Below are 444626 nucleotides of genomic sequence, written 5' to 3'. Positions count from 1 at the left end.
CGCCCAGCCCGGCGCTGCAATCCGCCGCAGGTCGCGCCGCGCCAGCGCGCCCGGCAGCGCCGCAGCGAAGGCAGTCCGCGGCAGGACCCGCAAGCCCGCGGAAGCGTCGGAGAGCCGCCGCAAGGCGTCGCCGGCCAGATCGCCGCCGATGCGCCGCACGGCTGGCGAGGCCGGATCCACCGCCCCCTCCGTCGCGAGCCCCGCGGCCGTCACCTCGTCTGCCGGCAGCGGGCTGCGGCCGGAGGCGGCGTAGGCGGGAAGGCTCCGCAGGACCCCCGCAACGCCGTAGTCCAGCCCAATCTCCTGCAGCGCCGGAAGGACCGAGGACGGGGCGCCGAGCAGCCGCCCCGTCAAGACCGCCAGCGCCCCGGACGTCCCGCGCAGCCAGGCGAGCATCGCGGCCCGCGACGCCGGCGGCCCTCCGGCCTCCGCGTCCCGCGCATCCACCATCGCCGTCAGGTCTCCCGCCTCGACCTCCCCGGCGCGAAGCAGCCCCGCAAGCGGCTCGACCACCTCGTGCCGGCGCGGCGGCCGTCCCGCCGCAACCTCCTCGATCGCGTCGCGCCACCATTGCAGGCGGATCAGCGCGAGCATCGGCTGGCTCGCCACCTCCCGCGCGCGCGCCAGTTCGTGGTTGAATGCGACGAGGGTGAAGACCGCCTCACGCCTCTCGGCCGGCGCGAAGAGGGCGCAGAAGAACCGGTCGGGATCGTGCCGGCGGGCGATGGCGCCCACGGCGGACAGGGCGGGCGTCTCGGCCATGCGTCGTGGATGGTCCGCCCGCCCCGCCCGCGCAACCCCGCGCTCGCTTGCCGCCACCCTCGCTTGACGGACATGGGCCCCCGGCCCAGGTCTCGCGCCGGCGTGAGCGGGAGCGCCCTTGGCCGCACCCGCCGCCCGCGCGAGATTGCCGCACACCCCCTCGGGAGAGACACGATGCCCTTCACCCTGCCGCCCCTGCCCTACGATCCCGGCGCGCTGGCCGCCCGCGGCATGCAGCAGGAGACGCTGGAGCTGCACCACGGCAAGCACCACCAGGCCTATGTCACCGCACTGAACGGCCTGATCGAGAGCAAGGGCCTGGGCGGCAAGACGCTGGAGCAGATCGTGTCCGAGGCCGGCCAGGCCGGCGCCGACGGCACCCCTGTGCTGAACCAGGCGGGCCAGCACTGGAACCACATCCTGTTCTGGCAGGTGATGTCGCCCAGCGGAGGTGACGACAGGATCCCCGGCAACCTCGCCGACAAGATCAACGGCGACTTCGGCGGGCTGCAGCAGTTCAAGGACGCCTTCAAGCAGGCAGGCGTGACGCAGTTTGGCTCGGGCTGGGCTTGGCTGATCGTGGACGGCGCTGGCAAGCTGAAGGTCACGAAGACCCCGAACGGCTCCAACCCCGTCGCCACCGGCGAGGGCACGCCCATCCTCGGCGTCGACGTCTGGGAGCACTCCTACTACCTCGACTTCCGCAACCGCCGCCCCGACTACCTGTCGAACTTCCTCGACAAGCTCGTGAACTGGGAGAAGGTCGCGGAGCTGCTGGAGCAGGGCGGGCTGAAGTCCGGCCAGAGCGCTTAAGGCGAACGCGCCGGATACGAAAAGGGCGCCGGGACCATCGCCCCGGCGCCCATCCGTTCGGCGATGATCGGCCGATCAGGCCGATCAGTCGTTCGCGGCCTGCGGCTTGATCACGCTGCTGATCGTTCCGCGCACCAGGGTCACGCGCACATTGGGCGCGATCTCCGCCTCGATCTCGTCCGAACCTTCCTTCACCGACGTGATCTTCCCGACGATCCCGCCAGCCGTGACGACCCGGTCGCCGCGCTTGAGCTGGCCGAGCATCTCCCGATGCTCCTTCATCTTCTTCTGCTGCGGGCGGATCAGCAGGAAGTAGAACACGACGAAGATGAGGATGAGCGGCGCGAACTGCATGATCAGTCCCGTGGCGCCGCCGGCGGCCGCGTCCTGCGCATAGGCCGTCGAGATCAACATGGTCTTGCGATGTCCTGGGTTGGAAAGAGGGGGGTTGTCCGCTGGGAACGTTGCGGGAAGGCCGGCCGGAAACTAGCCTCCGCCCCCCTCCCGTCAAGCCGAAGTCCCTTGCCCGCATGAACGACGCCGCCCTGACCCGGATCGCCGAGGCGCTGGAGCGCCTGGCCCCCGCCCCGCCCGCATCCCCGCGGCTGGACGGGGCAGATGCGTTCATCTGGCATCCCGGACCGCTCCCCCGCCTATCTCCCGTCCGCCGCATCGCCGCCGTTCCCATCGCCCTGCTGCAGGGCGTGGACCGGCAACGTGGCCTGCTGCTGGAGAATACGCTGCGTTTCGCCCGCGGGTTACCCGCCAACAACGCGATGCTCTGGGGCGCGCGTGGCATGGGCAAGTCGTCCCTCGTCAAGGCCGCGCACGCCGCCGCCAACGCCGAGCTCCCCGGCGCCCTCGCCCTCATCGAGATTGCGCGGGAGGACATCCGCACCCTCCCCGACCTGCTGGAGATCCTTCGCGACTCCCCGCGGCGCGCCCTCGTCTTCTGCGACGACCTGTCCTTCGAGCGGGAGGACGCCGACTACAAGGCACTGAAATCCGTCCTCGACGGCGGCATCGCCGGGCGGCCGACGAACGTCCTGTTCTACGCGACCTCCAACCGCCGCCACCTCATGCCGCGCGACATGATCGAGAACGAGCAGCAGCGGGCCATCCACGCCTCGGAATCCGTCGAGGAGAAGGTCTCGCTCTCCGACCGCTTCGGCCTCTGGATCGGCTTCCACAACTGCGACCAGCCGACCTACCTCGCGATGGTCGAGGGCTACGCCGACGCGTTCCGCCTGCCGATCGCGCGCGACGACCTGCACGCCCGCGCGAAGGAATGGACCGTGACACGCGGCTCCCGCTCGGGACGCGTCGCCTGGCAGTTCGTGATGGACCTGGCCGGGGATCTCGGCGTGAAGGTCGACGCGGCCTGAGCGACCTTCCCGCGCCGCAGCCCGCGCGCCGCGACCCACGCGGGCGGTTCCTGAACCCGGACGGCTCGCCCTCCGGCCAGCCGCTGCGCGACGTCTGGCGCATGATGCGCGAGGGTTCTGGCACGCCCTGGCCCGACTGGATCGAGGACCCGCCCCAGCCCCGACCGACGGAACCGCCGCCCGGCCACGTCGCCGTGACCTTCGTCGGCCACTCGACCTTCCTCATCCGCTTCGCCGGCGGCCCGACGCTGCTGACCGATCCCATCTGGTCGGAGCGGTGCAGCCCCCTGTCCTTCCTCGGCCCGAGGCGCGTGCGCCGCCCCGGGCTGGCGCTTGACGCCCTGCCGCCGCTCGACGCCGTGCTGCTGAGCCACAACCACTACGACCACATGGACCTGCCGACGCTGCGCCGCCTGCGCGCACCGCTAATCCTGACCGGCCTCGGCAACACCGCCATCCTCGACCGCGCCGGCGTCGTGGGCGGCGAGGACCTGGACTGGTGGGAATCGCGCGACGTCGCCGGTGCCGCGATCACGTATGTTCCGATGCGCCACTTCTCCGCGCGCGGCATCCGTGACCGCGGCAAGGCCCTCTGGGGCGGCTTCGCCGTCCACACCGCAGCAGGGGCGCTGATCTTCTGCGGCGACACGGGCTACGGCCCCCACCTTGCCGAGGTCGGCGCGCGACTAGGCCCGTTTGCGGTCGGCCTGGTCCCGATCGGCGCCTATGAACCGCGCTGGTTCATGCAGGTCGTTCACATGAACCCGGAGGAGGCTCTACACGCCCAATCCGACCTGCGGGTCGGGACGGCCATCGCGATGCATTTCGGTACCTTCAAGCTCACCCAGGAAGGCGTGGAAGCCCCGGCAGAGGCGCTGCGCGCTGGCCGGGCCGCGAGCGGCCTGCGCGCGGAGGGCTTCCGCGTCCCCCTCGTCGGGGAGACCCTGATCCTGCCGCTCAGCGCGGCGTGAAGATCCGCTGCTCCACGCGGTCGCCCACCCGGATCCCGAGCCGCTCCGCCGTCCCCGCGGCCAGTTCCAGCGTCGCCCGCACCGGCCCTCCGGAGGAGATAGTCGCAAGGCTCCGCGGGGTCGTCCGCTCGGCGATGCGCAGCACCCGCCCGTCCTGCGTGATGAACACCATATCGAGTGAGGTGATGGTGTTCCGCATCCACATCGCGGACTCGCGCGGCTGCCCCCAGTCGAACAGCATCCCTTCGTCCGGCTTCACCTCGGGCCGCCACATCAGCCCGACCATCTGCTGCTGCGGATCCACCGCCATCTCGACGGTGAAGGCGTGCCGCACCCCGTCGCGCGTCACGATCGTCAGCGGCTCCGTCGGCAGCCGCGGCTGCGGCGCGTCCTGCGCCGCTGCCGCAAACGGCAGAGCGACGAGAAGGGCAAGGAAGGCGCGCCGCATCACGCTTCCTCCCGCTGCGGCATGCCCTGGGGCACAACGGTCTTGATCAGCGTGGAATCCAGCGCCTCGTAGTCGTGGTACCGGATGGCCTCGTAGAGCTGCGACCGCGTCTGCATCCGCTCCACCATCCCGTGCGTCCCGCCGTCGCGGTTGATGGCGGCGTAGAGCTCCTCCATCGCCTTGTTGGCGACGCGCATGTGGGACACGGGCCAGATCACCATGGCGTAGCCCATCTCCTCGAATTCGCGGTCCGTGAAGAAGGGTGTGCGGCCGAACTCCGTCATGTTGGCCAGCAGCTTCACGCCGGGCATGCGGGCGGCGAACTCCCGGAACATCTCCGCCGTCGTCAGCGCCTCCGGGAAGATCGCGTCGGCCCCGGCCTCCAGGTACATCTTCGCGCGGGCGACTGCGCCGTCCATCCCCTCGCTCGCCGCCGCGTCCGTCCGGGCAATAATGTACAGGTTCCGCCGCGCCTTCCGCGCCGCCGCGACCTTCGCGGCCATGTCCCGCGCGTCTGCCAGCTTCTTGTCGTTCAGGTGCCCGCACTTCTTCGGCAGCAGCTGGTCTTCCAGATGCACGGCGCCGGCCCCGCTCTCCTCGAAGGCGCGGACCATGTGCATGACGTTCAGCGCCTCGCCATAACCCGTGTCCCCGTCCACGAGCATCGGCAGCCCCGCCGCGCGCGACACCTGGCGGATGTACCAGCAGACGTCGTCCACCGTGATCATGCCGAGGTCCGGCAGCCCCATCGTCGCGGACATCGCGGCGCCCGACATGTACAGCGCATCGAACCCGGCCTGCTTCGCGAGCAGCGCCGCGATCCCCGTATGCGCCCCCGGCAGCCGCAGGATCCCCGGGCGTTCCAGAAGTTCCCGGAACCGCACGCCGGCGGGGGCGTCGGGCAGGTCGTCGGCGATGACGTAGGGCATGGGAAGGTTCCCCTCAGCGAAAGAAGACGAAGGTGGCGACGATGAAGATCGGAACCAGGAACAGGCAGGCCCAGCCGACGTAGCCGAAGAAGGACGGCATCCGGAACCCGCTCTCCTCCACGATGGCCTTCACCATGAAGTTCGGCGCGTTCCCAATATAGGAGTTGGCCCCCATGAACACCGACCCGCAGGAGATCGCCGCGAGCGTCAGCGCACCCGCCGTGGTGAGCGCCCCCGCGTCGCCCCCCGCCAGGTTGAAGAACACCAGGTAGGTCGGCGCGTTGTCGAGGAACGACGACAGCACCCCCGAACCCCAGAAATACACCCAGGGGATCGGCGCCCCGTCCGGCCCCGAGAGCAGCGCGACGAAGCCGCCCATGGGCCCTTCCCGCCCGGCGCGCAGCATGGCCAGCACCGGCGCCATCGTCACGAAGATCGCGGCGAAGAGCTTCGCGACCTCGGCCATGGCCCCCCAGGCGAAGCCGTTCTCCTCCCGCAGCGCGGTGGGCGTCAGGGCGATGGAGGCGGCGGTGATCGCCACGAAGCCCAGCATCGCCATCAGCCGCTCGAAGGGCACGTGGACGCCGGCCAGCGTGACCTCTCCCGGGTGCCAGATCCCCTGCATCAGCACGATCGCCACGACCACGGCCAGCAAGACGACGTTGATCCCCCCGCCGATCCGCAGCCTCTCCCGCGGCGCGGGGTCGCGGACGATTCCCTCTTTCCGGTGGTGCCAGGTGTCCAGGCCGTAGAAGACCGCCAGCAGGATCGCCGCGCAGAAGGCGACCTCCCCCTTCAGGTGCTGCAGCGGCCAGAAGAAGGGCACACCGGCGAGGAAGCCGAGGTAGAGGGGCGGGTCGCCCAATGGCGTCAGCCCGCCCCCGATGTTCGCGACGAGAAAGATGAAGAACACGAAGACGTGCGTCTTCCTCTTCCGGTGCGCGTTGGCCCGCATCACCGGCCGGATCATCACCATCGCCGCGCCGGTTGTGCCCATGATGCTGGCAATGGCCGTCCCGAACGCCAGCAGCACGGTGTTCCCGGCCGGCGACCCGGACAGCGACCCGCGCAGCACGACCCCGCCGCCCGTCGTGTAGAGCGCGAGCAGCAGCAGCAGGAACGGCAGGTACTCATCCAGCGCGACATGGGCGACCAGCCCCGCTGCCTCCCATGCCCCGAACAGCGCGGCGAAGGGCAGCAGGAACAGCAGTGCCCAGCCCAGCGCGATCTTGCCGTAGTGGTGGTGCCAGACCGGCCCGATCAGCAGCGGCATGAGCGCGATGGAGAGCAGCATCCCCGCGAAGGGCAGCCCGAGAACCGGCGGGATCGCCGCGCCCTCCACCGCCGCCAGGGCGGGCCCGGGCAGCAGCGCCGCCCCGATCCCGGCCATCCACCAGCCCCGCATCCCGACCCCTAACAACCACCCCCGTGCCCGGCGGCCATACCACCGGTGCAGGGACCCGCAAGCCGCCCCCCCTTTCCCCGCCCGCCCTTTCCGGGGCAATCCCCGGGTGGACCCGGCCGCCGCCGGCCGCTATCGGCCATCGGCGTGGACAGGGCCAGCGACGGCCGGTGCCGGGGCGATCCCGGCCCGTCCGCGCCCCAGCCTGCCCTGCCCGAGAGAGGGACCCCCTGCCCATGGACATGACCGGCTCCCGACGGATCGAGGCCCCGCGCGAGCGCGTCTGGGAAGCGCTCAACGACCCCGCCGTCCTCGAGGCCGCCATTCCCGGCTGCGAGTCGGTCGAGCGCACGGGGGACGACTCCTTCCAGGCCCGCGTCTCTGTCCGCATCGGCCCGATGTCCGCGAAGTTCACGGGAAAGGTGACACTGTCCAACGTTCGCCCGCCGGAGGGCTACACGATCAGCGGCGAAGGCCAGGGCGGCGCGATGGGCTTCGCCCGCGGCGGCGCGGACGTCGCGCTCGCCGAGGAGGCGCCCGGCGTGACCCTTCTCACCTACGACGTGAAGGCCCAGGTGGGCGGGAAGATGGCCCAGCTCGGCGCCCGCCTCGTGGACAGCACCGCGAAGCAGATGGCCGACCAGTTCTTCGACCGCTTCGCCGCCAACCTCGCCCCGCCACCCGTCGAACCAGCGCAGGACATCATGGCCAACCCGAACACCAGCAACACCGCCGTCGAGGGCGCCCCCACCGTCGTCATGGGCCGCCGCGAGGCCGTCGCCATGGCCGACGCCACCGCCGGCGCCCCGCGCGAGATGCGCGCCGACACCTCCGCCGGCCGCTTCTCGAACCTGCTGAACACCGTCCCGCGTGAGCCGCTGGGCATGCCCATCGTCTTCTGGATCGGCTCCGGCGCGATGGTCGGCATCCTCGCGCTGCTCTTCGCCTTCGGCTGAGTTGCCGGACGGTCACGGGGCCGCGCCCCCGCCTCCCCCCAACGTCCCGGCGACCCAGGCCCTCCTCTCCGGCGGCGGCTACGTCGCCGACCGGGCGCTCGCAACCGCCGTCCACCTGGCGCTCACCATGGGCCGCCCACTCCTGCTGGAGGGCGAGCCCGGGACCGGCAAGACGGAGATCGCGAAGGTCCTCGCGGCGCGCCTGCCCCGGCGCCTCGTACGACTGCAGTGCCATGACGGCATGGACCTCTCCTCCGCCGCCTATGAGTGGAACCATGCCCGCCAGCTCATGGCGATCCGCCTGGCCGAGGCCGCGGGCGAAGGCGACCGCGCGACGCTGGAGCGAGGCCTGTACGACCGCCGCTTCCTCGAATCCCGACCGCTCCTGCAAGCGATCGAGGGTAGCCCAGCCCTCCTCCTGATCGACGAACTGGACCGTGCGGACGAGCCCTTCGAGGCCTTCCTCCTCGAAGTCCTCGCCGACTACCAGATCACCGTCCCCGAACTCGGCACCATCCACGCGGACACGCCGCCGGTCGTAATCATCACGTCCAACCGGACGCGGGAGGTGCACGACGCCATCCGCCGCCGCTGCCTCTACCACTGGGTGGACTACCCCGACGCGGCGCGGGAACGCGCCATCCTGCATGTCCGCGCCCCCGACGTGCCGCGCGAACTCTCGGCCCAGGTCGTGGCGTTCGTGCAGGCGTTGCGGGACGGTGACCAGCTCTTCAAGCCGCCCGGCGTCGCGGAATCCGTGGACTGGGCCCGCGCCCTGCACGCGCTGGACGAGCGCGCCCTGGAACATGCGGCGGCCGAGGCCACCCTCGGCGTCCTCCTCAAGTACCAGGACGACATCGCCAAGCTGCGCGGCGCCGAGCTGGCGCGCCGCATCGAGGAGGCGCGCGACGCGGCCGCGGCCGTCCCCTGAGTTCGTCGGGACGGGCAGGTCACTCGGCCGACAACCTCCTGGCCTTCGGCCGCATGCTCCGCCGCGCCGGCCTGCCCGTCGGTCCGGCCGACACGATCCTGGCTGGCGAGGCCCTACGGCACATCTCCGTAGGCGAGCGCGCCCAGTTCCGCGCCGCCCTCCGCGCGTCCATGGTCCACCGGCGCGAGCACTTCGAGGTCTTCGACGCCGCCTTCGACCTCTTCTGGCGCGACCCCGACACCCCCGAGGCGCGCCCGACCTCGAGGACCTGACGCCGCACCTCCCCCCGGCCTCCCGCCGGGTGTCGGAAGCCCTGCCCGGCGGCGCCTCGCCCCCTCCACCACCCGGCCAGGAAACCCCGCCGAAGGAGGATTCGGCCCTCACCGTCTCCGACCGTGAACGCCTGAACCGCCTCGACTTCGAGGCGATGACGGCCGCCGAACTCGCGGACGCCAAGCGCGCCATCCGCCGCCTGGCCCTGCCCCTCGCCGAACGCCCCACTCGCCGCTTCCGCCGCGACCCCCAGGGCCCGCGCACCGACCTCAAGGCCACGACCCGCGCCGCCATGCGCCTGGGCGGCGAGATCGTGGGGATCGCCCGCCGCCGCCGCGTCACCCGCCCGCCGCCGCTCGTCATCCTCTGCGACATCAGCGGCTCCATGGCCCGCTACGCGCAGGTGATGCTGCACTTCCTCCACGCCGTCGCGAACGACCGGGAGCGGGTCCACACCTTCCTCTTCGGGACGCGCCTCACGAACATCACCCGCGCCCTGAAGCACCGCGACGCCGAGGTCGCCTTCCAGGCCATCGCCAAGGTGGTCCCAGACTGGTCGGGCGGCACGCGCATCGGCGATTCGCTTGCCCGCTTCAACCGGGTCTGGGGCCGTCGCGTCCTCGGCCAGGGCGCCGTCGTTCTGCTGGTCACCGACGGCCTGGACCGCGCTGGCGCGGACGGCCTGGCCGAGGCCGCCGAACGCCTCTCCCGCTCCTGCCGCCGCCTGATCTGGCTGAACCCACTCCTGCGCTTCGAGGGCTTCCAGCCCCGCGCCGCCGGCATCCGCGCCCTGCTGCCCCACGTCCACGAGCACCGGCCCGTCCACAACCTCGACAGCCTCGCCGCCCTCGTCGCGACCCTGTCCTCCCGCGACCCGGTCCCCCGCCCCGCGCGGGCCGCATGACGCCCCCGCTGGCGGCGCCCTCCGGCGCACCCCCATATTGCGGCTCGAACGCAGGCGAGGCGCACCCATGGGCGGCACCGAAGACATCCTCTCCACCGCCCGCGCTTGGCGCGAGGCCGGTGAGCGCGTCGCCCTCGCGACCGTCGTCGAGACCTGGGGCTCCTCCCCCGGCCCGCCGGATCGCGCCTGGCCGTGACCGAATCCGGCCGCCTTGCCGGCTCCGTCTCCGGCGGCTGCGTCGAGGGTGCCGTCGCCGACATCGGCCGCCGCGTCATGCAGACCGGCAAGCCCGAGCTGCACGACTTCGGCATCACCGACGACCGGGCCTGGGAGGTCGGGCTGGCCTGCGGCGGGAAGCTGAAGGTCTTCGTGGAACCACTCGCTTGACGCCTGAACTCCTCGCCCGCCTTCAGGCAGCGCAGGCGGCGCGCCGCCCCGTCGTGCTGCTGACGCGGCTGTCCGACGGCAGCCAGTCCCTCTGGCCGGAGGAACCGGCGCCCGATGCCCTACACGTCGCGATCGAAGCGGCGCTGCACGACGACAAGCCCGCGACAGTCGAGGCCGAGGGCGCGGCGTGGTTCCTCCACCCCCACAACCCCGCCCCCCGAATGATCGTCGTCGGCGCCGTCCACGTCGCCCAGGCCCTCGTTCCCATGGCCGCCGCGACCGGCTTCGCGGTGACCGTCGTGGACCCCCGCCGCGCCTTCGCGACGGAGGAACGCTTCGCCGAAGGCGCGACGCTGATGACCGAATGGCCCGACGACGCCATGGCGGCCCTCTCCCCGGACGAACGCACCGCCGTCGTGACCCTCACGCACGACCCGAAACTGGACGATCCCGCCCTCGACGCCGCGCTCCGCTCCCCGGCGTTCTACATCGGCGCCCTCGGCTCCCGCCGGACCCATGCCAAGCGGGTGGACCGCCTGACGGAACTCGGCCATGGCCCGGACTGCATCGCGCGCATCCACGCGCCCGTCGGCCTCGACATCGGCGCGATGACCGCGCCGGAGATCGCCCTGTCCATCGTCGCCGAGGTCGTCGCCGCCCGCCGCGGCAAGCGCCGGCCTGCGGCGTGAGACCGACACCGTGAGAATGGCGGCATGATCTTCGGCCCGACCCCGCTCGACGAGGCCCGCGGCGCCATCCTCGCCCACACCACCCGCCTGCCGAACGCCGTCTTGAAGAAGGGCACGGTCCTCGACGCCGGCGCGATCGCCGCCCTCCGCGCCGCGGGCCACCGCGAGGTCGTCGCCGCCCGCCTCGAACCCGGCGACGTGCCGGAGGACGAGGCCGCCGACCGGCTCGCCAATGCCGTGATCGGCCCGCTGCTGTCCCGCACCCGCGCCGCCACGGGCCGCGTGAACCTCCTGGCAGAGACCGCCGGCCTGCTCCGCGTCAACGCGGCCTGCGTGGACCGCCTGAACGCGCTGGACGAGAGCCTCACCGTCGCGACCCTCCCGGACCATAGCCCTGTGGCGGCGCGCGACATGGTCGCGACGATCAAGGTTATCCCCTTCGCCGCACCGGGCAACGCGCTCTCCGTCGCCGAGGCGATGCTGCGGGGCAGCGCGCCCATCGCGCTCCACCCCTACCGCTCCCTCAAGGTCGGCCTGGTCGCGACCGAGCTCCCGGGCATGAAGCCCGGCGTGATGGACAAGGGCATCGAGGTCACGCGCGAGCGGATCGAGGCGCTCGCCGGCATCCTCCTGCCCCCGAACGCACGCCGCACGCGACCGCCCCCGCCGCCGAGGCGCTGACGCGCCTCCGCCGCGCCGGCGCCGAACTCCTCCTTCTCCTCGGCGCCTCCGCCGTCGTGGACCGCCGCGACGTGACGCCGGCCGCGATCGAGCGCGCCGGCGGCGCGGTGGAACACTTCGGCATGCCCGTAGACCCCGGAAATCTCATCTGCCTCGGCCGCCTCGGCGATGTCCCGGCCCTCGTCCTGCCGGGCTGCGCGCGGTCCCCAAAGGTCAACGGCTTCGACTGGGTGCTCCAGCGCCTCTTCGCCGGCATCCCCGTCACGGGGCGCGACGTCGCGCGCATGGGCGTCGGCGGCTTGCTGAAGGAGATCGAGACCCGGCCCCTTCCCCGCGGCGACGCCCCTTCCCGCCCGGCGCCCGCTGCCCCGCGCAAGCCGCGCCGCGTTGCCGCGATCGTGCTCGCCGCCGGCCGGTCCCGCCGCATGGCGCCGCTCAACAAGCTTCTCGTCGCCGATCCCGAGGGCCGCACGATGATCACGCGCGTGGTGGACAACGTCCTCGCCAGTCATGCCCGCCCGGTCATCGTCGTGACGGGGCATGAGCGCGAGCGCGTGGAGGAAGCCCTGACCGGCCGCCCCGTCATGCTCACGCATGCCGAGGACTACGCGGAAGGCCTTTCCTCCTCCCTCAAGACGGGACTGCGGGCCCTGCCGGACGACGTTGAGGGAGTTCTCGTCTGCCTCGGCGACATGCCCCTCGTCCCCGGCCCCATGCTCGACCGTCTTCTCGCCGCCTTCGACCCTGAGGAAGGCCGCGCCATCATCCAGCCGACCTTCCGAGGCAAGCAGGGCAACCCCGTCCTCTGGGGCCGCGAGTTCTTCGCGGAGATGCAGGCGATCACCGGCGACGTCGGCGCCCGCCACCTGACGGGGAAGCACGCCGACCGCCTGGCCGCCGTCGAGGTCGCGGATGACGGAGTCCTTCGCGACTTCGACACGGCCGATTCACTCAAGGGCCTCGTGCCGGCGAAAGCCTGACGCCAGATGTTCGTTCCCAGGGTGTAGTGGGTCGGGTGTGAGGTGGACCTGGACGGCTGATCCGTTCAGGCCTTGCAGATGAATTCGTCCGGGGTGAGGCCGCGCAGCGTCTTGAGACGGCGCTCGTGGTTGTAGGCGTCGAGGAACAGCTTGAGGTGCTGCGGCAGCTCGTCATGGGAGCCGTAGTGGTAGCGGCGGACGGTGGCGTCCTTCAGCGTGCGGTTCATCCGCTCGACCTGACCATTCGTCCAGGGATGGGCGGGCTTGGTGGTGCGGTGCTCGATGCCGTTCTGCTCGCAGGCGAGGTCGAAGGCATGGCGGCGCCAGATGCGGGGTTGGTCGGTGGCCGCCCAGATGGCGTCGGCCGCGGCTTCGGCCTCTTCGTTCGAGGGCGTGCGGTCGACGAACCCCGTGCCGTTGTCGGTCAGGATTGTGTGGATGCGGTAGGGGACGGCCGCGACGAGGGCCTGGAGGAAGTCGGCGGCGATCCGTCGCGTGGCCCGCTCGTGCAGCTGGGCAAAGGCGAACTTCGAGGTGCGATCGACGGCGACGAAGAGGTAGAGCCGCCCCCCCTCGGTGTGCACCTCGGCGATGTCCGGTAAACCGCTGGTTCGACGTCGATATGGAAGAACCCGATCGGGTAGGCCTTGAAGCGGGATCGCTCGGGCTCGGACGCCTCCGGGAGGCGGGCGATGCAGGGATGACCGCCTCAGGTGTGGGAGCGATGGCTGGAGGGCGTAGAGGCAGTCATCCAGCGGCAGGAGCGTGTGGCGGCGGAAGGCGACGATGACGGCCTCGTCCTCGGGGGAGAGGACGGTGGAGCGGGGCGCCTGGGGCCCCATCGGGGCGTCGGCGGTGAAGTCCCGACGCCGCCACTTCTGCACCGTCGTCGGGCCGATGTCATGGCGGGCCGCCAGGGCCCTTACGCTCGCTTGACTAGCTTGGATTGCGCGACGGACTGCCTCCGTCGTCGTGGCGCCGCCGTGAAGAACCCCTCCCACTGCCCGTCCATCCAGGCTTGCCGTTCCAGCGTATCACTACACCGTAGGACTAAACATCTAACCCCTGACCCGCCGCCGGATGGAACGCTGGTCTCAGACAAAGGGCGTGCGGGCGTAGCAGCGACCACGTCCGCCCGGCCGCCTCAGGTGCGGGCCGAACGCCGCCGTGGCAGCACCGCGAGTGCGGCGACGCCGACCGCGAACAACAGGAGAGCCGCCGGCTCCGGTACGGCAATGGGCGAGGGCCCCAGCGTGGGATCCCCGCTCGGTCCCGTCGCCTGATAGGCCGAGCCAGCGAGAGAGGCGGACGCGCCGCCGAAGGCGAAAGCGCCGGCGCCGAAGAGGCCGGATCTCGACCAGTCCGGCAGCTTGAGCGACAGCACCCCGATCGTATCCTCGCCGATCCGCTGCCCGACGAAGCTGAAGGCCCCGGCGACCAGCCCGGCCCCGCCCGGCGCCGCCTCGCCGGAAAGCGTGACGTAGCTCCCCTCCCCGCCAGCAACGGCCAGGATGGATTCGGACCGCGTCGTCAGGTCCAGGCGCATCAGGCCGTAGGTAGAAACGATCTCGAACGCCGCGGAGAGCTTTCCCGTGGCGTTCACGCCGATCGTGCCGGCCATGCCCGCCTGAATGCCGAAGGGGTTGGACACGGCGGAGGTGATGAGCGCGCCGCCCGCCGTCGCGTCAGCTCGCAGGGACAGGATGGCACTGACGTCCCACGCCGCCGGCGCGGCCGGCTCGGCCCGGGCCTCGCCGGTGGCGGTGAGCCCGGCCAGCAACGCGATGGCGCAGCAACGCAACAGGGTCATCGTCCGGCTCCGGGAATTCAGTTGGGCACGAACAACGTTCCAGCCGGCGCTCCGTCCGCATCCCGTACCATCACATACCCGTTCCGACCCTGACGTGATGGGCGATCCGCCACGGCCTGCAGGGCCTCCGCTCAGACCTGCCCGGCAACCCATTCCGCCGCGGCCAGGATGGCGCGGTCTCTCCCGATCGCGCCGACGACTTGCACCCCGAGTGGCATGCCATGCGGCCCCACCCCGGCGGGCAGGGTGACGCAAGGTGCGTGCAGGGCGGTCCAGAGCAGGTTGCAGGCCGGGTCGCCCGTCGCCTCCAGCCCGGATGGCGCTTCCCCCGGCGCGCTCGCCGTCAGCACAAAGTCGTAGTCCCGCATGAACGCGTCGAACTCGGTCCGCGCTTTCGCGAAGGCCTCCCGCGCCCTTGGCAGCGCATCGTCGGGCAGCGCGTCCACCCAGGCCGCCCGTTCCCGCAGCCAGGGCGAGAGCCCATCCGGCGCCGCCGCATGCTCCCAGGCCAGGGCCTGCCGGATCTCACCCTGCATGACCACGGGATGCGCCTCGATCGCCGCCAGGACTGCCGGCGGCAACGCGACGCGTTCCACGCGCCCGCCCGCCCGCCCCAGCCGCGCCGCCAGGTCCTCCAGCATCGCGCGGCTCGACTCCTCCAGGACGTCCTCCGCCGGTCCGGGGATGAAGGCGATCCGCGGCGGCTCCGCGCGGCGCCCCAGCCCCGACCAGAGGTCAAGCCCGGCGCTCGCCCCCACAAGGAGCGCGCAACCGAACACGTCCCGCGCCATCGCCCCGATCGTGTCGAGCGACTCGCTCATCACTCGCATGCCGCCGCGGTGGATCGTCCCGTAGGTCGGCTTGAACCCGACCACGCCGCAATAGGCCGCCGGGCGGATGATGGAGCCGGCCGTCTGCGTGCCGTAGGCCAGCGGGAAGAACCCGGCGGCCACCCCGGCGGCGGAGCCCTGCGACGACCCGCCCGGTGTTCGCGACGGGTCGTGCGGGTTCGTCGTCGGTCCGGGTCGGCGCGTCGCGAATTCCGTCGTGACCGTTTTCCCTGCCACCACGCCGCCCGCCCGCCGAATCATCGCGACGCAGGCCGCGTCCGCCCTGGGCCGCCACCCCTCCCAGATCGGGGAGCCATAGCCGGCCGGCAGCCCCGCCGCGTCCAGCACGTCCTTCACGCCGACCGGCAGCCCGGCCAAGGGCGACTCCACCGGCGCCACTTCCGCCCCCCGCCGCCAGGCCGCCTCGTCGTGCGCCGCGAAGGCCCGGACCGTCCCCTCCCGCGCGGCGACGCGGGCGATGCATGCCTCCGTCACGTCCCGCGGCGTCAGTCGCCCGGCGCGGAGGGCCTCGATCAGGGCGCGGGCGGGAAGATCGGCGGGGTCGGGCATGCCCCGATCGGCGCGCCGCGACCGCACCGCGTCAAGCCCTGACCTTTCCGTCGCACCGGGCCATCTTCGGTCGGTGACCTCCCTCGCCGGCACCGCCTACGCGATTCCGCACCCGCCGGCCGATACCCCGGCGGTCAGCGAGCGCGCCCTTCTCAACGCCTGGGACACCGCCCGCGCCGCCGCGGCGGCGCACCTGGAAGGCCCGTCGCGCCGCTTCCTGTTCCGCAACGCGACGCCCGGCGACCCGCCGCTGGACCTGATCCTGACCGACCGCGACGCCTGCTGCTGGGCCGAGGCGCTCGACCGGCGCATCGGGCTGGACACGCGCACCGGCATGGCCCTCCTCCTCCGCCTGCTCGCCCTCGTGGAGGTCATGGGCCGCGCCCCCTGGATGCGCGGGCTCTTCGACATCGCGCATGACGGCACGACGCTTCACCCCGACCTCCTGCGCGCCGCCGCGACGCAACCCCTGGACGCCGCCGCCCGCTTCGATGAAGAGGGGATGCGGCGCCGCCTCGCCCGGCTTCCCCCGGGCGTCCGCGGCACCGGACCGATCGGAGCCCGCCCGGCATGACCGCCCGACTAACCGCCCTGACGACCGGCGCCACGCTCCTCCTTCTCGCGGCCTGCGCGGGCGCGCCGGCGCCTCCGCTGCGGAACGAGGCGCTGCGCGCGAACGACGCGACCGCCGCGGCCTGCCGCGCCGACGCCGAGCGGGTGGTGCTCTACCGCGACCGCGGCCAGATCATGCGGTCGGACGACTACAATGCGCGGGTCGGTACGACCTCCTACCTCGGCCCGCGGGTCATCACGGACGACCTTGCCCGGTCCTACGACCGCGACCGGCTTGCGGCCGAATGCCTGCGCGGCGCGCGGGAGGCGTCGCCCGCCGCGGCTCCGGCCGCCCCGTCCGGACCGGCGCCGCGCCGCTGACCGGCCGCGCGCCGGCGTGAGCCGAAAACCGGGCGCCCGGCCCACCCCCGGCCGGGCTCGCGCCTGAGTGCCGGGCGGCCTCCGCGCCCGGATCTTGGCCTCGCCGCTCGCCCGCGCTCTCGGGACGCGGAACGCCCGGGTCTTCTTCGGCGCCAGCCTCGGCGCCTGGACCGGCATGTGGATGCACCGGATCGGCGTCGCATGGCTCGGCTGGCAGCTCACGGGGAGCGCGGCCTGGGTGGGGGCGGTCGCCTTCGCCGATCTCGCCCCCGCCGTCCTGTTCAGCCCGATCGCCGGGGCCGTGGCCGACCGGCTGGACCGCGTGCGGCTGACGATGGCCGCGCAGTGCTTCATCGCTGTCCAGGCGACGACCGTCGCGGCGCTCGCCGCCACGGACACGATGACCATCGGGCTCCTCGTCACGCTCGAGTTCCTCGGCGGCATCGGTGCGTCCTTCGCCCAGCCGGCGCGGCAGTCCCTCATGCCCGGGCTGGTCGGGCGTTCGGACCTTCCGGCTGCCGTCGCCGCCAACTCCCTGATCTTCAACGTCGCGCGGTTCGTCGGGCCGGGGCTGGCCGGGCCGATCATCGCGGTGTCCGGCGTGGCGCCGGCGATCGCCTGCAACGCCCTGGGCTACGCCTTCGCCAGCCTGTCGATGCTGCGCCTGACCGTCGCGCCGGAAGACCGCCGCGGGCACCCCGCGACGAAGAGCCTCTTCGGAGAGATGACGGACGGCCTGCGCTACGCGGCACGGCACCCCGGCCTCGGCCCGCTGCTGGGCTTCGCGGCAGTCGCGGCCATCCTGCTGCGCGGCGTGCAGGAGATCCTGCCGCCCTACGTCGAGCGCCTCTTCGGGCGCGGGGCGGAGTCGCTGGCGTTGCTGACAACCTGCTTCGCCGCGGGCGCCCTGTTCTTCGGCCTGATCGTCGCGGCCCGCGGCCGGCTCGCGGGCACGACCCGGATCGTCGTGGTCGCGATCCTCGCCCAGGCCGTCGCGACGCTCGGCTTCGTGGCCACGGGCTGGTTCCCCTTCGCCATGTTCTGCGCCGCCCTCATCGGCGGTGCCGCGACGAGCCACGGAACCTCCGTCCAGGTTCTCGCCCAACTCGCGACGACCGCGGAGATGCGGGGCCGCATCATGGCGCTCTGGGGCATGATCACCCGGGCCTGCCCGGCCGTCGGGGCGCTCTGCCTCGGCGGCGCCGGCGACGTCTTCGGCCTTCGCGTCCCGACCATCGTCGCCGCGGTGCTGGGAATCCTCGTCGCGGTCTGGGGCCTGTCCCGCCTGCGCCGGATGGCCGCCGTCCTGGAAGCGCCGGAGCGCGGCTGACCAGGCGCGGCTGACCAGGCGCGGCTAAGGCGGTCGGGCGGACCTGGCCCCGGCTTGCCGCCTGGCGCCCCTGCCGTACAAGCCCCTGGCCATCACGGCCAAGGAGCACCCGGCATGAGCCACATCCAGCGCAAGGGCACCGGCCCGATCCTCTCGACCTCCGTCGAGTATCACGGCTTCGTCTACCTCGCCGGCCTGACCGCGGACGACCTGTCGCAGGACGTTTCGGGCCAGACGCAGCAGATCCTCGACAAGATCGACGCGGCGCTCGAGGAGCACGGGACGGACAAGACCCGCCTCCTCCAGGCCCAGATCTGGCTGAAGGACATCCGCGACCGCGACGCCATGAACAAGCTCTGGTCCGCGTGGCTGCCTGCCGGCGGCGCCCCGGTGCGGGCCTGCGTGCAGGCCAACATGGCGGACCCGCGGCACCTGGTGGAAATCATGGTCACCGCCTGCCGCTGACCCCGGCCCGAAGTCCTCCGGCCTCGATTCGTCCGGCCTGGCAAGGGTGTGGCGGTCCTGCCGCCACACTGTGCCCAATCGGCGTAACAGGCTCGTTTCATAGGAAGACGGTCCGCTTCTTCGTGTATCAACTGCGACACACGCGACAATTCACGCGGGATTACGCCCTGTTTCCACCCGCCGGGTTGTCGGGTTTCCTAAGGCCCGGATAACGGTCCCGTGACGGCGCGATCCAACGCGTCGGCCGGCAAAGACCGGCGGGGGCTAGAGTAACAGCATGGGGGTTGTCGGCATGCAGGGTACGCGCGGGTCGGTCGTGCTTTCAGTCGCTTGCGGTGCGTTCTTCGCACTCTCGAGTACCGTGCCGGCCCATGCCGCACCCAACCGGGGGTCGAAGCCGGTCGCTGCATCCCGGTCCGCCGCGCCTGTCGCGGCCGTCCGGACCCCCGCCTCGAACCGCGGCGCGGCGATCCGTCCAGTCGCCGACCGCCAGTCGAAGCCGACCGGTGCAAAGCCAGGCCGGGGCGTCGCCTCCCGCCGCGGTGGCGAGATCCGCTTCGCCTCCTTCTCCTCCGGCCATGCCTCGCGCGGCGCCGCCGCCGAGGAGGGTGGCTTCGGCTACATCTCCTGCGTGCCTTATGCCCGCATGGTCACGGGCATGGACGTCAGCGGCAATGGCGGCCAGTGGTGGTACAATGCGGCCGGCGTCTACGCGCGGGGGCAGCGCCCGGAGCCCGGCTCGGTCCTGGCCTTCCGCTCGTACGGCGGGATGAGCGCCGGCCACGTCGCGGTCGTCGAGCGCATCCTCTCCCCCCGGGAGATCACCATCCACCACGCGAACTGGGGCGGCCCGGGCATCCGCCGCGGCTCCGTGATGCGCAACGTCTCCGTCCTCGACGTCTCCGAGGCGAACGACTGGACCGCCGTCCGCGTCCAGGTCGGCCACGACACGGTGAACCACGGCCGCGTCTATCCGACCTTCGGTTTCATCCACAACCGCCTTGAGGCCGGTGGCGTGCAGATGGTGCGGGCCCGCCGCGGCGGTGCCGAGGTCGCCGAGGCGACGCCGCACCTGCGCTTCATCAACACGTCCGTCACCCTCGACGGCTCCGGAAACTGAGGCGACCCGCCGGGCGGCCTCGACCGCCCGGCATCCTCGCCACGGGGCAGCCGCGACGCTACGGACGCCCCTCCGCATCAGCCGCCACGGAATGCATCGCCGAAGGGCGGGCCGTCCCGCTGGGCTGACGCGCCGCGGTCCCCACGTCGTCGTGCACCTCACGCCGTCATGCGCCTTGGACGCGGCCGACCATGGGCTGCGTCAGGGCAGCGCCCAATCCGACGGCGCCGCCGACTCGACCCGGTTGCGGCCATTCGCCTTGGCCCGGTACAGCGCCTTGTCCGCCGCCCCGCAGAGCTGGTCCACGGAGCACTCCGGCATCGCCACGGCCACGCCGATGCTCGCCGTGACGTTCAGCGTCGTGTCGCCCACCTGGACCGGCGCGGAGGCGAGCGCGCCGCGCAGCCGTTCCGCCACGCCCGCGGCGTCCTCCGCCGGTTGCGGGGCCATCGCGATGATGAACTCTTCCCCGCCGTAGCGGGCTACGACATCCACGGCCCGGAGGTGCAGGCGGAGGCGGTCCGCCACGTCCCGGAGCACCGCGTCGCCGAACGCATGACCGTAGGTGTCGTTGACCGACTTGAACCGGTCCACGTCGATCAGCAGCACCGTCGCGCCGCCGTTCCGCAGCAGGCCCTCCAGGTGGCGCATCACGTAGCGGCGGTTGCGCAGGCCGGTCAGGCTGTCCGTCACCGCCATCTCGAGCGAACGCTGGAGGTCGGCGCGAAGCCTCTCCTGGTAACGCTTGCGGCGGATCTGGTTCCGCGCCCGCGCGCGCAACTCGTTCGGGTCCACGGGCCGCAGCACGTGGTCGTTCGCGCCGATGTCGAAGCCGCGGAGAACCTGGCTCTTCTGGTCGAGGTCGGCGACAAGCAGGACCGGCACCTCCCGCATGGCGGTCTGCGCCCGCATCCGCGACGCGAGGCGCAGGCCCTCCCCGTCGTCGAGCCACAGGCTGAGCACCGCGAGGTCGTAGTCGTCCGTGACGAGCCGCTCCCAGGCGCTGCTGGCGTCCGGCGCGCGCGTGACGACGATCCCGTCCTCCGCGAGGATGGCCGAAAGGCCCGCGGCCTCCCCGTCATCCTCGGTTGCGATGAGGGCGCGGGCGCCGGCGACGGTCTTGGCCGGGTCCGGCATCGGCTCGAAGCCCAGGTCCTTCGCCGTTTCCGCACGGAGACGGAAGGCATCGAGCACCTGCTTGGTCCGCAGCAGCGCCCTCACCCGGGCAAAGAGCGTCGTGTGATCCACGGGCTTCGAGAGAAAGTCGTCCGCCCCGGCCTCCAGCCCTCTCACCCGCTCCGCCTGGTCCACCAGGGCGGTGATCATGACGACGGGGATATGCGCGGTCTGCGGGCTGGCCTTCATCAGCCGGCAGACCTCGTATCCGTCCATGCCGGGCATCATCACGTCGAGCAGTACGACGTCGGGGTTCCAAGACTGCGCCACCCGCAGCGCTTCCGGGCCGGACGAGGCGACGGCGACCTCGTAGTACTCCGCCGAGAGACGCGCCTCGAGCAGCTTGAGGTTCGCGGCGACGTCGTCCACCACCAACACGCGTGCGCTCAAGGACGGGCGCTCCGGACGGGGATGCGGGGCACCGGCATGGCCCGGGGTGCGCCTGTCCCCGATCGCGCCGTCGCGCAACGTAACGCCGACCCCAGCCCTGTCATCTGACGATCGGTCCCACCTGCCCCTCGTCCAACCTCTACGGAGTCCAACCCCCGGCGGATACAACTGCCGCGCGCGCCGCGCGCCCGGCCGGGGCCGGACCTCGTCTGTGATCAACGGCTCGTAGCACGTCCCGCCGGGCTGCACACGTGCCGTGGCCTCAGGCGGCCGGCGGGTTGGCGGCCGACGGATCGGCCGATAGCTCGACGACCCGGCCGTCGGCCCGGCGGATCCGGGCCGTCAAGCGCGGCGCGGGCCCGTCGCGCAGCGTCACCAGCGCCTCCGCGCCCGCCCGGCGCAGGACCGTGAGGACGTCCCCCGCCCGAGGGTGCTCGGCCTCCAGCGCGAGCAGACGACAGCCCGGATCGGCGATCAGGCCCGCAGCCTCCGCGCCGTCCCATTGGATCAGCCCGGGTACCAGCCCCGCCAGGTCCTCTCCCAGCGGCGGGGTAGCCAGCCGCCAGGACAGGCCCCCGCGCGACATGGCGCGCGCCGCATCCGCCCAGGACGGCCCGAGTCCCGCCAGCGCCGCATCGAGATCCCGCGTGCGCGCCACCCAGGTGAGGAGGGTTGGGCCAGTCCCGATGCGTCGCCGGACTTGCTGATCGTCCAGGCCGAACAACCGCGGGCGCGCCGGCGTCGGGGCCTGCGGGTCCGGCGCGATTACCTCCAGGTAGGCCCCCGGCCCGAGGCCGAGGAGAAGGTTGTGCGTGCCGGCCCCCTCATGCCGACCACCCCCGGACGGACGCACGCCGAGCAGCCGCTCGACCGCCTCTGCGCCGGCCTCGAGGGTGGCCGCACCGACGACGAGGTGATCCAGCTCCGCGGTCACCGCGGCGCGAACTGCTTGGCGCCGAACATGTTCTCCCGCTCCGCGTCGCTGATCGGGCCCTTGCGCTGGTTTTCCGCGAGGACCTGGACGCCGCGCTGCACGGCGGGCCGCGCCGCGATCGCGTCGTGCCAGCGCTTGACCGCCGGGTATTCCGTCAGGTCGATGCCGCGCCGGTCCGGGTTCCGCACCCAGGGAAAGGTCGCGATGTCGGCGATCGAGTACTCGCCCGCGAGGTACTCGGCCTCGGAAAGCCGCTTTTCCAGCACGCGATGCAGCCGGCGTACCTCGTTGGAATACCGCTCGATCGCGTAGGGAAGCTTCTCTGGCGCATAGGCAGCGAAGTGGTTGTACTGACCGAACATCGGCCCGACCCCGCCCATCTGGAACATCAGCCACTGGAGGCAAGCCAGCCGCGCCACCGGGTCTGCGGGAATGAGCCGTCCGGCCTTCTCCGCGAGGTAGATGAGGATCGCGCCGGATTCGAAGAGCGCGACGCGCTGCCCGCCGGGCCCATCCGGGTCGATGATGGCGGGGATGCGATGGTTCGGCGTGATAGCCAGGAATTCCGGCCGGAACTGCTCCCCGGCGCCGATGTTCACCGGAACCACCGTGTAGGGAAGCCCCAGCTCCTCCAGCGCGATGTGGACCTTGTGGCCGTTGGGGGTGGGCCAGGACCAGGCTTCGATCGTCACGCGACCCTCCGTTCGTCCGTTCCGGAACGAGGAGCACATGCGGCGCCCGGCCCCCCGCCGCAAGGGACCGGGCGGGGCGGGACGGCCGTCAGGCGTTGCCGGACAGGTAGTCCATGGCCGCCTGCACGCCGCCGCCTTCATGCGGCACGCCCGCGACGCGAAGCCCCATCTCCACGCCGCCGAGCGTGCCGAGGAGCGAGAGGTCGTTGAACGCGCCGAGGTGGCCGATCCGGAACACCCGGTCGTTCAGCCGCCCCAGCCCGTTGCCGAGCGACATGTCGAAGCGCTCGAGGATCGCCGCGCGGAGGGCATTGGCCGAGTGGCCTTCGGGGACCCGCACCGCCGTGAGGGCGGAGGAATAGTGGCGCGGTTCCTCGCACTGGATCTCGAGGCCCCAACGGCGCACCGCGCGGCGGGTCGCCTCGGCGTGGCGGTCGTGGCGGGAGAAGACGTCACCCAGCCCTTCTTCCAGCAGCATGTCGAGCGCGGTGTCCAGGGCGTAAAGCAGGTTGGTGGCGGGCGTGTAGGGAAAGTACCCCGTGGCGTTTGCAGCGAGCATCGGCTTCCAGTCCCAGAAGGAGCGGGGAAGCCTGGCCGTCTCGCTTGCCTTCAGCGCCTTCGCCGACACCGCGTTGAACGACAGCCCGGGCGGTAGCATCAGACCCTTCTGCGAACCCGCGACCGTCACGTCCACGCCCCAGGCCTCGTGCTCGTAGCGGATCGAGCCGAGGGAGGAGATGGTATCCACCAGCAGCAGCGCGGGATGCGCGGCCGCGTCCAGGGCGGCGCGCACCTCCTCGATCCGCGACGTGCAGCCGGTGCTCGTCTCGTTGTGGACGACGCAGACCGCCTTGATCTCGTGGCCCCGGTCGCCGCGCAGCGCCTCCGCGATGGCCGCGACGTCGGCGCCGCGGCGCCAGTCCGTTTCCAGCAGGCGGGCCTTGAGGCCGAGGCGCCCCGCCATCTCCTGCCACAGATGCGCAAACCAACCGGTCTCGCACATCAGCACCGTGTCGCCGGGCGACAACGTGTTCACCAGCGCCGCCTCCCAAGCGCCGGTGCCGGAGGCGGGGTAGATGATCACCGGGCCGGAGGTCGCGAAGACCGGCCTCAACTTCTCCAGCACGCGCTTGCCGAGGATGCCGAAATCAGGCCCGCGGTGATCCATCGTCGGGTTGTCCATGGCGCGAAGCACCCGATCCGGCACGTTCGTCGGCCCGGGAATCTGCAGGAAGTGGCGGCCGGCTGAGCGGTTTGATGTGAAATAGGCCATGGAAGTCCCGTCCCTTGCGGCGCGGTTCCTAGCCCCGACCTTCATGCCGCGCCAATGAGTTCGGCAGGATGGATTGATGAGCATTATGGATGCGACGGGCCGCGGGCGCGTCGCTAGGTTGGCCGCATGAACGCGATCATCACCTCCCGCGTCACGCCTGGCGATCCGCGGCTTGCGGCCAGGCTGAAGCGGGACACTGCGGGGGAAGTCCTCTTCGGCGCCGGGGATCGCGGGCGCTACGCGACCGATGCATCCATCTACCAGGTGCAGCCCATCGGGGTCCTCGTGCCGCGCACGGCGGAGGACGTGCAGGCCGCCATGGCCATCTGTCGTGAGGAGGGCGTCCCCGTCCTCCCCCGCGGCGGCGGGACGAGCCAGTGCGGCCAGACGGTCAACCGGGCGCTCGTCCTCGACTGCTCGAAGTTCCTGCGCGGCCTGGAGTCGGTGGACGCCGCGGCGCAACGGGCCGTGGTGCAGCCCGGCATCGCGCTCGGCGCGCTGAACGACACGCTGAGGCGGCACGGGTTGTTCTTCCCGGTGGATCCCTCGACCTGGGCGCGCTGCACGATCGGCGGCATGGCCGCGAACAATTCCTGCGGCTCCAAGTCCATCCGCTACGGCCTCATGGCGGACAACGTCCATGCGATCCGGGCCATCCTGCCGGACGGCGAGCGCTTCACCTTCGGAGACCTGCCCGACAACCTCGGCCCGGGCATGCCAGCGACCGTCGCGGAGCTGATCCAGCGTCTGCGCGCGCTGGGCGCGGCGGAGGCCGCCGAGATCGCCGCTCGCTTCCCGAAGGTGCTGCGCCGCGTCGGCGGCTACGACCTGGAAAGCCTGACGCCCGAGGCGCGCGCCAGCGGCCGCGGCAACCTCGCCCGCATCCTCGTCGGCTCCGAAGGCACCCTTGCCTTCTCCGAGGCGCTGGAACTCCGCCTCTGGCCGATCAAGCCGCGCAAGGTCCTCGGCATCTGTCAGTTCGCGAGCTTCCGCGCGGCGATGGAAGCGTCGAAGCACCTCGTCACGCTCGACCCGGAGGCGGTCGAGCTGGTGGACCGCACGATGATCGAGCTCGGCCGCTCCATCGCCATCTACCGCGACACGATCGAGCGGATGCTGATCGGCGAGCCGGACAGCCTGCTGATCGTCGAGTTCCACGGCGACGACGACGCCCGCCTGCTGCGCGACCTGGAACGGCTCGACGAGATGATGGGCGACCTCGGCCATCCCGGGGCCGTCGTGCGCGCGACCGATGCCGGTTTCCAGGCAGCGATCGCCGAGGTGCGCGAGGCCGGCCTCAACATCATGATGTCCATGCGCGGCGACGGTAAGCCGGTCTCCTTCATCGAGGACACGGCCGTCGCACTCGACGACCTGGCCGACTACACCGAGCGCCTGAACGAGGTCTTCGAACGCCACGGCACGAAGGGCACCTGGTACGCGCACGCCTCCGTCGGCTGCCTCCACGTCCGCCCCGTCCTGAACATGAAGGACGGCGAGGACGTGCGGCGCATGCGCGCCATCGCCGAGGAGACCTTCGCCCTCGTCCGTGAATACAAGGGCAGCCATTCCGGGGAACATGGCGACGGCATCGTGCGCTCCGAGTTCCACGGGGAGATGTACGGCCCGCGCATCGTCCGTGCCTTCGAGACCGTGAAGGACGCCTTCGACCCGCCCCGCCCGTCCCTGCCCCACGGTCTCATGAACCCGGGGCGCGTCGTGCGCCCGCCGCGCATGGACGACCGAACGCTGTTCCGCTACGCGCCGGACTACGCCGGCGATGCGGCGATCACGCCTGTGCTCGACTGGTCGCACCACGAATCCGGCAGCGCCTCCGGTCCGCTCGCGGGCCTGCTCGGCGCGGTCGAGATGTGCAACAACAACGGCACCTGCCGGAAGTTCGATGCGAACGTCATGTGCCCTTCCTACCGCGTGACGCGGGACGAGGCGCAGCTGACCCGCGGCCGCGCGAACACGCTTCGGCTGGCCCTGACGGGCCAGCTCGGTTCGGACGGTCTCGCTTCGGACGACGTGGCCGAAGCCCTCTCCCTCTGCGTCTCCTGCAAGGCCTGCCGCCGCGAATGCCCGACCGGCGTGGACATGGCGCGCATGAAAATCGAGGCGCAGCACGCCCGCGCACGGCGCCACGGCGTCTCGGCGAAGGATCGGCTGATCGCGACGCTGCCCCTCTGGGCGCCCGCCGCAGCCCGCGCGCCTTGGCTCGCGAATGCGCGGGAATGGGTGCCCGGAGCGCGGACGCTCGGGGAACGCGTCCTTGGCTTCTCCCGTCAGCGGGCGCTGCCCCGCTTCGCGCGACGCCCGTTCCGGGATGGCGAACTCGGCGGAGCGGCGGCTCCGCGCGGCGACGTCATCCTCCTCGCGGATACCTTCAACCGGTACTTCGAGAGCCGGAGAACCTCCGCGCCGCGACGCGCGTGCTCCGGGCGGCCGGCTGGCGGCCGATCGCCCCGGCCTTAACGGGTCGTCCGCTCTGCTGCGGCCGCACGTACCTCGCGGCGGGCATGGTGGACGAGGCCCGCGCGGAGGCGCGCCGCACCCTCGGCGCGCTGTCCCGGAGCGACGTCCCGGTCATCGGGCTGGAACCCTCCTGCCTGCTGACGCTCCGCGATGAGTTCAACGCCCTGCTGCCCGGGGGGGATACGGAGCGGCTGTCGGGCCGTGCCGAACTCCTGACGGAGTTCCTCGTGCGCCAGGATGCCGACCTGCCATTGCGGAGCGTCGCGCCGGCGGCCCATCTGCACGGGCATTGCCACCAGAAATCCTTCGGCGCCTTTCCCAGCGCGGTGAAGGCGCTGCGGGCCATCCCCGGCCTGGACGTCAGGCCGATCGCCTCCTCCTGTTGCGGCATGGCGGGGGCCTTCGGCTACGACGCCCGGCGGCTGGAGGTGTCCAAGGCCATGGGGGAATTGTCGCTCGCCCCGGCCGTGCGGGCGGCGCCGGCGGGGGACCTGATCGTCGCCGACGGTACCTCCTGCCGCCATCAGATCGGCGACCTGACGGGACGCGACGCGCTCCACTCCGCAAGGGTGCTCGACATGGCGCTTGGCGACCGCCGGTGAGCACGCCGGAGGACCTGCTCGCCGTTTGGTTCGCGGACGGGCCGGACGCCTTTCGCGGGGCTTGGTTCACCGCCGACCCGGTCCAGGACGAAGCCTTGCGGGCCCGCTTCGGGTCCCTTGCCGAGCAGGCCGCGGGCGGAACCCTCGGCCACCTGGCCGGAACGCCGTCCGGGGCGCTGGCCCTGTGCCTCCTCCTCGACCAGTTGCCGCGAAACCTGCATCGCGGCGCCGCGCAGGCCTTCGCCGGCGATCCCGCGGCGCGGCAGGTGGCCCGCGACGCCGTGCTGCGCGACCGGCACGACCGCGCGCTCGCCCCGATGCAGCGGGTCTTCCTGTACCTTCCCTTCGAGCATTCGGAAGATTTGGCGGACCAGGATCTCTCGGTCGCCCTGTTCGAGGGCCTTCGGGACGATGCCCGGCACGCAGCCATGGACGGCACGATCGCCTACGCTTGGCGCCACCGGCGCGTCGTGCGGCGCTTCGGCCGTTTCCCGCACCGCAACGCTGCCCTCGGCCGCGCGACGACCCCGGCCGAGGCGGCCTTCCTGGTCGGCAACCCCCACGGCTTCTGAGGCCGCGGCCGTCTGTTGCCTTGATGCAACATCCGGACGCCGTGCGCGGCGCTCCGACCTTTCGCGAGACGAACCCCCTCGCGCCAACGCTTTCCGGCGTGCAACTCAACGGCCTTAACGACTCCACCCGGAAACAGCGCCATGCCTCGCCTCCGCTCCGCCCTGCTGGCGACCGCCTTCGTCGGTCTCCCGCTCGCCGCGCTCCCGCTCACCGCCGCGGTCGCCCAGCCCGTGTCCGGCCTCTACATCGCCGGCGGCGGCGGTGCGAACTGGCTGCAGAGCACCGAGTCCTCCATCCCCGGCCAGGCCGGGCGCGACGCGGTTGCCGCCGGGCTGCCGAACCGCGGCACGGTCGAGTGGGAGGTCGGCTTCGTCGGCCTGGTCTCCGTCGGCTACGGCTTCGGCAACGGGCTTCGCCTCGAGATCGAAGGCAACTACCGCCGCAACGAGTTCGAGAGCTCCTTCGCCGCCGGCCAGACCAGCCGCCGGAATGACGGCAACCTCTACCAGATTGCCGGGATGGCAAACCTGCTCTACGACATCGCGATCCCCGGCGTGCCGGTCACGCCCTACATTGGCGGCGGCATCGGCTACTCGCATGTCTTCGCCGACGGCGTGGTGGCCGACTTCCGGCCGAACCGGTCGCAGGTCGTCGTCACTGACGATGACAAGGGCGTCTTCGCCTACCAGGCCATCGCGGGTGCCGCGATCAACCTCGGCGTGCCCAACCTCGCGCTTACGGCCGAGTATCGCTTCTTCGGGACGACGGAAGTCAAGCTCAGCGGCTTCACGCAGAACACCAACACGGGGGTGCGCACCCCGCGCAGCGGTTCGCTCGAGAACCTGAACCACTCCGTCCTGGTCGGCCTGCGCTACGCGTTCAACGCGCCGCGCCCGGCGCCGGCCGCGGCCCAGGCCGGGCCCGCGGTGTCGCCGGCGGTTGCCCGCACCTACCTCGTCTTCTTCGACTGGGATCGGGCCGACCTGACGGACCGCGCGCGCCAGATCGTGGCGGAAGCCGCGAACGCCTCGCGCACGGCCAACGTGACGCGCATCGAAGTGGCCGGCCATGCCGACCGCTCGGGCACGCCGCAGTACAACCAGCGCCTGTCGCAGCGCCGCGCCGAGGTGGTCGCCGCCGAGCTCGCCCGCAACGGCGTCGCGCGGCAGAACATCGTCGTGCAGGCCTTCGGCGAGAGCCGCCCGCTCGTCCCGACCGCGGACGGCGTGCGCGAGCCGCAGAACCGCCGCGTCGAGATCGTCCTGCGCTGACCTGCGATCGCTCGGGGCGTGCCGAGGGCGTGAATCGCAAGCCCGTCTAAGCCGGGCGCCTCTCGCGGGGTGGATGAATGGGGGCGGCCGGGACAACCGAGCCGCCCCTTTCCGTTCCGCCCGCCTGCCGCCCTGGACGCGATCGGCGCCCGGGCCTACGGGGGCCGGATGACAGGTTCAGCCCCAAGCCCGGACCCGACGGCGATCGCCGCGGAGATCGTCCGCCTTGCCTCGGAGCGGGGTCCCACGAGGAGCATCTGCCCCAGCGAGGTCGCCCGTTCCCTCGCGCCGGAGGACTGGCGCCCACTGATGGGCCCGGTGCGGCAGGCCGCGGTGGCACTCACGCGGGACGGCCGGCTCGACATCCTCCGCAAGGGCAAGCCCATCGATCCCGCCGCCCTGCGCGGCGTCATCCGCCTTCGCATCCGCGAACCCTGAGGCCTGCATGCAGCCCTTCTTCGCAACCCTCCGCGACGCCGGGCGCCTGGCCCGGCCTTTCTTCTCCGGGGACGAGAAATGGGCGGCACGCGGCCTGCTGGCCGTCGTCGTCGGCCTGAACCTTGCGCTCGTCGCGATGAACGTCATCCTGACCTACTGGCAGCGCGCCTTCTACAACTCACTCGAGACGAAGGACTGGGACGCGTTCATCGGGCTCCTCGTCCTCGGTCGCCAGACGGACGATGCCGGCGCGCTGTTCGGCTACATGCCGGGGTTCTGCATCGTCGCCGCGGCCTTCATCTGCGTCGCGGTCTACCAGCTCTACCTGCGCCAAGCCCTGGTCATCCGCTGGCGCCGCTGGATGACGCACGACGCGGCGGAGCGCTGGCTCGCCGACCGCGCCTATTACCGGATTAGCCTGACCGACCGCGCCACGGACAATCCGGACCAGCGGATCGCGGAAGACATCCGCCTGTTCATCGAGAAATCGCTGAACCTCGGCCTCGGCATCCTCACCGCCGTGACGACGCTGCTCTCCTTCATCGTCGTCCTCTGGCAACTCTCGGACGGCCTGACCCTGTTCGGCGCCGAGATCCCGGGAATGCTGGTCTGGGTGGCGCTGGTCTACTCCATCCTCGGCACCCTCCTTGCCCACTGGATCGGCCGGCGTCTGATCGGCCTGAACTTCGACCGCCAGCGGCGCGAGGCCGATTTCCGTTACGCCCTCATCCGCGTCCGCGACAACGCCGAGGGGATTGCCCTGCATCTCGGCGAGCGCGACGAGGCCGGCGTGCTGTCGGACCGCTTCCGCGTCCTCGCCGACAATTGGTGGGAGATCATGCGCGTGACGAAGCGCCTGACCTTCTTCACCTCGGGCTTCGCCCAGGCGGCGGTGGTCTTCCCCTTCGTCGTCGTCTCGCCCGCCTTCTTCGCCGGCCGCCTGACGCTCGGCGGCCTGATGCAGACCAGCACGGCCTTCGGCCAGGTGCAGGGCTCGCTCTCCTGGATCGTGGACAACTACGCGGACGTGACGGATTGGCGCGCGACTGTGGAACGGCTCTCCGGCTTCCGCGCGGCGGTGGATGGCGCCCAGGCTGCGGGTGCGACCGGCCCCGCCCGGACCGCGTCCCGCGACGGCGCGCTCGACGCGGAGGGGCTGGAGCTCGCGCTGCCCGATGGCCGCGTGCTCCTGCGCGACGTGTCGCTGCACCTGAAGCCGGGCGAGGCCGTGGTCGTCACCGGGCCGTCGGGCAGCGGCAAGTCCACCCTGTTCCGGGCGCTCGCGGGGATCTGGCCCTTCGGCCGGGGCCGCGTCTCCATCCCAGCCGATGCGCGGGTGCTGTTCCTGCCGCAACGGCCCTATCTGCCGCTCGGCACGCTTCGCCGCGCCGTCGCCTACCCGCATTCGCCGGGCGAGGTCCCCGATGCGGCGGTCAGCGAGGTCCTGGAGGCGGTCGGCCTAGCCCACTTGATCCCGCAGCTCGACGAGGAAGGGACCTGGGAGAGACGCCTGTCGGGTGGGGAGCAGCAGCGCGTCGCCTGGGCCCGCGCGCTGCTCGCGAAGCCGGACTGGCTGTTCCTGGACGAGGCGACGGCCAGCCTCGATCCGGAGGCCGAGGCAGCGCTCCACGCCCTATTGCGCGAACGCCTGCCGGGGACCGGCCTCGTCTCAATCGCGCATCGCCCGGCGGTCGCTCGCTTTCATGACCGGACGCTCCGCGTCTCCGATGGGCAACTCGTGCCGGTGCCCGCGCCGGCCTGACGTCGCGGCCTCGCTACGCCCCGCCCTCGCGCGGTTGCGGGCGCGCGCTGAGCGGGCTCGACGGCCGCTCCCGCCCGTAGAGTGCGGCCGCGCGCCGCTCGAAGGCGCGGACCATGAGGCGAACGGCTTCGTTGAAGACCGTGCCGATGACGGTCTGCAACAGCTTCGACCGGAACTCGAAATCCACGAAGAAGTCCACCTCCGTCCCGCCGGGCACGGGGTGGAAGCGCCAGTGGTTGTTCAGGTAGCGGAAGGGGCCGTTCAGGTATTCGACATGAAGGTGGTCCGGCCGCTCCAGCGTCACGCGGCTGCGGAAGGTCTCCCGGAACATCTTGAAGCCGATGGTCAGGTCCGCGATCAGCTCCGTCTCGGAGCGCGAGATCACGCGTGCCGCGACGCACCAGGGCAGGAACTCCGGGTAGCGCCGCACATCGGCCACCAGGTCGAACATCTGCTCCTGGCTGTAGGGGAGCCGCTTCTTCTCCGCGTGTGTGGGCATGATTCTAGGCGGCGGCCCGGCCAAGCGACGCGTCGCGCGCGGCCCGCAGCGCCGCGAAGTCCCGGTCGGCATGATAGGACGACCGCGTCAGCGGCGTGGCCGAGACCAGCAGGAACCCCTTGGACCGCGCCATCCGCGCGTAGTCCTCAAACTCCGTCGGCTCCACGAAGCGGTCCACCGCCGCGTGCTTCACGGACGGCTGGAGGTACTGGCCGATCGTGAGGAAATCCACCGATGCCGAGCGCATGTCATCCATCACCTGCAACACCTCGCCACGCTCCTCCCCCAGCCCGACCATGAGGCCGGATTTGGTGAAGATGCCGGGGTCGAGTTCCTTCACCCGGTCCAGCAGCCGCAGCGAGTGGAAGTAACGCGCGCCAGGCCGGATGGTCGGATAGAGGCGCGGAACGGTCTCCAGGTTATGGTTGAAGACGTCGGGCCGGGCCTCGACCACGACCTCCAACGCACCGTCCTTGCGCAGGAAGTCCGGCGTCAGGATCTCCACGGTCGTCGCCGGCGCCGTTGCGCGAAGGGCACGGATCACGTGCGCGAAGTGCTCCGCCCCGCCATCCGTCAGGTCGTCCCGATCCACCGAGGTGATCACGACGTGCCGCAGGCCGAGCGTCGCCACCGCTTCCGCCACCCGCCGCGGCTCGTCGGCGTCCAGCGCCTTCGGCATCCCGGTCGTGACGTTGCAGAAGGAACAGGCGCGCGTGCAGATCTCGCCCATGATCATCATGGTCGCGTGGCGCTGCGACCAGCATTCCCCGATATTGGGGCAAGCCGCTTCCTCGCAGACCGTGACCAGCCGGTTCTCCCGCATGAGGTTGCGGGTCTCGTGGTAAACCGGGTGCGTCGGCGCCTTCACCCGGATCCAGTCAGGCTTGCGCTTGATGGGGTTGTCCGGCCGGTGCGCCTTCTCCGGGTGCCTATGGGCGGCATTCGGGCCGGGAGCGACCACGGCAGGCGGGGGCGCCGCGTTGGCGCCGCCGGCCCGGTGATCCACCAGGATGCGGGTGGACATAGGCGATTCCTCGGGCGGCGCTCGGCCGTCTCGTCCCGCTAGATGTGGATCACGCGGCCATAGGCATCAAGCACGGCCTCATGCATCGTTTCGGAGACGGTCGGGTGCGGGAACACCGTGTGCATCAGATCGGTCTCCGTCGTTTCCAGCGTCCGGGCGATGCCGTAGCCCTGGATCATCTCGGTGACCTCCGGCCCCACCATGTGCGCGCCGAGCAGCTCCCCCGTCTTCGCATCAAAGACGGTCTTCACCAGCCCCTCCGGCTCGCCGAGCGCGATCGCCTTGCCGTTGCCGATGAAGGGGAAGCGTCCGACCCTGACCTCATGCCCCGCCTCCTTGGCCTTTGCCTCAGTCAGGCCGACGGAGGCGACCTGCGGCCGGCAATAGGTGCAGCCGGGGATGTTGGAAGTGTCCATCGCGTGGGGATGCAGCCCCGCGATGTTCTCCACGCAGATGATGGCCTCGTGCGACGCCTTGTGGGCCAGCCAGGGCGGGCCGGTCAGGTCGCCGATGGCATAGACCCCCTCCTCCCCCGTCCGGCCCATCGGGTCGGTCAGGACGTGGGTGCGGTCCACCTTCACCCTCGTGCCTTCCAGGCCGAGGTTCTCGACGTTCCCGACGATGCCGACGGCCGAAATCAGCCGGTCGGCCGTGATGGTCTGCGCCTTGCCGCCGGCTTCGACCTCGATGGTCAGGTTCTCGGCGCCCTTCGTGATCTGGCCGACCCTCGCGCCCGTCAGGACCGCCATGCCCTGCTTCACGAAGGCCTTCTGCACGAAGGAGGAGATCTCGACGTCCTCGACCGGCAAGATGCGGTCCATCACCTCGATCAGCGTGACCTTGCTGCCCATGTTCTGGAAGAAGGACGCGAACTCGCTGCCGATGGCGCCGGAGCCGATGACGACGAGCGACTTCGGCATGGTGTTGGGCAGCAGCGCCTCGCGGTAGGACCAGACCAGCTTCCCGTCCGGCTCCATCCCTGGCAGCACGCGGGCCCGCGCGCCGGTCGCAAGGATGATGTGCTTCGCCGTGATGTCGGCGACGGCCTTGCCGTCCTTCGTGACCTTGACCTTGCCGGGCCCGGCGAGCGCGCCCTGCCCGTCATAGACGGTCACCTTGTTCTTCTTCAGCAGGTGCTTCACGCCGCCCGACAACTGGCCGGCAACGGCACGAGACCGCTTCACCACCTTGTCGAAGTCGTAGCGGATGTTGTCCGCCGCGAAGCCATAGGCATCCAGGCTGTGCAGCAGGTGGTTGATCTCCGACGCCCGCAGCAACGCCTTGGTCGGGATGCAGCCCCAGTTCAGGCAAATGCCGCCGAGGTGCTCGCGTTCCACCAGCGCGACCTTCATCTTGAGCTGCGCGGCGCGGATCGCCCCGACATAGCCGCCTGGGCCGCCGCCGATCACCACGAGGTCGAATTGGTCGGCCATCACGCCGCCTCCTTCGCAAGGTCCGCAAGCGACTGCCCCTGAAGGCGGCGCTGCGTCCATTCATCCAGGTTGTCCGCGCCCATCGCGTCGTAGGTGGCGATGGCCGGCGCGTTCCAGTCCAGCACGTTCCAGGCGAGGCGCCCCCCGCCTTCCGCCAGCGTCTCCCGCGCGAGGCGGGCAAACAGGGCGCGGGCGATTCCCTTGCGGCGGTGTTCGGGCTCCACCCACAGGTCTTCCAGCCAGCGCCCGGGCTTCGCCAGGAAGGTGGAGAAGGTCCAGTGATACAGCGCGAAGCCCGCCGGCTCCCCCGACCATTCGGCCAGGATGCAGCCGGCCCGGCGCGGCTCCGCGAAGAGCGCGCGCGCGAAGTCCTCCTCAGTCCCGACCGCCTCGTGCGCCAGGCGCTCGTACTCGGCGAGCCGCCGCACGAAGCGGGCAACGACCGGCACGTCCGCCGGCACCGCGTCGCGGAGCAAGAGCCCGCATGCCGTCACGCCAGCCGCTCCCGCCGGCGCAGCAGGAGTGCCTGCGTTGCCAGCGCCGTCGCGATCGCCAGGCCGAGTGCGAGCGCGAGATTGTAGCGCTCCTGGTTCACCGACAGCGCCGCATGGGCCCAGAGCATGACCCAGGCCGGCGCCGCATAGACCAGCAGCGGCCGCAGCATTCCCGCCTGCGCCGCGAAGCCCAGCCCGAGCGGCAGCAGCCCCAGCATGACGAAGGCCCAGTACCGCCCGACCCAGAGCCCGCGCCAGGCGAGCGAGACCGTCGCCATCCCATGCGCCACCGGGTTCCCCAACACGCCATCGCGCAGGATCGCGCCCATGCGGTCCTGCAACTCGCCCGGCGCGTCGAGCGCGGCCTGCCGGTCCGCCTGACCCTGCATGTAGAAGCTGTTCGGCCGGTCCCAGTCGAGCTTCTCGACCAGGTCACGGCCGAACAGCCGCTCCGCCAGCCTGTCTCCGAAGTCCGGTAGCCAGTACACGAAGGACTGGGCGAACTCCGTCGGCGTCATGCGGTTGTAGGCCAGGCGCTCGGTCAGGACCGCCGGGCCGTAATTCGCCGTCAGGCCGAAGCGCCCGAGCGCGACCTCGTTCCGCAGCATCCAGGGCAGCGTCGCTGCGCCGACACCGAGGCCGAAGGCCAGCGCGAGTACCCCGCCGCGCCGCCACGGAACGCCGCGCGGCGGCAGCACGGCGAGGGTCAGCAACGCCAGGGGGATCAGGACGACGTGGCTCGGGCGAGTCAGCACCAGCAGCCCCAGAGCCAGCCCGGCGGCCGCCGCCATCGCACGCCCCCTCCCCTGCCAAGCAGCGAGGAAGAGAAAGGCCGCGAGCGCGAAGAGGAACAACCCCAGGCTTTCGGTCATCGCCAGCGAAAGGGTCCGGACATAGGGCAGCAGGGCAGCGAGCGTCGCCGCGGCCGCGACCAGCGGCACCCACGGCATGCCGTGCGCCACGCGCGCTGCGGCAAGCATGTTCAGGACCACCGCCCCCGCGACGAGCGCCATGTTCACCGGCAGGACGAGACCACGCGCCACCGGGCAATCCGCGCCCGTCCGCCCCTCCCCGAGCCGCCGGACAAGGCAAGTGGTCGCCTCCCGTAGCGCGGGATCGAGCTGCACAAGCCCCGCAAGGAGCAGCGGATACCCCGGCGCCAGCCACATCCCGGCCGGCCGCGCGACCTCCGGCCCCTGCTGGCGCGCGAAGTAGCCGTCGGTGAAGACGCCGCGGGTTGCCACATCCCAGGCCGTGACGGCGTAGAAGCGCTGGTCGAAGACCGACAGGTCCCGCGGCGGCGTGCGCCACCCGAGGAACAGGAGCAGCGCGAAAGCCGCCAGGAACACCGCCCCGGCCCGCCAGGCCGGGCGGCCAGGCGCGGCAAGGGTCACAGGAGCAGGCTCAGCGGATCCTCGACGATCTTCTTGAACTCTGCGACCCACTCTGCCGCCAATGCCCCGTCCACGGCCCGGTGGTCCACCGAGAGCGTCACCGTCATCACCGTCGCGATGGCCAGGGCGTCGTTCGTCACGACGGGCCGCTTCTCCCCCGCGGACACGGCGAGGATGCCGGCCTGCGGGGGGTTGATGATCGCGTTGAACTGGGAAACGCCGAACATCCCCATGTTGGAGATGGAGAAGGATCCGCCCTGGAACTCGTCGGGCTTCAGCTTCCCCGCCTTCGCGCGGGCGGCCAGCTCCTTCATCTCGTTGGAGATGGTGGCGAGGCCCTTCCGGTCGGCCCCGCGGATGATCGGCGTGATCAGCCCGTCGGGGATCGAGACGGCGACGGAGATGTCCACGTCGTCGTACTGGATCATCGCCTCGTCGGTCCACGAGACGTTGACCGCGGGCACCCGCCGCAGCGTCGCGGCCGCCGCCTTAATGACGAGGTCGTTGACCGAGAGCTTGTAGGCCCCCGGCCCCTCCTTCGCCGACCGCGCGTTGAGATCGGAGCGCAGCTTCAGCAGCGCGTCCAGGTCGCAGTCGATCGAGACGTAGAAGTGCGGGATCGTCTGCTTCGCCTCGGAGAGACGGCGGGCGATGACCTTCCGCATGGAGGAATGCGGCACGGCCTTGTGCGGCACCGTGATCACGGGCGCCGGGGCCTTCGGAGCGGGCGCGGGCGCTGCGGCCGGTGCAGCGGCGGGCACCGCCGGCTGTGCGGCGGGCTGTGGTGCCGGTGCGGCCTTCGGGCGGGACTGCGCCGCTTCGACGTCGGCCTTCACGATGCGGCCGTTCGGCCCGGAACCCTGGATCCCGTGCAGGTCCAGCCCGGCCTGCTCCGCCATTCGGCGCGCGAGCGGCGAGGCGAAGACCCGCCCGCCCTGCCCGTTCGCAACCGGCGCGGGCGCGGCCTGCGTCGGGGCCGCAGGCTTCGCCGGCATGTCGGGCACCACGGGCTGGCTCGGCTGCCCCGCGACCTTCCCGCCGCTCGCCTCGACCGCGGCGAGCGCCACGTTGCCGGACGGCGACTCGTTTCCAGACGTCGGCGCCGCGGATGGCTTCGGCGCGGCAGCCCCGTTGCCGGCGGGAACCGCCTCTCCCGCGTCCACCATCACCCCGATGGGCTGGTTGACCTTCACCCCCTCGGTCCCGTCCGGGACGAGGATCCTGCCGAGGATGCCCTCATCCACGGCCTCGAACTCCATCGTCGCCTTGTCCGTCTCGATCTCGGCGATGATGTCGCCGGACTTGATGGAGTCGCCTTCCTTCTTCAGCCAGCGGGCGAGCGTCCCCTCCGTCATCGTCGGGGACAGGGCGGGCATCAGGATCTCGGTGGCCATGTGCCGCGCCCCTACTTGTAGGTCACTTTGCGCGCGGCCTCGACGACCTGCTCCAGCCGCGGCAACGCCAGCTTCTCCAGGTTCGCGGCGTAGGGCATCGGCACGTCCGCGCCGTTCACCCGCGCCGGCGGCGCGTCGAGGTAGTCGAAGGCCTGCTCGCAGACCTGCATCGCGACCTCGCCGCCGATATTCGCGAAGGCCCAGCCTTCCTCGACCGTCAGCAGCCGGTTCGTCTTGCGGACGGAGTTCAGCACCGTGTCGATGTCGAGAGGCCGGATGGAGCGGAGGTTTACGACCTCCGCCGAAATCCCCGCCTTCTCCAGCTCCGCGGCCGCCTGCATGCAGAGCCCGACGGTGACGGAGTACGACACGATGGTCACGTCGGTGCCCTGCCGCTCCACCTTCGCCTTGCCCATCGGGAGGATGAAGTCCTCGTCCGCCGGGCAGTCGAAGGTCTGGCCGTAGAGGATCTCGTTCTCGAGGAAGATGACAGGGTTCGGATCGCGAATCGCCGCGCGCAGCAGTCCCTTCGCGTCGGAGGCCGACCAAGGCGCCAGCACCTTCAGCCCAGGGACGTGCGCGTACCACGACGTGTAGTCCTGGCTGTGCTGCGCCGCGACGCGCGCCGCAGCCCCGTTCGGGCCGCGGAAGACGATGGGGCAGCCCAACTGGCCGCCCGACATGTACAGCGTCTTCGCCGCTGAGTTGATGATGTGGTCGATCGCCTGCATCGAGAAGTTGAAGGTCATGAACTCGACGATCGGCTTCAGTCCCGTGAAGGCCGCACCGACCGCCATGCCCGTGAACCCGTGCTCGGTGATCGGCATGTCCAGCACGCGGCGGGGGCCGAACTCTTCCAGCAACCCCTGGCTGATCTTGTAGGCGCCCTGGTACTGCGCGACCTCCTCGCCCATGAGGAAGACGTCGGGGTCGCGGCGCATCTCCGACGCCATCGCGTCCCGCAGCGCCTCGCGGACGGTCGTGGGCTTCGTCTCGCCCCACTCCTTCTCAGGCGCGGCGTCCGAGGCCTTGGCCATCGCCGCCGCGCCTTCGTTGCGCTGGTCGCCGCGGGCCGAGACCGCCCCGTAATCCTCGCCCGTCTTGGCCGTCGCGCGGGCCTCGCCGCCATGCTGCGTCGCGTTGCTCTCCGGCGTCGTCACGAAGGCGCCCTTCGAGCCCTGGTCGCTCGACGGCACGCCCGGATCGCCCGTCGACGCCGCCGCCCCGCCCTGCCCGCCATCCAGCTCGGCGATCGCGGAGTTCACCTGCACGCCCTCGGTGCCCTCGGGGACGAGGATCTTCGTGATCGTCCCCTCGTCCACCGCCTCGACCTCCATGGTCGCCTTGTCCGTTTCGATCTCGGCGAGGACGTCGCCGGACTTCACCGGGTCGCCCTCCTTCTTCAGCCAGCGGCTGAGCTTCCCCTCCGTCATCGTCGGGGACAGCGCGGGCATCAGGATGGTCGCACCCATGGTCAGCGGGCCTCGATCAGAACGTCGGTCCAGAGCTCGGACGGGTCAGGCTCGGGCGAGGCCTGCGCGAACTCCGCGCTGTCCTGCACGATCGCCTTCACCTCGTCGTCCACCCTCTTGAGGTCGGCCTCGGCCATGCCGCCCTCCAGCAACTGCTTCCGGACCGTCTCGATGCAATCGTTCTGCTCGCGCATCTTCTGCACCTCCTCCCGCGTCCGGTACTTCGCCGGGTCGGACATGGAGTGGCCGCGGTAGCGGTAGGTCTGCATCTCCAGGAGGTACGGGCCCTTGCCGGAGCGGCAGTGCTCAGCCGCCCGCTCGCCGGCGTCGCGCACGGCCAGCACGTCCATCCCGTTCACCTGCTCGCCTGGGATCCCCCAGGGCACGCCATTCTTCGACAGGTCCTTGGACGCCGACGCCCGCTCGACCGAGGTCCCCATGCCGTAGCGGTTGTTCTCGATGATGAAGACGCAGGGTAGCTTCAGCAGCGCCGCCAGGTTGAAGGCCTCGTAGACCTGTCCCTGGTTCGATGCGCCCTCGCCGAAATAGGCGTGGGCGATGTGCCCGTCCTGCCGGTACCAGTTCGCGAAGGCCAGCCCGACGCCGAGCGCGACCTGCGCCCCGACGATGCCGTGCCCGCCGTAGAAGCCCTTCTCGCGGGAGAACATGTGCATGCTCCCGCCCTTGCCCTTGGAATAGCCGCCGATGCGCCCGGTCAGCTCGGCCATCACGCCCCGCGCCTCCATGCCGGTCGCCAGCATGTGCCCGTGGTCGCGATAGGAGGTGATGACCTGGTCACCCTCCTGCAGCGTCATCGTCATCCCGACGACGACCGCCTCCTGCCCGATGTAGAGATGGCAGAAGCCGCCGATCAGCCCCATTCCGTAGAGCTGGCCCGCCTTCTCCTCGAAGCGGCGGATCAGCAGCATGTCCCGGTAGGCCTTGCCCAGGATGTCCTGGTTGTGCTGCCGATCGGGCTCAGCCCCCCGTCCGCGGCGCTTCGGCGCCGTGTTGGTCCCCAAGGCCATGACCACGCTCCCGTCCGGCGACCCCGTACGCGAAGGGGCCGCGGATCGGCACATACGGGCCCGGCAGGCCCGCGACAAGCCGTGGCTTACCCCCTAAGTCATTGATGTTGCACCGCATCACGACGATTAACCGGATTCCGGTTCATCATGGCGGCTATGCTAGAACAGCCGGTCGGCCGGTGCGTAGGGAATGATGATCTCACCCGGCGCCACGACGTTCAGCAGCGCCCGCGCCCGTTCCTCAAGCACGTCACGGTCCATGCGGTCTGAACGCAGGCCCGCCACCTTCCGTTCCATCATGTCGCGCTCGGCCTCGGCCTCGGCCAGCACGACGCGCGCGGCCGAAATCTCCGCGATCCGTGCGTCGCGTGCGAGCAAACCGCGCGTGCCATGCATCGCATGGTAGGCGAAGTATCCGCAGAGCGCGAAGAATAACACCGGAAGCACCGTGGCCTGAGCCCGGCGCTTCACCCCCTGTAAGAACGCCAACTGCCCCTCCCCCGAAGAGCGTTGGGCCGATCGGAACTCGATCCCCCGCCTTCCTTTGTCTCGATCGGCGGGGTTCACGCAAGACGTTTCGGGACGGCGCGGCGTGATTTCTTGTGGACGTTCCGCGCGCGGCAACACGCCGTCGCACCAACCTGTCCGAGGATCAACGGGATGCCGCGCGGAACAGCGCGCGCGACGCAGGTTCAGCGTTGCCGCGGCAGCACGGTCCGCCCGGCGTAGCGCCCGGCGGGGCCCAACCCGTGCTCGATTCGGATAAGCTGGTTGTACTTCGCTAGCCGGTCCGAGCGGGACAACGACCCCGTCTTGATCTGCCCGCAGTTGGTAGCGACCGCCAGGTCGGCGATCGTCGCGTCTTCCGTCTCCCCGGACCGATGGGACATCACCGCCTTGAACCCGGCGCGATGCGCGGTCTCCACTGCCTCCAGGGTCTCGGACAGCGTCCCGATCTGGTTGACCTTCACGAGGATCGCATTGCCGACTCCCCGCTCGATTCCCTGCCGCAGCCGCTCGGTATTCGTCACGAAGAGGTCGTCGCCGACGAGGTTCACGCGCGCGCCGAGACGGTCGGTCAGCAACCTCCACCCGTCCCAGTCATCCTCGGCACAGCCATCCTCGATGGAGACGATCGGGAAGCGCCCGCAGAGGTCGGCGAGGTAATCCACCATCCCCGCGGCATCGAGCGTCTTTCCTTCGCCCTCCATGGCGTAGCGCCCGTCCCTGAAGAATTCCGTCGCCGCGCAGTCCAGCGCGAAGACCACGTCCTCCCCGACCCGGTGGCCGGCCGCCTCGCAGGCCCGGGCGATGAAGCCCAGCGCCTCCTCCGCACTCTTCAGGTTCGGCGCGAAGCCCCCCTCGTCCCCGACATTCGTCGAATGCCCCGCGTCGTGCAGCGCCTTCTTCAGTGCCATGAAGACCTCGGCCCCGACCCGCACCGCGTCGGCCATGGTGCCGGCGCCGACCGGCATCACCATGAACTCCTGGATATCGATCGGATTATCAGCGTGCTGGCCGCCGTTGATGATGTTCATCATCGGCACCGGCAGCGTGCGCGCGAAGGTCCCGCCGACGTAGCGGTAGAGCGGCAGCCCGTAATGCTCCGCCGCCGCCTTGGCGACGGCCAGCGAAACCGCGAGCGTCGCGTTGGCCCCGAGGCGCGCCTTGTTCGGCGTGCCGTCGAGGCTGATCATCGTCTCGTCGATCTTGATCTGGTCCGTGGCGTCCAGGCCGGACAGGGCGTCGAAGATCTCGCCCTCCACGTTCGCGCAAGCCTTCTGGACGCCCTTGCCGCCGTAGCGGGATTGATCGCCGTCCCGCAGCTCTACCGCCTCATGCGCGCCGGTCGAGGCGCCGGACGGGACGATGGCGCGGCCCGTCGCCCCGCTGTCCAGCACCACCTCCACCTCCACCGTCGGGTTGCCCCGGCTGTCGAGAACTTCGCGGGCGATGATGTCGGCGATGGCGCTCACGGGGCTCTCCGGCAGTGGTTGCGGCGGCGTGCGGATACGGTGCCGATGCTGCCGCCGCAAGGGAGGGGGGCACCCCTCCCCGCCCGGATCAGGCCGCCAGCTTCGCCGCGATCTTCGCGACGTGCGCGCCCTGGAACCGCGCCCCTTCCAGGTCGCCCGGCGTCGGCTGCAACTGACCCATCCCGCCCGCGACCGTCGATGCACCGTAGGGCGTCCCGCCCTGCACGACCGACGGATCCATCTGCCCCTTGTAGGAGTAGGGCAGCCCGACGATCACCAGGCCGAAATGCAGGAGCACGTTGTGGATCGTCAGCAGTGTGCTCTCCTGCCCGCCATGCGGCGTCGCCGTCGACGTGAAGGCCGACCCGACCTTCCCGACCAGCGCGTCCGTGGCCCAGAGCCCGCCCGCCTGGTCGAGGAAGTTCTTCATCTGCGAGGCCATGTTCCCGAACCGGGTCGGGCTGCCGATGATGATCGCGTCGTAGCCCTTCAGGTCATCCACCTGCGCGACGGCCGCGGCCTGGTTGATCTTGTAGTGCGACTTCTCGGCGACCTCCGCCGGCACCAGCTCCGGCACGCGCTTCACGTCGGCGACCGTGCCGGGGACGGAGCGCGCCCCCTCGGCCACGGCATTCGCCAGCGTCTCCACATGGCCGTAGGATGAATAGTAGAGGACCAGGACCTTCGCCATCGGGATGATCTCCTGCATCGCGGCCCAATCGGCCGCGGATGGCAGGCTATCTACCCCTGGCCTGCGCTCCCGCAACGCGCCCGGGCGTGATCACCGTTATTCACGCGCCGGGAACGTCCCGGGTCACATCAGGCGGGATTGCCGCACGGCCGCCCCGATGAACTCCCGGAACAGCGGGTGCGGGGCGAAGGGCTTCGACTTCAACTCCGGGTGGAACTGCACGCCGATGAACCAGGGGTGGTCGGGACGCTCCACGATCTCCGGCAGGACGCCGTCCGGCGACATGCCGGAAAAGCGAAGCCCCGCCTGCTCCAGCTTGTCGCGGTAGTTCACGTTGACCTCGTAGCGGTGCCGGTGCCGTTCCGTGATCTCCGCCGCGCCACCATAGGCCTCGCGCACGAGCGACTCGTCCGCCAGCAGCGCGGGGTAGGTCCCGAGCCGCATCGTCCCGCCGAGGTCCCCGCCCTCCGACCGCTTTTCCACCTGGTTGCCGCGCTTCCACTCCGTCAGCAGCCCGACGACAGGGTCCTCGCAGGGCCCGAATTCGGTGGAGGACGCGCCCTTCAGCCCCGCCAGGTTCCGCGCCGCCTCGACGACCGCCATCTGCATGCCGAAGCAGATGCCGAAGAACGGCACCCGGCGTTCCCGCGCGAACTGCACCGCGCGGATCTTGCCCTCGCTCCCCCGCTCGCCGAAGCCGCCGGGGACGAGGATGGCGTGCGCGCCCTCCAGACGCTCAACGGCGCCGTCGCCCTCGAACACCGCGGAATCAACCCAGTCCAGCCGCACCTTCACGTTGTGCGCGATCCCGCCATGGGTCAGCGCCTCGCCGAGCGACTTGTAGGCGTCGAGCAGCGACATGTACTTGCCGACGACGGCGACGGTAACCTCGCCCTCCGGCTGCTCCAGCGTGCGGACGATCCGCTGCCACTTCGACAGGTCGGGCTCGCCGTAGATGGACAGGTCGAAGTGCCGCAGGACCTCCCGGTCCAGCCCTTCCGAATGGTATTGCAGGGGCACGGCGTAGATGCTGGTAGCGTCCAGCGCGGGGATGACGCTCTCCGGCCGCACGTTGCAGAACAGGGCGATCTTCCGCCGCTCGTTCTCCGGGATCGGCCGGTCGGAGCGGCAGAGCAGGATTTGCGGCTGTATGCCCAACCCCGTCAGTTCCTTCACGGAATGCTGCGTCGGCTTCGTCTTGAGTTCGCCCGCCGAGGCGATCCAGGGCACGAGGGTGAGGTGGACGAACAAGGAGTTGCGCGGCCCCAGCTCATACGACAACTGGCGGAGCGCCTCGAGGAAGGGAAGCGACTCGATGTCGCCCACCGTCCCGCCGACCTCGACGATGACGAAGTCGTACTCCTCGACCCCGCTCCGCACCGCTTCCTTGATGGCGTCGGTGATATGCGGGATCACCTGCACGGTCCCGCCGAGGTAGTCGCCCCGCCGCTCCTTCGCGATCACGTCGGAATAGATGCGCCCCGTCGTCCAGGCATCGCCCTGGTTCGCGTGCACGCCGGTGAAGCGCTCGTAATGGCCGAGGTCGAGGTCGGTCTCCGCCCCGTCGTCGGTCACGAAGACCTCGCCGTGCTGATACGGGCTCATCGTGCCCGGATCGACGTTGAGGTAGGGGTCCAGCTTGCGAAGCCGCACCTTGTAACCGCGCGCCTGGAGGAGCGCCGCGAGGGAGGCGGCGGCGATGCCCTTGCCGAGGGAAGAGACCACGCCGCCGGTCACGAATACGAACCGGGTCATGGGAGCCCGTCTTAACCCCTGAATCCCCGGAAGGACCAGGGGACCCGGCGCGCTTCCGTCATGCGCGCCGGCATCTTGTAACGCCGCGTCAGTTGGTGGGCACGGCCGGCGCCGCGGGCGTCGCCGGAACGGCGGGCGCCGGTGCGGTGGGACCGGCCGGCATGTTGTCGAAGAGCGACCGGTTCTGCCCTGCCCCGCGCCCGAGCAGCGCCAGCGCGATCGCCAGCGCGAAGAAGGCGATGGCAAGGATCGCCGTCGTCCGCGTCAGGAGGTTCGCGGTCCCCCGCCCCGACATGAATGACCCCATGCCCTGGGAGGACCCGACGCCGAGCCCGCCGCCCTCGCTCCGCTGGAGCAGGACGACGCCGATCAGCGCGGCCGCGACGAAGAAATGCAGGACGAGAAGGACGGTGGTCATGGCGCCGGGCTTCTAGCCCGGTCTCCCGCCGACCGCCAGCGCGGCCTCAGCCCGCCGGCGCCGCCGCTGCGATCGACAGGAAATCCTCGGCCTTGAGGCTCGCCCCGCCCACAAGCGCCCCGTCCACGTTCGGCAGCGCGAGGATGGTCGCGGCGTTGGACGGCTTCACGGACCCGCCGTAGAGAAGCCGCGTCGTACGCCCGGCCTCGCCCAGCAGCGCCGTGACCTCCTCCCGCATCCGGGCATGCATCGCCGCAATGTCCGCCTCGGTCGGGGTTCGTCCCGTCCCGATGGCCCAGACCGGCTCGTAGGCCACGACGCCGCGTGCCGCCCCGAACCCCTCCGGCAGCGACCCCCGCAACTGCGACCCCACGACGGACTCCGCCTCGCCGGCGTCCCGCTGCGCCTCGGTCTCCCCGACGCAGACGACTGGGATCAGCCCCGCCGCGATCGCCGCCGCGGCCTTGGCCCGGACCACCGCATCAGCCTCACCATGGTCCGCCCGCCGCTCGGAATGGCCGACGATGACGTAGCCGCAGCCCGCATCGGCCAGCATGGCCGCGGAGACGTCCCCGGTATGCGCCCCGTCCGGCAGCGCCGAACAATCCTGCGCCCCGATGGCCACGGGCTTCCACGCCACCGCCGCCGCAGCGGCGTGGAGGTGGACGAAGGGCGGGCAGATCAGCAGGTCCGCCCCGGCCACTCGGTCCAGCCCGGCCCTGACACCCTCGGCCAATGACGCGGCGCCGCGCGCCGTCCCGTTCATCTTCCAGTTCCCGGCGATGAGGGGTCGGATGCCCGGGGTCATGCGTCTCTCCTGGCGTGGGGGCGTCGGGGCTCTCGCTCCGGTGTCGGAGCACCGGGCCCGACCGGCCGGTCGAGGCCGCCCGCTGCGCCCGATGCGCCCGATGCGCCCGCGCCGTATCCGGGGCGGGCATGCTTGGCAACACGGGGACCGAGGGCTGGTGAAACAGCGTGGCCGACGAACTCCGCGGCGGACTTTCCCACCCCGGCGTACCGGACTTCGCGTCTGCCGCCGCATCTCCACGCGCGAAGGCAGCGACGCAACCCGCCCCGCGCTGGTCCGGTGCCAAACCCCGCCCAAGCCCACGCAAGAGGAGCTCCCCTATCCCGACTCCTCCCCCACGCGCCGAAGATTGGGCGCCCCGAGCCCGACGAGCTCCGTTCCGCCGCGATCCCCCGCGACCTGTTCCGCGACATGCAGCAGTCCGCGACAGGCAGCAGAAGGTGCTGCGCCACACCGGCCGCACCCTCCGCGGCATACACGCGAAGAGCCACGCCCTGCTCGAGGGCGAGCTGACCGTCCTGCCCGACCTGCCGCCGGAACTGGCCCAGGGCATGTTCGCCCGGCCCGCCACGCATCCCCTCATCCTCCACCTCTCCACCAACCGGCCCGATATCCTCGACGACGAGATCGGCGCGCCCCGCGGCGTCGCGTTGAAGGTGATCGGCGTCGACGACCCGCGGCTGGAAGGCGCGGAACCCGCCCCGACGCAGGACCGGGTCATGGTGAACCAGCCCTTCTTCACCGAGCCGGACCTGCGGACCTTCGTACGCAACATCCGCTTCGTTGACGCCACGACGCAGACCGGCCTGCTGTGGAAGAAGGTCCTCGCCGCCCTGCCGCGCCCGCCGGTGGCGCTTCTCCGTGCCCTCGGCGGCTGGGCCGCGACGCCGACCACGATGGGCGGGCATCCGCCGACGCATCCCCTTGGTGACCCCTGCTGCACCCAGGTTGCCTTCCGGTTCGGGGAGCACGTGGAGAAACTCGCCCTCGTCCCCGCCTCGGACGCCCTGCGGGCGCTGTCCGGGCAGCGGCTGCACCTCCGAGGCCGCCCCAACCGCGTGCGGGAGGCCATGATCGCCCATTTCGCCCGATACGGCGGCGCCTGGGACCTGCGCGTGCAGTTGCAGACCGATGCCGCGACGATGCCGGTCGAGGACGCCGCGGCCCAGTAGCCGGAGTCGGCCAGTCCCTACCGCACCGTCGCGCGCCTGGCCGTTCCGCCGCCGCCTGCCTGGAGCGAGGCGCGGGCGGCCGCGGTGGACGACTCCCTCGCATTCTCTCCCTGGAACGGACTCGAGGCGCATCGCACCCTCGGCGCGGTCAACCGCGTCCGGCGCGAGGCCTACGCCGAGGGCGCGGCCTTCCGCGCCCGCCCCAACGGCTGTCCGATCTAGCACCCCGCCGCGCGCCACGCCCTGCCGGGCTCCCCGCCCGAGGTCTTCGGCGGCGCGCCCGGGCGGGAAGGCCGCCGTCCCGGCACGCCCGACGCCCCGCCCGGCGCCCGCACGAACCCCATGCGCCTGACCGCGAGGGCCCTTTCCATCGCCGTCCCGGCCGTCCTCGGCGCTGCCGTACTCTTCGCGGCGCGCGGCCCCGCCACCCGGCTCGGCGGCACCGCCCTGCGCCTCGCCGCCTTCGGGGCGGTCGTCGCGCTCGCGCGCCCCGCCCCGCGGGACCGAGTGCCGCCGCCCTGAACCCTGCGCGTCGGTCGCCCCGGCCCTGCGGGCGTCTCCCCCCTGCCCTCCCGCACATGCCGGCCCCTCCGGCGAACCCGGCCCGCGCACCGCTCTGCCCGTTGGGCCGGGACTGGGGCCCGGGGCGGGGGCGGCATCGACCGGCCGCCCCGTTTGGCATCGCCGCCGGACATGCTACCGGGGCGGCCCCGCAGCGGGACCGGATCCCCCACCCACGATGCTCACCGCCTTCCGTCGCCTCGCCGGCACATGGTTCGCCCGCGGCCTGTTCATCCTCCTCATCCTCTCCTTCGCCGTCTGGGGGATCGAGGACGTGGTCCGGAACTTCGGCCGCGACACCGCGGTCGCCCGGGTCGGCGGGGAACGTATCGAACTGACCGAGGCGCAGAACGCCGCGCGGCGCGAAACCCAGCGCCTGCTGCGCCAACTCGGCCCGACCTTCGAGGCCAACGAAGGCTTCCGCCAGGCCGTCGCCCGCCAGGCCGTCGAGCAACTCATCGCCGACCGCGCCCTCACGGAGGAAGCACGCCGCCTCGGCGTCGCGTCCTCGGCGGAGGCGATCCGCGCCTACACCTTCGCCATCCCGACCTTCCGCGGCGTGGATGGCCGCTTCTCCCAGGCGATCCTGCAGCAGTTCATGCGGCAGAACGACATGACCGAGGCCGACTTCGTCCGCCTCGTCGCCTCCGACCTGCGGCGCCAGCAACTCGTCGGCGCCGTCCGCGCAGGGGCCCGCGCCCCGCAGGCGATGACCCGCCCCCTGCTGGCCTATACCCTGGAACAGCGCGCGGCGGAGGTCGTCGAGCTACCGCTTCTCTCCGCGCCGGAGATCCCGGAGGCCACCGAAGCCCAGCTCCGCCGCTTCCACGAGAACAACCCGGAGCGCTTCTCCTCCCCCGAATACCGCGAGGCGACGCTCGCCCTCGTCAGCGCCGAGACGCTGGCCGGCGGCGTGACGGTGCCCGACGCAGAGATCGAGGCAAACCTGGACGCGGCGCGCACGCGCCTCGCGGCTTCGGAGAAACGGACCCTCGAACAGGTCCTTGTGAACGACCGGGCGGCGGCCGACGCCATCCGCACGGCCTGGGCCGGCGGCGCGGACGCCGCCGCGATCCGCCAGCAGGCCGAGGCGGCGGGTGGGACGCTGCTGGAACTCGGTACGCTGGATCGCGACGGACTGCCGCTGCCCTCCCTCGCCGAGGCCGCCTTCGCCGCGCCCGAGGGCGGCGTGACGCAGCCCGTCCAGTCGCCCTTCGGCTGGCACGTCCTCCGCGTCGCGGCGATCCAGGCGGCGGAGCAGAAGTCGGAGGCCGACCTGCGGGCGGAGGTCCGCGCCGAACTCGCCCGCGAGAAGGCCGCCGACCGCGCCTACGAGGAGGCCAACCGCCTGGACGACGCCTTCGCCGGCGGCGCCACGGTGGAGGAGGCGGTGTCGCGCCTGAACCTTCCCCCGTGAAGGTCAGGCTCGACCGCCAGGGCAATGACGAGTCCGGCCGCCCCGTCGCCATCCCGGGCGGTGCCGTCGTCCGCCAGGCCACGCTGACCGCGATCTTCGCCCCGACCCCGCCCCGCGGCGGACGGCTGGCCGAAGTGCCGGGCGGCTTCATGGCGATGGAAGTGACGAACACCGTCCCCGCCCAGCTCAAGCCCTTCGAGGCAGTACAGGCCGACGTGCGGCGGTGGTGGCTCATCGACCAGCAGCGCCGGGCGCAGGAAGGCCGCGCCGCCGCGCTCCTTGCCGCGGCCCAGGGCGGAAAGGACTTCGCCGAGGCCGCGCGCGAGGCCGGCCTGGGCGATCCGGTACGGATGGGTCCCTCCCCTCGGGTCGCGCCGGAACGAGGCCCGCAGCCGCAGGGCGGCCTGCCCCGCGAGCTCCTGCCCGCCCTGTTCGGCGCCCGGGTCGGCGAGGTGACGATGGCCGAGACCTCCTACGGCTTCGCCGTCGCCCGTCTGGTCGAGGTGGTCCCCGCCAACCTCGATGCCGAGCCCGCTGCGCTGACCGAGGTGAGGAACGACGTGCAACGCCTGATGCAGGACGACCTGGATCAGCAGTACGCTGTCGCCCTTCGCGCCCGCGCGAACGTCACGATCAACCAGCCCCTGATGGAGCAGGTCGCCACCCGATGAACGCCCCCTTCCCCCCCGGCACCGACCTGTCCTGGGCCGCCTTCGAAGGCGCCTGGCGGGCCGGGCGGGGCTGGGTGCTGCACCGGGAAAGGGTCGCCGACCTCGACACGCCGGTCGGATCTTTCCTGAAGGTTGCAGAGGGCAAGCCCAACGCCTTCCTGTTGGAATCGGTCGAGGGCGGGCAGTCCCGCGGCCGGTATTCGATCATCGGCCTGCTGCCGGACCTCGTCTGGCGCTGCCGCGAGGGCCGCGCGGAACTCAACCGGCACGCCCTCTCCGCCCCGCACGCCTTCGTACGGGAGGAGGCGGCGCCGCTCGACAGCCTCCGCGCGCTCATCGCCGCGACGCGGATGGACCTGCCCGCCGGCCTGCCGCCGCCGGTCGCCGGTCTCTTCGGCTATCTCGGCTACGACATGGTCCGGCAGATGGAGCGGCTGCCCGCGACCAACCCGGAGCCGCTGGGCCTGCCGGAATCCGTCCTGATCCGGCCGACGCTGATCCTCGTCTTCGACCACGTCCGGGACACGCTGACCCTCGCCGCGCCGGTCTGGCCGGACGGGAAGCAGGATGTGCAGGGCGCCTGGGAAGCCGCCCAGGCCCGGCTGGACGAGGCTGAGGCCGCGCTCGACCGCCCGGTCCCGCGCCCCGCGCCGCCCGCCGCGCTGCCCGCGCCGGGCGTCCCGTCCTCCAACTTCGCGAAGGACGCGTTCCTCGACGTCGTCCGCCGCTGCAAGGAATACGTCGCGGCAGGGGACGTCTTCCAGGTCGTACCGAGCCAGCGCTTCTCCGCGCCCTTTGCCCTGCCGCCCTTCGCGCTGTACCGCGCGCTGCGGCGCCTCAATCCAGCGCCCTTCCTGTTCCACTTCGATTTCGGCTCCTTCGCCGCGGTCGGCGCCTCGCCCGAAATCCTGGTGCGTCTGCGGGATGGCACCGTCACCGTGCGCCCCCTCGCCGGCACCAAGCCCCGCGGGAAGACGCCGGAGGAGGATGCGGCCTACGAACGCGAACTCCTCTCCGACCCGAAGGAACGGGCGGAGCACCTCATGCTCCTCGACCTCGGCCGCAACGACGTGGGCAGGGTTTCGGAGATCGGCACGGTGAAGGTGACGGCGTCCTTCCAGGTGGAGCGCTATTCCCAGGTCATGCACATCGGGTCGGAGGTGCAGGGCCGCCTGAAGCCCGGCCTGACCGCGCTGGACGCCCTGGCCGGCGGCTTCCCGGCCGGCACCTTGTCCGGCGCCCCGAAGGTCCGGGCCATGGAGATCATCGAGGAGATGGAGCCGGTCCGCCGCGTCTTCTACGCTGGATGCTTCGGCTATTTCGGCGCAGATGGCGGCATGGACACCTGCATCGGCCTGCGCATGGCGCTGGTGAAGGACGGCACGATGCACGTGCAGGCGGGATGCGGCGTCGTCGCTGACAGCGACCCGGAAGCCGAGTTCGCCGAATGCGAGCAGAAGGCCCGCGCCCTGTTCCGCGCCGCGGAAGAGGCGGTCCGGTTCGCGGCGGTCCCCCAGAAGCGATGATGGTCCGCCGGTCTTGACCGGCGACGCCCGGCGCGCGGAGATCAGGCGGCCATGATCCTGCTGATCGACAACTACGACTCCTTCACCTTCAACCTCGTGCACTTCCTCGGTGACCTCGGGGCGGAGGTGGAGGTCTGGCGCAACGACGCGATCACGCCGGACTCCGCGCTGGCCCGGAAGCCGGAGGCCATCGTCCTCTCCCCCGGCCCCTGCACGCCCAACGAAGCGGGGGTCTGCCTCGACCTCATCGCCGCCGCCGCGGCAGCCCGCATCCCGCTCCTCGGCGTTTGCCTCGGCCACCAGGCGATCGGGCAGGCCTTCGGTGGGACGGTGGTGCGCGCACCGGAGCCGGTGCACGGCAAGGTGCACCCGGTCTCGCATGGCGGCACGGACGTCTTCGCCGGCCTCCCCTCACCCTTCAAGGCGACCCGCTACCATTCCCTCGTCGTGCGCCGGGATGACCTGCCGGACTGCCTCGTCCCCACGGCCGAAACCGCCGACCGCCTGATCATGGGTCTCGCGCATCGCGACCTGCCGATCTGGGGCGTCCAGTTCCACCCGGAGAGCATCGCGTCCCAGCACGGCCACGACCTCCTGGCCAACTTCCTGCGCCTCGCCGGCCTGACGCCGCGCGAACGGATGCCCAGCCGAGCCCTCGCGGCCTGAGATGAGCCTGAAACCCGTGCTCGCCCGCCTTGCCGCGGGCGAACGCCTCGCCGAGAGCGAGGCCGAGGCCGCCTTCGGCATCATCATGGCCGGCGAGGCCACGCCCTCGCAGATCGCCGGCCTCCTCATGGCCATGCGCGTGCGCGGCGAGACCGTGCCGGAGATGACCGGCGCCGTCCGCGCCATGCGCGCCCGCATGACGGCGGTCGAGGCCCCGGACGACGCCATAGACATCGTCGGCACCGGCGGCGACGCGGCGGGGACGCTCAACATCTCGACCTGCGCGGCGATCGTCGTCGCGGGCTGCGGCGTGCCCGTCGCGAAGCACGGGAACCGTGCCCTGTCCTCCCGCTCCGGCGCCGCGGACGTGCTGACCGCGCTCGGCGTGAACACCGACGTGCCCTTCGAGCAGTTGCCGGCGGTGCTGCGGACGGCCGGCATGGCGTTCCTCATGGCGCCGCGCCACCACGCCGCGCTCCGCCACGCCGCGGGCCCACGCGTCGAACTGGGAACGCGCACGATCTTCAACCTCCTCGGTCCCCTTGCGAACCCGGCGCGCGTTCGGCGACAGATGACCGGCACCTTCGCCCCGCAATGGCTACGACCGATGGCAGAGACCCTCGCGCGCCTCGGCACCGATTCCGCCTGGATCGTCCATGGCGGCGGCCTCGACGAGATCACCATCGCCGGCCCCTCCCAGGTCGCCGAGCTGCGCGACGGCAAGATCCGGGAGTTCGAGGTGACGCCCGAGGACGCCGGCCTGCCCCGCGCGCCGGCCGACTCCCTCAAGGGCGGCGAGGCCGAGGAGAACGCAACGGCGTTGCGCGCCGTCCTCGCCGGGGAACGCAGCCCCTATCGCGACTGCGTCCTGCTGAACGCCGCCGCCGCGCTGGTCGTCGCGGGGCGCTCGCCGGACCTGAAAGCAGGCGCCGCCATGGCGGCCGACGCGATCGCCTCCGGCGCCGCCGCGCGCGTCCTCGATAACCTGAAGACGGCAACCCGACCCGGACCCGCGCCGGACGCATGACGCATTCCGTAACGGAGTCTTGCGCTCCCAAGCGAACCCCGCCATGTCACCGACCCGGCACTACGCCCCCGCGTCGTGCCCGGCGCACCGGAAGCTGGTGCGTGGCCTCGCGGCGCAACCCTTTGATCCCGCGACAAACCGCGCGCCTGCCCCGCGACGACGCCGCGTTCCCCCGACGAAACCTTATGCCCCCGCCTCGCTTGTCGCCGTGCCATCCGTGGCACGACCCGAGGTTCCAGGAACCGTCCACCCCATGGACCAGATGACCGACCTGTCCGACACCCTCCGGCAAATCCTGGAGGAGAAGCGGGCTGAGGTCGCGGCCGGGATGGCCGAGATCCCGATGGCCGAGATGGAGCGCCGTGCCGCCCATGCCGGTCCGGTCCGCCCTTTCACCCAGCGCCTCTGCGCCGCCGTCGCCGATGGCCGCACCGGCCTGATCGCCGAGATCAAGTCGCGCTCCCCCTCCGGCGGGCTCATCCGTGACCCCTTCGACCCGGAAGGGATCGCGCAGGCCTATGAGCGGGCCGGCGCGCTTTGCCTGTCCGTGCTGACGGACGGCCCCTGGTTCGGCGGCAACGCCGCGCATCTCGAGGCCGCGCGGGAGGCGACGACCCTCCCCGTGCTGCGCAAGGATTTCATGATCCATCCCTGGCAGGTCTACGAGGCCCGGGCGATGGGCGCCGACGCGATCCTGGTGATCCTCGCCGCCCTGACCGACGAGGAGGCGGAGGCGTTGGAGGACGCGGCGCGCGGCCTCGACATGGGCGTGCTGGCCGAGGTGCATGACGAGGGCGAACTCCAGCGCGCGCTTGGCCTGGAAACGCGGCTGGTCGGGATCAACAACCGCGACCTCCGCACGCTGCGCACCGATATCTCCACGACCGAGCGCCTGGCCCCGATGGTGCCGGCCGACCGCATCCCCGTCGCCGAGAGCGGCATCCGCGACCACGCCGACGTGCGCCGCATGGCCGCCGCCGGCGCCAACGTCCTGCTCGTCGGGGAACACCTGCTCCGGCAGCGCGACGTGGAAGCCGCGGCCCGGGCGCTCATCTCCGCCCCTTGAGCGGCCCCCTCACCCATTTCGACGGCGCGGGCCGCGCGGCGATGGTGGACGTCTCCGCTAAGGCCGAGACGCTGCGGGAGGCGACCGCCCGCGGCCGCGTCGTGATGCGGCCGGAGACCCTGGCCATCATCGCCGAGGGCCGGGCCGGCAAGGGCGACGTCCTGGGCGTCGCGCGCCTTGCCGGCATCATGGCGGCAAAGCGGACGGCGGACCTGATCCCGCTCTGCCATCCCCTGCCGCTGACGAAGGTGACGCTGGACCTCTCCATCGCCGAACCCGACGCGGTGGAGATCGCCGCGACGGTCCGCACCGCGGGCCGGACGGGCGTCGAGATGGAGGCGCTGACCGCCGTCACCGTGGCCGCGCTGACCGTCTACGACATGTGCAAGGCCGCAGACCGCTTCATGCGGATCGAGGCCGTGCGGATGGTCCGCAAGTCCGGCGGCAAGTCCGGCGACTGGATCGCGCCCGGGGAGGAGCAGCGGGCGTGATCCCGGTTGCCGAGGCGCTGGACCGGATCCTGGGCGCCCTGTCGCCGGTCGGGCCGGAGACGGTCGCCCTGGCCGAGGCTTCCGGCCGGGTCCTCGCAGTCCCCGTGACCGCGCGCCTGACCCAGCCGCCGGCCGATGTCTCGGCGATGGACGGCTACGCGCTGCGGGCGGCTGACGCCGCGGTCGGCGCGGGCCTGCGGGTCATCGGCGAGGCTCCCGCCGGCCATCCTTTCGCCGGGACGATCGGCCCCGGCGAGGCCGTCCGCATCTTCACCGGCGGCTTCGTCCCGGACGGCGCCGACGCCATCCTGCTGCAGGAAGACGCGCGGGCGACGGAGGGGCTTGTCGAGCCGACCGAGGCTCCCCGTGCCGGGCGCCACATCCGTCGGGCCGGGCTCGACTTCCGCGCCGGCCAGGTTTTGCTCTCCGCCGGGCGCCGCCTGACGCCACGAGACATCGGCCTCGCCGCCGCCGCGAACCATCCCTGGCTGGCGGTGCACCGGCGGCCGCGGGTCGCGATCCTCGCGACGGGCGACGAGATCGCCCTGCCCGGCGACCCCATCCCGGACGGCGGGATCGTGTCCTCCAACGCGCATGCCCTGGCGGCCCTCGCGCGCGCCGTAGGCGCCGATCCGGTGGTACTTCCGATCGCGCCCGACGACACCGGCGCCATCGCCGCGGCGGCCGAGGCCTCATCCCGCTGCGACCTCCTCGTCACGACGGGCGGGGCGAGCGTCGGCGACCACGACCTCGTCCAGTCCGCGCTGGGGCCGGGCGGCCTCACGCTCGACTTCTGGAAGATCGCGATGCGGCCGGGCAAGCCGCTGATCTGGGGCCGGCTGCGGGAAACGCCGATGCTCGGCCTGCCGGGCAATCCTGTCTCGGCCCTGGTCTGTTCCATCCTGTTCCTCGTGCCCGCGCTGCGCCGGCTCGGCGGCCTGCCGGCGGGACCGGTCCCGACCCGCGCCGCGATCCTCGGCGCGCCTCTGCCGCCCAATGATCGCCGCCAGGATTACTTGCGCGCGCAAGTCGAATCGGGGCCGGGCGGAGTTCCCGTGGCGACCGCCTTTCCGGTGCAGGACAGTTCCATGCTCTCCACCCTCGCGCGCGCAGACGCCTTGATCCTGCGGGAACCGCTCGCGCCGGCCGCCGAGGCCGGCTCGTCCGTCGAGATCATCGAATTCGCAGCGCTCGGCCTGTGAAAATCACGGAACGGCATTGACCGGCGCGAAAGAACTTTTCTAGAACTTCCGCGAGGGTTGCCCGTTTGTTCAGGCGTGACCCGATTGCCCGAAAGGGCGGAGGAAGGACGCCGAACGATGTTGACCCGCAAGCAGCACGAACTCCTGGTCTTCATCGACAAGCACCTGCGTGACACCGGCTTCTCCCCCTCCTTCGAAGAAATGAAGGAGGCGCTGAGCCTCAAGTCGAAGTCCGGCATCCACCGCCTGATCACGGCGCTGGAAGAGCGGGGCTTCCTCAGGCGCCGCGCCCACCGCGCCCGGGCGCTGGAGGTCATGCGGATGCCGGACACCGCGACGCCCCGGACGGCCGCCGCCCCCGCCGCAGCCCCGTCCTTCGCGCCCAATGTGATCCGCGGCAACTTCGCGACGAATCTTCAGGGGGCCGTCCGCACCGCGAACGATGCTGCCGCCGTCCAGCTCCCCCTCTACGGGCGGATCGCCGCGGGCCTGCCGATCGAGGCGCTGCGGGACAGCGGCGACACGATCCAGGTCCCGACCGCCCTCCTCGGCAACGGGGAACACTACGCCCTCGAGGTCGCGGGTGACTCCATGGAGGGCATTGGCATCCTCGACGGCGATACCGTCATCATTCGCCGGGGCGACACGGCCGACAACGGCGCGGTGGTGGTCGCACTGGTCGATGAATCAGAGGTCACGCTGAAGCGGCTGCGGCGCCGAGGGAACTCCATCGCGCTGGAGGCTGCCAACCCGCGCTACGAGACGCGCATCTTCGGCCCGGACCGGGTGAAGGTCCAGGGCCGCCTCGTCGGGCTTGTACGCCGCTACAACTAAAGCGTGTAAACCTTTGATTCGCCATCAGTTCAGGCTGCCTCCGCCCGCAGCACCACGCGGCCCGTCACCCTGCCGGCGCGCAGTCGCTGCAGGACTGCGTCGGCCTGCGGCATGGGCGCCGTCTCGACCGGCAGCGGCGCGAGGCTGCCCGACTGGGCCAGCGCGATGACGTCCCGCAGGTCCTGCGGCGTACCGACGTAGGAGCCCTGCACCGTCAGCGCCCGCATCGCCATGATCGGCAGTGGCAGGGTCATCTCGCCGCCGAACAGCCCGACCTGGACGAGCCGCGCACCCTTGCCCATCGCGTCGAAGGCCGACCGGGCCGTCGCGCTCCCGTTCACCAGATCCACGATCGCCATGGCCGGGCCGCCGCAGGCCGGGTGATCGCGCCGGCCACGTCGCCCTCGGCCAGCACCATGTCGGTCGCGCCGGCGGCCCTGGCGGCCTCGAGTTTCTCCGCCGAGACGTCCACCGACACGATCCGGCGATGCCCCATCGCCCTCAGCATATGGATCGCGTTCAGCCCCAGCCCGCCGGCCCCGATGAGCACGACCGGCTCCCCCGGGTCGAGGGGGCCGAGCTTCCGGATGGCCGAATAGACGGTGATCCCGGAACAGGCATAGGTCGCCGCGACCTCCGGCGCGACGCCCTCGAAGGGGATGAGGTAGCGGGGGTGCGGCACCACGACGTGGGTCGCGTAGCCGCCCTGCCGGTAGATGCCGATGGACTGGGCGCGGACGGCGCACATGTTGTCCTCGCCCGCCGTGCAGCGGGCGCAGGTGCCGCAGCCCAGCCAGGGATAGACCACGCGGTGGTCGCCCTTCGCGACGCCCGCGGCGTCAGGCCCCCAGGCGAGGACCCTCCCGACGGCCTCGTGCCCCATCGCGAGCGGCAGGACGACCCCACGGTCCTTCAGTGACAGCGTGCCGCGCGAGCCGAGGTCGTAGCCTCCCTCCCAGATATGCAGGTCGGAGTGGCAGACGCCGCAATGTGTCACCTCCAGCAGGACTTCCGTACCGGTCGGGTCCGGCGTCGGCCAGTCCAACTGCTGCAGCGGCTTGCCGGATTCCACCACGGCCCAGGCGCGCATCGTCCCCTCCCTCCTGTGTCCGGGCGGAAGCGCAGCCCGCCGGGCCGCTGGGGTCAAGCCGGCCGAACCCCACGGCGCGCCACGCGTTCATCCCCGCAACACCACGGGGTCACGGCCATGAGCGAATACCTGAACCGCATGAACCACGCCGCCCAACCCGCCGGCGCCTCGCCGCTGGAAGGCCTGCTCGGCGGGTTGATGGGCGGGAACCACGGCGTCGGCGGCCTCGGCAGCCTCGTCGAGCGCCTTCGCGGCGCCGGGCTGAACGATGAGGTCGAATCCTGGGTCGGCACCGGCGAGAACCGCCCGGTGGATCCCAACCGGCTGGAGCAGGCCATCGGCTCCGACCAGGTCCAGCAATTCTCGATGAGCCACGGCATTCCCAAGACCACGCTGCTCGGCATCCTCGCGATGCTCCTGCCCCGGCTGATCGACCGCATGACGCCGGGTGGCCATGTCCCGAGCCGCGACGCCGACGTACCCGGCGGTGGCCTCGGCGGGGTGCTCGGCAGCATCCTCGGCGGCGGCCTGGGCGGGCTCCTTGGGGGCGGCGCCGCCGGAGCAGGTGCCGGACCCATGGGTGGAAGTCAGCCGACGGGCGCCGACCCCATGCCGAGTTCCGGCGGCGGGCTGGGCGGGCTTCTGGGCGGCCTCTTAGGGGGTAGCGCCGGGGGCGCGTCGGGCGGTCAGGCCGCGAACGAGCATGACATCAGCAACGCCTGGCGCAACCTGACGGGCGGTCGCTGACGGGGGATCGGGCTGGGCACGGCGGCTCCTTGCCGCGCGCCCGGCCGCCCGCGACCCTGGCTTGAGCAGCACTGCCGCGCTTCGCGCGGCGCCGTCGCACCGCGGCATCCAGCCCTTGCTGGATGGCGCTCACTTGAGCGCCGTCTGGCCGCTTGGCGGCCCGCGCCCCCAGAACGCGGTTGATCGCCCCCGGGCCCGACGCGGCCGTCGAATCGCGCCGGTCGTCAGCGCGTCGTCGCCGGTGTGGTCGGCCGCGCGGCGATCAGGACGCGCCGGATATCCTGCTCCGCCTGTCCCAGGGCCTTCACGGCGGCCACGCGCCTCTCCCGGCCCTCCTGCGCGATACGCAGGCTGTCCTCGATCGTTGCGACGAGTGCGGCATTCGCCTTCTGCACCGCCTCCACGTCTACCACGCCGCGCTCCAGCTCCGTCCGCGCCTCGACATTGGCGCGCCGGAGGCCTTCCGCGTTGGCGGTCAGCAATTCGTTCGTCAGATCCGTCGCGGCCTTCACGGCAGCGGCCGACTCCCGCATCCGCTGGATCGCCAGCGCCTGCGCGAGCTGCGTGCGCCACAGCGGCACGGTGTTCGCGAGCACCGAATGGATCTTCGCCGCCAGCGCCTTGTCGTTTTCCTGGATCAGTCGGATCGAGGGCAACGCTTGCATCGCGACCTGCCGCGTCAGGCGCAGGTCGTGCAATCGCCTGTCCAGGTCCTCCCGCGCCGCGCGGAGGTCGCGCAGCTTCTGGGGCGCCAGCGGGTCGTTCGGGTTCTCCGCCGCGCGCTCGGCGGCGGGGACCGCGTCGGCATCCGTGCGGGCCAGGACCTTCTCGCCGGCCGCGATATGCTCGGCAAGTGCGTGGAACCATTCGAGCGTCGCGTCGTAAAGGCGGTTCAGCCGCTCCACGTCCTCCAGCAACTTGGTCCGGTGGATGTCGAGCTTGTCGCCGATCGTCTCGATCTGCCCGCGTACGCCCTCGTAGCGCTGCAGGATGCCGGCGACCTGCGCCCCGTTCTTCGTGAACCAGCGGGCGAGGAAGTTCGGCTGCTCGTCCAGCTTCGTGACGTCGAAGCCGCGCAGCGTGGACAGCAGACCGGAAAGCGCGTCCCCCGCCTCCCCCGTCGCCTCGTTCCGGACGGCGCCGAGCATGGCGTCTGCGGCGGCCGCGGCGCGGTTCTGCGCCTCCTGCCCGAAGCGAATGATGGAGTTCGGGTCGTCCAGCGTGATCTTCGACGCCAGCTCGGTCAGCCGCGCCTCGTTCAGCGGGCCGCGCGCGGCACCGGTCGCGGACGTGGATCCAGGTGTCGTCATGGTCTGCTCGCTCACGCGGCGCCTCCCTCGCGCAGGCGGTCCCGCAGGACCTTGACCTGGATTTCCAGGGCTTCCGTATCGGCGGCGCGAAGCCCGTGCGCGGCCGTGTCGGCCGCCCTCGCCAGATCGTCGAGCGCCGCATCGAGGTTGCCCGGAGGCTCGATCCCGACCCGCAAGCGCCCCGCGATCCGCTCCAGCCCGTCGAGACCGAGGACGAGGACGCGGCGGGCCTCGACGCCGCGCTCGGGCCGGGCAGCGACCTCGACACGCAGGCGGTCCAGCGCATCCACGGCCGGGAGCAGTCGGGAATCGGCGAAGCGAAGGGCCGCGACGCGCCCACGCAACGGGTCCTCCGGCGGGGGCGGCACGGCGGGGGCCGGCGGGGGCGCCGGCTCGACCTCCGTCACACCCTCATAGAGGAGCTTCGCGCCGCCCCAGGCCATGAGGCCGAGCACCGCGCCGCCTAACCCACCGGTGCCGCCGGCAAAGCCCGCCGCGAGGCCGGTGCCGACGCCGAGGAGGACCGAAGCGCGGCGCGCGTCGCCCCGCTGGGCGCGACGGAGCAGCGCCATCGCCGCAACGATTCCCGCGAGGCCCGCGACGGACCCGGCGATCAGCGGCCGGTGCCCGCCGGCGAGGGCGAGGAAGAGCGCGGGCACGAATGGCACGGCGAAGACGACGAGAGGGATGGCGCGCAGCCCCGCCCACCACGGGGCGCGCGCCAAAGGCGCGCCAGGGGCGTTCACCGGAACAGCCCCCATGCCGCCTGCACGAAGACGAGCAGCGAGGTGAAGCCGAGGCTGGCCGCGACAAGGGCGAAGCCGACGAGGCGCGAGGCGGGTGACATGGCGGTGGACAGATCGTCCCGCGCACCCCCCGCTTCAAGCGGCGGCCGCTAGGCCCGCCGTCGCGGCTGCTACAGCCTGACGCGCAGGAGCTTGCCGATCTCCCCGACGATCCCCGCGCGGAAGGCGAGGACGCAGAGGACGAAGATGACCCCCTGGATCACCGTCACCCAGGCGCCGAAGCCCGCGAGGTAGTTCTGCATCGTCACGATCACCGCCGCCCCGATCACCGGCCCGAAGACCGTACCCAGGCCGCCGAGGAGCGTCATCAGCACGACCTCGCCCGACATGGACCAGTGGACGTCCGTCAGCGTCGCGATGCCCAGCGCGAGGGACTTCGTCCCGCCCGCGACGCCGGCGAGGGTCGCGGAGAGTACGAAGGCCGCGAGCTTGTAGTCATCCGTACGGTAGCCGAGCGAGGTCGCGCGGGGCTCGTTTTCCCGGATCGCCTTCATCACCTGGCCGAACGGCGAATGCACGATGCGGTGGACCAGCAGGAAACCCGCCAGGAACACGCCGGCGACGAGCCAGTACATCGTGCGGTCATCCCCCAGCGGCACGATGCCGAGGAAGCGGCCGCGCGGGATGCCCTGGATGCCGTCCTCGCCGCCGGTGAAGGGGGCCTGGAGGCAGAAGAAGTAGATCATCTGGGACAGGGCCAGGGTGATCATCGCGAAGTAGATGCCCTGCCGACGGATGGCGATCCAGCCGGCCACCAGCCCGATGCCCGCGCCCACCACCGCGGCGAAGAGGATCGCGACCTCCGGCGTGAAGCCCCAGGCCTTGGCCGAATAGCCCGCCACGTAGCCGCCCATGCCGAAGAACATGGCGTGCCCGAAGGACAGCAGGCCGACGTAGCCGATCAGCAGGTTGAAGGCGCAGGCGAAGAGGGCGAAGGCAAGCACCTTCATCAGGAAGTAGGGGTAGAGCACGAAGGGCGCGGCCGCGAGGAAGACGAGCAGCGCGAGGAAGGCGACGGATTGCGCCCGGGTGAAGCCGAGCACGCCGGCGGATTCCGCGTGGGCCTGGATGGCCTCGGGCGTCGGGGCGGTGGTGGCGGATGCCATGGGTCAGGCCCTCCCGAACAGACCGGCGGGACGCGTCAGCAGGACGATCGCCATGATGACGAAGACGACGGTCTGCGATGCCTCGGAATAGACGAGGTCGGTGATCCCCTGCACGAAGCCGAGGAGGAACCCCGTCACGACGGAGCCGAGGATGGACCCCATCCCCCCGATCACCACGACCGCGAAGACGGTGATGATGAAGTTCGCCCCCATGTTCGGGTGCACCGAATAGACCGGTGCCGCCAGGACCCCGGCCAGCGCGGCCAGCGCAACGCCCGCGCCGTAGGTCAGCGTCATCATCAGCGGCACGTTGATGCCGAAGGCCTGGACCAGCTCCGGCCGCTCCGTCGCGGCGCGCAGGTAGCTTCCGACCTTCGTCTTCTCGATGACGAGCCAGGTGGCGAGGCAGATCACCGTCCCCGCGACGAGCACCCAAACGCGGTAGCCCGGCAGGAAGAACTCGCCGTACTCGACGTCGAGGGACCCGAACATGGCGGGCGGCGCGTAGCGTTGGCCGGAGGAGCCGAAGTTGTTGCGGATCAGCCCTTCGATGATCAGCGCGCAGCCGAAGGTCAACAGCAGCCCGTAGAGGTGGTCGAGCTTGTAGAGCCGCGAGATCATCAGCCGCTCCATCGCGACGCCGAGGGCGCCGATGATGAGCGGGGCGAGGACCAGCGCCCCCCAGTATCCGATGCCCGCGTAGCGCAGCAGCCCCCAGGCGGCGAAGGCACCGAGCATGAACTGCGCGCCATGGGCGAAGTTGATGACGTTCAGCATGCCGAAGATCACGGCAAGGCCGAGCGACAGGAGCGCGTAGAAGGCCCCGTTGCTGATGCCGAGGGCCACGAGTTGCAGGTCGAAGAGCAGGTCGTCCATGTCGCCCCGGCGCGAGTTGGCCGGGGGCGGTCAGCCCCCGGCCGGGTGGTTCAGGTCAGGACCGCACGAAGGCGCAGCCGCCCTCGGTCATCGGCCGGAAGGCCTCGTTGGCCGGGATGGTCGAGACGAGCTTGTAGTAGTCCCAGGGCCCACGGCTTTCGGCCGGCGTCTTCACCTCGAAGAGATAGGCCGGGTGCAGCTTGCGGCCATCCTGCCGGATGGTGCCCTCGCCGAAGGCGTCGTCGTTCGTCGGCATGGCCTTCATGCGGTTCACCGCCTCCGTGCCCGAGGCCTTCGCCGCGGCCACGCCCATGTCGGCCACCGCCTTGAGGTAGTGCAGCACGCCCGCATAGACGCCGGCCTGCGTCATCCCCGGCCGCATGTTGCCCGGCAGCATGCCCAGGCGGTTCGAGAACGCGCGGGTCCGGTCGTTCAGGTCCCAGTAGAAGGTCTCGGTGAGCACGAGGCCCTGCGCCGTCTCGAGGCCGAGGGCGTGGACGTCGCTGACGAAGACCAGCAGCCCCGCGAGCTTCGTGCCGCCTCGCGTGATCCGGAACTCGCCGGCCTGCTTGATGGAGTTGACCGTGTCGCCGCCCGCATTCGCGAGGCCGATGACGTTCGCGCGGGACCGCTGCGCCTGCTGCAGGAAGGAGGAGAAGTCCGTCGTCCCCGGGAACGGCGTGCGGACGCCGCCGAGCACCCGGCCGCCGGCCGCGGTCACGAAGGCCGTCGTGTCGCGCTCCAGCGCGTGGCCGAACGCGTAGTCCGCGGTGATGAAGAACCAGGTGCGGCCGCCCGCCGCCACCATGGCGCCACCCGTGCCCTTCGCGAGCATGTAGGTGTCGTAGGTCCAGTGCACCGTGTTCGGCGAGCACTGCGCGCCGGTGAGGTCGGAGGTCGCCGGGCCCGACCCGATGAAGACCTTGTTCCGCTCCCGCGCGACGCCCGCGACGGCGAGCGCGACGGAGGAGGTCGGGACGTCCACGATCATGTCCACGCCGTCGCGGTCGAACCACTGGCGGGCGACGGTGGAGCCGACGTCCGGCCGGTTCTGGTGGTCGGCCTGCACGATCTCGACGTTGATGCCACGGCCCGTCACGCCGCTCTCCTGCACCGCGAGGCGTGCGGCCTGGGTGGAGGAGGGACCGGAGATGTCGCGGTACAGCCCGGACTGGTCGTTCAGCACGCCGATGCGGATGGTGTTGTCCTGCGCCCGTGCGCTGCGCCAGGGGAGCGCGCCGAGGGCGGGCAGGGTCGCTGCGCCAGCGAGCAGTGTGCGGCGGTCAAGGGTCATCCGGATCGTCTCCCCACGGATTGTCGTTATGATAGCACCCGACGCCCTTCAGACGCCGAGGTATTCGTGCAGCCGGCCCAGGTTGGCCGAGAGTTCCTCGTTCGGGACCGTGTCCACGACGCGGCCGTGCTCCATCACGTAATGCCGGTCGGCGACCGTCTGGGCGAAGCGGAAGTTCTGTTCCACCAGCAGCACCGTGAAGCCGCGCTGCTTCAATTGCCGGATCGTTGCGCCGATCTGCTGCACGATGACAGGTGCCAGCCCCTCGCTCGGCTCGTCGAGCAGGAGAAGCCGTGCCCCGGTCCGAAGGATCCGCCCGATCGCGAGCATCTGCTGTTCGCCGCCCGACAGCTTCGTGCCCGGGCTCCGCGCGCGCTCCTTCAGGTTGGGGAAGAGCGTGAAGATCTCGTCCAGCGACAGCCCGCCCGGGGCCACCACCGGCGGCAGCAGCAGGTTCTCCGTCACGTCGAGCGAGGCGAAGATGCCGCGCTCCTCAGGGCAATACGCGATGCCGGCGCGGGCGATGAGGTCGGGCCGCGCGCGGATGAGGTCCCGCCCCTCGAAGACCACGGACCCGGCGCGGCGCCCGACCAGCCCCATGATGGCGCGCAGCGTCGTCGTCTTGCCCGCGCCGTTGCGCCCCAGCAGCGTGACGACCTCGCCCTTTCGGATGTCGAGCGAGACGCCGTGCAGGACGTGGCTCTCGCCATACCAGGCCTCGAGGTCCCGGATCGCCAGCATCGCGTCCGTCGTTGTCGCCGCGTCAAGCATGGGCGGCCTCCGCCGGCGCGTCGGTACCAAGATAGGCCGCTACGACCTCCGGATTCCGCGACACCTCGGCATAGGACCCCTCGGCCAGCACGCGGCCGCGGGTCAGCACGGTGATCCGGTCGCAGAGGCCTTCCACGACCTTCAGGTTGTGCTCGACCATCAGGACAGTGCGCCCCTTCGCGACGCGCCGAACCAGCGCGACGATGCGGTCCACGTCCTCATGCGCCATCCCGGCCGTCGGCTCGTCCAGCAGCATCATCTTGGGGTCGAGCGCGAGGGTCGTCGCGATCTCCAGAGCGCGCTTGCGGCCGTAGGGCAGCGTTCCCGCCTCCGCCGAGGCATAGGTCGTCAGACCCACGTCGGCGAGCAGCTCCATCGCGCGGTCGTCGTAGCGGCGCAGGAGCGATTCCGACCGCCAGAAGTCGAAGGATCCACCGCGTTGCCGCTGCAGCGCCAGCCTTACGTTCTCCAGCACCGTCAGGTGGGGGAACACCGCGGAGATCTGGAAGGACCGCACCAGGCCGAGCCGCGCGACCTCCGCCGGCTTCATGCCCGTGATGTCGCGACCCGCGTAGCGGATCGTTCCCCGCGTGGGCTGGAGGAACTTCGTCAGCAGGTTGAAGCAGGTCGTCTTGCCCGCGCCATTCGGGCCGATCAGGCCGTGGATCGTGCCTTCGGCCACGCGCAGCCCGACGTCCGAGACCGCGACGAAGCCGCGGAACTCCTTCGTCATGCCCTCGGTCTCGAGGATGGTCCCGCCCAAACGCCTGCCCCCTGCGGCGCCTTGGGCGGCGCCTTGCGCGCCGGAACATGCCCACAGCCGCACCGCCGCGCAAGCGCCGGGCGCACAAGGATTTTCCCGGCTCTCGCCTGGACGGCCGCCTCGCAAGAAACCAAAGATCGGAACCAACGAGAACCGGGAGGAGCGCGCCATGCGCCGTCGTCACCTGCTGGGCTACGCGGGGGCTGCGGGCCTGCCCGCCCGGGCCGATGCCCAGACGCCCTATCCCGCCCGCCCCGTCTCGATGCTGGTGGGCTTTGCCCCGGGTGGCGGGACGGACATCGTGGCGCGGATGCTCGCGCCGAAGCTGCAAGACGACCTGGGCCAGCCGGTCAGCGTCGAGAACAGGGCCGGCGCGAGCGGGACCCTCGCCGCGGCGGCGGTCGCCCGGGCGCGGCCGGACGGCTACACGATGCTGACGGGAACGGTCAGCACGCAATGCGCGGTGGCCCCGCTGATGAACCCGCCGCCCTACGACCAGCTCGCCGACTTCACGCCGGTGCTCCTCGTCGGCACCCTGCCCCTCGTCGTCGTCGTGCGCGCCGACCACCCGGCGCGCGACCTCCCCGGCCTGCTGGGCTTGGCGCGGGAGAACCCGGGGCGGCTGAACTACGGCTCCTCCGGGATCGCGAGCCAGCAACACCTCGCCTCCGAATTGCTCTCCCGCGCCGCCGGGGTCCGGATGACCCACGTTCCGTACCGCGGCACCGGGCAGAGCGTGAACGACCTGCTCGGCGGCAACCTCGACGTGAACATCGACACCCTCGCGACCTACCTGCCGCACATCCAGGGCGGGCGGCTCCGCGCCCTGGCGACGACGCTCCCGACCCGCGCCGCCGCCCTGCCGGACACGCCGACGGTGGCCGAGCTCGGCGTCCCCGGCTACGACATGAGCGTCTGGTACATGGTCCTCGGCCCCGCCGGCCTTCCGGCGCCGATCGTCGCGCGCTGGGAAGCTGCCTTGAACCGCGCCATCTCCGACCCGCTCATCAAGCGGCGCCTGATCGAGACCGGCTACATCCCTGGCGGCGGTACGGCGGACGACGCGGCCGCCCTTGTCCGCCGCGACGCCGCCCGCCTGGGCGCGCTCGTCCAGGAGGCGGGCGTCCGGCTGGAGTAGCCGCACCCAGCGTGCCGCGGGAGAGTCGCCCCATGTCCGACTCGCCCCTGCCGATCCGCGTCGTCATCCTCACCATGTTCGACCCCGGCGACGCCGAGAGCCGCCTCGCGAACGGCGAGCTGCGCCGCTGGGTCGAACGCTTTCCCCCCGCGAAGCGCTACCCTTCCCCTTCGGCCCAGGCCGTCTGCACCTGAACCGCGAGGCCGGCGTGCTGGCGGTGCTGACCGGCGTCGGCAACGCCCTCGCCGCTTCGGTCGTCACCGCCCTCGGCCTGGATCCCCGCTTCGACCTGCGCGGCGCCTACTGGCTCATGGCCGGCATCGCCGGCGCGGACCCGGCGCGCATGAGCCTCTGCTCCGCCGCCTGGCTCGATTGGGTCGTGGACGGCGACCTGCTGCTGGAGGTGGACCGGTCCGAGGCGCCGGATCACTGGACCACCGGCCGCCTCCCCCTCGGCAAGTCCGAGCCTTTCGCACCGCCCGCCGGCTCGACCTGGACGACCTCCGCCTACCGCCTGAACCGCGGCCTCGCGGCCTGGGCCGCCGACCTCACCCGCGGCGTGACGCTGGCCGACACGCCGGGGGCCCGCGACCTCCGCACCCACTTCGGCCACGACACGCCGCCGGCGGTGCTGACCGGCGCGGTCCTCGGCAGTTCCAATTTCTGGCACGGGCACCGGCTGCTGGCCTGGGCGCGGGATTGGGTGGGCTACTGGACCGAGGGAGAGGGCGTGCTCGTCGCGAGCGCGATGGAGGATGCGGGCATCGCGCTCGCCCTCCGCGATCTCGGCCGGGCGAGGCGCGCCGATCCCGCACGGCTCCTCATGCTGCGCACCGCTTCGAACTACGTCGTGCCCCGCACCGGCCTGACCGCGGCCGAGAGCATCGGGCCCGCGAAGGCCGAGGGCTTCGCCGGGTTCGAGCCGGCGCTGGAGAACGCCTACCGGGTTGGGCAGGTGGTGGTCGAGGCCTTGCTGCGCGCCGATCCGCCGGCCCCCTGAGCGCGTTTGCGATGCATGCCGACCCGGACCGGGCCGAGGGGATGCCGCCCGCGGGCAAAGCCCCGCGTTAGGGCCGGCGCGCCGGCCGGGGCCTCGTCCCGGAGTCTCGCGCGGCGATTGCCGCCCGCGCGCACGCCGCCCGGCAACGCCGTCCGGGTCAGGCCCGGGTCCGGATGGCCGCGCGGGCCTGATCCATCAGCTCCGCGATGATCTCGGCGACCGGCTGTTCGCGCGTCACCATGCCGACGCTCTGCCCCGCCATGAGCGATCCGTTCTCCACGTCGCCGTCGATCACCGCGCGGCGCAGCGCCCCGGCCCAGAAGTGCTCGATGTCCAACTGGGCCGCGTCCTTCGCCACCTCACCAGCGAGGAAGCGCCGGATGACCTCGCCCTGGTGCTCCAGGAAGCGCTTCGTGCCCTCGTTCTGGAGGGCACGCACCGGAATGACGGGGAAGCGGTCGTCCAGCTGCACCGTCGGCAGCGCGTCGCGCGCGGCGCCCCGGATGAAGGCCTGCTTGAAGCGGGGATGCGCCACGCATTCCGTCGCGCAGACGAAGCGCGTGCCGAGCTGCGCGCCTGCCGCACCCATCTCGAGGTAGGACAGCAGCGCCTCGCCGCGCCCGATGCCGCCGGCGACGAAGACCGGCACCTGCTCCGCCATCGTCGGCAGGATTTCCTGCGCCAGCACGTTCAACGAGACCGGCCCGATATGACCGCCCGCCTCCGACCCCTCGATCACCAGCGCATCCGCGCCCGACCGTACCAGCTTCTTCGCAAGCGCCAGCGCCGGCGCGAAGCAGACGACCTTGGCACCACCGTCCTTGGCCTTCTTGATGGCCGCCCCCGGCGGGATCCCGCCCGCGAAGACGATGTGCCCCACCTTCGCGTCAAGGCAGACCTGCACCAGCGCGTCGAGCATCGGGTGCATGGTGATGAGGTTCACGCCGAAGGGCCGTTCCGTCAGCGCCTGCGTCGCCGCGATCTCCTGCGCCAGCCGCGCCGGCTCCATCGCCCCGCAGGCGACCACCCCGAAGGCGCCGGCATTGGAAAGCGCGGAGACAAGGTTCCGCTCGGAGATCCAGGACATCGCACCGCCCATGACCGCGACCTCGGAGCCGAAGAACACGGCCCCGCGCGCCATGAGGCGGTTCAGGCGATCCGTCGCGGCGTCGGCCATGATCGTGTCCATGTCAGGCCGGCCCATCCAGCCCGTAGGCCGTGTGCAGCGCGCGCACCGCGAGTTCCGTGTACTCGACTCCCACCAGCACGCTCGTCTTGATCTCCGACGTCGAGATGACCTGGATGTTGATCCCCTTGTCGGCCAGCGTGCGGAACATCGTCGCCGCCACCCCCGCATGGCTGCGCATCCCGATGCCGACGATGGAGATCTTCGCGACTTCCGGATCGGCCAGCATCGCTTCGAAACCAATCGAGCCGCGCTGCGCCTCCAGCACGTCCCGCGCCCGCGGCAGGTCGGCCTTGCCGACGGTGAAGGTCATGTCCGTCGTGCCGTCGGTACCGAGGTTCTGCACGATCATGTCCACGTTCACGTTCGCCTCGGACAGCGGCCCGAAGACGGTCGCGGCGATCCCCGGCTTGTCCGGCAACCGGCGCAGCGTCACCTTCGCCTCGTCGCGTGAATAGGCAACGCCCGTCACCAGCGGCTGTTCCACGATCTCGTCCTCGTCCACCACCAGGGAGCCCGGCTTGTCCTCGAAGGATGACAGCACCTGCACCCGCACGCGTTGCTTCATCGCCAGTTCGACCGAGCGGGTCTGGAGCACCTTGGCCCCCACGCTCGCCAGTTCCAGCATCTCCTCATAGGCGACGGCTGCCAGCTTCCGGGCCCGCGGCACGATGCGCGGGTCCGTCGTGTAGATGCCGTCCACGTCGGTGTAGATGTCGCAGCGATCCGCCCGCACCGCCGCCGCGACGGCCACCGCCGACAGGTCGGACCCGCCGCGCCCGAGCGTCGCGATCCGGTTCCGGACGGGCTCCACGCCCTGGAAGCCTGCGATGACCGGTACTTGGCCTTGCCCCATCCGCTCGACCAGCAGGGACCCGTCGATGTCCTCGATCCGCGCCTTGCCGTGGGCGCTGTCCGTGCGGATCGGCACCTGCCAGCCCTGCCAGGACCGCGCATCCACCCCGACGGTCTGCAGCGCGATCGCGAGCAGCCCGGTCGTCACCTGCTCGCCCGTCGCGACGACCACGTCGTATTCCCGCGCGTCGTGCAGCGGCGACAGGTCGCCGCACCACTTGACCAGCTGGTTCGTGACGCCCGCCATGGCGGAGACCACCACCGCGACCTCGTGCCCCGTCTCCACCTCGCGCTTCACGCGGGTCGCGACGTTGCGGATGCGGTCGAGGTCGGCGACGGAGGTGCCGCCGAACTTCATCACGATGCGGGCCATGGAGCTCTGGAACAGCCGAAGCGGGAACCGGTCGGCTTGCCGGCCGGCGCGGGCGGGGACAGATACCGGCGCATGACGCCCAGGGCAACACGACGGGTCGCGGCACCGTGAGCGGAACCACCATCCGCGCGGGCGAGATCGAGAAGTTCGACGCGCTGGCGGCCCGCTGGTGGGACCCGCGCGGACCCATGGCGCCGCTCCATGCCATGAACCCGCTGCGCACCCGCTGGATCGCAGAGCGCCTGCGCCGCGGCGGGGACCTCACGGGCCTGTCCATCCTGGACGTCGGCTGCGGCGCCGGCCTCGCCTCCGAAGCGCTCGCCCGCCGCGGCGCCCGCGTCACGGGCCTGGACATGGCCGCCGAGGCCCTGACCGTGGCCCGCGCCCATGCCGCGGCCGGCGGGCTCGACATCGCCTACCGCGACGGTCGTCCCGAGGACCTGACCGACACCTTCGAGGCCGTCGTCGCGCTCGAGGTGGTGGAGCACGTCGCCGATCGCATGGCTTTCCTCGCCGCCCTGGCGCGGGCGACCCGGCCGGGCGGCATGGTCTTCCTCTCGACCCTCAACCGCACGGCGCGCTCCTTCCTCATGGCGAAGGTCGGGGCGGAGTACGTCCTGCGCCTGCTGCCACGGGGCACCCATGACTGGCGCTCCTTCGTCACGCCATCCGAACTCGGCGACGCCCTACGCCGCGCCGGATTCCGCGTGGCAGACCTGGCGGGGATGGCGATGGACGCCCGGGGCAACTGGCGGGAGACGCGCGACGTCGGCGTGAACTACATCCTGGCCGCCCGCCGCGCCTGAGGCGCGGCCGTCAGCCGTCCGCGCGCGGCACCCAGGGGATGCGGCCGACCTCGATCCCCTCGTCGTGCAGCGCCTCGACCTCGGCCTCCGTCGCGTCGCCGTAGATCCCGCGGCGCTCGCTCTCGCCGCGGTGCATCTTCCGCGCTTCCTCGGCGAAGTCGCGGCCGACATGGTCGCATTCCTTCTCGACCTTCTCGCGCATGCGCTGAAGCAGGGCCACGATCTCCGCCGGCATCGGCCCCGCCACAGCCGTGCGCTCGGGCGCCGGGGACGGCACGGGCACCGGCGGGGCGGCTTTCGGCGCCGGCGGCTCGGCCCGCGTCGCGATCGCCGGTGCCATCAGCGCCCGCCGCACCCCCGTCGAGCCGCAGGCCGGGCAGTCGATGAGCCCCGCCGCGGCCAGCTTCTCGAAGGCGGCGCTGTCCCTGTACCAGCCGTCGAAGCCATGCCCGGCGTCGCAGAGGAGGTCGTAATGGATCATGGGCGGTGCGGGTGGTCTGCCTGTGCCGGGATATTGGGTGCGGGCGCGTTCAAGAGGATCGGAGGCGGAGCGTCGACTCCGAACCGCTAACGCAAAATCCTAGCACTCGCGTCCGCTGGGTGCCAACGCTCACGCCGCGAGCAGCGGGTCGAGCTTCCCGGCCCGGTCCAGCGCCATCAGGTCGTCGCAGCCGCCGATGGCTTGGCCGCCAATGAAGATTTGCGGGACCGTCGTCCGCCCACCCGAACGCTCCCGCGCCGTCCGGCGTGCCTCGGAGCCGTTCGGGGCGTCCAGCTCCTGGTAGGCAACGCCCTTGCGATCGAGCAACGCCTTGGCGCGCTCGCAATAGGGGCAGAACACCTGGGTGTAGATCTCGACTTGGGCCATGACGCGCCATGTGTCGCCACGGGCGCCCGCCTTCAAGCCAGGCCGTCCTCCAGCCGGGGGTCGGGGACCCGCGCAGCTGCCAGCACGTCCACCGTGGCCGCACCGGCGTCCAGCAGCTCCCGCGCGCAGGCATCGGCGGTGGCGCCGCTCGTCAGCACGTCGTCAACCAGCAGCACGCGCCGGCCGGACAGCCGCGGCACCGCCGAACGCCGGACCCGGAACGCGCCTGCCAGCGCCGCCGTCCGCGCGGCCGCGCCGAGCCCGCCCAGCGGCCGCGTCGCACGGGTCCGGACCAGCGCATCCGGCAGGACCGGCCGCCCTGCCGCCCGGCCGAGGTGCCGCGCCAGCAACCCGGCTTGGTTGTAGCGCCGCGCCAGCAGCCGCCGCCAATGCAGCGGGACAGGCACGAGGACCTCAGCCCTCCCCAGGACCTCCTCTCCCGCCACGGCCATCCGCCGCGCGAGGTGCCGCGCCAGGTCCGTGCGGTCCCCGTGCTTCAGCGGCAGGATCAGCCGCGCCGAGGTATCGTCGTAGGCATAGGCCGCCCGCGCCGCCGCGAAGGCCGGCGGCCGGGCAACGCAGGTCGCGCAGGTCCCTGCCCTCACCCCCTGGCCCCCGTGCCGGAAGGGCACTCCGCAGCGCCGGCACATCGGTTCCGCAATCAGGTGCAGCCCGCGGAAGCAATCCGCGCAGACCGACCCGTGTTCCATCACCGGCATGTGGCAGGAGAGACAGGACGGCGGCAGGAGGGCGTCCAGCACGGCCACCCCCGCCCGTCGCAGGATGGCGAGGGTCGGGCCGGGGCTCCGCTGCGTTGCGCTCACGCTATCCGGCATAGCGCGGCCGCGCCCGGAACGATATGGCGCGGCGACCGCAGGTCAGGCCCGCCGCCCCGCACCCCCTGGTGACGATCGGCGCGGGGCGACATATGCCGCCCATGTCGGACCCGGCCCACCTCGTCTTCGACCGCCGCCTCGTCCGCCTCAGACGGGACCGCTCGGCCGCCACCCAGGACCGGGTCGGGCCGATCCTCGACGCCGTCGCGGAACGCCTGCTGGATCGCCTGGATGACACGACCCGCCGCTTCGGGCGCGCGCTGGAGATTGGCGGCCGCGGCCATATCGCCCCCGCTCTCCGCGACCGCGGCATCGGCTTCGTCGTCTCGGCCGACCTTTCCCCGCGCCTGGCCGCCCGGTCCGGCGGCTGCCCCGTCTCGATGGACGAGGAATGGCTGCCCTTCGGTGCTGGCGCGTTCGACCTTGTCATCGCGAACCTGTCGCTGCACTGGGTGAACGACCTGCCGGGTGCGCTGGCCCAGATCCGGCGCGCGATGGCGCCCGACGGGCTGTTCCTCGCCGCCCTTCCCGCGCTGGGCACGCTGCAGCCCCTCCGCGAGGCCCTGACCGCCGCCGAGGCCGCGATCCGCGGTGGCGCCGCGCCCCGCATCTCGCCCTTCCCCGAACTCCAGGACGGGGCCGCCCTGCTGCAACGCGCCGGCTTCGCGCTCCCCGTCGCGGACGCGGAGGACATCGCCCTGGCCTATCGCGACCCGCTGGCCCTGCTGCGCGACCTCCGCGCCGCGGGAGAAGGCAATGCCGCCCGCCTTCGCGATCCCCGCGTCCCGCCGCGCGCCCTGTTCCCCGCAGCCCTCGCGGCACTCCCGGGCGGCCCGGACGGCATCCCCCTCACGCTGCGCCTTCTCACCCTGACGGGGTGGAGCCCCGGCCCCGACCAGCCCCGCGCTGCCCGCCCCGGCAGCGCCACGACGCGACTCGCCGACGCCCTCGGCTCGACGGAGACGCGCCTCGGAGAACCGGCCGTCCCGCGACGGTACTGACCGACCTCGCCGTCGCGGGCCGGAATGCGCCTCCATTGATGCGCTCTGATCAGTGTGTCTGGGCTCCAGCACGGTCGCCCGATCGGGAACCGCGCCTGCCCGTCGCCGCGCCGATCGGGCCTATGCGCCGTAGCGCAGGACCACCTCGGAACCGTTCGCGCTGACGAGCACGGGCGCGAGGTCCGGCTCGGCACCGGGCTGCGAGGCGATCCAGGCCGCGTGCAGACCCTCCAGCACCGGGCTGAGCGGGTTCCCCTCCGCCCCGGTGATCGGAACGTTCGGTGCCCGGGCATGCGTCAGGACCAGCGCCGGGCCGTTCGCGTCCAGTTCGATCGACACGGTGCCCCAGCGCGTGCTCGCCAGCCGCTCGTTCATCCGGGTCTCAAGCCCTTCGAGCGTGTCCTGCGGCGGCACCGGCAGCGTCGCCGCGAGGCGTGCGCCGATGGCCCGCAGGAGCACCGACCGTTCCAGGGGATCGAGGTGCTGCTCCAGGATCTCGAGCAGGGCGCGCAGGAACCCTTCCCAGCTCGGTGCGGCCGAGTCGCCCGCGGGCCTGTCGATCGTGAACGGCTTGTCGCTCATGCGGGGCCCTGGCCTCAATCCAGCCGGAAGCGGGCATAGATCATGCCGCGCCCTTCGTTGAAGTCCGCGACCTTGTCGAAGCGCGCCAGCGCTCCGATCCGGATCGACGGCGTGACGGCGTACTCGATGTCGCCGCGGACACCGTACGCGAAGTTCGTCCGTTGCTGCGACTGGTAGAACGACTGCACGGTCGGATCGGCGCTTGTCTGGCGCTCGGCCTCCTGCTGGAGGGCGCGGTTCGTCGGGTAGTAGGGCGAACGATCCTCCTGGAAGTAGGACACGCCAGCGCTTCCCCCAAGCCGCAGCGCGACGTTCCCGAACCGCGCGCGGTAGTCCAGCGGAACCGCAGCCGCGAAGTATTGCTGCGGCGAGAAGTAGCCGCCGTGCCCGAAGCTGAAGAGCCGCAGGTTCTTGTCGTAGGAGAGGTAGAGCAGGTCGAGACCGGTGACCAACTCCTCCGTCGGCCGCCGGAAGATCGCCTGACTGACCCCGGCCGCGAGCTCGAAGCGCGAGTTGTCCTCGACGTTCCGGCCGCGGAAGATGGAGTAGCCGCCGCCCGCATAGGCGCCGAAGGTCTGGTTGCCGTATTCGACCTGACCGTAGGCCCCGGTCCGCGTCACCCCGCCCCAGGTCTGCCCGGTCAGCGGGTCGCGCACCCCGGCCCAGGACAGGATGCTGTCCGTCACCGCGCGCCGCTCGCCGCGCAGCCGCAGTCGCCAACCCTCGCCGAGGCTCGGTGTCAGCTCGATGCCGCCGAGGACATTCGATTCGCGGAAACCGAGCGGCGTGGAGCCAATATCCACCGCCAGCCAGTCGCGCTGATAGGCCACGCCAAGCGCCACGCCGGACGCGCTGGTGTCACGGGGACGGTAGCGCTCGCGCGGCAGCGTACCCGTCGTGAGCGGCGCGACGAGCTGGTTCCCCGCCGCGTCGGAGATCCCGACGGCATTGGTCCCGTACCGGCGCAGGCTGAACGTGTCGTTCACATCCGCACGGCCGCTGTCGATGTAGACGCCCTGCACCCGGCCGGTCAGCGTCCCGCCGACGCCCGGCACGGCCACCGCGCCCTCGACGCCGCCGCCATACTCCATCAGGCGCTCCGAACCCGACGTCCCGGACCGGCCGCGGATCGTGCCGTTGACCGTGATGCGGCTCGCGGCCTCGTCGTTCACCTCCGCCAGCTGCCGCCCGATCTCGTTCAGCAGCGGATCATTGATCTGCGCCTCGCTCGCGAGCGGCCCGCCGCTCGCGACGCTGCCCGGATCGCCCCGACCGTCGTAAAGGAGCTGCCCTGGCCATCGCCGGCCAGCGGAACGCGACGCGACGACTCCGCGGGGCGCGCCGCCGCCAAGGCCACCGCGCCCCCGCGATCGGCACCGATCTGCGCCCGACGCTGCTCGGAGGCCACGGTCAGCGCGGCCTGCGCCCGCCGCGTGTCCCCGCTCCGTCGCGCCACCCGCGCGTCGAGCAACGCGATCCGCGGATCGTTCGGCGCCGTGGCCTGCCCGGCCTGCAACAGGGCCTCGGCACGGCCGAGATCCTCAAGCGCCAGCGCCGCCTCGATGGCCGCGTAGCGCGCGGCCGCGTTCCGCGGATCGCGCCGCAGCACGGCCTCGGCGATGCCGAGCACCTCGCGCGGCGAACGCGACTCCCCGCCCGCGAAGGCCACTGGCTCCGGCCGGGCCGGCGGTGCCTCCGCGGCGCGCGCGACCGTCGTGGCGGCAGCGCCGGCCGACGCGCGGAGCAGCGCGACCTGCCGCGCCTCCCCGGCCGTCAGCCGTCCATCGCCCCCGAGCCCGCCGAGCAAAGCCTCCGCATCGCCGCGCAGCCCGGCATCCAGCAGCACGCCGGCAAGGGCCAACTGCCCGACCGGGGCCCGCGGCACGCGCGCGGCGGCGCGTGCGGCCGTCGCCGCGAACTCACGGTCACCGGCCGCGATCAAGGCGCGAACCGCCGCGGACGGCGCCGCGCCGCTCGGGTCGGGTCGCACGGCGATCGCCAGGAGGTTGCGTCGCGCTTCTTCCACCGACCCGCGGCCGGCCGGCCCGGCCGCCGCCGCGACTTCCGCGTCGAGGCGCAGCAGGACCATGAGTCGCACGCCGTTCGCGTCGCGGAGCCTGTCCGGCACGCGCGCGAGCCACTGCATCGCGTCCGCGACCCGCCCCTCCTCCCGCGCATGGAGCGCGGCGGCGTAGATCCCCTCCGGCGTCGTTGCGGCGGCTTCGAGGATCGCGCGCCCTTCCGCCGCACCGTCGAGCCGGGCGAGGGCCCGCGCGAGGTCCAGCCGCAGGCCGACATCCGACGGCGCCGCCGTCAGCGCCTCGCGCAGCAAGCGCATCGCCGCCTCGGGATCCTGGGTCGCGCGCGCCTCCGCCCGCAGCGCGTCGGCGCGCGGATTGCCGGCACCCTGGCCGCCCCGGACGGCGAGCGCATCCGCCTCGGCGAAGCGTCCCTGGCTCCGCAGCGAGCCGTTCAGCCCGACGACAGCCGCCGTCAGACCCGGCCGGGCCGCAAGAGCCGCGCGGTAGCGCGCCTCGGCGCCAGCCGTGTCGCCTCGGCGCGAGGCCAGGTCGCCGAGCAGGACCTCCGCCTCCGCCCGCTCCGGCGCCTCACGCCGGGACGCCCGCAGGAGCGCTGCCTCCGCGCGGTCCACGTCGCCCGTGGCGAGGGCCGCGCGTGCGAGGGCCAGGTCGGCCGCGAAGGCCGCTGTCGCGTACGCAACGCCCCAGCGCCGTCCCTCCGACGGATCCGCCGCGATCGCCGCAGCCAAGGCGTCGGCAGCCTCGGCGACCCTTCCCTGCCGGAGCCGCGTCAGGCCAGCCTGGGCGATGGCCTCCGGTGCGAGACCAGGCGCCGGACCTGGCGCAGGCTGGGCCGCGGCCGGGACGGCGCCGGCAAGCGCCGCGCCTACGGCGGCCGCGGCCAGGATGGCCCCCCTGCCCCGATAACTCCCCGACTGCCCGAACCCAAGCCGCCGGGCCCCCCCCGGCTGGCGGCGTGATGTCATGTGCGCATCCTCAACCGTAGCGCGGCGCGGCGCCGCAGCACCCAATACAGCGGGATCGCGATGATGATCGCTGCCCCCACGAGGATGGCCAATAGCAGGTCCGGCCGAGTCCCCAAGACCCGTTGCGGCAGCAGAGTGATCGGAAGCGACCCCACCGCGTAGTTCCGGAACACCTTGAAGGACTCCATCCGGCCGTTGGACAGGTGCGCCACGTCACCCTGGATCTGCGGCAGCAGCGCGGGGTCGCGCAGGGCCCCGACCATCGCCTCCATGCCCTGCGGGGTCGAACCCGTCACCGCGACGACGGACCGGTCGCCGTTCAGCGGCGAGCGGAAGCCGAGCAGCAGCCCGCTCCCCTCCCCCGCGCCGCCGAGGACCGCCGTCAGGCGCTCCCGCTGCAGGCGGCGGTCGTCGGACAGGAAGATGTTGCGGAAGTTCTCCAGCGCGTCGGGCAGCGCGACCGTCACGCGGTTGCCGTCCACCTGGATCGGCCCGTCGCGAAGGAGCTGCGACAGCGCGGGCTGCCGCGGCAGCGCCCCCATGACGATGAGGTCACGGTTCGCGACCGCGTCGAGCCCGCCGGGCCGCGCCACCTCGATCCGGCTCGCCGGATAGCCGACCGTCGCCGCGAGCTTGCCCATCAGCGTGAGCGTCGAGGCGATCTCCAGCGCGTTGGCCCGGTCCGGCAGCACCACCGCTGTCTCGGAGAAGTCCGCGTACTTCGTGTAGGGAAAGCCCGAGCCCGCGAAGTAGGCGAGGTTCGGCAACTCCGTGAACCGGTAGGCCGTGGACAGGTCGATCGTGCTGTCCGGATCCACCGACGCCCGGACGTCGCCCGGCACCGAGATGCAGTCGCCGCGGTTCAACGGCCGCATGTCGAAGCGCAGCTGTAGCTCGTTCAACCCGAAGACGAGGTAGGGCGGCAGTCCCAGCCGCCCCTCGCCGCGGTCCGCGGAGGTCGAGGTGCCGATCTGGCGCGCGATCCAGCCGAAGCCGAAGGTCGGATCACCTTCCCGCAGCGGGAAGGACTTCAGGTACACGTCGTTCAGCGCGACGTCGAGCCGCGACACCGCCACGTCCATGATCGGCCCCGGCGGAGAGCGGAAGCGCACCTCCACCGGCAGCGCGCGATCACGGAAGGTGTAGAGGTCCGGCGCCGTGCGGAACGGCACGGAGATCGGCCCCGGCGCGTAGCCGAAGGACTGCAGCTCCGTCGGGTCGACCAGTTCGCCGAACCGAACGGGCCGATCGATCCGGATCCAGCGCGGCGCGTCATAGGCTTGGCGCTGGGGCAGGTCCTGCCCCTGCACCGTCGCGATCTCGCCCGAGAGCGCTTCCTTGCGCGTCGCCACCGCCTGCGCCGCCGATGCGGCCTCCGCCCCGGAACGCCCGCCGACCACGAGCAGCAGCCCGTTCCGGTCGTTCGGGTTGTTGACGATCGCGAGCGTCGGCCCATCGAAGCGCGGCAGCGTCAGGCCGGGGATCGAGTCCGTGCCTGTCGCGATGACCACCGCGTTGCCGCGCGCCGGAAGGGTCGAGGACACCGGGAAGCTCGCGCCGCGATAGTCAGCCTGCACCGCGAACCAGGAGGATGTGATGATCGCCGCCCGCACGGCGTCGTTCCCGGCCCCGTCCGCCAGCACGAAGGGCAGGACAAGCGGCTCGCGCAGCAGGCGCGGGTCGAAGAACGGTTCGGGCAACCGTGCCAGGTCGCGCGTCAGCGGCAGCCGCTCCAGCGTGATCTGCAAGGTCGAAAGGTCGGAGACCGTGGACCAGAGAAGTCCGGACAGCGGGTCGTTGCACTCCACCGCGTAGCGACCGGTGAAGCGGAAGTTCAGCCGGTTGCTGTCCGCGAAGAAGACCGGGTTGATCTGGAACTCGACGGGGCCGAAGGCCGGACGCGCGCGGTCCGGCGTGATCGTGCCGACGAACTGCTCGTTCAGCGTCACCGCGATCTGCGACAGCTCGGGGATGAGCGCCGGCGAGGTCGCGCCCTGGAGCGTCAGCCGCGCACCCGTCACGACCTCGTCGCCGCGCACCCCGAAGAGCACGCCCTGGAGGTCCGCAAGGCCCCGCAGCTGCATCGGCGACCGCAGCCCGAGCTGCCGCAAGGTCCGCGTTTCCGTGCGCGTCCCGACGCCCGCCGGCGGCTCTCCGCCGAAGACGGACGGGGTGGACGGGGCGACGGGGACCGAGCCCACCCCCGGCGCCCCGGGGACCCCGAACTGCGGCACCGGCGGCGGCGCGAATTGCGGCACGGCCGTCCCCTGGGACGGCGAGACCGGCGGCGTCACGGCAATGGGCGCCCCCGTTGCCGGCTGCTGCCCGCGGCCCTGGGCCAGCGCCCCGGACGAAGCCAGGACGACGCCAGCCCCGAACAGGAGAGCGAGTGACAGTGCCGCGGCCCGCCGTGCGCGCTCCGCCGCGCGGCGCTGCGCCGCCTCGGCCCCGCGCAACGGCCCGGACTCGGCTGCGCGGACCGTCGTCACGACGCCCGCCGCCGGCACCGCGGGCCGCGCCGCCGGCGTGTTCGCCGCGCCGCGTCCCGCGCGCTGGGCCGCCTGCCGCCGCGCGCGCCGTGCACGCAGCGAGAACTGGCTGTCGCCACGGAACAGGCCGCCGATGGACCGCGCCACCTCGCCGAGCGACCGCAGCGGCCTGTCGAGCCGCACGTCGTCCCAGTCCACCCAGGCGTCGGCGCGCCCAAGCACGACGCGCGTGATGTTGCCCTCGTCGCGCAGGTCCTCCGGCGCGAAGCGCACCTGCAACCGCCCTTCCGACCAGCGCAGCACCTCGGCGGGAAGGTCAACCTTCTCCGGCCCGATATCCACTTCCAGCGTCACGAGTGCATCCTCCGGCAGCCCGTCGGGCCGCGCGGCGGCGATCGCGGCGCCGCCAAGTGAAAGGTCCAACGTCTCCCCGGGCACCGACCGCCCGTCGGGCAGCAGCACGGCCGCCGGCATGATCGCGCCGACGCGCGCGCGCTCGCGCACCTGCCGTCGTTCGCGACCCACCGCGAGCCCCGCCAGCACCGTCAGCAGCGACAGGATCACCCAGAGCGTGTTCAGCGCGTTCGCCTGGAAGTCCAGGCTGTCCGGCGGGTTCGTGGACATCCCGTAGATGCCCGAGAGCATGCCGAGGATGAGCACGAGCGCCAGGATGAAGTTCGGCAGCGTCGCGCGCAGGTCGAAGTAACCCTCCTGCAGCGTGCCGCCCTTGTCCGTCACGTTGAACTTGCCCTTCTTCGGGTCGAGCAGCGTCGTGAGCGTCACGGGCAGCAGGTACAGCGCCAGCACCGTCTCGTAGATTTCCGACCAGAAGGAGTGCCGCACGCGCTGCTGCATCTTCGAGTTCGTCATGATCGCGTGCGCCACGTGCGGCCCCGCATAGGCGATGATCGCGAGCGGCGAGGCCGCGATGATGTTCTGCCCGAACAGGAGGAACGCCAGCGGTGCCGTCAGGAACACGAAGCGCGGCAGCGGGAACAGGAAGTGAATCATCGAGGCCGAGTAACAAAGCCTCTGCGTGAAGTTCAGGCCGGGCCCGGTGAACGGGTTGTCCACGCGGAAGATCTGCACCATCCCGCGCGCCCACCGCATGCGCTGCCCGATATGTGCGATCAGCCGGTCCGTCGCGAGACCCGCCGCCAGCGGCATCCGCAGGTAGGCCGTCCGCCACCCGAGGCGCTGCATCTTGAGCGAGCAGTGGCAGTCCTCGGTCACCGTCTGCGTGGGCACGCCGCCCACCTGTTCCAGCGCCGTGCGCCGGATCACCGCGCAGGACCCGCAGAAGAAGGCCGCGTTCCAGAGGTCGTTGCCCTGCTGGATCAGCCCGTAGAACAGCAGCCCCTCGTTCGGCACGCGCTTGCCCGAGGCCAGGTTCCGCTCGAACGGATCCGGCGAGTAGAAATGGTGCGGCGTCTGCACCATCGCGAGCCCGCGGTCGCGCAGCATCCACCCCAGCGTCATCTGCAGGAAGGCGCGTGTCGCCACGTGGTCGCAGTCGAAGATCACGACGTATTCGGCGCTGGTCTGCGCCAGCGCATGGTTGATGTTGCCAGCCTTCGCGCCCTTGTTGTCCGGGCGGATCATGTAGCCGCAGCCCACGTCCTCGCAGAAGCGGCGGAACTCCTCGCGGCGCCCGTCGTCGAGGAGGTAGATGTTCATCTTGTGCCGCGGCCAGTCCATCGCCATCGCGGCGAAGATCGTCGGCTTCACCACCGCCAGCGGCTCGTTGTAGGTCGGGATGAACACGTCCACCGTCGGCCACTGGTCCGGGTCGTCCGGCAACGGCAGCGGCCGCCGCTCCAGCGGCCAGATCGACTGGAGGTAGGACAGGAAGAGCGTGACGATCGCGTAGATCTCGGCGAGCAGCAGGCCGGTGCCGAGGAAGGTCGAGAAGAAGTTCGTGTAGTCCAGCGTGTCCGTGATGCGCCAGTAGATGTAGCGGGCTGAAATGATCCCCGACAGCACGGCCAGGAAGACGAGCGTCCCCCGCCCCGGCACGAGGCAGGCGATGGCGAACACCACGAAGCCACCAAGTGCGACCCAGGCCTGCTGCTCCGCCTCCAGCGGCGCGACCACGAAGGGCAGCGCGGCGAGGAAGCCGAGGACGACGAGGAGCCGTCCCAGCCAGGCATTCGTACCGACACGTCGGGCGACGGCCTTCATCGGGCGGCCTCTACGGTTTCAGCGGCTCTCGCCGGCACCATCATGGCGGGGGCCGGCATGGCCGGCGGCGGCAAAGCACTCGCGACGAGACGCGCGACCTCGCGGAGGTCGGAGGCAGCGCGGCTGTCCGGTGCGTGCTCCAGCAGCAGCCTCTGGCAGGCCAGCGCTTCGGCCACCGTCTCCTCCCGGCTGATCGCGCCGAGCATCCGGAAGCCGAGATGCCGCGCCACCGCCTCGGCGGAAGCGCGCGACAGGCGGGAGTTCAGGTCGACGGAATTCAGCACCACCCTCAGACGGCCGGCGAGCAGTGCGGCCATCGTGCCGGTGCCCAGGAATCGGCCGCTCTCGATCTCCGGCACGAGCGCCGCCGAGATCGCCTCGGCCTGAAGGATCCCGATCACCATCGTCGCCATCGGCGCGAGGATCGCGAGTGCCTGCGACGGCCCGGGCGGCAGGTCCGCGACCACGACCAGCCCCGGATCGCTCAGCATCTGCCGCACCGGACCCGCGAGCAGGTCCGCATCGGCGTCGAGCGACGCCGCGAGGCTCAGCGCCCCCCGGAGGTCGAGCGCACCGTGCGCGATCAGCTGCACGCCCGATTCGGTCTGCCGCAGATGGTCGTGCCAGTCGGGTTTCGCCGTCAGTTCGGCCATCAGGCCGGTGCGGTCCATCAGCGACACGCCGAAATGAAGCCGCAGTGCGTTCTGCGGATCGAGGTCGATCGCCAGGACGCGGTGGCCGAGGCGTTGCAGCCCGTCGGCGACATTGGCCGCGAGGGTGGTCTTGCCGACCCCGCCCTTCGGCGACGCGAAACAGATCAAGGACATGCCGGTCTCCGTCAGACCACGCCGCGGCCGGTTCGGACGCCGGCGGCGACCCGGCGCAGCAACTCGGGAAGGGCCATTTCAACCCGGGCCGCGGGCCAGACACGCGACGACGCGCCGGACAGGTCGGAGCGCATCGCGGCGGTCAGGGCATCGAGCAGGGGATAATGCACCGCAGACTGCGACGGCTCTCCACGACCGACAAGGGTGTCGAGCAGCGAGGACCCGCTGCCGGGACCCTGCCGGCGGCCGCCCGTCCAGCCCAACGCGTCACGCGGTCCGGGAAGTGGCGGAACCGGCGGGGCGGTGCCACGCGGGCCGGCGGCCGGCGCCGAGGGAAGGATCGGTTCGGCTGCTCCGGCCGCCATGCGCGGCGGCGGAACGGGCGCCTGCGGCGGATGCCGTCCGACGACGATCGGCGCCGCTTGCGGAGCGACGGGGCGCGGCGGCGCCTCAGCGAGGAGCGTCTGTAGCAGGCTCGGGGTCCCGCCCGCCGGGGTAGCTCCCGCTACGGCTCGCGGAACCACCGGCGTGGACATCGGGGCCCGCGGCGGCGCGGCGACGACCGGCGGCGCAGCCGCGGAGGGACGGGGAAGAGGCGTGGCAGGCGCCATCACCGGCGTCGGCGCGGCCGTTGGCACGACCGGCGCAGCGGGCAGGCTCGGCGGAAGCGCAACGGCCTCCGGCGCTGCCGCGGCCGGCGCCTCGGGCGCCATAACGACTGGCATCGCGGGCGGCTCCGGCGCGGGAGACCTCGCCCCGGCGCTTAGCGTGGCATCACCGTCTGCGCCCGGCACGATCGTGGCGTCGGGTGGCAGGCTCTCGATCGCGGCCAGGGCCTCCCCCAGCAGCGGGAAGTCATCCGCCGGCGGTGTGGGAATCCGCGGTCCGGGGTTCCGGACGGGCTCGTTCCCGAAGCTCCGGTAACGCAGGGACGGCGTGCGCAGGGCCGCCGCCATCCGCGCCACGTCGCTGTCCTGGGCCATACGGGTTGCTCCACATCACGCGTCACATCTCCGTGCTATCATGAACGCAGATGCCGCGATGCGGAATATCTTAAATTCCCAACAAAGTTTCAAGAATGAGATGATTCATCCTGATTCAGACTGGGCCATGCGGGCGAGCAATCCGAGGGCTGTGTCATAATAGTCACGGCCATCGCCCCGGGCGTCGGTCAAGCCGCGCCGTACCGGCACATTGCCCCGCAAGGCCGCCAACCGGGCCACGCCGGCCATCCCCGGCCCCGCTGGGTAAGGTGACGTCGCATCCGTGGTCAAGTCGGCCCAGGCGGGCAGGTACCTGTGCGCCTCGTCGGCCCAAAACGTCGCGGGCCGCACGACGCAGGGTTCCTCGCCCAGCCCGACCCAGCTGAGCCAGAGCGGAATCCGAACCGCGTCATAGGCGAATCGCGCCGGCCACCCCTGGGCCGGGGTCACCCGCCCGTCGAGCCGGGACACCGCAATCCAGTCGGGGGGCAGCCCCCAGCGCCCGAACTGCGCCCCGCGCAGCAGCCGCAGCCCGTCCGTCACAACCCGCAGCCAGGCGGGGTCGGGCAGCGCCTCCGCCAGCGTGGCGATGGCGGGCAGCGCGTAATAGGACGGGTTGAGCACGACATGTGACCGGTGCTCGAAGCCCCGCGCCCCCGGCAGCAGAACGAGCATGTCGTCCACCCGACGCACCAGCAACCGCAGCACGTCCCGCGCGACGGCGATCCCTTCCTCGGTCAGCGACGGATCGGACCAGCGCGCCCCTCCTCGGACGAGCGACGCCGCAATGAACAGGTCACCATCCGTCGCGTTGTTCCGGTCCTGGATCGGGACGGCTGTCGGCATCCACCGCCACGTGTGCAGCAGGTCGCCGTCCCGCCGCAGCGTGGACCGCGTCCAGCGCAGCATGCTGTCGAAGGCCGGCCGGTCATCATGGTGCACCGCGAGCAGCAGGCCCCACCCCTGGCCCTCGGAGTGCGACTGGTTGTTGTTCCCCGTGTCCACCACACGCCCGTCAGGCGCGAGGAAGCGGGCCTTGAAGCGCGACCACTCGCCGTCGCTCGGCCGCGCCGCCGGCGGTACCCCGAGCGATTGGGCCCCGAGCGAATGAACCCCAAGCGGTTGGGCCCCAAGCGGTTGGGCCCCAAGCGGCTGCACCGCGAGGGTCGCCGCGCCCGCCAGCCACGTCCTGCGCCCGAATGTCATCGCCATCCCGCGAGCCTACACCCGCCCAGGTTGATCCTGCGTGAACGATCCAACCACCGGCTGCAGGCCCAACGACCCCCTTCATTCATCACGACAGCGTGATCCCCTGCCCGCGGGACCCCGTCAACACGGATGTTCGGCGCCCACTCCCCGCGTTACTCCCCGCCCATGCCTCCCCCGCTCCTTTTCCTCCGGGACGTCCGCAGGACCTTCGGCACCGTCGCCCTGCTCGAGGACGCGGAGCTCTCCGTCTCGGCCGGCGACCGCGTCGCCCTCGTCGGACGGAACGGGTCGGGCAAGTCGAGCCTCCTCCGGATCGCCGCGGGCCTCTTCGCGCCGGACGGTGGGACGCGCTTCGTCCAGCCCGGCGCCACGATCCGCTACCTGCCGCAGGATCCGGACCTCGCAGGCCACGCCGACACCTTCTCCTACGTCGCCTCGGGTCTCGGCCCCGGTGACGATCCGCATCGCGCCCAGCGCCTGCTGGCCGACCTCGGGCTGACCGGCGAGGAGTCGCCCGCACACTTGTCCGGTGGCGAGGCGAAGCGCGCGGCGCTCGCCCGCGTCCTCGCCCCCTCGCCCGACATCCTCCTCCTCGACGAGCCGACGAACCACCTCGACCTCCCCGCGATCGAATGGCTCGAGGCGGAGATCGCCGCGCTTCGCTCGGCCCTCGTGCTCATCAGCCACGACCGGCGATTTCTCGAATCGCTCTCCCGCGCCACCGTCTGGCTGGACAGGGGCGGCACCCGGCGGCTGGAGCAGGGCTTCGCCCATTTCGAGGCCTGGCGCGACGAGGTCCTGGAGGCGGAGGAACGCGACGCCCACAAGCTCACCCGCAAGATCGCGCGGGAGGAGCATTGGCTTCGCCATGGCGTCTCCGCCCGCCGCAAGCGCAACATGCGCCGCGTCGGCGAACTCCAGTCCCTGCGCGAACGGCGTCGCCAGCGGCGTGGCCCGACGGGGACCGTCCGGATGGAGGCGTCCGAGGCCGGCGGCTCCGGCACCCTCGTCGCGGCCGCCGAGCGGGTCACCAAGGCCTACGGCGCCCACCCGCTCGTCCATGACTTCTCCACCCGCATCCTGCGCGGCGACCGCATCGGCATCGTCGGCCCGAACGGCGCGGGCAAGACGACGCTGCTGAACATCCTGACGGGCGCCCTCGCCCCGGATTCGGGCGAGGTCCGCCTCGGCACGGGGCTGGAGATGGTCACGCTCGACCAGCGCCGCGCCTCCCTCGACGAATCGCTCACCGTCGCGGCCACGCTGACCGAGGGCCGCGGCGACATGGTCCATGTCGGCGGCGCGCCGCGCCACGTCGTCGGCTACATGGCCGACTTCCTCTTCCCGCCGGAGCAGGCGCGCACCCCTGTCTCCGCCCTCTCGGGGGCGAGCGCGCCCGGCTCCTGCTCGCCCGCGCCCTCGCGCGCCCGAGCAACCTCCTCGTCCTCGACGAGCCGACGAACGACCTCGACCTCGAGACCCTCGACCTGCTGCAGGAACTCGTCGCGGACTATGCGGGGACGGTGATCGTCGTCAGCCACGACCGCGACTTCCTCGACCGCACCGTGACGAGTGTCATCGCGTCGGAGGGGGACGGGCGCTGGCAGGAATACGCGGGCGGCTACTCCGACATGGTGGCGCAGCGCGGCCACGGCGTGCGCGCGGCGAGGGGTCTGGCGCCGGCGCCACGCCGCACGGCCCCGCCGCCGGGCCTGTCCGCCGCCACGACCACCCCGCCAGCGCCGCGCCTGACGATGGCCGAGCTGCAGGCCCTCCGGACCCTTCCGGCCGACATGGAGCGGCTTTCCGCCGAGATCGCGCGTCTCGGCGAGATGCTCGGCGACGCCGACCTCTACGACCGGGACCCCGCGCGCTTCGCCGCGGCATCCTCGCTGCTCGGCCAGAAGCAGGCCGCGCTCGCCGCCGCCGAGGAGCGGTGGCTCGAGCTCGAGATGCGCCGCGAGGAACTCGGCGCCTGACCCGCCCGTCGGGGCGGGGCAGCCCATCCGGCGCCGGCACGTCGCCAAGCCCTCTGATCGCGCCCCTTCGAACCCGCTGCGAGCCGGTGCAGGACGGGCCGAACCCGACCGATCCGCCGAGCAGACGGGCGAACACCTCGCATCGGTCATGCTGGCAGCGGCCAGCGCAGGGTCGGTCCCGACCAGGACAGGCCGGGGCCGGTCCGCCCGGACCGGTGAGGGAGCGCCCCAAGCAACGACCGGCCCAAACCGGCCTCAGGTCCGCACGGCCGGCCCGCGGCGTGACACGGTGACCGTCAGGAGCGAGGCCCCGATCTCGAACAGCCCGAGGATGAGGTGCGGCGCCCAGACCCGGTCCGCGAAGCCGAACAGCCATGGCGACGCCGCCAGCAGGATCCCGCTGCCCCCGTCGAGCGCCAGGTGGACCGGCATGGGGATCACCGGCGCCACGCCCAGCTCGTAGTCCGTGAGGAGCGAGTAGGCGATCGCGCCGGCGCCGAGGAGGACGGGGACCCATTGTGCGGCCGTGCCGTCCGCGAAGCCCGACAGCCAGGGCAGCGCGATGAGCAGCACCCCCGTGCCGTAGTCGAGGACGCCGTGGATCCGGGTCGGAATGAAGCGCATGGCGGGCGGGCCTTCCCTGGCATGGGCCCGGTGGGGTGACCGGCCGCACGGAGCCGGCCGCAGGGGCCCGGCCGCGCTAACGCGGTACGGGGCGCCCGGTTCAGAAGGCGCGCATGCGCCGCCCGACCTCCGCCAGGAAGGCCGTGCGTCGCGCGGCGTCGGCACGGTTCATGTCGTAGAGCGCGGTGTAGGACGCCCTCGCCCGGCCGCCCGTCAGCATCCGCAGGTAGCGCGTGACGGATTTGCGGGGCGGATCGCCCATCAGGATCGCTGTCCAGCGCGGCCGGCCATAGGTCGAGATGCCCGCGATCCTGCGGATATGCGTCAGCGCCGGACGCGCGACGCCTTCGCTCAGCGTGAACGACACCCCGGGGATGAAGACCCGGTCGAAGAAGCCCTTGAGGATGGCCGGCAGCCCGAAGCACCAGGTGGGATAGGAGAGGACGATCGCCTCCGCCCGCATCAGCCGGTGCACGTAGCACGCGACGGGTTCCCGGATGGCCGCCTCGTCGTGGTAGATGCGGCGGTGCTCCGCGCGCAGCACGGGATCGAAGCCCTCGGCGTAGAGGTCGCAGAGATCGACGTCGTGCCCCGCCTCGCGCAGCCCGGCCAGCGCGGCGTCCCGGATGGCCGCGTGGAAACTGTCCTCCAGCGGATGGGCGTAGAGGTAGAGGACCCTCAAGCCTTCCCTCCCGAACGCAGCGCCCCCTTCAGCGGGGCCCCCTTCACCAGGGCCCCCGTCAGCACCGCCACGTCCTCCTCATCCAGATCGACGGGCGTGCCGGCACGGGTCAGCTCCGCGAAGCCCTCGTTCGGCTGCATCATCGTCAGGCAGTACAGCTTGCCCGGCCCCGTGTTTTCCACGACGTGCACCGAGCCCGGCGGAAGCAGGAGCGTATCGCCCGCGGCGATCGAGACCCGCTGCCCATCCGAGATTGCCACCCCCTCCCCCCGCAGCACGAAGAACACCTCGTGCGCCGCGGCGTGGCTGTTGGGCGGAGTCGCCCCGCCCGGCGCGAAGATCTCGACGACGAGGGTGAAGGTCACGCCCTCCGCGATCGGGTCCAGCAGCAGGGCAAAGTAGTTCGTGTCGCTCGGCGCGATGCGGAAGGCCCGCAGCTCCGTCGCACGCTTCAGCACGGTCCCCGGTCCGTAATCGGCCATCGGCTGGGATGCGGCTTCGGTCATCGGCGTCACACTCCTTCCCGGCACGTCGCCCGGCACGGCATCATGCGACCATGCGCGTCCTGCTCGTCCACTCGCACCCCCGCCCCGATTCCTTCAACGCCGCCCTCGCCCGGACGGTCCGCGAAGCCCTGCAAGCTGGGGGCCACGACGTGGAGTTCCGCGACCTTCACGCCGAGGGATTCGACCCCGTCCTGTCTGCCGATGAACGCGGCCGCTACTACGACGTCCCCGGCAACCTCGCGGGCCTCGAGGATCATGCCGAGTCGCTGCGCCGGGCCGAAGCGCTCGTCCTGGTGTACGCGACCTGGTGGTACGGCATGCCCGCGATGCTGAAGGGCTGGTTCGACAAGGTCTGGGCCCCCGGCCTCGCCTTCCACCTCGGGGCCCCGGGGAGCAAGGCCGCGATCACACCGGGCCTGCGCAACATCCGCCGCGTCGCCGTCGTGACGACCTACGGCTCGCCCCGCTGGCTGCTGTGGTTCATCGGCCATCCCGACCGGAAGCTCATCGGCCGCGGCCTGCGGCGGCTCTGCGCGAAGGGCTGCCGGCTCGACTGGCACTCCCTCACCCGCATGGACGCCCGCACACGGAGGGAATGCGACGCCTTCCTCGCCGAGGTTCGGACCGCCTTCGCCCGCTGGTGATCAGCGGTGCGGCCGGCCTTGCCCATGGCGGGCCTGCCGCTGCGGCGGATCCGGCGGCGGCGGGACCTCGGCCGGATCTGGCTCGGCCCGGTGCAGCACGAGCCAATCCGCCTCGTTCACCCCCCGGCACAGGGGCATGGCGGTCCAGGACAGCAGCCGGAAGCGCAGCCCGTCCCAGGCCCAGCGGTTTTCCTCCCCGCAGTCGCGGGCAGTGCGGACGGACTGCCCGAACTGCCCGCTCTCCGGCGCGTAGGACAGGTTGGCGGGCGTCGCGACGGCACCGCCCGGGCGCGGGAACTGCACGCGGCGCGGTGCCCGCCCCTCGCGGTTCGTCACCATCGTCAGGGAGGTCGGACCCTGCGCCCCACGCGCGCAGGGATAGGCGTAGAGGAAGGCCCCGCCCGCCAGCCGCACCACCGGCGGCGGCGGGTTCCCGACCGTGGCGCCGGTCACGCGCCCCGCCGCGCCGGGCGGCAAGCCGCCGCCCTGCGCCTCGCAACTCGCGTCCGTCCCCGCCGCGTTGACGCCGGGCGGCCGCGGCAGCCGATCCTGCGGCGCCGGCGCGGGGATCGGCACCTTCGGCACCGCACCGTCCGACGCCGGCGGCGCCCCCGGCCCCCGCGCGACGAGCGCCGTCGTCGTCCGGTTCCGCCCTTGCCGTTCGTCCATCCAGCGCAGCGCGGCGCCGCCGCCGCGGATGTCCATCGCGGCGACGGCCCGGCCCGTGGCCTCGATGCTCAGCCGTGCCCCGTCGCGCAGCCCGGGCAGGAGCGTGCCGAAGTCCCTCGCGGTGATCGGCGCGCGGCCGGTCTGGTCGCCTGGACGCGGCGCGAGCGGCCCGACGGCCGTGCCGCCGTCCACCGAGAGCCGCCATCCACCGGCCGGGGCCCCGCCGCCCACCGGCACGATCGAGACCTCCGGCAGGTCCGCCCCCGCCCCGCCCCGCGCGATCCGCAGGTAGACCCGCCCCGGGCCCTCCCCTTCCGGCAGCACCAGCGCGGCGCAGGCGCCGGTGTTGTCGCAGCCGACGAGCCAATTGCCGAAGGTCCGGTAGGGCAGGTCCCGGGCCGGGCCCTGTGCGAAAGCCGCGATGGGAGCCAGGATCAGGCCGAACATCAGGAAGCGCATCGCGCGCACCATGCCGACGCGCCGGCGATCAGGCCATCCCGACCACGGTGTCCAGTTCCCGCCAATCGGGAAGCGCCGAGTCAACGGTCCGCCCGTTGCGGATCACGACCCGGTCCGTGTTCGGGCGGGACAGGACTTCGGTCATGAAGCGCCCGTTCAGGAGGATCAGGTCCGCCGCGTTGTTGACGGCGATGCGCCCGTGTTCCCGCAGGCCCATGGCATCGGCCGGGCGGCGCGCCGCGGCGGCGGGCCAGTCCCCGATCGGGTGGTCGAGCTGCAGGATGCGCGTGCTCTCCCGGTACACCTCGAGCATGTCGTGGTCGCCGTAGGCGTAGAACGGGTCGCGGCAGTTATCGGAAGCGACGGAGACACGGACGCCCGCCGCGCGCATCTCATGCACCAGCGTTACGCCCCGCCAGCGCGGAGTCCGGCCGGCCGCGCGCCCCTGCAGGTACATGTTGCACATCGGCAGGACGACGACGGACAGCCCGGCATCCGCCACTGCCTTGATCGTCTCCCGCGCAAAGGCCTCGGGCTGGAGCGAGAGGGAGCAGCAATGCCCCACCTGAACCGGCTTCTTGAACCCGCGCCGCTGCGCCGTCAGCGCGATCTCCCGCAGCGCCCGGGCGCCGCTGTCGCCGGACTCGTCCACGTGCAGGTCCATCTCCAGCCCGCGGTCCTCCGCCAGCTGGAAGAAGCGGTCGAGCATGGGCTGGAAGTCCGACGGCAGGTCGTCGTGAAGCCCGCCCGTCAGCCGCGTCACCATCCCCAGCACGCCGCCATTCGCCGCGACGAGGTCCGCCAGTTCCTCCCCCTCGTCGCCCTGGAAGCGGTCCAGGGGCGCGATGGACGAGGCCTGGAGCGTGATCCGCCCCGCCCATTCGTCCCGGAGCCGCCGGAAGACGCGCCAGGCGTTACGCCCATGCGGCAGGTAGCTGTCGAGATGGGTCCGGATCGCGACCGTGCCGTGGTGGAACGACGCCCGCAGCCCCCATTCGAATCGCGCCCGGATGTCCTCCTCCGACCAGTTCGCCCCGCGGTCGCTCATGACGGCGTTGATGGCGCCGCCGAAGGTGCCGTCGGGGTTGGAGGTACGCGGCCAGATATGGCCCTTGTCCAGGTGGGTATGCGCGTCGACGAGCCCCGGCCAGACCTGGCCGCCGCGCATCTGGACATGCACGCCTTCTTCCGGCGCCGTGCCCTCCGGCTCGATCCCGGCGATCCGGCCGTCATCCACCTGGATGTCCACGCGGCAGAGGCCTTCCGCGTCACGCGGGCCCGGCATCTCCGTCAGGAAGGCCGAATGGACCCGGGCGTCCCGTAGCCAGTACGGGCCGTAGGCCGGGATGGAGTCACGCAACATCAGGAGCCCTCTTTCGCCAGGGCGCTCTCATGCCATGAACGAAGCAGCAGGTGGGAGAGGAGGGACATCGCGAGGAAGATCGCGACGCCGGTGCCGGAGACGAGGACGAGCGCCGCGAACATCCGGGGGATCTGCAGCTGGTACCCGGCTTCCAGGATGCGGTAGGCCAGCCCCGAGGCCGTGCCGCCGGTGCCCGCCACGAACTCCGCCACGATCGCTCCGATCAGCGCCAGCCCGCCGGAAATCCGCAGGCCCGCGAGGAAATAGGGCATCGCCGCCGGCAACCGCAGCCGGGTCAGCACCTGCCAGCGCGAGGCCCGGTAGAGCCGGAACAGGTCCACGAGGTTGTGGTCCGCCGAGTTCAGCCCGAGCGTCGTGTTCGATAGGATGGGGAAGAAGGCCACGATCCAGGCGCAGATCAGGAGGGAGATCGCGACGTCGTTCACCCAAATGATGATCAGCGGCGCGATCGCGACGATCGGCGTGACCTGGAGGATGACGGCGTAGGGGAACAGCGACAGCTCGATGATTCGCGACTGTGCGAAGAGGATCGAAAGCGCCAGCCCCGCCGTCGCCGCAACGACCAGCGCGGCGAAGGTGATCTTCAGCGTCACCCAGAGGGAGGGCGACAGTGTCCCCCAGTCGCGCACCAGGGTCTGCGCGACGAGGATCGGCCCGGGAAGGATGTAGGGCGGGATGCCCTTGATCCGCACCACCGCCTCCCACGCGCCGAGGAAGACGATACCGATCACCAGCGGCGCGAGGACGCGCAGCACGCCGGCATCCATCAGCCGTAGCCGCGGCGCGCGGACGGGGCCGGCGACGGCCGCGTGCGAAGTCTCGGTCACGCTCACGCCGCCATCGCTCCGTTCAGGGCCTCGGACGCCTCGCGGCAGAGCGCGGCATATTCGGCGGAGGTGCGGAACGCCTCGTCGCGATGGCGCGGCGCGTTCACGCGGAGGTCGTCGAAGACCCTTCCGGGACGCGCAGCCATGACGACGATGCGCTCGGACAGGTACACGCTCTCGAAGACCGAATGGGTCACGAAGATCGTCGTGAAACGCTGCCGGTCCCAGAGCGCGAGAAGGTCGTTGTTCAGCCTGTGGCGCGTGATCTCGTCCAGCGCCGCGAAGGGCTCGTCCATCAGCAGCAGCCGGGGCCGCGTCACCAGGGCGCGGGCGATGGACACCCGCATCTTCATCCCACCCGAGAGCGCGCGGGGGAAGGACCGCTCGAAGCCGGACAGCCCGACGCTCGCGAGCGCTTCCGCAGCGCGTTCCCGCGCCTCTGCCTTCGGGATGCCCGCCAGCCGCAGCGGCAGCATGACGTTCGCAATGGCGGTGGACCAGGGCATGAGGGTCGGCTCCTGGAAGACGAAGCCGACCTCGCCCGTCTGCGGCGCATCGACGCTGATTCGCCCCTCGCTCGGCGCGATCAGGCCCGCGATCATCCGCAGCACCGTGGACTTGCCGCAGCCCGAGGGCCCGAGCAGCGAGACGAACTCCCCCTGCCGGATCGAGAGGTTGACGCCCCGCACCGCCAGCGTGCCGCTGGGGAAGCGCTTGGCAACCCCCTCCAGCACCGCGACCGCGCGGCCGCTCGTGGACGGAACCTCGGTCAGGGGCGCCGTCACGCCCTCAGGCAACGCCGACCCGCTTGTTCACGAATTCCAGCGAATAGGCCTTCTTGTAATCCATCCCCGCCGGATAGACGCCCGCGTCGCGCATGCCCTCGTAGAAGGACTGCCACTTCGTGTCCGTCATCGCGCCGATGCCGAGGTTCACCGCCTCCCCGCTCCGCACGATCCCCTGCGCGTTCATCGCCTGCACGGCGAAGGCGATCTTGGCGTCCGTCATCTCGGGGTTGTCGCGCTTGATCTGCGTGTTCGCCGCCTCGACGTTCCGGCCCGCCATGTATTCGGTCCAGCCCTCGATCGTCGCGTTGATGAAGCGCTGCACGACGTCCTTCTTCTCGGCGACCATTCGCGCCGAGATGTCCACCGTCGTGTTGTAGGCGTCGTAGCCCGCATCGGCGATGAGGAAGACCTTCGGACGCGCGCCCGCCTCCATCGCCGCGAAAGGCTCGGAGGAGACGAAGCCCTGCTGGATCGCCATCCGGTCCGCCATGAAAGGCTGGATGTTGAAGGTGTAGGGGCGGATCTGGCTGTCCTCGAAGCCGAACTTGCGGCGCAGGAAAGGCCAGTAGGTCACGCGCCCAGCGGCGCCGATCAGCACGGGCTTGCCGCGCATGTCCTCGAACGAGTTGATCCCGTTGCCCTCGTGGGTCATCAGGATCTGCGGGTCCTTCTGGAACATCGCGCCGATCGTGAGGAAGGGCAGGCCCTCGCGGACGTAGTTCAGCGCCTGGAACCCGTTGGACATGATCATGTCCACGCGTCCTGCGAGCAGAAGCTGCGCCGGGTTCTGCTGCGGCCCGCCGGTGCGCAGGTCGCACTCGATCCCGTGGCGGCGGTAGATGCCGTTGGCGACGGCCTGGTAGTAGCCGCCATGCTCTGCCTGGGCGCGCCAGTTCGTCTGGAAGGACACCCGGTCGAGCGAGGACTGCGCCTTCACCCGCGCGCCGGGCACGGCCGCGAGGGCCAGGGAGGCAGTGCCCCCCGCCAGCAGCGCGCGACGTTCCATCCGATACCGTGTTCCGGCCATGGGCCCCTCTCCGGTCAAAGCGACGCAGCAATGCCATGGCGGCGGGGTGCCGCGCCAGCCATCCCCCGGCCGAAGCTTAGCAAGGCCGGTGCCACGGCACAGCCCGGTGCCACGGTGCGCGTGGCAGATCGCGACGGCCAGCGCATCGGCCGCGTCGGCTCGCCGGATGACCTGGCCGGGCAGCAGGCGGCGCACCATGTCCTGGACCTGGATGGCGCAGTAAGGCCGGTGCCGCGGCGTGGAGGTGCCTTTCACCCCGGCTCTATCGCCGCGGGACCGCGGGGCTATGCTGCGCCCCCCGCCGGAAAGGCACCCCGCCCGCCCATGTCCCGCGCCGTCTCCATCACCCACGTGACGACCTATCGCTACGACCGGCCGGTCTTCCTGGGGCAACAGACGCTCCGCCTGACGCCGGCGCCGCATGCGCCGGCGCGCATCCTCTCCCACGCGCTGACCGTCGCCCCCGCCAACCACGTCCTCCGCGAGGGCCGCGACCCGCAGGGCGGCGTCGAGTCGCGGGTGCTCTTCGAAGGCCGCGTGGACCACTTCGAGATCACCGCGCGGCTTGAGGCGGAACTGCGCCCGGTCAACCCGTTCGACTTCGTGCTGGAAGGCGGGGCGGAGCGCTGGCCCTTCGACTACGACCCGCTGCTTCGCGCGGAACTCGCACCCTGCCTCGCCGTCGAGGGACCCGGGCCAGGCCTCGCCGCAAAGCTGCCGGACGGCCCCGCCGGCACGGTGCCCATGCTCATCGCCCTCGCCCGCCGCATCGCGACGGAAGTGCGCTATATCCGCCGCGACGAACAGGGTGTCTGGCCGGTCGAGGAGACCTTGACCCGCGGCGAAGGTTCCTGCCGCGACACGGGCTGGGTGCTGGTGCACGCGATGCGCGCGCTGGGCATCGCGGCACGCTTCTGTTCCGGCTACCTCCTCGACCCCGATGAAGGCACGGCGGAACTGCACGCCTGGGCCGAGGCCTTCCTGCCCGGCGCGGGGTGGGTGGGCTTCGACCCGACCTCCGGCCTGCTCGCGGCGGAGAATCATCTGCCGCTCTCGGCCGCCGCCGACCCGCGGCGCGCGGCGCCCGTCACCGGCACGCATGAGGCCTGCGGCGTCGCGTTCTCCGCCTCGATCCGCCTCGAGACGCCTCCGGGATGAACGGGGTGGCGGTGGACGAGATGGTGGACGGCCACGGGCGAGTGCGGCCACACTGGCGGGCCCTCCTCGGCGGCCTCGCCAGCCTGCCGCAAGGAGCGCTGGCGGAGCGGGCACAGATCCTGGCCCGCGCGGTCGCGGAGGAAGGCACGGCCGCTGGTGGCAGCGGCGCGGCCCTGGTGGACCTCATCCCGTTGGTGCTCTCCGCGTCGGAGTTCGCGACGCTCGCGGCGGCCCTGGCCCAGCGTGCGACGCTGCTGGAAGCCGTCCTGGCCGACCTCTACGGGCCGGCCCACCTGCTGCGTGACGGCGCCCTGCCGCCGGAACTCGTCTTCGCGAACCCCGGCTTCCTGCGCCCCTGCCGCGGCGCGCGCGTCGGGCGGTACCTGCACCACGCAGCCTTCGACCTCGCGCGCGGTCCGGATGGACAGTGGCAAGTCACCCATGACGCGATCGGCGACGGGGAAGGCCTGGCGCGCGCGCTGAACCTGCGCGCCCACCTGTCCCGCGCGCTGCCGGAGGCACTGCGTGCCGTGGGCGTGCGGCCGCTGCGCCCCTTCACCGATGCGTGGCGCGATGTGCTGCAGTGCGCGGCGGGTGAGGACGGCGTCGCGCTGCTCACCCCCGGCGTCGCGCATCCCGCATGGGCGGAACACGTGACGCTCGCGCGCGAACTGTCGCTCACGCTCGCGGAGCCGGGCGACCTGACGGTGCGCGGTGGTGCCGTGTTCCTGAAGACCCTGCGCGGGTTGCGGCCGATCCGCGTCCTGCTGCGACGCGTGCCGGGCCGCGCGCTCGACCCGCTGGAGGATGGGGGCGACCCGTCGCGGGGGTCGCGGGGCTGCTCGACTCCTGGCGGCACAGGCGCGTCGCCGTGCTGAACCATCCCGGCGCGGAACTGGTCGAGGCGCCGGCCTTGCCCGCCTTCCTGCCCGACCTTTGCCGGCGGCTGCTGCGTGACGACCTGCTGATCCCCTCCGCCGCGGTGACGTGGCCGGCGCCGGACGGCACGCGGCATGCCGCCGACCCGCGGGCGGAACCGCCGGACGACCCGCGGCTGCGCGCGACGGTCGCGGCACCGGCACGCTCCCTCGCGCCGTCGCTCGGGGAGGACGGACTGGAGCCGCGGGCGGTGACGCTGCGCTTCTTCCTCATCCATGACGGCGCGGCCTGGTGCGCGATGCCCGGCGGTCTTGCGCGCGTGGTGGGCGGCGGGGCGAAGGACGTCTGGGTTCTGGCGGAGGAACGGGCGGAGATCCGCGGCCCCGGCGCGCTACGCCTGCCGGCGCTCGCGATCCGGCGCACGGCGGGCGACCTGCCGTCCCGCGTCGCGGACAACCTGTTCTGGCTCGGCCGGTACGTGGAACGTCTGGACGACGCGGCGCGGATGATGCGCGCGACGATCGCGCGTCTGGAACGCGCGCCGATGCTGCCGCGCGACGCGGCGGAACTGCGGGCGCTGTCACGGTGCCTGCTCGAATCGAAGATCCTGCGCGCCGAGGATGGCACGGAGGAGGCGGGGCTGCGCGCCGCGCTCCGCCGCGCATCGGAGCCGGGCGGGCAGTTGATCCGGCTGACCGACGAGGTCTCCCGGCTCGTCGAGGCCTCGCGCGATCGCCTGACGAACGACATGCACGCGGCCTTCACCGGCCCGCTGCGCGAGGCGCGGGCGGCACTGCGCGTCGCGCGGACGGAAGCCGGGCTGGCGGCGGCGCTCGGGTTGCTGGTGCGATACGCATCGGGCGTGGCGGGGGTCGCGGCGGAGAACATGGTGCGCGGTGGGGCGCATGCTTTCCTCGACCTCGGGCGCCGGATGGAACGGGCGGCCTGCGTCGCTGGGATGCTCGGACAGGTGCTGGCGGAACCGCCGTCCCGCGTTGAGAGCGGGCTGACGCTGGCGCTGGAGCTGTGCGATTCCGTCATCACGTACCGCAACCGGTACCTGCACGTGCTGCAGCCCGCGCCGTCACTGGATCTGGTGATTGCCGATCCGGCTAATCCCCGCGGGCTGGCGTTTCAGCTGGCGGCGGCGGAATCGCTGCTGTCGCAGGTGGAGGGCGCGGGCGACGCGGTCCTCTCCGGAACGGCGGGTGCGCTTCGGGAGGCCGCGGAGGCGATGGCGGCGGAGGTGGTCGGCGCCGGCGATGGCGCGGTGGCTGCAGTCGCGCTTTCGAAGCGGCTGCTGGCGCTGGAGGAAGCGGTGTCGGACCTATCGGACGGGGTGGGACGGCGGTACTTCACGCTGCTCGCCGCGCCGCAGCGGCTGGGGGTGGATACGGCCGAGGCGGTGCGGGGTGCAGCGTGAACTGGCGGGTGCGGCACGTCACGTCGTACGCGTATTCGGAGCCGGTGGAGATGGCGATGCACCTTCTCCACCTCCTGCCGCGTGACCTGCCGCGGCAGGCGGTTCGGCGTGCGGCGCTGGTGGCCGATCCGGCACCGGCGCGGCGGGAGGACGGGACGGACCACTTCGGCAACCGTGCGACCTGGCTGACGATGGACCGGCCGCATACGCGCTTCTCGGTCACGGCGGAGTACGACGTCGCCGTGGAGCCGCGTCCATCCCTGCCTGCGGCAACGCCGGGATGGGAAGACGTGGCGGCGCTGGCGCGGCGGGAGGCGGACCTAGCGGAGTTCCTCTTCGAAAGCCCTTTGCTGCCCGCCGTGGCGGGGGCGCGCGACCATATCGCCGCCTGCTTCCCCTCCGGCAGGCCGGTCGGGGAGGCGTTGCAGGAGGTCGCCCGGCGCTTCCGGGACGGGCTGACCTTCCGTCCCGGTGCGACCACCGTCTCGACGCCGGTCGCAGATGTGCTCCGGCGCCGTGCCGGCGTGTGCCAGGATTTCGCGCACCTGCTCATCACCGGGCTGCGGATGCTCGGCGTGCCCGCGCGGTACGTGTCGGGGACCATCCGCACGCGGCCGCCGCCGGGCGGCGTGCGGCGGCTCGGGGTGGACCAGTCGCATGCCTGGGTGGCGGCCTGGGCCGGGCCGGAGGCGGGTTGGGTGGACATCGACCCGACGAACGCGATCCTCGTGGCCGATGAGCATGTAACGTTGGGGTGGGGGCGCGACTTCGGGGACGTGTCACCGCTGCGTGGGGTGATCCTCGGCGGAGGGCGGCACACGGTGAGCGTCTCCGTGGACATGGAGCCGGCGGAGGCGACGGCGGCCTGAACGCCCCGGGCGGATGACGCTGGCGTGATCCGTGCTATGCCGCGGCCGTTCCACGGGGAGAGACCCATGATCACGCGTCGTACCGTTCTTGCCGCAGGCGCCGGGCTGCTGGCCGCGCCGCACATTGTCCGCGAGGCCCACGCCCAGGCGCCGGTCCGCTTCTGCCTGGACTGGGCGCTGCAGGGGAACCACGGGATGTTTGCCCTCGCCGAGGACCGCGGCGTGTTCCGGCGCGAGGGGCTGGCGGTGCGGATGGACCGCGGTTTCGGGTCCGGCGACACGGCGGTAAAGGTGGCGTCGGGGGCGTACGACCTGGGGTACACCGATCCCTCCACGATGGTGAAGTTCAACGCGGAGAACCCGGACAAGCGCCTCGTCTCCATCTATCAGGTGCTCGACCGGACCGCGGCGGCGCTCGTCACGACGCGGCGTTCCGGGATCACCTCGCCGCAGGGCGTGGTCGGCAAGCGTCTCGGGGCGCCGGAGGGCGAGGCGAGCCGGATGCTGTTCCCGGCCTTCGCGCGGGCGAACAACGTGGACGCGTCGCAGGTGCGCTGGACGTCAATGGCGCCGAACCTGCGGGACACCATGCTGTTCCAGAACCAGGTGGATGCGGTGACGGGGTTCCTCTTCACCGTGCACTTCAACCTCGTCGGCGTCGGCGCGCGCGAGGAGGACATCGTGGCGTGGCCGTATGCCGAGAACGGGCTGGACATCTACGGCTCCGCGATCGTCGCGCGCGCCGAGTGGCTGGAGCGGAACCAGCAGCAGGCCGCGGCCTTCGTGAAGGCTTCCATCGAGGGGCTGAAGCTGCTGATGGCCGAGCCGGACGCAGCGATGGCCGCGCTGAAGCGGCGCGAGGCGCTGTTCGACGAGCCGCTGGAGAAGCGGCGCTGGTTCATGACGCGGGACCGCGGAATCCTGACGCCGGCGGTGCGGTCCGGCGGGACGGGCGTGCTGGATGCGGCGCGGTCGGCGACGTTGGTGCGGGTGAACGCCGAGGCGTACGGGGTCACCAACCCGCCGAACCCGGCGGAGATGTTCACCGACCGGTTCCTGCCGCCGGCGAGCGATCGTCGGGTCGCGTAGGACGTAGGTCCTGGCAGGCGGCCCGAGGTTCGGGCCGGCTGCGAAGGGTTCGGACAAAAGATCGGGCGGCCCCGACGGAGCGGGCGGCCGCCGGGGCGGGCGCCATCATGGTCCGTCCGGCGGCTTTCGGACAAACGGCTCGGTCTGGGCCGTGATCGTCCGCACCCCGCGTCGTTCGCAGGGCTCGGACGCCTTCGGACAAAAGACCTTTGCGCCGGGGCGGCGAGGGCGGGTGAACCTATCAGGGCAGATCGGGCCCGGGACGGACGGCTGATCCGACGGGTATCGGCTGCGGGGAAGACTGTCATCACGGTGCCTCCTTTCTGCCGCCCCGCGTCGGTCATCTCGGTCCTGTGGTAAATAATCCTAGACCGATTGGGTCTCCGCGTCAACCGAAATCGGGCGCTTCGGCCAGCCATGCCGGATGCTGCCATTGTTGTGGCTGAACGGGTGAAAGGGCGTAACCCGCCAATGGCGTCCGCGATCGGGACGTGGCGGCCCGCCCCCATGTGCCTTGCCTATCGCGGCGTGAGGATGCGTCGCATGGAGTGGGGCCGCGGGTGGCCGTAGGTTCCTCCCACGCCCCGCAGCATGCGGCGCGGTTCGAGGAGAAGACAGATGTTCGCCCAGACCAAGCGCACCGCCACGATGGCCGGAGCCGCCGCGGTCATCGCCGCGGCCTTCGCCGCCGCGCCGGCGTCGGCGCAGTCGGCGCGGTACTGCGACGGCAACCTTGTCGCGAATTCCTTCTATTCCAACGTGCTGTCCAACGGATCGACGGCGACGGTGCAGTATCACGGGCAGTTCCAGAACACCGACCCGCAGCGTCGGCGCATCAGCGCGACGCTGCTGCAGATGCAGCGGATCGGGAACTTCACCATCCTGCGGCCGATGGGGCGCCTTGACCTGAACGCCTATGAGCAGAAGGACGTGGTCATCTTCTCGGTGCAGACGAACAACCCGGGCGGGGCGGGCGCGCCGACGCCGGCGCTGGTGGGACAAACGATCCGCTTCGCCTGCCACTTCGTGCAGTAGCGCGCCGGCCGTCGCTCGCCGGGCGGCCTGGTCGCGGTCGTCCCGGCTCGGCGGTGTGGCGAAGCGGCGGTGCCGCGAGGGAGGGGAGTCCCGGGCCGGCTCCCGGGATCTTCCGCCGGCGGGCGTGATCCGGCGGCGGTGCTCGGCAGGGCTAGGCAGGGCCGCGGCGGGCTTGCAGGCTGCGCGCCCATGGAAGCCAGGAAGAACGACCGTCTGTTGATCACGGGGGCGCGGGTTCTCGCGCTGGATGCGCTCTCGGCGCCGCACCGCGACCTGCTCGTGAAGGACGGTCGGATCGCGGCGGTGCTGCCACCCGGCGAGGGGCCTGAGGACGCGGCGCGGCACGATGCGTCGGGGCGACTCGTCATCCCGGGGCTCGTGAACGGGCATACCCACGCGCATGGCGGGCTGTCGAAGGGCGTCGGCGACAAGTGGGACCTATCCGCGCTGCTGGCGCATGCGCCGTGGATCAGCGGGGCGCGGGGGACGGAGGAGAAGCGGCTCTCCGCGACCCTGTCGGCGGTGGAGATGCTGAAGAAGGGGTGCACGGCGGCCTTCGACCTGCCGGCGGAGTTTCCCGGCCCGACGGAGGGGGGGATCTTCGCCGTTGGCGAGGCGTACCGGGCCGTGGGTGTGCGGGCCGTCGTGGCGCCGATGATCGCGGATCTGACCTTCTTCCAGGCGATCCCCGGACTGCTGGATGCGCTGCCGGCGGGCGACCGGGTGCGGGCGGAGTCGATGCGGATGGCGTCTCCGGACGCGATTCTCGCCAAGGTGAGCGAGGTCGCGCGGTCCTGGCCCTTCCCGCAGGACGAGGTTCGGCTGGGGATCGCCCCGACGATCCCGCTGCACGGGTCGGATGACTTCCTGCGGGGCTGCGCGCGGACGGCCGCCGAGTTCGGGCTGCCGATGCAGAGCCACGTGGCGGAGGCGCGGTTCCAGGCCGGCGCCGGGGAGGAGCGCTACGGGACGACGCTGCTGCGGCACATGGATGCGATGGGGTGCGTGGGGCCGCAGTTTTCCGTCGCGCACGGGGTCTGGCTGACGGACGACGACCTGGCGCTGCTGGCGGAGCTCGGTGGGGGATTGTCGCACAATCCCGGGGCGAACATGCGCCTGGCCTCCGGAATCGCGCCGGCGCGGAAGGCGATCCGGGCCGGGGTGAGCGTCGGTATCGGGACGGACGGGTCGTCGTCCTCCGACAATCAGAACATGTTCGAGGCGATGCGGCTGGCGGCCTTCGCCTCGCGCCTGTGGGACGGGGCGGAGGAGGAAGACTGGCTGGGGACGGCGGAGACCGTGCGGCTGGCGACGGCGGGGTCGGCGGCGCTGCTGGGGCTGGAGACCGGGGTGATCGAGGCGGGGAGGCTGGCGGACCTGGTGTTCCTCGACCTGTCGCACGTGAACTGGGCGCCGCTGAACGACGCGGCCAACCAGTTGGTGTGGACGGAGGACGGGTCGGCGGTGCTCGACGTGATGGTGGGCGGGGCGTGGAAGCTGCGGGACCGGCGCGTGCTCGGCGTGGACGAGGCGAGGCTGGCGCGGGAGGCGAACGAAGCCGCTTCGATGCTGCGCGAGGTCAATGCGGAGGTGCGGCGCTGGTGCGAGGCGGTGGCGCCGCATGTGGCGTGTCATTGCCGGGCCCTGGCGGGGCGGTTCACGCGGGCGAAGCGGCTGCTGGCGGAGTGACGGCGATGGAGTTGCTGCAGGGGAAGGTCGCCGTCGTCACCGGGCCGGCGAAGGGGATGGGGGCCGCCGCGACGCTGCTGCTCGCGGATCACGGGGCGGACCTGGCGCTGGTGGGGCGGGACACCGCGGCGATCGGACCGGTGATGGAGCAGGCCCGGGCGAAGGGGCGGCGTGCCGAAGTCTATGCCTGCGACATCACCGACGTCGGCGCGGTGGACGCGATGCGGGACGGCGTGCTGCGCGATTTCGGGCGCTGCGACGTGCTGGTGAACATCGCGGGCGGGACGGGGCCGCTCGGGAAGACGTTCTGGGAGACGACGCCGGAGGAGTTCCGGGCGATCCTCGACCTTAACGTGACGGGGTGCTTCCTGACGATGCGGGCCTTCGCGCCGGCGATGATCGCGGCGGGCGGGGGCAAGATCGTGAATGTCGGCGGGACCTTCGGGCTGCGCGGGAAGGCCGGGCGGGCGGCCTATTCGGCGAGCAAGTGGGGGCTGCGGGGGATCACGAAGTCGGCTGCGCTGGAGCTGGGACCGCACGACGTCAACGTGAACTGTGTCTGTCCGGGGATGGTGGAGGGGCCGCGCTTCGAGGGGGTACGGGCCGAGATGTCGCGGCGGCTCGGGATCACGCCGGACGAGGCGCGGGAGGTCTATTCGCAGGACTACGCGCTGCGGCGGATCAGCACCGATACAGACGTGGCTGGGGCCGTGCTGTTCCTGGCTTCCGACCTGTCGCGGCAGGTGACGGGGCAGGATCTCGCGGTGGATGGGGGATGGGTGATCTGATGCCGGATGCCGTCGCGGACCTGCTGATCTCCGGCGGGACGGTCGTGAACGAGACCGGGCGGTTCGCAGCGGACGTCGCCGTGCGCGACGGGGTGATCGCCTATGTCGGGCATCCCGCCTTCGCGCCGGCGGCGCGGGAAGTGCTGGATGCGCGCGGGCAGTTCGTCATCCCCGGCGCGATCGACGTGCACGTGCACATCCGTGAGCCCGGCATGACGCACAAGGAGGACTGGACGACGGGGACGCGCGCCGCCGCCGCGGGCGGGGTGACGACGGTGTTCGACATGCCGAATACCGATCCGCCGACCTGGACGCTCGAGGCGCTGGCGATGAAGCGGGACGCTGCCGAGCGGCAGGCGCACGTGAACTTCGGGCTCTACGGGCTCGTGGACGAGCGGACGATCGGCAACCTGGAGCCGCTGATGAATGCGGGGGTGATCGGGTTCAAGCTGTTCTACGGGAACACGACGGGGAACCTGCCGGCGCCGAATGACGGGGCCGTGCTGGAGGCGTTCGAGATCCTGGCGCGGCGGGGACACCGGTGTTCGATCCACGCGGAGAACTCGCCGATGCTGTTCTGGCGGGAACGGAGGATGCGGGAGGCCGGGCGGGACGACGACTACGCGCATTGGTGCGCGCGCGCGGACATCGTCGCGATCGAGAGCCTGAACCGGTGCATCACGCTGTCGGAATGGACGGGGGCGCGGATCCATATCGTCCATGAGTCCTGTGCGCGGTCCATCCCGTACATCGTCGCGGCGAAGGCGCGGGGGGTGCCGATCACGGTGGAGACCTGCCCGCAATACGTGATGCTCGCGGCGGAGGACCTCACCGGCGAGATGGCGGGGATCGGGCGGCTGAACCCGCCGATCCGGGAGGGGGCGCAGCGGGACGCGCTGCTGGCAGCGCTGCGCGACGGGGTCATCGACGCGATCGCGACGGATCATGCGCCGCATGCGGTGGAGGAGGTTTCCCGGCCTTCGATCTGGGACAATGCCTGCGGATTCCCGGGGGTGGAGACCTCCATGCGATTGATGCTCACCCTGGTGTCGCAGGGGCGGATGACGATGGAGGCCTACGTACGGGCGGCCGGGGCGGCGCCGGCGCGGGCCTTCGGGCTGTACCCGCGGAAGGGCGTGATCCAGCCGGGGGCGGATGCGGATATGGCGGTGGTCGATCCATCGAAGGAAGGCGTCATCCGGGGGGCGGAGCTGCAGTCCGTCCGCAGCCGGTTCACGCCGTTCGAGGGGATGCGGACGGTGGGCACGCCCGTCGCGACGGTGGTGCGGGGACGCGTGGTGATGCGGGACGGCGTCGTCGGCGACGCGGCGGAATGGGGGCGGATGGAACGGCCGGAGATGCCGCCGCCGGCGCCGCGGAACCTCGGGACGACGACGGAGGCGATCCTGCGTCCCGGGCATATGCCGATCGCCGGATAGCGCGAGCCCTGTCGCGGGCCGGGACGATGTCCGCCGGGCGCGGGCCTTCGTGCCGTCAGGTCGGCGCTATTCCGCCGCGATCCGTTCTTCCACCCGCTTCACCCGGATCGCGCGCCAGACCTTTTCGGGCGTGAGGGGCATGTCGAGGTGGGCGACGCCGATCGCGTCGCAGACGGCGGAGACGATGGCCGGCGGAGCGCCGCAGGCGCCGCCCTCCCCTGCCCCCTTGGCGCCGAGGTCGTTGGTGGGGGTGGGGACGACGTTGAAGCCAAGACGCAGGTCGGGGGCGTCGGCGGCGCGGGGGAGCGCGTAGTCCATGTAGGTGGCGGTGAGGAACTGACCGCTGTCGGGGTCGTAGCGGGATTCCTCGAGGAGGGCCTGGCCGATGCCGGTGAGGATGCCGCCATGCATCTGGCCGTGGACGAGGAGCGGGTTGATGACGTTGCCCACATCGTCCACGGCGGCATAGGCGACGAGGGTGACGGTGCCGGTTTCGGGGTCCACCTCGACCTCCGCGACGTGGCAGCCATTGGGGAAATTGCATTCGACGTTGCGGGTGTAGGTGACGGCCTCGTCGAGCCCTGGACTTTCGCCCTCCGGCAACGCGGCCGGGTCCTTTGCGACGGCGATGATCCGGGGCCAGTCCACCGCGCGGTCGGTGCCGGCGATGGTGAAGCGGCCGTCGGCCAGCTCGATATCCTCGGGCGCGGCTTCGAGGAGGTTGGCGGCGATGCGGCGTGCCTTGTCGAGCACGGCGGTGCCGGCGCGAAGCGTCGCGGTTCCGCCCATGGAGGAGGAGCGGGAGCCGCCGGTGCCGCCGCCCTTCTCGATCAGGTCGGTGTCGCCCTGGACGAAGCGGATGCTCTCGAGAGGGATGCCGAGGGTCTGGGCGACGATCTGGGAGAAGGCGGTCTCGTGGCCCTGGCCATGGCTGAAGGTGCCGACGCGGAGTTCGGCGGTGCCGTCGTCCATCATCGCCACGCGCGCCCATTCCATGGGGCCGCCGCCGGAGGCTTCGACGAAGTAGCCGAGACCGATGCCACGCAGCTTGCCGCGGCGGGCGGATTCGGCGCGGCGGGCGGGTAAGCCCTGCCAGTCCGCGAGCGCCAGGGCCTTGTCCTGCGTCTCGGCGAAGCGGCCGCTGTCGATGAGGTTCCCGACGACGTTGCGGAACGGCATCTGGTCCGGGCGGATGTAGTTGCGGCGACGGACCTCGTCGCGCGGGAGACCGGTCGCGAGCGCAGCCTGGTCGAAGAGTCGTTCCATCACGTAGGCGGTCTCGGGTCGCCCGGCGCCGCGGAAGGAGTCGGTCGGGACGGTGTTGGTCAGGACGCAGCGGACCTCGTTGTTGATCAGGGTGCAGGCATAGACCGTGCCCATGACGCGGCCGCCGGCTTCGGTCGGCACACGGGCGCCGAAGTCCTGGATGTACGCGCCGAGGCCGGCGACGGTGCGGATGCGGACGGCGAGGCAGCGCGCACCGGCATCGAGCGCCATCTCGGCGCGGGTGACCTGGTCGCGGCCATGCGGGTCGGACTGGAAGGTCTCGGTTCGGCCGGCGAGCCACTTGACGGGGCGCTTGAGACGGCGCGCGGCCCACAGAACCATGACGTTCTCGGGCATGAGTTTGCCGCGGACGCCGAAGCCGCCGCCGACGTCGGGGGATATGATGCGGAGGGCGTCTTCCGGGACCTTGAGGGCGATCTTGGCCAGGCCCTCGCGTACGCGGAAGACGCCTTGGGTGGGGCCGGTGAAGACGTAGCGAGCCTTGGCCTCGTCCCATTCGCCCAGCGCCACGCGGGGCTCCATGGGGCTGGGGACCATGCGGTTGTTGATCAGTTCGACGGCGACGGTGCGGTGGGCCGTCGAGAAGGCCGCGTCCACCTCGTCACGCAGGCCGTTCTCCCAGGTGACGGCGACGTTGTCGGGGCGGCCTTCGTGCAGGATGGGCGCGCCGGGTTCCGCCGCGGCGGCGGTGTCGGTCACGGCGGGGAGCGGGTCGTAGTCCACCTCGACCAGCTCGGCCGCGTCGAGCGCCTGCTGGCGCGTTTCGGCGACGACCAGCGCGACGGGGTCGCCGACGTAGCGGACGACGTCCGTTTGGAGGATCTTCCGGGGCGGGTTGAACATCGGCGCGTCGCGGCCCTTCACGACAAGGGTCGCGCCGATGGGGCCGATGCCGTCCGCGTCGGCGTCTTGGCCAGTCAGAACGGCGAGCGCGCCAGGTGCAGCGCGCGCGGCGTCCGTCTTGATCGAGAGGATGCGGGCGTGGGCGTGCGGCGAGCGGAGGATGACGGCCTGCGCGCAGCCCGGCGGGTCGAAGTCGTCGGTGTAGCGGCCGCGGCCGGTCAGGAGGCGGGGGTCCTCGCGCCGACGAACGGGCTGACCGATGCCGAACTTGTTCACTCCGGAACCTCCTGACGCGGGCTAGAGGGTAGCGCCCGCTGGCGGCGGCGGCGAGTGACCCGCCGGCCCGAGGCGGGCGCAGCAACAGAATCCAGGACCACGCATGATCCGCGGCAGCCTTTCGGCCCTCCTTCTCGTCGTCGGCGTCGCGGGTGCGCCGGCGCTCGCGCAAACCGCACCCCCTCCCCGCCTGCGGCCGCCGTGGACCCGGCGGCGCGGGCGGAGGCGGAGCGGGTGATCCAGGCGCTCAACATGGGCGGGCTGATGGAGCAGACGATCCAGGCGCTGCGGCCCGGGCTGGTGCAGCAGATGCAGCAGGCCGGACGCGCGAACCCCCAGCAGGCCGAGGCGGCGGTGGGGGAGGTCATCATGCCCGCGCTGCGGGCCGCGACGCCGCAGATGATGACAGGAATCGCCGATATCTGGGCGCGCTACTTCACGGCGGAGGAACTGCGGCAGATGGTGGCCTTCTACGACACGCCGCTTGGGCGCAAGTCGCTCGCGCTGATGCCGCAGATGACGGCGGAGACGCAGGCGCTGGCGCAGCGGATCCTGCCGCAGATCCTGCAGGATACGATCTCCAAGAACCGCGACGCGTTGCGGCAGCGGGGGATCCAGGTCTGACAGGGTAGGGCTGTAAGCGCGGGGTGGCGACGGGGCCGCGCCTCGCGCGTGGGTCGCCCTGCGTGCTGACGGACGCGGCCGCGTTCCGAACGGCTGGGCGGGCCCCTCGACCGGCCCGGCGCGGTCGGGAAGACTCCTCCCCGTGCGAGGGAGGCTGGGATGGATAGCGCCGCGATCATCGGCACGGGGCTGGTCGGGCGGGCCTGGGCGATGGTCTTCGCCCGGGCCGGATGGGGCGCGCGGCTCTGGGACCCGGTGGAGGGCGTGGCGGAGCGGGCGCGGGAGCTGTGCCGGACGGGTTTGCACGACCTCGCGGCGGCGGGGCTCTGCGACGATCCGGCGCGCGGCGGCCCGGGTGACCGTGCACGCGACGATGGGGGAGGCCGTCGCCGGCGTCGCGCTGGTGCAGGAGAACGGGCCGGAGCGGCTGGAGGTGAAGCGGGACCTCTTCGCGGCGCTGGATCGGGTGACGGCGCCGGGGGTGCCGCTGGCGTCCTCGACCTCGGCGCTGCGGTGTTCGGCGTGGAGCGAGGGGGTGGCGGGGCGGGCGCGTTGCCTCGTCGCGCATCCGGTCAATCCGCCGCACCTGGTGCCGCTGGTGGAGTTGTCGGGGGCGCCCTGGACCGATCCGGCCATCGTGGAGCGGGCGCGGGCGATCTACGCACGCGTCGGGCAGGCGCCGGTGATCATCCGGCGGGAGGTGGACGGGTTCGTGCTGAACCGGCTGCAGGCGGCCCTGCTGGCGGAGGCGTTCCGGCTGGTATCGGAAGGCGTGGTGTCGCCGGCCGACCTCGACGTGACGATGACGCGCGGGCTGGGGCTGCGCTGGGCCTTCATGGGGCCGTTCGAGACGATCGAACTTAACGCGCCGGGTGGGATCCCGGACTACGTCGCGCGGTTCCGCGGCTTCCTGGAACTGATCCCGCGCGATCCCGCGCGGCCGGAGGTGTTTTCGGACGAGGCGCTGGCGACCGTGATGGCTGAGTGGACGCCCACGGCCGATGCCGAGGCGAAGATGCGCTGGCGGGACGGGCGGCTTGCGGCGCTCCGCGTGCATCTCGATGCACGGGACCGTGGCGCGCTGGACAGGGCTCCTGCCCCGCCGCAGGCTTCGACGCCATAGGCATGGGGAAGCGGACATGGCCGATGTGAAGGTCGCTGTCGTCACGGGCGCGGGGTCAGGAATCGGGCGCGCGGCGGCGCTGGCGCTGCTGGATGACGGGTGGAACGTTGCGCTCGTCGGGCGGCGTCGCGACGCGTTGGACGAGACGGTGCGACGGGCCGGTGAGTCCGGTCCGCACTGCTTCGTGGCGTCGGCGGATGTCGGGGACCGCGCGGCGGTGGATGCAGCCTTCGCGGCGGTGGCCGGGCATTTCGGGCGCGTGGACCTGCTGTTCAACAATGCGGGGCGCGGATCGCCGTCGGTGGATTTTGACGAGATCACGCCGGAGGACTGGGCGGGCGTCGTCGCGGCGAACCTGAACGGGACCTTCTTCTGCGCGCAGGCGGCGTACCGGCAGATGAAGAACCAGTCGCCGAAGGGCGGGCGGATCATCAACAACGGCTCGATTTCCGCGCATGCGCCGCGACCGGGGAGCGCGCCCTACACCGCGACGAAGCACGCCGTGACGGGGCTGACGAAGTCCCTTTCGCTCGATGGGCGCAAGCACGACATCGCCTGCGGGCAGATCGATATCGGCAACGCGGCGACGGAGATGACGGACCGGATGACGCGGGGCGTGCCCCAGGCGAACGGGACGACGATGGTCGAGCCGCGGATGGATGTCGCGCTGGTCGGCCGGGCGGTGGCGCAGATGGCGTCGCTGCCGCTGGATGCGAACGTGCAGTTCATGACGATCATGGCGACGAAGATGCCCTTCGTCGGGCGGGGGTAGGGCGGACCGGACACGGCTCCGCTGACGCCTGCCCCACGTCGGAGGGGATCGCCCGGCCGGTTTACGGCATGGAAGGCCGCGGTTCCGGCGCCAGGGCAATGGCCGGCGATGCTTCGTCGCACCCGGCGAGACCAGCGGCCGTCACGTCTCGCGTCAGCCAGTTCGGGTCCAGCCGCCAGATCTCCGTCACCAGCCCACGTTCGAGGGCTGTGTAACTCCTCCATTGGCTGGCGAACTGACCGACCAGCGCGCAGGCCGCGGATTGGCGTCCCCCCGCCCGGAAGCGGGCCTGGGAGATGAGGGCATAGAGGGACCAGTCCGCCAGGCGCACGCGATCCGCCGCCGCGACGAACTTGTTGGGGAGCGGACGCGATGTCAGGGACGGACCGTGTCGGAGCATCGTGTCCCAGCTCGGCGTGCCCGGATCGAGCGACGCCACGCGCCGGAGTTCGGCCGTCAGCGCGGGGTCGACGCCGTAGACGTAGGACGCGCCGTCGACGCCCGCCGCTGCGAGGGCCTCACCGCGCTCGACCCAACGCTTCAGCAATGTCGCGGCCGTCTGGTCGTCCCGCGCCCCGTAGTGGAGGTACGCGTTCCGCACGACGAGGTACTCGGTCAGCCGTGCGGCCAAGGTGCCGGCGGTCCCGCCGCGCGTGATCGCGGCGTAGAGGTCGCTCGTGAAGACGAAGGTCTTTAGGAAGACCGGGTGGTCAAGGTTCAGACGGATCGGCGCCGGCTGCGGGGACCAGAGCATGAGGGCGCGGACGGGGATGGTTCCGTGAAGGATCGCCGGCTCGCGCAGCGTGACGTCCAGCGTGAGGATTGACAGGGGGGGCTGCCGCTCGAGCCGCCCCAGAGGGCAGGCGAAGGTCTGGATCGCTGACTGTCGTCGCGCCATCGCTTGCGGTGGCTGCCATGCCCGCCGTTCCCTGAAGCCGGACGGACGTCCGGCCCGCGAAGTTTGCCCCGGCGGGTGGACGAGCTGCAACAACTGCCGCCTAGGCACGCCGTCGTCAGCGCGCGCGGGCGATGCAGAACTCGACGATGCCCTCCAGCGCGTCGCGAGCCTGGCCGGGTGGGAAGGTGGCCAGCGCGGACAGCGCGCGGTCGCCGTAGAGGCGCGCGCGGGCGACGGTGTCCTCGACGGTGCGATGGCGGCGGATGAGGGCCTGGGCCCGGGGCAGGTCGTCGTCGGACTGTTCCTTGTCCTCCAGCACGCGGCGCCAGAAGGCGCGCTCGGCCTCATCGCCTCGGGCATGGGCGAGGAGGACGGGGAGCGTGATCTTTCCCTCGCGGAAGTCGTCGCCGACGGTCTTGCCCAGCGCGGCCTCGGAGGCGGAGTAGTCGAGGGCGTCGTCCACCAGCTGGAAGGCGATGCCGAGTGCCATGCCGTAGTCGCGAAGGGCGACGGCATCGGCCTCCGGACGGTCGGCGACGACGGCGCCGACCTCGGTCGCGGCGGCAAAGAGGGCGGCGGTCTTGCCTTCGATGACGCGGAGGTACTGGTCCTCCGTCGTGGCGATGTCGTTCTGCGTGACGAGCTGCAGGACCTCGCCCTCGGCGATCGTGGCGGCGGCGGCGGAAAGGATCTCGAGCACGCGGAGCGAACCGTCGGCGACCATCAGCTGGAAGGCGCGGGCGAAGAGGAAGTCGCCGACGAGGACGGAGGGCTTGTTGCCGAAGAGGGCGTTGGCGGAGGGGCCGCCGCGGCGGAGGGCGGATTCGTCCACGACGTCGTCGTGCAGCAGCGTCGCGGTGTGGATGAACTCCACGCACGCCGCGAGCGCGACGTGGCGGGTTCCGCGATAGCCGCACAGCCTGGCGGCGGCGAGCGTCAGCAGCGGGCGCAGGCGCTTGCCGCCGGCGGCGACGATGTGCGCGGCCAGTTGCGGGATGAGGGCGACCTCGCTCTGCATCCGGTCCACGATCAGGCGGTTGCAGGCTTCCAGGTCGTCGCGCACGAGATCGGTCAGCGCGGCGAGCGCGCGTTCGGGGTCGTTCGGTGGAAGTGTCGGGGCCGGCGCGGGGCGTGCGCTCACGATTGACCTGTCCTAAGGGGCGCGCACCATATGCGCGGGCGGCGGCGGGCGACAACCGCCGGGCCCGAGAAGGGGGATGCTTGATCCGGGTGCTGCTGCGGGAGGGCGATCCGGTGCGGCTGGGCTTCCTCCAGGCGTTGCTGCGGGATGCGGGGCTGCGGCCGCTTCTGCTGGACGGGCATATCAGCGCGGTCGAGGGGCGGATCGGGGCGTTTCCGCAGCGGCTGGCCGTGCCGGAGGACGAGGCGTCCCGCGCCGAGGCGGTGCTGCGGCAGGCCGGGGAGTGGGAGGGCTAGGCCCGCCCCCGCCCGAGGACGCGGGGGAGGAGCACGGGCTGCTCGGCGGGCGAGTGCGGCTGCGGCAGCCGCGCGCGGGGCTTCGGGCGGGGCTGGATTCCGTGATGCTGGCGGCGGCCTGTCCGGCCCGGGCCGGCGAGCGTGTGCTGGACCTAGGCTGCGGACCGGGCGGCGTGTTCCTGTGCGTCCTCGCGCGGGTGGCGGGTAGTGCGGCGGTCGGTGTGGAGCGGGATCCGGCGCTGGCAGCGCTGGCGCGGGAGAATGCGGCGCTGAACGGCTGGGCGGAGCGGACGGAGGTCATGGCATGGGAGGTCGGGGCCGGGGAGATCGGGGCCGGGGCGCTGCCGCCGGTGCATCACGCGGTGTGCAATCCGCCCTGGTGGCCCGGCGGTACCGAGCCGCCGGGGGAGCGACGCCGGGGGGCGACGCACGCGGCCGGCGGCGGGCTCGATGTCTGGGCAGGGGCGATGGCGCGGGCGCTGCGGCCGCGCGGGACCGGGGCGATGGTGCTGCCGGCGGCGTTGCTGGATGCAGGCATGGCAGCCCTGCGGATGTCCGGCTTCGGCGGCGTGGTGGTCTGGCCGCTGTGGCCGCGGGCCGGGGTGGCGGCGCGGCGCGTGGTGCTTCGGGGGCGGCTCGGCGGCAGGGGCCCGACCACCCTGTCGCCGGGGCTGGTCCTGCACGCGGGCGGCGGCTGGACCGCGGAGGCTGACGCGGTGCTGCGGGGCGGCGCGGCGCTGGAGGAGGCGGTGACGCGGCAGTCGGGTTGAGGCGCGTCCGGTCTGTGGGGTCGTCGGACCGGCTCGCCGTCGCCCGGGGACGGTGCCGTCAGGGTCTCTCGTCGGGGTGACGGAGCATCCAGAGGCGTTCGTGCGCCGCGACGAGGCCTTCCAGGTTCTTGCGGCGGTTAGCATCGGGGCTGACGGGACGACGGGTCAGCATGAGTTCAAGGACGCGCAGCAATTCGCCCGCAACCTCGTGGTCGCCCTGGTCGCAGGCCTGGTGGAAGGCGATGAGGACCTTGTCGGAGAGGCGGCGCGTGTGCCGGGGCGCAGCCGCACCGGACGCGGTGCCCGCGCGGTCGAAGGGCTCGCCTTGCGGATCGGCCGCGTCCTCTGACATCGCATGCTCCCCCGATCCGGCGCCGAAGGCGCGCCGGTCCCGGGCCCACCGGTCCGGGACCGCATCGTTCTGACACGACGCCGCGCGGGGTGGAACCGCGGCGTATGTCGCGTCAGTGTCGTAATTCGATCACGCCGACCGGCTGCGGGGAGCCGTTGAAGGCGACGTCGGTGAAGGCTTCCTCCCAGGTCCCGATCGTCGAGGCGCGGGAGTATTCGGTCGCGCGGTTCTCGAAGAAGTTCGTGTGCTCCACGGCGTTGAGCATCTCGTCGAGCCACGGGAGCGGGTTCTTGCCGATGTGGTACATCGGCTCGAGGCCCAGCTGCTGCAGGCGGCGGTCGGCGATGAAGCGGATGTAGAGCTTCGTGTCCGCGGCGGTCAGCCCGGTGACGGCACCGAACTCGAAGGCGAGGTCGATGAACGCGTCCTCGTGCTCCACGATCGTGTTGCAGATGGCGTAGAGGTCGCGGCGGAAGTCCTCCGTCCAGATCTCCGGGTTCTCCTGAACGAAGGTGCGGAAGAGGCGGATGACGGAGAGGCAGTGGAGCGTCTCGTCGCGGACGGACCAGGAGACGATCTGGCCCATGCCCTTCATCTTGTTGTGCCGCGGGAAGTTCATGAGGATGGCGAAGGAGGCGAAGAGCTGCAGGCCTTCGGTGAAGGCGCCGAAGGCGGCGAGGGTCTTCGCGATCTCGGTCTTCGACTCCACGCTGAAGTTCTGCATGTAGTCGTACTTGTCCTTCATCTCCTTGTAGCGGAGGAAGGCGGTGTACTCGATCTCCGGCATGCCGATGGTGTCGAGGAGGTGCGAGTAGGCGGCGACGTGCACCGTCTCGATGTTGGAGAAGGCGCTCAGCATCATCAGCACTTCGGTCGGCTTAAAGACCTGGCTGTAATGCTTCATGTAGCAGTTGTTCACCTCGACGTCCGCCTGGGTGAAGAAGCGGAAGATCTGGGTGAGGAGGTTCTTCTCGCCGGGCGTGAGGTTCTTCTGCCAGTCCTTCACGTCGTCGGCCATCGGCACTTCTTCCGGCAGCCAGTGGAGTCGCTGCTGGGTCAGCCAGGCGTCGTAGGCCCAGGGGTAGCGGAAGGGCTTGTACACCGGGTTGGCGGTGAGGAGGTCGAAGTGGACGGGGGTTCCGTCGCGGGCAATGGCGCCGTCGGGCATGGGATCGGTCCTGGAGATCGGGACGTGTCGTTCGCGCAGGCCTGCCATCACTGGCAGGCGAGGCATTCCTCGTAGTTGTTACTGCCCGCCACGGCGGCAACCAGCGGCAGCGGCGCCACTTCCACGTCGTTCGCGGCGAGGCCGAGCTTCGGCTGTTCCGCCACCTTCTCGCTGACGGTGTCAGCGCGCTGGATGGAGAGGGAGCGGCAGTAGTAGAGCGACTTCACGCCGCGCTTCCACGCCATGACGTGGATCTGGTGCAAGTCGCGCTTGTGGACGTTCGCGGGCAGGAAGACGTTCAGCGACTGGGACTGGCAGATATAGGGCGTGCGGTCCGCGGCGTGCTCGATCACCCAGCGCTGGTCGAGTTCGAAGGCCGTCTTGAAGACGGCCTTCTCCTGCTCCGTCAGGAAGTCGAGGTGCTGGACCGAGCCCTTCGTGACGGTGACGGAGGTCCAGGTGTCCTCGTCGTCGCGGCCGTGCTTCGCCAGAACCTTCTGCAGGTAGGGGTTGCGGACGATGTAGGAGCCGGAGAGCGTCTTGTGGTTGTAGACGTTCGCCGCGATCGGCTCGATCCCCGGCGAGGCGCCGCCGCAGATGATGGAAATGGAGGCGGTCGGCGCGATCGCGATCTTGTTCGAGAAGCGCTCCTGGATGCCGTATTCCGCGGCGTCAGGGCACGGGCCGCGCTCGGCCGCGAGCTCGCGGGACGCCGCGTCGGCACCCTCCCGGATGTGCTTGAATATCTTCTTGTTCCAGACCTTCGCGACGACGCTCTCGAACGGCACGTTGAGCATCTGGAGGAAGGAGTGGAAGCCCATGATGCCGAGGCCGACCGAGCGCTCGCGCATCGCGGAGTACTTCGCCTTCGCCATCGTGTCGGGCGCGGTGTCGATGAAGGACTGCAGGACGTTGTCGAGGAACCGCATGATGTCGGGGACGAAGCGCGGCTCGTCCTTCCACTGCATGTAGGTCTCGCAGTTGATCGAGGAGAGGCAGCAGACGGCGGTGCGGTCCTTGCCGTGGTGGTCGCGGCCCGTCGGGAGCGTGATCTCCGAGCAGAGGTTCGAGGTCTTCACCTCGAGGCCGGAGAGCTTGTGGTGCTCCGGCATCGCGCGGTTCACGTGGTCGGAGAAGATCAGGTAGGGCTCGCCGGTCTCGATCCGCGCGGTGAGAATGCGGATCCAGAGGTTGCGGGCCGAAACCTTGCGGATGACCGCGCCATCCTTGGGCGAGGTGAGGGCCCAGTCCTCCCCGTTCTCGACGGCGCGCATGAAGGCGTCGGAGACGAGGAGGCCGTGGTGGAGGTTCAGCGCCTTGCGGTTGGGGTCGCCGCCGGTGGGGCGGCGCAGCTCCACGAACTCCTCGACCTCCGGGTGCGAGATCGGGAGGTACACGGCGGCGGAGCCGCGGCGCAGCGAGCCCTGGGAGATGGCGAGCGTCAGGCTGTCCATGACCCGAATGAAGGGGATGACGCCGGAGGTCTTCCCATTCATCCCGACCTTCTCGCCGATCGAGCGGAGGTTGCCCCAGTAGGAACCGATGCCGCCGCCCTTGGAGGCGAGCGCCACGTTCTCGTTCCAGAGGCCGAGGATGCCGTCGAGGCTGTCGGAGGCCTCGTTCAGGAAGCAGGAGATGGGGAGGCCGCGAGTCGTGCCGGCGTTCGACAGCACGGGCGTCGCCGGCATGAACCAGAGGCGGGAGATGTAGTCATAGATCCGCTGCGCGTGTTCCCGGTCGTCGCCATAAGCCGAAGCGACGCGCGCGAAGAGGTCTTGATAGGACTCCCCCGGCAACAGGTAGCGGTCGTCCAGCGTCGCTTTGCCGAACGCGGTGAGGAGGGCATCGCGCGAGCGATCCACCACGACCTGACCCTGACCCGGCAACTGAATTGCGTCGAACATGACGTTGGAAAACCCCCGAAAATCCCCCGGACGCAGCATGCGCCTCCGGGCCTTCGACGACAACGCCCCGCTCAAGGCCAAGGACCATATGTTGCGGCGCTGTGGCAGAACGGACACCGGATATGGTGGTTGCCCCGGCGCCGACCACAAGTCCCGGCCCGTCCCCCCGGACGGTTCAGGCGACTCGCGTATTCAGCGCGAGTCGTGTCGCACGGATCGGCGTGTCATCGGGGTTAAACAAATCCGTGACGCCGCTTCCGTCCCCGATATCCCCGTCATCCACAGCCGTGGCCCCAGGCGGGGCCTCAGCCGGAAAGCAAGGTTCAGCGCATCGGTGGAGCGTACATGAGGCCGCCCTGGGACCACAGGCGGTTAACGCCGCGGGGCATGCCGGTCGGGGTGACGCTGCGCTCCCACATCTCGCCGAAATTACCGACGGCGCGGATGACGTTCACGGCCCAGGCATTGTCGAGTCCCATCTGCCGGCCGAGGTCGCCGGAGCGGCCGGTGAAGCGGGCGACGTCGGGGTTCGCCGACTCGAACGTCGCGGCGTTCGCCTGGGTGATGCCCAGTTCCTCAGCCGTGATGAGGGCGAAGTGGGTCCAGCGGACGATGTCGAACCAGCGCCAGTCGCCCTTGCGGACGAGGGGGCCGAGCGGTTCCTTGCTGATGATCTCCGGCAGCAGGATGTAGTCGGCGCCCGCGGCGCCCTGGCCCACGCGGAAGGCGGCCAGCGTCGAGGTGTCGGAGGAATAGGCGTCGCAGCGGCCCGCGGCGAAGGCGGTCCGCAGTTCCTCCAGGTTCTCGAACAGGACGGGGTTGAGCCGCATGTTGTGGCGCCGGAAGTAGTCGGCGACATTCAGCTCCGTCGTGGAGCCGGGCTGGAGGCAGACGCTCGCGCCATCGAGCTTGAGGGCGCTGTCCACCCCGAGGCGGCGGTGCACGAGGAAGCCGTTGCCGTCGTAGTAGTTCACCCCGGCGAAGGCGAGGCCGAGCTGCGCCTCCCGCGACAGGGTCCAGGTCGTCGCGCGCGACAGCATGTCCACCTCCCCCGACTGCAGGGCGGTGAAGCGGTTCTGCGCGGTGGTCGGGACGAAGCGGACGCGGGTGCCGTCCCCGAAGACGGCCGCCGCGACGGCGCGGCAGGTGTCCGCATCGAGGCCGCGCCATTCGCCCCGGGAATCGGGTGTCGCGAAGCCGACGGTGTTCGGCGTGACGCCGCAGAGGACGTGGCCACGCGCGCGGATGGCGGCGAGGGTATCGGGCGCAGGCTGGGCCGCGGCCGGGAGCGCCGCCACGATCGCCAGTGCGGCGCCGATGAACCAGTCGCGCATGCCCTTACTCCCCTGCCCTGCCCGTCCTGCAGGATAGCGGGAATCGCACGGGGCCGAAACGGCGCCGGGCCGCCCTTTTCGGAGCGGCCCGGCCTTGGATCCGGCGATGCGCGGGAAGTCAGCGCATGGGCGGGGCGTACTGGAGGCCGCCCTTGCTCCACAGCGCGTTGATGCCGCGCTGGATGCCGATCGGGGTGATGTTGCGGTCCCACATCTCGGCGAAGTTGCCGACCTGGCGGACGATCTGCACCGCGAAGTCGTTGTTGATGCCCATCTGGCGGCCGAGGTCGCCGGAGCGGCCCATGAAGCGCTGGACGTCCGGGTTATTGCTGTCCTGGAATTGGGCGAGGTTCTGCGACGTGATGCCCAGCTCCTCCGCCGTTACCTGGGCGAAGAGCGACCACCGCACGATGTCGAAGAAGCGCCAGTCGCCCTTGCGCACCACCGGGCCGAGCGGCTCCTTGCTGATGATCTCGGGCAGCAGGAGGTACTGGCTCATGTTCGGGCCCTGGGAGGCCGCGAAGGAGGCGAGCGAGGAGGCGTCGTTCGTGTAGGCGTCGCAGCGGCCGGAGATGAAGGCCTGCCGCAGCTCCTCGATGTTGTCGATGACGATCGGGGTGTAGCGCAGGCTGTTCGTGCGGAAGAAATCGGCCATGTTCAGCTCGGTCGTCGTGCCGGGCTGGACGCAGACCGTCGCGCCGTCGAGCTGGCGCGCGGAGGTGACGCCGGACGAGCGCCTCACCATGAAGCCCTGGCCGTCGTAGAAGTTGACGCCGGCGAACGCCAGGCCAAGGGACGCCTCGCGACCCAGCGTCCAGGTCGTGCTGCGCGAGAGCATGTCGATCTCGCCGGACTGCAGCATCGTGAAGCGCTGCTGGGTCGAGGCGGGGACAAAGCGCACCTTCGTCGCATCGCCGAGGATGGCGGCGGCGACCGCACGGCAGGTGTCCACGTCCAGGCCGCGCCACTCGCCCCGGGAATCGGGGTTCGAGAAGCCGACGGTGGACGGCGCGACGCCGCAGATCAGGTTGCCGCGCTGGCGGATGGTGGCGACGGTGTCGGCGGCGGGCTGTGCAAGGGCGGCGGTCGTCGTGCCGAGCCCGATGGCCGCGGCGAGAAGGCCGGCGGCTGCTGTAAGGCGCATGGTGAAGAACTCCCCCGGTAGGCACGCTCCCGCTTCGTTGCGGGTTGCGGCGACCGAGGGATTTTGCGGGCGACGCGCGCCGGCGCAAGTCCCGAGAGCACGGGATCGTGCAGCCGCCCGGGAGGCGCGTGCCGTTGGAAGGGGCAACGTGCCGCCGGGCTGGGCGGTCGGCGGGCGTCAGCGGGGGGGACGAAGCAGGTCGCGGAGGAGGGGATCGGCAGTGCGGTCCGCAGGGCGTTTTCCTTCCGCGTCGATGCGGGAGGGGTCGGCACCATGGTCCAGCAGGAGGCGGACCAAGGCGGCGTCGCCCTGCCCGGCGGCAAAGGACAGGGCGGTCCGGCCCGCCGTTGCATCGGAGAGCGCTTCGGGAGCGGACAGGCAGGCGTCGCCCTCGGGGTCCGGGGTCACGGGCGCGCGCGTCGACGCATTCACGTCGGCACCGGCCTGAAGGAGGATGGCGGCGGCTTCGATGGCATCGGTCCCCGCCGCGACGACGAGGGCGGGGCGGCCGGAGCCGCCGATCGCGTCGGGGTCGGCGCCGGCCCGGATCAGTTCACGCAGGGCGTCCGGCGATGCGACGGCGAGCGCGGTCAGCGGATCCTCCCACTCGAACTCCGGCGCGCGCCGTGCGGCGTCCGGATCCGCCTCGAGAGCGGCGCGGAGCGCAGCGAGGTCTCCGGATAAGGCGGCGGCCCGGATCGCGCGACGCGGGATGTAATCGGGGGCGAGAAGGGCTGCTCCGGGGCTGTCGGCCTCGATGACGAGGTTGTCGGCCGTGCTGCGGTCCAGATAAAGCGCGGCGAGCTCCGCGGCTTCCACCTCCGACCGGCCGAAGCGGGTCCGGTAGTAGGCGGCGACCTCGCGCATCGCGGCAGCCCGGGCGCCCCGGTGCGCGGCGTATTGCCGGTGGGCGGCGAGAGTCGAGAGGGCGCGGGCCCGAAGGTACGGGTCGAGCGCAGCCGTGCCGACCTCATCGGGACCAGCCGGGATGGGCCGAATGGTCCAAGGGCGGAGCGCCGCGCGTTCGGCCAGCGTGTAGCGATCGGCGTCCCGGCTGCCGCAGGTCCAGTCCGGTAGGAGCGGCAGCGCGGCCAGGCTGGCCGCGGTGACGTCGTGACGTTCGTAGAGAGCACCGCCGCCCGTCGTCAGTTCGGGGGAGCCGGTCACGAAGAGACAGATTTCGCGCGGGCGGGATGCCGGACCGGTCAGCGCGTAGACGCCGAGGTCGCCCTGCTGGCCCGCGGGACCGACGGCCTCGGACAGCACGAGGATCCGGGTCCCGTCACGGAGAAAGCGGGGCGCGTCCATCGTCGTCCGCTGCGGGTCGAGGAGCGCGGCGGGGAGCGTTTCGCGCGGGCCCGGGGTCAGGCGTTCGCGGAATGCCTCGTCGATCAGGGGGAGGCCCGCCGCTGCGAAGTCGGGCGGCGGGGCGCCGCGGGCCAAGCGGTCCAGCAGGTTGGCGGGATGCAGTCGAAACTGGACCGTACCGAGGCGGTGCGCTGAGGGCTCACCCTCGATCCGCAGCAGGGTCGCGGGCCGGCCGTTGCCGTAGAGGTCGACGGACGCGCCGAGGACCGTGTCGTCGTCCAGGCGGGGGAGCGGGGAAAAGGCGAACTCCCGTTCGCCAAGCGGGTTCACCGTGACGAAGGGGCTGCGGAAGGAGGCCTCGAGGTCGCGTGCCAAGCCTTCGCAGAGCGGGCCGGTGCCGCGGACGAGACGCGGGACGAAGGGGACCACCGGCCATTGGGCGCGATGCCGATCCAGGGCGAGACGGGCGATGCGGTGTTCGGTCTGCGACTGAAGGCAGGCGGCGGCGACGTTGCGCGCGGCGTCCGTGGGGGACGCCACCATGGGGCAGTTCGCGGCACGCCCGGTGAGCCAGCGGCGCTGCTCGGCGGTGCGGGCTTCCCGGTCGCCGGGGGAGCGGGCGGCGGCGAGGTGGTCGCGGTAGGCCTGGGCGAGCGCGACGTCGAGCTCGGCCAGGCGGGTCGTGGCGCAGGTCAGGCGCTCGACCGGCGTCGCGGCGACGCGGCAGTCGAAGCTGGGCGTCTGCGAGACGGCCGGGGCGGCAGCCAGCAGCGGGGCGAGGAGCGCGAGGGTGCGGCGCAAGAGATGATCTCCGTCGCGCCGCACCGTGACACGCTGGGCGGGGCCTGTCCCCCGCCGTTTCGTCGCGTGGGTCTCGGCCGCGTCAGCCGCGGGGCGGGATGTCCAGGCCGCGCTGTACGGCGGGGCGCGCGAGGCCGCGTTCCAGCCAGGCGGGGACGTGCTTCAGGCTGCTGTAGTCCACGAGGTCTCCGGCGCCGTAGAATCCGACGAGGTTGCGGACCCACCCCAGCATCGAGATGTCCGCGATGGTGTAGTCGTCGCCCATGATCCACGTGCGGCCGTCCAGGCGCTGTTCCAGGACCCCGAGGAGGCGCTTGGATTCGTCGCGGTAGCGGTGGAGCGGACGCTTGTCCTCGATCTCGCGGCCCGCGAACTTATGGAAGAAGCCGAGCTGGCCGAAGATCGGGCCGAGCCCGCCCATCTGGAAAAAGACCCATTGGATCGTCTCCATGCGGCGGGCCGGGTCACGCGGGATCAGCTGGCCCGTCTTCTCCGCGAGGTACAGGAGGATGGCGCCGGATTCGAAGAGGGCGAACGGTTGCCCGCCCGGGCCGTCAGGGTCGAGGATCGCGGGAATCTTGCCGTTGGGGTTGAGCGAAAGGAACTCCGGCGTCCAGGTCTCGTTCGCGCCGATCTTCACGGTATGCGCCTCGTAGGGGAGGCCGGTCTCCTCCAGCGCGATGGACACCTTCACGCCGTTGGGGGTGGGGAAGGAGTAGATCTGGAGGCGATCCGGGTGCTCCGCCGGCCAGCGCTGCGTAATGGGGAAGGCGGAGAGATCGGGCATCGGGTGAACTCCGGCACGGGTTGGCGTGCCGGAGGGTGGGGGTGCCGCGCCGTCCGCGCAACGCGGCACCGCCCCGCGCGACGGCGTCAGCAGCCGATGTACTGCATCGATCCCGTGAAGCCGAAGGCGCCGGCCCCTAAGCCACCCTGGATCTGCGGGATGTCGAGGATGGCGGACCCGACCTGAGGAAGCGATCTCGGCCAGGCGATGTTGGAACTGAAGAGCGGGACGTTGGGGCTGAAGAGGTGCGGCTCGAAGGCGGAGACGAGGACGAACTGGCCGCCGACGATGGCCGCGGACGCTCCGACCTGGCCGATCGTGAAACTGCAGTGGTTCAGGTTGTAGGGGGAGAAGGTCCCGTCGAGCTTCGACCAGCCGATGTCATTGGTATTCGCGACGGCCCGCGGGTTGATGAGCTGCCGGACGAGGGAGCGCCAAGGGATGGATATGGCGGAGCCGATGCTGCCACCGGCGCCGACGCCGGCGGCCACCGCCACGTAGATCGGCTTGACCGGGATGTTCGGACTCCGGAACTGGAGGAAGAAGGCGCCTCCCCCAAGCCCCGCGGCACCGCCGACCTGGGCGACGACGCAGATGTCCCATCCGTCGATCCTCTGTTCCCACCAGCCCATCACCGAATCCTCTCGTTGCGACCGCAGCGGAGCACGGTGGGTGCTTCGCGCGCACGCGCGGCCATGTCGCGTCGGTCGCGGGCTTCACGTCCGCGTCGCGTTCGCGATGCCGACGCGTCATCCGGCGTAGCCGTCGAGGGCCTTCCAGCCGAAGCGCAACAGGGGCATCGCGGCCGCGGCGAAGTCTGTCATGGCGGTGACAAGGCCGGGACGGGACAGTTCGTCACGCGTCAGCGGGCGCCGGACGATGAAGGATTTGCGGCGCAGCGCGTCGAGCAGATCGGGCGCTTCCACCGTTTCGAAGCCGCGCGGCGTGCGCTTGGCCGCGTCTTCGTCGGGGGAGAGGGCTAGGCCGGACTTCGACAGGGCCGTCAGCATGCGTCGGAACGCGGCAGGCTCACCGGCGACCGCCTGCCGGATGGCGTCGAGCTCCGGCGGGGCGGGCTGATAGAAGCCGGCGGCCGCGAAGGGCGCGGCGGGATCGACGTGCAAGTAGAGCAGGCCGTCCGCCATCTTCGAGCCATCGCGGGTGAGCGTCGCACCGATATGCGTCTTGTAGGGCGACTTGTCGCGGGAAAATCGGACGTCGCGGTGGATGCGGAAGACGGAGCGCTTCGGGTCGGCGCGGAGCGGTATCTTTCGCGCCGCCAGATCGTCCGACAGAGCGGCGAGGAGGGCCGCCATCGGGTCACGGAGCGCGGCCTCGTAGCGATGCCGGTTGTCGTTGAACCAGGTGCGGTCCTGGCGTTCCGCGAGCTCCGTCAGGAAAGCGAAGCCGTCCGGCGCGAAGCCCTCGAAAGGCTTCGGCATCATCTCGTCAGGCAGGAGATTCTGCATCGCCCTCACGTCCCGGTCGGCGCTTCAGCTTGGGGTCGCATGGGCGGATTGTCAGGGCGCGGCGCCGGCCCGTGCTTCGGCGCCCGGCATAAGCGCCGCGGGGCGGCCCGGGCTACTTGCCGTAGCCGTAGACCGGCGTGCCGACGGCGGGCGGGGCGTAGTAGGCCGGCGCCGGGGCGTAGGCAGGCGCGTAGGCCGGGGCGACGGGGTAGGCCGGCGGCGGGGTGGCCGGACGCTCGGTCGAGGCACCGATCAGGCCGCCGACGATGCCACCGACGGCGGCCCCGCCGATCGTGCCGGCCGTGCGGTTGCCACGGCCCGCGACGGCGTTGCCGAGGACGCCGCCGGCCACGGCGCCGGTCGCGGCGCCGACGGCGGTGTTGGTGCCTGGGGCGGGGCCGCCGTAGGGGCTCTGCGCACAGCCGACAGCAAGGAGGGCGGCGGCGGCGAGCGGGATCAGGGAGCGGGTCACGTCAGTCATCCTTCTCGGGTCCGGCGCGCCGGTTCCGCGCGCGTTTTCGTGAGTATCGGGCGGTCCCGTCGCGGGGGAAGCCGGGCCGGGCATCAGCCGGGGGCGCGTTGCAGGTCGGCCACCCATTCCCGCTCGACCTCCAGCTGGCGCAGGACGAGGCGGACGATGGCCGCACCGCGCGTCGCGCGCTCGCCGGGCAGGGTGAGGATGAAGGCGAGGCTGTCCCGTTCCTTCGCGATCTCGCGGTCCAGGAAGGCACGACGTTCGGCGAGGACCTGACGCACCGCGTCGGGTGCTGCATGCATGGACAGGCCCAGCCAAGTGGTGAAGGGCTGCGCGACGCGGGCGCGGGCCCAGGCCGGGTCGGCGAGGGCGGTGGCGAGGACGGCGAGGCCCGCCGGGGTCGGCGCGAAGACCGTGCGCTCGCGCGAGGCGCCGGGCTCCGTCCGGCCGGCGATCAGGCCGGCTTCGGCGAGTTTCGTCAGGGCGTAGTAGAGCTGCGCTTTGGAGACGCTGGCCCAGTCCTCGACCTCCTGCCGCCCGTACTCGGCGAGGAGGTCGTAGCCGTGCATGGGGCGCTCGGCGAGGAGGCTGAGGACGACGAGGTCGGCAGTCGTGAGGGCGGCCGCGTCACCCGGGCGACGCCCGCGCGTCTTTCCGCTGCGTGGCACCCTTGCCGGGTATTCCGGATCGGACTATCCCGCCAGTAGTCTGAATAGGACTAGTCCGGTTCGGGCACCGAGGAATGCGGAATGGGCGAGGCGGTCGAGTCCAGCGTGCGACCCGCGGCCAGGACGGCCCGGTACGGCGTGGATGCGCCGGCGGTGATGCTCGGCCTGGCCGGCGGTGGCGCGGTCGGGGTTGCCGCGGGGGTGGCGGCGCTGGCCGGGGGCAGCGGAGGTTTCGCGGCGGCAGGCGCGGTGGTCGGGTCGGCAGCGCTGGTGCCCCTTGGCCTCGGGCTGGGGATGGCGGCCTACGCCGTGGCGGGGAAGCGGCGGCTGCGCGACGCGCTGCTCGCGCGCGTGCCGTGGCGCGGCGACGAGGTGGTGTTGGACGTCGGGGCGGGGCGCGGGCTCATGGCCGTCGGCGCGGCGAAGCGCGTGCCGCGGGGGCGGGTGATCGCGCTGGACGCCTGGCGGGCGGAGGATCTCTCGGGCAACGGCCCGGATGGGCTGCAGGGCAACGCGGAGATCGAGGGCGTGTCCGACCGGATCAGCGTGGTCACGGGGGATGCGCGGGAGATGGACTTGCCGGATGCGGGCGTGGACGTCGTGTTGTCCGTGCTCTGCCTGCACAACATCGAGCCGGCGGAGGATCGGAGCAGGGCGTGCCGCGAAATCGCGCGCGTGCTGCGGCCGGGCGGGCGCGCGGTGATCGCGGACTACCGCGGGACGAGCGGATACGCCCGCGACTTCGCGGCGGCAGGGCTGGTGGTCCGGCGCCATGAGACGGCTTACGGCACGGCGCTTAGCCTGATGTCCGTCGTAGAGGCGGAGAAGCCGGCGTGATCCCGACGGAGCGCTTCGAGCAGGTCGAGGTCGCGAGCCTGGAGGAGTTGCGGGCCTGGCTCGCGGCGCATCACGGGCAGGAGGAGAGCGTCTGGCTCGTTCGCTACCGGAAGACGGTGCCGGCCAAGTTCGTGGACCGGCTGGCGGTGCTGGACGAGTTGCTGTGCTTCGGCTGGGTGGATGGGCTGGCACGCAAGCTGGACGAGCGCCGAACGATGCAACTCATCAGCCCGCGCCGGCAGCAGGCCTGGGCACAGACCTACAAGGACCGCGCGGCGCGGCTTGAGGCGGAGGGGCGCATGCAGGCGCCGGGGCGGGCGGCCATCGAGCGGTCCAAGCGCCTCGGGTTATGGGATGCCTACGCCGAGGTCGATCTGCTCTCGGTGCCGGACGACCTCCGCGCGGTGCTTCGCGCGGTGCCGCAGGCGGAGGTGTGGTTCGACGCGGCGGCGCCGTCCTACCGGCGCAACGTGCTGCGCTGGATCGCGGCGGCGAAGCGGGCGGAGACGCGGGCGGCGCGGGTCGCGCGGACGGTGGAGCTGTCGGCCGAGGGAAGGAAGGTGCCGCAGATGTAGCGGCGCCCTACTCCCACTCGATCGTGCCGGGCGGCTTGCTCGTCACGTCGTAGGTCACGCGGTTGATCCCCCGAACTTCGTTGACGATGCGGTTCGCGACGCGGGCCAGGAAGGACATCTCGAACGGATAGACGTCGGCCGTCATGCCGTCGGTGGATGTCACGGCGCGCAACGCGCAGGCCTGATCGTAGGTGCGGCCGTCGCCCATCACGCCGACGGTGCGGACAGGAAGCAGCACCGCGAAGGCCTGCCAGATCGCGTCGTAGAGGCCCGCGTTCCGGATCTCCTCCAGGAAAACGGCGTCGGCCTTCTGGAGGATGGCGACCTTCTCCCGCGTGACCTCGCCGGGGATGCGGATGGCGAGGCCGGGGCCCGGGAAGGGGTGGCGTCCCACGATGGCGTCGGGCAGGCCGAGTTCGCGGCCCAGCACGCGCACCTCGTCCTTGAAGAGCTCGCGCAAGGGTTCCACCAGTTGCATCCGCATGCCCTCGGGCAAGCCGCCGACGTTGTGGTGAGACTTGATCGTGACGCTCGGGCCGCCGGTGGCAGAGACGCTCTCGATGACGTCGGGGTAGAGGGTGCCCTGCGCCAGGAAGTCGGCGCCTCCGATCTTGGCCTGCTCCTCCTCGAACACCTCGATGAAGAGGCGGCCGATGGTCTTGCGCTTGACCTCCGGGTCGGTGACGCCAGCGAGGGCGCCGAGGAAGAGGTCGCTCGCGTCGCGGTGGATCAGCTTGATGTTGAAGCGGTCGCGGAAGGTGGTGACGACCTGCTCCGCCTCGCCGCCGCGCAGCAGGCCGTGGTCCACGAAGATGCAGGTGAGCTGGTCGCCAATGGCCTCGTGCAGCAGGACCGCGGCGACGGAGGAGTCCACGCCGCCGGAGAGGCCGCAGACCACCCTCCCCTGCCCCACCTTCGCGCGGATGCGGGCGATCTCCTCGGCCCGGAAGGTGCCCATGGTCCAGTCGCCGCGTGCGCCGCAGACCAGGCGGGTGAAGTTGCGCAGCAGTTGCGCGCCGTGCGGGGTGTGCACCACCTCCGGATGGAACATCGTGCCGTAGTAGCGGCGGTCGTCGTTGGCGATCACGGCAAACGGGGCGCCTTCCGAAGACGCGACGACGCGGAACCCCGGCGGCAGGCGCGTGATGCGGTCGCCGTGGGACATCCAGACCTGTTCGCGCGCGCCGGGGGCCCAGACGCCCTGGGTGATGGCGCATTCGCCGGTCACGTCCACGAAGGCGCGGCCGAACTCCCGGTGGTCACCCGTCTCGACGGTGCCGCCGAGTTGGGCTGCGAGGGTCTGCTGGCCGTAGCAGATGCCCATGATCGGGAGGCCCATGCCGAAGACCTCGGCCGGGGCGCGCGGCGTGGCGTCTTCCGTCACGGAGGCGGGGCCGCCGGAGAAGATGATGCCAACGGGGTCGAAGGCGCGGATCCGGTCAGCCGTGGCGGTGTAGGGCCAGATCTCGCAATACACGCCGTCCTCGCGCAGTCGGCGGGCGATCAACTGCGTCACCTGGCTGCCGAAATCCAGGATGAGGATACGCTGGTGGTTCGGTTCGGGAGTCGTGTCGGCCATGGCGGCCCTCACCACAGAACCGCCGGTGGTTCAACCCTGGCAGGTCAGGTGGCACGGGGCTGGGCAGTGGCCTCGAGGAGGAGGGCCACCGGGTCCCAGATGACGGCCGATTGCTCGACGGCCTGGCCGGCCACGCGGATGGTCTCGCGCGCTACCAGCCGGCCGCCGAGGCGGCGGTAGAACCATCCCGCATTGTTGGCGGAGAGGACCCAGAGGAAGACGGAGTGGAAGCCGACCGCGCCAAGATGCGCCGCGGCCGCGCGCATCAGGCGGCGGCCGATCCCCTGGTCCCGCCAATCGGGGAGGAGGTAGAGCGTCTCGATCTCCCCCTCGCCCATGCCGGGGCGGCGCGCGCGTCCCGTGGTGCCGAAGCCCACGACCTCCCCGCCGGCGGGAAGGCAGGCGACGAAGGACGCGTCGCCGCGGGCGCGCTCGATCATGCTGCGGCGATAGGCCGCCGCGATGCGGGCGGCGCTGAGGGTCGTGAGGTAGGCGTCGGGCAGGATGCCGGCATAAGTGTCGCGCCAGGAGGCGACGTGGACCGCGCCCATCGCGGCGGCGTCGTCCGGTCGTGCGCGCCGGATCTGGATCATGCTGCGTCGCCTTGCGACCTGCGGAGCACGGCGGCGAAGAAGCCGTCGGTGCCGTGGCGGTGGGGCGAGAGGGCCATGAACGGGCCTTCGGTGCACATGTCCGGCGGGGGTGAGCCCGGGCCGCCCGCTTCCTCCCAGGCCTGCGCAAGCGGCACGGGGGCGAAGTCAGGATGGCGTGCGAGGAAGGCGTTCACCTGCGCCTCGTTCTCCTCAGGGAGCACCGAGCAGGTAGCGTAGAGGAGTTTCCCCCTGGGGCGCACGAGAATCGCGGCCCTGTCCAAGATTTCACGCTGCTTCGTGATGAGTTCCGCGAGGTCGGTCGCGGTGGTGCGGAGTCGCGCATCGGGGTTGCGGCGCCACGTCCCGGTCCCTGTGCAGGGCGCGTCCACGAGGACCCGGTCGAAGGTCGCCTCCCGGCGCTTCACCCAGCGGTCGCCGGCGGTGAGCAGGTGCGTCTCCGCATTGTCCACGCCGGCGCGACGCAGTCGCTTGATCGCGCCTTCGATGCGCGGGGCCGACACGTCGAGGGCGGCGATGCGGCCGCGGTTGGCCATGGTGGCGGCCATCGCGAGGGTCTTGCCGGCGGCGCCGGCGCAGTAGTCGGCGACGCGGTCGCCGGGGCGCGCGTCGGCGAGGAGCGCGATGAGCTGGCTGCCCTCGTCCTGGATTTCGACCAGGCCTTCGCGGAAGGCGTGGGTGGCGAGGACGGGGCGGCGGTCGGGGATGCGCAGGCCCCACGGAGAATAGGGCGTGGGCTCGGCGAGCAGGCCTTCGCCGGCGAGCGAGGCGCCGGCGGCCTGGCGGGTTGCGCGGAGGAGGTTGACGCGGAGGTCCAGGGGGCGGCCCCCTCGAAGCCGGCGGCAGCGGCCGGGAGATCGTCGCCGAAGCGGGCGCGGAGGCCGGGAAGGACCCAGGGCGGGAGGTTGAGGAGCGTGGCCTCGTCCATCTCGGGGTCGCGGAGGGGGCGGCCTTCGAGGATGGTGAGGATACGGCGTTCGTCGGGGGTGAGGCGCGACTCGGCGTAGCGCTCGCCGGACAAGAGGGCGTCGAGGCCCGGGAGGGGCCCGCCCTCCGCGAGGAGGAGGTGGGCGGCGGCAAGGAGGCGGGGCGTGGGCTTGGCGCCGGCGCGGCCGAGGTGCCAGTCGAGGCGGAGGCGGTCCCGGATGACGGCCCAGGCGCGTTCGGAGACGGCCCGGCGGTCACCGGAGCCGACGTAGCGGCGGGCACGGAAGAAGTCGTTCGCGATGCCGTCGGCGGGGCGGCGGGGTGCTGCCTCGAACTCGGCGAGGAGGGCGATCGCGGCGGAGAGGCGGCCCTGCGGCGTCATGAGGCAGGCGTCATCCCAGGATTGCGTCCGGCAGTGCGGCGAGGTCGGGCAGGATCGTTGCCATCTCGTCCAGCCAGTAGGTCACGGGCTGGCGGGCGCGGTTGATCCAGAAGACACGGAAGCCGAACCGCGCGGCGCCGTGGGCGTCCCAGTCGTTCGAGGAGGCGAAGGCGACCTCGTCCGGCTGGCAGGCGAAGCGTTCGGTGACGAGAGCATAGACCGCGGGGTGCGGCTTGTAGCGGCGCAGCGGGTGGACGGAGAGGATGCCGCCCAGCAGCGGGGCGATGCCGGCCGCTCGCGTCGCCGCGGCCAGGGCGTCCGGTTGTCCATTCGAGAGGATGGCCGTCGCGAGGCCGGCATCGCGCAGGCGCGCCAGGGCTGCCGCGGCGTCGGGCAGGGCGTCCAGGGAACGATAGGCGCGCAGCAGGTCGGCGCGGAGCGTGTCGTCTGCGATGCCGTGGGTCGCGAGGGCGAAGCCGAGGGCGCGGTCGGTGATCGCATCGAAGCCTTCGTAGGCGCCGGTTGCGGAAAGGACCCAGGTCGCTTCCAGTTGCTTCGCGCGCCAGAGGGCGGACACGGCGGCCGCCTTGTCACCGACGCGCGCGGCGTGGCGGGCGACGGCGGAATGGATGTCGAGGAGTGTGCCGTAGGCGTCGAAGACCGCGGCGCGGGGTCGGGTGGCGCGGCTCACGCTCGGGGTGATCGTCCGTTCATCCCGGGGATGTTGGGACGGTGCGGGGCCGGCGTCACCCCTCCTGACGGTAGTTCGGCGCTTCGCGCGTGATGGCGACGTCGTGGACGTGACTCTCGCGCAGGCCAGCGCCGGTGATGCGGCGGAAGCGGCAGTTCGCCTGCATGTCGGCGATCGTGCCGTTGCCGGTATAGCCCATGGCGCTGCGGAGACCGCCGACGAGCTGGTGGATGACGCTGGCGACGGGGCCCTTGTAGCCGATGCGGCCCTCCACGCCCTCGGGCACGAACTTCATCGTGTCCTGGACTTCGGCCTGGAAGTACCGGTCGGCCGATCCCCGCGCCATGGCGCCGAGGGAGCCCATGCCGCGATAGGATTTGTAGGAGCGGCCCTGGTACAGGAAGACCTCGCCCGGCGCCTCGTCCGTGCCGGCGAAGAGGCTGCCCATCATCACGCAGTCCGCGCCGGCGGCGACCGCCTTGGCGATGTCGCCGGAGGTACGGATTCCGCCGTCGGCGATGGCGGGCACGCCGGCTTCGCGCGCGGCGGCGGCGCATTCCATCACGGCGGTGAGCTGCGGCACTCCGACGCCGGCGACGATGCGTGTCGTGCAGATGGAGCCGGGGCCGATGCCGATCTTCACCGAATCGGCGCCGGCCTCGATCAGGGCCTCGACCGCCTCGGGCGTCGCGATGTTGCCGGCGATGATCTGGACGGAGTTGGAGAGGCGCTTCACCCGCTCGACGGCAGCGAGGACGCCGGCGGAGTGGCCGTGGGCCGTGTCCACGACGATGATGTCCACCTCCGCCGCGACGAGGGCTTCGGCGCGGCGGATGCCGTCCTCCCCGGTGCCGACGGCGGCGGCGACGCGGAGGCGCCCCAGCGCGTCCTTCACCGCGTTCGGGTTGGCCTGCGCCTTGTCCATGTCCTTCACGGTGATGAGGCCGACGCAGCGCCCCCGCTCATCCGTGACGAGGAGCTTCTCGATCCGGTGCTTGTGGAGGAGCGAGCGGGCGCGTTCGGGCGTCACGTCGGTCGGGACGGTGACAAGGTTCTCGCGCGTCATGAGTTCGTAGACGCGCTGGCTCGGGTCGGTCGCGAAGCGGACGTCGCGGGAGGTGACGATGCCGACGAGGCGGCCGGTTTCCGGCTCCACGACGGGGATGCCGCTGATGCGGTGCTGGTCCTGGAGGGCGCGGACGTCGGCCAGCGTCTGCTCGGGGAAGATCGTGACGGGGTTCACGACCATCCCGCTCTCGAACTTCTTGACGCGACGGACCTGGGCGGCCTGTTCCTCGATCGTCAGGTTCTTGTGGACGACACCGATGCCGCCGGCCTGTGCCATCGCGATGGCCATGGGCGCTTCCGTCACGGTGTCCATGGCGGCGGAGATCAGGGGGATGTTGAGGGCGATTTCCCGCGTGACCTTGGTGCGGGTGTCGGTCTGTGCCGGCAGGACCTTCGAGTAGCCGGGCACCAGCAGCACGTCGTCGAAGGCATAGGCCTCCTCGAAGCGGGACGTGACGCGCGGGGGGGAGATGTCGGGTGCCATGGCGGAGGGGGCCTTCGGAAGGGGCGGCCCAACGGGGACACCAGCCTTGGCGGTTCCCCCTACGCCCCTCCCCCGCCCTGCGGCAAGCCTCCCCGCATGACGTTTCAGCGGGGCTGAGCGACGCCGGCCTCCGCGGCGCGGACGCCTTCGCCGCGAAAGCCCTGGGCGACGACGTAGGATTCCGCGCTGTCCTTGCGGCTGGCAGGGGGCTTGGCGTGGCGCACCGTCGCGAAGTCGCGCTTCAGGCGGGCCAGCAGGTCGCGTTCCGTCCCGCCCTGGAAAACCTTCGCGACGAAGGCGCCGCCCGGCGAAAGAACCTTCGCCGCGAAGTCCGCCGCGAGTTCGACCAGGGCGATGATCCGCAGGTGGTCGGTGGCGACGTGGCCCGTCGTGTTCGGGGCCATGTCGGAGAGCACGAGGTCGGCGGGCCCGGCGAGGGCGTCCAGCACCGCGCATTCGGCCGATTTGTCGTTGAAGTCGCCAAGCAGGACGGCAGCGCCGGCGACGGGGTCCATCGGCAGCAGGTCAAGGGCGACGACCACCCCGCGGTCGCCGGCGCGGGACACCGCCACCTGCGTCCAGCCGCCGGGCGCCGCGCCGAGGTCCACGATCCGCTGGGCCGGGCGGAACAGGGAAAAACGTTCGTCCAGTTCGATGATCTTGAAGGCGGCGCGGGAGCGGAGGCCGGCTTCCTTCGCGCGACGGACGTAGGGGTCGTTCAGTTGGCGCTGGAGCCATTTCTGGGAGGCGGTGGTGCGTCCCTTCGCGGTGCGCAGGCGCTGCGTCAGGCCGCGGCCGCCCTTCCCTTCTTCCGGCACGGCGTCAGGCCCGGGCGCGGCGGCGCGTGTTGCGCATCATGCGGAGGAGGATGCCCTCCCGCAGGCCGCGGTCGCAGACGGTGATGGCGGCGGAGGGCCAGATCTCCCGGATCGCGGCGTAGACGGCGCAGCCTGGCAGGACGAAGTCCACCCGTTCTGGCCCGATGCAGGGGTGCGCCGCGAGGCCAGCCCGACCCATGGCGCGCAGGCTGGAGAGGGCGCTGTCGGCCTCCTCCATCGAGAGTTCGTAGCCGTCCACGGCGCTGCGGGTGTAGCGCGAGAGGTTCAGGGCGATGCCGGCGAGCGTCGTCACGGTGCCCGAGGTGCCCATGACCCGGACGCCGCCGGCGCGAATCTCCTGCCGGATGCGGTGGACGGAATCGAAGCCCTCCAGACGATCCGCGACCTCGCGCACGACGCGGAGGAAGCCCTCCTCTTCGAAGCAGGCGGAGCCTTCCCGTTCCAGCAGCGTCACGACGCCGAAGGGGACGGAGATCGTGCCGATGAGTTCGGGGGCCGGGCCGTCCGCGCGCACCCACGCGATCTCCGTGCTGCCGCCGCCGATGTCGAAGAGGAGGGCCCGGCGGTCTTCCGGGCGGAGGAGCGGGGAGCAGGACTCCATCGCGAGCTCCGCCTCTTCCCGCGGGTGGATCACACGGATGGGGACGCCGAGGGCCTTTTCCGCGCGGCGGATGAAGCCCGCGCCGTTCGTGGCGCGGCGGCAGGCTTCCGTGGCGACGGCGTGGATCCCGTGGACGGGGCGGCGGGCCAGGCGTTGGCCGCAGGCTTCCAGCGCCGCCTCGGCCCGGTCCATGGCGGCGTCCGAGAGGGCGCCGGTGCTGCTGAGGCCCTCGCCGAGCCGGACGATGCGGGAGAACGAGTCGAGCACGCGGAAGCCCGCCGGCCCTCCCGGGCTCGCCATCAGCATCCGGCAGTTGTTCGTGCCGAGGTCGAGCGCGGCGAAGACCGGAGGGCCACCCCCGGCCTGGTGCCGCGGGGGTGGCCGTGGCCTGCGCCGACTGCCCCCGGCGGGGCGGGTTGGTCCAGCATGACAGTCCGATGGATGATCGTTGCCCGCGGGGCGCGGGACAAGTCCCGATCGCGTGGGGGTGCTTGCCCCGACAGGTGGACCCGCGATATAGGGCGCGCCCGCTGCCGGCAGGACGGTCGTGGCGGGTTGCGTCGTTGGGGAATAGTTTAACGGTAGAACTCCCGACTCTGACTCGGGCAGTCTTGGTTCGAATCCAGGTTCCCCAGCCACCCTTCGGTAAGTCTGTAATCCGGCGGCGTCAGTTTGCTTTCGCGACCACCCGCAGCCGCGAGGTCGCCAATCGTAACACGAGGCCCAGCGACAAACGCCCCCTTTGGTCCGGCACCGAATCGTGGCCATCGTACCGCCCCCGTCGTCTCGGCGCACATCGCCCTGCGCTCCGGGATCCGGTACCGAGGCCGAAGCTCTCTAGTCGCGACGGCGCGTGATACCGGCCCGGCGGGCACGCCCGCGGCGATCCGGTCATCCTTTCAGACGCGCGACAGAAGGACGGCCGCCATCTGAGCCTGTCATCTCGAAGCTCTGCTTGAGAGGACCGCCGCCATGAACGCCCGCGGCTCGATCACCAGCTCCGACTTCGCCGCCCTCTCTCGCCTCCATCGGCTGGCCGCGATGAAAGCGACCCGGGCGAACCCGGTGTCCCCGGACGGGTGGTCGAACTGCCCCTCGACACGGCCGACCTCGCCGACTTCCGATGGTCGGTTCAAGCGGCTGACTACGTCATTCCGGACGACCTGCCCGACGTGCCGGACCATCTCAGGGCCCCGATCGTTGCCGCCCCTCGCGCGTGCCGTGCCCGGCAGCCGCTCGCGGGCCCGCGCCGCATCGCCACGGCCGCGGCGCTCTCAGGTGGCCATCGGGGGCACCATTCAGCCCAAGCTCGCCGTAGTCGCCACCGATCTCTCGCTCGCTGGGGCTTGGTCGGCAGAGCCACCACCGCGGCGGGTCTTGGTCACTGGATTGGCGGAGGGGATGGGATTCGAACCCACGATAGGGGTTATCCCCCTATAACGGTTTAGCAAACCGCCGCCTTCGGCCACTCGGCCACCCCTCCGCAGGAGTGGAAAGTCACACGGCGTTTGACACAGCGCTTCTAACCGCTGCCGCCCCGCCCCGTCAAACCAGCACGTGGCCCCTCACGACAGTGGCACCTCGAACCCCCGCTTCGTCGCGGGGCGCGACATCATGCGCTCGTACCAAGCGCCGACGTTCGGCAGATCGTTGAACGGCACCTGATGGCGTTCATGCCGCCAGGCCCAGCCGAGGATGGCGAAGTCGGCGATGCTCGGCTCGCCCACCGTCGCAACGAACTCGCGGCCGGCAAGGCGCTTCTCCAGCACGCCATAGAGGCGCCGCGTTTCCTTTCCGTAGCGATCGAGCCCGTACTCTTTCGCCGGCCCATCGGGCTGCATGAGGAAGTGATGAATCTGGCCGGGCATCGGGCCGAACCCGCCCATCTGCCACATCAGCCATTCCAGGACGGGTACGCGGGCGCGTAGGTCGCGCGGCAGGAAGCGCCCTGTCTTCTCGCCGAGGTAGAGGAGGATCGCGCCGGACTCGAAAACGCTGATCGACTGGCCGTCCGGCCCCTCGTCGTCGAGGATCGCGGGGATGCGGTTGTTGGGGGAAATGGCGAGGAACTCCGGCCGGAACTGCTCGCCCTTCGAGATGTCCACGGGGACCACCGTGTAGGGCAGGCCCATCTCTTCCAGGGCGACGCTGACCTTGCGGCCGTTCGGCGTGTTCCAGGTGTGCAGCGTGATCATGCGGCGGTCTCCGGGGGTGGCGCCGGCGTAGCGCCACCCCCGGCCCGGCTCAAGTCAGCCGTCCAACGCCCTCTTCAGCGCCTCGTTCACGAGGGCAGGGTTGCCCTTGCCCTGCATGGCCTTCATCACCTGCCCGACGAACCAGCCGAAGAGTGTCGGCTTGGCGCGGTACTGTTCGACCTTGTCCGGGTTGTCGGCGATGATCTTGGCCACGGCCGCCTCGATCGCGTCGGTATCCGTGACCTGCTTCAGGCCGCGTTCCAAGACGATGGAGAGGGGCGAGTAGCCCGTCTCGAACATCGCCTCCAGGACCTCCTTGGCGAGTTTGCCGGAGAGCGTCTTGTCCGCGATCAGGTCGAGCAGCGCGCCGAGGTTCTCGGCGGAGACGGGCGAGTCGTCGATGCCCTTCCCGACCCGGTTCAGGCCCGCGAAGAAGTCGCCGGTGATCCAGTTCGCGGCGACCTTCGCGTCGCGCCCTTTCGCGACGGCCTCGAAGAAGGCGGCTGTCTCCTTCTCCGCCGTCAGCACGCGTGCGTCGTAGGCGGAGAGGCCGTAGTCGCTCACGTAGCGCGCGCGCCGCGCGTCCGGCAATTCGGGCAGTCCCTGCCTCAGGCTCTCGATCCACGCGGTGTCCAGTACCAGCGGCGGCAGGTCGGGATCGGGAAAGTAGCGGTAGTCGTGCGCGTCTTCCTTGGAGCGCATGGAGCGCGTCGCGCCCCGCCCCGTGTCGAAGAGACGCGTCTCCTGGTCCACGGTTCCGCCCGACTCCCATACCTCGACCTGCCGTCGCGCCTCGGCCTCCACCGCCTGCATGACGAAGCGGATGGAGTTGACGTTCTTCACCTCGCAGCGCGTCCGGTAGCCCTCGCCGGACTTGCGCACCGAGACGTTGACGTCGGCACGGAGCGACCCCTGCTCCATGTTGCCGTCGCAGGTGCCGAGGTAGCGCAGGATCTGCCGCAGTTTCGTCAGGTAGGCGCCCGCTTCCTCCGGGGACCGCATGTCGGGCTCCGACACGATCTCCATCAGCGCGACGCCGGAGCGGTTCAGGTCCACGTAGGTCTTCGTCGGGTGCTGGTCGTGCAGCGACTTGCCCGCATCCTGCTCCAGGTGCAGGCGGGTGACGCCGATCTCCTTCGTGCTGCCGTCCGACAGTTCGATGGAGATGCGGCCGGTGCCCACGACGGGAAACTGGTACTGGCTGATCTGGTAGCCCTGCGGCAGGTCCGCGTAGAAGTAGTTCTTCCGGTCGAAGCGCGACCATGGATTGATCTGCGCGTTCAGCCCCAGCCCGGTGCGGACGGCCTGGGCCACGCATTCGCGGTTGATGACCGGAAGCATCCCGGGGAAGCCGGCATCCACGAAGGAGACCTGCGTGTTCGGTTCCGCTCCGAACTCGGTCGCCGCGCCGGAGAAGAGCTTGGCGTTGCTCGTGACCTGCGCGTGGACCTCGAGGCCGATGACGACCTCCCAGGCGCCGGTGTCACCCTCGATCGTGTAGCTCATGCGTAGGCCCTCACCTGCGGCCGCCCGGTGAAGTTCGCAGAGCGCTCGACGGCTGCGCCCACCGCGAACACCGTTTCCTCGTCGAAGGACTTGCCCAACACCTGCAGGCCCAGCGGCAGCCCCAACCGGTCCACCCCCGCAGGCACCGCCAGCCCCGGGATGCCCGCGAGGTTCGCCGTCACCGTGAACACGTCGTTCAGGTACATCGCCACCGGATCGTCCTGCTTATCCCCCAGTGCGAAGGCCGAGGACGGGGTCGCCGGCGTCAGGATCGCGTCCACGTCGCGGAAGGCCCGGTCGAAGTCCTGCTTGATCAGCGCGCGGATGCGCTGCGCCTTCACGTAGTAGGCGTCGTAATAGCCGGCGGAGAGCACGTAGGTGCCGATCATGATCCGGCGCTTGACCTCCGCGCCGAATCCCGCGGCGCGCGTGCGGCCGTAGAGGTCGCGAAGGTCGTCACCCTCGGCGCGCAGGCCGTACCGGACCCCGTCGTAGCGCGCGAGGTTGGAGGAGGCTTCCGCAGGTGCCACGATGTAGTAGCAGGGCAGCGCGTATTTCGTATGCGGCAGGGAGATCTCGACGGTCTCCGCGCCCTCCGCCCGCAGCCAGTCCAGGCCGCGCTGCCACAGCGCCTCGATTTCGTCGGGCATGCCGGGCAGGCGATACTCCTGCGGCACGCCGATGCGCAGTCCCTTCACGCCGCGTGCGCAGGCCGCCGCGAAGTCCGGCACCGGCAGGTTCGCGGAAGTGCTGTCCTTCGGGTCGTGGCCCGCCATGGACCGAAGCAGGATCGCGCTGTCTTCCACCGTCCGCGCGAGCGGTCCCGGCGTGTCGAGCGACGAGGCGAAGGCGACCACGCCCCAGCGGGAGCAGCGGCCATAGGTCGGCTTCATCCCCGCGATGCCGCAGAAGGCCGCAGGCTGGCGGATGGAACCGCCCGTATCCGTCGCCGTCGCGCCCAGCGCCAGATGCGCGGCGACGGCGGCGGCGGAACCGCCCGACGATCCGCCGGGCGCCAGCCGCGTCTCCGTGTCGTTGCCGCGCTTCCACGGGTTCTCGACCTCGCCAAAGGCGGAGGTCGTGTTGGACGATCCCATGGCGAACTCGTCGAGGTTCGCCTTGCCGAGGAAGATCGCGCCGTCGCGCAGCAGGTTTGCGGAGACCGTGCTCTCATAGGGCGGCACGAAGTTGCCAAGGATTCGGGAGCCCGCTGTCGTCCGCGTCCCCGCCGTGCAGAACAGGTCCTTGATCGCGAGCGGGATGCCCTCCAACGGCCCCGCGACGCCCTCCGCGCGCCGGCGGTCGGATGCGCGGGCGGCTTCCATCGCCGCCTCCTCGGTCACGGTGATGTAGGCGTTGATCCGCGGGTTCAGCGCGATGATCGCGTCGAGATGCGCGCGCGTCAGCTGCTCCGACGTGATGATGCCCTCGTTCAGGGCCTCGAGCGCGCCGCGGAGGGTGAAATCGGTCGGGTGCATCACTCCACCACCTTCGGTACGGCAAAGAAGGAACCAGCCGCGTCCGGACCACGGTCCGGTGCATTCGCCAGCACCGCCGCGGCCATCCCGCCATCGGTCACTGCGTCGTCGCGCATCGGCAATGTCATGTCGCCGGCGCCTGCCAGGGGTTCCACGGAAGTCGTATCCACTTCCTGCAACTGCTCGATCCAGCCGAGGATCCCGTTCAGTTCGGCTTGAAGACGCTGGTCCTCCCCGGGTTCCAGGTGCAGTCGGGCCAAGTTGGCGACGCGGCGGACGGCGTCGAGGTCTAGGGACATCGTGGGGACGTGATCCGGCTGTCTCGGAAGAGGTGGGAGGAACCCGCCCCCCTCCCCCAAGTCAAGGGGAAGCGCGGGACGGTAAGCCGTGGCAGCCTCGCCGGCCATGTCGGAACCGCCCCCAGCCGATTCGCTCGCCGGCCGCCGAATCCTCCTCTGCTACGGACTGTTCGGGGAGGTGATGGCGGGGCTGCGCCCGTTCGGCCTGGACTACATGGGCGCCCAGGCCGCCTGGCTCCGCGCCCGCGGAGCGGCCGTGACCGTCGTCCCCTGCCCCACCGCCGCGCCGGTCGCCCGGAACGCCGAGCGGATCGGGGACGTGCTCCTCTCGGATTCCCGCCCGGCGATCCTCGTCGGCCACAGCAAGGGCGGGCTGGAGGCCCTGGCCGCCCTGGTGGACTCCTCGGCGGCGGCGCGGGCCGAGGGGCTGGTCGCGCTGCAATCGCCCTTCTTCGGCTCTCCCGTGGCGGACCTCCTGCTCGGCCCCCGGCCCCTGCACGGCTTCGCCGACGGCGCGATGCGCCTGCTTCGGCTCGGCGATGGACAGGGCTTGCGGGACCTCACCACGGCCGCCCGCGCCGAATGGATGCGGCTGCGGGAGGCAGAGGTCGCCGCGCTGCTCGCCCGCCTGCCCGCCGTCTGCGTGGCGACGGCCGTGGACGTGCGCGCGCCCGGGCGCGGCCGGGCCTACCTCACCCTCGCGCGCTGGCTGGAGGCGCGCGGGGCAGGGCCGAATGACGGGCTGGTGCCCGTCGCTTCCGCCCTCCTCCCCGGGGCGCGGCACATCGTGCTGCGCGGTGGGCACCGCGCGGCGGCCTCCACCGGGCGGGGCCGGGAACCGGTCGCGGTGCTTCAACGGGCGCTCTCGGCGCTTCGCGACCCGGGCCGGGTGGCGGCCTGATGCCGGTCACCCCCTCCCCGATCTCCGCGCTGCCTTGCCGCGGAATGCCCGGCTGATCGGCCTCGATCCCGGGCAGAAGATCATCGGCCTGGCGCTTTCCGACGTGCTGCTGATGCTCGCCTCGCCCTATGGCAGCCTGAAGCGCGGCAGGCTGGCCGCCAACGCCGCCGAGATCGCGGCGATCGCGGCGAAGGAGGGTGCGGGCGGCCTCGTCGTCGGCCTGCCGCTCGGCCTCGACGGGTCCTTCGGCCCCGCGGCGCAGGCGGCGAAGGATTGGGGCATGGCCGTCGCCGCCGCAGCCGGCCTGCCGGTCGCGATGTGGGACGAGCGGCTTTCCTCCGCCGCGGTGAACCGGATGATGATCGAGGCCGATCTGACCCGGGCGAAGCGGGCGCGTGCCGTGGATGCCGCGGCGGCCGCCTACATGCTTCAGGCCGCCTTGGACGCGACCCGGCCTCCGGCCCCCGACTATCCCGACGATTGATCGGCGTGTGTCGTAGCCCGATCCCGATGGATCGGAAGCTAGCTCGCTGACCGAGGCGACCTGCCGCCACCCTGGCCGGAGACGGTCGTCACGCTCGACCCACCAACCTCCGGCGGTCGGGGGCCACCGCGCGCTGCATGTAGGCGGCCGCAGCGTCGTATGTCTGCAGGACCCGCACGAGCGCGGGGACCTCGACCACCCGGAACCCGGCCCGTTCCCAGAAGCGCAGGGTGCCCCCGACGGCAACGATGGACACGGTCGCGTAGCCAAGCGTCGCCGCCAGCGCAGCGACCCGTTCTGCCAGGTCGAGGCCGGCGCCCTTCCCCCGCGCCTCAGGGAGCAGGGCGAGGTCGTGGAGGTACAGCGTATCTGCCGCGTCGGGCAGGCGCCCGAGGGCGGCGTTCAGGGCGAGCGCCTCCCCGGATCGCCAGGGGTGGGAGATCGCGTAGCCCAGGATGCCGGCGGCCTCCCGCAGGACGAGACAGCCAGCCGGGAAGAGGCGGAATTTCTCCGCCATGCGCCCCTCGTCCTCCGGGTGCGCGGCGTGGACCGCCTCCCCGATCGCCTCGCAGGCCAGGAGGTCGTCGGCCCGCATCGGGACCCACCCCCCTCGTCCCCCCGGGTCCCCCCGGCTATCCTCCGCCGTCATGCCCCTCTACCCGCACAGGCACCTCCTCGCCCTGCAGGGCCTGGAGCCGCCCTATATCGCGGAACTTCTGGACCTCGCCGAGTCCTACGTCCTGCTGAACCGTGGCGGGAAGGCGCCGCGCGACCTGCTGCGCGGGCGGACACTCATCAACCTGTTCTTCGAGGATTCGACGCGCACCCGGACGTCCTTCGAGATTGCGGGCAAGCGCCTCGGGGCCGACGTGATCAACATGTCGGTCAGCACGTCTTCCGTGAACAAGGGGGAGACGCTGCTGGACACGGCGTCCACGCTGAATGCCATGCAGACGGACCTGCTGGTGATCCGGCACGCGCAGTCCGGCGCGCCGGCCCTGCTGTCGCAGAAGGTTGCCGCCGCGGTGATCAACGCCGGCGACGGCACGCACGAGCACCCGACGCAGGCGCTGCTCGATGCATTGACCATCCGCCGCCGAAAGGGGCGGCTGGAAAACCTGACCGTCGCGATCTGCGGCGACGTGCTGCATTCCCGCGTGGCGCGGTCCAACATCCACCTGCTGCTGGCGATGAACTGCCGCGTCCGGATCATCGGCCCGCCCACCCTGATCCCGGCCGAGGCCGAGGCGCTGGGCGTCGAGGTCTTCCACGACATGCGCGCGGGCCTTCGCGACGCCGACGTCGTGATGATGCTGCGCCTGCAGAAGGAGCGGATGTCGGGCGGCCTCGTCCCTTCGGCGCGCGAGTTCTTCCGCTTCTATGGGCTGGATGCGGCGAAGCTGAAGGTCGCGAAGCCCGACGCCATCGTCATGCATCCCGGCCCGATGAACCGCGGCGTCGAGATCGACAGCGCCGTCGCGGACGATCCGGCCCGCAGCGTGATCGGGGAGCAGGTTGAGATGGGCGTCGCGGTGCGGATGGCCGTGCTCGATATCCTGTCGCAGAACCGCCGGCGGAACGCCCGATGAGGCGGCCGATTGTCCTGACGAACGTCCACGTCCTGTGCCCCGCGACGGGGCGCGACAGGCCAGGGCGCGTGGTGATCGAGGGCGGCCGGATCGCCGGCCTCGACGGCGACGGGACGCCCGAGGGGGCGGAAGTGGTGGACGGCGCCGGCGCCGTCCTCGCCCCCGGGCTCATCGACCTCCGCGCCTCGCTCGGCGAACCGGGCCACGAGCATCGGGAGACCATCGAATCGGCCGCCGAGGCCGCGGCGGCCGGGGGGATCACGACCCTCTGCGCCCTGCCGGATAGCGACCCCGCAGCGGACGACCCCGCGCTCGTCAACTACGTCCTCCGCCGCGGCGAGGCGACGGGCAGCGTCACCCTCCTCCCCTACGGTGCGGCTACGCGGGGCTGCGCCGGGAAGGAGATCACGGAGTTTGGCCTGCTGCGCGAGGCCGGCGCCATTGCCTTCACCGACGGCCGCCACGCGATTGCCGAGGCGCGGACCATGCGCCTGGCGCTGTCCTATGCCCGGGCCTTCGGGAGCTTCGTCGTCCAGCACCCGGAGGAGCCGTCGCTGACCCGCAACGCCGCGGCGACCGAGGGCGAGATGGCGACCCGCATGGGCCTGCCCGCAGCCCCCGCTGCGGCCGAGGCGATGATGGTCGCCCGCGACGTTGCCCTCGCCCGTCTGACGCGCGGTCACGTCCACTTCGCCCATGTCTCGACCGGCGCGGCGCTCGACCTGATCCGCGCCGCGAAGGGCGAGGGGCTGCGCGTCACCTGCGACACGGCGCCCCCCTATTTCGACCTGAACGAGACGGCGATCGGCGACTTCCGCACCTACGCCAAACTCTCGCCTCCCCTGCGGCGGGAGGAGGATAGGCGCGCCGTCGTCGAGGCCCTGGCCGACGGCACCATCGACGCCATCGCCTCCGACCACCAGCCGTGGGACGCCGACGACAAGCGCCTGCCCTTCGCCCAGGCCGAGGCCGGGGGCGCCGGGCTCGCGACTCTGCTGGCCGTCACCCTCGCCAGGGTCCACGCGGGCGACCTGACGCTGATGCGCGCGATCGAACTGCTGACGGCCGCACCGGCCCGCCTCCTGGGGCTGGAGGTCGGCCGGATCGCCGTGGGTGCCCCGGCCGACCTCGTCCTCATCTCCCCAGACCGCGCGTGGAAGGTGGAAGCCGGGCGTTTACCGGGCAAGGCGCAGAACTCCCCCTTCGACGGGCGGGCGCTGGAGGGACGCGTGATCGGGACCTGGAAGGCCGGGCGGAGGGTGTTCGGCGCTTGAAGTTCTGGGAGAACTTCTCCCCAAACACCGTTTATGGAGCGATCCGCTTTGTCGTCTGGTCTCTCACGGACCCCCACGCCATGTCGTTGATCGGCGCCGCTGTCCTCGGCTTCCTGCTCGGCAGCATCCCCTTTGGCCTGCTGCTGACCCGCGCGGCCGGCCTGGGTGACATCCGCGCCATCGGGTCCGGCAGCATCGGCGCGACGAACGTGCTGCGAACCGGGAGCAAGGCGCTTGCGGCCGGGACCTTGCTGCTCGACGGGCTGAAGGGGACGGTCGCGGTCTGGCTCGCGGTCTGGCTTCTCGGGCCCGCTGCGGCCGGAGTGGCGGCCGTAGCGGCTGTCTTCGGTCATTGCTTCACGCCCTGGCTCGGCTTCCGCGGCGGCAAGGGAATCGCGACGGCCCTCGGCGCCTTCCTCGCCCTCGCCTGGGCCGTCTTCGTCACGGCGGGGGTCGTCTGGCTCGTCACGGCGAAGGTCACCCGCATTTCCTCGGCCAGCGGGCTGGCCGGGATGATCGCAGCGGCGGTCGTGGCCTGGATTGTCGGGGGGCCGGGACTCGGCTGGCCGGTCCTGGTCATCGTCGTGACGATCTTCGCGCGACACCACCAGAACATCCGCCGCCTCCTCGCCGGCGCCGAGCCGCGGATCGGCGCGGGCAAGTGACGCCGGCCGAGTCCCTCGCCCGGTTGCGGCTGGCACGAAGCGACGGCGTCGGTCCGCAGACCTTCCGGCGCCTGCTCGCCCGCCACGGCGGCGCCGAGGCTGCGCTGGACGGGCTGGCGGCGGAGCGGCTGCGGGCCGCCGACGCGGGCACCACGCGTCGGGAGCACGACGCGGTGCTGGAGATGGGCGGCACCTGGCTGCACCTCGGCGAGGCCGCCTACCCTCCCCTCCTTGCCTCAACCGAGGATGCACCGCCCGTGATCGCCGTCCTCGGTGACCCGGCCCTGCTGCACCAGCGGCAGGTCGCTGTCGTCGGCGCCCGCAATGCCTCGGCCGGAGGACTTCGGATCGCGGAGGAACTGGCGGAGGGGCTGTCGGACGCCGGGGTGACTGTGACTTCCGGCCTTGCCCGGGGGTGGACGCCGCAGCCCATGCCGGCGGGCTGACGGGGCCGGGGCGGACGGTCGCGGTCCTCGCGGGCGGGCTGGACGTGGCCTATCCGCCGGAGAATCGCGCCCTGCAGGAGCGGATCGCGGCGGAGGGGGCGCTGGTCGCGGAGAGCGCCCTCGGAATGGCGCCGCTGAACCGGCACTTCCCCAAGCGGAACCGGATCGTCGCGGGCCTCTCCCTCGGGGTCGCGGTGATCGAGGCGGCGCTGCGGTCCGGGACGCTCATCACCGCGCGGATCGGGAACGAGCTGGGGCGAGAGATCTATGCGGTCCCCGGTTCCCCCCTTGATCCGCGCTGCCAGGGGTCGAACGACCTTCTGCGGCAGGGCGCGCATTTCTGCGAACGGGCGGCCGACATCCTTGAAACGCTGCCCGTGACGGCGGAGGCCATACCGGTCTTCCGGCCCCGGCGGGAGGCCGCGAAGGCACCCCCGCCGCGCTTCTCCCCGACCCCGGCCGGGCCATCCGGACCGGCCCCCGACCTCCTCGACCTGATCGGGGCCACCCCCGTTCCGGTTGACGAGGTGCTGCGGCGGTGCCACCTGCCCCCACCGTCCGCCCGGGCCCTGCTCTCCGAGCTGGAGCTGGAGGGGCGGATCCAGACCTTGCCGGGCAACCGCGTGGTGCGCGCCGGCACCTGAGGGGCGTCGTTCCGCCCCCGGGACATCCCGGCCGGAGGGCCCGTCCGACCGCCCATGACAGACGTCGTCGTCGTCGAATCGCCCGCCAAGGCGAAGACCATCAACAAGTACCTGGGCTCGGGCTACCGCGTCCTCGCGTCCTTCGGCCATGTCCGCGACCTCCCCCCGAAGGACGGCTCCGTCCGGCCGGAGGAGGACTTCGCGATGGACTGGGAGAGCGATGATCGCGGCGAGCGCCAGGTGAAGGAGATCGCCCAGGCGCTGAAGTCGGGCGGATCACGGCGCCTCTACCTCGCGACCGACCCGGACAGGGAGGGCGAGGCGATCTCCTGGCACGTGAAGCAGATGCTGGAAGGCCGGCGCGCCCTGAAGGGTGTCGAGGTCCACCGCATCACCTTCAACGAGATCACGAAGCGGGCGATCCAGCACGCGATCGAGAACCCGCGCGACCTCGATGCGCCGCTGATCGACGCCTACATGGCGCGGCGGGCGCTGGACTACCTCGTCGGGTTCACCCTCTCGCCGGTGCTTTGGCGGAAACTACCGGGGTCGCGTTCGGCGGGCCGCGTGCAGTCCGTGGCGCTGCGCCTGATCTGCGAGCGTGAAGCGGAGATCGAGGCCTTCCGGCCCCGCGAATACTGGACGATCGAGGCCAATTTCCGCACGCCCGCCGGCGCGCCCTTCCTTGCCCGTCTGACGCACCACGAGGGCAAGAAGCTCGATCAGTTCGACCTGCCGGACGAGGCCAGCGCCCTACGCGCCAAGGCCGCGGTCGAGGCGGGTACCTTCACTGTCGCCGCCGTCGAGAAGCGCCGGGTCAAGCGCAACCCGCCCCCGCCCTTCACGACCTCGACCCTGCAGCAGGAGGCCTCCCGGAAGCTCGGCATGGGCGCGAAGGCCACGATGTCCGTCGCGCAGCAATTGTATGAGGGTGCGGACATCGGCGGCGAGACCGTCGGCCTGATCACCTACATGCGGACGGACGGCGTGCAGATGGCGCGGGAGGCGATCGCCGAGATCCGCGACCACGTGCGCGACGCCTTCGGGCGCGACTACCTGCCCGTCGCGGCCCGCGAATACGCGACGAAGGCGAAGAACGCGCAGGAAGCGCATGAGGCCATCCGCCCGACCGACGTGACCCGCACGCCGGCGGAGGTCGCGCGGTACCTGTCGCCCGAGCAGCGGCGCCTCTACGACCTGGTCTGGAAGCGGGCCGTCGCGTCGCAGATGCAGTCGGCCGAACTGGACCAGACCGCGGTGGACCTGGCCGACGAGACAGGGCGCACCCGCCTGCGCGCCACGGGCCAGGTCATCGCCTTCGACGGCTACCTGAAGCTCTACCGCGAGGACATCGACGACGCGCGCCTCGCGGCCGACGACGAGAACAAGACGCTGCCGCCGATGCGCGAGGGCGAGCGCCCCAAGCGCGACGCGGTGGCCGCGAACCAGCACTTCACCCAGCCGCCGCCGCGCTATTCGGAGGCGTCGCTGGTGAAGAAGATGGAGGAGCTCGGCATCGGCCGGCCCTCCACCTACGCCTCCATCCTGCAGACGCTGCAGGACCGGGAATACGTGCGCCTGGAACAACGGCGCTTCGTGCCGGAGGACCGGGGGCGGCTCGTGACTGCTTTCCTCACCTCCTTCTTCGAACGCTACGTGGACACCGGCTTCACGGCGGCGCTGGAGGAACAGCTGGACGACATCTCCGGCGGCCGGGCCGACTGGCGGGAGGTGATGCGCCTCTTCTGGGCCGATTTCCGCGCGGCGGTGGACCAGACGAAGGACTTGAAGATCAGCGACGTCATCGACGCACTGGACGAGGACCTCGGGCCGCATTTCTTCCCGGAGCGCGGCGACGGAGCAAACCCGCGGGGCTGCCCGGTCTGCATCGCTGAGAAGCGGGAGGGTGGTCGCCTCGGGCTGCGCCTCGGGCGGACCGGCGCTTTCATCGGCTGCTCGAACTATCCGGAATGCCGCTACACCCGGCCGCTCGTCGTGCCGGGGGCGGATGGGGAGACCGACGCGAACGAAGGGCCGCGGGACCTGGGGCGCGCGCCGTCCGGCGAGGTGGTGTCGGTCCGCCGCGGTCCCTACGGGCTCTACGCCCAGTTGGGCGAGGCCGGGACGGACGAGAAGGGCAAGCCGACAAAGCCCCGGCGCGCTTCCCTGCCCCGCGGCATGGATGCCGACACGCTGACGCTGGAACGCGCGCTCGCGCTCCTGAGCATGCCGCGCGTCGTCGGCATGCACCCGGACAGCGGCGAGGAGATCACGGCCAATCTCGGCCGCTTCGGGCCGTACCTGAAGTCGGGCGCGCTGTCGGTGTCGCTGACGCCGGGGGACGACATCCTGGCGATCGGGATGAACCGCGCGATGGAGTTGCTGGCGAACGCCAAGCCGCGCGGGGTGGTGCTGGGCAACCACCCGAAGGACGGGGCGCCGGTGGAGATCAAGCGCGGCCGCTTCGGTCCCTATGCGCAGCATGGCAGCACCGTCGCGTCCCTGCCGCGTGGGACGGAGATGGAAGCGGTCACGCTGGACCAGGCGGTGGCCCTGCTGACGGAGAAGGGGAAGGTCCTGCCGGCGCGAAAGGGTGCCGGCGGGCGTGGCGCCCGTGGCCGGACGAAGGCGGGTGCCGGTTCTGCCGAGGCTGGGCCGAAGGCGACGCGGAAGGCAGCCGGCATGAAGGCGGCCGGAACGAAGGCGGCCGGCACGAAGAGCGCCGCGCGCGCCCCGGCGAAGGCCGCCGTCAAGGCCGCTCCGAAGGCTGGCAGCGCGAAGAGCGCCGCGAAGCCGCGCCGCACGGCGGCTGCGAAGCCGCGGACCAAGGCGCGCTGAGGTGGCGAAGCACACCCCTCGCAAGCCGCGCCGCGGCGGGCCCGGCGAGCGCGCGACCGGGGCGGGAACGCCCGCGAAGCCGGCCCGCGCGCGTCGTGCGGCGGCCTGGCGCGCGTCCGGCAGCAGCGGGTCGGGCATCGGCCCCGTCGTGCGCCAGGGTGGTGCGGCCGAGGAGGTCCAGGCCGTCGGGCCTGGCGGGCCGCCGGCGCCGAACCCGGCCCGCGGCAGCCGCAAGGCCCCGCCCCGCCGCAAGCCCGCCGCCGGCCAACCCGGCTCTGACAACCCCGGCAACCCCGGCTCCGGCGAACCCGGCCCGGTGCCGGGCAAGGAGGAGGTTCGCGCCTTCCTGCGCTCCAACCCCGGCCGCGTCGGGATGGCCGACGTGGTGCGGCACTTCGGTCTCGGCGCCGACCAGCGGCCGGCGCTGCGTGAAGTGATGCGCGCGTTGAAGGAGGACGGCACCGCCGCCCCCGTCGGGAGGCGCGGGCTGCAAAGCAGCGACTCGCTGCCCGACATGGCGGCCGTCGAGGTCTTCGGGACCGACCCGGACGGCGATCCCCTCGCCCGGCCGATCGCCTGGGACGGGCCGGAAAAGCCCGTCATCTACATGCGCCCCGAGCGCGCCGGACAGGCGGCGCTGGCCCCGGGCGACAAGGTCCTGGCGCGGATCACCCGAATCGGCCCCGGCAAGTACGAGGGGCGGACCTTCAAGCGGATCGGCGGCGGTGCACCGTCGCGCATCCTCGGCATCTACAGCGGCGGCACCGTGCAGCCGGTGGACCGGCGCGCCCGCGGCGAGTGGCGGGTCGAGCCGGGGAACGAGGGCGGCGCGCGGGACGGCGAACTGGTCGTCGCGGAGCCGGTGGCCGCCAGCCGAGGCCGGCACTTCGGGCCCAAGCCCGCGCGCGTCGTGGAACGGCTCGGCTCGATGGACGAGCCGCGGGCGGTGTCGCGCCTCTGCATCGCGCAGCACGGCATCCCCGAGGCCTTCGCGCCCGAGGCCCTGGATTCCGCGCGCCGTGCCCGCGGCATCGGGCCGGAGGGGCGGGAGGACCTGCGGGACGTCCCGCTCGTCACGATCGACGGGGAGGATGCGCGGGACTTCGACGACGCCGTCTTCGCCGAATTGGATCCGGAGGGTGGTCACCGCGTGATCGTCGCGATCGCCGACGTCGCGCACTATGTCAGGCCCGGCACGCCGCTGGACCGGGACGCCTGGACCCGCGGCAACTCCGTCTACTTCCCCGACCGCGTCGTGCCGATGCTGCCGGAGGAGCTGTCGAACGGCTGGTGCTCCCTCAAGCCGGGGGAGGACCGCGGCTGCCTTTTCGTCGAGATGCGCTTCGACGCGGAAGGGGCGAAGGTCGGGCATCGCTTCGGGCGGGGGATCATGCGCTCCGCCGCGCGGCTGACCTACGAGAAGGTGCAGGCGGCATACGATTCGGGAGACGACCTCGGCCTGCCGGCGGGGCATGTCGGCCGGCTCTACGCGGCCTACCGCGCCCTGCTCGCGGCGCGGCTGCGGCGCGGGACGCTGGACCTGGACCTGCCCGAGCGGAAGGTCGTGCTAGGCCCGGACGGGAAGGTGCTGTCGGTCGCGGCGCGTCAGCGGCTCGACAGCCACCGCCTGATCGAGGAGTTCATGGTCGCCGCCAATGTCTGCGCGGCGGAGGAGCTGGAGCGGCTGCACCAGCCCTGCATGTACCGTATCCACGACCGGCCCTCGGACGAAAAGCTGGAGACGCTGCGGCCCTTCCTGGCGGGCCTCGGCTTCACCCTGCCGCCCGGCAACCTCGTGAAGCCGCGCGACTTCGCCCGGATCCTCGAGAAGACGAAGGACCTGCCGGAATCGCGGCTGATCAGCGAGACGATCCTGCGCGGGCAGTCCCAGGCGGCCTATACGCCGGACAACCTGGGGCATTTCGGGCTCGCCCTGCCGCGCTACGCGCACTTCACCTCGCCCATCCGGCGCTACGCGGACCTGCTGGTTCACCGCGCGCTGATCCGGGGCCTGAAGCTCGGCCCGGACGGAGTGACGGAAGCGGAAGCGGCGGGCCTGGAGGAGACGGGCGAGCACATCACGCGCACCGAACGGCGCGCTGCGCTTGCGGAACGAGACGCAGTGGATCGTTATCTGACCGCCTACCTGGCCGACCGCGTGGGTGCGCGGTTCGATGCACGCGTTTCCGGCGTGACACGCTTCGGCATCTTCGTGACATTGGAGGAGAGCGGGGCCAACGGAATCGTACCGGTCTCCTCGCTGCCGGACGATCAATGGATTCACGAGGAAGCGGCGATGCGACTGGTCGGGCGCCGCACCGGATTGGCCTTCACCCTCGGCGACGAGGTGGAGGTGATGCTGGCCGAGGCGGAGACGCGTACGGGCAGCCTGTCGTTCCAGATCATGCAGGGTGCGCCGGTGGCCGCGTCGCGCGCGGGGCGGAGCAAGGCGCCGCGGGCGACGAAGCCCGTGCGCAAGCCGATTCAGGCCTTCAACCGCCGGGGGTAGCGGCAGACGCTGCGCCGTCCGCGCACCGGCGGTGGCGGATCCTCGCGCACCGGCTGTCCGGCCACCGCGGCCCGAACGCGGAAGAACGAACCGGGGGCGGGCGCCGACGACGACGCGACGCCTTGTCCTTGCCTGCCTGCTGTGGCTCGCCGGGATCGGTGCGGCCGTCGCGCAGGAGCGGCCTGGGGAGCGGGTCGCAACCTGGCGCGCGGCCTTCTCCGCGATCGCGGAGCGGCACCTCGAGGTCACGGACGCCGCCGACCTCGCCCTCTGGACCCTGAGGGGCCTCGAGGCGCTGGAGCCCGACCTGGGCGTGGAGCGGCGCGGGCCCGCGCTGCGCCTGCTGTTGCGAGGCGCTCCGCCGGTGGAGGTCGTGGCGGGGACGACGCCCATCGCGGCGGCCGACACGGTGGCGGCGCTCTACGCGGAGGCGGAGCGGCGATCTCCCGCGCTGCGGAACGCCGGCTACGCGGCGATGGCGCGCGCAGGCTTCGAGGAACTGTTCAACCACCTCGACCCCTACAGCCGATACGTCGCCGCGGGCGAGGCACGGGAAGCGCGGGAACGGCGCCTCGGCGCGGCGGACCTCGGCGTGACGCTGGCGCGTGGGCCGGGCAACGCCGCGGTGGTGGACGGCGTGGCGCCCGACAGCCCGGCCTTCCGCGCCGGCATCCGCACCGGCGACCGCCTGCTGGATGCGGACGGGATCGCCGTTTCGGGCGACAGGCTCGGCGAGGCGCTTTCGCTGCTCGAGGGAGTGCCCGGCAGCAGCGTCGTACTGGGCTTTCGCAGGGGGCGGCGCGCCTTCGAGGTCGTGCTGACCCGTGTCGCCGCGCCGCCCCTTTCCGTGACCAGCGAGATCCGCGACGGGATTCTGTGGGTGCGAATCCCGACCTTCGCCGGCGCGACGCCGAACCAGCTGGAGGCGGTCCTGCGGCGGGACGGGCCGAACGCACCGCTGGGCGTCGTCGTGGACCTGCGCGGCAATCGCGGCGGGCTGCTGCAGCAGGCGATCCAGGCCGCCGATGCCTTCCTCACGCCGGGAATCGTCGTGATCACGGAGGGACGGCACCCCGACTCGCGTCGCCGGATCGCGTCACGCGGCGGGGACCTCGCGATCGGGAAGCCGGTTGTGGTGCTGGTCGACGGGCGCACGGCCTCGGCGGCGGAGGTGATGGCGGCGGCGCTGGCCGATCGCGGGCGGGCGGTGGTCGTGGGCAGCGCGACGCTCGGGAAAGGGCTGATCCAGATCCTCGTGCCGCTGCCGAACGGGGCGGAACTGGCGCTGTCCTGGTCGCGTATCCTGGCCCCGCGGGGGTGGCCGATCCAGGCCCTCGGGGTCATCCCCTCGGTCTGTACGAGCCTGGGCGCCGAGGCGACGGCCCGGGCGCTGGCGGCGCTGGCGCAGGATGAGAACGTGCTGGCGGTGGCCTTGCAGCGGTCCCGCGCGGCGCGGGCGCCGGTACCCGCGAGCGAGATCGCCGCACTGCGGAACGCCTGCCCGCCGGCAGAGGGGCGCGAAGCCGACGTACTGACCGCACGGGTCCTGTTGGAACAGCCGGAACTCTACCTCGCGGGGCTGGTCCCTTAAGGCGGCTCTGCGGAGTTTCCGCTTGACCTGACGGCGCTGGCCCCTAGGTTGCGCGGCTCATCCGCCCGGCCGCCGCCGGCGCCGCACCGGAAATTCCGTCATGGCCAAGTCCAACACCATCCAGATCCGCCTCGTCTCCTCCGCCGACACGGGCTACTTCTACGTGACGAAGAAGAACACGCGCTCGACCACGGGGAAGATGGAGAAGAAGAAGTACGACCCCGTCGCGCGCAAGCACGTCGTCTTCCGCGAAGCCAAGATCAAGTAATCCGCCGGGGGGCTCGGGCCCCCGCGTGTCGGGGCCGGGTGCGCAGTGCGCGCCCGGCCCTTTTTCTTGCCGGCCGTCCGGCACCGGCGACGCTTCGCCGCCGCGGCGCATGGCAGGTCATGCTACGGCACGGCCGCGATGCACCGCATCTGTCGCTGGCGCCGGCGTGCGCGCCTGGGTTGCCGCGCGGCCTCAGTCCGGCGCGCCACCCGGATCGCGGTCGGCGGCGGGTTCACCACCAGGGCGCGGACGGGGAATCGGGACGGGCGGGACCCAAGGTCGGTCGCCGCGGGTCGCGCGGTCCGAGAGGATCCGGACACCGTCGCGGCCGAGCCAGACGGCGTGCGCACCGTCCCGCCAGACGGAGAAGCGGTCCACCACGGGGGTGCCGGGGCAGCGGCCGCGGATCGGCTCGGCGGAAAGGAGGATGGCGCCTGCCCCGCAATGGGGTTCGGCGCGGATGGGCGGGGCGGGCTCGCGCCGGGATGCGCGGGCGCGGGGGCGCAGCAACAGCGCGATCGGGCCGTCGGGCGTGGGCTGCAGGCGGCAGGCCTCCCGCGTGCAGGTGGCCTCGGGTGGGCCGCCCTCCGGCGGCAAGGGGCTCGAGCCCTCCTCGCCCCAGGCGCGAAGCCAGGAGTCGCGGGTCCAGCGGCTGCCGCCTGAGGTGCGCTCGACGAGGACGCCGGCGGGCGTCGTGACGGCGATGAGCCGCGCGTCGGACGAGACGAGGAGCTGCGGCGGGTCGGCTGCCAGGCCGGACAGGAGGGCTGCGGCCATGACCGGCACGCCGAGCCAGCGCCAGCGCAGGCGCCACAGGCACAACCAGCACAGGCCGAGCGCGAAGATCCCCGCGCCCCAGGCGGGGATCGGCGGCGCGGTGAGGGCGGCCCCGGGCCAGGCGGCGACGGTGCGGCCCACAGCGATGACGGCCTCCGTGCCCCAGCCCATGACCGCCAGCGCGGGGCCGTCCCAGCCGACGGGCATCAGCAAAGGGCGAGCATGCCCGCCGGCATGACGATGAAGGAGGTCAGCGGCACGGCCACCGCGTTGGCGGCGACGCCGTAGATCTGGAGACGGCCGAAGTGGTGCAGGCCGAAGGGTGTCGTGGCCGCCGCGGCCACGATGGAGGTCACCGTCGTGCCGAGGATGAGGAGGGCAATGCGTCCGGCCCGGCCGCGCTCGCGCAGGGCCGCCGCTGGGATGCGCATCGCCTCGGCGGCGGCGATGAGGGCGAGGACGGCGGCGAAGGACATCTGGAAGGACGGGCCGAGGAGCGCGGCCGGCGCGGCGAGGAGGACGACCCCTGCGGCGAGGGCGAGCGCGCGGGGCGAGAGGACGCGTCGGCCGGTCAGCAGCGCGAGGGTTGCGAGCGCGGCCATGGCGAACGACCGGACCATCGGCACCTGCGTTCCTGTCAGGACCGTATAGGCGCCGCCGAGCAGGAGGCCGGCGACTGCGGCGGCGGGCTTCCCATCCATCCGGACGGCGATCCAGGGCACCGTGCCGAGAAGCCAGCGGGCAGTGAGATAGCCGAGGCCGATGACGATCGCCGCGTGCAGACCGGAGACGGAGAGGAGGTGCGCGAGGCCGGAATCGCGCATCGCCGTCATGGTTTCGGCGGGGATGCCGGACTGGGAGCCGGTGAGGAGCGCGGCGGAGATGGCGCCGGCAGCGCTGGGGATGGCTTCGCGCACCCGGGCTTCGATGGCGGCGCGCAGGCCGGCGAAGAGCGGCGTCTCGTCGGCGGGCGTGACGCTGGCGGCGCCGAGGGCGAAGCCGGAGCCGGCGAGGCCGGAGAAGTACGCGGCGCGCTGGAAGTCCCAGGCGCCGGGGTAGGAGGGCGCGGACGGCGCGCGGATCAGCGCGCGGATCGAGAGGGTATCGCCGGGGGCGGGTCGCGCCGGGTCGTCGGCGCGGAGGCGTATGCGGATGTCGCGGGACAGCGGCGCGGCGTCGGGCCAGCGCGCGCCTTCCAGGGTGATGCGGCGGCCTTCCGGGAGGAGTTCGACGTTCGAGACGGTGCCGGTGACGACGACCGCGGTGCGCGGCAGGTCGGGGACGGGCGGGGCGAGGCGGGCGTGGGCCATACCCGTGACGAACCCGACCGCGGCCGCGGCGAGCATGAGGGCAAGGACGGCCGCCGGACGGGCGAGACGCCAGAGGGGGAGCGTCGCGAGGATCGGGGCGAGCGGGAGGGCGAACCAGGCGTCGCCCGGTTCCCAGCGCAGCGCGAAGTAGGTGACGACGCCGGCGCCGAGCGCGACCGGAAGCCAGAGGGGCCAACGGTCCCATTCGGCCGCCGTCCAGTCGGCCAGCCGTTCCGCGAGGGGCGGCGCGGCTGCCGGGGCATGCAGCGGGGCGGTGGTCACGGACATGTGAGCGCGCAGAGTAGCGCGCCCGGGCGGGATTGCGACCCCGGGTTGCGGGGCGGGCCCGGACCGGGGTCGGTGGAAACCCGTCCTGCGGTCGCGGCATAGGGCCACGCCCCGTGCACCGACGACAGGCCGCGACGGACGGGGTAAGGGCGGCGGCATGACGGTCCGCACGCGCTTCGCCCCCTCCCCCACCGGCTACCTGCACATCGGCGGGGCGCGGACGGCGCTCTACAACTTCCTCTACGCTCGGCACCATGGCGGGCAGTACCTGCTGCGGATCGAGGACACGGATAAGGCGCGCTCCACGCCGGAGGCGGTGGCGCAGATCCTCGAAAGCCTGGAATGGCTGGGGCTTTCGCCCGACGAGCCGCCGGTGATGCAGTCGGCGCGGGAGGCGCGTCACGCGGAGGTCGCACGGGAGCTTCTCGCGAAGAGCGCGGCCTATCTGGCCTACGACACGCCGGAGGAACTTGCGGCGATGCGCGCGGAGGCCGAGGCGGCGAAGCGACCATTCAAGTATGACGGGTCCCGCTGGATCGGAATGGAGGCGTCGGAGGCTCCGTCGGTCGCGCCGGTGATCCGGATCAAGGCGCCGCGCGCCGGGGAAACGGTCGTACGCGACGTGGTTCAGGGCGAGGTCCGCGTGTCCAGCGCGGAGCTGGACGACATGATCATCCTGCGCTCCGACGGCACGCCGACCTACCTCCATGCGGTGGTCGTCGATGACCACGACATGCGGATCAGCCACGTCATCCGCGGCGACGACCACCTGACCAACACCTTTCGCCAATGCATGGTCTACGACGCCATGGGCTGGGCGCGGCCGGACTTCGCCCATATCCCGCTGATCCACGGGGCGGACGGGGCGAAGCTGTCGAAGCGTCACGGCGCCGTCGGGGCCCTGGAGTTCCGGGATCAGGGTTTCCTGCCCGAGGCCGTCTGCAACTACCTGCTGCGCCTGGGCTGGGGACATGGGGACGAGGAGTTCGTGCCTCGGGAACGGGCGATCGAGTTGTTCGACCTTTCGGATGTGGGGCGCGCGGCGTCGCGCATGGATTACGCGAAACTCTCCCACCTCAACGGTCAGTACATTCGGGCGGCTGATCCGGTGGTGCTTGCCGTCGATCTCGTCGAACGGCTGCGGGCCGGCGGAATCACGGTCGATGCAGACGCGGCGGCTCGGATCGCGGGACTGATCCCCGACCTTCAGCCGCGCGCGCGGACGCTTGAGGAGATGGCGGAGGGGGCGCGCTTCGCCGTGGTGAACCGGCCCTTGTCCTTGGACCCGAAGGCGGCGGCGGTGCTCACGCCGGACAATCGGGCCATGCTCGCACGCCTGGCCGAGGTGCTGGCGGGTGCGAGCTGGGAGCGAGCGTCGATGGATGAGGCACTGCGGCGCTTCGCCGAGGCTGAGGGGCTGAAACTCGGCGCCGTGGCGCAGCCGCTGCGGGCCGCCCTGACCGGCAGCACGCAGTCGCCGCCGATCGACGCCGTCCTCATCGCGTTGGGGCGCGAGGAAGCGCTGGCGCGCATCGGCGACGCGCGACGGGCGTGACCGATACGCCCGGCCGGAGCGACCGGCCTGCAATCCGGTCCCCGTAGGACCTCGGCGAACCCGGGACGGCGCGAAGGGCGCGCCTTGGACGGGCTGACCGGAGGTTCCAGGGCCATGAGTGCCATCACGCTGATCAGGTTTTCGGTGGGCGCGGGCGGGGTGAACGACCCTGCCGACGTCCGGGCGATCAAGTCCCTTCTCAACCGCATCGCGCCGGAGCGCGGCGGGCCGGCGCAGAAGCTGGTGGAGACGCCCGCGGCGGATGCGTCGCTGACGGACGCGATCATCCGCTTCCAGGCCGCGCAGTTCGGCTGGGCCGACGGCCGCGTGGAGCCGGACAAGGCCACGATGGCCGCCCTGAACCGGCCGGGGTTGGACATCGCGATCCCCTGGGTGCTGCCGAATGCAGAACAGCGTGCGCGGTCGGTCTCCTACGCCGCGATGCTCACGTCCTTCTCCGGCACGGTGCGGGTGCGGCTGCCCGGCGGCACTTGGGAAACGGCGCGCGCCGGCATGACGCTGCCGCGGAACGCCAATGTCCAGACCGACGACGACGGACGGGCCAGCATCGTCTTCGTGGGCGACGGGACCTGAGTGGATCTCGCGCCGCGGTCGCTGATGGTGATCTACGGGGAGAAGAGGGTCGTCAGCGATCCCGGCTCCGTCGCGATGAATCCAGACGAGGTGCGGCGCGGGCTGCAGGCGCTGCGCGGCGACGGGACGGGGCTGCGTCGCGAATAGCGGCAGGTGACATAACCGTCATGTGACGCGGGCTTCCCGCTCCGCCCACCCTGCCCGACAACTCCGGCGCGGGGGTGGGAAGGTCCTGATGGGTCGGTACGTGTTCAAGGCGCTGGAGGTGGTCATGGTGGCCCTCCTCGCCGGCATGGTGGTGATGGTCTTCGGCAATGTCGTGATGCGCTACGTCTTCAACGACGGCATCACGGTGTCCGAGGAGCTGTCACGCTACTTCTTCGTCTGGCTAACCTTCATCGGCGCGGTCGTCGTCATGCGTGAAGGCGCGCATATGGGCGTGGATGCGCTGGTGCGCCGCATGGGCCGGGGCGGCCGGATTGTACTCATAATCCTGTCGGACGCGCTGATCCTGCTGTGCTGCGGCGTGTTCTTCTGGGGCACCTGGGCGCAGGCCGAGGTCAATCTGACGAACACCGCGCCGGTGACGGGCCTGAACATGATGTGGGTCTATGGCGTCGGGTTCTTCACGGCGGCGGGGATGGCGGCGCTGGTGATCCCGCGCTTCATTCGCGCCATCACCGGGCGGATCAGCGACGAGGAGCTGGCGATCTTCGCCGGCGAGGGCGACTCCGCCGTGAAGGAGCGGCTGGAGTGACCGTCCTCGTCTTCCTCTTCTCGCTCTGCGGAGCGATGGCGCTGGGGATGCCGGTGGCCTTCGCGCTGCTGGTCTGCGGCCTCGCGCTGATGCTGTGGCTCGGGCAGGTGGACGCGCAAATTCTCGCGCAGAACCTCGTCATCGGGGCCGACAACTTCCAGTTGCTGGCCATTCCCTTCTTCCTGCTGGCCGGCGAGCTGATGAACGCCGGCGGACTGTCGAAGCGCATCGTGAACTTCGCCCTGGCCTGGGTGGGGCACCTGCATGGCGGGCTGGGCTACGTCGCGATCATCGCCGCTGTGATCATGGCGTCGCTGTCCGGGTCGGCCGCGGCAGATACGGCGGCGCTGGCGGCGATCCTGATCCCGATGATGCGGCAAGCCGGCTATCCGGTCGGTCGGTCGGCGGGGCTGATCTGCTCGGGCGGGATCATCGCGCCGGTGATCCCGCCGTCGATCGGGTTCATTGTCTTCGGCGTGGCGGCGAACGTGTCGATCACGCGGCTTTTCGTCGCGGGCGTCTTCCCTGGTATCCTGATGGGCGTGACGCTCGCGATCACGTGGTGGTTCGTGGCGCGGCGGGACAAAGTCGCGACCTTCCCGAAGCTGCCGTTCCGGGCGCGGTTCCAATCCATCCTCGACGGGTTCTGGGCGCTTCTGATGCCCGTCTTCATCCTCGGCGGCATCCGGTTCGGGGTGGTGACGCCGACGGAGGCGGCGGTGGTCGCGGCGGTCTATGCACTGATCATCGGCATGTTCGTGTACCGGGAACTCAAGCCCCGGGAACTCTACGACGTGCTGCTGATCTCGGCGAAGAGCACGGCCTCCATCATGTTCCTCGTCGCGGCGGCGCTGGTCTCGGCCTGGCTGATCACGGGGGCCAACATCCCGGGGGAGATATCCGGCGTGCTGCAGCCGTTGATCGAGCGGCCGAAGCTGCTGATGGCCGCGATGATGGTACTGGTGATCATCGTCGGTACGGCGCTGGACTTCGCGCCGACGGTGCTGATCCTAACACCGATCCTGATGCCGCTGGTGCGGCAGGCCGGCATTGATCCGGTCTATTTCGGCGTGCTCTTCATCATCAACAACGCGATCGGCCTGCTGACGCCGCCGGTCGGCATCGTGCTGAACGTCGTCTCGGGGGTCGCTCGGGTGCCGATGTGGGAGGTGATGAAGGGGGTCTGGCCCTTTTTCGTTACCCTGACCGCGCTCCTGTTCCTCATGGTGGTCTTTCCCGAGATCGTGACCGTCCCGGCCCGGTTCATCCTCGGGCGGTGAGCCCGGCAACACGCGGGTGCGCTGACCCCTTCCGAAAGGACCGGGGCACGGCTAGCGTCCCGGCTAAATCCGACCCTTGGGAGGGACTTTCATGCGACGCATCCTGCTCGGCGCCTGCGCGGCGCTCGGCCTCCTCGCCCTCGGCGGCACGGCGGAGGCGCAGCAGCGGAACATCCGTGTTTCCAATGGCGTCAACCAGGACCATCCGGTCGGGAACGGCGTGGCGAAGATGGCGGAATGCGCGGCGCAGCGGTCCAATGGGCGGCTGCGGGTGCAGGGTTTCTGGGGCGGGGCGCTCGGCGGGGACCTGCAGGCCACGCAGGCGCTGCGGTCCGGCACGCAGGAAATGGTGGTCACCTCGACCTCGCCGCTTGTCGGCATACTGCCTGCTCTCGGGGTCTTCGACCTGCCGTTCCTGGTCGCGGACGAGAAGGAGGCGGATGCACTGCTCGATGGCCGCGTCGGCGAGGACATCAGCAGGCGGCTGGAAGGCGTGGGGCTGGTGAACCTGGCCTATTGGGAGAACGGGTTCCGGAACGCGACCAATTCCCGCCGCCCCATCCAGCGCTGGGAGGATTTCAACGGCGTCCGCATGCGCGTGATGCAGAACAACATCTTCCTGGACACGTTCCGGAACATGGGCGCGAACGCCGTACCGATGGCCTTCGGGGAGGTCTATTCGGCGCTGGAGACGCGGGCGATCGACGGGCAGGAGAACCCCTACGTCACGATCGATACCTCGAAGATGTCGGAGGTGCAGCGGTATCTGTCCGTGACGCGACACGCCTACACGCCGTTCCTCGTGCTGTATTCGAAGAGGCTCTGGGACCAGTTGTCGGCGGAGGACCAGGCAACGCTCCGCACCTGCGCCATCGAGGGGCGGGATGAGCAACGCCGCGTGTCCCGCGCAAGTGAGGCGCAGAGTCTCGCGAACATCCGCCGCGCGGGCATGCAGGTGAACGAGATCGCTCCGGCCGAGTTGGAGCGGATGCGGCAGCAGGCGCAGACGGTGTACCAGCGCCACGCGCAGACGATCGGGCAGGACGTGATCGAGATGGTGCAGGCGGAACTTCGCCGCATCCGCGGGCAGTGAGCGAGGGTCGAGACGCTGCGTGAAGATCACGGCGATCGAGACGCTGCGTCTCGGCGAGTTTCCCAACCTGTGCTGGGTCCTCATCCGGACGGATGAGGGGATCACGGGTCTGGGCGAAACCTTCATGGGTGCCGCGGCCGTGGAGGCCTACGTCCACGAGACCGCGGCTCCGAAGCTGCTGGGCACCGATCCCCGCGCGATCGAGCGGCACGCGCGCGTTCTCGACTCCTACTACCTGGGATGGCGTGGGGCGGGGGTGGAGGTGCGTGGGAACTCGGCGCTCGACATCGCGCTGTGGGACATCTTCGCACGGTCGGTGAACCTGCCGCTAGCGGACGCGATGGGCGGTCGGTCGCGGGACCGGGTGCGCGTGTACAACACCTGCGCGGGCTACAAGTACGTGCGCGACGCGCGGGCGCAGGCCGTCGCGAATTGGCATGTGGGGGAGACGGACGGGCCCTACGAGGACCTCGACGGCTTCCTGCACCAGGCCGACGATCTTGCGCATTCCCTGCTGGAGCACGGGATCACGGCGATGAAGATCTGGCCCTTCGACATCGCGGCGGAGCGCACGCTGGGCCGGGACATCTCGCCCGCCGAGCTGCGTGCGGCGCTGGAGCCGTTCGAGAAGATCCGGAACGCGGTGGGCGACCGGATGGACATCATGGTGGAGTTCCACTCGCTCTGGGACCTGCCGATGGCGCGACGGCTCGCGCGGGAGCTGGCGCCGTTCAAGACCTATTGGCACGAAGACCCGTTCCGGTTGGATGCGCCGGCGGACCTGGCCCACTACGCGGAGGTCTGCGAGACCCGAATCTGCGCGAGCGAGACGCTGAACGGCGTCACGGCCTTTCGCGACGCGCTCGCGACGGGGCACCTGGGCGTCGCCATGCTCGACCTGTCCTGGTGCGGCGGAGTGACGGAGGCCAAGCGGATCGCGGCGCTGGCGGATGCCTGGAAGGTGCCGGTCGCGCCGCATGACTGCACCGGGCCGGTGGTCTGGACGGCTTCGTGCCACTTCGCGCTGCACGCCCGGAACACGCTGATCCAGGAGAGCGTGCGGGCCTTCTACAAGGGCTGGTACCGCGAACTGGTGACGGAACTGCCGCAGGTCGTGGACGGGACCGTCGGCGTGCCGGAGGGGCCGGGCCTCGGACTGACGCTGCTGCCGGGGTTGGAGGAACGCGCCGACTCGATCCGCCGCGTGAGCACGCTGGAATAATCAGTCGCGCGCGACGATGCGGCATTCCTCCGCCGTCACGGCAGCCAGGCGGATGAGGCGGCGGATGGCGACGGCGCCCGTCGCGGCGTCCCCGATGACGAGCTTCGCCCAGGGGTGGGTGGCCAGGGTACTCGTCGCGAGGTCCACGGCGACCTCCGTCGTAGCGACGGCGGCGGCATCGAAGGCGGCGCGGCGCAGGAGCTTCATCGTCGCGAGGAAGCCGGGGCGCAGGCCGTGCAGTACCGCGACCTGACGCACCAGGCGCACTGCGCGCCAACCAACGAAGAGAGCATCCCAGGCCGGCGAGGGCGCCACGAGGGTGGCCGCCCCGGCCTGGACGCCGGCGCGCCAGCCCAGGGTGCGGGATTCGGCCGCGAGGGTCGCGAGGGGCCCGCTCTCCAGCAGGGCGCGGAGCGAAGCGACATCCGGCGCGTTCCGCATGGCGGCGAGGTGGGGCGCGGCGGCGGGGACGTCGGACGCCCAGGCGAGGGTAAGGGATCTGGCGGCAGCGACGTCGCCGCGGGTGAAGGCGGCGCGGGCTGCGTCCACGGCGTTGAGCGCGATCAGCCCCTTCGCCTCCCGCCACAGGCCCCAGCCGACGAGGCCGTAGCCCGCCGCGGCGACGGCGAGGGTCAGCCAGCCCAGGGCGGCGTGGCGAGCGAAGGCGTCGGCGACGAAGATCCCGCTCTCCACCGTCGAGAGGCCGAGGACCAAGACGCCGATCCCGGCGGCAAGGAAGGACAGTGTCGAAGGGCCGGTGCGCGGCTCGCGTGCCGGGGCGAGGACGGCGGGCGGGCGGGCCTCGACGCGGTCGGTGCCTGCCTCGTCCTCCAGGATGATGCGCGGGCCGCGGGTGGTCGTATCGCTCACAGGGCGTCTCCGATGGCGGCGGACAGCAGGCTGTCCAGGCCGATATGGGGAACGCCCCCGGCCCCTGCCCGGTCGAGTTCGGGCGGGCGGAAGACGGGCATGCGGAAGTAGTCCGCGATCCAGAAGGATTCGGGCGGGCGGCGCGACGGGACGACGCCTGGATCCACCGTTGCCCACCGGCCGCTCTCCAGAAGCACGCCGCGGACCGCGGGGAGGATCGGGCACCCTCGCGCGCGGTGGCTTCCCCGGTGCAGCGGATGGCGGCGACGGCGTGGACCGCGACGGCGGCCCCGGCAATCTCCGCGCGGCGGCGCGGGGCGTCCACCAGGTCGGCGAGGAGGGACGCCAGGTTGTCGCGGGAGACCTCCGGCACGTGGTCGGCCTTCGTCGCGGCAAAGGCGACCCGCCCGATGCCCGCGCCGGTCAGCAGGTCCAGCCAGCCCCGGCCGTAGCGGAGGGACGCGGCGATGGCGGAGAGTGCTTCGGCGGTGTCCTCGAAGGCCTCACGGCCCGCGTGGAGGGCGCCGAGGACGTCCACGAGGACGACCTGCCGATCGAACCGGCGGAAGACCGGCTCGACGAAGCGGTCCACCATGTCGCGGCGATAAGCGTCGAAGCGCCGGGCCATGAGGCCGCCGAGGGGGCTGGCGCGGCACGCCGCGGGCAGCGGACAGAACCAGAGGAGCGGAGCGTCGCCGGACGGCCCGGGGTTCAGGAAGCGACCGGGCTGGAGGAAGCGGAAGCCGAGGTCGTCCCGCATCCTGAGCAGCGCGGTGCGGTAGAGGCCGTGGGCGCGGCGGGCCAGCGATCCTCGGCCGGGGCGCCGGGCGGGAGGGCGCGGGCGAAGTCCAGGAACTCCGCAGCGACCTCCGCTCGGGTCCCGCGGCACAGGCGCGCCAGGGTTTCCTCGGACCACTCGTGGAATTCCTGGCCGAGGAGGGGAAGGTCCAGCAGCCATTCGCCCGGGTAGTCGAGGAGGTCCAGCGTCACCGTGCGTTCGGGCAGGACGCCCCAGATGCCGCTGCGGGACAGGCTCAGGGTCAGGGAGAGGGTGGAAAGATCCTCCGTCCGCTCCGGCCAGCGCGGGGGATGGGCGGCGAGAGAAGCGAGGTGGGATTCCGCGTCGAAGCGAGGCGTGGCCTCGACGCCCGGCGGAACGGCGCGGGCGCGGCGGAGGCGGCCGGCGGTGGCCTCGAGCGCCGGCAGGGTCGGGCGGGCCGCACCGGCGGCGATCAGGTTGGCGACGAGGGAGGTGAGGAAGACCGTCTTGCCCGCCCGCGACAGGCCCGTGACGGCGAGGCGCAGCCGTTCCTGGCCGACGAGAGCCAGAGCCGCCTCGCCGGCGCCGCGCGTGGCGTCGCCGAGGAGGCGGATCGGGTCGGGCAGGCCCAGCGCCATCTGCGCCGGACGCGTCGGTCAGCGCTGGATGAGTTCGATCTTGTAGCCGTCGGGGTCCTCGACGAAGGCGATGATCGTCGTGCCGTGCTTCACGGGCCCGGCCTCGCGGGTGACCTTGCCGCCCGCCTGCTTGATGCGCTTGCAAGCCGCGGCGACGTCGGGGACGCCGACGGCGAGATGGCCGAAGGCGTTGCCCTGCTCATACTTCTCAACGCCATAGTTGTAGGTCAGCTCGATCTCGGCCTCGCCGGTCGCGTTTCCGCCGTAGCCGAGGAAGGCGAGGGTGTACTTGCCGTCCGGCACGTCGCGGCGGCGCAGCTCCTTCATGCCGAACATCGTCGTGTAGAAGTTCACGGCGCGGTCGAGGTCGCCCACGCGGATCATGGTGTGGAGGAATCGGCCCTGCGTCTGCGCTTCGCTCATGCGGCGGCTCCTGGGTTGCGGCCGGGGATGTGGTCCTCCGGCCGGATCGAGAGAAGGAAGAGGCCGGCTTCGTCGGCCTGGCGCACCATGTCGTGCGGGTCCACCAGGAGCGCACCCCCCGCCTCGAAGGCGATGCCGCGGAGGCCGGCGGCGACGGCGCCGGCGACGGTGCGGGGTCCCAGGGTGGGGAGGTCCAGTTCTCGGTCCTGGCCGGGCTTGACGAGCTTCACGAGCACGCCGCCCGGACCTTCGCGCCGAACCTGGCCTGCGCGAGCGAGGAGCGCGTCTGTGCCCTCGATCGCCTCGACGCCGAGGACGAGGCCCTGCTGGATCACCGCTCCCTGCCCCACGTCCAGCATGCCAAGCGAGCGAACGACCTCAACGCCGCGGGCAATGTCGGACAGGGCAAGCGCGTCCGGCGCGGCCTTCGTGTAGAGCCCGGGGCCGACCTGGGCTTCGGACAGGAACCGCTTGGGGCCCATCGGGTTGAAGCCTTCCTCCTTGAGGAGGTTTCGGATGGCGGAAAGCAGGCTGTCATCGCCGCCGAAGGCCTTCATGCCGATGCGGGCGATCAGTGCCGCACCCCCGGCATCCGGGCGCAGCATGAGGAGGGATGGGCGCTTCACGTCGCCCGCGAGGACGAGGTCCTTCGCGCCGGTCCGCTTCAGCCAATCCAGTCCCTGCCCCGCCGCGCCGAGGCGGATCGTCAGAGACGGCGTACCCTGCCAGTCCCGCGCGTTGGCGAAGCCGTCCAGCAGCAGCGCGAAGACCGGCCGGCCCATGGCGCGGGCGGCAGCCGCGACCTGCACGGGCACGGCGCCGCCGCCGACGATGATGGCGAGCGGGTCGGGCATGGGCGGATCAGGCGGCCTCTGCCTCGGCCGCCTCGGCAACGCCCCGGCCAGCGCGCATGAGGCCGCGCTTGCTCGGTGTCCGGATGAAGGCGAGGACTTCCTCGACCTCCTTGAACCCGGCCTGGGATGAGGCGACGTCGGCCATCCGCCCCTCGAACTGCCCGCGGCCGAGGAAGAGACCACGATAGGTCGCGCGCAGCGCGTTGATGGCGTCACGACCGAAGCCGCGGCGCTTCAGGCCGATGAGGTTCAGGCCGATCAGCCGTGCGCGATTGCCCATGCAGGACCCGAAGGGGATCACGTCGCGCTCCACGCCGCTCATCCCGCCGATGACGGCCTGGCGCCCGATGCGGACGGACTGGTGGATCGCGGTGCCGCCGCCGACGAAGACCGTGTCACCGATATGCACGTGCCCGCCGAGCATGACGTTGTTGGCGAGGATCACCCGATCATCCAGCACGCAGTCGTGGCCGACATGGGCGACGCACATGATGAGGCAGTCGGCGCCGATCCGCGTCAGGCCGTCGCCGGAAACCGAGCCGCGGTGGACCGTCGCGTGTTCCCGCACGATGGTGCGGGCACCGATTTCCACGCGCGTGGGTTCACCCTTGTATTTCAGGTCCTGTGGCGGAAGGCCGACAGAGGCGAAGGGGAGGATCTGCACGCCTTCGGCCAGGCTCGTCACGCCGTCGAGCACGGCATGGGCGCCGACCTGCACGCCGTCCGCGAGGATGACGTGCTCGCCGACCGTCGCGTAGGGACCGATCACGGCGGAGGAAGCGATCGTCGCGCCGGGGGCGACGATGGCCGTCGGATGGATCTGTGCCACGTCTAGCTGTCCAGGATCATGGCCGCGTAGGTCGCCTCGGCAACGACGATGCCGTCCACCTTCGCCGCTCCGCTGAACTTCCAGATGTTGCCGCGTTGCCGTTCCTTGCGGACGTGAACGTGCATCTGGTCGCCGGGCACGACGGGCTTGCGGAACTTCGCGTTGTCGATGGTCATGAAGTAGACGAGCTTGCCGCGGGCATCGGGGCCGAGGGTCTCGACAACGAGGACGCCCGCCGTCTGCGCCATGCTCTCGATGATCATGACGCCGGGCATAACGGGGTGGCGCGGAAAGTGGCCCTGAAAGACGCCTTCGTTGATCGAGACGTTCTTGATACCGGTGCAGGACTCGTTCGGGATCAGGTCCACCACCCGGTCCACCAGCAGGAATGGGTAGCGGTGCGGCAGCGCTTCCATGATCCGCATGATGTCGAGGGTCGAGCGCGTCTCCCCCGCCGGCTTCGCCGCGCCGCTGTCGTCCGGCGTCATCCCGCCTCTCCCGTCCGGGACGCAGGTTTCCCCTGCGCCAGCTTCCTGAGTACCGCGAAGGCGCGCAGTGTCTCTCTCACGGGCCAGGCGGGGCTGCCGACCACGTCGGTCCCTGCGGGCACGTCGTTCATCACGCCGGCCTGCGCGCCGATCCGTGCCCGGTCGCCGATCGCCACGTGCCCCGTCAATCCTGCCTGGGCCGCCACCACGACGTAGTCGCCGAGAGTGGTCGAGCCGGCGATGCCGGCCTGCGCGACGATGACGCAGCCCCGCCCAGTCTGCACGTTGTGTCCGAGCATGACGAGGTTATCCAGGCGCGTGCCCGGACCGAGCACCGTGTCGTTGACCGAACCGCGGTCCACGCAGGCATTGGCCCCGATCTCCACGCCGTCGCCGAGGCGCACGATGCCGAGCTGCGGCACCGTCACGTGTTCCCCGCGCGCGGTCGTGGCGAAGCCGAAGCCCTCGCTCCCGATGCGGGCGCCCGGATTCAGGGTAACGCGGTCGCCAGCAATCGTGTGACTGACCGTGACGTGGGAGAGGATCCGGCATTCCGCACCGAAGACGCAACTGCGCCCGACATGGGCGTGGGCCGCGACGATGCAGCGCGGCCCGAGGCGTGCGCCGGATTCGACGACAGCATACGGACCGATCTCGCAGCCCTCGCCGATCTCGGCATCGTCGGCGACGACGGCGGTCGGGTGGCGAAGGCCGCTGGAACGCATGGGCGGATGCAGCAGCGCGGTCAGGCGCGCGAAGGCCAGCACGGGCTCGCCCGAGACGAGGGCGATGGCCCCCGCGGGAACCTCTGACGCGAACTCCCGGGCGACCACCACGGCGCCTGCCCGGGTCTCACGCAGCGCTCCCAACCAGCGCCGGCCGTCGAGGAAGGAGACCTCGCGCGGCCCGGCCGAGCCGAGCGGCGCGACCCCGTCGAAGTCGCGGTCCTCCAGACCCGCCGGGGGCGCGATCCCCGCCGCCCTGACGAGCTCCGAGAGCGGCAGCGGCCCGGCGGAGGGGTGGAAGCGCGGGTCCGCAGCCACGCGTCAGCGGCGCGGCTGCGGCTGCGCCGGCTGGGGCTGCTGGGCCGCCGGCGGTGCCGCGGCACCCGGAGCGCCGCCGGCGCCAGCGGCCGGCACGGGACCGTCGGCCGGGAGGTTCACGCTGCGGAGCACGCGGTTGAGCTGAGCGCTCACCTCGTCCGTCAAATCGAACGGAGGCTCGTTGAAGATGACAAGGGGACGCGGCAACACCAGGTTGACGTTGCGGCTGGCCGCGACCTGGCGGATCACGATCGCCAGGCCCTGCTCGATTTCGCCAAGGGCCTGCTGCGCCGCCTGTTCGATGCCGCGGGAGCGGTCGCGGAAGACGCGCTGGCTGTCCGTGATGCGGTCCTGCAGCTCGCGTTCGCGCTGGCGTACCTGCTCGGCAGGGAGGTTGGCGCGCTGGGTCGCGAGGTTCTGCTGTTCCTCGCGCCAGCGGGTCTGCTCGCGCTGCAGGTCATCGTTAAGGCGCTGGCGGCGCCGCTCGATCTCCTCCCGCACGGAGTTGAAGGCCGTGGAGTTCCGCTGGATCTCCGGCACGTCCACGATGCCGATGACGGCAGCCGGCGGGGGCTGACCCGGCGGCAGGGGCGCCGGGTTCGGTCCCTGCGGGCGCTGCTGTGCCTGCTGCGGCGGGCGCTGCTGCTGCGCCGGCGGCTGCGGCGGCCGTTGTTGCTGCGGCTGCCCCTGCGGTGGCCTTGCCTGCCCACCGCCCGGCGGGACGAAGAAACCAGGATCCTGCGCGAGCGCGGTGGCGGGCAGGAGCAGGGCGGCGAGGGCCGCGGCGGCGCGGAACGGCGCGGGGCGCGCGAGCGTCATGGGAACTCCGATATCTCTCTCAGAACCGCGTGCCGAAGCCGAAGCGGAAGAACTGGGTGCGGTCATACTTCTCCTTCACCACGGCCTGGGCGAAGTCGAGGTTGATCAGCCCGAAGGGACTGCGCCAGGAGATGCCGAGGCCCGTGCCGACGCGGGGGCTGCCTTCGTCGCCGACGACCGTCACCGCGGGAAGGCTGCCCCGCGCCGGCGCGGAACTCGACGATCCGGAGAGGCTGCCGACGTCCACGAAGGCGCGTCCCGTGATGCCGAGCTCCTGCGGCAGTCCGAGCGGGAAGCGGAATTCCGTCGTCTGCGTCCAGATCGTGCGGCCGCCGAGGGCATCGCCGGTGTCCCGGTCGCGCGGCCCGACGCCGGCGACGCGGAAGCCCCGCAGGTTCTCGCCGCCGAGGAAGAAGCGGTCCACGATCCGCTCATCGCGGCTGCCGAATGGCTCGAGTCGTCCGACCGAGGCGCTGATCGCCAGGACGTAATCCGGATCGCCGAGCAGTCGCTCGAAGGGAATGAAGTAGGCCCCGTCCAGGCGCGCGCGGACGTAGTTCACGTCGCCGCCGAGGCCGGCGACGTCCGTCCCGAGGCGGATGAAGTAGCCGTCGCGCGGATCGAGGCGGGAGTCGCGGCGGTCGTAGATGATGGTCTGGCCGACCTGCGACAGCAGCGTCGTCCCCGCCTGTTCCTGGATGTAGCGCGACGCGTCGGTATTCACGTCGAAGATGTTGCGGTTGGCGAGGGTGTAGGACACGGACTGGCGCAGGTATTCGTTGTATTCCCAGCCCGCGCGGACGGCGAAGCCGTAGCGACGTTCCTGGTAGCCCGAGTAGTCCCGGAGATTTCGCGTGACGTAGAAGACGTCACCGCCGAGGGCCAGGTTGCGGTCGAGGAAGGACGGGTCCGTGACGGACAGGTCGAGCTGGCTCCGACGTTGCGCGAGCACGCCGTTCACGCGCGCATCCAGGCCGGTGCCGACGAGGTTGCGTTCGCGCAGGCCGAGGTCGAGCAGTGCCCCCGCGTCGGTGGAGAAGCCGCCGCCGATCGAGACCTCACCCGTCGCGCGTTCCGCGACGTTGGCATTCACGACGACGCGGTCGGGCGCCGAGCCGGGGGTTGTGGATACCGTGACGTCGCTGAAGTACCCGAGGTCGCGGACGCGTTGGCGGGAACGCCGCAGCTGCGCGGCGTTGAAGGCGTCGCCCTCCGCCAAGCGGAACTCACGGCGGATCACTCGGTCCTGCGTCCGCACGTTGCCGGTGATGTCGATCCGCTCGACGAAGGCGCGCTGGCCTTCCTTCACCTCGAAGACGATCTCGGCGGTGCCGTCGCCCTCATTCCGGTTGATGCGGGGCGTGACGTCCACGAAGGGCGCGCCGAGCTGATTGGCCCGATCGGCGATCGCCTGGGTCGAGCGCTCCACGGCATCGCCGTCATAGGTGTCGCCGCGCGACAGCGCGGCTTCCCCGCGAAGCTGGTCGGCCGTGATGTTGCGCAGCGCCGAGGTCACCTCGACGCGGGAGACGCGGTACCGGCGGCCCTCATTGATGGTGTAGGTGATGAAGAAGCCGGACCGGTCCGGCGCCAGCTCCGCCGTCGCGCCGGTCACCTCGACGTCGGCGTAGCCCTGGCGGAGGTAGAAGCGGCGCAGCAGCTCGCGGTCGAAGTTCAGGCGCTCCGGCTCGTAGGTGTCGACGGTGCTGAAGGGGCGGTAGAACGCGGCCTCCCGCGTCGCCACGATCTCCTTGAGGCGGCTGTCGGAAAAATTGCGGTTGCCGACGAAGTTGAGGCGACTGACGAGGGCGATCGGGCCCTCGTTGATCTCATAGACCACGTCCACGCGGTTCTGGTCGAGCTGGATGATCTTCGGCTCGACGGTCGCGGCAAGGCGGCCGCGGCGGGCGTAGACCTCGAGGATCCGTTGACGGTCCGCCTGGGCGAGGCCCGGGGTGAAGACGGAACGCGCGCGAACCTGCACCTCGTTCCGCAGCGCGTCGTCGTTGATCTTGCTGTTGCCCTCGAAGGCGACGCGACTGACGATCGGGTTCTCGTCGACGCGGACGAGGATGCGCTCCCCCTGGCGCGTGACCTGCACGTCGCGGAACAGCCCTGTCGCGAAGAGCGTGCGAAGTGAGCGGTCGAGCCGGTCTTCCTCGAAGGCGTCGCCGGGCTGCAGCAGCATGTAGGAGCGGATGGTGTCCGCCTCGATGCGCTGGTTGCCCTGGACGTCGATGCCCTGGACGGTGCCCGCGGCGAAGCGCGGTGCGGAAGCCGGCGTCGCGGCGGGGGTGCGGCGCCGCTGCTGCTGGGCGTCGGCGGTGGTGGCCGTTACCACCGGCACGAGGCAGGTGGCAGCAAGCAGAAGGGCGCGTGTAACGTGCAAGGCTCTGTCCTGTGCCGGCGTCCGGTTGGGCGGGGCGCAACCTAACCGCAACGCCCCGGCGCCGCCACCCCTGGCCGGTGCCGGTCGGACGAGGTGAACGTTAGCCGAACAGACCGCCGACCCAGCGGGCCAGGGCGGGGCCGCCGACGTCGTTCCAGGTGGCGAAGACGAATAGCGCCATCAGCAGCGCGAAGCCCGCGCGGAAGCCGTATTCGAGCGCCCGCTGCGGCAGCGGCCGGCCCCGGATCGCCTCGGCCGCGTAGAAGACGAGGTGGCCGCCGTCGAGCACGGGGATGGGAAAGAGGTTGATGAGCGCGAGGTTCACCGAGAGGATCGCGGTGAAGGAAACGAGCGCCGCCAGGCCGAGGCTCGCCGCCTGCCCCGCGAGCTGCGCGATCTTGACGGGACCTCCGATGTCCTCCGTGCCGCGCTGGCCGGTGATCATCTGCCCGATGCCGGCGAGCGTCTGCCAGGTTACGTCGGCGGTGTAGGTGATCCCGGCGCCGACGGCGGTGAGCGGGTCCGTCCGTTCGAAGGCCTGGGCGCCACCGCCGATGCCGAGGCGGCCGGCGGGGGCGACGATCCCGGTGCAGTATCCGGCGTGACGGTCAGGGTGACCTCGCGGCCGTCGCGGAGGAGGCGAACCTCGACGGGTTGGCCGGGGCGCGGGCGGATATGGGCCTGGATCTGCTCGAAGCGGCGGATCGCTTCGCCGTCGAGGGCCAGGATGCGGTCACCCACCTGAAGCCCTGCGCGGTCTGCCGGGCCGCCGGACGCCACGACGCCCACCGTCGTCGTCCCCACGGGCTGGCCGATGGCGACGAAGAGACCGGCGAAGAGGACGGCGGCGAGCAGGAAGTTTGCGACGGGGCCGGCGGCGACGACGATGGCGCGATCACGAACCGGCTTTTCGTGGAAGGTCTCGCCATCCCGCCAGGATGCCCGCTCCTCGTCCGTGACGTCGCCCGGGTTCTCCATCCCGTGCAGCTTCACGTAGCCGCCGAGGGGGATCCAGGCGACCTGCCAGACCGTGCCGCGCCGGTCCACCCAGGACGCCAGCGCCCGGCCGAAGCCGATGGAGAACTTGTCCACGTGGATGCCGCGCCAGCGGGCCGCGAGGTAGTGGCCCATCTCATGGATGAAGACGAGCACGCCGAGCACGACGATGAAGGCCAGGACCGTCCGGACGCCGCCGAGGCCCATCTGGGCGAGGTTTTCGAACAACTCGGTCGGCTCCTTCAGGCGGCCAGGCGGTCGGCGACGGCTTCCGCCCGGACCCGGGCCCCGGCGTCGAGCGCGAGGATGTCGTCCAGGTCGTTCGCGGGCGGCGCGCCGAGGGCCTCCAGCGTCTCCTCGACCACGCGGGCGATGTCGAGGAAGCCGAGGCGCCGGGCCAGGAAGCGCGCCACCGCCACCTCGTTCGCCGCATTGAGGATGGTGGGGGCCCCCGCCCCCGCGGACAAGGCCGCACGGCAGAGGCGCAGCGCGGGGAAGCGGGTCTCGTCCGGCGCCGAGAAATCGAGGCGCGACAGGGCGGCCAGATCCAGCCGGGGAACCGCGGCGTGCATGCGGTTCGGCCAGGCCAGCGCGTACGCGATCGGCGTGCGCATATCGGGGGAGCCGAGTTGGGCGAGGAGCGAGCCGTCAGCGTATTGCACGAGGCCGTGGACGGCGGATTGGGGGTGGACCAGCACCTCGATCCGCTCATGCGGGACGGGGAAGAGGCGGGCGGCCTCGATCACCTCAAGGCCCTTGTTGAAGAGTGTGGCGCTGTCCACGCTGATCTTGGCACCCATGCTCCAGACCGGGTGCTTCACGGCCTGCTCCGGCGTCGCGGCGCGCATTTCCTCGATGGTCGCGTTGCGGAAGGGTCCGCCGGAGGCGGTGAGGATGATCCGTTCGACCATGGCGGGGTCGCGGGTGTCGAGGGCCTGGAAGATCGCGTTGTGCTCGGAATCGGTCGGCAGGACGGTGGCGCCTGACGCCGCCGCGGTGCGCAGCACGAGCTCTCCGGCGCAGACCAGCGGCTCCTTGTTCGCCAGCGCCAGGGTCGCGCCCAGCGAGAGCGCATCGAGGATTGGGCGGAGGCCGGCGAAGCCGACGATCGCGGCCATGGTCCAGTCGGTCGGGCGCATCGCGGCTTCCCGCACCGCGCCGGGGCCGGCAGCCGTCGCGATGTTCGTCCCGGACAGGGCATCGCGCAGGGCCGGCAGTCCGGCGGGATCGGCAAGGACGGCGATGGCCGGGCGGAGCCGGCGCGCCATGTCGGCCAGCGCGGCGGCGTCCCGGCCGGCGACCAGCGCCTCCACGGTGAACGCGCCCTCGGGCGCGGCCTCGAGCAGGGTGGCGGTGCTGCGGCCGATCGAGCCGGTCGCACCGAGGATGGTCACGCGTCGCGTCATGTCAGCGCCAGAGCGGCTCCCCCACGCCCAGCAGCAGGGCAAGGATCATGGCGGCCGGCGCGGCGGCTAGGAGCCCATCCAGCCGATCCAGCAGCCCCCCGTGGCCGGGGATGAGGTTGGAGGTGTCCTTGACCTTGAAATGCCGCTTGATCCCGGACTCCAGAAGATCGCCCGCCTGGGTCGCGACGGCGAGGACGGCCGCGACGGCCGCCGCGCGGATGCCGCTTCCCGGCGCCAACATCGGCGCGACGAAGGCTGCCATCAGCATCGCGAGCAGCAGGCCGCCGATTGCGCCCGACCATGTCTTGGCCGGGGACACCGCGGGCCAGAGCAGCGGTCCCCCGAAGGCTCGCCCGGCAGCGTAGGCCCCGATATCGCTGGCCCAGACGACGAGGAGGAGTAACAGGACGTTCGCGCGCCCGGCGGCGCCGTCATGCCGCAGCTCGATCATGCAGAGGAACGCGACGCCGATGTAGAGCGTGCCCAGGGCGAGGCGCAGCGCCGGCTGCCCCGGGCGGCTGCGGTCCCGCATCCGCTCGGACCAGGCCCATGTCAGGAGGAAGCCGCCGAGGATCGCGACCCAGGACGCGACGGCGTATTCGGCGGTCGCCAGGGCGCCGGCGAGGAAGACGACGATGGGGACGCCCAGCCCCGGCAGTCGCGCGGCGCGGGCGCCGCAGAGATGGACCCACTCCCAGGTCAGGATTGCCGCGGCGATCGCGAGGAGGAAGGTATAGGCGTCGGCGCCGAGCCAGACGGCCAGCAGCGCCGCCGGCCCGAGGACCGCCGCTGACAGCGCGCGCTTGCGCAGGTCCCGCCAGCGGGTCGTGGAATCAGCCGACACGGGCCCCGTAGCGCCGCTCTCGGCGGCCGAACTCGGCGACGGCGGCGGCGAGGTGCTCCGCCGTAAAATCCGGCCAAAGCACGTCCTGGAAGACCAGTTCGGCGTAGGCGCATTGCCAGAGGAGGAAGTTGGAGATCCGCTGCTCGCCGGAGGTGCGGATCAGCAGGTCGGGGTCGGGGATGCCGGCCGTCTGCATGTGCCGGGCGACGGTGGTCTCATCGATTGCGTCGGGGGACAGGGTGCCTTCCGCGACGCGCCGCGCGATGGCGCGCGCGGCCTCGGCGATCTCCGCGCGGCCGCCGTAGGACAGGGCCACGTTGACGTTGATCCGCGTGTTCCCGGCCGTCAGATCCTCCGCGCGCAGGATCTCGGCCGCCGTCTCCGCGCCGAAGGCATGACGATCGCCGATGATGCGGAGGCGTGCGCCACGCTCGACGAGCGTCTGGACCTCGTGACGGAGATAGTGGCGCAGCAGGCCGGTCAGGTCACGAACCTCATCGGGCGGGCGCCGCCAGTTCTCGCTGGAAAAGGCGAAGAGGGTGAGCCAGGGGATGCCCAGCTCGCCCGCTGCCTCGACCGTCCGCTTCACCGCCTCGGCGCCGGCCTTGTGGCCGAGGGCGCGCGGAAGGCCACGGGCCGCTGCCCAGCGCCCGTTGCCGTCCATGATGATGGCGAGGTGGAGGGGGATCGGCGGGCCGTCGGCGGTGACGGCGGCCTGCTGGGCGGCGCTCATTGGGAGAGGGCCTAGACGGCCTTTATGTCCTTTTCTTTGTCGGCCAGCGCCGAATCGACCTTCTTTACGTAGTCATCGGTCAATTTTTGGATATCGTCGGAATGACGTTTCGCGTCGTCCTTCGACAGGCCGGACTTGCTCTCCCAGTTCTTCACGGTTTCCATCGCGTCGCGACGGACGCCGCGGACCGCGACCTTCGCGGCCTCGGAGTAGCGGGCGGCCTGCTTGGCCAGGTCGTTGCGTCGCTCCTGCGTCAGCGGCGGCAGGGGCACGCGGATGACCTGGCCCTCGGCCTGCGGGTTCAGGCCGAGATTGGCGTCGCGGATCGCGACCTCCACGGCCTTCACGACCGACTTGTCCCAGACCTGGACCGAGAGCAGCCCGGGCCCGGCGACGGAGATATTGGCCACCTGGGCGAGCGGCTGGTTCGTGCCGTAGGCCTCGACGCGGATGGGTTCCAGCAGGGCGGGGCTCGCGCGGCCCGTGCGAAGGCCGGAAAACTCCTTCCGCAGAGTCTCGAGCGCGCCGTCCATGCGACGGGTGATGTCCTTGCGAAGCTCGGGGTAGTCCGGCGGGGCGGCCATCGTCGGGGGTCCTCCGTCCTAGTTCTCGTGCACCACGGTGAACTTGCCCTCGCCGCGCATGACAGCAGTGAAGGCGCCGGGCTCGTGGATGTTGAAGACGATGATCGGCAGCTTGTTCTCGCGGGCCAGCGAGATCGCCGCGGCGTCCATGACCGCGAGGTCGCGCGCGAGCATGTCGAGGTAGGTCAGTTCCTTGTAGCGCTCGGCATCCGGGCGCTTGCGGGGATCGGCGGAATAGACGCCGTCCACCTGTGTGCCCTTGAACAGGGCGTCGCACTTCATCTCCGCCGCGCGGAGGGCGGCGGCGGTGTCGGTCGTGAAGAAGGGGTTGCCGGTGCCTGCGGCGAAGATGACGACCCGGCCCTTCTCCATGTGCCGCTCGGCACGGCGGCGGATGAAGGGCTCGCAGAGGCTCGCCATCGGGATGGCCGACTGGACGCGGGTGGGGACGCCCACCTTCTCCAGCGCGTTCTGCATCGCCAGCGCGTTGATCACGGTCGCCAGCATGCCCATCCCGTCGGCCTGGGCACGGTCCATGCCGGAGGAAGCGCCGGAGACGCCGCGGAAGATGTTGCCGCCGCCGATGACGAGGGAGACCTCGGTTCCCAGGCGGGTGACCCCGGCCACGTCCTCCGCGATCGCGCGGACCGTCGCGTTGTCCAGGCCGTAGTCGCGGTCGCCCATCAACGCCTCGCCGGAGACCTTCAGCAGGACGCGCTTGTAGCGGGGCTGGGTCATTCGGTCCGGGTATTCCTGGAAGCGCGGGAAACTAGGCGGGGCGGGAGGGGGCGGCAAGGCGCCCCCTCCCCGTTCGTCCAAGACCTTCGGGCGTTTCAGGCCTTCGGGGCGTCCAGGCCGGCGGTCGCCGCGACCTCGGCGGCGAAATCGGACTGCGCCTTCTCGATGCCTTCGCCTAGCTGGAACCGGGCGAAGCCCTTCAGGGTGGCGCCGGCCTTCTGGACGACGGCCTTCACGCGGCTCTCGCCGTCATGCACCCAGACCTGCTCGAGGAGGACGACCTCCTCGTAGAACTTGCGGATCCGGCCCTCGACCATCTTCTCGATGACCGCCGGCGGCTTGCCGGAGGCGGCGGCCTGCTCGGTCAGCACGGCCTTCTCGCGCTCCAGCGACTCCGAGGAGACGGATGAGACGTCGAGCGCATGCGGGGAGGTCGCGGCGACGTGCATGCCGATCTGACGCCCGAGGGTGAGCAGCGCGTCGCTGCCATCCGCCGCCTCCAGCGCCGCGAGAACGCCGATCTTGCCGAGGCCGGGGCGCACCGCGTTGTGCACGTAGGTCGCGACGGCGCCGCCGCCGACTTCCAGCACGCGGGCGCGGCGGATCGTCATGTTCTCGCCGACCGTGGCGATCAGGCGGGTCAGCTCGTCCTCAACCGTGCCGGCACCGCCGGGATAGGCAGCGGCCTTGATGGCGTCCACGGACTCGCCGGTCTCGAGCGCGATCTTCGCAACCGCCTCGACGAAGGCCTGGAAGCCCTCGTTGCGCGCGACGAAGTCGGTCTCGGCGTTGACCTCGACCATCGCGGCCTTCGTGCCGCCGGCAGCGACGCCGATCAGGCCCTCGGCGGCAACGCGGCTGGACTTCTTGGCGGCAGCGGCGAGGCCCTTCTTGCGCAGCCAGTCGATCGCCGCCTCGGCGTTGCCCTCGTTCTCGACGAGGGCCTTCTTGACGTCCGACATGCCCGCGCCGGTCTTCTCGCGCAGGTCGCGGATCATAGCTGCCGTGATCTCGGCCATCTTTTTCGTTCCGTGGCTGGGCCGGCGCTCGGTGCCGCGCCGGATGGGGAGTCGGGCCAATCCAGGGGCAACCCGGCCCCGGACCGTGATTCGCGGCCCTGATAGAGGGATCGGGGCGGCGGTTCCACCCCGATCCGACGTCACAACGATGGGGGCGGCGCCGTTTCCGGCGCCACCATGGCTGAGAGGGGCGGTCAGCCCGCGTTGTTGCCGTCGTCGCGGTTGTTCTGGACCATCTGCTCCAGCGTCTCAGTGTCGAGGCCGGCGCCGACGGAGGACTGGACAGCGCCCTCGAGCACCGGCACGTCCGCAACTTCGGCGCCGCCGAGGGCCTCCGGCACCGCGCCAGCACCGGGCAGGCCGCTGTCGTCCGGCAGGACCTCGGAGGGCAGGTCGGCCTGGGCGCCGACATCCATGCCGGAGGCGGAGAGCTCAGCCGAGATGCCGTCGAAGACCGCCGCCGCGATCATGTCGCAGTACAGGTTGATCGCGCGGATCGCGTCGTCATTGCCCGGGATCGGGAAGGCGACGCCCTGCGGGTCGGCGTTGGAGTCGCAGACGGCGACGACGGGGATGCCGAGCTTGTTGGCCTCCTCGATCGCCAGCTTCTCCTTGATCGTGTCGATCACGAAGATGATGTCGGGCAGGCCGCCCATCTCGCGGATGCCGCCGAGCGCGCGGTCGAGCTTCTCCTTCTCCCGCGTCAGCATCAGGACTTCCTTCTTCGTCAGCCCCGTCGTGTTGCCGGAGAGCTGCTCGTCCATCTGCTTCAGGCGCTTGATGGAGCCCTGGATGGTCTTCCAGTTCGTCAGCATGCCGCCAAGCCAGCGGTGGTTGACGTAGTACTGGCCGCAGCGCGTGGCGGCTTCCGCAACGTAGTCGGCCGCCGCCTTCTTCGTGCCGACGAAGAGCACGCGGCCGCCGCCCGCCACGATGTCGCGTACCGCGCGCAGCGCGCGGTCCATCAGGGGCACGGTCTGCTGGAGGTCGAGGATGTGGACCTGGTTGCGGACGCCGAAGATGTAGGGCGCCATGCGGGGGTTCCACCGACGCGTGTGGTGGCCGAAGTGAACGCCGGCCTCGAGCAGGCCGCGCAGGGTGACGTCAGGCATCGCCATGGGGCGGTTCCTTACCTTCCGATGAGATCCGGTTGAGCCTCCGCGGTGCAGAACCCCTGCTCGGTTCCCTGCGGAACCTCGCGCGGTCGCTTTCCGTAAGAAAGCTCCCGGGGACCGGACCCTGCCGCTTATCTCGGAAGGGCGCGCCGCGTGCGAATTTGCCGGGCGCGGGTGGTTACCGCGCCCGGCCCGCCGCATGTGGCATGGGACCCGGAACCGCGCAAGGCTCGGGGCGCCCGCCCGACATCGTCACTGCCCCGCCCCGTCCCGGAACCAACCGAGGCAATGGACGTGCGCCGCTCGTTTCGGCACGGCCGCCGAGCGGGCGGTCGTTCAGGAGGTAAAGGCGGCGTCCAGACGGCGGAGCATGGCAGCCTCGGCGTCCGACACCTTGCTCGTGAGGCCGAGGAACCCGCCGGCAGCCTCGGCGATGCGCCTGGCACGCCCGACGACGGTGTCGTGCAGGGTCCGGCGCGCGTGATGGTCCATCCCGGCCACGGTGGCGCGCGTGGTGGCTTCCCAGGTTTCGATGAGAGAAGCGGGCGGGGCCGAGCCGAGCCAGGAAGAAAGCAGGCCTTGGGCCGGCGAGCCGGCGGCGATCCCCGCCTCGGACGCGGCGGAAAGGACGGCCTGCCGCTCGCGCTCGTCCAGCGTGCCGTCGGCCCAGGCGACCGCGACGAGGGGAACGAGGCTGATCGCGGCAAAGGAGGCGGCGTCCAGGCCAAGTCCCGCCACGCGGTCGAGAAGGGCCTCGTCCGAGATGCCGGAGGCCTGACGAAGGGCGCTCCGGGGGTCCTTCGTGGCGTCGTCCTGGCGAAGCCGTTCGATCAGTGCGCGGTCCTGCGCGGCGAAGAAGGCTTCTTCCAGCGCGCGCCGGCGATCGTCGAGGGACTCGCTCATTCTCGGGCCTCCGTGTGTGGGGGCGATGTAGCGCGGCCTCGCGCAGCCGGGAACCGGGCGGTCAGGCCGGGACCACGTTCTCCACCCCCGGCACCACCTTCAGGGCCTGGGCGAGGCGGGGCGACACGTTCCATCGGCCGGGGAGCGAAACCTCGACCTCCTGCCCCGGTGCCAGGCGGGGGATGAGGATGATCTCGCCCTTGCCGCGGCCCTCGCGCTCCAGGAGGCCGCGGATGCCGTCCAGCGCCTCGGGTTTGCCGATCTCGATGCGCAGGCCGCCGCCGACGGACTGGGCGGCCTTCTCCAGCGGCTCGCAGTCCATGGCGGTTAGGCGGACGGTCTCACCATCCATCCGGACCTCAGCGGAGAAGAGGACGGCGCTACCCTCCGTCAGCATGTCCCGGCATTTGCCCAGGACCTCGGAGAAGCACGTGACCTCCGTGCTGCCGGTGGCGTCGGAGAGGCGGACCCAGGACATGCGGGAACCGGTCTTCGTCGTTCGCTCCTTCGCCCCGATGACCGTGCCCGCGATCCTCATCTTGCCGCTGCCGGCAGCGGCGCGCTCGGCGATGCGCGCGATCGGCACGGCGCCAAGCTTGCGCAGCGGTTCCCGATACGCGTCGAGCGGGTGCGCCGACAGGTGGAAGCCGATGGCCTCGGCCTCCTGCGACAGGCGGTCGAGCTGCGGCCAGTCCGGCGTGTCGCGCAGGCGCAGCGGAGGGGTCTCGTGCGCCTCACCGAAGAGGCCGATCTGATCGCTGCCGCGATCCTCTGCCGCCGCCTGGGCACGGCGGAGGATGGCTTCCGCGCCCTCGAAAACCCGGGCGCGGTTCATGTCGAGGCATTCGAAGGCACCCGCGCGGGCCAGGTTCTCGACCTGCATCTTGTTCAGTTGCTTCGGGTCCACGCGGTCGGCGAAGTCGGAGAGCGACTTGAAGGCCCCGCCCTCCCCGCGCACGCGCACCAGGTCCTGCATCGCGCCGAGGCCGACGCGCTTTACTGCCGCGAGCGCGAAGCGGATCGCGTCGGTCCCGTCCTCGAGCCGTTCAACCGAGAACTCGGCGTCGCTGCGATTCACATCCGGCGGCAGGATCTTGACGCCGAGGCGCGAGGCCTCCTGCATGTGACTCGCCAGCTTGTCCGTGTTGGACAGGTCCAGCGACATGGACGCGGCGAGGAACGCGACCGGGTGGTTCGCCTTCAGCCAGGCCGTCTGGTACGAAATCAGGGCGTAGGCCGCAGCGTGCGACTTGTTGAAGCCGTACTCGGCGAAGCGGGCCATGAGGTCGAAGATCTCGCCGGCCTTGTCCTTGGGCATGCCGCGCTCGGTCGCACCGTCCACGAAAGTGGCGCGCTGCGCTTCCATCTCCGACCGGATCTTCTTGCCCATGGCGCGCCGGAGCAGGTCGGCCGCGCCCAGCGTGTAGCCCGCGAGTTCCTGGGCGATCGTCATGACCTGCTCCTGGTACACCAGGATGCCGTAGGTCTCCTCGACGTAAGGGCGCATGGAGGGGTGCACGGCTTCCCAGGGTTCTCCGTGCTTGCGGGCGCAATAGGCCGGGATGTTCGCCATCGGGCCCGGCCGGTAAAGGGACACGGCGGCGATCAGGTCCTCGAACCGATCGGGGCGCATCATGCGAAGGCAGTCCCGCATGCCCTGGCCTTCGAACTGGAACACGCCGGCCGCGTCGCCCTTCGCGAGCATGGCGTAGGTCTTCGCGTCGTCCAGCGGGATGCGAGCGAAGTCCACGTCGTGCCCGAGCGATTTCAGGATGGACTGCGCGCGTTCCAGCACCGTCAGCGTCTTCAGGCCGAGGAAGTCGAACTTCACGAGGCTCGCGCTCTCCACGTACTTCATGGAGTACTGGGTCACGAGCATGTCGTTCCGCGGATCCCGGTAGAGCGGAAGGATGCCGATCAGCGGCTCCCGCCCGATGACGACGCCGGCGGCATGGGTGGAGGCGTTGCGGTAGAGACCTTCCAGGTGCAACGCGGTGCCGATCAGCCGGTCCACGTTCTCGTCCGCGCGCATCTCCCGCAGGCGCGGTTCGGAATCGAGCGCCTCCTGCAGGGTCGGCGGCTTCGCGGCGTTGAACGGAATGAGCTCCGCGATCTTGTTCACCTGACCGAAGGGCAGGGCCATCACGCGGCCGACGTCGCGGACGACCGCCTTTGCCTGGAGGCGGCCGAAGGTGATGATCTGCGCGACTCGATCCGGGCCGTATTCGTCGCGGACGTAGCGGATCACCTCGTCCCGCCGGTCCTGACAGAAGTCGATGTCGAAGTCGGGCATCGAGACGCGTTCGGGGTTCAGGAATCGCTCGAAGAGGAGCCCGAAGCGGAGCGGGTCGAGGTCGGTGATCGTCAGCGCCCAGGCTGCGACGGAACCGGCGCCCGAGCCGCGGCCCGGGCCGACGGGGATGCCGTGCGCCTTCGCCCATTGGATGAAATCGGCGACGATGAGGAAGTAGCCGGAGAAGCCCATCGTCTCGATGACCGAGAGCTCGAAGGCCAGGCGGTCGCGGTACCTCGGGCGGTCGGATTCGGGCGTGTCCTGCGCGTCGAGGCGGGATTCGAGGCCGGCAAGGGCCATCTCGCGCACCGTCTCGGCCTCGGTCATTCCGGGGCGGACCTTGGGGCAGAGAGGGAGCTCGGGTTTGCGCGTCTCGGCCATGATCGCACAGCGGCGCGCGATCGCGAGCGTGTTGTCGCAGGCGTCCGGCAGGTCGTGGAACAGCGTGCGCATCGCGTCGGCGGGCTTGAACCAGTGCTCCGGCGTCACGCGGCGGCGGTCGGGTTCGGCGATCGTCCGGCCCTCGGCGATGCAGAGCAATGCGTCATGCGCCTCGTACATCTCGGGCTTCGCGAAGTAGACGTCGTTGGTCGCGACGATGGGTATGGAAAGGGCCTCCGCCAGCGCGAGCTGGCCACTCTCCGCTATGCGGTCGGCGTCTGTGCCATGACGGTGCAGTTCAAGCGCGAGGCGGTCGCCGAAGGCTTCGCGCAGCGCGGCGAGGAGCGATTCAGCCTGCGGGCGGCGGCCTTCCAACAGCTGTCGCGCGACGGGGCCATTGGTGCCGCCCGTCAGCAGCGTCAGCCCTGCCTGGTGCGCGCAGAGCTGATCCAGGGTGACCGCCGGCCTGCCCGCCGTGTCCGGCCCCAGGAAGCCGAGCGAGGAGAGGCGCTGCAGGTTGTCGAGGCCCTTCGCGTCCATCGCCAGCGCGACCACCGGGTCGGCCGTGGCTCGCATCGGGTCCCTGTCCTCGTTCGGGCGGGCGAGCCAGAGCTGGCATCCCAGGATGGGCTGCACGCCATCCTTCGCCGCGTACTGAGAGAACTCGAGAGCGCCGAAGAGATTGGCCGTGTCGGTCAGAGCCAGCGCGGGCATGCCGTTCTTACGGGCCAGCGCCGGGAGCTTGTCCGCCTTGATGGCGCCCTCCGCCATCGAATAGGCGGAATGGACGTGGAGGTGGACAAAGGCGTCGGGCATCTCCCGGAATATAGGTCACCGGCCTTCGTCAGGGCAGTGGAGTCGGCGTGATCAGGCGGGCACGATGCGTCCGTCGCGCAGCGTCACCACACGGTCCATGCGCGCGGCCAGGTCCGGATTGTGCGTGGCGATGAGGGCGGCGAGGCCCCTGCCCCGCGCGGCTTCCAGGAGTTCGGTGAAAACCCGGTCTGCGGTGCCGGCATCCAGATTCCCGGTCGGCTCGTCCGCGAGCAGCACTTTCGGTGCGTTGCAGAGAGCGCGGGCAATGGCGACCCGCTGCTGCTCGCCACCGGAGAGGCGGGAGGGGCGGTGATGAAGGCGCTCCGCGAGGCCGAAGGCGGACAGGATATCCCGCGCGCGGGACGCTGCTTCGGCCCGCCCCCGATTCGCCGCGAGCTGGGGGAGAATGACGTTTTCCTCCGCCGTGAACTCGGGCAGGAGGTGGTGGAACTGATAGACAAAGCCGATCGTCGTTCGGCGGATGGCAGTCCGTGCATCGTCGTCCAGTGCACCGGCCTCGCGGCCCTCAACGAGGACCTGACCGCCGTCCGGCTTCTCGAGCAGGCCCGCAGTGTGAAGCAGCGTGGACTTGCCGGTGCCGGAGGGGGCGACGAGAGCGACGATCTCGCCGGCTTCCAGCGTTAGGTCGGCGCCGCTCAGGACCGGCAATTCGCCGGCTTCCGTCCGATAGCGGCGCTCGACGCCCCGGAGAACGAGGGGTGCGTCAGGCATTCCGCAGGCCTTCGACCGGATCCAGCCGCGCGGCGCGCCAGGACGGGTAGATCGTTGCCAGGAGCGACAGGCCGAGACCCATGCCGACGACCTGGGCGACCTCCCGATAGTCCACCACGGCCGGGAGACGCGTAAGGAAATACACTTCCGGCGAGAAAAGCTCCGTTCCCGTCAAGGATTGCAGGAACTGCCTGATGTTCTCGATGTTCAGGCAGAATACCATCCCAATCAGGAAGCCGATCAGTGTTCCCGCCACGCCGATCGAGGCGCCGGCGAGGAGGAAGATGCGGAGGATCGAGCCCTTCGTCGCCCCGACTGTCCGCAGCACCGCGATGTCCCGCCCCTTGTCCTTCACGAGCATGATGAGCGACGAGACGATGTTGAACGCCGCTACGATGATGATGAGGGTGAGGATGAGGAACATGACGTTCCGCTCCACCTGCACCGCGTTGAAGAAGGACGAGTTGCTATCCTGCCAATCCAGGATGCGGACCGGCCGGTCTCGCGTTGCACTCCAGATCTCGCGGCTGACCTGGCGCACGCGGGTCGGGTCCTGCACGAAGACCTCGATCTGCGTCGCGGCATCGCGGGCCTGGAAATACACCTGCGCCGCGTCGAGCGGCAGGAAGACGTAGGTCGCGTCGTATTCCTGCATCCCCGCCTCGAACAGCGCGATCACGGTATAGGCCTTCAGGCGGGGGATGGTGCCGACGACGGTCGCGCGGCCTTGCGGCGAGACGAGGGTGATCTTGTCGCCGACACCGATGTTGAGGCGCCGTGCAAGGCGGGTACCGATGACGATCGCGTCGTCGCCGGAGAAGCCCTGCAGGCTGCCAGCGCGGATGTTGCCTGCGATCAGGGGGCGACCGCGGAGATCGTCCGGGCGGATGCCGCGCGCTAGGCCGCCCGTGGCACCGCCATTCTCCGTCGTGAAGAGGACTTGCCCCTCGACCAACGGCGTCGCGGAAACGACGCCCGGTAGGCGTCGGATGCGCGCGGCGATGTCGTCGAAGTCCCGCAGGTTGCCCGCATCGGCGAAGACGCCGAGATGGCCGTTCAGCCCGAGGATGCGGCCCAGCAATTCCTGCCGAAATCCGTTCATGACGGACATGACGATGATGAGGGTCGCCACGCCCAGCGCGATGCCGACGAGCGAGAAGATTGCGATGACCGAGACGAACCGCTCGCCCTTGCGTGCGCGCAGGTAGCGGAAGGCGACGGCACGCTCGAAGGCGGAGAACATCAGGCCGCGCCCTTGATCCGCGCCACGGCCTCCGCGAGCGGTAGTTCGACGCGTTCGCCGGTCGCGCGGCGCTTCAGCTCCACGACGCCGCGTGCCGCGCCGCGGGGACCGATGACGGCCTGCCAGGGATGGCCGATGAGGTCGGCATCGGCGAACTTCGCGCCGGCGCGTTCCTCCCGGTCGTCCAGCACGGCATTCCCGGGGAAGGCGGCGTAGAGCTGTTCGGCCAGCCCGTCCGTCGCGGCGTCGCCGGGCTTGAGGTTCAGGATGGCGCAGGCAAAGGGCGCGACGCTGTCGGGCCAGATGATGCCCTCGTCGTCGTGCGACGCCTCGATGATCGCGGCGACGAGGCGGGAGACTCCGATGCCGTAGGATCCCATCTCCGCCGCTACTGTTGAGCCGTCGGCGCCCGCGACCTGCAGGCCCATCGGGGCAGAGTACTTCTTGCCGAAGTAGAAGATGTGCCCGACCTCGATGCCGCGCGCGGAGACTCGCTCCGCCTCGGGGATGGCATCCCAGGCCGCCTCGTCGTGCTTCTCGTCGGTTGCGGCGTAGCGGCTTGTCCAGAAATCCATCACCGCCTTCGCGTCCATGTCGTCGTTCGCCAGGGCGTCGAAGGCGAGCAGGTCGCGGTGGAGGTAGACCACGCTCTCCCCGGTCTCGGCGAGGATGATGAACTCGTGGGACAGGTCGCCCCCGATCGGGCCGGTGTCTGCCTGCATGGGGATCGCCTTCAGGCCCATCCGCGCGAAGGTGCGGAGGTAGGCGCGGAACATCGCGCGGTAAGACTCACGCGCGCCCTCCGGCGTCACGTCGAAGGAATAGGCGTCCTTCATGAGGAACTCGCGCCCGCGCATCACGCCGAAGCGGGGCCGTACCTCGTCCCGGAACTTCCACTGGATGTGGTAGAGGTTCCGCGGCAGGTCGCGGTAGGACTTCGCGTAGGCCTTGAAGAGATCGGTCACCATCTCCTCGTTCGTCGGGCCGTACAGCATCTCCCGGTCGCCGCGGTCGCGGATGCGCAGCATCTCCTTGCCGTAGTCGTCGTAGCGGCCGGAGCGGCGCCAGAGCTCGGCCGATTGGATCGTCGGCATCAGGATTTCCTGCGCGCCGGCGCGGTCCTGCTCCTCCCTCACGATCTGCGCGACGTTGCGGAGCACCCGCTGGCCGGCGGGCAGCCAGGCGTAGATGCCCGCGCTCGTCTGCCGGATCAGGCCAGCGCGGAGCATCAAGCGGTGGGACAGGACCTCTGCCTCGGCAGGCGTCTCCTTAAGCGTCGGCAGGAAGGCGCGGGACAGGCGCAAGGGGCAGGGCTCCGGCGGGTCGGGTGGCGGCGCAACCTAGGGGCGCGGGGGCGCGGGCGGAAGCGGTCAGGCCGGTTTCCGCCGCTGCGGCGCAAAAAGAAAGGGCCACCCCCGAAGGGGCGGCCCGAGTTTAGGGAGGAAACGCCAGTCACACGGCGGAAGGAGGAAGACCTCCTTCCCGAAGCAATGATGCAATGATGTCCCTGGTGCATCTACGCATGCATCGCGGCCGAAAGCTGGAAAATGAGGCGTCGAGACAGGCGGACGCCCAAGAGGCCGGCAGTTCTGACCGGCGTGCCTAGTCGTTGGGCATCGCCATCCATCCCGACCGGAACGACAGCCAGTCCGACGAGATAAGCCAGTAGGCCAGGAACCAGAGAACGGCGGTCAGCAACGTATTCAGAAGGAGGATTCGCGCGATCCGCACCCGCGTCGGCGCGCCACGCCACCCACCCGGGGCCTTCCCGGCCGGATCGGGGCGGATGCCGATCGGCAGCACGGCGAACAGCGCCGTCCACCAGATCAGAACGAAGACCAGTGTGCCCGAGATCCAGGTCAAGGCTGCCGATCCCCGAACCCTGCCCTGCCCCGGGCGTTACGGGACCAGCAGGACAGGAGACGACCGCCATGCGTCGAAGCATCTGCGCCGCCAGCCTCGCCATCCTCGGCCTGGGCTCGACGGCCGAGGTCGCGCTGGCCGATCCTCCCTGCGGACGCGGTTGGCGTCGGGGGGAGGCGTGCGGACCCCGCCATGCGCATCGCGACGGGGATCACCGGGAGGCTTACCGCCGTGAAGGCTATCGGCGAGACGCGTACCGCCAGGATGGCTACGCGTGGCGGGACCCGCGCTCCGGCAGCGGCCACTACGCGGCGCCGCGCGCCTACGCCCCCCTCCCCCAACGGTCTACGCCCCGAACTACGGCCCGAGCTTCAGCCTGAACGTTCGCTGAGGGGACGCGCGCGCAAGCCGGTGGGCGCGCAGGCGCCCATCGGTCGGCAAATCCACCCGGTCGGTCGCGCCGCGTCACACCCGGAGAAGATGCAGCTCGACCAGCGGGCGCTTGCGCACCCGCCGGCCGATGGCCTTGCGCAGTGCCGTGCGCGCGGCTTCACGGAGGGCATCGTCCTCCCGTCGCAGCGGCGCCGGCAGGTCGTTGATCAGACGGGCGAGTTCGCCGGCCACCTGTTCCGATTCCTCATCGCCAGGCTCGAACAGGCCGGGGGCCGAGACTTTCGGGGTACCGCGGACGCGCCCGGACTCGTCCACCGCAAGCGAGCCGACGACCACGCCGTTGGTCAGCATGCGACGGCGCGCGTCGAGGACGGCGCCGTCCATCGGCAACAGGCGCGTGCCGTCCACGGCCAAGCGTCCGCTCTGGACGGATTCCGCGACCTCGACCTTGCCCGGGGCGAGTCGGAGCATGTCGCCGTCCTCGATGATGTGCGGCGTCGCGCCCATGTCCTTCGCGAGCGCCGCGTGCTCCTGCAGGTGGCGCCATTCGCCGTGCACGGGGACCGCATGCTTCGGACGCACGAGCTGGTAGAGGCGCCGAAGCTCCTCTCGCGCCGGATGGCCGGAGACGTGGATGGGGTGCTCGGCGTCCGGCGTAATCACGCGGCAGCCCGCGCGGGTCAGCTGCTCCTCCACGTTGAGGATGGCACGCTCGTTCCCCGGGATCATGCGGGAGGAGAAGATGACCGTGTCGCCTTCACCCAGCGAAATCTGCGGGTGCGTGTCGGCAGCGATGCGGGACAGCGCGGCGCGTGGCTCGCCCTGGCTGCCCGTGCACAGGATCAGCAGCTCGTCGTCGGGCAGGAAGCCCGCCTCCTCCTCGTCGAGGAAGGGCGGGATGTCCTTCAGGAGCCCGACCTCGCGCGCCGCGGCGTCCACGTTGCGGAGCGACCGGCCGAAGAGGGCCACGCGCCGGCCCGCGGCCTTCGCGGCGAGGCAGACGGACTCGACGCGCGCGACGTTCGTCGCGAAGCAGGCGACGGCGACCCGCCCCGTCAGGCCACCGACGAGGTCCGTAAGGGCGCGACGCACATCCGCCTCGCTGCCCGAGTGGCCGTCCACGAGCGCGTTGGTGCTGTCGCAGACCATCGCCAGCACGCCCTCCTCGCCGAGGGCCTGGAAGGCGGCCTCGTCCGTCGGGGGACCAATCAGGGGATCCGGATCCAGCTTCCAGTCGCCTGTGTGCAGCACGACGCCGTGGCGCGTGCGGATGGCGAGCGCCTGCGCCTCGGGTACCGAATGCGCGACCCGCATGAACTGCAGGTCGAAGGGCGCGAGATTGAAGCGTCCGCCGAGAGGGATCGTGTGGATGTCCGCATCGTGCAGAAGCCCCGCCTCACCCAACTTGCGGCGCAGCACGGCGCTGGCGAAGGGGCTGGCGTAGATCGGGCAGCGCAGCAGAGGCCAGAGCGACGCCACGGCGCCCAGGTGGTCCTCATGCGCGTGGGTGATCACGAGGCCCACGAGGCGGTCGCGGCGCTCGGACAACCAGGCGGGGTCCGGCACCTGGATCTCGGCCTCCGGCGCTTCTGAACCGCCAAAGCCAATTCCGCAGTCTACGGCGAGGAGCGAGCCGTCCAGGCGATAGACGTTGAGATTCATGCCGATCTCGCCCGTACCGCCGAGCGGCAGGAATGCGAGATCACCCGTGGTCACCACGGCTTCATTACCAGGATCATTCCGGTTCCGTCTTCAGGATGTTGGGGAGCGTTGTTGGATGGAAGATGGGGGCCGGGTGCCGGTCCGCCAACAGCCGTAGCCCATCCAGCATGATGTCGTGGCCGGTTCGCTCAGTCGCGATGGTGTAGCGGCGATGGGCGGGACCAGGCCGCGGGTCGTGACAACGATAATGGCCCGGCCGTGCTCGGGCCGGCGACGCCAAGCTCCATGCCATCGCTCCGTCCGGTCGGCGCGGGTCGCGGTCCGCCGGTGGCCGTGCCACGCTGCGCCGTGGTGCCCCGTGAACACGAAGTCGGTCTTGCCCCGGCTCATTGCCAGCGGCACTGGGCCCTCCCCGCTCAGCCCTGCACGTCGCCAGCGCGGATGGCGTGGACACGCCCGCCCGTTCGGAGGAGCAAGGAACCGTCATCCCCGAGGCCCTCATAGGCGCCGGCCAGGGGCCCGCGGGGCCGGTCACTGCCAGGTGCGTCCCCGGTGCAGGTCCGCGATCCAGCCATGCGCGCCGGATCGCCCCGAAGCCCTCGACATGCCGGGTCCGCCTCCAATCCGAGAGGGCGTGGAGGACGTCCGCGGCAACAAGCTCCGGCGACGGAGCGGGCGGAGGCAGCGCGGCGGTGGGCCGGTCCGGCAGGTCGGGAGCGCTCGCGAGGTTTGCGCCGACGCCGAGGCAGATCCAGTCGAGGCGGCCATCCCCCCGGGCCTCGGCTTCGAGGAGCAGGCCGGCGATCTTGGCGCCGCCGAGCAGCAGGTCATTCGGCCACTTCAGCTGAAGCGCCGCGGGCCCGGGCACGTGCGGGGACAAGGCGTCGTGCACGGCGAGCGCGGCGAGGAGCGACCATTCCGGCAGCGTCCGCGCCGGCTCGCTCGGGCGCAGCAGCACGGACAGGTGCAGGTTGCCGCGTGGGGAGGCCCAGCGCCGCCCGGAGGTGCCGCGCCCCGCTGTCTGCCGGCGGGCCAGGAGCGCGAGGCCTTCCGGCTCGCCGGCAGTGGCGAGGCGGCGGAGCAGGTCGGAGGTGCTCGGCACTTCCTCATGGACGAGGAGGCGCCAGCCGTCGGGAAGGCGCCTCATCGCCGGATGGCGGGCGGTGGGGGCTGGCTCACCCGCCGATCGCAGCAACCGCCGTCGCCGCGGCCGCGATGATCGGGGCGGGGAAGAGGAAGAACAGAACGTTGAAGAGCCCGGCGACCCCCAGCACGAAGGAAACGGGCGCGGGACGCGGGTCGAGAGCCCCCTGCTCCGCGTCGAAGTACATCACCTTGATGATGCGGAGGTAGTAGTAGGCGCTGATGACGCTGGTGAGCACGCCGATCGTGGCGAGAACCCAGAAGCCGCCCTGCACGGCCGCGAGGAAGACGTAGAGCTTGCCGAAGAAGCCGGCGAGCGGCGGGATGCCGGCCATCGAGAACATGAAAACAGCCATGGCCAGCGCCATCGCCGGATCGGTGCGACCGAGGCCAGCGAGGTCGTCCACCTGCTCCAACGCCCGGCCGTTGCGGCGCATCGCGACGAGGACGGCGAAGGCGCCGGCGTTCATGACGAGGTAGATCGCCATGTAGAGAAGGACGCCGCGAAGACCGGAGTCGTTCGCCACGGCGAGGCCCATCAATGCGTAACCGACATGGCCGATCGAAGAGTAGGCCATCAGCCGCTTGATGTTCCGCTGGCCGAGTGCCGCCAGCGAGCCCAATACCATCGACCCGACGGAGGCGAGCCAGATCACGTTCTGCCACTGCGCCGCCAGATCCGAGAACGGATCGGCGAGGACCCGCACGAGCAGGGCAACCGCCGCAACCTTCGGCGCCGAGGCGAAGAATGCCGTCACCGGCGTCGGCGCGCCCTCGTAGACGTCGGGCGTCCACATGTGGAACGGCACGGCCGAGATCTTGAAGGCCAGCGCGGCGATCACGAAGACCAGCCCGATCACGAGGCCGAAGGGGGCGTTGCTGGCATCCCCCACGGCGTTACCGATGGCCGTGAAGCCTGTTGCGCCCGAGAAGCCGTAGGCGAAGCTTGCGCCGTAAAGGTAGAGGCCGGACGCCAGCGCGCCGAGAACGAAGTACTTGAGCCCTGCCTCGGCAGAGCGCGCATTGTCCCGATCGAAGGCCGCGACGACGTAGAGGGAGAGGGAAAGCAGTTCGAGCCCGAGATAGAGTGTGATCAGGTCGTTCGCCGAAACCATCACGAGCATGCCGAGCGTGCTGAAGAGAATCAGCACCGGGAACTCGAAGCGGGCAATGCCCTGACGCTCGTTCCAGTCCAGCGCGAGCAGGAGCCCGGCCGCGGCACCGAGGAGAACCAGCACCTTCGCAAAGCGCGCGAAGGCGTCGGAGATGAACTGGCCGCCGAACGCGACTCCCTCGGGACCGGCGATGACAAGGACGGCGGTGATGAGCAGCGCACCGAGCGTGCCGAGGGTGACCGGGCGCGTCATGTCCGCCTTCGGAAGCACGCCGACCATCAGGAGGACAAGGCCGGAGACCGCGAGGACGAGCTCCGGAAGAGCAAGGATCCAGTTCATCGGGCGAAGTCCATCACAGCCCCGCGACGTTCGAGAGGGCCATCGCCGCCTCGTGCCGCTGGACGAGCGCTGCCACCGTCGTCTCCCAGACGCCGGTGAAGGAGGAGGGGTAGATGCCCATCCAGAGCGTGATGGCGATCAGCGGCAGGAACACCGCGACCTCCCGCCAAGACAGATCACCAAGCGCCCGCACGTCGTCCCGCTGCACGCGCGAGAAGATCACGCGGCGATAGAGGTAGAGCATGTAGGCCGCGCCGAGGATCATGCCCATCGCCGCGCCGAGCGCGACCCAGGCGGAGGATCGCCATGCGCCGGTGATCACCAGGAACTCGCCGGGGAAGCCGGCGGTCCCCGGCAGGGCCACGCTCGCCATGGTGAAGAGCATGAAGACCAGCGCGTAGATCGGCATGATCTTCGCGACGCCTCCGTAACGCGCGATCTCCCGCGAGTGGACGCGGTCGTAGAGGACGCCGACGCAGAGGAAGAGCGCACCGGAGACGATGCCGTGGGAGAGCATCGTGAACATCGCGCCGGAGATGCCCTGCTGGTTGAAGGTGAAAAGGCCGACCGTGACGATCCCCATATGGGCGACGGACGAATAGGCGATGAGCTTCTTCATGTCCTCCTGCGCCAGCGCGACGAGGCTGGTGTAGATCACCGCGACCACGGAAAGCGCGAAGATCATCGGCGCGAAGAAGGCGGCGGCATCGGGAAACAACGGGATGGAGAACCGGACGAACCCGTAGCCCCCCATCTTCAACAGCACGCCTGCGAGAATGACGGAGCCGGCTGTCGGGGCCTCGACATGAGCGTCCGGAAGCCAGGTGTGTACAGGCCACATCGGTACCTTCACCGCGAAGGAGGCGAAGAAGGCGAGGAACATCCAATGCTGCCACGACGGCGGCACCGGCGTGTCCAGCAGCACGGCAAGGTCCGTGCTGCCCGCGCGGTACCACAGCGCGAGGATCGCGAGCAGCATCAGGACGGAGCCCAGCAGGGTGTAGAGGAAGAACTTGAAGGCCGCGTAGACGCGGCGTTGCCCGCCCCAGACCCCGATGATCAGGAACATTGGGATCAGCACGCCTTCGAAGAACACGTAGAAGATGATCAGGTCGAGCGCGCAGAACATGCCGACCATCATGGTCTCGAGCACAAGGAAGGCGATCATGTACTCCCGAACACGGGTCTGCACCGCATCCCAGGAGGCGAGGATGCAAAGGGGTGTCAGCAGAGTGGAGAGGAGGACGAAGAGAAGGGAAATGCCGTCCACGCCCATGTGGTAGGACACGCCGAACTCGGGCAACCATTCGACGCGCTCGACGAATTGTGCGTCGGCCGAGGAGGCGTCGAAGCGGAACCAAAGGATGAGCGAGAGCGCGAAGACGATCAGGCTGGTCCAGAGGGCGGTCCATCGGGCGTTGGAGCGAACTGTCTGCTCGTCACCACGGACCATCAGGATCGCGATGACGCCTGCGATCGGCAGGAAGGTCAGCAGCGAGAGGATGGGAAAGCCGACGACGTTCATCGCGCGAGCCCGAGCATGATGACGGATACGAAGATCACCAGCCCGATGATCATGGTGAAGGCGTAGTTCGCCACGCGGCCGGTCTGCAGTCGCACGGCCCCCCGGGCCGCATCCGCGGTCACGGCGGCCAGGCCGTTCGGCATTCCGTCAATGATCCGCGCGTCACCGGTGCGCCAGAGCACCTGCGCCAGGCGCCGCGCGGGCCGGACGAAGATCCGGTCGTAGAGTTCGTCGAAGTACCACTTGTTCAGCAGGAACCGGTAGACGGCCGGGAAGGCTCCGGCGACGCGCCCCGGCAGGCTCGGCACGAACATGTACATGACGTAGGCAAGCGCGATCCCGCCGACGCCCATCAAGGTCGGCAGCAGGCCGACCCATGCCGCCGTCTCGTGGGCGGCGTGCAGGGTGTGGTTGTGCGCGGCCGTGTGAATGGCGCCGTTCCAGAACTCGGCCTCGTGGTGGCCGACGAACAGATCCTCGAACGCGGCACCGGTGAAAAGCGCACCGAGGGCGAGGACCAGCAGCGGGATCAGCATGACGGCCGGGCTCTCATGCACGTGGTCCATCACGTGATGATCGGCCCGCGGGCGGCCATGGAACGTCAGGATGAGCAGCCGCCAGGAGTAGAATGCCGTCAGGAAGGCCGCGATCAGACCAAGGACGAAGGCGAACATCCCCGCGCCGGTATGAGCGGCGAAGGCGCTCTCCAGGATCATGTCCTTCGAATAGTAGCCGGCAAAGAACGGGATGCCGGCGAGGGCGAGGGAGCCGATCCACATGACGGCATAGGTGACCGGGATCTTCGTCCAGATCCCACCCATGCGCCGCATGTCCTGTTCATCGGACATCGCGTGAATCACGGAGCCGGCCGAGAGGAACAGGAGCGCCTTGAAGAAGGCATGGGTGAAAAGGTGGAAGATAGCGGCCTGATAGGCGCCGACCCCGATCGCGAAGAACATGTAGCCGAGCTGCGAGCAGGTCGAGTAGGCGATCACCCGCTTGATGTCGTTCTGGACGCAGCCGACCGTCGCGGCGAAGAACGCCGTTGAGGCTCCGACGATGGTCACCAGCGTCAGGGCGACGGGCGCATATTCCGTCACGGGCGACATGCGGGCCATCAGGAAGACGCCGGCCGTGACCATCGTCGCGGCGTGGATCAGCGCGGACACGGGCGTCGGGCCCTCCATGGCGTCCGGAAGCCAGGTGTGCAGGCCAAGCTGCGCCGACTTGCCGCAGGCCCCGAGGAAGAGGAGGACGGAGATCACCTCCAGCACCGGCAGGCCGGCGAAGGTCCGGTCGCGAACCGTCTCGACACTCGCGAAGATGCTGTCGAAGGAAAGGGCGCCGAAGGTCCAGAAGGTCAGGGCCATGCCCAGCATGAAGAAGACGTCGCCGACGCGGTTCACGATGAAGGCCTTCATCGCCGCACGGTTCGCACTCTCGCGGTCGTACCAGTAGCCGATCAGCAGGTAGCTCGCGAGGCCAACACCCTCCCAGCCGAAGAAGAGCTGCACGAGGTTATCCGCTGTCACGAGCATCAGCATCATGAACGTGAACAGGCTGAGATAGGCGAAGAAGCGCGGCGGCGTCTCGTCATGCGACATGTAGCCGACCGAGTAGAGGTGGATGAGGGTGGAGATGAAGGTCACCATCCCCACCATGACCGCGCTGAGCGTGTCGTACCGCAGTGCCCACTGCACTGTCAGGTCGCCGACCGCGATCCAGTCCGTGAGCACGACCGTCCGCGGCGCATGGTGCAGCGCGACGTCCACGAAGGCTGAGAGGCCGCAGATCGCGGCCAGCACCATGCAGCCGACCGAGACCCATTGCGACAGGCGGTCGCCAAGCCAGCGGCCGAACAGCCCGGCAAGGCACGCGCCGAGGAGAGGGAAGAAGACGGCGCCGACGAGCATGATCCCCTCAGCCCCTCAGGGTGGACACATCGTCCACCTCGATGCTGCCGCGGTTGCGGAAGTAAATGACGACGACGGCCAGCCCAATCGCAGCCTCGGCGGCAGCGACCGTCAGGATGAACAGCGCGAACACCTGCCCGCCCAGGTCGCCAAGGCTGGCCGAGAAGGCCACCAAGTTCAGGTTGACCGAGAGCAGGATGAGCTCGACCGACATCAGGATGACGATGACGTTCTTGCGGTTCAGGAAGATGCCGAAAACCCCGAGGACGAGCAGGATCGCCCCGACGGTCAGATAGTGGCCGAGGCCGATCGTCAGCATCAGTGGTGCGCCCCGTGGGTCGGTTCGTGGGCCACGGCCACTGGCTTCGGTTCATCAGGCGGCGGGGGGCGCAGGATGCCCAACTCGCCGATCGTCGCCCCGACCGGAACCTGGGCCAGGTCGAGCTGCGTCCGGCGGGCGACCTGCACCCCGATGTCCTGGCGCCGGCTCCGGTGCCGGTCACGATGGGTCAACACGATCGCGCCCATCATGGCGACGAGCAGGATCAGCCCAGCCGCCTGAAACAGAAACACATAGTCGGTGTAGATCACCCGTCCCAGCGCTTCGGTGTTGCTGATGCCGTTCGGCGCGGGAACGCCGCGCAATGCGACGGCTTCCGCGCTCGACCGCCAGGCGCCGACTGCGAAGACCAGTTCCAGGAACAAGATCCCGCCGACCACGGCACCGATCGGCGCATAGCGCTGGAAGCCCTCCCGCATCTGCGAGAAGTCGATGTCCAGCATCATCACGACGAAGAGGAACAGAACGGCAACAGCACCCACGTAGACGATCACGAGGATCATCGCCAGGAACTCCGCCCCCGCGATCAGGAAGAGCGCCGCCGCGTTGAAGAAGGCGAGGATGAGGAACAGCACGGAATGTACCGGGTTCCGGCTGGTCACGACCATCACGGCCGATGCGATGAGGATTGCGGCGAAAAGGTAGAAGGCGAGACCGGCGATCATCGGTAGGGCGCATCCGCCTGCAGGCGCGCGGCGAGGACGGGTTCCCAGCGGTCGCCGTTATCGAGGAGCTTCTCCTTGTGATAGATTAGCTCCTCACGCGTCTCGGTCGCGAATTCGAGGTTCGGCCCCTCGACGATGGCGTCCACCGGGCAGGCTTCCTCACAAAGGCCGCAATAGATGCACTTCGTCATGTCGATGTCGTAGCGCGTCGTGCGGCGGGAGCCGTCCTCGCGCGGCTCGGCCTCGATCGTGATGGCAAGCGCCGGACAGACCGCCTCGCACAGCTTGCACGCGATGCAGCGCTCCTCGCCGTTCGGGTAGCGGCGCAGTGCGTGCTCGCCCCGGAAACGCGGCGACAGCGGCGCGCGCTCATTGGGGTAGTTGATCGTGGCCTTCGGCTTGAAGAAGGCCTTGAGCGTCAGCCACATCCCGGAGGCCAGCTCCGCCAGGAGGAGGCTCCGCGCGGCGCGGTCGAGCGTCGCCATTCAGGTCACCTTTCGGGCTGCGGTCATGCCGGCAGCCATCCGAAGAGCTTGAGGGCCGCGGCCGTCAGCACGAGCCACACCAGACTGATGGGCAGGAACACCTTCCAGCCCAGGCGCATCAGCTGGTCGTAGCGGTATCGCGGAAAGGTCGCGCGCACCCAGACGAAGACGAAGAGGCAGAAGCAGATCTTCAGGATGAACCAGATCGGCCCCGGCAGCCAGTTGAACGGCGCGACGTCGAAGGGCGGCAGCCACCCCCCGAGGAACAGGATCGTGGTCAGCGCGGACATCAAGATCATGTTCGCGTATTCGCCCAGGAAGAAGAGGGCGAAGGTCATCGCGGAATATTCGACGAAGAAGCCGGCCACGAGTTCCGACTCACCTTCCGGCAGGTCGAAGGGCGCCCGGTTCGTCTCGGCGAGCGTCGAGATGAAGAAGATGACGAACATCGGGAAGAGCGGGATGGCGAACCAGACCGTCTCCTGCGCCCGCACGATCTGCGTCAGGTTCAGCGACCCGACGCAGAGAAGGACGGTGACGATCACGAAGCCCATCGAGACCTCGTAAGACACCATCTGGGCCGCTGACCGAAGCGCACCGAGGAAGGCGTACTTCGAATTCGATGCCCAGCCGGCAATGATGATCCCGTACACGCCGAGGGACGAGATTGCGAAGAGGTAGAGGATGCCGACATTGATGTCGGCGATCGCCCAGCCATCATTCACCGGGATCACCGCCCAGGCGATCATCGCGAGGACGAAGGTGAGCATCGGTGCCATGATGAAGAGCGCCCGGCTTGCCCCGGCCGGGACGATCGTCTCCTTCATCAGCATCTTGCCGGCATCGGCGAAAGGCTGCAGCAGGCCGAACGGCCCGACGACGTTCGGTCCCTTCCGCAACTGCATCGCGCCGAGAATCTTCCGCTCGGCCCAGGTCAGGTAGGCGACGAAGATCAGCAGCGGCACAAGCAACGCCAGCGCTTGCGCGACCGTCAGCGAGAGGACGCCGAGCGGCGAGTTGAGGAAGCCGTCCACGACGCTACTCCGCCGCCATCGCCGGCGCGGCGGCGCCGTACCGCTCGGCCGAGCACTGCGCCATCACGTCGCTCATCCGTCCGAAGACGTCGGCCCGGTAGTAGTCCGTGATGGGGTAGGCGAAAGGCGTGTCGGAAAGCGCCCCCTGCCCTGCCGGCGCGCCGCCGGCGAGCTTCGCCCTGGGCACCGCGTCGACCCCCGCGAAGACTGGATTCACCGCGACCAGACGCTCCCGCACTGCGCCGAGTTCGTCGTAGGGAAGCGGCTGTCCCAGGACCTCGCTCGCGGCACGGAGGATGCGCCAGTCCTCCCGCGCCTCGCCAGGCGGGAAGACGGCACGGCGACCGCGCTGCACGCGACCCTCCGTGTTCACGTACGTCCCATCCTTCTCCAGGTAGGATGCGCCGGGCAGGATGACGTCGGCACGTGAGGCACCGCGGTCGCCATGGTGGCCCTGGTAAACCACGAAGGTCCCGGGTCGGATCAGGCCGGGGTCGATCTCATCCGCGCCCAGCAGCCACAGCAAGTCCACGCCGCCGTTCAGCATGGCGCCGAGATCCTTGCCGCGCTCCCCCGGCACGAAGCCCAGGTCCAGCGCGCCCACCTGTCCGCCGGAACGATGGAGGACGTTAAAGCCGTTCCAGTCCTCGCGCATCGCGTTGAGCGACTGCGCCAGATCCCACGCCCCCGCGAGCACCGCCGCCCCGTCTGGCCGCGCCAGGGCGCCACGCCCGACGAGGATCATCGGCCGCTTGGCGTTCCGCAATACCTCGCCGAAGCGGCTGTTCGCGATGCCGGCCAGCGTGCTCGGCCCATCGCGCAGGCCGCGGTGCGGATAGGTCAGATCGACCTCCGGCCCGATCAGCCCGACGGTCATGCTGCCGTTCATGACCTGCTTGCGGATGCGCGCGTTCAGCACCGGCGCTTCCAGCCGCGGGTTGCTGCCGACAATCAACAGCGCATCGGCCTGCTCGATGCCGGCGATCGTCGTGTTGAACAGGTAGAACTCGCGCCGCGACGCGTCGATCGCCGCACCATCCTCGCGGCAGTCGAGGTTCGCCGAACCGAGCGAGGTCATCAGATCCTTCAGCGCGACGACGCTTTCCGCATCTGCCAGGCCGCCTGCGACCGCGCCGATCCGCTCACCGGGAACTCCACGCAGCCGCACCGCGATCGCCTCGAAGGCCTCGCGCCACGTGGCAGGACGCAACTGCCCGTCCCGCCGCACCCAGGGCCGGTCGAGCCGGCGCCGCTTCAACGCGTCAAAGGCAAAGCGGGGACGGTCGGCCAGCCACTCCTCGTTCACGTCCTCATGCGTACGCGGAAGGATGCGGATCACGTCGGGACCGCGGCTATCCACCCGAATGTTGGACCCCACCGCGTCTAGCACGTCGACGCTGTCCGTCTTCGCCAGCTCCCAAGGCCGGTACATGTAGGCGATGGGGCGCGCGGTCAGCGCGCCGACGGGGCAGATGTCGATCAGGTTGCCGGCGAGCTCCGTCCCCAGCGCCTTCTCGACGTAGTTCGTGATCTCCATCGCCTCGCCACGACCGACCGCACCGAGCTCAGGCACTCCGGCGATCTCGGTCGAGAAGCGGACGCACCGCGTGCACTGGATGCAGCGGTTCATGATCGTCTTGACCAGTGGCCCCAGATACTTGTCCGGAACGGCACGCTTGTTCTCGCGGTAGCGGCTGGAGTCGCCGCCATAGGCCACGGCCTGGTCCTGCAGGTCGCACTCTCCGCCCTGGTCGCAGATCGGGCAGTCGAGCGGATGGTTGACCAGCAGGAACTCCATGACGGAGCGCCGCGCGTTGCGCACGACGAGGCTGTCGGTGCTGATCTTCATCCCGTCCATCACCGGGAAGGCGCAGGACGCCACCGGCTTCGGCGACTTCTCCACCTCGACGAGGCACATGCGGCAGTTGCCGGCGACCGACAGGCGCTCGTGGTAGCAGAAGCGCGGGATCTCGCGCCCGGCGACCTCGCAGGCCTGGAGGGCCGTGGCGCCCGCCGGCACCTCGACCTCTTCGCCATCCACCGTCACCTTGATCATTTTCACGTCGCTCACGGCGCGCTCACTCCGCCGCCATGGACATGGACGAAACCTCGGCCGGGCGCGGCGGCAGCGGCGCGACCGGCAGGCCAGGCACCGCCGTCCTGTTCTTGTACTGCCGGATCCGTTCCTCCAGCACCGGGCGGAAGTGGCGGATGAGGCCCTGCACCGGCCAGACGCCGCCATCGGCGAGGGCGCAGATCGTGTGCCCCTCGATCCGCTTGGTCACGTCCTCCAGCACGTCGATCTCCTCGATCTCCGCGCGGCCCTCGACCATGCGCTTCATGACGCGGGCCACCCAGCCCATGCCCTCGCGGCACGGCGTGCACTGGCCGCAGGACTCGTGTTTGTAGAAGTCGGATAGACGGGAGATCGCGCGGATGATGTCCGTGGACTTGTCCATCACGATCACGCCCGCCGTGCCGAGGCCCGACTTGTGCTCGCGCAGCGCGTCGAAGTCCATCAGCACGTCGTCGCAGATATGTTTCGGGAGCAGCGGCGTGGAAGACCCGCCGGGGATGACGCAGAGCAGGTTGTCCCACCCGCCCCGCACGCCGCCGGCATGGCGCTCGATGAGTTCCCGCAGCGGGATGCTCATCTCCTCCTCGACGTTGCAGGGCGTGTTCACGTGGCCCTGCAGGCAGAAGATCTTCGTGCCGCTGTTCTTCGGCCGGCCGAAGCCCGCGAACCAAGCGCCACCCCGGCGCAGGATCTCCGGCACCACCGCGATCGTCTCGACGTTGTTCACCGTCGTCGGGCAGCCGTAGAGGCCGACTGCCGCCGGGAAGGGCGGCTTGAGCCGCGGCATGCCCTTCTTGCCCTCGAGGGACTCGATGAGCGCCGTCTCCTCGCCGCAGATATAGGCGCCGGCGCCGCGGTGGACGTGGAGCTCGAAGTCGTACCCGGTGCCGCAGGCGTTCTTGCCGATCAGGCCGGCCTCGTAGGCCTCGTCGATCGCGGCCTGCAGCACGAGATGCTCGTTGTAGTACTCGCCCCGCACGTAGATGTAGCCGGCGGACGCGTTCATCGCGACGGCCGCCAGCAGGCAGCCCTCGATCAGCGTATGCGGATCGTGGCGCAGGATGTCCCGGTCCTTGCAGGTCCCCGGCTCCGACTCATCGGAGTTGACGACGAGGTAGGAGGGGCGCCCGTCCGGGTTGGACTTCGGCATGAAGGACCACTTCATCCCCGTCGGGAAGCCCGCGCCGCCGCGGCCGCGCAGCCCGGAATCCTTCATCTCCTGGATGATCCAGTCGCGACCCTTTTCGATCAGCGCCTTCGTGCCGTCCCAGTTCCCACGTTTGCGCGCGGCCTCCAGGTTCCACGGCTGCATGCCGTAGAGGTTCGTGAAGATCCGATCCTTATCCTGCAACGCCATGCGTCAGTCTCCCGCCGGCCCGGCGCCATAAGGCTGCCGGGGCGGCACCTCGAGCAGCGTCAGCGCTCCGCCTTCCGGCGCGCTGGTCTGGCGACCGATCGTGCTGCCATGCGGTGGCCGCTCGCCCCGCTTCAGCGCCTCGATCAGTTGGACCGTCCGCTCGTAGTTCAGGTCCTCGTAGTAGTCGTCATCCACCTGCAGCACCGGTGCGTTCACGCAGGCACCGATGCACTCAACTTCCGTCAACGTGAAGAGCCCATCCGCCGAAGTGTCGCCGTAGCTCCTCAGGTGGCCCGCATCCTTGCAGGCGCGCAGCACGTCGTCGGAGCCGCGCAGCATGCACGGCGTCGTACCGCAGACCTGGAGGTGATAGCGCCCGATCGGCTTCGTGTTGAACATGAAGTAGAAGGACGCGACCTCGCGCACGCGGATCGGGGCCATGCCGAGCCGCTCCGCAACGACTTCCACGCCAACCTTGGGCACCCAGGCGCTACCGGTCTGCCGGCTCATCTGCTTCTGCACGACATAGAGCAACGGGATCACCGCTGACGCCTTCCGCCCTTCCGGGTAGCGCGCCAGGATCTTCGTCACCTGCGCCTCGCTCTCCGCATCGAACGCGAAGGCCGCCGGCTCCTCGCGCGAGTTCCCACGCTCCGGATCCAGGTGGTTGATCTTGCCTTCGGTTGTCGACGAGCGGGCCGTCACCGGTCGATCTCCCCGAAGACGATGTCGAGCGAACCGATGATCGCGACGGCGTCTGCGAGCATGTGCCCCTTGCTCAGCTTCTCCATGGCCTGGAGATGCGCGAAGCCCGGCGCACGGATCTTGCAGCGGTAGGGCCGATTGGTCCCGTCCGCGACAAGGTACACCCCGAACTCGCCCTTCGGCGCTTCGGTGACCGTGTAGGTCTCGCCCGCCGGCACGTGGTAACCCTCGGTGTAAAGCTTGAAGTGGTGGATCAGCGCTTCCATCGAGCGCTTCATCTCAGCGCGCGGCGGCGGCGTGATCTTGTGGTCGTCCACCTTAACCGGCCCGCCCGGCATCTGGTCCAGGCACTGCCGGATGATGCGCAGGGACTGCCGCATCTCCTCCATCCGGACGAGGTAGCGGTCGTAGCAGTCGCCGTGGCGCCCGACCGGGATCTCGAACTCCATCCGATCATAGACGTCGTAGGGCTGCTGCCGCCGTAGGTCCCAAGGCACGCCGGAGGCACGAAGGCACGGCCCGGAGAACCCCCAGGCCATCGCCTCCTCGGCCGTCATCACGCCGATGTCCACGGTCCGCTGCTTGAAGATGCGGTTGTCCGTCAGAAGCCCGTGCAGGTCGTCGATGAACTTCGGGAACTGCTCGACCCAGGCGTGGATCCGCTCGGTCAGTCCCGGCGGCAGGTCGCGCGACACCCCGCCCGCGCGGAAGTAGTTGGCATGGTAGTGACTGCCCGAAACCGCCTCGTAGAACTCGAGAAGCGGCTCGCGCTGCTCGAAGCCCCAGAGCGACGGTGTGATCGCGCCGCAGTCCAGCGCGTAGGTCGTGACGTTCAGCAGGTGGTTCGCGATGCGCGTGATCTCCGCGAACATCACGCGGATGTACTGCGCACGCAGCGGCACCTCGATCCCCAGCAACCGCTCCGTTGCCAGCGCGAATGCGTGCTCCATGCACATGGGAGAGACGTAGTCGAGCCGGTCGAAATACGGGTTTGCCTGAAGGTAGGACTTGTACTCGATGAGCTTCTCGGTGCCGCGGTGCAGAAGGCCGATATGCGGGTCAGCGCGCTCCACCACCTCGCCCTTGAGTTCGAGGATGAGGCGAAGCACACCATGGGCCGCAGGGTGCTGCGGCCCGAAGTTGACCATATGGCTGTCCATCTCGACGCGGCGGATCGCCTCGTCGCCCGCGGCGGGCTCGCCGCGCCCGGTGTTCGGGACGGGATCGGAGATGGAAAGGCTCATGACTCATTCCCGATCAGCCGCTGCTCGGGCGGTGCGATGCGGTTCTGATGCACCTTCTCGTCGCCGGGGAGCGTCGTCATGCCTTCCCAGGGCGACAGGAAGTCGAAGTTGCGGAAGTCCTGCTGCAGCTTGACCGGTTCGTAGACCACCTCGCGCCGCTCGGGGTCGTACCGGACCTCAACGTTGCCGGTCAGCGGGAAGTCCTTGCGCAGCGGGTGCCCCTCGAAGCCGTAATCGGTCAGCAGGCGGCGCAGATCCTCCTGTCCCTCGAAGGCGATGCCGTACATGTCCCAGGCCTCACGCTCGTACCAGGTGGCTGCGGGCCAGATCGCGGCCACGCTCGGCACGGGGTTGTCCACGTCCGTGGTCGTGATGATGCGAACCCGGTGGTTGTGCGTCAGCGACAGAAGGTTCCAGACAACCTCGAACCGCTCCGGGCGGTCCGGATGGTCCACGCCGCAGAGGTCCATGCACTGCTCGAAGGCGAAGCGTGGGTCGGTCCGAAGCACCGCCATCACATGGCGCACGGAATCGCGCCGGATGCGCAGCGTCAGCTCCGCGCCGCGCGCGACAGTGGCGTCGAGCAGCACGCCGACGGGAAGGCTGGCCGCGATGTCGGCGCCGAGGCTTGCGACGTCAGCCACGAAGGATCGTCCCGGTGCGCCGGATCTTCTTCTGCAGCTGTAGGATACCGTAAACGAGCGCTTCCGCCGTCGGCGGGCAGCCCGGCACGTAGACGTCCACCGGCACGACCCGGTCGCAGCCTCGGACGACGCTGTAGGAGTAGTGGTAGTAGCCGCCGCCATTGGCGCAGGAGCCCATGGAGATGACCCAGCGCGGCTCGCTCATCTGGTCGTACACGCGGCGCAGCGCGGGGGCCATCTTGTTCGTCAGCGTCCCCGCCACGATCATCACGTCCGACTGCCGCGGCGACCCGCGCGGAATGACGCCGAAGCGGTCGAGGTCGTAGCGCGCCATGTAGGCGTGGATCATCGGCACGGCGCAGCAGGCCAGGCCGAAGGTCATCGGCCACAGCGACCCGGTTCGCGCCCAGTTCACGACCTTGTCGAGCGTGGCGACGACGAACCCCTTCTCCTCGACCTCGCCGGTAACGGCTTTGATCACCGCATCCTGCGCGGGGCCAGGCTCCAACGCCTGCTTGTTCCAGGCCAGCGTATCGTTCGCGCCGCTCATCGCAGCATCTCCCGCATCGGACCGGGGGTCATTCCCAATCCAGGGCGCCCTTGCGCCACTCGTAGACGAAGCCGATCGTGAGAACGCCGAGGAAGCCCATCATCGACAGGAACCCGAGCCAGCCGATGTCGGCCAGCGATACGGCCCACGGGAAGAGGAACGCCACTTCAAGGTCGAAGATGATGAACAGGATTGCAACAAGGTAGAACCGCACGTCGAAGCGGCGCCGCGTGTCGTCGAACGGCTCGAACCCGCACTCGTAGGTCGAGAGCTTCTCCGGATCCGGCTTCTGTTTGGCCGCCAGCACGGAACCGCCGACCATCGCGATGCTGATCGCCGCGGCGATGCCCAGGAAGACCAGGATCGGAAAGTAGCCCGCGAGCAGGGAACCCGTATCGCCCATCATACCCTCACGGTCCGGCCGCCGACGCGGTACGCGCCGGGGCGCCTACGCACCTTAAGGTGCACCGCAACATGCCGCACCATAAACCCAGTGCGACCGGTCGGCCAGACACCGAACATATGGGCAACAGGGCGTCGCGAACAACCGCGGCGCATACGAAAAAGCCGCCCTTTCCAACATGGTAGGGCGGCAGATCCATTCGTCGCTGGCGCGAGTGACGGGGCTCGAACCCGCGACCTCCGGCGTGACAGGCCGGCGCTCTAACCGACTGAGCTACACCCGCGTGCGACGACGCGCCGTGTATGGGTGTGGCCCTTCCGTGTCAACTCTCCGGCCGGCGGATGGGGGCGCGGGAATGGGCGCTGAGGGATTCGAACCCCCGGCATCCTCGGTGTAAACGAGGCGCTCTACCGCTGAGCTAAGCGCCCGCTTCGGCCTGAATACGCGAAGCACCCCGGATGGAGAAAGGGCCGGCGTTTCCGCCGGCCCCCTCGGCTTCAGTGCGTCAGGCTCGGCGCCGCGGGATCGCCCACGGCAGGCTTGGCCGGCGGCGCCGGCTCCTCCGGCTCCGCCCACTCGATCGGCTCCGGGCGCCGGATCAGGGCCCCGGCGATCACCTCGTCCACGTGGGCGACGGGGATGACCTTGATCGTCTTGGTCACGCTCTCCGGGATGTCGGCCAGGTCCTTCTCGTTCTCCTTCGGGATGAAGACCGTCGTGATGCCCGCACGCAGCGCGGCCAGCAGCTTCTCCTTCAACCCGCCGATCGGGAGCACCCGGCCCCGCAGCGTGATCTCACCCGTCATCGCGACGTCGCGCCGCACGGGGATGCCCGTGAGCACGGAGACGATGGAGGTCGCCATCGCGATGCCCGCGGACGGCCCATCCTTCGGCGTCGCACCCTCCGGCACGTGGACGTGGATGTCCCGCTTCTCGAACAGCGTCGGCTTGATGCCGAAGGCGGTGGAACGGCTGCGGACATAGGACACCGCGGCCGACACGCTTTCCTGCATCACGTCGCCGAGCTTGCCCGTGTGCTTCACGTTGCCCTTGCCGGGCAGCAGCACGGACTCGATCGTCAGGATCTCGCCGCCGACCTCGGTCCAGGCCAGACCAGTGACGGCGCCGACCATGTCCTCGGCCTCGGCCTCGCCGTAGCGGAACTTCCGCACGCCGGCGTACTTGCCAAGGTTCTCGTCCGTGATCTGCACCGACTTCGCCGTGCCGGAGACGATCTCGCGAACCGCCTTGCGGGCGAGGCCGCCGATCTCGCGCTCCAGGTTCCGGACGCCGGCCTCGCGCGTGTAGTAGCGGATCAGGTCTCGCACGGCCTCGTCGCTGACGGACCACTCGCCCTTCTTCAGGCCATTCGCCTCGCTCACCTTGGCGATGAGGTGCCGGCGCGCGATGCCGATCTTCTCATCCTCGGTGTACCCGGGGATGCGGATAATCTCCATGCGGTCCAGCAGCGGCTGGGGCATCTTCAGCGAGTTCGCCGTCGTGATGAACATCACGTCGGACAAGTCGTAGTCCACCTCAAGGTAGTGGTCGTTGAAGGTGCCGTTCTGCTCGGGGTCCAGCACCTCCAGCAGCGCCGAGGACGGGTCCCCGCGCCAATCGGCGCCGAGCTTGTCGATCTCATCCAGCAGGAAAAGTGGGTTGGAGGACTTCGCCTTCTTCATGCCCTGGATGACCTTCCCGGGCATGGAGCCGATGTACGTACGCCGGTGGCCGCGCACCTCCGCCTCGTCCCGCACGCCGCCCAGCGACATGCGCACGAAGTTCCGGTTCACCGCCTTCGCGATGGATTTCCCGAGCGAGGTCTTGCCGACGCCGGGCGGACCGACGAGGCACAGGATCGGCCCGCGCAGCTTCTTGGAGCGCGACTGGACCGCCAGGTACTCGATGATCCGCTCCTTGACCTTGTCCAGGCCGTAGTGGTCGGCGTCGAGCACCTCCTGAGCCGCCTTCAAGTCGATGCGGACCTGCGTGCGCTTCTTCCAGGGGATCGTCAGCATCCAGTCGAGGTAGTTGCGGACGACGGTCGCCTCCGCACTCATCGGCGACATGCCGCGCAGCTTCTTCAGCTCGCCCAGCGCCTTCTCGCGCGCCTCGGGCGACAGCTTCGTGGCCTTGATCTTGGCCTCGAGCTCCGCCGCCTCGTCCTTGCCGTCCTCGCCCTCGCCGAGCTCCTTCTGGATCGCCTTCATCTGCTCGTTGAGGTAGTACTCGCGCTGCGTCTTCTCCATCTGCCGCTTCACGCGGTTCCGGATGCGCTTCTCCACCTGCAGGACGCCGATCTCGGCCTCCATGTGGCCGAAGACGCGCTCCAGTCGTTCCGCGACCGGGATGGTCTCCAGCAGCTCCTGCTTCTCGTTGATCTTGAGGTTCAGGTGGCTCGCGACGGTGTCGGCGAGCTTCGCCGGGTCGTCGATCTGGTTGACCGAGACCAGCACCTCCGGCGCGATCTTCTTGTTGAGCTTGATGTAGTTCTCGAACTGCCCGACGACGCTGCGGCCGAGCGCCTCCGTCTCCTGCGTGTTCGGCGCGGCTTCCGGAATCGGCTCGGCATAGGCCTCGAAGTGGCTGCCCGTTTCCTTCCATCCCGTCACGCGTGCACGCCGCCCGCCCTCGACCAGCACCTTCACGGTGCCGTCCGGCAGCTTCAGCAACTGCAGCACGGTGGAGACTGTGCCCACGTCGAACAAATCGTCGGCGCCCGGATCATCCTGCGCGGCGTTGCGCTGCGCCAGCAGCAGGATCTGCTTGTCCTCGCGCATCACGCTTTCCAGCGCGCGCACGGACTTCTCGCGCCCGACGAAGAGCGGGACGATCATGTGGGGAAATACGACGATGTCGCGGAGCGGCAGGACGGGAAGGACTTCGCCCCGAACAAGCTCGCTATCGGATGCCGCCATGGGGACCTCGCTATGGACAGTCGGCGCGGCAGCGCCCTGAACAGGCACGCTCCCGTCGCCACGGGAAACGGAGAAGATGGGGCTTCAGCAGCCCCATCTCAACGGTGACGGCGCCTGGCCGATCAGGCAGTGCTCTGCTCGGCCGGGCGCTCGCCGTAGATGAACAGCGGCTGGGCACGGCCCTCCGCCACTTCCTTGTTGACGACGACTTCCTCGACCTCATCGAGGCCGGGCAGATCGAACATGGTGGAGAGCAGGATGCTCTCCATGATCGACCGCAGCCCACGCGCGCCGGTCTTGCGCTGGATGGCGCGGTTCGAGACGGACTTCAGCGCGTCCTCGGTGAAGGTGAGCTTCGTCCCCTCCATCTCGAACAGGCGCTGGTACTGCTTGAGCAGCGCGTTCTTCGGCTTCGTCAGGATCTCGATCAGCGCCTTCTCGTCGAGGTCCTCGAGCGTCGCCACCACCGGAAGGCGCCCGATGAACTCGGGGATCAGCCCGAACTTCAGGAGGTCTTCCGGCTCGACCTCGCGCAGGATGGCGCCGGTGCGGCGCTCCTCCGGCGCGCGGATCTCCGCCCCGAAGCCGATGCCCGAGCCCTTGCCGCGGGCCGCGATGATCTTCTCGAGCCCCGCGAAGGCACCGCCGCAGATGAAGAGGATGTTGGAGGTGTCCACCTGCAGGAACTCCTGCTGCGGATGCTTCCGCCCGCCCTGCGGCGGCACGGAGGCGACCGTTCCCTCCATGATCTTCAGCAGCGCCTGCTGGACGCCCTCACCCGACACGTCGCGCGTGATGGACGGGTTGTCCGACTTGCGGCTGATCTTGTCGACCTCGTCGATGTAGACGATGCCGCGCTGCGCCCGCTCGACGTTGTAGTCCGCGGCCTGGAGCAACTTGAGGATGATGTTCTCGACATCCTCGCCGACATAGCCGGCCTCGGTCAGCGTCGTCGCATCGGCCATCGTGAACGGCACGTCCAGGATGCGCGCCAGCGTCTGCGCCAGCAGCGTCTTGCCCGAACCCGTCGGCCCCACGAGCATGATGTTGGACTTGGCGATCTCGACCTCGCCCGACTTCCCACCATGCGCCAGGCGCTTGTAGTGGTTGTGCACGGCTACCGAGAGCACCTTCTTCGCGTGCTCCTGCCCGATGACGTAGTCGTCGAGGACCTTGCAGATCTCCTTCGGGGTCGGCACGCCGTCCCGCGACTTCACGAGGTGCGTTTTGTGCTCCTCGCGGATGATGTCCATGCAGAGCTCGACGCATTCGTCGCAGATGAACACGGTCGGCCCGGCGATGAGCTTCCGGACCTCGTGCTGCGACTTCCCGCAGAACGAGCAGTACAGGGTGTTCTTGGACTCGCCGGACTTGCTCATGCGCGCTCCTCGCCTTCCGGCCCCGTCCTGCCGCCCGTGATGGAGAGGCAAGCGCCGGGCCAGGGGCGCTGAATTAGGATACCCCCTCCCCCCTTAACGGGAAAGGACCGGGGTCGGATGTGGGGGTCGCGCCCCTGGACCCGTCTTGGGCACCGGGGGCGCGGCCAGCCGGTCAGGCCCGCGGCGTCTCGCCGCCAGGGGTCGAGACCGTCGTCCCGGACGGCATCTTCGCGACGACCTGGTCGATCAGGCCGAAGGCCGCCGCCTCGTCCGCCGACATGTAGGTGTCCCGCTCCATGTTCTTCTCGATCACGTCGAGCGGCTGCCCCGTGTGCTGCACGTAGAGCTGGTTCAACCGCGCGCGAGTCTTGATGATCTCGCGGGCCTGGATCTCGATGTCAGTCGCCTGGCCCTGCGCGCCGCCGGACGGCTGGTGGATCATCACCTGGGAGTTCGGCAGAGCGAAGCGCTTCCCCTTCTCCCCCGCCATCAGCAGCAGGGACCCCGCCGAAGCCGCCAGGCCGACGCAAACCGTGGACACGGGCGAACGGATGTACTGCATCGTGTCGTAGATCGCGAGGCCGGCCGTCACAACGCCGCCCGGAGAATTGATGTAGAAGGCGATGTCCTTGTTCGGGTTCTCGCTCTCCAGGAACAGCAGCTGCGCGCAGAGGAGCGAAGCAACGCCGTCATAGACCTGCCCGGTCAGGAAGATGATTCGCTCCTTCAGCAGGCGCGAATAAATATCGTAGGCCCGCTCGCCGCGCGCCGTCTGCTCGACGACCATGGGAACGAGGGAATTGTTGTAGAACTCGACCGGATCGCGGTCCCGGATCATATCGAAAACCCTCTCTCGCCGGCGGCGATTCCAGGAAAAGGGACCCCGCCTGGGCGCCCCGACCCCGTGTCGCGGACCGCCGGGCGCCAACATGGCCCCCCGTCGCCCCGCCCCCGCGAATCCCCTCGCGCCGGCCACGGACGAAGATGGTGCAGCGCGGCCCGACGGGAAAGGGGGCCGCGTCCCGTGGACTCGGGCCGGAGGACCTGCCCGGTTGGGCAGGCCGCCTCCCCGAGATCAAGCCGCCTGGAGTTCGGCCGGCGTGACCGTCTTGTCCGTCACCTTCGCGAGTTCGAGCATGAAGTCCACGACCTTCTCCTCGAAGATCGGGGCGCGAAGGCTCTCCACGGCCTGCGGGTTCTTCTGGAAGAACTCGAACACCTGCCGCTCCTGGCCGGGATAGCGCCCCGCCTCGTTCCGCATGGCCCGACCCAGCTCGTCCTGGCTCACCTGGATGTTGTTGGTGCGCCCGATCTCGGAGAGCAGCAGGCCTAGCCGGATCCGACGCTCTGCAATCCGCCGATACTCGCCGCGCAGCGTCTCCTCGTCCTTGCCCTGGTCGTCCGCGTCCAGGCTGCCGGCCTTCATGTCGGCCTCGACCCGCTGCCAGATCTGGTCGAACTCGGCCTGGACCATTCCCTCCGGGACGGGAAAGTCGACCCGGTCGGACAACTGGTCCAGCAACGCCCGCTTCACCCGCAGACGGGCCATCCCGTCATACTCACGCTGGAGCGAGTTCTTGATCTCCTCCCGCAGCTTCTCCGCGCTCTCCAGCCCGAGCGACTTGGCGAACTCGTCGTCGGCCGCGGTCGCGGACCGCACCTTCAGCCCCTTCGCCGTCACCTCGAACTGTGCCGGCTTGCCGGCCAGTTCCTGCGCCCCGTAGCCCTCCGGGAAAGTTACGCTCAGCGTCCGGCTCTCGCCGGTGCGGATGCCCTCCAGCCCCTCGGTGAAGCCGGGGATGAAGCCGTCGCCGCCGACCTCGATCGGCATGTCCGTCGCGCTGCCACCCTGGAAGGGCTCGCCGGGGGTGCCGTCCTCGCCGACCATCCGACCGACGAAGTCGGCCACGACGATGTCGCCCTGCCCGGCCGGCCGGTCCTCCGTCACGTCCTCCAGCTTCGCATTCCGGCGGGCCAGGCCGTCGAGGGCCTTCTGGACCTCCTCGTCCGTCGGCTCGGCGCGGGGACGCTCGACCTCGATGCCCGCGAAGTCGGGCAGCGGGATCTCCGGCAGGACCTCCATCTCGACCTTGAATTCCAGGTCCTTCTCGTCGTCGAAGGTGACGACCTCGACCTTCGGCTGCAGCGCAGGGCGCAAGCCTCGGTCGGTGACGACCTTGCGCGTCGCCTCCTGCACCTGCTCCTCCAGCACCTCGCCCATGACGGCGGTGCCGTAGCGGTTCTTCACGACGGACATCGGGACCTTGCCCGGGCGGAAGCCCGGCAGGCGGAGGTCGCGCCCCAGCGCACCCAGCCGCTTGTCGCGCGCGGCGGCGATGGTCCCGGCCGGCACCACCACGGAAAAGGCGCGCTTCAGCCCCTCGGCCGCACCCTCAGTCACCTGCATGTCGTCGCTTCCAGTCCGGTCGTCAGAGAAGAAAGGGAATCCGGGCCGGCGCGGGCTGGTGCGGGCGGAGGGATTTGAACCCCCAAGGCTTGCGCCACCGGAACCTAAATCCGGCGTGTCTGCCAGTTCCACCACGCCCGCCCCCACCGATGGCCCGCGGCGGCGTCGAAGGGGCGGGCCTTAGCCCAATGCCAGCCCGTTTCCAAGCGTAGGCCGCCCGATCGCCGCGCCCAGGGCCGCCAGGGCGGATGGAATGCCCCGGACGACGTCCTCGGCGATCACCCCCGGACCGGACGGCGCCGCCCGGCCATGGAGCCAGACCCCGGCGCAGGCCGCTTCGAAGGCAGGCATGCCCTGCGCCAGGAGGGCGCCGATCAGACCCGCGAGGACATCCCCGGTCCCGGCAGTCGCCAGGCTCCGGGGCGCGTCGTGGTTGATCACGGCCCGCCCATCCGGAGCCGCGACGACGGTATCGGGCCCTTTGAGCACGACCACGCCGCCGATCCTCGCCGCGGCTCCGCGCACCGCCGCGATCCTGTCCGGCCCGACCGGTCCGAAGGCCCGGGCGAACTCGCCGCCGTGTGGCGTGGCCACCGCGACGCCGCTGAGGGCCTCTGCCGATCCGGCGCAGGCCGTCAGGGCCCCTGCATCCGCGACCACGCGGCGTCCCGCGGCGACGGCCCGCGTCAGCAGGCTGCGCGTCCCCTCGTCCGCCGGCAGGCCGGGGCCGATGACCCAGGCATTGCGCCGCGCGTCCTCCAGCAACGCCTCGACCGGCGGCTCGGCGACGATCAGCCCGGGCGCGCCGGTACGGAACAGGGCGGTCGCCGCCGCATCGGCTGCCGCCAGCGTCACCAGACCCGCGCCGGCCCGCCGCGCCGCCGCGGCCGCGAGCCGGGCCGCCCCGCCCATCGCCGCGCCCCCGACGACGACAAGGTGGCCCCGGTCATATTTGTGCCCGGCCCGGCCGGGGACCGGCAGGCTCCACAGGTCCGGCCCGTTCCGGAAGATGCCGGCTTCCCCGCCGGTCGCTGCGGCCAAGGCGGCCTCGGGAAGCCCGATCTCCGCCAGCACCAGTTCTCCGCAGAGCGCCCGCCCCGGCATCAGGAGGTGCCCCGGCTTGAGGCGGGCGAAGGTCACGGTCACCGCCGCCGGCACCACCTCCGCCGACGGCTGCCCGGTGGCGCCGTCCAGTCCGCTCGGCACGTCCACGGCGACGATGGCCGTTGCCGCCCGTAGGCACGCGACCGCGTCCGCCGGCAGGGGGCGGGCCGGCGCGGCACCGAGCAGCGCGTCCACCACCAGTCCGCAGCGCCGCACCTCCTCCGGCCGCAGGGGAACGACCGGCCCGCGCCAGCGCGCCGCCGCCTCGGCCGCGGGACCGTCCGGCCGTGGAGGCGCCAGCGCGGCAACCGCGACGGGCCAGCCGGCCGACTCCAGCAGTCGCGCCGCGACGTAGCCGTCCCCGCCGTTGTTGCCCGGCCCGACGAGGACGAGGGTGCGGCAGGGCCGGAACCTCGCCATCACCTCCCGCGCGACCGCGCGTCCCGCCGCGGCCATCAGCACGGGGATCGGGACGGACGAAGCCGCGTCGGCCCGGGCCATCGCCGCCGGGGTCAGAAGCTCCTTTGGCCAGGCCGGTCGGGGCATGTGCTCGGTGCGCCCGTGTTCCATGCGACAGCACTCTACGGCATGATCGTCTCAACGCGACAAACCGCGGCCGAAGCCTGCGGGACGGGGGACGAACGGACATGGCGCGCGAACGCAGCCTTGCGGAACTCTACGCCAGCGACCCGGAGCGGGCGGACGCCGTCGCCTTCGGTCGACGCGGCGCGTTGAAGGGCGCCTCGCTCGCGGCGATGGGCGCGGCGATCGGCGCCGCGATTCCCTTCGCGAACCGGATGCCCGCTGGCTTGTTCCCTGCCGCCCTCGCCCAACCGGCCGGCCAGCCGCCGACCCTGCGCATGGACGGCAAGGCCGCGCTCGTCGTGCTCGGCGAACGCCCCTTCGTCGCCGAGACACCGGAGGCGATGCTTGACGACGACGTGACGCCGGCCGACCGGATGTTCATCCGCAACAACGGCGGCGTCCCCGAACGTTTCGCCGCCGACCCGAGGGCCTGGCGCATCAAGGTGGAGGGCGAGGCCGACACGCCCCTGGACCTCGCGCTCGGCGAGATCGAGTCGCGGTTTGAGAACGTGACGCTGCGGCTGCAGATGGAATGCGGCGGCAACGGCCGCGCGGCATTCGTACCGGAGACCCGCGGCAACCAGTGGGGCAACGGCGCCATCTCCAACGCCGAATGGACGGGCGTGCGGCTGCGGGACCTGCTCCGCGCCGCGGGGATGAAGGAGACATCCCGCTTCACGGGGCAATACGGCGCCGACCCCCACCTGTCCGGGGACCCGGCGCGCCCGTCCATCTCACGCGGGATGCCCATCGCGAAGGCGATGGAGGATACGACGATCCTCGCCTTCCGCATGAACGGGCAGCCCATCCCGCAGATCCACGGCTATCCGGCACGCCTCGTCGTCCCGGGCTGGCCCGGCAGCCTGTCGCAGAAGTGGTTCAACCGGATCGTGCTGCGGGCGACGCCGCATGACGGCCCGGGCATGGGCGCGACCTCCTACCGCCTGCCGGTCCGGCCGATCGTGCCGGGTTCGAACAACAACGGCGCGGATTTCGCGGACATGACCTCCATGCCCGTACGGGCGCTGCTGACCAACGTGGCGCACGGCACCCGTCTCCCCGCAGGCACGCGGCGCATTGAGGTTCGTGGACAGGCCTGGGCCGGGGACCTGACGGTGCGCGCCGTCCACGTCTCCGCCGACTTCGGCGCGACCTGGCGGGAGATGACCGTCAACCCGCCGCCCAATCGCCATTCCTGGCAGCGCTGGACCGGGAACGTGGAACTCCCGACGGACGGCTACTACGAGATCTGGACGCGTGCCACGGACAGCGAGGGCCGGATGCAGCCCCACGCGGCCGCCAACTGGAATCCGCAGGGCTACGGCGCCAACCCGATGGCGCGGACGGCGCTGCTGATCGGATGATCCGCGTCTTGGCCGTCCTGCTGGTCCTCGCGGCCTTGCCCCTCCGCGCCCAGTCGCCCGACGAGGTGCAGCGCCCCGAGGAGACCGAGGACGTCATGCCCGCGGGCGAAGGCCGGACGGAGGTCTTCGGCCTCTGCACGGCCTGCCATTCCTCAGCGATCATCCGCCGCTCCGGCCTCTCGCGGGAACGCTGGGACGGGCTGATGGATTGGATGACCGAAAAGCACGGGATGCCGCCGCTGGAAGGCGAGTTCCGTGAAACGATCGTCAACTACCTCGCCCAGCACTTCCCGCCGCGCCGCACGCCGAGGAACGCGTCCAACCCGTTCCTGCAAAATTGAGCCGGGCAGAACTGACCGGGGCAGAACTGACTGGGGCGGTGTAGCCTCCCGCCGGCGAATCGGACGGGGGGCGGCGATGGCCTTCGTAGTGGCGGTGGCGCAGCGGAAGGGCGGGGCGGGCAAGTCCACCGTGGCGGCGAACCTCGCCGTGGCGCTGGCAGCGGGGGCGCCAGTCGGCCTTCTCGACACCGACCCGCAGGGCACCTTGGCCCGGTGGCACGGCCTGCGGCCTGCCGGGTCCGCGCGATTGTCCTTCGAGGCGGTTTCCGGCTGGCGCGTCCCGGCGACCGTGGATCGTCTCCGGCGCGACCACGCCTTCGTCATCCTCGACACGCCGCCGCACGCCGATACGGACAGCCGCGTCGCGATGCGGGCGGCCGACCTCGTCCTCATTCCGCTTCAGCCCTCCCTGCCCGACCTCTGGGCGATGGAGGCGACGCTGGAGGTGGCGGCGGCCGAACGGAAGCCGGTGGCGCTGCTCCTGAACCGCGTCCCGGCACAGGGCAACGCGGCGAGGGAGGTCGCGGCAATGCTGCGGAAGCGCGACCTGCCGATCCTGCCTGCGCATCTGGGCAACCGCACCGCCTTCGCGGCGGCGTTCGGTGCGGGCTTGGGCGTGACCGAACACGCTCCGCGAACCGCGGCAGCGACCGAGGCGCGGGCGCTTGCGGAAGCGATCCGACGCGAGGCGTCCTGAAGCCCTCGACTCCGTGGCGCGTTTCCGGGCGACCCCAACCACGTCAGGAACGTCCGCCATGAATCGCTCGCTCGCCCCCGGCCTTGCCGCCGCCCTCGCGCTGGCCGCGCCGGCCTTCGCCCCCAACGCCCTCGCGCAGTCGGCCAACCCCGTGCAGCAACAGGGCGGTCCGGCCGTGGAAGGGCAGACCGCCCTTCAGGCCCAGGTCCGCGCGATCGAGGGCGCGCTGCGCCAATCCGGGGAGCAGCTCGACCGCGGGCAGCCCGGCGGGGCGCCGAACTACGAACAGGCCCGCGCGGCGGTCCGCTCGGGCCTCGGCCTCGTCGCGCAGATGCCCTTGCCGGGACAGAACGCGGACAACGTGCACCGTGCCGGGCAGGCGCTCCGCACGGCCGAATCCGCGGTGACCGAGGAACGGGCGGACCCGCGGATCGCCTCCGCGAACCTCCGTTCGGCGGCGGAAGCCCTCGCGGCGGTGCACGGCGACCTTGGAGGCGCGGCGCGGAACGCCGGGCCGCAACAGGGCAACGCGGCAGGGAGCGACCGTCGGGGCTGACGGCCTTCGGCCGGTTCCTGCGGGCGGGGGCCGCGCTGCCCCCACCTCGCGGAGAGCCGTCCCAGGCTAACCATCGTCGGCACGGGGGTGCGCTTCTTCGCCTCCCGCCGGGCTCGGTGGCGTAGGGCGTATTCGCTCCTCGCGGGGCTGGTCTAGCGGATCAGTTCCGTGCGCCAGATCGCGAGGCCGGCGCCCACGAGCACGAGGACCCCGAACAGGTCCCAGAGGTCCGGCACCTCGCCCCAGACCATCATCCCGAGTGAGGCGGTCCAGAGGATCGCGGTGTATTCGAAAGGCGCGATCAGCGTCGTGTCGCCGGCGCGGTAGGCCGCTGTCATGAGGATCTGCGCGCCGACGCTGAGGAAGGCGGTCAGCGCCAGCCAGCCCCATTGACCGGCGGTCGGCGTGACCCAGACGGGCACCGATGCCACGCCCGAGACGACGGCCGCGCCGATCGCGAACCACAACACGATCGTCGTCCCGGACTCGCCGGCCTCCCCCATGCGCCTGATGGAGATCATGGCGAGCGCCCAGCCCAGGGCCGCCGCGAGGACGCCTGCGACGGCCACCGGGTCCAGCGCGCTCCCGCCATCCCAGGGCTCCACCATCAGCAGGACGCCCCCGAAGCCCGCCACGGCGATGGCGAGGCGCCGCGGCTGGAACCGTTCGCCGAGCATGAGGACCGACAACCCGGTGAGGAAGAGCGGCATCGTGAAGTTCAGTGCCGTGACCGTCGCGAGCGGCAACTGCGCGTAGCCGTAGAAGGCGCCGTACATGCCGACGAGGCCGGTCGCGAGGCGCTCGAGATGGCCCAGGGGCCGCCGGGTGCGGAGCGCTGCGGCCAGGCCCCCGGGCGTGACGAGGTGCGCGTAGATCAGCAGCGGCGGGATCGCGAAGGCGTTGCGGAACAGCACGACCTCCGAGAGCGGCACCGCCCCTCCCAGCGCCTTCACCGCCGCCGAGGCCACGGCGAAGAGCCCGGCCGACCCTATGACGCAGGCGATCGCGCGCAGGCGCGGGTCGCGCAGCCCGCCGGGCCGTGGTCGCGTCTCGCCGTCCATGTGCTCCGCGCGATTCCCCCGCGTTCCGCCGGGTGGTTCCCCCGCCCCTGCCCCCGGTCTAGGGTCCGCGGCCGATGAAGGCCAGAGCATGACCGCGCTGAAGGCACGCACGTCCAAGGCGGCGCCGATCCCCGATCACCCGCTCTACCGTCCGGAGTCGGTGGAGACGGTCTGGGACGCCCGGTTCGCCTACCAGATCGTGAAGTTCCGCTATCTTCGCCGCGACGGCACGCCTTCTTCCCTCCTCACCTGGGAGCTCTGGCGCCGTGGCGACGGCGTGATCATCCTGCCCTGGGACCCGGTGATCGACCGCGTCGCGCTGATCGAGCAGTTCCGGCTGCCGGCCCTCGCCGCCGGCGAGCAGCCCATGATGACGGAGTGCCCCGCCGGGCTGCTGGAAGCGCACGAGGACCCGATGGAGGCCGCCCGCCGCGAATTGCAGGAGGAGACGGGCCTCCCCTGCCGCCGCGTCCTCCGCATGGGGGAGTTCATGCTCATGCAAGGCGGCTGCGACGAGAAGCTGCACTTCCACCTCGCCCACGTCGCCCTGGACGCCTCCGAACACCCGCCGCGCGGCCTGGCGCATGAGGGGGAGGAGACGCAGGTCGTCGTGCTCGACGCGCGCGAGGCCTTCGCGATGGTGGCCGACAACCGCATCCGCAACGCGCCCTGCGCCATGTCCCTCCTCTGGCTGCAGGTGAATCACGACCGACTGCGACGCGAATGGACCGAAGCATGACCGACCTGCTGTTCCGCACCGACGCCTACCTGCGCGAGGCCGCCGCGACCGTCGTCGCCGCCGACGAGGCCGGCATCGTCCTGGACCGGACGCCATTCTACCCGCGCGCGGGCGGGCAGCCCGGCGATACCGGCCGTATCCGCTGGGATGGCGGGGAGGTCGTGATCACCGACACGATCAAGGATCCGGAGCGTGGCGCGATCCACGTCGTCGCGGCCGGCGCGCACCTGCCGCCGCCCGGAACCGGGATCGTCTCGATCCTCGACTGGGAACGGCGGCTCCGGCACATGCGGATGCACACGACGTTGCACCTGCTGTGCAGCGCGATGCCGGGCATCTACGCGACGGGCAACCAGATCGGCGCGGAGAAGTCGCGTCTCGACTTCGACCTGCCGGAGCCGCCGGCGAAAGAGTGGTTCACCGAACGTTTGAACGAGTTGATCGCCGGCGACCATGAGGTCGGCGAGCGCTGGATCACGGAGGCGGAGCTTGACGCCAATCCCGGCCTCGTCCGCACCCTCTCCGTCCAGCCGCCGCGCGGCACGGGGCGCGTGCGCCTCGTCAGGATCGGGCCGGAGGAGGCGCCCGTGGACCTGCAGCCCTGCGGCGGCACCCATGTCCGCCGAACTTCCGAAATCGGGCGCGTCGAGGTGACGAAGATGGAGAGCAAGGGCCGGCAGAACCGGCGCATCCACATCGTCCTCGCGGGAGACACGCCGTGACAAGCCTCGTCTCGACCGAATGGCTGGCCGGCCAGCTCGGTAGTCCCGACCTGCTCGTCTTCGACTGCTCGACCTACCTGCCGAACGAGACGGGCGACAAGGTGAGCGGCTTCCGGGAGGCGCATGTGCCCGGCGCGCGGCTCTTCGACATCGACGTCATCGCGGACCCCGAGACGGACCTGCCCCACATGGTCCCGACGCCCGGGCGATTCGCCAAGCTCGCCGGCGCGCTCGGCATCTCGAACGCCAGCCGGGTCGTCTTCTACGACCAGCACGGCTTTCGTGCCTCGGCGCGCGGCTGGTGGATGATGCGGCTCTTCGGGCACGAGGCGGCCTTCGTCCTCGATGGCGGCCTGCCGAAGTGGCGGCGGGAGGGACGGCCGGTCGGGACCGGCGACGCGCCCCCAGCCCAGCCGCGACCTTCGTCCCGGACTTCCGGGCCGACCGCCTCCGCGGCATCGGCGACATCAAGCGCATCGTGCGCCAGGGGAGTCCGTACGCGGGCGGCGGAGAGGCCCTGATCCTCGACGCGCGGTCGCGCGGGCGCTTCGACGGCACGGCGCCGGAGCCCCGTGCCGGCCTGCCCTCCGGCCACATGCCCGGCGCGGCCAGCCTGCCCCTGACGGAACTGCTCGCCGCCGACGGCACGCTGCTGCCGCCCCGCGCGCTCCGCGCCCGCTTCGAAGCGGCGGGCGTCACGGAGGACCGGCCCGTCATCCTCTCCTGCGGATCGGGCGTCACGGCCTGTGGCCTCGCTTTTGGCCTAGTAGAGGCCGGGTTCCCGGAAGGCTCCGTCTACGACGGCTCCTGGACCGAATGGGCGCTGCGGCCGGAGACCCCGAAAACGACGAAGGACGCGGCGTGATGCCCCACGACTCCCTCCCGCGCGGCGAGCGGCCGCACTTCGCGACCCGCATGTCCCATGGCGGTCGGCCCGGGTCGAAGAAGCACGGCTTCGTCAATCCGCCGGTGCATCGCGGCTCCACCGTCCTGTTCGAGAACTTCGAGCAGCGCCGCGCGTCATTCCCGCGCCGCTTCGAGCAGATCCTGACCTACGGCACGCAGGGCGGCCCGACGCACCACGCGCTGGAGGACATGATCGCGGACATCGAGGGCGGCACGCGCTGCCTCATCGTCGGCACGGGGCTGGCGGCGGTGGCCGTGCCGCTGCTGGCCTACCTCAAGGCGGGTGACCACTGCCTCATGCCCGACAGCGTCTACGGTCCCGCGCGGAACCTCGCGAACGGCCTGATGGCGGGATGGGGAATCGAAACGACGTTCTACGATCCGCTGGTGGACGAGGCAGGGATGCGCGGGCTCATCCGCCCGAACACGAAGGTCGTGTACCTGGAAAGCCCGGGGAGCCACACCTTCGAGGTGCAGGACGTCCCCGCCCTCGCCCGCGCCGCGCACGATGTCGGCGCCAAGGTGCTGATGGACAACACCTGGGGCTTCCACACCTTCCAGCCCTTCGCCAAGGGTGTGGACGTCTCGATCCAAGCGCTGACGAAGTACGCCGGCGGGCATTCCGACATTCTCCTCGGCAGCGTGACGGTGAACACGCCGGAGGACTGGCAGGCCGTGCGCGGCGCCGGGTCGCAGCTCGGGCAATTCGCCTCCCCCGACGACGCCTGGCTCTGCCTGCGCGGGCTTCGGACCCTGCCGGTGCGCCTTAAGGCACAGGCCGAGGCGGGGCTGGACGTCGCGCGCTGGCTGGAGGGGCGGCCGGAAGTCCTGCAGGTGCTTCACCCTGCCCTGCCGTCCCACCCCCAGCACGCGATCTACGCGCGCGACTTCTCGGGGCCCTGCTCCCTCTTCGGCGTGGTGCTGCGTCCCCCGGCGACCGACGCGGATGCCGAGCGCTTCGTGGACGGCCTGCGGCTCTTCGGCATCGGCGGTCCTGGGGCGGCTACGAGAGCCTCGCCCTGCCGACCGCGCCCTCCATCGTCAGGACCGCGACGACGCCGGACTTCGGCGGACCCGTCGTGCGGCTTCACATCGGCCTGGAGGACGTGCGGGACCTCATCGCCGACCTCCAGGCGGGGCTGGAAGCCCTGCCACGCTAGGACAAACCCGCGGAGAACGGAGTCGCCCGGAGCGGTAAGGCTGCTCCCCGAAACAACATGCCAGAGCGCTGCGCCTGACGACGGTCAGGCTGCAAGCGCTCTATACGGCTGCCGCGCAGGCCGAGCAGGTCCCCTCCACCTCAACGGTCGCGCGTGCCGGCCGGAAGCCCGCCGCCCGCGCGGCCTCGGCCACGGCGCGGGCGACCGAGCTGTCCGACAGCTCGGTCGTCCGCCCGCAGGCGCCGCAGATAAGGAACTGGTGCGGGTGGTCGTGGTCGTGGCCGTGCCCCGCCTCGATGCAGGGCAGGAAAGCGTTGAGTCGTTCGACCCGGTGGATCAGGCCGTTCTCCAGCAGGAAATCGAGCGCACGATAGACCGTCGGCGGGGCCGCGCCCGGCCGCTCCGCCCGCAGCCGGTCCAGCAGGGCGTAGGCCCCGACGGGCTGGCCGGCCTCCAGCACCATCTCCAGCACGCGGCGGCGGAGCGGCGTCAGCTGGGCCCCGCGCCGAGCACAGAGAACCTCCGCGTGGTCCAGCGCATGCCCGGCGTCATCCGTGGTCTGGGTCATCGCCGCATCATATAGGATCGCATGACCCAGGTCCCCAGCCGCCCCGACCACCTGCCCCCTGGAGCGCCCCGGGTGAAGCGGCGCTCGCCGCCTTCGTCGCAGCGCTGCGGCCCGACCCGAAGGGGCTGGTGGCGGCCGTGGCCCAGCAGCACGACACGGGGGAGGTCCTCATGCTCGCCTGGATGAATGCCGACGCCGTCGCGGAAACGCTGGCGACGGGGCGGGTCACCTATTTCAGCCGGTCCCGCAACGCGCTGTGGCGCAAGGGCGAGACCTCCGGCCAGGTGCAGCACCTGCTCGACCTTCGGCTCGACTGCGACGGCGATGCTGTGCTGGCGGTCGTGGACCAGGTGGGCGTGGCCTGCCACACCGGGCGGCGCTCCTGCTTCTCCTGGGCCCTGCAGGATGGACGCGTCGCTGCGGTCGAGCCGGTGCTCGCCGATCCCCACGCCCTCTACGGGGGGCGTTGACGGGCCGCCACGGCCAGCGCTTCCTTCGCACTCCGCCCGGAGGATCCGCCATGCCCCTGACGTTGCCCGAGGAGCTCCTCCTCCTCATGCTCGACGACAAGACGGGGCGGCTGAACGAGGCGGCCGGTCCCGCTTCCAACTACGCCATCGCCGCCGCGATCCTGGCTGAGCTGGCGCTGCAGGACCGCGTGGACAGCGATCCGCAGCGGATGTTCGTCACCAACCGGTCCGCGACCGGCGATTCGCTGCTGGACAGCGTCCTGGCCCGCATGACCGCCGAGCCGACGGATGCGCCGCAGCGCGGTGAGCCCGCGGCGCAACCCCACACCTCGCGCTGGTGGATCGAGGTGCTGGCCCGGGACGCCGACGGCTACAGGGACCAGCTCTTCGCGCGGCTCGTGCAGCGCGGCATCCTGCGGGAGGAACAGGGCCGATTCCTCTGGATCTTCCCGGAACGCCGCTATCCCGTGATCTCCGACAAGGAGGAGCGTGAGGTGAAGGCGCGGCTGATGGGCGTGATCTTCCAGGACGAGATTCCGGAGCCGCGGGACGCCCTGCTCATCGGCCTCGTCCGCGCGGCGGGCCTGCTGCCCCTCCTCCTGGCGCCCGACGCGCTGGATGCGGCCCAGCCCCGGATCGACGCGGTCGCGAACCTCGAGGAGCTCAGCCGCTCCCTCGGCAACGCTGTGCGCGACATCTTTGTCGAGATGGCCCGCTACACCCCCATGATGTGACGCCCGCCTACCCGAAGCGCAGCTTCAGCGAGAGGATGTAGAGCGACAGTACGCCCGTCACGGCGTTTGCCAGGATCAGGCCGCCGCTGCCGATCAACAGCCCGTAGGCGAGCCACAGGCCGATGCCGGCGTTGAACAGCACGAGCATCGGCAGGGACAGGTCCCGGGTCGCGCGGCTGCGGTGCGCGCGGATCACCTGCGGCACGAAGGCGAGGGTCGTCAGGGCCCCCGCCGCCAGTCCGAGAATCTCGACCCACGCCATCCACGCTGTTCCCACGATGCGCGGCGCGGTATGCGGCAACCCATGCCCGGAATCCATCCTGCGTGACGCTGATCTACGTGGTCGCGGGCGAGGCTTCGGGCGACGTGCTGGGCGCCCGCCTGATCGCCCGGCTGCGCGGTCGTCGCCCGGACCTGGCCTTCGCCGGAATCGGCGGGGAGCGCATGGCGGAACAGGGCCTGGCGAGCCTGTTTCCCATGCGCGAACTGGCCCTCATGGGCCTGCTCGAGGTCCTGCCGAACATCAGGAGCCTCGCCCGCCGCATGCGGGAAGCGGTGGCCGACGTCGCGGCCCGGCGCCCCGCGGCGGTGGTCACGATCGACAGCCCGGGCTTCGCGATGCGCCTGGCGGCGCGAGTGAAGCCGCTCGGCATTCCCATCATCCACTACGTCGCGCCGCAGGTCTGGGCGTGGCGGCCGGGGCGGGTGCGGGAGATGGCGCACCGCCTCGACCGCATCCTCGCCCTGCTGCCGTTCGAGGCACCTTTCTTCGAGCGCGCGGGCATCCCCGTCACCTTCGTCGGCCACCCCGTGCTGGAAAGCGGCGCGGACCACGGCGATGCCGCCCGGTTCCGCGCCGCGCACGGCATCAGCGCGGAGGAGCGCGTCGTGGTCGTGATGCCCGGCAGCCGCCGGACCGAGATCGGCCGGCTGCTGCCCGTCTTCGGGGAAACGCTGCGCCTGCTGCAGCGGGACGTCCCGGGCCTTCGCCCCGTCGTTCCGCTGGCCGGGCCCGTCGAGGAGGCTGTCCGGAACGGCACGGCTGGCTGGCCGGCGGCGCCGATCCTCCTCCGCGACGTGAACGGCAAGCACGACGCCTTCGCGGCGGCCTCGGCGGGGCTGATCAAGTCGGGGACCTCATCGCTGGAGGTCGCGCTGGCCGGCGTGCCGATGGCCGTGGCCTACAAGGTGAACCCGGTGACCGCGGCGATCGTCCGGCGCCTGATCAAGGTCCGCCACGTGAGCATCGTGAACCTGCTGGCCGATGCTCCAGTCATCCCCGAGTACCTCCAGGAACGCTGCCGGCCCGACCTGCTCGCGGCGGAGCTCCGTCGGCTTCTGGATGGCGGGTCGGAGGCGGAGGCGCAGCGGGCCGGCTTCCGCAGGGTGCTGAGCCTGCTCTCCCCACCGGACGGGCTGGCGCCGAGCGAGGCGGCCGCCGAGGCCGTGCTCTCGATGCTGAAGGCCTGAGACGCGACAGGGGCCGCGGCGCGAACGCCGCGGCCCCCATCAGGTCCGCCCGGATCAGCGGCGGTTGGGGTTCGTCGTCGAGGTTCCCCTGACCGTCGAGCCCGTGGTCGTGGCCCCGGCTGTGCGGTCGTCCTCCACCTCGACCTCGGTGCGGCGCACCGTGTCGGAGATGGTCTCGGTCCGCTGCTCCACGTCCTTCCTGATCACCAGCTCCTCGCGGACGCGGGCTTCCTTCGCAACGACCGCCTCCTCGTCGTGCTCGACCGCCTCGATGGTCCGCTCGCGGAAGGCGTCATCGGCCTCGGACAGGGGCAGGTCCACCGCACGGCGCTCGATCGTCACGCGCTCGTCGCGCAGCGTGACCTGCTCGTTCACCGGCGTCTCGACGACGTAGGAGCGAACGCGGACGCGGCCGCGGTCCACCTCGCGCTTGCCGACGGCGAGACGCTCCTCGACGATCGGGATGCGCTCCTCGCCTTCCAGGCGATCGCGGTTCGTCGCACCGGAGGCGTAGGCGGCCCCCGCGGCAGGGCCCGTCGTGCCCGCGCTGCGGTCGCTCATGTCGATCCGCTCGGAAGCACCCGTGCCCATGTCGGCCGAGCGCTGGCCCATGGCCGGGGTCGAAGCGGCGGAGTAGCCGGTCCAGCCGGACGAACGCCACTCTTGCTCACGCGCGTCGAGATCGACGGCGCCGTGCTGCTCGAAGACGTCCATCGCGTGGTCGATCTGCGTGTCGTCCAGCTCGGCGGAAACGACGTAGCCGCCGCGGCGGATGCCCTCGGAATAGGTGTAGCGGTCCTCGTCGGAGATGAAGAGGTCCTTCAGCGACGCCCAGAAGCCCTTGTCGGACTGGGCCATGCCAGTTTGGGCCATGCCAGTCTGGGACACGCCAGTCTGGGACACGCCAGTTTGGGTCATGCCGGCCTGGGCCATGCCAGTCTGCCCGCTGCCCTGGCCGCTCCCCGACTCCACGCCGTGGATGCGGATGCGGCTGCGGTCGATGCTGTCATGGGTGACGAGGTGGTTGACCACCGCCTCGGCTTCGCTGCGGCTGTCGAACAGCCCGGTAACGATGCGCTTCATGCCGTGTAGCCTCTTGTGCTGGTTGTTGCCGGTTGGTCGTGTCCGGAGTTCAGGACCGGGTTCAGGCCGAGGTGGGGTCCCGCGTGGTCGGCAGCTGCACGCGTTCGACGCTCGCTTGCTGCACGCGGCGCGTGGCCACGTGCTCCACGGGCGTCTCCGTCTCCAGCAGACGGACGCGCACTTCCTCCCTCAGGACGAGCCGCTTCTCCACGACGAGAACCTCCTCGATCACGGGGATGATCAGCACGTCGCCTTCCTGCCTTACGCGCGGGATCTCCGTCACTGTCTCGCCGACGGGTCGCCGCTCGATCTCCACGCGACGGGATTGAAGGGTATCGCGCAGAATCTCCTCGACCGTGTCCGTGGTGAGCGCGACGCGCACGCGGCCCACTTCCACCGCCCGCTTGCCAACGGAAATGGATTCTTCCACGACAGGCACGACGACTTCGGTGGGCTCGACGCCCGACATCACGTTCTCCCCGGCGGACACGACTCCAACGGCCGAGTCGCGCGCGGGGTTTCCCGTTGTTTCGTGACAGTTCCGGAGAAGTGCTATTCCGCAGCGCGGGCGAAAGCGGCTGTCCCGTTCGACGGCGCGTGGCGCTTGGGGCGAGCCTTGCGCCGAAGTTCGAGAAGATCGGCCTCTTCGCGCCCCGCGTTCCGGAGCAAGGCTTCGTTGCCCCAGCGATACTGCGGCGGACAGGTGACATCGCGAACGCCGTACTTCGCCGCGGCGCGGAGAGTGAAGGAGGGATCGACGAGGTGTGGGCGCGCCAGCGCAACGAGGTCGGCGCGGCCCGCAGCGAGGATCGTGTTCACCTGGTCCGCCGAAGTGATGCTGCCGACGCACATGGTCGCCACCTTCGCCTCGTTCCGGATCATGTCGGCCCAGGGAACCTGGTACATGCGACCGTAGTGCGGGGTGCTGTCGGCGACGGTCTGACCCGTGGAGACGTCGAGAAGATCGCAGCCCTCGGCGGCGAAGGCGCGCGCGATCGCCAGCGAGTCATCGTCCGTGATGCCGCCCTCGGCCCAGTCGGTCGCTGAGATCCGGACGCTCATCGGCCGGTCGGCCGGCCACGCGGCGCGGAGGGCACGGAATACCTCGAGCGGGAACCGCAGGCGATTCTCGAGCGAGCCGCCGTACTCGTCGCCGCGGCGATTCGTCAGCGGCGAGAGGAACGAGGCCAGGAGGTAGCCATGGGCGCAATGTAGCTCCAGCATGTCGAAGCCGGCCCGAGCACCGCGGACCGCGGCGGCGACGAATTCGTCGCGGATCCGGTCCATGTCGGCGCGCGTCGCCTCGCGCGGCACCTGACTTTCGGGGAAGTAGGGGACCGCCGATGCCGAGACGATGGGCCAGGCCCCGGCGTCCAGCGGCCGGTCCATGCCCTCCCACATGAGCTTCGTCGCGCCCTTCTGCCCGGCATGGCCCAGCTGTAGCGCGATCCGCGTATCGGAATGGGCGTGGACGAAATCGACGATCCGCCTCCAGCCCGACTCCTGTGCATCGTTCCAAAGCCCGGTGCAGCCCGGCGTGATCCGCGCATCCGCGGAGACGCACGTCATCTCCGTGAACAGCAGCCCGGCGCCCCCCGTGGCGCGGGCGCCGTAGTGCATGAGGTGCCAGTCACCGGGCACCCCCCCTTCGGCCGAATACTGGCACATCGGGGAGACGACGATCCGGTTCGGCACGGTCATGCCCCGCAGGCGGAGCGGCTGGAACATCGGGGGCGCGCCGTCCTTCGCCGGAAAGCCGACGGTGCGGGCCTCGTCCTCGAAGAGACGGCGCTGCTCCTCGACGAACTCCGGCGCGCGGAGCTGGAGGTTCTCCCAGGTAATCGCCTTCGAGCGGGTCATCACGCCGAACGAGAAGCGCGAGGGCGGCATGTGCCAGAACCTCCGCACGTGCTCGAACCACACGAGCGACACGTCGGCCGCGTGCTGGGTCTTCTCCACCTCCTCGCGCCGGGCGCCTTCGAACCGGGCGAGGCAGTCGGCGACGGAACCGCCCTGCCGGAAGGCGGCGTGAAGGTGGATCGCGTCCTCCATGGCCAGTTTCGTGCCGGAGCCGATGGAGAAATGCGCCGTCGCCTTCGCGTCGCCGAGCAGGACGACGTTGTCCCGCGACCAGCGGCGGCAGCGCAGCATCGGGAAGCGGCGCCAGAGGGAGCGGTTGGTGATCAGGCGGTGCCCATCCAACTCCTCGGCGAAGACCCCTTCGAGGAACCGGGCACTCTCATCCTCGCCCATGCCGTCCAGGCCGGCACGGGCGAAGGTAGCGGGGTCGGTTTCCATCACCCAGGTGCTGGCCCCGCGCTGGTACTGATAGCAGTGGGCGACGAAGATGCCCTCCGGCCGTTCCTTGAAGAAGAAGGTGAAGGCGTCGAAGGGGCGCGTGCTGCCCATCCAGGCGAAGCGGTTGGGGCGGAGGTCCACCTCCGGCGCGAAGTGGTCGCGGTTGCCTTCCCGGATCGGCGAGTTGATGCCGTCCGCCGCGACGATCAGGTCGGCGTCCGGGAAGTCCTCCGGCGTCGCCTCCTGCTGGAACAGCAGTTCCACGCCGAGTTCCCGTGCCCGGCCCTGGAGCAACAGGAGGAGCGTACGACGGGAGCAGCCGCAGAAGCCGTTGCCGCCGATGCGGTGGCTCGTCGTCGCGCCGTCCAGCGGCGTCCGGACGATCTCGATATCGTCCCAGTAAGCGAACGCATCGGTGATGGCGCGGTAGGAGGGCTCGTCCGCCCGCTCGAAGGTCGCCAGCGTCTGGTCGCTGAACACGACGCCGAAGCCAAAGGTGTCGTCGGCGCGATTGCGCTCGACGACGGTGATCCGCGATTCCGGGCGGTCCCGCTTCATCAGGATGGCGAAGTAGAGGCCCGCCGGGCCGCCGCCGATGATCGCGATACGCATGGGGTCGCCCTCCGAAGGGTGCCAATGGGGATAGTTTAGGCTTCAAGCGTTCGGGCTTCAACAACTGCTTGCGGAAGGGCCGGACGATGTTTTAGGCTTCAAGCATCATGGGGCACACCGGCGTACGGCATGCGATCGTCACGGGCGGCGGCACCGGCATCGGGCGCGCTGCCGCGGCCGCGCTGACGGCGGCGGGGATGCGCGTGACCGTGCTCGGGCGCCGTGCCGCGCCGCTGCGGGATGCCATCGCAGCGGGCGACGCGGCGCATGCCGAAACCGCCGATGTGGCCGACCAGACGGGGCTGGAGGCGGCGCTTTCCCGCGCCACCGTGGCACATGGGCCGGCCCTCGTCCTCGTCAACGCCGCGGGGGTGGCGGAGAGCGCCCCCTTCCTGAAGGCTGACGCAGCACTCTGGGACCGCGCGCTGCGCGTGAACCTGCTGGGTACCGTCGCGGCGACCCGGGCCGTGCTGCCGGGCATGCTCGATGCCGGCTGGGGGCGCGTGGTGAACGTCGCTTCCACCGCGGCGCTGCGCGGCTATGCCTACGTCACGGCCTACGCGGCGGCGAAACATGCAGTCCTCGGCCTGACCCGGTCGCTGGCACTGGAGGTCGCGACGAGGGGTGTCACCGTCAACGCGGTCTGCCCGGGCTTCACCGATACCGACATCGTCGCGGAGAGCGTCGCCCGCATCGTCGCGAAGACTGGCCGGACGGAGGACGACGCCCGCGCCGAACTCGCGAAGCACAATCCCCAGGGCCGCCTCGTCACGCCCGCCGAGGTCGCGGCGACCATAGCCTTCCTCTGCTCCGACGCTGCCGCCGCGGTCAACGGCCGCGCCCTGGCCGTGGATGGCGGGGAAGTACCGTGATGCCCGACGACGTCCGGCCGGTGGATGCCGAAACGGCCCTGGCCCACGCACCACCCGGACACAAGGTCGAGCTCCGCCTTTGGCTCCGCCTCCTCTCCTGCACGCGGCTGATCGAGGCGGAGATCCGGCGTCGCCTGCGCATCCGCTTCGCGACCACCCTCCCCCGCTTCGACCTCATGGCCCAACTGGCGCGCGCACCAGAGGGGCTGACGGCCGGCGACGTCTCGCGCCGCATGATGGTGACTGGCGGCAATGTCACCGGCCTTGCCACACGGCTGGAGGAGGAGGGGCTGATCGAACGCGGAACGGCGCGCGACCGGCGTACCGTCACCCTTCGCCTGACATCGCTCGGCCGGCGGGAGTTCGCCCGGCAGTCCGCAGCGCACGAGACCTGGATCGCGGAATTGCTGGACGGCCTCCCGGCCTCGGATCGCACCACCCTCCTCCGCCTCCTCGACCGCGCGCGCGGCAGCATTCGCGCGGCGCTGACCACGGACCCCGAGCCATGACCCCGATCGCCGAGTTCCCGGCGCGCCACGTGCTCCTCTCCGTCGCCGGAAAGGTGGCGACGGTCACGCTGAACCGACCGGAGCGGAAGAACCCGCTGACCTTCGAGTCCTACGCCGAACTCGCCACGATCTTCCGCACCGCTGCCCAAGACGACGGCATCGGCGCCTTCGTGGTCACCGGCGCGGGCGGCAACTTCTGCAGCGGCGGCGACGTGCATGAGATCATCGGACCTCTGCTCGATCGCGACACCAAGGGGCTGATGCAGTTCACCGCGATGACGGGCGAACTGGTCAAAGCGATGACGGCCTGCGGCAAGCCGATCGTCGCCGCCGTGGACGGGATCGCGGCCGGTGCCGGCGCGATCATCGCGATGGCTTCCGACCTTCGCATCGCGACGCCGCGGGCCAAGGTCGCCTTCCTGTTCAACCGCGTCGGCCTGGCCGGTTGCGACATGGGCGCCTGCGCCATCCTGCCGCGGATCATCGGCCAGGGGCGGGCGGCGGAACTGCTCTACACCGGGCGAGCCATGAGCGCGGAGGAAGGCCTCGCCTGGGGTTTCTTCTCCCGCAGCGTGGACCCGGACGCGCTGGCGGAGACCACCGCATCCCTCGCTGCCCAGATCGCGGAAGGTCCCGGTTTCGCGAACGCGATGACCAAGCGGATGCTCACGATGGAATGGGCCATGTCTGTCGAACAGGCCATCGAGGCCGAGGCCGTCGCGCAGGCCTTGTGCATGACCACTGCCGATTTCCGCCGCGCCTACGACGCCTTCGTCGCGAAGCAGCGGCCGGTGTTCCAGGGGAACTGATGCCGGACCGCGATTACCTCAACTGGCCCTTCTTCGACGCCTTCCACCGGGACTGGGCGGCGGAGGTCGAGGCCTGGGCCGCCGCCCACGCCGGGCCCCTTTCGGAAGGCGAGACGGACGCGGCGACCCGCGCGCTGACGCGGGCGATGGGCGAGGCAGGGCTCCTGCGTAAGGCCGTGCCGGAGGACGGGCGGCTGGACGTCCGTTGCCTCTGCCTCGCGCGCGACATCCTGGCGCGCCATTCGGGCCTGGCAGACTTCGCCTTCGCGATGGCGGGACTCGGCACCGGCACGATCACGCTGTTCGGCGACGCGGCGACCCGTGACACCTTCCTGCCCGCGGTGCGGGAGGGTCGGTCGCTTGCCGCCTTCGCCCTTTCCGAACCCGAGGCTGGGTCGGACGTCGCGGCCATCGCGACCACCGCGACCCGCGACGGCAACGCCCACTGGCGGCTGGACGGGCGGAAGACCTGGATCAGCAACGGCGGGATTGCCGACCACTACGTGACCTTCGCCCGTACCGGTGAGGGTCCCGGCGCGAAGGGCCTGACCGCCTTCGTGGTCCCGGCCGACGCGCCAGGCCTTTCCGTCGAGGCGCGGATCGAGGTCGCCGCGCCCCACCCCTTGCGACGTTGCGCTTCGACGGTGTGCGCGTCCCGAACGAGTACCGCCTCGGCGGACCGGGCGAGGGCTTCAAGGTTGCCATGGCCACGCTCGACGTGTTCCGCGCGACCGTCGGCGCCGCCGCGCTCGGCTTCGCGCGGCACGGGCTGGACCTGCTGCTGCAGCAGGCGGATGCGCGCGTGATCGCCGGAGCCGCTCTCTTCGAATCCGGCATGACCCAGGCCGCGATCGCCGAGAGCGCGACGGAGGTCGAGGCGGCCGCCCTCCTCGTCTACCGTGCGGCATGGCTGAAGGACCGCAGCACGCCCCGCGTCTCCCGCGAAGCCTCCATGGCGAAGCTTTACGCGACGGAAGCAGCGGGCCGGATCGCCGATCGCTGCGCGCAGCTCCACGGCGGCCGCGGCGTCGTCCGCGGCCACCCGGCCGAGGTCCTGACACGTGAGGTCCGGGCGCTCCGCGTCTATGAGGGCGCGAGCGAGATCCAGCGCATCGTCATCGCGCGGGCCGAGCGTGCCCGCCAGCAGCAGGGAGCGGCGTGATGGACGGCACCTTCCCCGACGCGGCATCCTGGTCCGGTTCCTCGCCGGACCTCGCGCCCAGCGCGCATCGCGACACCTTCGCCCGGGACAACCTGCCGCCCCGGGCCCAGTGGCCCACCCTGCACTTCGATCTCCCGGATGTGCGCTACCCCGTCCGCCTGAACTGTGCGGTGGAACTGCTGGACCGCAACCTCGCCGACCGCGCGGACCACCCGGCCGTCGAGACACCGGCGGAGACCCTGACCTACCGCCAGCTGGCCGAGCGCGCGGACCGCATCGCGAACGTCCTGACGAACGAGCTGGGCTTCGTGCCCGGCAACCGCGTCCTGCTCCGCTCCGCCAACAGCGCCTGGATGGTCGCCGCCTACTTCGCGGTGCTCAAGGCGGGGGGTGTCGTTGTCGCGACCATGCCGCTGCTGCGCGCGGGCGAACTCGCGAAACTGATCCGCAAGGCGGAGATCACGCACGCCCTTTGCGACTCCCGCCTGCGAGCCGACCTGGATCGAGCCGCGGCGGAATGCCCGACGCTGCATCAGGTCGCGACCTGGGGTGACGGGGACCTCGAAGCGCGATGCGCCCGCCAGCCCGCCAGCTTCGCGGCCTGTGACACGGCGGCGGATGACGTCTGCCTTATCGGCTTCACCTCCGGCACGACCGGGGAGCCGAAGGGGACGATGCACTTCCACCGCGACATGCTTGCGATCTGCGACACCTATGCGCGTCACGTCCTCCGCGCTTCGCCGGAGGATCGGTTCATCGGCTCCCCCCCCCTCGCGTTCACCTTCGGTCTGGGCGGTCTCGTCCTTTTCCCCTTCCGCATCGGCGCGACGGCGGTGTTGCTGGAGAAGGCGGCGCCCGACGACCTGCTGCCGGCCATCGAGGCCTTCCGCGCCACGGTCTGCTTCACCGCCCCCACCGCCTACCGCGCGCTGGCGCTGCGGGCGGGCGAATTCGACCTCTCGACGCTCCGCAAGTGCGTCTCCGCCGGAGAGACCCTGCCGAAGCCCGTCTTCGATCTGTGGCAGGACACGACGGGCCTGAAGCTGATGGACGGCATCGGCGGGACGGAGATGCTCCACATCTTCATCGCCGCGACCGAGGATCGGATCCGCCCCGGCGCCACCGGCGTGCCCGTGCCCGGCTACGTCGCCCAGGTGCAGGACGAGGAGGGGCAGGAGGTCCCGCGCGGGACGCCGGGGCGCCTCGCCGTGCGCGGCCCGACGGGGTGCCGCTACCTCGCCGATCCCCGGCAGGTGCAGTACGTCCGCAACGGCTGGAACATGACCGGCGACGTCTACGTCCAGGACGAGGACGGCTACTTCCATTACCAGGGCCGCGCCGACGACATGATCATCAGCGCCGGCTACAACATCGCGGGGCCGGAGGTCGAAGCCGCCCTCCTGTCCCACCCCGCGGTTCGCGAATGCGGCGTCGTCGGCGCGCCGGACGGGGAACGAGGGACGGTCGTGAAGGCCTACGTCGTTCTCAAGCCGGGACACGAGCCCGACGCCGCCATGACCAAGGCCCTTCAGGACCACGTCAAGCGGGAAATCGCGCCCTACAAGTATCCACGCGTCATCGAGTACCGCGATACCCTGCCCCGCACGGAGACCGGCAAGCTGCAGCGCTTCGTCCTGCGACGCGACGCGATGGGACAGGCGGCGTGAGCGTCCTCCGCCGTCTCCAGCCCCCGGGCTGGCCGCCGCCGAAGGGCTACGCCAACGGCGTGGCGGGCCGGGGGCAGGTCGTCATGGTCGGCGGCCAGATTGGCTGGCACCCCGACGGGACCTTTGCCCAGGGCTTTCCCGCCCAGGTCGCGCTCGCGCTGCGGAACATCCTCGCTGTCCTGGCCGAGGCCGGGGGCGGGCCGGAGCACATCGCCCGGCTGACCTGGTACGTCGTGGACATGGAGGAATACCGGTCCTGCCAACGGGAGCTCGGCACGGCCTACCGCGAGGTGATGGGCCGCAACTTCCCCGCCATGGCGCTGGTACAGGTGGTCTCGCTGGCCGAGCCCGCGGCGCGCGTGGAGATTGAGGCGACGGCCATCATTCCGGACTGAGGCTGGATCGGCCGCGCCGCCGCGCAGGAACACACGACCGACCCGTCGGGACGCCGGTTCGGCACCGTCGGCTCCCCGCAATGCGGGCATTCCAGCACGTCTTCCACCGCCCGCCCCCTTCCCTTGCCCGGTTCCGCACCCGGTGCGACAACCCGCCCCCGTAACGCGGACGCCCGCTTTCCGTCGCTGATTCAGAGGACCGGCATGGCCAAGATCAAGGTGAAAACCCCCGTCGTGGAGATGGACGGGGACGAGATGACCCGCATCATCTGGGGCTTCATCAAGGACCGGCTGATCCTGCCGTACCTCGACATCGACTTGAAGTACTACGACCTCGGCATCGAATACCGCGACCAGACGGACGACCAGGTCACGGTGGACGCGGCGAACGCCACGAAGCAGTACGGCGTCGCCGTGAAGTGCGCGACCATCACGCCCGACGAGGCCCGGGTGCGGGAGTTCGGCCTGAAGAAGATGTGGCGGTCGCCGAACGGCACGATTCGCAACATCCTGGACGGCACGATCTTCCGCGAGCCGATCATCTGCAAGAACGTGCCGCGCCTCGTCCCGCACTGGTCGAAGCCGATCGTCGTCGGGCGTCACGCCTATGGCGACATCTACCGCGCCGTAGAGATGAAGGTCCCCGGCGCCGGCAAGATCACCATGACCTTCACGCCGGACGGCGGCACGCCGCAGGACATCGGCGAGTTTGCCTTCCCGGCGGCGGGCGGCGTCGCGATGATGCAGCACAACCTCAACAAGTCCATCGAGGGCTTCGCGCGGGCTTCCTTCAACTACGGCCTGCAGCGCAGCTACTCCGTCTATTTCAGCCACAAGAACACGATCCTCAAGGCCTATGACGGCTCGTTCAAGGACATCTTCCGCGCGATCTTCGACGCGGAGTTCAAGGCGGAGTTCGACAAGCGCGGCCTGGTCTACGAGGACCGGCTGATCGACGACATGGTGGCCTCGGCGCTGAAGTGGGAAGGCGGCTACATCTGGGCCTGCAAGAACTATGACGGCGACGTGCAGTCCGACATCGTGGCGCAGGGCTTTGGCTCGCTCGGCCTGATGACCTCCGTCCTGCTCTCCCCGGACGGCAAGACCGTGGAGTCCGAGGCCGCGCACGGCACGGTCACGCGCCACTACCGCGAGCACCAGAAGGGCCGCGAGACCTCCACGAACCCGATCGCCTCCATCTTCGCCTGGACGCGGGGCCTGTCCTACCGCGGCAAGTTCGACGGCTCGCCCGACGTGACCGCCTTTGCCGAGACGCTGGAGAAGGTCTGCATCGAGACCGTGGAGAGCGGCTACATGACGAAGGACCTCGCCATCCTGATCGGCAAGGACCAGGCCTGGCTCAACACCCAGGCCTTCCTCGCGAAGCTCGACGAGAACCTGAAGAAGGCGATGGCCTGATCGTTGCGTCGGGGGTGGGCGCGATGACCGCCCGCCCCCGCGCATGATCGGTTTCCTCTCACCGCTCGACCTCGCGGCGCTCGCCGTCTTCGTCTTGTCCTGGGCCGGCTACGCCTTCGTCGTGGACCGCGTTCCCTCCATCCGCGCCCGCTCCGTCATCGTCGCGATGGACGAGCACCGGCTGCGCTGGCTCCGCTCCGCCGTGCACCGGGACAACCGGATTTCCGACGTCGCCATTGTCGGCAACCTGATGCAGTCCACGTCTTTCCTGGCCAACACCTGCATCTTCATCGTCGGTGGCCTCATGGCCCTGCTCGCCTCGCCCGAGGTCGGCCGCCGGGTCCTCGCCGCCATGCCCTGGGCCGAAACCACCCTGTCCGACGGCGCCTGGGAGGCGCGGATACTCCTGCTGCTGCTGATTTTCGTCCGGGCCTTCTTCGAGCTGACCTGGGCGCTGCGCCAGTTCAACTACGGCTCCATCCTCATCGGTGCGATGCCGCAGGACGAGGCAGGCGCCAAGGTTCCCGCGAAGGTCGTCAACCGTGCGGCTCGCCACTTCAACACGGGGCTACGCGCCTATTATTTCGGCCTCGCTGCCCTCGCCTGGGTCGTCCACCCCATCGCGCTCATGCTGGCCTGCGGCTTCGTCGTCGCGGAACTTCACCGGCGGGAGTTCCGCTCCCACGTGCGGGAGGCTCTGGCCGATCCCAGGGGCTGATCAGGCCGCCGCGTACTGCTCCCGCACTTCCAGGAACCGCAGCATCGGCCATTCCTCCGACGCCCGGTTCCGCCGCCAGTCGCTCGTGAAGAACACGACATGCGCCCCGTCCCGGTCCTCCGCCGTGTCGTGGCTGTTGGCCATCATGAAGCGGTCCAGCGCGGCCCGGTCGTCGGTGGCAATCCACCGCATCATCCCCCAGGGCGTGTTCTCGTAGCGGCTGGGGATGCCGTATTCCTGACGCAGCCGGTCCGCCAGCACGTCCAGCTGCAGCGCCCCGACCACGCCCACCACCGGCGGTGTCCCGTCCCGCGGGCGGAAGAGCTGCACCACGCCTTCCTCGGCCAACTGCTCCAGCGCGGATCGCAGCTTTTTCCCGGCCATCGCGTCCTCGATCATCACGCGCCGCAGGATTTCCGGTGCGAAGGACGGCACGCCTCGGAAGTTCAGCGCCTCGCCCTCCGTCAGCGTGTCGCCGACGCGGAGGATGCCGTGATTCGCGATGCCCACCACGTCGCCCGGCCAGGCCTCCTGCGCCACCTGGCGGTCCTGAGCGAAGAAGAACAGCGGCGCGTTGACCGGCACCTGCTTCCCCGTGCGGGTCTGGCGCAGCCGCATCCCCTTCTCCAGCCGTCCCGAGCAGATGCGCAGGAAGGCCACGCGGTCCCGGTGGTTCGGGTCCATGTTCGCCTGGATCTTGAAGACGAAGCCGGTCAACGCCGGCTCGTTCGGAAGGACCATCCGCGCGTCGGCCCCGCGCGGCCGCGGTGGCGGCGCGAAGCGGGCCAGCCCCTCCAGCAGGTGCCCGGTCCCGAAGTCCCGCAGCGCCGAACCGAAATACACCGGCGTCATCGTCCCCTCGCGGAACCGGTCCAGGTCGAAGGTGGACAGCGCGCCGGCCAACTCCGCCCCCTCCCGCAGCGCCCCGACCTGCGCGGCCGGGACCAGCTCATCCAGGCGCGGATCGTTCAGGCCGGACAGCGCGACGGGCTCCGTCCCCTCCGCCATCAGGTGCAGCGTGTTGTCGAGGATGTCGTAGGTGCCGAGGAAATCGCGGCCGTACCCGACGGGCCATGCCACCGGCGCGACGTCCAGCGCCAGCGTCTTCTCGATCTCCTCCAGCAGCTCGAAGGGGTCGCGCCCATCGCGGTCCATCTTGTTGATGAAGGTCACGATGGGGATGTCGCGGAGGCGGCAGACTTCGAAGAGCTTGCGCGTCTGCGCCTCGATGCCCTTCGCCGCGTCGATCACCATCACCGCCGCGTCTACCGCCGTCAGCGTACGATACGTGTCCTCCGAGAAATCCTCGTGGCCCGGCGTGTCGAGGAGGTTGAACACCACCCCGTCCCGCTCGAAGGTCATGACGGAGGTCGCGACGGAGATGCCGCGCTCCTGCTCGATCTTCATCCAGTCGGACCGGGTGCGGCGCCGGTCGCCCTTGGCGCGCACCTGCCCGGCCAGCTGGATGGCGCCGCCGCGCAGCAGCAACTTCTCCGTCAGCGTGGTCTTGCCGGCGTCCGGGTGGGCGATGATGGCGAAGGCGCGCCGGCGCGAGGCCTCACGGGCCACTGCCCCGAGCGCCCCCGGCGGGGTGATCTGGTCCATAAGCGGGACTTGGCGATTTTCGGGCCCCACGGCAACAGCCACGGGGCAACCGTCAGCCGACGGCGCGCGCCCGCATCCGGTCGAGCGCGATCAGGATGACGGCGCCGAGCAGCACCACCCCCGCCAGCGGCCGCGCCGTCCCGTCGGAAATCGCCCCGACCAGCAGCGCCGCCATCGCGGCCACCGCGAACTGGAGCGTCCCCAGCAGCGCGGAAGCCGTGCCCGCGCGGTTCCCGTGGCGCGCCAGGGCGCCCACCGCGGCGTTCGGCATGATAAGGCTGCAGCACGACATCAGCGGAACGATCGTCGCCAGGATACCCCAGGGCCCGCCCAGTCCCGTCGCCACCGCGCCGCAAAGGGCCAGCGCCGCCACCAGCACCCCCGCGCCGCCCAGCGCATCACCCGCCCCGGCCCGAAGCGCGCGACGAGCATCGGGTTGAACTGCGCCCCGCCGATAAAGCCGAAGGCCGTCGCGCCAAAGAGGATCGCGAAGGCGCTCGGAGACATCCCGTACATCTGGATGAAGACGACCGGCGCGGCGCTGATATAGGCGAACATGCAGATCATCGCCGCAGCGCCCATCATCGCACGGGTGAGGAAGATCTTCTCCCGCACGACGTTCACGTAGCCCAGGAGCATGGCGGCAGGCCCCAGTCGAAGCCGCCGCTCCGGCGGCAGCGTGTCGGGCAGCAGGCGCCAGGCCAGGAAGCAGGACAGCGCGCCGTAGCCCGCCAGCAGCCAGAAGATCGCGCGCCAGCCGCCGAGGGCCAGCAGCGCCCCGCCGAGCGAGGGCGCGAGGATCGGCGCCGCCCCCATGATGAGGATGAGCCGCGACATCAGCCGCGCCGCCTCCAGCCCCTCCGCCATGTCGCGCACGATCGCTCGCGGGATGACCGCGCTGGCCGAGCCGCCGAAGGCCGCGATGCAGCGAAAGACCGCGAGGCTCGTCACGTCCCAGGAAAGGGCACAGCCGACCGATGCGGCCGTGTAGACAAGCGTACCGGCGATCAACGGCACGCGCCGCCCGAAGCGGTCGGCCAGGCTCCCCTGCGTCACCTGCCCCGCCGCAAGCCCGAGGAACCACGCGGCGAGCGTCACCTGCGCGCCGCCGACCCCCGACCCGAACCCCGCCTCGATGGCCGGGAAGGCCGGGAGGTACATGTCCGTCGAGAGCGGGTTGATGGCCTGCAGGAAGCCGAGGAGGAAGGGCAGCCAGCCGGGCATCGTATCGCCTTGTTCGCTGCGCCGCAGCATCCGCCCCTCCGACAAACTTGGGAACCCGCGATGGCGTGATGGCAGACCCTACTTGCGAACGATTATCATCCGCGACATTCTGCCGACATCGGAACCGGAGCACCCCCATGGCGACACGCGGCCTCCCCACCTGGCCCTGGGCCGGACTCTCGCCGGAAGACCTGCGACCCGTCGAGGCGCTCGTCCTGGATGCGGTTCGCGCCTGGGTGGAGGCGACGCGTTGCGGCGCTCAACCTGCCCTCGCCGCGCGACTGCCCCTGGCGACGGAGGACGTCGCCGATGCCGCCGATCCGCTCGATGCGGCGCTTCGCGCCCTGGCCTGCCCCGGCGGAATGGGATGCCGCCTGTGCCCGCGCGTGACCGCGGCCGAGGCACGTTTCCTGACCGGCCTTGCGCTGGCGCAACGCGGCACGAACCGGGAGGCCGTGGCCTGCTTCCTTCGCCTGGCCCCGCCCGCCGCGGCCTGCGCGGCACTGGCACCGTCCGTCGCCTTCGGTCAGGTGCTCCGCCGCGCCGGCCTGCTCTTGACCCACCCGCTCCGCCCGGGCGGGTGACGCGTCACCAGCGCCGGGCCTGCCCGCAATCCAGGTGGATGAAGCCGTCGCGGCGGTACAGCCCCACGCCGCCCAAGGCCATCTCCGCTGCCATCCGCGCGACGCCGAGCGACTCGCGCCCGGGGATCCGCATGTCCCCCGCCATGCCCGACATGTGCAGCGAGACGGTGGAGACCCGCCGCGACCGCGCCGCATTCGCAGCATTCGTCTCCGGCGCGCGGTAGCCGCTGATCACGTCGAAGCCCTCATCCGTATCGAGCCGCCGCGCCACTGCGTACATGACGTCGAAGAGCCGCGGGTCCATCGGCGTGACCTCGTCGCGCGAGAGGTCGCGGAAGACCCAGTTCAACTGCTCCAATGCGTCGCGGACGTAGCGCCCGTCCCGAAAGTAGATTCCCGAGAAGGAGTCGCTCGCATAGGCCCGCCGCACCGTCAGCCGCCGAACCGGATCGGCCGGCACCTGCGCCTGCGCCTGCGCCGGCGTGCAGGCCAGGGCTGCCCCGACGGCGAAGAGCGCGCGCCGTCCCAGCCGCCCGGCCTCGCAGCACGGGCATTCCGGCGCGTGCGCGCGCCGGCCATTGAAGCGGCGCATCAGGCCACGCGCCCCGCCACGACCTGCGGCCTCGGCCGATCCATCTCCCGCACATAGGCGAGGTCCAGCCCATAGATGTCGGGGCGGATGCGCACCGCGCCGTTCTCCACGACCACGCTGTTGTAGTGCAGCCGGACCGGAAAGGACCGGCGCAGCGCGAAGCCTGATGTCTGCCGGCTGTCGAGCGTCCGCTGCACCCGCGCCCGGTCCCAGCCCATTCCTTCCGCCAGCACATCCAGCAGCCCCAGCGGGTTCTCCAGCCGGATGCAGCCGGAGGAAAAGGCGCGGTCGGGCCGGCGGAACAGGTGACGGTCGGGCGTATCGTGCATGTAGATGTCGTCGCCGTTGGGCATGATGAACTTGATGCGCCCCAGGGCATTCCCGTCACCCGCATCCTGCCGGACGAAGTAGGGAAAGCGCTCCCGCGACACGCCGGACCAATCCACCGTCGTCGGGTCCACCTCAACCCGCTCCCCGTTCACGAGGCCGTAGAGCTTGAAGCCGCGCTCCTGCATCGCACGGGGATTGGCGCGGAAGCGGGGCAGCAGGTCCTCCCGCGCGTTGCGTTCCGGCACGCCCCAGGTCGGGTTGAACTGCACCGCCGTCATGCGCACCCGCAGCATCGGCGTCGCGCGCGCCGGCTTGCCGACGACCACGGCCATCCGCAGCACGACCCGGCTCCCGTCCATCACGGCGAGGGAGAAGTCGGGGACGTTCACGTCGATCCGCCGCTCCTCCGGCAACGGGGCAGGGTTGCGGCGCAGGTCCAGCGCGGCCCTGAGCTGCGCGACGCGGCCGGAGGCCGGGACGTTCAGCATCGCCTGGCTGACCGGCCCGACCCGGCCGTCGGCCTCCAGCCCGCGCGCGGCCTGCCAGCGCTTCACTGCTTCCACGAGCGGGCCGTCGTAGCCGGCCCCACCATCGGGCGCGGCGGCGAGGATCGGGTCCTCCGCCCGGAGCCGGGCACGCAAGGCCTGGATCCGCCCCGCATCTGTCATGCCCGGCTCGAGCGTGTGGACGCCGCCCGGGATCGCCGGCCAGCCGCCACGGAGCACGAGGGCGTTCGCCTTCGCGAGTTCGGCACGCAACAGCGCAGCGCCCTCCGGCAGGTCCGCCGCGCGGTCCAGGACCGCCGCCGGTTCGGCAGCGGCGGCGAGTTCGGCCGCCCACCGGGGAAAGTCGGCCCGCGCCGGGTCGCGCTGGATGTCGGGCCGCCCGCCGATCGCCCGCACGCGTCCCAGGACGAGGTCAACCAGGGCCGCGTGCGCCGCGTGATAGGTCGCCTGGTGGAACGCGGCCCGGTCCGTGGTCGCCAGGCCCTCGGGCGGCGTGCCGTAGGCCGCGGGGTCGAGGCCATCCTCCGGCAGGCGTCGGAGCCGTGCGGCGAGGCGCAGCACCGCGTCCCAGGACAGCGCGGCGGCCGGCGGGGCCGTGGCCGCGGGGGCGGCGGCGGGCAGGGAGGCTGCGGCCAGCCCCGTCAGGACGTCTCGTCGGCGCATGGCGCTTGAATAACGGTCGGGAACGAGCCTCGCCAGAGCCGCGATGGGCGGGCCTCGCCTCCGGAATGCCCCATCGGCACACGGTGTCGGCGAAACGCAAACAGGTGTCGGCGAGGCGCCAAGAAAGAACCAGGCCTCGGTGGGCGCTGCGTAGCGGCTGCCGGAGGACCTTCGGCACGGCCCTGCCGGCGCGCCGCGTCGCGCGGCGCGGGAAAGCGCGCTAGCGCGAAAGCAGCCAGCCCAGCCCCGCGAGCACCACCACGCCGATGGCGACGGCCTTGAGGAGCGAGGCCCAGTCGCTGCGGTCCGACTCCCCTTCCTCGGCGAGGTAGTTCGGGCGCGAAACGAGGCGGGCGTTCTCCACCTCGCCAGGTGGGGCGGCACTGTCCGGACGCTCGGCCGCTTCGTCGCGGATGTCGGCATCGGACCGCCGGGTCAGGTCGCTTGGCATTTCCGGGATCCCGTCATTGGGTCTGATCACGGACACGATAGCATAGGGCGCCGGGAGCCGGGCAACCTCTCCCGAGCGTCAGCGTGGGCGGCCGGGCCGCGCCGCGGGCCAGGCCCGGACCGGGTAGCGCGCCCACGGTGTCCATGCGAGACCGACGCAGCACAGGCAGGGACCTCTCGATGGCTGATCCCGCGCTCCGGCAGCGCCTCGCCGCCGGGGATTTCGTCGTCGCTCCGGGGATCTTCGACATGATCTCCGCCCGCGTAGCGGACGGCATGGGCTTCCCGGCTCTCTATGCCACGGGCTTCGGCACCGTCGCGTCGCATCTGGGAATCGCCGATGCCGGCGTCGCCACCTATTCCGACATGGTGGGCCGCATGGCGCGCTTCGCCGGGGGCTGCCGCACGCCGGTCGTCGCCGACGCCGATACGGGCTACGGCGGCCTTCTGAACGTGCGGGAGACGGTTCGCGGCTACGAGGCCGCCGGCGTCACCGCCATCCAGATCGAGGACCAGGAAGTCCCCAAGAAGTGCGGCCACACGCCGGGCCGCCGCGTCATCCGCGCGGAGGAGATGGCCCTGAAGATCGCCGTCGCGGCGGACACGAGGCGCTCCCCGGACTTCCTGATCATTGCCCGGACCGATGCCCGCACGGCCCACGGCCTGGACGAGGCGCTTCGGCGCGCACGCATCTACGCGGAAGCCGGCGCCGACATCCTCTTCGTCGAGAGTCCGGAGAGCGAGGCGGAGATGGCCCGGATCGGCGAAGTGGCCCGCGCCTTGGGCAAGCCGCTTCTCGCCAACATGGTCGAGGGCGGGCGCACGCCGATCTTGCCCGCCAGCCGCCTCCGGGAACTCGGCTATGGCATGGCCATCTACCCGGCCGCCGGCTTCCTCGCCGCCGCCGCGGCGCTGGAGCGCGCCTACGGCCACCTGCTGCGTGAGGGCGACACGCTCGGCCTTCCCGCGTCGGACAGCTACGGCTTCGGGCGGATGTGCGAGCTCATGGGATTCCCGGACATCTGGGAGTTCGAGCGTCGCTGGGCCCGGCCGGACGCCCTTCCTTGATGCCGCCCGTGATCCCGCCCTTGATCCTTCGGACACGATACGGGACGGTAACGGCATGAGCGACGACCTTCTCTCGGCCGATCCCAACTGGGCCGGTGTCGCGCGCTTCCTCGAGGGGCGGATCGCTCGCGGGCAGCGGGTGACCGCCCCCATTCCCTTCGAGCGGGTGACCGGACCGCTCTCCGCCCCGGACCCTGGCGCGGTGCCGGATTGGGCCGTGGTGCACAAGGGCCAGCTCGCGGAGTACCCGCAGCCCGTCCTTGGCCGGCTGGCCTCGGAAGCGACCCCCGTCTTCGCGAATGACGTCTTCGTCGTCTTCGCGCGCCGCCCGACCTTTGGCCTGCGCAGCCAGCGGTCCTCGGTGCACGTGAACGCCCTCTTCGAACGCCTCCGCGAAATGGGGCTGGACGTCACCGACGTGCCGGCAGCCCCGCCGAAGCCGCTCCATCCCGCGCCGGAGCCGACCGGCGCCCTGCCCACCCTCCCACCCGAGGCCCTCGCGCTCGCGTCCCCGCCCGCTCCGCGACCGGCGATCGAGACGGCCCCCGAGGGCCTTCGGACGCAGGCGGCCGCCCTGCTGGCCCTCCGCCCCGAGGCACGCGTCGCGGGAGTCGGGTTGGCCATCGGACTCGGTTCGGCCATCGAGGACCCCGGGCAGGCCGACGCGATCGTGCTGCGGGTCCGGACGCCCGCCGACCTCGGGGCGCTCGACCGGTTGCGCGAGGCCGGAAGACCGGCCGCCCCCGTCCTGATCGTCGCCGACAACGCCCGCTCGCTCGGCCGCCGCCTCGCCCGCGCGGCGGGCCGCGCCGCAACGGACGGGGTCGCCCTGCCGGAGCTTCTCGGCGCCTTGCGGGCCGCCGGTCTTCGACCGGGCCGTGCCGAAGGCTTTTCGCTCGATCCCTGGCGCGCCGCGGCGGACGCGCCGCCCCCGGATCAACGGCCCGGCAGCCCCGGCGGTGACGTGCTCGATCAGGCCGGTCGCGACGCCGGGCCGGATCATGCCGCGCTTCTTCTCGTCCTCGCGACGCAGGCCTGAGTTGCCGCCACGCCGCGGCGCCCCACGTAACATTCCAGTAACGGCAGCGTGAGCGGCGGGGGAGGCCGACATGACCTGGTCCATCGTCGTGCACGACCCGGCAACCGAGGCCTTCGCGGTCGCCGTCACCACTTGCAACCTCGCGGTCGGCGCGTCCTGCCCGCATGTCCGGGCGGGGGTGGGCGCGGTCTCGACCCAGTCCTTCACCAACCGCTACCTCGCCCCGGCGGTCCTCGACGGCATGGCGCGGGGCCTGCACCCCGCCGATGCCATCCAGGGTGCGCTTGCGGGTGATGGCGGACGCGAGATCCGGCAGATCCACGCGGTGGACCGCTTCGGCCGCAGCGCGGCCTTCACCGGCGTGCATTGCGTGGAATGGGCGGGCGACCACACGGGTCCGGGCCTGTCGGTCGCCGGCAACATGCTCGCGGGGCCGGCCGTGGTCCGTGACACCGTCGCGGCCTTCCTGGCGCACAGCGACAGGCCGTTGCCGGAGAGGATGATGCTGTCCCTGCAGGCAGGCGAGGCCGCCGGCGGCGACCGCCGGGGCCGGCAGTCCGCGGCGATGAAGATGATCACGACGGAGGACTTCCCCGACCTCGACCTCCGCGTGGACGACCACCGCGAGCCGCTGGAGGAGTTGGAGCGTCTGGTGACGCTCTGGCGCCGCGACCGCGCGCCCTTCCTCGACCGCCAGCCGCGACGCGCCAACCCGTCGGGCACCACGGACATGGATGCGGTCGAGGATGCCTGGAAGAAGGCCGGGCTGGACCTCCGCTTTCGCCGCTAGGACGCCCCGGTCAGGACGCGTTGCGGACCGCCGGGGGCCCCGGGATCTCGACCGCCACCGCAAGGGTCGAGAGGTCGCCGCCGCGCTCGAGGGAGACGTTCACCTTCTCCGGGTCCACCGCGACGTACTTCATCACGAGCTCCACGATCTCCTTCTGGAGCTTCGGCAGGAAGTCCTCCCCGGAGCGCCCAATGCGCTCATGCGCGAGGACGATCTGCAGCCGCTCCTTCGCGACGGAGGCGGTCTGGGGCGGCGCGGCCTGCTTGCCGCGGAAGTAGTTCAGCCAGCTCATGCCGCCCTCCCGCCGAAGAGGCGCGACAGGAAGCCCTTCTTCTCCGCATCGAGGAAGCGCATCGGCTTGTTGTCGCCGAGGAAGCGGGCCACCGCGTCCTTGTAGGCCTGACCGGCCACGGACTCCGCGTCCATGATGACGGGGTTGCCGGTGTTCGACGCCTTCAGGACGCTCTCGCTCTCCGGGATGACGCCGAGCAGCGGGATCTTCAGGATGTCCTGGATGTCGTCGAGCTTCAGCATCTCCCCGCGCTCGACGCGCGCCGGGTCGTAGCGCGTGACGAGGAGGTGCTCCTTCACCGGGTCCTTCTTCTCCTCCGCGCGCTTGGAGCGGGACTGGAGGACGCCGAGGATACGGTCGCTGTCGCGCACCGAAGACACCTCGGGGTTCGTCACGACGATCGCCTGGTCCGCGAAGTAGAGGGCGAGGAGCGCGCCCTTCTCGATGCCGGCGGGGCTGTCGCAGAGGATGTAGTCGAACTCCTTCGACAGCTCCTCAATGATCTTCTCGACGCCTTCCCTCGTCAGCGCGTCCTTGTCGCGCGTCTGGGAGGCCGGAAGGATCGAGAGTGCCTCCACCCGCTTGTCGCGGATGAGCGCCTGGTTCAGCCGCGCCTCGCCGGAGATGACGTTGACGATGTCGAAGACCACGCGCCGCTCGACGCCCATGATGAGGTCGAGATTGCGCAGGCCGACGTCGAAGTCGATCACCACCGTCTTCTTGCCGGCCTGGGCCAGCCCCGTGGCGAAGGCGGCGGAGGAGGTGGTCTTCCCGACCCCTCCCTTGCCCGAGGTTACGACGATCACCTGCGCCATGCGCGAATCCCCTCCGTTGCAGTCGGGCGCCCCCTGCCCGATGACGGCCCCGTGAACCCCCGCGGCGTTTGGCAAATCCGGGGCCGGACCGCAAATCCCTTTAAGCGTCAGCCCAGGCGGTCGAACTTCATCCGCTCCCCGGTCAGCGTGGCCTGCACGGCCTTGCCGATCGGGGCGTCCCCGAGCTCGTCCCGCACGGCGTAGTACCCGGCGATCGAGACGAGCTCCGGGTCGAACTGGAGCGCGAAGATCCGGGCCGCCGTGTTCTCGGCGCCACCCGCGATGGCCCGGCCCTTGAGCGCGCCGTAGACATGCACGTTGCCGTCCGCGATGACCTCGGCGCCCGGGTTGACGGTACCGTAGACGATGATGTCGCAAGCCTGCCCCCAGACCCGCTGGCCCGCGCGCACCGAGCCGTCCACGATCATCGTGGGCTGCCAGCCTGACGGTGCCGGGGGTGGTGCCGGCGGCAGCGGCTCGGCGGCGGGGGCGGGAGAGGGCGCGGCGGCCGCCGCCGTCTCACCGCCCGCCGCGCGCAGGGGCGGCAGGCCGGCCGCCTGGGCCGCCGCCCTCACCTCGGGCACGCCGCCGTGGTTCCGATGGGCGTGATGTGGACGGAACGCAGCCCCGCTGCGAGCGCGGCGAAGTCCGGCGAGGCGGCGGGGTCCACGTCGTCCAGCCCCAGCACGATCGGGGCATTGCGCAGGAAGCCGGGGGCACGCCGGAACTGATCGGCCAGCGCCGGCACGATGACCTCGGGCCGCGGGTCCAGGAGCCGGAGCACCAGCAGGTTGAAGTTGCCCCCGCGCAGCCGGAAGGGCTCTGGGCGGGCAGCGGCGGCGGCAGACGACATGCGGGCTGGTTCGGGGTCCTGTGGATCGGTCGGGCAGAGCGAGGCGCCAGCATAGGGGAGAGCGAAGGCCCCGCGAAGCCGTGATCGTCCCGCGGGACTTGCGCCACGCCGTCCGGCCGGCCAAGCCGACGCCGCACAGGCCATAGGACCACGCGATGGAGAAGCGACGCGGCACCCGCGCGGACTACCGCCACCTGCTGGCGATCCCGACCCGCTGGGCCGACCTCGACGCCTACGCGCACGTCAACAACGTGGTCTACTACGCGTATTTCGACACGGTCGTCGGCGACTACCTCGTCCGCCACGGGGCGCTGAGCATCGCGACCTCCCCCGTCATCGGGCTGGTGGTCGAGACGGGGTGCCGCTTCTTCGCGCCGATCACCTTCCCGGACATCGTCACGGCAGGCTTACGCGTCGGGCGCCTCGGCAACACCTCCGTCCGCTACGAGATCGGCATCTTCCGCAACGATGAGGACGCCGCGAGCGCCGAGGGCCACTTCGTCCACGTCTACGTGGATCGGGGGACGCAGAAGGTGCCGACCCCCCTCCCCCCGATTCTGCGCGAGATCCTGACGCCTCTCGCCGTCAGCGCCTGACCGGTTCCAGCCCGAAGCGCACGCCGGCCCGCGCCAGGCCACCACCGAGGCCGACGGCGGTGCCGTCCGCCCGCCAGCACGCCGCGCCGGTCATCGTGCCGTCCGGCGCGAAGGCGATGGCGTTCATGCCGCCGCCCACCGTCTTCACGCGCTCGATCGCGTGGCCGCGGGCCCGGAGGGCGGCCTCCGTCTCCTCGGAGATCCCGGGTTCCAGGTGCAACGTGTGGCCCTGGGTCCAGACGCGCGGCGCCTCGATCGCCTGCTGCAGCGGCATCCGGTGGTCCAGCAGGTTGATGATCGCCTGCATGGCGGACCCGAAGATCTTGAGCCCCCCCGGCAGGCCCAGCGCGAAGGCGGGCCGCCCGTCCTTCAGCGCGATGGTCGGCGCCATCGAGGTGAAGACGCGCTTGCCCGGCTGAACCGACAGGGCGCGGCCGGGATGCGGGTCGAAGTTGTACATGTAGTTGTTCGCGATCATCCCCGTCCCCGGGATCGCGAACCGTGCACCGAAGAGCGAGTTGATGGTCTGCGTGGTCGCGACGACATTGCCTGCAGCGTCCGCGACGGTGACATGCGTCGTGTTGGCCGATTCCGTCAGGCCGATACCGGGCCCCCAGTTCCGGGCATGGGCCATGTCGAGCTCTGCCCGGCGGGAGACCGCGTAGTCCTTGGACGTCAGGCGGTGAACCGGCACGTCCACGAAGGCCGGATCGGCCGTCGCGACCGCGCGGTCGGCGAAGGCCATCTTCAGGACCTCGGCCAGCAGGTGAACCCCGTCCGGCGTGCCGAACCCGGTCGCGTGGAGGTCGAAGCCCTCCAGCACGTGCAGCATCTGTGAGATGTGGACGCCGGCGGAGGAAGGCGGCGGCGCGCCGAAGATCTCGTGGCCCCGGTAGAAGAGGCGGACAGGCTCCCGCTCGATCGGCGCGACGGCGAGCAGGTCCTCGCGCGTGATCAGCCCCCCATGCGCGGCCATGTGGTCCGTCACGGCGTCGCCGAGCGGCCCGCCATGCAGCGCGCCATCCCCGATGCGCGCGATCAACCGCAGCGTCTCCGCATAGGCCGCGCGCACGATCCGGCTGCCCGGCCGCACCGGCGTCCCGCCCGGCAGGAAGGTGGCCGAAAGACCGGCATCGGTCACGAGGTCGCTCGCGCAGTCCTCAACGCAGTCGTGCAGGTAGGGCGTCGCGAGCCAGCCGCGGGAGGCGTGCCGGATCGCCGGCTGCATCACGTCCTCCAGCTCCATCGTCCCGAAGCGCTGGAGGGTGTGGCACCAGGCCCGCAGCGCGCCGGGGACGGCGACCGCGCGGGGGCCCATGTGGTTCTCCCGCCCGATGGTCTCCTGATAGTCCGGCAGCGTGTCGGACACCGTGCGGTACATGTCCGGCCGCGCGGCCGCGGGCGCGGTGGACAGCCCGTCCACGATGACGTGTCGTCCATCGGCCAGCCGCACCTGCGCGACGCCGCCGCCGAGGATGCCGACCATCATCGGCTCCACGACCGTGAGCGTGAACAGCGCGGCGATGGCGGCGTCCACGGCATTGCCGCCCGCCAGCAGCATTTCCGCCCCTGCCGCGGAGGCCAGGGGATGGTTCGTGACCACCATGCCGCGATGGCCGGTGGCGGGGTGCTTCTCCGTCACGCAGGGTCCCTCACCAGCGGGCAGGTGGAACAGTGGATCCCGCCGCCGCCAAGGTAGACCCGGTCATAGGCGACGAGGCGGATGCCGATCCCCGCCTTGTCCAGCGCATCCTGCGTGCGCGGTCCGACCCGGTCACTCATCAGCACGCGTCCCGGACGGACAGCGAGGCAGTTGATGGCCCAGGACGGATCCTCGTGGTTCAGCGGGATCATCCGGACGCCAAGGCGCCTCAGCTCCTGCATGAAGACGAAGGGCAGGATGACCGGGTTCACCAGGGCGACGTCGTGGTCGAGCATGACCAGCGCGCCGTCGATGTGCAGCCGGTAGCCCGGGATCTGCACGCGGATGAGACGCGCCCCTTGGGTCGCCAGCACCTCCTCCACCTGCCGGGCCCCTTCCTCGTTCACGCGGGACGAAATGCCGATCACCGCGACGCCCGGCCGGATCCAGGCGAATGACCCGCCTTCGACCAGTCCGGTGCCGTGGATCGTGCGCAGGATGGGGGCGCCGAGGGCGGCAAGGGTCTCGGTGACCGGAGCCTCCTCGCCGCGTCGGATGCGCGGGCCCATGCGCGTGACGATCATCCCGCCGCCGACGGCAATCGCGGAATCCCGCGTGTAGATCGTCTTGTGCCGGCCGGCCGCCGCCCGCTTCATGAAGGCGACCTCGACCCCTTCCCCCCGCAGCGCCGTGACCAGCGCGTCGTGCTGCGCCTGCTGTTCCTCCAGCGTCGGCCGTACGTCGCCCCGCCAGTAGGCACCGGTCTTCGGGTCCCCGAAGGCGTCGAGCTCGGGGATGTAGGGCAGGTCGTCCACGACCTTCATCTCCTCGCCCGGCCGATGCATCAGCACCAGCCGCAGCCGCCCCACGTCGTCCGTGCAGCCCCATGGCGACCCCTTGGGGCGGCCCCAGGTGAAGGCCTGCTCCTCCTCCGTCTCGAAGGCCGGCTCGGGCTCCGAGGCGAAGCGCTCGATCAGCATGTTGTAGCGGTGGTCGAACTCGCTCATCGCCTGGGCCAAGGCGTTTCCTCCGTCTCAGGCTTCTCGTTTTCGCCGCAGGGCGAGGTCCAGCAGCAGCAGCAGCACCGTCATGCCCACCAGAAGGACAGCGACGGCGGCCATGGCGGGATCCAAGTTCTCGTTGATCCCATCCCAGATCTTGCGCGGCAGGGTGAAGACCCGGCGGGACGCGATGAACAGGACGATGACCAGCTCATCCCAGGAATGGATGAAGGCGAAGATCGCGCCGGAGACGATGCCCGGCGCGATCCGGGGCAAGATGACCCAGCGCAACGTCTGGGACAGCGACGCCCCCATACCCCGCGCCGCCGCTTCCAGCCGCGGGTCGAAGGCGGCGAGCGCGGTGGAGACGGTGATGACGACGTAGGGGATGCCCGTTACCCCATGCGCGATCGTCACACCGACGAACCGGTCCAGCAAGTCGAGCTTCGCGTAGGAGCGGTAGAGCCCGACGGCATACACCACGCTCGGGATGATGAGCGGAAGCAGCATCAGTGCCCGGACCAGATCCGTGCTACGGCGCGACAGGCGCCAGCAGCCGATGGCACACAGGGTGCCGAACACCACGGCGATCAGCGTCGAGGCCACCGCGATCCAGAGCGACTGCCAGATCGCGCCCGTCCAGGCCTCGCTCGTCAGCAGCCGCCCGTAGTGCTGAAGGGAGAGACCCTCATAGGGCAGGGACAGGAAGCGCTGGTCCGTCAACGACACTGGCAGGATGATCGTGATGGGCAGGATGAGGTAGAGCGCTGTCGTCCACGCCACGGCATTGTTCAGCCATCCCGGCCGGTAGCCGCCGGTCACGCGCCCGACCCGAACAGCCGGCGCAGGTTCACGACCCGCGAGAAGACTCCGAGCGTGCCGAGGATCGCGACCACGAGCATCGTCGCCATCATCGCGCCGAGGCCCCAGCGCAGCAGGTCGAGGATCTGCAGCTTGATCCACTCCGCGACCATGAGCGTCTTGCCGCCGCCGAGGATGGCCGGCGTGATGTAGAAGCCGAGCGAGAAGATGAAGACCAGCACGCCCGCCGCGATGACACCGGGCAGCGACAGCGGCAGGAAGATGCGCAGGAAAGACTCCGTGCGGCCCGCCCCCATCCCGCGTGCTGCTGCCAGGACACGCGGGTCGACCTCCCGCATCGTCGAGAGCATCGGAAGGACGGCGTAGGGCACCATGTAGTGCACCATGCCCACCACGATCCCGAACTCGTTCCAAACCAGCGCCAGGGGCTCCTGGATCGCGCCGATGGATTGCAGCCCCTGGTTCACCAGCCCCTGCCGCCGCAGCAGCGTCACCCAGGCGAAGGCGCGGACGAGCGTGCTGATCCAGAGCGGGACCAGAACTGCCAGCAGCCACCAGCGCTGTGCCTGCGGGCTGGCCATCGTGATCCGGTAGGCCAGCGCGTAGCCCAGCAGCAGCGCGAGCAGCGTGGTCGTCACGCCGATCCGCAGCGTGGTGCCGATGACGCGCTGGATGCTCTCGCTCGTGAAGAGCCGCTCGTAATTGGAAAGGCCCGGCGAGGGCTCCGTGAAGGAGATGACGAGGACCTGCGCGATCGGCGCGACGTAGAAGGCCGTCATGAGCAGGAAGGCCGGCGCAATCAGCCCCCACCACCCCGCCGCATGGCGCCCCGCCGGCGTCACGTCGGTGCGTCTTCGGCGACTGTCACGGCTGCACTGCGCGACCAGCCCAGCCGTACCGCCTCCCCCTCGGACGGTGCGGGGCCGCCGGCGGGCAGGTGGACGCGCAGCGGCCCGAACTCCGGCGTCTCGACCACCAGCGCGCGCCCGGCGCCGAGGTAGGAGGCAGCCAGCACCCGCCCCTCCACCGCGTTGTCGGCCGCCGCCCCGTCCAGCAGCAGCGACACCCGTTCCGGCCGCAGAGACAGCACCGTGCGCCCGGCCGGCGCAGCACCCGCGACGCGCACACGGGCTGTCCCGCGGCGCAGGACGAAACCGCCCGGCTCCTCCGCATCCACCGTTCCTTCGATGAAGTTGGACTTGCCGAGGAAGTCCGCGACGAACCGCGTGGCCGGCCGCTCGTAGAGCTCCTCCGGCGCCCCGGTCTGCACGATGCGCCCGTGATCGAGGATGGCGATGTGGTCGGAGAGGCTCAGCGCCTCCTCCTGGTCGTGGGTCACGTTGATGAAGGTGCGCCCGACGCGCCGGTGCAGCGCCCGCAACTCCTCCTGCAATTCGGCCCGCAGCTTCTTGTCGAGCGCCGAGAGCGGCTCATCGAGCAGCAGCAGCGCCGGATCGAACACCAGCGCCCGAGCAAGCGCCACCCGCTGCTGCTGTCCGCCCGACAACTGCGACGGCTTGCGATCCGCGAAGCGCGACAGTTGCACGAGGTCGAGCGCCCCCCGCACCTTCGCATCCCGTTCCGCCCGCCCCATGCGGCGAACCTTCAGCGGGAAGGCCACGTTCTCCGCCACCGTCATGTGCGGGAAAAGGGCATAGCCCTGGAATACCATGCCGAAGTCGCGCCGCTCCGGCGGCAGCGCCGTGATGTCGCGTCCGTCGAGCAGGACCGACCCTTCGCTCGGCTCCACGAATCCTGCGATGACCATCAGGATCGTCGTCTTGCCCGATCCGGACGGGCCGAGGAGAGTGAGGAACCCGCCACGCTCGACGTCCAGCGACGCGTCGCGCACCGCGACGAAGTCGCCATAGCGCTTCGTGATCCCGCGCAGCGACAGCGCGTGGCCGAAGGCCGTCACGTGGCCCCCGTCACGATGCATATCCCGGCTGTTCCCGGTCCAGCTTCCGCCGCAGCGCCTGCCAGGGAAGCCATCCCTTCGTCGGCCCCTCGCTGAACTGCGCCCGCGTCCGCGCCACGACCTCGGGTGGCGGAAGGGACAGCGGCGCGCCCGTAGACTGGGCCGCGACCTGGATGCGGCATGCCTGTTCCAGGTACCACATCCAGTAGAAGGCCTCGGCGACGGTCCGCCCCACCGTCAGCAGCCCGTGGTTTCGCAGGATCATGCAGGGCTTGTCGCCCATGTCCCGCACCAGCCGCTCGCGCTCGGACAGGTTGTCGTCCGCCGCGATCCCCTCGTAGCCATGGATCGCGACGCGGCCGTCAAACTCCATGCTGATCTGGTTCAGCGGCAGCAGCCCGCCCTCCTGCGCCGCGACCGTCATGCCGGCGATCGTGTGCGTATGCATGACGCAGGCCGCGCGTGGCGAGCCGAGGTGAAGCGCCGAATGGATGACGAACCCGGCCGGGTTCACCGGCCACGCTGCCGGCTGCGCCGGCTCCCCTTCCGCATCCACGACGACGAGGGAGGAGGCGGTGATTTCCTCGAACAGCAGGCCGTAGGGGTTGACCAGAAAGCGGTGCCCCTCGCCCGGCAAACGGACCGACAGGTGCGTGAACACCAAGTCCGTCATGCCGTACATCGCGACCAATCGATAGGCAGCCGCCAGGTCGCGTCGCAAGGTCCACTCGTCCGGCACGTGGTTCGGGTCGGGCCGCACGGGCGGCGGCGGCAGGGCCATGCTCAGTATCCCCGCACGGGGTCGTAGAGATTCGGCAATGGCTTCCCTGCTTCGAAATCCGCGATGGCGTCCGTGACGAAGCGAGCGCGTTCGCGCCGCCGCGCAATGCTCGCGACGTGGGGCGTGATGGTGACCTTGGGATGGGACCAGACCGGGCTGTCCGCCGCCAGTGGCTCCGGCTCGAAAGCGTCGAGCACGGCACCCGCGAGATGGCCAGAATCCAGCACTGCGATGAGGTCAGACAGGACAACATGCGCGCCGCGCGCCGCGTTCACGACCGCCGCCCCGCGCGGCAGCTGCGCCAGCAGCCGGGCATCCACGATCCCGTTCGTCTCGGGGGTCGCAGGCAACAGGCAGACGAGGATCTGCGTGCCCGCCAGGAACTCGTCGAGTCCCGCCGGCCCCGCGAAGGTTTCCACGCCCTCGACGCGCTTAGGCGATCGCGTCCACCCCCGCACGGGAAAGCCGAGGCCGCGCAGCATGGGCACGCAGGCTACGCCCAGCGTTCCCAGCCCCATGATCCCGACCGTCCGGTCCCGCGCCGTGAACTCGCCGGGCTCGTATTCCCAGCGCGCAACCGCCTGGTTCAGTGCGAAGTGGCGCGCGTTCCGCAGCAGCGAGAGGCAGGCCCATGCGACGTATTCGCCCATGCGCTGCCCCGTCTCCTCACCGCCCATGCGTACCAACGGAAGGTGTCGCGGCCAGGTCGGGTCCAGCGTGATGTGGTCCACCCCCGCCCCGATCGAGAAGATGGCGCGCAACCGCGGCAACGACGCCAGCCAGCCCGGCGGCGGTTCCCAGCACAACGCGTACTCCGCCTCTTCCGGCGTCGCTTCCGGCGCGTCGAAGGACGCGGTGCGCATCGAGGGGCGAAACTCCGCGAAGTAGCCGCGCCACTCCTCGGCCATGGCAGGACCGCCCGTCTTGATCAGCAGCACCGAGCCCCCTGCTTCGCGCCCCGCATCACCCCGTCACGATGTCCAGCATATCGGCATTGGCCTGCGTGTAGTTGTCGCCCCACCAGGTTCCGTTCAGCACGACCTGCTGCCGCGCGTTCCCCGGGTCCGTCGGGTTCACGCGCCGGAAGTCCTGAGGCACCAGCGCCGCCGCGCGTGGGTTGGTCGGCCCGTTGCCCAAGAACTTCAGCAGCTCGACCTGCGGCTCCGGGTTTGCGAGCATGGAGGCCAGCAACCGCTGCGCCATCTCCCCGCCGGGGTTGTTGCGGGGGATGACGAAGATGCCGGCCTGCAGCAGCCCCTGCGCCCAGGTGAACTTGATCCGCCCGTTCGTCTCGCGCTCCAGCACCGTCGCGCGGGTGTGCCAGATCATGCCCATCACTGCCTCGCCGGTGCGCATGAACTGTTCGGATTCAGATCCGTTATTCCAATAAACGGAGTTGCGTCTGATCTCCCTGATCTTCCCCAGCGCCGCCCGCAGGTCGATCGGGTAGAGGTTCGCCGGGTCCTTCCCGAGCGCCATCTGGGCCGCGTCCAGCGTCGCCAACGCGTCGCGCCGCAGCAGCCGCGTGCCGGGGAACCGCCGCAGGTCCCAGAAATCCGCCCAGGATGCCGGCGCCGTCGGGAACTTGCTGCTGTCATAGGCCAGCACGGAGGAGAAGGAGTACGGCGCGGCCCCGTGTTCCAGCACGAAGCCCGGATCGATCGAGTCCGACTTCTGCACGATGCCGTAGTCGATCGTCCGCACCGCGTTCTGCGACGCCAGCACGCGTGAGGAGGAGGCGGAGGAGTCACAGAGATCCCAGGTAACGCGCCCGCTGTCCACCATGCCCTTGATGCGCCCGGCGGACGGCCCGCTGCTGTCCTGTACGACGCGCCAGCCCGCATTCGTGCGCATGAAGGGCTCGCCGTAGAAGTTCTGGAAGCCCTGGTTGGCGACGCCACCCCAGTTGACCATGACGAGCTCGCGCGTGCCCTGCGCCGCGGCGTCGCGGCCGCCCAACGGCGCCAGTCCCAGCGCGGCCAGGGCGCCGAGCACCGTGCGCCGGTCCACCCGCCCTTCGCGGATGCGTCGCGCCGCGAGCTCGAGGCAATCCTGATGGAACTCCTGCGCCATCACCCATCCCCCTTGCCGCGGCCGAACCCCGGCGCGACGCTCGCGCCATGCCCGCACCGCCCACGGCCCACGACGACTGGGCAAGTTTGATACCAGCCCTGCGGAGCGCGCAATGAGCGCCCGCCTCTTTGCGCCGGACTTCCAGGCCCGTCCCTATTGGTGGGACGCGGCCGAACCCGCCGCGCGCGACACTCCGATGCCGCAGGGCGCAGAGGTCGCGATCGTCGGCGGCGGCTACGCCGGCCTCTCCGCCGCCCTCACCCTCGCGCGCCTCGGCCATCGGCCCGTTGTGCTGGACGCAGAGCGCATCGGCTGGGGCGCATCGTCGCGCAACGGCGGGATGGTCTCGGGCGGGCTGAAACTGGCCTCCGGCGCCCTGGCCAAGTCGCTCGGGGAGGACCGCGCCAAGGCCATCCTGCGCGACGCCGCCGCGTCCTTCCCCTTCATCGAGGAGCTGATCACCCGCGAGGGGATCGACTGCGACTACCTCCGCTGCGGCCGCTTCACCGCGGCCTGGACGGACGGCCACTACCGCGCCCTCGCCACCCGCGCCGACGCGATCGCCGAGGCCACCGGCCTGCCGACCGAGATGCTGCCGCCCGAACGGCAGCGCGAAGCCCTGGGCAGCGACCGCTACCGCGGCGGGATGAAGGCCGCGGCCTCCGGCAGCCTACATCCCGGCAAGTACGCCCGCGGTCTGGCCGAGGCCGCCGCGAAGGCCGGCGCCACCCTCGTGGACTCGACGCGCGTCGGCGCCATCACGCGCGCCGCCGACGGCTTTTCCATCCAGACCCCCCGCGGGAGCCTCAGGGCCGGCGCCGTCCTCGTCACGACGAACGGATATTCGCTCGGCCCCGACGGCGGAAGCGCCATGCCGTGGCTGGCGCGGCGCGTCATCCCCGTCGGCTCCTACATCATCGCGACGGAACCGCTTCCGGTGGGGACGATGGACCGCCTCTTCCCGGGACGGCGGATGATCGGGGACACGCGCCGCGTCCTGAACTACTTCCGCCCCTCCCCGGACGGCACGCGCGTCCTCTGGGGCGGCCGCGCCTCCTTCGGCCCGACGACGCCGGAACAGGCCGCGCCCGTCCTGCACGGCTTCATGACCTCCGTCTTCCCGGAGCTGAAGGACGTGCGCGTGACGCATGCCTGGACGGGCAACGTTGCCTTCACCTTCGACTTTCTGCCGCATCTCGGCGTGCAGGACGGCGTGCACTACGCCGCGGGCTGCCAGGGCTCCGGCGTCGCGATGGCCACCTGGCTCGGCCACCGCGCGGGGCTGCGGATCGCGGGGGCCGACAACGCGCCCTTCGCCCTCGCCGATCTACCCTTCCGCACGATGCCGACCTATTCGGGACGCCCCTGGTTCCTGCCCGTGGTCGGCGGCTGGTACCGGCTACGCGACCGCCTGGACCGCCTCGCGGCCTGACGGCGCGTCGCCAGCCTCGATCGCCTCGCGGATCACGGGGGCCAAGGCCCGGAACTCCGCCGCCCGCGGCGACCGCGCGCGCCACGCCAGCCCGAGGGTCCGGAACGCCGGCTCGTCCAGCGGCCGCAGCACCAGCCCCGCCCCGGCCAGGACGCCCCCGGTGACCGCGAGGCGCGGCACCAGCGTGATGCCCAGGCCTCCGGCGACCATCTGGATCAAGGTGTGCAGCGACGTCGCGGCGAAGCCCTGCCCGGACTGCGCGGCCGGCAGACGGCAGGCCGCGAGCGCGTGGTCACGCAGGCAATGCCCATCCTCCAGCAGCAGCAGCGGCTCCGTCGCCAGGGCGGCCATCGGCACGCTGGGCCGCTCGGCCATTCGGTGCCCGGGCGGCATGGCGACCAGGAAAGGGTCCTCCGACAGGACCAGCGTCTCCGCGCCGGGCAGCGAGACGGGAATGGCCAGCAGCAGCAGGTCCAGCCGCCCCGCCTCCAGCTCCTCCCCCAGCCGCGCCGTCATATCCTCCCGCAGCCAGAGCCGCAGCTGTGGATGGGCCGCCCGCAGCGCCGGCATGAGCCGCGGCAGCAGGAAGGGGCCGATCGTCGGGATGACGCCGAAGCGCAGCGGCCCGGTCAGCGGCTCCCGCCCCGCCCCGGCCGTCTCGGCGACCGCGGCCAGGGCGGCCAGGGCGTCACGAGCACGCGCCACGATCTCCAGCCCCAGCGGGGTGAACACGGGACGCTTCGCCGGCGTCCGTTCCAGGATGGCGGCGTCCAGCTGCCGCTCAAGCGCGATGACACCCGCGGAGAGCGTACTCTGCGTCACCCCGCAGGCCGTGGCGGCGCGCCCGAAATGCCCGTGCTCGGCAAGGGCGACGAGGTAGCGGAGTTGCTGCGAGGATGGCAGGATCATCGTTCACGTCGATCATCGCATCCAAAACAATTCATTGGAAGCCTGATGCTGCGGTGCAATATGTGATGCGTCCGAGGTCGGGCTGCGCCAGCAATGGCGCGGCCCGATCCGGCCTGACCCGCACCCAGAGGACAGATCGCATGCTGACGATCGGCGACCGCTTCCCCTCCTTCAAGCTCACCGCCGTCAAGGGCGGTCCCGAGGGCCTGGACCTCAAGACCTCCTTCACGACGATCACGGACGCGGACGATCAGGGCAAGTGGAAGCTTGTCTTCTTCTGGCCGAAGGATTTCACCTTCGTCTGCCCGACCGAGATCGTGGCCTTCGGCAAGCTGAACCGCGAGTTCGCGGACCGTGACACCGTGGTATACGGCGTCTCCACGGACAGCGAGTTCGTGCACATGAACTGGCGCCTGCACCACGCCGACCTGAAGGACCTGCCCTTCGCGATGCTCGCCGACATCAAGCGCGACCTCTCGGCGGGCTGCGGCATCCTCGACAAGAACGAGGGCGTGGCGCTCCGCGCGACCTTCCTCGTGGACCCCGAGGGCATCATCCGCTTCGTGTCGGTGAATGACCTGTCCGTCGGCCGGAACCCGCAGGAGGTCCTCCGCGTCCTCGACGCGCTGCAGACCGACGAGCTCTGCCCCTGCAACTGGCAGAACGGCCAGGACGTGCTGCGTCCGGCGGCCTGATCGCCGCCCGCCCCGCGCGGCGCGTCCGCGCGGGGCACCCCCGGCCGTGACTGGCCGGTTCGCCTCCCCCGACATCACCCGATCTGACGAGGAACGAGGACACCCATGTCCCTCGACGCCCTGCGCGACCGCATCCCCGAATACGCGCGCGACCTGCGCCTCAACATCGGCTCGCTCGCGACCGAGCCCGTGCTGACCGAGCAGCAGCGCGCCGGCACCTTCATCGTCTCCGCCCTGGCTTCGCGCAACGCCGAGGTGTCGAGCGCCGTCCTCGCGGAGTTCGCCCCGAAACTGTCTGCGGAAGCGCTGAACGCCGCGAAGGCTGCCGCCTCCATCATGGGCATGAACAACATCTACTACCGCTTCACGCACCTGGTGCACGGCGACTACGCGAAGATGCCGGCGAAGCTTCGCATGAACGTCATGGCCAAGCCGGGCGTCGAGAAGGCGGATTTCGAGCTGTGGTCCCTCGCCGTCTCCGCCGTGAACGGCTGCGGCATGTGCATGGAGAGCCACGAGAAGGTGCTGCGCGAGCACGGCGTGACGACCGAGCAGGTCCAGGCCGCCGTCCGCATCGCCGCCGTGGTCCACGCCGTCGCGGCCACCCTCGACGGCGAGGACGCGCTGCAGCAGGCGGCCTGACCGCCGCATGGGACGGCCGCGGCGCTTCCGCGCCGCGGCCTTCGCGCTCACGCCGCCTGCTGCTTCAGGTGCGGAAACATCGCGAGCCGCGCCGCCTCGTCCATCTCCGCCTTGAACGCGTGCCGGTCCTTCAACGCCAGCGCGCGGGCTGCCGCCGGGCGCGCCGCGATCTCGTCATGCAGGCGCTTGACGTTCGGCAGCGTGGCCCACGCGTCGTCGCCGAGCACGAAGGGCACCAACCGGGCCCATCCCCAGAACGCCATGTCCACGACGGAAAAGGCATCACCCACCAGGTATTGCTGCTTCGCAAGCCGCTCCTCCAGGATGCGCCAGTGCCGGCGCGCCTCGAAGGCGTAGCGGGTGACGGCGTAGTCCTTCGGCTCCGGCGCGACACGGGTGAAGTGCACGCATTGCCCGGAATAGGGTCCGATGCCGCTTGCGATGAACATCAGCCAGGACAGCATCTGCCCGCGATGCGCCGCCGGAGGCAGGAACTGCCCCGTCTTCTCCGCGAGGTAGAGCACGATGGCGTTGCTGTCGAAGACCGTCTGGTCCCCGTCCACGATCGCCGGGACCTTGGAGTTGGGGTTGATCGCCAGGAACTCCGGCGCGTGCTGCTCGCCCTTCCGCGTGTCCACGGGAACCGGCTCGTAGTCCAGCCCCATCTCCTCGAGGCACAGCGCCACCTTCGTCGGGTTCGGCGCGAGGTTGTAGTAGAAGCGGATCACGATCGGTTCTCCGGATGTCGCGGAGCGGCAAGTCCAGCCCGCGCGGCGCCGCGTGGCAAGCGCCGCGCGCCCACTCTCATCGCGCCGCCGGCGCGTCCAGCCTCATCGCGCCGCCGGCGGGTCCGGACGCTCCATGGCCGAGAACAGGCCGCGCAACGCGCCCGGCGTGAGCGCGGAGAGCGGGTTCACCATGACGTTCGGATCGGCCACGGGCCCCGTCGCCCGGAAGGTCACGGCAAAAAGCCCGCCCCCCGCTTCCGCGCTGAACAGCCGCCCGATGACCGGCAGGCGACCGAGCATCGAGTTGAACATGTAGGCCGGCACCACCGTCCCCTGCACCTCCATCGTGTCGCTCCGGCGCAGGATCCGCCCCCGGGCCGTGATGCCGAGCGAGGAAGAGAAGGCCTGTGCATCCGCGAAGCTCAGCGCCTCCTCCGTCAGGGTGAACGGTGCATAGAGGCGCGAGAACGCGAGCCCCGGCCCGCGCGCCGCGTCGGCAATCCCGTAGATCGTGAGCGCCTGCAGGAACTTCCCGACCGAGGGAGCATTCCGCAGGCTGAACTCCTGCACCTCCGCCACGGCGGTCAGGTCCGAGGCGAAGGCCGCACCCGACCAGGCGCCGGCGACGCGGATCTGCCCGCCCATCATGTCGTCGAACAGCCCCATCCCCCGCAGCACCGCGCCGGCGTCGTTGGACGCAACCTCCAGCGCCCGCCCGGCCCCGCGCGGCGCGATCGCCATGTCGAAGGGGCCGCCGCCCGAGCGGCCGGAGGCGCGCATGTCCCGAAGAGATCCCGTTCCGTCGAAGCCCACCGTCGCCGTCACGGGTCCGGCGGATCGCTGGTCGCCCAGCACGACGCGCTCGAAGCCCAGGTCCAGCAGCAGCGGTGGCCCGTTCCTCTCCTGGCCCCGCTGCTGGCCCGAAGGCCGGTCGGTGGCGCGCCCGATCATCGGTCGCAGGTCGGCCATCGGTCCCCGCAGCGCAATCCGCCACGGCCCGCGCGGCTCAGGCGGCAGGACGATGTTGCCGGCGGCGCGGCTCTCCCCGATGCGGGCCTCCGCGATGTCCACGCGGGTCACGCGTTCCCGCGCGCCGAAGGTCAGCGCACCGCGGAACAGCAGGTCCGGCGCTTCGACCCGCACGCCCTCCATCGCCCGCAGGCTCTCGCCCTGCAGCCGCAGCGTCCCTTCCCCCGTGCCGGCGGTCCCCGGGCGCTTGATGTACGCAAGCGGCCCGAGGTCGATCTGCGCCTCCCGCAGGTCGCCGCGCAGCGCGACCCGCCCCTCCCCGTTCCGGCGCCGCTCGACATTCGCGACGACACTGACGGGACCGCGCACCCAGTCCTCCGCGTCCACGCCGAAGGCCGTGAAGGCCGTGGCGTCCGCCCGTCCCTCGGCCCGCACGCGCTCCGTCACCTGCGTCGGGGGCCCGCCGCGGAAGTCCAGCTCCGCCTGGACCCGCGACGGAACCGGTCCCAGGTTCGCTTGCCCGCTCACCCGCAGCCCCGTCAGGTCCACCGAGAGGTCCAGGTTCGCCCGCTCCAGCGGCTGTCCCGCGACGAGCCCGGCGATCCGCCCGTTCGTCAGCTTCGCGTTGGCCGAGAGCTGCATGCGCTCCACCGGCAGGTCGGCGATCAGCGGAAACGCGATGCTGAGCGTCCCGTCGAGGGTCCCGGACGGCTCCCGCAGGTCCAGCGGCTTGCGCTCGAAGAGACGGAGCCGCGGGTGTTTCAGCACCTCCAGCGTATCCGCGAAGGGTCCGGCCAGCCGGACGTCCAGCACGAGCCGCTCCGTCCCCCCGAGATCGGTGATGCGCAGCCGCCCCTCCGAGGCACGGATGGCCGTTCCGGCCTGGTGGCCGCTCCGGACCGCGACGCCGATCTCCTCCTTTCCGAAGGTCAGGACGGCGTCCACGCCCTCGAAGGGCGGGATGGGGCGGAGCCAATGGACCGTCGCGCCCTCGACGCGCAGCGTCCCGCCCGCGCCGAGCAGCCGCATCGTCTCGCGCTGCCGCCGATCTCCACCTCCGCCCACCAGTCTCCGTCCCGGGCCGTGCCGCTCGTCAGGTTCTCGACGATCCAGCGGCGTGCCCCCTCCGCCACCCCCTCCGGCCAATAGGCCCGGAGGTCCGTCACGGTGAGTTCGTCGAGGCGCAGCTCGGCCCGCACCCGCCAGGCCTCCCCGAAGCGGGATGCGTTGCCGCGCATGGTGATCCGCGGCGCCGCCGCGCCTGCCCGCGCAGGGCGCGGGCGCAGTTCCGCTCCCTCCACCCGAACCGTGGTCCCGTCCGTGGCCAGCCCGAGCGTGACCGCGGCGAAGGGCGTCCGCAGCCCGCCCGCGACGATCTCCCCCTGCCCCACCTCGATCGAGGCACGGCCCTCGAAGGCACGGTCCGCAAAGGCGAACCGGGCTGAGAAGCGGGCGGAGACCGGCGCGTCCAGCGCCTCCATCGGCGCGAGCACCGGCAAGGTCCGCGCGATCGCCGCCGGGCTGACGGAGGGCAGTTCGAGCGACCCCTCCGCCACCATGGGGTCGCCCCCGCCCGCGCCCGCACCCGCACCGGGATGCTCTGGTCGCCGATGACGAGCGATGCGTCGCCGTCGCCCTCCAGCTCCTCCCGCGCCGCGCGCCGGATCGTGGTGCCCAGCCCGGCGAGCGTCCAGGCGATGCCGAGCGCCTCGTCCCAGACCCGCACCGTGCCGTTGACGACGGAAATCTCGCGCAGCGCCGCCAGCGGGCTGTCATGCGGCTGCGGCTTCAGCAGGTCCTGGAGGTTGAGATCATCCTCCTCCGGCGCCGGCCCCGGCTGCGCCGTGTCCGACGGAACGCCGAGGTCGAGGGTGATGCCCGTCTCCTGCCCGCGCCGGAGCATCGCATAGGGCCCGTGGAGCACGACGCGAGTCGGCGCGACCTGGCCGGTCAGCAGCCGGGGGACGGACAGCCAGGCCTCGAGGGACGGGATCGCCGCCCGCTGCACGCCCGCCGCGTCCAGCATGCGCAGCCCCTCCACCCGCACCGCAACGGGCAGGGGTTCGCCGGCGTGCCACCCCGACCAGGCGAGGGACACGCCCTCCAGTTCGACCCGCGCGCCGGGGACGATTCCCGCCGCCTCCCGCGACAGCAGCGCCCGCAGCGCCCCTGTCGCGGCATCGAGGGAAATCGGCCCTTCCTTCAGCCGCCAGGCCAGCGCCGTGAGGCCCAGCCCGGCGACGATCACCACCAGCATCGCGCACCGGATCAGCCGGGACGCCCAGCGGCCCCCGGCCCGCCCCACTTGACCCGCGGCCTGCCTCACGGTGTGACTGCACCGGCATGTCGGATGCCGCGACCATCCGCCGGGTCCCCCCGCGCCGCACGACCCGGCCGCCGCCAACCGCCTGATCGAAGACTTCTCGGAACGCGGGGCAGCCGGCGCGGCCTTCGCCGTGAGCGCCTCGGGCGCCGCCCTCCTCGCCGCGCTCGGGGGTCATTCCCCCTTCCTCGCCGACCTCGCCGTGCGGGAACAGGCGACGCTCATCCGCTTCGATGAGGCCGGGGCGGACGCGGCCTTCGCTGCGGCCACGGCGCCGCTGGGCCGCGTGGACACGGGTGCCAGCACCGCCCAGCTCGGCGCCATGCTGCGACAGGCGCGGCGCCAGGCCGCGCTGGTGATTGCCGCCGCCGACCTGACCGGCGCCTGGAACCTGGACCAGGTCACCGGCGCCCTCTCGACGCTCGCCGAGACGAGCATCGACCTGGCCTGCGCCCACCTGCTGCGCGAAGCCGCGGCGCGCGGCGACATCGCCCTGCCAAACGGCACCAAGCGAGACCCGAAGGCCGCGTCCAAGGGCTCCGGCCTCGTCGTCCTCGGCATGGGGAAACTGGGCGGGAAGGAGCTGAACTACTCCTCCGACGTGGACCTGATGGTCCTCTTCGACCCGGAGGCCGCGACGCACCCCGAGCGCGCCCAGGCTACCTATGTCCGCCTCGCCCGCGACCTGGTGAAACTCCTGGAGGAGCGGACGGCCGAAGGCTACGTCTTCCGCACCGACCTCCGCCTCCGCCCCGATCCCGCGGCGACGCCGCTGGCCGTCTCCATCCCCGCCGCCATCACCTACTACGAATCTTTCGGGCAGAACTGGGAACGCGCCGCCATGCTGAAGGCGCGTCCCGTGGCCGGCGATCGTGGACTCGGGGAGCATGTGCTCTCGGAGATAAGGCCGTTCGTCTGGCGACGACACCTGGATTTCGCGATGATTGCCGACATCCATTCGATCAAGCGCCAGATCCACGCGGTCCACGCCACCAAACGCGGCGCGGGGGCGGAAATTGCGGTGGCGGGTCACGACGTGAAGCTCGGCCGCGGCGGCATCCGGGAGATCGAGTTCACCGCCCAGGTCGCCCAATTGATCTGGGGCGGTCGTGACCCCGCGCTGCGGGACCCGACCACCCTCGGGGCGCTGGCCGCCCTCGCCCGGGCCGGCCGCATGGACCGGCGGGCGGCCGCCGAACTGGCGGACGCCTACGTCTTCCTCCGCGACGTCGAGCACCGGGTCCAGATGGTCGCCGACCGCCAGACCCACCGCATCCCGGAGGACGAGGACGGCGTCGCCCGCATCGCCTCGTTCATGGGCTTCCCGGAGGTCGGCGCCTTCGCCTCCACCCTGACCGGGCACCTCAGCCGCGTCGCCGGCCATTACGCCCGACAGTTCGAGGGCGCGCCCTCGCTCGCCGCGGCCGAAGGGGTGGAGGGCGATGGCAACCTCGTCTTCACGGGAACGGACGACGATCCCGCCACGCTCGGAACGCTCTCCCGCATGGGCTACGCGAACCCGTCCGCCGTGTCCTCCACGGTCCGGGGCTGGCATCACGGCCACCGCCGCGCGACGCGGACCGAACGGGCGCGGGAACTGCTGACGGCACTCATGCCCGCGATCCTCCGCGCCTTCGCCCGGCAGCGCGAACCCGACGCCGCCCTCGCCCGTTTCGACTCCCTGTTGGAACGGCTGCCGGCGGGGGTGCAGGTCCTCTCCCTGTTCCACCGGAACCACGGGCTGCTGGACCGGGTCGCCGGCGTCCTCGGCGCAGCGCCGGCGCTCGCGGACCACCTGGCGCGGGTGCCCTCCGCCATCGAGGGATTGCTCGCCGGCGGCGTGGGGCAGGCGGCCGCGGCCCTCCCCGCCCTCGTCGCATCGTCCCGCCACTATGAGGAAGCGCTGGAGGCTGCCCGCCGACTCGTCACCGAGGGCAAGTTCGAGGTGGACGTCGCGGCGCTGGAAGGCGCGCTGGACGCCGACGCGGCGGGCCTCGCGCGGAGCGACCTTGCGGACGCCGCGATCGCCTCCCTCTTCCCCGCGGTCGCGGCGGAGTTCGCGACGCGCCACGGCAAGGTGCCGGGCGGGGCGATGGCGGTCGTTGCCATGGGCAAGCTCGGCGGGCGGGAGATGCTGCCGGGCTCGGACCTCGACCTCGTCCTCATCTACGACCACGCGCCGACGGAGGACGGCGTCGCGACGGAGAGCGCGGTGCCCGCGCCCTCCCTGTCCCGACCTACTACGCCAAGCTGGCCGCCGCCTTCGTGGCCGCCCTGACCGCGCCGGGCGCGGAGGGCAAGCCCTACGAGGTGGACATGCGCCTCCGCCCCACCGGCAACAAAGGCCCCGTCGCGACGAGCATCGCCTCCTTCGAGCGTTACCACGGCCCCCGGCGCGACGACGGCGGCGGGGAGGCCTGGACCTGGGAACGGATGGCCCTGACCCGCGCCCGCCCGGTCACCGGCCCCGCCGCGCTGCGCAAGCGCATCGCCGAGGCCTGCCGGACCGCCGTCATCATCCATGCGGGCCAGCAGGCCATCGCCGACGCGCTGGCCATGCGCACCCGCATGCTGCGCGACTTGCCGCCCGACGGACCCTGGGACGTGAAGGCCATGCCCGGCGGCCTCGTGGAGGTCGAGTTCATCGCCCAGGCCCTGCAATGCGCCCACGCCGCGAAGAACCCGAGGATCCTCGCGGCGAGCACGCGCGATTCGCTCTCGGCACTCGCCAAGGCCGGCATCCTGCCGCCCGACGAGGCGGCCATGCTGATCCGCGCCGACCGCTTCTGGCGGACCCTGCAATCCCTCCTTCGCCTCACCGTCGGGCGGTGGAAGGAGCCGGCGCTGCCGGAACCGGCCGCCCACGCCATCCTGCGCGGCCTGGCGCCGGCCTGCGAGGAGGCGCCGGTTGACCTCCCCTCGTTGCGCACACAGATGGGCCGGGTCGCGACCGAGGTCCGCGCCGCCTTCGAGCAGCGGATCGGCCGGCCGTAGCGCGCGGATCGTGGACGGGCGGGGGCCCGGGGCACGGCCGCGATCCAAGGGGGATGAACCGATGGGCGTGACCACCACGGGCGTGGATGTCGGCGACACCGCGCCGGACTTCGACCTGCCGACGAATGGCGGCGGCCGCGTCTCCTCGGCGGCGCTGAAGGGCAAGTCCTACGCCATCTACTTCTACCCGAAGGCCGATACCTCCGGCTGCACCGTGCAGGCGCAGGGTGTGCAGGCGGCGCTGGCGCAGTTCGTGAAGGCCGGCGTGACCGTGATCGGCGTCTCGCCCGACCCGGTGAAGCGCCTCGACGCCTTCGCCAAGAAGTTCGGCCTGACCTTCCCGCTGGCGGCCGACGAGGCCCAGACGCTTGCCGGGGCCTACGGCACCTGGGTCGAGAAGAGCATGTACGGCAAGAAGTACATGGGCATGGAGCGCAGCACGTTCCTCGTCGGCGCGGACGGGAAGGTGAAGGCGGTGTGGCGCAAGGTGAAGCCGGCGGATCACGCGGACCTGCTGCTCGCCGCGGTCAAGGACCTCTAGGCACGGCCAACGCTCCGCCCGCCCCGGCGGCGGGCGGGAACCGTCACGCCACGGCCCGCTACACTCCCCGGTGACTCGTCGCCTCGGCCTGTGACACACTTCGCGCAGCGCGGGCGCCGACCCTGCGAAGAAGACGCGTGTCAAGAAGACGGAGGAACTCATGTCCGGGACCCATGCGGGGCGGCGCGCCCTGTTCGCGACCGGGGCTGCGCTCGCGGCGGCTCCCCTCGCCCGCCCCTCCATCGCCCAGGAGAACCGGCCGATCCGCTGGGTCGTCGCCTATCCGGCGGGCGGCGGCACCGACAACATCGCCCGCACCCTGGCCCAGCCGATGAGCCAGGTCCTCGGCCAGACCATCGTCATCGACAACCGGCCAGGCGCCGCCGCAACCCTCGGCGCCGATGCTGCGGCGAAGGCACCGGGCGACGGGCTGACCGTGTTCTCGGCCGATCCGGGCTCCATGGTGAACGCGATCGGCCTGTTCCGGCGCCTGCCCTACGACCCCGCCCGGGACTTCCGCGGCGTCGGGCTGTTCTGTGACTTCCCGCTCGCCGTCGCGGTCCGGCGCGACAGCCGCTACACCTCGCTCGCCCAGTACGTGGAGGCCGCGAAGCGCGGCGAAGGGGCGGTCGCCTGCGGCACGCCGGGCAACGGCTCCCCGCACCACCTCGCGCTTGAGAACTTCCAGCGCATGGCCGGGATCAAGTTGAACATCATCCCGTATCGCGGCGGCGCGCCGGGGATGAACGACATCATCGCCGGCAACCTCGAATCCATGATGCTCGACATCGGTACGGCGGGCGGCTTCTTCCGCGGCGGCGACATCCGGGCGCTCGCGCTCTCCATGCCCGAGCGCTGGCGGTGGCTCTCCCAGGTTCCGCTGATCAAGGAGACCTACCCGGAATACCGCGCCGCGGTCTGGCAGGGCCTCGTCGTGCCCGCGGCGACGCCCGATCCCGTCGTGCAGCGCCTGTCCGACGCCCTGGCCCGCGTCATGGCGGACAACACGGTCCGGGAACGCCTCATCAACATCGGCGTCGAGCCGCTGACGAGCGGCCCGCGCGAGTTCGACGAGTTGCTGACCCGCGACCGCACCTTCTGGGTGCCGCTGATCCGGGAGGCCGGGATCACGCTGGAGTAGCGGCCAGAACCGCGGCGGCTCCACGCGGGCCGCCCGCCGGGCTCACGCAGGCTTTCGACGCGCGCGGCGGCGGGGCCGTGGCAACGTCGCGCCCCGGATCGGGTTAGCGGAGGGCTCCTCCTCCCTCCCGCACCGGAAAGGCCCGCGTGACCCCTCCCGCGATCAGCGTCGTCTGTCCCGTCTTCGACACGCCGTCTTGGATGCTGCGGGCCGCCGTCCGCTCCGTCCTGGATCAGGAGGGCGGAGAGGCCGTCGAGGTCATCCTCGCGGATGACGGGTCCCGAGAGCAGGGCACGCTTGCAGCACTGGCGGACCTTGCTGTGGACCCGCGGGTCGTCATCGCGCGGAGCGCCCGCAACCTCGGTCCCGCGGGAAGCCGCAACGCGGGAATCCGGCTCGCTCGGGGCGCACGCGTCGGCTTCCTCGATTCCGACGACCTCTGGCCGCCCGGCAGCCTCGCCGCGCGCCTGGCCGCGCCGGCGGGGCCGGGTGACGCCGTCCTCGGTGCCTTCCGGGAGTTCGGCGAGGACGGCGAGACCGAAGCCGTCGCCGCAGCCGGGCCGCCGGATGACTGGACGGTCAATGCCGCACCCGACTCCACCCGCCACCTGATCCATCGCTGGCACCACCTCGGCGGCCTTCTCGTCCCCCGCGCTGCGCTGGACCGGGGCGGGCTCTTCGACGAGGACCTGCGCTACGCCGAGGACTTCCTGTTCTTCCTTCGCGTGTCGCTGGCCTGCCGCATGGTCGTGACGGAACGGCCGCTCTACCTCCTGCGCCGGCAGCACGTCAGCATGATGTTCCGGCGCGCGCGCTATGCCTACGACTTCGCAAGGCCCTACGAGCGCGCCTATGCCGACCCCGCCTTCCGCGACGTCCGGCGCGACCTCCGCTGGCAGATGATCACGGTCTACAAGGGCATGGCGGCGAACAGCCTGGTGAACGGAGACGCCGCCAACGCGCTGCGCTGCGCGGCGCGCGCCTATCGGCTGGACCCGCGCGAGGTCGGCCCGCTCGCGATGTTCCTGCGCGCGACGGGTGCCCGCGACCCGGAGCGGCGCCTGGCCCTGGCGCGCCGCTACACCACGGCCATCGTGACGCCCGGCATGGCCTGATGCATCCTCGCCGGGAGCGGGGAGGAGGCACAGGGCGGTGGCGATCCCGGAGAGTGACCTCGACCCCTTCGACGCCTCCTACTTCGAGGACCCCTACCCCGCGCAGGACGCGCTGCGCGAGGCCGGACCGGTGGTCCACCTGTCGCGCCACGGGATCTACGCGGCGGCTCGCTTCGCCGAGGTGAAGGCGATCCTCGAGGACTGGGCCACCTTCTCCTCCGCGCGCGGCGTCGGCATCCAGGACTTCCACAGGGAACGCCCGGCGCGCCTGCCGTCCCTCGTGCTTGAGACCGACCCGCCCCTGCACGACCGCACGCGTTCCGTCCTGGCGAAGGTCCTGTCCCCCGCGGCGATCCGCGCCCTGAAGGAGCCCTTCACCGAGGCGGCCGAGGCGTTGGCCGAGGAACTGCTGGACCGGCGCGAGTTCGACGCCATCCCCGACCTTGCCGAGGCCTATCCGCTCCGCGTCTTCCCCGATGCGATGGGCATGCCGCCGGAGAACCGGCACCACCTCCTCCCCTACGGCGACCTTGTCTTCAACTCCTTCGGCCCGAAGAACCCCTTCCTGGAAGCCGCCGTCGCCCGCAGCGGCCCGGCGATCGAATGGGTGCAGGCGCAGTCGCAGCGCACCGCTCTGGCCGACCGCGGCTTCGGCGCGGACATCCACGCCATCGCGGAGACGGGCGTCCTGACGGAGGAAGAAGCGCCGCAGGTCGTCCGCTCCGTCCTCACGGCCGGCGTGGACACGACGGTCAGCGGCATCGGCGCCGCGGTCTGGGCACTCGCGCGCTTCCCCGACCAGTGGGATGCGCTGCATGCCGAACCCGGCCTCGCCCGGGTCGCGTTCGACGAGGCGATCCGCTTCGAAACGCCGGTTCAGACCTTCTTCCGCACGACCACCCGCGACGCAGAACTCGGCGGCGAGGTCATCCCGACGGACTCGAAGGTCCTGATGTTCCTCGGCGCCGCGAACCGCGATCCGCGCAAATGGCCGAACCCCGACCGGTTCGACATCCACCGCCGCCCGGCCGGCCATGTCGGCTACGGCAGCGGCATCCACGCCTGCGTCGGCATGGCGCTGGCACGGCTGGAGGGCGAGTGCATCCTGGCTGCGCTGGCGAAGCGCGTCCGCCGCCTGGAGATCACGGCGCAGCCTAAGCGGCGCTACAACAACACGCTCCGCGGCCTCGCGAGCCTGCCGATCCGCCTGCATCCAGCGTAAGCCCCGCGCCCGGCGCATGGCCGAACCGCCCAGCAGCGCACCCGCGGCCATGGTGGCCGGGGAGTTGGTTCCGCTAGCGTGAACCGATGACGAGCCGCACCGCCGCCATGTCCGTCACCTTCATCCTGACCTGCGCCGTGCTCGCCGCGGCGCTCGGGATGGGGCTGCGACAGTCCTTCGGCCTCTTCCTCGCGCCGATGACGATCGCGAACGGATGGACCACGAGCGGCTTCGCCTTCGCGATCGCCGTCCAGGTCCTCGTCAACGGCATCACCGCCCCGATCGCGGGGCAGCTGGCCGACCGCTATGGCAGCCGCATGGTGATGATCGCCGGTGCCTGCCTCTTCGCGGTGGGCACGACGGGCATGGCCTTCGCGCCGGACCTGCCGACCTTCATCCTCTTCGCGGGGTTCGTGAACGGGACGGCGGTGTCACTCTCCGGCTTCCCGATCATCGTCGCCTCGCTCGGCCGGCAATTGCCGCCAGACATGCGGGCGCGGGCGACGGGGCTCGGCACGGCGGGTTCCTCCTTCGGGCAGTTCATGATCGTGCCCCTGGCCGGCCTGGCGCTGGCCGGCTTCGGCTGGCAGGCCGCCCTCGTCGCCATGGCCCTGCTGGGGCTGCTGGTCATCCCCCTCTCGCTCGTCCTCACCGGCCGGCCGCCGGCGCCGGCCGCGAGCGCCGTGCCGGAGCAGACGGCCCGCGAGGCCCTGCGGGACGCGCTGCGCTCGCCGATGTTCTGGTGCCTTTTCTGGGGCTTCTTCGTCTGCGGCGTGCACATTTCCTTCCTGACGGTGCACCTGCCCGGCTTCATCGCGACCTGCCACCTGCCGTCCTACCTCGGCCCAGCCTCCATCGCCCTCGTCGGCTTGTTCAACGCGGCGGGGTCGCTGCTGGCGGGGGAACTGACCCAGCGCTGGCGGCGGCGGGAACTGCTGATGATCATCTACGCCTCCCGCGCCGTGCTGATGGGGGCCTTCCTGCTCGGCCCGAAGACGCCGGAGACGGTCCTGCTCTTCTCCGCCGTGATGGGGGTCCTCTGGCTCTCGACCGTCCCGCCCACCGTCGCCCTCTGCGCCCGGCTCTTCGGGACGCGGTGGCTGGCCACGATCTTCGGGCTCGTCTTCCTCGGTCACCAGATCGGCGGCTTTTCCGGTGCCTGGCTCGGCGGGGTGATCTTCGACCGGACCGGGTCCTACGACGCGATGTGGCTCATCAGCATCGCGGCGGGGATCTTCGCCGCCCTGGTCCATTGGCCGCTGCGCGAGCCGCCGCCGCGGGTCGTCCCCGCCGCGGCATGACGAGGTGGCGTGCCAGGGCAGCCTGCCCGGGAGACCGGACGGGGTAGCCCGACGGGGTAGCCCGACGGGGGGCCTCAACGGGGTGGACAGCGCGCCCGTCCTCCCCTTTCCTGCGGCCGCGCCCCGACCGGGGCGAAGATCAGGTCAGTCTGGGGAATCACGGGCCATGTGGCGGAAAACTCTGGCGGCCCTCGCGCTCATCGCACCCATCGCTTCGGCGGACGCGCAGCAGGGCGGTCCGCCCCACGCCTTCCTCTTCGGCGTCTGGACGGGCGGCATCTTCCCTGCGACCGACACGGAAGGTCCCGCCTGCTTCGGCCGCGCGACGGTGATCTTCACGCCCGACGTCATCATGCGCGTCTCCCTCCTCGACGTGGCCTATCGGCAGCGGCTGATCGAGACGGTGGCCGGGACCGAGAGCGGCGTTGAATTCCGCCTGGCGCCCCCCGCCGCGGCGATCACGCCGATCGGCGGGCAACTGCCCCCGGACAGCGCCTTCGGCTGCGCCAACCCGAACAACCTGCGCGTGGAGCGCCGGGGCCCCAACGAGATCGTCTTTCCCAACTGCAACGACTTCCCCTCGCCGCTGCGTCGCTGCACCACGCCCCGGTGAGCACCGCGTGAGCGAGGACGGCCGAGCAACGACGCCTGCGGGGCCGCATCGGCGAGAACACCCGCCGCGCCGCCTGGGCGGCGCCCCGGTCCGAGCGCTGCGCGACCGGCGGCCCCTCGACCGTCGCTTGAGCGGCGACGGGGTATCCGCGGCATGAGCGACGACGCGCCCATCCCGCTTGTCGCGCACACGCTGGGCGGCCCGGGGCCCGACCTGCGCCCGGCCTCAGCGCGGCGGGAATGGATGGACGCGACTCCCGGCGGCTTTGCCAAGCGCTGCCTGCCGCTGACCATCGCCAATGCCCATGGCTGGGACGTCGTCGGCGCTTGCGCCTTCGAGGCCTGGTGGACCGGCGGCGATCAGCCCGGCGACGTCGTCATCCGGATCGAGAAACCCGGCCGCCCCGAACCCGTGGCGCATTTCGGCGCCGGTGTCCTGACCTTCCACGTCGAAGCGCTCTTCCGCACGCCCCCGGGGATCGGGCTTTGGGTGTCCGGCCCGCCAAACGCGCCGAAGGACGGCATCGCGCCGCTGACCGGGATGGTGGAGACCGACTGGTCCCCCGCGACCTTCACGATGAACTGGCGCTTCACGCGCCCACGGCACCCCGTCCGCTTCGCGGCGGGGGAACCGATTGCCTTCCTCTTCCCGATCCGGCGCGACCTGATCCCCCGCACGGAGCCCGCGCTCCGCCCCCTGTCGGAGGACCCGGTGCTGGAGGCGGCACACCGCGCCTGGGCCGATTCCCGCGCGGCCTTCAACGCCGGCCTGAAGCAGCCGGACAGCGAGGCCCGGGCCCGTGGCTGGCAGCGCGACTACACGCGCGGGCACGTCGCGGGCGTCGAGGCGGGCGAAGCGCATCTTACCCGCCTGCAGCCCAGGCCCTTCGCCAAGGGCTGACCCACGCGCCCGGATCATCAGGCGGGCAGCACCACCTCGGCCCGCAGCCCCCCGCCGTCCCGGTTGCGCAGCGACACGTCCCCGCCATGCGCGCGCACGATGTTGCGCACGATCGGCAGGCCGAGGCCGACCCCGCCCGTCTCCTTGTTCCGGCTTGCCTCCAGGCGGCGAAAGGGCTGGAAGACGGCTTCCCGGCTCTCCTCCGGAATGCCCGGCCCGTCATCGTCCACGAGCAACCGGATCGCACCGCCGCTCGGCGGCTCCAGCCGCAGGCGGGCCGCATTGCCGTAGGACAGCGCGTTGCTGACGAGGTTGGCGACCGCACGCTTCAGCGCGACGGGCCGGCCGCGGACGGTCAGCCGCTCCGGGCCTTCATAGGCCACGTCCTCCGCCGCCAGGTCCGGGTGCGCGTCCGACGCCTCGTCCACCACGGTGCGGCACAGGGCCGCGAGATCGAGCGGCACGGAGGGCTCCGCCGCCGCGTCGTCGCGGGCGAAGGCGAGGGTGGCGTTCACCATCGCCTCCATCTCCTCGAGGTCGGCGAGCATCTTGGCCCGCTGCTCGTCATCCTCCATGAACTCGGCACGCAGCTTCAGGCGGGTGATCGGCGTGCGCAGGTCGTGGCCGATGGCGGCCAGCATCTGCGTGCGGTCGCCGACGAAGCGGCGGATGCGCTCGGCCATGGTGTTGAAGGCGTGGGCGGCCGTCGCGACCTCCCGTGGGCCGTCCTCCGGCAGCGGCGGCGCGTTGACGTCCCGCCCCAGCGCGTTCGCGGCCGCCGCGAGGTCGCGCACCGGCCGGGTGAGGCGCCGCGTCGCCCAGACGATGAGGATGGCCGCCGCGATCGTCATCAGCGCGAAGGAGGCGAGGAAGGTCTCCGAATGCCAGGGCCGCGGCGGCGGCATGTGGATCTTCAGGTTGAGCCAGGGACCGTCCGGCAGGCGCAGCGCGACGTAGAGCGTGCCGAAGCGCATGCCCGCCTGGACCTCGCGCGGCCGGAAGCGCGGCGGGGCGGTCGAGAGCACCTCCGGCCGGAGGATCCGGAAGACCGGCGGCGGGGGCGGCAGCATTGAAGGCCGCACGGCCGAGGCGTCGTCGAGCGAAGCCTCCAGCCCCTGCGGCAGGTCCAGGTCGCTGAGCGCGGCGTCCCGACGGTCCGGCGTGGTGAGCAGCACCGTCCGCCAGATCGCGAAGGCGCGCGCCGAGAACTCCCGCTCCATCAGCGCGCGCTGCAGGTCCACGCGGTCCAGCGCGTGAATCGTCAGCCCCGCCGCCTGGACGAACATCAGCGCGAGGACGAGGAAGAGCGCGGTCCGCCCCGCGAGCGTGCAGGGGAGCAGGCGGCGGATCAGGGCACCTTCTCCACGTCGGCCGCGAGGACGTAGCCACCGCCGCGCACGGTCTTGATGAGGCTGGGGTTCCGCCCGTCATCCTCCAGCTTCCGGCGGAGGCGGGAGACCGCGACGTCGATCGCGCGGTCGAACGGCCCGGCCTGGCGGCCGCGCAGTAGGTCCATGAGCATGTCGCGGGTCAGCACGCGGTTGGGGCGTTCCACGAGGACGGTCAGCAACTCGTATTCCCCGCCGGTCAGCGGCACTTCGGCGCCGTCCGGGTTCAGCAGGCGCCGGCGTGCCGGCTCCAGCATCCAGCCGCCGAAGCGGATGGAGGTCGGCAGGGGATCCCGTCGCGCCCCTTCCCCATGCGCCCGGCGCAGCACCGCGCGGATGCGCGCGAGCAGTTCCCGCGGGTTGAAGGGCTTGGCGACGTAGTCGTCGGCGCCGAGCTCCAGCCCGACGATACGGTCCGTCTCCTCCCCCATGGCGGTCAGCATGACGATTGGCACGTCGGATTGTCCGCGCAGCCAGCGCGCGAAGTCGAGCCCCGACTCGCCGGGCATCATCAGGTCGAGCACGACGAGGTGATAGCGGCCGAGCGGCCAGACCCGCCGCGCCTCCCGCGCCTCCCGCGCCGCAGTGACTCGGAAGCCCTGCTTCTCCATGAAACGGGCGAGCAGGTCGCGGATCTCGCGGTCATCGTCCACGATGAGGATGTGGGGTGCGGGTTCCATGCGCCGTTACATAGCGCGCGGCCGGCCTCAGCCTCAGGTCGCCGTGTTACAATCCATGTCCCGTGCCGGAACCGTTGCGCGCCGTTTCAACTCGCGCTTGGGGTGGGGGTGATGAGCCACCAGATCCGATCGCGGCGGCCCGGGATCCTCCCCCTCCATCCCCCCGGATCCGCCGGGACGCGCGGCGGGCCCCCGACTACCCCCCCTGGGGGTCCCGCCGCGCGCCAATCCCCCCTGAATCCCGACGCGCCGGCCTGGGCCCTGGAGGGCCTGGAGGCGCTTCGGCGCGTCGATCCGCTCCTGGGCGGCGTGCCAGAACACTGCGGGCCGCTGCCGTGGCGTCGGCGGGCGCCGGGTTTTCCCGGGCTGCTGCGCGCGATCTGCGGGCAGCAGATCAGCAACCGCGCGGCGGGGGCGATCTGGGCGCGGCTGCGCGCCATCCCCGGCGCGACGACGCCGGAGGGGCTGCTGACCCTCGACGACGCGGCGCTTTGCGGCGTTGGCGGGCTGTCGAGGCCCAAGGCGGCGCATGTCCGGAGCCTCGCCACCGCCATCCTGGACGGCCGGCTGCGCCTCGACGACCTGCCCGCGATGAACGATGCCGAGGCGATCGCGCACCTCACGGCCATCCGCGGCCTCGGCCGCTGGACGGCCCAGGTCCACCTCCTCTTCGCGGAGGGACGGCCGGACCTCTTCCCGGAGGGCGACCTCGCCCTCGCCGCTTCGCTTCAACACCTGCACGGCCTGCCCGCCCGCCCGGCACCGCGCGTCCTGGCGGCTGAGGCCGCGGCCTGGGCGCCCTGGCGTTCCGTCGCGGCACGGCTGCTGTGGCACCACTGGCGGCACGCGACCGGGCGTCCCGGCACCGATCCCGAGGACGACGGCTGAGCCTGACCCCAGATCATGGGCCCCGGATCGTCGGCCCCGGATGGTGGGACGGTCGTGCTTGACCGGCGCCCGCCGCCGGGCCGACCGTTGCCGGGAGCGACGGCCGGCAGGGCCGCGCCGGGGAGAGACGAACCATGGCCGACGAACCCGCACGCCCCTCACGTCGCCTGGCCTTCGGCGCGGCCGCGGCCGGCGCGGTGGCCGCCGGCACGCTGATCGGCGCCCGCCCCGCCGCCGCCCAGTCCGGCCCGGTGACGACAGAGGAGATCAGCCGCCGCGGCGTCTTCACCATCGGCGTCGTCTCCGGCGTCCCGCCCTTCGGCGTCGTGGATGAGCGGGGCAATCCCTCGGGCTACGACGTGGACGTCGCGAACGCGCTGGCGCGCTTCATGGGCGTGCGGGCGGAGATCGTCCCGCTCACGCCCGTCGCGCGGATCCCCGCCCTTCAGGCGCGGCGCGTGGACGTGCTTGTCGCGACGCTCGGCCCGACGCCGGAGCGCGCGAAGACCATCGTGTTCCCGATGCCCTATTCGGCCTTCCGCCTGTCGATCATGGCCCCGCGGAGCCTGCAGGCGGGGAGCCTGCGGGACCTCGCGGGCAAGCGCATCGCGGTGCCCCGCGGATCGCCGCAGGACACGACGGTGACGCGCCTCGCCATGCCCGGCACGAACGTCGTGCGCTTCGACGACGACGCGACCTGCGCGCAGGCCGTCTTCTCCCGCCAGGTGGACGCCGCGGCGCTGCCGGATACGACGATCAACCAGATCCTCGCGCAGAACAGGGGCACCGACGCGGAGCTGAAATTCGCCTTCTCGCTCCAGCCCAACTCCATGGCCGTGCGGAAGGACCAGGCCGAACTGCACCAGTGGCTCAACAACACGATCTACTGGATGAAGGTCTCGGGCGAGCTGGATGAGCTGTCGCGGAAGTGGCTGAACGCGCCGCTGCCCGAGCTGCCGGTCTTCTAGGCGACACTTGGGCTATACCCTCGTCTTCCGGGACGTCCTGGCGCAGCTCGACGCGCTGGCCTGGGGCGCTGTCGGGACGGTCTGGATGTCGGCGGTGGCGATCCTCGTCGGCGCGGTGATCGGGACCTTCGGTGCGGTCGCGCGGGGGTCGCCGCGGGGCTGGGTGCGCGCGGCGTCGGCCACTTACGTGGAGGCGTTCCGGAACACGCCCTTTCTCGTCCAGCTGTTCCTCATCTTCTTCGGCCTGCCGGGGCTCGGCGTGCGGCTGTTGGCGACCGAGGCCGGCCTGCTCGCCCTCTCCCTGAACCTCGGCGCCTACGCGACGGAGATCATCCGGGCGGGGATCGAGGGCACGGCGCCCGGCCAGATCGAGGCGGGGCAGGCCCTGGGGCTGCGGCGATGGCAAGTGATGCGGCATGTCGTCATCCTGCCGGCGCTCGCGCGGGTCTGGCCGGCCCTTTCCTCGCAGTTCGTCCTGACGATGCTCGCCTCCTCCATCCTTTCCACGGTGTCGGCGGAGGAACTGACCTCCGTCGCCGCCCTGGTGGACAGCAGGACCTACCGTTCCTTCGAGGTCTACCTCGTCGCGGCAGGTTTCTACCTGACCCTCACGCTGCTCTTCCGCGGCGCCTTTGCCGGCGTCGGCTGGCTGCTGTTCCCCTCGCGCCGATGATCCGCCCCTTCGGTCCCAACGAGGCGCTGTTCCTGCTGGAAGCAGCACGCTGGACGGTGTTCCTGTCCGTCATCGCCTTCCTTGGCGGCGGGCTGCTCGGTGCGCTCGTCGCCCTGGCCCGCGTGTCGGCGAACCGTGCGATCCGCTGGCCGGCGATGGCCTGGATCGAGGTCGTCCAGGGCACGCCGGTGCTGATCGTCCTTTTCCTCACCTTCTACGGGCTGCCGCTGCTCGGCACCCGCCTGCCGCCGATCGTCGCGGCGGGGATCGGGCTTACGGTCTATGCGTCAGCCTTCCTCGGCGACATCTGGCGAGGCTGCATCCAGGCGGTGCCGCACGGGCAATGGGAAGCGGCCTCCGCCCTCGCGCTGACGCGCTGGCAGCGCATGCGGCTCGTGGTGTTGCCCCAGGCGGTCCGGCTCGCCATCCCGCCGACGGTCGGGTTTTCGGTCCAGGTGGTGAAGAACACCTCCGTCGCGTCCATCATCGGCTTCGTGGAACTGGCCCGGGCCGGGGTGCTGATGAACAACGTCACGTTTCAGCCCTTCCGGGTCTTCCTGACGGTGTCCGCGATCTACTTCGTGATGTGCTGGCCGCTGAGCCTGATCAGCCAGCGGCTCGAGCGGAAGCTGAGGACCGGGCCGCGGGGCTAGCGGCGACCCTGCCCGCCGGCCTTCGCGCCCCGCCGCTCCGGGACGACCTGCCGCATCAGAAGCCGAGCCTGACAGCGACCTCTCCGGCGGCCCAGACCAAGGGCAAGGCGAGGACGAAGGCGAGCATCGCCTCACGGAACGGATCACGACGGGTCGTTGTCATGGATGGCTCCTGTTCAAGCGGTCAGCAGTAGTGAACAAAACATGAACTAAGCCGCCACGCAAGCGCGGACCGCTCGGGCCAGCACAGAGGACAGACGCGACAGAACCCGCGTTGCGTGGGCCTGAACGCCGGCGCAGTCTCGACCACACAGAAGCGAGAGTGCGCCCGTGTCCGAAATGCCCCCCCTGAAGCGCCGCCTCCTGGTGCTTCGCCTCGCCGCGATCGGCACGGCGGCCGCCGTCATGCCGCGAGACGCCGAGGCGCAGGGCACCAAGAGCGGCCGCGGCACCGGCCTCACCGATAGCGACCCGAACGATGGCCCGGGCAATGGGCGCGGCGGCTACCGGCCGCGCGGCACGGGCATCACGGACAGCGACCCGAACGACGGTCCCGGCAACGGGCGCGGGGGCTATCGCCCCCGCGGCACCGGCCTGACGGACAGCGACCCGAACGATGGCGCCGGGAACGGACGCAGCGGTTACCGCCCGCGCGGCACCGGGCTGACTGACAGCGATCCGAATGACGGGCCGGGTAACGGCCGCGGCGGCTACCGCGGGCGCAGGGGCGTAACCGACAGCGACCCCAGCGACGGGCCAGGGCGAGGCCGGGGCTACTGACGGGGGCTACCGGCAGGCGCTCCGAACTTGCGCAACGCGCCGATGCAGCGAGCGCAACGCGCCGAGGCAGCGAGCGCTACGCGCCGAGGCAGCGGGCCGCTTCTTCGGCCAGCGCCTCCGGCGGCCGGCCTATGTCGAGGGCGATGACGCCCTCCTCCGCTTCCGGGCGCTCCAGCGTCGCTAGCTGGCTCGCGATGAGAGAAGCGGGCATGAAGTGGTCCTTCCGCGCGGCCTGGCGTGCCGCGATGAGCGCCGGGTCGCCGGTCAGGTGCAGGAAGACGAGGTCCGGGCACGCCTGCCGCAGCCGGTCCCGGTAGATCCGCTTCAGCGCGGAGCAGCCGACGATCGCGCCCGCCGGACGCGCGCGGAGATGAGCGCCGATCGCGTCGAGCCAGGGCCAGCGGTCGTCATCGGTCAGCGGATGCCCCGCCGCCTGCTTCGCGATGTTCGCGGGCGGGTGGAAGTCGTCCGCGTCCTTGAAGGGCAGGCCCAGGCGCTGCGCCAGCAGCGGCCCGAGCGTGGACTTCCCCGCGCCCGAGACGCCCATGAGGCAGACGTGGCGACTCATGGGTCCTTCGGCTCCAGGTGGCCGCCGAAGGCGTGGCGCATGGCAGACAGGACTCGGTCCGCCAGCGGTGCACCCTGCCGCGAACGGAATCGGGCGTAGAGCGACTCCGTCAGCACCGGCGCGGGTGTCGCCGTCTCGACGGCTGTCATCACGGTCCAGCGCCCCTCCCCGGAATCGCCCACCCGCCCCGAATAGGCGGAGAGTTCGGGATCGCCCGCGAGCGCCTGCGCCGTGAGGTCCAGCAGCCAGGAGGAGACAACGGAACCGCGGCGCCAGGCCTCCGCGACCTCCGGCAGGGGCAGGTCCAGGCCGTAGCCGGGGCGCGCGGCCTCGAGCAGGGCGAAGCCCTCGGCCATGGCCTGCATCATCCCGTACTCGATGCCGTTATGGACCATCTTGGCGTAGTGGCCCGCGCCGGACGCGCCGGCATGGACGTAGCCACGCGGTGCCCGCTCGTCGCCGACCCAGCCGGGGGTGGGGCGCGCGGCGGTCTCGCCCGGCGCGAGGGCTGCGAAGACGGGGTCGAGGCGCCGCACCGCCTCCGCCGGCCCGCCGATCATCAGGCAGTAGCCGCGCTCCAGCCCCCAGACGCCGCCGGACGTCCCGACGTCGAGGTAGTCCACCCCGCGCGCCTCGGCCGCGCCGGCGCGGCGCATGCTGTCCTTGAAGTAGGAGTTGCCGCCCTCGATGAGCGCGTCCCCGCGGGCGAGCAGGGCGGTAAGTTCGGCGACTGCGCCCTCCGTCACCTCGCCGGAGGGGAGCATGACCCAGACCGCGCGGGGCGGCGCCAGGGCGGCGACGGCCTCCGCGAGCGACCCCGTGCGGACCGCGCCCTCGGCCGCCAGGGCCGAGACCGCGCCGGCGTCGCGGTCGAAGACCACGACCTCGTGCCCCGCGCGCAGGAGGCGCCGGGCGAGATCGCCCCCATCCGCCCCAGCCCGATCATCGCGATCCGCATGCCGCCCATCCCCGATCCGGTCGGCGCGGCATAGCACCGGGGCCGGCCCGGTGGACCCCCCTCCCCCGGCACGCCGCTTGCTGCGACGATGTAGGGGAACGGGAGGGGGAGACGCGGCTCGGTGGCCTTCGATGAAATGAGCGGCGAGGGTCCGGATGGGGCGAAGGCGGTGCGTGCCCCCTATGCCGGCGTGGCCCGTTCGCTCGCAGCCGCCACGCCGGCGGAGATGGATGCGAAGCGCCGCGAGGCCGAGGTTCTGTTCCGGCGGATCGGCGTGACGTTCGCGGTCTATACCGAAGGTGGCGACCCCGAGCGGCTGATCCCCTTCGACATCATCCCGCGCATTCTCTCCCGCGGCGAATGGGACGGGCTGGCGCGCGGCCTTGAACAGCGGGTGCGCGCGCTGAACGCCTTCCTCGCCGATTGCTACGGTCCCCGGCGCATCCTGCGGGAAGGGCTGGTCCCCGCCGACCTCGTCCTGAAGAACGAGGGCTGGCGCGACGTCATGGAGGGCTTCACGCCGCCGGGCGGCGTCTACACCGTCATCTCCGGCATCGACCTGGTCCGCACCGGCGCAGACGAGTTCTTCGTGCTGGAGGACAATTGCCGCGTCCCCTCCGGCGTATCCTACATGCTGGAGAACCGGGAGGCGATGCTGCGCCTCCTGCCGCAGCTCTGCGCCGCGCACCGGATCGCGCCGGTGTCGCACTATCCGGAAGAGTTGCTGGAGACTCTGAAGTCCCTCGCTCCGCCCGCCTGCCACGGCGAGCCGACTGTGGTCGTGCTGACGCCTGGGCCGTTCAACTCCGCCTATTACGAACACTCCTTCCTCGCCGATGAGATGGGCGTGGAGCTGGTGGAGGGCGCCGACCTCTTCGTGCGCGACGATACGGTGTTCATGCGCACGACGGCGGGGCCGAAGCGGGTCGACGTGATCTACCGCCGCGTGGACGACGAGTTCCTCGACCCGAAGGCCTTCCGCCCGGACTCGCATCTCGGCGTGCCCGGGCTGATCGCCGCCTATCGCGCGGGGCGCGTGACGCTGGCCAACGCGCCGGGTGCGGGCATCGCGGACGACAAGGCGATCTATCCCTTCGTGCCCGCGATGATCCGCTTCTACCTGTCCGAGGAGCCGATCCTGAACAACGTCCCGACCTTCATGTGCGAGCGCGACGACGAGCGCACCTACGTGCTGGAGAACCTGGACAAGCTGGTGGTCAAGCTGGCGCGTGGTTCCGGCGGCTACGGCATGCTCGTCGGCCCCCATGCGACGGCGGAGCAGCGTGCGACCTTCGCCGAGCGCATCCGCACGAAGCCCACGGACTACATCGCGCAGCCCACCCTCGCCCTCTCGACCGTGCCGACGCTCTGCGAGACGGGGCCGGCGCCGCGGCACGTGGACCTGCGGCCTTTCGTGCTCTTCGGGAAAGGTCAGGTGCGGATGGTTCCGGGCGGACTCACCCGCGTGGCACTGCGGGAGGGCTCGCTGGTCGTCAACTCGTCCCAGGGCGGCGGCACGAAGGACACCTGGGTGCTGGAGGACGACCCGCCGATGGAACAGCGGCAGGCGCCCGGCGCCATGACGCAGAGCCTCGGCGGCATGTCGCAGACGCTCGGGACGCGCTGATGCTCTCCCGCACCGCCGACAGCCTGTTCTGGCTGGGCCGCTACACCGAGCGCGCCGCCAACACCGCGCGTGGCCTCGGGGCGACGCTGCGCATGGCCGCGCTCGCCGCCCCACGCGGGGAGGAGGCGCGGGAGTGGAGGCGCCTCCTCGACGCCACCGGCGGCACGGGGCAGTACGCGTCCCTCTACGGCGATCCTACGCCGGAACAGGCCGCGCGCTGGCTCACTTTCGACCCGCTGAACTCCTCCTCCATCGCGTCCTGCTTCGAATTGGCGCGGCGCAACGCGCGCGCCGTCCGCACCGCGCTGACCGTGGACATGTGGGAGGCTGTCAACGACACCTGGATGGATCTTCGGAAGCTCGATCCGGGCGACGCGGGGGGCGATCGGCTCGCCGGATTCCTTGACTGGGTCCGCGCACGGACCGTCCTGTTCAACGGTGCGGCAACCGACACGATGCTGCGCGACGATGCCTGGCGCTTCGTGCGGCTCGGCACGATGCTGGAGCGCGCGGACAACACGGCGCGGCTCCTCGCAGCCCATGCCGACGCCTTCGCACCCGGCGCGGCGAAGGACGTCGCGAACCACTCGCAGTGGCAGGCGACGCTTCGCTCCGTCTCCGCGCTGCGTGCCTACCAGCACCTTTTTCGCGAGAGGCTGCGGGCGGAACGCGTCGTGGAACTGCTGATCGCCCGGCCCGAACTGCCGCGCTCCACCCGGGCCTGCTACGGCGAGGTCTGCACGATCCTGGAGACGCTGACCGTGGCGGAGGGCCGCACGGCCCCGAGGCGGCTGGCGAATGACCTCCGCGATCGCTGCCACCCCCGCGTCGCCGAGGGTCTCGGTCAAGATGGATTGCCGGCGCTGCTGAGCGGCCTGATCGCGGGCAATGCCGCGCTGGGGAGCAGCATGGCCGAGGCGTTCCTCGACGGCTGATCCCGCAACGCCCTGGCGCCCCGCGCGTTCGCCCGCCGCCCTGGCACGAGAGGCACCACGATGACCTACTGCGTCGGCCTGTACCTCGAGGACGGGCTGGTCATGCTGGCGGACACGCGGACCAATGCGGGCGTGGACAACGTCTCCACCTTCTCAAAGGTCTATACCTCGACCGTTCCGGGGGAGCGGGCGCTGTGCCTCATGTCCGCGGGCAATCTCGGAATCACCCAGGCCGTGTGGAACAGGCTGCAGGAAGGGGTGATGCTGGAGGGTACGCGGCAGAGCCTTCTGACGGTCCCAAGCATGTTCCGCACCGCGCAGTTGCTGGGCGAGGCAGTGCGGGCGGTCTATGCGGCGGATGGCCCGGCACTGCGGGCGCAGGGTATTTCCTTCGCGGCCTCCTTCCTGCTCGGCGGCCAGATCGCGGGGGGGCCGGTGCGCCTCTTCCTCGTCTATTCGGCGGGCAACTTCATCGAGGCGACGACCGACACCCCCTATCTGCAGGTCGGCGAGCACAAATACGGCAAGCCGACGCTGCTGCGCATCCTGACTCACCGGACGAGACTGGAGGACGGCGCCAAACTGAGCCTGCTGTCCATGGACGACACGCTCGGCGCGAACCTGTCCGTCGGCATGCCGCTCGACATGGTGGTGTACCGCAAGGACTCGCTCGCCTTCCCGCCGATCCGGCGGATCGAGGAGAACGATCCCTACTTCCACGATCTCCGCGACGCCTGGACGAGCCATATCCGTGACCTGTTCCGCGACCTGCCCGCGCCGGATTGGCTGGTGCAGCCCGTGGACCCGGCGCAGACTCCGGCCTGAAGGAGATGCGCGGATGCTCAGGACCCTCGCGGTAGTGGCGGCGCTGACGGCGGGCCCGGCGGTAGCGCAGACCGAGGCCGCACGCCGTGACTTGGCGCCGACGGGGACGCTCCGCGCGGCGATCAACTTCGGCAATCCCGTCCTGGCCCAGCGGGATCCCGCCGGCGGGGAGCCGCGTGGCGTCTCCGCCGTGCTGGCGCGGGAGGTCGCGCGGCGCCTCGGTGTGCCGGCGACCTACGTTCCCTACGAGGCCGCGGGTGCGGTGACCGACGCCAACAAGGCGGCCCCGGGAAACGTCTGGGACGTCGCCTTCCTGGCGGTGGACCCGACGCGGGCGCAAGAGATCGCCTATACCGCGCCCTACGCCGTCATCGAGGGGATCTACGCCGTCCGCGACGCCAGCCCCATCCGGGCCAACGAGGACGTGGACCGCCCGGGTATCCGGATTTCCGTCGGACGCGGCAGCGCCTACGACCTGTTCCTGACGCGCGCGATCCGGCAGGCGACGCTGGTCCGCAGCGCGACCTCCGCCGCGGCGATCGAGGATTTCGCGCGCGACCCCTCGCTCGATGTCGTGGCCGGCGTCGGCCAGCCGATCCGGGGCTTCGCCGCGTCCAGCCCCGGCCACCGCGTGCTGCCGGGCCGCTTCATGGTGATCGAACAGGCCGTCGCGACGCCGCGCGGGCGCGAGGCCGGGCTCGCCTTCCTGCGGGAGGTGGTGGAGGAGGCGAAGGCCTCCGGCCTCGTCGCCCGGGTGCTGGAGGAGAGCGGCCAGCGCGACGCGGAGGTCGCGCCGGCCGCGCGCTGAGCCCGCAGCGTCAGGCCGTCGCCTTCGCGCTGTCCAGCACGCGCTTCGCCGCGCCCCGGGCCTGGTCGATCCCGCGCGGGTAGCCGGTGCGGTCGGCGTAACCGCGCGCCTGACCCTTCGGGCGGGCGTGACGCGCGACGAGGCCCTTCTGGCAAGCGATGTCGAGTGCGGTGATGCCGATCACTGCGATCAGCGCCATCTCGACGTTGCCGCGGCGCGGGTTGCCCCGCCGCAGGGCTGCGAGGAGGGCCGCGATGTCCAGCGCGTCGCCCGCGATGCGGCTGGCGATCCCGACATTCGGATTGGCCGAGAGCGAGAGAACGCCGCCCGTGATCTCCCGCGCCCCGAAGAGCCGGATGAGCCACTCGTAGCCGCGCACGCCGAGTGCGCGCGCGAGACGATCGGCCGCGATCATCTCGGTCATGCCGAGCGCGATGCTGAACCAGCCGAGCCCGCGCGCAAGACGGTCCGAATTCCCCAGCGAACTGGGCCCGCTCGTTTCCACCTTCGGATCGCCCGGCGAGCGGACGATGTCGGCGGCCTTCGTCATCACGTTCATCGCGTCACCTCGTGTTGGGCGCCGGTTCAGACGCTTCCGGGCTTGAGAACGACCTTGATGCAGCTGTCCTGCTTGTCGCGGAACACCTGGTACATCTCCGGCCCGTCCTCGAGCCGGCGCGTATGGGTGATGACGAAGGACGGGTCGATGTGCCCGTCCTCGATCAGTCGCAGCAGGTCGTCCGTGAAGCGGTTCACGTGCGTCTGGCCCGTACGGATCGTGATGCCCTTGTTCATCAGCATGCCGAAGGGGATCTTGTCCGAAAGGCCGCTGTAGACCCCGGGGATGGAGATGATGCCGCCGGGGCGACAGACGTAGATCATCTCCCGCAGCACGTGGGGCCGGTCGTTCTCCAGCATCATCATCTGCTTCGCGCGGTCGAGGATGGTGTCGGGCTGGCCCATCGAGACATGCGATTCCATCCCGATGCAGTCGATGCACTTCTCCGGGCCCTTGCCGTCGGTCAGGTCGTTCAGGCGCTCGATCACGCTTTCCGTGGCGAAGTTCAGCGGGATGGCGCCGCCGGCCTCGGCCATGGACAGGCGCTCGGGCAGGCGGTCGATAGCGATGACCTGCTTCGCGCCGAGGAGGATGGCGCTGCGGATCGCCATCTGCCCGACCGGGCCGCAGCCCCAGATCACGACGGTATCGTCCGGCTCGATGTCGCAGTGCACGGCGGCCTGCCAGCCGGTCGGCAGAATGTCGGAGAGGAACAGCGCCTGCTCGTCCGTCAGGTGGCTCGGCACCTTGATATGCGTGGAATCCGCGAAGGGAACGCGCAGGTATTCGGCCTGGCCGCCCGGGTAGCCGCCGGTCAGGTGCGTGTAGCCGAATAGACCGGCGGCGGTGTGCCCGAAGACCTTGTCCGCCAGCTTCTTGTTGCGGTTCGTGCGCTCGCAGACCGAGAAGTTGCCGCGGCGGCACTGGTCGCACTCGCCGCACGTGATGGTAAAGGGGATGACGACGCGCTCGCCGACCTTCAGCTTGTGCTTCGCGCCCTCGCCGACCTCGACGACCTCGCCCATGGACTCGTGGCCCATGATGTCTCCGGGCAGCATGGCCGGGATGAGGTTGTGGAAGAGGTGGAGGTCCGAGCCGCAGATCGCGCAGGACGAGACCTTGATGATGGCGTCGCGCGGATCCTCGATCTCCGGGTCGGAGACCGTGTCGCAGCGGATGTCGCCCTTGCCGTGCCAGACCAGTGCCTTCACCGGCGTTCCTCCTTCGCGCAAACCCGTTCGTTGCGCCGGCAGCGCGGGAAGCGCGGCCGGGCGTCGGGTCAGGAACGCTGGAGAGTCGGTGGCGTTGACCGCGATCTGCGGGTCCGGTGCCGGTTCGGTCGGACGCGCTGCGGTCCGGTGTGCGGCCTATGAACCTCCCGGCGAGCCTTCGGGGCAGTTCCAGTCGCCCGAGACGGCGATCGTATCGCCGCCTCCCTCCACCGCGGGATGTCCGGTGAGGCTGAACGTCCCGCGAGCGGAGCCGCGGTCGGATGTTCGGCGGAACGTGGCCGGTACGCCGTCCCACACTCGGCCACCGGCCGTGACGGGAACCAGTGCCTGGACTGGCACACCCTCGGACGGATGCGCTTCGGTCAGGAGCCTGAACAGGTCACCGGACGGACCGCTCACGCGGACCTCCATCTGCGGCGGGACGTGTGGCATGGGTCCCGGCCCTGGCGCGGGGAGCACGGAAAACACGGTGCAGCGCGCCGACACGGGGACCTCGCCCCGCAGGGAGGGTCGCTCGTGGAACGCTCCTTCCGCCTGGAGATCGACCGTCACGCCCTCGCCTCTCGCGCAGGCCGTCGCCGCAACGGTGAGCGCGGCCAGCGTGGCCGCCGCAGCCTTCACTCCGCCGGTGCCCGCTGCGGCGCCTCCGACAGAGGCTGGCCACGAAGGGAACGCCACAGCCCCTTCGCGCCTTCCACCTGCTGCTGCCACCAGGATCCGGTCGCCATGGCCTTCGGCGCCCCCGGGTCGCCCGTCACCGGGAAGACATCGCGGCGGAAGTCGGCGGTGCGGAACATCAGGTCCCAGATCGGAAGCAGCACCGCGTAGTTCCGCCCGTCCTCCCCCGCCGAGAGCGGGCCGTGATGCACGCGGTGGAAGCGCGGCGACACGACCAGCCGTTCCCCGACAGCACCGAAGGATAGGCGGACATTCGCGTGGCTCAGCGCCTCGACGAAACGCAGCAGCAGGATGATCAGGGGGAACTGCGCCGGCGGCACGCCGATCAGCAGCGCGAGGACGCCAAACCAAAGCCCCGCCAGCAGGTCGTCCAGCAGGTGGTTCCGGTCATCCGTCCAGAAGGTCATCTTCGTCTGGGCGTGGTGGACGGCGTGCAGGGCGTACCACCAGGGAAGCGCGTGCTGGAGCCGGTGCCGCCAGTAATCGCCGAAGTCGAGGATCACGACATAGGCAGCGAAGGCGATGAATGAATGGTCGCGCAGGATCGGGAACCAGCCCTCCAGCGTCGGCGGCGTCAGCCCGGCATCGGCGAAGGAGCCCTGGAGCCAGGACTGCACGGGCCGGAACAGCACGAAGACGATCAGCGGCAGCAACCCGAGCCGCGTGAGGATCGTGTAGAGAATGTCGGTCACCACCTCCCGCCGGTCATCCCATCGCTCGACGGGCTTCCAGGCCTCCAGCGGCCGGCAGACGAGCCAGATCAGGATGATCTGCACGACGCCGAGAACGGCGAAGTCCAGCCAGCCCGTTGCGTCCTCCTCCCAGGCCATCAGCCCTGTCGCGTAGAGGAAGGGCAGCAGCGCCCGGTCGGCGATCCAGGCGATCAGGTCGGCGTAGGCGTTGGTGAGGAGGTCCACGGATCAGATTCCGTTCGGCGGCAGTGGCGCGAAGCAGAAGCCCCGATCCTGCAGGCCGGCGATCAGGGGTTCCAGGATACCGGCGAAGGGCTCGCGACGGCTGCGCACGCCCCAATGCATGACCATCACCTCGCCAGGTCTCGCATTGGCCAGGTTGCGGGACAGCAGCGCGCTGTTCGGGTGCGTGCCGCTGTCGAGTTCATCGCCGAGGAAGCCGTTTGCGGTCCAGCCCTGATGCGTCAGGCCGCAGGCGCGAGCCATGGCGACGGCGTTCGGCGTAGTCCGGCCGCCCGGCGCGCGCCAGAGCGGCAAGACCTGCGCCTCCGGCACCATCGCCTTCAGCGCGTCGGTTGGCCGCCGCAGCTCGGCGCAAAGAGCTGCCTGATCCAGCACCTCCGACCCGCCGCCCGACCGAGCGGCGTAGCGCACGCGCCCCGGCCCGGCATCGCCGGAGAAATACCAATGCCGCCAGGTGTGGGAGGCGAAGACGTGTCCCTCCCGCGCCCGCGCCCGCCAGAACGCCGCCCATTCGGGGCCGAGAGTCCGGTCGCCCCGGAAGGTCGGCTCGTCCGCGACGAAGAGGGTCGCGCGGACATTGCGGCGGCGAAGGATGGCAGCAATTTCCTCTGCCTCCCGCGACCAGCCCGTGTCGATCGTCAGGTACACCGTGCCGCGGCAGGACGGCTGCGCCACCGCCGGCGCCGCGACGAGGAGCGCCATCAGCGTGGCGAGGATGCGCCTCATCGCAGCGACGCGGTCGGCGTCCCGGCCCCCGCCGGCACGCGGGCGCCTGCGGAGTAGAAGATCCCGTGCGGTGACCGCCCGATTGGCGAGGTCACGACCTCCCCCGTCGCGGGGTCCAGCATGCCGAGCTGCCGCGACCAGCGCAGCGTCGTCCAGATCCGCCCCTGCGGGTCGAAGGACAGGCAGTCCGGCCCGCCCGGTACGTCATAGGACCGGATGGGGTCGAGCGTGCGCGCGTCGAGTGCCGTGATCCGGCTGTCCACGCGCGACGTGACGTAGAGCCGCTGGCCGTCCGGCGCGGGAAAGATCGCGTGTGCGCCGCGGCCGATGAAGATGCGCCGCTCGATCTGCCGCGTTTCCGGGTTCAGGACGGCTATGTGGTCGGACCCCATGATGCCGACGAGCAGGCGGTCGTTGTGCCAGATGATCCCGGCGGGCTCCCGCCCGACCTCGACGTTCCAGATGACCTCCCGCGTGCGGAGGTCGATCGCCGCCACGCGCCGGCTACCCTGGACCGTGACGTAGGCGATCGTGCTGTCCGGCTTGAACGCGATGTGGGACGGCATGTCGCCGGGACGGACGCGCCCAGCCAGGTTCAGGCTGGTGCCGTCCCAGTTGTAGATGTCCACCTGGTCGCGCCGCAGCCCGGTGACGACCAGCAGCTTGCCGTCCGGCGTGAAGTCGAGGTGGTAGGGGTTTGCGACCCGCTCGCGCTTGCGCACTTCGCCGGTCTGCGGATCCACGAAGTGGATCTCGTTGCCGCCGGAATCCGCGATCAGCAGCATGTCCCGTGCGGGCGTGAGCACGAGGTGGTGCGGCTCCCGCAGGATCGGGATGCGCCGGACCTCCTGCCGCGTGGCGGCGTCGATCACCTGCACGTCCGGATTAAGCGAGTTCAGGACGAAGACAAGGTCCGCCCGGGCCGGGAGCGGGGTGACCGCCAGGGCGGCCAGGAACAGCGCGAAGCGGCGCATGGCGGAACGAGCTCCAAGAGCCGGACGGGTGCGGCGCGGGCAGGCTTGCCCGCCCCGCCCCACCCTGGTCAAGCGCCTGTTTCTCGCGACCTCGGGGCGGAAATCAGGCGCCGTTCCCGGCCGGCTCGAAGCCCAGCGACACGCCGTTCATGCAGTAGCGCTGGCCGGTCGGACGCGGCCCGTCCGGAAACACGTGGCCGAGATGGCCGCCGCACGTCGCGCAATGCACTTCGGTCCGCGTCATGAAGAATGACCGGTCCGTCGTGGTCGCGACGGCGCCCTCCATCGGCTGGAAAAAGGAAGGCCAGCCTGTCCCGCTCTCGAACTTCGTGTCGGAGGCGAAGAGCGGGCTGCCGCAGCCGGCGCAGGTGAAGGTGCCCGTGCGCTTCTCGTAGTTCAGGGGCGACGAACCCGGCCGCTCCGTCCCGTGCTTGCGCAGGACCTTGTAGGCCTCCGGCGACAGCGTCCGGCGCCACTCCTCGTCCGGCTTCTGGACGGGGAAGGCGCCATGCTTGCTCGTGCTGTCGGCCGCGCTCACGCCGCGCGCTCCCGCAGGCGGTGGGAGAAGGTCTTGCGGAACTTCGCGACCTTCGGCGCGACCACGGCACGGCAATAGCCGGACCAGGGGTTGCGCGCGAAGTAGTCCTGGTGCTCCGGCTCGGCGGGCCAGAAGTCGGGGGATGGCTCGAGTTCGGTTACGATCGGATCGGGGTAGAGACCCTGGCCCGCGATCTCCGCCGCCACCTCCCTCGCCGTCGCCCCCTGCTCCGGAGACGTGTAGAAGATCACGCTGCGGTACTGCGGCCCCACGTCGGCGCCCTGGCGGTCCTTGGTCGTGGGGTCGTGGATCGTGAAGAAGATCCGGAGGATGTCGGCGTAAGAGATCGTGGCGGGGTCGAAGACCACCCGCACGACCTCGGCGTGGCCGGTCGTCTTGGCGCAGACCTGTTCGTACGACGGGTTGCTGACGTGGCCGCCGGCGTATCCGCTGACGACCTCCTTCACGCCTTCCAGGTTCCGGTACACGGCGTCGAGGCACCAGAAGCAGCCGCCGCCCAGGATCGCGGTCTCGGTTCGGTTCATGTCGCTCATATCCCCGATATGGGGGTTCGGACCGTGGTGGAACAGGTTACGGGGGCCGCGGAGCGTGCTGCGAGGCGCCTGGCTCGGCGACGCCGGGGCGCGCGCATCGCGCGTTGACGGCACCCGAGCGCCGGTCCGCACCGCGTGCCTGGCGGGGCACCTCCTCCTCCGGTCGGATGGACGGCGGACCGGCCCGGGTTCAGGTTGCGCGCGATGCCCGTCCCCTCCCCTCACCCCGCGGCCTTTCCCGCCGCGGTTCCCGGCTCCCTCGGCTTCGACCCGACACGGCTCGCCGCAGCCGTCGCCCATGCAGAAGGCCATGACAGCCCCTTCCCGCGCGACATCCTCGCCCATCTGGAAGGCGGTCATTTCGAGGCGCCGCCGGACAACGAGGTCCTCGGCCCGACCGCGCCCCGCGGCGCGCCCAACGGGCTGATCCTGCGTGACGGCGTCCTGGCCGCGCGCTGGGGCGACACGCGGCAGGTAGACATGACATTCTCCGTCGCGAAGTCCTGTCTTTCGCTCCTGGCAGGCGTCGCCGTCGGTGACGGCTTGCTGCCCGACCTGGACGCGCCCGTCTCCGCCTCGGTCCGCCATCCGGCCTTCGAGGGGTCGCGGAACGGCGCGGTCACCTGGCGCATGCTCCTGACCCAGACGAGCGAGTGGGAGGGCACCCTCTTCGGCAAGGCCGACCGCATCGACCGGGGCCGCGACCTGGCGCGGGAGGGCAAGGCGCCGAAGGGCTGGGAACGGCCGCTCCAGACGCCCGGTGCGTACTGGGAATACAACGACGTCCGCGTGAACGCCCTGTCGCTCGGCCTCCTCCACCTGTTCCGGCGGCCGCTGCCGGAGGTCTGGCGCGATCGCGTGGCCGGGCCGATCGGCTCCTCCCCCGACTGGCGGTGGGAGGCCTACCGGACCGCCACGGTCGAGATCGACGGCGCGCCCATGCCCTCCGTCCCCGGCGGGGGCCACTGGGGTGGCGGCATCTTCACCCATGCCGAGGACCAGGCTCGGATCGGGCTGCTCATGCTGAACGACGGCGTCTGGGACGGTCGGCGAATCCTGCCGGAAGGCTGGGTCGCCGCCTCCGGCCAGCCCTGCCCGCTGAACGCCGATTACGGCCTGCTCTGGTGGCTGAACCGCAGCGGCAGCTTTCCGCGGGGCGACCGCGCCGCGCTGCGGGCTTCCGGTGCCGGCGGTCACACCATCTGGGTGGAACCGGCCACCCGGATCGTCGCAGTCTTCCGCTGGCTCGACCCGGCCGCCCTTCCGGACATGATCCGCCTGATCGCCGAGGCCCGCACCGCATGAACGACATGGTCCAGCCGCTCGACGCCGAGGCCACCGCGATCCACGCGGCGACGCTCACCCTCGACACCCATGTGGACATCCCCTGGCCCGACACGCCGGACCCGCGGACGGAGACGCGGCGCTGCGTGGACTTCCCGAAGATGCGGGCGGGCGGGCTCGGGGCCGTGGTGTTCATCGCCTACACGCCGCAGGGGCCGCGCAACCCCGCGGCCCACGCCGCCTCCGCTGCGCGGGCCGAGGCGATGCTGCGCGCGATTCGGGGGACTGCCCACGGCGAGGGCCGGCGCATCGTGACGCGCCCCGGTGACCTCGAAGCGGCCCACGCCGCCGGCGCGCATTCCGTCCTGCTGGCGGTCGAGAATGGCAACGCGATGGGCCACGACCTGTCGCGCCTCGCCCTCTGGCGCGGCCTCGGTGCGATCTACCTCACGATCACGCATGACGGGCACAACGACCTGTCCGACGCCGCGCGGCCGAAGCCGGAACTGGGCGATGGTCCCACGCTTCACGGCGGCCTCTCCCCCCTCGGCCGGGCCACGATCGCCGAGATGAACCGCATCGGGATGATGGTGGACATCTCCCACATCCACCGCGAGGCGATGCTGCAATGCGTGGAGATTTCGCGCGCGCCGGTCGTGGCGACGCATGCCTGCTGCGCCGCGCTGCGGAACCACCCGCGCAACCTCGACGACGCGCAACTCGACGCGTTGCGGGACAGCGGCGGGCTGATCCAGATCACCGCCGTCTCCGCCTTCCTTAAGGGCCCTGACCCCAACGGGCGCTTCCACGCAAGCATCGAGGACATCGCGGACCACGTGGATCACGCGGTCCGCCGGATCGGGCTGCCCCATGTCGGCCTTTCCTCCGACTTCGACGGTGGTGGGGGAGTCGCGGGATGGCGGCACGCGGGTGAAACGGCGAACCTTACCGCTGCGCTGCTTCGCCGCGGCTACGATCGGGCGGCGATCGGGCTGCTCTGGTCCGGCAACTTCCTTCGCGTCTGGCGAGAGGCGGAACGGGTGGCAGCCGAAGGCTAGCCGGGGCAGGACCTGCCGAGGAGGACCAGCGCACCGCTTCCCGCCGGCGTCGAGCTCGGACCCTTGCTCGTCGCACCCGCCGGCAACGGCCCGGCTACCCTGGCGGACCGGACGACGAGGAAGCGGGCCGCCCGCCCGTCGTCGGCTGGCTATCCCGACACATCCGCGGAGGCCTGGATCCCCGACAGAGCGGCCGTCAGCATCTCGAGTGTCACGGGCTTCGTGATGAACCCGTTCATCCCGGCCTGCCGGCACGCCGCCGCGTCGCGGTCCACCACGCCGGCCGTCAGCGCGAAGACGGGGACCGCTCCGCCGCGCCGGGGTGACAATTCGCGGATCCGCGTCGTCGCCTGAAGCCCATCCATGCCGGGCATCGCGAGGTCCATCAGCACGGCATCGAAGGGCGCGCCCTCGGCCCAGGCGCGGCGGACCTGTTCGATGCCCTCCGCGCCACCCGGGGCGAGCACGGCCTCATGCCCCAGGCGCCCGAGCAGCGCCTTAGCGACGAGGCGATTGGTCGCGACGTCGTCCACGACGAGGATCCGGAGCGCACGGAACGGCATCGGTCCCTCCGGCCGTGCCGCCGCCGGGGCGGGCTCGGCCGCCGCGATGAGCGGGAGTTCTGCCCAGAACCGTGCTCCCGTCCTGCCCTCGGCGGCCGCCTCGGGGCTGTCGTCCACGCCGATCCGTCCGCCCATCGCGTCCACGATGTTCGCCGCGATCGCGAGGCCAAGGCCGGTTCCCCGGCTCGGCGGCTCGACGGAGGTCAGGCGAACGAAGTCGCGGAAGACCGCCGCACGCTGCTCCGGCGGGATGCCGGGCCCGGTGTCCAGGACTTCGATCCGCAGACCCGGCCCGGAGGGCAGGCCGCAGGCGCGGCTGCGCAACAGGACCCGCCCGCCCGCCGGCGTGAACTTCACGGCGTTGGACAGGAGGTTGATGAGGAGCTGCCGCAGCCGCAGGGCGTCGGCCTCGACCGAGGCGGGCAGCGACGCGTCGTGGTCCAGCCTGACCGAGACGCCCTTCTCCTGTCCTGCCGCCCTCGCGATGCCGGTGCAGGCCTCGAGCAGGGCCTGAATGCCCACCGGCGACGGCCTGAGCGCGACCTTGCCGCTCTCGACCTGAGCCAAGTCCAGGATATCGTCGGCGACGGAGAGGAGGTGCCGCCCCGCCTCCATCAGCACTTCCGCATGCGCCCGTTGCGCGGGCGTCAGATCGGGGTCCGTGACGAGGGCCTGCGCCATCCCGAGGACGCCGTTCAGCGGCGTGCGCAACTCGTGGCTCATCCGCGCGAGGAAGCGCGACTTCGCCGCCGCCTGTCCGGCCGCCGCGTCGCGCGCTGCCGCGAGGTCGGCGGCGGCGCGCTTGATGGCCGTGATGTCCGTGCGGATGCCGACGCGGCCGCCCCCGGGCACGGCGCGCTCGGTCACGAGGATCCAGCGCCCATCGGGCAACAGGCGCTCCTGCGGCGGCGTATCCCAAGGCGCCCGGTGATGCGCGATGGCCTCGGCGATGAAGGCCTCCGGGTTGTCGCCGGCCTGCGGGTACTGGCCGTGCTCCACGCCGAAACGCATGACGTCCACGAGCCGGGCGCCGGGCACGAGGATGGGTGCGCTCTGGCGGTAGAAGTCGCGGTAGCGCTCGTTGCAGACGACGAGCCGGTCCTCGGCGTCCCACATGACGAAGCCTTCCGACATGGAGGCGATGGCGAGGTCCAGGAGCCGCCGGTCCCGCGCGCGGTCTCGCTCCGCCCGGTCCCGCTGCCGCAGGAGGAAGACAAGGAGCACCGCGGGAATGAGGATGAGCAGAGCGAAGCCGGCGGCGATGCCGACGATCCGCTTTGCCGTCACGTTCCAGGCCGCCATGGCGGCGTCCCGCTCGTCGCTCACGATGAGGGAAATCTCGGGGTAGATCGTCGTCTGGACGGAGGAGATTCGCGCGCCTTCCCGTCCCTCCGCCATGCTGCGGGGCAGCGGGCGGCCGATCCTCCCCTCGTCGTGGGGCGCGCTCGCGAGGAGGATCCGCTCCTGGCTCCGGATCAGCAGGACCCGCTGCGACGCGGCGCCGGGTGCGACGGTCAGGAGCGTCAGGCCGCCGGCAATAAGCGGCACGGGAACCTCGGCCACGGCGATGGCGCGGCCGTAGCCAGCGACCTCGATGGGCCGGGCGAAGAACAGCGCCCACTCCCCGGTCAGTGGGTTCGGGACGGGGCCCGCGATCGTGACGCCGCCGGCCCAGCCCAGCCCCGCCGAGGGGAGGAGGGCGCCCGGCGCGATCGGCGGTGGGCGGCGCCGCGACCCGGCCACCGCCGCCGCCAGCGGCAAGCCGCCATCGGGCGGGAGCAGGAGCATGTCACGGATGTTCAGGACGGAGTCGGTGAGGCCCCCAGGAGCCGCGCGATCGCGGCATCCCGCTCCGGCTGGGCATCGCCATGCACCGCGACGACTTCCCCGAGCAGGTCGGGGAGGCCGGCCAGGACGGAATCGACCTGCACGAAGGTACGGTTCACGGAGGCGACGGCGGCCGCGCCGGCGCTCGTCACGGCCTCCCTCGCATAGGCTTCCGCGGCGGTCTCGCCGCCTCTCAGCAGGGCGGAGGTCGCGAAGCCCAGCGCCCCGATGAGGGCGACGACCGTCGTGGCGATGGCCAGGACGACCCGGCTCAGCAGGAAAGGCCGCGGAGACGTCTGGTCCACGGCCCGCTCAGCCCCCGCCCGGGGCACGGTAGCCCAGGTCGCGCCCGATCCGGTCGTGCCAGGTCGCCGCGCACTCCGCCCCGCAACGCTCGGCCCAGCGGGGCAGGACCACGTCCTCGACCACGCGGCGGCGCAGCGCCTCGTCGGCCGCGGTCGGGGCAAGGAGCGTCACGCGCCCGCGCGGCCGCCGTCGGCCATCCGGGGTGACCTGAAGCTCCGGCGGGCAGGTCGGGGCGCCGGCGGTGCAGGCCAGGCCCTGCACCATCTCGGCGTCGGCGGCCTGCCAGACCCGCGCCTCGAGCCCCTCGATCTCCTGGCGGAGCGTGTCGCGGACGTCGACCGGAAGGGAGCGCCAGGCGTTGACGTTGGCCCCGAACAGGGCAAGCCCCCAGGTGATGGCCATCGGGTGAATGTGGGAGGACAGCTCGGCGAGGCCCGTCTGCCAGCCGCCCATGGCCCCTGTGACCGCGCAGTCCACGACGCCCGCCCGGACGGCCGGAACCACCTCGGCGAAGGGGATGACGACGGGAATGCCGCCGATCGCCGAGACGACCTCCGACTGCGCCGGGGCGGAGGTGCGGATGCGGCGCCCGCGGAGCTGCGAGAGGTCGCCGAAGGGCCGGACGCAGGAGACCACCTGGGCCGCGTAGGTGTAGACGGCCAGCAGCTCCGTCCCATGGCGTTCGCGCAGCAGGTCGGCGATCCAGGGGCGGGTCGCGTCCACCACCCGCCGCAGCGTGGCGAGGTCCGGCGCGACACCCGGCAGTTCCATGCCGCTCAGCTCCGGCACCTCGGCGGCGACCGAGCCGAGGAGGACCGTCCCGAACGGGGTCACGCCGAGCCGGATGGTCCGCAGCGCGTCCTGGGCCCGGATACCGCTCCGGTCCGAGGGCGCGATGTCGGCCAGCACGCGGCCGCCGGTCACCTCGGGGATCCGGTTGGTCCAGAAAGGCTCCTCGAGCTGGACGTATTGCGGCAGACCCGCAAGGCCTCCGAGCACGCGGAGGCGAATCGGCGCTGGCGTCCCGGATTGGGCCAGGGCCGAGCCGGTCATCGCGGCACAGACGATGGCGGCCCACGCGACCGCGCCGGCGAAGCGGAGGGCGGCGGCACGAAGGATGCGCGCCGGGCGGCCATGCGGGCGGACGCCCTCTCGGCGAACCGGCCGGCCCTGGCTTTGCTCGCGTCGCTTCACCGGAACACCCTTCCCGCGTGCAAGCATAGCGCGAGAACGGCCATCGGACACAATCGCGTCAGACGGTTCGCAGCGGGGATCCGAATGGGCGGGCACCGGGGGGCGTGGTGGGCGCACTAGGGCTCGAACCTAGGACCCGCTGATTAAGAGTCAGCTGCTCTACCAACTGAGCTATGCGCCCACGCCACGCGCCGGACCGGCGCCGGCTCGGGCGGCGGGTTCTACCGGTTCCGACGCGGCCGTCAAGCGGGCCGGCGCGTCATTCCCGCACGGCGGCGAACTCGGCGTCCCGGTGCACGAAGACGCTCGCGAGGAACCCGAACCCCAGCATGACCGTCAGCATGGCCGAGCCGCCGTGGCTGATCAGTGGCAGCGGCACGCCCCCGACGGGAATGCTGCCCGTGACCATCGCGACGTTGACGAAGACATAGAGGAAGAAGTTGGTCCCCAGGCCGATCGCGACCAGCCGCCCGAACTGGTGGCGGCTGCGGATGGCCGTCAGGAACGCGAAGATGACGACAAGCGCGAGGAGCCCGAGCGTCGTCAGAGCGCCGACGAGGCCGAACTCCTCCGCGATCATGGTGAAGATGAAGTCCGTCTGCTTCTCCGGCAGGAAGTTCAGGTGTCCCTGCGTCCCCTGCAGGAAGCCCTTGCCCCACATGCCGCCGGAGCCGAGGGCGATCTTCGACTGGATGATGTTGTAGCCGGCCCCCAGCGGGTCGCTCTCCGGGTCGAGGAAGGTCGTGATCCGCGCGCGCTGGTAGTCGTGCAGCGATTCGTAGGCGATGGGGGCCGCGACGGCGCCTGCAGCCCCGATCAGCGCGAACTTCCACCATCGAACGCCGGCGGCGAAGAACACGGCGCCGCCGATTGCCGCGGTGATGAGCGCGGTGCCGAGGTTGGGCTGCTTCAGGATCAGCCCCACGGGAAGCAGCACCATGATCGCCGGCGGAATGAGGAACAGCGGATTGCCGATCCGCTCCCAGGACGCGCGGTGGAACCACTGCGCCAGCGCGAGGACGAGCATGATCTTCATCAGCTCGGACGGCTGAAGTTGGATCGGGCCCACATCGATCCAGCGCTGCGCCCCCTTCCCCACATTGCCGTGCAGCAGCACGAGGACGAGGAGAGCGACGGCACCGAGGTAACCCACCCAGGCGAAGCGGGCGATGAAGCGGATGTCCACCAGCGCGATCGAGATCATCAGCACGACGCCGAAGCCGAAGCGGATCGCGTGCTTCGAGGCATAGGGCTCGGGCGCACCCCCGCCGGCGGAGTAGAGCGCGACGTAGCCGATGGCCGCGACGCCGCAGAGCAGGAGGACAAGGGTCCAGGGGATGCCCCAGAGCTTCTCCAGGATGCCGAAGGAGCGTTCCCGCATCAGCAGGCGGCGCTCGTAGTATTGCGGGCGGTCGAGGATCATGCGTCGGCCCTCAGGGGCGTCCTGCCGCCGGCCGCGGCGGCAGGGCCTCCGCGACGCGGGCACCGGCCGGGACGGGCGGCTGGCGGAAGCGGTTGAACACGTCGGTCATGATGTCGCGCGCGATCGGGGCGGCGGCGCCGGAGCCGGAGGTGCCGTGCTCCACCACGACCGAGATGGCGTAGAGCGGGTTGTCGTACGGCGCGAAGGCGACGAACAGCGCGTGGGGCCGCCATTCCCGCGGCAGGCTCTCCACCCGGAAGCCGCGCTCCCGCTGCTCCCGGCTCACGCGCCGGACCTGGGTCGTGCCGGTCTTCCCGGCCATCTGTCCCATCGAGGCCGGCAGCTTCGCGGTGCGCGCCGTGCCGCCTTCCTCATTCACGACGGCCCACATGGCATCCCGCATGAGCCGGAGGTCGCGGTCGGGGATGCCGAGGGACGGCCAATCATCCGGGCGCGTGCCGCGGGCCGGGCGGCCCCCGATCGTGCGCGTCAGGTGCGGCTGCACCGCTCGCCCCGAGGCGATGCGGGCCGACATGACGGCGAGCGAGAGCGGTGTGAGCTGGTAGAAGCCCTGGCCGATGCCATGGACCACCGTGTCGCCGAGGTTCCAGGGCTTTCCCTGCGCCTGGCGCCAGGCGCGAGTGGGAACAAGGCCCCTCCGCGTGCCCGGAAGTTCGATCTCGAGGTCGACGCCGAGGCCGAGCCGGTTCGCCATGGCGGCGATGCGGTCCATGCCCGTGCGCTTCGCCATTTCGTAGAAGTAGCAGTCGCAGGAGTACTTGATGCCCTGCCGCATATCGAGCGAGCCGTGCCCGTAGCGCGCATGGCAATGGAAGCGCGTGTCGCCGAGGTCGTAGTAGCCGGGACAAGGCACCCGGTCGCCGGGCGTGCAGACCCTCGCGTCCAGGGCGGCCAGCGCGACGACCATCTTGAAGGTGGAGCCCGGCGCGTAGAGCCCGTTCGTGACCTTGTTGATCAGCGGCGTGGAGCGCCGGTTCGTCCATTCCCGCCACTGCGCGGCCGAGACGCCCGAATTGAACAGGTTGGGGTCGAAGGAGGGCTGCGTCGCCATGGCGAGGATCTCGCCGTTTCTGGCGTCCAGGACGACCGCGCTCGTGCCTTCCTCGCACCGGGCGCGGACGGTGCGCTGGAGATCGGCGTCGATGGAGACGCCGATGTCCTGGCCCTGCTGCCCCTCGCGCCGGTCGAGTTCGCGGATGACGCGGCCCACGGCGTTCACCTCCAGCCGCACCGCGCCGGCGCGGCCGCGGAGGGTGCGGTCGTGGAACCGTTCGATCCCCGCGCGGCCCACGCGGATGCCCGGCAGTTCCAGCAGCGGGTCGTCGCCGATATCGGCCTCGGCGGGTGGTGCGACGTAGCCCACCACATGGGCCATGTGCTCGCGCTCGGGGTATTCCCGGGTCTGGCCGACATCCACGGACAAGCCGGGCAGGTCGGGCGCGTTCAGTTCGATCCGCGCCATCTCCTCCCAAGTCAGGAACTCCCGGACGATGACGGGCACGAAGCGCCGGCGCCGGCGCAGTTCCCGCTCGATCCGAGCGCGCTCGTGTTCGGCGAGCGGTACGATGCGGGAGAAGGTTTCCAGGACGGCGGCTACGTCCCCTGCCCCCTCCGCCACCATCAGGGCGCGCCAGTTCATCTGGTTGCCCGCGATGACCCGCCCCTCCCGGTCCAGGATGCGACCGCGCGGCGGGGCCAGGAGGCGGGCGGAGACGCGGTTCTCCTCCGCCAGCGTGGCGTAGCGCTCCCCTTCCTCGACCTGCAGCTTGTTCAGGCGCCAGCCGAGGAAGCCGAGGCCGCCGATCTGGAGCGCGCCGAGCGCCAGCGCCCGGCGGGTGAAGACGGAGCGGCGGAACTCCTCCTCCTTCTTGACCTTCACGCCATCGCCTCCGCCCGCTGCATGGCGCGGTGGGCGCGGGAGAAAGGATAGGCCAGGAGGGGGTAGAGCCCCGCCGTCAGCGCCATCTGCGTGGCCGCCATGGTCGGCGGCGGCAGGCGCCAGGCGAGCAGGGCGTGAAGCGCGAAGCCCATCGCCACGGCCGCTGCCGCCACGCCGAGATAGGCGATCCAGACGACGAGGAAGGACTGCTTCGCCAGGCTGCGCCGCACCCGCAGCGTCCCGGCATGGGCCAGGAGGAGGACAAGGACCGCGGCGCCGAGGGGGCCGAAGCCCAGGAGGTCCTGGAGGAGACCGAGGAGGAAGACCACGGGCGCGGACATGGCAGCCGGGCGGAAGATCGTCCAGAAGAACACACTGGCGAGCGCAATCGCGGGCATGAGGGAGGGCATGCCCGGCAGGGCCCCCGCGGCGAGCAAGAGGATCGCGGTGCTCGTCGCCGGCAGGGCGGCACGCGCCGCCTCGTCGAGGCGCCGCAGCAGGCCGGGTGCCGGTTCCGGGCGGCCCTGGACCGCCATGGCTGGGCTAGCGCCTGGACCGCGAGGCGGCGGGATCGGGGCGCGCCACCGCCTCGGGCGGCAGGATGCCGGCCAGGCCGAACTCGAAGATGCGGAGCAGGTCCAGCCGGTCGAGGCGGGCGTAGAGCTCCACCTCCGGCGACCCCGTCTCGCCGATCCGGACGATGCCGACGGGGAGGCCGGCCGGAAAAGCCGTGGACTCGGCGCCGGTCACGACCCGATCCCCTTCCTGCGGCTGCACGCCCTCCGGCCAGTGCTGAAGGCGCGGCCGGGCGTTGTTCGTGCCGACCATCATCGCGCGGGCCCGAGACCCCTCAAGGATCACGGGGATGCGGCTGTTCATGTCGGTGACGAGGAGCACGCGTGCGGACCGCTCACCTACCTCGGTCACGCGTCCCGCCAAGCCGCGCTCGTCGAGCGCGATCTGGCCCTTCCGCAGTTGCAGGTGCGGTCCGATCGCCAGCAGCACGGCACGGGCGTAGGTCCCCCCGGCATCGGCCACCACGCGGGCCGTGCGAAACATCGGGGCGGCGTCGGGCACGAAGGCGAGCTGCCTCCGCAGCATCGCGTTCTCCGCCTCGAGGGCCAGGGCGGCGGCCTGCCAGCGGTGCAGCCGGTCGTTCTCCTGACGGAGCCGGGCCGCCTCCTCACGCAGGTCGAGGAGCGTCCGAGCTTCGGCCACGGCGTTGCGGACGGCGCCGATCGGCTCCGCGGCGACGGCGTAGAGAGGGGCGAGGGCGTCGGCCAGGGCCATCCGGGCGCGCTCGATCACCGCCGTATCGGCCTTGCCGAGCAGCATCGTTCCGAAGGCCAGCGCAACGAGCACCGGGACCGTCAGGCGCGACAAGGCCTGCCGCAAGGGGACGCTGAGACGGATCATACCACCCTCATCCCCCTCTCCCCCTCGGCGCCGCCCGGCCCGGACCGACCGGCGTCACCGGCCCGTGATCAATACATCGAACTGAGCACGTGGCGAAGGCGCTTGATCTCCTCCAACGCACGACCCGTGCCGAGGGCGACGCAGGACAGGGCGTCCTCTGCCACCGAAACGGGCAGGCCGGTGGCCTCCCGCAGCACCCCGTCCAGCCGGTTCAGCAGCGCGCCGCCCCCGGTCAGGACGATCCCCTTGTCCACGATGTCCGCCGCGAGCTCGGGCGGGGTGTTCTCCAGCGCGACCTTCACCGCCTCGACGATCTGGGACACGGGCTCCGCCAGGCTGTCCGCGATCTGGCGTTGCGAGACGTAGACCTCACGCGGGACGCCGTTCATCAGGTCGCGGCCGCGGACCTCGGCGATGGGGCCGTCCTCGCCCTCCTCGGGCGCAGAGGCGGCGCCGATCTCCATCTTGATCCGCTCGGCCGTGCTCTCGCCGATCAGGAGGTTAAACTGGCGGCGGATGTAGGAGATGATGGCCTCGTCCATCTTGTCGCCGCCGACGCGCACGCTCCGGGCATAGACGATGCCGCCGAGGGAGATCACCGCGACCTCGGTCGTCCCGCCGCCGACGTCCACGACCATCGAGCCCGACGGTTCGGTCACCGGCAGGCCGGCTCCGATCGCGGCGGCCATCGGTTCCTCGATCAGCAGCACCTTGCGGGCGCCGGCGCTCTCCGCGCTCTCCTGGATCGCACGGCGCTCGACGGCGGTGGAGCCGGACGGGACGCAGACGATGATCATCGGCGAGGCGAAGGACCGCCGGTTGTGCACCTTGCGGATGAAGTGCTTGATCATCTCCTCCGCCACTTCGAAGTCGGCGATGACGCCGTCCCGCAGCGGGCGGATGGCCGCGATGTTCCCGGGGGTGCGCCCGAGCATTTGCTTCGCCTCGTCGCCGACGGCGAGCACCTGCTTTCGTCCACGGATATCGGCGATGGCGACGACCGACGGCTCGTTCAAGACGATGCCCCGGGACTTCACGTAGACCAGGGTGTTCGCGGTGCCGAGGTCGATGGCCATGTCGGCAGACAGGAAGCCGAACAGGCGGGAGAACATGCGGGGCTGACCTCGAAGGTAAGGGGGACCGCGGGGCGGCATCGCCCGGCGCGGGGGGTGGTTAGCCCCGCCGGCCCTGTCGCTCAAGCCAGTATCCCCGGCCGCCCGACCGGGCCCGCCCCGCGCCCGGACGCGCGGGGCCGCGCCAGCACCCAGCGCCAGCTCAGCCGCGGCGGCCCGCCGCGCCGGAGGGCCTCGTCACCGAAGCGCAACCGGCTGATCCGCAACGGCGTTATCGGCGCGCATACGGCGTACGAAGAAAGGAACGGAACATGCGCAAGACCTCCCTCGCCCTGCTGGCGCTCGCCGGCCTCTCCCTCGGCGCCTGCGGCTACAGCACGGGCGACCGCGCGGTGTCCGGCGGCCTGCTGGGTGCCGGCGCGGGTGCGGGCGTCGCGGCGCTGACCGGCGGCAGCGTGGGCACGGGCGCCCTGATCGGCGGCGGCGTCGGCGCGGCCGGCGGTGCGCTGACGAGCGGCCGCGACGTCAACCTGGGCCGCCCCGTGTGGCGCTGAGCGCGTTCTGAACGTTTGATCGAAGGGGCGGTCCCGCAGGGGGCCGCCCCTTCGTCGCTTCAGGCGGCGGTCATCGCGGCGGGCGCCGTCCTCTCCCGCTTCACCAGCAGCTTGTTGAGCGCGTGCACGTAGGCGCGGGCCGAGGCGACGACCGTGTCCGTATCGGCCCCCTGGCCATCCACGAGCTTCCCGCCTTCTTCGAAACGGACCGTCACGCGCGCCTGTGCATCCGTCCCGCCCGTCACGGACTGCACGGCGTAGAGCTTCAGCGCGACCTCGTGCGGCCATGCGCTGCGAATGGCGTTGAAGCAGGCATCCACCGCGCCGTCGCCGACCGCCATGCCCTCCCGCGCCTCGCCGTCCACTTCCAGAGTGCAGGTGGCCATGGGACGGGTGTGCAGGCCGGAGGTCACCGTCAGCGCCACCAGCTTGATCCGGTCGTTCTGGCGAACGACCTCGTCGTCCACCAGCGCCACGACGTCTTCGTCGTAAACGACCTTCTTGCGGTCGGCGAGATCCTTGAAGCGACGGAACGCGTCGTTCAGCGCGTTGTCGCCGATTTCGTATCCCAGCGCCTTCAGCTTGTCGCGGAAGGCCGCGCGGCCCGAATGCTTACCGAGGACGAGGGAGTTGGTCGTCCAGCCCACGCTCTCCGGCGTCATGATTTCGTAGGTCGAGGCATCCTTCAGCACGCCGTCCTGGTGGATGCCGGATTCATGCGCGAAAGCGTTGCGGCCGACGATGGCCTTGTTGGGCTGCACGTCGAAGCCGGTGATCGTCGCCAGCAGGCGCGAGGTGCGCAGGATGTTCGGCGTCTGGATGCCCGTAGTTCGCGCGATGGCGGGGCCGCGGGTGCGGACGGCCATCGCGATCTCCTCGAGGCTCGCATTGCCTGCACGCTCGCCGATACCGTTGATGGTGCACTCCACCTGCCGCGCGCCGGCCTGGACGGCGGCCAGCGTGTTGGCGACGGCGAGGCCCAGGTCGTCATGGTTGTGGGTGGAGAAGATCACCGTGTCGGAGCCAGGCACGCGTTCCCGCACGGTCCGAAAGATGCGGTGCATGTCCTCCGGCAGCGCGTACCCCACCGTGTCCGGGATGTTGATCGTCGTCGCACCCGCCTTGATCGCGGCTTCCACGCAGCGGCACAGGAAATCCATGTCGGTGCGGGAGCCGTCCTCGGCCGACCATTCGACGTCGTCGGTGTACTGGCGGGCCAGCGACACACTGCGCACGACCGCGGCCAGCACCTCCTCGGGGCTCATCCGCAGCTTGACCCGCATGTGCAGGTCCGACGTCGAGATGAAGGTGTGGATGCGCTTGCGGGCAGCGGGCCGGATCGCCTCGGCCGCGCGGAGGATATCGCCGTCGGCGGAACGAGCCAGGCCGCAGACGACCGGGCCGTCCTTGCCGAACTTCTCAGCGATGGAGTGGACGCTGTCGAAGTCGCCGGTGCTCGCGATGGGGAAGCCGGCCTCCATCACGTCCACGCCGAGGTCGGCCAGCGCCTCGGCCATGCGGATCTTCTCCTCCAGGTTCATGGAGAAGCCGGGGGACTGCTCGCCATCTCGCAGAGTCGTGTCGAAGACGATGACGCGGTCGGGGGCAATGGAGCCGAAGCTCGGATGGTTCAGGGCCATGAGGGAATGCCTTCGTTCGTGTTTCGCGCGAGGGAGCGCGAAGCGCCCCGGGGGTCCCCCTGAGCGATGCCGGCGGTCAGCCGGGCGTCACGCCCAGGGGCGGCGAAGTCGAAGAAGAAGCACGAGCGCGGGGGTCCCGGCCGGGCGGCCGGGGCGGAGGGTCGCGATACGGGCGACGAGGGCGCTCATCTCGGTTCCAAGCGTATCGGGGGCTGGCGCCGGGGGCAAGCGGAACCGCCACCCCCGGCCGTGGCTCAGTTCTTCGCCTTGTCCACCAGCTGGTTCTTCTTGATCCAGGGCATCATCTCACGGAGACGCTCGCCGACCTGTTCAATCGGGTGTTCCGCCAGGCGGCGGCGCGTGGCCTTGAAGGAGGCCTGGTTCACGCGGTTCTCGAGCATCCAGTCCCGCGCGAACTTGCCGGTCTGGATGTCGGCGAGCACGCGCCGCATCTCCTGCTTCGTCTCGTCGGTAATGATGCGCGGGCCCGTCACGTACTCTCCGTACTCCGCGGTGTTGGAGATGGAGTAGTTCATGTTGGCGATGCCGCCCTCGTAGATCAGGTCCACGATCAGCTTCACCTCGTGCAGGCACTCAAAATAGGCCATCTCCGGCGCATAGCCCGCTTCCACCAGCGTCTCGAACCCGCCCTTGATCAGCTCGACCAGGCCGCCGCAGAGCACGACCTGCTCCCCGAAGAGGTCAGTCTCGCACTCCTCCTTGAAGGTCGTCTCGATGATGCCGGAGCGCCCGCCGCCGATAGCGGAAGCGTAGGAGAGCGCGATCTCCAACGCGTTGCCGCTCGGGTTCTGGTTGACGGCGACGAGGCAGGGCACGCCGCCGCCCTTCTGGTACTCGCCGCGCACCGTGTGCCCGGGCCCCTTCGGCGCGATCATGAAGACGTCGAGGTCCGGGCGCGGGTCCAGCAGGTTGAAATGGACGTTCAGCCCGTGCGCGAAGGCGAGCGCCGCGCCGTCCTTCATGTTCGCGTGCAGGTGGTCCCGGTACAGATCACCCTGCCCCTCGTCGGGCGTCAGCACCATGACGACGTCAGCCCACTTCGCCGCATCGGCGGGCGACATGACCTGGAAGCCCGCGGCTTCCGCCTTCTTCGCCGAGGCGCCGGGGCGAAGGCCAATGACGACGTCCTTCACGCCGGAATCCCGCATGTTCATCGCGTGGGCATGGCCCTGCGACCCGAAGCCGATGACCGCGACCTTGCGGGCCTTGATCAGGTTCACGTCCGCATCGCGGTCGTAGTAAACGCGCATCGCAACTCTCCTAATGGAATACCTGTCAGGCGGCGAGGCTGCGGGTTCCCCGCGCGATCGCCACCGCTCCCGTCCGCGACACCTCCGCCAACCCCAGCGGCCGCATCAGCGCGATGAACGCGTCGATCTTCTCGGCGCTCCCCGTCATCTCGAAGGTCGCGCTTTCCGTCGTCGCGTCCACGACGCGGGCTCGGAAGGCGTCGGCCAGGCGCAGCGCCTCCATGCGATGGTCGCCGACGCCGATCACCTTGATCAGTGCGAGTTCCCGCGCGAGGTGCGGCCCCTCCAGCGACAGGTCGGACACCTTGTGCACGGGCACCAGGCGGTCGAGCTGCGCCTTGATCTGCTCGATGATCATGTCGGTGCCCGTCGTGACGACCGTGATTCGCGACAGGCGCCGCGCCTCATCGACGGGTGCGACCGTCAGGCTCTCGATGTTGTAGCCGCGGCCCGAAAACAGGCCGATGACGCGGGCGAGCACGCCCGCCTCGTTCTCCACCAGCACGGCGATCGTCGCCGTGCGCTGCATCAGGTCGGACATGGTCAGACGAGGACCCGACCCTCATCGGTGACGCCCGCAACACCGCCCGCTTGGCCCGGCCCGAGGATCATCTCGTTGTGCGCGGCGCCGGAGGGGATCATCGGGAAGCAGTTTTCCTTCTGGTCCACCGCGATGTCGGCGATGACCGGGCCGGGATGAGCGATCATCTCCCGGATCACCTCGTCCAGCTGCGACGCGTCCGTCGCGCGCAGGCCGCGGGCATGGAAGGATTCCGCCAGCTTGACGAAGTCGGGCAGCGCCGCGGAATAGGACTCCGAATACCGCCCGCCATGCAGCAGCTCCTGCCACTGGCGCACCATCCCCATGTATTCGTTGTTCAGGATGAACACCTTCACGGGCAGGCGGTATTGCGCCAGCGTGGACATCTCCTGGATGTTCATCAGGATCGAGGCCTCGCCGGCGATGTCGATGACCAGCGCGTCGGGATGCGCGATCTGCACACCCATCCCCGCCGGCAGGCCGTAGCCCATCGTCCCCAGCCCGCCGGACGTCATCCAGCGGTTCGGCTTCTCGAAGCCGAAATACTGCGCCGCCCACATCTGGTGCTGCCCGACCTCGGTCGTGATGAAGGTCTCGCGGCCCAGCTCGCGCGTGATCTCATACAGGCGCTTCACGGCGTGCTGCGGCTTGATGATGCTGCCCTTCTGCTCGTAGCGCAGGCAGTCCTTCGCCCGCCAGGCGTCGATCTGCTTCCACCAGCCGGCCAGCGCCTCGCGGTCCTGTTCGCCCGGAACCTCGTCCCAGACGGCCATCATGGCCCTTAGCACCTCGGTCGCGTCGCCGACGATCGGCACGTCCACCGGCACGTTCTTGTTGATGTTCGACGGATCGATATCCGCGTGGATCTTCTTCGATCCCGGCGAGAAGGCGTTCAGGCGCCCCGTCACCCGATCGTCGAACCGCGCGCCGATGTTGAACATCACGTCGCAGCCGTGCATGACGAGATTCGCCTCGACCGTGCCGTGCATGCCGAGCATGCCGAGGAAGCGTGGATCGGTGGACGGGAAGACGCCCAGCCCCATCAGCGTGTTCGTGCAGGGCAGGTTGGCGCGGCGGACCAGCTGCGTCAGCAGCGCCGATGCCTCCGGCCCCGCGTTCACGACGCCGCCGCCGGCATAGACGACCGGCCGCCGCGCGCCCTTCAGCAGCGCCACGGCCTCCCGCACCCGGCCCATGTCGGGCTTCGTCTGCGGGCGGTAGGATCGGTGCTCCTGCCGCGTCGGCTCCTCGTAGGTCCCCTTCGTCAGCAGGATGTCCTTCGGAAGGTCCACCACCACCGGGCCGGGACGACCGGAGCGCGCGACGTAGAACGCGTCATGCATCACGCGCGACAGGTCGCCGATGCGCTTCACCAGGTAGTTGTGCTTCGTCGCGGGGCGCGTGATGCCCGTCGTGTCCGCTTCCTGGAATGCATCGTTTCCGATCAGGTGCGTCGGCACCTGCCCCGTCAGGCAAACGACCGGGATGGAGTCCATCAGCGCGTCCACCAGCCCGGTCACGGCATTCGTCGCGCCGGGTCCGGAGGTGACGAGGACGCAGCCGACCTTCCCGGTCGAACGCGCGTAGCCCTCAGCCGCATGAACCGCCGCCTGCTCGTGCCGGACGAGGATGTGGCGGATGTGGTTCTGCTGGAACAGCGCGTCGTAGATCGGCAGGACCGCGCCGCCGGGATAGCCGAAGATGACCTCGACGCCCTGATCCTTCAGCGCGCGGAGGACAATCTCCGCGCCCGTCAGGGTCGCGGCGTCGGCCAAGGAGCCGTCGGGCGCTGGGATGGTCGTGGACATCGGGCAGTTCTCGTTTCTCGGGCGGCTGCCATACGGGCTTCGCTCCATCGCGTCAACGCGCACGAAGCAAGTTTCGCAGGAAATTCACCTTTAAACATTCTGAAAGTTGCGCAGGATCGCCGATACGCGCATGGAAGATATGCGTGACGGACGGGGCTGCCAGCGCGTGGTGCCGGAACCACGTCGCCTGCCGCTTCGTGTACTGGCCGATCGCGAGGCAGGCCCGGCGCCCCGCCTCGGCCATCGTGATCTCCCCGCGCATCGCCGCCGCGACTTCCGGCACGCCGTGCGCCCGCATCGCGGGCAGGGCCGGGTCCAGGCGGAGCGCCAGAAGCGCCCGGACCTCTTCGACCGCTCCGTCGCGTAGCATCGCACCCCACCGCGCGGCGATGGCGGCGCGCAACCCGTCCCGCGGCGGGTCGAGCAGGACAGCGCGGAAGCGGTAGGGCGCGGGGCCAGTCGTCGGCGCCTCGGCCTGCCAGGCCGCAACGCCCCTGCCCGTACCGCGCCAGACCTCCCAGGCCCGCGCAACCCGCTGCGGATCGCTCGGCCGTAGCCGCGCCGCCGTCGTCGGATCGACCGTCGCGAGGCGTGCGTGCAGGGCGGCGGACCCCTCCTCGGCCAGCAGCCGCCGGGCCTCTTCCCGAGCCTCGGCGGGAACGGGCGGGATTTCCGACAGGCCTTCGGTCAACGCGCGGAAGTAGAGCCCCGTCCCGCCGCAGAGGATGGGCAGCCGCCCCTCTGCCACCGCCGTGTCCATGGCGTCCAATGCGACCTCGCGCCACCACGCGACGGAGGCCGCCTCCGCCGCGGGCCGTACGCCATAGAGCGCATGCGGCGCCCGGGCCTCCTCCTCGACGGTGGGGCGCGCGGTCAGCACGCGCAGCTCGCGATAGACCTGCATGGAATCCGCGTTGATCACCACGCCGCCCGCGCGGCGCGCGACCTCCAGCGCCAGGGCCGACTTGCCGCTCGCGGTCGGGCCGGCGATCAGCAGGGCCTCCGGTTGCTCCATCGCCTCCCCGCGGGCAGAAGCCGCGCATGTCGCACGTCCTGACCCTCGTCGCACCCCCGGGCGAGCTGCACGCCGCGCATGTCGCCGAGGCCCGGGACACCCTCGCTGCCCACGGCGCAGCGCCCGGTACGCCGGACTGGCTGGCGGACGACGAGGCCGCCGACCTCCCCTTCTCCGGCACCGATCCGGCGCGCGCGGCGGAAGCCGTGAGGCACGCGCTGGGCAGCGTGGACGCGATCGCGACGCCGGCCGAATGCCGCCGCAAGCGCCTCCTCATCGCCGACATGGACAGCACGATCGTCACGTCGGAGACGCTGGACGAACTCGCCGACTTCGCCGGCCTGAAGGACCAGATCGCCGCGATCACCCGTCGCAGCATGAACGGCGAACTGGACTTCTCCGCCGCGCTGCGGGAGCGCGTCGCGATGCTGCACGGCCTCTCCCTCTCCGCGTTGCACGCGACCTGGGAACGGACGGTGCTGATGCCCGGCGCCCGCGCACTGGTGCGGACCATGGCGGCGCACGGCGCGCATTGCGCGCTCGCGTCGGGCGGCTTCACCTACTTCACCTCGCGCGTGGCCGCGGCCTGCGGGTTCCACTCGCACCACGCGAACCTCCTGCTGGATGACGGCAGCGCCTTGACCGGCCTCGTGCAGGAGCCGATTTTCGACCGGGACGCGAAGCTCACGACGCTGAAAGCCCTTGCCGTCGGGAAGGGCCTGCCTCTCGACGCCACGCTCGCCGTCGGCGACGGCGCGAACGACCTCGCGATGATCGGTGCGGCGGGCCTCGGCGTCGCCTACAGGGCCAAGCCCATCGTCGCCGCCGCCGCGCGGGCGCGGGTGGACCGTGCCGACCTCCGCGCGATCCTCTACGCCCAGGGCTACAGGGCGGCCGAGATCGCCCCGGACGATTGAGCAGCGCGGATTCCGAAGGCCGCGCGGAACCCACGCTCGCCGGCCGGCGTGACGGTCAGCGCGCGGGATCCGGCGACCCGGCGCACCCAGCCCATCTCCAGACACCGCGTGCACAGGGCGGCCCCGAGCGCCCCGGCGATGTGCGGCCGCCTTTCGCTCCAGTCGAGGCAGGGGCGGCAGAAGGGTCGCGTGCCGCCGGCACGGACGGGTACGCCGAGGTCGCGCAAGAAGGAATCGCCGCTGCCCGTCAGCCGTCCGCCATCGCCCGACATCTCGAGATGACCGTGCGCGATGAGCGAATCCGCGATCCCGACCGCCAGCCGTCCGGCCAGGTGGTCGTAGCAGGTCCGGGCCTCCCGCATCGCGGCCTGGCGCGGGCCGGTCACCGGCGCCGGGCGCGGCCGTGCGGCGGAAAGGGCCATGAGCCCCTCCAGAACCCGCGCCACCTCCGCCGAGGCCAGGCGGTGGTAGCGATGGCGGCCCTGGCGTTCCACCGCCAGAAGCCCGGCCTCCACCAGAACGGAGAGGTGCCCGCTCGCCGTACTCGCCGCGACGCCGGCCACCCGGGCCAGTTCCCCGGCGGTCAGCGCACGGCCATCCATCAGGGCGGAGAGCATGCCCAGGCGCGCGGGGTCGCCGAGGGCTGCCGCCGTCTCGGCCAGGGAGGCGATCGAGGTCACGCAGGGAAGCCTAGACCGATCGGGAGGCCGACGCTTCGGCCGGGGCCGAAGCGTCGCCGCCCCTCGCCCTATACCGCCCGAAGCGCGGCGCAGACCCGCTCGACCTGCCGGTCGGTCATTTCCGGGTAGACCGGCAGGCTCATGATCTCCGTCGCGGCGCGGGAAGTCTCGGCGCAGCGCGCCGGCCCTAGCGCGACGCGGCCGGCATAGGCGCCCTGCTCGTGCACCGGCACGGGGTAGTGGATCGCCGTCGCCACGCCCTGCATCCGCAGCTTCGCCATCACCGCCTCCCGCCCCGGCACACGCACGACGTACTGGTGGAAGACGTGCTCCACACCCGGTGCACGGAACGGCGCGGCGATCGGGCCGTCGGCCAGGGCTGCGTCGTAGGCCGCCGCGATCTCCCGCCGCCGTGCATTCGCCGCGGCGAGCTTCGGCAGGCGTACGCGCAGCACGGCGGCCTGCAACTCATCCAGCCGCGTGTTGATCCCGACCTCGTCGGAGATGTAGCGCCGATGCCAGCCGTACTGCCGCACGGCGCCCATCCGCTTCGCCAAGGCCTCGTCGCGAGTCGCCGTGATTCCAGCGTCGCCGAGCGCCGCCAGGTTCTTCGTCGGGTAAAGCGAGAAGGCCGCCGCGTCACCGAAGGTGCCGAGCATCTGCCCGTCGAGGCGTGCACCATGCGCCTGCGCCACATCCTCTATCACCCTAATGCCGGCGTCGCGGCACATCGGCAGGATCGCGGTCAGGTCGCAGGCATGGCCGTAAATGTGCACCGGGATGACCGCGCGCAGCGGGGGCAGGCCCGCCGGCGGCGAAGCGATGACCGCCCGCAGCTCCTCCGGGTCGAGGCAATAGGTCTGCGGGTCGATATCGAGCAGGAGCGGCGTCGCGCCGACCATCTCGATCGCGGCAACCGTGGCAACGGCGGTGTGGGCGACGGTCGCCACCGTGCTGCCCGGCCCGATGTCCATCGCGCGCAGGATCAGCGCGATCGCATCCGTGCCGTTGGCGCAGCCGACCGCGTGCTGCTCCGCCCCGCCTGCCGAACCCTCGGTGAGCCAGCGGCCATATTCCTTCTCGAAGGCCGCGCCTTCCTGGCCCAGGATGTACCAGCCGCTGGCGAGCACGCGGCTGATCGCCGCGTCGATCTCCGCCTGGTGCGCGCGATAGGCGGCGCCGGGATCGGCCTGCGGCACCAGGATGTCGGGGGCGTTCATCGAACGGTCGTTCCTTCGGTCTCGTCTTCGGTCAGGTACTCGGTCAGGCGCGGGCGGAACCAATCGACCGTCCGTCGCAGCCCGTCTCTCAGCCCCACGCGCGGCGCCCAGCCGGTCGCCGCCCGGAAGGCCCCGTCATCGGCGTGGTAGGACCCGATGTCGATCGCCGCCCGGTCCGCCGGAAACTCGCGGGAGACGTAACGGCCCGACCCGCCGGCCGTCACCAGGGCCTCCGCGAGGTGCCGGAGCGACATCGGCGCGTCCCCGCCCAGGTTGAACGGCCGTCCCGCCGTCCCGGTGCCTGCCAGCAGCGATTCCGCCGCCGCCAGGAAGGCCGCCACCACGTCGTCGGCGTAGGAGAAGTCACGCAACTGGTCACCGCCCCAGACCTCGAAGGCCTCGCCCTCCAGCAGGCGCCGGATCCAGATGCCGAGGAAGGTCTGCCGCGCATCCATCACCCGCATGCGCGGGCCGTAGCAGTTGGTCAGTCGCAGCGCCGTCACGGGTCGGCCGTGCACGCGGTGCTCCAGCAGCCAGTACTGCTCCGCCGCGAATTTGCTCACGCCGTTGGCGTCGGGCGGGACGATCGGGTGTGTCTCGTCCACCGGCAGCCGCTGCGGCCGGCCGTAGAACTGGCGCGTCGAGGCATGGACGACGACCGCGCCCGGCGCCGCCTGCCGTAGCGCCGCGATCAGGCGCAGCTGCGCGTGGCCGTTGATCGCCAGGTCGCCGAAGGGGTCCTTCTGGCTGCCGGCGTGGCTCGTCTGCCCCGCCATGTTGAACAGCACGTCCACGCGGTCGCAGAGCGACCCGAGGTCGGCATCCCGCAGATCGGCCACGACCAGCCGCGCGCCGCACCCACGCAGGTTCGCCCGCCGCGCGCCGGTGCCCGGCAGCATGGCGTCGAGTGCGATCACCTCGGCTCCGGCCTGCCCCAACGCGTGGCACAGCGCCGAGCCGAGGAAGCCAGCCCCGCCCGTCACCAGCACGCGCCGGCCCGCCCATCCCGTCCTGTCAGCCATTCCGGCCATGGATTCCGCGGCCCGTTCCATCATCGCCCCGCCACCGGGGCCGTCACCGTTCAACCTCAACCCGGCCAGCGGCGGAAGAGGGACGGGATTGCGGCGCCCGCCGGGCAAGGGAACCGCGATCCCGGCGGTGCCGCCTCAATCGCGCCCGGGCGGCCGATCCCCCATCCGATCCTCCTCCCGGTCGGCCTGCCGCTCGGCCTTCGCGGCCTCGGGCGAGAGGCGGCTCCGCGTGATCTCGTAGAAGCCGAAGAGCAGGAGGATCTGGCCCGCCAGCACTTCCGCGGCCGCCAGCAGCCGCACCCCGTCATCCTCCGGCCAGATGTCGCCGTAGCCGACGGTCGAGACGGTGACGATGCTGAAATGCAGCGCGTCCCGGAACGCCAGCCGCATGGGCCCCGCCGGCCCCGCGAAGAGTGGCCCGCGGGAGAGGGCGTCGGCGATCCGGTAGAAGCAGGCGAAGGCGATGGTGATGAGGGAAAAGAGCGACACGTAGGCCGCGACCGGCACCGCCAGCGCCACGGCGCGCCCGCCGAGGTCGTTCAGCAGCAGCGCCATGTCCACGAGGAAGCGCACGACCTCCCGCACGTTCGCCGCGACGAGGGCGCCGACGAGGGCCATCGCGACGAGCAGGACGCTGCCCTGCTCCATCCCGGGCATCCGGTTGGCCGGGAAGGAGAGCGACACCGCGGCAACCCCGGCAAGGCTGAGGAGCCAGCGGCCGATTCGCCACAGGTGACGCGCCTCGGTCGGTGTCTCGCTCCGGATGATGAAGCCGAGGGCGCGCCGCTGCCGCCAGACCGCCGCCAGGAAGGCGAGCACGGGGAGGACGAATGCGAGGGCCGCGGCCGTGCGCGGCGCGTCCGGAAAGGCGGCGCGCCCGATCACCGTGAAGAGGCAGGCATAGACCGCGAAGCCATTGGCCGCGCCGACCGCGAGATCCACCCCGCCGGGGAAAAGCCGGAACAGCGTCCCGAAGCCCACCACCGCCGTCCCGACCACGACGAGGGCGAACCAGGGCCCCTCATCCCCCGCCACCCCCGCGGCGACGAGGACCGCGAGGCCCAGCGTGACGAGGAAGGGCCGCGCCCAGTCCGGCAGACGCCCCATCACGGCGGGGCCAGCGCAACCCCGGTGATCTCGACCCGCCAGCGCGGGTTCACGAGGGGCGCCCCGATCGTCATCCGGGCCGGCTTGGCCGAGCGGTCGAGCCAGGCATCCCAGGCCCGGTTCATCGCCGGCGCGTCGGCAATGTCGGCGAGCACGACCTGCACCTGGACCAGCGCCCGCCTGTCCGTGCCGGCCTTTGCGAGCAGGGCGTCGATCTGGCGCAGGATATCGGCCGTCTGCCCCTCCGCGTCGAGCGAGTCGTCGTCGGCCACCTGGCCCGCGAGGAAGATGAAGCCCCCTGCGACGACGGCGCCGCTCAGCCGTTCCTCCTCCGCCAGCCGTCGGATCATCCCCGCCTCCCCGCCGCGCTTGTGCGCCCACGCCGCGCCGTGCGACGCAGCGTGACCATGGGCGACCTGCTGAACAAGGCCATCCTCGCGAGCCGCTGGCTGCTGGCGGTGTTCTACCTCGGCCTTGCCGCCGCGCTCGCCCTTTACGCCGCGAAGTTCGCGTTCAAGATCGTGGAGTTCGGCGGCAAGCTCCTGCGGTCGGAGGATCACGAGGCGCTGCTCGCGCTCCTCTACCTCCTCGACTCCGCGCTCGTGGCCGGCCTCGTCGTCACGGTCATCCTGGCGTCCTGGGACACCCTGGTGAACCGCCTCGGCGGCGACCGCGACGGCCGGGACATGAGCTGGGTGCGGAAGCTCGCGCTCGGCAATCTCAAGATCAAGCTCGCGACGGCTCTTGTCGCGATCTCCGGGATCAACCTGCTGCAACTCTTCCTGGAGATCGGTTCGACACCGGACCGGGTCCTGACCTGGGCCGTGTCCATCCATGGCATGTTCCTGCTGAGCGTCTTGGCCCTCGCCGTGGCCGACCGGCTGGAGGGCAAGAAGGGCGGGGAGGACTGACGGCCCTGCGGACCGCGTTGCGGCCCGCCGGCCCGTCTACCCCGCGAAATGCGGCCGCCGGACCACGCGCGCGACGAGCCCGTCCACCGGCCCGAAAACCACCGAGACCGCCCAGGCCGCGCCGGCCACGAGCACGATCGCCGGCCCCGTCGGCACGTCCGCGTGGAAGGACAGCAGCAGGCCCGCGACCGATGCCGCGGCCGCCATCCCGGCCGCGGCAGTGGCCATGCCCCCGACGCTCCGCGCCCAGTGCCGGGACGCGACGGCCGGCAGCATCATCAGCCCGACCGCCATGAGCGTCCCGAGCGCCTGGAACGCCGAGAGCACGTTGATGACGACCAGCCCCATGAACAGCAGGTGCCAGGCCCCGCCGCGCGCGCCCTCCGCCGAAGCGAAGGAGGGGTCGAAGCATTCGAGCACCAATGGCCGCCAGGCCAGGGCCAGCGCGGCCAGCGTCAAAGTCGCAACCCCGGCCATCAGGAACAATGAAGGATCGTCCACGCCGAGGACGCTGCCGAAGAGCAGGTGCGTGAGTTCCACCGCGCCGGCGCGCATGGAGATCAACGCGACCCCCAGCGCCAGGGCGACGAGGTAGAGGGCTGCGAGGGACGCATCTTCCCGCCCGCCCGTCGCGCGGGACAGCGCGCCGGCCCCGATCGTCACCAGCAGCCCCGCGGCCAGTCCGCCGAGCGACATCGCGGCCACCGACAGCCCGGCGACGAGAAATCCCGCCGCGATCCCGGGCAGGATGCCGTGCGCCAGCACGTCCGCCGTCAGGCTCATCCGCCGCAGGACGAGGAAGACGCCAAGCGGCGGCGCCGCGATCGACAGTGCGAGGCAGCCGACGAGCGCGCGGCGCAGGAACCCGAACTCGACGAAGGGGGCAACCAGCAGGTCCCACACGGCGCTAAGCCGCTTGGCGGGAGCAGTCCTCGGCGTCGCCGTCCCAGCGCTCCGCCATCATCCGCGCGCGCAGGCGGTTCTCGGACGTCAGGACCTGCGCCGTCGGGCCCCAGGCCACGGGCTCCCGCGCCAGGAGCAGGCAGTCCGGGAAGGCATCGCGGACGAGGTCGACGTCGTGCAGGACGGCGACGACGGTCCGCCCCTCCCCGTGCCAGTCGCGGACCAGACGCAGCAGGTCGGCCGCCGTCCGCGCGTCCACCGCATTGAACGGCTCGTCCAGAAGCATGATCGGCGCGTCCTGCACCAGCAGCCGGGCAAAGAGCAGCCGCTGGAACTGCCCGGCCGAGAGGCTGCCCACCGGCCGCCTCTCGAAGCCCGAGAGGCCGACGGCCGCCAGGGCCGCCGCGGCGCGGTCCCGCTGCTCGGGCGTGACCCCGCGGAAGGCGCCGACCCGCGACCAGTGCCCCAGCGTCACGACGTCGAGGCAGCCGATCGGGAAGGTGCGATCCAGCGCGGACATCTGGGGCAGCAGGGCGACGCCGCGAGCCGGCCGCTCCAGCCGCCCGTGATCCACCCGGTGCAGCCCGGCCACGGCACGCAGCAGGGTCGTCTTCCCCGCCCCGTTCGGCCCGACGATGGCCGTCAGGCTCCCCGGCTCGAAAGCGCCGGAGAGGTGGTGCACGGCCGGGCGCCGGTCATGCACCAGCGTCAGGTCGCGCAGGCGGATCGGGGCCGGGTTCACGCTGACAACGCCCAGACGACCGCGAGCCAAAGCACGGCCGACATCGCGCCTGCCAGGACGAGCCGGGGCGCCGCGCCGGCGGTGAGCGCAAGGGGGTCGGAGAGGCGGAGAGCCATGGTGCTACTGTATAACGTTCCGTGGGCCCCGCTTCAACGTCGCGCGCCCCGCGCAGGTTCAGGTGCGCAGGTTTGGGTGAGCAGGCCTGGATGCACGGGCTCGAGCCCGGCGTTTCGGGCTGGAGATCGGGGCGCCGGGTCTCCACTTGCCCGCCCGATGCCTTTCGACATCCCCCCTCCCGCGACCCGTCCGGGGAGGCCGCGATGCGGGCCGCGCTGCGCCGGCACAAGGCGGTCGCGACGGGGCTCCTGGCGGGCATGGCCGGGGTGACGCTCGGCTCCTACGCGCTGCCGCCGGGCTACTGGACCGAACTCCTCCAGGCCTCCGCGAAGGCCGGGCTCGTGGGCGGCCTCGCCGACTGGTTCGCGGTGACCGCCATCTTCCGCCACCCCCTGGGCATCCCGATCCCGCACACCGCGATCGTGCCGAACCAGAAGGAGCGGCTCGGCCAGGCCCTCGGCCGCTTCGTCGCGAACCACGTCTTCACGGATGCCGAGGTCCGCGCGGTCCTCGCCCGCCTCGACGCGGCGTCCATCCTGCGCGGCTTCCTGTCGGACCCGGCGACCGCCCGCCCAGCCGCCGAGGCGATGGCCCGCGCCCTCCCCCGCCTCCTCGCCAGCCTGGAGAAGGGGCAGGCACAGCGGGTCATGCGGCGCCTGCTGCCGCGGATCGTCTCGGGACAGGCTGCCGCGCGCATGGCCGCGCGGGCTCTTCGCCTGATGGTGGCCGGCGGGCGGCACCAGGAGGTCTTCGGCCTTGCCCTCGGCCAGTTGAAGGCCCTCATGGCGGCGAAGGAAGAGAGCCTGAAGACCGCCATCGCCGACCGCGTCCGGGCCGAGGGCGGTGCCCTCGTCGGCTGGATGGCCGGCGCCGCCGTCGCGCGCCGGGTCCTGTCGGCCCTGAACGCCGAGCTGGACAAGATGGAGCCGGGCGACAGCGACCTCCGCGCCGCCTTCGAGACCTGGCTCGAGGGCGAGATCGGCCGCCTGGAGAACGACCCCTCCCGCGCCGAGTCGATCGGCGAGGCCCTGCGCCGTGCCATGGCGCATCCCTCGGTCGCCGCCTGGCTCTCCGATTCCTGGGCCCGGTTGCGCGAGGCGATCGAGGCGGATGCAACCGACCCTGAAGGGCGCACGATCCGGCTGCTGACCGGCATGCTGAACAACCTGGCTGAGATGCTGGAGACGGACCGGTCGGCGCAGGAACGCCTGAACCGGACGGTGGAGCGTGGCCTCATGACCCTCCTTCCCGCCGCGCAGGGGCGGGTCGCCGGCTTCATCGCGAACGTCATCGCGCATTGGGATACGGCGACGGTCGTGGACCGGATTGAGTTGCGGGTGGGGCGGGACCTGCAATTCGTCCGGATCAACGGCACGGTGGTGGGGGCACTGGCGGGCGGGGTGCTCTTCATTGTGCTGCACGCCCTCTTCGGCCGGGTGGCGACCTGACGCGGCGGCGCCTACATCGGTCGGCATGGCCCTCGCCCTCTCGATCCTAGACCAGTCCACCATCGGGTCCGGCCGCACCGCCGACGAGGCGATCCGGGAGACCCTCGCCCTCGCACGCCACGCGGACACGCTGGGCTACGCCCGCTACTGGCTCGCCGAGCACCACGCGAGCGAGGCGCATGCCGGCACCGCGCCGGAAATCCTGATGGCCGCCATCGCCGCGACGACGTCGCGCATCCGTGTCGGCAGCGCGGGCGTCATGCTGCCCCACTATTCCGCCCTGAAGGTCGCCGAGCAGTTCCGGGTGCTGGAGGCCATCGCGCCCGGCCGCATCGACCTCGGGGTGGGCCGTGCCCCAGGCTCGGACGGGCGGACGGCCTTCGCGCTGAACCCCGACGCGGCGCGAGCCGCGGATCGATTTCCCGCGCAGGTGCGCGACGTGCTGGGCTGGCTCGGCGAGGGGCTCCCGGTGGACCACCCCTTCGCGCAGGTCATCGCCCAGCCGCGCGGCCCCACGGCGCCGGAGGTCTGGATCCTCGGTTCCTCCGACTACGGCGCGCAGGTCGCCGCGCATTTCGGCCTGCCCTATTGCTTCGCGCACTTTATCACGGACGGGCGCGGCGCGGCGGAGGCGCTGGAGATCTACCGCCAGGGCTTCCGGCCCGGCATCCTCGCGGCGCCGCACGCTGCCGTCGCAGTCTCCGCCCTCTGCGCCGAGACCGAGGCGGAGGCATGGCGCCTCTACCGGCCGCGCGAACTGTGGCGCCTGTCGCGAGACCGCGGCCGCTTCGTGCCGCTGCCGAGCGTGGAGGATGCGGAGGCCTATCCCTACTCCGCCGAGGACCTCGCCCAGATCGAGCGCCGGCGCCGCGGCGCCCTGGTCGGCACCGGCCCCGCTCTGCGCAGCCGCCTCGAAGGCCTCGCGGCCGAGCTCGGCGCGGAGGAGGTCGCGGTCCTCACGCCCATGCACGACCAGTCCGCGCGGCTGCGCTCCTATGCCCTGCTGGCGGAAGCGTTCGGACTGACCGCTGCGCCGCCCCTCGCGGCGTGATGGCGCCTCAGGTTCCGCCGATCACCAACTGCTTGTCGCGCAGCCAGGCGATGTGCTGGCGCAGCTGGTAGATCTTGTCGCCGTAGGAATCCGGCAGTTCCAGCCGCGACGCCTCGTTCTCCAGCGCGTCGAGCTTCGCGGCGGACTGCATCGAAAGCCCCTTGCCCGCCCCTTCCTCGACCTTCCGGACCTCACCGTAGATGCGGTTGAGCTTGCGCTCCATCTGCCACGTATAGATCGCCGGCGCGATGCGCGCGAGCGGCAGCAGCAACGTCACCAGCGGGATGATCAGCACCCAGAGCCGGTCCACCGCGACCGCAAGCCAGAAGGGGAGGTAGCGCTGCAGAAAGGACTCGCCCCGCTCATAGAAGTTCTTCGCGTCCTCCTGGAGCGGCAGGTCGGTGCCGGTTCCATTCGGGAAGCGCCCCTCCTGCGAGAACAGAGTGCGGTTGCGGTGGCTCTCTCGCAGCACCCGCATCATCAGCGCCGCGACCTGCGGGTTGAGGTCGGCATGCGACACGAGGGCGGCGGAGGGCGCCATCATCGTGATGTCCTCCCGCGGCAGGTCCTCGGGCAGGGAGAGGCCGGATCGCGGCAGCCGCGCGATGGAAAGGTAGCGCAACTGCGCCGCGTAGGCGTCGGCGCGGCTTCCGAAGTTCAGGAGGTTCACGCCCTCCGACCGGACGAGGCGCATGATCGCCTCGGTCGGCACGGCGGAGACGAACACCGCGGCCTCGGCTTGACCGTTCAGCAAGGCCTCCGCCGCCTCGTTGCCCGAGAACGGAAGAGGCTGGATCGCGTCGCCGCCGAGCCCATTGGCCTGGAGCAGAGCCAGAGCGAGCACCCGCGTCCCGCTGCCCTCCGGCCCCACCGCCACGCGCCGGCCGCGGAGCTGCTGGACGGGGTTTCCCCCAGCTTCCTGGCGGCGCACGAAGACCCAGGCCGGTTCCAGGAACACCGCGCCGAGCGAGACGAGGTCGCCGGCCGCCTCTGCCCCGGGGGCCCCCGTGTTCCCGACGATCCCACCCTGGACGAGGGCCATGTCCACCCGTCTCTCCCGAAGGAGGCGCAGGTTCTCGACCGATCCCAACGAGGGGACCCGTTCCACCTTGAAGCGCTCGGCTTCCAGCGCCCGGGCATAGGCGTCCACGGCGGCGGTGTAGGCACTCCCGGCATCCCGCGACACCGCGAGCCGGAGTGTATCGGGCGGCGCCGGTGAGACGAACCGGAACGCGACGAGGATGCCGACGATCGTCAGCCCGAGGACGATGCCCCAGCTCCGCAGGAACGCCTTGACCGATTGCCACATGCCCCGGGGAACGACGGTATCGTGAAGGGGTTGCACGCGGCCGCAACGACCGCGCAACCGCCCGCTGGTGTATCACGTTCGCCACGTGCGGGCCGCGTCGGCCGAGGGGTCGGGGGCCGCCACGCAGTTGACCATCAGGAGTTCACCATGTCCCGTCGGTTCACCCTCTTCGCGGCCGCCGTCGTCTTCTGCGGCCTGACAGCCGTCGCCCAGGCCCAGTCGCCCAGCGCCCCGATGACGGGCGACACGGGCAGCGGTGCCGCGGGCTCCGCGTCCGGCAGCACGATGCACCACCGTTCGACCCGGGCGCATCGCCCGATGCACCACTCCAACCGGGCGGCCGCCCACTCCAACCGGTCCGCCATGCGCGGCGGCCACACGGCCGGGCGCGGCGCGGCGCGCGGCGGGGCGAACGATGCAAATGCCGCCTACATGGGCGGCGGCGCGGTTTATGAGCGCGGCCCGGACGGGTCCCTCCGCCCCGTGATGTGACGGCGAGGCGGCGCCGCCGGGCACCCGGCCCGGCGGCGCCGTCCGCTCAGCGGTTCAGCAGCAGGTCGGGCAGGAACGTCACGACACGCGGGAAGACCGTGATGATCGCGACCGTCACGACCAGCAGCCCGAAAAAGGGCAATGACGCCCGGGCGATCGTCCCGAGCTCCCGCCCCGTCAGCCCCTGCATGACGAAGAGATTGAACCCCACCGGCGGGGTGATCTGCGCGATCTCCACCAGCAGCACGATGAAGATCCCGAACCAGACGAGGTCGAAGCCCGCGGCCGTGACCAGCGGCACGACGATCGTGGTCGTCAGCACGATCATGCTGACCCCGTCCACGAAGCAGCCGAGGATGAGGTACACGATCGTCAGGATGGCGATGAGCGCGTAGGGGCCGAGGCCCATTTCCGTGACGAAGCCGGCGAGCGCCCCGGGAATGCCCGTCAGCGCCATGGCCTTCGTCAGGAAGGCGGCGCCGGCGAGGATGATGTTGATCATGCAGGACAGCCGTGTCGCGCCCGTCAGGCTGTCGAGGAAATTGCGCCACGTCAGCGTGCGCGTGACCGCGGCCAGCAGCAGCGCCCCGCCGACACCGACTGCCGCGGCCTCCGTCGCGGTCGCATAGCCCGCGAACATGGACCCGATCACGACGAGGATGAGCAGCACGCAGGGGATGAGCTGCGCGGAGGCGCGGAGCTTCTCGCCGAAGCTCATCCGCGGCTCCCGCGCCGGCATCTTCGCGGGGTTCAGCAGCGCCCAGACCACGATGTACCCGCTGAACAGCGCCATGACGATCAGCCCGGGGATCAGACCGGCGATGAAGAGCCGAATGATCGAGGTCTCCACCGACACGGCGTAGACCACCATGATGATGGAGGGCGGGATGAGGATCCCGAGCGTGCCGGAGGTCGCGAGGCTGCCGATGGCCAGCCGCTCGTCGTAGCCGCGCCGCGCGAGTTCGGGCAGCGCGATCTTGGAGATCGTGGCGCAGGTCGCGGCGGAAGACCCGCAGACCGCCCCGAAGATCCCGCAGGCGAAGATGTTGACGTGGAACAGCCGCCCCGGCAGCCGCCCGAACCATGGCGCGAGACCGTTGAAGAGTTCCTGGCTCAGCCGCGTGCGGAACAGGATCTCGCCCATCCAGACGAACATCGGAAGCGCCGCGAGGGTCCAGGAACCCGTGCTCTCCCAGAAGGCCGAGGCCAGGAACAGCCCGGGCGTCGGGTTCGTCAGCACGAGCGCGACGTAGCCGACCGCCGAGAGCGTGAATGCGATCCAGATCCCGCCGCCCAGCAGGAGGAACATGACGACGAGCAGGAGCAGCCCGAGCGTGCCGAGGTCCATCGCACCCACCGCTCAGCGCTCCGCCGAATATTCGCCGCGCGCCGCCCGTGCCTCGGCCGCCTCGATGTAGGAGGTCTTGCGTCCCGCCAGCACGGCGACGAGGTCGTCGAGGATCGCGACGAGAAGGATCCCCGACCCGATGGGCATCGCCATCTTCGGCACCCAGAGCGGGAAGGCCACGAGGCCCTGCGCTACCTCCTCGATCTCGAGCGAGAAGAGCGCATCCTGCAGGGTCCACCACGTGATGTAGGCGACGGCCGCGCCGGTGAACGAGAGCGCGACGATCTCCTGCACCCGCCGCGCGCCGGGCGACAGGTTCTCGATCAGCATCCCGACACGGATGAGTTCCGCGCGCCGGAAGGCATGTCCCAGCGCGAAGAAGGTCGTGGCCACGCAAAGATAGGCGACGACGTCGTCCGCCGCCGGGATCTCGTGCCCGAGGGCCCGCACGGCGACGCCGCCCGCCATGACGAGGAAGATGCCGAGCAGCGCGAGAGCCGCCAGGCCGGCGCTCAACGCGTAGAGGCCGTCGAGCGCCCGCCGCATGGCCGGCTCAGGTCCCTGCGCGATAGGCTGCGATCAGCGCGCGGCCGTCATCGCCGGCCCGGGTTACCCACTCATCGGCCATGGTGCGGCCGACCCGGGACATGCCTTCCATCAGCGCCGTGCTGGCAGCGGATACCGTCAGCCCGCGCTGGCCGAGGATCGCCTGCTGCGACTCGGCGGCTTCCCGTGCCATCTGCCAGCCGCGTGTCTCCGCTGCTGCAGCCGCTTCCCGCACCGCCGCCTGCTGCGCGGCCGTAAGGCCGTCGAGCGCCCGGCGCTGGATGAACACCGCGTTGCGCGTGAAGGTGAACCCGACATTGGTGAAGAACTTCGCGTAGTCCCAGGCCTGCGTATCCACGCCCGTCGCGGCCGAGGTCACCATCGCGTTCACCACGCCCGTCGCGAAGGCCTGCGGGATCTCGCTCACCTGCACGAGGGTCGGCGAGGCGCCGACGAGGGTCGCGAAGCGGTTGGTCATGACGTTGAAGGTCCGCATGCGCGTCCCGCGCAACGCCTCGATGCTCTCGACCGCCGTGTTGGTGTAGAAGCCCGAGGGCGGCCAGGGCACCATGTAGAGCAGCGACACGCCCTGCCGCTGGAAGCGCGCCTCGATGTAGGGCCGCGCGAGGTCCATCAGCTTCTTGGCCTCGTCGAAGTTCGTGACGAGCTGCGGGATGCCGTCCACCTCGAAGAACGGGTCCTCGTTGCCGTAGGCCGATAGCAGGATCTCGCCCATCTGCACCTGGCCCTGCTGCACGCCGCGCTTGATCTGCGGCATCGGCAGCAGCGTGCCGTTGGTGTGGAGCTGCACCTGGATGGCGCCATTCGTGCGGGTCTGCAGGTCCTCCACGAAGGCGCGCACGTTGCGCGTGTGGAAGTTCCCGTCCGGGTAGGGCGTCGCCATCTGCCAGCGCGCCTGGGCGCGGGCGGGCCCGGCGAAGGCCGCGGCGCCGGCGGCCGCGGACAGCACGGTCCTGCGGGTGATGAACATCTCGGTCACGCTCCCCTGTCTCGCATCTCTGGTCGCCCCCGGACCGGGGGTGTTGGGCCGCATGATCGGCACCGTCCCGCCGTCCCGGCAAGGGTGCCCCGGGTCGTCATTCGGGATGCGACGCGAAAAATGCCCCTGATCAGGGCAGGGCGCGGGCTGCCTCTGCCACCTCCGCGGGCGAGAGCGCGTCCAGCGGATCGCGCCGGAGGATCCGCACCGCAGGCCCGCGCGGGCCGCAGAGGGAGGGATCACTGTCCCCGCCGAAGAGGGCAACGGTCGGACAGCCCGCCGCGGCCGCCATGTGCGTCGGGCCGGTGTCGTTCCCCACCGCCAGGACCGCCCGGCGCGCGACCGCGGCGATCTCCTCCATGCTCGTCCGCCCCGTGAGGTCCTTCGTCGCGGGTTGGGCCGCCGCGATCGCGGCGGCCAGCGGCGCTTCCGCCCCAACCCCCAGCACCACGGCCGGAAGATCGAGTCCCGCCGCAAGCGCCGGGAAATGCGGCCAGCGCTTGCCCGGCCGGTGCGGGCTGGCGCCAGGAATCAGCAGAACGAAGCGCCCGGGCAGGCCGAGATGCGACACGTCGAGGTCGAGCCAGTCCAGGTCGGGCTGCGGAAAGTCGCGGATACCCGCGATCTGCAACTGGTCGCGCGTCCGCTCGACCGTGTGCATTACCTCGCGATAGGCGCCGCACTGCGGGTGGCTCGCGCCCCAGGCGATGCCGGACCAGTCGGCCCGCAGCCCGACGAAGGCGCGATAGCGCGAGGACCGGCCCGAATTCTGCAGGTCGTAGACCCGGTCGAAGCGCCCACCCCGCAGGCGGCGGAACAGGCGCCACACGCCTGGCAGGTCCGCCCAGCCCGGCCGGCCGCAATCCCAGACCTCGTCGAACCAGGGCATGCGGCGCGACAGGCCGGCATAGGGCTTCGTCGTCAGCAGCGTGATCCGCGCGGCGGGGTGATGCGCGCGGATCGCCGCGAAGGCCTCGAAGGCCTGCACGAAATCGCCGAGCGAGCCGAGCTTGATGACGAGGACGCGCCGGATCACGGCAGTTCCCGGTACACGTCGAGCGTCGCCGCCTGCATAGCGGCGGTGGTGTAGCGCGCGAGCACCGCCGCGCGCGCCGCGGCGCCGACGGTCCGCCGCTCGGCCGCCGGCATGGCCAGCACGCGCGACAGGGCGGTGGCGAGGGCCCCAGGATCGCCGGGCCGGACGCGCCACCCCGTCACGCCGTCCGCCACGGTCTCACGCGGACCACCGAGGTCGGAGGCGATGACGGGGCGCCGCATGGCCTGGGCCTCGATCACCGTCCGCCCGAAGGCTTCGGCGTCGGTGCTGGCATGAATCACCACGTCCGCCAGGGCCAGGGCCGCCGGCACGTCGGAGGCCGGCCCCGGGATCCGGACGGCATCGCCGAGCGTGGCCGCGACGCGCCGCAACTCCGCAACGTACTCGTCCCGCCCCTGCGCATCTCCGAGGAGCACGGCGACCGGACGCGGCTCCGGCAGCCTCCCCAGGGCGTCGAGCAGCACGCGCTGACCCTTCCAGCGCGTCAGGCGCCCGGGCAGGAGGATGACGCTGCGGTCCGCGGGGAGGTCCCAGGCGCGCCGCAGCGCCTCGACACGATCCGGCGATACGGCGTCCGGGTCGAAGCGGACGGGGTCCACGCCGCGAGGGATGACTCGTAGCCTGTCAGGCCCCACGCCGTACCGCTCCCGCACCACGGCCGCGATATGCTCGCTGATCGCGATCACGCGGTCCCCGCGCGCCATGACGGAATTGTAGAGGCGCTTGCCGGGAAAGCCCTCGTTGTAGGTGCCGTGATAGGTCGTGACGAAGTGCGCCCCGGCGCGCCGCGCCGCGATCAGCGCGGACCAGGCGGGAAAGCGGCTACGGGCATGGATGATCCGCACCCCCTCCCCTTGCGCCAGATGCCGCAGCGCGACGGCGTTCGCCGTCAGCGCGGCCGGTGACTTGCGATCCAGCGGCAAGGTCACGTGCCGCCCGCCGGCCGCCTCGACCTCCGCCGCCAGCGGGCCGCCCGCGGAGGCGACGACCGCGCGGAACCCGGCGGCGACGAGGGCCTGCGCGATCTCTACGGTCCCCCGTTCCACCCCGCCGGAGACGAGGGCGGGCAGCACCTGCAGCACGGCGGGCGCGGGGTCCGGCATGGCGCCGCCCCTTACAGCCGGCAGGCCGTCGCGTCACGCCGGGCTGGGCGCGGCGCGGTGCCCGTAGGTGGCGTCCAGCCGTTCCCGGAGATAGGCCGCGCCGGTCGTTGGCGGCCAGTTGGCGCGCCGGGACGGTCCCGTCGTGCCCGGCAGGGCCGCGACCAGCGCCTCGGGGTTCGGGTCCAGGAAGAAGGCGGCGGAATACCGCTCCCGCGCCGGGTTGCGGACCCGATGCGGCGTGGAAGCGTAGGTCCCGTTCGACCAGCGCATGAGGCAGTCGCCGATGTTGCAGACGAGGGCGCCAGGCACGTCGGGCACGTCGAGCCAGCGGCCGTCGCGACGGCGGACCTCCAGCCCCGGCGTGCCATCGGTCGCGAGGATCGTCAGGTTGCCGTAGTCGGTATGCTCACCCGCACCGAGCACGGCGGGATCGCCGCCTGCCGGGTAGCGAAGCAGCCGGAGCGTCGCGATGGGACGGTCCAGCTTGTCGTCGAAGAAGTCCTCGGGCTGGCCCAGGTCGAGCGCGAAACCCCTGTGCAGGCGCAGGCTGAGATCGTGGCAGGCAGCGAACCAGGCGAGCGTCGCGGAAGCCGGGCAGGTCAGGCCAGAGGTTCAGGCCCCGGAAGGGCACCCCGGCCGCGAGCTCCGGGTCATCCGGCGCCAGTTCCAGCCCGATGTTGAAGGCTTCCTTGTTGTCGGCGGGCCGCATCGGATCGAGCTGCTCTTCCGCGAGACCGACATAGCCCCGGTTATGCGGGGAGCGGCGGATGGAGGCCGCATCCTTCGTTGCGAAGGGCAACGCGAAGAAGGATCGCGCCGCTGCGAAGAGGGCGTCCCGACCGTCGGCGCCGATGCCGTGATTGACGACGAGGAAGAAGCCGGTGTTCCGGCAGGCATCACCGAGGGCGGCTGCCATGCGGGCGGTCGCCGCGGCGTCCTGGCCCAAGCCCGCGGCGTCGAGGATGGGAATGGCATCAATCATGGCCGCCGGTGGAGCAAGGATCGTGCCCTCACCCGCCCTTCACGCCCCCGGCCGTCAGCCCCTCCACGATCTGCTTCTGCGCGACGAGGGTCAGCAGCAGCACGGGCAGGGTGACCAGCAGGGCCGCCGCGGCCAGGGGTCCCCAGGACAGTTGCTCGAAGGTCAGCATGTTGTTGACGGCCACCGGCAAGGTCCGCGTCTCTCGCCCTGCCAGCACCACGGCGAAGATGAAGTTGTTCCAGGAGAAGATGAAGGACAGGATCATCGCGACGGTCATGCCGGGCTTCGCCAGCGGCAACGCCACATGCCGGAACGCCTGCCAGATCGTCGCGCCATCCACCAGCGCGGCCTCCTCAAGCTCGTTCGGCAGTCCCTCGAAGAAGCCGATCATGATCCAGACTACGATGGGGACGGTGATGACGAGGTGCGTGACGATGATCGGCGTCAGAGTCCCCGTCAGCCCCAGCCACTGGAACAGCAGGAAGAGGGGGATGAGGTAGGACAGTCCCGGCGTGATCCGCGCGATGAGGATGAGCACCGCCGCCCGGGTCGCCCGCATCTTCGCGATGCCGTAGCCCGCCGGCACCCCGATCAGCAGCGCCAGCGCCGTCGCCCCGAAGGACACGATGACCGAGTTGATGGTGTAGCGCAGGAAGTCGTTTCGCTCGAACACCGCGACGAAGTTGTCGAGGATCGGCGGGTTCGGGATGAAGACCGGCGGGTAGTCCGTGTTGTCCAGCTCCGTCTTCAGGGAAAGCGAGAGCATCCACAGGAAGACGAACAGCGCGGGGGAGATAAGCATCAGGACGGAGAAGCCGAAGCCGATGCGCCCGAGCCACCGCCGGACGAAGTAGGCCGCAGGCGAGCGGATCGTCAAAGCGCCGCCTTCGCCCGCGCGCGGGTCCAGAGCAGGACCATCGCCAGCATCACGATGATGGCGAAGAACACGACGACCACCGCGCTCGCATAGCCCATGTTGTAATACGCAAAGCCCTGCAGGTAGAGGAAGATGTTGATCGTCTCCGATGCCGTCCCAGGCCCGCCCTGGGTGATGACGTAGATCGTGTCGAAGGCCTTCAGCGCGTCGATCGTACGGATGATCAGGGCCACGACGATGAAGGGCATCAGCAAGGGCAGCGTCACGTGCCGGAAGGCCTGCCACGGCGTCGCGCCGTCGATCTTCGCGGCTTCGTAGGGGTCGGTCGGCAGCGACGCGATGCCACCGAGGACGATCAGCATCACGAGGGGCGTCCAGTGCCAGACCTCCACCATGACGAGGGTCGGGATGACGGTGGAAGCCTCATAGACCCAGAGGGAGGGCGGGATACCGACCGTGCTCAGCAGCCAGTTCAGCACGCCGAGCTGCGGGTGGAACATCATCGTCCAGACCAGTGCCACCGCCACCGGCGTCGCCATCATCGGCAGGATGAAGATCGTGCGCGCGAGGCCCCGCAGCGGGAACTGCCGGGCGAAGCACAGCGCCGCGGCCGTCCCGAGCAGCATCGGGATCACCACCGCCAGCGCCGTGAAGTAGAGGGTCCGAAGAACGGCCCACTGGAAGCGTTCGTCGCTGAACAGCCGGGCGTAGTTGCCGAGGCCAACGAAGGAGTGCCCGCCTCCGATTTTCCAATCATGCACGGACATGTACAGCGTGAATACCCATGGGAAGAGGATCACGCCGACCACCACGACCGCCGCCGGCACGATGAAGCCGGCGTAGCGCCGCGCGTAGTTGCGGCGGCGTGGGGCAGCCCGTGCCGCTGCCTCCCGCGCCGGAAGGGCGGCCGTGCTGCTCAGGAGGCCCGCTCCGATTGCTCGAGCACCGGCCGGAACGCGTCCGTCGCCTTCTTCAGTTCCGACGCCACGTCCGCGCCGCCGACCGTGTTCGTTAGCCCGATGCCGATGGTGTCGCGGAACTCGGTCACCGGCACGATCTCCGGCAACCCCGGCCGTCCGATCTGCTGGGACTTCAGCACCGTCTCGAACCACTCCCGCCCGAAGGGCGATCCCTGCATGATCGACGCGTCCTGGTACAGCGCGTCGCGCGGCGGCGTACCGGCGCCGGCGGACAGCATTCGGCCGAGCATCGCCTTCCCCGTCATGAACTGCGCGTAGAGATAGGCCGGCCCCTGCTTCGTGCTGGTCCGGCTGACGCCGATGCCGTCGCCGAAGATCGCGGAATGGTGCGCCTTCGGCCCGGGCGGCACGACGGCGAAGCCCACATCCTCCACCACCCGGCTGCGCTGGCGGTCCAGCAGCGGCATCGCGAAGCCCACGCCGTCCAGCCACATGCCCACGCGCCCCTGCATGAACGACGTCTGGCACTCGTTCCAGTTGAAGCCGACGACGCCCGGGGGCGCGGCCTCCCGCAGAAGGGTCTTGTACATCTCGCCGGCCCAGACGGCTTCCGGCCCATCCGTCGTCAGGCGGCCCTGGCGGTCGATCGTCTCCATGTCCTGGCCCAGCAGCCACGACGTCCAGACCGGCACATTGGCGTTGCGCAGCCCGCGGCCCACGAAGCCGAACTGCTGCCGCGACGCGTTGGTCAGCGCCTTCGCGTGGCCGACCAGTTCGTCCATGTTCCGCGGGTCCTGCAGCCCGCGTTCCCGGAACAGGCGGCGGTTGTAGTACATGATCCAGAAGTCGATGTTCAGCGGCAGGCTGTCGATCTTCCCGTCGGCCTGCGTCACGTAGCGTCGCCCGCCCTCGCTCAGCCCGTTCCAATCGTAGTCCGGCGCCGTCAGGTTCGGGTCCGCCAGCATCGGCCGCAGGTCGGACAGCCAGTTACCCCGCGCCGCCAGCCGCTTCTGCACGTGCAGCGCGATCGTCACCACGTCGAAGGAAGGGCGGCCCGAGGAGAACTCGATCGCGACCTTCTGCCGGTGCTGCTGCTCCGGGATGGACTCCGAACCGACCTGGATGCCCGTCAGCTCCGTGAACTCGCGGTGATACCGCTCCATGACATCGGAGCGCGGGGAGCGGGTCAGCGTGACCTCGATCCGCTCGCCCCGGAAGCGCCGCCAGTCGAACTGCGACTGCGCGTTCGCGCGCTCCACGATCGGCGGCGCGGCGAGAAGGCCGGCCCCGGCCATCAGGGCGAAGCGGCGGGTGATCTCGGTCATGACATTCCTCCGGCGGGCTTGGGCTCGCCCTTGGGCCGGGAGGGTCGCGCCGCTTGCCCGGCCAAGGCAAGCCCGATACGCGCCCCGCCATGGAAGAGCAGCGCGGCACCGTCCCACGATCCGACGGGGTGGCCCTGGCCTGGGCGCAGGTCCGGGGCGCCGGGCCGACGGTCGTCTTCCTCGGCGGCTACCATTCGGACATGGAGGGCTCGAAGGCCCTCCACCTCCGCGACCACTGCGCTGCCGCCGGCCGGGCCTTCCTCCGCATGGACTACTCGGGACACGGCATGAGCGGCGGCGCCTTCGAGGACGGCACGATCGGAACCTGGACCGACGACGCCGCGCAGGTCATCCAGGCGCGCGCCCCCGGCCCCCTGATCCTTGTCGGCTCCTCCATGGGCGGCTGGATCGCCCTGCTGCTGGCCCGGCGCTGGGGGGAGCAGCGGGTCGGCGCCGTCATCGGCATCGCCGCCGCGCCCGACTTCACCGAGGCCCTGATCCCCGGCGAACTCACCGACGAAGACCGCGTGACCCTCATGCGGGACGGCGTCCTGCGCCGCCCCTCCGCCTATGGCGACCCCATCCCCCTTACCGCGAGGCTGCTGGAGGAAGGCCGACAGCACCTCATGCTCCCCGGCCCGATTCCCTATGCCGGCCCGGTCCGGCTGCTGCAGGGCATGGCGGACCCCGACGTCCCCTGGCGTCATGCGCTCCGGATCATGGAGGCCTTGCCCGGCCCGGACGTCCGGCTGACCCTCGTGAAGGGCGGCGACCACCGGCTGTCGCGCCCGCAGGACCTCGCGCTGCTGACCTGGACTCTCGACGACCTCCCGGCGTCAGCCTGATCCGGGGATCGCGCGTGGAGTTCCGGGGGAGGCAGCACCAGCCCGCCTGCCGTCCGCCTCTTCCGTCAGGATACCGCGAAGCCCCTCCCGGTAGGTCGGGTAGCGCCAGGCGATCCCCAGCGCCGCCTTCGTCCGGTCATTCGCCACGCGGCGGCTCTCCGCCCAGAAGGACAGCGCCATCGGCGACATCGTCTCCCGCGCGACGTCGAAGGGTACGGGCGCCGGCGGCGCCACGTCCAACAGCCGCGCGGCCTCCTCGACGACGGCCGCGCTCTCCGCCGGTTCGTCGTCCACCAGATGGAGGACGCGGATCGCAGGCGGTCCCGACTGCTCCGCCGCCGCGAGGACCGCGAGCGCGATGTCGTCGCGGTGGATCCGCGAGAAGGCATGACCCGGCTTGATCGTCCGCCGCGCCGTGCCGTCCCGGAGGTCGTCGAAGGGGCTGCGGCCCGGCCCGTAGATCCCGCCGACGCGGAACAGGTCCACCGCGCAGGGCGGCGAGAAGGCCTCCCAAGCCCGCTCCGCATCCCGCCGCCGCCGGGCGCGGGCGAGGGTCGGCGCTGCTTCGGTGGTCTCGTCCACCCAGCCGCCGTCGCGGTCGCCGTAGACGGCGGTGGTGGAGAGGTAGCCGATCCACCGCGCCCGCCCATCGCGCAGCGCAGCGCAATGGGCCGCGAGCACCGGGTCCCCCGCCTCACCGGGCGCAGCCGTGACGACCACGTGGGTCGCGGTGGCGATGCCCTCCCCGGCGCGGTCGAAGGGCAGCACGGCCACGCCGGGGGGCGGCGCCGAGGCGGCCGGGTCGCGCCGCGTCCCCGCCACGCGCCAGCCACGCGACGCGGCCTCCCGCGCGATGGCTTCGCCGGCATAGCCCAGCCCGAGGACGAGGAGATCGCGGTCCATCCTTCCCCCATGCCCCGTCGGCGCACGGCCGAACAGGGGCGTCACACTGGCGGCACAGCGCAGGACACTTCGGCACCGGGCCGTTCGGCGGTATGGTTGCGGGGATGCGCCGCAACCACCGTCCCGCCCTGCTCGGCGCCTTCGCCGCCGCGCTGCTGGCGGCCGCGGCCGGCGGCGCCTGGTTCTGGATGCCCCAGGCGCCCCCGCCCCGCCGCCAGAGGCGACGGAGGAGGCCCTGCCCCTGCCGCCGGAGCCTCCGCGCGTCGCGGATTCGCCGGAGTATGAGGAATGCCTGGCGAAGCTGCGCGACGACGCCCAGGGCGCCTATGCCTACGCAGAAGCCTGGGCGGCTGCCGGCGGTGGCGACGGGGCGCGCCACTGCTCAGCCCTCGCCGTGCTCGCGCTGGGGGAGCCGGAGCGCGCGGCCCCGCGGCTGGAGGCGCTGGCCGCCTCGACCGGCGCCGGTACGGCGGCGCGTGCGGCCGTGCTGGGCCAGGCGGGGCAGGCCTGGATGGTGGCGGGCCAGCCGACGCGGGCCTTCGGGGCGATCACGATGGCGCTCGCGCTGACGCCGGAGGACGTCGACCTGCTGATTGATCGTGCCATCGCCGCTGCCGCGATGGGCCGCCTGCGCGACGCCTTCGCCGACGCCGACCGCGCCAGCAGCCTGGACCCGCAACGGGTCGAGCCCTGGATTTACCGCGCCGCCGCCCTGCGCCGCCTCGACCGGCCGCAGGAAGCCCTGCGCGACATCGAACGCGCCCTCGCACTGGACCCCGCGAGCCCGGAAGCGCTGCTGGAACGGGGGATCCTGCGGCAGTTGCAGGGCGACTCGGCGGGTGCCCGAGCGGATTGGGAGAGCGTCATCGCCAACTCCCCGGACAGTGCCGCGGCCGACCTGGCGCAGCAGAACCTCGCGCTGAACGAGGCTGGACCCTCCCGCCGCTGAACATCTCCGGGGCTGGTCCTCCGATCGTCAGGTGCGACGGCGCCGTTCTTCCACGCGGTTGGGCGGACGCGCGACAGCGGTGACCGACCGGGGAAGCGCCGGGACGGCGGCGATCCGTCGGGCCCGGCGGCGAGGTGACGCGCACCGTCTGGATGGGTCTGGCCGCGGCTGAGCTGCAGGGCTGGATCGGACGGGTTCGTCGAGCACGCGAACGGGCGACTGGCGCGGGTCATCCCGGTCGTGTCCGACGCACATCCGGTCGGCGTGCGGCATCGCCGCCACGCACGCGAACCGGACGCGGTCGAAAGGATGTCCCTGCCGTCCGCGACGAGCGATCCGGTCGGAGGGCGCCGCACGAAGGGTGAGGCGCCCGCTGGTTAGCACGCCGGAAGGGGTCGCGGCCGGGCCCGGTAAAGCGCGTAGGGCGGCGGCGTCACCAACCGCCGCATCACGGACCGCAATGCGGTAGGGCCAGTCCCGCGTCGAATGCGACGCCGGCGACGGCAGCCCCCGCCCCTGCGGTTGGGACGCGAAGGGGCGGGAGACCGCGCATCGAAGCAGAGGTGACCCCCCGGCGTCAGTGGCCCTGGTCGGTCGCAGGGTCCGAGTTGAGGAGGGCGTAGCGCTCGATCCCAATCTTCTCGATGAGCGTGGACTGGGCGTGGAGGTAGTCGTGGTGGTGTTCCTCGTCCCGCAGGATGTTCAGCAGAAGGTCGCGGGAGACGTAGTCGCGCACGGATTCGCAGCGGGCGATGCCCTCCTTCAGATCGGCGATGGCCTTGATCTCCAGCTTCTCGTCGCACTGGAGGACTTCCAGGACGGACTGGCCGATGAGGATGGGAGTCAGGCGCTGCACATTGGGTAGGCCGTCGAGGAAGAGGATGCGGTTGATCAGGTCGTCCGCGTGCTTCATCTCCTCGATCGACTCCTCGTATTCCTGCTTGCCGAGGCGGGTGACGCCCCAGTGGCGCAGAAGGCGCGCGTGCGGGAAGTACTGGTTGATCGCGGTGAGCTCGTTCGTGAGCTGCGTGTTGCGATGTTCGATGACCTTCGGGTCGCCGGGCATGCGCGGGGCTCTCGTGTTTGCGGCAGGGTTGCCCGGCGATGGCGCGTTCGCAAAGCGGCCGGGTCAGTCGCCCGCGACCGGGGCGCCCGGCGCCGGGCGGAGGGTGTCGAGCACATGTGCGGTGCAGCCGCCGCACTGCGCCTGGCAGCCGCATCCCGCATAGACGTCGTGCACGCGGTCGGCGCCGGCGGCGATGGCGGCCTTGATCTGGGTGTCGGTCAAGCCGTTGCAATTGCGAATGGCTTTGCAAGGCATTCGCAACTTCTAGGCGGGCCAGGGAACCGGTCGGTGGGGCCCGGGCCCGGTCTCCCGATCTCTGCGCCGAAATCGCGGTCCTACGCCGCCTCCCTCACGACCCGCAGGACGTCCAGGCCGTAGCGGTCCAGCTTCGACGCGCCGACGCCGTGGATGGCCGCGAGTTCGTCGATGGTGCGCGGCTTGGCCAGCGCGATCTCGGCGAGGGTGCGGTCGGGGAAGATGACGTAGGCCGGGACGGATTGGCGCGTCGCCTCGTCCTTGCGCCAGGCGCGGAGCGATTCGAAGACGCCGTTGTCCGGGGGGCGGAGCGGGGTTCGGCGAAGGCGGGGGCCCCTCCCCTCGCCCGCGGCGGCTTGGGGCGGCGCGCCGGCGTGGCGTCGCGAAGGGCGGATTCGCGGAGCATCACCGTCTCCGTGCCGCGCAGGATCGGGCGGGCGGCTTCGGCGACGCGATAGATCGGCAGGTTGGTCTCGCCGCCCATCTCCAGCGCGCCGCGGGCGAGGAGGTGGCGGGCGATGCCGCGCCAGGCCGCTTCCGCGACGTCGCGGCCGATGCCGAAGACCGAGAGGCGGTCATGGCCGAACTGGGTCACCTTCGGCGTATCCTCGCCGCGCAGGACGTCCACGACGTGGCGCAGGCCGAAGCGGTTGCCCGTCTTGTGCACGGCGGAGAGGAGCTTGCGCGCGGCCTCGGTGCCATCCACCAGCCGCGGGGGATCAAGGCAGGCGTCGCAGTTGCCGCAGCGTTCGGGGGCCTCGTCGCCGAAGCAGCGGAGGAGGAGACGGCGGCGGCAGGTCGCGGACTCGACGATGGCGACCAGGCGGTCGAGGCGTTCGTGGTCCAGGCGCTTCTGCGTGTCCGGCGCGCCGCCTTCCTCGATGCGCTTGCGCGCCATCGCGATGTCCTCGGCGCCGTAGAGGAGGAGCGCGCGGGCGGGCTGGCCGTCACGTCCGGCGCGGCCGATCTCCTGGTACCAGGCCTCGGGGCCGCCGGGCAGCGCGAGGTGGGCGACCCAGCGCACATCGGGGCGGTCGATGCCCATCCCGAAGGCGATGGTCGCGGCCATGACGACGGGGTCGCCAGAGGCGAAGCGTCGCTCGGCGGCGCGGCGTGAATCGCTGTCCATGCCGGCGTGATAGTGCAGCGCGTCCCAGCCTTCCTTCTTCAGGCGGGTCGCGGTGCGTTCCGTCTCCGCGCGGGACGGGCAGTAGATGATGCCGGCACCGCGGCCGTCGGAGGCGTCGTCCATGAAGGCGCGGAGCTGGCCCGCGGCGTCGTCGCGCGGCGCGACGCCGATGCGGATGTTCGGGCGGTCGAAGGTGCCACGGAATACCGGCGTGTCCAGCAGCGACAGGCGTTCGCGGATGTCGTGGACGGTCCGTTCGTCCGCCGTCGCCGTGAGGGCGACGCGGGGGACCGTCGGGAAGCGTTCCGCGAGCATCGTGAGCAGGCGGTATTCCGGGCGGAAGGCGTGGCCCCAGGCGGAGATGCAATGCGCCTCGTCCACGGCGAACAGGGCGATGTCGCTGCGCGCGAGGCGTTCGGCGGTGCCTTCGAGCGCCAGGCGCTCGGGGGAAACGTAGAGGAGCTTCAGGCGGCCATTCGCGAGGTCGCGGGTGACCTTCGAGCGTTCCTCCTCGTCCAGGCCGGAGTGCAGGGCCGCGGCCGCGACGCCCTGCTGCCGTAGAGCGGCGACCTGGTCCTCCATCAGCGCGATGAGGGGCGACACGACGACGCCGAGGCCGGGGCGGCAGAGCGCGGGGACCTGGTAGCAGAGCGACTTGCCGCCGCCGGTCGGCATCAGGACGAGGCCCGAGCCACCGGCGGTGACGTGCGCCACCACCTCCTCCTGCATGCCGCGGAAGGCAGTGAAGCCGAAGACGTCGTGCAGCACCGTCCCGGGATCGAGGTGGTCCTCGGCGAGGAGCGTGCTCATCGCGCGCTCCCCGCGTCGCACCACGGCGCGCGGCGCATCAGGCGCGACCGCGCGCGGATGGTCGGTGGAGTCAGTTGCCGATCGCGATCTCGACGCGGCGGGATTCGGTCGGCACGGCCTCGAAGGGCACTGGGCCGCGGGGCTGGACGATGATGTTCTGCGCCGGGACGCCGGCGGAGACCAGGCCATCCCGGACCACCTGGGCGCGGGCTTCGGACAGGGCGCGGTTGAAGGCCTGGCCGCCGGCCGGGCCGGCGAAGCCGCGCACCGTGACCCGCGCGCTCGAGGATCGGGCGGCCGCGGCGGCATCGTTCACCGTCTGCTGGGCCGTGGGGCTGATCAGGGCGCTGTCCTCGGTGAAGAAGACCACGCGCAGCGGCTGCGGAGGCTCCGTCGCGCAGGCGGCCAGGAGGGGAAGGGTCGCCAGGACGGCGAGGACGGTGCGGCGCATCGAGGACTCCGGTCGCGCTACGGGCGTGCGCCGGGTTCGGCGCGCGGGGATCGCGCGGGAGGGATGCGGCGACCGCGCTGATTCGGTCAAGTTCCAGGAAAGACACGGTGACGGCAGGTGGCACGCGGCCCCCTGCGGCACCAGGGGCGGCGCTTGGGGACGCGGGCGGAACGACGCGGCGCTGTCGCCGCAGTGTCACGCGCGCTGCGGGTGCGGCGCGGATGTCCTTCGATGTTGCGCGGGTGCGCCGCGTCGCGCGCCGGGCGGGTCGCTGCCCGGCCGCCGGGTGCGTCACGCCGCGGCGGGCAGCGCGCGGCCGCCGGCGAGGCGCAGGATGCGGGTGGGGCGCTCCACGCCAGTGAGGCGGTGAGTGATGAGGATGGCGCTGCGGCCGCCGAGCGCGTCGTCAAGGGTGGAGAGGAAGTCGCGCTCCGTGTCCGCGTCCAGGCCGGCGGTGGGTTCGTCGAGGATGATGACGGAGGCCGGGGATAGGAGCGCGCGGGCCAGCGCGATGCGGCGGGACTGGCCGCCGGAGAAGCGGCCCCCACCCTCGCCGCAGCGAGTGGCGAGGCCGTCGGGCAGGGAGCGGATCAGGTCGGCAATGTGGGCGCGTTCGAGGGCGTGCCAAAGCGCGGCGTCGGGCGCGTCGGGGGCGGCAAGGCGGAGGTTCGCGGCGACGGTGTCGTCGAAGAGGGTGGCGTCCTGGGTCAGCGTCGCAATGCGGGCGCGAACCGTCTCGGCGGTGAGGGTGGCGTAGTCGGCGCCACCGAGGGCGATCGTGCCGGACCCCGGGGCCGCGAGCTTGAGGAGGAGCGCGGCGAGGGTGGACTTGCCGCTGCCGGAGGGGCCGAGGAGGGCGAGGCGGGCGCCCTCCGGCAGGTCGAAGGACAGACCGTCGAAGACGAGGGGCCGGTCGGGGGACCAGCGGAAGGAGAGGTCGCGGACGGCAATGGCGTGGCCGGCCGGGCTGGCCGAGGTCCCGGGGTCCGTGACGGCCGGGATGCGGTCGGAGGCCTCGAAGAGGCGGCGGGCGCCGGCGGCGGCCAGCGCGAGGGAGGAACCGGCGCGGGGGAGAAGGCCGACGGTCTCGGCCGCCGCGGTGACGAGGAAGAGGGCGATGACGGTGCCGGCCACGGCGGCGGAGCCGGAGGCGACTCCCCAGGCGAGGGCGGCCAGGAGGGCGGCCTGGGTCAGGATGGTGCCGGCCGCCGAGCCGAGGGCGCCGGCGCGGACGAGACGGCGCCGCGCAGCGTCCATGCGCCCGGCGGCGGTGGCGATGGCGGCGATGGCGCGGGGTTCGGCGTTGGCGGCGGCGATGTCTTCCAGGGCCATCAGGGGCTGGGCGGCCTCGGCGCGGAGGGTGCCGGTGGCCTCGGCGGTTGCCGCGGCGGCGCGGGCGGCGGCCGGGGCGACGAGGATGGGGAGGAGGAGTGCGGCGGCGAGCGGGATCGCGACGAGGGCGGCGAGGGTCAGCGACATGGCGCCGAGGATGACGGCGATGGCGAGGACGACGACGGCCGCCGCGGCGAGCGGCACGAGCGCGCGGAGATAAAGGCCGTCGAGCGCCTCGACGTCGGAGACGAGGCGTCCCAGGAGGTCGCCGCTGCGCATCCCCGGGCCGGTGGGCAGGCGGGCGGCGAGGCGCCGGAAGAACCACACGCGCGTGTCGGCCAGCGCCCGGAAGGTCGCGTCATGGGCAACCATGCGGTCGGCCCAGCGCAGAAACGGGCGGAGGAAGATCAGGGGGCGGAGGAGGATGAGGGAGGCGGAGGCCGCGACGACCGTCCCCGTCGCGAGGCCGCTCGCGACGCCGTCGCCGGCGAAGGTCAGGAGCGCGATGCCGGCGAGGGCGGAGATGCAGGCGACGACGGCGCCGGCGACCAGGAGGCCGGTGCGGTTGCGCCAGAGACCGAGGACGCGGAGGAGGTCACGCGCCGGGCCAGTCTCGCCCGTGGTCGCATGCGTGGTCGCACTCGTGGTCCGGGGCGTCGGGGCGGTGTCTTGGGCAGTCGCGCTCATCGGTGGTGCGATCAGGTCAGGTCAGGTCAGGGCGGCGCGGCGCGGCGCGACGGGAATGCCGGCATCGAGTTCCAGCACCTTGGGGAAGCGGGCGCGGAGCGCGGGGGAATGGCTGGCGATGACGGCCGTGCGGCCGACGAGGCTGGCGCGGAGGCCGTCGAGGACGGCGGATTCCGACGCAGGGTCGAGGTAGGCGGTGGGCTCGTCGAGGAGGACGAGCGGCGCGTCGCGGAGGACGGCGCGGGCGAGGGCGACACGGAGGCGCTGGCCGCCGGAGAGGCCGATGCCCCCCTCCCCCAGCATCGTGTCGAGGCCGTGGGGAAGGTCATCGAGGAAATCTGCGACGCGTGCGGTGCGGATGGCCTGGAGGAGCGCGGCCTCGTCCGCGTCGGGGCGGCCAAGGAGGATGTTCTCGCGCAGCGTCGCGCGGAGGATGGCAGGGCGCTGCGGCAGGTAGGAGACGAGGCGGCGGAGTTCCTCCGGCGCAAGGGCGAGGGCGTCGCGGCCGTTGAGGGCGATCCGGCCCGAATCCGGGCGGGCGAAGCCCATCAGCAGGCGCAGGACGGACGACTTGCCGCTGCCGGAGGGTCCGGAGAGGACCAGGACCTCGCTCGGCAGGACGCGGAAGGAGATGTCGTTCAGGGCGAAGGGGCGGGCGGGGTCGGGGCGCCAGGACAGGCGGTCCACGGTGAGCGTGACGGCGGGCGGGACCTCTTCGAGGCGCAGGCCGGTCAGGGCGGGGGCGTTCAGGACAGGGGCGAGGGCGGCGGCGGCGCCGCGCGCGGAGAGGCCCTCGTGATAGGTCGCGGAGAAGGCACGGAGCGGGGCGAAGAAGGCGGGCACGAGGAGGAGGCAGAAGAGGGCGGCCACCGGATCGGGGTGGCCGCCGGTCACGAGGTTGCCGTGGCGCCAGGCGAGGCAGCCGAGGATCGCCGCGGCGATCAGTTCCATGAGCCCAGAGGAGAGGAAGGCGATGCGGAGGACGCGCATCGTGCGGCGCCGCAGTTCGGCGGCGGCGGTGCCGAGGGCGTCGGCCTCCGCGTCCTGCCGGCGGAACAGGACGAGGGTGGGCAGGCCGCGCATGCGGTCGAGGAAGCGCCCGGACAGGCGCTCCAGCGCGTCGAACTGGCGGCGCGAGGCGATGGCGGCACCGATGCCGGAGACGGCCATGGCGACGGGGACGAGGAGGCCGCCGGCGGCCAGGATGGCGCCGGAGACCGGGTCCGCGACGGCCGCGGCCAGGGCGACAAGGGCCGGGGAGGCGATGGCGAGGGTCGCGGCGGGGATCCAGCGGGCGAAATATCCGTCCAGGGCCTCGACCCTGTCCACGAGGAGGGAGGTTCCCTCGCCTGCCGGGCGGGTGCCGGGAGTTTCGCGCAGGAGGCGGGCGGCGAGGCGGGCGCGGAGGCCGGCGCGGGCGGCCTCACCGGCACGGGCGGAGACGGATTCGGCGGCGACGGCCAAGGCGGCGCCGAGAACGGCCAGGACGGCGGCGCCGATCAGTTCGGGCCAGCCGGCGGTGCCGAAGCCCAGCAGCGCCGCGAGCAGGCGGGCGACGAGGAACGCGCCGCCGATGCCGCAGGCCGTGACGCCCAGGCCGAGCAGGACAGGGCGGAGGAGTGAAGATCGGCCCTCCTTCGCCGCGGCGGCGAGGAGGAGTCGGGCCGGGTCGTGGCGGCCGGCTTGGCCTCGGAGGCGTGACATCTGATCGGCACGTTAGACCGGGTGGGGTGGGGTGGGAACCTGACGGCAGGATGTGGGACCGTTTTGCGGGTCCGCGATCCGCCGGATCGATGCCGCGTTCACCCCCTGGCGCATGGCATGGGGGGTGCTACGGCGCGTCGGGCGCCGCGGCCGGGCTCCTGACCGAGACGAGGGCGATTCGCGGCGCCGGGCCGCTCGGGGCAGGGTTGGGCGGCGTGGGGCCGCGTTGTTCAGGGGGAGGACGCGGCGTGCTGCCGACGCATGGGCGCTACGGGTACGTGGGCTGGGGGGAACGGGCGCGGTGGGCCTGGCCGGGCGGGGCGCGGCTGGCGGTATACCTCGGGGTCAACCTGGAGCACTTCGCCTTCGGCGAGGGGTTGGGGGCGGAGCTGGCGCCCGGGGGACCGCAGCCCGACGTGCTGAACTTCGCCTGGCGCGATTACGGAAACCGGGTCGGGGCGTGGCGGCTGATCGAGCTGCTGGACGAGTTGTCCCTGCCCTGCACGGTGCTGCTGAACAGCGCGATGTACGACTACGCGCCGTCTCTCGTTGCGGCGCACCGGGCGCGGGGGGACGAGATCGCGGGACATGGGCGGACGAATTCCGAGCGGCAGTCGGTGATGGGCGAGGACGCCGAGCGGCGGCTGATCGAGGAGAGCACGGCGGCGATCCTGCGCCACGAAGGGGTGGCGCCGATGGGGTGGCTGTCGCCGTGGATCGCGGAGAGTGCGGCGACGCCGGACCTGCTGGCGGAGACGGGGTATCGCTACACGCTGAACTGGTGTTCCGACGACCAGCCGGTGTGGCACGCGGTGCGGGGCGGCGGGCGGCTGCTGGCCGTGCCGTACCCGCAGGAGGTGAACGACATCCCGTCCGTGGTGGCGCGGAAGGATTCGGTCGCTCAGTTCTGCGACATGATCGTGGACGACTTCGACGAGCGGCTGCGGCAGGTGCGGGACGGCGTGGCGCAGGTGATGGGGATCGCGCTGCATCCCTACATCATCGGGCAGCCCTACAGGTTGCGGGCGCTGCGTCGGGCGCTGTCGCATATCGCGGCGCGGCGGGACGTGGTGTGGGTTTGCCGGGCGGCGGACGTGTACCGGCATGTCGCGGCCTTGCCCGAAGGGAGCGTGGCGTGACGGTGCATCACGCGGGCTCGCGGCGCTTGCCGGGGACACGGTAGGGCGCTTCGCCGCGCAGGACGGCGAGGGCCTCGTCCAGGCGGCGGGCCACCGTCGCCGGGGTCTTCGCGGAGGCGACGCGGTGAGCGAGGCCGCGTCGCGCGCCGGGCGTCATCGCGTTCCAGGCGGCCTTCGCCTTGTGGTCCGCCTCCAGGGCGCGATCCAGGGCTTCCGGCGTTTCGACGGTGTCCGGGGGTTCGACGCGGAAGCGGACCTCGACGACGTCGCCGGGCTTGATCTCCGCCGTGCGGATCAGGTCCTTCGAGAGCATGAGGAACCAGCGCCCGCGGACGGGCTGCCACGCGCCGCCGAAGGGGATGTCGGCGACCTCGCCGCTCGCGCGCAGGCGGTTGCCCGGCGGGAAGTCGAGGGTGGCGGCAAGATCGGGCGGGAGGAAGACGACGGTGTACCGGTAGGTGCCGACGTCGTGGAGGACGACGGGTGCCTCGAAGCGGTGGGGGTAGGCGGGCATCGCGCGTCAGGCGCCGCGATGCGTTTGGGGCGTGTGCGTGCGGCTCATCGGGCGGGGTCCTCGGTGGCGGTGATGTCGATCGTTGCCGGTCAAGATGGATGCCCCGTGGCGCCGGGGACCCAGACCTGGCCGTCGAACAGGCGCCGCGCGGTGCGGTAGAAGCCGCCGCTCTCGGCTTGCCAAGCGCCGGCGGGGTCACGCGTGACCTCGGCGGCCACGGTGAGGACGCCGGAGGGCATGCCGATGCGGAGCGATGCGCCGTTCCGCCCCGTCGCTTCGTGGACCAGGGTGCCGTCGATCCGTGCCGCGACGGCGGCGCAGAGGGAGATGGTGAGCGGCAGGGCGCGGTGGGGCTGGCCGTTGGACAGGATGCGTGCGGCGAGGTCATGCGTTGCCGTCGTGAACTCCTCGCCGGTGAGGCTACGGAAGGGCGCGGGCGGGGCGACGACGCCGATGAACGGGATGGCGCTGATCGCACGGGCCGCCGCGAGGTCGGGCGCGATGCCCATGGCCACGGAGCCGGCGGCGCGGATCGCGGCGAAGCGGGCGAGGAGGTCGGGACGCGATTCGATCTCGTCCGGGAGTTCGCGGCCGGTGAGGCCAAGATCGGCGGCACGGAGGAAGACGCAGGCGTTGGCCGCATCGACGAGGGAAGCTTCGAGGCGGCCGATGCCTCCGACGTCGAGCACGTCGCGAGGGTTGCCGGTTGGAAGGAGGCGGCCGGTGGAGGCACCGCCGGGCTCAAGGAAATCCAGGCGGATCGGCGCGCCGGTGCCGGCCACGCCGGGGATGGCGAGGTCGCCATTCCCGCGCGTCCGGCCGTCGAGCACGGGGAAGGTCGCGCGGATGATCTTGCGCGTATTGGTGTTGTGGATTCGAACGGTGGCGGTGTCGCCGGGGGCGTGGACCAGGCCCTCATCCACCGCGAAGGGGCCGATGGCGGAGGACATGTTGCCGCAGTTGCTGCGGTAGCCCACGCAGGTCTCGCGCACCTGCACCTGGGCGAAGGTGTAGTCGAGGTCGGCATCGTCGCGGGTGGACGGGCCGATGACGCAGACCTTGGAGAGGGAGGAGACCCCTCCCCCCATGCCGTCCAACTGGCGACCATAGGGGTCGGGACTGCCCATCAGGGCCGTGAAGAGGGGTGCCCATTCCGCGCGGTCCGCCGGAAGGTCGCGGGCGTGGAACATCACGGCCTTGCTGGTGCCGCCGCGGTAGAAGGCGGCGGGGATGGGGCGCATGGCGCCGGGCCGGTCAGAACGTCACGACGCTGCGGATGCTCTTGCCCTCATGCATCAGGTCGAAGGCGTCGTTGATGCGGTCGAGCGGCATGGTGTGGGTGATCAGGCTGTCGATGTCGATCTTTCCCTCCATGTACCAGTCCACGATCTTGGGTACATCGGTGCGGCCGCGTGCGCCGCCGAAGGCGGATCCGCGCCAGTTGCGGCCGGTGACGAGCTGGAAGGGACGCGTGCTGATTTCCTGCCCGCTGGGGGCGACGCCGATGATGACGGAGGTTCCCCATCCCCGGTGCGTGCATTCCAGGGCCTGGCGCATCGTCGCGGTGCTGCCGATGCATTCGAAGGAGAAGTCGGCGCCGCCGTCCGTCACGTCCTGGATGGCCTGCACGACCTTGTCGCGGCCGACGTCGTCGGGATTGACGAAATGGGTCATGCCGAACTTCTTCGCCTTCTCGGCCTTGGCGGGGTTGAGGTCTACGCCGACGATGCGGTCGGCGCCTACCATGCGCGCGCCCTGGATGACGTTGAGGCCGATGCCGCCGAGGCCGAAGACCGCGACGGTCGCTCCGGGCCAGACTTTCGCGGTGTAGATGACGGCGCCGATGCCCGTCGTGACGCCGCAGCCGATGTAGCAGATCTTTTCGAACGGGGCGTCGGGCCTGACTTTGGCAACCGCGATCTCCGGCAGGACCGTGAAGTTCGAGAAGGTGCTGCAGCCCATGTAATGGAAGACGGGCTTGTCGGGCGCGTCGCAGGAGAAGCGCGACGTGCCGTCGGGCATGACGCCCTTGCCCTGCGTCGAGCGGATCGCCGTGCAGAGGTTGCTGCGCTGGGACAGGCAGGTTTTGCAGGCGCGGCATTCCGGCGTGTAGAGCGGGATGACATGGTCGCCGGCCTTGATGCTGCTGACGCCGGCGCCGACCTCGCGCACCACGCCAGCGCCCTCATGTCCCAGGATGCAGGGGAAGAGACCTTCGCTGTCGAGGCCGGAGAGGGTGTAGGCATCGGTGTGGCAGACGCCCGTCGCCATGATCTCGACGAGGACCTCACCGGGCTTGGGGCCTTCGAGGTCCACCGTCTCGATCGTCAGCGGCTTGTTGGCTTCCCAGGCGACGGCGGCGCGGGTCTTCATGGCGGGCGTGGTCCCTTCCCTCTTCGGGGCGGAGAGTAGCCGCGGGGCGTGGGGTCAGGCCAGGAGGCGGCGGATCACGTGGCGGTAGCGGGCGGCGATGACGTCACGGTCGCGGTGGCGGCCGTCCTGGACCAGCGATTCGGCCGCGACGACCGAGGTACGGACGGGGTTGGCCTGGCCGGAGAAGACCCATGCGTCCAGGAGTGCGTCGGCCTCGTGCCCGGCCAGGGTCGGGTGGCTGTCATCCAGTTCGACGAGGTCGCAGCGATGGCCGGGGGCGATGGCGCCGGTCAGCGTACCGGAGGCGCGGGCGCCGCCGGCGAGGACCGCGCGTAGCAGGGCGGCGCCGGGATGCGGGTCCCTGTCGTCAGCCGCGAGGCTGCGGGCCTGATCGCGCAGGCGCTGCGAGGTTTCGAGCTGGCGGAGCTCGTCGCGGGGCGCGGTGCCGACATGGCTGTCTGTGCCGATGGCGATCCGGCCGCCCGCGCCGCGGAAGGTCGGCAGGTCGAAGATGCCGTCGCCGAGGGAGGCTTCGGTCGTCGGGCAGAGCCCGGCGGTCGCGCCCGTGCGCGCCAGGCCTTCGCTTTCCACGCGCAACAGGTGGGTGCAGTGGATGAGGCACCAGCGCCGGTCGAGTGGGGCGTTGTGGAGCAGCCATTCGACAGGACGCGCGCCGGTCGCGGCCAGGCACTCCTCCACCTCCCGCGTCTGTTCGGCGGCGTGGATGTGGACGGGGCCGGGGTAGTGCGCGACCTCCGCCAGCATCGCCGGCGTCACGGCGCGGAGGGAATGGGGAGCAACGCCGAGGTTGGCGCGGGGGCGGGTGCGGACGGCCTCGGCGCAGCGCTCCATGACGCGGGCGAAGCCGTCGAGGTCATTCAGGAAGGGGCGCTGGCCCGGGTTCGGGTCGCGGCCGAAGATGCCGCCGTGGCGGTAGAGCGACGGGAGGAGGGTAAGGCCGATTCCCGTCGCGTCCGCGGCGGCAAGGTGACGGAGGGCCATCTCCGCCCGGTCGGCGTAGGGCGTCCCGTCCGGCTGGTGGTGAAGGTAGTGGAACTCCACGAGGTGGGTGAAGCCGTGTTCGAGGCATTCCACGTGCAGCTGCGCGGCAACGGCCTCCGCGTCGTCGGGCGTGAGACGGGTGACGAAGCGGTACATCGTCTCGCGCCACGTCCAGAAGGAATCCCGGCCGGCGGGGGAGCGGCGCTCGGCGGCGCCGGCCATGGCGCGTTGGAACGCGTGGGAGTGGATGTCGGGGACGCCGGGGATGGCGTGACCCGGCAGGCGCTGCGCGGCGCCGGGCGCGGCGTCCGGCGTGACGCGGATGATCGTGCCGCTGTCGTCGGCTTCGACCAGGACGTCGCGGGCCCAGCCATCCGGGAGGAGGGCCCAGGCGGCGTGGAAGGCCGTCACGGATTCGGCGGATCGGCGGGCTTGCGGGACGCGCCGTCCAGCAGCGGGAAGGAAGGGGCGGGTGATGGCGCGGCCGCGTCGAGCAGGGCGAAGTTCGCGGGCTCCGGCGTCGGGAGATTCAGCAGGGCCATGGTGGTCGTGGAAGGTGGCGCGACCTCGGGTTCGGCGGCCCAGGTGACGCGCTGGAGGTAGGTGGAGAGAAAGCGGCGGAGTCGCGGCTCCTCCGGCTTGCCGAAGACGGCGCGGGCCGGGCCGTCCACGAGCTTCTTGCCGTGGTCGAGAAAGATCGCGCGGGACGCGACGTTGGCGACGAAGCCCATCTCGTGGCTCACGACGAGCATCGTCTGTCCCGCCTCGGCCAGGGCGCGGATGACTTCCAGCACCTCCGTCGTCAGCTCGGGGTCGAGGCTGGCGGTGGGTTCGTCGAAGAGGATGATGCGCGGCTCGACCGCGAGGGTGCGGGCGATGGCGACGCGCTGCTGCTGGCCACCTGAGAGCTGCGCGGGGCGGCGATCGGCGAGCGAGCGCAGGCCGACACGGTCCAGCATGGCGTCGGCGCGGGACGCGGCCTCGGCCTTGGACATCCTGCGGGCGAGGCGGAGGGCAAGGGCGACGTTCTCGCGCGCGGTCAGGTGGGGCCAGAGGTTGAACTGCTGGAAAACCATGCCGACCGTGCCGTCGCCCGGGCGGGGCTCGCGGCCTTCCACGGTGACGCGCCCTGCCGTCAGGGTATCGAGGCCGGCGATGCAGCGGAGTAGGGAGGACTTGCCGGAGCCGGAGGGGCCGATGATGCCGACCACTTCGCCCCGCGCGACGTCGAGGGCGATGCCGTCGAGGATGAGGGTCTCACCGACCTGGCGGCGGACGGAGTCCACGCGGAGGAAAGCGGTCATGCGAGGGCAGCCTGGATTTTCTCGGGCTGGGTGGTGCCGAGGGTCGCGCGGGCGATCGCGCGTTCGAGGCGGCGCGCGGCCCAGGCGGTAAGCTCGACGAGGAGCCAGTAGCCGAGCGCGAGGGCGAGGGTCGTCTGGGCGAAGGCGAAGGTGGCGCTGCCGACGCCGGAGACGGTGAAGGTCAGTTCGGGCACGGTGATGATGGAGAGGATCGCCGTTTCCTTGATGAGGATGACGGAAAGGTTGGCGAGCGCCGGCAGGACGGCGAGCGCCATTTCGGGCAGCAGGATTCGGGCGACCGTCTGCGGCGTCGTCAGGCCGAGGAGGCGCGCGGCTTCCGTGTGACCGGGTGGGATGGCCCGGAAACCGGCGCGGAAGACCTCGGAGAAGTAGGCGGCGGCGTAGACGGAGAGGGCGAGCCAGCCTGCGACGATCGGCGTCAGGTCGAGGCCAATAAAGGGGCCGCCGAAGTAGAGGAGGAAGGCCTGCACGAGGAAGGGGATGCCGCGGACGACCTCGACGATCGCGAGGAGGAGCCAGTTCAGGGGCGCGGGGCCGAAATGGCGCGCGATGGCCACGAACAACCCGGCGGCGAGGCCGGTGGTCACGGAAGCCAGCCAGATCGCGACGGTCAGGGGCAGTCCGCGGGCGACGGCGTCCAGGGTATCGAGAACGACGTTCACGCGCGGCGCCCGCCCCAGCCGACCGCCATCAGGGCGAAGTTGATGACGAGGTAGATGGCGCCGCAGAGCGCGTAGGAGGGCAGCGGCTGGAAGGTGGAGGACGCGATGGCCTGGCTGGCGCGCGTCAGTTCGAGGATGCCGACCACGGAGACGAGGGAGGAGGCCTTCATGATCATGATGGCCTCGTTGACGATGGCCGGGCGCATGGCGGAGGCCGCGATCGGCAGGCGGATGCGGAGGAAGGTCTGCACCGGCGTCAGGCCGAGAAGGCGGGCGGCCTCGACCGAGCCGGCGGGAACGATGGCGAGGCCGCCGCGCAGGATTTCCGCCATGTAGGCCGCGCAGCAGAGGCCGAGCGTGCCGACAGCCGCGACGATCGCCGGGATGTCCAGGCCGATGAAGGGCAGCGCGTAATAGGCGAGCAGCAGTTGCACCAGCAGCGGCACGCCCCGGAAGAAGGAGATGTAGGTCGCGGCGAAGGCGCGCGCCCATCGGGCCCGCACCGTCGCGGCGGCGGCGATGACCGCCCCCGCCGCGAAGCCGAGCGCGATCGCGGCGAGGGAGACGAGGATCGTGGCCACCGAGGCGCGCAGCAGCGCGGGCAGCGCCTCCTCGATGAAGGCCCAGTCCATCACGGCAACACGGCCGAGGGCGCTCAGACCGTCGGCGGCGGGACGTTGTCCGGCGTGTCGAAGGCCTGGCCGAACCACTTGGTCTGGAGGGCGGCAAGGCGGCCGTCGGTGCGCATGCGGCGGATGCTGTCGTCGATGGCGTCGAGCAGCGGGGCGCTGTCCTCGTCCTTGCGGCCGATGTAGCCGAAGTAGGATTTCTCGCCGAAGGGCGGGTTGACCACGGCGAAGACGTTGGGACGGGTCTTCGCGACGAAGGCGATGTTGGGCAGCGAATTCGCGACGGCCGCGATGCGTCCCGCGGCGAGGTCGGCATAGGCCTCGGAGAAGGACTGGTATTCACGGATCGGCGGCGTGGTGCCGGGCAGGCGCTGCACGAAGGCCTGGAACTGGGCGAGTTGCGCCGTCGCGGTGGCGCCGCCGAGCTGCTTGCCCGCCACGTCCTCCGGCTTCTGGATGGAGGCGTCGTTGGCGCGCTTGAGCACGGCGACGGTCGCCTCGGCGACGGGGACGGTGAAGCGGTAGCGCTCCGCACGGGCGCGCGTGATGGTGGCGGGGCCGCCGACCATGTCGTAGCGGCCGGCCTCGAGGCCCGGGAGGACCGCCGGCCAGGGCAGGTCCTGGAAGCGGATCCGGACGCCGAGGTCGCGTCCCACATGCTCGAAGAGCTCGACGTTCATGCCGACCTGGCGGCCGCCTTCGGTGAAGTCGAACGGGGCGAAGTGCAGTTCGGTCGCAATCAGCAATTCGCCGGCGCGGCGGGCCTTCTCCAGGTTGTTCGCGGCGGCGGGCCGGATGAAGGGAAGCGAGAGGGCGGCGGCGCCGAGGGCGCGGCGGGTGAAGCGGGGCATCGGGGTCCCTCCTGGGGTCGTCCTGCCGGCGGATCATGCACGGGGCGTGCCGCGTTGTCGTCCCCTCGCGGTTGACCGGCGTGGCAGGGGCGGTGAGCCTGTCGGTGCCGGGCGATGGTGCGGCCGGCGTCAGGAGGCGCGATGGCGGGCGATCTTCCGGTCCTCGACGTGTCGGGACTGCGGTCGGGGAGGCGGGCGCCGTCGCGCGGCTGGCGGCGGAGGTGCGGGCGGCCTGCGAGGGACCAGGATTCTTTTACGTGCGGGGCCACGGGATCGCGGCGGAGGTGATCGACGCGGCGGCGCGGGAGGCGCTGGCCTTCTTCCGGCTCCCGCACCAGACGAAACGGGGCGTTGCGGCGAACCGGCTGCACCGGGGCTGGCACGCGATGGGCGGCGCGCTGATGGAGGGTGCGAAGCACCCGGACCGGAAGGAGTTCTTCTCCATCGGCCTCGAACTGCCGGAGGACGATCCGGACGTCGTGGCCGGCGTGCCGCTGCGGGGGCCGAACCAGTGGCCGAACTTCGCGCCGGCGCTCCGGCCCGCGATGTCGGCCTATTTCGGCGCGGTGGGGCGGGTTGGGGCGGATCTGCTGCGCGCGGTCGCGGTTTCGCTGGACCTGTCGCCGGCGTTCTTCGCGGATCGCTACCGCAAGCCGCTGCAGCGGACGCAGGCGATCTACTACCCGCCGATAGACCTGCGCGAGGACGAGTTCGGGCTCGCGGCGCATACGGATTTCGGCTGCATCACGCTGCTCTGGCAGGACGACAACGGTGGCTTGCAGGTGCGTGAGCAGCAGTCCGGGGAGTGGATCGACGCCCCTCCCCTGCCCGGCACGCTGGTGGTCAACGTGGGCGACCTCCTCGGGCGCTGGTCGAATGACCGCTTCGCTTCCACGCCGCACCGCGTGCTGAACCGCAGCGGGCGGGAACGCGTGTCCATCGCGACCTTCTACGACCCGGACTTCGAGGCGCGCGTCGATCCCCGCGAACTCGGCGTCTCCGACGCGGAGGCGCGGTACGAGGCGACGACGGCAGGCGCGCATATCCTCGGGCGTTTCGACCGCGCCTTCGCGTACCGGAAGGCGGTGGTGGCATGAGTCGCTTCCGGAACGCGCCGTCCATCCGGGCACCGCGGGGGACGGAGATCACGTGCCAGCAATGGACCACCGAGGCCGCGTTGCGGATGCTCATGAACAACCTCGACGACGAGGTGGCGGAGAACCCGGCGGAGCTCGTCGTCTATGGCGGCATCGGGCGGGCGGCCCGGGACTGGGAGTGCTTCGAGGTCATCCAGCGCGCGCTGCGCCGGCTGCGCGAGGACCAGACCTTGCTGGTCCAGTCGGGCAAGCCGGTCGGCGTGTTCGAGACGCATGCGGATGCGCCGCGCGTGCTGATCGCCAACTCCAACCTCGTGCCGCGCTGGGCGACCTGGGAGCATTTCAACGCGCTCGATCGCCAGGGCCTGATGATGTACGGCCAGATGACCGCGGGGTCCTGGATCTACATCGGGACGCAGGGGATCGTGCAGGGGACCTACGAGACCTTCGTGGAGGCAGGGCGGCAGCATTTCGGGGGCGACCTGTCGGGGCGCTGGATCCTGACGGGCGGGCTCGGCGGAATGGGCGGGGCGCAGCCGCTGGCCGGCGTCTTCGCCGGGGCCTGCGTGCTGGCGGTGGAGTGCCAGCCCTCGCGCATCGAGAAGCGGCTCGAGACGCAGTACCTGGATCATCGCGCGGATGACCTGGACACGGCGCTGGCCATGATTCGGGCGGCCTGCGCGGAACGGCGCGCGATCTCGGTCGGGCTGCTGGGAAATGCGGCGGAGGTGTTTCCGGAGCTGGTCCGGCGTGGCGTCGTGCCGGACATCGTGACGGACCAGACCTCGGCGCATGATCCGTCGAACGGCTACCTGCCGGCGGGGTGGACGCTGGGGCAATGGCAGGCGAAGCGGGAGAGTGACCCGGCCGCCGTCGCTGCCGCCGCGAAGCGGTCCATGGTCGCGCACGTGCAGGCGATGCTGGACTTCCAGCGGATGGGGGCGAAGGTCCTCGATTACGGGAACAACATCCGGCAGATGGCCCGGGACGAGGGGCTGGAGGGGGCCTTCGGCTTCCCGGGCTTCGTGCCGGCCTACATCCGCCCGCTGTTCTGCCGGGGGATCGGGCCGTTCCGGTGGTGCGCGCTGTCCGGCGATCCGGACGACATCCGCAAGACCGACGCGAAGGTGCGGGAGATCATCCCGGACGATCCGCACCTGCATCGCTGGTTGGACATGGCGCAGGCGCGGATCCGGTTCCAGGGGCTGCCGGCGCGCATCTGCTGGGTGGGGCTGGGGCAGCGGCACCGGCTCGGGCTGGCATTCAACGAGATGGTGGCCTCGGGCGAATTGTCGGCGCCGATCGTGATCGGGCGGGACCACCTGGATTCCGGATCGGTCGCGTCGCCTAATCGGGAGACCGAGGCGATGATGGACGGGTCCGACGCCGTCTCCGACTGGCCATTGCTGAATGCGTTGCTGAACACGGCGTCCGGCGCGACCTGGGTGTCGCTGCACCACGGGGGTGGCGTAGGAATGGGGTATTCCCAGCACGCAGGCATGGTGATCGTGGCGGACGGCACGCCGGAAGCGGCGCGGCGGCTGCGGCGCGTGCTGTGGAACGACCCGGCAACGGGGGTGATGCGGCACGCCGACGCGGGCTACGGGATCGCGCGGGACTGCGCGCGGGAGCAGGGGCTGGACCTGCCAATGCTCCGCGCATGATCCGGCCGGGCCATGTGGGGCTGGCGGACCTCCGCGCGGTGATGGAAGGCGCACGGCTCGACCTCGGCGGGGAATGGCGCGTCGAGGTCGAGCGCAGCCACGCGGCGCTGCTCGCGCGGCTGGCGAGGGGCGAGACGATCTACGGAGTGAATACCGGGTTCGGGAAACTCGCCTCGACGCGGATCGGGGCGGGCGATCTCTCGCGGCTGCAGATGAACCTGCTGCGGTCCCACGCGGCCGGGGTGGGGGAGCCGCTGCCGCGGCCCGTCGCGCGGCTGATCCTCGCGCTGAAGGCGCTGTCGCTGGCGCGTGGGGCATCGGGGGTGGCGGAGACGACGGTGGAGGCGATTCTCGGGCTGCTGGAGCGGGAGGTCGTGCCGGTGATCCCCTCGCGCGGGTCGGTGGGTGCTTCCGGGGACCTGGCGCCGCTGGCGCACCTGTCGCTCGTGCTCGTCGGCGAAGGAGAGGCCTTCCTGGGGCAGGAGCGGCTGCCCGGCGGGGATGCGCTGGCGCGGGCGGGGCTGGCCCCAATCGCACTGGGACCAAAGGAGGGGCTCGCGCTGCTCAACGGGACGCAGGTGTCCACGGCGGTCGCGCTGGCCGGGTTGTTCGCGGCCGATGACCTGTTCGCGACGGCGCTGGTCGCGGGGGCCATCAGCACCGAGGGAGTGCGGGGGTCCGACACCCCCTTCGATCCGCGCATCCACGCCCTGCGCGGGCAGCCGGGGCAGGTGCGCGCGGCGGCGGCGCTGCGGCGGCTGATTGAGGGGAGCGCGATCCGGGAAAGCCACCGCCTGGACGATCCGCGGGTGCAGGACCCGTATTCGATCCGCTGCCAGCCGCAGGTCATGGGGGCCTGCCTCGACCTGCTGGAGAGCGCCGGCGCGGTGCTCGAGCGGGAGGCGAATGCCGTCACGGACAATCCGCTGGTGACGGAGGAGGGTGAGGTGCTGTCCGGCGGCAACTTCCACGCGGCGCCGGTGGCCTTCGCGGCGGATACGATCGCGCTGGCGGTGGCGGAGATCGGGGCGCTGGCGGAGCGGCGGATCGCGCTGCTGACGGATCCCGCGTTGTCGGGATTGCCGGCGTTCCTGGTGCGCGAAGGCGGGCTGAACTCGGGGTTCATGATCGCGCAGGTGACGGCGGCGGCGCTGGCCTCGGAACAGAAGTCGTTGGCGCACCCGCGGTCCGTGGATTCGCTGCCGACCTCGGCGAACCAGGAGGACCACGTGTCCATGGCCACGGGGGCGGCGCTGCGGCTGATGCCGATGATGGCGAACCTGCGGGACATCCTGGCCATCGAATTGCTCGCCGCGTGCCAAGCGATCGAGTTCCACCGGCCCCTGCGGTCGTCCGAGACGCTGGAGGCGGCGCATGCGGCCGTGCGGGACGTCGTCCACGCCTGGGACGCGGACCGGGAGATGGCGCCGGACATCGCCGCGGTGGCGGGGCTGGTCGCGGAGGGGCGGTTCGCGGGCTACGCGGATGTGTAGAGGCTCGGGCAGCCGGACGCGGCGTGGCCGGCCGATCACTGCCGACGCGGCCGGTCGCGCGAAGGCCTGCGTGGAAGTCGGCGTCGGGCGGAGCGCACGTCGCGATGCTTGACCGAGTCTGGGTCAACGCGTCGCTCTGCACGATGTCGCCGCGGGATGGGCGCGACGGGCTCGGCATCATCGAGGACGGGGCGGTGGCGGCTCGGGACGGGCGGATCGCCTGGGTCGGCGCGCGGCGAGACCTGCCCACGAGCGGGGCGGAGGTCGTGGATCTCGGCGGGGCGTGGCTGCTGCCGGGGCTGGTGGATTGCCACACGCACCTGGTCTTCGCCGGCGACCGCGCGGGGGAGTTCGAGCGGCGGCTGGCCGGCGCGACCTATGAGGAAATCGCGCGCGAGGGTGGGGGCATCCTGTCCACCGTGCGGCTGACGCGCGAGGCGAGCGAGGAGGCGCTGATCGAGGGCGCGCTGCCGCGGCTGGATTCGCTGCTGGCGGAAGGAGTGACGACGGTCGAGGTGAAGTCGGGCTACGGGCTCGATCTCCCGACGGAGGCGCGGATGCTGCGGGCGGCTCGAGCGCTGGACTCGCGCCGCACGGTGTCCGTGCGGACCAGCCTGCTCGCGGCCCATGCGGTGCCGCCGGAGTTCAGCGGGCGCCAGGCGGATTACGCCCGCCTCGTCGCGGAGGAGATCGTGCCGGCGGTCGCGCGGGACGGCATCGCGGATGCCGTGGACGCGTTCTGCGACACGATCGGCTTCACGGCCGAGGAGACGCGGTGGGTCTTCGACGCAGCGCGGCGAGCCAGGCTGCCTGTGAAGCTGCACGCGGACCAGCTGGGCGACACGGGCGGGGCGGAGCTGGCGGCGGAATACGGCGCGCTGTCGGCGGATCACCTGGAGCATGCGTCCAAGGCCGGGCTGCGCGCCATGGCGGCGGCGGGGAGCGTCGCCGTCCTGCTGCCCGGCGCGACCTACTTCATCCGGGAGGCGCGGATGCCCGATGTCGCGGCGATGCGCGCGGCGGGCGTGCGGATGGCGGTGTCCACCGACATGAACCCGGGCTCGTCCCCGACCCGGTCGCTGCTGCTGATGGCGAACATGGCCTGCACGCTCTACCGGCTGACGGTGGAAGAGGCACTGCTGGGCATCACGCGGCACGCCGCGGCGGCGTTGGGGCTGCAGGACCGCGGGGCGCTGGAGGTCGGGATGCGCTGCGACCTCGGCGTTTACCGTATCTCCCGGCCGGCGGAGCTCTGCTACTGGATGGGACACAACCCCTGCACGGGACGCGTGGTGGCCGGGCGTGACGCTTGACGAACTGACGGAGCGGGTGCGGACCGGCGTGCCGCTGGCGGGTGCGCTGCGGCTGGAGGTGCTGGCGGCCTCCGCCGAGGCGGCGACGGTGCGGATGCCGCCGTCGGACCTGTCCCTGCGGCCGGGGCCCTCCGTCTCGGGTCCCGCGATGATGACGCTCGCGGATGCGGCGGTCTGGGTGCCGGAGCTCGTCGCGCGGGGCGGAGCGGACGAGACGCGGACGGCGGTCATGACCACGACCTTCCTGCGGCCCCCCGGCGCCAACGGCGTGATCGCGGAGGTGGCGGTGGTGCGGCGCGCGGCGGACCGCGCTCTACGCGGAGGTGTGGATGCGGGCGGAGGGGTCGGACAAGCCCTGCGCACACGTGACGACGACCTGGCTGCGGGCGAGCGCGCCGTGACGCCGGGCATAGGTCACAATGGCGGGCCGCCGCTCGATCCCGAAGAGTCCTATCGGCACTGGCACTGGAAGCGGGCGCACAAGAAGGCCTGGAAGACGCCGCCGCGGGAGATCGCGCTGCGGCGGCTGGCACGGGCGGAGGAACTGGGAATGACCTACCGGGCCTACACGCTCGAGATCATGGAGCGGGGGCGGTACCTGTAGCGCGGTGGCGGACCCTGAGGGACTTGAACCCCCAACCAACCGGGTAGAAGCCGGTTGCTCTATCCAGTTGAGCTAAGGGTCCGGGACACCCGCGGGCCTCAGTGCGTCCAGTTCTCCGGGCGGTTCGTGCGGAAATTGTCCGAGTAGGACTTGGGACGCAGCGCCGGCTTCTGCTGCGCGCGCTCGACCTCGTAGGCGATGCCGTTTTCCTTCGCGTAGGCCTCCGCGGCATCCAGCGTCGGGAAGTGCAGGCGGACCTGGCGCGGGGTGTCGCCGGAGCCGTACCAGCCGGTCAGCGGGTCGATGCGCTTGGGCTCGCGAATCGCGTGTTCCAGGACCCAGCCGTTCGTGCGGCCGAGGCCGGACTGCATGGAGCTCTTCGGCGGGGAATAGATGCGGGCGAGCGTGTCGGCCAAGCGGATGGCTCCGTGTAGAATCGGGGCGGCGGGATTCGAACCCACGGCCTCCTGTACCCAAAACAGGCGCGCTACCAGGCTGCGCCACACCCCGACGGGTGCGGCGGAACCTAGGCGCCCGGAGCCGCCGCGGCAACCATCCCGGCTTCCGTCGGGGCGCCGATGACCTCCAGGCCGCGGAGATAGGGACGCAGGACCTCGGGGACGGTGATCCCGCCTTCCGGCCGCTGGTGGGTTTCCATGACGGCAATCAGGGCGCGACCCAGGGCGACGCCGGATCCGTTGAGGGTGTGGAGGAAGGCGGTGCCCTTCCCTCCCCCCGGCCGAAAGCGGGCGTTCATGCGACGGGCCTGGAAGTCGCGGCAGTTGGAGCAGGAGGAAATCTCCCGCCAGGCGCCCTGGCCGGGCAGCCAGACCTCGAGGTCGTAGGTCTTGGCGGAGGCGAAGCCGGTGTCGCCGGAGCACAGGAGGACGCGGCGCCAGGTCAGGCCGAGCTCCGTCAGGACGCGCTCGGCGCACCGCGTCATGCGCTCGTGCTCCTCGGCGGAGTCCTCGGGGCGCGTGACGCTGACGAGCTCAACCTTCATGAACTGGTGCTGGCGCAGCATGCCCCGCGTGTCCCGGCCCGCGGCGCCGGCCTCCGAGCGAAAGCAGGGGGACAGGGCGGCGTAGCGGCGGGGGAGATACGACTCCGCCACGATCTCGTCGCGGACGATGTTCGTCAGCGGGACCTCGGCGGTGGGGATGAGCCAGCGGCCGTCCGTCGTGCGGAAGAGGTCGTCGGCAAACTTCGGCAACTGTCCCGTGCCGTACATCGTCGCGTCGTTCACCAGCAGGGGTACGGCCGTCTCTGTGTAGCCATGCTCCAGCACGTGCAGGTCCAGCATGTACTGGCCGAGCGCCCGTTCGAGGCGGGCCAGTTCGCCGGAGAGGAGGGTGAAGCGGCTGCCGGCCAGTTTGGCGGCGGTCGCGAAGTCCATCTGGCCGAGCGACTCGCCGAGTTCGAAGTGCTGGCGCTGCGGGGCGTTGGTGCGGGGGGGCTCGCCGTGCTGGTGGAGCACGACGTTGGCGCTCTCGTCGGGGCCGTCGGGGACGTCGGGATCAAGGAGGTTGGGGAGGGATTCGAGGATCGCGGTGACCTCTCTCCCCGCGCGTCGGGGTCGGCCTCGGCGGCGCGGACAACGGCGGCGGCGACCTCGGCCTTCAGGCGCTCCGCCTCCGAGGGGTCGCCGCGCTTCATCGCGGCGCCGATTTCCTTCGAGACGCGGTTGCGGGTGGCCTGCGCCTCCTCCGTCAGCCGGATCGCCTCGCGGTGCGATGTGTCGAGGCGCAGGATTTCGGCAGAGACGGGCGGCAAGCCCCGGCGCGCGAGGGCGACGTCGAAGGCGGCGGGGTCGGCCCGCACGGCGCGGATGTCGTGCACGGGCGCGTCCTCAGGTCGTCGCGGGCGGCGTCGCGGTGTTCGTCGGTTTCGGGGAGCGCGTCATCCAGCCTGCGGCGATGATCGAGAGCTCGTAAAGGATGATCAGCGGCACGGCGAGGCCGACCTGGGAGATGACGTCAGGCGGCGTCAGCACGGCGGCCGCGACGAACATGCCGACGATCGCGTAGCGGCGACCCTTCTTCAGGCCATCCACGCTGACGATCCCCACCTTGGCCATCAGGGTCAGCGCGACGGGTAGCTGGAAGGCGATCCCGAAGGCCAGGATCATGTGCATGACGAGAGAGAGGTATTCGCTGACCTTCGCTTCGAGCTGCACGGGGATGCCGCCGGCGCCGGTCGGCGTCTCGAAGGATATGAAGAAGCGCCAGGCCAGCGGGAAGATGAAGTAGTAGGCGAGCGCCGCGCCCATGGTGAACAGCACGGGCGAGGCGACGAGGAAGGGCGCGATCGCCCGCTTCTCCGACCGGTAGAGGCCCGGCGCGATGAACAGCCAGAGCTGCGTCGCCCAGACGGGGAAGGAGAAGAAGACCGCGCCGAAGAAGGCGACCTTCAGGTACGTGAAGAAGGCCTCGTAGAGTGCGGTGAAGATCATCCGCCGGTCGCCGCCGCCATGTTCCATCAGCACGTTGGCGAGCGGGCGCGCGAGGAAGCCGTAAATCTGCGTCGAGAAGTAGTAGCAGACCGCGAAGGCCATGATGAAGGCGCCCATGGACCACATCAGGCGCGTCCGCAGTTCGAGCAGGTGCTCGATCAGCGGCATGGGCTTGTCGTCGATGACGTCGTCCGGTTGGCGGGGCACGGTGTCGCTCTGACGATCAGGCGGCGCGCGACGCGTCGGCCCCGGGGGCGCGGGCGTCGGCGGCGCGGGGGTGGCCGGGGCGGGTGCAGCCGCGGCAGGGGAAGGTTCCGCAGCGGCGAACATGGTCGGGACCGCGGAGTGCGTGCCGGCGGAGGCGGTCATCGCGGGCGCGGCAGGCGGCGGCGCGGCGATAGTCGGTTCGGCGGGCGCCGCCGCGGCGGGCGGGGGTGCGATGGGCTGGAGGGTGATCGGGTCCAGGGCGACCTCGGCGGGCGCAACCTGGCCGGGGGCTGGGTTCGCGTCGGTGGGCGGGGCGTAAGTGGTCGTCGCGTCGGCGGGTGGCACGCCGTCGGGCGGCGTCGCGGACCACGCCGGCGCGGCATCGGAGGTCGGGGGCGGCGGGGCGCGGAAGGGGTCGTCGTTGAAGGTCTTGCGGATGGAGCCGTCGGCGTCGACCGCCTTCTCGATCTCGCCCTTCAGGTCGAAGTTGCGGAGGTCGCGGATCTGGTCACGCACGTCCTCGAGCTTCGCCTCGCGCACGACCTCGTCCAGGTGGCCCTGGAACTCGCCGGCCATGCGACGGAGCTTGCTGATGCCGCGGGCCACGCCGCGCACCGCTTCCGGAAGGTCCTTCGGCCCGATGACGACGATCGCCACGACGGCGATCACCGCGATCTCGGACCATGCAAGGTCGAACATGCGTCTCCGATCAGGAGCTGCGCGCCGGAGAGGGCGCTCGGGTGGCTTCCGTTAGCAGAGACGGGTGGCGCGGCCAATCGGCCGGCCCGGTCCGTTCCCCTTGCGCAGCACATGGGGCGCAGCGGGCGGGCGGGAAAGAGCGGGGGTGAGCGGTCGCCGCGGCGACGGCGTAACGGGCGAGGTCGGCGCCTTGGGTGCACAGCGGGGTTCGCGACCGGCCAGTCCGCCGGCGTTGCGCGCGACGGGCATCGGCGTCAGGCAGGCAACGGAGCCCGGCGCCCGCGGCTCACGCAGCGGGGGCCTGGATGACCGGCCCGACCTCGTCTTCCGGCGGGAAGAGGAAGGCTCGTTCGGTGTCGAGCGCCAGGCCGACCGCGTCGCCACGGCGGACCGGCTGGCCGGGGGTAGGCGGGCGTGGACGTGGAGCGGGCCGGCGCCGGGGACCGGTACCTCCAGATGCACCATCGTGACGGCACCGAGCATACGGCTGGCCTCGACCTCCGCGGCGACGCCCTGGCCGGGGGGAGAAGCCGGACGCCCTCGGGGCGCAGCAGCATCTCGGCGGGGCCGTCGGGGAGGGTCGCGGCGAGTAGGCCGAGGGGGGTGCGGGCGATCCCGTCGGCGATCAGGGCGGGGATGCGGTTCACCTCGCCGAGGAAGGTCGCGACGAAGCGGGAGATGGGATGGAGGTAGAGGTCGGTCGGGGTTCCGACCTGCTCGATCCGGCCCTCGCGGAGGAGGGCGATGCGGTCGGCCATGAACATGGCTTCCTCCGCGTCGTGGGTGACGAGGAGGGTGGCGATGCCGGCTTCCTGCAGCAGGTGGAGGGTGTCGTCGCGGACGCGTTCGCGCAGGCGCGCGTCGAGGCTGGCAAAGGCCTCGTCCAGTAGCAGGACGGCGGGGCGCGGGGCGAGGGCGCGCGCCAGGGCGACGCGCTGCTGCTGCCCACCGGAGAGAGTGTGTGGCCAGGACTCCGCGTGGCCCTCCAGGCCGACGCGGGCCAGGGCCTCATGGACGCGGGCGTCGCGCTCGGCGCGGGGAAGGCGGCGGAGGCCGAAGGCGACGTTCGCGGCGACGGTCAGGTGGGGGAAGAGGGCGTAGTCCTGGAAGACGAAGCCGACGGATCGTCCTTCCGGCGGGACCTCGCGCCCGGGGCGGGCGACGATGCGGCCGGCGATCTCGATCTCCCCGTTCTGGAGAGGTTCCAGGCCGGAGGTCAGTCGAAGCAATGTCGTCTTGCCGTCGCCGGAGGGGCCAAGGAGGCAGACGATCTCGCCCGCCGCGACCTCGAGGTCTACGCCGCGGATGACCTCGCGCACGCCGTAGCGGTGGCGGATGCCGGAAAGGCGGAGGGTCACGCGGCGTCTTCGGGGCGGGGCCTGGGGGCGGTCGTGGTATCGCCGGCCATCGGATCGCCAGCCGTCTGATCGCCAGCCGCCTCCGCGACGGCCGGCGGCTCGGCTTGGGCGAGGGGCGCAACCGCCTCCGCCGCATCGGCCACGGTGGCGACGTCCGCCTCTGTTTCTCGCTTGATCCCGGCCGCAGGGGCGTCCGAGTGGGGCTGCGCCGAACCTGCATCCCGTTCGAGACGATGGGTCTGCGCTCCCCCGTCGTCCGCAGCGCGGGGTGGTCCGTCGGCGTAGGGCATGGCTGTCGTCGGGAGACCCAGGGCCGCTGGTGCCGGGAAGGGCAGCCCCGGTTCGGGCAGCAATTCCTCCCGGCGCGGGAGGTCGCGGAGGGAGTTCAGGCCGAACTGGTCCAGGAACCTCGGCGTCGTGCCCCAGAGGGTCGGGCGACCCGGGGCCTCCTTCTTGCCGCGGGGGGCGATCAGGCCGTTCTCCAGCAGGATCTCGAGCGTGGTCTGGGCGAGGGAGGTACCGCGGATTTCCTCGATCTCCGGGCGGGTGACGGGCTGGTGCCAGGCGACGATCGCCAGCGCCTCCATCGCGGCGCGGGGAAGGCGGCGGGGGACCTCGACGACCTTCGTGAGCAGAGGGGCGAGGTCGGGGGCGGTGCGGAACGCCCAGCCGCCGGCCACCTGGGTCAGGACGACGCCGCGCTCGGCGCTGCGGGCCGCGAGTTCATGGAGGACCGCGCGGGGATCCACGCCGTCCGGCAGCAGGGGCGCCAGGCGGGCGGTCGGGACGGGGGCGGCGGAAGCGTAGATCAGCGCCTCGGCGATGCGAAGCGCTGCGGGGGGATGACGGCCCCCTCCCCTGCCCCGGTCGGCGGCGCGTCGGTGTCGGGGGCGAGAGTGACGGCCGATGCGGCGCTGGCCGCACCGGCGAATGGTTCGGCGAGCCCCGCGCCAGGGAGCGCGAGGCTGGTGTCGGCGAGGGCCGGCTGGGATGTGGCTTCCTCGCCGCTTGTATCGGTTTCCGCGAGCAGGTCCGTGCCGGGCGCGGTCATCGTGGCGCCCGGGTCGGCCGGGTCGGCCGGGTCGGCCGGGTCGGCATCGGTCCAGGCCAGTCCGATGGGAAGCGTATTCGGCGGCGGCGGGGCCGCTTCGGACCCGGGAGGCGCGGCGGCGGCTTCGCCGGAAGGGTCGCCCGGGGCCGGGTCGGCATGCGGGGCGGGGCCGGTCGGGTCGGGATTGCCCGGGGCCGGGTCCAAGACGAGGCCCTTCCCGTCCGGGACAGAGCCGGACGGTAGGCCGGCAGGTGTCGGCGTCCCCGCGGCTCCGGGGTCGGGCTGGCCGGGCACGTGGGAGTGGTCAGACGGCATCGGCGGGTTCGGGCTGCGCGGCGCGGCGCGGCGGGCGGAGGAGGATCGGGGCGAAGGGTGCGTCCTGGCGCAGTTCGACCAAGCCGTTCTTGGCCATCTCGAGCCCCGCGATGAGGGTGCTGGCGAGGGCGGCGCGGCGCTCGGTCGGGTCGGGCGGGGTGTCGTCCCGCGCGTCGGGAAGGAAGCGGGAGAGTTCGGCCCAGTCGGGGATGCTGCCGATCAGGGTGCGCAGGCGCGCCAGGGCGTCGTTCACCGTCCACACGCGGCGGGGCTTCGGGCGGTAGGGACGAAGCGCGGCAGCGCGGCGCAGGACGTCCGTGTAGGCGCGGATCAGGCCGGGCAGGTCGGCGGAGAGGGCAGAGCGGTCCTCCTGCACCAGCGATTCCGGGGCGCCGCGGGGCAGGACGTCGCGGCCGAGGAAGGGTCGGGCGCCGAGCCAGGCGGCAGCGGCGCGCATGCGTTCCAGCTCGCGCAGGCGGTCGGCGAGGGTGGCCGCCAGGGCCTCGGCGTCCTCCTCGGCATCAGGGTCGTCGGGGAGCAGAAGGCGCGACTTCAGCCAGGCCAGCCACGCCGCCATGACGAGCCAGTCCGCCGCGAGTTCCAGGCGGACGCGGCGTGCGCCCTCGATGACCGCGAGGTACTGGTCAACGAGCGCGAGGATGGAGATCCGGGCGATATCGACCTTCTGCGCGCGGGCGAGGTCGAGCAGGAGGTCGAGCGGGCCCTCGAAGCCGTCGAGGCGGAGGTGGAGGGCCGGCTCGGGCGGGGGGAGGCTTCCGTCAGCCATGGCCGGTCAGCATCAGGATCACCCGGCCCAGCGGCTGGACCATCGTGCGGACGAGCCAGCGGAAGGGATCGTAGCCCGCGACCGGAAGGATCAGCAGCGCGCCGAGGACAAGCAGGAGGCCGACCCGTTCGAGTTGCAGGAAGGGGATGCCGATCGAGGGTGGAAGCAGGCCGCCGAGGATGCGGCCTCCATCGAGCGGCGGGATCGGCAGGAGGTTGAAGCAGGCCAGGACAAGATTGCCGAGGATCGAAAGGAACAGGAATTGCCGCAGCCAATCCTGGACGTTGTCGGAACCGAGGCCGAGGAGCGGGTGGATCAGCAGAGCGGCCAGCGTCGCAATGGCAATGTTGATCGCGGGACCCGCCGCGGCGACGAGAACCATCCCGAAGCGCGGGTTACGCAGACGCATGACGTCCACCGGCACCGGGCGCGCCCAGCCGAACATCACGTCCACGCGGCCGGTTGTCAGGAGTTGCGAGACGAGGAGGAGGCCGGGGACCAGGAGAGTGCCGACCGGGTCCACATGCGCGATCGGGTTGAGGGAGAGGCGGCCCATCTGCTTCGCAGTGTCGTCACCGAGCCAGAGGGCGGCGTAGCCGTGCGCGGCCTCGTGCAGGGTGATCGCGAGGATTGCCGCGAGCGCGGCCGCGGCGAAGTCGGGGAGCCAGTCCATCGCGTGGTCAGGCGGCCTGGACTTGCGAGGGTCGTGCGGTGGGGTCTGGCGCCACGGCCAGGAGAGCCACGCCGGGCGGGATGGCGATGCGGGCAGTCAAGGCCGCGACCCGCGCGTCGTGCAGGCGGGCGGCGGCGGCATGCGTCAAATGCGGGCAGGTGCGGAGGAGAGCGGCAGATTCGGCGAGCACGCCTGAGCAGTGCAGGACGAGGTCGCAGCCGGCATCCAGCGCGTCGGCGGCGAGGTCGTTCGAGAGCCCGGCAAGCGCGCCCATCTGCAGGTCGTCGCAGACGAGGACGCCGTCGAAGCCGATCTGCCCGCGGATGATCTCGCTGATGATGCGGGGGGAGAGGGTCGCCGGGCGCAACGCGTCCCAAGCGTCAAAGGTGACGTGGGCCGTCATGGCCCAGAGGTGGCGTCCCCTGCCCTGCTCCACCACGGTGGCGAAGGGGAGGAGGTCGGCCGCGAGCGTGTCGCAGTCCGCGGTGACGCGCGGCAGAGTGTCGTGGCTGTCGGCGGTGGCGCGGCCGTGTCCGGGGACGTGCTTGATGACGGGCTGGATGCCGGCGGCCATGAGGCCCTCGACCCAGGCGAGGCCAAGGCGGGCGACCTCGTCCGGGTCGGCGGAGAAAGCGCGGTCGCCGATGACGCCGTGGGCGCCGGGCACCTGAAGGTCCAGGCAGGGGGCGCAGGCCACGTCGAGGCCGACGCGCGCGCATTCGGCGCCGAGCAGCGCGGCGGCAGCGGCGGCGCGGGTTGCAGGAGCGCCCTCGAAGGCGGCGGCGGCGGGATAGGATGGCCAGTGGGGCGGGCGGAGGCGGGCGACGCGGCCGCCTTCCTGATCCACGAGGATCGGGGCGTCCGCGCCGAGGACGTCGCGGATGGCGGCGGTCAGGGCGGTGACCTGCGCGGGGTCCGTGACGTTGCGGCGGAAGAGGATGACGCCGACGGGGCGGGCGTCGCGGAGGAGGGTGGCTTCCTCCGCGGTGAGGGTCGGGCCGGACAGGCCGATGACGGCCGCGCGCGGGGGGCGGTCATCGGCGCGCGGGCTGCCTCAGCCGCCGATGACGGTGCAGGGGGCGCCCTTCTGGCGCAGGCCCTCGCAGAACTGGCGGGCGGCGTCGGCATCCGTGAAGCCGCCGGTGCGGATGCGCCACATCGGGGCTTGGTCGGGGCCGCGGTCCGCGCGGGGGAAGGACGCGGTGCGGCCGGCGAGTTCGGGGGCTCGGCGCGTCAAGCGATCCCATTCATTGCGGGCCGCTTCCTCGGAGCCGAGGGCACCGACCTGGATGAGGATGCGCGGGTTCACCGGCCGCGGCGGAGCGGCCATCGGCGCCGCCACGGCGGGCTGCGGCGCGGCGGTCCCGGCGCCGGTGTTCCCCGTGGCGGTGGTCGCGGTGGCCGTCGCGGGCGCCGGGTTGCTCGGCAGCGGGACAAGGCTGCCGGCGGGCGGGCCGGAAACGGTCGGGGCGGGCGGGGCGGCGGACTGGGTGCCGGGGGCCGCCGCGGGCTGGCCGGGGCGCGCGGCCTGCTGCGCGGCGGGGGCCGGCGCGGGGGCGGGCTGACCCGGGCGCGGCTGGGCAGCCTGGCGCAGCGCGTCGAGGTTGGGGCGTTCGGGCTCGGGCGCGAGGCGCTGGCCGTTAGCCTGCTGCCCAGCCGGTGCGGGCGCGGCACCGCGGCGGCCGTGGTCGAAGATGCGTTCGTCCTGGTTGGCGACGCGCATACCGCCGGCGTCACTTGGGCGGACGCGGATGGGGCGGTTATCGGCCTCGATGACCGGCACGGGGCCGCTGCCCCGCTTCATGAGGTACCAGGCGCCGCCCCCCAGGGCGCCGAGCACCGCGACGCCCCCGGCGGCGATCGCCATCATCCGCCAGGGAAACTCGTATCCGGTCCGTGCAGGACGGATCCGGTAGCTTGGTACCGTGAAATCGCTCACCGCATCTCCTCGACGGGCGTGACCCCCATCACCGCCAGTCCCGAGCGGATGACCGTCGCCGTGGCCGCGACAAGGGCGAGCCTCGCGCGGGTGGCCTCCGGTTCCCCGTCCCGGATAAACCGCAAGGTCGTGTCCTCGCGCCCCCGGTTCCACAATAGATGAAAGTCGGCGGCCAGGTCATGGAGGAAAAACGCGATTCGGTGGGGTTCGCGCGCGATGGCCGCGGCCTCTACGGTACGGGGCCAGGCGGCGAGGCGGCGGATCAGGGCCATCTCGGCGGGGTCCGCGAGGTGGGTCAGGTCGGCATCGGCCAGCGTCGCGGGCGCAGGGTCTTCCACGGAGCGGAGGACGGAGCGGCAGCGGGCATGGGCGTACTGGACGTAGAAGACGGGGTTGTCGCGCGACTGCTCGATGACCTTGTCGAGGTCGAAATCCATCTGCGCGTCGGGCTTGCGCGTCAGCATGGTGAAGCGCACGGCGTCGCGGCCGACTTCGTCGATCAGGTCGCGGAGCGTGACGTAGGTGCCGGCGCGCTTGGACATGCGCACGACCTCCCCGCCTTTCAGCACCTTCACGATCTGGCAGAGGACGACGTCGAGCGGGACCTTCTTGCCCGATAGCGCGGCGACGGCGGCCTTCATGCGCGCGACGTAGCCGCCGTGGTCGGCGCCCCAGACGTGGACCAGTTCGTCGTGACCGCGTGCGATCTTGTCGGCGTGGTTGCCGATGTCGTTCGCGAAATAGGTGTTGCTGCCGTCCGACTTGCGGAGCGGGCGGTCCACGTCGTCGCCGAAGGCGGTTGACTTGAACAGCGTCTGCTCGCGCGGCTCCCAGTCCTCGGGCGTCTTGCCCTTCGGGGGCTCGAGGACGCCTTCGTAGACCAGGTCCTTGGATTGCAGGTCGGCGATGGCGCGGTCCGTGATGCCGGAGCGGAGGAGCTCGGCTTCGGAGATGAAGACGTCCTGGCGGACGCCGAGGGCGTCGAGGTCCCCGCGGATCTCTTCCATCATCATGGACACGGCGAGCGCCCGCGCCGAGTCGAGCCAGGCGCGGTCCACGAACCAGCCGCGTTCGAGGGCGGAAGGGACGGCGGCGGCTTCGTCCACGTTCTCGGCGGGGCGTGGCATCCAGGCGCGGGCGTGTTGCTCGAACAGCGCGCGTCCCACCGGGATGAGGTAGTCGCCGCGATATTGCAGGGTGACGCCGAGCTCGGCCTCCACGCGTTCCGGCGTCCAGTAGACGGTCGGGACGGTCGTCGCCGTCTCGCCGGTGGTGAGGTCGAGATTGCCGAGGGAGACGTTCAGCACGTCTCCGTCGAGTTCCCCGACGAATTCGAGATAGCGCCAGTAGGCGGCCCAGCCGAGGGCGGCGACCTGCGCGCCGGCGTCATTGACGTAGTATTCCTTCGTGACGGCCCAGCCGCCCTTCGTCAGCAGGTTGGCCAGCGCGTCGCCGACGACGGCGCCGCGGCAATGGCCGACATGCATGGGGCCAGTCGGGTTGGCGGAGACGTATTCGACGTCCACGCGGCGGCGCGCGCCGATCGTGCTGTCGCCGTAGGATTCGCCAGCCCGCAGGACGGCGGGAACCTGGGCCCGCAGGTGGTCCTCAGTCAGGCGGATGTTGACGAAGCCGGGGCCGGCGGGGGTGGCGGAGACGACGTGCGGCAGCGCGGCCAGTCGCGCGGCGAGGTCGGCCGCGACCTTTGCGGGCGGCAGGCGCGCGGGCTTCGCGACCACGAGGGCGGCGTTGGTGGCCATGTCGCCGTGGGATGGATCGCGCGGGGGTTCGACGAGGACGCGGGAGAGCGTGTCTTCGGGCAGTTCGGGCAACAGGTCGCGGAGGGCGGCGACGACCTCGCCGGCCATTGCGCGGAAGATGTCTTGCGTCATCAAGTCTCAGCCGGGGGTGAAGGGGTCGGTCAGGCGGCGGTGCTCCTCCAGCGCGAACTTGTCGGTCATGCCGGCGATGTAGTCGCCGACGGCACGCGCAGCGCTGGCCGAGCCGGATTCGCCGGCGCGTTCGCGCCAGCGTGGGGGGAGCAGGTCCGTATTGCCCTGGAGCAGCGTGAACATGACGCGCAGCGTCTGCTTCGTCTTCGTCGCGGTCCGGTTCACGCGCCAGTGGCGGTACATCCGGCCCATCAGGAAGTCGCGCGTTTCCTGGTTCAGCACGCGCATGCGTTCGGAGAAGCAGACCACCGGCGCGCCGGCGGCGCGGATGTCGTGCACTGTCTTCGGGCGCAGCGCGGCGATCCGGCGCTCGGCCTCGTTCACCACGTCGTTGACCATGAGATTGATCACGCGGCGGATGATCTCGGACGCGACGCGGTCGGGCGGGGTTTCGGCCTTGATGTATGGCATCGCCTCGTCGCGGGCCTGGGCGACGAGGGGGAGGTTGCAAGCCTCACCCAGCGTGAAGAGGCCGGCGCGCAGGCCGTCATCGAGATCGTGGTTGTTGTAGGCGATGTCGTCGGAGATTGCGGCGGCCTGGGCCTCGGCGCTTGCGTGCTGTTCCAGTTCGAGGTCGTGGCGCGCGTTGTATTCCGCGATGAAGGGCGGGGGACGGCGCAGCGGGCCGTTGTGCTTAGCCAGGCCCTCCAGCGTCTCCCAGGTCAGGTTCAGGCCGTCGAAGCCGGCGTAGCGATGTTCCAGCACCGTCACGGCCTTCAGCGACTGGGCGTTGTGGTCGTAGCCGCCCCAGTTGCGCATGACGCCGTTCAACGCCTCCTCCCCCGCATGGCCGAACGGCGGGTGGCCGAGGTCGTGGGCGAGGGCCAGGGCTTCGGCGAGGTCTTCGTCGAGGTGGAGTTGGCGCGCGATCGAGCGGGCGATCTGCGCGACCTCTATCGAATGGGTGAGGCGCGTCCGGAAGGCGTCGCCCTCGTGGTAGATGAAGACCTGTGTCTTGTACTGGAGGCGCCGGAAGGCGGTGGAATGGATGATCCGGTCGCGGTCCCGCTGGTAAGGGGAGCGTCCCGCCGGGTCGGATTCGGGCACGAGGCGGCCGCGGCTGTCCTTCGCGAGGGTGGCCCAGGGGGCGAGACGCGAGGCCAGGCCGTCCCAGTTTGCGGCGGGGCCACCATCCGGCGCCCCGGGGGCAAGGGCCGGGGGCGCGGCAGTCTCGGGCGCGGCGGCTGCGTCGGACGGGGCGACCCCGGGGACGGCGGCGGGTTCGGGGCGATCCATGACTCGTCAGATGGGCGGCGAGGCGGCCGTAGCACCGGGCTCCCGGGCGCGGCAAGGATGGGCGGTGCGTTGGATGGCGGCCCCGGGCGCCCTATGTTCCGGCCGACGATCAGGCCGGGCCCGCCCGGCGCTGTCACGAGGTTTTCCGATGCCCGACGGTTCCCAGGCCCCTGCCCTCTTCTCCGCGACGCCTCGGGCGGTCGCGCAGGTCGCAGAGATCGCGGCCTCCCAGGGCCGGCCGGAGGCCGGGCTGCGGCTGGCGGTGGAGGCGGGGGGGTGCTCCGGCTTCCAATACAAGTTCGACCTGGCCGACGCGCCGGAGGGGGACGACCTGGTGATCGGGGGGCGCGTCTTCGTGGACCCCGTGTCGCTCGACCTGCTGCGGGGGGCGGAACTGGACTGGGCCGAGGAGCTGATCGGAGCGCACTTCACGGTGCGGAACCCCGTCGCGACCTCGGGCTGCGGATGCGGGGTGTCGTTCTCGGTCGGCTGAGCCTTTAGCTCGAGGATATCGCGGCCGTGCGGCTCGTCACCTTCAACGTCAACTCGGCCCGCAAGCGCATGCCGCACCTCAAGCGGGTGCTGGAGCGGCACCAGCCGGACCTCGTCTTCCTGCAGGAGCTGAAGTGCCGGACCGAGGAGTTTCCGGCGATGGAAGTCGAGGCAATGGGCTACCGCGCCCATGCCGTCGGGCAGCCGGGCGGGCGGAACGGCGTCGCCGTGGTGTCGCGCGTGCCGTTCGAGGTGCTGGGCGAGACGCTTCCCGGGGAGGAGGCGGACGATCACGCGCGGTACCTGGAAGTGCGGGTGGACGGGGCGCACCTGATCGGCGTCTACCTGCCGAATGGGAACTCGGGCGGCGAGGCGGGATACGCCTACAAGCTCCGGTGGATGGAGCGGCTGCGGGCCGTCGTCGCGGAGCGGCTGGAGACCTTCGTGCCCGTCGCCGTGCTCGGCGATTTCAACGTCTGCCCGACCGATGCCGACTTCGTGCGGGGGGCGCTGCCACCGACCGATGCGCTAGTGCGGCCGGAGACGCGGGCGGCGTATCGGGCCATCACGAATCTCGGGATGACCGACGCGCTGCGGGCGCTGCACCCGTCCGACGCGCCCTGGACGTATTGGGACTACGGGCCGGCCTTCGAATCGAACCGGGGGCTACGAATCGACCACGCATTGCTGAGCGCCGACCTTGCGGAGCGGCTGACGGGCGCGACCGTGGACGTGGTCGCGCGGTCGGAGGAACAGCCCTCCGACCACGCCCCCGTGGTGTTCGACCTCGCGGACTGAGTCGGACCTCGGGGCCGGCTCAGCCGGTCCCAAGGTCGTTCCTCCCGCCGATGGTCAGCGGACGATGACGGTGCCCGCAGGCGCCATCGGCGCAGGCGTCACGTAGGTAGGCGCCGGCGCGACGACTGCGGCCGGGGCCGGCGCGGGGGCCGGACCGGTGTTCACCGAACAGGCCACGAGGCCGACAGAAGCGACGACGACCGCCGCGACGGGGAGAAGGGTGCGCATCGGGATCCTCCTACTCTGGTTTGGATGCGGAGGAACAACGACGCTGCGCCGGGTCCGTCACAGGTTACGTCCGGTGACAGTCGCGTGAACGCGCCGCGTCCCCTTGGAGGAGCGCGGCGCGGATCGGGTCAGATGTCGGCGTAGACGTGCGTCTCGGCCTCGGCACCCGGATGGGTGACGGCGCCGAGATTCGCGGGGCCGACGAGCTGGGCGTACTTCCAGAGGGCGCCGGCATTGTAGTCGGTCTTGCGCGGAGTCCAGGCGGCGCGGCGGGCCGCGAGTTCGGCCTCCGGCAGGTCCACGTCGATCGTGCCGTGCTCTGCGTCGATGATGATGCGGTCGCCGTTGCGCAGCAGGGCGATGGGGCCGCCGACGGCGGCTTCGGGGCCGACATGGCCGATGCAGAAGCCGCGCGTGGCGCCGGAGAAGCGGCCATCGGTGATGAGCGCGACCTTGTCGCCCATGCCCTGGCCGTAGATCGCCGCGGTGGTCGAGAGCATCTCCCGCATGCCGGGGCCGCCGCGCGGGCCTTCGTACCGTATGATGATGACGTCGCCCGGCTTGTAGGCGCGGGCATCCACGGCGGCGAAGGCGTCCTCCTCGCAGTCGAAGCAGAGGGCGGTGCCTTCGAAGCGCAGGGTCTTCATGCCCGCCACCTTCACGATCGCGCCGTCCGGGGCGAGGTTGCCCTTCAGGCCGACGACGCCGCCCGTCGGGGAGATCGGGTCGGACACCGGGCGGATGACGTCCTGGTCCTTCGGGAAGATCACGTCGCGGTGGTTTTCCGCGAGGGACTGGCCCGTGACCGTGAGGCAGTCGCCGCGAAGCAGGCCGGCGTCGAGCAGTGCCTTCACGATCACCGGGATGCCGCCGATCTTGTAGACGTCGAAGGCGACGTAGCGGCCGCCGGGCTTCAGGTCGCCGATATAGGGGGCGTTGCGCATGATCTCCGCGACGTCCTGAAGCGTGAAGCGGATGCCCGCCTCATGCGCCATCGCGGGCAGGTGCAGGCCGGCGTTGGTGGAGCCACCGGTGGCGCCGACGATGAGGGCCGCGTTGTAGAGCGAATCCTTCGTGACGATGTCGCGCGGTCGGATGTTCCGGCGGATGAGGTTCATCACGGCCTTGCCGGATTCCACCGCCCACTTGTCGCGATCTTCGTAGGGCGCGGGGGCGCCGGCGGAGCCGGGGAGCGCGAGGCCGATCGCCTCGGAGACCGTCGCCATGGTGTTCGCGGTGAACTGGCCGCCGCAGGCGCCGGCGCTGGGGCAGGCGACGCATTCCAGCTCGTGCAGGTCCTCGTCTGACATGTTGCCGGCGGCGTGCTGGCCGACGGCCTCGAAGACGTCCACGACGGTAACGTCGCGGCCCTTGTACTTCCCGGGGAGGATCGAACCGCCATACATGAACACGCTGGGGACGTTCAGGCGCAGCATCGCCATCATCATGCCTGGCAGCGACTTGTCGCAGCCGGCGAGGCCGACCAGCGCGTCGTAGCAATGGCCGCGGACCGTCAGTTCCACCGTGTCGGCGATGGCATCACGGGATGCCAGCGAGGACTTCATGCCCTGGTGGCCCATGGCGATGCCGTCGGTCACGGTGATCGTCGTGAACTCGCGCGGGGTGCCGGCGGCCTGCTTCACGCCGGTCTTGACCGACTGCGCCTGGCGGCTGAGCGCGATGTTGCAGGGGGCCGCTTCGTTCCAGCAGGTGGCCACGCCGACGAGGGGCTGGGCGATCTCCTCCGCCGTCATGCCCATGGCGTAGTAGTAGGAGCGGTGCGGCGCGCGCTCCGGCCCCACGGTGACGTGGCGGGACGGGAGGCGGGACTTGTCCCAGGCGGGGGGCGGGTTGGCGTCGGGCATTTCTGGCGGGTTCCTTCCTGGCGCCTGTATCGCGCCGGCGTGAGCGCGGGGCAACGGAGGGGTGCTTAGCCGCGGGCGGCGGCCTCGGCACGGCGGGCGACCTCGCGCCACAGGCGGAGTTCCTGGCGGGCGTCGGCGAGGGCGCGGTGCGCCGGTGGCGCTGCGTCCTCGATCGCGCGCTTCGCGGCGGCGACGGTCTCGTGGATGCGGTCTGCGAGGGTTTGCAGGTCCAGGCCGGCGCGGCGGAAGGCGGCCATGGCCGCTTCGTCGTGCAGCTCGTCGCTGTCGCGGAGCGTGAGGGTCTTTCGGTTGAAGCCGCCGGCGCGGAGGAGGAGCGACAGCCAGTGTCCGTCCCAGGATGGGGCGGACGCGTAGAGATCGTGGCCGGTCAGCGCCTCGACCAGCGCGCGGGCAACGCTGTCGTGGGGCGTCCCCTCGCGCGCCAGTTGGTCGCGGGTGATCCCGTGGATGGATTCGGCTTCCTCGCTCCATTCCTCCCAGCCTGGGGCGGGACGGATGAGGTGGGAGGCTTCGGTGCCGTCCTCGGCGGCCCAGCCAACCTCGATGGGGAAGCCGTGCTTGCCCAGGGAACTGGCCTCAAAGTCGAGGAAGACGATCAACGGAAGACGACGTAGCGGTAGATGTACATTCCGCTGAGGAGGGCCGCGACGACCGCGCCGATGGTGACGGCCTGCTGGTCCGTCAGCGGCGGGTCGCGGCGGACGAGCAGCGGCAGGCGGTGGCGGCACCAGAGGATGGGCACCACCGCCAGGATCGTGAGCGCGAAGAAGTCGAAGACGCGCATGTCAGGCGGCGATGCGGGCGATCGCCGCAGCCAGGCGTTGCGCCTCGGCCTCGGCGGCGGCGAGGCGTTCGCGGGTTTCCTCGACGACCTCCTCCTTCGCGCGAGAGGTGAAGTCGGGGTTGGCGAGCTTCGTCGCGATCTTCGTCGCCTCGGCGGAGGCTTTGGCGTGCTCTTTCGCGAGGCGTGCGCGCTCGGCCGGAAGGTCCACGATGCCGGCCAGCGGCAGCATCAGAGTGGCCTCGCCGACCACGCCCTGCACGACGCCGGCGGGCGGCGTGCCCTCGAGGGCCGTGACGGAAGGCGTGCGGGACAGGCGCGTGATCGCGTCGGACCAGCGCCCGGCGCGGGCCAGCGTGTCGGACGCGGCGCCGCCGAGCAGCACGGGCACCTGGGTGGAGGGCGGGACGCCGACCTCGGCGCGGACGGAGCGGATTTCCGAGATGAAGGCGATGAGCCAGCCAAGTTCGGCGCGAGCCTCCTCGGCGCCGGGGACGCTGGCGGTCTCGGGCCAGGGCGCGCGGATGAGCGAGCCCTCCGGGCCATAGCCGAAGCGGTCCCAGAGTTCCTCCGTCACGAAGGGCATGACGGGGTGGGCCAGGCGGAGCAGCGTGCCGAGGACATGGCCAGCGACGGCCTTGATTTCGGCCTTCTCCGCACTGTCCTCCCCGTTCAGCGCGGGCTTGGCGAGTTCGAGGAACCAGTCGCAGAAGGTGCCGTAGGTGAAACGGTAGAGGGCAGCCGCGTATTCGTCGAGGCGGAAGGCTTCCAGCGCCTCTTCGCAGGTCCGCGTCGCGTCATTGGCGGCGTCCAGCAGCCAGCGGGCGAGCGGCGTCGTCGCGCGTGAAGAATCGAAGTCCGGCGCGGGGCCGATGCCGTTCATCTCGCAGAAGCGGGCAGCGTTCCAGAGCTTCGTGACGAAGGATCGCGTGCTCTCGACCTTCTGGCGGCCGAGGCGGGCGTCGCGTCCCGGGCCGGCGAGCGAGGCCAGGGTGAAGCGCAGCGCGTCGGCGCCGTACGCGTCGGCCAGTTCCAGGGGGTCCATGACGTTCCCCTTGGACTTCGACATCTTCTGGCCCTTCTCGTCGCGGACCAGGCCGTGGATGTTCACCACGCGGAAGGGCACGTCGCCCATGAAATGGATGCCCATCATCATCATCCGGGCGACCCAGAAGAAGATGATGTCGAAGCCCGTCACCAGCACGTCGCCGGGGTAGTAGCGGTTCAGTTCCGGCGTCTGCTTCGGCCATCCCAGCGTGGAGAAAGGCCACAGGGCGCTGGAGAACCAGGTGTCCAGCACGTCGGGGTCGCGCGACAGCTCACGATCATCGCCGTAATGGGTGCGGGCCTGGGCGCGCGCTTCGTCTTCCGTGCGGGCGACGAAGACGCGGTTGTCGGGGCCGTACCAGGCCGGGATCTGGTGGCCCCACCAGAGTTGGCGGGAGATGCACCAGGGCTGGATGTCGCGCATCCACGCGAAGAAGGTGTTCTCCCACTGCTTCGGTTCGAAGCGGGTGCGGCCTTCCTCGACAGCCTGGATGGCGGGGGCGGCGAGCGTCTTGGCGTCGGCGTACCATTGCCAGGTCAGGCGCGGCTCGATCGGCACGCCGGAGCGGTCGCCGTGCGGGACGGCATGGGTGTGGGGTTCGATCTTCTCGATCAGTTCGATGCGTTCGAGTTCGGCGATGACCGCCTTGCGCGCGTCGGCGCGGTCCACGCCGGCGAGGCCGCGGAGGAAGTCGGGCGATGCCACGCCGTCCACGGCCCGCAGATCGGCTTCGATCTCGGCCAGGACGACGCGGCCGTATTCATCCAGCACGGAGGGGGACGGCAGGTCGTGGCGGCGCCCCACCTCGAAGTCGTTGAAGTCGTGCGCCGGCGTGATCTTCACCGCGCCGGAACCCTTCTCCGGGTCCGAATAGGCGTCGGCCACGACGGGGATGCGGCGGCCGACGAGGGGCAGGATGACGTGCTTGCCGATGAGGTCGCGGTAGCGGTCGTCATCGGGGTGCACAGCGACAGCCACGTCGCCAAGCATCGTCTCGGGGCGCGTCGTCGCGACGATCAGGTGGCGGCCGGGCTCGTCCTCCACGGGGTAGCGCAGGTACCAGAGCGAGCCCTTCACCTCCCGGCTCTCGACCTCGAGGTCGGAGATGGCGGTCTGGAACTTCGGGTCCCAGTTCACGAGGCGGCGGTCGCGGTAGATCAGGCCCTGCTCATGGAGGGTGACGAAGACCTCGCGCACGGCCTCCGACAGGCCCTCGTCCATCGTGAAGCGCTCGCGCGACCAGTCGCACGAGGTGCCGAGGCGGCGCATCTGCCGCGTGATCGTGCCGCCGCTCTCCTCCTTCCAGGCCCAGACGCGGTCGAGGAAGGCCTCGCGACCCATCTCGCGGCGGTCCTTGCCTTCCGTGGCCAGCAGGCGCTCGACGACCATCTGCGTCGCGATGCCCGCGTGGTCGGTCCCGGGCTGCCACAGCGCGTCCTGGCCCTGCATGCGCCGCCAGCGGATCAGGACGTCCTGGATCGTGTGGTCCAGCGCGTGGCCGATATGGAGCGAGCCCGTGACGTTCGGGGGCGGCAGGACGATGGCGTAGGGGACGGCGTTGGAGGTCGGGTTCGCGGCGAAGACGCCGGCCCGCTCCCACGCGTCGTAGAGACGGCCCTCGAAGGCGGACGGCGTCAGGTTCTTGTCGAGCATGGGTCAGGCTTCGCGCGGGGGTGGCGACCGCGTCAAGCGCAGCGCTCAGGGGGCGGGTGCGCGTTCCTCGAAGACGAGGCGGTTGCCGAAGGGGTCGGTGACGCGGAACTCGCGGGTGCCCCAGGGCATCTCCTCGATCCCCGGGCGGGCGTAGCGGTAGGCCTTGGCCAGGAGTTCATCGCGCAGCGCGTCGAGGCCGGTCGCCTGCACCGTGACGTTCGCGCCGGGGGAGCCGTCGCCGTGGTGCTCGGACAGGCGGAGGACGAGCCCTCCCCGGCTGACCTGCATGAAAAGCGGTAGGTCCGGGGCGAAGCGGTGCTCGAAGTCCACGGAGAAGCCGAGGAAGTCCAGGTAGAACTCGCGTGCCTTGTCCTCGTCGAAGGAGCGGAGGACGGGGATGGCTCGACCGAAGGCGGGCGTCACCCCATGGACCGCCCGACGACGCGCTCGATCTCCGCACGAACCAGGCGCTCGACCATCGGCGGCAGGTGGGCTTCGAGCCATTCGCGGAGGATCGGGCGGATTTCCTCACGCACGACGTCCTCGATCGACGGGCCGCCGCGGGTAACGGTGGCTGCGCGTTCGCGGGCAACGGTCTGGGCAAGCTGGCCGATGAGGGCTGCGGCGGCGGCGGCCGTAGCGGGGGCGACGAGGCCGGGATCGGGCTCGGCGGACACGGCCGGGGGGGTGCGGGCGCGATGGTCTCGACCTCGGTGACCAGGGGTTCGGCCCGCGGCGGCGGGACTGGTTCGGGCGCGGCCACGATCATGTCCTCCGTCAACTCAAGCGGAACGTCCTCGACCTGGAGGACCCGGGGCGCCTCGGGCGGCGCCGCATCGGCCGCCGGTTTCGCGCCGGTTTCCTCCTCGTCGAGGATCTTGCGGATGGAGGCGAGGATCTCCTCCATCGAAGGATCGCCCGCGCTCTGCGCCGCCGGGCCGGGTGGTGAGGTGGTCGGCATGGTCCTCAGTTGGCGACGGGCTGGGGCGGCGCGTAGTCCCCGAGGCCAGCCCAACGGTCCCGGACGGCCCGGTAATAGGCGGTCGCGTCGTAGAGCGGCACGGGCAGGCGCAGGTCACGGGCCGTCAGCCGCCCGACCGCCTGGGCGAGGGAGTGCGACGCCGTCACGACGTTGGCCAGGGCGCGGACGAGGGAGACGCGGGCGTTGAGCAGTTCCTGCTCGGCGTTCAGGACGTCGAGGGTGGTGCGGGATCCGACGACGGCCTCGCGCTGCACGCCGTCCAGCGCGACCTCGGCCGCGCGGATCTGGGCGCGGGTGGCCTCGACCGTGGCGCGGGCGGATTGCAGCGTTTCCCAGGCCTGGATCGCCTGCTGGGTCGACGCACGGCGCTGGTCGTCCACGACCTGGCGCAGGCGGGTCGCGTCCTGCCGGGCCTGGCGCACCGCCGCGTATTCCGCGCCGCCCTGGAACAACGGGACGGTGAGGGTCGCGGTGATCTGCTGGCCCGTCGAGCGCGTGCCGGGCTGGGTCTGGTTGTCGTTGCGGAAGGCCTGGCCCTGGAGGGAGGCGGAGGGCAGGAGCACGCCGAGCTGGACGTCGATGAAGTCGCGCGCCGCCGCCTCGTCGAACAGCGCGGCGATGACGTTGGGGTTGTTCACGCTGGCGACCTGTGCCGCCTCCTCGTTGGAGCGGACGGCGGTGGTCAGGGGCTGCGGAGCGACGAGGCGGTTCGGCGCGAGGCCGATCGTGCGCTGGAAACCGGCGCGGGAATTGGCGAGCTGGCCTTCCGAATCGGCCCGGGTCGAGCGTGCGCCGGCGAGGCGCGACTCGGCCTGGGCGACGTCCGTGCGGGTGATCTCGCCGACGCGGAAGCGGGCGTTCGTGGCATCGAGCTGGCGCTGGAGGACCTGGACGTTGTTCAGGTTGAGGCGGACCTCCTCCTGGAACCGGATGACGTTGACGTAGGCCGAGACGGCGTCCTGCAGGACCTGCTGTTCCGTCGCCAGCAGGCGGGCGCGCTGGGCGAGAACCTGGTTCTCGGCCCGGCGGGTCTGCGCGACGGTGCGGCCGCCGCGGTAGAGCGGCTGGGTCACGGTCGCCGAGAGCGCGCCGACCTCGCGGTCGCTCTCGGCGGTTGTGATGGTGCGCTGGCCGTTCAGGGGGCTGGGCGTGATGGAGCGCTGGCGGATGTTGCCGTCGGCATAGCCCGCGCTGCCGCTGAGGCTGATCGTCGGGCGCCAGCCGGCGAGGGCCTGCGGGACGTTCTCGTCCACGACGCGCACTTGGGCACGCGCGGCACCGAGGGCGGGGTTGTTGGTGTAGGCGAAGGCCAGCGCCTCCTGCAGCGTCTGCCCCAAGGCCGCCGCCGGCAGGGCGATCGTCGCCGCCGCCGCGGCGCAGGCGAGGTATCGGAAATTCTGGAACGGCATGAGCAACGACATCCCGGGCCGGCCGGCGGCGCGGGATGGCGCGGGCCGGTCAGCGTGATCTGGTTCGGCGGAACCTTAGACCGGGGCCGCGGCCGTGCGCCAGGACACACGCCCCGGCGCGGACACCCCACCGGTCACACGAAGGCGAAGCCTGGTGCCGGCGCAAAGGCCGGGATGACCGGCGTACGGCAGTCGAAGGCTTCGGCGGTCGAGAAGGCGCCGCCGGCGCGGCGGCCGAGGATCGCGGAGCCAGACTCGGATCCGCTCCGACGGACGGTGACGAGGCGGCCACCCTCGATCAGAATGTCGGAGATCGGGTGGGGCACCGCGGGGACGGCGCCCTCGATGAAAATGACGTCGTAGGGTCCGCCACTCGGTTCGGCGGTGGGGCTGGCGGTGACTTGGCGGAGGGAGCCGGCGGGTAGGTCGCAGGCCGGCCACGCCGCGGCGGCGAGGGACAGAAGAGCCGGGTCGTCCTCCACCGCCGTTACCTCGAGGCCGAGGCGGGCGAGAACGGCGGCGCCGTAGCCGCTGCCCGAGGCGAGGACGAGGGCGCGGTCACCGGCGCGCGGAGCGGCGAGCTGGACCAGGCGCGCGAGGGACATGGGCTGCATCAGCACGCGGCCACGGCCGAGGGGCAGGTCCTCGTCGGACAGGGCGCGCGAGGCGAGGGCGGGCGGGACGAAGCGCTCGCGCGGCAGGTCCTCCATGGCCTGGAGGATGCGCAGGTCGGTGACCCGGTTCGGCTTGAGCTGCCCGTCCACCATGCGCCGGCGCGCCGCGGCGAAGTCCATCCTGCGTCCCGTTCCTTCGGTCGGGCCGGCTTATGGGCGGGAGGGATCGGTGTCGCAAGACGCGGTTGTGGACGGCTGCCGGCCCCGGGCGAACGGCAAGCGGCGCACGACGGCGGAGGCATTCGCGACGCGGATCGGCCGGCCCCGTCGGGCCACGTCGCCGGTGTCAGTCCGGGAAGGTTCCCGCCCTGGACGCAAGGGACGCAGGGCCGTAGAAGCCGTCGGCGCGGTGCCGTGGCCGAGTGGTCAGGCAAGGGTCTGCAAAACCCTCTACGGCGGTTCGATTCCGCCCGGCACCTCCAACGCGCCATCGCCCCCTTGCGACGGAGTGCTCGGCGCGGTAGAGGCGCGGCCCCGCCGGAAGCCTCCTGGGCCTTGGCGGGTAACGTGGTGCGATCCCCGATAGCTCAGTTGGTAGAGCACGCGACTGTTAATCGCTAGGTCGTAGGTTCGAGTCCTACTCGGGGAGCCACTTCCGCCCGGCGCGTCACCGATCCTTCACGGACGGGCCGGGCCGGGCGCCTTGACCCCCGTCCGGGCGGGTCCTAACCGGCGCGGCGCGCTCTCCTTTCCCTGCCCCGCGGGTTCCGATGACCGACGAGACGATCCTGACCAACGCGCGCCTGGTGCTGCGGGACCGCGTCGTGCCGGGCACGGTCGTGATCCGGGGCGGGCTGATTGCGGAGGTGGCGGAGGGGCCGAGCCGGGCGGGGTCCGCGCTGGACCTGGACGGCGAGCTCCTGATGCCGGGCATCGTGGACGTGCATACGGACAACTTGGAGCGGCAAGTCTCGCCGCGGGTCTCGGCGCGCTGGCCCAGCACCTCGGCTTTCCTGGCGCATGACGGGCAGACGGCGGTCGCGGGCGTGACGACGGTGCTTGACGCGCTATGCCTGGGCGACCTGGGGTTCGACCAGGGGCGGATGCAGACGGCGCGGGACGGCGTCCGGGACATGACGGCGTTGACCGAGGCCGGCGTGCTGCGGTCCGAGCACCTCCTGCACCTGCGCTGCGAACTGCCGGCGGACGACATGCTGCCGATGCTCGAGGACTACCACGACCACCCGCTGCTGCGGATGGTGAGCCTGATGGATCACTCGCCGGGGGTGGGGCAGTACTCGGACATCGACCGGTACCGGGTCATGCGCGTCCGGACGGGGACGCGGGCGGAGGAGGTCGAGAGCCGGATCGCCGAGATGGTCGCGCAGCGCGAGGTCCGGTCGGAGCCGAACCGGCGGGCGCTGCTCGCGATGTTCGGGGGCGGGACGTGCCACTCGCGACGCATGACGACTGGGACGCGGACGTCGTCGCCCGCAACGCGGCGGACGGGATCATGATCTCCGAGTTCCCGGTCAACCTTACCGCCGCGCGGGCGGCGCGGCGGGCGGGCATGGCCATCATCGCCGGGGCGCCGAACCTCGTGCGCGGGGGATCACATTCGGGGAACGTGGCGGCGGCGGACCTGGTGCGGGAGGGATTGGTCAACGTCATCGCCTCGGACTACGTGCCGCCCGCGATGATCGAGGCGGCGTGGAAGACGCTGGACCTCGGGCTGACCTTGCCGGAGGCGGTGGCGATGGTGACCGACAACCCCGCGCGATCCCTGCACCTGCACGACCGCGGGCGGATCGAGGCGGGGCTGCGGGCCGACCTGGTGCAGGTGCGGGAACACGCGGGGATGCCGGTGATCCGCGCCGTGTGGCGCGGCGGCGAGCGGGTGGCGTGACGGACGTCGCCGGTTCGCGGGTCGCGCTGTACTGGGCGCCTGCGCTGGACGACCCGCTCCATCGGTTGGGATCGCAGTGGCTCGGGCGCGATGCGGAGACGGGCGCAAGCCTGGACCAGCCATCCGTCGCGGGCGTGGACCTGCGGGAGGTCACCCGGGACGCGCGGAAATACGGTCTGCACGCGACGCTGAAGCCGCCCTTCCGGCTGGCGCATGGCTGGGCGGCGCTGCGCGACGACGCGGCGCGGCTGGCGGCGCGGACCCGGCCCTTCGAACTGCCGCCCTTAGCACTGCATTCCATCGACGGGTTCCTGGCGCTGCGGGAAAGCGTCCCCTGCCCTGCCCTCCAGGCCTTCGCCGATGCCTGCGTGGAGGCGTTGGACCGGCATCGCGCACCGCCGTCCGAGGCGGAGATCGCGCGGCGGCGGCCGGAGCGTCTCACCGAGCGGCAACGGGAGCACCTGAACCACTGGGGCTACCCCTACGTCTTCGACACCTTCTTTTTCCACGTCACGCTGACGCGGCGGCTGACGGCGGACGAGGACGCGGTGATGCGGCCGGCCGTCCTGGACTGGCTGGGGGACGCGCCGGCGCGGTCGCGGCGGGTGACGGCACTGTGCCTCTTCACCCAGGCGCAGCCGGACGAGCCGTTCCTGATCGCGGAGCGGCTTCCACTGACGGGGTGAGGCCTCGCCCGTTCGGGCGCCGATCTGGACGAGGGTGCCGCCACCGCCGATAGAGGCGGGGAATGCCCGATTTCGATCGCCTCTGGGACGTGCTGGTGGTGGGCGGGGGGAACGCCGCGATGTGCGCGGCGATCGAGGCGCGGCGCGCCGGTGCCAGCGTGATCGTGGCAGAGCATGCGCCGAAGCCGATGCGCGGCGGGAACAGTCGGCATACGCGCAACATCAGGGCGTTGCATCCCGCACCCACGGACGTCCAGACCGAGTCCTACCTCGAGGAGGAATACTGGGACGACCTGCTGAAGGTCACGGGCGGGAAGACGAATGAGCACCTGGCGCGCACCTGCATCCGGGCGAGCCAGCACGCGCCGGGGTTCCTCGCGGGATGCGGGGTGGTGTTCCAGCCCTCGCTGTCGGGGACGCTGTCGCTGTCACGCACGAATGCCTTTTTCCTCGGCGGAGGGAAGGCGCTGGTGAACGCGCTGTACCGGACGGCGGAGCGGCTCGGGGTGGAGGTGCTCTACGACACGGAGGTGCAGCACATCGAGGTCGCGGAGGGGCATGCCACGGAGGCGGTGGTGTCGCATCACGGCTTTCCCGAGCGGATCCGGTTCAAGGCGGTGGTGGCGTCCTCCGGCGGGTTCCAGGCCAACCGGGAATGGCTGCGGGAGTACTGGGGGGATGCCGCCGACAACTTCCAAATCCGCGGCACCCCCTACGCACAGGGGCGGGTGCTGAAGGACCTGCTGGGCCAGGGCGTGCAGCAGGTGGGCGACCCCACGCAGTTCCACGCGGTGTGCAACGACGCGCGGGCGCCGATGGAGGATGGGGGGCTGGCGATGCGGCTGGACTGCACGCCGTTCTCGATCGTCGTGAATCGGGACTGCGAACGCTTCTACGATGAGGGCGAGGACACCTGGCCCAAGCGCTACGCGATCTGGGGCCGACTGATCGCGCGGCAGCCGGGGCAGGAGGCCTTCGCGATCACGGACAGCCAGGCGGAGCGCGACTACCTGCCGAGCGTGTTTCCGCCGGCGCGGGCCGACACGGTCGGGGAGTTGGCGGTGAAGTTGGGCCTGGACTCGGCACGGCTGGAACGGGTCGTGAGCCAGTACAACGCGGCGGTGCGGTCCGGGACCTTCCGGCCGCAGGTCCTGGACGATTGCCGCACGGAAGGGCTGACGCCGTCGAAGAGCCACTGGGCCCGGCGGATTGAGAAGCCCCCCTTCATCGGCCACCCGATGCGGCCGGGGATCACCTTCACCTTCCTCTCGGTCGCGGTGAACGACCGGGCGCGGGTGATGATGGCGGATGGCAGGCTGTCCGCGAACATGTTCGCCTCTGGCGAGATCATGTCGGGCAACATCCTGGGCCAGGGCTATCTCGCCGGTTTCGGCATGGCGATCGGGACCGTCTTCGGCCGGATCGCGGGAGAGGAGGCGGCGCGGCTTGTCCGGAACTGACCTGGTAAACCCGCTGGAGGCGTCCGACACGGTCGCCGAAGCGCGGCGGCACATGGCGGTGTGCAACGCCTGCCGATACTGCGAGGGCTACTGCGCGGTCTTTCCCGCGATGACACTGCGGCGGGAGTTCTCGACGGGCGACCTGACCCACCTCGCGAACCTCTGCCACAACTGCAAGGGCTGCTACCACGCCTGCCAGTACGCGCCGCCACATGCGTTCGGAATCAACCTTCCGCAGACCTTCGCGAACCTGCGGCAGGAATCCTACGCGGCCTATGCCTGGCCGCCGGCGATGGGGCGGCTGTTCGCGCGGAACGGGACGCTGGTGTCGCTGCTGACGGCGCTCTTCGTCGCGCTGGCTTTGCTGGTTGCCGCGGCGGTCGTGGATCCGTCGGTGCTCTACGCCGCACAGACGGGGCCGGGGGCCTTCTTCCGAGTGATCCCGCTCTGGCTCATCAACCTGCTGGCGGGGTTATCCTTCGGCTATGCGGTCGTCGCATTGTCGATGGGCGGGTGGCGATACTGGCGCGGGACGGGGCGCGCGGGCGGTGCGCCGCTGGAGGTGCGGCCGGTGGCAGAGGCGACGGTCGACATCCTCGCCCTGCGAAACCTCGGCGGCGGCGGGCACGGGTGCAACGACCTCGACGAGGGCTTCTCGACGGTTCGGCGCTGGTTCCACCATGCGACGTTCTACGGGTTCCTGCTGTGCTTCGCGTCGACGACGAGCGGCGCGGTGGCGCACCACGTGTTCGGGGCGGTCGCGCCCTATTCGTTCTGGAGCCTTACCGTACAGCTGGGGACCTGGGGCGGGTTGCTGCTGTGCGTCGGCACGACGGGGCTGGCCTGGGTAAAGACGGCCACCGACCAGGGGCCGGTGGCGCGGAACCTCATGGGCGGGGAATACGCGATCCTGGCGCTGCTGCTCCTCGTCTCGGCGACGGGGCTGCTGCTGCTGGCGGTGCGGCATACCGGGGCGATGGGGATCACCTTCGCGCTGCATCTGGGGCTTGTGCTCGCCCTCTTCGTTGCGCTCCCCTACAGCAAGATGGTCCATGGGGTGTACCGTGGCCTGGCCCTCATCCGGAACGCGCGGGAGAAGCGCGCGGCGGCGGGCTGAGCGGGGAGGAAAAGAGGGTGGTACGAATGACGCGTCGGGGCTTCGGCGGGCTGGCGCTGGCGGGGCTGGCCGGGCCGGTCTTGGCACAGACCAATCGGCCGATCTCGCTCATCGTGCCCTATGCGCCGGGCGGCGGGACGGACATCGCGGCGCGGGAGTTCGCGAACGGCCTGACCGCGGAACTCGGCGGGCAGAACGTCGTCGTGGACAATCGGGCGGGGGCGGCAGGCTACGTCGGCTCGCTCGCCGTGGCACGGTCGCGGCCGGACGGGACGACGCTGCTCTACGCCGTCGGCACCAACGTCGTCATCGCGCCGCATCTGCAGGCGGGCGATCGCGTGGTGTTGGCGGATGCGCTGACGGCGGTGGCGCAGACGTCGTCGTACCAGTACGTGCTCGTGGCGAACCCGAAGCTCAATGTCGGGACGCTGCAGGAGCTCATCGCCTACATGCGGTCGCGGCCGCGGGGCAGCATCACCTTCTCCTCCTCGGGCGTCGGGGGGAACAACCACCTGGCGGGCGTGCTGTTCGCGGAAGCCGTGGGCGTGCCGATGGAGCACATCAGCTACCGCGGCACGGCGCCGGCGCTGATGGACGTGGTGGGCGGCAGCATCGACATGAACTTCTCCTCGCCGCCGCCGGCGATCATGTTGGTGCGGGACGGGCGGGTGAAGGCGCTGGCGGTGACGGGGGAGCGGCGGATGCCGCAACTGCCCGACGTGCCGACGCTGTCGGAGGCCGGGCTGCCCGGCTTGGTCATCACGGGCTGGCACGGCCTCTTCGCGCCGAATGGCGTGAACGCGGCGCTGCTGGACCGCTACGAGGCCGCGGCCAAGCGCGCCATGGCGACCCCGCGCTTCCTGGAGCGGCTGGCGAACGAAGGGCTGGATGCCGGGCTCAACCGGCCGCGGGCGGCCTTCGGGGTGGCGGTGCGGGAGGAAAGCGCCTTCTGGGCGCGGAAGGTCCCGGAACTGGGTCTGCGCGCGACGGACTGACCAAGCGCGACGGACTGAAAGAAGCGGCAACGCAAGCGGCAGCAGCGGCGTCGCACGGCAACCGGAGGTTTCAGCGCGCTTGACCCATTCGGGAGGGCAACTAAAATGCCGCTCACGAAAATGCGAGCAACAGTCCTTCGTATGTCCTCCGTCCCTTATGTCGGTCGTCGCGCCTTGTTTCTCGTCGGCGTCGCCGGCCTTGCGGGTTGCGCGACCAACCCTCCTGTGGCCATCGATCGGGAAGCGATGGCGCGAGTCAAGCGCGTTGCCGTACCCACCGTCGCCTTCCCCGGAAGCCCGGATATCGCCGTCACCAATACGGCATCGCAGCATTTCGGGCTGATCGGGGCAGTGGCGGGCGCCGTCGTCCGGAACAACCGCATCGAGGCCATCAAGACCATGCTGGCCTCCCAGCGCTTCGACGCGCAGGCACAATTCGATCTGGCGTTGAGCGAGCGCCTCGTCGCACGGAACCTGGCGATCGTGCGGGAAACGGCGAGCCCCGTGCGGCGCAACTTCCTGGAGACGTACCGGCAGGGGGCGGACCGCGACGCCGTGCTCGACGTAGTGGTCCTGGCGTACGGCTTCCTCGCCCATGATGACCGGGACACCTCACCGTACCGACCGACGGTCCTGGTGCGCGCCCGGCTGGTGGATGCTCGGGACCGCTCCGTGATGATGCAGGATGCCGTGACCATCAACGGCGTTGAGGGCACGGTCGGCGCGGCCGACCCGGGCCAGGCGACCTTCAGCAGCTTCTCCCAGATGGAGGCGCGGCCCGACCTCACGGTCGCCAGCCTGCGTGCTGCGCTGACCGCGGCGGCCGACGGCGTCGTGCGGCGGCTCGGATGAGGACGGTGGTACGCCTCCTCGCGATCGGGGCGACGCTGCTCCTCGCGGCCTGCGCCGTGCCGGAACCGCCGCTCCTCGACGTCGGGAACCGCGCCTGCGATCGCTCGCCGGCGCTGGAGACGGCGCAGCCGGTCGCCTTCGACCGTCGCCCGGGAGCCGTCGCGCGGCTCGGGGCGGAAGGCCGGTGCATCCAGGCCGCGGATTCGGGCGCTGCGACGACCTATGCCATCTTCGGCCTGCCGCAGGGCACGCCGGCCGCGACGGTAAATATCCTCAGCGTCGCCCAGGGGACCCTCGTCTCCCCGCGCGTGACCTTGCACGATGCCTCCGGCCGGGTTGTCCGCCAGATCGGGCCGGAGGACTTCCGCGCCAATGTGGGCGGCCTGACCGCCGGTGCCCGGCTGCGGGGCGAGGAGCGCTGGCTCGTCGTCGCCGCCGATCGCGCCATGCTCGGCAGGCCGGTGGTCCTCCGCCTCAGTGCCATCCCCGAGGGCGGGGTGCAGGTCGCGGCGGCGGTCCCGATCATCATCTACGTCCCGCCGCCGACAGTACCGGATGTCGTTCGCGCGAACGACGCGGTCTACGCCCTGAACGGGACCGTGCAGGTCAGCGTCGTTCCCGTCCCGACGGTTCCCTGACGGCACCCCCGCACGGGAGGCAGATCCGGTCAGGGCCGGATCACGTAGTCCTTCCGCATCGTTTCCAGCACCTGCCAGGTGCCACGGAACCCCGGTTCGATGACGAAGACGTCGCCGGGGCCGAGGCGCCACTCGTTGCCCGCTTCGTCGCGGATGACGCAGCGGCCGGAGTGGAGGCGCATCCACTCCCACCGCGTATAGGCGATGCGCCAAGTGCCGGGCGTCGCCTCCCACTGGCCGGCGTGGAGCGTGCCGTCGGGGCTCTTGTAGCCGGCGAAGGTGCGGAAGGTCGGGTTGCCCTCGAGGACCTTCTCGGGCGGCGGGGCGCCGGGCTTGCCCTCGGCGGGGATCTCGAGGACGACGAGGCGGCCTTCCGCCTCCTGCGTCACGGCGCTCACGACTTCGCTGCCTGCGCGCGGAGTTCGGTGACGGTGGCGCGGTGGGTGACCTGTTCCATCGGCAGTCGGACCTCGATGACGGAGGGCAGGCCGCTCGCGCGGGCCCGGCGGAAGGCGGGGACGAGTTCGTCGGTCGCGGTCACCAGCTCGCCGTGGCCGCCGAAGGCCTCGATGAACTTGCGGAAGTCGGGATTGGTGAGCTGCGTGCCGGAGACGCGTCCGGGATAGGCACGTTCCTGATACATGCGGATCGTGCCGTAGCCCGCGTTGTTGACGACGATCAGGATGGGCGCGGCGCCGTGCTGGAAGGCCGTCGCGATCTCCTGCCCCGTCATGAGGAAGCCGCCGTCGCCGATCAGGCCGATGACGCAGCGTCCCGGGTTGAGGATGGCGGCGCCGATCGCGGCGGGGGCGCCGTATCCCATGGCGCCGTTGGTCGGGCCGAGGAAATCCTGTCCCTCCCGCACATGCATGAAGCGGTTGAGCCAGGTCGCGAAGTTGCCGGCGTCGCAGGTGAAGATCGTGTCGTCCGACAGTTCGGGCTCAAGCGCCTGAAGGGCACGCGCGAAGTTCAGTGGGCCGGCGTAGTCGGGGGCCGTCGCGGTGGCCTCGCGCTGCGCGCGGAGGGAGCGGCGCCATTCGGCCCAGGGGCGGGGCTTCGCCGGCGCGGCGTCGCGCAGGGCCAACGCGAAGGCGTTGAGGTCGGCGGTGATGCCGAGGGCGACGCGGAAGACGCGGCCGATCTCGGCGGGGTCCGGGTGGACCTGCACGATAGTGGCGCCGGTCTCGGGAAAGAGGGTGTAGCCCTGGCTCGTCGCCTCGCCGAGGCGGGAGCCGATGGCCAGGACCAGGTCCGACTGCTTGACCAGTTTGACCAACCCCGGGTCCGCACCGACGCCGAGGTCGCCGGCGTAGAGCTGCGACGTCCCGTCGAAGAGGCCCATTCGGCGGAAGCCGACTGTGACCGGTATGTCGTGCGCCTCGGCAAAGGCGCGGACCGCGGCGCGGCCTTCGTCCGACCAGCAGGTGCCGCCCATCACGATCAGCGGGCGCTTGGCCTCGTCCAGCATCTCCAGAAGCCGCGGGATGGCGCGCGGCGCGGGGTGGGCGGGCAGGACCTTCGCAGGGCCGATGTCGGGGACGACGACCCGGGCCTTCTGCATCTCCTCGGAAATCGCGACGACGACGGGTCCGGGGCGGCCGGAGGTCGCAACGTGGAAGGCGCGGGCCATCAGTTCGGGGATGCGGGCCGCGTCATCGATCTGCGTCACCCATTTCGCGAGCGGGGCGAACATCTTGCGGTAGTCCACCTCCTGGAAGGTGTCGCGGTCCGTCTCGGCGAAGGGGATCTGGCCGACCAGCAGCACCAGCGGCGTGCTGTCCTGGTTCGCGACGTGCACGCCGATCGAGGCGTGGCAGGCGCCGGGGCCGCGGGTGACGATGGCGACGCCCGGCTTGCCGGTGAGCTTCCCATGCGCCTCGGCCATGTGGACGGCGCCGGCTTCGAAGCGGCAGGTGATGAGGTCCACCTGGTCGCGCCGTTCGTAGAGGCCGTCGAGCACGTCGAGGAAGGACTCGCCGGGGACGGAGAAGACGTGCGTCACGCCCTGCGCGACGAGGGCGTCGGCGATGAGTTGCCCGCCGGTGCGCGTGCCCAGGCCCGCCATGCCGTCCATCTCGACCCTCCCTCGCGATCCGGGCGGAGGTTAGCCGCGGCGGGCCGGCGCGGCCACCCGCCCTCCCCGGCCCAAGGCGGTGCCCGCAAGGGGCGGTCGTCCTCCGGCGCGTTCCGCCGGGTGCCCTGCCCTTCCCCGCGTGGCCGCGGGCGTCCATCTTCGGGCACAGGATTGGAGCGGGGGATCGCGATGCGGGCCATCTTCGTCATGATCAAGTGCGAGATGGGCCAGGCCTATCGCGTGGCGCGGGAGATGGCGGACAGCATCCCCGAGCTGTCGGAGATGCACTCGACCTCCGGGCAGTACGACCTGCTCGGGAAGTTCTACCTGGAGCCGGAGCAGGACATCGGGCTCTTCGTCGTGGAGCGGGTGCAGAGCGTGTCCGGCGTGAAGGACACCTACACGCTGCAGACCTTCAACGCCTTCTCCGGCGGTCGCTGAGGGACGCGCCGGCCGCGCGAACTGGCCGCCACGAAAAGACCCCGGTTCCGCCGCGCCCTGCCGCAGGGGTGCCGCGGGCCGGACATGGGGGCGCCCATCTTCGGGGGCATCGGAGGTATGCCCCATGGGTGTTCCGTTCTTCTCCCACATCTCGCGCGCCGGCCGGGTGCTGGCGCTGACCGCCGCCCTTGGCACGGCGGCCTGCACGGACGGCTACGGCCGGACGGACTGGGGCAGCACGCTCGCCCTCGGAGCCGGGCTCGGCCTCGCGGCAGGCGCGGTCGCGGCGCTGGCGAGCGACAACCGTGACGGTCATCGGCAGGTCCGGGGGCAAACCCGGGGCCGCGATTATGGTTATTACGGCAACGGCAACCGCGGCTATCGTGGCTATGCCGGGGGATATGGAGGTTGGCGATGAAGATGCGTCTCGCGGTCCTCGCCGCGGCCGGCCTCGCGCTCGGCGGGTGCTACGGCCCCTACGGGCAGCCTGACCCGCTCGCGTCCGGACTGGTCGGGGCCGGCGTCGGCGCGGTGGCCGGGGCGGCCATCGCGAGCTCGGCCCGGCCGTCCTACTACTACGCGCCGCCGGCCTATTACGCCCCAGCGCCGCGGTATTACTACGGGCCGCCGCGCGCCTATGGCTACGGGTACGGATACCGGCGCTGGTAGGGCGCCGGCAGGTCGGCCCGAGAACAGCGTGAGGGCGGGGGCCTAGAGGGCTCCCGCCTTGGCGCGGCCCCAGTGGGCAAGGGTGGATTCGGGCGGCAGCCGCCCCTCGAACCAGAGGCTGGCGGCGCAGCGGGACATGGCGGCGCCGTCGTGGCCGATATGCGGCACCGGGACGAGCCGCCAGTTGCAGGCGATCCCGTGGCGCGCGGCCGCGGCCTGGCCGAAATCGAAATAGGTCCGCGCCCTCGCGAAGCGATGCGGGCCCTGCGCGATGGCTTCGGGGTTGGACGGGAGGCTGGGGCCGCTCGTCTCGATGTCGCCCTCCCCGGCCAGGATCGTGAGCGGGTAGGACAGGAGCGCCGTCACCTCCGCATCGCCGAGGCCGATGCCACCCATCCCCTCGGGAAACCGGCGGTCGAGGGTGGGCAGGGTGTACCAGCCTGGGTTTCCAATCGTCGCGGCCTCGAAGGAGGCGTGGGGCTGGGTCGAGAGCAGGCGGTGGAGGTACTGGCCGCCGGCAGAATGACCGAAGATCCGCGCCTGGATCCGGGTGGTCAGGCCGGCCTCACGCAGCGCGGCCAGGACGCGGGCGGGAACGCCGTAGTTCCAGCGGTCGCGCGGACGGACGGTGCCGTCCGCCGCGAGCACGAAGCCGTTGTTGTAATGGGCGGCGCCGGGCCAGGCGGCGTCGGAAAAGGTCGGAGCCAAGATCAGCAGCCGGTGGCGCTCCGCGGCCTCGATCCAGAAGTCGCGGTATTCGTCGCCGTTCCGGCCCATTCCATGCTGAACGATGACGACCGGGTCCTCCGGCCGATGCGCGGCGGGGCGGTAGCCGTGGAGGATCACCGGGCGATCCGGGTCGCCAGCGGGGTCCTCGAACACGATGGAAGCGCGGCCGGGGGCGGCAAAGGCCGCGGCCAGTTGCGGGGCGAAGGGCATGGCGGGATCCGGTCTGATGGCCGCGAGGTCGGCCGGTCGGGGCGGCCGCCGGCGCTGGGCAAGCGCCGTCGCCGGGAGCAGCGCCGCCGCGAGGAGGATGCGGCGGCGCATTGGCGTCACTGCGCCGGGCGGATTTCCGCGGCGCGCGTCGTCTCGTCAACGCGGCCGGCATAGCGGATCATGCGGCGCATGGCCCAGGACGCGCCTTCGAAGTGGACGGGGACCACGGGCATCTGGTCCAGCGCGATCCGGCCGGCCTCGCGCAGCAGGTCGGCGCGGGCGGCGGGGTCCATCGTGGTGAAGGCACGCTGCGCCACCGCGTCGAACTCCGGGCTGGACCAGCCGCCGTAGTTGCTCGTGCCCTGGCCGCGGTTCGCGTCGGTGCTGACGAGCCAGGACTGGAAGAACAGCATCGTCTCGGCGGCGCTGGCGGACCAGCCGCCCATCGCGACGGAAAACTCGCGCCGGGCGCGGCGGGTGAAGAAGACGGCGCTCGGCATGGTGTCGAGCTCGACGCGGACGCCGATGCGCTGCCAGTACTGCGCGATGGCCTGCGCAAGGCGGCCGTCGTTGATGTAGCGGTTGTTCGTGGCGTGAAAGGTCAGCGCGAAGCCGTCGGGGAAACCGGCCTCGGCCAGCAGGGCTCGGGCACGCGCGGGATCGTAGGGCAGGACGGGCCGGCCGGGGAGCGTGCCGGCCATGCCATCGGGCAGGAACTGCGCAGCGGGGATCGTCACCTCGTCCATCGTGCGGGCATAGAGGGCGCGGCGGTCGAGGGCGAGGGACAGCGCCTGCCGCACCCGGGCGTCACGCAGCGGGTTAGGCTGGCTGCCGCCCTGAACGAAGGGGGACGGGGAGCGCGCGGTGTCGAGTTGCAGGAAGATCAGCCGCGTGGTCGGCGAGGTCGTCACCTGCAGCGCGGTGTTCTGACGCAGGCGCGCAAGGTCGGCGGTGCCCGGGGCCTCGATGATGTCGTTGTCGTTCGCGAGCAGGCCGGCGAGCCGCGGGCCGGGAGCGGTGACCGGCGTCATGCGGACGGTCTGCCAGTGCGGCTTGTCGCCCCAGTAGCCGTCGTAACGCGTCAGTTCGATCGTGCCGCTGCGGGTGTAGGTGGTTAGGCGGAAGGGGCCGGTGCCGATCGCGGCGCTGCCATCGTTGAAGGCAGTGGATGCCGGCCACTGCCCCGTGACGCCGCATTGCGGGCCCGCCGCGAAGTTCAGCGTGCCCGCAGGCACCAGCGAACGGGGAATGATGACCAGGCTGGCGAGGTCGTTGAGGAGAAGCGGGTTCGGTTCCTTCGTCGTGATGCGGACCGTCATGGGGTCCAATGCCTCGACGTTCGCCAGGGGGCGGACGAGGCGGGAATAGGACTGCGCGACCTCGCCGTCATTGTTGATGATGCGGCAGTAAGAGGCGACGACGTCCTGCGCCGTGAAGTCGGCGCCGTTGTGGAACTTCACGCCGGGGCGGAGGGTGAAGCGCCAGACGTTGTCGCCCTCCCGCTCCCACGCCGTGGCGAGGGCGGGGGTGATGGAGAGGTCGGCGGCCTGGTCCACCAGCCCCTGCCACACGGAAAAACGCAGCGTGGCGTTGGGCGTGACGGCGTAGCCGTGCGGATCGGCGGTCGTCGTCTCCGCGGCGAGTCCGATGCGAAGGGTCTGCGCCGCGGCTGGCAGCGCGGCGAGGGCGAGCGGGGCGGCCAGGAGGGCGGCCCAAACGGGGACGGAACGGCGCATGGGGCGATCCTTGTCGGGCGGTCGGGGACGCGGCCAGGCGGCCGCACCGGTGGTGGTCAGTCGAAGCCGAGGAAGCCGGGCATGGAGGAAATGGGCGGTGCCTTCGCCAGCGCGGCGATGTCAGGGCGCGGGCGGGCCAAGGCAGCGTCGCCTGCGACCGCGGCCTCGATCGCCGCGGCCGCGGCGAGGACGAGGGCATCGCCGCCGCGCGGGCCGACGATCTGCAGGCCGAAGGGCATGCCGAGCGCGTCACGGCCGAGCGGAATGCTGATCGCCGGGTGACCCGTGAGCGTGACGATGTAGGCCAGGGCCAGCCAGTGGAAGTAGGTCCGCGTCTTCTGGCCGTTGATCTCGGCCGGGTAGAGTTCGGACCAGGGACGAGGGGAAATCGTGATGGCCGGCGTCAGGATCAGGTCCGTACCGGCCTCGAAGAAGCGCTGCCAGCGGAGGTAGAGGGCGGTCTGGAGCGCTGAGGCGCGGGCGCCGTCGGCGAGGGTGTAGCGCATCCCCTCCTCGACGTTCGCGCGGACGTTGGGGCCGACGAGGTGCGGCGTCTTCTCGACTTTCTCGCGATGGGCCGCGAGGAAGTTCATGGCGCGCAGCACCTCGAAGGCCTCGTCGGCGCCGGAGCAGTCGGGGCAGTCGCGTGTGACGGTGCCGAACAGCGGCGACAGGGCGGCGATGCGGCCTTCGAAGGTGTCGCGGACGCCGTGCTCGACAGGGGCGATGCCGAAATCGGGCGTCGCCGCGACACGGAGCGAGGCGAGATCGACCTGCGGGACGGGGTGGTAGTCGCCGTGGCGCAGGCGTCCCGTGCCACCGTGGATGGTGTAGGAGAGCGGGTCGTGCGCGTCGTCGGAGATCATCGCCGACAGCATCAGTGCGACGTCCGGCGTGTTGCGCGCCATGGGGCCGAGCACCGGCAGGTTGGACCAGCCGAGGAGGCGGCGTTCCGACGCGACGAGGCCGGGGCTGGGGCGGAAGCCGACGATCCCGTTGAAGGCCGCGGGGTTGCGGAGCGACCCGCCGGTGTCGGACCCCGAGCAGATCGGCGCCATGTCGCAAGCCAGGGCCACGCCGGAGCCGCCGGAGGAGCCGGCCGCGGAGCGCGCGGGGTCGTGCGGATTGCCCGTCGCGCCGTAGACCGCGTTGCGGGTGTTGGCGCCGGCGCCGAATTCCGGCGTGTTCGTCTTGGCGAAGATGATGCCGCCCGCGGCACGGAGGCGCGCCACGGATCCGAGGTCCTTCGTCGGAACGTTGTCCTTGAAGATCGGCGAGCCGTGAGTGGTGACGAGGCCCTTCGTTTCCTCCAGGTCCTTGATCCCGATCGGCAGGCCGTGCAGCGCGCCGAGCCGGTCGCCGCGCATGACCGCGTCCTCGGCGGCCTTGGCGTCGCGGCGCGCGCCCTCCTCATCCATCGCGACGACGGCGTTCACCGCATGGTTCACGAGGGCGATGCGGCGGAGGCAGGAATCGAGCAGTTCGACGGGGGAGAGTTTCTTCGCGCCGATGAGGCGGCGCGCCTCAAGAGCGGTGAGTTCGCAGGGTTCCATCGCGCTCAGTACCCCATCGCGCAGCCGTCCTTGCGGGGGTCGGAGCCCCCGATCAGGACGCCACGTTCGCGGTCGATGAGGATGGCCTGACCGCCGCCATGCGGCTTGGCGATCGTCGCGACGGTATGGCCGAGCGCCGACAGGCCGTCCCGCGCCGCCTGGGGCAAGCCGTTTTCGATCTGGATGGTGCGGTGGTCCTTGCCCGGGGCGGGGAAGAGACGGGGCAGGTCCAAGGCCTCCTGCACGTCCAGCCCGTACTGGAAGTGGTTGGCCAGGAAGTAGGATTGGCCCATCGGCTGGAAGTGGCCGCCCATGACGCCGTAGGGCATCACGGCCTTCCCGTCCTTCATCACCATGCCCGGGATGATCGTGTGCATCGGGCGCTTGCGCGGCGCGATGCAGTTCGGGTGGCCTTCCTGGAGGCGGAAGCCGAAGCCGCGATTCTGCAGCATCACGCCGGAGCCCTCGGCCAGGATGCCCGTGCCGAAGCCCGCGAAGAGCGAGTTGATAAAGGAACACGCGTTGCCGTCACGATCCACGACGCAGAGGTAGACCGTGTCCTTGTGCTTCGCCCAGTCAGCGTCGCCGGCCTGCGGCAGGTCGGGCATCGCGGCGTCGTCGCGGATCATGCCGCGCAGGCGCGTCAGGTATTCGTCAGACAACAGCCGCTCGACCGGCACGTTGCTCTGCCAGGGATCGGCGAGGAAGGCGTCCCGGTCGCGGTACACCAGCCGCGCGGCCTCCGCGTGGCGGTGCAGACGGGCGACGGAGAGAGGGCCTCCCCCCGGCGTGTCGTAGCCTTCCAGGATGCCCAGCAGCATGAGGACGAGCAGGCCGGAGCCGTTCGGCGGGCACTGGAAGACCTCCATCCCGCGCCACGCGCGGGAGATGGGATCGACGAAGACCGCGGCGTCGGCGCCTTCGGCGAAGTCCTCCTCGGTATGCAGGCCGCCGGCGTCCCGGAGGGTCTTCACCATGTCCGCGGCGATCGCGCCCTCGTAGAAGGCGCGCTTGCCGCTCTTCGCAATGGCACGGAGGGTCGCGGCGAGTTCGGGCTGGACGAAGCGGTCACCAAAGACCGGGGCCTTGCCGTCGCGCAGCCAGCGGCGCGCGCTCGCCGGGTGCTTCGACAGTTTCTCCACGCTGTCCGCCCAGTCCGAGGAGACGCGCGCCGAGAGGGAGAAGCCCTCTTCCGCATAGCGGATGGCGTCCTGAAGCAGGCGACCGAGTTCCAGCTTTCCGTGCGCCTGGTTCAGCGCCTCCCACGCCGAGACGGCGCCGGGGACTGTGACCGAGTGCGGGGAGGTGTCCACCATCGCGGTCAGGCCGGCGGCGCGCAGCGCTTCCGGGGTCGCGGCGGCCGGCGCGCGGCCCGAGCCGTTAATGGCAATCACGCCGCCGGTCGCCGGGGCGTACAGACAAAAACAGTCGCCGCCGATGCCGGTGGACTGCGGCTCGATCACCGCGAGCACCGCCGCCGCCGCGATCGCGGCGTCCAGCGCGTTGCCTCCCGCCCGCAGGATGTCGAGGGCGGCGAGCGTCGCGCCGGGCATGGACGTCGCGGCCATGCCGTTGATGGCCATGGCGGGCGAGCGCCCCGGTAGGTGGAAATCGCGCATCAGACGGCCGTCAGCCCCCCATCGATCAAGAGACTCGCCCCCGTGATTCCCGCGGCCGCGGGGGAGGCGAGGAAGAGGATCGCGCCCATCACGTCCTGGACGGTCAGGATCCGGCCCAGGGGCATACGCCGGGCTTCCCGCGCGCGGAAGTCCGGGTCGGAAAGGAGGCCCTCGGTCAGCGGGGTCTCCACGAAGCCGGGGCAGACGGCGTTCACGCGGATGCCGTGGGCGCCGAGCTCCACGGCCCAGGCCTTCGTCAGGCCTTCGATGCCGTGCTTCGTCGCGGTGTAGACGCTGCGGTTCAGCCCGGCGACGTGGCCGTTGACCGAGGAAAGGTTGACGATCGCCCCACCCCGCCCCGCCGTGACCATGCCGGCGGCCACGACCTGCCCCACGGTGAAGGCGGCGCGGAGGTTCAGGTCGATCAGCGCGTCGAGCGACTCGTCGCGCACGTCGAGCAGCGGTTCCCGGATGTTGGTGCCCGCGTTGTTGACGAGGATCTGAAAGGGGCCCTCGGCAGCGACGGCCTGGCGGACGGCCGCGCGGTCGGTGACGTCGAGGTGGAGCGGGACGGCCTTCAGACCGCGGGCGGTCAGCGCGGCCGCCGTACGCTCGAGCGCCGGGAGAGTGCGGGCGGCCATGACAACCTCGGCCCCTGCCTCGGCGAGGGCGATGGCCGCGGCGCGGCCGATGCCGCCGGACGCGCCGGTGACGAGGGCGCGGCGGCCGTCCACGCGGAAGGACGGGGTGGCTGGGAGGTCGGGCATCAGAGACCGGTCAGGAGGAGGTCGAGGGCGCGAGTGATCGCGTCGCGTTCGGCTTCGAGGTTGCCGACCGTCCGGCCGAGCTCGCGACGCGGGACGCTCGCCATCTGCGTCGTCGCCATCACGACGCGGTCGGTCGCTATGGCGAAGGTCGGGTTCAAGTCAGGCATAATCACCGGCGTGGCGTCCGGGGGCAGGAGGGGCACGACGATCCGGGTCGCGATCCCGTCCAGCAGGTCGGCCTGCACGTCCAGGAGGTAGCCGCGACGTCCTCCGCCGGGAAAGGAGTGGACGTCGAAGCGCGCCATCAGAACGTGCGGTAGGGCGCGAGGGGCGGTCCGTGCTTCTCGACATGCTCGTTGTAGGCCGCGATCCCCGGCGCGGCCGCGCGTTGCCAAGCATCCCGCTTCGCCTCGGCGACGGCTTCCCTGATGCCATTCTCGCAGGCCTTCGACAGGTTTACGCCGAGTTCGCGTGCCTGCACGACGAGGTCCGACGGAAGGCTGACATTGGTGGCGCGGCGAGGGGCGCGGAGGTCAGGGGTATGGTTCACGGCGAGGGACGCTCCGGGATCGCGCCATCATGGGGCGGTGCCATGCGCACAGCAAGTGCGCATCACGGCGACCAGGGCCGGGCCCGCGCCTGGGCGGCCATCCGGACCGCGGCGTTGATGGCGCCGAAGTCGCGGTAGCCGCCGCGGCGCTCGACTACCTCGAAGAAGAAGCGGTCGGCGAAGGGCAGGGTGTAGCCGTGCAGGAACTCGCCGCCGTTCGGATCGCGGTCGTAGAGCAGGTTAGCGTCCCGAAGCGCGGCGACGCGGTCGTCGTCCAGGCCGAAGCGGGGGGCGAGGTCGTCATAGTAGTTGTCGGGGATGCGCAGGACCGGGGCGCCGGCAGCGGTCAGGGCGGACATGGTGGCGAGGGCGTCGTCGGTCCCGAAGGCGAGGTGGTGGACGCCCGCGCCGGCGATGGCGGAGACGAAGCGTCCCGTCGAAGTGCGCGTGCTCTCCGAGACGTTCAGCGGCAGGCGGAGGCGGGCCTCGGAGTCCACCATCGCGCGGCTGCGGATCAGGCCCTGGGGGTCGGGCAGTTCCCAAAGGGCCTGCGGCTCCAGGCCGAGCACGGCCCGGTGGAACAGGACGGCGCCGTCCATCTGCCCCGGCGCGAGGGCCTGGGCCACGTGGTCCACGCCGAGCAGCCGGGTCGCGCCGGCGGTGCCTTCCTCGACGAAGTCGGCACGCCAGGACTCGTCGTCGATGAGAAAGATCAGCGATCCGTCCGGGGCGCGCAGGCCGGGGAGCGGGCGTTCCCCCTGCCCCACCCTCTCGCGCCAGGCCGAGCACAGGAGGGCTTCGGCGCGGGAGAGCGCGCGCGTGGCGTCGTCCACGCGAAGGGCCATGGCGCAGACCGAGGGGCCGTGCAGTTCGAGGTGGGCCGCGGCCTCACTGTCCGGCTCGGCGTTGAGAACGAGGTGCGCGCGGCCGGCGCTCCAGAGTTCGACGGCCTTGGAGCGGTGGCGCGCGCTGCGGCGGAAGCCGCAGGCGCCGAGGTAGGTGGAGAGGTCGGCGCCGCTCGCGGCGTCCACGGCGAATTCGAGGAAGGCGACGCCCTCGTGCCGTGGCCGCGGCGGCAGGGGCTGGGCCGGAAGCGCCGGGGCCGCCATCGCCACGACGGAATCGAGCCAGACGAGGGAACGCAGGCCGTCGCGGGCGATACGGCGCGCGGGGGCCGCGCGGAACTCGTCGTTGAAGACCTCGTGCGACAGGGGGCCGCGGTAGCCGGCTCGCAGGACTTCCTCGAGAAAGGCCGCCACCGGGAGTTCGCCCTGGCCGGGGAAGCTGCGATGGTGGCGCGACCAGGAGAGGACGTCCATCGACAGGCGCGGGGCGTCGGCCAGTTGGACGGAGGCGATCTTCTCGGCCGGAACTGTGTCGGACAGGCCCGCCAGGTCGTCGCCGAGGGCGAGCGTGTGGAAGGAATCGAGAATGATGCCGAGCGCCGGGTGGTCGGCGCGCCGCACGATGTCCCACGCCTGGCGCCAGCGGTTGACGTGGCGGCCCCAGGCCAGGGCCTCGTAGCCCACCCGAAGGCTGCGGCGTGCGGCGCGCTCAGCCATCTCCCGCAGGTCGGCGGCGGCACGGGCGGGGTCGTCGAGGGTGGCGGGCTGGACGTTGGAGCAGACGAGGACGAGGTCGGTGCCCAGCTCCTCCATCAGGTCGAACTTGCGCTCGGCGCGGTCGAGGTTCCGGGCGCGCTGCGGGTCCGGCATGGCCTCGAAGTCACGGAAAGGCTGGAAGAGGGTGATCGTCAGGCCGAGGTCGGCGGCCATGGCCCGGACCGAGGCCGGCGGGCCGTCATGGGCCAGCAGGTCCTGCTCGAAGATCTCGACGCCGTCGAAGCCGGCGGATGCGGCGGCTTCCAGCTTGTCCGGCAGCGTGCCGGAGAGGCAGACGGTCGCGATGGAGCGGGGGAGGTGCGCGGGCATGTGGACAGCAGGATAGACCCGCGGCCCCCTTCCGGCATCCCGGCGGCCTCCGCTATGCGCGGCGCATGGACAGCGCCCCGCCCGGCCCCGCGACAATCGCCGATTTCGACCGGATCGAGGTCCGGGTGGGAACCATCGTGGACGCGCAGCCCTTTCCGGAGGCGCGGAAACCTGCAATCCAGCTCTGGGTCGATTTCGGGGCGCCGATCGGGGTGAAGCGGTCCTCGGCGCAGGTGACGGTGCACTACACCCTTGAAGTGCTGATTGGGCGGCAGGTCTTGGCCGTGACGAACTTCCCGCCGCGCCGGATCGCGGGGTTCGAGAGCGAGGTCCTGGTCCTCGGATTGCCGGACGCGGACAGCGCGGTGGTGCTGCTGCGGCCCGACCTGCCCGTGCCGAACGGCGGCCGGATGTTCTGAGGTCCGCGGGACCTTAGCCGTGGATGGTCGGGGGCGGGCCGCCTAGATTGTTCGCATGGACAAGCCGCAGCCTGCCCCGCCGGGCCGGATGAAGGTGGACGAGTTCCTCGCCTGGGCGCAGGAGCAGCCGGAGGGTCAGCGCTACGAGCTGGAGGACGGGTACGTCGTCACATCATCGGCGGGACGGGTCGCGCATGCGCGGGTGAAGGGTCTGGTGTTTCTCGCCCTGAGGGCGGCGATCGCCTGGGCAGGGCTGCCCTGCGAGGCGCTTCCGGATGGGCCGGCGGTGCCGGTGGACGAATGGACGACCTGGGAACCGGACGCGCTGGTGCGCTGCGGCGAGCCGCTGCCCCGCGACACGGTGAGGGTGACCGATCCGGTGATGGTCGTGGAGGTGCAGTCGCCCTCGACCGGGACGCGGGAAGTGACGACGAAGCTTGTGGACTACTTCCGGATCCCGTCCGTCCGCCACTACCTCATCGTGCATCCGGGCGAGCGCGCCGTCGTGCACCACGCGCGCGCAGAGGGCGAGACGGGGATCGCAACGCAGATCGTCGGTTCCGGGCCCCTTCGCCTGGACCCGCCGGGGCTCGAACTGGACGTCGTCGCCCTCTTCGCGGGGGTCTGACGCGCCGCGCCGGGGCCTTCTGCCCGGGCCCGGCCGCGACTAAACGGGTGCCCCGACCGACCGAGGACCCCGAATGGCCCCGCGCTACTACACCGTCACCTGGGACCAGCTGCACCGCGACGGCAAGGCACTGGCCTGGCGCCTGGTGGACAAGGGGCCCTGGAAGGGGATCGTCGCGATCACCCGCGGCGGGCTCATCCCCGCGGCGATCGTCGCGCGGGAATTGGACTGCCGGCTGATCGAGAGCGCCTCCGTCATCACCTATGACGAGGAGGCGATCGGCGAGCCGCGGGTCGCGAAATCGCCGATCGCGGCCGGCGACGGCGAGGGCTGGCTGATCCTGGACGACTTGGTGGACACGGGGACCACCGCGCGGATCGTCCGGGCGCTGCTGCCCCGCGCGCATTTCGCCACGGTCTACGCCAAGCCGGCGGGCAAGCCGATGGTGGATACCTTCGTGACCGAGGTGTCACAGGACACCTGGATCCTCTTTCCGTGGGATACGGAGCCGCAGTTCGTGGCGCCGATCGCGAAGAGCGCGGCCGGCGCCGCGTCCTGACGCACGGGCCGCGGCGTCAGGCGGCGCGTCGGTCGAACCAGTCGTGGACGACGTTCATGGCGACGCCTTCGGCCCGCGTGCAGAGGATGGCGCCGACCGCGCGGAGGCTGGCGACCGCGGCGCCCCAGTCCATCACGCGGGACTGCGCGGCTTCCGTGATGCGCGAGAGCACGGCGTCGGCGGGGACCGGTCCGCGGCAGGTCTCCCGCGCGTCGCGCATGGCTTCGATCTGCGTATCGCCCAGGCCGAGGACCCGCTGGTCCAGCGACACCGCCCAGCCGCCGAGCGCCATGCCGAGGCGGGCTTCCGTGGTCGGCGTAAGGGTCTCGATGCGCATGGACGTTCTTCCGATCGGCGTTGACGGCCGCGTCATGCCGGGGGGCCGGGGCGCCGCACCTGAACTGTCGGTAATGAGTTTACGGCGGTCCGGCGCTCCCCGCTTCACCCCGGGCCGCGATGCGCCGCACCGTGCTGAGCGAGACGCCGTGGCGCCACGCCACTTCCTTCTGCAAGGCGCCGGCCCGCAGTTCGGCCAGGATTTGCGCGGAAACCGACGGGGTCACGCCGGGGCGGCCGGAGGGCTTCTGCCGGCCCTCGGCGACTGCCTCGCGGCGGCGGAGCTGGGCGACGGAAGCCCGGAGGGCCTCCGCCTCGGCCTCGGACTTCTCGAGCCGGCGCAGGGCGCGGCGGAGGCGGAGGCGGGTTTCCAGCGTGTCCATCGCGGCCGAGGCGATGGCCTGGAGCATGGCGACCTCCCTCCCCTCCAGGCCCTGCGGCCGCGGGTCGGGGGAGAGGACGCAGACCGTGCCGATCCGCAGGCCTTCCGGCGTGACCAGCGGCGCGCCGGCGTAGAAGCGGGTGTGCGGCGGTCCCGTGACGAGGGGGTGGCCGGCGAAGCGCTCATCCGCCCCCGTGTCGGCGATCACGACAGGCTCCGGCGCGAGCATCGTGTAGGAGCAGAAGGCAAGATCGCGCGGCATGCTCGGGGCGGGCGGGGCGAAGCCGTCGCTGGCGCGGAACCATTGCCGCGTCTCGTCAACGAGGGAGAGCAGCGCGCTTTCCGTGCCGAGGGACACGCGGAGGAGTTTCGTCAGCGCGTCCAGCGCCGGCTCCGGCGAAGCGTCGAGGATCTCGTAGCGCCGGAGCGCGACCAGCCGGGCCGCCTCGTGCCCCTCAGGCGAGGCCGGCATCAGATGACCGGCGCCGGCTCGTCGCGGGTTGCGAGGACCTTGTCCACGCGACGGCCGTCCATGTCCACGATCTCGAAGCGCCAGCCGCCGAAGGCGATCCGGTCCCCCTCCTTGGGTACGCGCTTGAGGAGCGCGAGCATCAGGCCGGCGACCGTGTGATAGGTGCCCTCCAGCGGGAGTTCGGGCAGGTCGAGGCGGGAGCGGAGTTCGTCGCTCGGCATCATGCCGTCGAGGAGGAGAGAGCCGTCGTGGCGCTCGACGGCCGGGCCGACCGCGGGGGCCCCGGCCTCCTCGTGCTGCAGCTCGCCGACGATGGCTTCCAGCACGTCGGAGGCGGTGACGACGCCCTCGAAGGACCCGTATTCGTCCATGACGAGGGCGATGCCCAGGCTGTCCTGGCGGATGCGCTCCAGCGCGTCGAGGGCAGAGAGGTTGTCGGGCAGGACCATGGGCTGGCGCAGCGCGGCGCCGATCGAGAGCGGCTGGCCGGCGAGCAACTGGTCCAGCAGTTCCTTCGTCGCGACAACGCCGACGACGTTGTCCACGCGGCCCTCCGAGACGACGAAGCGGGTCACCCGCTCCTCGCGCAGCCTGGCCTTGATGTCCTCCTCAGGCGCGGTCCGGTCGAGCCAGGCGAGTTCCGTGCGCGGCGTCATCAGGGCGCGGATCGGCTTGTCGGCGAGGCGGAGGACGCGCTCGATCATGTGGCGCTCCTCCCGCTCGAGGGCACCGGCCTCCTCGCCCTCGGCAACGACGGCCTTCACCTCCTCCTCCGTCACGGCACTGTCGATCGGCCGGTGGGCGCCGAGGAGGCGGAGGACGAGGGCGGAGGAATTGGACAGCACCCAGACGACCGGCCCCGTGACGCGCGCCAGAACCTCGAGCGGGCGGGCGACGACCGCGGCGATCTCCTCCGGATGCCGGAGGGCGAGCTGCTTCGGGACGAGTTCGCCGAGGATGAGGGACAGGTAGGTAATCAGCATGACCACGAGGACGAGGGCAATCTCGCCGCCATAGGGCGCAATGCCCGGGATCGTATCGAGGACGGGGCCGAGGGTCTGCGACAGCCGGGCACCGCCGAAGGTCCCGGCCACCACGCCGATGAGGGTGATGCCGACCTGCACCGTGGGCAGGAAGCGCTGGGGATCCTCCGCGAGGCGCAGGGCGGCGGCGGCCCCCGGCGAGCCCGCGCGCTCATGCGTGGTGAGGCGCGCGCGGCGCGCCGAGACGATGGCCAGTTCGCTCATGGAGAACAGGCCATTGAGAAGGACCAGCACCAGGATGATGCCGATCTCGAGCAGCGCGCCCATGCGGTTCCCTGAGGATCTCCTGCGGCGGGCCGCCGGCCGGTCCGCGGCACACCAGTACCGGCATCGGGGCCGGGCGCCAAACCGGCGCGGGCCGGCGCAAGTCTGTGCAAGCGGTTAGTTGCTGCGCCGCAATATTGCCACGATCGGGCCCAAGCCGCGCCTTGGACGGGGCGTTTAACCCAGGTGAGCGCGAAGGGCCTGCCGTCGAGCCCCGTCCGGATCGTCCGGACGGCGATTGCGGGCCGTGCGCCGGAGCCATGGCCCCGCGATGAACGCCTACGTCGCCCCCGGATCGGTGAAGCCCCCCGGGGCCTTACCCCATCCCCTCGCCCGCCACCGCGGGACGCTCGCGATCCTGCTCATCGTTGCGCTGGCGCATCTCGGCGCCTGGTGGGCGCTGAACCGGCCCGTCGCGATGCCTGACTTCCGGGGACAGGTGAACGGCCTGGCCTTCGCCCCCTACCAGCGGGGACAGAGCGCAGAGGGAGACAACTGGCCGACCCCCGATCAGATCGAGGGCGACCTGCGGCGCGTGGCGCCCGTGACGCGGCACATCCGCACCTACGCCGCCCATGGCGGGCTGGAGCGCATCCCGGAGATCGCCTGGAACAGCGGGTTGGACCTGCGGATCACGCTGGGGTCCTGGCTGGACAGGCGCCTGGACCGGAACGCCGCGGAGGTGCGGCGCCTCGTCCAGGTCGCGCGGGAGTCGCGGAACGTCGAGCGCGTGCTCGTCGGCAACGAGGCGGTGCTGCGCGGCGACCTGACGCCGGCGCAGATGGTGGGCTACCTCGAGCAGGTGCGGCGGCAGGTGCGGCAGCCCGTCTCCACCGCCGAGCCCTGGCACGTCTGGGTGGACCACCCGGAACTCGGGCACGCCGTGGACTTCATCACCATCCACCTGCTGCCCTACTGGGAAGGCCTGCCGGTCGAGGACGCGCTCCGCTTCATCATGGAGAAGTACGACCAGGTCCAGGCGATGTTCCCGGGCAAGCCGATCGTCATCGGCGAGGTCGGCTGGCCGTCGGACGGGCGCGACATCGGCGCGGCGCGGGCGACGCGCGTGAACCAGGCGCTGTTCCTGCGGCGCTTCTTCAACATCGCGGAGCAGCGCGGCCTCGACTACTTCGTGATGGAGGCCTTCGACCAACCGTGGAAGGTGTCCTTCGAGGGTCGTGCGGCGGGCCACTGGGGCATGTACGACCTGGACCGCGCCCCGAAGTGGCCGCTGGCTGGCCCGGTGCAGGAGACGCCGACCTGGCTGTCCTGGGCCCTCGGCGCGTCCTTCGCGGCCTTCCTCGCGACGTTTTTCTTCCTCTCGCGCCGGCCTGACATCCGCTGGCAGGGCAAGCTGATGCTGGCGGGCATCGGGCAGGGCTTCGTGGCGCTGGTCACCTGCGTGATGCTGGCGATGAGCGAGACCTACCTGTCCTGGTCGGCGAGCGCGGTCTGGGGCGTGCTGGTCGCGGGGCAGATGCTGCTTCTGGCGCTGCTGCTCTCCGACGGGTTCGAACTGGCGGAGACGGTCTGGGGACGCGTGTCCAAGCGCCGCTGGCCCGCCCTGCCGGCGCCCGACGGGATGCGGCTGCCGAAGGTCTCGATCCACCTTCCCATCTGCAACGAGCCGCCGGAGATGGTGCGCCAGACGCTCGATGCGCTGGCCGAGCTCGACTACCCCGACTTCGAGGTGCTGGTCGTCGATAACAACACCGCCGATCCCGCGCTGTGGGAGCCGGTGGCGGAGCACTGCGCCCGGCTCGGCGCGAAGTTCCGCTTCTTCCACCTCGGCAAGTGGCCGGGCTTCAAGGCCGGCGCGCTGAACTTCGCCTTCCGCGAGACGGCGCCGGATGCCGAGGTCATCGGCGTGCTCGACAGCGACTACATGGTTCGCCCCGACTGGCTGCGGCGGATGGTGCCCTTCTTCAACCGGCCGGAGGTCGGCTTCACCCAGTCCCCGCAGGATTACCGGGACGGCGGCGAGTCCTTCTTCAAGCGCCTGATGTTCTGGGAGTATGCCGGGTTCTTCAAGGCAGGGATGGTCACGCGCAACGAGCGCAACGCGATCATCCAGCACGGCACGATGACGCTGATCCGCCGTTCCGCGATGGCCAGCGCCGCGCCGGACGGGAAGTTCTGGGCGGAGTGGTGCATCTGCGAGGACAGCGAGTTGGGCCTGCGGCTGATGCGGCAGGGGTGGGAAGCCGTGTACGTTCCGGACTCCATGGGCCGGGGCGTGATGCCCGACGACTTCGCGGCCTACCGCAAGCAGCGGCACCGCTGGGCCTTCGGGGCGATGCAGATCGTGAAGGGCCACTGGCGCGCGCTGTTCAACCCGCTGGACCGGTCGCTGTCGCAGGGGCAGCGGTTCCACTTCGTGATGGGGTGGATGCCGTGGTTCGGGGATGCGCTGGGGCTGGCCTTCGTGGTCGGCGGGTTCCTCTGGTCGCTCGGGCTGATCTTCGCGCCCGTGCGGACGGAGTTCCCGATCCTTCTCTTCATGCTTCCGAGCCTCGGGCTGTTTGCCTTCAAGCTGGTGCAGCTCTGGCTGCTCTACGCGGCGCGGGTTCCCTGCGGGCCGCTGGACCGCCTGGCGGCAGCACTCGGCGGCCTCGCGCTGACGCACACGATCGGCAAGGCGGTGTGGCAGGGCCTGTTCAAGCGCCGCGCGCACTTCGCCCGCACGCCGAAGATGAAGGACGCGCCGGCGCTGGTGCAGGGGCTGCTGACGGCACGGGAGGAGGCGGTGTTCCTCGTGCTTCTGTGGTCGGCGGCGGTGGGCGTCGAGGTGGTGCACCGGCACGGGACGTGGGAGGCGGTGCTCTGGACCGTCATCCTCCTGGTGCAGTCGGTGCCCTACCTGGCGGCGGTCTCTATGGCCCTGCTGGCGGCGATGCCGGCCCGCAAGCCCGTGCTGTCCGGCGTGCCGGGGGCAGTGCCGGCGACGTCCTCCGCCGGCCAGGTGGTCGCGCGGACGGAGGGCTGATCGGAGCGCGGCGCGCGGGTCACCCCGCGCGCCGGCCGGTCACTGACCCCACCGGATCGTGGCGGGCCGGCCCCGTGCGCCGGGGCGGCCTTCCTGCCATGCTCCGCGGTCGACGGCACCGGATGCCAGGAGGTCGAATGCGGCAGGCCCTTTTCCCCGCGCTGATGGCGGTGGTTGTGCTGACAGGCGGGGCCTGGGCGCAGCCGGCATCCCGTCCCGGATCACCGCCGGCCCGCCCGACCCAAGCCCCGGCCGAGGCGCCGCCGGCTGCCGGCGCGAACGAGCCGGAGCGGACGACGGCGAGTTTCGGGGACTGGATCCTGCGCTGCGAGCGGCCCGCGGGCGGGCAGGCGCTCTGCGAGGCGGCGCAGATCGTGTCCGCCAACAACCAGGCGGTGGCGCAGTTCGCCTTCGCCCGGCCCGGCCGCGGGGAGCCGCTGCGCCTGACCGTGCTGGTGCCGCACAACGTCGGCTTCGGCGCCGCGCCGCGGCTGGCCGCGCCGGACGGGACCTCGGTGCCGCCGGTCGAACTTGCGTGGCGGCGCTGCCTGCCGGTGGGGTGCCTCGCCGATGCGCCGGCGGGCGATGCCGTCGCGCGGCTGCGGACGCGGACGGAGCAGATGCGGCTGACCTTCCAGGATGGCGCGGGGCGGGAGATCGCCCTGCCCTTTTCGCCCCGCGGGTTGAGCGCGGCGCTCGACGCCCTGGAGAGCGGTGCGCGGTGACGCACGCCGTTGAGGTCCTGGGCCGGCTGCGCGACGCGCGAGTCGTGCCGGTGGTGCGGCTTTCGACGGCCGCGCGGGCGGCGACGGCCGTGTCCTGGCTGCGCGACGCGGGCATCACGGTCTTCGAGATCACGATGACCATCCCGGACGCGCCGGCGCTGATCCGCGACCTGGCGTCGGACCCCGCGCTGCTCGTCGGGGCGGGGACGGTGCGGGACGCCACGGCGGCGAGGGAATGCATCGCCTCCGGCGCGCGCTTCCTCGTCGCACCCTGGGTCGAGACGTCCATCGTCGAGCCCGGGAAGGAGGCAGGCATCCCGGTCATGCTCGGCGCGCTGACGCCGACGGAGGTGCAAGCGGCGTTGTCGGCGGGGGCGGAGGTGGTGAAGATCTTTCCGGCTTCCTCGGCCGGGGGCGTCGCGCACCTCAAGGCGCTGCGGTCCGTCTTCCCGGAGGTCACCTTCTGCCCGACGGGCGGGATCGCGGCGCGGGAGGTCGGGGACTACCTCGCGGCCGGGGCGGCCTTCGTCGGCATGGGCGGGCGGCTGGTGGATGAGTCGCTGGTGGCCGCCGGGAATGCGGCGGCGGTACGGGCGGCTGCGCACGAGGTGCTCGGCACGCGGGAGACCTGAGCGCGATGCCGGACCTGCTGTGCCTCGGCGAGCCGATGCTGGAGATGAACCAGCAGCCGGCCGGACCGGACGGGCGGGTGCTGTTCCTGCAGGGCCATGGTGGCGACACCTCCAACGCGGCCATCGCGGCGACGCGGCAGGGGGCCAGCGCGGGCTACGTCTCGGCGGTCGGGACGGACGCGCCGGGCGATTCGCTGATGGCGCTGTGGGCGACAGAGGGGGTGGATTCGTCGTTGGTGGGAAGGCGAGCGGACGCGCCAACCGGCATCTACGTCGTCTCGCACGGACCGGACGGGCACCGCTTCACCTTCTACCGGCGCGGCTCCGCGGCGAGCCTGATGGGCCCGCAGGACGTGCCGGAGGCGGCGATCCGGGCGGCGAAGATCCTGCACCTGTCGGGGATCAGCCAGGCGATCTCGCCATCTGCCTGCGACGCGGGGTTCCGGGCGATCGAGGTCGCGCGGGATGCCGGGGTGCTCGTGTCCTACGACACGAACCTGCGGCTTGCGCTTTGGCCGGCGGCGCGGGCGGCGGCGGTGATCCACGCGGCGATCGGGATGGCGGACATCGCGCTGCCCTCGCTGGAGGATGCCCGGGCGCTGACGGGGCTGACGACGCCCGAGGCGATCGTGGACTTTTACCTCCGGCTCTGCCCGCTGGTGTTCCTCAAGCGCGGGGCGGAGGGATGCACGGTGGCGACGCGGGACGCACGGGTCACGATCCCGCGGCATGCCGTGACGCCGGTGGATGCGACGGGCGCGGGCGACACCTTCGCCGGGGCGCTGCTGGCACGACTGATCGCAGGCGATCCGCCGGAGGAGGCCGCGCGCTACGCGAATGTGGCGGCGGCGCTGTCCACGCGGGGCTACGGGGCCGTCGCGCCGATGCCGCGCGCGGCGGAGGTGCGGGCAGCGATGGGCGCCGCTCAGGCCTGAAGCGTCATGACGTGGCTGGCGCCGCGCTCGTCCGGCGCGGGGCGGAATCCCAGGCTTTCGTAGAAGGGTGCGGCGTCGTCGGGCGCGCGGACACGAAGGATGCGGCAGCCGGCGGCGCGGGCCTCGGCCGCGGCAGCCTCGACGAGGGCGCGGCCGACACCGATGCCGCGATACGCGATGCGGACGTAGAGGCGGCGCACCCGTGCGACTCCGGGGCCGGCGTAGGGGTCGGCGGTGACCCCGCCGATGCCGGCGAGGACGGGGCCGAGTTCGGCGGCGAAGAGGGCTTCGCCAGGACCGTCAAAGCGGGTGGTGCCGGAATCCCAATCCTCCTCCAGCACCTGAAGCATGCGGTGACCGTGCGCGGCGGCCTCGTCTCGGAGGGAGGGAAAGCCGGAGGGGAGTTCGCGGGCGCGGGTGATCCGGGCTGCCATGGGGCGGGTATCGGCCGATCCGCGACACGGCGCCAGGGTGGTGGCCCTCGCCGTGCCGACGCGGCCAGCAGGGCGCGCGCGACGAGCCTATGCCTTCGGTTGCGAACGTCACGGCCGCAAGGCGCTGGGTGGGGGGCCGGGTCGCGCCGCGGAACAGCGCTCCGGCGCAGCGCGGCGGCTCAGGTCGTCGCGTTCGCGCCGGGACGGAGGCGCAGGCCGGGGCGAAGATTGCGAAAGGGCAGCGTCGCGGGGTCAGCCACCACGGGGCCGGGCGCGGCGGCGACGATCACGCGCTCGGCGATGGGCTGGAAGTCCGCGCGGAAGTGGACCGAGGACTTCACGACGACGATCTTTTCCTTCGCCGGCTCGACGCCGACGTGGCGGAAGAGGGCCTGGTCGTAGGCCTGCATCTTGCGGCTGGTGACGATGACGCGGACGCCGCCGATGGCCAGCAGCGCGGTGGGGCCGAGGTCCGCCGGGTTGCCGGCGGCCATCGGGCCCGTGCAGGTGAACCGGCCGTTGGTCAGGCGCATGACGCGCGCGCTGACGTCGAGCGGGGCGCCGTCGCTCTTGCCGCCGAGCTTGAGGGAAACCGTGGCTCCCTCCCCCGCCTTGCGGCAGGCATCCGCGCTCTCCGCGTCGTTGATGAGGCCGAGGACGGCGCTCCGGGCATTCTGGCGGATGAGTTCAGCCAGCAGGCCGGTCGTGTCGCCGTGGCCGCCGCCGCCCGGGTTGTCCTGCGTGTCGGCGATGACGACGGGCTTCTGGCCATTGACCGCGATGGCCGCGGCGACGGCGCGGTCGGCTGGCAGGATCTCCCCCGCAAAGTCGCGTTCGCGCGCGTAGAGCAGGGCGAGGAACTCGTCGGCCGCGGCGTCGGCGGCGGTTTGCTCGGCGGCGTAGGCGGTGACCGTCATGCCGCAGCCCGGGAAGTCGGCGTAAGGGAAGCCGAAGCAGAAGGCGAGTTCGGAGACACCGTGCCGCGTCGCGATGCGCTCGCGCTCCGCCATCACGTCCGACATGGGCGGGACGAGCGTGCATTGGCTGGTGATGGGCAGCCAGAAATCGACTTGGCGGAAGGCGCGGGCAAAGGGACTGCCGCGGCGAATGCGTTCCGCGAGTAGGCGCACGGCGCGGGCGCCGGCCTGGCGCATGTCCACGTGGGGGTAGGTGCGGAAGGGCGCGAGGGCGTCGGCACGGGCCACCATCGCCGCCGTGACGTTGGCGTGGGGGTCCAGGCTGGCAACGACGGGCAGGTCGGGGCCGACGACGGCGCGGACGCGGCGGAGGATTTCGCCTTCCCCGTCGGGGAAGTGCTCCGCGACCATGGCGCCGTGGAGATCGAGGTAGACGGCGTCCAGCGGGCCTGCATCGAGGGCAGCGGTGAGGTCGGCGATAAGCCACGCCGCGATGCGTTCGAAGGCCTCGGCGGTGACGGGGCCGGCGGGGTTGGCGAAGGCCCAGGCGAGGGGGACGGGCGTCAGGCCCGCCTTTTCCGCGGTCTGGATGGCGCCCGAGGCGGGCGCGGCGGAGTTGCGGAGGGCGTCCAGCAAGGTCGCGGGACGCTGCGGGGCGGGCCAGCCGCCGGGCTCCGCAAAGTCCCGCCAGGTCGTGGGAAGCGGGGCGAAGGAATGGCTTTCGTGCAGGAAGCCGCCGATGGCGATGCGCATGGGCCCTCCTGACCCGGGTTAGGCGCGGACGAGGCCGGCGGTCGCGAGGACCGCGTCGGCCAGGACGAGCAGGCCCGCTTCCGCCCAGGCGGGGGTGATGGCCTCCGCCTCGTTGTGGCTGATCCCTCCTTCACAGGGGGTGAACAGCATGACGCTCGGGACGCCGCGCGCGACATAGACGGCGTCGTGGCCGATGCCGGTGGGCATGTCGCGCTGGCGGAAGCCGCGGGCGGTGGCGGCGTCCCGCAGGCGGGCGGCGAGGGTGCGGTCGAAGGGGGTCTCGGGGGAGGTCCAGAAGACGGAGACCTCGGCCCCCAGGCCGCGCTCGGCGACGACGCGGGCGGCAGCCTCGCGCAGGGCGGCTTCCATGCCGTCCAGCGCGGCGTCGTCGCGGTGGCGGAAGTCCACCGTGAAGGTGGCGCGCGACGGGACGACGTTGCGGGAGGAAGGGTGGACGGCGACGCGGCCTACCGTGCCCCGGCCGTCGCTGCCCGAGCGCAGCGCGATGGCCTCGATCTCCGCAATCAGCTGGGCGGCGCCGACCAGGGCATCGCGGCGGCCGGCCATGCCGCCGCCGCCGTGCGATTCCTCGCCGGTGACGGTGACGTCGAACCAGCGCTGCGCGAGGGCGTGAGTGACGATGCCGACGTCAAGGCCTTCGCGTTCCAGCACGGGGCCCTGTTCGATGTGGAGTTCGAAGTAGGCTTCGATGTCGAGCAGGGCCGCGGGGTCCGCGTCGCCGCGGGCACCGATGGCCTCCAGCGCGTCGCCGAAGCGGATGCCGTCGGGATCGGTCCGCGCGAGCGTCTCGGCTTCGGTGAAGAGGCCCATCGCCGCGCCGCTGCCCATCATGGGCGGGGAGAAGCGGGCGCCTTCCTCGTTCGTCCAGTTGACGAGGAGGATCGGGGCTTCTGTCTCGGCGCCCGCCTCATGCAGCGCGCGCATGACCTCCAGCCCCGCGAGGACGCCGAGCACGCCGTCGAACTTGCCGCCGGTCGGCTGCGTGTCGAGGTGACTGCCGATAGCGACGGGGCGGCGAGACGGGTCACGACCGGGGCGCAGCAGCGCCATGTTGCCCAGGCGGTCGGTCGTGAGCGTGAGGCCGCAGGCCTCGCCCCAGCGGGCAAGGAGCGCCCTGCCCTCCCCGTCCTCGGGCGTCAGGGTCTGGCGGTTGCATCCGCCCCTCGGCGTCGCGCCGATCGTCGCCATTTCCATCAGCGCGTACCAGAGGCGTGCGCCAGAGAGGGGAATGTTGTGGCTCATCTCCGCTCCACCCCACACCATTCGGCCATCAGCAGCGCGATGGAGCGGGTTATGGCGTGGACGGAATCGAGGCCGACGGATTCGTCGATGCCGTGGATCTCCGTCGCGTCGGGGCCGAAGCAGGCGACGCGCGTGTCCTGGTAGAGTTCGAAATGGCGGCCGTCGGTCAGGCCGGTGGCGGGGTAGTCGCGGAGGTCGCCGCCGGAGACCTCGGCGTAGCAGCGCTTCGCGAGGCGGCAGATCTCGCTGTCCATGTCGAAGACGCAGGGATCGGCCATGAAGCCGTGGAAATCCAGGCGGACCTTCGCGTTCGGAAGGTCCTTCGCAGCCTCGGCGACGATGCCTTCGATGTCGGCCCGGACGGCGGCGGCGGTGTTGCCCATCATCACGCCGACGCGAAGGCCCAGCTTCGCGCGGGTGGGAACGGAGGAGTTCCACTCCCCGCCCTCTAGCGTGCCGATGTTGACGTTGACCGGGTGGTTCACGCCGCGAAAGGAGGCGTGGACGCGCTCGGCGCGGTTCGCCTCCATCTCGTAGTCCTTGAAGCGGGCGGCGATGCGCATGCAGGCCTCGATGGCGTTCACGCCGGCATGCATGTCGCGGACATGGACCGGGCGGCCGGTGACCGTGACCCAGGCCCAGACCACGCCGACCTCCGCGCTGTACATCGCGGCGAGGCCCGGGCCGGGTTCGGGGATGACGACGGCGTCCGTCTTCGGCAGGGCCAGCATCGTGGCGAGCGCGCCGTTGCCCGTGCATTCCTCCTCGATCACGGCTTGCATCTGGACGGGTGCGGCGGGCTGCAGGCCGGCGAGCCGAAGGGCTTCGAAGGCCGTGAGGGCGGAGACGATGCCCGCCTTCATGTCGCCGGCGCCGCGGCCGTAGATTCGGCCATCGCGAATCGAGGGCTCGTAGGGTGGAGTGAGCCAGAGGTCGGCCGCGCCCTCCGGCACCACGTCCACGTGGCCCTGCAGGGCGAGGGACCGGCCCGTCGACCCGCGGGGCGTGTGGATCGCCGCGACGTTGTCGCGGCCGTCGTAGGGGATCAGCGGCGGGGAGAAGCCGGGGTGGTCGCGCAGGCGGTCGGGGACGGTCGGGATGCGGATCGGTGCAAGGTCCAGGGCTTCGTAGTTCCGCGCCATCTCGTCCAGGGCGCCGGCCTCGTTCCCGAGCGTCGAGGCGTGGCGGACGAGCGTTTCGAGGCGGGAGACCGAACGCGTCTCCAGCGCGGCACAAGCGTCGAGGATGGAGCGGCGGGCACCCGGATCGAGCGGCATCATGCCGCGGGCATGCCGGACGGCGTGATCGCGGGCAATGGGGGTGGGGTCCAACCGCGGCCGGGGATGCTGTCCAGCAACTGTCGAGTGTAGGGATGTTCCGGCTGCGAGAGGACGCGCGAGGCCGGGCCTTGCTCCACGATCTTCCCGCGCTGCATCACGGCGACGCGGTCGCAGACCTGGGCGGCGATCCGCAGGTCGTGGGTGATGAAGAGCATCGTCAGGTTCATGCGGCGGCGGATGTCTTCCAGCAGCGCAAGGACCTGGGCCTGGACGGAGACGTCGAGGGCGGAGACCGGTTCGTCGGCCACCAGCAGGTCCGGCTCCATCGCCAGCGCACGGGCGATGCCGATGCGCTGGCGCTGGCCGCCGGAGAATTCATGGGGGTAGCGGTCCAGCGCGCCCGGATCGAGTTTCACGAGGGATAGCAGTTCGCGCGCCTTGGCCAGCGCCTGTTCGCGCGGGACACCGTGGGTGACAGGACCTTCGCAGAGGATGTCGCCCACGCGCCGGCGCGGGTTGAGCGAGGCGTAGGGGTCCTGGAAGACCATCTGCACGCGGCGGCGGACGGGCTTCCATTCCGCGCGCGACAGGCCGCGGAGTTCCTGGCCATCCAGCACGATCTCGCCGGCCTCGGGTTCCACGAGGCGGACGATGCAGCGGGCGAGCGTGGACTTGCCGGAGCCGGACTCGCCGACGATGCCGAGCGTCTCGCCTCGGGCGAGGGTGAAGGTCGCGTCGTCCACCGCACGGATCGACGGGCGCTTGGAGAACCAGCCGGCGGAGCGGCGATAGGTCTTGGTGACGTTGCGGACCGCGAGCAACGGATCGGCCGCGACCGCCCGGTCCGTCGTTGCACCGTGCGGGACGGCGGCGATCAGGGCGCGGGTATAGGGATGCTCCGGCGCGTTCAGGACCTTGGCGGCCGGCCCCTGCTCGACGATCCGGCCGCGCTGCATGACCGCGACGCGATCCGCGATTTCCGCGACGACGCCGAAATCATGGGTGATGAACATCACGCCCATGCCGCGGCGGCGCTGGATATCGCGGATGAGGCGGAGGATGCCGGCCTGCGTCGTGACGTCGAGGGCCGTCGTCGGCTCGTCCGCGATCAGCAGGGCGGGTTCGAGGGCAAGCGCCATCGCGATCATCACGCGCTGCCGCTGGCCGCCCGACAGGCGGAACGGGTGGGACCGGGCGGTGGAGGAGGGGTCGGGCAGGTTGACCGCCTCCAGCAGGCCGATGACGCGGGCCGTATCGGCGCGTTCGCCGTGGACCCGCATGGCCTCGGCGATCTGGTCGCCGACGCGCATCAGCGGATTCAGCGCGGTCATCGGTTCCTGGAAGATCATGGCCATGCGCCGTCCCCGGAGGTCGCGGAGGGCGCGGGGGGTCAGGGCACGGAGGTCCGTGCCCTCCAGGACCATGCGCCCGGCGGTCACCGGCAACTGCTTCGGCAGCAGGCCCATGACGGCGTTCGCGGTGACGGACTTGCCGGACCCGGACTCCCCGACGACGCAGAGGATCTCGCCGGCGTCGAGGGTGAGCGAGACCTCCTCGACGGCGTTCGGGCGGTCGGCGCCCTTCGGCAGGCCCACGGTCAGGCCGTCCACGGTCAGCAGGCTCATGCGCCGCGGGCCAGGCGCGGGTTCAGGGCGTCCGACAGCCCCTCGCCCACGAGGTTGAGGGAGAGGACGGTGAGGAAGATCGCGATGCCAGGGAAGACGCTCATCCACCAGGCCAGGCGAATGACGGACCGGCCGGAGCCGATGAGGAAGCCCCAGGACATGAGGTTCGGGTCGCCGAGGCCCAGGAAGGACAGCGCGCTCTCGAGCAGGATGGCGTTCGCGACCATCAGGGACGCGAGCACGACGATCGGCGAGAGGGCGTTGGGCAGGATGTCGCCGGCGACGATCGACAGGCGGGACTTGCCCAGCACCTCCGCGGCCTGGACGAACTCGCGGGAGCGCAGCGACAGGACCTCGGCCCGGACGACGCGGGCGACGGGCGGCCAGGACACCACGGCGATCGCGAAGACGACCGAGGTGATGGAGGGCTGGAAGATCGCGACGAGGAGCACGGCGAAGACGAACGAGGGAATGGTCTGGAAGAACTCCGTGAAGCGCATCAGCGCGTCGTCGAACCCGCCGCCGAGGTAGCCGGCCGCCGCGCCGATGGTGACGCCGAGGGCGAGGGCCGCGACCGTCGAGACGGCGCCGACGAGGAGGGAGACACGCGCGCCATGGGCGATGCCCGCGGCCACGTCGCGTCCAAGGGAGTCGGTGCCGAGGAGCATTCCCATCTCGCCCGGTGGCATGAACGGGGCGCTGGCCATGTCCCAGGGCGAGCCGGGGAAGAGGAACGGCGCCGTGGCCGCGAGGATCAACACCAGGATCAGGATCACCAACCCGACCACGGCACCTCGGTTGCGGGCGAAGCGGCGCCAGAACGGCTGCGGCGTCACCCCGTCACCTCCACCCGCGGGTCCACCGCGGCGTAGAGAAGGTCGGTGATCAGGTTGAACAGCACGACCATGACGGAGGTGCAGAGGAAGACGCCGAGCAGCACGGGGTAGTCGCGCGCCAGCAGCGCCTCGAAAGCGAGGCGGCCGATGCCGGGCCAGGCGAAGACGGTCTCGACGAGGATGGAGCCGCCGATCAGTTGCCCCGCCTGGATCCCGGCGAAGGTGATGACCGGCAGCATGGCGTTGCGCAGGATATGGATGCGGAGGATGCGGCCTTCCGGCACGCCCTTGGCACGGGCGGTCTTCACGAAGTCCTGGTCCGCGACCTCCAGCATGGTCGCGCGGGTCAGGCGCGCATAGACCGCGAGGTAGAACAGTCCCAGCGTCAGCGCAGGGAGTACCAGGTGGCGCGCCGCGTCGACGATGTAGGCCAAGCCGGACAGCGTCACGCCGACGGTGCCCGCGCCGAAGGCGGGCAGCCATTCCAGCCAGACGCTGAAGAACAGCACGAGCATGAGCCCGACCCAGAAGAGCGGCGTCGCGTAGAAGGTCAGGGCGATGACGGTGATCACGCTGTCGGCCCAGGACCCGACGCGGCGCGCCGCCAGGGCGCCGAGCGTCACGCCCGCGGCGACGGCGAAGACGAAGGCCGCGCCCGTCAGCAGCACCGTCGCGGGAAGGCGGTCCGCGATGAGCTGCGCGACCGGGACGCTCATCCGATGGCTGTAGCCGAAGTCGAGGGTCAGGACGCCCCTCAGGTAGATCCAAAGCTGGACGTAGAGCGGCTTGTCCAGGCCGAACTGTGCGCGCAACTGCTCCATGAAGCGTGCATCGGCGGCGCCCGACTGACCCGCGATGACGCTGGCCGGATCGCCGGGCGCCGCGTGGATCAGCAGGAAGTTCAAGATGACGATCGCGATGACGACGACCGCCGCCTTGACGAGGCGGCGGCCGAGGAAGCCCGCGAGGGCTGCGGGACCCATTCAGCCCGTGAGGTAGACGTCGTCGAAGGAGGCGTGCACGCCCGTCGAGAACTGGATGACGTTCTGGACCTTGCGGTCGTGGATGGTCGGGAAGGCCATCTCCATCAGCCAGATCTGCGGAATCTCGTCCGTCAGGATCTTCTGGACCTCGCTGAAGGCGGCGCGGCGGACATTCGGGTCGCGTTCCGTCCGGCCCCGCGCGAACAGCTCGTCCACCCGCGGGTTGGAGTAGCCGCCGGTGTTGGTGAAGACGATCTTCTGGATGTTGGTGGAGACATAGGTCCGTTCCACGCCGAGCGTCGGGTCGCCGTACTGGTAGAGGAAGTTGATGGAGGTGTCGTATTCCCAGTTTGCGATGCGGCGCGCCCATCCGCCGGGGTCGGTCGTCTCAAGTTCCACGGCGATGCCGACCTGGCGCAAGGACTGGCGGATGTATTCGCCGAGGCGCGTCCAGACCTCGCCGTAGGGCAGGACGAGGTGCTTGATCGTGAACCGCGTGCCGCCGGCGCCGGCGCGGTGGCCCGCGGCGTCCAGCAATTCCATCGCGGTCCGCGGGTTGAAGGCGGGGAGGGAGACGCTGGGGTCGTGGAAGCGCGTGGTCGAGGCGATCGGGCTCGTCGCGGGCTTGCCGACGCCGAACCACAGGCGCTGCGCGATGAAGTTCCGGTCGATCGCGTGGCTGATCGCCTTGCGAACCCGCACGTCGCCGAGCGGGCCGGAGCGGTGGTTCGTCTCCAGCCACATCAGGGGTGAAAACAGCTCCCAACCCTTCGTCTCGACGTTCAGGTTGGGGCGCTGGCGCAGCTGCGGGACGTCGAAGGGCTCGATGTCGCTGGCGGCGGAGAGCTGCGCCTGGCCCGTCTCCATCGCGAGGCGGCGGGACTGGCTGTCCGGCACGATCCGGTAGATCAGCGTATCGAGGTAGGGCTGGCCGGGCTTCCAGTAATCCTCGAAGCGGTCGAGGCGGATGAAGTTGCCGCGCTGCCATTCCGTGAACTTGAAGGGGCCGGTGCCGGTCGGGCGCTGGTTGGCCGGCGTCGTGCGGTAGTCCTGCCCGTCATAGAGGTGCTTCGGCACGATGCAGACATTGGCCGCGTCGAACATCAGCAGCATCGGCTCAAAGGGCGCATCGAGGACGAAGCGGACGGTGTGCGGATCGGGCGCCGTGTATTCCTGGATGCGCTGCAGGATGGCGCGGGCGCGCGGTGAGAGTTCCGTGTGGAACTTGCTCATCGAGAAGATCACGTCGTCGGCCGTGCAGGGGCGGCCGTCGTGGAACTTCGCGTTCTCCTGCAGGCGGAAGACGTATTCCCGACCGTCGGGCGAGACGGTCCAGGACTTCGCCAGCTCCGGCAGCGGCTCAAGGGTCGGGGAGAACTTCAGCAGGCCCTGGAAGATCTTCGTCGCCGCGATGATCGTCGGGCCCTGGTTGTTGACGCCCAGCACCAGGACCGGCGGCTCCGGCGTCAGCAGCGAGGTCAGCGTCCCCCCCCGTCGCGGCTGCTGGGACGCCGCGGTCCCTTGGGCCTGCGACGCCCGGGCGTGCAGCAGCACGGGCGCGGCAAGGGAAGCGGCCATCAGGCCGCGGCGCGTCATGTCCATCGTCGTGAAGACTCCCAACCCCTTGCCGCGGCAGGCTAGATTCGTGCCACCGGGTGGACAAGGCCGCCCCGGCTGGTAGCGTCTCCGTGATGCGCGCCTTCGATCACCCGGCCGACGTGGCACACGCGCCGGGCTTCTTCCTCATGCGTGGCGCGCTCCGCCCCAACTACGAGGTGCCGGCGCGTGCGGTCTCGTTGCGCGAGGGCCTGGCGCGGCTCGGGGTCGCGGCCGAGACGCCTGCGCTGCCGGATCGCGCGGCGCTGGAGCGGGTGCATGCAGCGGATTACCTCGACTGGCTTTCCACCGCGCATGCGGCCTGGGAAGCCCTTCCCGGGGCGGGGCCGGAGGTCGTCGCGAACATCCACCCCTCGCCGGAGATGCTGGCGCAGGGTGGGCGAGCACCGGCGGGAATGGTCGGACAGACCGGATGGTACACCGCGGACACGGCCTGCCCAATCGGCCCGGGGACATGGGACGCCGCGGTCGGCGCCGCCGGATGCGCGCTCGCGGCCGCGGAAGTCGTCGCGGGCGGGGAGGATGCCTATGCCCTGTGCCGCCCACCGGGGCACCACGCCTACGCGGCGCGCGCCGGCGGGCATTGCTACGTGAACAACGCGGCGCTCGCGGCGGTGGCAATGCGGGACCGCGGGGCGGGACGCGTCGCGGTGCTCGACATCGATAGCCACCACGGCAACGGGACGCAGGGGATCTTCTGGGACAGCGCGGACGTGCTGACCGTCTCCGTGCATGGCGACCCCGCAGGATACTATCCCTGGTACGTCGGCCGCGCCCACGAAACGGGGGGACGCGCCGCGCCGGGATTCAACCTGAACCTGCCGCTTTCGCCCGGCACGGGCGACGACAGCTGGCTCGCGGCGGTCGCGGCGGGGCTGGCACGGGTCGCGGAGTTCCAGCCGGACGCGCTCGTCCTCTCCCTCGGCTTCGACGCGTCGGAGCATGAACCGCTCGGCTACCTTCGCGTCACGGCCGAGGGCTTCGCGCGGGCCGGGGAGATGATCGGCGCCGCGCGCGTGCCGACCGCAATCATCCAGGAAGGCGGCTACAACGTGGATCTCCTGGGCACGCTGCTCGCGCGGTTCCTGAACGGGTTCGGGCGATGAGCCTCGCGCGCACGACGACCTTCTCCTTCCAAGGGGTCGAAGCCGTGCCGGTCGAGGTCCAGGTGCAGGTCGCCTCCGGCCTGCCGGCCTTCACCGTCGTCGGCCTGCCGAACAAGGCGGTTGCCGAGAGCCGGGAGAGGGTGCGCGCGGCGCTGTCCTCCCTCGGGCTGTCGCTGCCGCCGAAGCGCATCCTCGTGAACCTGGCGCCGGCCGACCTGGCGAAGGAAGGGTCGCATTTCGACCTGCCGATCGCGCTCGCCCTGCTTGCGGCGATGGAGGTGATCCCGGCGGACGAAGTGTCGGGCGTCGCGGCGCTCGGTGAATTGTCGCTCGACGGCACGATCCAGCCGGTCGCGGGCGTGCTGCCGGCGGCGCTGGCTGCGGGGGAGCGGGAGATGGGGCTCGTCTGCCCCGCGGCGCAGGGGCCGGAGGCGACCTGGGCCGGCGCGACCGAAGCCATCGCCGCGCCGGACCTTCGCGCGCTGATCGCGCATTTCCAGGGGCGGCAGGTCATCTCGCCCCCTTCCCCGCCGCTGCCGCTCGCCGAAGGCGGTCGGGGCCCATGCCTGTCGGAGGTCCGGGGACAGGAGAGCGCCAAGCGGGCGCTGGAGGTCGCGGCGGCAGGCGGGCACAACCTGTTGCTGATCGGGCCGCCGGGCGCGGGCAAGTCCATGCTGGCGGCGCGGATGCCGGGGCTGCTGCCGGACCTGACCGCGGCGGAGGCTCTGGAGGTTTCCCTGATACGCTCCGTCGCGGGGCGGATGGAGGATGGCCGGATCTCCGCGCGACCACCCTACCGGGACCCGCATCATTCGGCGTCCCAGGCCGCATTGACGGGCGGCGGGCCGCGCGCGGCACCGGGCGAGGTCTCGCTCGCGCATCGCGGCGTGCTGTTCCTGGACGAGCTGCCCGAATTTGCCCGCCCGGCGCTGGAGGCGCTGCGGCAGCCGCTGGAGAGCGGCCGCGTCGTCATCAGCCGCGCCGCGGCGCACGTCGCTTATCCCGCACGCGTCCAGTTGATCGCGGCGATGAACCCTTGCCGTTGTGGCTACCTCGGCGACGCACCGCGGGAATGCGGTCGGGCGCCGCGCTGCGCCGAGGATTACCAGGGTAAGCTCTCCGGCCCGCTGCTGGACCGGCTGGACCTGACGATCGAAGTGCAACCGATCCCGCCGCGCGAGCTGGCCCGGGCGCCGACAGGCGAGACCTCCGCGGTCGTGGCGGCGCGCGTGGCGGCCGCCCGGACGGTACAGCGCGCTCGCTACGCCGCGCTGGGGATCGGCACGAACGCCGAGGCGCCGATGGATGCGCTGCGGGAGGACGTGGAGGCAGCGGCGCTGACGCTCGCGGAGGGCGCGGCGGAACGGCTCGGCCTGTCGAACCGAGGCTTCACGCGGGCAATACGCGTTGCCCGGACCATCGCAGATCTCGCCGGCGCAGACCTCATCGGGCGGGCGCATGTCGCGGAGGCGCTGGGGTTCCGGAACCGGATGCTCGCGCGGGCTTAGTCCGACCTCGCCAGAGCCGGAAGGTGCAACGGATTGGGGCCCGGAGGCATTCGCGCCACGCTCTCCGTGAGTTTCGGGTCCGACGCGACGGAACGCGCGCCACGCCGCCGGCATGGGGTGGCCTGCCGGGTCAGTCCGGATCGCCCGGCCGGAAGGCGTCCGCGATCCGCCGCATGCCGGATGGCGCGACCAGGATGACGTCGAAGCGCATGCCCAAGGCGCCGTGGCCAGGGTTGGCGGCGAGCCACGCTTCAGCCGCCGCGGCGAGTCGGGCGCGTTGGCGGGGCGTCAAGGCGAAGGCCGCCTCCGACAGGGTCGGCCGCGCCTTCACCTCGATGAAGGCGAGCAAGCCGTCGCGTTCGGCGACCAGGTCCAATTCGCCGGCCGGGCTCCTGACGCGGCGGGCGAGGATCGCCCAGCCCCGCGCGGCCAGTTCCTCGGCGACCCGCGACTCCGCGTCCTGGCCGCGGGCTTCCGCGGCGCGGCGGCGGGCAGTGTTGGCTTCGGCTTCCACCATGCGAAGCTAGCGCGGAACGGCCGGAGCCACGCCATGCGCCTTGTCCTCTTCGTCGCGCTGCTGGTCGCGTCCCTCCCTGCCTGGGCCCAGGCACCGGCGCGGAGCCGGATGGTCGCCGCGGCGCATCCGCTGGCGGCCGAGGCGGGGCTGGAAGCGTTGCGCGCCGGTGGCTCCGCGGTGGACGCAGCGGTCGCGGTCCAGGCCGTGCTCACGCTGGTCGAACCGCAATCCTCCGGCATCGGCGGGGGTGCGCTGATCCTGCACTGGTCGGCCGCCGACCGTGCCGTGTCCGCCTGGGACGGGCGGGAAACGGCGCCGGCGGCAGCGCGGCCCGAACTGTTCCTGCGGCCGGACGGCACCCCCTGCCCTTCTACGAGGCCGTGCTGTCGGGCCGCAGCATCGGCGTGCCCGGTGCCGTCGCAGCTTTGGAAGCCGCACACCGGCGGCATGGGAAACTGCCCTGGGCCAGCCTCTGGGATCGGGCGATCGCGCTGGCGGAAGCGGGCTTCCCGGTCTCGGCGCGGCTGAACCTCGCGATCACGGAAGACGTGGAACGGCTGCGCCGCCAGCCCTCCACGCGCGACACCTTCCTGCTGAACGACGCGCCGTTGCCGGTTGGGCATGTGCTGCGGAGCCCGGCCCTGGCCGCGACCTTCCGCGCGATCGCGCAGGACGGGTCGGCGGCGCTCCTCCGCGGGCCGATCGCGGCGGAGATCGCCTCGGCCGTGCGGGCCTACGGGGAAGGCGGGCTGATGACGACGGACGACCTCGCGGGATACGCGCCGCGGGAGAGGTCGCCGGTCTGCCATCCGTATCGCACCTATCGCATCTGCGGCTTCCCACCGCCGTCGTCGGGCGGGATCGCGGTGGGGCAGATCCTCGGCGTGCTCGAGCATTTCGACGTGGCGCGGCTCGATCCGCGCGGGGCCGATGCGGCGCACCTGATCGCCGAGGCCGGGCGGCTGGCCTTCGCGGATCGCGGGCAGTTCCTCGCGGATTCCGACTTCGTCGCGCAGCCCCTCGCAGGGTTGCTCGAACCCGCCTACCTCACGCTGCGCGCGCAACTCGTCTCGCTCGACCGCGCGGTGGAAACGCCGCGGGCCGGTAACCCGCGCTGGCGCCAGGCCGCGTTGCTGGCGCCGATGCCGGAGCAGGTGGAGAACGGGACCAGCCACGTCTCCATCGTGGACGGCGAAGGCAACGCAGTGTCCATGACGACGACGGTCGAGGACGCCTTCGGCGCGCGGATCATGGTGCGCGGCTTCATCCTGAACAACCAATTGACCGACTTCTCCTTCCGGCCATCGGTGGATGGCCGGCCAGTGGCCAACCGGGTGGAGGGCGGGAAGCGGCCGCGGTCCTCCATGTCGCCCTCGCTGGTCTTCGACGCGGATGGGCGGCTGGCGGCGGTGGTCGGGTCGCCAGGTGGGGCGCGGATCATCGGCTACGTCACGCAGACGCTGGTCGGCCTGCTCGACTGGAACCTGCAGCCGCAGCAGGCGGTGGAACTGCCCCGCGTCGGCACGGTCGGGACGGCGGTGGAGCTGGAGGCCGGGTCGCCCGCGGCGGCGCTGGCCCCGGCCCTCCAGGCGCGCGGATTCCGGACGGACGTGCGGGCGATGACCTCCGGCCTGCACGTCATCCGGGTCACGCCGGAGGGGCTGGTCGGAGGTGCCGACCCGCGGCGCGAGGGCGTCGCGATCGGAGACTGAAGCCGGAGCGGCCTTGGCGCATTATGGCGGAGCATCCCTTCCGGAGACCCTCCCCATGCGCCGCGCCAGCCTCGCCCTCCTCGCCGCCTTGTCCGCCGCCCTGGCCGCCGCCGGCCCAGCCGCGGCCGACGAGACGCGGGAGATCGGCTTCGTCAACACCGCCATCACCAATCTAGGCCTGACCCGCTCGCACCGGGTGGTGGTCGAGCGCTTCGACGACCCGGAGGTTCGCGGCGTATCCTGCTACATCTCGCAGGCGCGGACGGGCGGGCTGTCCGGCATGGTCGGGGTCGCGGAGGACCCGGCCCGCTTCGCCCTGGCCTGTTCCGCCATCGGCCCGGTCGAGGTCCTGCCCGGCGCCCGCCGGGGTGAGCGCGGCGAGCAGATCTACGAGCGCGCGACGAGCCTCTTCTTCAAGGAGACGCGCGTGCACCGCTTCGTGGACGAGGAGCGGCGTGCCGTGATCTACCTCGCCTGGTCAACGCGGCTGGTGGACGGGTCGCCCTTCAACGCCGTGGCCGTCGTGCCCTTCGGCGCGGGGGCGGGCGCACCGGCCTCGGGCGCGCCGGCACGTTGATCGGGCCTGCCGGCTGGGCTGCAGCCGTCACGCGGCCTGCGCGAGGAAGCCGTCCCGGGCTTCCTCCACCGCGTGGCAGGCGACCTTCGTCTCCGGCGTGCCGCGTGCAGGGATGAGGGCGGGACGCTCCGTCCGGCAACGGTCGTTCGCCAGCGGGCAGCGCGGGTTGAAGGGGCAGCCGGGCGGCGGGGAGATCGGCGACGGCACCTCGCCGCCGACGGGGATGCGGGTCCGGCCCGTCATCTCCACGTCGGGGATCGCGTCCATCAGCGCGCGCGTATAGGGGTGCCGCGGTGTGGTGAATATCGTCTCGGCCGGCGCGTCCTCGACCAGCCGCCCGAGATACATGACGCCGACCCGGTCGCTGACCTGCCGCACCACCGCGAGGTTGTGGGAGATGAACAGATAGGTCAGCCCGAGGTCGCGCTGCAGGCGCATCATCAGGTTGAGGATCTGCGCCTGCACCGAGACGTCGAGCGCCGAGGTCGGCTCGTCGCAGACCAGGAATTCGGGGTTCGAGGAGAGCGCGCGGGCGATGGAGATGCGCTGCCGCTGCCCGCCCGAGAACTCGTGCGGGTAGCGCTGGCCGTCCGCCGGGGAGAGGCCGACGAGCCGCAACAGCTCGCCGACCTTCTCCCGCAGGGCGGCCTGGCCGTCGGAGATGCCGAAGGCGCGGATGGGCTCGCCGATGATGTCCGCGACCCGCCAGCGGGGGTTCAGGCTGGCATAGGGGTCCTGGAAGATCATCTGCATGCGACGGCGCTGCGCGGCGCTGGCACGGGCCTGCGCGAGGTCCTGCCCGTCGAAGATCGCCTGGCCCGCCGTCGGCGTGTAGAGGCCGACGGCGAGGCGGGCCATGGTGGACTTGCCGCAGCCGGACTCGCCGACGAGCGACATCGTGGTGCCGCGCGGGATCGAGAACGACACATCCTCCACCGCGCGGAGGATCCGTTTCCCTTCCCGGGCGATCAGTCGCTGCAGCGCGGGGCGGGAGACGTCGAAGTGGCGGGAAAGGCCGCGCGCCTCGAAGATCGGTGCCGTGCCGATGCGGGAGACCGTGCCGTCAGGCATGCGCGCGCTCCCCTTCGTGCTTCGAGCGGACGGGGTCGAAGAGCCAGCAAGCCGCCTGGCTCCGCGGTGCCGGCAGCAGTTCCGGGCGCTCCACGCGGCAGCGGTCGAAGACATGGGGGCAGCGCGGGTTGTAGGCGCAGCCCTGCGGGATGGCGGTGAGGCGCGGCATGGAGCCGTCGATCTGCGCGAGGCGGTCCACCCGATGCGACATCGGGGGGATGGAGCCCATGAGGCCGGCCGAATAGGGGTGCGCCGGTGTCTTCACGACGTCCCGCACCGGCCCGATCTCGGCGACGCGCCCGGCATACATCACGGCCACGCGGTCGGAGGTCTCGGCAATCACGCCCATGTCGTGGGTGATGAGCATCATCGCAGTGCCCTTGTCGCGGGCCAGGGCTTTCAGCACCGCGATGACCTGCGCCTGGATCGAAACGTCGAGCGCCGTCGTCGGCTCGTCCGCGACGATCAGTTCCGGTTCCGCGCAGAGGGCGAGCGCGATGACGACGCGCTGCCGCATCCCGCCGGAGAACTGGTGCGGGTAGGCGTCGATCCGCTGGGCGGCAGCGGGAATGCCCACCGTCTCCAGCCAGCCGATCGCGCGCTTCCGCGCTTCGCCCGGGCCGATCGGGAGGTGGGTGGTCATCGTCTCCACCAACTGCTGGCCCACCGTGTAGAGCGGGTTCAGCGTCGTCAGCGGGTCCTGGAAGATGGCGCCGATCCGCTTCCCGCGGATGCGCCGCATCTCCTTCTGCGACAGGTTGTCGATGCGCTTCCCGGCCAGCGAGATGGTCCCGCCTGCGATCCGCCCCGGCGGTTCCAGCAGGCCGATGATGGCAGCCCCCGTCATGGACTTGCCCGCGCCGGACTCCCCGACGACGCCCAGCACCTCGCCCGGCGCGATGTCGAAGGAAACCTTGTCGAGGGCGCGGAGGGTGCCGCGGCGCGTCGGGAACTCGACGACGAGGTCCCGGACTTCGAGAAGGGCGGGCATCAGCGGAGCCGGGGGTTCAGGGCGTCGCGCAGCCAATCGCCCAGGAGGTTGACGGAGAGCACCATCGCGACAAGCGCGAGCCCCGGGAAGATCGTGATCCACCACTCCCCGGAGAACAGGAAGTCGTTGCCGATCCGGATGAGCGTCCCGAGGGAGGGCTGCGTCGGCGGCACGCCGACGCCGAGGAAGGACAGGGTTGCTTCCGCCAGGATCGCAAGGCCCAGGTTCAGGGTCGCGATGACCAGCACCGGCCCCAGCACGTTCGGCAGGACGTGGGTGAAGACGATCCGCGCGCCGGAGACGCCGATGACGCGCGCGGCCAGCACGTATTCCTTGTTCCGCTCGATCAGCGTGGAGCCGCGGACGACGCGGGCGAAGCGCGGCCATTCGGAGATACCAATGGCGAAAATGACGACGTAGAGGGCGATCTGGTCATGGACGTCCCGCGGCAGGGCCGCGCGGACGATGCCGTCCACGAGCAGCGCCACCAGGATGGAGGGAAAGGTCAACTGGATGTCGGCGATGCGCATGAGCACCGCGTCCGCCGTCCCGCCAGCGTAGCCCGCGACAAGGCCCAGCACGACGCCGAGGATCATCGCGAAGGCCGTCGCGGAGACGCCCACCAGCAGCGAGACCCGCGCGCCATACATGATGGCGGAGAGCACGTCCCGGCCCTGGTCGTCGGTGCCGAGGAGGTAGTCCCGGTCCCCCTCATCCATCCAGGCCGGTTCCTTGAACGCGTCCATGAGGTTAAGCGACGCGAGGTCGAAGGGATTGTGCGGCGCGACCCAGGGCGCGAGCACCGCCGCCCCGATGCAGATCACGGCGACCAGCGCCGAGAGCATGGCCACCGGCGAATGCCGGAAGGACCAGGCGAGGTCCGAATCCCAGGCGCGGGAAATGGCAGCCGCCATGTCAGTGCCCCTTCCCGACGCGGAGCCTGGGGTCCACCGCGTAGTAGAGCAGGTCCACGATGAGGTTGATGACGACGAAGACCAGCGCGATCAGCAGCAGGTAGGCGGCCATCACCGGGATGTCGGCGGCGCCGACCGACTGGATGAACAGCAGCCCCATCCCCGGCCATTGGAACACCGTCTCCGTCACGATCGCGAAGGCGATGATGGCGCCGAGCTGCAGGCCGACGATCGTGATGACGGGCACGAGCGTGTTGCGCAGCGCATGGCCGAAATGGATGGAGCGGTTCCGCAGCCCCCGCGCGCGGGCGAACTTCACGTAGTCGGACCGCAGGACCTCCAGCATCTCCGACCGCACGAGGCGCATGATGAGCGTCACCTGGAACAGGCCGAGGGTGATGGAGGGCAGGATCAGCGCCTTGATCCCCGACCACGTCAGGAAGCCCGTGCTCCACCAGCCGATCTTCACCGTGTCCCCGCGCCCGAAGGATGGCAGCCAGCCCAGCCACACCGAGAAGATGAGGATCAGCAGGATGCCGATGAGGAAGGTCGGCAGCGACACGCCGATGAGCGAGAAGGTCAGGAAGAAGCGGGACAGCCAGGATTTCCGGTAGAGCCCGGTATAGACCCCGACCGGCACGCCCACGACCAGCGCCAACAGCGCGGCGCAGAGGGCGAGTTCCAGCGTCGCCGGCGCTCGTTCCGCGATCAGGTCGGCGACGGGGCGGGAGAGACGGTAGGACAGGCCGAACTCGCCCTGCAGGGCGTTGCCGATGAAGTGCAGGAACTGGATGGGCGCCGGCCGGTCCAGGCCGAGGTCCCGCACGAGCGCGTCACGCTGGGCCGGCGTGAAGTCCTGGCCCAGCATGATCGCGATGGGATCGCCGACGAAGGCGAACATGAAGAACGAGATCAGGCTCACCGCCAGCATGACCGGCAGGGCCTGGAGCAGACGTGACAGGATGAAGGCGAACACGGCGCGCCCCTAGCCGATGCCGCTTTCGCCGTCCACCGCTCCTACTCCATCCGCGCCCACTTCATGTAGGGCTGGTTGTTCGCCACGTGCGGGATCGAGAAGTTGGCCCGCATCGCCCAGGGGATGACCTGGTGGTGCAGGGGGATGTGGGGCACATCCTCCCGGTAGAGGCGCAGCGCCTCCCGGATCGTCTCCAGGCGCGTCCCGCCGCTCTCGGTCTTCATCCGCTGGATCAGCTCGTCCATGCGGGGGTTGGAGTAGCGCCCGTAGTTCCAGATGCCGTCGCCCTGGGCCCCGTTCCGCGTCGCGAGGAGCGACTGGAAGGAATAGAGCGCATCGAGCGTCGGCACGCCCCAGCCCAGCATGTAGGCCGAGGTGTCGTCGCGCTGGATCTTCGCGAAGAAGGGCGCCAGCGGCATGGCGTTCAGGTTGGCGCGCACGCCGATCCGCGCCCACATCGCGACGACCGCCTGGCAGATCTGCTCGTCGTTGATGTAGCGGTTGTTGGAGCAGTCGAGGGTGAAGCCGAAGCCCTGCGGGTAGCCGGCCTCCGTCAGCAACTGCCGCGCGCGGTTCTGGTCGTAGGGAAGGCGGACGTCCTCCTCCCGCACGTAGCCGTTCACCTGCTGCGGGAAGAGCGTGCCGGTGATGACGCTCTGGCCCCGCATGATGGTGCGCTGGATCGCGTTGATGTCGATCGCGTGGTACAGCGCCTGCCGGACCCGCAGGTCACGGAAGGGGTTGCGGCCCCGCTGGTCGCCGTAGAGCAGCTCCTCCCGGCTCGTGTCGAAGGCGAAGAAGATCGTCCGGACCTCCGGCCCCTCCAGCACCCGCACGTTGCCGGCGCTGCGCAGCCGGTTCAGGTCCTGCAGCGGCGGGTCGAGGACGAAATCCACCTCGCCCGACAGCAGCGCCGCGACGCGGGTGGCGTCCGACGAGATCGGGCGGAAGACGATTTCCGTGATGTTGCCGGTCGGCGTGCCCTCATCCACAGACCAGCCCCACCAGTCCGGGTTGCGCACCATCACGGTCCGCACGTCGGGTTCCCGCACCGTCATGCGGAAGGGGCCGGTGCCGTTGGTGCTGCGGACCGTATACATCTCCTCCCGCGCGCGGGTGTTCTGCGGCCGCGTCGCGTTGTGCCGCTCCGCCCAGGACCGCGACATGACGAAGAGCGAGCCGAACTTGTTGGGGATGATGGGGTCGGGCACCTTCGTGATGACATCCACCGTGTGGTCGTCCACCGCGACCGCACGCTCCACCGTGTCCACGTAGATGCCGTAGTTGGAGGTCGGCTGCAGCGCCCGCTCGATGGAGAAGACGAGGTCGGCGGCGGTGAAGGACTCGCCCTCGTGGAACTTCACGCCCTGGCGCAGGGTGAAGCGCCAGCGGGTCGGCTCGACCTGTTCCCAGCGCGTGGCGAGGCCCGGGCGCAGCGACAGGTCGGGGCCGCGCGAGATCACGGTGTCGTAGATCTGCTGCAGCACCATGGACACCGTGCCGACGTTCTGGCTGTGCGGATCCATCGTGTTCGGATCGCCGGATGCGGCCCAGCGGACGGTCCGCGCCTCGGCCGCGGACATCGCGCCGGCCGACATGGCGACGAGCGCGGCGGCGAGGGCCGCACGTACCCACTTCTTCATCCCCAGACACCCCGAGAGAGGTTGATGCCAGCCCGTTGGCCGGCTTCTTCGCGCCGGCCTTGCAAGCATCGCACCATCCCGCCCGCGCGAAGGCAAGCGGAACGCGGAGTCAGACAACCTGCCGGTGCGTCCGGGTCGCCCCGTCGGAGGCCCAGTCCTTCACCACCGTGTAGGCGACCGCCAGCAGGACCGGCCCGAGGAACAGTCCGAGGAAGCCGAAGGCGAAGGCGCCGCCGAGCGCGCCGAGGATGGTCAGCAGCAGCGGCAGGTCCGCCCCCCGCGCGATGAGCCAGGGCCGGATGAAATTGTCCACCGAGGAGATCCCCGCCGCCCCGTAGACCAGCATGAAGACGCCCCAGCCCGGGCTGTCGTTCACGAAGAGCCAGATCGCCGCGGGGATCCAGACCAGCGGCGCCCCGACGGGCAGGATGGAGATGATGCCCGCCACCACCCCCCAGAGGACGGGCCGGGGCACGCCCGCGACCCAGAGCCCGAAGGAGGTCATGACCCCCTGCACCACCGCCGTGCCGAGCAGCCCGTAGACCACGCCCTGGGTAACCGCGCCGGTCAGGACCAGCAGCCGGCGGCCACGCCCGCCCGCGATCTTCTCGGCCATGTCCTCCAGCACCTGCGCGATCCGCGGCCCGTCCCGGTAGAAGAAGAAGGAGAGGAGGATCGCGAGCAGCAGTTCGGCCACCCCCGACAGGATGGCCAGCAGCATGCCGAGGAGCCACTGCGCGACCCCGCCGGCATAGGGCCGCGCCATGTCGAACAGCGCGGAGAAGCCGAGGTCCAGCCCCTCGAACCACTCCCGCAGATAGCCGCCGATCCAGGGAACCCGGCCCAGCGTGTCGCCCATCCCCGGCATGCCGTGGGTGATCAGGGCCTCGATCGCGGCGCGGAGGCCCTGGACATCCTCCCGCGAGGTCGGCGTGGCCAGGGCGAGGGGCAGGCCGATCAGGACCATCATGGCGGTGACCATCACCACCGCCGCCCAGGTCGCGCTCAGCCCCGTCCGCTCCCGCAGCAGGCGAAAGGCCGGCCACGTGGTGAAGGAGAGGATGGCCGCCCAGGCGAGCGCCGAAAGGAAGGGCCGCAGGACGAGGAAGCAGCCGACCAGCAGCCCCGTCAGGAGGACCAGCCCGACGATCCGGGTGGCACTCGACCGCTCTTCCGTCATTCCAGCCCCCGGCTCCGGCGTTGCAGGATAGGACGGCCGCATCGTGGGAACAAAGCGGCACGGCCGCCTCGCGGGTGTTCGGGTAAGCCGCTACACCGTCGGGCAAGCCCGGGGGGAACGGATGCCGCGCTTCGCCGCAAACCTGTCCATGATGTTCAACGAGGTCCCGTTCCTCGACCGCTTCGCGCGGGCGCGCGCGGCGGGGTTCGACGCCGTGGAGTTCCTCTTCCCCTACGACCACCCGGCGGCCGAGATCCGCTCGCGGCTGGACGGGGAAGGCCTGTCGCTCGTCCTGTTCAATGCTCCGCCGGGGGACTGGAACGGCGGGGAGCGCGGAACGGCCTGCCTGCCCGGGCGGCAGGAGGAATTCCGCGACGGGACCGGGCGGGCGCTGGACTATGCCGGCGCGCTCGGCTGCCCCCGCCTGCACGTCATGGCCGGGAACGCGCCGGAAGGCGTGGCCCGCGAGACCCTGGCCAACACCTATGCCATCAACCTTGCCTGGGCGGCCGAGCGTTGCGCCCCGCAGGGCGTCAAGCCGGTGATCGAGCCGATCAACGCCCGCGACATGCCCGCTTTCTTCCTCCGCACCACCGCCCAGGCCGTCGCGGTGATCGAGGCGGTGGGGCCGGAACGCCTCGGCCTGCAATACGACCTCTACCACACGCAGATCACCGAGGGTGACCTGGTGAAGCGCGCCGAGCGTCTCCTCCCCTTTATCGCGCATATGCAGGTGGCCGACGTGCCGGCCCGCAACGAGCCGGGCACGGGCGAGGTCGCCTGGCCCTTCGTCTTCGACCGCCTGGACGCCATGGGCTACCGCGGCTGGATCGGCTGCGAATACCGCCCCGCTGGGGAGACCGAGGCCGGCCTGTCCTGGTTCGCCCCCTACCGCACCCGCTGACCCTTCCCCGTCGGAGCATCACCCCGTGAAGATCGGATTCATCGGCCTCGGCATCATGGGCCGCCCCATGGCGCTCAACCTCCAGAAGGCCGGCCACGACCTGCTGGTGCCCGAGCGGGGGAGCCTGACGGAGGAGGTCCGCGGCGCCGCGACCGTCCTGCCGGATCCGGCCGCCGTCGCCGCGGCGGCCGAAATCGTGATCCTCATGGTGCCCGACACGCCGGACGTGGAGGACGTGCTCTTCGGCTCGGGCGGCGTCGCCGCGGCCCTGAAGCCGGGGACTCTCGTGATCGACATGTCCTCGATCTCACCGACCGCGACGAAGGACTATGCCCGGCGGGTGAATGAGCGCGGCTGCGACTACCTCGACGCGCCGGTATCGGGCGGGGAGGTCGGCGCGCGGAACGCCGCACTGACGATCATGGTCGGCGGCCCCCAGGCCGCCTTCGACCGGGCCCTGCCGCTGTTCAAGGCGATGGGCAAGAACATCACCCTCGTCGGCGAGGAGAACGGGGCCGGCCAGACCTGCAAGGTGGCGAACCAGATCATCGTCGCGCTGAACATCCAGGCGGTCGCCGAGGCGCTGGTTTTCGCGTCCAAGGGCGGTGCGGATCCGGCGAAGGTCCGGCAGGCGCTGATGGGCGGCTTCGCCAATTCCCGCATCCTCGAGGTGCATGCCGAGCGGATGATCAAGCGAACCTTCGAACCGGGCTTCCGGATCGCCCTGCACCAGAAGGACCTGAACCTCGCGCTTTCGTCAGCGCGGGAACTCGGCGTGGCCTTGCCGAACACGGCGACGGCGCAGCAGATGTTCTCGGCCGTGACCGCCGCGGGCGGCGGCCAACAGGACCACTCCGCGCTGGTGCGGGCGATCGAAGCCCTGGCCGGTCACCCGGTTTCGCCCGGATAGCGCGAGAGAGATCGTAACGAATCAACTCGACGGTTGCGCGGAAAGGCGGCTTGGTCCATGTTGTGGGTCGCCGTCCCTGTCCGTGAGACGTCTTGCCCGGATACCGTGTGCTGGGTGACGGGACAGAACAACGGGAGGTTGTATGCGCTTCGCCGATGTCGGTCAGCAGTTGCGGGCCTATCGCCTTGAATCGGGGCTACGAGCCGAAGAGATCGCCGCCCGACTCGGCGTGTCTCGCGCCGCGCTTTATCGATATGAGAAAGGTGAGGTCATCAAGCTGGACACGATCCGGCGCCTGGCCGAGCTGCTCCAGATCTCCCCGCTGTCGCTCCTTGGCATCGGCGTCGAGTATTTTTCCCGTCCCCTCGCCCTTCAGGAGCGACTTCGACAGGTGGAGGAGACGGCCGACCAGATCCTTCAGTTCGGCGGGCCGGTCTGCCAGCTCGTGACGACAGAGGCCTTCGACTCGGCCCTCGCTGACGCGCTGGCCGATGCCGCCGAGGCCTCGGCCGAGCGCGTGACGGCGCGTGCCGTCGGGGAACAGGCCCTCGGCCTGCTCGCGGCGCGCAAGCGGGCCTACGCGCAGCGCCGGCCCTCGATCATCGCGATGATCTCCGAGGCCTCGCTCCGGGCGCTGCTCCAGGACGGGATCGCGCCGGGCGTCCCGGCCTCGGATCGCGTGCGCCAGCGCTGCCGGGCCGCGGCCCGGGCGGAGGCGGAGAACATCGCCGCCCTGATGGAATCCGTCCCGATGGGCCTTCAGCTCGGCCTCCTGACGGGGCCTGAGCCGGGTAGCGAGTTCATCGTGCTCCGCGGTCGCGATCGTGCCCACGTCTGCACGGCGCCTTTCCGCCCCGACGCCCCGCCGAACGGGGCGCTCGGCGTCGGCACCATCACGTCGGCGGACGAAGCCGTGGCGACCCACCAGCGCGTGGCCGAGACGGCCTGGCGGAGCGTCGTGAAGGGCCCGGAGGGCGCGGCCCGCGTGCGCCTCCTCCTCGCCGAGGCCTCCGTAGGAGCCTGACGACGGGGCCTGGCGACGCGGGCGATGCTCGTCAGAGGTCCAGCCTTGCCTCGATGACCTCCGGGTCCTCGGTCGCGCGGGTCCGGAAGCCAAGGGCCCGCACGAAGCGCAGCATCGGCACATTGTCGGCCAGGACCTGTCCAGCCACGACGCCCAGCCCGCGGGACCGACCCCACTCGATCAGCCGTCCCATGAGGTGCCTGGCGAGGCCGGCACCCTTCCAGTCCCGGTCCACGACGATCGCGAATTCACCTTCTGTGGCCGCGGGATCGAGCACCAGTCGCGCGACGCCGGCGCCCGAGCCGTCATGCGGCACGGCGACGAAGGCCATCTCCCGGTCGTAGTCGATCTGCGTCAGGCGTGCGAGCTGGGCCGCAGGGATTTCCCGCAACCGGTTGAAGAACCTGTAGCGCACATCCTCCGGCGACAGCCGGCGGAAGGCGTCGGCCAGAGCCTCCGCGTCCTCCGGCCGGATCGGGCGGACGACGACGCTGCGGCCATCGCGGAGGGTGACAGGCCGCGCGAGCTCGGCGGGATAGGGGCTGATCGCCAGGAGGCCGCGCTGCCCCGCCGGCCGCAAGGTCGCCGTGGCATCGAGCGCCACGACCCCGTCCGGCGTCCCTCGCAGCGGGTTCACCGTGAAGGCCGCGATCTCCGGGAAGTCCACCGCGAGCTGGGAAAGGCGGATGAGGGCCTCGGCCACGACATCCAGGGGCGCGGGCGAATGGTCACGGTAGCCGGCGAGGAGGCGGGAGGCTCGCGTGCGTCCGATCATGGCCCGGGCCAGGGTCAGGTTCAGGGGCGGCAGGTCATGTGACTCGTCGCCGTCCAGGTCGGCGGCGGTCCCGCCGCGGCCGAAGCCGATCCAGGGCCCGAACATCGGGTCGTCGCCGAGGCGCAGGCGAAGCTCGGTGCCGCGTTCCGCCTGGGCCTGGACGAGGAAGCCGCGGGGCACAATGCCGGGGCGCAGGGCGCGGAGCCGTGCTTGCATGTCGCGCGCCGCCGCCGCGACGGCGGCGCCGCCCGACAGGTTCAGGACGACCCCGCCGACCTCCGTCTTTTGCGGAAGATCAGCCGACAACACCTTGAGAACGCAGGTCCCGCCGAGGAGGAACGCGGCGCGGCCGGCCTCCTCCGGCGTCGACGCGACGCGGCGCCGGACGGTCGCGATGCCGTAGGCATCGAGGAGCGACAGGGCCTCGTGCTCGTCGAGGTTCAGCCGACCCTTGGCCCGGACGGCGGCGAGGACGGCCTCCACGGCCGCGCGGTCGGGCGTGGTCTCCAGCACGTCGCGCGGCGGCAGTTCGGCGGCCGCCGCCCGGTTGCGGCGATCCTGGGCGAGATGGAGGGCGCCCCGCACCGCGGCCTCCGGCGTCGCGAAGACCGCGACGCCGCGGGAGGCGAGGAGGGTCCGGGCCGGCCGTGCGGTCGCCATGCCCAGCCAGGCCGCGAGCACCGGCGCGGACCGGTTCGCACGGGCCGCCGTCACGGCGGCGGCCAGCGCCTCGGCGGCAACGGCCGGGTCTTCCTCCGGCGCGGGGGCGTGGACCGCGACGACGCTATCCACCTCCGGCAGGCCGGCGAGCATAACCGCGGCCTCTGCCAGGCGGTGGCCCTGGTCCATCGGCAGGACGAGCGGGTTGCCGCCCGCCCAGCCGTCCGGCAACGCGAGGGCGAGCGCCGAACGGGCGGCTTCAGGGATCTCGGCAAGGCGGCCGCCGCCACGGCGGGCGGCGTCCGCGGCCATCCAGCCCGGGCCCTGCCCGTTCGTCACGATCGCTACGCGGTCGCCCCGAAGCGCCTCGGGCCCGCCTCGGTTGGCCGGGCGCACCCGTGCCAGGGTTTCGGCGGCGGAGAGGAGGTCGTCCAGGCCCTCGACGCGGAGGACGCCGGCGCGGCGGAGGGCGGCGGCCATGACCGCGTCGGGCAGGCTGCGTCCTTCCGCCGCGGCGTGGCCCGGCCTTTCGGCGACGACCGGCCGGGTGCGAGCCGCGGCGCGGGCGGCGGAGACGAAGCGGCGCCGGTCCTTGATTCGGCGGATGTCGAGGAGGATGGCCCCGGTCGCCGCATCGCGGGCGAGCCAGTCCAGCGCGCCGGCGAAGCCGTAATCCGCGTTCGTGCCAATTCCCGCGATGAGGGAGAAGCCGACCGACTCGCCCTCGGCCCAGTCCAGCACCGCACGGGCGAGGGCCGCGGACTGGCAGAGCAGCGCGAGGCGGCCGGGCCGCGGCTTCAGGTGCGAGAGAGAGGCATTCAGGCCGAGTTCGGGGATGCAGAGGCCGAAGGAATGCTCGCCCAGCGCCCGGATGCCGTGTCGCGCGGCCAGATCGGCCAGGCCCGGCGCGGCCGTCGGCACCACCGCGGCGCGGCAGCCCCGCGCCGCGAGAGCGGCGAAAGCTGCGTCGAGCGTCTGGGGCGGCAGCGCGACGACGGCGAGGTCGGGCGGCTCGGGCAACGCGCCGGGGTCCACGGCAAGGGCCATGCCGTCCCAGGGATGGCCGACGGCGTGGAGCGGGCCGGTGAAGCCGCCCTCCGCCATGTTGCGGGCCAGCAGGCGGGCGACGGGGATGCGTGGATCGGCGAGCAGGGCCACCCGCCGGGGCCGGAACAGGGCTGTGTCGCGGAAGCCCGGCGCGAGGGCATGGCCGGTCGCGGAGATCGGCAGGCCCATGACGGCCCCTCCCCCTGCACCTATCCGGCCGAGAGGGCTCGCTTGGCGGCTTCGACGAGGAAGCGGCTGGCCGTCGGCAGCACCGCATCGTCGAAGTCGTAATGGGGGTGGTGCAGTTCGCGCCCGCCATCGGTGGGACCGTTGCCGATCCAGACGAAGGCGCCGGGGACCTGGTGCAGGAACTCCGAGAAGTCCTCGCCGGTCATGGCCGGGGGGGTGTGCAGGCGGGTCGGGGCGACCGCGGAGGCCGCTTCGGCCGCGATGTCGCGGGACACCGGTTCGTTGATCGTGGCGGAGACGCCGGACAGGACCTCGGCCGTGGCCTCTACCCCGAAGGTCTCGGAGATGCCGCGCGCGATGCGGTTCAGGCCCTCGGCGATCTGGGCTCCGACCTCGTCCCGCAGGAAGCGCATGGAGCCCCGGATCGTGACCCGCGCCGCGATCTGGTTCCAGGCCTCCCCCCCGTCGATCCGGGTCAGCGAGACGACGGCGGTGTCCAGCGGGTCGAGCGCGCGGGCGACGATGGACTGGCATGCGACGATGGCGTGTCCCGCGGCAACGATCGGATCGCGGGTCAGGTGCGGCAGCGCGGCGTGGCCGGCATGGCCGTCGATCGTGATCTGGAAGCGGCGGCCCGCGGCCATGCTCGGTCCGTCATGGATCGCGATGGTGCCCACTGGCAGCCCGGGCCAGTTGTGCCAGCCGAAGATGCGGTCCATCGGGAAGCGCTGGAACAGCCCGTCCTCGATCATGGCACGGGCGCCGCCGCCGCCTTCCTCCGCCGGCTGGAACACGAGGCGTACGGTGCCCGACCAGTCCTGATCCTGCTGCAGCAGGGCGGCGACACCGAGGAGTGCGGTCGTGTGGCCGTCATGGCCGCAGGCATGCATGACGCCCGCCTTCGTGCTGCGCCAAGGGAGGTCCTCGGCCACCTCCTGGATCGGCAGGGCGTCCATGTCGGCGCGAAGGCCGACGCTGCGGTTCCCGCCGCCCCGCCGGATCGTTGCGACGACGCCATGTCCGCCGATACCCTCCTCGATCTCGGTCACGCCGAGTTCACGCAAGCGTGCGGCGACGAATGCCGCGGTCTCGCCTTCTTCCAGGGTGACACCGGGGTTCGCGTGGAGGTGACGGCGCCAGCGGGTGAGCGTCTCGGCGAGTTCTCGGTCCATGGGGGGGAGTTAAGCCGACCTTTGCGCCTGCGACAGCCCGGACAGTTACAATCGAGGCTCCTTTCGGGGGCCTTCGTCGCGTTTTTCCTTTCCGGGGTGGCGGTCGCACCGGGACAGACCGATCCGGACGCGCCGCGCCCTGCGGCCGAGGCGCCGCCCGACGCGGCCGAGGGCCCGGTCCGGCCCTATGCCGTGACCACGCCCGGGACGGGAGACGGGGCGCTGGACCGGGCGATCGACGGGGTCTCCGTGCTGCGCCGGTTGCGCGAGAGCGTGCCGACGAGCGCGGAAGGCCTCGTGGCCCGGGCGCTCCAGGACCAGAACAACCTGCGCACCGCCCTGCGATCGGAAGGCTATTACGGCGGAACCCCGCGCATCACCCTCGCGGGCGAGCCGCCGGACGCGCCGGGGCTGGCGCTGCGCCTCGCGGCTCGCGGGGAGGAGCCGGTGCCTGTCGTCCTCGGCGTCGAGGCGGGGCCGCAATACCGGATCTCCTCCGCGACGCTCCGGCCGGCAGCGCCGGAGGCCGATATCCGCCCGGCCGGGCAGGTGACCGGGTTGGATGCGGGCGACCCGGCCCGCGCCGCGGCCGTGAACGCGGCGCAGGAAACGCTCATCACGCGCCTCCGCGAGTCCGGCTACCCCGTCGCCGGTGTGCCGCGGCGCGAGATCACCGTGGACCACGACCGGCGGACGATGGAGGTCGTGTTCAACGTCGCGACCGGCCCGCGGGCGAACTTCGCGCGGCCGACCGTCGAGGGGTCGGAGAACGTGGACCCGCGGCTCCTCTCCAACGTGGCCGGGGCGCTCGAGGGCGAGCGCTATGACCCGCGGGAGTTGGACCGGGTGCGGCGGGACGTACTGGCGCTCGGCGTCTTCGGGACGGTTCGGGCGCGGACCGCTGAGCGGCTGGACCCGGAGGGGCGGCTACCCGTCACCTTCCTCGTGGCGGAGCGGCCGTTCCGGGCGCTGGGCGTGACGGCGGCCTACGAGACGCGGCTGGGGCCGACGGCGCGGGTGTACTGGGAACACCGCAACCTCTTCGGCGCGGCGGAGCGGCTGCGGCTGGAGGCAGAACTCTCGCGGACGGAGCAGGCGCGGCGCGGGGCGGATTTCGGCTACCGCGTCGGCGCGAACCTCCGGCAGCCCTGGTTCGCGGGGATCAACCTGACCGCGGTCTACGACGTCGCAGTGCTGCGGGAGCGCCTTCTGGCCTATGACCGCGATGCGGTGACGGCGAGCTTCTCGCTGGAACGCAAGATCAATCCGCGCGTGACCGTGACGGCCGGCCTGGCCGGCGAGTTCGGGCGGACGGAGGAACTGGACCAGGCCAACGACTACCAGTTGCTCTCCGTCCCGCTCGGCATCCGCTACGACGGGACGGACAATCTGCTGGACCCGACGCGGGGGTACCGCGCGAACCTGCTGGTGTCGCCGACGGTGGCGCTGGGCGGGGCGACCGCGACCTTCCTGCGGCTGCGCGCGTCGGGCAGCACCTATTTCGACCTGTCCGGCGACAAGGGGACGGTGCTCGGGCTACGGCTGGGCATCGGGCAGTTGTTCGGGGCGGAGTCGCGGGAGGTTCCGCCGCACCTGCGCTACTACGCTGGCGGCGGCGGGTCGGTGCGGGGCTATGAGTTCCAGCGCATCGGGCCGCGACGGCGCGACGGGACGCCGCGCGGCGGGGTGTCGCTCGTCGAGGGCAGCGTGGAGCTGCGGCAGCGGATCTCGGGCCCTTATGGCGTGGCGGTCTTCGTGGATGCGGGGACGGTCACCGACAGCGATTTCCCGAGCTTCGACAACATGCGGGTCGGCGCGGGCGTGGGATTCCGCTACGCGACGGCGATCGGACCGATCCGGGCGGACGTCGCGGTGCCGCTGGTGAGGGAGCGGGGGAACAACTCCTTCGGCCTCTATATCGGCATCGGGCAGGCCTTCTGAATGCGCCGCGCGCTGCGATGGGCCGGGCGCGGGCTGCTCCTCCTCCTGGGGCTGGCGATCGTGCTGCCGGTTCTGCTGGCCGTCGGCGCGCTGGTCGCGGTGAACGTCGCGCCGGGGCAGGACTTCTTGGCGGGGCTGGTCGGGCGATTCGTGCCGGGAGTTGCGGTAGAGGGGCTGCGGGGAGGGCTGCCGTCCTCGCCGCGCATCGCCCGCGTCGTGCTTTCGGACCACCGGGGCCCCTACCTGATCCTGGAAGACGTTGCGCTCGACCTCGACCTGCTGCGGCTCACGCGGTGGGAGGTGCGGGCGACTCGCGTATCGGTCGGGCGGGTCGCGTTCGAGCGGTTGCCGCAGGCTGATCCGGCCGCGCCTCCCGCCCCCCCTCCCCGCCCGGGCGGCTGCTGCCGCAGGTGCCGCGATTGCCGGTGCAGGTGTCGGTTGACGCGTTGTCGCTGCCGCGGATCGAGTTGGGGCAGATGTTGGCGGGCATCCCGGCCGTGCTGGCGGCCGAGGGCGGCGGGCGGGTCGGGACGGAGGGCGCCTTCGTCAACCTCAAGGCGCGGCGGCTGGATGCACCGGGGGCGCTGGACGCGGACGTCGCGCTGCGGCCGGGCGACCGGTTGCGGCTTGCCCTGACCTATGACGAGCCGCCGGGCGGGATCGTCGCGGGGTTGCTCGGCGGGGCGGAGCGGGCGAGCCGGGTGCGGCTCTCGCTCGATGGGCCGGCGGAGGGAGCGCCGTTCACGCTGGAGGCGGAGATCGCCGACAAGGCGCGCGCGTCACTCCGCGGCAGCCTGGCCCTGCCCGCGACGGGTGGCGTGGGGCTGGAGGTGGAGGGGGACGCCGCGCTGCCGGGCTTCCTGCCCGCGCCGGTCGCGGAACTGCGGCTGGCAGCGCGAGTCGCGGCGGTGCCGGGCGGGGCGACGCGGGTGGAGCGGCTTCGGGTCGAGGCGGCGCCAGGCGTGGTGGAGGCGAGCGGGACCCTGGCGGACGCCCTGGCCCTGGACGTATCGGCGGACCTCCGGGGCTCGTCGACGCTCGGTGCGCTGGTGCCCGCGGTGGTGGGGTGGGACGGGGTGGTCCTGCGGGGACACATCGAGGGTCCGGCGACGACACCCCGCGTGCGGGCGGAGGCAACGCTGCGCGGGCCGGTGCTGCCGGGGCCGCTCGCCGGCCTGCTCGGGCCTGCGCCGGTCATCCGCGTGGACGCGGAGCCGACACGGGTCCATGCGCTGAGCGTCGAAGGCGTCGCGCTGCGGGCGGAGGCGGCGGGGGCGATCGGCGATCCGCTTGACCTTACGCTGCGCGTGTCGCTCTCGGACGTGGAGGTTCCGGACGTGCCGGTGCGCGGGCGGCTGGAGGCGACGGCGCACGTCACGGGGCCACGGAGCGACCCGGCCGTGGCTCTGACCGCCGACTCGCCGGCGCTGCGGGCCTATGGCCGCGTGGTCGAGGCGTTGCGGCTGGAGGCCAGCCTGCCCCGCGCGACGGTGCCGGCGGGCAGCGCCACGGCTTCGGGGCGGTTGCAGGGACTGGCGCTGTCGCTCGAGGCCCGGGCGGCGGCGGAGGGTTCGCGGATGCGGGTGCAGGCTCTGCGGGCCTCGCTGGGCCCGGCGAGGCTGGAGGGGTCGGGCGTGGTCGATACCGCGTCGCTGCGGGGCGATGCGGCGTTGCGGCTGGACGCGCCGGACCTGGGGCCGCTGTCGGGGATCGTGGGCGTGCCGCTGGCCGGTGCCGTGCGGCTGGAGGCGCGTCTCGCACCGTTAGGCGAGCGGCAAGGCGTGGACGCGACGCTGTCGGCGACGAACCTGCGCGCGGCCGGCAATACGCTGGACGGCACGCTTCGCGCGACGGGCACGGACGCGGCGCTGGACGTGACCGGCGACCTGCGCGCCTTCGACGCGCGGGCGCAGCTACGGGCGCGGCTGGCGCTGGACGCTCCGGAGAAGCGGGCGGAGATCGCGTCGCTCGACGTCACGCGGGGTCCGTTGGGCGTGCGGCTCGCAACCCCGGGGGTGGTGACCTACGGGCCGGACGGGGCGGTGACGACGCCCGGGCTGTCCATCGCGGTGCGGCCGGGCGGGACGCTGCGGGTCGCGGGGCGCTGGGGGCCGACGACCGCCGACCTGCGGGCGGAGGTCGCGGCGCTGCCGCTTTCGGCCGTCAACATCTTCGTGCCGGACCCGCCGGTGGCGGGCAGCGTGTCCGGGGACGTGCGGCTGAGCGGGCCGGTCGCGCGGCCCATCATCGAGGGAGACGTGCGGGGCACGGGCCTTCGCGTCGGCGCGCCCTGGGCCCGGGGCGTCCCGGAAGGGACGGTGCGGGCCACGGCGCGGAGCGCCGGCGACTCGGTGCAGGCGCAGGCGGAACTGCGGCTGGGCGCGGCGCTGTCGCTGAACCTCGACGCGCGGCTGCCGGCCGCTGGCGAGGGGCCGATCACGGGGACGCTCCGGGGGACGACCGACGTGGCGGTGCTGGCAGCGCCCTTCGTGCTGGGCACTGCGAACCGGGTCGCGGGCACGGTCGCGGTGGACGTCCGGGCCTCCGGCACCGTCGCGGCCCCGGTCCTGGCGGGGACGGCGCGGCTGACGGGCGGGTCGGTGCGGAACCTGGAATACGGGGTCACGCTGCGGGACATCACGGCGTCGCTCCGCGGCGATGCGGACCGCGTGGTGCTGGAGAGCCTGACGGCGCGGGCGGGGACCGGGACGCTGACGGCGCGCGGGGACGTCCGACCCTTCGCCGCGGGCATTCCTGTGGAGGTGACGATCAGCGGGACGGACCTGCAGCCCGTCCAATCCGACCTGCTGCGGAGTACCTTCGCGACGGATCTGCGCCTGACCGGCGGCGTCGCGAGCGGGATGCGGCTCTCGGGCCGCCTACGGGCGGATACGGCGACGGTGAACATCGCGGAGGGGCTGCCGGGTGGCGTCGCTGATCTCGGCGAAGTCCGGGAGGTCGGGCGCGGGGCCCCTCCCCCACCGCTGGGGACCGCGATCGCGCGGCGGGCGGCGGCGCGGAACGAGCGGGCACCCGCGCGACGTGGGGGGAACGTGAACCAGGCGCAGGCGCGGCCGCGCGCCACGCCAGCGGCCGAGGCTGCGCCGGCCGCGGCCTCGCCCCTGGCGCTCGACGTGGCCTTCGAGGTGCCGGGGCGCTTCTATGTACGGGGGCGCGGGCTGGATGCGGAGGTCGGCGGCACCGTGCAGATCGGCGGAACGGCGGCGGCACCGCTTGCCCAGGGGGAACTCCGCCTGCGGCGCGGGACGTTCACGGTGCTGGACCGGCGTCTGACCTTCTCGCGCGGGATCGTCCGCTTCACGGGGGATGCGCTGTCACCTGACCTCGACTTCCTCGCGACGACCACGGCGACGAGCACGACGATCAACGTCGCGATCACCGGCACGCCCCGCGATCCGAAGATCGAGTTCACTTCCTCCCCCGAACTGCCGCAGGACGAGGTGCTGGCGCGGCTGCTGTTCAACCGATCCGTCGACAAGTTGTCGCCCTTCCAGATCGCGCAGCTCGCGCGCGTGGTGTCCGGCGCGCTGTCGGGGGGGCAGGAGGATCCGGTCTCCGGCGTGCTGGGGCGGATCACGCGGACGCTCGGGCTCGACCGGTTGGGAGTTGGGAGTGGCGCCAACGGCGCGCCAGGGCTGGAGGCCGGCGGGTACCTCGGCCAAGGCATCTATCTGCGGGTCGACCCGGGGGCGACGACGGGGTCGCCGCGCGTCGGTGTCGAGATCGAGCTGACGCCGCGGCTGCGACTGGAGTCGGGGGCCGGAACGGATGGGCAGAGCGTCGGCCTGTCCTACGAGTACGAGTATTGAGCGTTCCGCAACCGAATGGGGCGTGGCGGCGTATTCCGCGGCGGCGGGGCGGGGCGTAGAGTCGGGCTCTTAATTGCCTTGCGGATCAGGGAGGCGCCATGCGCGCGTTCGACGGACAATTCAGCGACAACAAGCCGATTCGCCGCAGCCCCGAGGAGAAGCGGCGACTGCTGGCGGAACTGGAGCAGACGCTCGCGGGCATGAAGCCGCAGGCCTCGCCCTCGCTGCGCGAGAGCATCAAGGCGCGCATCTCCGAGCTGCGTGCGGAGTTGAAGCCGAGCCGCTGAGGCCGGTTGGCGCGCGGGATCGGCCCGCGCGCCGGGACTGCGTCAGGCCTTGCCGCCGAGTTCGGCCAGCAGGCGCGCGTGGCTTCGGGCGCCGTGCATGAGGCAGGCCCAGTCGAACTTCTCGTTGGGCGAATGCACCGCGTCGTCGTCGAGGCCGAAGCCGATCAGCAGGCTGTCGAGGCCGAGGATCGTCTTGAACGAAGCGACGACAGGGATCGAGCCGCCCGACCCTGCCATGACGGGAGGCTTGCCGAACTCCTCGGTCAGCACGCGCCGGGCGGCGGCCACCCAACGGCTGTCCTCGTCCACCGTGACGGGCGGGGCGGCGCCGAAGCGCTGGATTTCGACGCGGGCGTCTTCGGGGATGCGTTCCTTCACGAAGCGCTCGAGCGAGTCGAAGATCGCGTGCGGGTCCTGGTACCCGACGAGGCGGAAGGAGACCTTCGCGTGGGCTTCCGCCGCGATGACGGTCTTGCTGCCTTCGCCGGTATACCCGCCCCAGATCCCGTTCACGTCGCAGGTCGGGCGCGCCCACATGCGCTGCAGGGCGGGCAGGCCTTTTTCACCCGATGGCGTGCTGAGTCCGATTTCTCCGAGGAAGCGGCGCTCATCGAAGTTGAGGTCGTGCCACTGCTGCGCGAGGGCGTTCGGAATCGGCGGGACGGCATCGTAGAAGCCGTCCAGGGTAATACGGCCGTTCTCGTCATGCATCCCGCCCAGGATGCGGGAGAGCAGGTTGATCGGGTTCAGCGCGTTGCCGCCGTAAAGACCGGAGTGAAGATCCCGACTGGCGGCGTAGAGGTCAATCTGCGCATAGGCCATGCCGCGCAGGCGTGTGGTGATGGCCGGTGTCCTGGCGTCCCACATGTTCGTGTCGCTGACGACAACGATGTCCGCAGGCTTCAAGTCGGCGGCGTGCTGCGCGAGGAAGGCGTCGAGGCTGGGGGAGCCGACTTCCTCCTCCCCCTCGATCAGGACGGAAATGCGGCAGGGCGGACCGCCGGCGACCTCGTGGCAGGAGCGGAGGGCGGAGAGCCACATCATGACCTGGCCCTTGTCGTCCACGGCGCCACGCGCGACGGTCCGCGGGCCGTTCGGGCCATCCAGCGTCGTCGGTTCGAAGGGCGGGGAGGTCCAGAGCTCATAGGGTTCCGCGGGCTGGACGTCGTAGTGGCCGTAATAGAGGAGATGCGGGACGTTGCCGCCGGGGCCGGGGTGGTGCGCGACGACCACGGGGTGGCCGGCGGTCTCGCGAACCTCCGTCATGAAGCCGATTGCGGTCAGTTCTTCCCGGAGCCATTCGGCCGCGCGGCGGCAGTCGTCGGCGTGGGCGGGCTGGGCGCTGACGCTGGGGATGCGAAGGAGGTCGAAGTAGCGGGCGCGGATCGCGTCCTCGTTCGCGTCGAGATGAGCGAGGATATCGGTCGTGGTCATGGACGTCAGGCCCCCGTGTCCGCGACCAGGCCGACGGAGCTGATGCCGGCGACGGCGCAGACTTCATCCTGCGCGGAGACGTCACCGCTGACGCCGACGGCACCGAGGATTGTACCGTTCGAATCGCGAATGAGGACGCCGCCGGGGACAGGCACCGCGGCGCCGCCGGCAAGGTCGGAATAGGCGTTCATAAATCCCTGCATGGCGGCCGCTCGCTTCGCGAGCTCCTGGCCACCGAGCCCCAAGCCGATCGCACCGTAAGCCTTGCCGTGGGCAATCTCCGGACGAAGCAGGCTGGCGCCGTCTTCGCGCAGGAGCGCCTTGTAGCGGCCAGCCTGGTCGAGCACCACGACGGTGAGCGGCGCGAGATTGAGGCGACGGCCTTCGGCCAGCGTTTCCATCGCGATGCGTTGGGCCTGGTCGAGTGTGAGGCCGTGCTGGAAGCCGATCGGCGGATTGGGCATGCGATGTGTCCGTGCGCGGGCTGAGCTATGCCGGTTCTATGCGCTACATTGGCGCATGCAACCACGCGGACACGAAAAAGCCCCCGACCTGATGAGGTCGAGGGCTTGGTACGGGATGCGGGGACAGGATTTGAACCTGTGACCTTCAGGTTATGAGCCTGACGAGCTACCGGGCTGCTCCACCCCGCGTGAGGTGGTGTGGTGTGTCTGCCGTGAGGGGCGGACGGTGGTGTGGTGCGGAAGTTCTCACCGGGCGGCCTGGCGCCGACCGACTCTCCCGTCGCTTAAGCGACAGTACCATGGGCGCTGGGGTGTTTCACGGCCGAGTTCGGGATGGGATCGGGTGTGGCAACCCCGCGATGGGCACCAAGCCACCGGGTGAGAACCTCTCGCGGGCTCCCCGGGACGGGGAGGGCGAGGATTGATCTGGTTGTGCGGGAGGCGGCCCGCTGGGACGCGGGATGGTGCTGCGTGCGGTGGTCCTTTCGGACCCACGGTGGAGATGGGAGTTCGATCGGGTGATTAGGACCGCTCGGCTGCATCCCTTACGGGACTTCCACCTGCGGCCTATCGACGTGGTGGTCTTCCACGACCCTTAGGGAGACCTCGTCTTGAGGCTGGTTTCCCGCTTAGATGCCTTCAGCGGTTATCCGTTCCGCACTTGGCTACCCAGCGATGCCACTGGCGTGACAACTGGTGCACCAGAGGTGCGTCCATCCCGGTCCTCTCGTACTAGGGACAGATCCTCTCAAGTCTCCAACACCCATGGCAGATAGGGACCGAACTGTCTCACGACGTTCTAAACCCAGCTCACGTACCGCTTTAATCGGCGAACAGCCGAACCCTTGGGACCTGCTCCAGCCCCGGGATGCGATGAGCCGACATCGAGGTGCCAAACCTCCCCGTCGATGTGGACTCTTGGGGGAGATCAGCCTGTTATCCCTAGAGTACCTTTTATCCGTTGAGCGATGGCCCTTCCACGCGGGACCACCGGATCACTAAGGCCGACTTTCGTCTCTGCTCGCGCTGTCGCGCTCGCAGTCAGGCGGGCTTGTGCCTTTGCACTCAACAGCCGATGTCCGACCGGCCTGAGCCCACCATCGCGCGCCTCCGTTACACTTTGGGAGGCGACCGCCCCAGTCAAACTGCCCACCAGGCAGGGTCCCGATCCCGGCTAACGGGATGCGGTTAGACGCCAGAAAGGCGCAGGGTGGTATTTCAAGGTTGCCTCCACGAAGGCTAGCGCCCCCGCTTCGTCGGCTCCCACCTATCCTACACAGCCCCTTCCTGGCGCCACTGCCAAGCTGCAGTAAAGGTTCATAGGGTCTTTCCGTCTAACCACGGGTACCCCGCATCTTCACGGGGAATTCAATTTCGCTGAGCCGATGCTGGAGACAGTGGGGAGGTCGTTACGCCATTCGTGCAGGTCGGAACTTACCCGACAAGGAATTTCGCTACCTTAGGACCGTTATAGTTACGGCCGCCGTTTACCGGGGCTTCAGTTCGAGGCTCTCACCTCTCCCTTTAACCTTCCGGCACCGGGCAGGCGTCAGACCCTATACGTCGTCTCACGACTTCGCAGAGCCCTGTGTTTTTACTAAACAGTCGCCACCCCCTGGTCTGTGCCACCCACCAAAGCTTGCGCCCCGATGGGTCCCGCTTATCCCGAAGTTACGCGGGCAATTTGCCTAGTTCCTTCAGCATCGTTCTCTCAAGCGCCTCGGTATCCTCAACCAGTCCACCTGTGTCGGTTTCGGGTACGGTCCATATCCCAGCGCTATTTCCCGGACCACCTCAGCCGCCATCCCAATCCGATAAGGGACAACGACACCTGGCAGTCGTCACGTCTGGGGGGCGGGGGAATGTTTGCCCCCTTCCCATCGGCTACGGCTCTCGCCCTCGCCTTAGGGGCCGGCTCACCCTGCGCGGATTGGCCTTGCGCAGGAACCCTTGGACTTTCGGCGACAGGGGTTCTCACCCTGTTTGTCGCTACTCATGTCCGCATTCTCACTTCCCATACCTCCAGGGCCCCTCACAGGTACCCCTTCAACGGCCTAGGGAACGCTCCGCTACCGCGCGCTTTCGCGCACCCACGTCTTCGGTAGATGGCTTGAGCCCCGTTACATTTTCGCCGCAGAACAGCTATTAGACCAGTGAGCTATTACGCTTTCTTTAAAGGATGGCTGCTTCTAAGCCAACCTCCTGGTTGTTTTGGCCGTCCCACATGCTTTCCCACTTAGCCATCATTTAGGGACCTTAGACGGTGGTCTGGGCTGTTTCCCTCTCGACGACGGACCTTAGCACCCGCCGTCTGTCTGCCCGCCTGCACTCACCGGCATTCGGAGTTCGGTAGGGTTTGGTAGGGCTTTGGGCCCCCCTAGCCCTTCCGGTGCTCTACCTCCGGTGGTGACCAACGAACGATCTACCTCAATAGATTTCGCGGAGAACCAGCTATTTCCGAGTTTGATTGGCCTTTCACCCCTAGCCACAGCTCATCCCCGACTTTTTCAACAGGCGTGGGTTCGGCCCTCCAGTGGGTGTTACCCCACCTTCAGCCTGGCCATGGCTAGATCACTCGGTTTCGGGTCTCATGCCGGCAACTCAGCGCCCTTGTCAGACTCGCTTTCGCTCCGCCTCCACCTCACGGCTTAAGCTTGCTGCCAACACGAACTCGCGGACCCATTATACAAAAGGTACGCCGTCACTCTTTCGAGCTCCGACTGCTTGTAGGCGCTCGGTTTCAGGTCTCTTTCACTCCCCTCGTCGGGGTGCTTTTCACCTTTCCCTCACGGTACTTGTGCACTATCGGTCGCCAAGGAGTATTTAGGCTTGGAGGGTGGTCCCCCCACGTTCAGACAGGGTTTCACGTGCCCCGCCTTACTCAAGGATCTTGCTCGCCCATACGCCTACGGGGCTGTCACCCACTGCGGCGAACCTTTCCAGGTCCTTCGGCTTAAACAAACAAGACCACTGGCCTACTCCGCTTTCGCTCGCCACTACTCGCGGAATCTCTGTTGATGTCTTTTCCTCCAGGTACTGAGATGTTTCAGTTCCCCGGGTTTGCCCCCACACCCTATGAATTCAGATGCAGGTCTCCCATGCGGGAGGGGTTTCCCCATTCGGACATCCGCGGATCAACGATCGCTCGCATCTCCCCGCGGCTTTTCGCAGCGTGCCACGTCCTTCATCGCCTCTTGGCGCCAAGGCATCCACCGAACGCCCTTGCTTCACTCTCATCTCCGCCGCCCGCACGCAGGACCATCCCGCGCGTCCATCCACCCCATGATTTCCCACAAGGAGGAGGTCGGGCAGCAGCACTCAACGCTACTCGCACAACCAGATCATCTTCGCCTGTCAAAGAACACCGGATGCAGGACATGCGTCAGCATATCCCCAACCGGAGCCC

Annotated in this window: 424 protein-coding genes, 11 tRNA genes, 2 rRNA genes and 15 pseudogenes (1 of these 452 running past the window's edge); 173 read left to right on the top strand and 279 right to left on the bottom strand. The window is 71.3% G+C overall.

Annotated features, from left to right (window positions below):
* Window positions 1-762 carry the 5' portion of a phytoene/squalene synthase family protein gene (locus tag ACE7GA_RS21230; protein ID WP_376091170.1) on the bottom strand. The gene continues 75 nt to the left of window position 1, outside the view, so 762 of the gene's 837 nt are visible here — the first part of the coding sequence; the start codon lies at window positions 760-762; its stop codon lies beyond the left edge, outside the window.
* Window positions 763-936: 174 nt separating this feature from the next.
* Here ACE7GA_RS21230 and ACE7GA_RS21225 point away from each other — a divergent pair, with 174 nt between their 5' ends.
* A complete protein-coding gene (locus tag ACE7GA_RS21225; protein ID WP_376091167.1) occupies window positions 937-1575 on the top strand; it encodes a superoxide dismutase in 639 nt (212 codons plus the stop codon).
* 84 nt (window positions 1576-1659) lie between these two features.
* On the opposite strand, the gene yajC is transcribed toward ACE7GA_RS21225, so the two are convergent.
* Window positions 1660-1989, bottom strand: coding sequence for a preprotein translocase subunit YajC (yajC, locus tag ACE7GA_RS21220; RefSeq protein ID WP_376091164.1), 330 nt, complete (start codon window positions 1987-1989; stop codon window positions 1660-1662).
* Between the two features lie 116 nt (window positions 1990-2105).
* Here yajC and ACE7GA_RS21215 point away from each other — a divergent pair, with 116 nt between their 5' ends.
* Both ACE7GA_RS21215 and ACE7GA_RS21210 read left to right on the top strand, forming a co-directional pair.
* Window positions 2106-2960 carry an ATP-binding protein gene (locus ACE7GA_RS21215; RefSeq protein WP_376091161.1) on the top strand — a complete coding sequence of 285 codons (855 nt, stop codon included), beginning with the start codon at window positions 2106-2108 and terminating at the stop codon, window positions 2958-2960.
* A 101-nt stretch (window positions 2961-3061) separates the two neighbouring features.
* Window positions 3062-3931, top strand: a complete 870-nt coding sequence (locus ACE7GA_RS21210) for an MBL fold metallo-hydrolase (protein ID WP_376091158.1) — start codon at window positions 3062-3064, stop codon at window positions 3929-3931.
* Here ACE7GA_RS21210 and ACE7GA_RS21205 read toward each other — a convergent pair.
* The 3 genes from ACE7GA_RS21205 to ACE7GA_RS21195 are packed head-to-tail and all read right to left on the bottom strand — an operon-like array spanning window position 3918 to window position 6698.
* Window positions 3918-4379, bottom strand: a complete 462-nt coding sequence (locus ACE7GA_RS21205) for a DUF192 domain-containing protein (protein ID WP_376091155.1) — start codon at window positions 4377-4379, stop codon at window positions 3918-3920. The two genes, ACE7GA_RS21210 and ACE7GA_RS21205, sit on opposite strands and share 14 nt — an antisense overlap.
* Window positions 4379-5308, bottom strand: coding sequence for a methylisocitrate lyase (gene prpB / locus ACE7GA_RS21200; RefSeq protein ID WP_376091152.1), 930 nt, complete (start codon window positions 5306-5308; stop codon window positions 4379-4381). The genes ACE7GA_RS21205 and prpB overlap by 1 nt, the downstream gene beginning before the upstream one ends.
* Window positions 5309-5321: 13 nt before the next feature.
* Complete coding sequence (locus ACE7GA_RS21195) at window positions 5322-6698, bottom strand: sodium:proton antiporter (RefSeq protein ID WP_376091149.1); 1377 nt, start codon at window positions 6696-6698, stop codon at window positions 5322-5324.
* Between the two features lie 248 nt (window positions 6699-6946).
* On the opposite strand from ACE7GA_RS21195, the gene ACE7GA_RS21190 reads away from it, so the two are divergent.
* From ACE7GA_RS21190 to ACE7GA_RS21155, 8 genes and pseudogenes are all read left to right on the top strand, one after another.
* On the top strand, window positions 6947-7666 hold the full coding sequence (locus ACE7GA_RS21190) for a CoxG family protein (protein ID WP_376091147.1): 720 nt from the start codon (window positions 6947-6949) through the stop codon (window positions 7664-7666).
* Between the two features lies 1 nt (window position 7667).
* Window positions 7668-8597 (top strand): AAA family ATPase, encoded by a 930-nt coding sequence (locus ACE7GA_RS21185; RefSeq protein WP_376091144.1) that lies wholly within the window; start codon window positions 7668-7670, stop codon window positions 8595-8597.
* A gap of 53 nt (window positions 8598-8650) precedes the next feature.
* On the top strand, window positions 8651-8869 hold the full coding sequence (locus ACE7GA_RS21180; RefSeq protein ID WP_376091141.1) for a hypothetical protein: 219 nt from the start codon (window positions 8651-8653) through the stop codon (window positions 8867-8869).
* A 29-nt stretch (window positions 8870-8898) separates the two neighbouring features.
* Complete coding sequence (locus tag ACE7GA_RS21175; protein WP_376091138.1) at window positions 8899-9774, top strand: VWA domain-containing protein; 876 nt, start codon at window positions 8899-8901, stop codon at window positions 9772-9774.
* A gap of 67 nt (window positions 9775-9841) precedes the next feature.
* Window positions 9842-10161: pseudogene (locus ACE7GA_RS21170) on the top strand (XdhC family protein).
* The gene (locus ACE7GA_RS21165) at window positions 10158-10850 is read left to right on the top strand and encodes an XdhC family protein (protein WP_376091135.1); all 693 of its coding nucleotides are present in this window, start codon (window positions 10158-10160) and stop codon (window positions 10848-10850) included. The pseudogene ACE7GA_RS21170 and the gene ACE7GA_RS21165 overlap by 4 nt, the downstream one beginning before the upstream one ends.
* Before the next feature lie 24 nt (window positions 10851-10874).
* The gene (locus ACE7GA_RS21160; protein WP_376091132.1) at window positions 10875-11531 is read left to right on the top strand and encodes a hypothetical protein; all 657 of its coding nucleotides are present in this window, start codon (window positions 10875-10877) and stop codon (window positions 11529-11531) included.
* A gap of 71 nt (window positions 11532-11602) precedes the next feature.
* Window positions 11603-12511, top strand: coding sequence for an NTP transferase domain-containing protein (locus ACE7GA_RS21155; protein WP_376100442.1), 909 nt, complete (start codon window positions 11603-11605; stop codon window positions 12509-12511).
* Between the two features lie 5 nt (window positions 12512-12516).
* Here the strand turns inward: ACE7GA_RS21155 and ACE7GA_RS21150 are convergent.
* The 3 genes and pseudogenes from ACE7GA_RS21150 to ACE7GA_RS21140 form a co-directional block, all read right to left on the bottom strand.
* Window positions 12517-13512, bottom strand: a pseudogene (locus ACE7GA_RS21150) (IS481 family transposase); the annotation flags it as partial.
* Window positions 13513-13655: 143 nt separating this feature from the next.
* Window positions 13656-14321: a PEP-CTERM sorting domain-containing protein gene (locus tag ACE7GA_RS21145; RefSeq protein WP_376091129.1), complete on the bottom strand. Its 666-nt coding sequence runs from the start codon at window positions 14319-14321 to the stop codon at window positions 13656-13658.
* A 131-nt stretch (window positions 14322-14452) separates the two neighbouring features.
* Complete coding sequence (locus ACE7GA_RS21140) at window positions 14453-15721, bottom strand: amidase (protein WP_376091126.1); 1269 nt, start codon at window positions 15719-15721, stop codon at window positions 14453-14455.
* Window positions 15722-15794: 73 nt separating this feature from the next.
* On the opposite strand from ACE7GA_RS21140, the gene ACE7GA_RS21135 reads away from it, so the two are divergent.
* The 5 genes from ACE7GA_RS21135 (at window position 15795) to ACE7GA_RS21115 (ending at window position 19569) form a co-directional block, all read left to right on the top strand.
* A complete protein-coding gene (locus tag ACE7GA_RS21135; RefSeq protein WP_376091123.1) occupies window positions 15795-16295 on the top strand; it encodes a hypothetical protein in 501 nt (166 codons plus the stop codon).
* Window positions 16292-16654 (top strand): hypothetical protein, encoded by a 363-nt coding sequence (locus ACE7GA_RS21130; RefSeq protein WP_376091120.1) that lies wholly within the window; start codon window positions 16292-16294, stop codon window positions 16652-16654. The genes ACE7GA_RS21135 and ACE7GA_RS21130 overlap by 4 nt, the downstream gene beginning before the upstream one ends.
* Window positions 16655-16721: 67 nt before the next feature.
* Entirely contained in the window at window positions 16722-17984 is a 1263-nt protein-coding gene (locus ACE7GA_RS21125; RefSeq protein WP_376091117.1) for an MFS transporter, read from the top strand.
* A gap of 114 nt (window positions 17985-18098) precedes the next feature.
* Window positions 18099-18449: a RidA family protein gene (locus tag ACE7GA_RS21120; RefSeq protein WP_376091114.1), complete on the top strand. Its 351-nt coding sequence runs from the start codon at window positions 18099-18101 to the stop codon at window positions 18447-18449.
* Window positions 18450-18741: 292 nt separating this feature from the next.
* Window positions 18742-19569, top strand: a complete 828-nt coding sequence (locus ACE7GA_RS21115) for a CHAP domain-containing protein (RefSeq protein WP_376091111.1) — start codon at window positions 18742-18744, stop codon at window positions 19567-19569.
* A 201-nt stretch (window positions 19570-19770) separates the two neighbouring features.
* Here the strand turns inward: ACE7GA_RS21115 and ACE7GA_RS21110 are convergent, their stop codons facing one another.
* The 4 genes from ACE7GA_RS21110 to ACE7GA_RS21095 form a co-directional block, all read right to left on the bottom strand.
* Entirely contained in the window at window positions 19771-21135 is a 1365-nt protein-coding gene (locus ACE7GA_RS21110) for a PleD family two-component system response regulator (RefSeq protein WP_376091108.1), read from the bottom strand.
* 262 nt (window positions 21136-21397) lie between these two features.
* Complete coding sequence (locus tag ACE7GA_RS21105; RefSeq protein ID WP_376091105.1) at window positions 21398-22069, bottom strand: VOC family protein; 672 nt, start codon at window positions 22067-22069, stop codon at window positions 21398-21400.
* The gene (locus ACE7GA_RS21100) at window positions 22066-22800 is read right to left on the bottom strand and encodes a glutathione S-transferase family protein (RefSeq protein ID WP_376091102.1); all 735 of its coding nucleotides are present in this window, start codon (window positions 22798-22800) and stop codon (window positions 22066-22068) included. The genes ACE7GA_RS21105 and ACE7GA_RS21100 overlap by 4 nt, the downstream gene beginning before the upstream one ends.
* Before the next feature lie 49 nt (window positions 22801-22849).
* Window positions 22850-24034, bottom strand: a complete 1185-nt coding sequence (locus tag ACE7GA_RS21095; protein ID WP_376091099.1) for a pyridoxal-phosphate-dependent aminotransferase family protein — start codon at window positions 24032-24034, stop codon at window positions 22850-22852.
* A 126-nt stretch (window positions 24035-24160) separates the two neighbouring features.
* Between ACE7GA_RS21095 and ACE7GA_RS21090 the strand changes: the two genes are divergently transcribed.
* The 6 genes from ACE7GA_RS21090 (at window position 24161) to ACE7GA_RS21065 (ending at window position 31158) form a co-directional block, all read left to right on the top strand.
* Window positions 24161-26512, top strand: a complete 2352-nt coding sequence (locus ACE7GA_RS21090) for an FAD-binding and (Fe-S)-binding domain-containing protein (protein WP_376091096.1) — start codon at window positions 24161-24163, stop codon at window positions 26510-26512.
* A 44-nt stretch (window positions 26513-26556) separates the two neighbouring features.
* A complete protein-coding gene (locus ACE7GA_RS21085) occupies window positions 26557-27114 on the top strand; it encodes a (Fe-S)-binding protein (protein ID WP_376091093.1) in 558 nt (185 codons plus the stop codon).
* Window positions 27111-27686, top strand: coding sequence for a DUF924 family protein (locus ACE7GA_RS21080; protein WP_376091090.1), 576 nt, complete (start codon window positions 27111-27113; stop codon window positions 27684-27686). Before ACE7GA_RS21085 ends, ACE7GA_RS21080 begins: the two co-directional genes overlap by 4 nt.
* 141 nt (window positions 27687-27827) lie before the next feature.
* Window positions 27828-28958 (top strand): OmpA family protein, encoded by a 1131-nt coding sequence (locus ACE7GA_RS21075; protein ID WP_376091087.1) that lies wholly within the window; start codon window positions 27828-27830, stop codon window positions 28956-28958.
* 168 nt (window positions 28959-29126) lie between these two features.
* Window positions 29127-29396, top strand: a complete 270-nt coding sequence (locus ACE7GA_RS21070; RefSeq protein ID WP_376091084.1) for a DUF3253 domain-containing protein — start codon at window positions 29127-29129, stop codon at window positions 29394-29396.
* 7 nt (window positions 29397-29403) lie between these two features.
* Complete coding sequence (locus ACE7GA_RS21065; RefSeq protein ID WP_376091081.1) at window positions 29404-31158, top strand: ABC transporter ATP-binding protein/permease; 1755 nt, start codon at window positions 29404-29406, stop codon at window positions 31156-31158.
* A 13-nt stretch (window positions 31159-31171) separates the two neighbouring features.
* On the opposite strand, the gene ACE7GA_RS21060 is transcribed toward ACE7GA_RS21065, so the two are convergent.
* The 14 genes from ACE7GA_RS21060 to tpiA all read right to left on the bottom strand — a co-directional run bounded on the left by ACE7GA_RS21060 (window position 31172) and on the right by tpiA (window position 45544).
* Window positions 31172-31657, bottom strand: coding sequence for a type II toxin-antitoxin system RatA family toxin (locus ACE7GA_RS21060; protein WP_376091078.1), 486 nt, complete (start codon window positions 31655-31657; stop codon window positions 31172-31174).
* 4 nt (window positions 31658-31661) lie between these two features.
* Entirely contained in the window at window positions 31662-32681 is a 1020-nt protein-coding gene (lipA, locus tag ACE7GA_RS21055; RefSeq protein WP_376091075.1) for a lipoyl synthase, read from the bottom strand.
* 38 nt (window positions 32682-32719) lie between these two features.
* Window positions 32720-34114, bottom strand: coding sequence for a dihydrolipoyl dehydrogenase (gene lpdA / locus ACE7GA_RS21050; protein WP_376091072.1), 1395 nt, complete (start codon window positions 34112-34114; stop codon window positions 32720-32722).
* Complete coding sequence (locus ACE7GA_RS21045; protein WP_376091069.1) at window positions 34114-34608, bottom strand: GNAT family N-acetyltransferase; 495 nt, start codon at window positions 34606-34608, stop codon at window positions 34114-34116. The genes lpdA and ACE7GA_RS21045 overlap by 1 nt, the downstream gene beginning before the upstream one ends.
* Complete coding sequence (locus ACE7GA_RS21040) at window positions 34605-36002, bottom strand: hypothetical protein (RefSeq protein ID WP_376091066.1); 1398 nt, start codon at window positions 36000-36002, stop codon at window positions 34605-34607. The genes ACE7GA_RS21045 and ACE7GA_RS21040 overlap by 4 nt, the downstream gene beginning before the upstream one ends.
* Window positions 35999-37396, bottom strand: a complete 1398-nt coding sequence (locus tag ACE7GA_RS21035; RefSeq protein WP_376091063.1) for a pyruvate dehydrogenase complex dihydrolipoamide acetyltransferase — start codon at window positions 37394-37396, stop codon at window positions 35999-36001. The genes ACE7GA_RS21040 and ACE7GA_RS21035 overlap by 4 nt, the downstream gene beginning before the upstream one ends.
* 11 nt (window positions 37397-37407) lie before the next feature.
* Complete coding sequence (locus ACE7GA_RS21030; protein WP_376091060.1) at window positions 37408-38868, bottom strand: pyruvate dehydrogenase complex E1 component subunit beta; 1461 nt, start codon at window positions 38866-38868, stop codon at window positions 37408-37410.
* Window positions 38869-38870: 2 nt separating this feature from the next.
* A complete protein-coding gene (gene pdhA / locus ACE7GA_RS21025; RefSeq protein ID WP_376100439.1) occupies window positions 38871-39890 on the bottom strand; it encodes a pyruvate dehydrogenase (acetyl-transferring) E1 component subunit alpha in 1020 nt (339 codons plus the stop codon).
* 165 nt (window positions 39891-40055) lie between these two features.
* On the bottom strand, window positions 40056-40385 hold the full coding sequence (locus tag ACE7GA_RS21020) for a septum formation initiator family protein (RefSeq protein ID WP_376091056.1): 330 nt from the start codon (window positions 40383-40385) through the stop codon (window positions 40056-40058).
* A 203-nt stretch (window positions 40386-40588) separates the two neighbouring features.
* Window positions 40589-41872, bottom strand: coding sequence for a phosphopyruvate hydratase (gene eno, locus ACE7GA_RS21015; protein ID WP_376091053.1), 1284 nt, complete (start codon window positions 41870-41872; stop codon window positions 40589-40591).
* An 88-nt stretch (window positions 41873-41960) separates the two neighbouring features.
* Window positions 41961-42563: an NAD(P)H:quinone oxidoreductase gene (wrbA, locus tag ACE7GA_RS21010; protein WP_376091050.1), complete on the bottom strand. Its 603-nt coding sequence runs from the start codon at window positions 42561-42563 to the stop codon at window positions 41961-41963.
* A gap of 123 nt (window positions 42564-42686) precedes the next feature.
* Window positions 42687-44318: a CTP synthase gene (locus ACE7GA_RS21005; RefSeq protein ID WP_376091047.1), complete on the bottom strand. Its 1632-nt coding sequence runs from the start codon at window positions 44316-44318 to the stop codon at window positions 42687-42689.
* An 88-nt stretch (window positions 44319-44406) separates the two neighbouring features.
* Window positions 44407-44736, bottom strand: coding sequence for a preprotein translocase subunit SecG (secG, locus tag ACE7GA_RS21000; RefSeq protein WP_376091044.1), 330 nt, complete (start codon window positions 44734-44736; stop codon window positions 44407-44409).
* Between the two features lie 46 nt (window positions 44737-44782).
* Complete coding sequence (tpiA, locus tag ACE7GA_RS20995) at window positions 44783-45544, bottom strand: triose-phosphate isomerase (protein WP_376091041.1); 762 nt, start codon at window positions 45542-45544, stop codon at window positions 44783-44785.
* A gap of 440 nt (window positions 45545-45984) precedes the next feature.
* Between tpiA and ACE7GA_RS20990 the strand changes: the two genes are divergently transcribed.
* The 12 genes from ACE7GA_RS20990 (at window position 45985) to lexA (ending at window position 56177) form a co-directional block, all read left to right on the top strand.
* Window positions 45985-46716 (top strand): hypothetical protein, encoded by a 732-nt coding sequence (locus tag ACE7GA_RS20990; RefSeq protein ID WP_376091038.1) that lies wholly within the window; start codon window positions 45985-45987, stop codon window positions 46714-46716.
* Between the two features lie 84 nt (window positions 46717-46800).
* A complete protein-coding gene (locus ACE7GA_RS20985; RefSeq protein WP_376091035.1) occupies window positions 46801-46938 on the top strand; it encodes a hypothetical protein in 138 nt (45 codons plus the stop codon).
* Between the two features lie 120 nt (window positions 46939-47058).
* Window positions 47059-47238 carry a hypothetical protein gene (locus ACE7GA_RS20980; RefSeq protein ID WP_376091032.1) on the top strand — a complete coding sequence of 60 codons (180 nt, stop codon included), beginning with the start codon at window positions 47059-47061 and terminating at the stop codon, window positions 47236-47238.
* Window positions 47239-47455: 217 nt separating this feature from the next.
* Complete coding sequence (locus tag ACE7GA_RS20975; RefSeq protein ID WP_376091028.1) at window positions 47456-48694, top strand: SurA N-terminal domain-containing protein; 1239 nt, start codon at window positions 47456-47458, stop codon at window positions 48692-48694.
* A complete protein-coding gene (locus tag ACE7GA_RS20970; protein ID WP_376091025.1) occupies window positions 48691-49365 on the top strand; it encodes a peptidylprolyl isomerase in 675 nt (224 codons plus the stop codon). Before ACE7GA_RS20975 ends, ACE7GA_RS20970 begins: the two co-directional genes overlap by 4 nt.
* Window positions 49362-50891, top strand: a complete 1530-nt coding sequence (gene trpE / locus ACE7GA_RS20965; protein WP_376091022.1) for an anthranilate synthase component I — start codon at window positions 49362-49364, stop codon at window positions 50889-50891. Before ACE7GA_RS20970 ends, trpE begins: the two co-directional genes overlap by 4 nt.
* A gap of 51 nt (window positions 50892-50942) precedes the next feature.
* Window positions 50943-51557 (top strand): anthranilate synthase component II, encoded by a 615-nt coding sequence (locus ACE7GA_RS20960; RefSeq protein ID WP_376091019.1) that lies wholly within the window; start codon window positions 50943-50945, stop codon window positions 51555-51557.
* A 1-nt stretch (window position 51558) separates the two neighbouring features.
* Entirely contained in the window at window positions 51559-52584 is a 1026-nt protein-coding gene (gene trpD, locus ACE7GA_RS20955; RefSeq protein WP_376091016.1) for an anthranilate phosphoribosyltransferase, read from the top strand.
* 262 nt (window positions 52585-52846) lie between these two features.
* The gene (trpC, locus tag ACE7GA_RS20950; protein ID WP_376100437.1) at window positions 52847-53650 is read left to right on the top strand and encodes an indole-3-glycerol phosphate synthase TrpC; all 804 of its coding nucleotides are present in this window, start codon (window positions 52847-52849) and stop codon (window positions 53648-53650) included.
* Window positions 53647-54141, top strand: coding sequence for a cyclic pyranopterin monophosphate synthase MoaC (gene moaC, locus ACE7GA_RS20945; RefSeq protein WP_376091013.1), 495 nt, complete (start codon window positions 53647-53649; stop codon window positions 54139-54141). Before trpC ends, moaC begins: the two co-directional genes overlap by 4 nt.
* Entirely contained in the window at window positions 54138-55343 is a 1206-nt protein-coding gene (gene glp / locus ACE7GA_RS20940) for a gephyrin-like molybdotransferase Glp (RefSeq protein WP_376091010.1), read from the top strand. Before moaC ends, glp begins: the two co-directional genes overlap by 4 nt.
* A gap of 117 nt (window positions 55344-55460) precedes the next feature.
* Complete coding sequence (lexA, locus tag ACE7GA_RS20935; protein WP_376091007.1) at window positions 55461-56177, top strand: transcriptional repressor LexA; 717 nt, start codon at window positions 55461-55463, stop codon at window positions 56175-56177.
* A 29-nt stretch (window positions 56178-56206) separates the two neighbouring features.
* Here lexA and ACE7GA_RS20930 read toward each other — a convergent pair whose 3' ends face one another.
* Entirely contained in the window at window positions 56207-56536 is a 330-nt protein-coding gene (locus tag ACE7GA_RS20930) for a zinc-binding dehydrogenase (RefSeq protein WP_376091004.1), read from the bottom strand.
* On the bottom strand, window positions 56515-57267 hold the full coding sequence (locus tag ACE7GA_RS20925) for an alcohol dehydrogenase catalytic domain-containing protein (protein WP_376091001.1): 753 nt from the start codon (window positions 57265-57267) through the stop codon (window positions 56515-56517). The genes ACE7GA_RS20930 and ACE7GA_RS20925 overlap by 22 nt, the downstream gene beginning before the upstream one ends.
* Before the next feature lie 117 nt (window positions 57268-57384).
* Between ACE7GA_RS20925 and ACE7GA_RS20920 the strand changes: the two genes are divergently transcribed.
* Window positions 57385-58014 carry a YidB family protein gene (locus ACE7GA_RS20920; protein ID WP_376090998.1) on the top strand — a complete coding sequence of 210 codons (630 nt, stop codon included), beginning with the start codon at window positions 57385-57387 and terminating at the stop codon, window positions 58012-58014.
* 224 nt (window positions 58015-58238) lie between these two features.
* Here ACE7GA_RS20920 and ACE7GA_RS20915 read toward each other — a convergent pair whose 3' ends face one another.
* The 7 genes from ACE7GA_RS20915 to ACE7GA_RS20885 form a co-directional block, all read right to left on the bottom strand.
* Window positions 58239-59339 carry a toxic anion resistance protein gene (locus ACE7GA_RS20915; protein ID WP_376090995.1) on the bottom strand — a complete coding sequence of 367 codons (1101 nt, stop codon included), beginning with the start codon at window positions 59337-59339 and terminating at the stop codon, window positions 58239-58241.
* Window positions 59336-60070: a hypothetical protein gene (locus ACE7GA_RS20910; protein ID WP_376090992.1), complete on the bottom strand. Its 735-nt coding sequence runs from the start codon at window positions 60068-60070 to the stop codon at window positions 59336-59338. The genes ACE7GA_RS20915 and ACE7GA_RS20910 overlap by 4 nt, the downstream gene beginning before the upstream one ends.
* A 170-nt stretch (window positions 60071-60240) precedes the next feature.
* Window positions 60241-61236 (bottom strand): branched-chain amino acid ABC transporter permease, encoded by a 996-nt coding sequence (locus tag ACE7GA_RS20905; protein WP_376090988.1) that lies wholly within the window; start codon window positions 61234-61236, stop codon window positions 60241-60243.
* Between the two features lie 3 nt (window positions 61237-61239).
* Window positions 61240-62112 (bottom strand): branched-chain amino acid ABC transporter permease, encoded by an 873-nt coding sequence (locus ACE7GA_RS20900; RefSeq protein ID WP_376090985.1) that lies wholly within the window; start codon window positions 62110-62112, stop codon window positions 61240-61242.
* Between the two features lie 55 nt (window positions 62113-62167).
* Entirely contained in the window at window positions 62168-63406 is a 1239-nt protein-coding gene (locus ACE7GA_RS20895) for an ABC transporter substrate-binding protein (protein ID WP_376090982.1), read from the bottom strand.
* A 48-nt stretch (window positions 63407-63454) separates the two neighbouring features.
* Entirely contained in the window at window positions 63455-64177 is a 723-nt protein-coding gene (locus ACE7GA_RS20890) for an ABC transporter ATP-binding protein (protein ID WP_376090979.1), read from the bottom strand.
* Entirely contained in the window at window positions 64170-64910 is a 741-nt protein-coding gene (locus tag ACE7GA_RS20885) for an ABC transporter ATP-binding protein (RefSeq protein WP_376090976.1), read from the bottom strand. The genes ACE7GA_RS20890 and ACE7GA_RS20885 overlap by 8 nt, the downstream gene beginning before the upstream one ends.
* Window positions 64911-65109: 199 nt before the next feature.
* Here ACE7GA_RS20885 and ACE7GA_RS20880 point away from each other — a divergent pair, with 199 nt between their 5' ends.
* Genes ACE7GA_RS20880 through ACE7GA_RS20870 form a run of 3 tightly spaced genes read left to right on the top strand, consistent with a single transcriptional unit; the run spans window position 65110 to window position 67078 of the window.
* A complete protein-coding gene (locus ACE7GA_RS20880) occupies window positions 65110-66078 on the top strand; it encodes a Bug family tripartite tricarboxylate transporter substrate binding protein (RefSeq protein ID WP_376090973.1) in 969 nt (322 codons plus the stop codon).
* 32 nt (window positions 66079-66110) lie between these two features.
* Complete coding sequence (locus ACE7GA_RS20875; protein ID WP_376090970.1) at window positions 66111-66272, top strand: hypothetical protein; 162 nt, start codon at window positions 66111-66113, stop codon at window positions 66270-66272.
* Window positions 66273-66286: 14 nt separating this feature from the next.
* The gene (locus ACE7GA_RS20870) at window positions 66287-67078 is read left to right on the top strand and encodes a purine nucleoside permease (protein ID WP_376090967.1); all 792 of its coding nucleotides are present in this window, start codon (window positions 66287-66289) and stop codon (window positions 67076-67078) included.
* A gap of 157 nt (window positions 67079-67235) precedes the next feature.
* Here the strand turns inward: ACE7GA_RS20870 and ACE7GA_RS20865 are convergent, their stop codons facing one another.
* Window positions 67236-68267 (bottom strand): NAD(P)H-dependent flavin oxidoreductase, encoded by a 1032-nt coding sequence (locus tag ACE7GA_RS20865; protein ID WP_376090964.1) that lies wholly within the window; start codon window positions 68265-68267, stop codon window positions 67236-67238.
* A gap of 1 nt (window position 68268) precedes the next feature.
* Entirely contained in the window at window positions 68269-69492 is a 1224-nt protein-coding gene (locus ACE7GA_RS20860) for an aspartate kinase (RefSeq protein ID WP_376090961.1), read from the bottom strand.
* A gap of 107 nt (window positions 69493-69599) precedes the next feature.
* Here ACE7GA_RS20860 and ubiG point away from each other — a divergent pair, with 107 nt between their 5' ends.
* Window positions 69600-70298 carry a bifunctional 2-polyprenyl-6-hydroxyphenol methylase/3-demethylubiquinol 3-O-methyltransferase UbiG gene (gene ubiG / locus ACE7GA_RS20855; protein WP_376090958.1) on the top strand — a complete coding sequence of 233 codons (699 nt, stop codon included), beginning with the start codon at window positions 69600-69602 and terminating at the stop codon, window positions 70296-70298.
* A 10-nt stretch (window positions 70299-70308) separates the two neighbouring features.
* On the opposite strand, the gene ACE7GA_RS20850 is transcribed toward ubiG, so the two are convergent.
* From ACE7GA_RS20850 to ACE7GA_RS20840, 3 genes are all read right to left on the bottom strand, one after another.
* Window positions 70309-70779, bottom strand: a complete 471-nt coding sequence (locus ACE7GA_RS20850) for a DUF1178 family protein (RefSeq protein WP_376090955.1) — start codon at window positions 70777-70779, stop codon at window positions 70309-70311.
* A gap of 129 nt (window positions 70780-70908) precedes the next feature.
* Window positions 70909-71166, bottom strand: coding sequence for a glutaredoxin 3 (gene grxC / locus ACE7GA_RS20845; protein WP_376100434.1), 258 nt, complete (start codon window positions 71164-71166; stop codon window positions 70909-70911).
* A 32-nt stretch (window positions 71167-71198) separates the two neighbouring features.
* Window positions 71199-71990, bottom strand: coding sequence for a ComF family protein (locus tag ACE7GA_RS20840; protein ID WP_376090952.1), 792 nt, complete (start codon window positions 71988-71990; stop codon window positions 71199-71201).
* Window positions 71991-72103: 113 nt separating this feature from the next.
* On the opposite strand from ACE7GA_RS20840, the gene ACE7GA_RS20835 reads away from it, so the two are divergent.
* Entirely contained in the window at window positions 72104-73003 is a 900-nt protein-coding gene (locus tag ACE7GA_RS20835; RefSeq protein WP_376090949.1) for a methyltransferase domain-containing protein, read from the top strand.
* Between the two features lie 120 nt (window positions 73004-73123).
* Here ACE7GA_RS20835 and bcsD read toward each other — a convergent pair whose 3' ends face one another.
* The 7 genes from bcsD to ACE7GA_RS20800 all read right to left on the bottom strand — a co-directional run bounded on the left by bcsD (window position 73124) and on the right by ACE7GA_RS20800 (window position 84284).
* Complete coding sequence (bcsD, locus tag ACE7GA_RS20830) at window positions 73124-73585, bottom strand: cellulose biosynthesis protein BcsD (RefSeq protein WP_376090946.1); 462 nt, start codon at window positions 73583-73585, stop codon at window positions 73124-73126.
* A gap of 14 nt (window positions 73586-73599) precedes the next feature.
* Complete coding sequence (locus tag ACE7GA_RS20825) at window positions 73600-74757, bottom strand: cellulose synthase subunit BcsC-related outer membrane protein (protein ID WP_376090943.1); 1158 nt, start codon at window positions 74755-74757, stop codon at window positions 73600-73602.
* Window positions 74758-74783: 26 nt separating this feature from the next.
* Window positions 74784-76355 (bottom strand): tetratricopeptide repeat protein, encoded by a 1572-nt coding sequence (locus tag ACE7GA_RS20820; RefSeq protein WP_376090940.1) that lies wholly within the window; start codon window positions 76353-76355, stop codon window positions 74784-74786.
* Window positions 76356-76588: 233 nt separating this feature from the next.
* Complete coding sequence (gene bcsA, locus ACE7GA_RS20815) at window positions 76589-81262, bottom strand: UDP-forming cellulose synthase catalytic subunit (RefSeq protein WP_376090937.1); 4674 nt, start codon at window positions 81260-81262, stop codon at window positions 76589-76591.
* Complete coding sequence (locus tag ACE7GA_RS20810; RefSeq protein ID WP_376090934.1) at window positions 81259-82089, bottom strand: cellulose synthase operon protein YhjQ/BcsQ; 831 nt, start codon at window positions 82087-82089, stop codon at window positions 81259-81261. Before ACE7GA_RS20810 ends, bcsA begins: the two co-directional genes overlap by 4 nt.
* Window positions 82090-82100: 11 nt before the next feature.
* Window positions 82101-83072: a hypothetical protein gene (locus ACE7GA_RS20805; RefSeq protein WP_376090931.1), complete on the bottom strand. Its 972-nt coding sequence runs from the start codon at window positions 83070-83072 to the stop codon at window positions 82101-82103.
* A 105-nt stretch (window positions 83073-83177) separates the two neighbouring features.
* On the bottom strand, window positions 83178-84284 hold the full coding sequence (locus tag ACE7GA_RS20800; protein ID WP_376090928.1) for a glycosyl hydrolase family 8: 1107 nt from the start codon (window positions 84282-84284) through the stop codon (window positions 83178-83180).
* 162 nt (window positions 84285-84446) lie between these two features.
* On the opposite strand from ACE7GA_RS20800, the pseudogene ACE7GA_RS20795 reads away from it, so the two are divergent.
* Window positions 84447-86260, top strand: a pseudogene (locus ACE7GA_RS20795) (ABC-F family ATP-binding cassette domain-containing protein).
* A gap of 255 nt (window positions 86261-86515) precedes the next feature.
* Here ACE7GA_RS20795 and ACE7GA_RS20790 read toward each other — a convergent pair.
* From ACE7GA_RS20790 to ACE7GA_RS20780, 3 genes are all read right to left on the bottom strand, one after another.
* Window positions 86516-86884 carry a hypothetical protein gene (locus ACE7GA_RS20790; protein ID WP_376090925.1) on the bottom strand — a complete coding sequence of 123 codons (369 nt, stop codon included), beginning with the start codon at window positions 86882-86884 and terminating at the stop codon, window positions 86516-86518.
* Window positions 86885-86984: 100 nt separating this feature from the next.
* Window positions 86985-87566, bottom strand: coding sequence for an NAD(P)H-dependent oxidoreductase (locus tag ACE7GA_RS20785; protein ID WP_376090922.1), 582 nt, complete (start codon window positions 87564-87566; stop codon window positions 86985-86987).
* Window positions 87563-88072: a cupin domain-containing protein gene (locus ACE7GA_RS20780; protein WP_376090919.1), complete on the bottom strand. Its 510-nt coding sequence runs from the start codon at window positions 88070-88072 to the stop codon at window positions 87563-87565. Before ACE7GA_RS20780 ends, ACE7GA_RS20785 begins: the two co-directional genes overlap by 4 nt.
* A 50-nt stretch (window positions 88073-88122) precedes the next feature.
* On the opposite strand from ACE7GA_RS20780, the gene ACE7GA_RS20775 reads away from it, so the two are divergent.
* A complete protein-coding gene (locus ACE7GA_RS20775) occupies window positions 88123-88716 on the top strand; it encodes an NAD(P)H-dependent oxidoreductase (protein WP_376090916.1) in 594 nt (197 codons plus the stop codon).
* Here ACE7GA_RS20775 and ACE7GA_RS20770 read toward each other — a convergent pair whose 3' ends face one another.
* From ACE7GA_RS20770 to ACE7GA_RS20745, 6 genes and pseudogenes are all read right to left on the bottom strand, one after another.
* Complete coding sequence (locus ACE7GA_RS20770) at window positions 88717-89844, bottom strand: DUF1176 domain-containing protein (protein ID WP_376090913.1); 1128 nt, start codon at window positions 89842-89844, stop codon at window positions 88717-88719.
* Window positions 89845-89872: 28 nt separating this feature from the next.
* A complete protein-coding gene (locus ACE7GA_RS20765; protein ID WP_376090910.1) occupies window positions 89873-91207 on the bottom strand; it encodes a cytosine deaminase in 1335 nt (444 codons plus the stop codon).
* Entirely contained in the window at window positions 91207-92055 is an 849-nt protein-coding gene (locus ACE7GA_RS20760) for an ABC transporter permease (protein ID WP_376090907.1), read from the bottom strand. The genes ACE7GA_RS20765 and ACE7GA_RS20760 overlap by 1 nt, the downstream gene beginning before the upstream one ends.
* 2 nt (window positions 92056-92057) lie before the next feature.
* Window positions 92058-92840, bottom strand: coding sequence for an ABC transporter ATP-binding protein (locus ACE7GA_RS20755; RefSeq protein ID WP_376090905.1), 783 nt, complete (start codon window positions 92838-92840; stop codon window positions 92058-92060).
* 4 nt (window positions 92841-92844) lie between these two features.
* Window positions 92845-93849, bottom strand: coding sequence for an ABC transporter substrate-binding protein (locus ACE7GA_RS20750; protein WP_376100431.1), 1005 nt, complete (start codon window positions 93847-93849; stop codon window positions 92845-92847).
* A 99-nt stretch (window positions 93850-93948) separates the two neighbouring features.
* Window positions 93949-94080: pseudogene (locus ACE7GA_RS20745) on the bottom strand (crossover junction endodeoxyribonuclease RuvC); the annotation flags it as partial.
* A 114-nt stretch (window positions 94081-94194) separates the two neighbouring features.
* On the opposite strand from ACE7GA_RS20745, the gene ACE7GA_RS20740 reads away from it, so the two are divergent.
* The 9 genes and pseudogenes from ACE7GA_RS20740 to ACE7GA_RS20700 all read left to right on the top strand — a co-directional run bounded on the left by ACE7GA_RS20740 (window position 94195) and on the right by ACE7GA_RS20700 (window position 104239).
* Window positions 94195-95028 carry a transglutaminase N-terminal domain-containing protein gene (locus tag ACE7GA_RS20740; RefSeq protein WP_376090902.1) on the top strand — a complete coding sequence of 278 codons (834 nt, stop codon included), beginning with the start codon at window positions 94195-94197 and terminating at the stop codon, window positions 95026-95028.
* Window positions 95025-95971, top strand: a pseudogene (locus tag ACE7GA_RS20735) (circularly permuted type 2 ATP-grasp protein); the annotation flags it as partial. The gene ACE7GA_RS20740 and the pseudogene ACE7GA_RS20735, both read left to right, overlap by 4 nt.
* A gap of 234 nt (window positions 95972-96205) precedes the next feature.
* A complete protein-coding gene (locus ACE7GA_RS20730) occupies window positions 96206-97330 on the top strand; it encodes an alpha-E domain-containing protein (RefSeq protein ID WP_376100428.1) in 1125 nt (374 codons plus the stop codon).
* Window positions 97327-98199: a transglutaminase N-terminal domain-containing protein gene (locus tag ACE7GA_RS20725; RefSeq protein WP_376090899.1), complete on the top strand. Its 873-nt coding sequence runs from the start codon at window positions 97327-97329 to the stop codon at window positions 98197-98199. Before ACE7GA_RS20730 ends, ACE7GA_RS20725 begins: the two co-directional genes overlap by 4 nt.
* 66 nt (window positions 98200-98265) lie before the next feature.
* Window positions 98266-99288: an ABC transporter substrate-binding protein gene (locus tag ACE7GA_RS20720; RefSeq protein ID WP_376090896.1), complete on the top strand. Its 1023-nt coding sequence runs from the start codon at window positions 98266-98268 to the stop codon at window positions 99286-99288.
* 618 nt (window positions 99289-99906) lie between these two features.
* The gene (locus tag ACE7GA_RS20715; RefSeq protein WP_376090893.1) at window positions 99907-100323 is read left to right on the top strand and encodes a hypothetical protein; all 417 of its coding nucleotides are present in this window, start codon (window positions 99907-99909) and stop codon (window positions 100321-100323) included.
* A gap of 189 nt (window positions 100324-100512) precedes the next feature.
* Entirely contained in the window at window positions 100513-102012 is a 1500-nt protein-coding gene (locus ACE7GA_RS20710) for an amidohydrolase family protein (RefSeq protein WP_376090890.1), read from the top strand.
* 5 nt (window positions 102013-102017) lie between these two features.
* Complete coding sequence (locus ACE7GA_RS20705) at window positions 102018-102800, top strand: SDR family NAD(P)-dependent oxidoreductase (protein WP_376090887.1); 783 nt, start codon at window positions 102018-102020, stop codon at window positions 102798-102800.
* Window positions 102788-104239, top strand: coding sequence for a dihydroorotase family protein (locus ACE7GA_RS20700; RefSeq protein WP_376090884.1), 1452 nt, complete (start codon window positions 102788-102790; stop codon window positions 104237-104239). Before ACE7GA_RS20705 ends, ACE7GA_RS20700 begins: the two co-directional genes overlap by 13 nt.
* Window positions 104240-104305: 66 nt before the next feature.
* Here the strand turns inward: ACE7GA_RS20700 and ACE7GA_RS20695 are convergent, their stop codons facing one another.
* Entirely contained in the window at window positions 104306-106645 is a 2340-nt protein-coding gene (locus ACE7GA_RS20695) for a xanthine dehydrogenase family protein molybdopterin-binding subunit (RefSeq protein ID WP_376090881.1), read from the bottom strand.
* A gap of 234 nt (window positions 106646-106879) precedes the next feature.
* Here ACE7GA_RS20695 and ACE7GA_RS20690 point away from each other — a divergent pair, with 234 nt between their 5' ends.
* The 4 genes and pseudogenes from ACE7GA_RS20690 (at window position 106880) to ACE7GA_RS20675 (ending at window position 109164) form a co-directional block, all read left to right on the top strand.
* Window positions 106880-107269, top strand: coding sequence for a DUF2059 domain-containing protein (locus ACE7GA_RS20690; RefSeq protein WP_376090878.1), 390 nt, complete (start codon window positions 106880-106882; stop codon window positions 107267-107269).
* Window positions 107270-107428: 159 nt separating this feature from the next.
* Window positions 107429-107900: pseudogene (locus ACE7GA_RS20685) on the top strand (3-hydroxyacyl-CoA dehydrogenase NAD-binding domain-containing protein); the annotation flags it as partial.
* Window positions 107901-107906: 6 nt separating this feature from the next.
* Window positions 107907-108392 carry a 3-hydroxyacyl-CoA dehydrogenase family protein gene (locus ACE7GA_RS20680; protein ID WP_376100425.1) on the top strand — a complete coding sequence of 162 codons (486 nt, stop codon included), beginning with the start codon at window positions 107907-107909 and terminating at the stop codon, window positions 108390-108392.
* A 16-nt stretch (window positions 108393-108408) separates the two neighbouring features.
* Complete coding sequence (locus tag ACE7GA_RS20675) at window positions 108409-109164, top strand: SDR family oxidoreductase (RefSeq protein WP_376090875.1); 756 nt, start codon at window positions 108409-108411, stop codon at window positions 109162-109164.
* 61 nt (window positions 109165-109225) lie between these two features.
* Here the strand turns inward: ACE7GA_RS20675 and ACE7GA_RS20670 are convergent, their stop codons facing one another.
* Both ACE7GA_RS20670 and ACE7GA_RS20665 read right to left on the bottom strand, forming a co-directional pair.
* Window positions 109226-110062 carry a hypothetical protein gene (locus tag ACE7GA_RS20670; RefSeq protein WP_376090872.1) on the bottom strand — a complete coding sequence of 279 codons (837 nt, stop codon included), beginning with the start codon at window positions 110060-110062 and terminating at the stop codon, window positions 109226-109228.
* A 115-nt stretch (window positions 110063-110177) separates the two neighbouring features.
* On the bottom strand, window positions 110178-111203 hold the full coding sequence (locus ACE7GA_RS20665) for a polyprenyl synthetase family protein (RefSeq protein WP_376090869.1): 1026 nt from the start codon (window positions 111201-111203) through the stop codon (window positions 110178-110180).
* Between the two features lie 89 nt (window positions 111204-111292).
* Between ACE7GA_RS20665 and ACE7GA_RS20660 the strand changes: the two genes are divergently transcribed.
* Entirely contained in the window at window positions 111293-111499 is a 207-nt protein-coding gene (locus ACE7GA_RS20660; protein WP_376100422.1) for a DUF2007 domain-containing protein, read from the top strand.
* Window positions 111487-112269: a tRNA1(Val) (adenine(37)-N6)-methyltransferase gene (locus ACE7GA_RS20655; protein WP_376090866.1), complete on the top strand. Its 783-nt coding sequence runs from the start codon at window positions 111487-111489 to the stop codon at window positions 112267-112269. The genes ACE7GA_RS20660 and ACE7GA_RS20655 overlap by 13 nt, the downstream gene beginning before the upstream one ends.
* A 58-nt stretch (window positions 112270-112327) precedes the next feature.
* On the opposite strand, the gene ACE7GA_RS20650 is transcribed toward ACE7GA_RS20655, so the two are convergent.
* From ACE7GA_RS20650 to ACE7GA_RS20600, 11 genes are all read right to left on the bottom strand, one after another.
* Window positions 112328-112621, bottom strand: coding sequence for a hypothetical protein (locus ACE7GA_RS20650; RefSeq protein WP_376090863.1), 294 nt, complete (start codon window positions 112619-112621; stop codon window positions 112328-112330).
* 112 nt (window positions 112622-112733) lie between these two features.
* Window positions 112734-113789, bottom strand: a complete 1056-nt coding sequence (locus ACE7GA_RS20645) for a ribonucleotide-diphosphate reductase subunit beta (protein ID WP_376090860.1) — start codon at window positions 113787-113789, stop codon at window positions 112734-112736.
* A 47-nt stretch (window positions 113790-113836) separates the two neighbouring features.
* Window positions 113837-115693 carry a ribonucleoside-diphosphate reductase subunit alpha gene (locus ACE7GA_RS20640; protein ID WP_376100419.1) on the bottom strand — a complete coding sequence of 619 codons (1857 nt, stop codon included), beginning with the start codon at window positions 115691-115693 and terminating at the stop codon, window positions 113837-113839.
* 323 nt (window positions 115694-116016) lie between these two features.
* Window positions 116017-117027 carry an amino acid ABC transporter substrate-binding protein gene (locus ACE7GA_RS20635; RefSeq protein ID WP_376090857.1) on the bottom strand — a complete coding sequence of 337 codons (1011 nt, stop codon included), beginning with the start codon at window positions 117025-117027 and terminating at the stop codon, window positions 116017-116019.
* A gap of 118 nt (window positions 117028-117145) precedes the next feature.
* On the bottom strand, window positions 117146-118171 hold the full coding sequence (locus ACE7GA_RS20630; protein WP_376090854.1) for an amino acid ABC transporter substrate-binding protein: 1026 nt from the start codon (window positions 118169-118171) through the stop codon (window positions 117146-117148).
* Window positions 118172-118348: 177 nt separating this feature from the next.
* On the bottom strand, window positions 118349-120280 hold the full coding sequence (locus tag ACE7GA_RS20625) for a lysozyme inhibitor LprI family protein (RefSeq protein ID WP_376090851.1): 1932 nt from the start codon (window positions 120278-120280) through the stop codon (window positions 118349-118351).
* Window positions 120281-120362: 82 nt separating this feature from the next.
* Window positions 120363-121067: a glutathione S-transferase N-terminal domain-containing protein gene (locus tag ACE7GA_RS20620; RefSeq protein WP_376090848.1), complete on the bottom strand. Its 705-nt coding sequence runs from the start codon at window positions 121065-121067 to the stop codon at window positions 120363-120365.
* 86 nt (window positions 121068-121153) lie between these two features.
* Window positions 121154-121699, bottom strand: a complete 546-nt coding sequence (locus ACE7GA_RS20615; RefSeq protein ID WP_376090845.1) for a hypothetical protein — start codon at window positions 121697-121699, stop codon at window positions 121154-121156.
* 117 nt (window positions 121700-121816) lie between these two features.
* Window positions 121817-122536 carry a DUF2461 domain-containing protein gene (locus tag ACE7GA_RS20610; RefSeq protein ID WP_376090842.1) on the bottom strand — a complete coding sequence of 240 codons (720 nt, stop codon included), beginning with the start codon at window positions 122534-122536 and terminating at the stop codon, window positions 121817-121819.
* Between the two features lie 112 nt (window positions 122537-122648).
* On the bottom strand, window positions 122649-123008 hold the full coding sequence (locus ACE7GA_RS20605) for a glycine zipper 2TM domain-containing protein (RefSeq protein ID WP_376090840.1): 360 nt from the start codon (window positions 123006-123008) through the stop codon (window positions 122649-122651).
* Between the two features lie 92 nt (window positions 123009-123100).
* Complete coding sequence (locus ACE7GA_RS20600) at window positions 123101-123679, bottom strand: PadR family transcriptional regulator (protein ID WP_376090837.1); 579 nt, start codon at window positions 123677-123679, stop codon at window positions 123101-123103.
* 81 nt (window positions 123680-123760) lie between these two features.
* Here ACE7GA_RS20600 and ACE7GA_RS20595 point away from each other — a divergent pair, with 81 nt between their 5' ends.
* Together ACE7GA_RS20595 and ACE7GA_RS20590 are read left to right on the top strand one after the other, a co-directional pair.
* Window positions 123761-124516, top strand: a complete 756-nt coding sequence (locus tag ACE7GA_RS20595) for a class I SAM-dependent methyltransferase (protein ID WP_376090834.1) — start codon at window positions 123761-123763, stop codon at window positions 124514-124516.
* The gene (locus ACE7GA_RS20590; RefSeq protein WP_376090831.1) at window positions 124513-125091 is read left to right on the top strand and encodes a YdeI family protein; all 579 of its coding nucleotides are present in this window, start codon (window positions 124513-124515) and stop codon (window positions 125089-125091) included. The genes ACE7GA_RS20595 and ACE7GA_RS20590 overlap by 4 nt, the downstream gene beginning before the upstream one ends.
* A gap of 7 nt (window positions 125092-125098) precedes the next feature.
* Here ACE7GA_RS20590 and guaA read toward each other — a convergent pair whose 3' ends face one another.
* The 7 genes and pseudogenes from guaA to ACE7GA_RS20555 all read right to left on the bottom strand — a co-directional run bounded on the left by guaA (window position 125099) and on the right by ACE7GA_RS20555 (window position 132579).
* A complete protein-coding gene (gene guaA, locus ACE7GA_RS20585; RefSeq protein ID WP_376090828.1) occupies window positions 125099-126670 on the bottom strand; it encodes a glutamine-hydrolyzing GMP synthase in 1572 nt (523 codons plus the stop codon).
* Window positions 126671-126714: 44 nt separating this feature from the next.
* Window positions 126715-127263 carry a GNAT family N-acetyltransferase gene (locus ACE7GA_RS20580; protein WP_376090825.1) on the bottom strand — a complete coding sequence of 183 codons (549 nt, stop codon included), beginning with the start codon at window positions 127261-127263 and terminating at the stop codon, window positions 126715-126717.
* Window positions 127260-128590, bottom strand: a pseudogene (locus ACE7GA_RS20575) (RsmB/NOP family class I SAM-dependent RNA methyltransferase). Before ACE7GA_RS20575 ends, ACE7GA_RS20580 begins: the two are co-directional and overlap by 4 nt.
* Window positions 128591-128600: 10 nt before the next feature.
* The gene (locus tag ACE7GA_RS20570) at window positions 128601-129281 is read right to left on the bottom strand and encodes a haloacid dehalogenase type II (RefSeq protein ID WP_376090821.1); all 681 of its coding nucleotides are present in this window, start codon (window positions 129279-129281) and stop codon (window positions 128601-128603) included.
* Window positions 129282-129336: 55 nt separating this feature from the next.
* A complete protein-coding gene (guaB, locus tag ACE7GA_RS20565) occupies window positions 129337-130833 on the bottom strand; it encodes an IMP dehydrogenase (protein WP_376090818.1) in 1497 nt (498 codons plus the stop codon).
* A 104-nt stretch (window positions 130834-130937) separates the two neighbouring features.
* Entirely contained in the window at window positions 130938-131651 is a 714-nt protein-coding gene (locus ACE7GA_RS20560) for an RlmE family RNA methyltransferase (protein WP_376090816.1), read from the bottom strand.
* A 4-nt stretch (window positions 131652-131655) separates the two neighbouring features.
* The gene (locus ACE7GA_RS20555; protein WP_376090813.1) at window positions 131656-132579 is read right to left on the bottom strand and encodes a Ppx/GppA phosphatase family protein; all 924 of its coding nucleotides are present in this window, start codon (window positions 132577-132579) and stop codon (window positions 131656-131658) included.
* A gap of 258 nt (window positions 132580-132837) precedes the next feature.
* Between ACE7GA_RS20555 and ACE7GA_RS20550 the strand changes: the two genes are divergently transcribed.
* Window positions 132838-132911: transfer RNA gene (locus ACE7GA_RS20550), tRNA-Gln, on the top strand.
* A 752-nt stretch (window positions 132912-133663) separates the two neighbouring features.
* On the opposite strand, the gene ACE7GA_RS20545 is transcribed toward ACE7GA_RS20550, so the two are convergent.
* The 5 genes from ACE7GA_RS20545 to gatC form a co-directional block, all read right to left on the bottom strand.
* A tRNA-Ser gene (locus ACE7GA_RS20545) sits at window positions 133664-133756 on the bottom strand.
* 82 nt (window positions 133757-133838) lie between these two features.
* The gene (locus tag ACE7GA_RS20540; RefSeq protein WP_376090810.1) at window positions 133839-134468 is read right to left on the bottom strand and encodes a glutathione S-transferase family protein; all 630 of its coding nucleotides are present in this window, start codon (window positions 134466-134468) and stop codon (window positions 133839-133841) included.
* A gap of 54 nt (window positions 134469-134522) precedes the next feature.
* Complete coding sequence (gene gatB / locus ACE7GA_RS20535; protein ID WP_376090807.1) at window positions 134523-135974, bottom strand: Asp-tRNA(Asn)/Glu-tRNA(Gln) amidotransferase subunit GatB; 1452 nt, start codon at window positions 135972-135974, stop codon at window positions 134523-134525.
* On the bottom strand, window positions 135971-137452 hold the full coding sequence (gatA, locus tag ACE7GA_RS20530) for an Asp-tRNA(Asn)/Glu-tRNA(Gln) amidotransferase subunit GatA (protein WP_376090804.1): 1482 nt from the start codon (window positions 137450-137452) through the stop codon (window positions 135971-135973). The genes gatB and gatA overlap by 4 nt, the downstream gene beginning before the upstream one ends.
* Window positions 137452-137751 (bottom strand): Asp-tRNA(Asn)/Glu-tRNA(Gln) amidotransferase subunit GatC, encoded by a 300-nt coding sequence (gene gatC / locus ACE7GA_RS20525; RefSeq protein ID WP_376090801.1) that lies wholly within the window; start codon window positions 137749-137751, stop codon window positions 137452-137454. Before gatC ends, gatA begins: the two co-directional genes overlap by 1 nt.
* Before the next feature lie 106 nt (window positions 137752-137857).
* On the opposite strand from gatC, the gene ACE7GA_RS20520 reads away from it, so the two are divergent.
* Both ACE7GA_RS20520 and ruvX read left to right on the top strand, forming a co-directional pair.
* A complete protein-coding gene (locus ACE7GA_RS20520; protein ID WP_376090798.1) occupies window positions 137858-138652 on the top strand; it encodes a hypothetical protein in 795 nt (264 codons plus the stop codon).
* Between the two features lie 34 nt (window positions 138653-138686).
* Entirely contained in the window at window positions 138687-139136 is a 450-nt protein-coding gene (gene ruvX, locus ACE7GA_RS20515) for a Holliday junction resolvase RuvX (RefSeq protein ID WP_376090795.1), read from the top strand.
* Between the two features lie 88 nt (window positions 139137-139224).
* Here ruvX and ACE7GA_RS20510 read toward each other — a convergent pair whose 3' ends face one another.
* Complete coding sequence (locus tag ACE7GA_RS20510) at window positions 139225-139731, bottom strand: GNAT family N-acetyltransferase (protein ID WP_376090792.1); 507 nt, start codon at window positions 139729-139731, stop codon at window positions 139225-139227.
* Window positions 139732-139783: 52 nt separating this feature from the next.
* Between ACE7GA_RS20510 and ACE7GA_RS20505 the strand changes: the two genes are divergently transcribed.
* From ACE7GA_RS20505 to rpmG, 8 genes and pseudogenes are all read left to right on the top strand, one after another.
* On the top strand, window positions 139784-140725 hold the full coding sequence (locus tag ACE7GA_RS20505) for an aspartate carbamoyltransferase catalytic subunit (RefSeq protein ID WP_376090789.1): 942 nt from the start codon (window positions 139784-139786) through the stop codon (window positions 140723-140725).
* Window positions 140722-141999 (top strand): dihydroorotase family protein, encoded by a 1278-nt coding sequence (locus ACE7GA_RS20500; RefSeq protein WP_376090786.1) that lies wholly within the window; start codon window positions 140722-140724, stop codon window positions 141997-141999. The genes ACE7GA_RS20505 and ACE7GA_RS20500 overlap by 4 nt, the downstream gene beginning before the upstream one ends.
* An 80-nt stretch (window positions 142000-142079) precedes the next feature.
* Window positions 142080-142664 carry a glycerol-3-phosphate 1-O-acyltransferase PlsY gene (gene plsY, locus ACE7GA_RS20495; protein ID WP_376090783.1) on the top strand — a complete coding sequence of 195 codons (585 nt, stop codon included), beginning with the start codon at window positions 142080-142082 and terminating at the stop codon, window positions 142662-142664.
* A pseudogene (gene dprA, locus ACE7GA_RS20490) lies at window positions 142661-143754 on the top strand (DNA-processing protein DprA). Before plsY ends, dprA begins: the two are co-directional and overlap by 4 nt.
* Before the next feature lie 54 nt (window positions 143755-143808).
* Window positions 143809-146592: a type I DNA topoisomerase gene (gene topA / locus ACE7GA_RS20485; RefSeq protein WP_376090780.1), complete on the top strand. Its 2784-nt coding sequence runs from the start codon at window positions 143809-143811 to the stop codon at window positions 146590-146592.
* A 1-nt stretch (window position 146593) separates the two neighbouring features.
* Complete coding sequence (gene rnr, locus ACE7GA_RS20480; RefSeq protein ID WP_376090777.1) at window positions 146594-149101, top strand: ribonuclease R; 2508 nt, start codon at window positions 146594-146596, stop codon at window positions 149099-149101.
* A gap of 31 nt (window positions 149102-149132) precedes the next feature.
* Window positions 149133-150692, top strand: a complete 1560-nt coding sequence (locus ACE7GA_RS20475; protein WP_376090774.1) for a S41 family peptidase — start codon at window positions 149133-149135, stop codon at window positions 150690-150692.
* Window positions 150693-150792: 100 nt separating this feature from the next.
* Window positions 150793-150960, top strand: coding sequence for a 50S ribosomal protein L33 (rpmG, locus tag ACE7GA_RS20470; protein ID WP_376090771.1), 168 nt, complete (start codon window positions 150793-150795; stop codon window positions 150958-150960).
* A 192-nt stretch (window positions 150961-151152) separates the two neighbouring features.
* Here the strand turns inward: rpmG and ACE7GA_RS20465 are convergent, their stop codons facing one another.
* Together ACE7GA_RS20465 and ACE7GA_RS20460 are read right to left on the bottom strand one after the other, a co-directional pair.
* The gene (locus ACE7GA_RS20465; protein ID WP_376090768.1) at window positions 151153-151950 is read right to left on the bottom strand and encodes a hypothetical protein; all 798 of its coding nucleotides are present in this window, start codon (window positions 151948-151950) and stop codon (window positions 151153-151155) included.
* Window positions 151944-153335, bottom strand: a complete 1392-nt coding sequence (locus ACE7GA_RS20460; RefSeq protein WP_376090765.1) for a ComEC/Rec2 family competence protein — start codon at window positions 153333-153335, stop codon at window positions 151944-151946. Before ACE7GA_RS20460 ends, ACE7GA_RS20465 begins: the two co-directional genes overlap by 7 nt.
* 157 nt (window positions 153336-153492) lie before the next feature.
* On the opposite strand from ACE7GA_RS20460, the gene gltX reads away from it, so the two are divergent.
* The 7 genes from gltX (at window position 153493) to ACE7GA_RS20425 (ending at window position 159836) form a co-directional block, all read left to right on the top strand.
* Window positions 153493-154890: a glutamate--tRNA ligase gene (gene gltX / locus ACE7GA_RS20455; protein WP_376090762.1), complete on the top strand. Its 1398-nt coding sequence runs from the start codon at window positions 153493-153495 to the stop codon at window positions 154888-154890.
* A gap of 114 nt (window positions 154891-155004) precedes the next feature.
* Window positions 155005-155484, top strand: a complete 480-nt coding sequence (locus tag ACE7GA_RS20450) for a hypothetical protein (protein WP_376090759.1) — start codon at window positions 155005-155007, stop codon at window positions 155482-155484.
* On the top strand, window positions 155485-155631 hold the full coding sequence (locus tag ACE7GA_RS20445) for a hypothetical protein (protein ID WP_376090756.1): 147 nt from the start codon (window positions 155485-155487) through the stop codon (window positions 155629-155631). It abuts the gene before it with no gap.
* An 88-nt stretch (window positions 155632-155719) separates the two neighbouring features.
* On the top strand, window positions 155720-156241 hold the full coding sequence (locus ACE7GA_RS20440; RefSeq protein ID WP_376090753.1) for a TRAP transporter small permease: 522 nt from the start codon (window positions 155720-155722) through the stop codon (window positions 156239-156241).
* Window positions 156238-157521, top strand: a complete 1284-nt coding sequence (locus tag ACE7GA_RS20435; protein WP_376090750.1) for a TRAP transporter large permease subunit — start codon at window positions 156238-156240, stop codon at window positions 157519-157521. Before ACE7GA_RS20440 ends, ACE7GA_RS20435 begins: the two co-directional genes overlap by 4 nt.
* Before the next feature lie 91 nt (window positions 157522-157612).
* A complete protein-coding gene (locus tag ACE7GA_RS20430) occupies window positions 157613-158614 on the top strand; it encodes a TRAP transporter substrate-binding protein (RefSeq protein ID WP_376090747.1) in 1002 nt (333 codons plus the stop codon).
* A gap of 19 nt (window positions 158615-158633) precedes the next feature.
* Complete coding sequence (locus ACE7GA_RS20425) at window positions 158634-159836, top strand: mandelate racemase/muconate lactonizing enzyme family protein (RefSeq protein ID WP_376090744.1); 1203 nt, start codon at window positions 158634-158636, stop codon at window positions 159834-159836.
* Here ACE7GA_RS20425 and ACE7GA_RS20420 read toward each other — a convergent pair whose 3' ends face one another.
* The 48 genes and pseudogenes from ACE7GA_RS20420 to ACE7GA_RS20185 all read right to left on the bottom strand — a co-directional run bounded on the left by ACE7GA_RS20420 (window position 159837) and on the right by ACE7GA_RS20185 (window position 210518).
* On the bottom strand, window positions 159837-160706 hold the full coding sequence (locus tag ACE7GA_RS20420) for a DUF697 domain-containing protein (protein WP_376090741.1): 870 nt from the start codon (window positions 160704-160706) through the stop codon (window positions 159837-159839). It abuts the gene before it with no gap.
* Window positions 160703-160873, bottom strand: coding sequence for a YcjX family protein (locus tag ACE7GA_RS20415; RefSeq protein ID WP_376090738.1), 171 nt, complete (start codon window positions 160871-160873; stop codon window positions 160703-160705). Before ACE7GA_RS20415 ends, ACE7GA_RS20420 begins: the two co-directional genes overlap by 4 nt.
* Window positions 160874-160983: 110 nt before the next feature.
* Window positions 160984-162104: pseudogene (locus ACE7GA_RS20410) on the bottom strand (YcjX family protein); the annotation flags it as partial.
* A gap of 18 nt (window positions 162105-162122) precedes the next feature.
* Window positions 162123-162527, bottom strand: coding sequence for a lactoylglutathione lyase (gene gloA / locus ACE7GA_RS20405; protein ID WP_376090735.1), 405 nt, complete (start codon window positions 162525-162527; stop codon window positions 162123-162125).
* Entirely contained in the window at window positions 162524-163381 is an 858-nt protein-coding gene (locus ACE7GA_RS20400; protein WP_376090732.1) for an LpxI family protein, read from the bottom strand. Before ACE7GA_RS20400 ends, gloA begins: the two co-directional genes overlap by 4 nt.
* 7 nt (window positions 163382-163388) lie before the next feature.
* Window positions 163389-164210: an acyl-ACP--UDP-N-acetylglucosamine O-acyltransferase gene (gene lpxA / locus ACE7GA_RS20395; RefSeq protein ID WP_376090729.1), complete on the bottom strand. Its 822-nt coding sequence runs from the start codon at window positions 164208-164210 to the stop codon at window positions 163389-163391.
* Between the two features lie 2 nt (window positions 164211-164212).
* Complete coding sequence (gene fabZ / locus ACE7GA_RS20390) at window positions 164213-164698, bottom strand: 3-hydroxyacyl-ACP dehydratase FabZ (protein ID WP_376090726.1); 486 nt, start codon at window positions 164696-164698, stop codon at window positions 164213-164215.
* On the bottom strand, window positions 164695-165741 hold the full coding sequence (lpxD, locus tag ACE7GA_RS20385) for a UDP-3-O-(3-hydroxymyristoyl)glucosamine N-acyltransferase (protein WP_376090723.1): 1047 nt from the start codon (window positions 165739-165741) through the stop codon (window positions 164695-164697). The genes fabZ and lpxD overlap by 4 nt, the downstream gene beginning before the upstream one ends.
* A 3-nt stretch (window positions 165742-165744) precedes the next feature.
* The gene (locus ACE7GA_RS20380) at window positions 165745-166560 is read right to left on the bottom strand and encodes an OmpH family outer membrane protein (protein ID WP_376090720.1); all 816 of its coding nucleotides are present in this window, start codon (window positions 166558-166560) and stop codon (window positions 165745-165747) included.
* Window positions 166561-166579: 19 nt separating this feature from the next.
* Complete coding sequence (gene bamA / locus ACE7GA_RS20375; protein WP_376090717.1) at window positions 166580-168901, bottom strand: outer membrane protein assembly factor BamA; 2322 nt, start codon at window positions 168899-168901, stop codon at window positions 166580-166582.
* Between the two features lie 148 nt (window positions 168902-169049).
* Window positions 169050-170152, bottom strand: a pseudogene (rseP, locus tag ACE7GA_RS20370) (RIP metalloprotease RseP).
* 35 nt (window positions 170153-170187) lie between these two features.
* A complete protein-coding gene (dxr, locus tag ACE7GA_RS20365; protein ID WP_376090714.1) occupies window positions 170188-171339 on the bottom strand; it encodes a 1-deoxy-D-xylulose-5-phosphate reductoisomerase in 1152 nt (383 codons plus the stop codon).
* Between the two features lie 13 nt (window positions 171340-171352).
* Window positions 171353-172195: a phosphatidate cytidylyltransferase gene (locus ACE7GA_RS20360; RefSeq protein ID WP_376090711.1), complete on the bottom strand. Its 843-nt coding sequence runs from the start codon at window positions 172193-172195 to the stop codon at window positions 171353-171355.
* Window positions 172185-172928 carry a polyprenyl diphosphate synthase gene (gene uppS, locus ACE7GA_RS20355; RefSeq protein WP_376090708.1) on the bottom strand — a complete coding sequence of 248 codons (744 nt, stop codon included), beginning with the start codon at window positions 172926-172928 and terminating at the stop codon, window positions 172185-172187. Before uppS ends, ACE7GA_RS20360 begins: the two co-directional genes overlap by 11 nt.
* 11 nt (window positions 172929-172939) lie before the next feature.
* The gene (gene frr / locus ACE7GA_RS20350) at window positions 172940-173512 is read right to left on the bottom strand and encodes a ribosome recycling factor (RefSeq protein ID WP_376090705.1); all 573 of its coding nucleotides are present in this window, start codon (window positions 173510-173512) and stop codon (window positions 172940-172942) included.
* A gap of 18 nt (window positions 173513-173530) precedes the next feature.
* Complete coding sequence (gene pyrH, locus ACE7GA_RS20345; protein WP_376090702.1) at window positions 173531-174250, bottom strand: UMP kinase; 720 nt, start codon at window positions 174248-174250, stop codon at window positions 173531-173533.
* A 95-nt stretch (window positions 174251-174345) separates the two neighbouring features.
* Window positions 174346-175269 (bottom strand): translation elongation factor Ts, encoded by a 924-nt coding sequence (gene tsf, locus ACE7GA_RS20340; protein ID WP_376090699.1) that lies wholly within the window; start codon window positions 175267-175269, stop codon window positions 174346-174348.
* A gap of 194 nt (window positions 175270-175463) precedes the next feature.
* Window positions 175464-176387 carry a 30S ribosomal protein S2 gene (gene rpsB, locus ACE7GA_RS20335; protein ID WP_376090696.1) on the bottom strand — a complete coding sequence of 308 codons (924 nt, stop codon included), beginning with the start codon at window positions 176385-176387 and terminating at the stop codon, window positions 175464-175466.
* Window positions 176388-176720: 333 nt separating this feature from the next.
* Window positions 176721-177287 (bottom strand): hypothetical protein, encoded by a 567-nt coding sequence (locus ACE7GA_RS20330; RefSeq protein WP_376090693.1) that lies wholly within the window; start codon window positions 177285-177287, stop codon window positions 176721-176723.
* Between the two features lie 61 nt (window positions 177288-177348).
* Complete coding sequence (gene dnaE / locus ACE7GA_RS20325) at window positions 177349-180777, bottom strand: DNA polymerase III subunit alpha (protein WP_376090690.1); 3429 nt, start codon at window positions 180775-180777, stop codon at window positions 177349-177351.
* 51 nt (window positions 180778-180828) lie between these two features.
* Window positions 180829-181509 (bottom strand): ABC transporter ATP-binding protein, encoded by a 681-nt coding sequence (locus ACE7GA_RS20320; RefSeq protein WP_376090687.1) that lies wholly within the window; start codon window positions 181507-181509, stop codon window positions 180829-180831.
* Window positions 181502-182752: a lipoprotein-releasing ABC transporter permease subunit gene (locus tag ACE7GA_RS20315; protein WP_376090684.1), complete on the bottom strand. Its 1251-nt coding sequence runs from the start codon at window positions 182750-182752 to the stop codon at window positions 181502-181504. Before ACE7GA_RS20315 ends, ACE7GA_RS20320 begins: the two co-directional genes overlap by 8 nt.
* Window positions 182752-184056: a proline--tRNA ligase gene (gene proS, locus ACE7GA_RS20310; RefSeq protein ID WP_376090681.1), complete on the bottom strand. Its 1305-nt coding sequence runs from the start codon at window positions 184054-184056 to the stop codon at window positions 182752-182754. Before proS ends, ACE7GA_RS20315 begins: the two co-directional genes overlap by 1 nt.
* Before the next feature lie 298 nt (window positions 184057-184354).
* Window positions 184355-184615, bottom strand: a complete 261-nt coding sequence (locus ACE7GA_RS20305; RefSeq protein WP_376090678.1) for a DUF1467 family protein — start codon at window positions 184613-184615, stop codon at window positions 184355-184357.
* Window positions 184616-185080: 465 nt separating this feature from the next.
* Window positions 185081-186670: a ribonuclease J gene (locus ACE7GA_RS20300; RefSeq protein ID WP_376100416.1), complete on the bottom strand. Its 1590-nt coding sequence runs from the start codon at window positions 186668-186670 to the stop codon at window positions 185081-185083.
* 73 nt (window positions 186671-186743) lie between these two features.
* Window positions 186744-187817, bottom strand: coding sequence for a biotin--[acetyl-CoA-carboxylase] ligase (locus ACE7GA_RS20295; protein WP_376090675.1), 1074 nt, complete (start codon window positions 187815-187817; stop codon window positions 186744-186746).
* A 28-nt stretch (window positions 187818-187845) separates the two neighbouring features.
* Complete coding sequence (gene nuoN / locus ACE7GA_RS20290; RefSeq protein ID WP_376090672.1) at window positions 187846-189267, bottom strand: NADH-quinone oxidoreductase subunit NuoN; 1422 nt, start codon at window positions 189265-189267, stop codon at window positions 187846-187848.
* A 13-nt stretch (window positions 189268-189280) separates the two neighbouring features.
* Entirely contained in the window at window positions 189281-190792 is a 1512-nt protein-coding gene (locus tag ACE7GA_RS20285; protein ID WP_376090669.1) for an NADH-quinone oxidoreductase subunit M, read from the bottom strand.
* The gene (gene nuoL, locus ACE7GA_RS20280) at window positions 190789-192705 is read right to left on the bottom strand and encodes an NADH-quinone oxidoreductase subunit L (RefSeq protein ID WP_376090666.1); all 1917 of its coding nucleotides are present in this window, start codon (window positions 192703-192705) and stop codon (window positions 190789-190791) included. Before nuoL ends, ACE7GA_RS20285 begins: the two co-directional genes overlap by 4 nt.
* A 7-nt stretch (window positions 192706-192712) precedes the next feature.
* Window positions 192713-193024, bottom strand: coding sequence for an NADH-quinone oxidoreductase subunit NuoK (gene nuoK, locus ACE7GA_RS20275; protein WP_376090663.1), 312 nt, complete (start codon window positions 193022-193024; stop codon window positions 192713-192715).
* Window positions 193024-193710, bottom strand: a complete 687-nt coding sequence (locus ACE7GA_RS20270; protein WP_376090660.1) for an NADH-quinone oxidoreductase subunit J — start codon at window positions 193708-193710, stop codon at window positions 193024-193026. The genes nuoK and ACE7GA_RS20270 overlap by 1 nt, the downstream gene beginning before the upstream one ends.
* The gene (gene nuoI, locus ACE7GA_RS20265) at window positions 193707-194195 is read right to left on the bottom strand and encodes an NADH-quinone oxidoreductase subunit NuoI (RefSeq protein WP_376090657.1); all 489 of its coding nucleotides are present in this window, start codon (window positions 194193-194195) and stop codon (window positions 193707-193709) included. Before nuoI ends, ACE7GA_RS20270 begins: the two co-directional genes overlap by 4 nt.
* A 23-nt stretch (window positions 194196-194218) precedes the next feature.
* Entirely contained in the window at window positions 194219-195229 is a 1011-nt protein-coding gene (nuoH, locus tag ACE7GA_RS20260; RefSeq protein ID WP_376090654.1) for an NADH-quinone oxidoreductase subunit NuoH, read from the bottom strand.
* 4 nt (window positions 195230-195233) lie between these two features.
* Window positions 195234-197285 (bottom strand): NADH-quinone oxidoreductase subunit NuoG, encoded by a 2052-nt coding sequence (gene nuoG, locus ACE7GA_RS20255; RefSeq protein WP_376100414.1) that lies wholly within the window; start codon window positions 197283-197285, stop codon window positions 195234-195236.
* A 22-nt stretch (window positions 197286-197307) separates the two neighbouring features.
* Window positions 197308-198663, bottom strand: a complete 1356-nt coding sequence (gene nuoF, locus ACE7GA_RS20250) for an NADH-quinone oxidoreductase subunit NuoF (protein WP_376090651.1) — start codon at window positions 198661-198663, stop codon at window positions 197308-197310.
* Window positions 198664-198666: 3 nt separating this feature from the next.
* Window positions 198667-199326 carry an NADH-quinone oxidoreductase subunit NuoE gene (nuoE, locus tag ACE7GA_RS20245; protein ID WP_376100411.1) on the bottom strand — a complete coding sequence of 220 codons (660 nt, stop codon included), beginning with the start codon at window positions 199324-199326 and terminating at the stop codon, window positions 198667-198669.
* A 38-nt stretch (window positions 199327-199364) separates the two neighbouring features.
* Window positions 199365-200528: an NADH-quinone oxidoreductase subunit D gene (locus ACE7GA_RS20240; RefSeq protein WP_376100408.1), complete on the bottom strand. Its 1164-nt coding sequence runs from the start codon at window positions 200526-200528 to the stop codon at window positions 199365-199367.
* 80 nt (window positions 200529-200608) lie between these two features.
* Entirely contained in the window at window positions 200609-201256 is a 648-nt protein-coding gene (locus ACE7GA_RS20235; RefSeq protein ID WP_376090648.1) for an NADH-quinone oxidoreductase subunit C, read from the bottom strand.
* Window positions 201249-201806 carry a NuoB/complex I 20 kDa subunit family protein gene (locus ACE7GA_RS20230; protein WP_376090645.1) on the bottom strand — a complete coding sequence of 186 codons (558 nt, stop codon included), beginning with the start codon at window positions 201804-201806 and terminating at the stop codon, window positions 201249-201251. The genes ACE7GA_RS20235 and ACE7GA_RS20230 overlap by 8 nt, the downstream gene beginning before the upstream one ends.
* A 28-nt stretch (window positions 201807-201834) precedes the next feature.
* Complete coding sequence (locus tag ACE7GA_RS20225; protein ID WP_376090642.1) at window positions 201835-202209, bottom strand: NADH-quinone oxidoreductase subunit A; 375 nt, start codon at window positions 202207-202209, stop codon at window positions 201835-201837.
* A gap of 206 nt (window positions 202210-202415) precedes the next feature.
* Window positions 202416-202492: transfer RNA gene (locus ACE7GA_RS20220), tRNA-Asp, on the bottom strand.
* Window positions 202493-202565: 73 nt separating this feature from the next.
* Window positions 202566-202637, bottom strand: a tRNA-Val gene (locus ACE7GA_RS20215).
* Window positions 202638-202706: 69 nt separating this feature from the next.
* Window positions 202707-205127, bottom strand: a complete 2421-nt coding sequence (lon, locus tag ACE7GA_RS20210) for an endopeptidase La (protein ID WP_376090639.1) — start codon at window positions 205125-205127, stop codon at window positions 202707-202709.
* A gap of 122 nt (window positions 205128-205249) precedes the next feature.
* The gene (gene clpX / locus ACE7GA_RS20205) at window positions 205250-206506 is read right to left on the bottom strand and encodes an ATP-dependent Clp protease ATP-binding subunit ClpX (RefSeq protein WP_376090636.1); all 1257 of its coding nucleotides are present in this window, start codon (window positions 206504-206506) and stop codon (window positions 205250-205252) included.
* Window positions 206507-206678: 172 nt separating this feature from the next.
* Entirely contained in the window at window positions 206679-207341 is a 663-nt protein-coding gene (gene clpP, locus ACE7GA_RS20200) for an ATP-dependent Clp endopeptidase proteolytic subunit ClpP (RefSeq protein WP_376100405.1), read from the bottom strand.
* Between the two features lie 240 nt (window positions 207342-207581).
* Window positions 207582-208913, bottom strand: coding sequence for a trigger factor (gene tig / locus ACE7GA_RS20195; protein WP_376090633.1), 1332 nt, complete (start codon window positions 208911-208913; stop codon window positions 207582-207584).
* Between the two features lie 56 nt (window positions 208914-208969).
* Window positions 208970-209054 (bottom strand) — tRNA-Leu (locus ACE7GA_RS20190).
* 39 nt (window positions 209055-209093) lie between these two features.
* Window positions 209094-210518, bottom strand: a complete 1425-nt coding sequence (locus ACE7GA_RS20185; RefSeq protein ID WP_376090629.1) for an NAD(P)H-hydrate dehydratase — start codon at window positions 210516-210518, stop codon at window positions 209094-209096.
* Window positions 210519-210664: 146 nt separating this feature from the next.
* Between ACE7GA_RS20185 and ACE7GA_RS20180 the strand changes: the two genes are divergently transcribed.
* The 4 genes from ACE7GA_RS20180 (at window position 210665) to ACE7GA_RS20165 (ending at window position 213560) form a co-directional block, all read left to right on the top strand.
* The gene (locus tag ACE7GA_RS20180; RefSeq protein ID WP_376090626.1) at window positions 210665-211966 is read left to right on the top strand and encodes a sulfite oxidase; all 1302 of its coding nucleotides are present in this window, start codon (window positions 210665-210667) and stop codon (window positions 211964-211966) included.
* Window positions 211963-212307 (top strand): hypothetical protein, encoded by a 345-nt coding sequence (locus ACE7GA_RS20175; RefSeq protein WP_376090623.1) that lies wholly within the window; start codon window positions 211963-211965, stop codon window positions 212305-212307. The genes ACE7GA_RS20180 and ACE7GA_RS20175 overlap by 4 nt, the downstream gene beginning before the upstream one ends.
* Window positions 212308-212383: 76 nt before the next feature.
* Window positions 212384-213004, top strand: coding sequence for a ParA family partition ATPase (gene parA / locus ACE7GA_RS20170; protein ID WP_376090620.1), 621 nt, complete (start codon window positions 212384-212386; stop codon window positions 213002-213004).
* Between the two features lie 58 nt (window positions 213005-213062).
* The gene (locus tag ACE7GA_RS20165) at window positions 213063-213560 is read left to right on the top strand and encodes a hypothetical protein (protein ID WP_376090617.1); all 498 of its coding nucleotides are present in this window, start codon (window positions 213063-213065) and stop codon (window positions 213558-213560) included.
* Between the two features lie 152 nt (window positions 213561-213712).
* Here ACE7GA_RS20165 and ACE7GA_RS20160 read toward each other — a convergent pair whose 3' ends face one another.
* On the bottom strand, window positions 213713-214621 hold the full coding sequence (locus ACE7GA_RS20160) for a DMT family transporter (protein ID WP_376090614.1): 909 nt from the start codon (window positions 214619-214621) through the stop codon (window positions 213713-213715).
* An 88-nt stretch (window positions 214622-214709) separates the two neighbouring features.
* Here ACE7GA_RS20160 and ACE7GA_RS20155 point away from each other — a divergent pair, with 88 nt between their 5' ends.
* The 5 genes and pseudogenes from ACE7GA_RS20155 (at window position 214710) to metC (ending at window position 218148) form a co-directional block, all read left to right on the top strand.
* Window positions 214710-215360 (top strand): NUDIX domain-containing protein, encoded by a 651-nt coding sequence (locus tag ACE7GA_RS20155; protein ID WP_376090611.1) that lies wholly within the window; start codon window positions 214710-214712, stop codon window positions 215358-215360.
* Entirely contained in the window at window positions 215357-216082 is a 726-nt protein-coding gene (locus tag ACE7GA_RS20150) for an alanyl-tRNA editing protein (RefSeq protein WP_376090608.1), read from the top strand. The genes ACE7GA_RS20155 and ACE7GA_RS20150 overlap by 4 nt, the downstream gene beginning before the upstream one ends.
* On the top strand, window positions 216079-216603 hold the full coding sequence (locus ACE7GA_RS20145; protein WP_376090605.1) for a rhodanese-like domain-containing protein: 525 nt from the start codon (window positions 216079-216081) through the stop codon (window positions 216601-216603). Before ACE7GA_RS20150 ends, ACE7GA_RS20145 begins: the two co-directional genes overlap by 4 nt.
* Window positions 216561-216947, top strand: coding sequence for a rhodanese-like domain-containing protein (locus ACE7GA_RS20140; protein ID WP_376090602.1), 387 nt, complete (start codon window positions 216561-216563; stop codon window positions 216945-216947). Before ACE7GA_RS20145 ends, ACE7GA_RS20140 begins: the two co-directional genes overlap by 43 nt.
* Window positions 216947-218148, top strand: a pseudogene (gene metC / locus ACE7GA_RS20135) (cystathionine beta-lyase). The gene ACE7GA_RS20140 and the pseudogene metC overlap by 1 nt, the downstream one beginning before the upstream one ends.
* Window positions 218149-218248: 100 nt before the next feature.
* On the opposite strand, the gene ACE7GA_RS20130 reads toward metC, so the two are convergent.
* Complete coding sequence (locus tag ACE7GA_RS20130) at window positions 218249-218611, bottom strand: Fur family transcriptional regulator (RefSeq protein ID WP_376100402.1); 363 nt, start codon at window positions 218609-218611, stop codon at window positions 218249-218251.
* 116 nt (window positions 218612-218727) lie between these two features.
* On the opposite strand from ACE7GA_RS20130, the gene hisI reads away from it, so the two are divergent.
* On the top strand, window positions 218728-219186 hold the full coding sequence (hisI, locus tag ACE7GA_RS20125; RefSeq protein ID WP_376100399.1) for a phosphoribosyl-AMP cyclohydrolase: 459 nt from the start codon (window positions 218728-218730) through the stop codon (window positions 219184-219186).
* Window positions 219187-219236: 50 nt separating this feature from the next.
* Window positions 219237-219920: a GPP34 family phosphoprotein gene (locus ACE7GA_RS20120; protein ID WP_376090599.1), complete on the top strand. Its 684-nt coding sequence runs from the start codon at window positions 219237-219239 to the stop codon at window positions 219918-219920.
* A gap of 7 nt (window positions 219921-219927) precedes the next feature.
* On the opposite strand, the gene ACE7GA_RS20115 is transcribed toward ACE7GA_RS20120, so the two are convergent.
* Window positions 219928-220182 carry a SemiSWEET family sugar transporter gene (locus ACE7GA_RS20115; protein WP_376090596.1) on the bottom strand — a complete coding sequence of 85 codons (255 nt, stop codon included), beginning with the start codon at window positions 220180-220182 and terminating at the stop codon, window positions 219928-219930.
* Window positions 220183-220244: 62 nt separating this feature from the next.
* Between ACE7GA_RS20115 and lpxB the strand changes: the two genes are divergently transcribed.
* On the top strand, window positions 220245-221390 hold the full coding sequence (lpxB, locus tag ACE7GA_RS20110) for a lipid-A-disaccharide synthase (protein WP_376090593.1): 1146 nt from the start codon (window positions 220245-220247) through the stop codon (window positions 221388-221390).
* Between the two features lie 54 nt (window positions 221391-221444).
* On the opposite strand, the gene ACE7GA_RS20105 is transcribed toward lpxB, so the two are convergent.
* The 3 genes from ACE7GA_RS20105 to ACE7GA_RS20095 form a co-directional block, all read right to left on the bottom strand.
* Window positions 221445-222473: a YsnF/AvaK domain-containing protein gene (locus ACE7GA_RS20105; protein ID WP_376090590.1), complete on the bottom strand. Its 1029-nt coding sequence runs from the start codon at window positions 222471-222473 to the stop codon at window positions 221445-221447.
* 61 nt (window positions 222474-222534) lie between these two features.
* On the bottom strand, window positions 222535-222942 hold the full coding sequence (locus ACE7GA_RS20100) for a DUF2382 domain-containing protein (RefSeq protein WP_376090587.1): 408 nt from the start codon (window positions 222940-222942) through the stop codon (window positions 222535-222537).
* A gap of 83 nt (window positions 222943-223025) precedes the next feature.
* Window positions 223026-225383 carry a bifunctional salicylyl-CoA 5-hydroxylase/oxidoreductase gene (locus ACE7GA_RS20095; protein WP_376090584.1) on the bottom strand — a complete coding sequence of 786 codons (2358 nt, stop codon included), beginning with the start codon at window positions 225381-225383 and terminating at the stop codon, window positions 223026-223028.
* A gap of 107 nt (window positions 225384-225490) precedes the next feature.
* On the opposite strand from ACE7GA_RS20095, the gene ACE7GA_RS20090 reads away from it, so the two are divergent.
* The 9 genes from ACE7GA_RS20090 to ACE7GA_RS20050 all read left to right on the top strand — a co-directional run bounded on the left by ACE7GA_RS20090 (window position 225491) and on the right by ACE7GA_RS20050 (window position 232934).
* Window positions 225491-226255, top strand: coding sequence for an SDR family NAD(P)-dependent oxidoreductase (locus tag ACE7GA_RS20090; RefSeq protein ID WP_376090581.1), 765 nt, complete (start codon window positions 225491-225493; stop codon window positions 226253-226255).
* Window positions 226255-226764, top strand: coding sequence for a MarR family winged helix-turn-helix transcriptional regulator (locus ACE7GA_RS20085; protein ID WP_376090578.1), 510 nt, complete (start codon window positions 226255-226257; stop codon window positions 226762-226764). Before ACE7GA_RS20090 ends, ACE7GA_RS20085 begins: the two co-directional genes overlap by 1 nt.
* The gene (locus ACE7GA_RS20080; protein WP_376090575.1) at window positions 226761-227573 is read left to right on the top strand and encodes an enoyl-CoA hydratase family protein; all 813 of its coding nucleotides are present in this window, start codon (window positions 226761-226763) and stop codon (window positions 227571-227573) included. Before ACE7GA_RS20085 ends, ACE7GA_RS20080 begins: the two co-directional genes overlap by 4 nt.
* Entirely contained in the window at window positions 227573-228379 is an 807-nt protein-coding gene (locus tag ACE7GA_RS20075) for an acyl-CoA dehydrogenase family protein (protein WP_376090572.1), read from the top strand. Before ACE7GA_RS20080 ends, ACE7GA_RS20075 begins: the two co-directional genes overlap by 1 nt.
* Entirely contained in the window at window positions 228277-228735 is a 459-nt protein-coding gene (locus ACE7GA_RS20070) for an acyl-CoA dehydrogenase family protein (protein WP_376090569.1), read from the top strand. The genes ACE7GA_RS20075 and ACE7GA_RS20070 overlap by 103 nt, the downstream gene beginning before the upstream one ends.
* Window positions 228735-230402 (top strand): AMP-binding protein, encoded by a 1668-nt coding sequence (locus ACE7GA_RS20065; RefSeq protein WP_376090566.1) that lies wholly within the window; start codon window positions 228735-228737, stop codon window positions 230400-230402. The genes ACE7GA_RS20070 and ACE7GA_RS20065 overlap by 1 nt, the downstream gene beginning before the upstream one ends.
* Window positions 230399-230797, top strand: a complete 399-nt coding sequence (locus ACE7GA_RS20060) for a RidA family protein (protein WP_376090562.1) — start codon at window positions 230399-230401, stop codon at window positions 230795-230797. The genes ACE7GA_RS20065 and ACE7GA_RS20060 overlap by 4 nt, the downstream gene beginning before the upstream one ends.
* A gap of 204 nt (window positions 230798-231001) precedes the next feature.
* On the top strand, window positions 231002-232216 hold the full coding sequence (locus tag ACE7GA_RS20055) for an NADP-dependent isocitrate dehydrogenase (RefSeq protein WP_376090559.1): 1215 nt from the start codon (window positions 231002-231004) through the stop codon (window positions 232214-232216).
* Between the two features lie 43 nt (window positions 232217-232259).
* On the top strand, window positions 232260-232934 hold the full coding sequence (locus ACE7GA_RS20050; RefSeq protein WP_376090557.1) for a DUF599 domain-containing protein: 675 nt from the start codon (window positions 232260-232262) through the stop codon (window positions 232932-232934).
* On the opposite strand, the gene ACE7GA_RS20045 is transcribed toward ACE7GA_RS20050, so the two are convergent.
* Genes ACE7GA_RS20045 through ACE7GA_RS20035 form a run of 3 tightly spaced genes read right to left on the bottom strand, consistent with a single transcriptional unit; the run spans window position 232935 to window position 235793 of the window.
* Entirely contained in the window at window positions 232935-234539 is a 1605-nt protein-coding gene (locus ACE7GA_RS20045; RefSeq protein ID WP_376090554.1) for a peptide chain release factor 3, read from the bottom strand. It abuts the gene before it with no gap.
* A 52-nt stretch (window positions 234540-234591) separates the two neighbouring features.
* Window positions 234592-234810, bottom strand: a complete 219-nt coding sequence (locus ACE7GA_RS20040; RefSeq protein ID WP_376090551.1) for a hypothetical protein — start codon at window positions 234808-234810, stop codon at window positions 234592-234594.
* 20 nt (window positions 234811-234830) lie between these two features.
* Complete coding sequence (locus ACE7GA_RS20035; RefSeq protein WP_376090548.1) at window positions 234831-235793, bottom strand: multidrug effflux MFS transporter; 963 nt, start codon at window positions 235791-235793, stop codon at window positions 234831-234833.
* Window positions 235794-235900: 107 nt separating this feature from the next.
* Here ACE7GA_RS20035 and ACE7GA_RS20030 point away from each other — a divergent pair, with 107 nt between their 5' ends.
* Entirely contained in the window at window positions 235901-236347 is a 447-nt protein-coding gene (locus tag ACE7GA_RS20030) for a hypothetical protein (protein WP_376090545.1), read from the top strand.
* 4 nt (window positions 236348-236351) lie between these two features.
* Here ACE7GA_RS20030 and ACE7GA_RS20025 read toward each other — a convergent pair whose 3' ends face one another.
* The 3 genes from ACE7GA_RS20025 to ACE7GA_RS20015 form a co-directional block, all read right to left on the bottom strand.
* A complete protein-coding gene (locus tag ACE7GA_RS20025) occupies window positions 236352-236939 on the bottom strand; it encodes a DUF882 domain-containing protein (RefSeq protein ID WP_376090542.1) in 588 nt (195 codons plus the stop codon).
* On the bottom strand, window positions 236939-238438 hold the full coding sequence (locus tag ACE7GA_RS20020) for a murein L,D-transpeptidase (protein WP_376090539.1): 1500 nt from the start codon (window positions 238436-238438) through the stop codon (window positions 236939-236941). Before ACE7GA_RS20020 ends, ACE7GA_RS20025 begins: the two co-directional genes overlap by 1 nt.
* A 220-nt stretch (window positions 238439-238658) precedes the next feature.
* Entirely contained in the window at window positions 238659-238889 is a 231-nt protein-coding gene (locus tag ACE7GA_RS20015) for a hypothetical protein (protein ID WP_376090536.1), read from the bottom strand.
* Between the two features lie 179 nt (window positions 238890-239068).
* Between ACE7GA_RS20015 and ACE7GA_RS20010 the strand changes: the two genes are divergently transcribed.
* The 3 genes from ACE7GA_RS20010 to ACE7GA_RS20000 all read left to right on the top strand — a co-directional run bounded on the left by ACE7GA_RS20010 (window position 239069) and on the right by ACE7GA_RS20000 (window position 241785).
* On the top strand, window positions 239069-239956 hold the full coding sequence (locus tag ACE7GA_RS20010) for an oxaloacetate decarboxylase (RefSeq protein WP_376090534.1): 888 nt from the start codon (window positions 239069-239071) through the stop codon (window positions 239954-239956).
* Window positions 239957-240011: 55 nt separating this feature from the next.
* Entirely contained in the window at window positions 240012-240995 is a 984-nt protein-coding gene (locus ACE7GA_RS20005; protein WP_376090531.1) for a hypothetical protein, read from the top strand.
* Window positions 240996-241065: 70 nt separating this feature from the next.
* Window positions 241066-241785, top strand: coding sequence for a DUF1028 domain-containing protein (locus ACE7GA_RS20000; RefSeq protein ID WP_376090528.1), 720 nt, complete (start codon window positions 241066-241068; stop codon window positions 241783-241785).
* A 10-nt stretch (window positions 241786-241795) separates the two neighbouring features.
* Here ACE7GA_RS20000 and minE read toward each other — a convergent pair whose 3' ends face one another.
* The 4 genes from minE to ACE7GA_RS19980 form a co-directional block, all read right to left on the bottom strand.
* Window positions 241796-242077 (bottom strand): cell division topological specificity factor MinE, encoded by a 282-nt coding sequence (minE, locus tag ACE7GA_RS19995; protein WP_376090525.1) that lies wholly within the window; start codon window positions 242075-242077, stop codon window positions 241796-241798.
* Entirely contained in the window at window positions 242074-242892 is an 819-nt protein-coding gene (gene minD, locus ACE7GA_RS19990; protein ID WP_376090522.1) for a septum site-determining protein MinD, read from the bottom strand. The genes minE and minD overlap by 4 nt, the downstream gene beginning before the upstream one ends.
* A 107-nt stretch (window positions 242893-242999) precedes the next feature.
* On the bottom strand, window positions 243000-243476 hold the full coding sequence (gene minC, locus ACE7GA_RS19985; RefSeq protein ID WP_376090519.1) for a septum site-determining protein MinC: 477 nt from the start codon (window positions 243474-243476) through the stop codon (window positions 243000-243002).
* On the bottom strand, window positions 243464-243745 hold the full coding sequence (locus ACE7GA_RS19980) for a hypothetical protein (protein WP_376090516.1): 282 nt from the start codon (window positions 243743-243745) through the stop codon (window positions 243464-243466). The genes minC and ACE7GA_RS19980 overlap by 13 nt, the downstream gene beginning before the upstream one ends.
* Before the next feature lie 155 nt (window positions 243746-243900).
* On the opposite strand from ACE7GA_RS19980, the gene ACE7GA_RS19975 reads away from it, so the two are divergent.
* Window positions 243901-244341 (top strand): acyl-CoA thioesterase, encoded by a 441-nt coding sequence (locus tag ACE7GA_RS19975; RefSeq protein ID WP_376090514.1) that lies wholly within the window; start codon window positions 243901-243903, stop codon window positions 244339-244341.
* Here ACE7GA_RS19975 and ggt (ACE7GA_RS19970) read toward each other — a convergent pair.
* From ggt (ACE7GA_RS19970) to ACE7GA_RS19935, 8 genes are read right to left on the bottom strand one after another with little or no spacing between them, the layout of a single operon-like run.
* Window positions 244331-245983: a gamma-glutamyltransferase gene (gene ggt / locus ACE7GA_RS19970; protein WP_376090511.1), complete on the bottom strand. Its 1653-nt coding sequence runs from the start codon at window positions 245981-245983 to the stop codon at window positions 244331-244333. The genes ACE7GA_RS19975 and ggt (ACE7GA_RS19970) overlap by 11 nt on opposite strands.
* On the bottom strand, window positions 245980-247002 hold the full coding sequence (locus tag ACE7GA_RS19965; RefSeq protein WP_376090508.1) for a dimethylarginine dimethylaminohydrolase family protein: 1023 nt from the start codon (window positions 247000-247002) through the stop codon (window positions 245980-245982). The genes ggt (ACE7GA_RS19970) and ACE7GA_RS19965 overlap by 4 nt, the downstream gene beginning before the upstream one ends.
* A gap of 15 nt (window positions 247003-247017) precedes the next feature.
* Window positions 247018-247806, bottom strand: coding sequence for an ABC transporter permease (locus ACE7GA_RS19960; RefSeq protein WP_376090505.1), 789 nt, complete (start codon window positions 247804-247806; stop codon window positions 247018-247020).
* The gene (locus tag ACE7GA_RS19955) at window positions 247803-248648 is read right to left on the bottom strand and encodes an ABC transporter permease (RefSeq protein ID WP_376090502.1); all 846 of its coding nucleotides are present in this window, start codon (window positions 248646-248648) and stop codon (window positions 247803-247805) included. Before ACE7GA_RS19955 ends, ACE7GA_RS19960 begins: the two co-directional genes overlap by 4 nt.
* The gene (locus ACE7GA_RS19950; RefSeq protein ID WP_376090499.1) at window positions 248645-249745 is read right to left on the bottom strand and encodes an ABC transporter ATP-binding protein; all 1101 of its coding nucleotides are present in this window, start codon (window positions 249743-249745) and stop codon (window positions 248645-248647) included. Before ACE7GA_RS19950 ends, ACE7GA_RS19955 begins: the two co-directional genes overlap by 4 nt.
* On the bottom strand, window positions 249735-250505 hold the full coding sequence (locus tag ACE7GA_RS19945) for a class II aldolase/adducin family protein (protein ID WP_376090496.1): 771 nt from the start codon (window positions 250503-250505) through the stop codon (window positions 249735-249737). The genes ACE7GA_RS19950 and ACE7GA_RS19945 overlap by 11 nt, the downstream gene beginning before the upstream one ends.
* Window positions 250506-250507: 2 nt before the next feature.
* The gene (locus ACE7GA_RS19940) at window positions 250508-251443 is read right to left on the bottom strand and encodes a 2-hydroxyacid dehydrogenase (RefSeq protein WP_376090493.1); all 936 of its coding nucleotides are present in this window, start codon (window positions 251441-251443) and stop codon (window positions 250508-250510) included.
* Between the two features lie 25 nt (window positions 251444-251468).
* On the bottom strand, window positions 251469-252578 hold the full coding sequence (locus ACE7GA_RS19935; RefSeq protein ID WP_376090490.1) for an extracellular solute-binding protein: 1110 nt from the start codon (window positions 252576-252578) through the stop codon (window positions 251469-251471).
* Window positions 252579-252690: 112 nt separating this feature from the next.
* Here ACE7GA_RS19935 and ACE7GA_RS19930 point away from each other — a divergent pair, with 112 nt between their 5' ends.
* Window positions 252691-254010 carry an NAD(P)/FAD-dependent oxidoreductase gene (locus ACE7GA_RS19930; RefSeq protein ID WP_376090487.1) on the top strand — a complete coding sequence of 440 codons (1320 nt, stop codon included), beginning with the start codon at window positions 252691-252693 and terminating at the stop codon, window positions 254008-254010.
* Here ACE7GA_RS19930 and ACE7GA_RS19925 read toward each other — a convergent pair.
* Window positions 253978-254919, bottom strand: a complete 942-nt coding sequence (locus ACE7GA_RS19925; RefSeq protein ID WP_376090484.1) for a hydrogen peroxide-inducible genes activator — start codon at window positions 254917-254919, stop codon at window positions 253978-253980. The genes ACE7GA_RS19930 and ACE7GA_RS19925 overlap by 33 nt on opposite strands.
* Before the next feature lie 140 nt (window positions 254920-255059).
* Here ACE7GA_RS19925 and ACE7GA_RS19920 point away from each other — a divergent pair, with 140 nt between their 5' ends.
* Together ACE7GA_RS19920 and ACE7GA_RS19915 are read left to right on the top strand one after the other, a co-directional pair.
* Window positions 255060-255614, top strand: coding sequence for a peroxiredoxin (locus ACE7GA_RS19920; protein ID WP_376090481.1), 555 nt, complete (start codon window positions 255060-255062; stop codon window positions 255612-255614).
* A gap of 105 nt (window positions 255615-255719) precedes the next feature.
* Window positions 255720-256256: a carboxymuconolactone decarboxylase family protein gene (locus ACE7GA_RS19915; RefSeq protein ID WP_376090478.1), complete on the top strand. Its 537-nt coding sequence runs from the start codon at window positions 255720-255722 to the stop codon at window positions 256254-256256.
* A 47-nt stretch (window positions 256257-256303) separates the two neighbouring features.
* Here the strand turns inward: ACE7GA_RS19915 and ACE7GA_RS19910 are convergent, their stop codons facing one another.
* From ACE7GA_RS19910 to ACE7GA_RS19900, 3 genes are all read right to left on the bottom strand, one after another.
* Complete coding sequence (locus ACE7GA_RS19910) at window positions 256304-256984, bottom strand: glutathione S-transferase family protein (protein ID WP_376090475.1); 681 nt, start codon at window positions 256982-256984, stop codon at window positions 256304-256306.
* 102 nt (window positions 256985-257086) lie between these two features.
* On the bottom strand, window positions 257087-258982 hold the full coding sequence (locus ACE7GA_RS19905; RefSeq protein ID WP_376090472.1) for an AsmA-like C-terminal region-containing protein: 1896 nt from the start codon (window positions 258980-258982) through the stop codon (window positions 257087-257089).
* A complete protein-coding gene (locus ACE7GA_RS19900; protein WP_376090469.1) occupies window positions 258883-259512 on the bottom strand; it encodes a hypothetical protein in 630 nt (209 codons plus the stop codon). The genes ACE7GA_RS19905 and ACE7GA_RS19900 overlap by 100 nt, the downstream gene beginning before the upstream one ends.
* Window positions 259513-260286: 774 nt before the next feature.
* On the opposite strand from ACE7GA_RS19900, the gene ACE7GA_RS19895 reads away from it, so the two are divergent.
* The 9 genes from ACE7GA_RS19895 (at window position 260287) to ACE7GA_RS19855 (ending at window position 270103) form a co-directional block, all read left to right on the top strand.
* Window positions 260287-262554 (top strand): bifunctional [glutamine synthetase] adenylyltransferase/[glutamine synthetase]-adenylyl-L-tyrosine phosphorylase, encoded by a 2268-nt coding sequence (locus tag ACE7GA_RS19895; protein WP_376100396.1) that lies wholly within the window; start codon window positions 260287-260289, stop codon window positions 262552-262554.
* Window positions 262542-263270, top strand: a complete 729-nt coding sequence (locus ACE7GA_RS19890) for a hypothetical protein (RefSeq protein WP_376090466.1) — start codon at window positions 262542-262544, stop codon at window positions 263268-263270. Before ACE7GA_RS19895 ends, ACE7GA_RS19890 begins: the two co-directional genes overlap by 13 nt.
* 61 nt (window positions 263271-263331) lie before the next feature.
* Entirely contained in the window at window positions 263332-263811 is a 480-nt protein-coding gene (gene bcp / locus ACE7GA_RS19885) for a thioredoxin-dependent thiol peroxidase (RefSeq protein ID WP_376090463.1), read from the top strand.
* A gap of 160 nt (window positions 263812-263971) precedes the next feature.
* On the top strand, window positions 263972-264952 hold the full coding sequence (locus tag ACE7GA_RS19880) for a Bug family tripartite tricarboxylate transporter substrate binding protein (protein ID WP_376090460.1): 981 nt from the start codon (window positions 263972-263974) through the stop codon (window positions 264950-264952).
* Window positions 264953-265098: 146 nt separating this feature from the next.
* A complete protein-coding gene (locus ACE7GA_RS19875) occupies window positions 265099-266067 on the top strand; it encodes a glycosyltransferase family 2 protein (RefSeq protein ID WP_376090457.1) in 969 nt (322 codons plus the stop codon).
* A gap of 37 nt (window positions 266068-266104) precedes the next feature.
* Complete coding sequence (locus ACE7GA_RS19870; protein WP_376090454.1) at window positions 266105-267289, top strand: cytochrome P450; 1185 nt, start codon at window positions 266105-266107, stop codon at window positions 267287-267289.
* A gap of 86 nt (window positions 267290-267375) precedes the next feature.
* Window positions 267376-268590, top strand: coding sequence for an MFS transporter (locus ACE7GA_RS19865; protein ID WP_376090451.1), 1215 nt, complete (start codon window positions 267376-267378; stop codon window positions 268588-268590).
* A 166-nt stretch (window positions 268591-268756) separates the two neighbouring features.
* Complete coding sequence (locus ACE7GA_RS19860; protein WP_376090449.1) at window positions 268757-269203, top strand: hypothetical protein; 447 nt, start codon at window positions 268757-268759, stop codon at window positions 269201-269203.
* A gap of 153 nt (window positions 269204-269356) precedes the next feature.
* A complete protein-coding gene (locus ACE7GA_RS19855) occupies window positions 269357-270103 on the top strand; it encodes a DUF6065 family protein (protein ID WP_376090446.1) in 747 nt (248 codons plus the stop codon).
* Between the two features lie 17 nt (window positions 270104-270120).
* Here the strand turns inward: ACE7GA_RS19855 and ACE7GA_RS19850 are convergent, their stop codons facing one another.
* Both ACE7GA_RS19850 and ACE7GA_RS19845 read right to left on the bottom strand, forming a co-directional pair.
* On the bottom strand, window positions 270121-271389 hold the full coding sequence (locus ACE7GA_RS19850) for an ATP-binding protein (RefSeq protein ID WP_376090443.1): 1269 nt from the start codon (window positions 271387-271389) through the stop codon (window positions 270121-270123).
* A gap of 62 nt (window positions 271390-271451) precedes the next feature.
* Window positions 271452-272171: a response regulator gene (locus ACE7GA_RS19845; protein ID WP_376090440.1), complete on the bottom strand. Its 720-nt coding sequence runs from the start codon at window positions 272169-272171 to the stop codon at window positions 271452-271454.
* A 309-nt stretch (window positions 272172-272480) separates the two neighbouring features.
* On the opposite strand from ACE7GA_RS19845, the gene ACE7GA_RS19840 reads away from it, so the two are divergent.
* The 5 genes from ACE7GA_RS19840 (at window position 272481) to ACE7GA_RS19820 (ending at window position 276133) form a co-directional block, all read left to right on the top strand.
* Window positions 272481-273059 carry a DNA-3-methyladenine glycosylase family protein gene (locus tag ACE7GA_RS19840; RefSeq protein ID WP_376090437.1) on the top strand — a complete coding sequence of 193 codons (579 nt, stop codon included), beginning with the start codon at window positions 272481-272483 and terminating at the stop codon, window positions 273057-273059.
* Between the two features lie 134 nt (window positions 273060-273193).
* The gene (locus ACE7GA_RS19835) at window positions 273194-274027 is read left to right on the top strand and encodes a transporter substrate-binding domain-containing protein (RefSeq protein WP_376090434.1); all 834 of its coding nucleotides are present in this window, start codon (window positions 273194-273196) and stop codon (window positions 274025-274027) included.
* A gap of 7 nt (window positions 274028-274034) precedes the next feature.
* The gene (locus tag ACE7GA_RS19830; RefSeq protein ID WP_376090431.1) at window positions 274035-274700 is read left to right on the top strand and encodes an amino acid ABC transporter permease; all 666 of its coding nucleotides are present in this window, start codon (window positions 274035-274037) and stop codon (window positions 274698-274700) included.
* Window positions 274697-275353 (top strand): amino acid ABC transporter permease, encoded by a 657-nt coding sequence (locus tag ACE7GA_RS19825; protein ID WP_376090428.1) that lies wholly within the window; start codon window positions 274697-274699, stop codon window positions 275351-275353. Before ACE7GA_RS19830 ends, ACE7GA_RS19825 begins: the two co-directional genes overlap by 4 nt.
* A gap of 330 nt (window positions 275354-275683) precedes the next feature.
* Window positions 275684-276133, top strand: coding sequence for a hypothetical protein (locus ACE7GA_RS19820; protein WP_376090425.1), 450 nt, complete (start codon window positions 275684-275686; stop codon window positions 276131-276133).
* 76 nt (window positions 276134-276209) lie between these two features.
* Here ACE7GA_RS19820 and ACE7GA_RS19815 read toward each other — a convergent pair whose 3' ends face one another.
* Window positions 276210-276701 carry a gluconokinase gene (locus ACE7GA_RS19815; RefSeq protein WP_376090423.1) on the bottom strand — a complete coding sequence of 164 codons (492 nt, stop codon included), beginning with the start codon at window positions 276699-276701 and terminating at the stop codon, window positions 276210-276212.
* A pseudogene (gene gnd, locus ACE7GA_RS19810) lies at window positions 276698-277659 on the bottom strand (phosphogluconate dehydrogenase (NAD(+)-dependent, decarboxylating)). The gene ACE7GA_RS19815 and the pseudogene gnd overlap by 4 nt, the downstream one beginning before the upstream one ends.
* 136 nt (window positions 277660-277795) lie before the next feature.
* Between gnd and ACE7GA_RS19805 the strand changes: the two are divergent.
* The 4 genes from ACE7GA_RS19805 to ACE7GA_RS19790 are packed head-to-tail and all read left to right on the top strand — an operon-like array spanning window position 277796 to window position 281854.
* Window positions 277796-279286 carry a circularly permuted type 2 ATP-grasp protein gene (locus ACE7GA_RS19805; RefSeq protein ID WP_376100393.1) on the top strand — a complete coding sequence of 497 codons (1491 nt, stop codon included), beginning with the start codon at window positions 277796-277798 and terminating at the stop codon, window positions 279284-279286.
* A complete protein-coding gene (locus ACE7GA_RS19800; protein ID WP_376090420.1) occupies window positions 279286-280221 on the top strand; it encodes an alpha-E domain-containing protein in 936 nt (311 codons plus the stop codon). Before ACE7GA_RS19805 ends, ACE7GA_RS19800 begins: the two co-directional genes overlap by 1 nt.
* 60 nt (window positions 280222-280281) lie before the next feature.
* Window positions 280282-281046, top strand: coding sequence for a peptidase (locus ACE7GA_RS19795; protein WP_376090417.1), 765 nt, complete (start codon window positions 280282-280284; stop codon window positions 281044-281046).
* Between the two features lie 13 nt (window positions 281047-281059).
* Entirely contained in the window at window positions 281060-281854 is a 795-nt protein-coding gene (locus ACE7GA_RS19790) for a transporter substrate-binding domain-containing protein (RefSeq protein ID WP_376090414.1), read from the top strand.
* Window positions 281855-281864: 10 nt separating this feature from the next.
* Here the strand turns inward: ACE7GA_RS19790 and ACE7GA_RS19785 are convergent, their stop codons facing one another.
* From ACE7GA_RS19785 to msrA, 7 genes are all read right to left on the bottom strand, one after another.
* Complete coding sequence (locus ACE7GA_RS19785) at window positions 281865-282413, bottom strand: hypothetical protein (protein ID WP_376090411.1); 549 nt, start codon at window positions 282411-282413, stop codon at window positions 281865-281867.
* Window positions 282414-282439: 26 nt separating this feature from the next.
* Window positions 282440-283624 (bottom strand): zinc-dependent alcohol dehydrogenase, encoded by a 1185-nt coding sequence (locus tag ACE7GA_RS19780; RefSeq protein ID WP_376090408.1) that lies wholly within the window; start codon window positions 283622-283624, stop codon window positions 282440-282442.
* A 638-nt stretch (window positions 283625-284262) separates the two neighbouring features.
* Window positions 284263-285240, bottom strand: coding sequence for a sterol desaturase family protein (locus ACE7GA_RS19775; protein ID WP_376090405.1), 978 nt, complete (start codon window positions 285238-285240; stop codon window positions 284263-284265).
* Between the two features lie 3 nt (window positions 285241-285243).
* Complete coding sequence (locus ACE7GA_RS19770) at window positions 285244-285984, bottom strand: polysaccharide deacetylase family protein (RefSeq protein WP_376090402.1); 741 nt, start codon at window positions 285982-285984, stop codon at window positions 285244-285246.
* A complete protein-coding gene (locus ACE7GA_RS19765) occupies window positions 285981-286958 on the bottom strand; it encodes a YncE family protein (protein ID WP_376090399.1) in 978 nt (325 codons plus the stop codon). Before ACE7GA_RS19765 ends, ACE7GA_RS19770 begins: the two co-directional genes overlap by 4 nt.
* Before the next feature lie 103 nt (window positions 286959-287061).
* A complete protein-coding gene (gene msrB, locus ACE7GA_RS19760; protein ID WP_376090396.1) occupies window positions 287062-287496 on the bottom strand; it encodes a peptide-methionine (R)-S-oxide reductase MsrB in 435 nt (144 codons plus the stop codon).
* Window positions 287493-288050 (bottom strand): peptide-methionine (S)-S-oxide reductase MsrA, encoded by a 558-nt coding sequence (gene msrA, locus ACE7GA_RS19755; RefSeq protein WP_376090393.1) that lies wholly within the window; start codon window positions 288048-288050, stop codon window positions 287493-287495. Before msrA ends, msrB begins: the two co-directional genes overlap by 4 nt.
* 204 nt (window positions 288051-288254) lie before the next feature.
* On the opposite strand from msrA, the gene ACE7GA_RS19750 reads away from it, so the two are divergent.
* Together ACE7GA_RS19750 and ACE7GA_RS19745 are read left to right on the top strand one after the other, a co-directional pair.
* The gene (locus ACE7GA_RS19750; RefSeq protein WP_376090390.1) at window positions 288255-289355 is read left to right on the top strand and encodes a serine hydrolase domain-containing protein; all 1101 of its coding nucleotides are present in this window, start codon (window positions 288255-288257) and stop codon (window positions 289353-289355) included.
* Window positions 289352-290392: a dipeptidase gene (locus ACE7GA_RS19745; protein ID WP_376090387.1), complete on the top strand. Its 1041-nt coding sequence runs from the start codon at window positions 289352-289354 to the stop codon at window positions 290390-290392. Before ACE7GA_RS19750 ends, ACE7GA_RS19745 begins: the two co-directional genes overlap by 4 nt.
* Window positions 290393-290541: 149 nt before the next feature.
* Here ACE7GA_RS19745 and ACE7GA_RS19740 read toward each other — a convergent pair whose 3' ends face one another.
* From ACE7GA_RS19740 to ACE7GA_RS19700, 9 genes are all read right to left on the bottom strand, one after another.
* Window positions 290542-292743: an ATP-binding protein gene (locus tag ACE7GA_RS19740; protein WP_376090384.1), complete on the bottom strand. Its 2202-nt coding sequence runs from the start codon at window positions 292741-292743 to the stop codon at window positions 290542-290544.
* Between the two features lie 11 nt (window positions 292744-292754).
* Entirely contained in the window at window positions 292755-293087 is a 333-nt protein-coding gene (locus ACE7GA_RS19735) for a hypothetical protein (RefSeq protein WP_376090381.1), read from the bottom strand.
* A 7-nt stretch (window positions 293088-293094) separates the two neighbouring features.
* Entirely contained in the window at window positions 293095-294141 is a 1047-nt protein-coding gene (locus ACE7GA_RS19730) for a TRAP transporter substrate-binding protein (protein ID WP_376090378.1), read from the bottom strand.
* A 246-nt stretch (window positions 294142-294387) separates the two neighbouring features.
* Window positions 294388-294463, bottom strand: a tRNA-Lys gene (locus ACE7GA_RS19725).
* Between the two features lie 78 nt (window positions 294464-294541).
* Window positions 294542-295705: a rod shape-determining protein RodA gene (gene rodA / locus ACE7GA_RS19720; RefSeq protein ID WP_376090375.1), complete on the bottom strand. Its 1164-nt coding sequence runs from the start codon at window positions 295703-295705 to the stop codon at window positions 294542-294544.
* A gap of 10 nt (window positions 295706-295715) precedes the next feature.
* Window positions 295716-297605 carry a penicillin-binding protein 2 gene (mrdA, locus tag ACE7GA_RS19715; protein ID WP_376090372.1) on the bottom strand — a complete coding sequence of 630 codons (1890 nt, stop codon included), beginning with the start codon at window positions 297603-297605 and terminating at the stop codon, window positions 295716-295718.
* Window positions 297602-298141 carry a rod shape-determining protein MreD gene (gene mreD / locus ACE7GA_RS19710; protein ID WP_376090369.1) on the bottom strand — a complete coding sequence of 180 codons (540 nt, stop codon included), beginning with the start codon at window positions 298139-298141 and terminating at the stop codon, window positions 297602-297604. Before mreD ends, mrdA begins: the two co-directional genes overlap by 4 nt.
* Before the next feature lie 7 nt (window positions 298142-298148).
* Window positions 298149-299021, bottom strand: a complete 873-nt coding sequence (gene mreC / locus ACE7GA_RS19705) for a rod shape-determining protein MreC (protein ID WP_376090366.1) — start codon at window positions 299019-299021, stop codon at window positions 298149-298151.
* A 68-nt stretch (window positions 299022-299089) separates the two neighbouring features.
* The gene (locus tag ACE7GA_RS19700; RefSeq protein ID WP_376090363.1) at window positions 299090-300133 is read right to left on the bottom strand and encodes a rod shape-determining protein; all 1044 of its coding nucleotides are present in this window, start codon (window positions 300131-300133) and stop codon (window positions 299090-299092) included.
* Between the two features lie 272 nt (window positions 300134-300405).
* On the opposite strand from ACE7GA_RS19700, the gene ACE7GA_RS19695 reads away from it, so the two are divergent.
* Window positions 300406-300648: a hypothetical protein gene (locus tag ACE7GA_RS19695; RefSeq protein WP_376090361.1), complete on the top strand. Its 243-nt coding sequence runs from the start codon at window positions 300406-300408 to the stop codon at window positions 300646-300648.
* A 59-nt stretch (window positions 300649-300707) separates the two neighbouring features.
* Here ACE7GA_RS19695 and ACE7GA_RS19690 read toward each other — a convergent pair whose 3' ends face one another.
* The 5 genes from ACE7GA_RS19690 to miaA form a co-directional block, all read right to left on the bottom strand.
* Window positions 300708-302288, bottom strand: a complete 1581-nt coding sequence (locus ACE7GA_RS19690; protein ID WP_376090358.1) for a 2-isopropylmalate synthase — start codon at window positions 302286-302288, stop codon at window positions 300708-300710.
* 254 nt (window positions 302289-302542) lie between these two features.
* Window positions 302543-303559: a ketol-acid reductoisomerase gene (ilvC, locus tag ACE7GA_RS19685; protein ID WP_376090355.1), complete on the bottom strand. Its 1017-nt coding sequence runs from the start codon at window positions 303557-303559 to the stop codon at window positions 302543-302545.
* A gap of 25 nt (window positions 303560-303584) precedes the next feature.
* Complete coding sequence (gene ilvN / locus ACE7GA_RS19680; protein WP_376090352.1) at window positions 303585-304100, bottom strand: acetolactate synthase small subunit; 516 nt, start codon at window positions 304098-304100, stop codon at window positions 303585-303587.
* A 2-nt stretch (window positions 304101-304102) separates the two neighbouring features.
* Window positions 304103-305908, bottom strand: a complete 1806-nt coding sequence (locus ACE7GA_RS19675) for an acetolactate synthase 3 large subunit (protein WP_376090350.1) — start codon at window positions 305906-305908, stop codon at window positions 304103-304105.
* A gap of 52 nt (window positions 305909-305960) precedes the next feature.
* Window positions 305961-306923: a tRNA (adenosine(37)-N6)-dimethylallyltransferase MiaA gene (gene miaA / locus ACE7GA_RS19670; RefSeq protein WP_376090347.1), complete on the bottom strand. Its 963-nt coding sequence runs from the start codon at window positions 306921-306923 to the stop codon at window positions 305961-305963.
* Between the two features lie 26 nt (window positions 306924-306949).
* Between miaA and serB the strand changes: the two genes are divergently transcribed.
* A complete protein-coding gene (gene serB / locus ACE7GA_RS19665; RefSeq protein WP_376090344.1) occupies window positions 306950-307840 on the top strand; it encodes a phosphoserine phosphatase SerB in 891 nt (296 codons plus the stop codon).
* On the opposite strand, the gene ACE7GA_RS19660 is transcribed toward serB, so the two are convergent.
* The 5 genes from ACE7GA_RS19660 to ACE7GA_RS19640 form a co-directional block, all read right to left on the bottom strand.
* Complete coding sequence (locus ACE7GA_RS19660) at window positions 307807-308520, bottom strand: ArsR/SmtB family transcription factor (protein ID WP_376090341.1); 714 nt, start codon at window positions 308518-308520, stop codon at window positions 307807-307809. The two genes, serB and ACE7GA_RS19660, sit on opposite strands and share 34 nt — an antisense overlap.
* Before the next feature lie 68 nt (window positions 308521-308588).
* Window positions 308589-309740, bottom strand: a complete 1152-nt coding sequence (locus tag ACE7GA_RS19655) for a DegT/DnrJ/EryC1/StrS family aminotransferase (RefSeq protein WP_376090338.1) — start codon at window positions 309738-309740, stop codon at window positions 308589-308591.
* On the bottom strand, window positions 309737-310762 hold the full coding sequence (locus ACE7GA_RS19650; protein WP_376090335.1) for an NAD-dependent epimerase/dehydratase family protein: 1026 nt from the start codon (window positions 310760-310762) through the stop codon (window positions 309737-309739). Before ACE7GA_RS19650 ends, ACE7GA_RS19655 begins: the two co-directional genes overlap by 4 nt.
* Window positions 310763-310906: 144 nt before the next feature.
* Entirely contained in the window at window positions 310907-311878 is a 972-nt protein-coding gene (locus ACE7GA_RS19645) for an ion channel (protein ID WP_376090332.1), read from the bottom strand.
* Entirely contained in the window at window positions 311878-312228 is a 351-nt protein-coding gene (locus ACE7GA_RS19640) for a RidA family protein (protein WP_376090329.1), read from the bottom strand. Before ACE7GA_RS19640 ends, ACE7GA_RS19645 begins: the two co-directional genes overlap by 1 nt.
* A 39-nt stretch (window positions 312229-312267) precedes the next feature.
* Here ACE7GA_RS19640 and ACE7GA_RS19635 point away from each other — a divergent pair, with 39 nt between their 5' ends.
* Window positions 312268-312789: a YqhA family protein gene (locus ACE7GA_RS19635; protein WP_376090326.1), complete on the top strand. Its 522-nt coding sequence runs from the start codon at window positions 312268-312270 to the stop codon at window positions 312787-312789.
* A gap of 36 nt (window positions 312790-312825) precedes the next feature.
* Here the strand turns inward: ACE7GA_RS19635 and ACE7GA_RS19630 are convergent, their stop codons facing one another.
* Together ACE7GA_RS19630 and ACE7GA_RS19625 are read right to left on the bottom strand one after the other, a co-directional pair.
* Window positions 312826-313692 (bottom strand): metal ABC transporter permease, encoded by an 867-nt coding sequence (locus ACE7GA_RS19630; RefSeq protein ID WP_376090323.1) that lies wholly within the window; start codon window positions 313690-313692, stop codon window positions 312826-312828.
* Window positions 313693-313696: 4 nt separating this feature from the next.
* A complete protein-coding gene (locus tag ACE7GA_RS19625; protein ID WP_376090320.1) occupies window positions 313697-314434 on the bottom strand; it encodes a metal ABC transporter ATP-binding protein in 738 nt (245 codons plus the stop codon).
* Window positions 314435-314754: 320 nt separating this feature from the next.
* Between ACE7GA_RS19625 and ACE7GA_RS19620 the strand changes: the two genes are divergently transcribed.
* Window positions 314755-315999, top strand: coding sequence for a DUF445 domain-containing protein (locus ACE7GA_RS19620; protein WP_376090317.1), 1245 nt, complete (start codon window positions 314755-314757; stop codon window positions 315997-315999).
* A 25-nt stretch (window positions 316000-316024) separates the two neighbouring features.
* Complete coding sequence (locus tag ACE7GA_RS19615; RefSeq protein ID WP_376090314.1) at window positions 316025-317050, top strand: LLM class flavin-dependent oxidoreductase; 1026 nt, start codon at window positions 316025-316027, stop codon at window positions 317048-317050.
* 7 nt (window positions 317051-317057) lie between these two features.
* Here the strand turns inward: ACE7GA_RS19615 and ACE7GA_RS19610 are convergent, their stop codons facing one another.
* Entirely contained in the window at window positions 317058-318359 is a 1302-nt protein-coding gene (locus ACE7GA_RS19610; RefSeq protein ID WP_376090311.1) for a TAXI family TRAP transporter solute-binding subunit, read from the bottom strand.
* Between the two features lie 147 nt (window positions 318360-318506).
* Between ACE7GA_RS19610 and ACE7GA_RS19605 the strand changes: the two genes are divergently transcribed.
* Entirely contained in the window at window positions 318507-318851 is a 345-nt protein-coding gene (locus ACE7GA_RS19605) for a hypothetical protein (RefSeq protein ID WP_376090308.1), read from the top strand.
* A gap of 46 nt (window positions 318852-318897) precedes the next feature.
* Here ACE7GA_RS19605 and ACE7GA_RS19600 read toward each other — a convergent pair whose 3' ends face one another.
* The 10 genes from ACE7GA_RS19600 to ACE7GA_RS19555 all read right to left on the bottom strand — a co-directional run bounded on the left by ACE7GA_RS19600 (window position 318898) and on the right by ACE7GA_RS19555 (window position 328009).
* Window positions 318898-320199, bottom strand: coding sequence for a TRAP transporter large permease (locus tag ACE7GA_RS19600; protein WP_376100390.1), 1302 nt, complete (start codon window positions 320197-320199; stop codon window positions 318898-318900).
* 12 nt (window positions 320200-320211) lie between these two features.
* Window positions 320212-320745 carry a TRAP transporter small permease gene (locus ACE7GA_RS19595; RefSeq protein ID WP_376090305.1) on the bottom strand — a complete coding sequence of 178 codons (534 nt, stop codon included), beginning with the start codon at window positions 320743-320745 and terminating at the stop codon, window positions 320212-320214.
* A 7-nt stretch (window positions 320746-320752) separates the two neighbouring features.
* Complete coding sequence (locus ACE7GA_RS19590) at window positions 320753-321736, bottom strand: TRAP transporter substrate-binding protein (protein WP_376100387.1); 984 nt, start codon at window positions 321734-321736, stop codon at window positions 320753-320755.
* A gap of 139 nt (window positions 321737-321875) precedes the next feature.
* On the bottom strand, window positions 321876-322781 hold the full coding sequence (locus tag ACE7GA_RS19585; protein WP_376090302.1) for a glycosyltransferase family 9 protein: 906 nt from the start codon (window positions 322779-322781) through the stop codon (window positions 321876-321878).
* Complete coding sequence (locus tag ACE7GA_RS19580) at window positions 322778-323905, bottom strand: glycosyltransferase family 4 protein (protein ID WP_376090299.1); 1128 nt, start codon at window positions 323903-323905, stop codon at window positions 322778-322780. The genes ACE7GA_RS19585 and ACE7GA_RS19580 overlap by 4 nt, the downstream gene beginning before the upstream one ends.
* A gap of 33 nt (window positions 323906-323938) precedes the next feature.
* On the bottom strand, window positions 323939-324328 hold the full coding sequence (locus ACE7GA_RS19575) for a 2OG-Fe(II) oxygenase family protein (RefSeq protein ID WP_376090296.1): 390 nt from the start codon (window positions 324326-324328) through the stop codon (window positions 323939-323941).
* Window positions 324312-324887: a 2-oxoglutarate and iron-dependent oxygenase domain-containing protein gene (locus ACE7GA_RS19570; protein ID WP_376090293.1), complete on the bottom strand. Its 576-nt coding sequence runs from the start codon at window positions 324885-324887 to the stop codon at window positions 324312-324314. The genes ACE7GA_RS19575 and ACE7GA_RS19570 overlap by 17 nt, the downstream gene beginning before the upstream one ends.
* A gap of 28 nt (window positions 324888-324915) precedes the next feature.
* A complete protein-coding gene (locus ACE7GA_RS19565) occupies window positions 324916-325764 on the bottom strand; it encodes a carbohydrate ABC transporter permease (RefSeq protein WP_376090290.1) in 849 nt (282 codons plus the stop codon).
* Window positions 325761-326591, bottom strand: coding sequence for a carbohydrate ABC transporter permease (locus ACE7GA_RS19560; protein WP_376090287.1), 831 nt, complete (start codon window positions 326589-326591; stop codon window positions 325761-325763). Before ACE7GA_RS19560 ends, ACE7GA_RS19565 begins: the two co-directional genes overlap by 4 nt.
* An 89-nt stretch (window positions 326592-326680) precedes the next feature.
* Complete coding sequence (locus ACE7GA_RS19555; RefSeq protein WP_376090284.1) at window positions 326681-328009, bottom strand: ABC transporter substrate-binding protein; 1329 nt, start codon at window positions 328007-328009, stop codon at window positions 326681-326683.
* An 89-nt stretch (window positions 328010-328098) separates the two neighbouring features.
* Between ACE7GA_RS19555 and ACE7GA_RS19550 the strand changes: the two genes are divergently transcribed.
* On the top strand, window positions 328099-328854 hold the full coding sequence (locus ACE7GA_RS19550; RefSeq protein WP_376100384.1) for an alpha/beta hydrolase: 756 nt from the start codon (window positions 328099-328101) through the stop codon (window positions 328852-328854).
* Here the strand turns inward: ACE7GA_RS19550 and ACE7GA_RS19545 are convergent.
* Window positions 328846-329757 carry an SDR family NAD(P)-dependent oxidoreductase gene (locus ACE7GA_RS19545; protein WP_376090281.1) on the bottom strand — a complete coding sequence of 304 codons (912 nt, stop codon included), beginning with the start codon at window positions 329755-329757 and terminating at the stop codon, window positions 328846-328848. The genes ACE7GA_RS19550 and ACE7GA_RS19545 overlap by 9 nt on opposite strands.
* A 394-nt stretch (window positions 329758-330151) precedes the next feature.
* Here ACE7GA_RS19545 and ACE7GA_RS19540 point away from each other — a divergent pair, with 394 nt between their 5' ends.
* Window positions 330152-330706 carry a tetratricopeptide repeat protein gene (locus ACE7GA_RS19540; protein ID WP_376090278.1) on the top strand — a complete coding sequence of 185 codons (555 nt, stop codon included), beginning with the start codon at window positions 330152-330154 and terminating at the stop codon, window positions 330704-330706.
* A gap of 577 nt (window positions 330707-331283) precedes the next feature.
* Here the strand turns inward: ACE7GA_RS19540 and bfr are convergent.
* The 7 genes and pseudogenes from bfr to cydD all read right to left on the bottom strand — a co-directional run bounded on the left by bfr (window position 331284) and on the right by cydD (window position 338140).
* Window positions 331284-331772, bottom strand: coding sequence for a bacterioferritin (bfr, locus tag ACE7GA_RS19535; RefSeq protein ID WP_376090275.1), 489 nt, complete (start codon window positions 331770-331772; stop codon window positions 331284-331286).
* 63 nt (window positions 331773-331835) lie between these two features.
* Entirely contained in the window at window positions 331836-331994 is a 159-nt protein-coding gene (locus tag ACE7GA_RS19530) for a bacterioferritin-associated ferredoxin (RefSeq protein WP_376090272.1), read from the bottom strand.
* A 113-nt stretch (window positions 331995-332107) separates the two neighbouring features.
* Window positions 332108-332422 carry an HRDC domain-containing protein gene (locus ACE7GA_RS19525; protein WP_376100381.1) on the bottom strand — a complete coding sequence of 105 codons (315 nt, stop codon included), beginning with the start codon at window positions 332420-332422 and terminating at the stop codon, window positions 332108-332110.
* Window positions 332423-332472: 50 nt separating this feature from the next.
* Window positions 332473-333885: pseudogene (locus tag ACE7GA_RS19520) on the bottom strand (RecQ family ATP-dependent DNA helicase); the annotation flags it as partial.
* A gap of 151 nt (window positions 333886-334036) precedes the next feature.
* Entirely contained in the window at window positions 334037-334417 is a 381-nt protein-coding gene (locus ACE7GA_RS19515) for an OmpA family protein (protein WP_376090269.1), read from the bottom strand.
* Between the two features lie 291 nt (window positions 334418-334708).
* Window positions 334709-336436, bottom strand: coding sequence for a thiol reductant ABC exporter subunit CydC (cydC, locus tag ACE7GA_RS19510; RefSeq protein WP_376090266.1), 1728 nt, complete (start codon window positions 336434-336436; stop codon window positions 334709-334711).
* 21 nt (window positions 336437-336457) lie between these two features.
* Entirely contained in the window at window positions 336458-338140 is a 1683-nt protein-coding gene (gene cydD / locus ACE7GA_RS19505) for a thiol reductant ABC exporter subunit CydD (protein WP_376090263.1), read from the bottom strand.
* A gap of 248 nt (window positions 338141-338388) precedes the next feature.
* Between cydD and ACE7GA_RS19500 the strand changes: the two genes are divergently transcribed.
* Window positions 338389-339279, top strand: a complete 891-nt coding sequence (locus ACE7GA_RS19500) for a polysaccharide deacetylase family protein (RefSeq protein ID WP_376090260.1) — start codon at window positions 338389-338391, stop codon at window positions 339277-339279.
* Window positions 339280-339286: 7 nt separating this feature from the next.
* Here the strand turns inward: ACE7GA_RS19500 and ACE7GA_RS19495 are convergent, their stop codons facing one another.
* From ACE7GA_RS19495 to ACE7GA_RS19460, 8 genes are all read right to left on the bottom strand, one after another.
* The gene (locus ACE7GA_RS19495) at window positions 339287-339793 is read right to left on the bottom strand and encodes a YdeI/OmpD-associated family protein (RefSeq protein ID WP_376090257.1); all 507 of its coding nucleotides are present in this window, start codon (window positions 339791-339793) and stop codon (window positions 339287-339289) included.
* 89 nt (window positions 339794-339882) lie between these two features.
* On the bottom strand, window positions 339883-341034 hold the full coding sequence (locus tag ACE7GA_RS19490) for a 2-methylaconitate cis-trans isomerase PrpF family protein (RefSeq protein WP_376090254.1): 1152 nt from the start codon (window positions 341032-341034) through the stop codon (window positions 339883-339885).
* A gap of 13 nt (window positions 341035-341047) precedes the next feature.
* On the bottom strand, window positions 341048-342166 hold the full coding sequence (locus ACE7GA_RS19485; protein WP_376090251.1) for an S-(hydroxymethyl)glutathione dehydrogenase/class III alcohol dehydrogenase: 1119 nt from the start codon (window positions 342164-342166) through the stop codon (window positions 341048-341050).
* A 54-nt stretch (window positions 342167-342220) separates the two neighbouring features.
* Complete coding sequence (locus ACE7GA_RS19480) at window positions 342221-343579, bottom strand: formimidoylglutamate deiminase (RefSeq protein WP_376090248.1); 1359 nt, start codon at window positions 343577-343579, stop codon at window positions 342221-342223.
* On the bottom strand, window positions 343576-344472 hold the full coding sequence (locus ACE7GA_RS19475) for an amino acid ABC transporter ATP-binding protein (protein ID WP_376090245.1): 897 nt from the start codon (window positions 344470-344472) through the stop codon (window positions 343576-343578). Before ACE7GA_RS19475 ends, ACE7GA_RS19480 begins: the two co-directional genes overlap by 4 nt.
* Window positions 344469-345155 carry an amino acid ABC transporter permease gene (locus tag ACE7GA_RS19470; protein ID WP_376090242.1) on the bottom strand — a complete coding sequence of 229 codons (687 nt, stop codon included), beginning with the start codon at window positions 345153-345155 and terminating at the stop codon, window positions 344469-344471. The genes ACE7GA_RS19475 and ACE7GA_RS19470 overlap by 4 nt, the downstream gene beginning before the upstream one ends.
* Window positions 345152-345787, bottom strand: coding sequence for an amino acid ABC transporter permease (locus ACE7GA_RS19465; RefSeq protein WP_376090239.1), 636 nt, complete (start codon window positions 345785-345787; stop codon window positions 345152-345154). The genes ACE7GA_RS19470 and ACE7GA_RS19465 overlap by 4 nt, the downstream gene beginning before the upstream one ends.
* A gap of 23 nt (window positions 345788-345810) precedes the next feature.
* Window positions 345811-346635: a transporter substrate-binding domain-containing protein gene (locus tag ACE7GA_RS19460; RefSeq protein ID WP_376090236.1), complete on the bottom strand. Its 825-nt coding sequence runs from the start codon at window positions 346633-346635 to the stop codon at window positions 345811-345813.
* An 80-nt stretch (window positions 346636-346715) separates the two neighbouring features.
* Between ACE7GA_RS19460 and ACE7GA_RS19455 the strand changes: the two genes are divergently transcribed.
* The 5 genes from ACE7GA_RS19455 to ACE7GA_RS19435 all read left to right on the top strand — a co-directional run bounded on the left by ACE7GA_RS19455 (window position 346716) and on the right by ACE7GA_RS19435 (window position 352806).
* A complete protein-coding gene (locus ACE7GA_RS19455; RefSeq protein ID WP_376100378.1) occupies window positions 346716-347732 on the top strand; it encodes an isopenicillin N synthase family dioxygenase in 1017 nt (338 codons plus the stop codon).
* Window positions 347729-349396, top strand: coding sequence for a urocanate hydratase (gene hutU / locus ACE7GA_RS19450; protein WP_376090233.1), 1668 nt, complete (start codon window positions 347729-347731; stop codon window positions 349394-349396). Before ACE7GA_RS19455 ends, hutU begins: the two co-directional genes overlap by 4 nt.
* The gene (gene hutH / locus ACE7GA_RS19445; RefSeq protein WP_376090230.1) at window positions 349393-350889 is read left to right on the top strand and encodes a histidine ammonia-lyase; all 1497 of its coding nucleotides are present in this window, start codon (window positions 349393-349395) and stop codon (window positions 350887-350889) included. The genes hutU and hutH overlap by 4 nt, the downstream gene beginning before the upstream one ends.
* Window positions 350890-350993: 104 nt before the next feature.
* The gene (gene hutI, locus ACE7GA_RS19440; RefSeq protein ID WP_376090227.1) at window positions 350994-352202 is read left to right on the top strand and encodes an imidazolonepropionase; all 1209 of its coding nucleotides are present in this window, start codon (window positions 350994-350996) and stop codon (window positions 352200-352202) included.
* Window positions 352192-352806: a hypothetical protein gene (locus ACE7GA_RS19435; RefSeq protein WP_376090224.1), complete on the top strand. Its 615-nt coding sequence runs from the start codon at window positions 352192-352194 to the stop codon at window positions 352804-352806. The genes hutI and ACE7GA_RS19435 overlap by 11 nt, the downstream gene beginning before the upstream one ends.
* A 5-nt stretch (window positions 352807-352811) precedes the next feature.
* On the opposite strand, the gene ACE7GA_RS19430 is transcribed toward ACE7GA_RS19435, so the two are convergent.
* The 15 genes and pseudogenes from ACE7GA_RS19430 to ACE7GA_RS19360 form a co-directional block, all read right to left on the bottom strand.
* Window positions 352812-352888, bottom strand: a tRNA-Arg gene (locus tag ACE7GA_RS19430).
* 16 nt (window positions 352889-352904) lie between these two features.
* A complete protein-coding gene (locus tag ACE7GA_RS19425; RefSeq protein ID WP_376090221.1) occupies window positions 352905-353222 on the bottom strand; it encodes an ETC complex I subunit in 318 nt (105 codons plus the stop codon).
* A gap of 20 nt (window positions 353223-353242) precedes the next feature.
* Window positions 353243-353316, bottom strand: a tRNA-Pro gene (locus ACE7GA_RS19420).
* Window positions 353317-353332: 16 nt separating this feature from the next.
* Window positions 353333-354645 (bottom strand): annotated as a pseudogene (gene serS, locus ACE7GA_RS19415) (serine--tRNA ligase).
* Window positions 354646-354655: 10 nt separating this feature from the next.
* Complete coding sequence (gene tatC / locus ACE7GA_RS19410; RefSeq protein ID WP_376100376.1) at window positions 354656-355426, bottom strand: twin-arginine translocase subunit TatC; 771 nt, start codon at window positions 355424-355426, stop codon at window positions 354656-354658.
* Between the two features lie 510 nt (window positions 355427-355936).
* A pseudogene (tatB, locus tag ACE7GA_RS19405) lies at window positions 355937-356164 on the bottom strand (Sec-independent protein translocase protein TatB); the annotation flags it as partial.
* Window positions 356165-356418: 254 nt separating this feature from the next.
* Entirely contained in the window at window positions 356419-357522 is a 1104-nt protein-coding gene (locus ACE7GA_RS19400; RefSeq protein WP_376090218.1) for an ABC transporter ATP-binding protein, read from the bottom strand.
* Window positions 357519-358286, bottom strand: a complete 768-nt coding sequence (gene scpB / locus ACE7GA_RS19395) for an SMC-Scp complex subunit ScpB (protein WP_376100373.1) — start codon at window positions 358284-358286, stop codon at window positions 357519-357521. Before scpB ends, ACE7GA_RS19400 begins: the two co-directional genes overlap by 4 nt.
* Before the next feature lie 44 nt (window positions 358287-358330).
* Window positions 358331-358777 carry a hypothetical protein gene (locus ACE7GA_RS19390; RefSeq protein WP_376090215.1) on the bottom strand — a complete coding sequence of 149 codons (447 nt, stop codon included), beginning with the start codon at window positions 358775-358777 and terminating at the stop codon, window positions 358331-358333.
* Between the two features lie 100 nt (window positions 358778-358877).
* On the bottom strand, window positions 358878-359675 hold the full coding sequence (locus ACE7GA_RS19385; protein ID WP_376090212.1) for a segregation and condensation protein A: 798 nt from the start codon (window positions 359673-359675) through the stop codon (window positions 358878-358880).
* Window positions 359668-360348 (bottom strand): site-2 protease family protein, encoded by a 681-nt coding sequence (locus ACE7GA_RS19380; protein ID WP_376090209.1) that lies wholly within the window; start codon window positions 360346-360348, stop codon window positions 359668-359670. The genes ACE7GA_RS19385 and ACE7GA_RS19380 overlap by 8 nt, the downstream gene beginning before the upstream one ends.
* Window positions 360349-360355: 7 nt before the next feature.
* The gene (gene nagZ / locus ACE7GA_RS19375) at window positions 360356-361354 is read right to left on the bottom strand and encodes a beta-N-acetylhexosaminidase (RefSeq protein ID WP_376100370.1); all 999 of its coding nucleotides are present in this window, start codon (window positions 361352-361354) and stop codon (window positions 360356-360358) included.
* A 48-nt stretch (window positions 361355-361402) separates the two neighbouring features.
* Window positions 361403-362287, bottom strand: a complete 885-nt coding sequence (locus tag ACE7GA_RS19370; RefSeq protein ID WP_376090206.1) for an SPOR domain-containing protein — start codon at window positions 362285-362287, stop codon at window positions 361403-361405.
* On the bottom strand, window positions 362284-364179 hold the full coding sequence (locus tag ACE7GA_RS19365; protein ID WP_376090203.1) for an arginine--tRNA ligase: 1896 nt from the start codon (window positions 364177-364179) through the stop codon (window positions 362284-362286). Before ACE7GA_RS19365 ends, ACE7GA_RS19370 begins: the two co-directional genes overlap by 4 nt.
* A gap of 6 nt (window positions 364180-364185) precedes the next feature.
* A complete protein-coding gene (locus ACE7GA_RS19360) occupies window positions 364186-365475 on the bottom strand; it encodes a deoxyguanosinetriphosphate triphosphohydrolase (RefSeq protein WP_376090200.1) in 1290 nt (429 codons plus the stop codon).
* A gap of 148 nt (window positions 365476-365623) precedes the next feature.
* Between ACE7GA_RS19360 and ACE7GA_RS19355 the strand changes: the two genes are divergently transcribed.
* Window positions 365624-365968 carry a HesB/IscA family protein gene (locus ACE7GA_RS19355; RefSeq protein WP_376090197.1) on the top strand — a complete coding sequence of 115 codons (345 nt, stop codon included), beginning with the start codon at window positions 365624-365626 and terminating at the stop codon, window positions 365966-365968.
* Window positions 365969-365994: 26 nt separating this feature from the next.
* Window positions 365995-366765, top strand: a complete 771-nt coding sequence (gene xth / locus ACE7GA_RS19350; protein ID WP_376090194.1) for an exodeoxyribonuclease III — start codon at window positions 365995-365997, stop codon at window positions 366763-366765.
* 54 nt (window positions 366766-366819) lie between these two features.
* On the opposite strand, the gene ACE7GA_RS19345 is transcribed toward xth, so the two are convergent.
* From ACE7GA_RS19345 to ACE7GA_RS19305, 9 genes are all read right to left on the bottom strand, one after another.
* Complete coding sequence (locus ACE7GA_RS19345) at window positions 366820-366993, bottom strand: hypothetical protein (protein WP_376090191.1); 174 nt, start codon at window positions 366991-366993, stop codon at window positions 366820-366822.
* A gap of 128 nt (window positions 366994-367121) precedes the next feature.
* Complete coding sequence (gene ilvD / locus ACE7GA_RS19340; protein WP_376090188.1) at window positions 367122-368858, bottom strand: dihydroxy-acid dehydratase; 1737 nt, start codon at window positions 368856-368858, stop codon at window positions 367122-367124.
* A gap of 65 nt (window positions 368859-368923) precedes the next feature.
* Window positions 368924-369478, bottom strand: a complete 555-nt coding sequence (locus ACE7GA_RS19335) for a transcriptional regulator (protein ID WP_376090185.1) — start codon at window positions 369476-369478, stop codon at window positions 368924-368926.
* Complete coding sequence (locus tag ACE7GA_RS19330; RefSeq protein WP_376090182.1) at window positions 369475-369663, bottom strand: hypothetical protein; 189 nt, start codon at window positions 369661-369663, stop codon at window positions 369475-369477. The genes ACE7GA_RS19335 and ACE7GA_RS19330 overlap by 4 nt, the downstream gene beginning before the upstream one ends.
* A 1-nt stretch (window position 369664) precedes the next feature.
* Window positions 369665-372361, bottom strand: coding sequence for a valine--tRNA ligase (locus ACE7GA_RS19325; protein WP_376090179.1), 2697 nt, complete (start codon window positions 372359-372361; stop codon window positions 369665-369667).
* 45 nt (window positions 372362-372406) lie between these two features.
* Window positions 372407-372784 (bottom strand): glyoxalase superfamily protein, encoded by a 378-nt coding sequence (locus tag ACE7GA_RS19320; RefSeq protein WP_376090176.1) that lies wholly within the window; start codon window positions 372782-372784, stop codon window positions 372407-372409.
* Window positions 372781-373038 (bottom strand): DUF2497 domain-containing protein, encoded by a 258-nt coding sequence (locus ACE7GA_RS19315; protein ID WP_376090173.1) that lies wholly within the window; start codon window positions 373036-373038, stop codon window positions 372781-372783. The genes ACE7GA_RS19320 and ACE7GA_RS19315 overlap by 4 nt, the downstream gene beginning before the upstream one ends.
* Window positions 373039-373327: 289 nt before the next feature.
* Window positions 373328-374752: a TolC family outer membrane protein gene (locus ACE7GA_RS19310; RefSeq protein ID WP_376090170.1), complete on the bottom strand. Its 1425-nt coding sequence runs from the start codon at window positions 374750-374752 to the stop codon at window positions 373328-373330.
* A 134-nt stretch (window positions 374753-374886) separates the two neighbouring features.
* Window positions 374887-375546: a protein-L-isoaspartate O-methyltransferase gene (locus tag ACE7GA_RS19305; protein WP_376090167.1), complete on the bottom strand. Its 660-nt coding sequence runs from the start codon at window positions 375544-375546 to the stop codon at window positions 374887-374889.
* A gap of 228 nt (window positions 375547-375774) precedes the next feature.
* Between ACE7GA_RS19305 and ACE7GA_RS19300 the strand changes: the two genes are divergently transcribed.
* The 10 genes from ACE7GA_RS19300 to ACE7GA_RS19255 all read left to right on the top strand — a co-directional run bounded on the left by ACE7GA_RS19300 (window position 375775) and on the right by ACE7GA_RS19255 (window position 383020).
* A tRNA-Cys gene (locus ACE7GA_RS19300) sits at window positions 375775-375848 on the top strand.
* A 94-nt stretch (window positions 375849-375942) separates the two neighbouring features.
* Window positions 375943-376018 (top strand) — tRNA-Asn (locus tag ACE7GA_RS19295).
* Between the two features lie 118 nt (window positions 376019-376136).
* Entirely contained in the window at window positions 376137-376883 is a 747-nt protein-coding gene (locus ACE7GA_RS19290; protein WP_376090164.1) for a hypothetical protein, read from the top strand.
* The gene (locus ACE7GA_RS19285; protein ID WP_376090161.1) at window positions 376880-377272 is read left to right on the top strand and encodes an amidohydrolase family protein; all 393 of its coding nucleotides are present in this window, start codon (window positions 376880-376882) and stop codon (window positions 377270-377272) included. Before ACE7GA_RS19290 ends, ACE7GA_RS19285 begins: the two co-directional genes overlap by 4 nt.
* Window positions 377269-377958, top strand: a complete 690-nt coding sequence (locus ACE7GA_RS19280; protein ID WP_376090158.1) for a DUF1045 domain-containing protein — start codon at window positions 377269-377271, stop codon at window positions 377956-377958. The genes ACE7GA_RS19285 and ACE7GA_RS19280 overlap by 4 nt, the downstream gene beginning before the upstream one ends.
* A gap of 62 nt (window positions 377959-378020) precedes the next feature.
* On the top strand, window positions 378021-379418 hold the full coding sequence (tcuA, locus tag ACE7GA_RS19275; RefSeq protein ID WP_376090155.1) for an FAD-dependent tricarballylate dehydrogenase TcuA: 1398 nt from the start codon (window positions 378021-378023) through the stop codon (window positions 379416-379418).
* Window positions 379405-380535, top strand: coding sequence for a tricarballylate utilization 4Fe-4S protein TcuB (gene tcuB / locus ACE7GA_RS19270; protein ID WP_376090152.1), 1131 nt, complete (start codon window positions 379405-379407; stop codon window positions 380533-380535). The genes tcuA and tcuB overlap by 14 nt, the downstream gene beginning before the upstream one ends.
* Window positions 380536-380561: 26 nt before the next feature.
* The gene (locus ACE7GA_RS19265) at window positions 380562-381530 is read left to right on the top strand and encodes a Bug family tripartite tricarboxylate transporter substrate binding protein (RefSeq protein WP_376100368.1); all 969 of its coding nucleotides are present in this window, start codon (window positions 380562-380564) and stop codon (window positions 381528-381530) included.
* A gap of 174 nt (window positions 381531-381704) precedes the next feature.
* Window positions 381705-382382 (top strand): hypothetical protein, encoded by a 678-nt coding sequence (locus ACE7GA_RS19260; protein WP_376090149.1) that lies wholly within the window; start codon window positions 381705-381707, stop codon window positions 382380-382382.
* 5 nt (window positions 382383-382387) lie between these two features.
* Window positions 382388-383020 (top strand): hypothetical protein, encoded by a 633-nt coding sequence (locus tag ACE7GA_RS19255; protein ID WP_376090146.1) that lies wholly within the window; start codon window positions 382388-382390, stop codon window positions 383018-383020.
* 29 nt (window positions 383021-383049) lie between these two features.
* Here the strand turns inward: ACE7GA_RS19255 and ACE7GA_RS19250 are convergent, their stop codons facing one another.
* Together ACE7GA_RS19250 and ACE7GA_RS19245 are read right to left on the bottom strand one after the other, a co-directional pair.
* A complete protein-coding gene (locus tag ACE7GA_RS19250; protein ID WP_376090143.1) occupies window positions 383050-383418 on the bottom strand; it encodes a cupin domain-containing protein in 369 nt (122 codons plus the stop codon).
* Window positions 383415-385094 (bottom strand): thiamine pyrophosphate-dependent enzyme, encoded by a 1680-nt coding sequence (locus ACE7GA_RS19245; RefSeq protein WP_376090140.1) that lies wholly within the window; start codon window positions 385092-385094, stop codon window positions 383415-383417. The genes ACE7GA_RS19250 and ACE7GA_RS19245 overlap by 4 nt, the downstream gene beginning before the upstream one ends.
* Before the next feature lie 189 nt (window positions 385095-385283).
* Between ACE7GA_RS19245 and ACE7GA_RS19240 the strand changes: the two genes are divergently transcribed.
* From ACE7GA_RS19240 to ACE7GA_RS19230, 3 genes are all read left to right on the top strand, one after another.
* The gene (locus ACE7GA_RS19240) at window positions 385284-385535 is read left to right on the top strand and encodes an Lrp/AsnC ligand binding domain-containing protein (RefSeq protein WP_376090137.1); all 252 of its coding nucleotides are present in this window, start codon (window positions 385284-385286) and stop codon (window positions 385533-385535) included.
* Window positions 385536-385659: 124 nt separating this feature from the next.
* The gene (locus ACE7GA_RS19235; protein WP_376090133.1) at window positions 385660-385953 is read left to right on the top strand and encodes a hypothetical protein; all 294 of its coding nucleotides are present in this window, start codon (window positions 385660-385662) and stop codon (window positions 385951-385953) included.
* Window positions 385950-386204, top strand: coding sequence for a hypothetical protein (locus ACE7GA_RS19230; protein ID WP_376090130.1), 255 nt, complete (start codon window positions 385950-385952; stop codon window positions 386202-386204). The genes ACE7GA_RS19235 and ACE7GA_RS19230 overlap by 4 nt, the downstream gene beginning before the upstream one ends.
* 42 nt (window positions 386205-386246) lie before the next feature.
* On the opposite strand, the gene ACE7GA_RS19225 is transcribed toward ACE7GA_RS19230, so the two are convergent.
* The 8 genes from ACE7GA_RS19225 to ACE7GA_RS19190 form a co-directional block, all read right to left on the bottom strand.
* Window positions 386247-387254, bottom strand: a complete 1008-nt coding sequence (locus ACE7GA_RS19225; protein ID WP_376090127.1) for an alpha/beta hydrolase — start codon at window positions 387252-387254, stop codon at window positions 386247-386249.
* 5 nt (window positions 387255-387259) lie between these two features.
* A complete protein-coding gene (locus ACE7GA_RS19220; protein ID WP_376090124.1) occupies window positions 387260-388879 on the bottom strand; it encodes an ABC transporter substrate-binding protein in 1620 nt (539 codons plus the stop codon).
* A 56-nt stretch (window positions 388880-388935) separates the two neighbouring features.
* A complete protein-coding gene (locus ACE7GA_RS19215) occupies window positions 388936-390432 on the bottom strand; it encodes an amidase (protein ID WP_376090121.1) in 1497 nt (498 codons plus the stop codon).
* A gap of 5 nt (window positions 390433-390437) precedes the next feature.
* Window positions 390438-392051, bottom strand: coding sequence for a gamma-glutamyltransferase (gene ggt / locus ACE7GA_RS19210; protein ID WP_376090117.1), 1614 nt, complete (start codon window positions 392049-392051; stop codon window positions 390438-390440).
* Window positions 392051-392818 (bottom strand): SDR family NAD(P)-dependent oxidoreductase, encoded by a 768-nt coding sequence (locus tag ACE7GA_RS19205; RefSeq protein WP_376090115.1) that lies wholly within the window; start codon window positions 392816-392818, stop codon window positions 392051-392053. Before ACE7GA_RS19205 ends, ggt (ACE7GA_RS19210) begins: the two co-directional genes overlap by 1 nt.
* Window positions 392818-393123, bottom strand: a complete 306-nt coding sequence (locus ACE7GA_RS19200) for a CcdB family protein (RefSeq protein WP_376090112.1) — start codon at window positions 393121-393123, stop codon at window positions 392818-392820. Before ACE7GA_RS19200 ends, ACE7GA_RS19205 begins: the two co-directional genes overlap by 1 nt.
* Window positions 393123-393368 (bottom strand): type II toxin-antitoxin system CcdA family antitoxin, encoded by a 246-nt coding sequence (locus ACE7GA_RS19195; RefSeq protein ID WP_376090109.1) that lies wholly within the window; start codon window positions 393366-393368, stop codon window positions 393123-393125. Before ACE7GA_RS19195 ends, ACE7GA_RS19200 begins: the two co-directional genes overlap by 1 nt.
* 62 nt (window positions 393369-393430) lie before the next feature.
* The gene (locus tag ACE7GA_RS19190) at window positions 393431-395299 is read right to left on the bottom strand and encodes a bifunctional sugar phosphate isomerase/epimerase/4-hydroxyphenylpyruvate dioxygenase family protein (RefSeq protein ID WP_376090106.1); all 1869 of its coding nucleotides are present in this window, start codon (window positions 395297-395299) and stop codon (window positions 393431-393433) included.
* Between the two features lie 65 nt (window positions 395300-395364).
* Here ACE7GA_RS19190 and ACE7GA_RS19185 point away from each other — a divergent pair, with 65 nt between their 5' ends.
* The 3 genes from ACE7GA_RS19185 (at window position 395365) to gpt (ending at window position 396905) form a co-directional block, all read left to right on the top strand.
* The gene (locus ACE7GA_RS19185; protein ID WP_376090103.1) at window positions 395365-395718 is read left to right on the top strand and encodes a tRNA-binding protein; all 354 of its coding nucleotides are present in this window, start codon (window positions 395365-395367) and stop codon (window positions 395716-395718) included.
* Window positions 395719-395773: 55 nt separating this feature from the next.
* A complete protein-coding gene (locus tag ACE7GA_RS19180) occupies window positions 395774-396346 on the top strand; it encodes a Uma2 family endonuclease (protein WP_376090100.1) in 573 nt (190 codons plus the stop codon).
* A gap of 73 nt (window positions 396347-396419) precedes the next feature.
* Window positions 396420-396905, top strand: coding sequence for a xanthine phosphoribosyltransferase (gene gpt, locus ACE7GA_RS19175; protein ID WP_376090097.1), 486 nt, complete (start codon window positions 396420-396422; stop codon window positions 396903-396905).
* Window positions 396906-396921: 16 nt separating this feature from the next.
* Here gpt and ACE7GA_RS19170 read toward each other — a convergent pair whose 3' ends face one another.
* The 3 genes from ACE7GA_RS19170 to ACE7GA_RS19160 form a co-directional block, all read right to left on the bottom strand.
* On the bottom strand, window positions 396922-397242 hold the full coding sequence (locus ACE7GA_RS19170; RefSeq protein WP_376090094.1) for a hypothetical protein: 321 nt from the start codon (window positions 397240-397242) through the stop codon (window positions 396922-396924).
* Between the two features lie 79 nt (window positions 397243-397321).
* Window positions 397322-398095 (bottom strand): GAF domain-containing protein, encoded by a 774-nt coding sequence (locus ACE7GA_RS19165; protein ID WP_376090091.1) that lies wholly within the window; start codon window positions 398093-398095, stop codon window positions 397322-397324.
* The gene (locus tag ACE7GA_RS19160) at window positions 398095-399405 is read right to left on the bottom strand and encodes a hemolysin family protein (protein WP_376090088.1); all 1311 of its coding nucleotides are present in this window, start codon (window positions 399403-399405) and stop codon (window positions 398095-398097) included. Before ACE7GA_RS19160 ends, ACE7GA_RS19165 begins: the two co-directional genes overlap by 1 nt.
* 268 nt (window positions 399406-399673) lie before the next feature.
* On the opposite strand from ACE7GA_RS19160, the gene ACE7GA_RS19155 reads away from it, so the two are divergent.
* The 4 genes from ACE7GA_RS19155 (at window position 399674) to ACE7GA_RS19140 (ending at window position 404680) form a co-directional block, all read left to right on the top strand.
* Window positions 399674-402388, top strand: coding sequence for a glycosyltransferase (locus ACE7GA_RS19155; protein ID WP_376090085.1), 2715 nt, complete (start codon window positions 399674-399676; stop codon window positions 402386-402388).
* Between the two features lie 137 nt (window positions 402389-402525).
* Window positions 402526-403113 (top strand): invasion associated locus B family protein, encoded by a 588-nt coding sequence (locus ACE7GA_RS19150; protein WP_376090082.1) that lies wholly within the window; start codon window positions 402526-402528, stop codon window positions 403111-403113.
* Window positions 403110-403745 carry a bifunctional 4-hydroxy-2-oxoglutarate aldolase/2-dehydro-3-deoxy-phosphogluconate aldolase gene (locus ACE7GA_RS19145; protein WP_376090079.1) on the top strand — a complete coding sequence of 212 codons (636 nt, stop codon included), beginning with the start codon at window positions 403110-403112 and terminating at the stop codon, window positions 403743-403745. Before ACE7GA_RS19150 ends, ACE7GA_RS19145 begins: the two co-directional genes overlap by 4 nt.
* A 5-nt stretch (window positions 403746-403750) precedes the next feature.
* Window positions 403751-404680: a sugar kinase gene (locus tag ACE7GA_RS19140; protein WP_376090076.1), complete on the top strand. Its 930-nt coding sequence runs from the start codon at window positions 403751-403753 to the stop codon at window positions 404678-404680.
* On the opposite strand, the gene ACE7GA_RS19135 is transcribed toward ACE7GA_RS19140, so the two are convergent.
* From ACE7GA_RS19135 to ACE7GA_RS19100, 8 genes are all read right to left on the bottom strand, one after another.
* Complete coding sequence (locus ACE7GA_RS19135; RefSeq protein WP_376090073.1) at window positions 404671-405114, bottom strand: GNAT family N-acetyltransferase; 444 nt, start codon at window positions 405112-405114, stop codon at window positions 404671-404673. The genes ACE7GA_RS19140 and ACE7GA_RS19135 overlap by 10 nt on opposite strands.
* Before the next feature lie 179 nt (window positions 405115-405293).
* Window positions 405294-406784, bottom strand: coding sequence for a M81 family metallopeptidase (locus ACE7GA_RS19130; RefSeq protein WP_376090070.1), 1491 nt, complete (start codon window positions 406782-406784; stop codon window positions 405294-405296).
* An 18-nt stretch (window positions 406785-406802) separates the two neighbouring features.
* A complete protein-coding gene (locus ACE7GA_RS19125; RefSeq protein WP_376090067.1) occupies window positions 406803-408047 on the bottom strand; it encodes a Zn-dependent hydrolase in 1245 nt (414 codons plus the stop codon).
* Window positions 408044-409327 carry an ArgE/DapE family deacylase gene (locus ACE7GA_RS19120; RefSeq protein WP_376090064.1) on the bottom strand — a complete coding sequence of 428 codons (1284 nt, stop codon included), beginning with the start codon at window positions 409325-409327 and terminating at the stop codon, window positions 408044-408046. Before ACE7GA_RS19120 ends, ACE7GA_RS19125 begins: the two co-directional genes overlap by 4 nt.
* The gene (locus tag ACE7GA_RS19115) at window positions 409324-410952 is read right to left on the bottom strand and encodes an ABC transporter ATP-binding protein (RefSeq protein ID WP_376090061.1); all 1629 of its coding nucleotides are present in this window, start codon (window positions 410950-410952) and stop codon (window positions 409324-409326) included. Before ACE7GA_RS19115 ends, ACE7GA_RS19120 begins: the two co-directional genes overlap by 4 nt.
* Entirely contained in the window at window positions 410949-411788 is an 840-nt protein-coding gene (locus tag ACE7GA_RS19110; RefSeq protein ID WP_376090058.1) for an ABC transporter permease, read from the bottom strand. The genes ACE7GA_RS19115 and ACE7GA_RS19110 overlap by 4 nt, the downstream gene beginning before the upstream one ends.
* Complete coding sequence (locus ACE7GA_RS19105) at window positions 411785-412771, bottom strand: ABC transporter permease (protein ID WP_376090055.1); 987 nt, start codon at window positions 412769-412771, stop codon at window positions 411785-411787. The genes ACE7GA_RS19110 and ACE7GA_RS19105 overlap by 4 nt, the downstream gene beginning before the upstream one ends.
* On the bottom strand, window positions 412772-414367 hold the full coding sequence (locus ACE7GA_RS19100; protein WP_376090052.1) for an ABC transporter substrate-binding protein: 1596 nt from the start codon (window positions 414365-414367) through the stop codon (window positions 412772-412774).
* 95 nt (window positions 414368-414462) lie between these two features.
* On the opposite strand from ACE7GA_RS19100, the gene ACE7GA_RS19095 reads away from it, so the two are divergent.
* A complete protein-coding gene (locus tag ACE7GA_RS19095; RefSeq protein ID WP_376090049.1) occupies window positions 414463-415494 on the top strand; it encodes a histone deacetylase family protein in 1032 nt (343 codons plus the stop codon).
* On the top strand, window positions 415491-417002 hold the full coding sequence (locus tag ACE7GA_RS19090; protein WP_376090046.1) for a YifB family Mg chelatase-like AAA ATPase: 1512 nt from the start codon (window positions 415491-415493) through the stop codon (window positions 417000-417002). Before ACE7GA_RS19095 ends, ACE7GA_RS19090 begins: the two co-directional genes overlap by 4 nt.
* 130 nt (window positions 417003-417132) lie before the next feature.
* Here ACE7GA_RS19090 and ACE7GA_RS19085 read toward each other — a convergent pair whose 3' ends face one another.
* A complete protein-coding gene (locus tag ACE7GA_RS19085) occupies window positions 417133-417519 on the bottom strand; it encodes a YraN family protein (protein ID WP_376090044.1) in 387 nt (128 codons plus the stop codon).
* A 33-nt stretch (window positions 417520-417552) separates the two neighbouring features.
* Here ACE7GA_RS19085 and ACE7GA_RS19080 point away from each other — a divergent pair, with 33 nt between their 5' ends.
* The 3 genes from ACE7GA_RS19080 to ACE7GA_RS19070 are packed head-to-tail and all read left to right on the top strand — an operon-like array spanning window position 417553 to window position 419808.
* Window positions 417553-418047 carry a gamma-glutamyltransferase gene (locus ACE7GA_RS19080; RefSeq protein WP_376090041.1) on the top strand — a complete coding sequence of 165 codons (495 nt, stop codon included), beginning with the start codon at window positions 417553-417555 and terminating at the stop codon, window positions 418045-418047.
* Window positions 417945-419231: a gamma-glutamyltransferase family protein gene (locus ACE7GA_RS19075; protein WP_376100364.1), complete on the top strand. Its 1287-nt coding sequence runs from the start codon at window positions 417945-417947 to the stop codon at window positions 419229-419231. The genes ACE7GA_RS19080 and ACE7GA_RS19075 overlap by 103 nt, the downstream gene beginning before the upstream one ends.
* Window positions 419232-419286: 55 nt before the next feature.
* The gene (locus ACE7GA_RS19070; RefSeq protein ID WP_376090038.1) at window positions 419287-419808 is read left to right on the top strand and encodes a CreA family protein; all 522 of its coding nucleotides are present in this window, start codon (window positions 419287-419289) and stop codon (window positions 419806-419808) included.
* Between the two features lie 27 nt (window positions 419809-419835).
* On the opposite strand, the gene ACE7GA_RS19065 is transcribed toward ACE7GA_RS19070, so the two are convergent.
* From ACE7GA_RS19065 to ACE7GA_RS19040, 6 genes are all read right to left on the bottom strand, one after another.
* Window positions 419836-420879, bottom strand: coding sequence for an ABC transporter ATP-binding protein (locus tag ACE7GA_RS19065; protein ID WP_376090035.1), 1044 nt, complete (start codon window positions 420877-420879; stop codon window positions 419836-419838).
* A complete protein-coding gene (locus tag ACE7GA_RS19060) occupies window positions 420872-421870 on the bottom strand; it encodes an ABC transporter ATP-binding protein (RefSeq protein WP_376090032.1) in 999 nt (332 codons plus the stop codon). The genes ACE7GA_RS19065 and ACE7GA_RS19060 overlap by 8 nt, the downstream gene beginning before the upstream one ends.
* Window positions 421870-422784 (bottom strand): ABC transporter permease, encoded by a 915-nt coding sequence (locus ACE7GA_RS19055; RefSeq protein WP_376090029.1) that lies wholly within the window; start codon window positions 422782-422784, stop codon window positions 421870-421872. The genes ACE7GA_RS19060 and ACE7GA_RS19055 overlap by 1 nt, the downstream gene beginning before the upstream one ends.
* Before the next feature lies 1 nt (window position 422785).
* Window positions 422786-423760: an ABC transporter permease gene (locus ACE7GA_RS19050; RefSeq protein WP_376090026.1), complete on the bottom strand. Its 975-nt coding sequence runs from the start codon at window positions 423758-423760 to the stop codon at window positions 422786-422788.
* Window positions 423761-423801: 41 nt separating this feature from the next.
* A complete protein-coding gene (locus ACE7GA_RS19045) occupies window positions 423802-425403 on the bottom strand; it encodes an ABC transporter substrate-binding protein (protein ID WP_376090023.1) in 1602 nt (533 codons plus the stop codon).
* Window positions 425404-425512: 109 nt separating this feature from the next.
* Window positions 425513-426583: an AI-2E family transporter gene (locus ACE7GA_RS19040; protein ID WP_376090020.1), complete on the bottom strand. Its 1071-nt coding sequence runs from the start codon at window positions 426581-426583 to the stop codon at window positions 425513-425515.
* A gap of 121 nt (window positions 426584-426704) precedes the next feature.
* On the opposite strand from ACE7GA_RS19040, the gene otnI reads away from it, so the two are divergent.
* The 3 genes from otnI (at window position 426705) to ACE7GA_RS19025 (ending at window position 429421) form a co-directional block, all read left to right on the top strand.
* Window positions 426705-427487, top strand: a complete 783-nt coding sequence (otnI, locus tag ACE7GA_RS19035) for a 2-oxo-tetronate isomerase (protein WP_376090017.1) — start codon at window positions 426705-426707, stop codon at window positions 427485-427487.
* Window positions 427488-427542: 55 nt separating this feature from the next.
* Complete coding sequence (locus ACE7GA_RS19030) at window positions 427543-428397, top strand: 2-hydroxy-3-oxopropionate reductase (RefSeq protein ID WP_376100361.1); 855 nt, start codon at window positions 427543-427545, stop codon at window positions 428395-428397.
* A 142-nt stretch (window positions 428398-428539) separates the two neighbouring features.
* Window positions 428540-429421, top strand: coding sequence for a helix-turn-helix domain-containing protein (locus ACE7GA_RS19025; protein ID WP_376090014.1), 882 nt, complete (start codon window positions 428540-428542; stop codon window positions 429419-429421).
* Window positions 429422-429452: 31 nt separating this feature from the next.
* Here ACE7GA_RS19025 and ACE7GA_RS19020 read toward each other — a convergent pair whose 3' ends face one another.
* Both ACE7GA_RS19020 and ACE7GA_RS19015 read right to left on the bottom strand, forming a co-directional pair.
* Window positions 429453-432092, bottom strand: a complete 2640-nt coding sequence (locus ACE7GA_RS19020) for a GNAT family N-acetyltransferase (protein WP_376090011.1) — start codon at window positions 432090-432092, stop codon at window positions 429453-429455.
* 20 nt (window positions 432093-432112) lie between these two features.
* On the bottom strand, window positions 432113-433264 hold the full coding sequence (locus ACE7GA_RS19015; protein WP_376090008.1) for an amidohydrolase: 1152 nt from the start codon (window positions 433262-433264) through the stop codon (window positions 432113-432115).
* A 96-nt stretch (window positions 433265-433360) separates the two neighbouring features.
* Here ACE7GA_RS19015 and ACE7GA_RS19010 point away from each other — a divergent pair, with 96 nt between their 5' ends.
* The 3 genes from ACE7GA_RS19010 (at window position 433361) to ACE7GA_RS19000 (ending at window position 439322) form a co-directional block, all read left to right on the top strand.
* Entirely contained in the window at window positions 433361-435205 is a 1845-nt protein-coding gene (locus tag ACE7GA_RS19010; RefSeq protein WP_376090005.1) for an autotransporter assembly complex family protein, read from the top strand.
* Between the two features lie 431 nt (window positions 435206-435636).
* A complete protein-coding gene (locus tag ACE7GA_RS19005) occupies window positions 435637-439035 on the top strand; it encodes a translocation/assembly module TamB domain-containing protein (RefSeq protein ID WP_376090002.1) in 3399 nt (1132 codons plus the stop codon).
* A gap of 98 nt (window positions 439036-439133) precedes the next feature.
* Complete coding sequence (locus ACE7GA_RS19000; protein WP_376089999.1) at window positions 439134-439322, top strand: hypothetical protein; 189 nt, start codon at window positions 439134-439136, stop codon at window positions 439320-439322.
* Window positions 439323-439364: 42 nt separating this feature from the next.
* On the opposite strand, the gene ACE7GA_RS18995 is transcribed toward ACE7GA_RS19000, so the two are convergent.
* From ACE7GA_RS18995 to ACE7GA_RS18975, 5 genes are all read right to left on the bottom strand, one after another.
* On the bottom strand, window positions 439365-440756 hold the full coding sequence (locus ACE7GA_RS18995; RefSeq protein ID WP_376089996.1) for a M20/M25/M40 family metallo-hydrolase: 1392 nt from the start codon (window positions 440754-440756) through the stop codon (window positions 439365-439367).
* Window positions 440757-440761: 5 nt separating this feature from the next.
* On the bottom strand, window positions 440762-441220 hold the full coding sequence (locus tag ACE7GA_RS18990; RefSeq protein ID WP_376089993.1) for a heme-binding protein: 459 nt from the start codon (window positions 441218-441220) through the stop codon (window positions 440762-440764).
* A 115-nt stretch (window positions 441221-441335) separates the two neighbouring features.
* Window positions 441336-441409 (bottom strand) — tRNA-Met (locus ACE7GA_RS18985).
* A gap of 67 nt (window positions 441410-441476) precedes the next feature.
* Window positions 441477-441591 (bottom strand): 5S ribosomal RNA (gene rrf, locus ACE7GA_RS18980).
* Between the two features lie 130 nt (window positions 441592-441721).
* Window positions 441722-444456 (bottom strand): 23S ribosomal RNA (locus tag ACE7GA_RS18975).
* Window positions 444457-444626: the final 170 nt, after the last annotated feature.

The organism is Roseomonas sp. CCTCC AB2023176, assembly GCF_042259275.1.
Taxonomy (GTDB): domain Bacteria; phylum Pseudomonadota; class Alphaproteobacteria; order Acetobacterales; family Acetobacteraceae; genus Roseomonas.
The sequence above is the reverse complement of the archived record's forward strand: the minus strand, read 5'-3'. Positions and strand labels throughout refer to the sequence as shown.

What these genes read in the sequence shown, in the direction of transcription:
- ACE7GA_RS20270 (WP_376090660.1), bottom strand. Translation starts at nt 193,710, where the DNA reads ATGATCGCCGGTCTCGCCTTCTACCTTTTCGCCGCAATCCTCATCGCA.
- guaA (WP_376090828.1), bottom strand. Translation starts at nt 126,670, where the DNA reads ATGGCCGACACGACTCCCGAACCGAACCACCAGCGTATCCTCATCCTG.
- nuoL (WP_376090666.1), bottom strand. Translation starts at nt 192,705, where the DNA reads ATGCTCGTCGGCGCCGTCTTCTTCCCTCTCCTCGGCGCGTGCCTTGCC.
- ACE7GA_RS20090 (WP_376090581.1), top strand. Translation starts at nt 225,491, where the DNA reads ATGGGGCACACCGGCGTACGGCATGCGATCGTCACGGGCGGCGGCACC.
- ACE7GA_RS20105 (WP_376090590.1), bottom strand. Translation starts at nt 222,473, where the DNA reads ATGAAGCGCATCGTTACCGGGCTGTTCGACAGCCGCAGCGAAGCCGAG.
- miaA (WP_376090347.1), bottom strand. Translation starts at nt 306,923, where the DNA reads ATGGAGCAACCGGAGGCCCTGCTGATCGCCGGCCCGACCGCGAGCGGC.
- ACE7GA_RS20155 (WP_376090611.1), top strand. Translation starts at nt 214,710, where the DNA reads ATGACCGCGCTGAAGGCACGCACGTCCAAGGCGGCGCCGATCCCCGAT.
- ACE7GA_RS19545 (WP_376090281.1), bottom strand. Translation starts at nt 329,757, where the DNA reads ATGGACCGCGATCTCCTCGTCCTCGGGCTGGGCTATGCCGGCGAAGCC.
- ACE7GA_RS19285 (WP_376090161.1), top strand. Translation starts at nt 376,880, where the DNA reads ATGATCTCCGAGTTCCCGGTCAACCTTACCGCCGCGCGGGCGGCGCGG.
- ACE7GA_RS20150 (WP_376090608.1), top strand. Translation starts at nt 215,357, where the DNA reads ATGACCGACCTGCTGTTCCGCACCGACGCCTACCTGCGCGAGGCCGCC.
- ACE7GA_RS19860 (WP_376090449.1), top strand. Translation starts at nt 268,757, where the DNA reads ATGTGGCGGAAAACTCTGGCGGCCCTCGCGCTCATCGCACCCATCGCT.
- ACE7GA_RS21205 (WP_376091155.1), bottom strand. Translation starts at nt 4,379, where the DNA reads ATGCGGCGCGCCTTCCTTGCCCTTCTCGTCGCTCTGCCGTTTGCGGCA.
- ACE7GA_RS20025 (WP_376090542.1), bottom strand. Translation starts at nt 236,939, where the DNA reads ATGCGCCGCTTCAATGGCCGGCGCGCGCACGCGCCGGAATGCCCGTGC.
- ACE7GA_RS19570 (WP_376090293.1), bottom strand. Translation starts at nt 324,887, where the DNA reads ATGATTGATGCCATTCCCATCCTCGACGCCGCGGGCTTGGGCCAGGAC.
- ACE7GA_RS20180 (WP_376090626.1), top strand. Translation starts at nt 210,665, where the DNA reads ATGGCGCGCGAACGCAGCCTTGCGGAACTCTACGCCAGCGACCCGGAG.
- ACE7GA_RS21065 (WP_376091081.1), top strand. Translation starts at nt 29,404, where the DNA reads ATGCAGCCCTTCTTCGCAACCCTCCGCGACGCCGGGCGCCTGGCCCGG.
- dnaE (WP_376090690.1), bottom strand. Translation starts at nt 180,777, where the DNA reads ATGCCCGACGCCTTTGTCCACCTCCACGTCCATTCCGCCTATTCGATG.
- gloA (WP_376090735.1), bottom strand. Translation starts at nt 162,527, where the DNA reads ATGAGCGAAGCGCAGACGCAGGGCCGATTCCTCCACACCATGATCCGC.
- ACE7GA_RS20880 (WP_376090973.1), top strand. Translation starts at nt 65,110, where the DNA reads ATGCGCCGTCGTCACCTGCTGGGCTACGCGGGGGCTGCGGGCCTGCCC.
- ACE7GA_RS20810 (WP_376090934.1), bottom strand. Translation starts at nt 82,089, where the DNA reads ATGTCCTTGATCTGTTTCGCGTCGCCGAAGGGCGGGGTCGGCAAGACC.
- ACE7GA_RS20710 (WP_376090890.1), top strand. Translation starts at nt 100,513, where the DNA reads ATGGAAGCCAGGAAGAACGACCGTCTGTTGATCACGGGGGCGCGGGTT.
- ACE7GA_RS19795 (WP_376090417.1), top strand. Translation starts at nt 280,282, where the DNA reads ATGACCTACTGCGTCGGCCTGTACCTCGAGGACGGGCTGGTCATGCTG.
- ACE7GA_RS20050 (WP_376090557.1), top strand. Translation starts at nt 232,260, where the DNA reads ATGATCGGTTTCCTCTCACCGCTCGACCTCGCGGCGCTCGCCGTCTTC.
- pyrH (WP_376090702.1), bottom strand. Translation starts at nt 174,250, where the DNA reads ATGACCCAGCCCCGCTACAAGCGCGTCCTGCTGAAGGTCTCCGGCGAG.
- ACE7GA_RS20630 (WP_376090854.1), bottom strand. Translation starts at nt 118,171, where the DNA reads ATGCGCCTTACAGCAGCCGCCGGCCTTCTCGCCGCGGCCATCGGGCTC.
- ACE7GA_RS19030 (WP_376100361.1), top strand. Translation starts at nt 427,543, where the DNA reads ATGGGCCGCCCCATGGCGCTCAACCTCCAGAAGGCCGGCCACGACCTG.
- ilvD (WP_376090188.1), bottom strand. Translation starts at nt 368,858, where the DNA reads ATGCCCGACGCCAACCCGCCCCCCGCCTGGGACAAGTCCCGCCTCCCG.
- ACE7GA_RS20765 (WP_376090910.1), bottom strand. Translation starts at nt 91,207, where the DNA reads ATGTTGCGTGACTCCATCCCGGCCTACGGCCCGTACTGGCTACGGGAC.
- grxC (WP_376100434.1), bottom strand. Translation starts at nt 71,166, where the DNA reads ATGGCCCAAGTCGAGATCTACACCCAGGTGTTCTGCCCCTATTGCGAG.
- cydC (WP_376090266.1), bottom strand. Translation starts at nt 336,436, where the DNA reads ATGAGCGCGACTGCCCAAGACACCGCCCCGACGCCCCGGACCACGAGT.
- ACE7GA_RS19170 (WP_376090094.1), bottom strand. Translation starts at nt 397,242, where the DNA reads ATGCGCATCGAGACCCTTACGCCGACCACGGAAGCCCGCCTCGGCATG.
- ACE7GA_RS21215 (WP_376091161.1), top strand. Translation starts at nt 2,106, where the DNA reads ATGAACGACGCCGCCCTGACCCGGATCGCCGAGGCGCTGGAGCGCCTG.
- topA (WP_376090780.1), top strand. Translation starts at nt 143,809, where the DNA reads ATGACAGACGTCGTCGTCGTCGAATCGCCCGCCAAGGCGAAGACCATC.
- ACE7GA_RS19945 (WP_376090496.1), bottom strand. Translation starts at nt 250,505, where the DNA reads ATGGCCCTGCCGCCGCCGCCCGTGCGGCCCGACCCGAACCACGTGCCG.
- ACE7GA_RS19090 (WP_376090046.1), top strand. Translation starts at nt 415,491, where the DNA reads ATGAGCCTCGCGCGCACGACGACCTTCTCCTTCCAAGGGGTCGAAGCC.
- ACE7GA_RS20320 (WP_376090687.1), bottom strand. Translation starts at nt 181,509, where the DNA reads ATGCCTGACGCACCCCTCGTTCTCCGGGGCGTCGAGCGCCGCTATCGG.
- ACE7GA_RS20720 (WP_376090896.1), top strand. Translation starts at nt 98,266, where the DNA reads ATGATCACGCGTCGTACCGTTCTTGCCGCAGGCGCCGGGCTGCTGGCC.
- ACE7GA_RS21195 (WP_376091149.1), bottom strand. Translation starts at nt 6,698, where the DNA reads ATGGCCGGGATCGGGGCGGCGCTGCTGCCCGGGCCCGCCCTGGCGGCG.
- ACE7GA_RS19620 (WP_376090317.1), top strand. Translation starts at nt 314,755, where the DNA reads ATGCGGGCCGCGCTGCGCCGGCACAAGGCGGTCGCGACGGGGCTCCTG.
- ACE7GA_RS21085 (WP_376091093.1), top strand. Translation starts at nt 26,557, where the DNA reads ATGGTGGACGAGGCCCGCGCGGAGGCGCGCCGCACCCTCGGCGCGCTG.
- ACE7GA_RS20380 (WP_376090720.1), bottom strand. Translation starts at nt 166,560, where the DNA reads ATGACGCTCGCGCGCCCCGCGCCGTTCCGCGCCGCCGCGGCCCTCGCC.
- ACE7GA_RS20540 (WP_376090810.1), bottom strand. Translation starts at nt 134,468, where the DNA reads ATGATCACGCTGCACACCTGGAACACGCCGAACGGCCGCAAGGTCAGC.
- ACE7GA_RS20070 (WP_376090569.1), top strand. Translation starts at nt 228,277, where the DNA reads ATGGCCACGCTCGACGTGTTCCGCGCGACCGTCGGCGCCGCCGCGCTC.
- ACE7GA_RS19105 (WP_376090055.1), bottom strand. Translation starts at nt 412,771, where the DNA reads ATGGGTCCCGCAGCCCTCGCGGGCTTCCTCGGCCGCCGCCTCGTCAAG.
- ACE7GA_RS20005 (WP_376090531.1), top strand. Translation starts at nt 240,012, where the DNA reads ATGAGCGACGACCTTCTCTCGGCCGATCCCAACTGGGCCGGTGTCGCG.
- ACE7GA_RS19600 (WP_376100390.1), bottom strand. Translation starts at nt 320,199, where the DNA reads ATGGACCTCGGCACGCTCGGGCTGCTCCTGCTCGTCGTCATGTTCCTC.
- ACE7GA_RS19655 (WP_376090338.1), bottom strand. Translation starts at nt 309,740, where the DNA reads ATGAACGCCCCCGACATCCTGGTGCCGCAGGCCGATCCCGGCGCCGCC.
- ACE7GA_RS19085 (WP_376090044.1), bottom strand. Translation starts at nt 417,519, where the DNA reads ATGGTGGAAGCCGAAGCCAACACTGCCCGCCGCCGCGCCGCGGAAGCC.
- ACE7GA_RS19240 (WP_376090137.1), top strand. Translation starts at nt 385,284, where the DNA reads ATGCGGGCCATCTTCGTCATGATCAAGTGCGAGATGGGCCAGGCCTAT.
- uppS (WP_376090708.1), bottom strand. Translation starts at nt 172,928, where the DNA reads ATGAGCGCCGCCCAGCAGGCCGCCGTCACCGCCGACGGCCCGCCGATC.
- ACE7GA_RS20890 (WP_376090979.1), bottom strand. Translation starts at nt 64,177, where the DNA reads ATGCTTGACGCGGCGACAACGACGGACGCGATGCTGGCGATCCGGGAC.
- ACE7GA_RS19765 (WP_376090399.1), bottom strand. Translation starts at nt 286,958, where the DNA reads ATGCGCCGCTTCGCGCTGTTCCTGGCCGCCCTGGCGGTCACCCCGCTC.
- ACE7GA_RS20010 (WP_376090534.1), top strand. Translation starts at nt 239,069, where the DNA reads ATGGCTGATCCCGCGCTCCGGCAGCGCCTCGCCGCCGGGGATTTCGTC.
- ACE7GA_RS19345 (WP_376090191.1), bottom strand. Translation starts at nt 366,993, where the DNA reads ATGCGCACCCTTCTCCCCGTCGCGGCGGTCGTCGTCGCTTCTGTCGGC.
- ACE7GA_RS19325 (WP_376090179.1), bottom strand. Translation starts at nt 372,361, where the DNA reads ATGCTCGACAAGAACCTGACGCCGTCCGCCTTCGAGGGCCGTCTCTAC.
- ACE7GA_RS19165 (WP_376090091.1), bottom strand. Translation starts at nt 398,095, where the DNA reads ATGCCGGCCTCGCCTGAGGGGCACGAGGCGGCCCGGCTGGTCGCGCTC.
- ACE7GA_RS20185 (WP_376090629.1), bottom strand. Translation starts at nt 210,518, where the DNA reads ATGGCCCGGGCCGACGCGGCTTCGTCCGTCCCGATCCCCGTGCTGATG.
- yajC (WP_376091164.1), bottom strand. Translation starts at nt 1,989, where the DNA reads ATGTTGATCTCGACGGCCTATGCGCAGGACGCGGCCGCCGGCGGCGCC.
- ACE7GA_RS19355 (WP_376090197.1), top strand. Translation starts at nt 365,624, where the DNA reads ATGCCCGACGGTTCCCAGGCCCCTGCCCTCTTCTCCGCGACGCCTCGG.
- ACE7GA_RS20925 (WP_376091001.1), bottom strand. Translation starts at nt 57,267, where the DNA reads ATGCGCGCCTGGGCCGTGGTGGAATCCGGCAAGCCGCTGCAGCAGTTG.
- ACE7GA_RS20805 (WP_376090931.1), bottom strand. Translation starts at nt 83,072, where the DNA reads ATGGCCCAGGACAGCGACGTGGCGCGGATGGCGGCGGCCCTGCGCACG.
- ACE7GA_RS19265 (WP_376100368.1), top strand. Translation starts at nt 380,562, where the DNA reads ATGACGCGTCGGGGCTTCGGCGGGCTGGCGCTGGCGGGGCTGGCCGGG.
- ACE7GA_RS20930 (WP_376091004.1), bottom strand. Translation starts at nt 56,536, where the DNA reads ATGGCGATCGTGGATCTGGTGAACGGGAGCGCGACGGCCCGGTCGGCC.
- ACE7GA_RS19590 (WP_376100387.1), bottom strand. Translation starts at nt 321,736, where the DNA reads ATGTTCATCACCCGCAGGACCGTGCTGTCCGCGGCCGCCGGCGCCGCG.
- ACE7GA_RS20065 (WP_376090566.1), top strand. Translation starts at nt 228,735, where the DNA reads ATGGACGGCACCTTCCCCGACGCGGCATCCTGGTCCGGTTCCTCGCCG.
- ACE7GA_RS20330 (WP_376090693.1), bottom strand. Translation starts at nt 177,287, where the DNA reads ATGAGCGAGTCCCTCGACGATCGCCGGCGCGCGCTGGAAGAAGCCTTC.
- gpt (WP_376090097.1), top strand. Translation starts at nt 396,420, where the DNA reads ATGGCCCCGCGCTACTACACCGTCACCTGGGACCAGCTGCACCGCGAC.
- ACE7GA_RS19610 (WP_376090311.1), bottom strand. Translation starts at nt 318,359, where the DNA reads ATGTGGCAATCGGTCAAGGCGTTCCTGCGGAGCTGGGGCATCGTCCTC.
- otnI (WP_376090017.1), top strand. Translation starts at nt 426,705, where the DNA reads ATGCCGCGCTTCGCCGCAAACCTGTCCATGATGTTCAACGAGGTCCCG.
- ACE7GA_RS19180 (WP_376090100.1), top strand. Translation starts at nt 395,774, where the DNA reads ATGGACAAGCCGCAGCCTGCCCCGCCGGGCCGGATGAAGGTGGACGAG.
- ACE7GA_RS19235 (WP_376090133.1), top strand. Translation starts at nt 385,660, where the DNA reads ATGGGTGTTCCGTTCTTCTCCCACATCTCGCGCGCCGGCCGGGTGCTG.
- ACE7GA_RS20775 (WP_376090916.1), top strand. Translation starts at nt 88,123, where the DNA reads ATGCGCGTCCTGCTCGTCCACTCGCACCCCCGCCCCGATTCCTTCAAC.
- ACE7GA_RS19515 (WP_376090269.1), bottom strand. Translation starts at nt 334,417, where the DNA reads ATGCGCCGCACCGTCCTCGCCGTCCTGGCGACCCTTCCCCTCCTGGCC.
- ACE7GA_RS19330 (WP_376090182.1), bottom strand. Translation starts at nt 369,663, where the DNA reads ATGCGCGTCTTCGACTTCTTCGCGCTCACGATCCTGGCGGTGGTGCCC.
- ACE7GA_RS19015 (WP_376090008.1), bottom strand. Translation starts at nt 433,264, where the DNA reads ATGGACCGAGAACTCGCCGAGACGCTCACCCGCTGGCGCCGTCACCTC.
- ACE7GA_RS19025 (WP_376090014.1), top strand. Translation starts at nt 428,540, where the DNA reads ATGCGCTTCGCCGATGTCGGTCAGCAGTTGCGGGCCTATCGCCTTGAA.
- ACE7GA_RS20020 (WP_376090539.1), bottom strand. Translation starts at nt 238,438, where the DNA reads ATGCGCCGACGAGACGTCCTGACGGGGCTGGCCGCAGCCTCCCTGCCC.
- serB (WP_376090344.1), top strand. Translation starts at nt 306,950, where the DNA reads ATGTCGCACGTCCTGACCCTCGTCGCACCCCCGGGCGAGCTGCACGCC.
- ACE7GA_RS20670 (WP_376090872.1), bottom strand. Translation starts at nt 110,062, where the DNA reads ATGGCGCGACGACAGTCAGCGATCCAGACCTTCGCCTGCCCTCTGGGG.
- ACE7GA_RS19615 (WP_376090314.1), top strand. Translation starts at nt 316,025, where the DNA reads ATGGCCCTCGCCCTCTCGATCCTAGACCAGTCCACCATCGGGTCCGGC.
- prpB (WP_376091152.1), bottom strand. Translation starts at nt 5,308, where the DNA reads ATGCCCTACGTCATCGCCGACGACCTGCCCGACGCCCCCGCCGGCGTG.
- ACE7GA_RS19605 (WP_376090308.1), top strand. Translation starts at nt 318,507, where the DNA reads ATGTCCCGTCGGTTCACCCTCTTCGCGGCCGCCGTCGTCTTCTGCGGC.
- ACE7GA_RS20045 (WP_376090554.1), bottom strand. Translation starts at nt 234,539, where the DNA reads ATGGACCAGATCACCCCGCCGGGGGCGCTCGGGGCAGTGGCCCGTGAG.
- ACE7GA_RS20675 (WP_376090875.1), top strand. Translation starts at nt 108,409, where the DNA reads ATGGCCGATGTGAAGGTCGCTGTCGTCACGGGCGCGGGGTCAGGAATC.
- ACE7GA_RS20875 (WP_376090970.1), top strand. Translation starts at nt 66,111, where the DNA reads ATGTCCGACTCGCCCCTGCCGATCCGCGTCGTCATCCTCACCATGTTC.
- mreD (WP_376090369.1), bottom strand. Translation starts at nt 298,141, where the DNA reads ATGGCGGTCCAGGGCCGCCCGGAACCGGCACCCGGCCTGCTGCGGCGC.
- rpsB (WP_376090696.1), bottom strand. Translation starts at nt 176,387, where the DNA reads ATGGCGATGCCTGACGTCACCCTGCGCGGCCTGCTCGAGGCCGGCGTT.
- ACE7GA_RS19920 (WP_376090481.1), top strand. Translation starts at nt 255,060, where the DNA reads ATGCTGACGATCGGCGACCGCTTCCCCTCCTTCAAGCTCACCGCCGTC.
- ACE7GA_RS19950 (WP_376090499.1), bottom strand. Translation starts at nt 249,745, where the DNA reads ATGCATCGTGACGGGGGCCACGTGACGGCCTTCGGCCACGCGCTGTCG.
- ACE7GA_RS19185 (WP_376090103.1), top strand. Translation starts at nt 395,365, where the DNA reads ATGGACAGCGCCCCGCCCGGCCCCGCGACAATCGCCGATTTCGACCGG.
- trpE (WP_376091022.1), top strand. Translation starts at nt 49,362, where the DNA reads ATGAACGCCCCCTTCCCCCCCGGCACCGACCTGTCCTGGGCCGCCTTC.
- ACE7GA_RS19380 (WP_376090209.1), bottom strand. Translation starts at nt 360,348, where the DNA reads ATGGACTGGCTCCCCGACTTCGCCGCGGCCGCGCTCGCGGCAATCCTC.
- ACE7GA_RS20975 (WP_376091028.1), top strand. Translation starts at nt 47,456, where the DNA reads ATGCTCACCGCCTTCCGTCGCCTCGCCGGCACATGGTTCGCCCGCGGC.
- ACE7GA_RS20430 (WP_376090747.1), top strand. Translation starts at nt 157,613, where the DNA reads ATGCGACGCATCCTGCTCGGCGCCTGCGCGGCGCTCGGCCTCCTCGCC.
- ACE7GA_RS19220 (WP_376090124.1), bottom strand. Translation starts at nt 388,879, where the DNA reads ATGCGCCGTTCCGTCCCCGTTTGGGCCGCCCTCCTGGCCGCCCCGCTC.
- ACE7GA_RS20315 (WP_376090684.1), bottom strand. Translation starts at nt 182,752, where the DNA reads ATGTTCTCCGCCTTCGAGCGTGCCGTCGCCTTCCGCTACCTGCGCGCA.
- ACE7GA_RS19120 (WP_376090064.1), bottom strand. Translation starts at nt 409,327, where the DNA reads ATGATGCCGCTCGATCCGGGTGCCCGCCGCTCCATCCTCGACGCTTGT.
- ACE7GA_RS19140 (WP_376090076.1), top strand. Translation starts at nt 403,751, where the DNA reads ATGCCGGACCTGCTGTGCCTCGGCGAGCCGATGCTGGAGATGAACCAG.
- ACE7GA_RS20160 (WP_376090614.1), bottom strand. Translation starts at nt 214,621, where the DNA reads ATGGACGGCGAGACGCGACCACGGCCCGGCGGGCTGCGCGACCCGCGC.
- mreC (WP_376090366.1), bottom strand. Translation starts at nt 299,021, where the DNA reads ATGATCCGTCTCAGCGTCCCCTTGCGGCAGGCCTTGTCGCGCCTGACG.
- ACE7GA_RS19770 (WP_376090402.1), bottom strand. Translation starts at nt 285,984, where the DNA reads ATGAGGCGCATCCTCGCCACGCTGATGGCGCTCCTCGTCGCGGCGCCG.
- ACE7GA_RS20555 (WP_376090813.1), bottom strand. Translation starts at nt 132,579, where the DNA reads ATGCTGATGGCGAGCCCGGGAGGGCCGGCGGGCTTCCGCGTGCTCGAC.
- ACE7GA_RS19750 (WP_376090390.1), top strand. Translation starts at nt 288,255, where the DNA reads ATGCCCGTCCCCTCCCCTCACCCCGCGGCCTTTCCCGCCGCGGTTCCC.
- ACE7GA_RS20885 (WP_376090976.1), bottom strand. Translation starts at nt 64,910, where the DNA reads ATGACGAAGGAGTTCCGCGGCTTCGTCGCGGTCTCGGACGTCGGGCTG.
- fabZ (WP_376090726.1), bottom strand. Translation starts at nt 164,698, where the DNA reads ATGACGCCGGACGACAGCGGCGCGGCGAAGCCGGCGGGGGAGACGCGC.
- ACE7GA_RS20900 (WP_376090985.1), bottom strand. Translation starts at nt 62,112, where the DNA reads ATGGACGACCTGCTCTTCGACCTGCAACTCGTGGCCCTCGGCATCAGC.
- bfr (WP_376090275.1), bottom strand. Translation starts at nt 331,772, where the DNA reads ATGCCCGGCGACCCGAAGGTCATCGAACATCGCAACACGCAGCTCACG.
- ACE7GA_RS20000 (WP_376090528.1), top strand. Translation starts at nt 241,066, where the DNA reads ATGACCTGGTCCATCGTCGTGCACGACCCGGCAACCGAGGCCTTCGCG.
- ACE7GA_RS19000 (WP_376089999.1), top strand. Translation starts at nt 439,134, where the DNA reads ATGCGCGCGTTCGACGGACAATTCAGCGACAACAAGCCGATTCGCCGC.
- ACE7GA_RS19495 (WP_376090257.1), bottom strand. Translation starts at nt 339,793, where the DNA reads ATGCCCGCCTACCCCCACCGCTTCGAGGCACCCGTCGTCCTCCACGAC.
- ACE7GA_RS19730 (WP_376090378.1), bottom strand. Translation starts at nt 294,141, where the DNA reads ATGACCGGCTCGGCCCTGGCCCAATCCGGGACGCCAGCGCCGATTCGC.
- ACE7GA_RS19155 (WP_376090085.1), top strand. Translation starts at nt 399,674, where the DNA reads ATGAACGCCTACGTCGCCCCCGGATCGGTGAAGCCCCCCGGGGCCTTA.
- ACE7GA_RS20705 (WP_376090887.1), top strand. Translation starts at nt 102,018, where the DNA reads ATGGAGTTGCTGCAGGGGAAGGTCGCCGTCGTCACCGGGCCGGCGAAG.
- ACE7GA_RS20635 (WP_376090857.1), bottom strand. Translation starts at nt 117,027, where the DNA reads ATGCGCGACTGGTTCATCGGCGCCGCACTGGCGATCGTGGCGGCGCTC.
- ACE7GA_RS19460 (WP_376090236.1), bottom strand. Translation starts at nt 346,635, where the DNA reads ATGCCCCGCTTCACCCGCCGCGCCCTCGGCGCCGCCGCCCTCTCGCTT.
- ACE7GA_RS20440 (WP_376090753.1), top strand. Translation starts at nt 155,720, where the DNA reads ATGGGTCGGTACGTGTTCAAGGCGCTGGAGGTGGTCATGGTGGCCCTC.
- ACE7GA_RS19100 (WP_376090052.1), bottom strand. Translation starts at nt 414,367, where the DNA reads ATGACGCGCCGCGGCCTGATGGCCGCTTCCCTTGCCGCGCCCGTGCTG.
- ACE7GA_RS21035 (WP_376091063.1), bottom strand. Translation starts at nt 37,396, where the DNA reads ATGGCCACCGAGATCCTGATGCCCGCCCTGTCCCCGACGATGACGGAG.
- ACE7GA_RS20300 (WP_376100416.1), bottom strand. Translation starts at nt 186,670, where the DNA reads ATGAATCTCAACGTCTATCGCCTGGACGGCTCGCTCCTCGCCGTAGAC.
- ACE7GA_RS19365 (WP_376090203.1), bottom strand. Translation starts at nt 364,179, where the DNA reads ATGACGCAAGACATCTTCCGCGCAATGGCCGGCGAGGTCGTCGCCGCC.
- ACE7GA_RS20715 (WP_376090893.1), top strand. Translation starts at nt 99,907, where the DNA reads ATGTTCGCCCAGACCAAGCGCACCGCCACGATGGCCGGAGCCGCCGCG.
- ACE7GA_RS21145 (WP_376091129.1), bottom strand. Translation starts at nt 14,321, where the DNA reads ATGACCCTGTTGCGTTGCTGCGCCATCGCGTTGCTGGCCGGGCTCACC.
- ACE7GA_RS19675 (WP_376090350.1), bottom strand. Translation starts at nt 305,908, where the DNA reads ATGTCCACGACCATCCCAGCGCCCGACGGCTCCTTGGCCGACGCCGCG.
- ACE7GA_RS19310 (WP_376090170.1), bottom strand. Translation starts at nt 374,752, where the DNA reads ATGCCGTTCCAGAATTTCCGATACCTCGCCTGCGCCGCGGCGGCGGCG.
- gatB (WP_376090807.1), bottom strand. Translation starts at nt 135,974, where the DNA reads ATGAGCTACACGATCGAGGGTGACACCGGCGCCTGGGAGGTCGTCATC.
- ACE7GA_RS19190 (WP_376090106.1), bottom strand. Translation starts at nt 395,299, where the DNA reads ATGCCCGCGCACCTCCCCCGCTCCATCGCGACCGTCTGCCTCTCCGGC.
- ACE7GA_RS19825 (WP_376090428.1), top strand. Translation starts at nt 274,697, where the DNA reads ATGATCCGCCCCTTCGGTCCCAACGAGGCGCTGTTCCTGCTGGAAGCA.
- ACE7GA_RS19595 (WP_376090305.1), bottom strand. Translation starts at nt 320,745, where the DNA reads ATGCGGCGGGCGCTCGACGGCCTCTACGCGTTGAGCGCCGGCCTGGCG.
- ACE7GA_RS20120 (WP_376090599.1), top strand. Translation starts at nt 219,237, where the DNA reads ATGCCCCTGACGTTGCCCGAGGAGCTCCTCCTCCTCATGCTCGACGAC.
- ACE7GA_RS20800 (WP_376090928.1), bottom strand. Translation starts at nt 84,284, where the DNA reads ATGGCGATGACATTCGGGCGCAGGACGTGGCTGGCGGGCGCGGCGACC.
- ACE7GA_RS19160 (WP_376090088.1), bottom strand. Translation starts at nt 399,405, where the DNA reads ATGGGCGCGCTGCTCGAGATCGGCATCATCCTGGTGCTGGTCCTTCTC.
- hutH (WP_376090230.1), top strand. Translation starts at nt 349,393, where the DNA reads ATGATCCGGCCGGGCCATGTGGGGCTGGCGGACCTCCGCGCGGTGATG.
- gltX (WP_376090762.1), top strand. Translation starts at nt 153,493, where the DNA reads ATGACGGTCCGCACGCGCTTCGCCCCCTCCCCCACCGGCTACCTGCAC.
- ACE7GA_RS20615 (WP_376090845.1), bottom strand. Translation starts at nt 121,699, where the DNA reads ATGGGCTGGTGGGAACAGAGGATCGACGGATGGGACATCTGCGTCGTC.
- ACE7GA_RS19980 (WP_376090516.1), bottom strand. Translation starts at nt 243,745, where the DNA reads ATGTCGTCTGCCGCCGCCGCTGCCCGCCCAGAGCCCTTCCGGCTGCGC.
- ACE7GA_RS19695 (WP_376090361.1), top strand. Translation starts at nt 300,406, where the DNA reads ATGCGCAAGACCTCCCTCGCCCTGCTGGCGCTCGCCGGCCTCTCCCTC.
- ACE7GA_RS20700 (WP_376090884.1), top strand. Translation starts at nt 102,788, where the DNA reads ATGGGTGATCTGATGCCGGATGCCGTCGCGGACCTGCTGATCTCCGGC.
- ACE7GA_RS21030 (WP_376091060.1), bottom strand. Translation starts at nt 38,868, where the DNA reads ATGGGTGCGACCATCCTGATGCCCGCGCTGTCCCCGACGATGACGGAG.
- ACE7GA_RS19215 (WP_376090121.1), bottom strand. Translation starts at nt 390,432, where the DNA reads ATGGAACCCTGCGAACTCACCGCTCTTGAGGCGCGCCGCCTCATCGGC.
- ACE7GA_RS19690 (WP_376090358.1), bottom strand. Translation starts at nt 302,288, where the DNA reads ATGGCCCTGAACCATCCGAGCTTCGGCTCCATTGCCCCCGACCGCGTC.
- ACE7GA_RS20620 (WP_376090848.1), bottom strand. Translation starts at nt 121,067, where the DNA reads ATGCCCGATCTCTCCGCCTTCCCCATTACGCAGCGCTGGCCGGCGGAG.
- ACE7GA_RS19550 (WP_376100384.1), top strand. Translation starts at nt 328,099, where the DNA reads ATGGAAGAGCAGCGCGGCACCGTCCCACGATCCGACGGGGTGGCCCTG.
- ACE7GA_RS19020 (WP_376090011.1), bottom strand. Translation starts at nt 432,092, where the DNA reads ATGGGCCTGCCGATCTCCGCGACCGGCCATGCCCTCGCGCCGGGCTTC.
- ACE7GA_RS20035 (WP_376090548.1), bottom strand. Translation starts at nt 235,793, where the DNA reads ATGCTGCGGCGCAGCGAACAAGGCGATACGATGCCCGGCTGGCTGCCC.
- hutI (WP_376090227.1), top strand. Translation starts at nt 350,994, where the DNA reads ATGCTTGACCGAGTCTGGGTCAACGCGTCGCTCTGCACGATGTCGCCG.
- bcsA (WP_376090937.1), bottom strand. Translation starts at nt 81,262, where the DNA reads ATGAAGGCCGTCGCCCGACGTGTCGGTACGAATGCCTGGCTGGGACGG.
- ACE7GA_RS19785 (WP_376090411.1), bottom strand. Translation starts at nt 282,413, where the DNA reads ATGAACGTGATGACGAAGGCCGCCGACATCGTCCGCTCGCCGGGCGAT.
- ACE7GA_RS18995 (WP_376089996.1), bottom strand. Translation starts at nt 440,756, where the DNA reads ATGACCACGACCGATATCCTCGCTCATCTCGACGCGAACGAGGACGCG.
- ACE7GA_RS21140 (WP_376091126.1), bottom strand. Translation starts at nt 15,721, where the DNA reads ATGCCCGACCCCGCCGATCTTCCCGCCCGCGCCCTGATCGAGGCCCTC.
- ACE7GA_RS19700 (WP_376090363.1), bottom strand. Translation starts at nt 300,133, where the DNA reads ATGTTCTCCCGCCTGTTCGGCTTCCTGTCTGCCGACATGGCCATCGAC.
- ACE7GA_RS20790 (WP_376090925.1), bottom strand. Translation starts at nt 86,884, where the DNA reads ATGCGCTTCATTCCGACCCGGATCCACGGCGTCCTCGACTACGGCACG.
- ACE7GA_RS19080 (WP_376090041.1), top strand. Translation starts at nt 417,553, where the DNA reads ATGCGCCTTGTCCTCTTCGTCGCGCTGCTGGTCGCGTCCCTCCCTGCC.
- ACE7GA_RS20580 (WP_376090825.1), bottom strand. Translation starts at nt 127,263, where the DNA reads ATGATCCAGATCCGGCGCGCACGACCGGACGACGCCGCCGCGATGGGC.
- ACE7GA_RS20030 (WP_376090545.1), top strand. Translation starts at nt 235,901, where the DNA reads ATGGCGACACGCGGCCTCCCCACCTGGCCCTGGGCCGGACTCTCGCCG.
- ACE7GA_RS19640 (WP_376090329.1), bottom strand. Translation starts at nt 312,228, where the DNA reads ATGATCCGACGGCTGGCGGAGGAGGAACGGCTGAGCGGCGCCGTCGTC.
- ACE7GA_RS19805 (WP_376100393.1), top strand. Translation starts at nt 277,796, where the DNA reads ATGAGCGGCGAGGGTCCGGATGGGGCGAAGGCGGTGCGTGCCCCCTAT.
- ACE7GA_RS20865 (WP_376090964.1), bottom strand. Translation starts at nt 68,267, where the DNA reads ATGGACACGATCATGGCCGACGCCGCGACGGATCGCCTGAACCGCCTC.
- ACE7GA_RS21070 (WP_376091084.1), top strand. Translation starts at nt 29,127, where the DNA reads ATGACAGGTTCAGCCCCAAGCCCGGACCCGACGGCGATCGCCGCGGAG.
- ACE7GA_RS19040 (WP_376090020.1), bottom strand. Translation starts at nt 426,583, where the DNA reads ATGACGGAAGAGCGGTCGAGTGCCACCCGGATCGTCGGGCTGGTCCTC.
- gatC (WP_376090801.1), bottom strand. Translation starts at nt 137,751, where the DNA reads ATGTCCCTAGACCTCGACGCCGTCCGCCGCGTCGCCAACTTGGCCCGA.
- ACE7GA_RS21160 (WP_376091132.1), top strand. Translation starts at nt 10,875, where the DNA reads ATGATCTTCGGCCCGACCCCGCTCGACGAGGCCCGCGGCGCCATCCTC.
- ACE7GA_RS19290 (WP_376090164.1), top strand. Translation starts at nt 376,137, where the DNA reads ATGACCGACGAGACGATCCTGACCAACGCGCGCCTGGTGCTGCGGGAC.
- parA (WP_376090620.1), top strand. Translation starts at nt 212,384, where the DNA reads ATGGCCTTCGTAGTGGCGGTGGCGCAGCGGAAGGGCGGGGCGGGCAAG.
- ACE7GA_RS20230 (WP_376090645.1), bottom strand. Translation starts at nt 201,806, where the DNA reads ATGAGCGGCGCGAACGATACGCTGGCCTGGAACAAGCAGGCGTTGGAG.
- frr (WP_376090705.1), bottom strand. Translation starts at nt 173,512, where the DNA reads ATGGCCGCCCCGCCGGACTACCCCGAGCTTCGCAAGGACATCACCCGT.
- ACE7GA_RS19865 (WP_376090451.1), top strand. Translation starts at nt 267,376, where the DNA reads ATGACGAGCCGCACCGCCGCCATGTCCGTCACCTTCATCCTGACCTGC.
- tatC (WP_376100376.1), bottom strand. Translation starts at nt 355,426, where the DNA reads ATGCCGCTGATCGAGCACCTGCTCGAACTGCGGACGCGCCTGATGTGG.
- ACE7GA_RS20285 (WP_376090669.1), bottom strand. Translation starts at nt 190,792, where the DNA reads ATGAACGTCGTCGGCTTTCCCATCCTCTCGCTGCTGACCTTCCTGCCG.
- ACE7GA_RS20240 (WP_376100408.1), bottom strand. Translation starts at nt 200,528, where the DNA reads ATGGACAGCCATATGGTCAACTTCGGGCCGCAGCACCCTGCGGCCCAT.
- ACE7GA_RS19855 (WP_376090446.1), top strand. Translation starts at nt 269,357, where the DNA reads ATGAGCGACGACGCGCCCATCCCGCTTGTCGCGCACACGCTGGGCGGC.
- ACE7GA_RS20505 (WP_376090789.1), top strand. Translation starts at nt 139,784, where the DNA reads ATGCCCCTCTACCCGCACAGGCACCTCCTCGCCCTGCAGGGCCTGGAG.
- minE (WP_376090525.1), bottom strand. Translation starts at nt 242,077, where the DNA reads ATGAGCTGGCTGAACTACTTCCGCGGCAAGCAGGCCGCGCCGCCCCAG.
- ACE7GA_RS20740 (WP_376090902.1), top strand. Translation starts at nt 94,195, where the DNA reads ATGTCCCGCGCCGTCTCCATCACCCACGTGACGACCTATCGCTACGAC.
- ACE7GA_RS19150 (WP_376090082.1), top strand. Translation starts at nt 402,526, where the DNA reads ATGCGGCAGGCCCTTTTCCCCGCGCTGATGGCGGTGGTTGTGCTGACA.
- ACE7GA_RS20400 (WP_376090732.1), bottom strand. Translation starts at nt 163,381, where the DNA reads ATGCCCGACCCGCTCGCCATCATCGTCGGCGGCGGCGCCGTGCCCGTG.
- trpC (WP_376100437.1), top strand. Translation starts at nt 52,847, where the DNA reads ATGACCGACCTGTCCGACACCCTCCGGCAAATCCTGGAGGAGAAGCGG.
- ilvC (WP_376090355.1), bottom strand. Translation starts at nt 303,559, where the DNA reads ATGCGCGTTTACTACGACCGCGATGCGGACGTGAACCTGATCAAGGCC.
- tpiA (WP_376091041.1), bottom strand. Translation starts at nt 45,544, where the DNA reads ATGACCCCGGGCATCCGACCCCTCATCGCCGGGAACTGGAAGATGAAC.
- ACE7GA_RS21060 (WP_376091078.1), bottom strand. Translation starts at nt 31,657, where the DNA reads ATGCCCACACACGCGGAGAAGAAGCGGCTCCCCTACAGCCAGGAGCAG.
- ACE7GA_RS21120 (WP_376091114.1), top strand. Translation starts at nt 18,099, where the DNA reads ATGAGCCACATCCAGCGCAAGGGCACCGGCCCGATCCTCTCGACCTCC.
- ACE7GA_RS20085 (WP_376090578.1), top strand. Translation starts at nt 226,255, where the DNA reads ATGCCCGACGACGTCCGGCCGGTGGATGCCGAAACGGCCCTGGCCCAC.
- ACE7GA_RS19815 (WP_376090423.1), bottom strand. Translation starts at nt 276,701, where the DNA reads ATGAGTCGCCACGTCTGCCTCATGGGCGTCTCGGGCGCGGGGAAGTCC.
- ACE7GA_RS19115 (WP_376090061.1), bottom strand. Translation starts at nt 410,952, where the DNA reads ATGAGCCTGCTGACCGTGGACGGCCTGACCGTGGGCCTGCCGAAGGGC.
- ACE7GA_RS20015 (WP_376090536.1), bottom strand. Translation starts at nt 238,889, where the DNA reads ATGCCAAGCGACCTGACCCGGCGGTCCGATGCCGACATCCGCGACGAA.
- ACE7GA_RS21100 (WP_376091102.1), bottom strand. Translation starts at nt 22,800, where the DNA reads ATGTGCTCCTCGTTCCGGAACGGACGAACGGAGGGTCGCGTGACGATC.
- ACE7GA_RS20730 (WP_376100428.1), top strand. Translation starts at nt 96,206, where the DNA reads ATGCCCGGCGGTCTTGCGCGCGTGGTGGGCGGCGGGGCGAAGGACGTC.
- guaB (WP_376090818.1), bottom strand. Translation starts at nt 130,833, where the DNA reads ATGGCACCCGACATCTCCCCCCCGCGCGTCACGTCCCGCTTCGAGGAG.
- ACE7GA_RS19900 (WP_376090469.1), bottom strand. Translation starts at nt 259,512, where the DNA reads ATGGTGGCGGAGGGGTCGCTCGAACTGCCCTCCGTCAGCCCGGCGGCG.
- ACE7GA_RS19095 (WP_376090049.1), top strand. Translation starts at nt 414,463, where the DNA reads ATGCGCGCCTTCGATCACCCGGCCGACGTGGCACACGCGCCGGGCTTC.
- ACE7GA_RS20080 (WP_376090575.1), top strand. Translation starts at nt 226,761, where the DNA reads ATGACCCCGATCGCCGAGTTCCCGGCGCGCCACGTGCTCCTCTCCGTC.
- tsf (WP_376090699.1), bottom strand. Translation starts at nt 175,269, where the DNA reads ATGGCCGAGATCACGGCAGCTATGATCCGCGACCTGCGCGAGAAGACC.
- ACE7GA_RS19465 (WP_376090239.1), bottom strand. Translation starts at nt 345,787, where the DNA reads ATGGACTGGGCCTTCATCGAGGAGGCGCTGCCCGCGCTGCTGCGCGCC.
- lipA (WP_376091075.1), bottom strand. Translation starts at nt 32,681, where the DNA reads ATGTCCACCCGCATCCTGGTGGATCACCGGGCCGGCGGCGCCAACGCG.
- ACE7GA_RS19790 (WP_376090414.1), top strand. Translation starts at nt 281,060, where the DNA reads ATGCTCAGGACCCTCGCGGTAGTGGCGGCGCTGACGGCGGGCCCGGCG.
- ACE7GA_RS21115 (WP_376091111.1), top strand. Translation starts at nt 18,742, where the DNA reads ATGCAGGGTACGCGCGGGTCGGTCGTGCTTTCAGTCGCTTGCGGTGCG.
- ACE7GA_RS19125 (WP_376090067.1), bottom strand. Translation starts at nt 408,047, where the DNA reads ATGAGCCACAACATTCCCCTCTCTGGCGCACGCCTCTGGTACGCGCTG.
- tcuA (WP_376090155.1), top strand. Translation starts at nt 378,021, where the DNA reads ATGCCCGATTTCGATCGCCTCTGGGACGTGCTGGTGGTGGGCGGGGGG.
- ACE7GA_RS20510 (WP_376090792.1), bottom strand. Translation starts at nt 139,731, where the DNA reads ATGCGGGCCGACGACCTCCTGGCCTGCGAGGCGATCGGGGAGGCGGTC.
- ACE7GA_RS19385 (WP_376090212.1), bottom strand. Translation starts at nt 359,675, where the DNA reads ATGGCTGACGGAAGCCTCCCCCCGCCCGAGCCGGCCCTCCACCTCCGC.
- ACE7GA_RS20895 (WP_376090982.1), bottom strand. Translation starts at nt 63,406, where the DNA reads ATGACCCTTGACCGCCGCACACTGCTCGCTGGCGCAGCGACCCTGCCC.
- ACE7GA_RS20100 (WP_376090587.1), bottom strand. Translation starts at nt 222,942, where the DNA reads ATGTCGGGCGTCGAGCCCACCGAAGTCGTCGTGCCTGTCGTGGAAGAA.
- ACE7GA_RS20850 (WP_376090955.1), bottom strand. Translation starts at nt 70,779, where the DNA reads ATGATCCATTACGACCTCCTCTGCGACGCCGGGCATGGCTTCGACGGC.
- ACE7GA_RS21075 (WP_376091087.1), top strand. Translation starts at nt 27,828, where the DNA reads ATGCCTCGCCTCCGCTCCGCCCTGCTGGCGACCGCCTTCGTCGGTCTC.
- ACE7GA_RS19645 (WP_376090332.1), bottom strand. Translation starts at nt 311,878, where the DNA reads ATGGGGCGTCTGCCGGACTGGGCGCGGCCCTTCCTCGTCACGCTGGGC.
- ACE7GA_RS19880 (WP_376090460.1), top strand. Translation starts at nt 263,972, where the DNA reads ATGTCCGGGACCCATGCGGGGCGGCGCGCCCTGTTCGCGACCGGGGCT.
- ACE7GA_RS19835 (WP_376090434.1), top strand. Translation starts at nt 273,194, where the DNA reads ATGGCCGACGAACCCGCACGCCCCTCACGTCGCCTGGCCTTCGGCGCG.
- ACE7GA_RS20640 (WP_376100419.1), bottom strand. Translation starts at nt 115,693, where the DNA reads ATGTTCGACGCAATTCAGTTGCCGGGTCAGGGTCAGGTCGTGGTGGAT.
- ACE7GA_RS19055 (WP_376090029.1), bottom strand. Translation starts at nt 422,784, where the DNA reads ATGGCGGCTGCCATTTCCCGCGCCTGGGATTCGGACCTCGCCTGGTCC.
- plsY (WP_376090783.1), top strand. Translation starts at nt 142,080, where the DNA reads ATGTCGTTGATCGGCGCCGCTGTCCTCGGCTTCCTGCTCGGCAGCATC.
- ACE7GA_RS19070 (WP_376090038.1), top strand. Translation starts at nt 419,287, where the DNA reads ATGCGCCGCGCCAGCCTCGCCCTCCTCGCCGCCTTGTCCGCCGCCCTG.
- msrA (WP_376090393.1), bottom strand. Translation starts at nt 288,050, where the DNA reads ATGAGCGACATGAACCGAACCGAGACCGCGATCCTGGGCGGCGGCTGC.
- clpX (WP_376090636.1), bottom strand. Translation starts at nt 206,506, where the DNA reads ATGAGCAAGTCCGGCGAGTCCAAGAACACCCTGTACTGCTCGTTCTGC.
- bcp (WP_376090463.1), top strand. Translation starts at nt 263,332, where the DNA reads ATGGGCGTGACCACCACGGGCGTGGATGTCGGCGACACCGCGCCGGAC.
- ACE7GA_RS20500 (WP_376090786.1), top strand. Translation starts at nt 140,722, where the DNA reads ATGAGGCGGCCGATTGTCCTGACGAACGTCCACGTCCTGTGCCCCGCG.
- ACE7GA_RS20175 (WP_376090623.1), top strand. Translation starts at nt 211,963, where the DNA reads ATGATCCGCGTCTTGGCCGTCCTGCTGGTCCTCGCGGCCTTGCCCCTC.
- nuoK (WP_376090663.1), bottom strand. Translation starts at nt 193,024, where the DNA reads ATGCTGACGATCGGCCTCGGCCACTATCTGACCGTCGGGGCGATCCTG.
- ACE7GA_RS20130 (WP_376100402.1), bottom strand. Translation starts at nt 218,611, where the DNA reads ATGGTGCTGGAGGCCGGCCAGCCCGTCGGGGCCTACGCCCTGCTGGAC.
- ACE7GA_RS20650 (WP_376090863.1), bottom strand. Translation starts at nt 112,621, where the DNA reads ATGTCAGAGGACGCGGCCGATCCGCAAGGCGAGCCCTTCGACCGCGCG.
- ggt (WP_376090117.1), bottom strand. Translation starts at nt 392,051, where the DNA reads ATGCGCGATTTCCACCTACCGGGGCGCTCGCCCGCCATGGCCATCAAC.
- ACE7GA_RS20040 (WP_376090551.1), bottom strand. Translation starts at nt 234,810, where the DNA reads ATGCCGAACGCCGCGGTGGGCGCCCTGGCGCGCCACGGGAACCGCGCG.
- ACE7GA_RS19650 (WP_376090335.1), bottom strand. Translation starts at nt 310,762, where the DNA reads ATGGCTGACAGGACGGGATGGGCGGGCCGGCGCGTGCTGGTGACGGGC.
- minD (WP_376090522.1), bottom strand. Translation starts at nt 242,892, where the DNA reads ATGGCGCAGGTGATCGTCGTAACCTCGGGCAAGGGAGGGGTCGGGAAG.
- ACE7GA_RS20610 (WP_376090842.1), bottom strand. Translation starts at nt 122,536, where the DNA reads ATGCAGAATCTCCTGCCTGACGAGATGATGCCGAAGCCTTTCGAGGGC.
- ACE7GA_RS20960 (WP_376091019.1), top strand. Translation starts at nt 50,943, where the DNA reads ATGATCCTGCTGATCGACAACTACGACTCCTTCACCTTCAACCTCGTG.
- ACE7GA_RS20095 (WP_376090584.1), bottom strand. Translation starts at nt 225,383, where the DNA reads ATGCGTATCGCGATCATCGGCGGCGGCCCGGCGGGCCTCTACTTCGCC.
- ACE7GA_RS19905 (WP_376090472.1), bottom strand. Translation starts at nt 258,982, where the DNA reads ATGCGGCTGCTCGGCGCGGGCGGGACGCTGCGCGTCGAGGGCGCGACG.
- ACE7GA_RS20980 (WP_376091032.1), top strand. Translation starts at nt 47,059, where the DNA reads ATGCGCCTGACCGCGAGGGCCCTTTCCATCGCCGTCCCGGCCGTCCTC.
- ACE7GA_RS21225 (WP_376091167.1), top strand. Translation starts at nt 937, where the DNA reads ATGCCCTTCACCCTGCCGCCCCTGCCCTACGATCCCGGCGCGCTGGCC.
- ACE7GA_RS19475 (WP_376090245.1), bottom strand. Translation starts at nt 344,472, where the DNA reads ATGACCGCTTTCCTCCGCGTGGACTCCGTCCGCCGCCAGGTCGGTGAG.
- ACE7GA_RS20055 (WP_376090559.1), top strand. Translation starts at nt 231,002, where the DNA reads ATGGCCAAGATCAAGGTGAAAACCCCCGTCGTGGAGATGGACGGGGAC.
- ACE7GA_RS19200 (WP_376090112.1), bottom strand. Translation starts at nt 393,123, where the DNA reads ATGGCGCGCTTCGACGTCCACTCCTTTCCCGGCGGAGGACGTCGCGGC.
- ACE7GA_RS19555 (WP_376090284.1), bottom strand. Translation starts at nt 328,009, where the DNA reads ATGACCGAGATCACCCGCCGCTTCGCCCTGATGGCCGGGGCCGGCCTT.
- gatA (WP_376090804.1), bottom strand. Translation starts at nt 137,452, where the DNA reads ATGCACCCGACCGATTTCACCCTCCGCGGCGCGCTCGAGGCCCTGAAC.
- ACE7GA_RS19225 (WP_376090127.1), bottom strand. Translation starts at nt 387,254, where the DNA reads ATGCGCCGCCGCATCCTCCTCGCGGCGGCGCTGCTCCCGGCGACGGCG.
- ACE7GA_RS19915 (WP_376090478.1), top strand. Translation starts at nt 255,720, where the DNA reads ATGTCCCTCGACGCCCTGCGCGACCGCATCCCCGAATACGCGCGCGAC.
- ACE7GA_RS21090 (WP_376091096.1), top strand. Translation starts at nt 24,161, where the DNA reads ATGAACGCGATCATCACCTCCCGCGTCACGCCTGGCGATCCGCGGCTT.
- ACE7GA_RS20645 (WP_376090860.1), bottom strand. Translation starts at nt 113,789, where the DNA reads ATGCCCGACGGCGCCATTGCCCGCGACGGAACCCCCGTCCACTTCGAC.
- ACE7GA_RS19135 (WP_376090073.1), bottom strand. Translation starts at nt 405,114, where the DNA reads ATGGCAGCCCGGATCACCCGCGCCCGCGAACTCCCCTCCGGCTTTCCC.
- trpD (WP_376091016.1), top strand. Translation starts at nt 51,559, where the DNA reads ATGAGCCTGAAACCCGTGCTCGCCCGCCTTGCCGCGGGCGAACGCCTC.
- nuoF (WP_376090651.1), bottom strand. Translation starts at nt 198,663, where the DNA reads ATGGCGTTGCAGGATAAGGATCGGATCTTCACGAACCTCTACGGCATG.
- lexA (WP_376091007.1), top strand. Translation starts at nt 55,461, where the DNA reads ATGTTGACCCGCAAGCAGCACGAACTCCTGGTCTTCATCGACAAGCAC.
- ACE7GA_RS19580 (WP_376090299.1), bottom strand. Translation starts at nt 323,905, where the DNA reads ATGCCGGACCCCGCGCCCGCCGTGCTGCAGGTGCTGCCCGCCCTCGTC.
- ACE7GA_RS21190 (WP_376091147.1), top strand. Translation starts at nt 6,947, where the DNA reads ATGGACATGACCGGCTCCCGACGGATCGAGGCCCCGCGCGAGCGCGTC.
- ACE7GA_RS19975 (WP_376090514.1), top strand. Translation starts at nt 243,901, where the DNA reads ATGGAGAAGCGACGCGGCACCCGCGCGGACTACCGCCACCTGCTGGCG.
- lpdA (WP_376091072.1), bottom strand. Translation starts at nt 34,114, where the DNA reads ATGGCCGACCAATTCGACCTCGTGGTGATCGGCGGCGGCCCAGGCGGC.
- ACE7GA_RS20835 (WP_376090949.1), top strand. Translation starts at nt 72,104, where the DNA reads ATGTCGGACCCGGCCCACCTCGTCTTCGACCGCCGCCTCGTCCGCCTC.
- lon (WP_376090639.1), bottom strand. Translation starts at nt 205,127, where the DNA reads ATGGCGGCATCCGATAGCGAGCTTGTTCGGGGCGAAGTCCTTCCCGTC.
- secG (WP_376091044.1), bottom strand. Translation starts at nt 44,736, where the DNA reads ATGACCACCGTCCTTCTCGTCCTGCATTTCTTCGTCGCGGCCGCGCTG.
- cydD (WP_376090263.1), bottom strand. Translation starts at nt 338,140, where the DNA reads ATGTCACGCCTCCGAGGCCAAGCCGGCCGCCACGACCCGGCCCGACTC.
- ACE7GA_RS19485 (WP_376090251.1), bottom strand. Translation starts at nt 342,166, where the DNA reads ATGAAGACCCGCGCCGCCGTCGCCTGGGAAGCCAACAAGCCGCTGACG.
- ACE7GA_RS21095 (WP_376091099.1), bottom strand. Translation starts at nt 24,034, where the DNA reads ATGGCCTATTTCACATCAAACCGCTCAGCCGGCCGCCACTTCCTGCAG.
- ACE7GA_RS19740 (WP_376090384.1), bottom strand. Translation starts at nt 292,743, where the DNA reads ATGCTCCTGCTCCCGCCCGATGGCGGCTTGCCGCTGGCGGCGGCGGTG.
- wrbA (WP_376091050.1), bottom strand. Translation starts at nt 42,563, where the DNA reads ATGGCGAAGGTCCTGGTCCTCTACTATTCATCCTACGGCCATGTGGAG.
- ACE7GA_RS19060 (WP_376090032.1), bottom strand. Translation starts at nt 421,870, where the DNA reads ATGCCCGCCCTTCTCGAAGTCCGGGACCTCGTCGTCGAGTTCCCGACG.
- ACE7GA_RS20165 (WP_376090617.1), top strand. Translation starts at nt 213,063, where the DNA reads ATGAATCGCTCGCTCGCCCCCGGCCTTGCCGCCGCCCTCGCGCTGGCC.
- ACE7GA_RS19800 (WP_376090420.1), top strand. Translation starts at nt 279,286, where the DNA reads ATGCTCTCCCGCACCGCCGACAGCCTGTTCTGGCTGGGCCGCTACACC.
- ACE7GA_RS19925 (WP_376090484.1), bottom strand. Translation starts at nt 254,919, where the DNA reads ATGATCCTGCCATCCTCGCAGCAACTCCGCTACCTCGTCGCCCTTGCC.
- ACE7GA_RS19205 (WP_376090115.1), bottom strand. Translation starts at nt 392,818, where the DNA reads ATGCCCGACCTCCCAGCCACCCCGTCCTTCCGCGTGGACGGCCGCCGC.
- ACE7GA_RS19245 (WP_376090140.1), bottom strand. Translation starts at nt 385,094, where the DNA reads ATGGACGGCATGGCGGGCCTGGGCACGCGCACCGGCGGGCAACTCATC.
- nuoN (WP_376090672.1), bottom strand. Translation starts at nt 189,267, where the DNA reads ATGAACTGGATCCTTGCTCTTCCGGAGCTCGTCCTCGCGGTCTCCGGC.
- hutU (WP_376090233.1), top strand. Translation starts at nt 347,729, where the DNA reads ATGAGTCGCTTCCGGAACGCGCCGTCCATCCGGGCACCGCGGGGGACG.
- nuoI (WP_376090657.1), bottom strand. Translation starts at nt 194,195, where the DNA reads ATGGCGACGCTCGACCGCGCCGCGCGGAGCCTCCTCCTGGCGGAGCTG.
- ACE7GA_RS20115 (WP_376090596.1), bottom strand. Translation starts at nt 220,182, where the DNA reads ATGGCGTGGGTCGAGATTCTCGGACTGGCGGCGGGGGCCCTGACGACC.
- ACE7GA_RS20075 (WP_376090572.1), top strand. Translation starts at nt 227,573, where the DNA reads ATGCCGGACCGCGATTACCTCAACTGGCCCTTCTTCGACGCCTTCCAC.
- ACE7GA_RS19850 (WP_376090443.1), bottom strand. Translation starts at nt 271,389, where the DNA reads ATGTTCGTCCAGGCGGCGGGGCTGACGATTCACGCGCTGGACCGCGTG.
- ACE7GA_RS20295 (WP_376090675.1), bottom strand. Translation starts at nt 187,817, where the DNA reads ATGAGGCGCCTTCCCGACGGCTGGCGCCTCCTCGTCCATGAGGAAGTG.
- ACE7GA_RS20520 (WP_376090798.1), top strand. Translation starts at nt 137,858, where the DNA reads ATGTCGGAACCGCCCCCAGCCGATTCGCTCGCCGGCCGCCGAATCCTC.
- ACE7GA_RS19745 (WP_376090387.1), top strand. Translation starts at nt 289,352, where the DNA reads ATGAACGACATGGTCCAGCCGCTCGACGCCGAGGCCACCGCGATCCAC.
- ACE7GA_RS20905 (WP_376090988.1), bottom strand. Translation starts at nt 61,236, where the DNA reads ATGGCATCCGCCACCACCGCCCCGACGCCCGAGGCCATCCAGGCCCAC.
- ACE7GA_RS20225 (WP_376090642.1), bottom strand. Translation starts at nt 202,209, where the DNA reads ATGGGCGATACGGGTTCCCTGCTCGCGGGCTACTTTCCGATCCTGGTC.
- ACE7GA_RS19935 (WP_376090490.1), bottom strand. Translation starts at nt 252,578, where the DNA reads ATGGCGCAGGAGTTCCATCAGGATTGCCTCGAGCTCGCGGCGCGACGC.
- ACE7GA_RS19065 (WP_376090035.1), bottom strand. Translation starts at nt 420,879, where the DNA reads ATGCCTGACGGCACGGTCTCCCGCATCGGCACGGCACCGATCTTCGAG.
- ACE7GA_RS21180 (WP_376091141.1), top strand. Translation starts at nt 8,651, where the DNA reads ATGCTCCGCCGCGCCGGCCTGCCCGTCGGTCCGGCCGACACGATCCTG.
- ACE7GA_RS19130 (WP_376090070.1), bottom strand. Translation starts at nt 406,784, where the DNA reads ATGCGCATCGCCATCGGCGGCTTCCTGCACGAAAGCCATTCCTTCGCC.
- ACE7GA_RS21210 (WP_376091158.1), top strand. Translation starts at nt 3,062, where the DNA reads ATGATGCGCGAGGGTTCTGGCACGCCCTGGCCCGACTGGATCGAGGAC.
- nuoG (WP_376100414.1), bottom strand. Translation starts at nt 197,285, where the DNA reads ATGATCAAGGTGACGGTGGATGGCGAAGAGGTCGAGGTGCCGGCGGGC.
- ACE7GA_RS20920 (WP_376090998.1), top strand. Translation starts at nt 57,385, where the DNA reads ATGAGCGAATACCTGAACCGCATGAACCACGCCGCCCAACCCGCCGGC.
- ACE7GA_RS19360 (WP_376090200.1), bottom strand. Translation starts at nt 365,475, where the DNA reads ATGGATCGCCCCGAACCCGCCGCCGTCCCCGGGGTCGCCCCGTCCGAC.
- ACE7GA_RS20860 (WP_376090961.1), bottom strand. Translation starts at nt 69,492, where the DNA reads ATGGCCCGCATCGTGATGAAGTTCGGCGGCACCTCCGTCGCCGACCTC.
- ACE7GA_RS21005 (WP_376091047.1), bottom strand. Translation starts at nt 44,318, where the DNA reads ATGACCCGGTTCGTATTCGTGACCGGCGGCGTGGTCTCTTCCCTCGGC.
- ACE7GA_RS20450 (WP_376090759.1), top strand. Translation starts at nt 155,005, where the DNA reads ATGAGTGCCATCACGCTGATCAGGTTTTCGGTGGGCGCGGGCGGGGTG.
- ACE7GA_RS19845 (WP_376090440.1), bottom strand. Translation starts at nt 272,171, where the DNA reads ATGGAACCCGCACCCCACATCCTCATCGTGGACGATGACCGCGAGATC.
- rodA (WP_376090375.1), bottom strand. Translation starts at nt 295,705, where the DNA reads ATGATCCTCGACCGCCCGCAATACTACGAGCGCCGCCTGCTGATGCGG.
- ACE7GA_RS20780 (WP_376090919.1), bottom strand. Translation starts at nt 88,072, where the DNA reads ATGACCGAAGCCGCATCCCAGCCGATGGCCGATTACGGACCGGGGACC.
- ACE7GA_RS20770 (WP_376090913.1), bottom strand. Translation starts at nt 89,844, where the DNA reads ATGCGCTTCCTGATGTTCGGCCTGATCCTGGCTCCCATCGCGGCTTTC.
- ACE7GA_RS20595 (WP_376090834.1), top strand. Translation starts at nt 123,761, where the DNA reads ATGGGCGAGGCGGTCGAGTCCAGCGTGCGACCCGCGGCCAGGACGGCC.
- ACE7GA_RS21130 (WP_376091120.1), top strand. Translation starts at nt 16,292, where the DNA reads ATGACCGCCCGACTAACCGCCCTGACGACCGGCGCCACGCTCCTCCTT.
- bcsD (WP_376090946.1), bottom strand. Translation starts at nt 73,585, where the DNA reads ATGAGCGACAAGCCGTTCACGATCGACAGGCCCGCGGGCGACTCGGCC.
- ACE7GA_RS20750 (WP_376100431.1), bottom strand. Translation starts at nt 93,849, where the DNA reads ATGGAACGTCGCGCGCTGCTGGCGGGGGGCACTGCCTCCCTGGCCCTC.
- ACE7GA_RS20460 (WP_376090765.1), bottom strand. Translation starts at nt 153,335, where the DNA reads ATGTCCGTGACCACCGCCCCGCTGCATGCCCCGGCAGCCGCGCCGCCC.
- rpmG (WP_376090771.1), top strand. Translation starts at nt 150,793, where the DNA reads ATGGCCAAGTCCAACACCATCCAGATCCGCCTCGTCTCCTCCGCCGAC.
- ACE7GA_RS19490 (WP_376090254.1), bottom strand. Translation starts at nt 341,034, where the DNA reads ATGCGCCCCATCCCCGCCGCCTTCTACCGCGGCGGCACCAGCAAGGCC.
- ACE7GA_RS18990 (WP_376089993.1), bottom strand. Translation starts at nt 441,220, where the DNA reads ATGCCCAATCCGCCGATCGGCTTCCAGCACGGCCTCACACTCGACCAG.
- ACE7GA_RS19305 (WP_376090167.1), bottom strand. Translation starts at nt 375,546, where the DNA reads ATGGACTTCGCCGCGGCGCGCCGGCGCATGGTGGACGGGCAGCTCAAG.
- tig (WP_376090633.1), bottom strand. Translation starts at nt 208,913, where the DNA reads ATGCAGGTGACTGAGGGTGCGGCCGAGGGGCTGAAGCGCGCCTTTTCC.
- ACE7GA_RS19930 (WP_376090487.1), top strand. Translation starts at nt 252,691, where the DNA reads ATGAGCGCCCGCCTCTTTGCGCCGGACTTCCAGGCCCGTCCCTATTGG.
- ACE7GA_RS19230 (WP_376090130.1), top strand. Translation starts at nt 385,950, where the DNA reads ATGAAGATGCGTCTCGCGGTCCTCGCCGCGGCCGGCCTCGCGCTCGGC.
- ACE7GA_RS19045 (WP_376090023.1), bottom strand. Translation starts at nt 425,403, where the DNA reads ATGAAGAAGTGGGTACGTGCGGCCCTCGCCGCCGCGCTCGTCGCCATG.
- ilvN (WP_376090352.1), bottom strand. Translation starts at nt 304,100, where the DNA reads ATGTCCGACCTGATGCAGCGCACGGCGACGATCGCCGTGCTGGTGGAG.